General features: G+C 71.8%; 449 protein-coding genes, 9 pseudogenes and 1 riboswitch (1 of these 459 only partly in view). Of the genes and pseudogenes, 274 read left to right on the top strand and 184 right to left on the bottom strand.

What is annotated here, in order from left to right; all coding sequences use genetic code 11:
* Positions 1-3: 3 nt before the first annotated feature.
* Positions 4-579, top strand: a complete 576-nt coding sequence (locus AMY39116_RS0302595) for a TetR/AcrR family transcriptional regulator (protein WP_020416163.1) — start codon at positions 4-6, stop codon at positions 577-579.
* A 463-nt stretch (positions 580-1,042) separates the two neighbouring features.
* On the opposite strand, the gene AMY39116_RS0302590 is transcribed toward AMY39116_RS0302595, so the two are convergent.
* The 7 genes from AMY39116_RS0302590 to AMY39116_RS0302560 all read right to left on the bottom strand — a co-directional run bounded on the left by AMY39116_RS0302590 (position 1,043) and on the right by AMY39116_RS0302560 (position 7,616).
* The gene (locus tag AMY39116_RS0302590) at positions 1,043-2,143 is read right to left on the bottom strand and encodes an acyl-CoA dehydrogenase family protein (RefSeq protein ID WP_020416162.1); all 1,101 of its coding nucleotides are present in this window, start codon (positions 2,141-2,143) and stop codon (positions 1,043-1,045) included.
* Positions 2,140-3,327 carry an acyl-CoA dehydrogenase family protein gene (locus AMY39116_RS0302585; protein WP_020416161.1) on the bottom strand — a complete coding sequence of 396 codons (1,188 nt, stop codon included), beginning with the start codon at positions 3,325-3,327 and terminating at the stop codon, positions 2,140-2,142. Before AMY39116_RS0302585 ends, AMY39116_RS0302590 begins: the two co-directional genes overlap by 4 nt.
* Positions 3,324-4,544 (bottom strand): acyl-CoA dehydrogenase family protein, encoded by a 1,221-nt coding sequence (locus tag AMY39116_RS0302580; protein ID WP_017982955.1) that lies wholly within the window; start codon positions 4,542-4,544, stop codon positions 3,324-3,326. The genes AMY39116_RS0302585 and AMY39116_RS0302580 overlap by 4 nt, the downstream gene beginning before the upstream one ends.
* 2 nt (positions 4,545-4,546) lie before the next feature.
* Complete coding sequence (locus AMY39116_RS0302575) at positions 4,547-5,566, bottom strand: phosphotransferase family protein (RefSeq protein WP_020416160.1); 1,020 nt, start codon at positions 5,564-5,566, stop codon at positions 4,547-4,549.
* A gap of 84 nt (positions 5,567-5,650) precedes the next feature.
* The gene (locus tag AMY39116_RS0302570) at positions 5,651-6,103 is read right to left on the bottom strand and encodes a MaoC family dehydratase (RefSeq protein WP_017982953.1); all 453 of its coding nucleotides are present in this window, start codon (positions 6,101-6,103) and stop codon (positions 5,651-5,653) included.
* Between the two features lie 2 nt (positions 6,104-6,105).
* Positions 6,106-6,867: a beta-ketoacyl-ACP reductase gene (locus AMY39116_RS0302565; protein ID WP_020416159.1), complete on the bottom strand. Its 762-nt coding sequence runs from the start codon at positions 6,865-6,867 to the stop codon at positions 6,106-6,108.
* A 74-nt stretch (positions 6,868-6,941) separates the two neighbouring features.
* Positions 6,942-7,616, bottom strand: a complete 675-nt coding sequence (locus tag AMY39116_RS0302560; protein ID WP_020416158.1) for a DUF998 domain-containing protein — start codon at positions 7,614-7,616, stop codon at positions 6,942-6,944.
* Between the two features lie 100 nt (positions 7,617-7,716).
* On the opposite strand from AMY39116_RS0302560, the gene AMY39116_RS0302555 reads away from it, so the two are divergent.
* Positions 7,717-8,694 (top strand): aldo/keto reductase, encoded by a 978-nt coding sequence (locus AMY39116_RS0302555; protein WP_027935563.1) that lies wholly within the window; start codon positions 7,717-7,719, stop codon positions 8,692-8,694.
* A gap of 222 nt (positions 8,695-8,916) precedes the next feature.
* Here the strand turns inward: AMY39116_RS0302555 and AMY39116_RS0302550 are convergent, their stop codons facing one another.
* The 6 genes from AMY39116_RS0302550 to AMY39116_RS0302525 all read right to left on the bottom strand — a co-directional run bounded on the left by AMY39116_RS0302550 (position 8,917) and on the right by AMY39116_RS0302525 (position 15,991).
* Positions 8,917-12,000: a carboxyl transferase domain-containing protein gene (locus tag AMY39116_RS0302550; protein ID WP_020416156.1), complete on the bottom strand. Its 3,084-nt coding sequence runs from the start codon at positions 11,998-12,000 to the stop codon at positions 8,917-8,919.
* Positions 12,001-12,004: 4 nt separating this feature from the next.
* A complete protein-coding gene (locus AMY39116_RS0302545; RefSeq protein WP_020416155.1) occupies positions 12,005-13,276 on the bottom strand; it encodes a glycosyltransferase 87 family protein in 1,272 nt (423 codons plus the stop codon).
* 94 nt (positions 13,277-13,370) lie between these two features.
* A complete protein-coding gene (locus tag AMY39116_RS0302540) occupies positions 13,371-14,279 on the bottom strand; it encodes a GlxA family transcriptional regulator (protein ID WP_027935562.1) in 909 nt (302 codons plus the stop codon).
* 7 nt (positions 14,280-14,286) lie between these two features.
* Positions 14,287-14,880 carry an isochorismatase family protein gene (locus tag AMY39116_RS0302535; RefSeq protein WP_020416153.1) on the bottom strand — a complete coding sequence of 198 codons (594 nt, stop codon included), beginning with the start codon at positions 14,878-14,880 and terminating at the stop codon, positions 14,287-14,289.
* A 69-nt stretch (positions 14,881-14,949) separates the two neighbouring features.
* On the bottom strand, positions 14,950-15,138 hold the full coding sequence (locus AMY39116_RS0302530) for a hypothetical protein (protein WP_020416152.1): 189 nt from the start codon (positions 15,136-15,138) through the stop codon (positions 14,950-14,952).
* Positions 15,139-15,199: 61 nt separating this feature from the next.
* Complete coding sequence (locus AMY39116_RS0302525) at positions 15,200-15,991, bottom strand: acyl-CoA thioesterase domain-containing protein (protein ID WP_020416151.1); 792 nt, start codon at positions 15,989-15,991, stop codon at positions 15,200-15,202.
* Positions 15,992-16,099: 108 nt separating this feature from the next.
* Between AMY39116_RS0302525 and AMY39116_RS42120 the strand changes: the two genes are divergently transcribed.
* The 3 genes from AMY39116_RS42120 (at position 16,100) to AMY39116_RS0302510 (ending at position 17,815) form a co-directional block, all read left to right on the top strand.
* Positions 16,100-16,612 carry a hypothetical protein gene (locus AMY39116_RS42120; RefSeq protein WP_020416150.1) on the top strand — a complete coding sequence of 171 codons (513 nt, stop codon included), beginning with the start codon at positions 16,100-16,102 and terminating at the stop codon, positions 16,610-16,612.
* 86 nt (positions 16,613-16,698) lie between these two features.
* Positions 16,699-17,277: a hypothetical protein gene (locus tag AMY39116_RS0302515; RefSeq protein ID WP_020416149.1), complete on the top strand. Its 579-nt coding sequence runs from the start codon at positions 16,699-16,701 to the stop codon at positions 17,275-17,277.
* A 91-nt stretch (positions 17,278-17,368) separates the two neighbouring features.
* Positions 17,369-17,815 carry a DoxX family protein gene (locus AMY39116_RS0302510; protein WP_020416148.1) on the top strand — a complete coding sequence of 149 codons (447 nt, stop codon included), beginning with the start codon at positions 17,369-17,371 and terminating at the stop codon, positions 17,813-17,815.
* 1 nt (position 17,816) lies between these two features.
* Here the strand turns inward: AMY39116_RS0302510 and AMY39116_RS0302505 are convergent, their stop codons facing one another.
* The 5 genes from AMY39116_RS0302505 to AMY39116_RS0302485 form a co-directional block, all read right to left on the bottom strand.
* Complete coding sequence (locus tag AMY39116_RS0302505; protein WP_020416147.1) at positions 17,817-18,683, bottom strand: DMT family transporter; 867 nt, start codon at positions 18,681-18,683, stop codon at positions 17,817-17,819.
* Positions 18,684-19,710: 1,027 nt separating this feature from the next.
* Complete coding sequence (locus tag AMY39116_RS47070; RefSeq protein ID WP_020416146.1) at positions 19,711-20,445, bottom strand: DUF5684 domain-containing protein; 735 nt, start codon at positions 20,443-20,445, stop codon at positions 19,711-19,713.
* 88 nt (positions 20,446-20,533) lie between these two features.
* Positions 20,534-21,520: a PHP domain-containing protein gene (locus tag AMY39116_RS0302495; RefSeq protein ID WP_027935561.1), complete on the bottom strand. Its 987-nt coding sequence runs from the start codon at positions 21,518-21,520 to the stop codon at positions 20,534-20,536.
* Positions 21,521-21,557: 37 nt separating this feature from the next.
* The gene (locus AMY39116_RS0302490; RefSeq protein ID WP_020416144.1) at positions 21,558-22,067 is read right to left on the bottom strand and encodes a DinB family protein; all 510 of its coding nucleotides are present in this window, start codon (positions 22,065-22,067) and stop codon (positions 21,558-21,560) included.
* A 15-nt stretch (positions 22,068-22,082) separates the two neighbouring features.
* On the bottom strand, positions 22,083-23,495 hold the full coding sequence (locus tag AMY39116_RS0302485) for a GAF domain-containing protein (RefSeq protein ID WP_020416143.1): 1,413 nt from the start codon (positions 23,493-23,495) through the stop codon (positions 22,083-22,085).
* A gap of 175 nt (positions 23,496-23,670) precedes the next feature.
* Between AMY39116_RS0302485 and AMY39116_RS0302480 the strand changes: the two genes are divergently transcribed.
* From AMY39116_RS0302480 to AMY39116_RS0302465, 4 genes are read left to right on the top strand one after another with little or no spacing between them, the layout of a single operon-like run.
* Positions 23,671-24,684 carry an amidohydrolase family protein gene (locus AMY39116_RS0302480; protein ID WP_020416142.1) on the top strand — a complete coding sequence of 338 codons (1,014 nt, stop codon included), beginning with the start codon at positions 23,671-23,673 and terminating at the stop codon, positions 24,682-24,684.
* A complete protein-coding gene (locus tag AMY39116_RS0302475; protein WP_020416141.1) occupies positions 24,684-25,391 on the top strand; it encodes an iron-sulfur cluster assembly protein in 708 nt (235 codons plus the stop codon). The genes AMY39116_RS0302480 and AMY39116_RS0302475 overlap by 1 nt, the downstream gene beginning before the upstream one ends.
* Entirely contained in the window at positions 25,388-26,413 is a 1,026-nt protein-coding gene (locus AMY39116_RS0302470; RefSeq protein ID WP_027935560.1) for an NAD(P)-dependent alcohol dehydrogenase, read from the top strand. Before AMY39116_RS0302475 ends, AMY39116_RS0302470 begins: the two co-directional genes overlap by 4 nt.
* Positions 26,414-26,471: 58 nt before the next feature.
* On the top strand, positions 26,472-26,891 hold the full coding sequence (locus tag AMY39116_RS0302465) for a DUF5709 domain-containing protein (protein ID WP_020416139.1): 420 nt from the start codon (positions 26,472-26,474) through the stop codon (positions 26,889-26,891).
* Positions 26,892-27,143: 252 nt separating this feature from the next.
* Here AMY39116_RS0302465 and AMY39116_RS42110 read toward each other — a convergent pair whose 3' ends face one another.
* The 3 genes from AMY39116_RS42110 to AMY39116_RS0302450 all read right to left on the bottom strand — a co-directional run bounded on the left by AMY39116_RS42110 (position 27,144) and on the right by AMY39116_RS0302450 (position 32,441).
* Positions 27,144-27,764 carry a TetR/AcrR family transcriptional regulator gene (locus AMY39116_RS42110; RefSeq protein WP_020416138.1) on the bottom strand — a complete coding sequence of 207 codons (621 nt, stop codon included), beginning with the start codon at positions 27,762-27,764 and terminating at the stop codon, positions 27,144-27,146.
* A gap of 250 nt (positions 27,765-28,014) precedes the next feature.
* Positions 28,015-30,324, bottom strand: coding sequence for a hydantoinase B/oxoprolinase family protein (locus tag AMY39116_RS0302455; RefSeq protein ID WP_020416137.1), 2,310 nt, complete (start codon positions 30,322-30,324; stop codon positions 28,015-28,017).
* Positions 30,321-32,441: a hydantoinase/oxoprolinase family protein gene (locus AMY39116_RS0302450; RefSeq protein WP_020416136.1), complete on the bottom strand. Its 2,121-nt coding sequence runs from the start codon at positions 32,439-32,441 to the stop codon at positions 30,321-30,323. Before AMY39116_RS0302450 ends, AMY39116_RS0302455 begins: the two co-directional genes overlap by 4 nt.
* Positions 32,442-32,646: 205 nt before the next feature.
* On the opposite strand from AMY39116_RS0302450, the gene AMY39116_RS0302445 reads away from it, so the two are divergent.
* The 9 genes and pseudogenes from AMY39116_RS0302445 (at position 32,647) to AMY39116_RS0302410 (ending at position 40,546) form a co-directional block, all read left to right on the top strand.
* Entirely contained in the window at positions 32,647-34,185 is a 1,539-nt protein-coding gene (locus AMY39116_RS0302445) for an FAD-dependent monooxygenase (RefSeq protein WP_027935558.1), read from the top strand.
* Entirely contained in the window at positions 34,182-35,900 is a 1,719-nt protein-coding gene (locus tag AMY39116_RS0302440; RefSeq protein WP_020416134.1) for a (2,3-dihydroxybenzoyl)adenylate synthase, read from the top strand. The genes AMY39116_RS0302445 and AMY39116_RS0302440 overlap by 4 nt, the downstream gene beginning before the upstream one ends.
* Positions 35,897-36,649 (top strand): maleate cis-trans isomerase, encoded by a 753-nt coding sequence (locus tag AMY39116_RS0302435; protein WP_020416133.1) that lies wholly within the window; start codon positions 35,897-35,899, stop codon positions 36,647-36,649. The genes AMY39116_RS0302440 and AMY39116_RS0302435 overlap by 4 nt, the downstream gene beginning before the upstream one ends.
* Positions 36,650-36,686: 37 nt before the next feature.
* Positions 36,687-37,466, top strand: coding sequence for a TetR/AcrR family transcriptional regulator (locus AMY39116_RS0302430; RefSeq protein WP_157358369.1), 780 nt, complete (start codon positions 36,687-36,689; stop codon positions 37,464-37,466).
* Positions 37,467-37,667: 201 nt separating this feature from the next.
* Positions 37,668-38,309 carry a VOC family protein gene (locus AMY39116_RS0302425; RefSeq protein ID WP_020416131.1) on the top strand — a complete coding sequence of 214 codons (642 nt, stop codon included), beginning with the start codon at positions 37,668-37,670 and terminating at the stop codon, positions 38,307-38,309.
* Positions 38,306-38,554, top strand: a complete 249-nt coding sequence (locus AMY39116_RS0302420) for a hypothetical protein (protein WP_020416130.1) — start codon at positions 38,306-38,308, stop codon at positions 38,552-38,554. The genes AMY39116_RS0302425 and AMY39116_RS0302420 overlap by 4 nt, the downstream gene beginning before the upstream one ends.
* A complete protein-coding gene (locus AMY39116_RS0302415; RefSeq protein ID WP_020416129.1) occupies positions 38,551-39,798 on the top strand; it encodes a hypothetical protein in 1,248 nt (415 codons plus the stop codon). Before AMY39116_RS0302420 ends, AMY39116_RS0302415 begins: the two co-directional genes overlap by 4 nt.
* Positions 39,799-39,911: 113 nt before the next feature.
* Positions 39,912-40,299 (top strand): annotated as a pseudogene (locus tag AMY39116_RS48030) (DUF6221 family protein); the annotation flags it as partial.
* 13 nt (positions 40,300-40,312) lie between these two features.
* Positions 40,313-40,546, top strand: coding sequence for a hypothetical protein (locus AMY39116_RS0302410; RefSeq protein WP_020416128.1), 234 nt, complete (start codon positions 40,313-40,315; stop codon positions 40,544-40,546).
* Between the two features lie 6 nt (positions 40,547-40,552).
* On the opposite strand, the gene AMY39116_RS0302405 is transcribed toward AMY39116_RS0302410, so the two are convergent.
* The 3 genes from AMY39116_RS0302405 to AMY39116_RS0302395 form a co-directional block, all read right to left on the bottom strand.
* Positions 40,553-41,005 carry a hypothetical protein gene (locus AMY39116_RS0302405; RefSeq protein WP_369794285.1) on the bottom strand — a complete coding sequence of 151 codons (453 nt, stop codon included), beginning with the start codon at positions 41,003-41,005 and terminating at the stop codon, positions 40,553-40,555.
* The gene (locus tag AMY39116_RS0302400) at positions 40,993-41,202 is read right to left on the bottom strand and encodes a type II toxin-antitoxin system HicA family toxin (protein ID WP_020416126.1); all 210 of its coding nucleotides are present in this window, start codon (positions 41,200-41,202) and stop codon (positions 40,993-40,995) included. The genes AMY39116_RS0302405 and AMY39116_RS0302400 overlap by 13 nt, the downstream gene beginning before the upstream one ends.
* Positions 41,203-42,001: 799 nt before the next feature.
* Positions 42,002-42,619, bottom strand: coding sequence for a TetR/AcrR family transcriptional regulator (locus AMY39116_RS0302395; protein ID WP_020416125.1), 618 nt, complete (start codon positions 42,617-42,619; stop codon positions 42,002-42,004).
* A gap of 157 nt (positions 42,620-42,776) precedes the next feature.
* Here AMY39116_RS0302395 and AMY39116_RS0302390 point away from each other — a divergent pair, with 157 nt between their 5' ends.
* Genes AMY39116_RS0302390 through AMY39116_RS0302380 form a run of 3 tightly spaced genes read left to right on the top strand, consistent with a single transcriptional unit; the run spans position 42,777 to position 46,148 of the window.
* On the top strand, positions 42,777-44,309 hold the full coding sequence (locus AMY39116_RS0302390) for a long-chain fatty acid--CoA ligase (protein WP_020416124.1): 1,533 nt from the start codon (positions 42,777-42,779) through the stop codon (positions 44,307-44,309).
* Between the two features lie 38 nt (positions 44,310-44,347).
* On the top strand, positions 44,348-45,340 hold the full coding sequence (locus AMY39116_RS0302385) for an LLM class flavin-dependent oxidoreductase (RefSeq protein ID WP_020416123.1): 993 nt from the start codon (positions 44,348-44,350) through the stop codon (positions 45,338-45,340).
* Positions 45,341-45,392: 52 nt separating this feature from the next.
* Positions 45,393-46,148, top strand: coding sequence for an SDR family NAD(P)-dependent oxidoreductase (locus AMY39116_RS0302380; RefSeq protein ID WP_020416122.1), 756 nt, complete (start codon positions 45,393-45,395; stop codon positions 46,146-46,148).
* Positions 46,149-46,189: 41 nt separating this feature from the next.
* Here the strand turns inward: AMY39116_RS0302380 and AMY39116_RS0302375 are convergent, their stop codons facing one another.
* The 4 genes from AMY39116_RS0302375 to AMY39116_RS47315 all read right to left on the bottom strand — a co-directional run bounded on the left by AMY39116_RS0302375 (position 46,190) and on the right by AMY39116_RS47315 (position 49,891).
* A complete protein-coding gene (locus tag AMY39116_RS0302375) occupies positions 46,190-46,822 on the bottom strand; it encodes an SMI1/KNR4 family protein (RefSeq protein ID WP_020416121.1) in 633 nt (210 codons plus the stop codon).
* 1 nt (position 46,823) lies between these two features.
* A complete protein-coding gene (locus AMY39116_RS44570) occupies positions 46,824-48,326 on the bottom strand; it encodes a NucA/NucB deoxyribonuclease domain-containing protein (RefSeq protein ID WP_020416120.1) in 1,503 nt (500 codons plus the stop codon).
* A 303-nt stretch (positions 48,327-48,629) separates the two neighbouring features.
* Positions 48,630-49,232 (bottom strand): GNAT family N-acetyltransferase, encoded by a 603-nt coding sequence (locus AMY39116_RS0302365; protein WP_020416119.1) that lies wholly within the window; start codon positions 49,230-49,232, stop codon positions 48,630-48,632.
* Positions 49,229-49,891: a DUF5994 family protein gene (locus tag AMY39116_RS47315; RefSeq protein ID WP_235716035.1), complete on the bottom strand. Its 663-nt coding sequence runs from the start codon at positions 49,889-49,891 to the stop codon at positions 49,229-49,231. The genes AMY39116_RS0302365 and AMY39116_RS47315 overlap by 4 nt, the downstream gene beginning before the upstream one ends.
* Positions 49,892-49,970: 79 nt before the next feature.
* Here AMY39116_RS47315 and AMY39116_RS0302355 point away from each other — a divergent pair, with 79 nt between their 5' ends.
* The 8 genes from AMY39116_RS0302355 (at position 49,971) to AMY39116_RS47310 (ending at position 54,535) form a co-directional block, all read left to right on the top strand.
* Complete coding sequence (locus AMY39116_RS0302355) at positions 49,971-50,429, top strand: Asp23/Gls24 family envelope stress response protein (RefSeq protein WP_020416117.1); 459 nt, start codon at positions 49,971-49,973, stop codon at positions 50,427-50,429.
* Positions 50,426-50,749 (top strand): hypothetical protein, encoded by a 324-nt coding sequence (locus tag AMY39116_RS0302350; protein WP_020416116.1) that lies wholly within the window; start codon positions 50,426-50,428, stop codon positions 50,747-50,749. Before AMY39116_RS0302355 ends, AMY39116_RS0302350 begins: the two co-directional genes overlap by 4 nt.
* Entirely contained in the window at positions 50,746-50,922 is a 177-nt protein-coding gene (locus tag AMY39116_RS46745; protein ID WP_020416115.1) for a hypothetical protein, read from the top strand. The genes AMY39116_RS0302350 and AMY39116_RS46745 overlap by 4 nt, the downstream gene beginning before the upstream one ends.
* 50 nt (positions 50,923-50,972) lie before the next feature.
* Positions 50,973-51,326: an Asp23/Gls24 family envelope stress response protein gene (locus AMY39116_RS0302340; RefSeq protein ID WP_039791145.1), complete on the top strand. Its 354-nt coding sequence runs from the start codon at positions 50,973-50,975 to the stop codon at positions 51,324-51,326.
* A complete protein-coding gene (locus AMY39116_RS0302335; RefSeq protein ID WP_027935556.1) occupies positions 51,323-51,859 on the top strand; it encodes a DUF6286 domain-containing protein in 537 nt (178 codons plus the stop codon). Before AMY39116_RS0302340 ends, AMY39116_RS0302335 begins: the two co-directional genes overlap by 4 nt.
* The gene (locus tag AMY39116_RS0302330) at positions 51,856-52,428 is read left to right on the top strand and encodes an alkaline shock response membrane anchor protein AmaP (protein ID WP_020416112.1); all 573 of its coding nucleotides are present in this window, start codon (positions 51,856-51,858) and stop codon (positions 52,426-52,428) included. The genes AMY39116_RS0302335 and AMY39116_RS0302330 overlap by 4 nt, the downstream gene beginning before the upstream one ends.
* 114 nt (positions 52,429-52,542) lie before the next feature.
* The gene (locus tag AMY39116_RS0302325; RefSeq protein WP_202961385.1) at positions 52,543-53,994 is read left to right on the top strand and encodes a radical SAM protein; all 1,452 of its coding nucleotides are present in this window, start codon (positions 52,543-52,545) and stop codon (positions 53,992-53,994) included.
* 292 nt (positions 53,995-54,286) lie between these two features.
* A complete protein-coding gene (locus tag AMY39116_RS47310; RefSeq protein WP_020416110.1) occupies positions 54,287-54,535 on the top strand; it encodes a lipopolysaccharide assembly LapA domain-containing protein in 249 nt (82 codons plus the stop codon).
* Positions 54,536-54,635: 100 nt separating this feature from the next.
* Here AMY39116_RS47310 and AMY39116_RS42100 read toward each other — a convergent pair whose 3' ends face one another.
* The 3 genes from AMY39116_RS42100 to AMY39116_RS0302305 all read right to left on the bottom strand — a co-directional run bounded on the left by AMY39116_RS42100 (position 54,636) and on the right by AMY39116_RS0302305 (position 57,542).
* Positions 54,636-55,409, bottom strand: a complete 774-nt coding sequence (locus tag AMY39116_RS42100; RefSeq protein ID WP_020416109.1) for an IclR family transcriptional regulator — start codon at positions 55,407-55,409, stop codon at positions 54,636-54,638.
* Positions 55,406-56,701, bottom strand: coding sequence for an MFS transporter (locus AMY39116_RS0302310; RefSeq protein WP_020416108.1), 1,296 nt, complete (start codon positions 56,699-56,701; stop codon positions 55,406-55,408). Before AMY39116_RS0302310 ends, AMY39116_RS42100 begins: the two co-directional genes overlap by 4 nt.
* Positions 56,702-57,032: 331 nt before the next feature.
* The gene (locus AMY39116_RS0302305) at positions 57,033-57,542 is read right to left on the bottom strand and encodes a MarR family winged helix-turn-helix transcriptional regulator (protein ID WP_020416107.1); all 510 of its coding nucleotides are present in this window, start codon (positions 57,540-57,542) and stop codon (positions 57,033-57,035) included.
* 65 nt (positions 57,543-57,607) lie between these two features.
* Here AMY39116_RS0302305 and AMY39116_RS0302300 point away from each other — a divergent pair, with 65 nt between their 5' ends.
* The 18 genes from AMY39116_RS0302300 (at position 57,608) to AMY39116_RS0302215 (ending at position 74,254) form a co-directional block, all read left to right on the top strand.
* On the top strand, positions 57,608-58,117 hold the full coding sequence (locus tag AMY39116_RS0302300) for a cupin domain-containing protein (RefSeq protein WP_051123457.1): 510 nt from the start codon (positions 57,608-57,610) through the stop codon (positions 58,115-58,117).
* A 12-nt stretch (positions 58,118-58,129) separates the two neighbouring features.
* Positions 58,130-58,684: a dihydrofolate reductase family protein gene (locus AMY39116_RS0302295; protein WP_020416105.1), complete on the top strand. Its 555-nt coding sequence runs from the start codon at positions 58,130-58,132 to the stop codon at positions 58,682-58,684.
* Positions 58,685-58,710: 26 nt separating this feature from the next.
* On the top strand, positions 58,711-59,055 hold the full coding sequence (locus tag AMY39116_RS0302290) for a DUF1801 domain-containing protein (protein WP_020416104.1): 345 nt from the start codon (positions 58,711-58,713) through the stop codon (positions 59,053-59,055).
* A gap of 131 nt (positions 59,056-59,186) precedes the next feature.
* Positions 59,187-60,644 carry an aldehyde dehydrogenase gene (locus AMY39116_RS0302285; RefSeq protein WP_020416103.1) on the top strand — a complete coding sequence of 486 codons (1,458 nt, stop codon included), beginning with the start codon at positions 59,187-59,189 and terminating at the stop codon, positions 60,642-60,644.
* Positions 60,631-61,620 carry an LLM class F420-dependent oxidoreductase gene (locus AMY39116_RS0302280; protein WP_020416102.1) on the top strand — a complete coding sequence of 330 codons (990 nt, stop codon included), beginning with the start codon at positions 60,631-60,633 and terminating at the stop codon, positions 61,618-61,620. Before AMY39116_RS0302285 ends, AMY39116_RS0302280 begins: the two co-directional genes overlap by 14 nt.
* A gap of 254 nt (positions 61,621-61,874) precedes the next feature.
* Positions 61,875-63,164 carry a phenylacetate--CoA ligase family protein gene (locus tag AMY39116_RS0302275; RefSeq protein ID WP_020416101.1) on the top strand — a complete coding sequence of 430 codons (1,290 nt, stop codon included), beginning with the start codon at positions 61,875-61,877 and terminating at the stop codon, positions 63,162-63,164.
* An 18-nt stretch (positions 63,165-63,182) separates the two neighbouring features.
* Complete coding sequence (locus AMY39116_RS0302270; RefSeq protein ID WP_020416100.1) at positions 63,183-64,283, top strand: zinc-binding dehydrogenase; 1,101 nt, start codon at positions 63,183-63,185, stop codon at positions 64,281-64,283.
* Between the two features lie 8 nt (positions 64,284-64,291).
* Positions 64,292-65,362, top strand: a complete 1,071-nt coding sequence (locus AMY39116_RS0302265; protein ID WP_020416099.1) for an amidohydrolase family protein — start codon at positions 64,292-64,294, stop codon at positions 65,360-65,362.
* Positions 65,363-65,377: 15 nt separating this feature from the next.
* Positions 65,378-66,553: a GAF domain-containing sensor histidine kinase gene (locus tag AMY39116_RS0302260; RefSeq protein WP_020416098.1), complete on the top strand. Its 1,176-nt coding sequence runs from the start codon at positions 65,378-65,380 to the stop codon at positions 66,551-66,553.
* Positions 66,541-67,206 carry a response regulator transcription factor gene (locus tag AMY39116_RS0302255; RefSeq protein WP_020416097.1) on the top strand — a complete coding sequence of 222 codons (666 nt, stop codon included), beginning with the start codon at positions 66,541-66,543 and terminating at the stop codon, positions 67,204-67,206. Before AMY39116_RS0302260 ends, AMY39116_RS0302255 begins: the two co-directional genes overlap by 13 nt.
* Before the next feature lie 70 nt (positions 67,207-67,276).
* Positions 67,277-67,873 carry a ClpP family protease gene (locus tag AMY39116_RS0302250; protein ID WP_051123456.1) on the top strand — a complete coding sequence of 199 codons (597 nt, stop codon included), beginning with the start codon at positions 67,277-67,279 and terminating at the stop codon, positions 67,871-67,873.
* Between the two features lie 346 nt (positions 67,874-68,219).
* Positions 68,220-69,167: a nitroreductase family protein gene (locus AMY39116_RS0302245; protein WP_020416095.1), complete on the top strand. Its 948-nt coding sequence runs from the start codon at positions 68,220-68,222 to the stop codon at positions 69,165-69,167.
* Positions 69,168-69,193: 26 nt separating this feature from the next.
* Positions 69,194-69,820 carry a TIGR03085 family metal-binding protein gene (locus AMY39116_RS0302240; protein ID WP_027935553.1) on the top strand — a complete coding sequence of 209 codons (627 nt, stop codon included), beginning with the start codon at positions 69,194-69,196 and terminating at the stop codon, positions 69,818-69,820.
* 69 nt (positions 69,821-69,889) lie between these two features.
* Positions 69,890-70,564 (top strand): hypothetical protein, encoded by a 675-nt coding sequence (locus AMY39116_RS44565; protein WP_020416093.1) that lies wholly within the window; start codon positions 69,890-69,892, stop codon positions 70,562-70,564.
* A gap of 45 nt (positions 70,565-70,609) precedes the next feature.
* Entirely contained in the window at positions 70,610-71,641 is a 1,032-nt protein-coding gene (locus AMY39116_RS0302230; protein WP_020416092.1) for a hypothetical protein, read from the top strand.
* An 89-nt stretch (positions 71,642-71,730) separates the two neighbouring features.
* Positions 71,731-72,756, top strand: coding sequence for an ester cyclase (locus tag AMY39116_RS0302225; protein ID WP_193354331.1), 1,026 nt, complete (start codon positions 71,731-71,733; stop codon positions 72,754-72,756).
* 90 nt (positions 72,757-72,846) lie between these two features.
* Positions 72,847-73,257, top strand: coding sequence for an SRPBCC family protein (locus AMY39116_RS0302220; RefSeq protein ID WP_020416090.1), 411 nt, complete (start codon positions 72,847-72,849; stop codon positions 73,255-73,257).
* Positions 73,258-73,288: 31 nt separating this feature from the next.
* Positions 73,289-74,254 carry a nucleoside hydrolase gene (locus tag AMY39116_RS0302215; RefSeq protein ID WP_020416089.1) on the top strand — a complete coding sequence of 322 codons (966 nt, stop codon included), beginning with the start codon at positions 73,289-73,291 and terminating at the stop codon, positions 74,252-74,254.
* Here AMY39116_RS0302215 and AMY39116_RS0302210 read toward each other — a convergent pair.
* Complete coding sequence (locus AMY39116_RS0302210; RefSeq protein WP_020416088.1) at positions 74,232-74,747, bottom strand: DUF305 domain-containing protein; 516 nt, start codon at positions 74,745-74,747, stop codon at positions 74,232-74,234. The genes AMY39116_RS0302215 and AMY39116_RS0302210 overlap by 23 nt on opposite strands.
* Positions 74,748-74,867: 120 nt before the next feature.
* Between AMY39116_RS0302210 and AMY39116_RS0302205 the strand changes: the two genes are divergently transcribed.
* The 3 genes from AMY39116_RS0302205 to AMY39116_RS0302195 all read left to right on the top strand — a co-directional run bounded on the left by AMY39116_RS0302205 (position 74,868) and on the right by AMY39116_RS0302195 (position 77,394).
* Complete coding sequence (locus AMY39116_RS0302205) at positions 74,868-75,725, top strand: oxidoreductase (protein ID WP_020416087.1); 858 nt, start codon at positions 74,868-74,870, stop codon at positions 75,723-75,725.
* A 79-nt stretch (positions 75,726-75,804) separates the two neighbouring features.
* Positions 75,805-76,425 carry a TetR/AcrR family transcriptional regulator gene (locus tag AMY39116_RS0302200; RefSeq protein WP_020416086.1) on the top strand — a complete coding sequence of 207 codons (621 nt, stop codon included), beginning with the start codon at positions 75,805-75,807 and terminating at the stop codon, positions 76,423-76,425.
* 132 nt (positions 76,426-76,557) lie between these two features.
* Positions 76,558-77,394, top strand: a complete 837-nt coding sequence (locus tag AMY39116_RS0302195) for an oxidoreductase (RefSeq protein WP_020416085.1) — start codon at positions 76,558-76,560, stop codon at positions 77,392-77,394.
* Positions 77,395-77,470: 76 nt separating this feature from the next.
* Here the strand turns inward: AMY39116_RS0302195 and AMY39116_RS0302190 are convergent, their stop codons facing one another.
* Positions 77,471-78,316, bottom strand: a complete 846-nt coding sequence (locus AMY39116_RS0302190) for a helix-turn-helix domain-containing protein (protein WP_020416084.1) — start codon at positions 78,314-78,316, stop codon at positions 77,471-77,473.
* 92 nt (positions 78,317-78,408) lie between these two features.
* On the bottom strand, positions 78,409-79,101 hold the full coding sequence (locus tag AMY39116_RS0302185) for a CAP domain-containing protein (RefSeq protein WP_063710125.1): 693 nt from the start codon (positions 79,099-79,101) through the stop codon (positions 78,409-78,411).
* 124 nt (positions 79,102-79,225) lie between these two features.
* Between AMY39116_RS0302185 and AMY39116_RS0302180 the strand changes: the two genes are divergently transcribed.
* The 3 genes from AMY39116_RS0302180 (at position 79,226) to AMY39116_RS42090 (ending at position 81,702) form a co-directional block, all read left to right on the top strand.
* A complete protein-coding gene (locus tag AMY39116_RS0302180) occupies positions 79,226-79,852 on the top strand; it encodes a LysE family translocator (RefSeq protein WP_020416082.1) in 627 nt (208 codons plus the stop codon).
* A gap of 18 nt (positions 79,853-79,870) precedes the next feature.
* Positions 79,871-80,197: a hypothetical protein gene (locus AMY39116_RS45930; RefSeq protein ID WP_157358367.1), complete on the top strand. Its 327-nt coding sequence runs from the start codon at positions 79,871-79,873 to the stop codon at positions 80,195-80,197.
* 107 nt (positions 80,198-80,304) lie between these two features.
* Entirely contained in the window at positions 80,305-81,702 is a 1,398-nt protein-coding gene (locus AMY39116_RS42090) for a hypothetical protein (protein ID WP_020416081.1), read from the top strand.
* A 16-nt stretch (positions 81,703-81,718) separates the two neighbouring features.
* Here AMY39116_RS42090 and AMY39116_RS42085 read toward each other — a convergent pair whose 3' ends face one another.
* Positions 81,719-82,225: a hypothetical protein gene (locus tag AMY39116_RS42085; RefSeq protein WP_020416080.1), complete on the bottom strand. Its 507-nt coding sequence runs from the start codon at positions 82,223-82,225 to the stop codon at positions 81,719-81,721.
* Positions 82,226-82,342: 117 nt separating this feature from the next.
* On the opposite strand from AMY39116_RS42085, the gene AMY39116_RS42080 reads away from it, so the two are divergent.
* Positions 82,343-83,212 (top strand): helix-turn-helix domain-containing protein, encoded by an 870-nt coding sequence (locus AMY39116_RS42080; protein ID WP_020416079.1) that lies wholly within the window; start codon positions 82,343-82,345, stop codon positions 83,210-83,212.
* Positions 83,213-83,238: 26 nt separating this feature from the next.
* On the top strand, positions 83,239-84,120 hold the full coding sequence (locus tag AMY39116_RS0302160; protein WP_020416078.1) for an NmrA family NAD(P)-binding protein: 882 nt from the start codon (positions 83,239-83,241) through the stop codon (positions 84,118-84,120).
* Positions 84,121-84,597: 477 nt separating this feature from the next.
* Here the strand turns inward: AMY39116_RS0302160 and AMY39116_RS42075 are convergent, their stop codons facing one another.
* The gene (locus AMY39116_RS42075) at positions 84,598-85,488 is read right to left on the bottom strand and encodes an MBL fold metallo-hydrolase (RefSeq protein WP_039791053.1); all 891 of its coding nucleotides are present in this window, start codon (positions 85,486-85,488) and stop codon (positions 84,598-84,600) included.
* Positions 85,489-85,565: 77 nt separating this feature from the next.
* Here AMY39116_RS42075 and AMY39116_RS0302150 point away from each other — a divergent pair, with 77 nt between their 5' ends.
* On the top strand, positions 85,566-86,168 hold the full coding sequence (locus AMY39116_RS0302150) for an HD domain-containing protein (protein ID WP_020416076.1): 603 nt from the start codon (positions 85,566-85,568) through the stop codon (positions 86,166-86,168).
* A gap of 73 nt (positions 86,169-86,241) precedes the next feature.
* Here AMY39116_RS0302150 and AMY39116_RS0302145 read toward each other — a convergent pair whose 3' ends face one another.
* The 4 genes from AMY39116_RS0302145 to AMY39116_RS0302130 form a co-directional block, all read right to left on the bottom strand.
* Positions 86,242-87,660 (bottom strand): MFS transporter, encoded by a 1,419-nt coding sequence (locus tag AMY39116_RS0302145; RefSeq protein ID WP_020416075.1) that lies wholly within the window; start codon positions 87,658-87,660, stop codon positions 86,242-86,244.
* Positions 87,661-87,851: 191 nt separating this feature from the next.
* A complete protein-coding gene (locus AMY39116_RS0302140) occupies positions 87,852-89,594 on the bottom strand; it encodes a VanW family protein (RefSeq protein ID WP_020416074.1) in 1,743 nt (580 codons plus the stop codon).
* A gap of 28 nt (positions 89,595-89,622) precedes the next feature.
* Entirely contained in the window at positions 89,623-90,105 is a 483-nt protein-coding gene (locus AMY39116_RS42070; protein ID WP_020416073.1) for a hypothetical protein, read from the bottom strand.
* Positions 90,098-90,700, bottom strand: coding sequence for a class I SAM-dependent methyltransferase (locus AMY39116_RS0302130; protein ID WP_020416072.1), 603 nt, complete (start codon positions 90,698-90,700; stop codon positions 90,098-90,100). Before AMY39116_RS0302130 ends, AMY39116_RS42070 begins: the two co-directional genes overlap by 8 nt.
* A 128-nt stretch (positions 90,701-90,828) precedes the next feature.
* Here AMY39116_RS0302130 and AMY39116_RS42065 point away from each other — a divergent pair, with 128 nt between their 5' ends.
* Positions 90,829-91,977, top strand: coding sequence for a sensor histidine kinase (locus AMY39116_RS42065; protein ID WP_020416071.1), 1,149 nt, complete (start codon positions 90,829-90,831; stop codon positions 91,975-91,977).
* Positions 91,974-92,630: a response regulator transcription factor gene (locus AMY39116_RS0302120; protein WP_020416070.1), complete on the top strand. Its 657-nt coding sequence runs from the start codon at positions 91,974-91,976 to the stop codon at positions 92,628-92,630. Before AMY39116_RS42065 ends, AMY39116_RS0302120 begins: the two co-directional genes overlap by 4 nt.
* A 7-nt stretch (positions 92,631-92,637) precedes the next feature.
* Here the strand turns inward: AMY39116_RS0302120 and AMY39116_RS0302115 are convergent, their stop codons facing one another.
* From AMY39116_RS0302115 to AMY39116_RS42060, 4 genes are read right to left on the bottom strand one after another with little or no spacing between them, the layout of a single operon-like run.
* Positions 92,638-93,870 (bottom strand): acyl-CoA dehydrogenase family protein, encoded by a 1,233-nt coding sequence (locus AMY39116_RS0302115; protein WP_020416069.1) that lies wholly within the window; start codon positions 93,868-93,870, stop codon positions 92,638-92,640.
* A gap of 25 nt (positions 93,871-93,895) precedes the next feature.
* The gene (locus AMY39116_RS0302110) at positions 93,896-95,266 is read right to left on the bottom strand and encodes an NAD(P)/FAD-dependent oxidoreductase (protein ID WP_020416068.1); all 1,371 of its coding nucleotides are present in this window, start codon (positions 95,264-95,266) and stop codon (positions 93,896-93,898) included.
* A 5-nt stretch (positions 95,267-95,271) separates the two neighbouring features.
* Positions 95,272-96,333, bottom strand: a complete 1,062-nt coding sequence (locus AMY39116_RS0302105) for an alpha/beta hydrolase (RefSeq protein WP_020416067.1) — start codon at positions 96,331-96,333, stop codon at positions 95,272-95,274.
* Positions 96,330-97,856, bottom strand: a complete 1,527-nt coding sequence (locus AMY39116_RS42060; protein ID WP_020416066.1) for an NAD(P)/FAD-dependent oxidoreductase — start codon at positions 97,854-97,856, stop codon at positions 96,330-96,332. Before AMY39116_RS42060 ends, AMY39116_RS0302105 begins: the two co-directional genes overlap by 4 nt.
* A 213-nt stretch (positions 97,857-98,069) precedes the next feature.
* Here AMY39116_RS42060 and AMY39116_RS0302095 point away from each other — a divergent pair, with 213 nt between their 5' ends.
* The 6 genes from AMY39116_RS0302095 to AMY39116_RS0302070 are packed head-to-tail and all read left to right on the top strand — an operon-like array spanning position 98,070 to position 105,859.
* Positions 98,070-98,729, top strand: a complete 660-nt coding sequence (locus AMY39116_RS0302095; protein WP_020416065.1) for a hypothetical protein — start codon at positions 98,070-98,072, stop codon at positions 98,727-98,729.
* The gene (locus AMY39116_RS0302090) at positions 98,719-100,065 is read left to right on the top strand and encodes a glutamine synthetase family protein (protein ID WP_020416064.1); all 1,347 of its coding nucleotides are present in this window, start codon (positions 98,719-98,721) and stop codon (positions 100,063-100,065) included. Before AMY39116_RS0302095 ends, AMY39116_RS0302090 begins: the two co-directional genes overlap by 11 nt.
* 20 nt (positions 100,066-100,085) lie before the next feature.
* Complete coding sequence (locus tag AMY39116_RS0302085) at positions 100,086-100,865, top strand: gamma-glutamyl-gamma-aminobutyrate hydrolase family protein (RefSeq protein WP_235716034.1); 780 nt, start codon at positions 100,086-100,088, stop codon at positions 100,863-100,865.
* On the top strand, positions 100,862-103,273 hold the full coding sequence (locus tag AMY39116_RS0302080) for an AMP-binding protein (RefSeq protein WP_020416062.1): 2,412 nt from the start codon (positions 100,862-100,864) through the stop codon (positions 103,271-103,273). The genes AMY39116_RS0302085 and AMY39116_RS0302080 overlap by 4 nt, the downstream gene beginning before the upstream one ends.
* On the top strand, positions 103,270-104,367 hold the full coding sequence (locus AMY39116_RS0302075; RefSeq protein ID WP_020416061.1) for a Zn-dependent alcohol dehydrogenase: 1,098 nt from the start codon (positions 103,270-103,272) through the stop codon (positions 104,365-104,367). Before AMY39116_RS0302080 ends, AMY39116_RS0302075 begins: the two co-directional genes overlap by 4 nt.
* 28 nt (positions 104,368-104,395) lie before the next feature.
* The gene (locus AMY39116_RS0302070; protein WP_020416060.1) at positions 104,396-105,859 is read left to right on the top strand and encodes an aldehyde dehydrogenase; all 1,464 of its coding nucleotides are present in this window, start codon (positions 104,396-104,398) and stop codon (positions 105,857-105,859) included.
* A gap of 3 nt (positions 105,860-105,862) precedes the next feature.
* Here AMY39116_RS0302070 and AMY39116_RS0302065 read toward each other — a convergent pair whose 3' ends face one another.
* Positions 105,863-106,471, bottom strand: a complete 609-nt coding sequence (locus AMY39116_RS0302065) for a TetR/AcrR family transcriptional regulator (RefSeq protein WP_027935550.1) — start codon at positions 106,469-106,471, stop codon at positions 105,863-105,865.
* Between the two features lie 186 nt (positions 106,472-106,657).
* Between AMY39116_RS0302065 and AMY39116_RS0302060 the strand changes: the two genes are divergently transcribed.
* Both AMY39116_RS0302060 and AMY39116_RS0302055 read left to right on the top strand, forming a co-directional pair.
* Positions 106,658-107,344 (top strand): hypothetical protein, encoded by a 687-nt coding sequence (locus AMY39116_RS0302060; protein WP_020416058.1) that lies wholly within the window; start codon positions 106,658-106,660, stop codon positions 107,342-107,344.
* Positions 107,345-107,355: 11 nt separating this feature from the next.
* A complete protein-coding gene (locus AMY39116_RS0302055; RefSeq protein WP_020416057.1) occupies positions 107,356-108,744 on the top strand; it encodes an FAD-binding oxidoreductase in 1,389 nt (462 codons plus the stop codon).
* On the opposite strand, the gene AMY39116_RS0302050 is transcribed toward AMY39116_RS0302055, so the two are convergent.
* Positions 108,722-110,044: an FAD-binding oxidoreductase gene (locus tag AMY39116_RS0302050; RefSeq protein WP_020416056.1), complete on the bottom strand. Its 1,323-nt coding sequence runs from the start codon at positions 110,042-110,044 to the stop codon at positions 108,722-108,724. The genes AMY39116_RS0302055 and AMY39116_RS0302050 overlap by 23 nt on opposite strands.
* Entirely contained in the window at positions 110,044-110,763 is a 720-nt protein-coding gene (locus AMY39116_RS0302045) for an alpha/beta hydrolase (RefSeq protein WP_157358365.1), read from the bottom strand. Before AMY39116_RS0302045 ends, AMY39116_RS0302050 begins: the two co-directional genes overlap by 1 nt.
* A 127-nt stretch (positions 110,764-110,890) precedes the next feature.
* On the opposite strand from AMY39116_RS0302045, the gene AMY39116_RS0302040 reads away from it, so the two are divergent.
* From AMY39116_RS0302040 to AMY39116_RS0302030, 3 genes are all read left to right on the top strand, one after another.
* Complete coding sequence (locus tag AMY39116_RS0302040; RefSeq protein ID WP_020416054.1) at positions 110,891-111,772, top strand: LysR family transcriptional regulator; 882 nt, start codon at positions 110,891-110,893, stop codon at positions 111,770-111,772.
* Between the two features lie 83 nt (positions 111,773-111,855).
* Positions 111,856-113,076 carry an LLM class flavin-dependent oxidoreductase gene (locus AMY39116_RS0302035; RefSeq protein ID WP_020416053.1) on the top strand — a complete coding sequence of 407 codons (1,221 nt, stop codon included), beginning with the start codon at positions 111,856-111,858 and terminating at the stop codon, positions 113,074-113,076.
* Positions 113,073-114,254 carry an acyl-CoA dehydrogenase family protein gene (locus AMY39116_RS0302030; RefSeq protein ID WP_020416052.1) on the top strand — a complete coding sequence of 394 codons (1,182 nt, stop codon included), beginning with the start codon at positions 113,073-113,075 and terminating at the stop codon, positions 114,252-114,254. The genes AMY39116_RS0302035 and AMY39116_RS0302030 overlap by 4 nt, the downstream gene beginning before the upstream one ends.
* A gap of 86 nt (positions 114,255-114,340) precedes the next feature.
* On the opposite strand, the gene AMY39116_RS0302025 is transcribed toward AMY39116_RS0302030, so the two are convergent.
* Positions 114,341-116,641, bottom strand: coding sequence for a molybdopterin-dependent oxidoreductase (locus tag AMY39116_RS0302025; protein ID WP_020416051.1), 2,301 nt, complete (start codon positions 116,639-116,641; stop codon positions 114,341-114,343).
* A gap of 122 nt (positions 116,642-116,763) precedes the next feature.
* Between AMY39116_RS0302025 and AMY39116_RS0302020 the strand changes: the two genes are divergently transcribed.
* From AMY39116_RS0302020 to AMY39116_RS0302000, 5 genes are read left to right on the top strand one after another with little or no spacing between them, the layout of a single operon-like run.
* Positions 116,764-118,416: an ABC transporter substrate-binding protein gene (locus AMY39116_RS0302020; protein WP_020416050.1), complete on the top strand. Its 1,653-nt coding sequence runs from the start codon at positions 116,764-116,766 to the stop codon at positions 118,414-118,416.
* Positions 118,417-118,426: 10 nt separating this feature from the next.
* On the top strand, positions 118,427-119,398 hold the full coding sequence (locus AMY39116_RS0302015; protein ID WP_020416049.1) for an ABC transporter permease: 972 nt from the start codon (positions 118,427-118,429) through the stop codon (positions 119,396-119,398).
* Complete coding sequence (locus AMY39116_RS0302010) at positions 119,395-120,231, top strand: ABC transporter permease (RefSeq protein WP_020416048.1); 837 nt, start codon at positions 119,395-119,397, stop codon at positions 120,229-120,231. The genes AMY39116_RS0302015 and AMY39116_RS0302010 overlap by 4 nt, the downstream gene beginning before the upstream one ends.
* Complete coding sequence (locus AMY39116_RS42055; RefSeq protein ID WP_020416047.1) at positions 120,210-121,856, top strand: ABC transporter ATP-binding protein; 1,647 nt, start codon at positions 120,210-120,212, stop codon at positions 121,854-121,856. Before AMY39116_RS0302010 ends, AMY39116_RS42055 begins: the two co-directional genes overlap by 22 nt.
* Complete coding sequence (locus AMY39116_RS0302000) at positions 121,853-122,905, top strand: LLM class flavin-dependent oxidoreductase (protein ID WP_020416046.1); 1,053 nt, start codon at positions 121,853-121,855, stop codon at positions 122,903-122,905. The genes AMY39116_RS42055 and AMY39116_RS0302000 overlap by 4 nt, the downstream gene beginning before the upstream one ends.
* 60 nt (positions 122,906-122,965) lie before the next feature.
* On the opposite strand, the gene AMY39116_RS0301995 is transcribed toward AMY39116_RS0302000, so the two are convergent.
* Positions 122,966-123,430, bottom strand: coding sequence for a MarR family winged helix-turn-helix transcriptional regulator (locus tag AMY39116_RS0301995; RefSeq protein WP_020416045.1), 465 nt, complete (start codon positions 123,428-123,430; stop codon positions 122,966-122,968).
* Positions 123,431-123,486: 56 nt separating this feature from the next.
* On the opposite strand from AMY39116_RS0301995, the gene AMY39116_RS0301990 reads away from it, so the two are divergent.
* From AMY39116_RS0301990 to AMY39116_RS0301975, 4 genes are read left to right on the top strand one after another with little or no spacing between them, the layout of a single operon-like run.
* Positions 123,487-124,521 carry an NAD-dependent epimerase/dehydratase family protein gene (locus tag AMY39116_RS0301990; RefSeq protein WP_020416044.1) on the top strand — a complete coding sequence of 345 codons (1,035 nt, stop codon included), beginning with the start codon at positions 123,487-123,489 and terminating at the stop codon, positions 124,519-124,521.
* Between the two features lie 37 nt (positions 124,522-124,558).
* Positions 124,559-125,446: an AraC family transcriptional regulator gene (locus AMY39116_RS0301985; RefSeq protein WP_020416043.1), complete on the top strand. Its 888-nt coding sequence runs from the start codon at positions 124,559-124,561 to the stop codon at positions 125,444-125,446.
* A gap of 60 nt (positions 125,447-125,506) precedes the next feature.
* Positions 125,507-126,658: an epoxide hydrolase family protein gene (locus AMY39116_RS0301980; RefSeq protein WP_020416042.1), complete on the top strand. Its 1,152-nt coding sequence runs from the start codon at positions 125,507-125,509 to the stop codon at positions 126,656-126,658.
* A 12-nt stretch (positions 126,659-126,670) separates the two neighbouring features.
* Positions 126,671-127,114 (top strand): SRPBCC family protein, encoded by a 444-nt coding sequence (locus AMY39116_RS0301975; protein WP_020416041.1) that lies wholly within the window; start codon positions 126,671-126,673, stop codon positions 127,112-127,114.
* A gap of 94 nt (positions 127,115-127,208) precedes the next feature.
* On the opposite strand, the gene AMY39116_RS0301965 is transcribed toward AMY39116_RS0301975, so the two are convergent.
* On the bottom strand, positions 127,209-128,261 hold the full coding sequence (locus AMY39116_RS0301965) for an NAD(P)-dependent alcohol dehydrogenase (RefSeq protein WP_020416039.1): 1,053 nt from the start codon (positions 128,259-128,261) through the stop codon (positions 127,209-127,211).
* A gap of 84 nt (positions 128,262-128,345) precedes the next feature.
* On the opposite strand from AMY39116_RS0301965, the gene AMY39116_RS0301960 reads away from it, so the two are divergent.
* Together AMY39116_RS0301960 and AMY39116_RS0301955 are read left to right on the top strand one after the other, a co-directional pair.
* A complete protein-coding gene (locus AMY39116_RS0301960; RefSeq protein ID WP_039791134.1) occupies positions 128,346-128,921 on the top strand; it encodes a TetR/AcrR family transcriptional regulator in 576 nt (191 codons plus the stop codon).
* A 46-nt stretch (positions 128,922-128,967) separates the two neighbouring features.
* Positions 128,968-129,408 (top strand): DUF6314 family protein, encoded by a 441-nt coding sequence (locus AMY39116_RS0301955; RefSeq protein ID WP_020416037.1) that lies wholly within the window; start codon positions 128,968-128,970, stop codon positions 129,406-129,408.
* Positions 129,409-129,413: 5 nt separating this feature from the next.
* Here the strand turns inward: AMY39116_RS0301955 and AMY39116_RS0301950 are convergent, their stop codons facing one another.
* On the bottom strand, positions 129,414-130,031 hold the full coding sequence (locus AMY39116_RS0301950; protein WP_020416036.1) for a LysE family transporter: 618 nt from the start codon (positions 130,029-130,031) through the stop codon (positions 129,414-129,416).
* Positions 130,032-130,100: 69 nt separating this feature from the next.
* Between AMY39116_RS0301950 and AMY39116_RS0301945 the strand changes: the two genes are divergently transcribed.
* Positions 130,101-131,000, top strand: coding sequence for a LysR family transcriptional regulator ArgP (locus AMY39116_RS0301945; RefSeq protein ID WP_020416035.1), 900 nt, complete (start codon positions 130,101-130,103; stop codon positions 130,998-131,000).
* Between the two features lie 8 nt (positions 131,001-131,008).
* Here AMY39116_RS0301945 and AMY39116_RS0301940 read toward each other — a convergent pair whose 3' ends face one another.
* Genes AMY39116_RS0301940 through AMY39116_RS0301930 form a run of 3 tightly spaced genes read right to left on the bottom strand, consistent with a single transcriptional unit; the run spans position 131,009 to position 132,403 of the window.
* Entirely contained in the window at positions 131,009-131,560 is a 552-nt protein-coding gene (locus tag AMY39116_RS0301940; RefSeq protein WP_020416034.1) for a maleylpyruvate isomerase family mycothiol-dependent enzyme, read from the bottom strand.
* 1 nt (position 131,561) lies between these two features.
* Positions 131,562-132,050, bottom strand: coding sequence for an SRPBCC family protein (locus tag AMY39116_RS0301935; protein WP_020416033.1), 489 nt, complete (start codon positions 132,048-132,050; stop codon positions 131,562-131,564).
* A complete protein-coding gene (locus tag AMY39116_RS0301930; RefSeq protein ID WP_020416032.1) occupies positions 132,047-132,403 on the bottom strand; it encodes a helix-turn-helix transcriptional regulator in 357 nt (118 codons plus the stop codon). The genes AMY39116_RS0301935 and AMY39116_RS0301930 overlap by 4 nt, the downstream gene beginning before the upstream one ends.
* 673 nt (positions 132,404-133,076) lie before the next feature.
* Between AMY39116_RS0301930 and AMY39116_RS0301925 the strand changes: the two genes are divergently transcribed.
* Entirely contained in the window at positions 133,077-133,892 is an 816-nt protein-coding gene (locus AMY39116_RS0301925) for a transglycosylase SLT domain-containing protein (protein ID WP_235716033.1), read from the top strand.
* A 42-nt stretch (positions 133,893-133,934) separates the two neighbouring features.
* Here the strand turns inward: AMY39116_RS0301925 and atzF are convergent, their stop codons facing one another.
* The 6 genes from atzF to AMY39116_RS0301895 all read right to left on the bottom strand — a co-directional run bounded on the left by atzF (position 133,935) and on the right by AMY39116_RS0301895 (position 141,399).
* Positions 133,935-135,569: an allophanate hydrolase gene (atzF, locus tag AMY39116_RS0301920; protein WP_202961383.1), complete on the bottom strand. Its 1,635-nt coding sequence runs from the start codon at positions 135,567-135,569 to the stop codon at positions 133,935-133,937.
* The gene (locus tag AMY39116_RS0301915) at positions 135,557-137,533 is read right to left on the bottom strand and encodes a 5-oxoprolinase/urea amidolyase family protein (protein WP_202961382.1); all 1,977 of its coding nucleotides are present in this window, start codon (positions 137,531-137,533) and stop codon (positions 135,557-135,559) included. The genes atzF and AMY39116_RS0301915 overlap by 13 nt, the downstream gene beginning before the upstream one ends.
* A 2-nt stretch (positions 137,534-137,535) precedes the next feature.
* The gene (locus AMY39116_RS0301910) at positions 137,536-138,153 is read right to left on the bottom strand and encodes an urea amidolyase associated protein UAAP2 (protein WP_020416028.1); all 618 of its coding nucleotides are present in this window, start codon (positions 138,151-138,153) and stop codon (positions 137,536-137,538) included.
* On the bottom strand, positions 138,150-138,845 hold the full coding sequence (locus tag AMY39116_RS0301905) for an urea amidolyase associated protein UAAP1 (RefSeq protein ID WP_020416027.1): 696 nt from the start codon (positions 138,843-138,845) through the stop codon (positions 138,150-138,152). The genes AMY39116_RS0301910 and AMY39116_RS0301905 overlap by 4 nt, the downstream gene beginning before the upstream one ends.
* Positions 138,842-140,359: an amino acid permease gene (locus AMY39116_RS0301900; protein ID WP_020416026.1), complete on the bottom strand. Its 1,518-nt coding sequence runs from the start codon at positions 140,357-140,359 to the stop codon at positions 138,842-138,844. The genes AMY39116_RS0301905 and AMY39116_RS0301900 overlap by 4 nt, the downstream gene beginning before the upstream one ends.
* A 51-nt stretch (positions 140,360-140,410) precedes the next feature.
* Positions 140,411-140,520: riboswitch (guanidine-I (ykkC/yxkD leader) on the bottom strand.
* A gap of 132 nt (positions 140,521-140,652) precedes the next feature.
* Positions 140,653-141,399 carry an SDR family NAD(P)-dependent oxidoreductase gene (locus tag AMY39116_RS0301895; protein WP_020416025.1) on the bottom strand — a complete coding sequence of 249 codons (747 nt, stop codon included), beginning with the start codon at positions 141,397-141,399 and terminating at the stop codon, positions 140,653-140,655.
* Between the two features lie 107 nt (positions 141,400-141,506).
* Between AMY39116_RS0301895 and AMY39116_RS0301890 the strand changes: the two genes are divergently transcribed.
* Both AMY39116_RS0301890 and AMY39116_RS47305 read left to right on the top strand, forming a co-directional pair.
* On the top strand, positions 141,507-142,097 hold the full coding sequence (locus AMY39116_RS0301890; protein ID WP_020416024.1) for a TetR/AcrR family transcriptional regulator: 591 nt from the start codon (positions 141,507-141,509) through the stop codon (positions 142,095-142,097).
* A gap of 384 nt (positions 142,098-142,481) precedes the next feature.
* Positions 142,482-142,685, top strand: a complete 204-nt coding sequence (locus AMY39116_RS47305) for a hypothetical protein (RefSeq protein ID WP_020416023.1) — start codon at positions 142,482-142,484, stop codon at positions 142,683-142,685.
* Positions 142,686-142,749: 64 nt separating this feature from the next.
* On the opposite strand, the gene AMY39116_RS0301880 is transcribed toward AMY39116_RS47305, so the two are convergent.
* On the bottom strand, positions 142,750-143,082 hold the full coding sequence (locus tag AMY39116_RS0301880) for a glyoxalase superfamily protein (protein ID WP_020416022.1): 333 nt from the start codon (positions 143,080-143,082) through the stop codon (positions 142,750-142,752).
* A 29-nt stretch (positions 143,083-143,111) separates the two neighbouring features.
* Positions 143,112-143,489 carry a VOC family protein gene (locus tag AMY39116_RS0301875; protein WP_020416021.1) on the bottom strand — a complete coding sequence of 126 codons (378 nt, stop codon included), beginning with the start codon at positions 143,487-143,489 and terminating at the stop codon, positions 143,112-143,114.
* Between the two features lie 63 nt (positions 143,490-143,552).
* Between AMY39116_RS0301875 and AMY39116_RS0301870 the strand changes: the two genes are divergently transcribed.
* A complete protein-coding gene (locus AMY39116_RS0301870; RefSeq protein ID WP_020416020.1) occupies positions 143,553-144,146 on the top strand; it encodes a cysteine hydrolase in 594 nt (197 codons plus the stop codon).
* Between the two features lie 65 nt (positions 144,147-144,211).
* Positions 144,212-145,342, top strand: a complete 1,131-nt coding sequence (locus AMY39116_RS0301865) for an NAD(P)-binding protein (protein WP_020416019.1) — start codon at positions 144,212-144,214, stop codon at positions 145,340-145,342.
* Between the two features lie 3 nt (positions 145,343-145,345).
* On the opposite strand, the gene AMY39116_RS0301860 is transcribed toward AMY39116_RS0301865, so the two are convergent.
* Positions 145,346-145,738, bottom strand: a complete 393-nt coding sequence (locus tag AMY39116_RS0301860; protein ID WP_020416018.1) for a hypothetical protein — start codon at positions 145,736-145,738, stop codon at positions 145,346-145,348.
* Between the two features lie 23 nt (positions 145,739-145,761).
* Positions 145,762-146,598: a DUF1206 domain-containing protein gene (locus tag AMY39116_RS0301855; RefSeq protein WP_051123455.1), complete on the bottom strand. Its 837-nt coding sequence runs from the start codon at positions 146,596-146,598 to the stop codon at positions 145,762-145,764.
* Between the two features lie 246 nt (positions 146,599-146,844).
* Between AMY39116_RS0301855 and AMY39116_RS42045 the strand changes: the two genes are divergently transcribed.
* From AMY39116_RS42045 to AMY39116_RS42040, 10 genes are all read left to right on the top strand, one after another.
* Positions 146,845-147,318, top strand: coding sequence for a MarR family winged helix-turn-helix transcriptional regulator (locus AMY39116_RS42045; RefSeq protein WP_157358363.1), 474 nt, complete (start codon positions 146,845-146,847; stop codon positions 147,316-147,318).
* A gap of 72 nt (positions 147,319-147,390) precedes the next feature.
* Positions 147,391-148,788, top strand: coding sequence for an MFS transporter (locus AMY39116_RS0301845; RefSeq protein ID WP_084505991.1), 1,398 nt, complete (start codon positions 147,391-147,393; stop codon positions 148,786-148,788).
* 8 nt (positions 148,789-148,796) lie between these two features.
* A complete protein-coding gene (locus AMY39116_RS0301840) occupies positions 148,797-149,930 on the top strand; it encodes a Xaa-Pro peptidase family protein (RefSeq protein WP_020416014.1) in 1,134 nt (377 codons plus the stop codon).
* Positions 149,930-150,880 (top strand): hypothetical protein, encoded by a 951-nt coding sequence (locus AMY39116_RS0301835; RefSeq protein WP_020416013.1) that lies wholly within the window; start codon positions 149,930-149,932, stop codon positions 150,878-150,880. The genes AMY39116_RS0301840 and AMY39116_RS0301835 overlap by 1 nt, the downstream gene beginning before the upstream one ends.
* On the top strand, positions 150,877-151,956 hold the full coding sequence (locus tag AMY39116_RS0301830) for an ornithine cyclodeaminase family protein (protein WP_020416012.1): 1,080 nt from the start codon (positions 150,877-150,879) through the stop codon (positions 151,954-151,956). Before AMY39116_RS0301835 ends, AMY39116_RS0301830 begins: the two co-directional genes overlap by 4 nt.
* A complete protein-coding gene (locus tag AMY39116_RS0301825) occupies positions 151,953-152,447 on the top strand; it encodes a hypothetical protein (protein ID WP_020416011.1) in 495 nt (164 codons plus the stop codon). The genes AMY39116_RS0301830 and AMY39116_RS0301825 overlap by 4 nt, the downstream gene beginning before the upstream one ends.
* Entirely contained in the window at positions 152,444-153,712 is a 1,269-nt protein-coding gene (locus tag AMY39116_RS0301820; protein ID WP_020416010.1) for an aconitase/3-isopropylmalate dehydratase large subunit family protein, read from the top strand. Before AMY39116_RS0301825 ends, AMY39116_RS0301820 begins: the two co-directional genes overlap by 4 nt.
* A complete protein-coding gene (locus tag AMY39116_RS0301815) occupies positions 153,709-154,893 on the top strand; it encodes an aconitase family protein (RefSeq protein WP_020416009.1) in 1,185 nt (394 codons plus the stop codon). The genes AMY39116_RS0301820 and AMY39116_RS0301815 overlap by 4 nt, the downstream gene beginning before the upstream one ends.
* On the top strand, positions 154,890-155,387 hold the full coding sequence (locus AMY39116_RS0301810; RefSeq protein WP_020416008.1) for a hypothetical protein: 498 nt from the start codon (positions 154,890-154,892) through the stop codon (positions 155,385-155,387). Before AMY39116_RS0301815 ends, AMY39116_RS0301810 begins: the two co-directional genes overlap by 4 nt.
* Positions 155,388-155,718: 331 nt before the next feature.
* Positions 155,719-156,342, top strand: a complete 624-nt coding sequence (locus AMY39116_RS42040; RefSeq protein WP_020416007.1) for a class II glutamine amidotransferase — start codon at positions 155,719-155,721, stop codon at positions 156,340-156,342.
* Here the strand turns inward: AMY39116_RS42040 and AMY39116_RS0301800 are convergent.
* Positions 156,290-157,165, bottom strand: a complete 876-nt coding sequence (locus AMY39116_RS0301800) for a LysR family transcriptional regulator (RefSeq protein ID WP_020416006.1) — start codon at positions 157,163-157,165, stop codon at positions 156,290-156,292. The two genes, AMY39116_RS42040 and AMY39116_RS0301800, sit on opposite strands and share 53 nt — an antisense overlap.
* Before the next feature lie 78 nt (positions 157,166-157,243).
* On the opposite strand from AMY39116_RS0301800, the gene AMY39116_RS45180 reads away from it, so the two are divergent.
* Positions 157,244-158,212 carry an EamA family transporter gene (locus AMY39116_RS45180; protein ID WP_235716031.1) on the top strand — a complete coding sequence of 323 codons (969 nt, stop codon included), beginning with the start codon at positions 157,244-157,246 and terminating at the stop codon, positions 158,210-158,212.
* Here AMY39116_RS45180 and AMY39116_RS42035 read toward each other — a convergent pair.
* Positions 158,159-159,292 (bottom strand): annotated as a pseudogene (locus AMY39116_RS42035) (FAD-dependent oxidoreductase); the annotation flags it as partial. The gene AMY39116_RS45180 and the pseudogene AMY39116_RS42035 overlap by 54 nt on opposite strands.
* Positions 159,293-159,416: 124 nt before the next feature.
* Between AMY39116_RS42035 and AMY39116_RS0301780 the strand changes: the two are divergent.
* Positions 159,417-159,851, top strand: a complete 435-nt coding sequence (locus tag AMY39116_RS0301780) for a nuclear transport factor 2 family protein (protein WP_020416002.1) — start codon at positions 159,417-159,419, stop codon at positions 159,849-159,851.
* A 3-nt stretch (positions 159,852-159,854) separates the two neighbouring features.
* Here AMY39116_RS0301780 and AMY39116_RS0301775 read toward each other — a convergent pair whose 3' ends face one another.
* A complete protein-coding gene (locus tag AMY39116_RS0301775) occupies positions 159,855-160,487 on the bottom strand; it encodes a LysE family translocator (RefSeq protein ID WP_020416001.1) in 633 nt (210 codons plus the stop codon).
* A gap of 201 nt (positions 160,488-160,688) precedes the next feature.
* Positions 160,689-161,192 carry a MarR family winged helix-turn-helix transcriptional regulator gene (locus AMY39116_RS0301770; protein WP_027935545.1) on the bottom strand — a complete coding sequence of 168 codons (504 nt, stop codon included), beginning with the start codon at positions 161,190-161,192 and terminating at the stop codon, positions 160,689-160,691.
* A 149-nt stretch (positions 161,193-161,341) separates the two neighbouring features.
* On the opposite strand from AMY39116_RS0301770, the gene AMY39116_RS0301765 reads away from it, so the two are divergent.
* From AMY39116_RS0301765 to AMY39116_RS47780, 11 genes are all read left to right on the top strand, one after another.
* Positions 161,342-162,388, top strand: coding sequence for a leucyl aminopeptidase (locus AMY39116_RS0301765; RefSeq protein ID WP_020415999.1), 1,047 nt, complete (start codon positions 161,342-161,344; stop codon positions 162,386-162,388).
* Positions 162,385-163,158: an aspartate/glutamate racemase family protein gene (locus AMY39116_RS0301760; RefSeq protein WP_020415998.1), complete on the top strand. Its 774-nt coding sequence runs from the start codon at positions 162,385-162,387 to the stop codon at positions 163,156-163,158. The genes AMY39116_RS0301765 and AMY39116_RS0301760 overlap by 4 nt, the downstream gene beginning before the upstream one ends.
* Positions 163,155-164,426 carry an FAD-dependent oxidoreductase gene (locus AMY39116_RS0301755; protein WP_020415997.1) on the top strand — a complete coding sequence of 424 codons (1,272 nt, stop codon included), beginning with the start codon at positions 163,155-163,157 and terminating at the stop codon, positions 164,424-164,426. Before AMY39116_RS0301760 ends, AMY39116_RS0301755 begins: the two co-directional genes overlap by 4 nt.
* Positions 164,427-164,464: 38 nt before the next feature.
* Complete coding sequence (locus tag AMY39116_RS0301750; RefSeq protein ID WP_020415996.1) at positions 164,465-165,859, top strand: MFS transporter; 1,395 nt, start codon at positions 164,465-164,467, stop codon at positions 165,857-165,859.
* Positions 165,860-165,878: 19 nt separating this feature from the next.
* Positions 165,879-166,742, top strand: coding sequence for a xanthine dehydrogenase family protein subunit M (locus AMY39116_RS0301745; RefSeq protein ID WP_020415995.1), 864 nt, complete (start codon positions 165,879-165,881; stop codon positions 166,740-166,742).
* On the top strand, positions 166,739-169,141 hold the full coding sequence (locus AMY39116_RS0301740) for a xanthine dehydrogenase family protein molybdopterin-binding subunit (RefSeq protein WP_020415994.1): 2,403 nt from the start codon (positions 166,739-166,741) through the stop codon (positions 169,139-169,141). The genes AMY39116_RS0301745 and AMY39116_RS0301740 overlap by 4 nt, the downstream gene beginning before the upstream one ends.
* Entirely contained in the window at positions 169,138-169,635 is a 498-nt protein-coding gene (locus tag AMY39116_RS0301735; protein WP_020415993.1) for a (2Fe-2S)-binding protein, read from the top strand. Before AMY39116_RS0301740 ends, AMY39116_RS0301735 begins: the two co-directional genes overlap by 4 nt.
* Positions 169,632-170,297 carry an SRPBCC family protein gene (locus AMY39116_RS0301730; RefSeq protein WP_020415992.1) on the top strand — a complete coding sequence of 222 codons (666 nt, stop codon included), beginning with the start codon at positions 169,632-169,634 and terminating at the stop codon, positions 170,295-170,297. The genes AMY39116_RS0301735 and AMY39116_RS0301730 overlap by 4 nt, the downstream gene beginning before the upstream one ends.
* Positions 170,284-170,967: an isochorismatase family protein gene (locus AMY39116_RS0301725; RefSeq protein WP_020415991.1), complete on the top strand. Its 684-nt coding sequence runs from the start codon at positions 170,284-170,286 to the stop codon at positions 170,965-170,967. Before AMY39116_RS0301730 ends, AMY39116_RS0301725 begins: the two co-directional genes overlap by 14 nt.
* Before the next feature lies 1 nt (position 170,968).
* Positions 170,969-171,841, top strand: a complete 873-nt coding sequence (locus AMY39116_RS0301720; RefSeq protein ID WP_020415990.1) for an alpha/beta fold hydrolase — start codon at positions 170,969-170,971, stop codon at positions 171,839-171,841.
* 293 nt (positions 171,842-172,134) lie between these two features.
* Positions 172,135-172,269: a hypothetical protein gene (locus AMY39116_RS47780; RefSeq protein ID WP_020415989.1), complete on the top strand. Its 135-nt coding sequence runs from the start codon at positions 172,135-172,137 to the stop codon at positions 172,267-172,269.
* A 2-nt stretch (positions 172,270-172,271) separates the two neighbouring features.
* Here AMY39116_RS47780 and AMY39116_RS0301710 read toward each other — a convergent pair whose 3' ends face one another.
* Positions 172,272-173,480, bottom strand: coding sequence for an NAD(P)/FAD-dependent oxidoreductase (locus AMY39116_RS0301710; protein WP_020415988.1), 1,209 nt, complete (start codon positions 173,478-173,480; stop codon positions 172,272-172,274).
* A 106-nt stretch (positions 173,481-173,586) separates the two neighbouring features.
* Between AMY39116_RS0301710 and AMY39116_RS0301705 the strand changes: the two genes are divergently transcribed.
* The 6 genes from AMY39116_RS0301705 (at position 173,587) to AMY39116_RS0301680 (ending at position 179,174) form a co-directional block, all read left to right on the top strand.
* Complete coding sequence (locus AMY39116_RS0301705; protein WP_020415987.1) at positions 173,587-174,192, top strand: TetR/AcrR family transcriptional regulator; 606 nt, start codon at positions 173,587-173,589, stop codon at positions 174,190-174,192.
* A 93-nt stretch (positions 174,193-174,285) separates the two neighbouring features.
* Positions 174,286-174,924: a DUF6338 family protein gene (locus AMY39116_RS0301700; protein ID WP_020415986.1), complete on the top strand. Its 639-nt coding sequence runs from the start codon at positions 174,286-174,288 to the stop codon at positions 174,922-174,924.
* The gene (locus tag AMY39116_RS46545; protein ID WP_020415985.1) at positions 174,924-175,064 is read left to right on the top strand and encodes a hypothetical protein; all 141 of its coding nucleotides are present in this window, start codon (positions 174,924-174,926) and stop codon (positions 175,062-175,064) included. Before AMY39116_RS0301700 ends, AMY39116_RS46545 begins: the two co-directional genes overlap by 1 nt.
* A 3-nt stretch (positions 175,065-175,067) precedes the next feature.
* On the top strand, positions 175,068-178,517 hold the full coding sequence (locus AMY39116_RS0301690) for a CHAT domain-containing protein (RefSeq protein ID WP_020415984.1): 3,450 nt from the start codon (positions 175,068-175,070) through the stop codon (positions 178,515-178,517).
* A 40-nt stretch (positions 178,518-178,557) separates the two neighbouring features.
* Complete coding sequence (locus tag AMY39116_RS0301685) at positions 178,558-178,761, top strand: CopG family transcriptional regulator (RefSeq protein WP_027935544.1); 204 nt, start codon at positions 178,558-178,560, stop codon at positions 178,759-178,761.
* Complete coding sequence (locus AMY39116_RS0301680; protein WP_020415982.1) at positions 178,758-179,174, top strand: type II toxin-antitoxin system death-on-curing family toxin; 417 nt, start codon at positions 178,758-178,760, stop codon at positions 179,172-179,174. Before AMY39116_RS0301685 ends, AMY39116_RS0301680 begins: the two co-directional genes overlap by 4 nt.
* A gap of 77 nt (positions 179,175-179,251) precedes the next feature.
* Here AMY39116_RS0301680 and AMY39116_RS0301675 read toward each other — a convergent pair whose 3' ends face one another.
* Entirely contained in the window at positions 179,252-179,608 is a 357-nt protein-coding gene (locus AMY39116_RS0301675) for a hypothetical protein (RefSeq protein ID WP_157358361.1), read from the bottom strand.
* 17 nt (positions 179,609-179,625) lie between these two features.
* On the opposite strand from AMY39116_RS0301675, the gene AMY39116_RS0301670 reads away from it, so the two are divergent.
* A complete protein-coding gene (locus AMY39116_RS0301670) occupies positions 179,626-179,856 on the top strand; it encodes a type II toxin-antitoxin system CcdA family antitoxin (RefSeq protein WP_020415980.1) in 231 nt (76 codons plus the stop codon).
* Positions 179,849-180,253, top strand: coding sequence for a type II toxin-antitoxin system VapC family toxin (locus tag AMY39116_RS0301665; RefSeq protein ID WP_020415979.1), 405 nt, complete (start codon positions 179,849-179,851; stop codon positions 180,251-180,253). The genes AMY39116_RS0301670 and AMY39116_RS0301665 overlap by 8 nt, the downstream gene beginning before the upstream one ends.
* A gap of 81 nt (positions 180,254-180,334) precedes the next feature.
* Here AMY39116_RS0301665 and AMY39116_RS0301660 read toward each other — a convergent pair whose 3' ends face one another.
* Positions 180,335-180,967: a hypothetical protein gene (locus tag AMY39116_RS0301660; RefSeq protein ID WP_235716030.1), complete on the bottom strand. Its 633-nt coding sequence runs from the start codon at positions 180,965-180,967 to the stop codon at positions 180,335-180,337.
* A gap of 391 nt (positions 180,968-181,358) precedes the next feature.
* Between AMY39116_RS0301660 and AMY39116_RS0301655 the strand changes: the two genes are divergently transcribed.
* From AMY39116_RS0301655 to AMY39116_RS0301635, 5 genes are read left to right on the top strand one after another with little or no spacing between them, the layout of a single operon-like run.
* On the top strand, positions 181,359-182,705 hold the full coding sequence (locus tag AMY39116_RS0301655) for a DUF1932 domain-containing protein (RefSeq protein ID WP_020415977.1): 1,347 nt from the start codon (positions 181,359-181,361) through the stop codon (positions 182,703-182,705).
* Complete coding sequence (locus tag AMY39116_RS0301650) at positions 182,705-184,126, top strand: TRAP transporter large permease subunit (protein ID WP_020415976.1); 1,422 nt, start codon at positions 182,705-182,707, stop codon at positions 184,124-184,126. Before AMY39116_RS0301655 ends, AMY39116_RS0301650 begins: the two co-directional genes overlap by 1 nt.
* 24 nt (positions 184,127-184,150) lie before the next feature.
* A complete protein-coding gene (locus AMY39116_RS42030; protein WP_148085745.1) occupies positions 184,151-184,417 on the top strand; it encodes a hypothetical protein in 267 nt (88 codons plus the stop codon).
* A complete protein-coding gene (locus AMY39116_RS0301640; RefSeq protein ID WP_020415974.1) occupies positions 184,410-185,387 on the top strand; it encodes a cyclase family protein in 978 nt (325 codons plus the stop codon). The genes AMY39116_RS42030 and AMY39116_RS0301640 overlap by 8 nt, the downstream gene beginning before the upstream one ends.
* A gap of 30 nt (positions 185,388-185,417) precedes the next feature.
* On the top strand, positions 185,418-186,167 hold the full coding sequence (locus AMY39116_RS0301635; protein WP_027935541.1) for an IclR family transcriptional regulator: 750 nt from the start codon (positions 185,418-185,420) through the stop codon (positions 186,165-186,167).
* A 53-nt stretch (positions 186,168-186,220) separates the two neighbouring features.
* Here the strand turns inward: AMY39116_RS0301635 and AMY39116_RS42025 are convergent, their stop codons facing one another.
* On the bottom strand, positions 186,221-186,574 hold the full coding sequence (locus AMY39116_RS42025; protein WP_255346829.1) for a LysR substrate-binding domain-containing protein: 354 nt from the start codon (positions 186,572-186,574) through the stop codon (positions 186,221-186,223).
* Positions 186,575-186,583: 9 nt separating this feature from the next.
* Entirely contained in the window at positions 186,584-187,543 is a 960-nt protein-coding gene (locus AMY39116_RS0301625) for an RluA family pseudouridine synthase (RefSeq protein ID WP_020415971.1), read from the bottom strand.
* A gap of 81 nt (positions 187,544-187,624) precedes the next feature.
* Here AMY39116_RS0301625 and AMY39116_RS0301620 point away from each other — a divergent pair, with 81 nt between their 5' ends.
* Positions 187,625-188,188 (top strand): helix-turn-helix domain-containing protein, encoded by a 564-nt coding sequence (locus tag AMY39116_RS0301620; protein WP_020415970.1) that lies wholly within the window; start codon positions 187,625-187,627, stop codon positions 188,186-188,188.
* Positions 188,175-189,062, top strand: a complete 888-nt coding sequence (locus tag AMY39116_RS0301615; protein WP_020415969.1) for an SRPBCC family protein — start codon at positions 188,175-188,177, stop codon at positions 189,060-189,062. Before AMY39116_RS0301620 ends, AMY39116_RS0301615 begins: the two co-directional genes overlap by 14 nt.
* A 49-nt stretch (positions 189,063-189,111) precedes the next feature.
* Here AMY39116_RS0301615 and AMY39116_RS0301610 read toward each other — a convergent pair whose 3' ends face one another.
* Positions 189,112-190,494, bottom strand: a complete 1,383-nt coding sequence (locus AMY39116_RS0301610) for an MFS transporter (protein ID WP_020415968.1) — start codon at positions 190,492-190,494, stop codon at positions 189,112-189,114.
* A 98-nt stretch (positions 190,495-190,592) separates the two neighbouring features.
* Complete coding sequence (locus tag AMY39116_RS0301605) at positions 190,593-191,504, bottom strand: dihydrodipicolinate synthase family protein (RefSeq protein ID WP_020415967.1); 912 nt, start codon at positions 191,502-191,504, stop codon at positions 190,593-190,595.
* 125 nt (positions 191,505-191,629) lie between these two features.
* Between AMY39116_RS0301605 and AMY39116_RS0301600 the strand changes: the two genes are divergently transcribed.
* On the top strand, positions 191,630-192,610 hold the full coding sequence (locus tag AMY39116_RS0301600; RefSeq protein WP_020415966.1) for a LacI family DNA-binding transcriptional regulator: 981 nt from the start codon (positions 191,630-191,632) through the stop codon (positions 192,608-192,610).
* 11 nt (positions 192,611-192,621) lie between these two features.
* Here AMY39116_RS0301600 and AMY39116_RS0301595 read toward each other — a convergent pair whose 3' ends face one another.
* A complete protein-coding gene (locus tag AMY39116_RS0301595; RefSeq protein ID WP_051123453.1) occupies positions 192,622-193,185 on the bottom strand; it encodes a QsdR family transcriptional regulator in 564 nt (187 codons plus the stop codon).
* Complete coding sequence (locus AMY39116_RS0301590; RefSeq protein WP_020415964.1) at positions 193,182-194,204, bottom strand: lipase; 1,023 nt, start codon at positions 194,202-194,204, stop codon at positions 193,182-193,184. Before AMY39116_RS0301590 ends, AMY39116_RS0301595 begins: the two co-directional genes overlap by 4 nt.
* 192 nt (positions 194,205-194,396) lie before the next feature.
* Here AMY39116_RS0301590 and AMY39116_RS0301585 point away from each other — a divergent pair, with 192 nt between their 5' ends.
* Complete coding sequence (locus AMY39116_RS0301585; RefSeq protein ID WP_020415963.1) at positions 194,397-195,338, top strand: acyl-ACP desaturase; 942 nt, start codon at positions 194,397-194,399, stop codon at positions 195,336-195,338.
* Positions 195,339-195,489: 151 nt separating this feature from the next.
* Here the strand turns inward: AMY39116_RS0301585 and AMY39116_RS45925 are convergent, their stop codons facing one another.
* The gene (locus AMY39116_RS45925; RefSeq protein WP_020415962.1) at positions 195,490-195,714 is read right to left on the bottom strand and encodes an AraC family transcriptional regulator; all 225 of its coding nucleotides are present in this window, start codon (positions 195,712-195,714) and stop codon (positions 195,490-195,492) included.
* Here AMY39116_RS45925 and AMY39116_RS46540 point away from each other — a divergent pair.
* The 8 genes from AMY39116_RS46540 to AMY39116_RS42020 all read left to right on the top strand — a co-directional run bounded on the left by AMY39116_RS46540 (position 195,701) and on the right by AMY39116_RS42020 (position 203,790).
* On the top strand, positions 195,701-196,306 hold the full coding sequence (locus AMY39116_RS46540) for a hypothetical protein (RefSeq protein ID WP_084505990.1): 606 nt from the start codon (positions 195,701-195,703) through the stop codon (positions 196,304-196,306). The genes AMY39116_RS45925 and AMY39116_RS46540 overlap by 14 nt on opposite strands.
* On the top strand, positions 196,288-196,491 hold the full coding sequence (locus tag AMY39116_RS45920) for a hypothetical protein (RefSeq protein ID WP_157358357.1): 204 nt from the start codon (positions 196,288-196,290) through the stop codon (positions 196,489-196,491). Before AMY39116_RS46540 ends, AMY39116_RS45920 begins: the two co-directional genes overlap by 19 nt.
* A gap of 238 nt (positions 196,492-196,729) precedes the next feature.
* Positions 196,730-196,960 (top strand): hypothetical protein, encoded by a 231-nt coding sequence (locus AMY39116_RS0301570; protein WP_020415960.1) that lies wholly within the window; start codon positions 196,730-196,732, stop codon positions 196,958-196,960.
* Positions 196,961-197,430: 470 nt separating this feature from the next.
* Positions 197,431-198,348, top strand: coding sequence for an AraC family transcriptional regulator (locus AMY39116_RS0301565; protein WP_020415959.1), 918 nt, complete (start codon positions 197,431-197,433; stop codon positions 198,346-198,348).
* 335 nt (positions 198,349-198,683) lie between these two features.
* Positions 198,684-200,099 (top strand): aldehyde dehydrogenase family protein, encoded by a 1,416-nt coding sequence (locus tag AMY39116_RS0301560; protein WP_020415958.1) that lies wholly within the window; start codon positions 198,684-198,686, stop codon positions 200,097-200,099.
* A 430-nt stretch (positions 200,100-200,529) separates the two neighbouring features.
* Entirely contained in the window at positions 200,530-201,396 is an 867-nt protein-coding gene (locus tag AMY39116_RS0301555) for a helix-turn-helix domain-containing protein (RefSeq protein ID WP_020415957.1), read from the top strand.
* A 130-nt stretch (positions 201,397-201,526) separates the two neighbouring features.
* Complete coding sequence (locus tag AMY39116_RS0301550) at positions 201,527-202,321, top strand: SDR family NAD(P)-dependent oxidoreductase (protein ID WP_020415956.1); 795 nt, start codon at positions 201,527-201,529, stop codon at positions 202,319-202,321.
* Positions 202,322-202,323: 2 nt separating this feature from the next.
* Positions 202,324-203,790: a Na+/H+ antiporter gene (locus AMY39116_RS42020; protein WP_020415955.1), complete on the top strand. Its 1,467-nt coding sequence runs from the start codon at positions 202,324-202,326 to the stop codon at positions 203,788-203,790.
* Between the two features lie 139 nt (positions 203,791-203,929).
* Here the strand turns inward: AMY39116_RS42020 and ilvD are convergent, their stop codons facing one another.
* Complete coding sequence (ilvD, locus tag AMY39116_RS0301540; RefSeq protein ID WP_027935540.1) at positions 203,930-205,765, bottom strand: dihydroxy-acid dehydratase; 1,836 nt, start codon at positions 205,763-205,765, stop codon at positions 203,930-203,932.
* Positions 205,766-205,848: 83 nt separating this feature from the next.
* Between ilvD and AMY39116_RS0301535 the strand changes: the two genes are divergently transcribed.
* Positions 205,849-206,664 carry a helix-turn-helix transcriptional regulator gene (locus AMY39116_RS0301535; RefSeq protein WP_039791046.1) on the top strand — a complete coding sequence of 272 codons (816 nt, stop codon included), beginning with the start codon at positions 205,849-205,851 and terminating at the stop codon, positions 206,662-206,664.
* 24 nt (positions 206,665-206,688) lie between these two features.
* Here the strand turns inward: AMY39116_RS0301535 and AMY39116_RS0301530 are convergent, their stop codons facing one another.
* The 6 genes from AMY39116_RS0301530 to AMY39116_RS46535 form a co-directional block, all read right to left on the bottom strand.
* Positions 206,689-207,465 (bottom strand): SDR family oxidoreductase, encoded by a 777-nt coding sequence (locus AMY39116_RS0301530; protein ID WP_020415952.1) that lies wholly within the window; start codon positions 207,463-207,465, stop codon positions 206,689-206,691.
* A gap of 116 nt (positions 207,466-207,581) precedes the next feature.
* On the bottom strand, positions 207,582-208,784 hold the full coding sequence (locus AMY39116_RS0301525) for a cytochrome P450 (RefSeq protein WP_020415951.1): 1,203 nt from the start codon (positions 208,782-208,784) through the stop codon (positions 207,582-207,584).
* A 26-nt stretch (positions 208,785-208,810) separates the two neighbouring features.
* Positions 208,811-209,134 carry a GNAT family N-acetyltransferase gene (locus AMY39116_RS0301520; RefSeq protein WP_020415950.1) on the bottom strand — a complete coding sequence of 108 codons (324 nt, stop codon included), beginning with the start codon at positions 209,132-209,134 and terminating at the stop codon, positions 208,811-208,813.
* Between the two features lie 11 nt (positions 209,135-209,145).
* Entirely contained in the window at positions 209,146-210,078 is a 933-nt protein-coding gene (locus AMY39116_RS0301515) for an NADP-dependent oxidoreductase (RefSeq protein ID WP_020415949.1), read from the bottom strand.
* Entirely contained in the window at positions 210,075-211,022 is a 948-nt protein-coding gene (locus AMY39116_RS0301510) for an NADP-dependent oxidoreductase (RefSeq protein ID WP_039791132.1), read from the bottom strand. The genes AMY39116_RS0301515 and AMY39116_RS0301510 overlap by 4 nt, the downstream gene beginning before the upstream one ends.
* Before the next feature lie 5 nt (positions 211,023-211,027).
* On the bottom strand, positions 211,028-211,798 hold the full coding sequence (locus tag AMY39116_RS46535; RefSeq protein WP_020415947.1) for an NAD(P)H-dependent oxidoreductase: 771 nt from the start codon (positions 211,796-211,798) through the stop codon (positions 211,028-211,030).
* Between the two features lie 85 nt (positions 211,799-211,883).
* Here AMY39116_RS46535 and AMY39116_RS0301500 point away from each other — a divergent pair, with 85 nt between their 5' ends.
* A complete protein-coding gene (locus AMY39116_RS0301500; protein ID WP_020415946.1) occupies positions 211,884-212,348 on the top strand; it encodes a MarR family winged helix-turn-helix transcriptional regulator in 465 nt (154 codons plus the stop codon).
* Here AMY39116_RS0301500 and AMY39116_RS47300 read toward each other — a convergent pair.
* The 4 genes from AMY39116_RS47300 to AMY39116_RS0301485 form a co-directional block, all read right to left on the bottom strand.
* Complete coding sequence (locus tag AMY39116_RS47300) at positions 212,345-213,373, bottom strand: ABC transporter permease (protein WP_020415945.1); 1,029 nt, start codon at positions 213,371-213,373, stop codon at positions 212,345-212,347. The genes AMY39116_RS0301500 and AMY39116_RS47300 overlap by 4 nt on opposite strands.
* Positions 213,340-214,218, bottom strand: coding sequence for an FtsX-like permease family protein (locus tag AMY39116_RS47295; RefSeq protein WP_235716029.1), 879 nt, complete (start codon positions 214,216-214,218; stop codon positions 213,340-213,342). The genes AMY39116_RS47300 and AMY39116_RS47295 overlap by 34 nt, the downstream gene beginning before the upstream one ends.
* 3 nt (positions 214,219-214,221) lie before the next feature.
* Positions 214,222-214,965 (bottom strand): ABC transporter ATP-binding protein, encoded by a 744-nt coding sequence (locus tag AMY39116_RS0301490; RefSeq protein ID WP_020415944.1) that lies wholly within the window; start codon positions 214,963-214,965, stop codon positions 214,222-214,224.
* Positions 214,966-215,056: 91 nt separating this feature from the next.
* Positions 215,057-215,986, bottom strand: a complete 930-nt coding sequence (locus AMY39116_RS0301485; RefSeq protein ID WP_020415943.1) for an MBL fold metallo-hydrolase — start codon at positions 215,984-215,986, stop codon at positions 215,057-215,059.
* A gap of 90 nt (positions 215,987-216,076) precedes the next feature.
* Here AMY39116_RS0301485 and AMY39116_RS0301480 point away from each other — a divergent pair, with 90 nt between their 5' ends.
* A complete protein-coding gene (locus AMY39116_RS0301480; RefSeq protein WP_020415942.1) occupies positions 216,077-216,964 on the top strand; it encodes an AraC family transcriptional regulator in 888 nt (295 codons plus the stop codon).
* Here the strand turns inward: AMY39116_RS0301480 and AMY39116_RS42005 are convergent, their stop codons facing one another.
* Positions 216,965-217,492: a hypothetical protein gene (locus AMY39116_RS42005; RefSeq protein ID WP_020415941.1), complete on the bottom strand. Its 528-nt coding sequence runs from the start codon at positions 217,490-217,492 to the stop codon at positions 216,965-216,967.
* Between the two features lie 158 nt (positions 217,493-217,650).
* Between AMY39116_RS42005 and AMY39116_RS0301470 the strand changes: the two genes are divergently transcribed.
* The 11 genes from AMY39116_RS0301470 (at position 217,651) to AMY39116_RS0301420 (ending at position 233,179) form a co-directional block, all read left to right on the top strand.
* A complete protein-coding gene (locus AMY39116_RS0301470; RefSeq protein WP_020415940.1) occupies positions 217,651-218,484 on the top strand; it encodes an SDR family NAD(P)-dependent oxidoreductase in 834 nt (277 codons plus the stop codon).
* Positions 218,485-218,585: 101 nt separating this feature from the next.
* Positions 218,586-219,953, top strand: a complete 1,368-nt coding sequence (locus tag AMY39116_RS0301465; protein ID WP_020415939.1) for a serine hydrolase — start codon at positions 218,586-218,588, stop codon at positions 219,951-219,953.
* A 13-nt stretch (positions 219,954-219,966) separates the two neighbouring features.
* Positions 219,967-221,523 (top strand): ABC transporter substrate-binding protein, encoded by a 1,557-nt coding sequence (locus AMY39116_RS0301460; RefSeq protein ID WP_020415938.1) that lies wholly within the window; start codon positions 219,967-219,969, stop codon positions 221,521-221,523.
* A 10-nt stretch (positions 221,524-221,533) separates the two neighbouring features.
* Entirely contained in the window at positions 221,534-222,514 is a 981-nt protein-coding gene (locus AMY39116_RS0301455) for an ABC transporter permease (RefSeq protein ID WP_027935539.1), read from the top strand.
* A 4-nt stretch (positions 222,515-222,518) separates the two neighbouring features.
* A complete protein-coding gene (locus AMY39116_RS0301450) occupies positions 222,519-224,387 on the top strand; it encodes a dipeptide/oligopeptide/nickel ABC transporter permease/ATP-binding protein (protein WP_020415936.1) in 1,869 nt (622 codons plus the stop codon).
* On the top strand, positions 224,384-225,184 hold the full coding sequence (locus tag AMY39116_RS0301445) for an ATP-binding cassette domain-containing protein (RefSeq protein WP_020415935.1): 801 nt from the start codon (positions 224,384-224,386) through the stop codon (positions 225,182-225,184). The genes AMY39116_RS0301450 and AMY39116_RS0301445 overlap by 4 nt, the downstream gene beginning before the upstream one ends.
* Entirely contained in the window at positions 225,181-228,483 is a 3,303-nt protein-coding gene (locus tag AMY39116_RS0301440; protein ID WP_020415934.1) for a serine hydrolase, read from the top strand. Before AMY39116_RS0301445 ends, AMY39116_RS0301440 begins: the two co-directional genes overlap by 4 nt.
* Before the next feature lie 26 nt (positions 228,484-228,509).
* On the top strand, positions 228,510-229,598 hold the full coding sequence (locus tag AMY39116_RS0301435) for a M20 family metallopeptidase (RefSeq protein WP_039791127.1): 1,089 nt from the start codon (positions 228,510-228,512) through the stop codon (positions 229,596-229,598).
* Positions 229,595-230,434: a GNAT family N-acetyltransferase gene (locus AMY39116_RS0301430; RefSeq protein WP_020415932.1), complete on the top strand. Its 840-nt coding sequence runs from the start codon at positions 229,595-229,597 to the stop codon at positions 230,432-230,434. Before AMY39116_RS0301435 ends, AMY39116_RS0301430 begins: the two co-directional genes overlap by 4 nt.
* Positions 230,431-231,537, top strand: coding sequence for an o-succinylbenzoate synthase (gene menC / locus AMY39116_RS0301425; protein ID WP_020415931.1), 1,107 nt, complete (start codon positions 230,431-230,433; stop codon positions 231,535-231,537). Before AMY39116_RS0301430 ends, menC begins: the two co-directional genes overlap by 4 nt.
* A 25-nt stretch (positions 231,538-231,562) precedes the next feature.
* Positions 231,563-233,179: a CdaR family transcriptional regulator gene (locus AMY39116_RS0301420; RefSeq protein ID WP_020415930.1), complete on the top strand. Its 1,617-nt coding sequence runs from the start codon at positions 231,563-231,565 to the stop codon at positions 233,177-233,179.
* Positions 233,180-233,222: 43 nt separating this feature from the next.
* Here AMY39116_RS0301420 and AMY39116_RS0301415 read toward each other — a convergent pair whose 3' ends face one another.
* Genes AMY39116_RS0301415 through AMY39116_RS0301385 form a run of 7 tightly spaced genes read right to left on the bottom strand, consistent with a single transcriptional unit; the run spans position 233,223 to position 240,122 of the window.
* Positions 233,223-234,542 (bottom strand): MFS transporter, encoded by a 1,320-nt coding sequence (locus AMY39116_RS0301415; protein ID WP_020415929.1) that lies wholly within the window; start codon positions 234,540-234,542, stop codon positions 233,223-233,225.
* Between the two features lie 7 nt (positions 234,543-234,549).
* Positions 234,550-235,356 (bottom strand): acetoacetate decarboxylase family protein, encoded by an 807-nt coding sequence (locus tag AMY39116_RS0301410; protein WP_020415928.1) that lies wholly within the window; start codon positions 235,354-235,356, stop codon positions 234,550-234,552.
* Positions 235,357-235,364: 8 nt separating this feature from the next.
* Positions 235,365-236,348 (bottom strand): alpha-ketoacid dehydrogenase subunit beta, encoded by a 984-nt coding sequence (locus tag AMY39116_RS0301405; protein WP_020415927.1) that lies wholly within the window; start codon positions 236,346-236,348, stop codon positions 235,365-235,367.
* On the bottom strand, positions 236,341-237,297 hold the full coding sequence (locus AMY39116_RS0301400) for a thiamine pyrophosphate-dependent dehydrogenase E1 component subunit alpha (protein ID WP_020415926.1): 957 nt from the start codon (positions 237,295-237,297) through the stop codon (positions 236,341-236,343). Before AMY39116_RS0301400 ends, AMY39116_RS0301405 begins: the two co-directional genes overlap by 8 nt.
* Before the next feature lie 44 nt (positions 237,298-237,341).
* Positions 237,342-238,073 carry an SDR family NAD(P)-dependent oxidoreductase gene (locus AMY39116_RS0301395; RefSeq protein ID WP_020415925.1) on the bottom strand — a complete coding sequence of 244 codons (732 nt, stop codon included), beginning with the start codon at positions 238,071-238,073 and terminating at the stop codon, positions 237,342-237,344.
* Complete coding sequence (locus AMY39116_RS0301390; protein WP_020415924.1) at positions 238,070-238,891, bottom strand: IclR family transcriptional regulator; 822 nt, start codon at positions 238,889-238,891, stop codon at positions 238,070-238,072. Before AMY39116_RS0301390 ends, AMY39116_RS0301395 begins: the two co-directional genes overlap by 4 nt.
* Positions 238,884-240,122, bottom strand: coding sequence for a M20 family metallopeptidase (locus tag AMY39116_RS0301385; RefSeq protein WP_039791124.1), 1,239 nt, complete (start codon positions 240,120-240,122; stop codon positions 238,884-238,886). Before AMY39116_RS0301385 ends, AMY39116_RS0301390 begins: the two co-directional genes overlap by 8 nt.
* A 171-nt stretch (positions 240,123-240,293) precedes the next feature.
* On the opposite strand from AMY39116_RS0301385, the gene AMY39116_RS0301380 reads away from it, so the two are divergent.
* The 3 genes from AMY39116_RS0301380 to AMY39116_RS0301370 are packed head-to-tail and all read left to right on the top strand — an operon-like array spanning position 240,294 to position 243,081.
* Positions 240,294-241,598 carry an aspartate aminotransferase family protein gene (locus AMY39116_RS0301380; protein WP_020415922.1) on the top strand — a complete coding sequence of 435 codons (1,305 nt, stop codon included), beginning with the start codon at positions 240,294-240,296 and terminating at the stop codon, positions 241,596-241,598.
* Positions 241,595-242,002: a RidA family protein gene (locus AMY39116_RS0301375; protein WP_020415921.1), complete on the top strand. Its 408-nt coding sequence runs from the start codon at positions 241,595-241,597 to the stop codon at positions 242,000-242,002. Before AMY39116_RS0301380 ends, AMY39116_RS0301375 begins: the two co-directional genes overlap by 4 nt.
* Positions 241,999-243,081, top strand: a complete 1,083-nt coding sequence (locus AMY39116_RS0301370; RefSeq protein WP_020415920.1) for an aminotransferase class V-fold PLP-dependent enzyme — start codon at positions 241,999-242,001, stop codon at positions 243,079-243,081. Before AMY39116_RS0301375 ends, AMY39116_RS0301370 begins: the two co-directional genes overlap by 4 nt.
* 5 nt (positions 243,082-243,086) lie before the next feature.
* Here the strand turns inward: AMY39116_RS0301370 and AMY39116_RS0301365 are convergent, their stop codons facing one another.
* The 7 genes from AMY39116_RS0301365 to AMY39116_RS0301335 form a co-directional block, all read right to left on the bottom strand.
* Positions 243,087-243,827 carry an SDR family NAD(P)-dependent oxidoreductase gene (locus AMY39116_RS0301365; RefSeq protein ID WP_039791123.1) on the bottom strand — a complete coding sequence of 247 codons (741 nt, stop codon included), beginning with the start codon at positions 243,825-243,827 and terminating at the stop codon, positions 243,087-243,089.
* Positions 243,824-244,597: an alpha/beta fold hydrolase gene (locus tag AMY39116_RS42000; RefSeq protein ID WP_020415918.1), complete on the bottom strand. Its 774-nt coding sequence runs from the start codon at positions 244,595-244,597 to the stop codon at positions 243,824-243,826. The genes AMY39116_RS0301365 and AMY39116_RS42000 overlap by 4 nt, the downstream gene beginning before the upstream one ends.
* Positions 244,584-245,870, bottom strand: coding sequence for an MFS transporter (locus AMY39116_RS0301355; protein ID WP_020415917.1), 1,287 nt, complete (start codon positions 245,868-245,870; stop codon positions 244,584-244,586). The genes AMY39116_RS42000 and AMY39116_RS0301355 overlap by 14 nt, the downstream gene beginning before the upstream one ends.
* A complete protein-coding gene (locus AMY39116_RS41995) occupies positions 245,867-247,273 on the bottom strand; it encodes an MFS transporter (RefSeq protein WP_020415916.1) in 1,407 nt (468 codons plus the stop codon). Before AMY39116_RS41995 ends, AMY39116_RS0301355 begins: the two co-directional genes overlap by 4 nt.
* Before the next feature lie 66 nt (positions 247,274-247,339).
* Positions 247,340-248,629, bottom strand: coding sequence for an MFS transporter (locus AMY39116_RS41990; RefSeq protein WP_020415915.1), 1,290 nt, complete (start codon positions 248,627-248,629; stop codon positions 247,340-247,342).
* Positions 248,630-248,686: 57 nt separating this feature from the next.
* Positions 248,687-249,802 (bottom strand): NDMA-dependent alcohol dehydrogenase, encoded by a 1,116-nt coding sequence (locus tag AMY39116_RS0301340; protein ID WP_020415914.1) that lies wholly within the window; start codon positions 249,800-249,802, stop codon positions 248,687-248,689.
* 31 nt (positions 249,803-249,833) lie between these two features.
* Positions 249,834-251,330: an aldehyde dehydrogenase gene (locus AMY39116_RS0301335; protein ID WP_020415913.1), complete on the bottom strand. Its 1,497-nt coding sequence runs from the start codon at positions 251,328-251,330 to the stop codon at positions 249,834-249,836.
* 197 nt (positions 251,331-251,527) lie between these two features.
* Here AMY39116_RS0301335 and AMY39116_RS0301330 point away from each other — a divergent pair, with 197 nt between their 5' ends.
* The 13 genes from AMY39116_RS0301330 to AMY39116_RS0301270 all read left to right on the top strand — a co-directional run bounded on the left by AMY39116_RS0301330 (position 251,528) and on the right by AMY39116_RS0301270 (position 262,841).
* Positions 251,528-251,938, top strand: a complete 411-nt coding sequence (locus AMY39116_RS0301330) for a Zn-ribbon domain-containing OB-fold protein (RefSeq protein WP_020415912.1) — start codon at positions 251,528-251,530, stop codon at positions 251,936-251,938.
* Positions 251,935-253,089, top strand: a complete 1,155-nt coding sequence (locus tag AMY39116_RS0301325) for a thiolase family protein (protein WP_020415911.1) — start codon at positions 251,935-251,937, stop codon at positions 253,087-253,089. The genes AMY39116_RS0301330 and AMY39116_RS0301325 overlap by 4 nt, the downstream gene beginning before the upstream one ends.
* The gene (locus AMY39116_RS44555) at positions 253,086-253,592 is read left to right on the top strand and encodes an SDR family oxidoreductase (RefSeq protein WP_020415910.1); all 507 of its coding nucleotides are present in this window, start codon (positions 253,086-253,088) and stop codon (positions 253,590-253,592) included. The genes AMY39116_RS0301325 and AMY39116_RS44555 overlap by 4 nt, the downstream gene beginning before the upstream one ends.
* Positions 253,589-254,314, top strand: a complete 726-nt coding sequence (locus AMY39116_RS0301315) for an SDR family NAD(P)-dependent oxidoreductase (RefSeq protein ID WP_020415909.1) — start codon at positions 253,589-253,591, stop codon at positions 254,312-254,314. The genes AMY39116_RS44555 and AMY39116_RS0301315 overlap by 4 nt, the downstream gene beginning before the upstream one ends.
* 11 nt (positions 254,315-254,325) lie before the next feature.
* The gene (locus AMY39116_RS0301310; protein WP_020415908.1) at positions 254,326-255,339 is read left to right on the top strand and encodes a CaiB/BaiF CoA-transferase family protein; all 1,014 of its coding nucleotides are present in this window, start codon (positions 254,326-254,328) and stop codon (positions 255,337-255,339) included.
* Positions 255,340-255,386: 47 nt separating this feature from the next.
* On the top strand, positions 255,387-256,058 hold the full coding sequence (locus AMY39116_RS0301305) for a GntR family transcriptional regulator (RefSeq protein WP_157358355.1): 672 nt from the start codon (positions 255,387-255,389) through the stop codon (positions 256,056-256,058).
* Positions 256,059-256,139: 81 nt separating this feature from the next.
* The gene (locus AMY39116_RS0301300; protein WP_020415906.1) at positions 256,140-257,288 is read left to right on the top strand and encodes a thiolase family protein; all 1,149 of its coding nucleotides are present in this window, start codon (positions 256,140-256,142) and stop codon (positions 257,286-257,288) included.
* Positions 257,285-257,656, top strand: coding sequence for a Zn-ribbon domain-containing OB-fold protein (locus AMY39116_RS0301295; protein WP_020415905.1), 372 nt, complete (start codon positions 257,285-257,287; stop codon positions 257,654-257,656). The genes AMY39116_RS0301300 and AMY39116_RS0301295 overlap by 4 nt, the downstream gene beginning before the upstream one ends.
* 11 nt (positions 257,657-257,667) lie before the next feature.
* Positions 257,668-259,236 carry a class I adenylate-forming enzyme family protein gene (locus AMY39116_RS0301290; protein ID WP_020415904.1) on the top strand — a complete coding sequence of 523 codons (1,569 nt, stop codon included), beginning with the start codon at positions 257,668-257,670 and terminating at the stop codon, positions 259,234-259,236.
* The gene (locus AMY39116_RS0301285; protein WP_020415903.1) at positions 259,229-260,092 is read left to right on the top strand and encodes an SMP-30/gluconolactonase/LRE family protein; all 864 of its coding nucleotides are present in this window, start codon (positions 259,229-259,231) and stop codon (positions 260,090-260,092) included. Before AMY39116_RS0301290 ends, AMY39116_RS0301285 begins: the two co-directional genes overlap by 8 nt.
* Positions 260,085-261,236, top strand: a complete 1,152-nt coding sequence (locus AMY39116_RS0301280; protein WP_020415902.1) for an acyl-CoA dehydrogenase family protein — start codon at positions 260,085-260,087, stop codon at positions 261,234-261,236. Before AMY39116_RS0301285 ends, AMY39116_RS0301280 begins: the two co-directional genes overlap by 8 nt.
* A 4-nt stretch (positions 261,237-261,240) precedes the next feature.
* Complete coding sequence (locus AMY39116_RS0301275; RefSeq protein WP_020415901.1) at positions 261,241-262,053, top strand: MaoC family dehydratase N-terminal domain-containing protein; 813 nt, start codon at positions 261,241-261,243, stop codon at positions 262,051-262,053.
* On the top strand, positions 262,050-262,841 hold the full coding sequence (locus AMY39116_RS0301270; RefSeq protein ID WP_020415900.1) for a CoA ester lyase: 792 nt from the start codon (positions 262,050-262,052) through the stop codon (positions 262,839-262,841). Before AMY39116_RS0301275 ends, AMY39116_RS0301270 begins: the two co-directional genes overlap by 4 nt.
* 8 nt (positions 262,842-262,849) lie before the next feature.
* Here the strand turns inward: AMY39116_RS0301270 and AMY39116_RS41980 are convergent.
* The 3 genes and pseudogenes from AMY39116_RS41980 to AMY39116_RS0301255 form a co-directional block, all read right to left on the bottom strand.
* Positions 262,850-263,616: pseudogene (locus AMY39116_RS41980) on the bottom strand (SDR family NAD(P)-dependent oxidoreductase).
* Positions 263,617-263,632: 16 nt separating this feature from the next.
* Positions 263,633-264,478: an oxidoreductase gene (locus tag AMY39116_RS0301260; protein WP_020415898.1), complete on the bottom strand. Its 846-nt coding sequence runs from the start codon at positions 264,476-264,478 to the stop codon at positions 263,633-263,635.
* A gap of 121 nt (positions 264,479-264,599) precedes the next feature.
* Positions 264,600-265,517 carry an AraC family transcriptional regulator gene (locus AMY39116_RS0301255; protein WP_020415897.1) on the bottom strand — a complete coding sequence of 306 codons (918 nt, stop codon included), beginning with the start codon at positions 265,515-265,517 and terminating at the stop codon, positions 264,600-264,602.
* A 71-nt stretch (positions 265,518-265,588) separates the two neighbouring features.
* On the opposite strand from AMY39116_RS0301255, the gene AMY39116_RS0301250 reads away from it, so the two are divergent.
* Entirely contained in the window at positions 265,589-266,428 is an 840-nt protein-coding gene (locus AMY39116_RS0301250) for an SDR family oxidoreductase (RefSeq protein WP_020415896.1), read from the top strand.
* On the opposite strand, the gene AMY39116_RS0301245 is transcribed toward AMY39116_RS0301250, so the two are convergent.
* Positions 266,422-267,348, bottom strand: coding sequence for a LysR family transcriptional regulator (locus tag AMY39116_RS0301245; protein WP_020415895.1), 927 nt, complete (start codon positions 267,346-267,348; stop codon positions 266,422-266,424). The two genes, AMY39116_RS0301250 and AMY39116_RS0301245, sit on opposite strands and share 7 nt — an antisense overlap.
* 92 nt (positions 267,349-267,440) lie before the next feature.
* On the opposite strand from AMY39116_RS0301245, the gene AMY39116_RS0301240 reads away from it, so the two are divergent.
* Entirely contained in the window at positions 267,441-268,535 is a 1,095-nt protein-coding gene (locus AMY39116_RS0301240; protein ID WP_020415894.1) for an alcohol dehydrogenase catalytic domain-containing protein, read from the top strand.
* 122 nt (positions 268,536-268,657) lie between these two features.
* On the opposite strand, the gene AMY39116_RS47290 is transcribed toward AMY39116_RS0301240, so the two are convergent.
* Positions 268,658-269,257, bottom strand: coding sequence for an alpha/beta hydrolase (locus AMY39116_RS47290; RefSeq protein WP_020415892.1), 600 nt, complete (start codon positions 269,255-269,257; stop codon positions 268,658-268,660).
* 158 nt (positions 269,258-269,415) lie between these two features.
* A pseudogene (locus tag AMY39116_RS47285) lies at positions 269,416-269,838 on the bottom strand (alpha/beta fold hydrolase); the annotation flags it as partial.
* Positions 269,839-270,427: 589 nt separating this feature from the next.
* Between AMY39116_RS47285 and AMY39116_RS0301225 the strand changes: the two are divergent.
* The 14 genes from AMY39116_RS0301225 (at position 270,428) to AMY39116_RS0301160 (ending at position 283,993) form a co-directional block, all read left to right on the top strand.
* Positions 270,428-271,186 (top strand): CPBP family intramembrane glutamic endopeptidase, encoded by a 759-nt coding sequence (locus AMY39116_RS0301225; protein WP_084506001.1) that lies wholly within the window; start codon positions 270,428-270,430, stop codon positions 271,184-271,186.
* A gap of 10 nt (positions 271,187-271,196) precedes the next feature.
* Positions 271,197-272,369, top strand: coding sequence for a sensor histidine kinase (locus tag AMY39116_RS0301220; RefSeq protein WP_020415888.1), 1,173 nt, complete (start codon positions 271,197-271,199; stop codon positions 272,367-272,369).
* Complete coding sequence (locus AMY39116_RS0301215; protein WP_020415887.1) at positions 272,366-273,049, top strand: response regulator transcription factor; 684 nt, start codon at positions 272,366-272,368, stop codon at positions 273,047-273,049. The genes AMY39116_RS0301220 and AMY39116_RS0301215 overlap by 4 nt, the downstream gene beginning before the upstream one ends.
* 335 nt (positions 273,050-273,384) lie before the next feature.
* Complete coding sequence (locus AMY39116_RS0301210; protein ID WP_020415886.1) at positions 273,385-274,158, top strand: IclR family transcriptional regulator; 774 nt, start codon at positions 273,385-273,387, stop codon at positions 274,156-274,158.
* Positions 274,151-274,999: an oxaloacetate decarboxylase gene (locus AMY39116_RS0301205; RefSeq protein ID WP_020415885.1), complete on the top strand. Its 849-nt coding sequence runs from the start codon at positions 274,151-274,153 to the stop codon at positions 274,997-274,999. Before AMY39116_RS0301210 ends, AMY39116_RS0301205 begins: the two co-directional genes overlap by 8 nt.
* Positions 274,992-276,254: an aconitase/3-isopropylmalate dehydratase large subunit family protein gene (locus AMY39116_RS0301200; protein ID WP_020415884.1), complete on the top strand. Its 1,263-nt coding sequence runs from the start codon at positions 274,992-274,994 to the stop codon at positions 276,252-276,254. Before AMY39116_RS0301205 ends, AMY39116_RS0301200 begins: the two co-directional genes overlap by 8 nt.
* The gene (locus AMY39116_RS0301195) at positions 276,251-276,784 is read left to right on the top strand and encodes a 3-isopropylmalate dehydratase (protein WP_039791041.1); all 534 of its coding nucleotides are present in this window, start codon (positions 276,251-276,253) and stop codon (positions 276,782-276,784) included. The genes AMY39116_RS0301200 and AMY39116_RS0301195 overlap by 4 nt, the downstream gene beginning before the upstream one ends.
* Positions 276,781-277,782, top strand: coding sequence for an ABC transporter substrate-binding protein (locus AMY39116_RS0301190; protein ID WP_020415882.1), 1,002 nt, complete (start codon positions 276,781-276,783; stop codon positions 277,780-277,782). Before AMY39116_RS0301195 ends, AMY39116_RS0301190 begins: the two co-directional genes overlap by 4 nt.
* On the top strand, positions 277,779-278,597 hold the full coding sequence (locus tag AMY39116_RS0301185; RefSeq protein WP_020415881.1) for an ABC transporter ATP-binding protein: 819 nt from the start codon (positions 277,779-277,781) through the stop codon (positions 278,595-278,597). The genes AMY39116_RS0301190 and AMY39116_RS0301185 overlap by 4 nt, the downstream gene beginning before the upstream one ends.
* Positions 278,594-279,403, top strand: a complete 810-nt coding sequence (locus tag AMY39116_RS0301180; protein ID WP_020415880.1) for an ABC transporter permease — start codon at positions 278,594-278,596, stop codon at positions 279,401-279,403. The genes AMY39116_RS0301185 and AMY39116_RS0301180 overlap by 4 nt, the downstream gene beginning before the upstream one ends.
* Positions 279,400-280,161, top strand: coding sequence for an ABC transporter permease (locus AMY39116_RS0301175; RefSeq protein WP_027935533.1), 762 nt, complete (start codon positions 279,400-279,402; stop codon positions 280,159-280,161). Before AMY39116_RS0301180 ends, AMY39116_RS0301175 begins: the two co-directional genes overlap by 4 nt.
* Entirely contained in the window at positions 280,158-281,573 is a 1,416-nt protein-coding gene (locus tag AMY39116_RS0301170; RefSeq protein WP_020415878.1) for an MmgE/PrpD family protein, read from the top strand. Before AMY39116_RS0301175 ends, AMY39116_RS0301170 begins: the two co-directional genes overlap by 4 nt.
* 11 nt (positions 281,574-281,584) lie before the next feature.
* Positions 281,585-283,084: a long-chain fatty acid--CoA ligase gene (locus AMY39116_RS0301165; protein ID WP_020415877.1), complete on the top strand. Its 1,500-nt coding sequence runs from the start codon at positions 281,585-281,587 to the stop codon at positions 283,082-283,084.
* 21 nt (positions 283,085-283,105) lie between these two features.
* Positions 283,106-283,993, top strand: a complete 888-nt coding sequence (locus AMY39116_RS0301160) for a 1-aminocyclopropane-1-carboxylate deaminase/D-cysteine desulfhydrase (protein WP_020415876.1) — start codon at positions 283,106-283,108, stop codon at positions 283,991-283,993.
* Positions 283,994-284,632: 639 nt separating this feature from the next.
* Here the strand turns inward: AMY39116_RS0301160 and AMY39116_RS0301155 are convergent.
* Positions 284,633-285,685, bottom strand: coding sequence for an Lrp/AsnC family transcriptional regulator (locus AMY39116_RS0301155; protein ID WP_020415875.1), 1,053 nt, complete (start codon positions 285,683-285,685; stop codon positions 284,633-284,635).
* A 171-nt stretch (positions 285,686-285,856) separates the two neighbouring features.
* Here AMY39116_RS0301155 and AMY39116_RS0301150 point away from each other — a divergent pair, with 171 nt between their 5' ends.
* Complete coding sequence (locus AMY39116_RS0301150) at positions 285,857-286,573, top strand: SDR family NAD(P)-dependent oxidoreductase (RefSeq protein ID WP_020415874.1); 717 nt, start codon at positions 285,857-285,859, stop codon at positions 286,571-286,573.
* Between the two features lie 98 nt (positions 286,574-286,671).
* Positions 286,672-287,649: an amidohydrolase family protein gene (locus tag AMY39116_RS0301145; protein ID WP_020415873.1), complete on the top strand. Its 978-nt coding sequence runs from the start codon at positions 286,672-286,674 to the stop codon at positions 287,647-287,649.
* 109 nt (positions 287,650-287,758) lie between these two features.
* Here the strand turns inward: AMY39116_RS0301145 and AMY39116_RS41965 are convergent, their stop codons facing one another.
* Positions 287,759-288,127 (bottom strand): helix-turn-helix domain-containing protein, encoded by a 369-nt coding sequence (locus tag AMY39116_RS41965; RefSeq protein ID WP_039791116.1) that lies wholly within the window; start codon positions 288,125-288,127, stop codon positions 287,759-287,761.
* A gap of 121 nt (positions 288,128-288,248) precedes the next feature.
* Here AMY39116_RS41965 and AMY39116_RS0301135 point away from each other — a divergent pair, with 121 nt between their 5' ends.
* Positions 288,249-288,560 carry a hypothetical protein gene (locus tag AMY39116_RS0301135; RefSeq protein WP_020415871.1) on the top strand — a complete coding sequence of 104 codons (312 nt, stop codon included), beginning with the start codon at positions 288,249-288,251 and terminating at the stop codon, positions 288,558-288,560.
* Positions 288,557-289,444: an alpha/beta hydrolase gene (locus AMY39116_RS0301130; protein ID WP_020415870.1), complete on the top strand. Its 888-nt coding sequence runs from the start codon at positions 288,557-288,559 to the stop codon at positions 289,442-289,444. The genes AMY39116_RS0301135 and AMY39116_RS0301130 overlap by 4 nt, the downstream gene beginning before the upstream one ends.
* A 530-nt stretch (positions 289,445-289,974) precedes the next feature.
* Here the strand turns inward: AMY39116_RS0301130 and AMY39116_RS45155 are convergent.
* Positions 289,975-290,283: a transposase gene (locus AMY39116_RS45155; RefSeq protein WP_369794287.1), complete on the bottom strand. Its 309-nt coding sequence runs from the start codon at positions 290,281-290,283 to the stop codon at positions 289,975-289,977.
* Positions 290,284-290,299: 16 nt separating this feature from the next.
* Between AMY39116_RS45155 and AMY39116_RS46735 the strand changes: the two are divergent.
* Positions 290,300-290,422, top strand: a pseudogene (locus tag AMY39116_RS46735) (transposase); the annotation flags it as partial.
* 89 nt (positions 290,423-290,511) lie between these two features.
* On the opposite strand, the gene AMY39116_RS0301120 reads toward AMY39116_RS46735, so the two are convergent.
* Both AMY39116_RS0301120 and AMY39116_RS41960 read right to left on the bottom strand, forming a co-directional pair.
* A complete protein-coding gene (locus AMY39116_RS0301120) occupies positions 290,512-290,877 on the bottom strand; it encodes a glyoxalase/bleomycin resistance/dioxygenase family protein (RefSeq protein ID WP_020415868.1) in 366 nt (121 codons plus the stop codon).
* Positions 290,861-291,643, bottom strand: a complete 783-nt coding sequence (locus AMY39116_RS41960; protein ID WP_020415867.1) for an IclR family transcriptional regulator C-terminal domain-containing protein — start codon at positions 291,641-291,643, stop codon at positions 290,861-290,863. The genes AMY39116_RS0301120 and AMY39116_RS41960 overlap by 17 nt, the downstream gene beginning before the upstream one ends.
* A gap of 170 nt (positions 291,644-291,813) precedes the next feature.
* On the opposite strand from AMY39116_RS41960, the gene AMY39116_RS41955 reads away from it, so the two are divergent.
* Genes AMY39116_RS41955 through AMY39116_RS41950 form a run of 5 tightly spaced genes read left to right on the top strand, consistent with a single transcriptional unit; the run spans position 291,814 to position 298,325 of the window.
* The gene (locus AMY39116_RS41955; RefSeq protein WP_020415866.1) at positions 291,814-292,788 is read left to right on the top strand and encodes an alcohol dehydrogenase catalytic domain-containing protein; all 975 of its coding nucleotides are present in this window, start codon (positions 291,814-291,816) and stop codon (positions 292,786-292,788) included.
* The gene (locus AMY39116_RS0301105) at positions 292,781-294,721 is read left to right on the top strand and encodes an FAD-dependent oxidoreductase (RefSeq protein ID WP_020415865.1); all 1,941 of its coding nucleotides are present in this window, start codon (positions 292,781-292,783) and stop codon (positions 294,719-294,721) included. The genes AMY39116_RS41955 and AMY39116_RS0301105 overlap by 8 nt, the downstream gene beginning before the upstream one ends.
* Positions 294,718-296,103, top strand: a complete 1,386-nt coding sequence (locus tag AMY39116_RS0301100; protein ID WP_020415864.1) for an FAD-dependent oxidoreductase — start codon at positions 294,718-294,720, stop codon at positions 296,101-296,103. The genes AMY39116_RS0301105 and AMY39116_RS0301100 overlap by 4 nt, the downstream gene beginning before the upstream one ends.
* A 37-nt stretch (positions 296,104-296,140) precedes the next feature.
* Entirely contained in the window at positions 296,141-297,457 is a 1,317-nt protein-coding gene (locus AMY39116_RS0301095) for an MFS transporter (protein WP_020415863.1), read from the top strand.
* A 16-nt stretch (positions 297,458-297,473) separates the two neighbouring features.
* Positions 297,474-298,325, top strand: a complete 852-nt coding sequence (locus tag AMY39116_RS41950) for an IclR family transcriptional regulator C-terminal domain-containing protein (RefSeq protein ID WP_020415862.1) — start codon at positions 297,474-297,476, stop codon at positions 298,323-298,325.
* 238 nt (positions 298,326-298,563) lie between these two features.
* Here AMY39116_RS41950 and AMY39116_RS45150 read toward each other — a convergent pair.
* The 6 genes and pseudogenes from AMY39116_RS45150 to AMY39116_RS0301060 form a co-directional block, all read right to left on the bottom strand.
* Positions 298,564-299,183, bottom strand: a pseudogene (locus AMY39116_RS45150) (IS5 family transposase).
* 145 nt (positions 299,184-299,328) lie between these two features.
* Positions 299,329-299,937: a response regulator transcription factor gene (locus AMY39116_RS0301080; protein WP_020415860.1), complete on the bottom strand. Its 609-nt coding sequence runs from the start codon at positions 299,935-299,937 to the stop codon at positions 299,329-299,331.
* Positions 299,934-301,010 (bottom strand): sensor histidine kinase, encoded by a 1,077-nt coding sequence (locus tag AMY39116_RS0301075; RefSeq protein ID WP_020415859.1) that lies wholly within the window; start codon positions 301,008-301,010, stop codon positions 299,934-299,936. The genes AMY39116_RS0301080 and AMY39116_RS0301075 overlap by 4 nt, the downstream gene beginning before the upstream one ends.
* Positions 301,011-301,057: 47 nt before the next feature.
* Entirely contained in the window at positions 301,058-301,480 is a 423-nt protein-coding gene (locus AMY39116_RS0301070) for a hypothetical protein (protein ID WP_020415858.1), read from the bottom strand.
* Between the two features lie 223 nt (positions 301,481-301,703).
* Positions 301,704-302,306: a response regulator transcription factor gene (locus tag AMY39116_RS0301065; protein ID WP_020415857.1), complete on the bottom strand. Its 603-nt coding sequence runs from the start codon at positions 302,304-302,306 to the stop codon at positions 301,704-301,706.
* Positions 302,303-303,442 carry a sensor histidine kinase gene (locus tag AMY39116_RS0301060; protein WP_020415856.1) on the bottom strand — a complete coding sequence of 380 codons (1,140 nt, stop codon included), beginning with the start codon at positions 303,440-303,442 and terminating at the stop codon, positions 302,303-302,305. Before AMY39116_RS0301060 ends, AMY39116_RS0301065 begins: the two co-directional genes overlap by 4 nt.
* A gap of 108 nt (positions 303,443-303,550) precedes the next feature.
* Here AMY39116_RS0301060 and AMY39116_RS0301055 point away from each other — a divergent pair, with 108 nt between their 5' ends.
* From AMY39116_RS0301055 to AMY39116_RS0301045, 3 genes are read left to right on the top strand one after another with little or no spacing between them, the layout of a single operon-like run.
* Positions 303,551-304,435, top strand: a complete 885-nt coding sequence (locus AMY39116_RS0301055) for an ABC transporter ATP-binding protein (RefSeq protein WP_020415855.1) — start codon at positions 303,551-303,553, stop codon at positions 304,433-304,435.
* An 11-nt stretch (positions 304,436-304,446) separates the two neighbouring features.
* Positions 304,447-305,166 (top strand): ABC transporter permease, encoded by a 720-nt coding sequence (locus tag AMY39116_RS0301050; RefSeq protein WP_020415854.1) that lies wholly within the window; start codon positions 304,447-304,449, stop codon positions 305,164-305,166.
* 26 nt (positions 305,167-305,192) lie between these two features.
* Positions 305,193-306,626 carry an alpha/beta hydrolase gene (locus AMY39116_RS0301045; protein ID WP_020415853.1) on the top strand — a complete coding sequence of 478 codons (1,434 nt, stop codon included), beginning with the start codon at positions 305,193-305,195 and terminating at the stop codon, positions 306,624-306,626.
* Between the two features lie 50 nt (positions 306,627-306,676).
* On the opposite strand, the gene AMY39116_RS47280 is transcribed toward AMY39116_RS0301045, so the two are convergent.
* Positions 306,677-306,799, bottom strand: coding sequence for a hypothetical protein (locus AMY39116_RS47280; RefSeq protein WP_255346828.1), 123 nt, complete (start codon positions 306,797-306,799; stop codon positions 306,677-306,679).
* Between the two features lie 32 nt (positions 306,800-306,831).
* Between AMY39116_RS47280 and AMY39116_RS0301035 the strand changes: the two genes are divergently transcribed.
* Positions 306,832-307,221 carry a hypothetical protein gene (locus AMY39116_RS0301035; RefSeq protein ID WP_020415851.1) on the top strand — a complete coding sequence of 130 codons (390 nt, stop codon included), beginning with the start codon at positions 306,832-306,834 and terminating at the stop codon, positions 307,219-307,221.
* A 40-nt stretch (positions 307,222-307,261) separates the two neighbouring features.
* Here the strand turns inward: AMY39116_RS0301035 and AMY39116_RS0301030 are convergent, their stop codons facing one another.
* Positions 307,262-308,035 (bottom strand): fumarylacetoacetate hydrolase family protein, encoded by a 774-nt coding sequence (locus AMY39116_RS0301030; RefSeq protein WP_020415850.1) that lies wholly within the window; start codon positions 308,033-308,035, stop codon positions 307,262-307,264.
* Between the two features lie 154 nt (positions 308,036-308,189).
* On the opposite strand from AMY39116_RS0301030, the gene AMY39116_RS41945 reads away from it, so the two are divergent.
* Together AMY39116_RS41945 and AMY39116_RS0301020 are read left to right on the top strand one after the other, a co-directional pair.
* A complete protein-coding gene (locus tag AMY39116_RS41945; protein ID WP_020415849.1) occupies positions 308,190-309,854 on the top strand; it encodes an MFS transporter in 1,665 nt (554 codons plus the stop codon).
* Positions 309,855-309,859: 5 nt separating this feature from the next.
* Positions 309,860-310,054 (top strand): tautomerase family protein, encoded by a 195-nt coding sequence (locus AMY39116_RS0301020; RefSeq protein WP_027935530.1) that lies wholly within the window; start codon positions 309,860-309,862, stop codon positions 310,052-310,054.
* A 45-nt stretch (positions 310,055-310,099) separates the two neighbouring features.
* Here the strand turns inward: AMY39116_RS0301020 and AMY39116_RS0301015 are convergent, their stop codons facing one another.
* Positions 310,100-310,834, bottom strand: coding sequence for an SDR family NAD(P)-dependent oxidoreductase (locus tag AMY39116_RS0301015; protein WP_235716028.1), 735 nt, complete (start codon positions 310,832-310,834; stop codon positions 310,100-310,102).
* Positions 310,835-310,961: 127 nt separating this feature from the next.
* On the opposite strand from AMY39116_RS0301015, the gene AMY39116_RS0301010 reads away from it, so the two are divergent.
* The 7 genes and pseudogenes from AMY39116_RS0301010 to AMY39116_RS0300980 all read left to right on the top strand — a co-directional run bounded on the left by AMY39116_RS0301010 (position 310,962) and on the right by AMY39116_RS0300980 (position 317,951).
* Complete coding sequence (locus AMY39116_RS0301010; protein WP_020415846.1) at positions 310,962-311,729, top strand: enoyl-CoA hydratase/isomerase family protein; 768 nt, start codon at positions 310,962-310,964, stop codon at positions 311,727-311,729.
* Positions 311,730-311,805: 76 nt separating this feature from the next.
* A complete protein-coding gene (locus tag AMY39116_RS0301005; protein ID WP_020415845.1) occupies positions 311,806-313,242 on the top strand; it encodes an aldehyde dehydrogenase in 1,437 nt (478 codons plus the stop codon).
* A 17-nt stretch (positions 313,243-313,259) separates the two neighbouring features.
* Positions 313,260-313,663, top strand: a pseudogene (locus AMY39116_RS48025) (Rid family hydrolase).
* On the top strand, positions 313,660-315,180 hold the full coding sequence (locus tag AMY39116_RS41935; RefSeq protein WP_020415843.1) for an amidohydrolase: 1,521 nt from the start codon (positions 313,660-313,662) through the stop codon (positions 315,178-315,180). Before AMY39116_RS48025 ends, AMY39116_RS41935 begins: the two are co-directional and overlap by 4 nt.
* Positions 315,181-315,385: 205 nt before the next feature.
* Positions 315,386-315,907 carry a 3-hydroxybutyryl-CoA dehydratase gene (locus AMY39116_RS0300990; RefSeq protein WP_020415842.1) on the top strand — a complete coding sequence of 174 codons (522 nt, stop codon included), beginning with the start codon at positions 315,386-315,388 and terminating at the stop codon, positions 315,905-315,907.
* A complete protein-coding gene (locus AMY39116_RS44545; protein ID WP_020415841.1) occupies positions 315,904-316,962 on the top strand; it encodes a class I adenylate-forming enzyme family protein in 1,059 nt (352 codons plus the stop codon). The genes AMY39116_RS0300990 and AMY39116_RS44545 overlap by 4 nt, the downstream gene beginning before the upstream one ends.
* Complete coding sequence (locus AMY39116_RS0300980; RefSeq protein WP_020415840.1) at positions 316,959-317,951, top strand: amidohydrolase family protein; 993 nt, start codon at positions 316,959-316,961, stop codon at positions 317,949-317,951. The genes AMY39116_RS44545 and AMY39116_RS0300980 overlap by 4 nt, the downstream gene beginning before the upstream one ends.
* On the opposite strand, the gene AMY39116_RS0300975 is transcribed toward AMY39116_RS0300980, so the two are convergent.
* The 4 genes from AMY39116_RS0300975 to AMY39116_RS41920 are packed head-to-tail and all read right to left on the bottom strand — an operon-like array spanning position 317,923 to position 322,224.
* On the bottom strand, positions 317,923-318,741 hold the full coding sequence (locus AMY39116_RS0300975) for an IclR family transcriptional regulator (protein ID WP_039791106.1): 819 nt from the start codon (positions 318,739-318,741) through the stop codon (positions 317,923-317,925). The two genes, AMY39116_RS0300980 and AMY39116_RS0300975, sit on opposite strands and share 29 nt — an antisense overlap.
* Before the next feature lie 17 nt (positions 318,742-318,758).
* Positions 318,759-320,090, bottom strand: coding sequence for an MFS transporter (locus AMY39116_RS41925; protein ID WP_020415838.1), 1,332 nt, complete (start codon positions 320,088-320,090; stop codon positions 318,759-318,761).
* Positions 320,087-321,055, bottom strand: a complete 969-nt coding sequence (locus AMY39116_RS0300965) for an NADPH:quinone oxidoreductase family protein (RefSeq protein WP_020415837.1) — start codon at positions 321,053-321,055, stop codon at positions 320,087-320,089. The genes AMY39116_RS41925 and AMY39116_RS0300965 overlap by 4 nt, the downstream gene beginning before the upstream one ends.
* Positions 321,055-322,224, bottom strand: a complete 1,170-nt coding sequence (locus AMY39116_RS41920) for a CaiB/BaiF CoA-transferase family protein (RefSeq protein WP_020415836.1) — start codon at positions 322,222-322,224, stop codon at positions 321,055-321,057. Before AMY39116_RS41920 ends, AMY39116_RS0300965 begins: the two co-directional genes overlap by 1 nt.
* 124 nt (positions 322,225-322,348) lie before the next feature.
* Here AMY39116_RS41920 and AMY39116_RS0300955 point away from each other — a divergent pair, with 124 nt between their 5' ends.
* Positions 322,349-323,191: an alpha/beta fold hydrolase gene (locus AMY39116_RS0300955; RefSeq protein ID WP_162146020.1), complete on the top strand. Its 843-nt coding sequence runs from the start codon at positions 322,349-322,351 to the stop codon at positions 323,189-323,191.
* Positions 323,188-323,988: an alpha/beta fold hydrolase gene (locus AMY39116_RS0300950; RefSeq protein WP_020415834.1), complete on the top strand. Its 801-nt coding sequence runs from the start codon at positions 323,188-323,190 to the stop codon at positions 323,986-323,988. The genes AMY39116_RS0300955 and AMY39116_RS0300950 overlap by 4 nt, the downstream gene beginning before the upstream one ends.
* Here AMY39116_RS0300950 and AMY39116_RS0300945 read toward each other — a convergent pair.
* Genes AMY39116_RS0300945 through AMY39116_RS0300925 form a run of 5 tightly spaced genes read right to left on the bottom strand, consistent with a single transcriptional unit; the run spans position 323,977 to position 329,918 of the window.
* The gene (locus AMY39116_RS0300945; RefSeq protein WP_020415833.1) at positions 323,977-325,470 is read right to left on the bottom strand and encodes an ABC transporter ATP-binding protein; all 1,494 of its coding nucleotides are present in this window, start codon (positions 325,468-325,470) and stop codon (positions 323,977-323,979) included. The genes AMY39116_RS0300950 and AMY39116_RS0300945 overlap by 12 nt on opposite strands.
* Positions 325,464-326,261, bottom strand: a complete 798-nt coding sequence (locus AMY39116_RS41915; protein WP_084505998.1) for an ABC transporter permease — start codon at positions 326,259-326,261, stop codon at positions 325,464-325,466. Before AMY39116_RS41915 ends, AMY39116_RS0300945 begins: the two co-directional genes overlap by 7 nt.
* Positions 326,261-327,181: an ABC transporter permease gene (locus AMY39116_RS0300935; RefSeq protein ID WP_020415831.1), complete on the bottom strand. Its 921-nt coding sequence runs from the start codon at positions 327,179-327,181 to the stop codon at positions 326,261-326,263. Before AMY39116_RS0300935 ends, AMY39116_RS41915 begins: the two co-directional genes overlap by 1 nt.
* 2 nt (positions 327,182-327,183) lie before the next feature.
* The gene (locus AMY39116_RS44540) at positions 327,184-328,362 is read right to left on the bottom strand and encodes a hypothetical protein (protein WP_020415830.1); all 1,179 of its coding nucleotides are present in this window, start codon (positions 328,360-328,362) and stop codon (positions 327,184-327,186) included.
* Positions 328,359-329,918 carry an ABC transporter substrate-binding protein gene (locus AMY39116_RS0300925; protein ID WP_039791035.1) on the bottom strand — a complete coding sequence of 520 codons (1,560 nt, stop codon included), beginning with the start codon at positions 329,916-329,918 and terminating at the stop codon, positions 328,359-328,361. The genes AMY39116_RS44540 and AMY39116_RS0300925 overlap by 4 nt, the downstream gene beginning before the upstream one ends.
* Before the next feature lie 140 nt (positions 329,919-330,058).
* On the opposite strand from AMY39116_RS0300925, the gene AMY39116_RS44535 reads away from it, so the two are divergent.
* The 3 genes from AMY39116_RS44535 to AMY39116_RS0300905 all read left to right on the top strand — a co-directional run bounded on the left by AMY39116_RS44535 (position 330,059) and on the right by AMY39116_RS0300905 (position 334,080).
* On the top strand, positions 330,059-330,718 hold the full coding sequence (locus tag AMY39116_RS44535) for an IclR family transcriptional regulator (RefSeq protein ID WP_157358347.1): 660 nt from the start codon (positions 330,059-330,061) through the stop codon (positions 330,716-330,718).
* A 457-nt stretch (positions 330,719-331,175) separates the two neighbouring features.
* Positions 331,176-332,396 carry an alpha/beta hydrolase fold domain-containing protein gene (locus tag AMY39116_RS41900; RefSeq protein WP_162146019.1) on the top strand — a complete coding sequence of 407 codons (1,221 nt, stop codon included), beginning with the start codon at positions 331,176-331,178 and terminating at the stop codon, positions 332,394-332,396.
* A gap of 40 nt (positions 332,397-332,436) precedes the next feature.
* Positions 332,437-334,080 (top strand): long-chain fatty acid--CoA ligase, encoded by a 1,644-nt coding sequence (locus tag AMY39116_RS0300905; RefSeq protein ID WP_020415825.1) that lies wholly within the window; start codon positions 332,437-332,439, stop codon positions 334,078-334,080.
* On the opposite strand, the gene AMY39116_RS47270 is transcribed toward AMY39116_RS0300905, so the two are convergent.
* A complete protein-coding gene (locus AMY39116_RS47270; RefSeq protein WP_027935527.1) occupies positions 334,056-334,520 on the bottom strand; it encodes a hypothetical protein in 465 nt (154 codons plus the stop codon). The genes AMY39116_RS0300905 and AMY39116_RS47270 overlap by 25 nt on opposite strands.
* Positions 334,521-334,617: 97 nt before the next feature.
* Positions 334,618-334,734, bottom strand: a pseudogene (locus tag AMY39116_RS48020) (short-chain dehydrogenase); the annotation flags it as partial.
* A 137-nt stretch (positions 334,735-334,871) separates the two neighbouring features.
* Here AMY39116_RS48020 and AMY39116_RS47065 point away from each other — a divergent pair.
* Both AMY39116_RS47065 and AMY39116_RS48015 read left to right on the top strand, forming a co-directional pair.
* Entirely contained in the window at positions 334,872-335,177 is a 306-nt protein-coding gene (locus AMY39116_RS47065) for a cupin domain-containing protein (RefSeq protein ID WP_020415822.1), read from the top strand.
* 124 nt (positions 335,178-335,301) lie between these two features.
* The gene (locus tag AMY39116_RS48015; protein ID WP_157358341.1) at positions 335,302-335,847 is read left to right on the top strand and encodes an SDR family oxidoreductase; all 546 of its coding nucleotides are present in this window, start codon (positions 335,302-335,304) and stop codon (positions 335,845-335,847) included.
* Between the two features lie 27 nt (positions 335,848-335,874).
* On the opposite strand, the gene AMY39116_RS0300885 is transcribed toward AMY39116_RS48015, so the two are convergent.
* The 7 genes from AMY39116_RS0300885 to AMY39116_RS0300855 are packed head-to-tail and all read right to left on the bottom strand — an operon-like array spanning position 335,875 to position 340,671.
* Positions 335,875-336,216, bottom strand: coding sequence for a 4Fe-4S binding protein (locus tag AMY39116_RS0300885; RefSeq protein WP_020415821.1), 342 nt, complete (start codon positions 336,214-336,216; stop codon positions 335,875-335,877).
* Between the two features lie 25 nt (positions 336,217-336,241).
* On the bottom strand, positions 336,242-337,252 hold the full coding sequence (locus AMY39116_RS0300880) for an NAD(P)/FAD-dependent oxidoreductase (RefSeq protein WP_020415820.1): 1,011 nt from the start codon (positions 337,250-337,252) through the stop codon (positions 336,242-336,244).
* Complete coding sequence (locus AMY39116_RS0300875; protein ID WP_020415819.1) at positions 337,249-337,992, bottom strand: dienelactone hydrolase family protein; 744 nt, start codon at positions 337,990-337,992, stop codon at positions 337,249-337,251. Before AMY39116_RS0300875 ends, AMY39116_RS0300880 begins: the two co-directional genes overlap by 4 nt.
* Positions 337,993-338,017: 25 nt before the next feature.
* The gene (locus AMY39116_RS0300870) at positions 338,018-339,028 is read right to left on the bottom strand and encodes a TAXI family TRAP transporter solute-binding subunit (RefSeq protein ID WP_020415818.1); all 1,011 of its coding nucleotides are present in this window, start codon (positions 339,026-339,028) and stop codon (positions 338,018-338,020) included.
* Positions 339,025-339,303, bottom strand: a complete 279-nt coding sequence (locus tag AMY39116_RS46530; protein ID WP_020415817.1) for a hypothetical protein — start codon at positions 339,301-339,303, stop codon at positions 339,025-339,027. The genes AMY39116_RS0300870 and AMY39116_RS46530 overlap by 4 nt, the downstream gene beginning before the upstream one ends.
* Before the next feature lie 52 nt (positions 339,304-339,355).
* The gene (locus AMY39116_RS44525) at positions 339,356-339,919 is read right to left on the bottom strand and encodes a hypothetical protein (RefSeq protein WP_027935526.1); all 564 of its coding nucleotides are present in this window, start codon (positions 339,917-339,919) and stop codon (positions 339,356-339,358) included.
* Positions 339,919-340,671, bottom strand: a complete 753-nt coding sequence (locus tag AMY39116_RS0300855) for a hypothetical protein (RefSeq protein ID WP_020415815.1) — start codon at positions 340,669-340,671, stop codon at positions 339,919-339,921. The genes AMY39116_RS44525 and AMY39116_RS0300855 overlap by 1 nt, the downstream gene beginning before the upstream one ends.
* A 118-nt stretch (positions 340,672-340,789) precedes the next feature.
* On the opposite strand from AMY39116_RS0300855, the gene AMY39116_RS0300850 reads away from it, so the two are divergent.
* Positions 340,790-341,287, top strand: coding sequence for a MarR family winged helix-turn-helix transcriptional regulator (locus AMY39116_RS0300850; RefSeq protein ID WP_020415814.1), 498 nt, complete (start codon positions 340,790-340,792; stop codon positions 341,285-341,287).
* 26 nt (positions 341,288-341,313) lie between these two features.
* Here AMY39116_RS0300850 and AMY39116_RS45910 read toward each other — a convergent pair whose 3' ends face one another.
* The 6 genes from AMY39116_RS45910 to AMY39116_RS0300820 are packed head-to-tail and all read right to left on the bottom strand — an operon-like array spanning position 341,314 to position 345,343.
* Positions 341,314-341,478, bottom strand: coding sequence for a hypothetical protein (locus AMY39116_RS45910; RefSeq protein WP_020415813.1), 165 nt, complete (start codon positions 341,476-341,478; stop codon positions 341,314-341,316).
* The gene (locus AMY39116_RS0300840; RefSeq protein WP_020415812.1) at positions 341,465-342,388 is read right to left on the bottom strand and encodes a VOC family protein; all 924 of its coding nucleotides are present in this window, start codon (positions 342,386-342,388) and stop codon (positions 341,465-341,467) included. Before AMY39116_RS0300840 ends, AMY39116_RS45910 begins: the two co-directional genes overlap by 14 nt.
* Positions 342,389-342,391: 3 nt before the next feature.
* Complete coding sequence (locus tag AMY39116_RS0300835; RefSeq protein WP_020415811.1) at positions 342,392-343,249, bottom strand: fumarylacetoacetate hydrolase family protein; 858 nt, start codon at positions 343,247-343,249, stop codon at positions 342,392-342,394.
* Positions 343,246-343,575 (bottom strand): Dabb family protein, encoded by a 330-nt coding sequence (locus AMY39116_RS41885; RefSeq protein WP_020415810.1) that lies wholly within the window; start codon positions 343,573-343,575, stop codon positions 343,246-343,248. Before AMY39116_RS41885 ends, AMY39116_RS0300835 begins: the two co-directional genes overlap by 4 nt.
* A gap of 7 nt (positions 343,576-343,582) precedes the next feature.
* Positions 343,583-344,791: an acyl-CoA dehydrogenase family protein gene (locus AMY39116_RS0300825; RefSeq protein ID WP_027935525.1), complete on the bottom strand. Its 1,209-nt coding sequence runs from the start codon at positions 344,789-344,791 to the stop codon at positions 343,583-343,585.
* Positions 344,792-344,824: 33 nt separating this feature from the next.
* The gene (locus AMY39116_RS0300820) at positions 344,825-345,343 is read right to left on the bottom strand and encodes a flavin reductase family protein (RefSeq protein ID WP_020415808.1); all 519 of its coding nucleotides are present in this window, start codon (positions 345,341-345,343) and stop codon (positions 344,825-344,827) included.
* 137 nt (positions 345,344-345,480) lie between these two features.
* Here AMY39116_RS0300820 and AMY39116_RS41880 point away from each other — a divergent pair, with 137 nt between their 5' ends.
* Positions 345,481-346,236, top strand: a complete 756-nt coding sequence (locus AMY39116_RS41880; protein ID WP_020415807.1) for a FadR/GntR family transcriptional regulator — start codon at positions 345,481-345,483, stop codon at positions 346,234-346,236.
* A 144-nt stretch (positions 346,237-346,380) separates the two neighbouring features.
* The gene (locus tag AMY39116_RS0300810) at positions 346,381-347,622 is read left to right on the top strand and encodes an MFS transporter (protein WP_304413070.1); all 1,242 of its coding nucleotides are present in this window, start codon (positions 346,381-346,383) and stop codon (positions 347,620-347,622) included.
* A 153-nt stretch (positions 347,623-347,775) separates the two neighbouring features.
* On the opposite strand, the gene AMY39116_RS0300805 is transcribed toward AMY39116_RS0300810, so the two are convergent.
* A complete protein-coding gene (locus tag AMY39116_RS0300805; protein ID WP_020415805.1) occupies positions 347,776-348,141 on the bottom strand; it encodes an antibiotic biosynthesis monooxygenase in 366 nt (121 codons plus the stop codon).
* Entirely contained in the window at positions 348,138-348,884 is a 747-nt protein-coding gene (locus AMY39116_RS41875) for a class II aldolase/adducin family protein (protein WP_051123450.1), read from the bottom strand. The genes AMY39116_RS0300805 and AMY39116_RS41875 overlap by 4 nt, the downstream gene beginning before the upstream one ends.
* A gap of 95 nt (positions 348,885-348,979) precedes the next feature.
* On the opposite strand from AMY39116_RS41875, the gene AMY39116_RS41870 reads away from it, so the two are divergent.
* Complete coding sequence (locus AMY39116_RS41870) at positions 348,980-349,810, top strand: IclR family transcriptional regulator (protein ID WP_084505978.1); 831 nt, start codon at positions 348,980-348,982, stop codon at positions 349,808-349,810.
* A gap of 59 nt (positions 349,811-349,869) precedes the next feature.
* Here the strand turns inward: AMY39116_RS41870 and AMY39116_RS0300790 are convergent, their stop codons facing one another.
* The 5 genes from AMY39116_RS0300790 to AMY39116_RS44520 form a co-directional block, all read right to left on the bottom strand.
* Complete coding sequence (locus AMY39116_RS0300790; RefSeq protein WP_027935523.1) at positions 349,870-350,766, bottom strand: fumarylacetoacetate hydrolase family protein; 897 nt, start codon at positions 350,764-350,766, stop codon at positions 349,870-349,872.
* On the bottom strand, positions 350,763-351,941 hold the full coding sequence (locus tag AMY39116_RS0300785; RefSeq protein ID WP_020415801.1) for an FAD-dependent monooxygenase: 1,179 nt from the start codon (positions 351,939-351,941) through the stop codon (positions 350,763-350,765). The genes AMY39116_RS0300790 and AMY39116_RS0300785 overlap by 4 nt, the downstream gene beginning before the upstream one ends.
* Complete coding sequence (locus tag AMY39116_RS0300780) at positions 351,938-352,981, bottom strand: cupin domain-containing protein (RefSeq protein ID WP_020415800.1); 1,044 nt, start codon at positions 352,979-352,981, stop codon at positions 351,938-351,940. Before AMY39116_RS0300780 ends, AMY39116_RS0300785 begins: the two co-directional genes overlap by 4 nt.
* On the bottom strand, positions 352,978-354,282 hold the full coding sequence (locus AMY39116_RS0300775) for an MFS transporter (protein ID WP_020415799.1): 1,305 nt from the start codon (positions 354,280-354,282) through the stop codon (positions 352,978-352,980). The genes AMY39116_RS0300780 and AMY39116_RS0300775 overlap by 4 nt, the downstream gene beginning before the upstream one ends.
* Before the next feature lie 94 nt (positions 354,283-354,376).
* Positions 354,377-355,330 carry a MarR family winged helix-turn-helix transcriptional regulator gene (locus tag AMY39116_RS44520; protein WP_020415798.1) on the bottom strand — a complete coding sequence of 318 codons (954 nt, stop codon included), beginning with the start codon at positions 355,328-355,330 and terminating at the stop codon, positions 354,377-354,379.
* A gap of 6 nt (positions 355,331-355,336) precedes the next feature.
* Here AMY39116_RS44520 and AMY39116_RS41855 point away from each other — a divergent pair, with 6 nt between their 5' ends.
* From AMY39116_RS41855 to AMY39116_RS0300745, 4 genes are read left to right on the top strand one after another with little or no spacing between them, the layout of a single operon-like run.
* Positions 355,337-356,668 (top strand): cytochrome P450, encoded by a 1,332-nt coding sequence (locus AMY39116_RS41855; protein ID WP_084505977.1) that lies wholly within the window; start codon positions 355,337-355,339, stop codon positions 356,666-356,668.
* Complete coding sequence (locus AMY39116_RS0300755) at positions 356,665-356,859, top strand: ferredoxin (RefSeq protein ID WP_027935522.1); 195 nt, start codon at positions 356,665-356,667, stop codon at positions 356,857-356,859. Before AMY39116_RS41855 ends, AMY39116_RS0300755 begins: the two co-directional genes overlap by 4 nt.
* A 17-nt stretch (positions 356,860-356,876) precedes the next feature.
* The gene (locus AMY39116_RS0300750; protein WP_020415795.1) at positions 356,877-357,434 is read left to right on the top strand and encodes a pyridoxamine 5'-phosphate oxidase family protein; all 558 of its coding nucleotides are present in this window, start codon (positions 356,877-356,879) and stop codon (positions 357,432-357,434) included.
* Positions 357,435-357,451: 17 nt separating this feature from the next.
* On the top strand, positions 357,452-358,591 hold the full coding sequence (locus AMY39116_RS0300745; RefSeq protein WP_027935521.1) for an NAD(P)/FAD-dependent oxidoreductase: 1,140 nt from the start codon (positions 357,452-357,454) through the stop codon (positions 358,589-358,591).
* 50 nt (positions 358,592-358,641) lie between these two features.
* On the opposite strand, the gene AMY39116_RS41850 is transcribed toward AMY39116_RS0300745, so the two are convergent.
* Positions 358,642-359,289 (bottom strand): TetR-like C-terminal domain-containing protein, encoded by a 648-nt coding sequence (locus tag AMY39116_RS41850; RefSeq protein WP_020415793.1) that lies wholly within the window; start codon positions 359,287-359,289, stop codon positions 358,642-358,644.
* A gap of 127 nt (positions 359,290-359,416) precedes the next feature.
* Here AMY39116_RS41850 and AMY39116_RS44515 point away from each other — a divergent pair, with 127 nt between their 5' ends.
* From AMY39116_RS44515 to AMY39116_RS45905, 5 genes are read left to right on the top strand one after another with little or no spacing between them, the layout of a single operon-like run.
* Positions 359,417-359,974: a hypothetical protein gene (locus tag AMY39116_RS44515; protein WP_020415792.1), complete on the top strand. Its 558-nt coding sequence runs from the start codon at positions 359,417-359,419 to the stop codon at positions 359,972-359,974.
* Positions 359,971-360,456 carry a nuclear transport factor 2 family protein gene (locus tag AMY39116_RS0300730; protein WP_020415791.1) on the top strand — a complete coding sequence of 162 codons (486 nt, stop codon included), beginning with the start codon at positions 359,971-359,973 and terminating at the stop codon, positions 360,454-360,456. Before AMY39116_RS44515 ends, AMY39116_RS0300730 begins: the two co-directional genes overlap by 4 nt.
* A gap of 37 nt (positions 360,457-360,493) precedes the next feature.
* Positions 360,494-362,038 carry an amidase family protein gene (locus AMY39116_RS0300725; protein WP_020415790.1) on the top strand — a complete coding sequence of 515 codons (1,545 nt, stop codon included), beginning with the start codon at positions 360,494-360,496 and terminating at the stop codon, positions 362,036-362,038.
* A gap of 25 nt (positions 362,039-362,063) precedes the next feature.
* Entirely contained in the window at positions 362,064-363,050 is a 987-nt protein-coding gene (locus AMY39116_RS0300720; RefSeq protein WP_020415789.1) for an NAD(P)-dependent alcohol dehydrogenase, read from the top strand.
* A gap of 35 nt (positions 363,051-363,085) precedes the next feature.
* Positions 363,086-363,328 carry a transposase gene (locus AMY39116_RS45905; RefSeq protein ID WP_020415788.1) on the top strand — a complete coding sequence of 81 codons (243 nt, stop codon included), beginning with the start codon at positions 363,086-363,088 and terminating at the stop codon, positions 363,326-363,328.
* 189 nt (positions 363,329-363,517) lie between these two features.
* Here AMY39116_RS45905 and AMY39116_RS0300710 read toward each other — a convergent pair whose 3' ends face one another.
* Positions 363,518-364,156, bottom strand: coding sequence for a GntR family transcriptional regulator (locus AMY39116_RS0300710; protein ID WP_020415787.1), 639 nt, complete (start codon positions 364,154-364,156; stop codon positions 363,518-363,520).
* A gap of 53 nt (positions 364,157-364,209) precedes the next feature.
* Here AMY39116_RS0300710 and AMY39116_RS0300705 point away from each other — a divergent pair, with 53 nt between their 5' ends.
* Genes AMY39116_RS0300705 through AMY39116_RS0300695 form a run of 3 tightly spaced genes read left to right on the top strand, consistent with a single transcriptional unit; the run spans position 364,210 to position 368,607 of the window.
* Positions 364,210-365,589, top strand: a complete 1,380-nt coding sequence (locus AMY39116_RS0300705) for an FAD-dependent oxidoreductase (RefSeq protein ID WP_084505976.1) — start codon at positions 364,210-364,212, stop codon at positions 365,587-365,589.
* A 13-nt stretch (positions 365,590-365,602) separates the two neighbouring features.
* Positions 365,603-367,267 (top strand): dihydroxy-acid dehydratase, encoded by a 1,665-nt coding sequence (locus tag AMY39116_RS0300700; RefSeq protein ID WP_020415785.1) that lies wholly within the window; start codon positions 365,603-365,605, stop codon positions 367,265-367,267.
* Positions 367,268-367,299: 32 nt separating this feature from the next.
* A complete protein-coding gene (locus AMY39116_RS0300695; RefSeq protein ID WP_020415784.1) occupies positions 367,300-368,607 on the top strand; it encodes an MFS transporter in 1,308 nt (435 codons plus the stop codon).
* Here the strand turns inward: AMY39116_RS0300695 and AMY39116_RS0300690 are convergent.
* Positions 368,594-369,607 (bottom strand): Lrp/AsnC family transcriptional regulator, encoded by a 1,014-nt coding sequence (locus tag AMY39116_RS0300690; RefSeq protein WP_039791085.1) that lies wholly within the window; start codon positions 369,605-369,607, stop codon positions 368,594-368,596. The two genes, AMY39116_RS0300695 and AMY39116_RS0300690, sit on opposite strands and share 14 nt — an antisense overlap.
* Positions 369,608-369,704: 97 nt before the next feature.
* Between AMY39116_RS0300690 and AMY39116_RS0300685 the strand changes: the two genes are divergently transcribed.
* The 6 genes from AMY39116_RS0300685 (at position 369,705) to AMY39116_RS0300660 (ending at position 377,456) form a co-directional block, all read left to right on the top strand.
* Positions 369,705-370,988 carry an MFS transporter gene (locus tag AMY39116_RS0300685; RefSeq protein ID WP_020415782.1) on the top strand — a complete coding sequence of 428 codons (1,284 nt, stop codon included), beginning with the start codon at positions 369,705-369,707 and terminating at the stop codon, positions 370,986-370,988.
* Positions 370,985-372,451 (top strand): M81 family metallopeptidase, encoded by a 1,467-nt coding sequence (locus AMY39116_RS0300680; protein WP_020415781.1) that lies wholly within the window; start codon positions 370,985-370,987, stop codon positions 372,449-372,451. The genes AMY39116_RS0300685 and AMY39116_RS0300680 overlap by 4 nt, the downstream gene beginning before the upstream one ends.
* 356 nt (positions 372,452-372,807) lie before the next feature.
* Positions 372,808-373,818, top strand: coding sequence for a LacI family DNA-binding transcriptional regulator (locus AMY39116_RS0300675; protein WP_027935517.1), 1,011 nt, complete (start codon positions 372,808-372,810; stop codon positions 373,816-373,818).
* Between the two features lie 177 nt (positions 373,819-373,995).
* Positions 373,996-375,168, top strand: coding sequence for a CaiB/BaiF CoA-transferase family protein (locus AMY39116_RS0300670; RefSeq protein WP_020415779.1), 1,173 nt, complete (start codon positions 373,996-373,998; stop codon positions 375,166-375,168).
* Entirely contained in the window at positions 375,161-375,961 is an 801-nt protein-coding gene (locus tag AMY39116_RS0300665; RefSeq protein WP_020415778.1) for an enoyl-CoA hydratase/isomerase family protein, read from the top strand. Before AMY39116_RS0300670 ends, AMY39116_RS0300665 begins: the two co-directional genes overlap by 8 nt.
* A gap of 109 nt (positions 375,962-376,070) precedes the next feature.
* Positions 376,071-377,456, top strand: a complete 1,386-nt coding sequence (locus AMY39116_RS0300660; protein ID WP_020415777.1) for an MFS transporter — start codon at positions 376,071-376,073, stop codon at positions 377,454-377,456.
* A gap of 169 nt (positions 377,457-377,625) precedes the next feature.
* Here AMY39116_RS0300660 and AMY39116_RS0300655 read toward each other — a convergent pair whose 3' ends face one another.
* Positions 377,626-378,294, bottom strand: coding sequence for a response regulator transcription factor (locus AMY39116_RS0300655; RefSeq protein WP_020415776.1), 669 nt, complete (start codon positions 378,292-378,294; stop codon positions 377,626-377,628).
* On the bottom strand, positions 378,291-379,469 hold the full coding sequence (locus AMY39116_RS0300650) for a sensor histidine kinase (protein ID WP_027935516.1): 1,179 nt from the start codon (positions 379,467-379,469) through the stop codon (positions 378,291-378,293). The genes AMY39116_RS0300655 and AMY39116_RS0300650 overlap by 4 nt, the downstream gene beginning before the upstream one ends.
* A 154-nt stretch (positions 379,470-379,623) precedes the next feature.
* Between AMY39116_RS0300650 and AMY39116_RS0300645 the strand changes: the two genes are divergently transcribed.
* The gene (locus AMY39116_RS0300645) at positions 379,624-380,559 is read left to right on the top strand and encodes an ABC transporter ATP-binding protein (protein ID WP_039791082.1); all 936 of its coding nucleotides are present in this window, start codon (positions 379,624-379,626) and stop codon (positions 380,557-380,559) included.
* The gene (locus AMY39116_RS0300640) at positions 380,559-381,407 is read left to right on the top strand and encodes an ABC transporter permease (RefSeq protein ID WP_020415773.1); all 849 of its coding nucleotides are present in this window, start codon (positions 380,559-380,561) and stop codon (positions 381,405-381,407) included. The genes AMY39116_RS0300645 and AMY39116_RS0300640 overlap by 1 nt, the downstream gene beginning before the upstream one ends.
* A gap of 220 nt (positions 381,408-381,627) precedes the next feature.
* Here AMY39116_RS0300640 and AMY39116_RS41835 read toward each other — a convergent pair whose 3' ends face one another.
* Both AMY39116_RS41835 and AMY39116_RS0300630 read right to left on the bottom strand, forming a co-directional pair.
* The gene (locus AMY39116_RS41835) at positions 381,628-382,056 is read right to left on the bottom strand and encodes a MarR family winged helix-turn-helix transcriptional regulator (RefSeq protein ID WP_020415772.1); all 429 of its coding nucleotides are present in this window, start codon (positions 382,054-382,056) and stop codon (positions 381,628-381,630) included.
* Positions 382,057-382,062: 6 nt separating this feature from the next.
* Positions 382,063-383,343: a ferric reductase-like transmembrane domain-containing protein gene (locus AMY39116_RS0300630; protein WP_020415771.1), complete on the bottom strand. Its 1,281-nt coding sequence runs from the start codon at positions 383,341-383,343 to the stop codon at positions 382,063-382,065.
* A 128-nt stretch (positions 383,344-383,471) separates the two neighbouring features.
* Between AMY39116_RS0300630 and wecB the strand changes: the two are divergent.
* Positions 383,472-384,547 (top strand): annotated as a pseudogene (wecB, locus tag AMY39116_RS45135) (non-hydrolyzing UDP-N-acetylglucosamine 2-epimerase).
* A gap of 33 nt (positions 384,548-384,580) precedes the next feature.
* Positions 384,581-384,733, top strand: a complete 153-nt coding sequence (locus AMY39116_RS45900; RefSeq protein ID WP_020415770.1) for a hypothetical protein — start codon at positions 384,581-384,583, stop codon at positions 384,731-384,733.
* A gap of 351 nt (positions 384,734-385,084) precedes the next feature.
* On the opposite strand, the gene AMY39116_RS0300615 is transcribed toward AMY39116_RS45900, so the two are convergent.
* The 4 genes from AMY39116_RS0300615 to AMY39116_RS0300600 form a co-directional block, all read right to left on the bottom strand.
* Positions 385,085-385,318, bottom strand: coding sequence for a biotin/lipoyl-containing protein (locus AMY39116_RS0300615; RefSeq protein ID WP_020415769.1), 234 nt, complete (start codon positions 385,316-385,318; stop codon positions 385,085-385,087).
* On the bottom strand, positions 385,315-386,361 hold the full coding sequence (locus AMY39116_RS0300610) for an alpha-ketoacid dehydrogenase subunit beta (RefSeq protein ID WP_020415768.1): 1,047 nt from the start codon (positions 386,359-386,361) through the stop codon (positions 385,315-385,317). Before AMY39116_RS0300610 ends, AMY39116_RS0300615 begins: the two co-directional genes overlap by 4 nt.
* 24 nt (positions 386,362-386,385) lie before the next feature.
* Positions 386,386-387,366 carry a thiamine pyrophosphate-dependent dehydrogenase E1 component subunit alpha gene (locus AMY39116_RS0300605; protein ID WP_020415767.1) on the bottom strand — a complete coding sequence of 327 codons (981 nt, stop codon included), beginning with the start codon at positions 387,364-387,366 and terminating at the stop codon, positions 386,386-386,388.
* A 98-nt stretch (positions 387,367-387,464) separates the two neighbouring features.
* A complete protein-coding gene (locus tag AMY39116_RS0300600; RefSeq protein WP_020415766.1) occupies positions 387,465-388,202 on the bottom strand; it encodes an IclR family transcriptional regulator in 738 nt (245 codons plus the stop codon).
* Between the two features lie 175 nt (positions 388,203-388,377).
* On the opposite strand from AMY39116_RS0300600, the gene AMY39116_RS41825 reads away from it, so the two are divergent.
* From AMY39116_RS41825 to AMY39116_RS0300580, 4 genes are all read left to right on the top strand, one after another.
* Complete coding sequence (locus tag AMY39116_RS41825; protein WP_157358335.1) at positions 388,378-391,302, top strand: AAA family ATPase; 2,925 nt, start codon at positions 388,378-388,380, stop codon at positions 391,300-391,302.
* 66 nt (positions 391,303-391,368) lie between these two features.
* Positions 391,369-392,583, top strand: coding sequence for an NAD(P)/FAD-dependent oxidoreductase (locus AMY39116_RS0300590; protein WP_020415764.1), 1,215 nt, complete (start codon positions 391,369-391,371; stop codon positions 392,581-392,583).
* A gap of 20 nt (positions 392,584-392,603) precedes the next feature.
* Positions 392,604-392,834 (top strand): type II toxin-antitoxin system CcdA family antitoxin, encoded by a 231-nt coding sequence (locus AMY39116_RS0300585; protein WP_051123464.1) that lies wholly within the window; start codon positions 392,604-392,606, stop codon positions 392,832-392,834.
* Positions 392,827-393,231 (top strand): type II toxin-antitoxin system VapC family toxin, encoded by a 405-nt coding sequence (locus AMY39116_RS0300580; protein ID WP_020415762.1) that lies wholly within the window; start codon positions 392,827-392,829, stop codon positions 393,229-393,231. Before AMY39116_RS0300585 ends, AMY39116_RS0300580 begins: the two co-directional genes overlap by 8 nt.
* Before the next feature lie 159 nt (positions 393,232-393,390).
* Here the strand turns inward: AMY39116_RS0300580 and AMY39116_RS0300575 are convergent, their stop codons facing one another.
* The gene (locus tag AMY39116_RS0300575) at positions 393,391-394,179 is read right to left on the bottom strand and encodes an IclR family transcriptional regulator (RefSeq protein ID WP_039791079.1); all 789 of its coding nucleotides are present in this window, start codon (positions 394,177-394,179) and stop codon (positions 393,391-393,393) included.
* A gap of 134 nt (positions 394,180-394,313) precedes the next feature.
* On the opposite strand from AMY39116_RS0300575, the gene AMY39116_RS0300570 reads away from it, so the two are divergent.
* From AMY39116_RS0300570 to AMY39116_RS0300550, 5 genes are read left to right on the top strand one after another with little or no spacing between them, the layout of a single operon-like run.
* Positions 394,314-395,165, top strand: coding sequence for an oxaloacetate decarboxylase (locus tag AMY39116_RS0300570; protein ID WP_020415760.1), 852 nt, complete (start codon positions 394,314-394,316; stop codon positions 395,163-395,165).
* Position 395,166: 1 nt separating this feature from the next.
* A complete protein-coding gene (locus AMY39116_RS0300565) occupies positions 395,167-396,435 on the top strand; it encodes an aconitase family protein (protein ID WP_020415759.1) in 1,269 nt (422 codons plus the stop codon).
* Positions 396,432-396,962, top strand: a complete 531-nt coding sequence (locus AMY39116_RS0300560) for a 3-isopropylmalate dehydratase (RefSeq protein ID WP_020415758.1) — start codon at positions 396,432-396,434, stop codon at positions 396,960-396,962. Before AMY39116_RS0300565 ends, AMY39116_RS0300560 begins: the two co-directional genes overlap by 4 nt.
* Before the next feature lie 31 nt (positions 396,963-396,993).
* Complete coding sequence (locus tag AMY39116_RS0300555; RefSeq protein ID WP_020415757.1) at positions 396,994-398,307, top strand: MFS transporter; 1,314 nt, start codon at positions 396,994-396,996, stop codon at positions 398,305-398,307.
* Positions 398,307-399,890 carry an AMP-binding protein gene (locus tag AMY39116_RS0300550; RefSeq protein ID WP_020415756.1) on the top strand — a complete coding sequence of 528 codons (1,584 nt, stop codon included), beginning with the start codon at positions 398,307-398,309 and terminating at the stop codon, positions 399,888-399,890. The genes AMY39116_RS0300555 and AMY39116_RS0300550 overlap by 1 nt, the downstream gene beginning before the upstream one ends.
* Here AMY39116_RS0300550 and AMY39116_RS0300545 read toward each other — a convergent pair.
* Positions 399,857-400,216, bottom strand: coding sequence for an MmcQ/YjbR family DNA-binding protein (locus tag AMY39116_RS0300545; RefSeq protein WP_020415755.1), 360 nt, complete (start codon positions 400,214-400,216; stop codon positions 399,857-399,859). The genes AMY39116_RS0300550 and AMY39116_RS0300545 overlap by 34 nt on opposite strands.
* A gap of 94 nt (positions 400,217-400,310) precedes the next feature.
* Here AMY39116_RS0300545 and AMY39116_RS0300540 point away from each other — a divergent pair, with 94 nt between their 5' ends.
* From AMY39116_RS0300540 to AMY39116_RS0300520, 5 genes are all read left to right on the top strand, one after another.
* Positions 400,311-401,405: a sensor histidine kinase gene (locus tag AMY39116_RS0300540; protein ID WP_020415754.1), complete on the top strand. Its 1,095-nt coding sequence runs from the start codon at positions 400,311-400,313 to the stop codon at positions 401,403-401,405.
* A complete protein-coding gene (locus tag AMY39116_RS0300535; protein ID WP_020415753.1) occupies positions 401,398-402,498 on the top strand; it encodes a hypothetical protein in 1,101 nt (366 codons plus the stop codon). Before AMY39116_RS0300540 ends, AMY39116_RS0300535 begins: the two co-directional genes overlap by 8 nt.
* The gene (locus AMY39116_RS0300530; protein ID WP_020415752.1) at positions 402,480-403,130 is read left to right on the top strand and encodes a response regulator transcription factor; all 651 of its coding nucleotides are present in this window, start codon (positions 402,480-402,482) and stop codon (positions 403,128-403,130) included. The genes AMY39116_RS0300535 and AMY39116_RS0300530 overlap by 19 nt, the downstream gene beginning before the upstream one ends.
* Positions 403,131-403,248: 118 nt before the next feature.
* A complete protein-coding gene (locus AMY39116_RS0300525) occupies positions 403,249-403,851 on the top strand; it encodes a hypothetical protein (protein WP_020415751.1) in 603 nt (200 codons plus the stop codon).
* A 24-nt stretch (positions 403,852-403,875) separates the two neighbouring features.
* Positions 403,876-404,499 carry a hypothetical protein gene (locus AMY39116_RS0300520; protein ID WP_020415750.1) on the top strand — a complete coding sequence of 208 codons (624 nt, stop codon included), beginning with the start codon at positions 403,876-403,878 and terminating at the stop codon, positions 404,497-404,499.
* A gap of 63 nt (positions 404,500-404,562) precedes the next feature.
* On the opposite strand, the gene AMY39116_RS0300515 is transcribed toward AMY39116_RS0300520, so the two are convergent.
* Positions 404,563-405,168, bottom strand: coding sequence for a TetR/AcrR family transcriptional regulator (locus tag AMY39116_RS0300515; RefSeq protein WP_020415749.1), 606 nt, complete (start codon positions 405,166-405,168; stop codon positions 404,563-404,565).
* Between the two features lie 113 nt (positions 405,169-405,281).
* Here AMY39116_RS0300515 and AMY39116_RS0300510 point away from each other — a divergent pair, with 113 nt between their 5' ends.
* The 4 genes from AMY39116_RS0300510 to AMY39116_RS48010 all read left to right on the top strand — a co-directional run bounded on the left by AMY39116_RS0300510 (position 405,282) and on the right by AMY39116_RS48010 (position 407,963).
* A complete protein-coding gene (locus AMY39116_RS0300510) occupies positions 405,282-406,094 on the top strand; it encodes an SDR family oxidoreductase (RefSeq protein WP_020415748.1) in 813 nt (270 codons plus the stop codon).
* Entirely contained in the window at positions 406,091-407,017 is a 927-nt protein-coding gene (locus tag AMY39116_RS0300505) for an NADP-dependent oxidoreductase (RefSeq protein WP_020415747.1), read from the top strand. The genes AMY39116_RS0300510 and AMY39116_RS0300505 overlap by 4 nt, the downstream gene beginning before the upstream one ends.
* Positions 407,018-407,222: 205 nt before the next feature.
* Positions 407,223-407,675: a DddA-like double-stranded DNA deaminase toxin gene (locus tag AMY39116_RS45130; RefSeq protein WP_157358333.1), complete on the top strand. Its 453-nt coding sequence runs from the start codon at positions 407,223-407,225 to the stop codon at positions 407,673-407,675.
* Between the two features lie 30 nt (positions 407,676-407,705).
* On the top strand, positions 407,706-407,963 hold the full coding sequence (locus tag AMY39116_RS48010; protein ID WP_084505971.1) for an Imm1 family immunity protein: 258 nt from the start codon (positions 407,706-407,708) through the stop codon (positions 407,961-407,963).
* Between the two features lie 60 nt (positions 407,964-408,023).
* Here the strand turns inward: AMY39116_RS48010 and AMY39116_RS0300495 are convergent, their stop codons facing one another.
* Together AMY39116_RS0300495 and AMY39116_RS0300490 are read right to left on the bottom strand one after the other, a co-directional pair.
* Entirely contained in the window at positions 408,024-409,298 is a 1,275-nt protein-coding gene (locus AMY39116_RS0300495) for a DUF11 domain-containing protein (RefSeq protein WP_235716025.1), read from the bottom strand.
* A gap of 151 nt (positions 409,299-409,449) precedes the next feature.
* Positions 409,450-410,106, bottom strand: coding sequence for a GntR family transcriptional regulator (locus AMY39116_RS0300490; RefSeq protein WP_020415744.1), 657 nt, complete (start codon positions 410,104-410,106; stop codon positions 409,450-409,452).
* A 134-nt stretch (positions 410,107-410,240) separates the two neighbouring features.
* On the opposite strand from AMY39116_RS0300490, the gene AMY39116_RS0300485 reads away from it, so the two are divergent.
* The gene (locus AMY39116_RS0300485; protein ID WP_020415743.1) at positions 410,241-410,780 is read left to right on the top strand and encodes a YbhB/YbcL family Raf kinase inhibitor-like protein; all 540 of its coding nucleotides are present in this window, start codon (positions 410,241-410,243) and stop codon (positions 410,778-410,780) included.
* 8 nt (positions 410,781-410,788) lie between these two features.
* Positions 410,789-411,472: a metal-dependent transcriptional regulator gene (locus tag AMY39116_RS0300480; protein WP_020415742.1), complete on the top strand. Its 684-nt coding sequence runs from the start codon at positions 410,789-410,791 to the stop codon at positions 411,470-411,472.
* 96 nt (positions 411,473-411,568) lie between these two features.
* On the opposite strand, the gene AMY39116_RS0300475 is transcribed toward AMY39116_RS0300480, so the two are convergent.
* From AMY39116_RS0300475 to AMY39116_RS47055, 3 genes are all read right to left on the bottom strand, one after another.
* A complete protein-coding gene (locus tag AMY39116_RS0300475) occupies positions 411,569-411,928 on the bottom strand; it encodes a hypothetical protein (RefSeq protein WP_020415741.1) in 360 nt (119 codons plus the stop codon).
* Between the two features lie 13 nt (positions 411,929-411,941).
* Complete coding sequence (locus AMY39116_RS47265; protein WP_235716024.1) at positions 411,942-412,982, bottom strand: transcriptional regulator; 1,041 nt, start codon at positions 412,980-412,982, stop codon at positions 411,942-411,944.
* A 105-nt stretch (positions 412,983-413,087) separates the two neighbouring features.
* Positions 413,088-413,189 (bottom strand): helix-turn-helix transcriptional regulator, encoded by a 102-nt coding sequence (locus AMY39116_RS47055; RefSeq protein ID WP_020415739.1) that lies wholly within the window; start codon positions 413,187-413,189, stop codon positions 413,088-413,090.
* A 293-nt stretch (positions 413,190-413,482) separates the two neighbouring features.
* On the opposite strand from AMY39116_RS47055, the gene AMY39116_RS0300460 reads away from it, so the two are divergent.
* The 4 genes from AMY39116_RS0300460 (at position 413,483) to AMY39116_RS0300445 (ending at position 415,543) form a co-directional block, all read left to right on the top strand.
* Positions 413,483-413,956: a hypothetical protein gene (locus AMY39116_RS0300460; protein WP_027935513.1), complete on the top strand. Its 474-nt coding sequence runs from the start codon at positions 413,483-413,485 to the stop codon at positions 413,954-413,956.
* A 200-nt stretch (positions 413,957-414,156) separates the two neighbouring features.
* A complete protein-coding gene (locus AMY39116_RS41815) occupies positions 414,157-414,888 on the top strand; it encodes a phosphotransferase family protein (RefSeq protein ID WP_020415737.1) in 732 nt (243 codons plus the stop codon).
* A 32-nt stretch (positions 414,889-414,920) separates the two neighbouring features.
* Positions 414,921-415,148, top strand: coding sequence for a type II toxin-antitoxin system Phd/YefM family antitoxin (locus tag AMY39116_RS0300450; protein ID WP_020415736.1), 228 nt, complete (start codon positions 414,921-414,923; stop codon positions 415,146-415,148).
* Positions 415,136-415,543, top strand: a complete 408-nt coding sequence (locus tag AMY39116_RS0300445; RefSeq protein WP_039791030.1) for a type II toxin-antitoxin system VapC family toxin — start codon at positions 415,136-415,138, stop codon at positions 415,541-415,543. The genes AMY39116_RS0300450 and AMY39116_RS0300445 overlap by 13 nt, the downstream gene beginning before the upstream one ends.
* Before the next feature lie 115 nt (positions 415,544-415,658).
* Here the strand turns inward: AMY39116_RS0300445 and AMY39116_RS0300440 are convergent, their stop codons facing one another.
* Both AMY39116_RS0300440 and AMY39116_RS0300435 read right to left on the bottom strand, forming a co-directional pair.
* The gene (locus AMY39116_RS0300440; RefSeq protein WP_020415734.1) at positions 415,659-416,897 is read right to left on the bottom strand and encodes a dihydrolipoamide acetyltransferase family protein; all 1,239 of its coding nucleotides are present in this window, start codon (positions 416,895-416,897) and stop codon (positions 415,659-415,661) included.
* The gene (locus AMY39116_RS0300435) at positions 416,897-419,086 is read right to left on the bottom strand and encodes a thiamine pyrophosphate-dependent enzyme (RefSeq protein WP_027935512.1); all 2,190 of its coding nucleotides are present in this window, start codon (positions 419,084-419,086) and stop codon (positions 416,897-416,899) included. Before AMY39116_RS0300435 ends, AMY39116_RS0300440 begins: the two co-directional genes overlap by 1 nt.
* A 169-nt stretch (positions 419,087-419,255) precedes the next feature.
* On the opposite strand from AMY39116_RS0300435, the gene AMY39116_RS0300430 reads away from it, so the two are divergent.
* From AMY39116_RS0300430 to AMY39116_RS0300420, 3 genes are read left to right on the top strand one after another with little or no spacing between them, the layout of a single operon-like run.
* The gene (locus AMY39116_RS0300430) at positions 419,256-419,780 is read left to right on the top strand and encodes a VOC family protein (protein WP_020415732.1); all 525 of its coding nucleotides are present in this window, start codon (positions 419,256-419,258) and stop codon (positions 419,778-419,780) included.
* 13 nt (positions 419,781-419,793) lie between these two features.
* Positions 419,794-420,486, top strand: a complete 693-nt coding sequence (locus AMY39116_RS0300425) for a GntR family transcriptional regulator (protein WP_020415731.1) — start codon at positions 419,794-419,796, stop codon at positions 420,484-420,486.
* Positions 420,487-420,508: 22 nt separating this feature from the next.
* Positions 420,509-421,918: an aldehyde dehydrogenase family protein gene (locus tag AMY39116_RS0300420; RefSeq protein WP_020415730.1), complete on the top strand. Its 1,410-nt coding sequence runs from the start codon at positions 420,509-420,511 to the stop codon at positions 421,916-421,918.
* Positions 421,919-421,974: 56 nt separating this feature from the next.
* On the opposite strand, the gene AMY39116_RS0300415 is transcribed toward AMY39116_RS0300420, so the two are convergent.
* The 6 genes from AMY39116_RS0300415 to AMY39116_RS0300390 are packed head-to-tail and all read right to left on the bottom strand — an operon-like array spanning position 421,975 to position 428,389.
* Complete coding sequence (locus AMY39116_RS0300415; RefSeq protein ID WP_020415729.1) at positions 421,975-422,835, bottom strand: enoyl-CoA hydratase/isomerase family protein; 861 nt, start codon at positions 422,833-422,835, stop codon at positions 421,975-421,977.
* A gap of 32 nt (positions 422,836-422,867) precedes the next feature.
* Entirely contained in the window at positions 422,868-423,764 is an 897-nt protein-coding gene (locus tag AMY39116_RS0300410) for an NAD(P)-dependent oxidoreductase (protein WP_020415728.1), read from the bottom strand.
* Complete coding sequence (locus AMY39116_RS0300405; RefSeq protein ID WP_020415727.1) at positions 423,764-424,765, bottom strand: ABC transporter permease; 1,002 nt, start codon at positions 424,763-424,765, stop codon at positions 423,764-423,766. The genes AMY39116_RS0300410 and AMY39116_RS0300405 overlap by 1 nt, the downstream gene beginning before the upstream one ends.
* On the bottom strand, positions 424,762-425,736 hold the full coding sequence (locus tag AMY39116_RS41810) for an ABC transporter permease (protein WP_020415726.1): 975 nt from the start codon (positions 425,734-425,736) through the stop codon (positions 424,762-424,764). Before AMY39116_RS41810 ends, AMY39116_RS0300405 begins: the two co-directional genes overlap by 4 nt.
* Positions 425,733-427,271: a sugar ABC transporter ATP-binding protein gene (locus AMY39116_RS0300395; RefSeq protein WP_020415725.1), complete on the bottom strand. Its 1,539-nt coding sequence runs from the start codon at positions 427,269-427,271 to the stop codon at positions 425,733-425,735. The genes AMY39116_RS41810 and AMY39116_RS0300395 overlap by 4 nt, the downstream gene beginning before the upstream one ends.
* A complete protein-coding gene (locus tag AMY39116_RS0300390; protein ID WP_020415724.1) occupies positions 427,271-428,389 on the bottom strand; it encodes a substrate-binding domain-containing protein in 1,119 nt (372 codons plus the stop codon). The genes AMY39116_RS0300395 and AMY39116_RS0300390 overlap by 1 nt, the downstream gene beginning before the upstream one ends.
* Positions 428,390-428,549: 160 nt before the next feature.
* Here AMY39116_RS0300390 and AMY39116_RS0300385 point away from each other — a divergent pair, with 160 nt between their 5' ends.
* The 3 genes from AMY39116_RS0300385 (at position 428,550) to AMY39116_RS0300375 (ending at position 431,645) form a co-directional block, all read left to right on the top strand.
* Complete coding sequence (locus tag AMY39116_RS0300385; RefSeq protein WP_020415723.1) at positions 428,550-429,098, top strand: VOC family protein; 549 nt, start codon at positions 428,550-428,552, stop codon at positions 429,096-429,098.
* 190 nt (positions 429,099-429,288) lie between these two features.
* Positions 429,289-430,365: a hypothetical protein gene (locus tag AMY39116_RS44500; protein WP_020415722.1), complete on the top strand. Its 1,077-nt coding sequence runs from the start codon at positions 429,289-429,291 to the stop codon at positions 430,363-430,365.
* A 101-nt stretch (positions 430,366-430,466) separates the two neighbouring features.
* The gene (locus tag AMY39116_RS0300375) at positions 430,467-431,645 is read left to right on the top strand and encodes an MFS transporter (protein ID WP_051123446.1); all 1,179 of its coding nucleotides are present in this window, start codon (positions 430,467-430,469) and stop codon (positions 431,643-431,645) included.
* Here AMY39116_RS0300375 and AMY39116_RS0300370 read toward each other — a convergent pair.
* Entirely contained in the window at positions 431,637-432,227 is a 591-nt protein-coding gene (locus AMY39116_RS0300370; RefSeq protein ID WP_020415720.1) for a TetR/AcrR family transcriptional regulator, read from the bottom strand. The genes AMY39116_RS0300375 and AMY39116_RS0300370 overlap by 9 nt on opposite strands.
* A 63-nt stretch (positions 432,228-432,290) precedes the next feature.
* Here AMY39116_RS0300370 and AMY39116_RS0300365 point away from each other — a divergent pair, with 63 nt between their 5' ends.
* Positions 432,291-433,181, top strand: a complete 891-nt coding sequence (locus AMY39116_RS0300365) for an alpha/beta fold hydrolase (RefSeq protein WP_020415719.1) — start codon at positions 432,291-432,293, stop codon at positions 433,179-433,181.
* Positions 433,182-433,238: 57 nt separating this feature from the next.
* On the opposite strand, the gene AMY39116_RS0300360 is transcribed toward AMY39116_RS0300365, so the two are convergent.
* On the bottom strand, positions 433,239-434,261 hold the full coding sequence (locus tag AMY39116_RS0300360) for a VOC family protein (RefSeq protein ID WP_020415718.1): 1,023 nt from the start codon (positions 434,259-434,261) through the stop codon (positions 433,239-433,241).
* 200 nt (positions 434,262-434,461) lie between these two features.
* On the opposite strand from AMY39116_RS0300360, the gene AMY39116_RS0300355 reads away from it, so the two are divergent.
* The 7 genes in view from AMY39116_RS0300355 to AMY39116_RS0300325 are tightly spaced (at most 15 nt apart) and all read left to right on the top strand, a layout consistent with a single transcriptional unit that may run on beyond the window.
* Positions 434,462-435,343 carry an acetaldehyde dehydrogenase (acetylating) gene (locus AMY39116_RS0300355; RefSeq protein ID WP_039791027.1) on the top strand — a complete coding sequence of 294 codons (882 nt, stop codon included), beginning with the start codon at positions 434,462-434,464 and terminating at the stop codon, positions 435,341-435,343.
* Positions 435,340-436,365, top strand: a complete 1,026-nt coding sequence (gene dmpG / locus AMY39116_RS0300350) for a 4-hydroxy-2-oxovalerate aldolase (RefSeq protein WP_020415716.1) — start codon at positions 435,340-435,342, stop codon at positions 436,363-436,365. Before AMY39116_RS0300355 ends, dmpG begins: the two co-directional genes overlap by 4 nt.
* On the top strand, positions 436,362-437,822 hold the full coding sequence (locus AMY39116_RS0300345) for an aldehyde dehydrogenase (protein ID WP_020415715.1): 1,461 nt from the start codon (positions 436,362-436,364) through the stop codon (positions 437,820-437,822). Before dmpG ends, AMY39116_RS0300345 begins: the two co-directional genes overlap by 4 nt.
* Complete coding sequence (locus AMY39116_RS0300340; protein ID WP_020415714.1) at positions 437,819-438,568, top strand: SDR family oxidoreductase; 750 nt, start codon at positions 437,819-437,821, stop codon at positions 438,566-438,568. The genes AMY39116_RS0300345 and AMY39116_RS0300340 overlap by 4 nt, the downstream gene beginning before the upstream one ends.
* Before the next feature lie 15 nt (positions 438,569-438,583).
* The gene (locus AMY39116_RS0300335) at positions 438,584-438,994 is read left to right on the top strand and encodes a tautomerase family protein (protein WP_020415713.1); all 411 of its coding nucleotides are present in this window, start codon (positions 438,584-438,586) and stop codon (positions 438,992-438,994) included.
* A 12-nt stretch (positions 438,995-439,006) separates the two neighbouring features.
* On the top strand, positions 439,007-439,798 hold the full coding sequence (locus tag AMY39116_RS0300330) for an IclR family transcriptional regulator (protein ID WP_020415712.1): 792 nt from the start codon (positions 439,007-439,009) through the stop codon (positions 439,796-439,798).
* Positions 439,798-440,308: the 5' portion of a 2-keto-4-pentenoate hydratase gene (locus AMY39116_RS0300325; protein ID WP_020415711.1), read on the top strand. Its footprint extends 287 nt past the window's final position; only the first 511 of its 798 coding nucleotides appear in the window; it begins with the start codon at positions 439,798-439,800; the stop codon falls past the right edge of the window. Before AMY39116_RS0300330 ends, AMY39116_RS0300325 begins: the two co-directional genes overlap by 1 nt.

The following is a 440,308-nucleotide window of genomic DNA, read 5'->3' as shown; positions in this document are numbered from 1 at the left end:
CGGATGACCGAGGAGCCGGTGCCGGCGAGGCTGCTGTCGGCGGCGACGCGGTTGTTCGCCGAGCGGGGGTTCGACCGCACGTCGGTGCAGGAGATCGTGGCCGCGGCCGGCGTCACCAAGGGCGCGATGTACCACTACTTCGGCTCGAAGGACGACCTGCTGCACGAGATCTACGGCCGCGTTCTGCGGTTGCAGACCGAGCAGCTGGAGAAGGTCGCGGCCAGTGGCGAGCCGGTGAGCGCACGTCTGCACGCGGCTGCCGCGGACGTGGTCGTGAGCAGCATCGACAACCTCGACGACACGACGATCTTCTTCCAGTCCATGCACCAGCTCAGCCCCGACAAGCGCAAAGCGGTGCGCTCCGACCGGCGGCGCTACCACGTGCTGTTCCGGTCGCTGATCGAAGAGGGCCAGCGCGAGGGCGTGTTCCGGACGGACAAACCGGCGGACATCGTGGTGGACTTCTTCTTCGGCTCGGTGCACCACCTGGCGGTCTGGTACCGCAGCGACGGGCGGCTGAGTGCGCAGGAGGTCGGCGCCCACTACGCCGATCTGCTGGTCGATTCGCTGCGGCCCTGATCGGGGTTCGCGGGCGAGGTGATGCTGTACGCCGTTGAGGCGTCGTCCCGGCTCGCAAGTCGTGGGCGCGAGACGCGCTCGTGGTGCCACGAGGAGCCCGTTAGTGCGACGCGAGGTGCCCACTGGTGTGGGCGCGGTTGGCCCATCAGTGCAGTCACGAAATGCCCATCGGTGCGGACGTGAGGTGTCCATTCGCGCGGCGCGGCCATGAGGTGTTCGTTCGTGTGGGCGTGACATGACCATTAGTGCGACGCGAGGTGCCCACTGGTGTGGAGGAGCCACGAGATGCACGCTCGCGCGGCGTGCGATGTCAAACCGTGCGACGCGAGGTGCCCACCGGTGTGGGCGCGGTTGGCCATCATTGGACCAACCATCGCGAACGGCCACCAGACCAGAAAAAAAGGGGGCCGGCGCCACCCGGCACCGGCCCCCGCAAACCCGCAAGCCCACAAACCCCGGCAACTCACGCCGGCGGCAGATTCACCAACCCCGCCAACGCAGCCCGGTGCCGCCCGGGCGTGCCGAGCGCCAGCTCGCTGCTCTTGGCGCGCTTGAGGTACAGGTGCGCCGGGTGCTCCCAGGTCATCCCGATGCCACCGTGCAGCTGCACCGACTCCTCGGCGGCGTGCAGCGCGACCGCCGAGCACGTCGACTGCGCCACCGCCACCGCGACCGGCACATCGGCATCACCCGTAGCCAGCGTGTCCGCGGCATAGCGCGCCGTCGCGCGGGCGGACACGATCTCCAGGTACAGGTCCGCCAACCGGTGCTTCAGCGCCTGGAACGAACCCACCGGCCGACCGAACTGGTAGCGCTGCTTCAGGTACGCGACCGTCTCATCCAGACACCACTGCGCGACCCCGACCTGCTCCGACGCCAGCAACCCGGCGCCCACCAGCAACGCCTGCCGCAGCGCCGACTCCGCGCCAGGCCCGGAAGCCAGCAGCCGCGACGAAGCGTTGTCGAACGACACGTCCGCCAGCCGCCGCGTCAGGTCCAGCGACACCACCTCGGTCACCGTCGCGCCGGCCTTCTCCACCGCGTACAGCGCCGGGCCGTCCGGACCCACCGCGGGCACGATCAGCACGTCCGCCACCGACGCGTCCGCCACCGTCCGGACCGAACCGCTCAGCGCGCCCTCCGTGTTGGCCGACACGCCGCCAGGGAAACCCGCGTCCGGCGCCGTCGTCAGCGGCACCGCCAGCGCGCCGATCAGCTCACCGCCCGCCAGCCGCGGCAACAGCTCGGTGTCACCGGCTGCCAGCAGCGCCGCCGTCGCCAGCACCGCGCTGCCCAGGAACGGCACCGGCGCCACCGACCGCCCGAGCTCCTCCAGCACGACCGCCACCTCGCGGTACGACGCGCCCTGCCCGCCCAGCTCCTCCGGCACCGCCAGCCCGGCCAGCCCGAGGTCCGCGGCCAGCGTGCGCCACAGCTTCAGGTCGTACGGCTCGGCGCTTTCCGTGCGTGCCAGCACGGACGCGAACCCGGCCCGATCGGTCAGCAGGTCACGGACACTCGCCCGGAGGTCCTCCTCGACCTCGGAGTACAGCAGATCGCTCACCGCGGCAGGTCCTTCCACGCGACGTCCTTGTCCACCCGCGGCTCGGACGGCAGCCCGAGCACACGTTCGGAGATGATGTTGCGCAGCACCTCGGAGGTGCCGCCCTCGATCGAGTTCCCCTTCGCCCGCAGGTAGCGGTACCCGGGCCCGCGGCCGAGCATGTCGACCTTCTCCGGCCTGCGCAACGTCCAGTCGTCGTAGCGCAGACCGTCCTCACCGGACAGTTCGATTTCCAGCCCGGTCAGCGCCTGCTGCAGGTTCGCGAACGCCAGCTTCATCGCCGAGCCCTCCGGCCCCGGCGCGCCCACGGCCAGCTGCTGGCGCAACCGCGTCCCGGCCAGCCGCGCCGCCTCGGCCTGCACCCACAACTTCAGCAACCGGTCGTGCAGCTCCGGCGTGCGCAGCTCCGGACGGTCCCGCCAGGTCTGCGACACCATCCCGATCAGGCCGCCCTCGCGCGGGATCGCGTTGCCGCCGATCGCCACGCGCTCGTTCATCAGCGTCGTCTGCGCGACCTTCCAGCCCTCGCCGACCGCGCCGAGCCGGTTCGCGTCCGGGATCCGGACCCCGGACAGGAACACCTCGTTGAACTCGGCCTCACCGGTGAGCTGCCGCAGCGGCCGCACCTCGACACCGGGATCGGTCATGTCGCAGATGAAGTACGTCATGCCCTGGTGCTTGGGCACGTCCGGATTCGTGCGGGTCACCAGGATCGCGAACCGGGCGATGTGCGCGACCGAGGTCCACACCTTCTGCCCGTTGACCACCCACTCGTCCCCGTCCTGGACGGCGCGGGTGCCCAGCGCGGCGAGGTCCGATCCGGCGCCCGGCTCGCTGAACAGCTGGCACCACACCTCCTCGCCGGTCCACAGTGGACGCAGGTAGCGCTTCTTCTGCTCCTCCGTGCCGAACCGCAGGATGGTCGGCGCCGCCATGCCCAGCCCGATGCCGATGCGGCGCGGGTTGTTGTCCGGCGCGCCGGCCTTCGCCAGCTCGGCTTCGACGACGTTCTGCAGCTCACGCGGCGCGTCCAGGCCGCCGAGGCCGGCCGGGTAGTGCACCCAGGCCAGCCCGGCGTCGAACCGCGCCCGCAGGAACTCCAGCCGGTCCGTGCTCGCCGGCGGGTGGGCGGCGAGCAACTCGCCCACCCGCGCGCGCAGGTCGTCGGCGGTCAGCGTGCTCATCGGGCCTCCGATCGGTACTTCTTCAGCTCGCGGTGGGCGAGCGAGCGCTTGTGGACCTCGTCCGGTCCGTCGGCGAAGCGGAGCGTGCGGATCCCCGCCCACATCTCGGCGAGCGGGTAGTCCTGGGACAGCCCGCCAGCGCCGTGCGCCTGGATCGCCTTGTCCAGGATCCACTCCACGGTCTTCGGGGTGGCGATCTTGATCGCCTGGATCTCGGTGTGCGCGCCGCGGTTGCCGACGGTGTCCATCAGCCACGCGGTCTTGAGCACCAGCAGCCGCAGCTGCTCGACCTTCACGCGGGACTCGGCGATCCAGTCCTGCACCACGCCCTGCTCGGCGATCGGCTTGCCGAACGTGGACCGGCCCAGCGTGCGGCGGCACATCATCTCGATGGCCCGCTCGGCGATGCCGATCGAGCGCATGCAGTGGTGGATCCGGCCGGGCCCGAGGCGGGCCTGCGCGATGGCGAACCCGTCGCCCTCCTCGCCGATCAGGTTGTCCGCGGGCACCCGCGCCTCGTCGAAGACCACCTCGGCGTGCCCGCCATGGGAGCCGTCGGTGTAGCCGAACACGTTCATGCCGCGCTTGACGTGCACGCCCGGCGTGTCCCGCGGCACCAGGATCTGGCTCTGCTGGCGGTGCGGCTCGGCGTCCGGGTCGGTCTTGCCCATCACGATGAAGATCTTGCAGTTCGGGTTCATCGCGCCGGTGATGTAGAACTTGCGCCCGGTGATCACGTAGGAGTCGCCGTCGCGGCGGATGCTGGTGCCGATGTTTCGCGCGTCCGAGGACGCCACGTCCGGCTCGGTCATCGCGAACGCCGAGCGGATCTCACCGTCCAGCAACGGCTGCAGCCACTGCTTGCGCTGCTGCTCGGTGCCGAACATCGCGAGCACTTCCATGTTCCCGGTGTCCGGCGCCGAGCAGTTCAGCGCGACCGGCGCCAGGTGCGGGCTGCGGCCGGTGATCTCGGCCAGCGGCGCGTACTGCAGGTTCGTCAGCCCCGCGCCGTGCTCGCCGGGCAGGAAGAAGTTCCACAGGCCGCGCTTGCGCGCCTCGGCCTTGAGGTCCTCGACGACCGGCGGGAAGGTCCACTCGTTCTCGCGCTCGGCCAGCTGCTCCTCGTAGACCGGCTCGGCGGGGTAGATGTGGGAGTCCATGAACTCGAGAAGCCTCATCCGCAGCTCCTCGGTCTTGGCGTCGAACGTGAAATCCATGATCAGTCCTTGAGGGTGTCGAGGCCGAGGGTGACGAGCGGGACCACCGCGGCGCCGATCTGGTCGAAGCCGGCGCCGACGGTCTTGCCCTGGCTGAACCGGTAGTAGATGCCTTCCAGGATCACCGCGAGCTTGAAGAACGCGAACCCGACGTACCAGTCCAGCGCCGAGACGTCCCGCCCGGACCGGGCCGCGTAGCGGGCGATCATTTCGTCCGTGCCCGGGTAGCCGGGGGCGGTGCTGACGTTGGAGACGATCTCCAGGTTGACCTTGCCGCGCTCGGCGTAGGCCACCAGCAGGGCCAGGTCGGTCAGCGGGTCGCCGAGCGTGGACATCTCCCAGTCCAGCACCGCGGTGATGCGGTCGGTCTCGTCGACCAGCACGTTGTCCAGCCGGTAGTCGCCGTGCACGACGGCCGCCGGCCCGGACGCCGGGATGGCGCGGGCCAGCTGGTCGTGCAGGTCGTCGACGCCCGGCAGGTCCCGGCTGCGCGAGGCGTCCAGCTGCTTCTTCCAGCGGCGCACCTGCCGCTCCAGGAACCCCTCCGGACGGCCGAAGTCGCCCAGCCCCACCGCGGACGGGTCGACCGCGTGCAGGTCCACCAGGGTGTCCATGAGCGACTCGGCGATCGCCTTCGTGCGCTGCGCCCCGAGCGCCTCCAGCTCGCTCGCGGCGCGGTAGGGCGTGCCCGGCACGAACTCCATCACGTAGAACGGCGCGCCGAGCACCTCGGTGTCCTGGCACAGCGTGATCGTCCGCGGCACCGGCACGGGCGTGTCCGCGAGCGCGCTGATCACGCGGTGCTCGCGGGTCATGTCGTGCGCGGTGGGCAGGACGTGCCCCAGCGGCGGCCTGCGGACCACCCAGCGGCTCGTGCCGTCGCCCACGATGTAGGTCAGGTTCGAGCGGCCGCCCTGCACCACCTCACCGGTCAGAGGGCCGCCGACCAGCCCGGGGGAGTGCTCGTCCAGGTAGTCCCGCAGCCGTGCGAGGTCGAGTCCGGGCAGGTCCTGCTGGGTCACTGGGCCTCCTTGTCCAAATAGCTATACCGACCAGTCGGTATGTCCTCACCGTAGCGGAAGCCCGCCCGGAGGCGGGCTCGCGCGTCAGGCGATCAGGCGCGTGACCCACTCGGCCACGCACGCCGGCTTGGCCTCGCCGTCGATCTCGATGGTCCACCGAGTCACGACCTGCTTGCCGCCGGGCACGTCGGTGACCTCGGCCAGCTCGGCGACCCCGCGGATCTTCGAGCCGACCTTGACCGGCTGCGGGAACCGGACCTTGTTCAGGCCGTAGTTGATCCCCATCTTCAGCCCGTCGACGCGGTAGGTGGCTGCCGAGAGCAGCGGCAGGACCGACAGCGTCAGGAACCCGTGCGCGATGGGCGCGCCGAACGGGCCCTGCTTGGCCTTCTCGACGTCGACGTGAATCCACTGGTGGTCGCCGGTGGCGTCGGCGAAGGTGTTGACCTGCTCCTGGGTGACGGTGTGCCAGTCGCTGGCGCCGAGCTGCTCGCCGACCGCGGCGGTGAACTCGTCCAGCCCGTTGAAGACGCGCATGCTCAGTCCTTCGGTCCGCCGGCGACGTAGATGACCTGGCCGGACACGAAGCCCGCACCCTCGCTGACCAGGAACGACACGGTGTTGGCGATGTCCTCGGGCTTGCCGACGCGCTGCACCGGGATCTCCTTGGCGGCGAAGGCCTTGAAGTCCTCGAACGGCACGCCCAGCCGCTCGGCGGTCGCCGCGGTCATGTCGGTCTCGATGAACCCCGGGGCGATCGCGTTGGCGGTGACGCCGAACTTGCCCAGCTCGATGGCCAGCGTCTTGGTGAAGCCCTGCATGCCGGCCTTGGCCGCGGAGTAGTTGACCTGGCCGCGGTTGCCCAGCGCCGAGGTGCTGGACAGGTTCACGATCCGGCCCCAGCGCTGCTCGGTCATGTGCTTCTGGACCGCGCGGGTCATCAGGAACGAGCCCTTGAGGTGCACGTTCATGACCGAGTCCCAGTCCTCGTCGGTCATCTTGAAGAGCAGGTTGTCCCGGGTGATGCCGGCGTTGTTGACCAGCACGGTCGGCGCGCCCAGCTCCTCGGCGACGCGGGCGACGGCGGCCTCGACCTGCTCGGTGTTGCTGACGTCGAGCGCGACCCCGATGGCCTTGCCGCCGGCCGCGACGATGTCCTCCGCGCCCTGCTTCACGGACTCCTCGTTGAGGTCCAGCAGTGCGACGGCGAAACCGTCCGAGGCCAGCTTGCGCGCGACCGCGGCGCCGATGCCTCGGCCGGCGCCGGTCACGATGGCGACCCGGGAGTGGGACTCGGTCACGGGAACTCCTCCTCGTCGTTGAGCGCGTCGGTAAGCGAGCGCTTAGAAAGCTACTCGCCTCCGGCCCGGAGCGCCTAAGTGACCTGGGTCACCTCGGCTCGGTTCGATCGTAGTAACGGGACGGCCAGCGTGGCGAGCGCGAGCAGTTCGGTGGCCGCGAGCAGGCGTTCCACCAGGCCCAGCGGGATCGTGCGCCACCACGGGCCGCCGCCGGCCAGCATGTAACCGACCGCGCCGAGGATGAGCCCGAACCACGCCAGCGAGACGATCGCCAGCACCCGCGCCGCCCAGCGCCAGCCCGGCGAGTCCGGGAAGATGCGGCGCGCGGCGAACAGCAGCCCGACCGGCAGGCACACGAACCCGACGACGCTGGCGTAGCGGTGCACGACGCCGCCCAGGCTCGGCCCGACGGACCAGTCGGTCTTGGGGAACGCGACGACCACCAGCAGGCTCACCGTCCACAGTGCACCCAGCACGACCGCGGCCGAGCGCACCGGCAGCGCCCGCATCAGCACGTGCGCGGCGAACAGCACCGCGGAGCCGACCGCGATCAGCAGGACCGCGACGTCGAAGATCCACTTGTTGGCGCTCAGCGCGTACTCGCTGAGCGTGCGGCGCACCGGGCTGATCTGGTCGGTGGGCGGGAGGAACTGCAGCAGCAGCACGAGCGCGGCGCCCCCGGCGATCGCGGCGAGGCAGGCCAGGGCGAGGATCCGCGGGGCACGGGCGAGGGCCGGGGTGGTGGTCACCCGGTCCAGTTTAAGTGCGCGGGTGTGGGGGTTTTGTGATCTCACGGGCGGTTTCCGCGCCGTCGCGGGACTGTCGGTGGGTGCGCCTAGTATCGGCGGCATGGAGCAACGGGTACTCGGCCGGACCGGCCGGGCGGTGTCAGTGGTCGGGCTCGGCACGTGGCAGCTGGGCGCGGACTGGGGCGAGGTCGGCGAGGAGCAGGCGCTCGCGGTGCTGTCGGCCGCGGCCGAGGCCGGTGTCACCTTCTTCGACACCGCGGACGTCTACGGCGACGGGCGCAGCGAGCAGATCATCGGGCGGTTCCTGCGGGACCACCCGGACGTGTTCGTGGCGACCAAGATGGGCCGGCGCGCGCCGCTCGACCCGGACGAGTACACGCTCGACAACTTCCGGGCCTGGACCGACCGGTCGCGGGCCAACCTCGGGGTGGACACGCTCGACCTGGTGCAGCTGCACTGCCCGCCGACGCCGGTGTACTCGCGGGACGCGGTGTACGACGCGCTGGACGCGCTGGTGGCGGAGAAGCGCATCGCCGCGTACGGGGTGAGCGTGGAGACCTGCGACGAGGCGCTGACCGCGATCGCCCGGCCGGGCACCGCGAGCGTGCAGATCATCCTCAACCCGTTCCGGCTCAAGCCGCTGGAGCGGGTGCTGCCCGCCGCGGCCGAAGCGGGGGTCGGGATCATCGCGCGGGTGCCGCTGGCGTCCGGCCTGCTGTCCGGCCGGTACACGAAGGAGACGGTGTTCGCCGCGAACGACCACCGCACGTTCAACCGCCACGGCGAGGCGTTCGACCAGGGCGAGACGTTCAGCGGGGTGGACTACGCGACGGGCGTCGAGGCGGCCGCGGAGTTCTCGTCGCTGGCCCCCGCCGGCGCGACGCCGGCCCAGACGGCGCTGCGGTGGATCATCCAGCAGCCGGGGGTGACGTCGGTCATCCCGGGCGCCCGGTCCCCGGAGCAGGCGCGCGCCAACGCCGCGGCGGCCGGGCTGGAGCCGCTGCCGCAGTCGACGCTGGAGGCGGTGCGGGAGCTGTACGACCGGCGGATCCGCGCGCAGGTGCACGACCGCTGGTGAGCCGTCGGCTCGGCTGGCCTACCGGTTCGCGCGGGAGCTCGGGCAGGAGATGGACCGGCCACGCAACCCTCGCGAAGAGCGTGACCGTGGAGTAAGGCACCACGAGCGCAGAACTCGCGCGCCTGACCGCGGAACTCGCGCCCCTGAGCGTGGGACTCGCGTGCTTGAGCGTGGGACTCGCGGTGGGCGCGAGTCCCACCGTCCTGGGGGTGAGTTCTGCGTTCAGGTGGTGGCGGTGAGGGTGCGGACGATCCGTTCCCTGGTGTCCGCCGGGTCGATCACGTCGTCGATTTCGAACACCGTCGCCGTGCTCAGGGCTTTGCCGCGCTCGTAGTACTCGGCCACCAGCTCGGTGTAGCGGGCGTGGCGGGCCTCCGGGTCGGCGATCGACTCCAGCTCCTTGCGGAAACCCAGCCGCACCGCGCCCTCCAGGCCCATGCCGCCGAACTCGCCCGTCGGCCACGCCACGGTCAGCGCGGGCGCGTGCAGGGAGCCGCCGGTCATCGCCATCGCGCCCAGGCCGTACGCCTTGCGCAGCACCACCGCGACCAGCGGCGCGGCCAGCCGCGCCCCGGCGACGAACAGGTCCCCGAACCGCCGCACCGTCGCGGTCTTCTCCGCCTCCGGGCCCACCATGAACCCGGGAGTGTCCACGAAGGACACCACCGGCAGGGAATGCGCGCGGCACAGGTTCACGAACCGCGCGGCCTTGTCGGCGGCGTCGCCGTCGATCGCGCCGCCCAGGTGGCCCGGGTTGTTCGCCAGCACGCCCACCGGGATCCCGCCGATCCGGGCCAGCGCGGTCATCACCCCGGCGCCGAACCCGGACCGCAGTTCGAGCAGGCTGCCCGGATCGGCCACTGTGGACAGAACCGGCCGCACGTCGTAGACGCGGACCCGGTTCTCCGGGACCAGGTGCCGCAACCGGCGCTGGTCGTGCGGCTCGCCCGCCTCGGCCGGGCCGGTGAAATAGGACAGGTAACGCCGCGCGACGTCCACCGCTTCGGCCTCGTCGGCGACCAGCACGTCGACGACGCCGTTGGCGTACTGCACCGGCATCGGCCCGACGTCACCGGGCGCGACGACACCGAGCCCGCCGCCCTCGATCATCGCCGGGCCGCCCATGCCCAGCGAGCTGCCCGCGGTCGCGATCACCACGTCGCACACCCCGGCGAGCGCCGCGTTCCCGGCGAAGCAGTAGCCGGAGACGATCGCGACCGTCGGCACCTCGCCGGCCAGCTGGGCGGCCATCCGGAACGTCGGCACGTCCAGCTGGGCCACCGCGGAGGTGTCGGTGTCACCCGGCCGGCCACCGCCGCCCTCGGCGAACAGCACGACCGGCAGCTTCCGGTCGCGCGCGATCCGCAGCATCCGGTCGGTTTTGCGGTGGTTGTGCACGCCCTGCGTGCCGGCGAGCACGGTGTAGTCGTAGGCCAGCACCACGACCGGACGGCCGCCGACGGTCGCGGTGCCGGTGATCATGCCGTCGGCGGGGGTGCGGCGGATCAGGTCGCCGAGGTCCCGGCGCCGGCGCTGCGCGGCGATCGCGAGTGCGCCGTACTCGGTGAAGCTGCCGGGGTCGCACAGGTCTTCGACGTTCTCGCGCGCGGTCCGCCGCCCGGCGGAGTGGCGCTTGCGCACCGCGTCCGGACGGGCGGCGTCCAGGCCGATCTCGTGCCGCGCCAGCGTTTCCGCGAGGTCCGGCCGCACGTGGTCCAGGTCGGCCTCGGTCACCTCGCCGGCCGTGGTCGTGTCGCCGTTCTCCCGCAGGGTCACCAGCACCGCCCCGGCCGTCACGGTGTCGCCCGGTTTGACCGCGACACCGAGCACGACGCCGCCCCGCTCGGCGGTGATCACGTGCTCCATCTTCATGGCTTCGAGCACGACGAGTTCCGCACCGGCCGTGACGGTCTCGCCCTCGGCCACGCACACCTGCACCACGACACCCTGCTGCGGCGCGGTGACCGTGCCCGGCGCGGCGGCCGGTCCGGTGATCTCGTCCACCAGGTCCGGCAGGCGGCGGTCCACGAACGTGGTGTCGACCGCGTCGAGCGGTTCGGCCAGCAGCGCCCGGAGCAGGGCGAGGTTCGTCGGCGGTCCGGCGACGGCGAACTCGCCGAGCGCGCGGCGGGCCCGTGCGGCGGCCGCGGCGAGGTCGGGTCCGGTCACGATCACCTTGGCCAGCAACGAGTCGTAGCGCGGGTTGCCCGCGTAGCCCGGGTAGCCGTGGGTGTCCACACGAATGCCGCGCCCGGTGGGCGGCTGGAACGCGGTGAGCGCGCCGCCGCCGGGCAACACGGTGCCGTCCGGCCGCACCGTTTCGGTGTTGACGCGGGCCTGGAGCGCCACCCCGCGCGGCTCGGGGACAGTGCGGTCCAGCGACTCGCCCGCGGCGAGGCGAAGACTGATCTCGACCAGGTCGAGCCCGGTGACCTCCTCGGTGACGGTGTGCTCGACCTGGAGCCTCGGGTTCACCTCCAGGAACACGAATTCACCGCCGTCGACCAGGAACTCCACAGTGGCCAGACCGCGGTACACAGTGGACCCGATGAGCACGGTGGCCGCCTGGTGCAAACGCTTTCGCAGGTCCCGGTCAAGCGCGGCGGGCGCGAATTCGACGAGCTTCTGCCGTCGTCGCTGGAGACTGCAGTCCCGGTCGCCGAGCGCGAGCACCGTCTCACCGTCGGCGGCGATCTGCACCTCGATGTGGCGGGCGCGGGGGAGGAGTCGTTCGAGGTAGACCGAGCCGTCACCGAACGCGGCCGCGGCCTCGGACGCGCACCGGCGCAGCGCGGCGGGCAGGTCGGCGGCGTCGGTCACCGGCCGCATCCCGCGGCCGCCGCCACCGGCCAGCGCCTTGACCATCACCGCGCCGTGCTCGGCAAAGAACGCCTCGGCCGTGGCCGGGTCGGTGGGGCCGTCGGTGCCCGCGAGGACGGGAATGCCCAGCTCACGGGCGCGTGCGCGGGCTCGGGTCTTGTCGCCGAACAGTTCGAGGGCTTCCGGGGACGGTCCGGCGAAGCGGATTCCGGCCTCTGCGCAGCGGCGGGAGAGTTCGGGGCTCTCGGACAGGAAACCGTAGCCGGGGTGCAGGAACTCGCAGCCGGTGCGCTGCGCGGCGGCCACGATCGCGGCCGCGTCGAGGTAGGTGCCGTCGAGGCATTCGGCGTGGTGGGCGCGGGTGACGTGGGCGCAGTCGGCGTCGTCCGCCGGGTACACGGCGACGGTGCGGAAGCCCAGTCCGGCGGCGGTTCCCATGATCCGGACGGCGATCTCGCCCCGGTTCGCGACGAGCAGGGACGGCACCGTCTCACCTCACCGTGTTGATCACGTCCTCGGACTCCCCGGACGCTACCGGGCGGGCGGTGCCGGTACCAGGGCCGCCGGTGTCGCCAGATCGGGACGGGCGAAACCGGCGGCCGTCTTGTTCAACGATCCCGGCCGGAGTGGGATTCCCGGCGTATAACGGCCTATACAGCGCGACCATGGTCACCAGCACGTAGGACGAGCCGAGCAGGTGCTGCCACCACGTCCAGTGCATCTCGAGGTCGTGGGTCTGCGGTAGCCACGAGTGCGGCCCGACGACGAAGACCAGCAGGACCGGGGTCCAGCGCGGGGCGCGGACGAGCACGGCCACGGCGGCGGGCAGGACCCAGACCCAGTGGTGCGACCAGCTCACCGGCGACGCGAGGAGCCCGCCGGCGGCGATGGCGAGCAGGGCGGTGACGTCGTCGCGGGCACGGCGCGCGGCGGCCGCGGCCAGTGCCATCACGGCAGCGGCGAGCACGGCCCACAGCAGGGTGCTCGCGGGCAGCAGGCGGACCAGGACGGCCTGGATGTTCTGGTTGAAGGCGTAGGCGAGGCCGCCGATGCGTTCCGGGTCGAAGAGGGTGTGCAGCCAGTACTGCGCCGAGTCGCGGGGCGCGAGCAGCAGGGCGGCGAGCCCGCACGCGGCGAAGGACGCGACGGCGGTGGCGGTGGCCCGGTAGCGGCCGCGGAGGAGGAACAGCAGCACGAAGACGGCCGGGGTGAGCTTGATCGCCGCGGCCACGCCGACCAGGAGGCCGCGGGGCCAGCGGGTGCGGGGGAGCAGGCAGTCGGCGGCGACCAGGGCCATCAGGATCAGGTTGATCTGCCCGAACCCGATGGTCTGCCGGGCCGGCTCGAACAGGGCCCACAGGGCGGCCACCGACATGCCGAGGGCGTCCGCGGCGGCGCGGTCGGCGATCAGGCGCCGGGCGGTGATCGTGGTGGTGACCGCGAGGGCGGCCGCGGACGCGAGGCTGATCGCGAACTTGGCCACGTGCCACGGCAGGAGCTCGACGGGCGCGAAGAGGATCGCGGCGAACGGCGGATAGGTGAAGGGCAGCGGCATGCCCGGCACGAGAGCCGCGAAGCCCGGCTCGTACAGCGCGGCGCCGGTCCGCCAGGCGAAGCCGCCGGTGCGGTAGACGTGCAGGTCGAGGAAGCCCTGGAACAGCAGAACCCAGCCGACCGTGGTGAGGAGGAGGACCGCGGCGGCGGCGCGGGTGATCCAGCGCAGGCGGGCGTGGGTGAGCCGTCCGTGGCCGAGCGCCGTCATCGTGTCCCCCAGTCACGACGCGGCCCCCTGCCACGTCCCCCAAGATCGCCATCTTGGCACCGGCACGCCGCCGCGGAGCCGGAGGTCCCCCGGTTCAGCGACCGGTGCGCGCGCGGAGCCGGCGCAGCATGCGGGCGTCCTCGAAACCCACGGCCCGCGCGGCGGCTTCCACCGTCGAGCCGTGGCCGATCAAGTGCTCGGCGCGTTCCAGCCGCAGCATCTGCTGGTACCGCAACGGGGTCAGCCCGGTCGCGCGGGTGAACAGGCGCGTCACCGTGCGCTCGCTGCAGCCCACCGCGGCCGCCAGTTCGGCCAGCTTCAGCGGGCCGGCGAACCGCGCGTCTATGAGGTCCTGGAGGCGGTGGACAGTGTCGTTGACGTGCGACCGGTGCCGCAGCATCGCGCTGGCCTGCTGCTCGTCGCCGTTGCGGCGCGCGTACACCACCATCGACCTGGCCACCCGCGCCGCCACCGCCGGGCCGTGCCGCGCAGCTACGAGGTGCAGGGCCAGGTCGATGCCGCTCGCGATCCCGGCCGACGTCACCACCCGGTCGTCGACCACGAACAACACGTCCCGCACCACCGTCGCCGCCGGGTAGCGCTCCGCGAGTTCGTCCTGCAGCTCGTGGTGCGTCGTGCAGCGGCGGCCGTCCAGCAGGCCCGCCCGGCCCAGCGCGTCGGCGCCCGAGCACACGCTCGCCACCGTGCCGCCCCGCTCGTGGTGCGCCCGCACCCACGCCAGCCCCGCCGCGCTGAGCGGCGCCGCCGTCAGCCGCGGCGACCGCCACCCCGGCACGACCACCAGATCGCCCGCGGACAGGTCCGGCCAGTCCCGCTCCGCCGTCACCGGCACGCCCTGCGCCGTCTCCACCGTCGCGCGCTCACCGAGGTAGGCCAGCTCGTAGTCCAGCCCCAGGTCGCGGGCTGTCGAGAACACCTGCGCGGGCCCGGCGAGGTCCAGCAGGTGCAGGCGGGGGAGGAGCAGGAAGGCCACACGGGTCACGATCCGGTCAGCCTACGCCCACTCCGGTCAGCTCGGCGACGCCGCGGATCGCGGCGAACCGTCCGGCCAGCGCGTACTCGGTGCGGGCGATGATCTCGTCCGTGCCGAGGGTGCGCGGATCGGCGAGGATCTCCTCCGGCGTGCGCCCGGCAGGGGCGTCCCGGTGCGGGATCGGGTCGGTGGTCGTCGCGTCGGTCACGAAGGTGACGTCGTAGCCCAGATCGGACGCCAGCCGGGCGGTCGTCTCGCAGCACTGCTCGGTGCGGATGCCGCAGACGGTGAGCCGCCGGATTCCACGCGACACCAGGATCTGCTGCAGGTTCGTGGTGGTGAAGGCGTTGTGCGCGGTCTTGGTGAGCAGCGGCTCGCCCTCGGCTGGCGTCAGCCCGTCCATCAGCCGGACGTGGCCGAGCGCGGGGTCGAACACCGTGCCGCTGCCGGGTTCGCTGTGCAAGACCCAGCACACGAGCCCACCGCGAGCGCGCGTGTGCTCGGCGAGCAGGGCCGCCCGTTCCGCCACCGCGGGGTTCGCGGTGAGCCGCCAGCCCGGCCGCTGCCGGAACGACTCCTGAATGTCCACGACGACGAGTGCTTCGTTCATGCCGTCGAGTCTGCGGTTCCGGCGCCGGCAACGGCAGGCTGGATCAGGCCGGAGTGCGGACCGATCCGGTCACGAGCCGTTCCCGGTCTGGTCCTCCTCCTCGGTGCTCAGCGGCCGGGTGCGGGACGTGCCGCCGAAGCCGGGTGCGAGGTCGGCCGGGTTGGGCGTGTCGTTGTCGGCGTTCGGGCCGCCCTGCGGCGGATCGGACTCCGGGATCCCCGGCGCCGACTCCGGCTGGTTGTTCGCGTTGCCGTTCATGGGAGCCTCCCATCGGTGATCCGGTCGGGATTCCCGACGGCCGGCCGCCCAAACGGGACTGTCAGCCCTTGCGGCCCGGGTTCGCGACCGCCGTGGTGAGGCAGAACCCGATCGGCCCTGCGGTGTCGTGCAGGGTGCAGTGCCCGACGGCGATCCCGTCTTCGCTGAGGTGACCCGAGGACTCCAGTCCGATGGCGTCCGACAGCGGCAAGCGGCTCAGCGACAACGTGTAGTCGGCGTTGATGAAGTCCAGGCTCCCGGCGCTGGCGTGGGCGAGCGGGCTCGCGGTGTCGGCGGCCAGCGCGGCCCGCACGAACGGCGACAGCGCCTCGCCCTCGACCAGTTCCCGGGACTCACGCAGCCACGCCCGCCGCCGCCCGGTTCCGCGGCCCGTGCGCAGCGGCTGGTTGTGCTCGTCGAACCGCCAGATCGCCCAGCCTTGTTCCCGCGGCTCCCACAGTTCCTCGGGCGGCGGCGCGTCCCAGGCCGGGGTGGCCGGGACGGGCGCGCCGGGCTGCTCACCGCTGCGCAGCAACACCGCCGTCGCGCGGGCGACGAGCCCCGTCGCGCCGTGCACGAAGGCATCCGCGACCCGGATGCGGCGCCCGTCGCGCACCAGCGTGGTCTCGACGCGGACCGGGGCGAGCGGCGCGTTGCGGAACAGGTCCACGGTCAGCCTGCTGAAGTGCAGGCCCGGCGCGGCGTGTTCGCGTTCCAGCGCCCGCGCGGTGAGCCCGCCCAGCAGGCGGCCGTGGATCATCTCCGGGTTCCACCAGCTGCGCGCCACCGGAGCCGGGGCCAGCTCGTCGCCGTCGGCGGTGAAGAACGCCTGCTGCTGCTCGGTCTGGGCCACCGGGTGATCTTAGGCGTCGAACGTCAGGTCCCGGATCGGTCACTTCCGCCACACCGGGCGGGAACTCCTGCTGTGATCGGAGCGGTCCCCCGCGAGAAGGGTCGGCACATGACGTTTCCGCCTCCGCCTCCGTCCGGTCCGTTCCAGCGCCCGCGGCAGCCGCGCGGCGGCACGGCCATCACCGCCGGCGTCCTGGGGTGCCTTGGCGCCCTGTGGGCGATCGCGGCCGCGGTCACGAACCTCGCCGCGATCGACGAGACCGCCACCGGCGTGCAGTGGGTCCTCGGCATGCGCGGCATGGGCTATCTGGTCCAGTTCGTGCTGTTGCTGACCGGGGCGGTGCTGCTGTTCTCCCGGAAGGCCGCCGGGCGGTGGCTGCTGGTGGGCGGCAGCGCGCTGCACGTCGTCCAGACCCTCGTCGCCGGCGTCGGGTACGAGCTGGCCGACCTGGTCTACGTCGACAAGGCCGGGCCGTCCTACGTCCACGGCGACTTCGCGATCGTGTTCCTGCAGATCCTGCCCGCCGTCGTGACGCTGGTACTGGCGCTGGTCCCGGCGACCGCGCGGTGGTGCGCGCCGCGGCCCGGCCCGTACACCTGGGCGCCTCACTCGCAGTGGTGATCCGGGTCGCGAATCGGTCACTTCCGCCACGCGCGGGCGGCTCGTCTGTTTGGATCACGCCGGTCAAGTCCGATCGGAAGGTTCCCATGACGTACCCGCCCCAGCCGGGCCAGTACCCGGCCGCGCCCCCGCCCTACCCGGGCGAGCAGTACTCCGTCCAGCAGCCGCCCAGCGGTGGCACCGCGATCACCGCCGGGGTGCTCGCCGTCCTCGGCGCCCTGTGGGGCGTCGCCATCGGGATCGCCAACTTCGGCGTCCTCGACGACGTGGTCGAGGACCTCAAGTGGCTCGTGATCTTCCAGGGCACGGTGTACCTGATCGAGTTCGCCACCCTGCTGCCCGGCGCGATCCTGCTGTTCCTGCGCAAGTCCGCGGGCCGTTGGCTCGTCGCCGCGGGCAGCGCGCTGCACATCGTGCAGGGCCTCGTCGCGTTGATCGTGCTGTCCTCGGACGACCGTTTCAACAGCGAATTCGACAGCGCGGCGGCGATCGGTGGCGGCGTCGGCGGTCTGCTGGCCGTGTTGTCGCCCGCGATCGCCACGCTGGTCCTCGCCCTGGTGCCGCTCACCGCGCGCTGGTGCGAGTGGGGCAAGCGCCCGCCGCAGCAGCCCGGCCCCTACCAGGCGCCGCCGCCGGGTTACGGCCCGCCGCCGCAGCAGTGGTGACCTCACCGGAAAAATAGTCGGGGCGAGTTGTCGATCCGGCCCGGGTTCCTTCGACGTGTTGATGACAGCAACTTCGGAGGAAGGATCGATCATGGCTCGCATTCCGGTTTCGCAGACCCAGCTCACCCCCGTCGTCCTGGGCGTCGTCCGCATCGTGGTCGGACTGTTGTTCGCCTTTCACGGCCTGCAGGGGTTCGGCGCGTTCGGCGGGATGGACGGACAGGGCGCCGCCGCGCCGCTCGGGGCGTGGCCGGCCTGGTGGGCGAGCGTCATCGAGCTGGGCGGCGGGGTGCTGGTGATGCTCGGCCTCGGCACCCGGGGCGCGGCGCTGATCTGCTCCGGCGCGATGGCCTACGCCTACTTCACCGTGCACCAGCCGCTGGCCCTGCTGCCGCTGCAGAACATGGGCGAGACCGCGGCGCTGTACGCGTGGGTGTTCCTGTTGATCGCGGTCGCCGGCCCGGGCCGGTTCGCGCTGAGCGGCCTGGTGCGGCGCCGCGCGGCCGAGCGGGTGGAGCGCGTCCCGGCCGGGGTGTGAGTCAGGCGGGCTGCGGGGCCGGGTCCTCGTCGCGCAGCAGCGGCGATCCGGCCAGCAGCACGGTGCACCCGGCCAGGCCGCCGGCGGCCACCAGTTCCAGCGCGATCCACGGCCCGCCGCGGACGTGCTCCCCGAACACCAGCAGGCCCCAGCCCAGCGCGACGAGCGGGTTGGCCAGGACGAGCCCGGGCTGGGCGGCGACGAGCCGCCCGGCCCGGAGTGCTGTCTGCAGCAGGAAGAACCCGGCCGGCCCGGCGACGAGCATCGCGTAGGTCTGCCAGGCTTTGAACAACCCCGGCACGCCGCCCGCCGTGAGCGCCGCGGTCACCCCGGCCATGAGGACCGCGGTGAACCCGAACCACAACCCCGCCGCCGCGCCGAGGAAGGCCGCGCTGTGGGTGGTCTCGTCCCGCTTGCCCGCCACGAACAGCACGGCCACACAGGTGATCGTCACGGCGCAGCCGAGCAGCCACTCCAGCGCCGAGACGCCGCGGGTGTCCCCACCGCCCGGGGCGAGCGCGAACAGCAGCAGCCCGACCGAGACGGCCATCCCGACCGCGGCGACCGAGTCCCGGACACCGAGGCGGGTGCGGAAGACCAGCCCCGCCAGGACGAGCGTGACCGCCAGCTCGGACACCATGATCGGCTGGATGAGGACGATCGGCCCGGTCGCGAGCGCCGCCGCCTGCAACACGAGCCCGGTGAGCATGACGACGACCCCCGCGACCCACACCGGGGTCCGGACGAGCCCCTTGAGCGCGCCGACGTCCAGGTCGCTGCCCTGCTGCTTCCGCGCCCCGGCCCGCTGGAGAACGGCACCCGCGGCATTCGCGACGGCGGCGAGCACGGCCAGCAGCACGGTCAGCACATCATCACGGTGACACGCGCGCGGATGGCGCGCACGGCAGCGGGTGCGGGCGGGTGAGCTGCGCAGAGGGGCCGGGGATGGCTTGGGCGGGGGAGGCCGCCGCAGGCGGCGGGCCGGGGGAGCGCGGAGGGGCGAGGGGTGGTGGGTTGGGATGGGTGGTGCTGTGGAGGCGGGGAGGGCGGAGGGGCAAGGGGCGCTGCCGCGGAGGCCGGCCGGGGGCGGCGGGCCGAGGGGCTGGATGGCGAGGGCGTGGAGGCGCCGGGCGCCGATGGTGGGTTGGGGCGGGGCGATAGGGGCGCTGCCGCGGAGGCCGCCGCAGGCGGCGGGCCGGGGGCGCGGAGGGCATGGGGCGGCGGCCGAGGGGTGCAGTCGGGTGAGAGACGCGGCGGGCCGCGACCACGCGGCGGGCCGTGGGGGCGGTGCTGGGTTGGGGGGGCGTTGGACCGAGGTGCGGTGGGTCGAGGTTGCGGAGGGTTGGGAGAGCGCAGCGCCGAGGGGCGCGGTGGGTTGCGCGAGCGCGGTGGGCCGAGGGGCTGGATGGCGACGGCGTGGAGGCGCCGGGCGCCGATGGTGGGTTGGGGCGGGGCGATAGGGGCGGAGCCGCTGGAGACGGTGGGCCGCGGAAGCGCAGATGGCAAGGGGCCGTGGGCCGAAGGGTGCGTTGGGCCGAGGGGCCGGAGGCCGAGGGCGCGGAGGCCGAGGGCGCGGAGGCGCCAGGCGCGGAGGCGCCAGGCGCTGATGGGGAGGGGGTGATGGGGCGGTGCCGCGGAGGCCGCCGGAGGCGGCGGGCCGCGGAGGGGGTGCAGGGGAGCGTGAGGGTGCGGCGAGCCGCGCGAGCGCGGCGGGCCGAAGGGGCGGAGGCGAGGGGCCGGAAGGGGCGTGTGGTGTGCGCGGGCGGATGGGATAGCACCGGAGGAGGGTGGGTGCGCGCGGGCGGATGGGATGGCGCCGGAGGAGCGTGTGGTGCGCGCGGGCGGATGGGACGACGCCGCAAGGGGTGCGAAGTCCGCGAGGCTGTGGGGCCGGGCTACCGCGGCGGCTGCTGCCCCGGGGACTGCGGGCCTGGGTACGGCTGCCCGGGATGCTGCTGACCCGGGTACTGCTGGCCGGAATGTTGCTGCCCGGGGTACTGGGGGCCGGGATGCTGCGGGCCGGAGTACTGCTGCCCGGGGTGCGGCTGTCCCGGGTACTGCTGCTGCCCCGGGTACTGCTGCGGCGCGTACGGCTGCTGTCCCGGATACGGCCCCGCCGCTCCGGGGTACTGCTGCCCGGGACTCTGCTGGCCCGGGTAAGGCTGGCCCGGGTAAGGCTGGCCGGGATACGCCTGTGGCCCGTGCGGACCGCCCGGCTGTGGACCGCCCGGCTGCGGCCCCCCGGGATGCGGCTGCCCGCCCGCCGGGCCGAGGTAGCGCGCGCTGCCGAACCCCAGGATGGGCAGGAAGATGAACGGGAAGAACACCGTCAGCACCCCGAACCCGGTGCCGCGGCCGAACGAGCGCGCCAGGTCGATGTAGACGATGAACAGCAGCACGACGTTGACCAGCGGAATCAGCATCAGCAGGATCCACCACCACGGCCGCCCGGCGACGCGCAGCAGCACGATCGTGTTGTAGATCGGGACGATCGCCGCCCAGCCGGGCTGGCCCGCTTTGCTGAACACGCGCCAGATCGCGGCGACCATCAGCACCGCGAACGCCAGGCTGCCCAGCGAGACCCCGATCGCTCCGCCGACGCTGAGTCCGCCCGTGTCGTAGCTGTTCACGTCAGGTTCCTCCCCATCGAATCCGCGCTCAGGGTAGCGGTTCCGATCACCGAACAGGCGTGAAAACGCCGGACGCGCCCAGCTTCCGTCAGCCGCCCAGTTGCGCGGCGCTCAGCGTGTTCAGCACGCGCTCCGGCCCGATGCCCACGGCCTCCGCGCGCACCGTCCCGTTCCCCAGCCAGTCCAGCTGCCCGGGGGCGTGCGCGTCCGTGTCGATGGTGAACACGCACCCGATCCCGGCGGCCATCGCGAGCAGGTCGTCGGGCGGGTCCATGCGCTCCGGGCGGCAGTTGATCTCCACCGCGGTCCCGCTCTCGCGACACGCCTCGAACACCCGCTCGGCGTCGAACTCCGATTGGGGGCGCCCGCGGCCCATCACCATCCGCCCCGTGCAGTGCCCCAGGACGTCCACCAGCGGGTTCCGCACGGCCGCCAGCATCCGCTCGGTCATCGGCTCCGACGGCATCCGCAGCTTCGAGTGGACACTCGCCACCACCACGTCCAGCCGCTCCAGCAGGTCGTCCCGCTGGTCGAGCGAACCGTCCTCGAGGATGTCGACCTCGATGCCGGTCAGGATCCGGAACGGCGCGAGCTTCTCGTTCAGCTCCGCGACCACGTCGAGCTGCCGCAACAGCCGCTCGGCCGACAACCCGTTCGCCACCGTCAGCCGCGGCGAATGATCGGTCAGCGCGATCCACTCGTGCCCCAGCGCCCGCGCCGCCTCGGCCATCTCCTCGATCGGGCTGCCGCCGTCCGACCAGTCCGAATGGGTGTGGCAGTCGCCCTTCAACGCGCCCCGCAACCCCGACCGGTCCGGCTCCGGGGCCTCCGCGAGCAGTTTCGCCAGGTAGTCCGGCTGCTCACCGGCGCACGCCTGCTCCACCACCTGCGCCGTCGCCGGACCGATGCCCGGCAGCGCCTTCAACGTGCCGAGCCGGACCCGCTCGGCCAGCTCGTCCGGCGGCAACCCAGCCACCACGGCCGCCGCGCGCCGGAACGCCCGCACCCGGTAAGTCGGCGCGCCCGCGCGCTCCAGCTCGAACGCGATCTGCCGCAAAGCCTGTGCCGGGTCCACGACACCACACCTACCGCGCCGCGGCGCGGTTCGCACGTCAGGCGCCGGTGACCCCGTCGACGCCCTCGCGCAGGAAGTCCGCGTGCCCGTTGTGCCGGGCGTACTCGTGGATCATGTGCAGCATCACCGCGCGCAGCGACACGTCGGCGCCCCAGCGCGGCGAGTGCACGACCAGGTCGAGCGACCCGGCCGCCGCCTCGATGCGCCGCGCGTGCTCGACCTCGGCCTGCCACGCCGCGAACGCCTCCGACCGCGTCGACTCCCGCGCGTCGTAGGCCACCTGGAAGTCGCCCTCGTCCGACCACACCAGCGGCAGCTCGGTCTCCCCGTTGATCGTCCGCCGGAACCACGCGCGCTCGACCTCGGCCATGTGCCGCACCAGCCCGAGCAGCGACAGCGTCGACGGCGGCATCGACTGCTTGCGCAGGTCCGCATCGGACAGTCCGTCGCACTTCCAGGCCAGCGTGGCGCGGTGGTATTCGAGGTGGGCGCGCAGCAGTTCGCGTTCACCGCCGACGGTCGGGATCTCGGGGCGTTCGGTGGGCATGACGCGGAAGCGTACCTACCGGCGCGGCACCTTGATCCCGTACTGGGCGATCTTGCGGTACACCGTGGCGCGGCTCATGCCCAGCATCGACGCCACCTGCGCGGCCGTCGTGCCCGGTTTGGTCAGGCAGCGCACGATTTCGTCGCGCTCCACGGCCTCCATCCGCGTCAGGCGGCGGCCGGGGCTGGTGAACACCTCCGGCGGCAGGTGCCGGGTGTCCACGACATCAGCCCGCGCCACCGCCTCGCGCACCACCTGCCGGAGCTGGCGGACGTTGCCCGGCCACGGGTAGGCGGTCAGCGCCCGCGACGCGGCCGGCGTGAAGGTGACCGGGCGGCCGCGGCTCTCCCGCGCGAAGTGCCCGGCCAGCGGGAGGACGTCGTCCGGCCGGTACCGCAGCGCCGGCACCTCGACGACCGCGTCGACCAGGGCCCGCAGCGCGTCCGGCACGCCCGCGTGGTCCGCGGCCGTCATCACGAACCCGCCGCGCGCCGCGGCGAACAGCGCGGCCAGCTCCTCCGCGGCGTAGGCGGGCAGCGCGTCGGCGCCGGAGAGGATCACGCACGTGTCGGCCTTGCCGACCTCCGGCGTCCACAGCGCCAGCCACGACGCCGCGTCCTGCGGCGCGGGCGGCCGGGCGTTGAGGACGCGTTCCCGCGGGCGCACCGACCGGCGGGCCATCGACGCCAGCGCGGCCTTCCCGCTGCCCGGCTCACCGGTCACGCACACCACGCGGCCGTGCTCCATTGCTGTGCGGGCCTCGGCGAGCGCGTCGGACCAGGCGGTGGACAGGTTCGCCGCGACGTCGGGCAGCCGGTCGGAGTAGACGCGGAACACCTCGCCACGCGGGCCCGGCGGCGCGAGGTGGCCGTGCGACCGGGCGAGCATCAGCGCCGCCGTGTTGCCCGCCGCGGCCTGGGCCAGCGCGAGCAGCAGCTCCTTCGACGACTTCGACCACGTGGTCAGGTTGACGCTGCCGATGAGCCGGTTCGTGCCCGGCTCCAGCACCGGCGCGGCGGCGCAGGTGTAGCCCCACAGGCCCGTGCAGTAGTGCTCCTCGGCGGACACCAGCGACGGGGCGCGGTCGGCCAGCGCGAGGCCGAGCCCGTTGGTGCCGGCGTCGCGCTCCGCGTAGGAGAAGCCCGGCGCCAGGTGGACGCGGTCCAGCGAACGGAGGATGGTGCTGTCGTCGCACAGCCGGCTCAGCACCAGGCCGTCACTGTCGGTGAGCATCAGGCTGACCGGTTCGTTGGCCAGGGTGGTGTGCAGGCCGGAGAGCACCTCCTGGCCGCACTCGAAGAACAGCGAATCGTGGTCGACGGTGCCGGTGAACGCCGGCCGCACCGTCTCCGGTGACACCCCGTACTGCCTGCTGCGCTGCCAGGACGCGGCCAGCCGGGGCGGCAGGACCGCCCGCTGATCCACCATCGGCGACCTCCCGTCCGCATCGTTGCGTCTTCCGGCGAGGCTACCGCGCCGCGCCGGACAGGCAGGTCGTCCGACTGTCTCATATTGAGACGCCAAGCGGGCCCGCCCCGGCGTCCGGCTACCTACCGTCACCGGTGCACGTGCCACGGTCGCCACGTCGGAAGGACCCGGACTGATGTACACCAAGGACGGCGAGAACTACTTCATCGTCGACGCCCACATCGCGCTGTGGGACGCCCGCCCGGAGAACCAGCGCAACATCCACGGCAAGCAGTTCATCGACTGCTTCTACGACTACCACCGCAACCTCAGCCCGGAGTCCGAGGTGTGGCCCTACGAGGACTACCTCTACCAGGGCGGCGCGCGGCTGATGAAGGACCTGTTCGAAGACGGCTACGTCGACCACGCCATCTTCCAGCCCGCCCACCTGGGCGCCTTCTACGAGCGTGGCTTCGGCCAGACCGAGGAGGCCTTCGCCCTCGCCCAGGCCCACCCGGACAAGCTGACCTACAACCACTTCTGGGACCCGCGCTTCGAGCAGGCCGGGCTGGACCAGCTGCGCCGCGACGCGGAACGGTTCGGCCTCAAGGGCGTCAAGCTCTACACCGCCGAATGGCAGGGCGATTCCCGCGGGTACAAACTGGACGATCCCTGGTCCTACAAGTACCTGGAAGCCGCGCAGGAACTGGGCATCCGCAACATCCACGTCCACAAGGGACCGACGATCCGGCCGCTGGACCGGGACGCCTTCGACGTCGCCGACATCGACAAGGTCGCCACCGACTTCCCCGACCTGAACTTCGTCGTGGAGCACTGCGGGCTGCCGCGGCTGGAGGACTTCTGCTGGATCGCCACGCAGGAGCCCAACGTCCACGCCGGACTCGCGGTCGCGATCCCGTTCATCCACACCCGGCCGCGGTACTTCGCGCAGATCATCGGCGAACTGCTGTACTGGCTGGACGAGAACCGCATCCAGTTCTCCAGCGACTACGCGCTCTGGACGCCGCGGTGGCTGGTCGAGCGGTTCGTCGACTTCCAGATCCCGGAGGACATGACCGAGTACGCGCCGCTGACCACCGCGCAGAAGAAGAAGATCCTCGGGCTCAACGCCGCCGCGATGTACGACATCCCGGTGCCCGCCGAGCTGCAGCTCCCGCGCGAGGAGCCGCAGGCCGTGGCGGTGGCGTGATGGTCACCGAAGCACAGGCCCGCCGCGCGCTGGACACCGTGATCGACCCCGAGCTGGACGAGCCCATCACCGACCTCGGGTTCGTGCGGTCCCTGGAGGTGTCCGGGTCCGCCGTGACCGTGCACCTGCGGCTGCCGACGTCGTTCTGCTCGCCGAACTTCGCCTACCTGATGGCCTCCGACGCCAAGGACGCGTTGTCCGCGCTGCCGGGTGCCGGCGAGGTCGCGGTGTTCCTCGACGACCACCACGACTCGGACCTGATCAACCGCGGGCTGGCCGCCGATGCCGGCTACCGCGGCACTTTCGGGCACGAGGCTGAGGAGAGCCTGGCGGAGCTGCGCGTCACGTTCCGCCGCAAGGCGCACACCGCGGCGATGGAACGCGTGCTCACCGCGATGTTGCGGGCGGGCCTGCCCGAGGACGGGCTGCACGATGTCGTCCTCGGCGATCTGCCGCCCGGCCCGGCGACGACCGCGCTGCTGCGCCGCCGCGAGGCGCTCGGCCTGAGCACCGAGCCGTCGGCGTTCGCGCTCGTCGACGACGACGGCAACCGCTACCCACGCGAGGAAGTGCCGCTGCGGCTGCGGTTCGCGCGGTCCATCCGCATCTCGATCGACGGCAACGCCCATTTCTGCCGCGGCCTGCTCCGGACGCGTTACCCGGAGTCGGCGGCGGACCAGTCACCCGTGAAGGAGAAGGTGTCGTGAAGGCAGTACAGGTCGTGGGCTACCACGAGAACCTGCGGATGACCGAGGTGCCGGAGCCGGAGGTCACCGGGCCCTGGGACGTCGTCGTGAAGATCGGCGGCGCCGGGGTGTGCCGCACCGACATCCACATCCTGGAAGGGCAGTGGGCGGAGAAGTCCGGCGTCACCCTGCCCTACACGATCGGCCACGAGAACGCCGGCTGGGTGCACGCCGTCGGCAGCGCGGTCACCAACGTCGCGGAGGGCGACAAGGTCATCGTGCACCCGCTGATCACCTGTGGGCTGTGCGCCGCGTGCCGGGCCGGCGACGACGTGCACTGCTCGGCGAGCGCGTTCCCCGGCATCGACACGCACGGCGGATACGCCGAGTACCTGAAGACCTCGGCACGCAGCGTGGTGCGCCTCGACGACTCGCTGGAGCCGGCCGACGTCGCCGCGCTGGCCGACGCCGGGCTCACCGCCTACCACGCGGCGGCCAAGGCGGCGCGGCGGTTGCGGCCGGGGAACCGGTGCGTGGTGATCGGCGCGGGCGGGCTCGGGCACATCGGCATCCAGGTGCTCAAGGCGCTCACCGCGGCCGAGCTGATCGTGGTCGACCGCAACCCGGACGCGGTGAAGCTGGCCGTGTCGATCGGCGCGGACCACGGGGTCGTCGCCGAGGGGCGGCAGGTGGAGGAGGTGCTGGACCTGACCGGCGGCGCCGGGGCCGAGGTGGTGCTGGACTTCGTCGGCGAGGGCGGCGCGACGCGCGACGGGGTCGGGATGCTGCGCCGGGCGGGCGACTACCACGTGGTCGGGTACGGCGAGAACATCGACGTGCCGACGATCGACATCATCTCCACGGAGATCAACTTCATCGGCAACCTGGTCGGTTCCTACACCGACCTGTGCGAGCTGATGGTGCTCGCGGCGCAGGGCAAGGTGCGGCTGCACACCACGAAGTACCCGCTGGAGCGGTTCCAGGACGCGATCGACGACCTCGACGCGGGTCGCATCCGGGGCCGCGCGATCCTGACGCCCTGATGCCCGCGCTCCCGTTCGTGCGATGCTGTGCGCAGGCTTGCACGAACGGGAGCGCACCATGGACCGCGACGAGATCGACGACGACGTCTACGAGCAACTGGACGCGTCGGACACATTGGACACCAGGGGGCCGGACGACCCGCTGGACGAGGGCTACTCGGCGGCGGAACGGCCGTGGGCCTCGCAGGGCTGGGGCACGACGGCGCGCGAGGAGGCGACGGGCGAGGGGCTGTCCGAGCGCCTGGCGCGCGAGGTGGCCGAGTCCGAATCCGATGAGGGTGACGGCCTCGGCGACACGTACGACACGGACGGCGAACTGCTGGACGACGAGGTCGGCGACGCGCGGACCGGCCGGTTGATCGCGCTGGCCGACGGTGAGGCGGAGGTGGACCTCTACGCGCGCGACATAGGCGTCGACGGAGCCGGCGCGTCGGCCGAGGAGGCCGCGATGCACACGATCCGGATCGACGAGCGCTGAGCGACGCCCCGCGTGGAAGTCTGACCGGCACGTCCGGGAAGTTTCGCTCAGCCTTTTGGCTGCCGAGGTCGGGTTGCGTGTGGGGGTCTGGCGGGCGCGTTCGGGGAGTTTCGCTCAGCCTTTTGGCTGCCGAGGTCGGGTGGCGTGTGGGGGTCTGACCGGCACGTTCGGGAAGTCCCGCTCAGCGTTTGGCTGCCGAAGCCGGCGGCGGGCACGCGGGACCTCCGGCAGGCCGGTCCGGGCGGGCAGTCCTCAGATTGACGCCCGCGCCGGGCGGCGGCGTCGGCGGGTGGTCACCGTGGCCTGGTCCACCACGGAGGCGTCGCGGTATTTGAGGATTCCTTCGACGCCGAGGAGGAAGGTTTCGCAGACCGCGGCCGGGTCGGCGAGGCAGCCGGCGGCCATGGCGCCGTCGCGCAGCATGACGAAGTGCCTGGCGTGTGGTTCGGGTTCGGTTTCGCCGGTGGCGGCCATCAGCTCGGTGATCGTGTCGAGGAACCACTGCCGGTGGGTCAGGACGGCGCGGTGGACCGGGTGGTCGGGCGCGGGGTACTCGGCGGCGGCGTTGAGGAAGGCGCACCCGCGGAACCCATCCGAACGGATGCTGTCGGCGATGGTTCCGGCGACCGCGCGCACGGTGTCGGCGGGGGAGTGCCCGGCCTGGCGCACCGATTCGATCTGGGCGCGGATCAGCTCGTCCGCGGCGGTGAGGTAGGCGACGACCAGGTCGTCCTTGCTGGGGAAGTGCCGGTACAGCGTCGCGCGGGTCACCTTGGCCTCGGCGACGATCCGGTCGATGCCGACCGAGTGCAGCCCCTCCGCGTAGAAGAGCCGGCTGGCCGTCCCGAGCAGCCGGGAACGTGCTTCCGACACCCTGTCACCTGCCTTCCGATCACCCCGAGTGTACGGGGAGAACGTTCGGTCTCGCCAGGTGCCCACATTCCGGCCGCGCGTTGTAGAGGGATCATCGTGGCCACAACCGCGGCGAGCGGGATGGCCCGTGCTCTGCGAGCGCCTCCGGGATACCGGCGGCCCTGATCTTGTGGGGCGCTGGGCTATCGGGCTGTTCAACTGATCGTGCGCGGCCGGATGGACGGTCGACCTCCACCCGGCCGCGCGCGCCTCACGCTGCCGGGGTCGCGATCAGCCCGGCGAGCGGCGGCGTGGCGTGGCCTGCGGGCACGACCGCCGAGTACAGCGCCGTCCAGCAGGACGGGCAGCAGTACTGCCGGAAGACCACCGGAGCGTCCACGTAGTCCGCGGCGTTCGCGATGATCTGCGGCCCGGCGTCGGTGGCCGGCCCTTCGTAGACCGCGAGGGCGAGGTCGTCGCCCTCGCCGAGGATCTCCTGACAGTGGCGGCACGCCACCGCGGCCCGCGCCCCGTCGGTCACCTCGACGAGGTTGTCGTCGAGGCGCTTCACCGAGGTCGCGTCGGTCTTGCGCCCGCTGGGCACGCGAAGGACCCGCGAGCGTTGCCGTCGCGCCGCCCGCAGTCGGTCGCGTTCGGCCGCGGTCGCCGCCTCGTCCACGGTGCCGTTCTCGACGACGACGCCGTAGACGGACCGGGCGGCGCCGGCGGTGATCTTCTGTTCCCGGAGATCCCGGGCGACCGCCTCGGGATCCCGGTTCAGCGGGTCGCCGTAGCCTCCGCCGCCCTGCCAGGTCATCACGAACACCTCACCCGGCGCGAGGTGGCTGGACGCGTAGTTCTGCGCCGGTTCCAGGTGCTCGCTGATCTCGGACAGCTCGCTGGGCATCCGCCCGGCGGCGAGGAGATCGGTGACGCGGCTGTGCCGGGCCAGCACGTCGAGCCCGGTGTTGCCGGGGTGCCCGCCGGCGAGACCGCCGTTCTGGGACACCGCCTTGCCGTTGGAGGCGAGGACGAGTCCCATGGGGATGCTGGTTCCGTGCGGGGTGATGGCGATCGACGCCCCGACCCCGCCGCGGTGCCGGCCCGGGCCGCCCGAGTCCGGGACCTCACGCCGCCACAGGGCCAGCACCGGGTAGAGGAACTCGGTCATCTCCACGTCGGGGATGCGGCCCATCGGGATGCAGAAGAGCCCGCCGGTGTCGATGCCGTCGGCGTGCGGCCGCGCGCCGTACCCGCCGGACATCGGCTCCATGATGATGTTGAGGAACGGCGCGGGTTGCTCGCCGCGCTCGTCGAGTCCCGCGATGACCGCGGTGTCCCAGGTGCCGCAACAGGTCGCCTGGACGTTCTTGCCGAGTTCGAGGTCGCGGTCGAGCATCTGCGCCAGGCATTCGGCGACCAGGTTGCCGGTGAGCCAGGCCGGGCCGATGGGGCCCCGTCCGACGGCGGCGGGGTAGGTCGCGTTGTTGAGCGTGCCTTCCTCGGTGATCAGGTCGAAGCAGCGCATGAGCCCGCCTGCCGACCACGGGATGTCGCCGGCCAGCACGGGGAGGAGGGCGAGCATGACGCCGCCGCGCATCCCGGCGTAGGTGCAGTTCACGACGCCCGATTGCGGGTCGGTGCCGGTGAAGTCGAACGTGAGGTGATCGCCGGTCTTGGTGGTGGTCACGGTGATCTTGTGCAGGCCGCGGTCGCCCTCGTGGGACTGGTCCTGGTAGCCCGTCGCGGTCCAGCTGCCGTCGGGCAGGGCGGCGAGCTTGCCGCGCAGCCGGGCCTCGGCGTCGGCCATCATCCGCTTCATGACGGCCTTGACCGTGTCGGCGCCGTACTGCTCGATCAGCGCGTGCAGCCGTTCCCGGCCGACGTTGTTGGCGCCGACCTTGGCGCGCAGGTCGAGTGCGACGAGCATGGGGACCCGGGAGCGCCGGACCCACAGGTCGGCGACGTCGCGTTGCAACTGGAAGTCGCGCACCACCTTGACCGGCGGGGTGGGCAGGGATTCGGAGAACACGTCCTGCGCGGCGGGGGAGAAGGAGCCGAGCCCGACGCCGCCCAGGTCCGGTTCGTGGCAGATCGCGCTGGTCCAGGCGAACAGCTTGCCGTCGTGGAAAACGGGCTGGTACACCATCACGTCGTTCTGGTGCAGCCCGCCGCCGACCCACGGGTCGTTGGTGAGGAACATGTCGCCCTCGGCGATGCCGGGGTTGGTGGCGCGGTTGCGCAGCGTCCAGTAGATGGCCAGGTCGACCGCGCCGACGAGCATCGTGTTGTACAGGCCGACCTGGACTTCCTGGCCGAGTTCGTCGGAGATGGCGAAGTCGAAGTCGTTGGCGTCGGTCACGATCGGCGAGCCGGACATGCGCTTGAGCGCCTCGCCCATCTCGTCGGTGACCGACCAGAGCCGGTGGCGCACGACCTCGTAGGTGAGCGGGTCGAGCGCGTCGATCTGCTCCTGGGTGACGGTGTGCGTGGGCAGGGTGGTGGGCAGCGACCGCTGCAGTTCGGCGGGGTCGGCCGGGCGGCTCGCGAAGACCTCGGAACCGGGGATGGGCATGCTCATGAGGCGCTCCTGGCGGAGGTGCGGCGGATGATCAGGTTGCCGAGCGAGTCCACCGTGCCGGTGGTGCCGTCCGGCACGACGACGGTGGTCGTCGGGACCTCGACGATGGCGGGGCCGGCGAGCTGGTGCCCGGCACGCAGTTCGCGGTAGTCGTAGACGGGCGTGTCCACGTAGCCGGTGGCGGCGTCGAGGCACACCGGGCGGTGCCCCACCCGCGCCCCGGCCGGGTCCGGTGAGGCTGCGGCGGGGATCGCGGGCAGCTCCGGCGAGAACGGCAGCACGCCGATTCCCCGGACCCGGAAGGTGATGGCCTGAATGCCGGCCTCCCGGAACCCGGCGTCCTTGCCGTAGAGCGCGGCGTAGCGCTCCTCGAACGCCGCCGCGGCTTCCTCGATCGCGGCCATGTCCAGCGGTCCGGCCGCGACCGGGGTCGTGACCTCCGCGAGCTGCATGGAGTAGCGCATGTCGATCTCGCGGTGGACCTCGACGGTGTCGAACCGCACCCCCTGGCGGTCCAGCCCTTCGCGAACCTGCTTTTCCAGGTCCCGGAAGTTCTGTTCGGCCCGCTCCGGGTCGAACGGCACGACGGCGGGATCGGACAGCTCGGCGGCGAGCGCGATGTCCGAGGACGCGAGTCCGTAGGCGGAGAACGCGGAGGCGACCGGGCCCAGCGGGACCACCACTTCGTCGACCCCGACTTCGGCGGCGTAGCCGGCGCAGTGCGCGGGACCGGCGCCGCCGAAGGCGTACAGCACGAACTCGCGCGGGTCGTGACCGGCCTCGACGACGGTCTTGCGCAGCAGGTCGCCGGTCTGGGCGTTCTGCACGGTGTAGATCGCGGCCGCGGCCTCCTCGACCGAGAGCCCGAGCGGTTTGGCGATCTGGGTGTCGATGGCCTGCCTGGCCAGCTCGAGCGAGAGGGGTTTGCGCCCGCCGAGCAGGCCGCGCTCGGGCAGGATGCCCAGCACCAGGTTCGCGTCGGTGTTGGTCGGTTCGGTGCCGCCGTTGCCGTAGCAGGCCGGGCCGGGCACGGCCTGCGCGCTGCGCGGCCCGATGCGGAGGTTGCCGCCGGCGTCGAGCCAGGCGATCGCGCCGCCACCGGAACCGATCGCGTCCACCCGCAGCGTGGGCACGTTGATCGGGTGGTGGTTGATCACGGTCGTGGTGTCGCGCACCGGTTCGCCGTCGACGACCAGCCCGGCGAGGAAGGTCGTGCCCCCGACGTCGGTGGAGATGATGTTGCGGTGCCCGAGCTGGCGCCCGAGCGCCACCGAGCCGACGACACCGCCGGTCAGCACGGAGCCGACGGTGCTGATCGCGGTGGCCGGGGCCTCCTTGGCCGCGACCGCGCCGCCGTTGCTCTGCATCACCAGGAGCGGCCCGGCGAGGTCGTTCGCGCGGAGGGTGTCCTCCAGCGTGGTGAGGTAGTCCCGCAGCCCGGGGCCGATCTGGGTGCTCATGATCGTGGTGGCGTTGCGGGCGAACTCCCGGATGCGGGGGCTGACTTCGCTCGACAACGCGACGAAGACACCGGGGTCCTCCTCGGCGACCAGTTCCCGCAGCCGCCGTTCGTGGACCGGGTTGCGGAACGACCACAACAGCGACACGGCGATCGCCCGCACGCCGTCGGCGAGCAGCGCGCGGATCGCGGAGCGGGCCTCGTCCTCGTCGAGGCCGACCACGACGTTGCCGTCGCGGTCGATGCGCTCGGTCACCTCGAGCGCGAGGCGTTTCGGCAGCAGCGTGTGGTCCTTCGCCTGTCCCAGCACGTTCTGCAGTTCGTGCGGGGACCGGCCGAGGTAGCGGCCCTCGACGTTCATGATGAAGATCGAGTCCCGGTGCCCCTTGGTGGTGAGGAAGCCGACCGGCGGCACGTTCCCCATGACCAGCGCGTTCAACGACGACGTGGTGCCGTGCGCGATGTGGTGGGTGTCGGCGAGCATCTCCTTCAGCGGCTTGCCCAGCTGCTCGGCGAGCAGCTCCAGCACATCGAGAACACCCCGGGAGTAGTCCGGCGGGGTGGACGGCGACTTGGCCGCGAGGACTGTGCCCGCGTCGTCGTCGAGAACGGCGTCGGTGAACGTACCGCCCACGTCCACGCCGATGACATACGCCATGACTCACGCTCCTTTGCGTGGATTGAGACCGCGGGGCACCGACGAGGTGGGCACGCCCAGGCTCCACGAGTGGTTACGGCAACGTAGACTATTAAACGCCTGTGTTTGAAGTCAAGCTCGCCGTCGCTTGACTTGTCGTCGCATACGTCGAATACTCTACGCTTAAGTCAACGAGCGGAAGTGCCGTCACAACCTGGAGGTCGGGATGCAAGTACGCCGCGCCGCGGTGCTCGGCGGGGGCCCGGGCGGTCTCTACGCCGCGCGTCTGCTGAAGCTGGCCCAGCCCTCGTGCGAGGTGGTCGTGCACGAGCAGGGCGAGCCCGACAAGACGTTCGGCTTCGGGGTGGGACTGGCGGCCGGCACCCAACGCAGGCTCGAGGCGGCCGACGCGGACACCCTGCGCGACATCCTGGCCGCCGGCCACCGGCACGACATGACGATGACCGTCCGGGACCGGAGCGCGCGGGTGCGCAACGACCGGCTGATCGGTATCGCCCGCACCGAACTGCTCGCCGTGCTCCGGCGGCACGCCGAGAAGGCGGGGGTGCGCATCGAATACGGCGCCCGGCGCGTGGCCGACGAGCTCGACGCGGACATCGTCATCGCCGCCGACGGGGTCAGCAGCGCCACCCGCAGCACCGGCGGCTTCGGCGAGGACATCGAGGTCGGCCGCGGGCTCTACCTGTGGTGCGGCGCGGAGTTCGCGCTGCCGGACGCGATGTTCGCCCCGGTGGGCACGGAGCACGGCGTGTTCGTGACCCACGCCTATCCCTACTCGAGCGGCCACAGCACGTTCCTGATCGAAACCGACGAGGAGACGTGGCGGCGCGCCGGGTTCGACCGGTCCACGGACGCGACACCGCCCGACGCGTCGGACACCACCTCGTTGCGGTACCTGGAGCAGGTGTTCGCCACGCAGCTGCGCGGGCACTCGCTGATCGGCAACCGGACCCGCTGGACGCGGTTCCGCACCGTGCGGTGCAAGCGATGGTCGTCCGGGCGGGTCGTGTTGCTCGGGGACGCCGCGCACACCGCCCACTTCTCCATCGGCTCGGGCACCAAGCTCGCGATGGAGGACGCGATCGGACTGGTCGAAGCGCTGGCCGGCGAACTTGATACGGCGGCGGCGTTCGCGCGCTACGAGGCGTCCCGCCGCCCGGACGTGGAGCGGATGCAGGAGCTGGCCCGGCGGAGCCAGCTGTGGTGGGAGTCGTTCCCGTCGCGGTTGCACATCCCGGTCGAGCGGCTGATGGTCGCCTACATGACCAGAGCGGGCAACGTCCCGCTCGACCGCTTCGCCGCCACCAGCCCGGAGGTCGTCGCCGCCGCGGCCGAGCAGTACGCGAACTCGGCGCCCCCGGCCCGGGACCTCGTCGACTGGGTGCTGGACCAGCCCCTGCGGCACGGGGAGGCCGAGTTCCCGCGACGCGTTCTCCCGGCCGTTCCCGAGGGCCTGGCGCTCACGACGTTCGCCGACGCTGTCGCCGATCCCTGGGACGACGCCGGAGATGCCGTCGTCGCGCGGGCGCGTCAAGCTCGACGGGACGGGGCCGACGGTTTCCGGTTCGCCGGCCCCGCCGACCGGCTCGCCGTGCTGACCCGGCTCGATCTGGCCGAACGGGTCCGCACTGAAGCGGGCGGGCTGGTGGTCGTGGACGGTCCGCCGAGCTCGCGCGGCGACCTCGCGGCCGGCCTGATCAGCGGGCGGTGCGACCTGGTCTCGTTCACCGAGGAGGCGGCATGAGGACAAGCCGGTGGGGCGAGCGGCTCGTCACCTACCCCGGGGACGTGGTGCGCCGGTACCGGGAGGCGGGCCTGTGGGGCACGGCCACGATCGCGGACGAGCTGCACGCGGTCGCGGTGGCCCATCCGGAGCGCGACGCGGTCGTCGCGCTCGACGGGCGGGTGACCTTCCGGGAACTGGACGAGCGCACCGACCTCCTCGCGGCGGGCCTGGCCGGGCTGGGCCTGGCGCCCGGTGATCCGGTGCTGTTCCAGGTCTCGAACCGGCTCGGGGCGATCCTCGCCTGGTACGGGGTGCTCAAGGCCGGGCTGGTTCCGGTGTGCACGCTGGCCGCGCACCGCGGCCACGAGATCGGCGAGATCAGCAGGCGGGTCGGCGCCGTCGCCCACCTGGTGGAGGCGGACAACCGCGGGTTCGACCTGGTCGGCTTCGCCGTCGAGCAGCAGCGCGACCACCCCACGCTGCGTCACGTGCTGGTGCTGGGCGGTTCCGCCGGCGCCGCGGGCGTCGCGATCGAGTCGCTCGGCGCCGGCGTCGATCCGCGGGCCGCCCGCGCGACGGTCGAGCGGATCCAGCGCGGCATCGATCCCGACGACGTCGCGGTCTTCCAGCTCTCCGGCGGCACCACCGGGGTGCCGAAGGTGATCCCGCGGCTGCACGCCGAATACTGGTACAACGCCCTGGCCTACGCGCGTTCCTGGGGCTGGGGCCCGGACACCCGGGTGGCCCACCTGATCCCCATCATCCACAACGCCGGCATCGTGTGCGCGGTCCACGGCCCGCACAGCGTCGGCGCGTGCCTGGTTCTCGGCACCGCCGACCCGGAGGTCTCGTTCCCGCTGATGGCGCAGGAGCGGGTCACGCACGTCCTGCTCGGGCACGGGCACTTCAAGGCGGCGGGCCTGCCCGGCTTCGCGGCGGCGACGAAATCGGTGACCCAGGTGGTGTTGTCCGGCACGAAGGTGCCGCCCGCGCTCTTCGACGGACTGGAACGCCGCGGCCTGTGGTCGGGGCAGCTGTTCGGCATGGGCGAAGGACTCTTCATCACCACGCGCCCGGGCGCTCCGCGCGAAGCCCGCGCGGAGACCGTCGGCACCCCACTGTCCCCAATGGACGAAGTCCGGATCCTCGAACCCGGCACCGAGACCGAAGTCCCGGACGGGGAGATCGGCGAACTCTGCTGCCGCGGCCCCTACACCCTCCGCGGCTACTTCGACGCACCCCGGCACAACGCGACGGCGTTCACCTCCGATGGCTTCTACCGCACCGGGGACCTCGCCGCGATCCGGGAGATCGACGGGGAGCGGTACCTCACGATCGAAGGCCGGATCAAGGATCTGATCAACCGGGGCGGCGAGAAGATCAACGCCGAGGAGGTGGAGTCGTTGCTGCTCCGCCACCCCCGGATCACCGCCGCGGCCGTGGTCGCCATGCCGGACCCGCGCCTGGGCGAGCGCACGTGCGCCTACCTCGTCGTGCCGGGCGAGCCGCTCACCCTGCGCGACGTCCAGGACCACTTCGCCGCCCTGCAGGTCGCGAAGTTCAAGTGGCCCGAACGCATCGAGCTGATCGCCGAAATCCCCCGCACCCTGGTCGGGAAGATGGACAAGAAACGCCTGCACGCCGACATCGCCCGCAAGGTCGCCGCCGAACGCGCCGAGACCGGGCGGCCGCGCAGCACCGCCCCCGCAACCACCTCAGGAGGAAATCCGTGACCACCCACCGCATCGGGCTCGTCGTGCCCAGCTCCAACGTCACCGTGGAAACGGAGGTTCCCGCACTGCTCGGTCGTCACCCCGGCGCGCGGTTCTCCTTCCACTCCAGCCGGATGCGGATGCACAAGGTGTCCCCGGAGGAGCTGCGGGCGATGAACGCGCAACGCGAACGGTGCGTCGACGAACTGTCCGACGCGGGCGTGGACGCGGTGCTCTACGCCTGCCTCGTCGCGCTCATGGCGCAAGGGCACGGCGAGCACCGGCGCACCGAGGCCGCGGTGACCGAACAGTTCGCGAACGCCGGGCAGCGGCCGGTGGTGCTGTCCAGCGCCGGCGCGCTCGTCGAAGGGCTCGCCGCCCTCGGCGCCCGCCGCATCGCCCTGGTCACCCCGTACCTGCGCCCGCTGGCCGAGCAGGTCGTGTCCTACCTGGAATCCGAGGGCCTCGAAGTGCTCGACTGGGCCGCGCTCGAAGTGGGGGACAACGCCGAGGTCGGCTGCATCCCGGGCGAGCGGGTGATGGCGGCCGCGCGCGGCCTGGACCTGTCCGGCGCCGACGCGCTCGTCATCTCCGCCTGCGTGCAGATGCCGTCGCTGGACCTGATCGGCCCCGCCGAGGCGGAGTTCGGGATCCCCGTCCTCTCCGCGGCCACGGCCGGTGCGTTCACCCTGTTGCGCCACCTCGGTTTGCCGACCGCGCTGCCCGGCGCGGGCCGCCTTCTGGCGGCGGAGCAGGCGGCGGCGCGATGAACCCGGCGCCCGGCCCGGCTCCCCTACAATGGCCGCCATGACCAGTGGTTCGCGGCGAACGCCCGCGCGGCGGAAGGCCGAGTCGTCATCCTCGCGGGCCCGGCGCGACGGCGCGGCGGACAGCGGCAAGCCGGCACGCGCCAGCACCGCCCGCCGGGAGCTCGTCGAGAACGAGATGTACGAACAGGCCACCCGGCTCTTCGCCGAGCGCGGGTTCGCCGGAACGAGCCTGCAGGACATCGCGGACGCGATCGGCATCACCCGTCCGGCCCTCTACTACTACGTCAAGAGCAAGGACGAACTGCTCGCCAAGCTGGTCACGGAAGTCACCGACGGCCCGATGAACGAGCTCAAGGAACTGGTCGCGCACACCGACCTCGACCCGGCAGGCCAGCTCCGCGCCCTGGTCGAGATCATCGTGCGCCGCCGTGCGACGCAGCCGGCGCGGTTCCGGCTGCTCATCCGCTCGGAGGCCGAGCTCCCGGACGAACTGACCGCGGCCTACGACGACAGCCGCCGCGCCGTGCTGAAGACGATCGCCGAGGTCGTCGAGGACGGGATCCGGGCGGGACAGTTCCGGCCGGTCGACGCCCGCGTCGCCGCGCTGGGCGTGCTGGGCATGTGCAACTGGGTGGCCTGGTGGTTCCACCCCGACGGCCGCGACGACGTCGAGACCGTGACCGAGCAGCTCGCCGAGATGGCGCTCGCCGCGCTGCGGCGCCCCGACCACCACACCCTCGACGGCGAGGGGCCCGAGGCCGCGCTGAAGATGCTCCGCCAGGACCTCGACCACCTGGAACGCCTCCTCAAGGGCTGACTCCCGCGCGCGGCCGTCGCCGCTGTGACGGGTGCGCTCCGTCTTGCAATGCCGTTGGCCGGCCGGACGCTCGTCCGGCCGGCTTCGTCATGTCCGCGTCCCGCCTCTGTTCTTCGCACCAGTCAAACTGTTGACTCATTCGTCAACGGAGGCGTAACGTCGGTGCGGTAAGGCGCATTCCACTCAGGCAGGAGGCTGGCCATGACGGAGCTGGACCACCGCGTGCGGGGGGTCGACCACGTCGCGTTCCCGACGTTCGACCCGGCCGCGACGGTGCGGTTCTACCGGGACGTCCTGGGCTTCCCGGTCGTGCATTCCATCTGCGCGGCGGGCTGGGGCCCGGAGGACCACCCGGACTTCATCCACTTCTTCTTCGACATCGGCAACGACGACCGCATCGCGTTCTTCTACTACTTCGGCACCGGCCGCGAGATCGGCGGCGAGCCGGGCGCGAAGGGCGACGTCTACGCCCGGTTCGGCGCCGACGTGCCGGAGTTCTTCGTCCGGTCCCGCCACCTGGCGATCCACGTCGACGACGAGGAGGACCTGCTGGAGTACCGGCGGCGCCTGGACGCCAGCGACTGGCCGGTGGAGATGCAGATCCAGCACGAGACGATCGAGTCGATCTACACCCACGACCCGAACGGCTACATGTTCGAGATCACCCGCGCCATGCGGCCGGTGACGCCGCAGGAGGACCTGGACGCGAACCTCACCATCGACGCGTTGATCGACGTGGTGAGCGAGCCCGAGCCGACCTTCGGCAAGCTGCTGGCGCGCAAGGCGGAACTCATCGTCGAGCGGGCCGCGGACTGGGAACTCGCGCAGGAGAGCGGCCGATGACGACGCTCTACATCCTCGACGTCCCGGAGAACACGCCGGTGGCGAAGGTCGCCGCCGAGGACCCGGCGGTGACCGTCGGCCGGATCGGGCCCTACTTCGAGATCAGCGCGGCGGGCGCGATCGTGGTCGACCGCCGTGCCACCGGCTGCCGCCACGCGGTCTGGTACTCCGCCGTCGGCGGGGTCGCCCGTGACAGCCGCATCACCCAGCACGACAAGGACGCGCTGCGGGTGGAGCCGGCGTGACGGAAAGCGCTTCCCGGCTCGGCGCCGGCCGCTACCTGGCCGCGGGGGAGCGGCCGGCCTCGGCCGTCACCACCGTGCACGAGCTGACCACCACTGACGGCGCCACCGTGCGCGGCGTGCTGACCACGGTGCCCGGCGCACGCACCGTCGTGTGCCTCATGCACCCGCGCCAGGACGTCACCCACCACCCGCTCGTCCCGTTGCTGCTGGGCGCCGGGGCCGCGGTGTGGACCCAGCACACCCGCTCGGTCAACAACGACGTGACCCTGGTGCACGAGCAGGCGTTGCTGGACGTCGCCGCGGGGCTGGTCTTCCTGCGGGAGCGCGAGTTCGACTCGATCGTCCTACTGGGACACTCCGGCGGCGGCACGCTCTACGCGTTCTACCTGGAGCAGGCCGCACTCGCACCGGGCGCGCGTATCGCCACCACTCCCGGTGGCCGCCCCACCCGGCTCGCCGACGCGACCATGCCGCTCGCCGACGGCGTCGTCTTCCTCGCCCCGCACCCCGGGCAGGGCAGGCTCCTGCTGGCCTGCATCGACCCGTCGGTCGCCGACGAGTCCGACCCGCTGTCCGTCGTGCCCGAGCTCGACCCCTTCGACCCCGCCAACGGATTCGCCGAGCCGCCGGCCAGTTCCGCCTACGGGGAGGAGTTCCTCCAGCGGTACCGGGCGGCCCAGCGCGACCGCGTCGCGCGCATCGACGCGGTCGCCCGCCACCACCTGGCTCGTGCCGCCGAGGCGCGCGCCGCGTTCAAGGCCGGTGGCCGCGCCGTGGACCGCCGCCGCTCGCTGGCGCCCCGGATCATCACTGTGTACCGCACCGACGCCGACCCGCGCACCGTCGACCTCTCCCTCGATCCGAGCGAGCGCCCGTACGGCTCGCTGTTCGGCAAACGGCCCGATCTCATCAACTACGGCCAGGCCGGCTTCGGCAGGCTCACGACGCCGGAAGCGTGGCTGTCGACGTGGTCCGGGATCAGCTCCAACGCCGACTTCGTCCGGTGCGCGCCCGGGGTGACCGTCCCGGCCCTGTTCATCGAGCTCACCGGCGACCAGGCCGCGTTCCCGGCCGATTCGCGCCGGATGATCGGAGCGCTCGGGGCGGCGGACCTGAGCACCGCTGTGGTGCGTGGCCTGCACTTCGGCGGCCCCATCGCCGAGGGCGAACCCACGGGCAACGAGCTGGCCGCCGCGGAGATCGCGAGCTGGCTGGGCAAGCGTTTCGAGCTCGCCCGGCGCTGACCCCGGTACGGCTCTGAGCGGCGGCCTCGCGGCGAGACCGCCGCGGGGCTGCCTTCTATTGCTGATCGACCGCGGCCGGACCGCTGCTCGCGGCGTGGTCGGCGAGACGCCCCGTGAGCGAGAGTGCCGATCCGGCTGGGCCCGTAGCGTCCGCACCTTGGCCGAGCTGGGTGAACCCGCCTGGCTTCGGTCGGCTCCGGGCAGTGCGCTCGGCGAACAGGCGCGGGAGCAGGGCGCGGGTCGGCGGGACGCCCGGCGGGCGAGAGTGCCGATCCGGTCAGACCCGCGGCCCACACCGTGACCGGACTCAGGAACCCGCCCTGCCCGGCAGCCCCGGGCAGCGCGCCCGCTTCGACCCAGCGCGTGCGCTGGCCGAGGTGGACGCCAAGCGGCGCATCCTCGACGAGCACGAGCACGCAGAGAGGCGGCTACGCCGAAGGGCTCACGTTCGCAGTCAATGCACTCATGGCGATCTACGCCGATCACCCGGGTTACCGCGAGGAGTGGCGCCCATGTGACACCCGAGCAGGTCAAGGAGTTGATCGCCGCGGCGAGCGTGAAGGACGGCGCGTTCGTCACCGGCGCCGTTCTCATCGTCCGCTCCAAGAACATGGACACCGGCGATTCCAGCATCCACATCGCCTCGACCGAGGACACCGACCACTTCACCAAGCTGGGCCTCCTGCAGGCCGCCAGCGACATCGTCCGCCACGCCCCCTTCATCCGACAGGATGAGCGCGGTGACTGACGAAGATCAGCGGGTGCGCGCAGCCGCCTTCTTGACCCGAGTGGTCGAGCCGGCGACTGCACCCTTGGGCGCCTGCCGACCGATGAGTTGGCTGACCCGCTGTGCGGACACATCGAGCAGTTTCGCGATCTCGCGTCCTGACAGTCCACCGCTGCGGAGCTTGCGGGCGACGTCGCGCTGGCGGGTTGCAGCTTCACGCTGAAGCCGTTCCGCTTCCCTGACCTGCTCGCGGGCCTTCTTCACCTGTTCGGCCAGTGCCGCATCCAGCTGGGGGACGACGTGCACGTCGAAGGAGCTCTCGTCGTCGATGTCGAGGGCGAGAGCGATGTACTCGCGGGCTGTGGCATCAGCCGCCGACAAGGTGCTGGTCTGGGTGACTCCGACACCGTCGATGTGGAGTTCCCAGCCTCGCGCCCAGCGCTTGGCGGTGACGTTGTAGGTCTTCGTCACTGCAACCATCCCTTCGGCAGGCAGGTGAGTTTGGCGACGGCGTCTCGGACGACGCCTGGGGAGACGACCCGGTGGTTTGGGATGATGACCTGGTGCTGGCCGCACGGGCACACCCACTTCTCGTGGCTGCCCTTCGTGGTCTTGTGGGTGCAGTCCTGGTCAAGCAGTGCCCGCTTGACGTCCCGGTATCGCATCTCCTTGACCATGACGATAGTCTACCCCCCCTTGATTTGCAACATCAAGGGGGGCTAGATGTATGGTAATCAGTATCGACGCAGCGTTCCACGGTAACGGTCGACAACGACCGACCGCCAAGTCCAGCGACCGCCACGGGAAAGAAGGAGTGAGCGTAGCCGAACCGAGCACGTATGTCCGCTCGCAGGCCTCGAACTACTCCCGGGCAAGTCGTTGTTATCCGCTTTCGATGGAGCGACGCCCGGCGATGCAGCAGCCGTGATCACGTACTGAGGCAAGACTGGCTACATCCTGAACGTCGGCAACGACAAGGTGGCAATGGTCGTCAACTTCGGCCGTGCCACGTGCGCCACTGCCATACCTGTCAACGACTACGCGGATGGCGAGCACCCCCCAGCTCGCGCCGGCCACAGTCGACCAGGAATTTGTCGCGAAGGCGCGGGCCGCGATGAGCGCTCCATCGGAGTGACACGCCCATGGTCCACGCCTGATTGCGCACCACCTGCGCGAACACCCATCCTGTCTACACAAAGCGGTACTCGCCGAGCATCCGATCTGCCCGCTGTGCGGCGCGACTGGTCCAAGCACGCAGACCACAGGCCCTTGGGCCGTCACGAGCTGGTGCTCCGCGGACTCGATCCGAACGCCCCGAAGCACGGTCGAGGCCTGTGCGCTCGATGCCCTCGATCGAAACCGCGCAGCACCAGCCCGGCGGGTGGCACGCTGCCGGGTAACCAAATGGGCATCTCATTGGTCGCCAACCAACCATAGGGGTGGGGTGACCCCTCCATCAGCCCCCTGTCGGACGGCTCAGGCGAACAGGCGCGGCAGCAGGTCGCGGGCTCCCGCGCGGAGGTCGTCCAGCGCGGTCTCCGAACCGGCCAGGTGCCGCAGCAGCGCCTGCTGGAACAGCCCGTCGAACAGGGCGTAGGCCTGCGAGGGGGAGCAGGCCGGCTCCATCCCGCCCAGGTCGGCGTACGCGCACACCACCCGCCAGATCATGTTCTGCAGGCTGCCGTCGATCTCCGCGACGTCGTCCCGGAACGCCTCCTCGAACATCGACTGCGTGCGCAGGTCGTACCAGAGCCGGTGCATCAGCGGCGCCTCCGCGAGCGTCGCGGCCAGCCCGTCCCCGCAGGCGGCGGCCAGGCCGTCGAGGGTGGACGCCTCGGCCAGCAGGTTCTCGTAGCGCTGCACGCACGACGTCTTGTAGCGCCGCACGCAGTAGGTGATCAGCTCGATCTTGTCCGCGAAGTAGTAGTGCAGCAGCCCGTGCGAGAACTCGGTGTTGTCGGCGATCGTGCGCAGGCTCGTCCGCGCGTACCCGAAGTCCGCCAGTGTCGCCAGCGCCGCGTCCGCCAGTTCTCGCCGACGGTCCTCGAACTTGTCGACGCGGGGTCGCCGCCGCGCGGCTGGTGAGCTGCTCACGCCACGACGATACCCATCGAGCGTTTTCTTAACCAACCGTCCAAAGAAATCTTGACAACCGTCCAAAGATGAGAAACAGTCCTGGCAGGTCGCCGACGTGGTGGCCGTCACTCCCGATCCGCCCCTTCCCCGCGCCCCGCGACCGACGGAGACAACGGTGTCCCTGACCTTCTACCTGGACAAAGGCGCTTCCCTCGACCCGCACGCACCCTGCCTGACGCTCGACGGGAAGTCCCTGACCTACGGCGAGGTCGCCGGCCTGTCGCACGCCGTCGCCAGGGCCCTGCGCCGCTCGGGCGTCGCGCCGGGGGACAAGGTCGGCATCCTCTCGGCCAACGATCCGACCGCCTTCGGCTGCGTGTTCGGCATCGCCCGGGCCGGCGCGGTGTGGTGCCCGATCAACCCCCGCAACGCGGCGGCGGAGAACGCGGAGCTGCTCGACCTGTTCGACTGCTCGGCGCTGATCTACCAGCCGGCCTTCGACGACCTGGTCGCCGCGATCGCGCCCAACCTGCCGAAGCTGACCACGCTCGTCCGGCTGGGCGACGGCGACGACCTCGCCGCGGGCTTCGACACCTGGCTCGACGCCGCTCGCGACGACCCGTCAGCCGAAGCGGCGCCGCCCGGGGACGTCGTGGCGCTGGTCGGCACCGGCGGCACCACCGGCCGCCCCAAAGGCGTGATGCTCACCGACCGCAACCTGGAGGCGATGTCGGCGATCACGCTGATGAGCTACCCGTTCGACGGCCGCCCGGTGTACCTGGCACTGGCGCCGCTGACCCACGCGGCCGGCGTCCTGTGCTTCCCGGTGCTCGCCCTCGGCGGCGAAGTCGTGATCATGGCCAAGCCCGACGTCGGCCGGTTCCTCGAACTCATCGAGCGCCACCGCGTCACCCACACGTTCCTGCCGCCCACGCTGATCTACATGGTCCTCGGCCACCCGGCGCTCGACGGGACGGATCTGTCGTCGCTGCAGTGCTTCTGGTACGGCGCGGCGCCGATGTCCGCGGCCAGGCTGGCCGAAGCCCTCGACCGCATCGGGCCGATGGCGCAGCTGTTCGGCCAGTCCGAGGCCCCGATGATGATCTCGACGATGTCGCCCGCCGAGCACCGCAACGCCGACGGCACCATCAACACCGCCCGGCTGTCGTCGGCGGGCAGGCCGTCGCCGCTGGTCACCGTCGCGATCCTCGACCAGCACGGCGCGCCCGTGCCACGCGGCGAGCGGGGCGAGATCTGCGTCCGCGGGTCACTGGTGATGGCCGGCTACTACCGCAACCCGGACGCGACCGCGGAGGTCTCCGCCCACGGCTGGCACCACACCGGCGACATCGGCTACCTCGACGCGGACGGCTACCTGCACATCGTCGACCGCGCCAAGGACATGGTCATCACCGGCGGCTTCAACGTCTACTCCGCCGAGGTCGAGCAGGCGCTGATGGCCCACGACGCCGTGCGCGACTGCGCCGTGGTCGGCCTGCCCGACGAGAAGTGGGGCGAACGGGTCACCGCGGTGGTCCAGCTCCAGCCCGGCGCCGAGATCGACCTCGACGAGCTGACCGCGTTCGTCAAAGCCCGCATCGGCGGTGTCAAGGCGCCCAAGCAGATCGAGATCTGGCCCGATCTGCCCCGATCCACCGTCGGCAAGGTCCTCAAGACCGAGATCCGTTCCCGGCTCAGCACCCGCTGAGGCGCCACCCGTTCACGCCGCTGCAAGGAGGCCGCATCGTGAAGCTCGCCCTGTACCTGCCCAACTTCCGCGAAAAGGTGACCGTTCAGGAACTCGAGGACCTCACCGCCCTCGCCGAGGACCTCGACTTCGACTCCGTCTGGACGCTGGACCGCATCGTCGTGCCCGAATCGTCGGACCGGCAGGAGATGCAGTACGCCTTCGGCATGATCGAGGGCTTCCCCAAGGGGCTGCCGGTGTCCTCGCGGGGGCAGTGGTTCCAGGGCATGCCGCTGATCCCGTGGCTCGCCGCGAAAACGTCCAAGGTCCGCATCGGCATGAGCGTCATCGACACGCCCTACCGCGCGCCGGGTGTGCTCGCCGCCGAGCTGGGCACCATCGACCACCTGTCGGGCGGCAGGCTCAACGTCGCGCTCGGCGCGGGCTGGATGCCCGAGGAGTTCGCCGCCTCCAGTGCCTCGCACATCTTCCCCAAGCGCAACAAGCACGTGCGCGAAACGATCGAGGTGATCCAGGGCATCTGGAACAACGAGGTCTTCGAGTACCACGGCGAGTTCGCCGACTTCGAACCGTGCGGGTTCGGGGCGAAGCCGCTGCAGCAGCCGCACCCGCCGATCTACTTCAGCGGCCTGAAGGACCCCAAGCGCGCGGCGAGCCGGGTCGCCAAGTACGGCCTCGACGGCTGGATCGGCATCCAGGACTCGCCCGAGGACATCCAGCGGTGGCGCGGCGAGATCCAGCGTGAGCTGGACGAACTCGACACCGCCCGCTCTATCGACGACCTCGAGATCAGCAGCATGATCTGGTTCGTCATCACCGACCAGGACATGGACCAGACCCCGATGGGCAAGGGCACCAACCTCCTGGCCGGCTCCGCCGCGCAGATCACCGACATGCTCAAGCGCTACCGGGAAGCCGGCCTGACGATGCCGATGCTGTGGCCGCCGTTCGCGGACGTGCCGGTCGCCAAGACGCTGGACGACCTCAAGCGCCTCAAGGAGGAGATCATGCCGAAGGTCGAGGCCATGTAGCGACCGCGAACGTCCGAGAAACCCATCCCACAACGAAGTGAGAGGAACACACATGTCCGAACTGGACGGTAAGCGGGTCTTCGTCACCGGATCCGGTGCCGGGATCGGCAAGGCGATCGCGAAGCTGTTCACCGATCGCGGCGCGCGCGTCGTGGTCAGCGACATCGACGCCGACGCGGCCAAGCGGGCCGCCGACGAGATCGGCGCGGCGGGCGTCGCGAACTGCGACGTCACCGACGAAGCCCAGGTCCAGGCCGCGGTCCAGCAGGCGGTCGACCTCCTCGGCGGTCTCGACGTCCTGGTGAACAACGCCGGGATCGAGATCTCCTCGCCGCTGTTGCAGCAGTCGACGGAGAGCTTCGACAAGATCTACGCGGTCAACGTGCGCGGGCCGTTCGTCGCGATGAAGGCGGCGACCCCGCACCTGGTGGCGTCGAAGGGGAACGTCGTCAACATCGCCTCCATCGCCGGCATCGGCGGCAGCCCGCTGCTCGGCTCCTACTGCGCCACGAAAGCGGCGCTGATCCAGCTCACCCGGGTCGCGGCGGTGGAGATGCGGCCGACGGGCGTGCGGGTCAACGCGGTCTGCCCGGGCTTCGCCGACACCGCGATGGTGGAACGGCTGGTGCCGGACTTCGAGGCGGCGACGCAGATCCCCTTCGGCGACCTCGTGGCGATGAAGCAGGGCAGGCTCGGCACGCCCGAGGACATCGCCGAGGTGGCCGCGTTCCTCGCCTCCGACCGGGCGACGTGGATCACCGGCAGCCACTACGTCCTCGACGGCGGGCTCACCGCTTCGCTCGTCTGAGGCGAACCGGCCGGCGGGCCCTCGGGGGGTCCGCCGGCCGGCTATTCGAAGCTCAGCCATACCGGGGTGCCGTCGGGCACGTCGTGGAGCCGGCGGGCGATCGGTCCCCGGATGCGCATGCAGGTGACCGCGTCCTTGACGACCAGGTTGTCGTCGTCGTACCCGCCGCCGAGGACGAAGAACCTCAGCGGGATCAGCCGTTCGTCGTAGCCGAGGGGGCCGTGGACGCGCTGCCAGCGGGTGGCGAAGGCGCGCGCGGCGTGCGCGTCGGCGTCGGCGGCGAGCCACTCGGTCCAGCCGAGCAGGGTGTCGCTGACGAACTCGCGCTGCCCGGTTTCCGGGTCGAAGGTGACGACCCGGGTGTTGTTCTCGATCGCGAACTGCACCCCGAACAGGTCCTGGCCGAAGCACAGCAGGCCGTCGGCGAGGCCGGCGTAGGTGTCCTTCCAGGTGCCCGGTGCGTTCCAGCGGAGCAGCTCGGGGCCGAGACCCTCCGGGCCGACGCGGAAGACCTGGACACCGGCGTTGGCGAGCGTGCACCCGTTGACCTGGCTGAGCAGGTCGGCGAGTTCGCCAACCGGTCCGTGGGCGGCGCCGAGGTCGGCGCGTACCGGGGCGCCGAGGGGGTGGCGGCCTGCCCGGAGCAGGCCGGCGAAGGCGGGATCGGTGCGCATGTCAGTCGGTCTCCCTGATCACGAAGGTGTCGCCGGGGTCCAGGTTCCTCGTCTGGCCGCCCATGGTCGAGCCGGCGGACCGGTTGTCGCCGCCCGGGATGAGTTTGACGCTCGGGTCCCAGTCCTCGTGCCGCCTGCCGCCCTCGACGCTCATCGCGGGCGGGAACTCGTCCCGGTCGTAGCCGGGGAGCCCGACGTCGCGGCCGTAGGGGATACCGCGCATCGCCTCGTTCCGGCGCGCCTCCTTCTCGGCGGCGTTCTTGTCGACCGTGAGCACTTCCGGGGTGGGGCGGCCCATCTCGTAGGTGTTGCCGGACCAGATCTGGCCTCGCTGGGATTCCCGGATGTGCTGCAGGCTTTCCTTGTGCCGGTCCCGGTCCAGGTACACCTCGACCGGCGGGTTCTTGCCGTCCAGTGCGGAGGCGGTGTGGTGCAGCTCGTTGCGCACCTGCGAGCTCGCGTTCAGCACGGCGTCGCCCGCGTGGTTGCCCAGGAAGTCCACCGCTTCCGGGGTGAGCGCCTTGCCGGCTGCTTCCAGTTGGTCGTTGCCGGTCAGGTCGGCGAGCCACTCGGTGGCGGCGTCGACCGCGCGGGCCGCGGTCTCGACACCGTCTTCGGCGACATCGTCCAATGTCCGCCCGGCCAGGCTGACGGCGTTGCCGATCGCGCGATACGTTTCTGCCTCCGGCACCTCGCCCTTGTTGCCGGCCGGGCCTGACCCGCCGGGCGTCTTCGGTGTCTTGCCCGGATTCGCGGCGCCGGTGACTGTGAGTTCGTCGCCCATCGCCGTGATGTTCGCCGCCGCCGCGGCGTACCGGTCCCGGTTCTGCTCGGCGGTCGTGGTGACGAGGTTGCGGGTGACGAGTTCGCTTTCCTCCGGTGACAGCAGGGTTTTGCCGAGCTGGTCGTCGAGGTCGGCGCGGGCCGTGTTGGCCGCCGTGTCCCGCCGGGCGCCGGCGATCTCGTCGCCGCTGGCCGCGGCGAAGCGGGCGAGAGACTGCGCTTCCTCGCCGACGGCCTGCGCGTCCGCGGCCGATGCCTCGGCCCGTTCGCGCGCCGCCCCGGCCGGCTCGTCACGCCAGGCCTGTTCGGTCTGGCGGGCGAACCGGTGCGCTTCGTCCCGCGCCGCCTGCGTGTCCTTGCCTGCGCGGTCCCACGCCTCGCCGGCCTCGTAGACCCCGTCCGGCGGGGCCGGGGTCGGCGCTTGTGACTCGACTTCGCGGGTGAAGTCGCTCTGCGCTGACTCTGTGTTCGTGTCGCGCTGGGTGCCTTCCCGATCCGCGGGCTGCCGGTTGTCCTCGCGGGACTCGTTCGAGGTGTCGCCGGTGGCCGGCGCTTCCGGTTGCGCCTGACCGGAACGCTGTTCCCCGCCGGACTTCCCTTCGGCGGGTTTCTCACCGGCCGGCGTGTCTTGTGTGGACGGCGCCGGCTCCGACGACGGTTGCGGGGCGGCGCCGCCGGAGCTCGCCGGGGGAGTGCTGGTGCTCCCTGGTGCTTCGGCCATCCCCGACCCCCCTCGCTGCCGCCTGTTCGTGGCAAGCAGTCTCGGCGGGAATCGTGATTCCGGGGTGGTCGCTGACCTGTTCCGGCCACTCCGACACGCCCGGCCCTGCCGCCCCTCAGTTCGGCCGGGTGAGGTAAGCGCCTTGAGAGCGCACCGTGATCACGAACCCACGTCACGGAGGCTCTGGCCCTGGGGCGGCGCGCTGAACCGGCCGGACCGAGGCGCAACGGTCCTTGGCCGGTGAGCGCCCCCGTCCTGTCCTGTCGTACCGCGGCGCGCGCGACCGTCGGCGCGCTGTGCTCGTCAGGCAGGTGGTAGTTGCGCGTGGGGGGCGGCCTGGTCGAGGTCGGCGGAACGGAGGCGGAAGACTTGCAGGGTCAGCCCGAAGTACTTGCCGGTTTCGCCGACCCAGTGCATGCCGTTGCGGCGGACGGTGGCGGCGGCCCGGGTGTTGCCAGGGCGGACCACGGCGAACAGTTCGTCGACGTCGTGGCGGAAGGCCCAGCCGGCCAGTGCGTGGGTGGCTTCGGTGGCGTACCCGTGCCCCCACGCGTCGGGGTGGAGCTGCCAGCCGATCTCGAGGTCCTCGTTGCCGGGAGGCAGAGGCAGCAGGATCGCCCCGCCGATGATCTGGTTGTCGCTGCGACGCTGGATGGCCCAGCGCCCGGCCGGCAGGGCCGCCCGGGTGCTCTCGGCGATCCACTGCTGCAGCAGCAGGCGCATGGCCGCCAGATCGGGCACCTGGTCCATCGCCGGGCTGAGCCAGCGCGCAACCGCTGGGCTGCCGAACACGGCCACTGCCGCGGGTGCGTCCGAGACGTGCCAGCCCCGCAGGATCAGCCGCGGGGTGATGAGCGGCGGCCGGAGTTCGACCTGAGGAGGCTGGAGCTTGTCGCGGGTGGTCATCGGACCCGGCCGCCGTCGACTTCCCACCGTTCGGTGGCGCCATCGGAGAATTCCCCGCCGGCGGCACGACGTGGAGCGAGAAGCGTGTCGGGGCTGTCGGCGTTGTCTCGCCGCGCGGCCCGCATGAGAGTCTCGTGTGCGGTTGCCTCAGGCGCGTCGGGCGGCAGGATGAGCAGGGTCAGGCGCTGCCGGCCCTGACCGGCCACCGTGACGGTGCAGGGAGGTTGCGAACGGAACCCCTCCATCCGGACGGCACTGCCCTCGATCAGGAGACGACGGGGAACGGACGTCCACGTGGTCAGGTTGTAGGTGACGCGCTCAATGGTTCCCGGCCGGATCGCGAGGACCGCCAGTAGCGCCGGCAGTTCGGCGGCGAGGTCGCGGGACCGTGGCCACCAGGCGCCGTCGACGTAGCCGGCGACGGACCCCTTCGGCTTCAGGCGCAGACGCAGCGTGTGGTGCGACGGCTCGGCGGCCGCCGGGGGTGGGACGAGTGTGGTCGAGCTCGACATGACGCCGATGCTCCCGTCTCCGATCGTGACACGACCGGGAATTCCGCCGAGGACGACGCGGGCTTGGCCACCCGTGTACGAGATGCTCTCGGCAATTTCTATTTTACACCGATTCGGAATACCGCAGGCGAACACGTTTGCGCCCACCGCCACAGGCTATGCATCCGCAGAAGCCGAGCTCGCCGGGCGGGCCGGAATTCGCCGGTGACTTGAAGGAGCTCCTGAGATGACAACTCCAGCTACTCAGAACGCGTCCCCGAGCGGAGGCCAGGCCGGCGCGAGCCAGCTGGTCACCGAGCAAGGGACGACCACCATCGCCGACACGGTCGTGCAGAAGATCGCGGGGCTGGCGGCGAGTGAGATTTCGGGTGTGTACGCCCTCGGGGGTGGCGCCGCGCGGGCTTTCGGCGCCCTCCGCGAGCGAATTCCCGGAGCTTCGGCCAGTGCCGCGCAAGGCGTTTCGGTCGAGGTCGGGGAGCGGCAGACGGCCGTGGATCTCGAGCTGGTGGTGGAGTACGGCGTCTCGATCGTCGATCTCGCCCGCGCGGCCCGGCGCAACGTGATCGTCGCGATCGAGCGCATGACCGGGCTCGAGGTCGTCGAGGTCAACATCGCCGTGAACGATGTGCATCTCCCCGATGAGGAGACCGAGACCGAGGGCGGACAGTCCACCAGGTTGCAATGACCTCCGAGCTCGACGCCGACCTGATCGCTGCGGCGGTCCGGGCGGTGCCGGCCGTGGCCGACCTGGACAGTGGACGCTTCGGTGACATCGCGACCTACCTGCCCGGACGCCGGGTAACGGGGGTGCGAGTCCGTCCGGAGGAGATCACCATCGGCGTGGTCATCCGGTATCCGGCCATCGTCGGCGAGGTCGCCGCCGCTGTTCGTGCGGCGGTCGGAAAGGTCGACCGCCCGGTGCGGGTGGCGGTCATGGACATCGTGCTGCCGGTGACCGCACCGGCAGCGTTCGGCCGATTGGCAGTGAAGGAAGAACTCTCATGAACTTCACGGTTCTCGGGCTGTTGTCCGGCATCGTGCTGGGCCTCGCGGGCGCGTTCGGCGGTCTCAGCGCGTTCCTCATCGTGCTCGTCCTCGGCGCGCTGGGCCTGCTGGTCGGCCGGGTCGCCGACGGCAAGCTCGATCTGTCCCAGCTCACCGGCCGCGGCCGTCGTTGACCATGTCGGCGCTGGATTCGCGGGGGGCGACCGACCGCGACGAGCAGGAGATGAGCGAACGTGGCCGCACCGTCATCGCCGATCGCGTGGTCGAGCGGTTGGCCGCGTACGCGGTGACCGAGGTCGAAAGCGTCGGCGGTTCGGCTCGCCAGGTGCTCGGGGTGACCGTCGGCGCCGAGGACCAGGACCGTGCCGCCGGCGTGCAGGCCCGGGTGGACGGCGCTACCGCCGAACTGGACGTCCGTCTGTCGATCGCCTACCCGAAGCCGGTCGCGGCGACCTGCGAGCGGGTCCGGGCCCATCTGGTGCGGCGGGTCGGCGAGCTGACCGGGCTGGCCGTGTCGCGGGTCGACATCACCGTGACCGCCCTGCACGGACCGTCCGCCACAGGGAGGATCCGGTGATCCGCCGTCCCCGCCGCAGCCTGCCGGCAAGTCTGAGCGCCGTGGCACTTCTCGCGGCATCGGCGCTGGTCGCGACGTCGGCGATTCAGATGCTCGCCGGGCGGCAGCCGCTCATCAGCTACGACGCGGTAGCGGAAACGTTGCACACGACGCGGTGGGACAGCTGGGGGGCCCTGCTCGCCGGCGCGGTGGCCGCGGCCCTCGGGCTGGTGTTGCTGTTGGCGGCGGTCCTGCCGGGCTCGGCGACCGTCATTCCGCTCGACGACGACGGCAACGGGCTCGACGCCGGCGCCTCGCGCCGGGGGTTGCGCACCACACTGAGTGCGGCGGCCGCCGGGGTCGACGGCGTGAGCCGGGCCAGGCTCGCCGTTCGCCGCCGCCGCGTGACGGCGAACGTGCGCACCGACCGCGCGAGCGCCGAGGGCCTTGCCGACGCGGTGTACACGGCGCTCGAACGACGGATCGCGGAGATCTCACTGGCGGCGCCGCCGGCACTGCGGGTGCGGGTACGCAGCACGCGGAGCCAGAAATGAGCGCCCACAACCCGCCGGGGCGGCTCAACCGTGGCGTGCTCGCACTGCTCGGGCTGGTCTTGTTCGCGGCCGGCGGACTCACCCTGGCCACCCATTTCGGATGGCCGGGCTTGTTCGACCCGGCGAGTACGCTGGTCCCCGGCACGGGGCGGCCCCCTACCTGGGCGCTCTACCTCGTCGCCGCGGTCGCCGTCATCCTCGGGCTCCTGTGCCTCCGGTGGCTCGCGGCGCAACTGGTCCGCAAGCCACGCCGCGACATCTGGCGCCTGGAAAGCGACCCGGACCGGGGCCGCACCGAACTGGCCACGACCACCGCGGTCGAGCCCTTCGCCGACGAGATCGAAACGTACCCCGGGGTGCGGGCCGCCGACGCCTCCCTCACCGGGGCGCAGCACAACGCCACCCTCACGGTGGTGATCCACACCGAACAACAGGCGTCCCTCACCGCCATCCGGCACCGGGTGCGCACCGAGGCGCTGCCCAGGCTGCGTCAGGCGCTGGACCTGCAGGCCCTGCCCACCGCGGTCGAATTCCGCTTCACCGGCAAACCGACGTCGACGGTCCAGTGATCAGCCAGGGGAGCGGGCGATGTGCGCGAGGAGAACCGAGTGATGAGAGTGGGAATCCTGGACATCCTGGCTCCGCCGGCTCGGGGGCCGGCGGAGGTGGGCTATCGGCTGTTGATGACCAAGCAGTTCGCCGGCATCACCCCGCAGGCGATCTCGGTGTGGTGCCGTCGGCAGGGGCACGAGACGTTCTACGCCACCTACTACGGTCTGGGCGACCCGCACCGGCTGCTGCCCAGGGACCTGGACGTGGTGTTCATCGCCTGCTACACGCAGGTCAGCCACCTCGCCTACGCGCTGGCCAAGCTGTATCGGCGGGCCGGTGTGCGCACGGTGATCGGCGGCCCGCACGCCAAGGCGTTCCCGGTCGACTGCCTGCGCTTCTTCGACCTGGTCGTCGGTGAATGCGACGCCGAACTGATCTCCGGCATCCTCGCCGGCCAGTACGATCCGGGCAGTGTGATCTCGGCGGCCCGCCCGTTCGACGACGTGCCGACCGTGGCCGAGCGGATGCCGGAGATCCGTGCGTCGGCGTTCTTCTGGGGCCGCAAACCGTTGCTGCTGTCCGCCGTGCCCATGCTGGCCAGCATGGGCTGTCCCTATCACTGCGATTTCTGCATCGACTGGAACACCCGCTACCGGCTGCTGCCGCCCGAGCGGATGGCCGAAGACCTGCGGTATCTGGCCCGGCACCTGCCTGGCACCCTGATCGTGTTCCACGACCCGAACTTCGCGGTGACCTTCGACAGGGTCCTGGACGTGCTGCAGGCTCAGCCGCCGGGCGAGCGGCCGCCCTACATCATCGAGAGCTCGCTGACCGTGCTGCGCGGGAACCGGCCCAGGCGGCTCAAGGACACCAACTGCGTCATGGTCGCGCCGGGCGTGGAGTCCTGGACCGACTATTCGAACAAAGCCGGTGTGGGCCGCGAGGGTGGCGTGGCCAAGGTCGACCACGTGGCGGACCACTTCACCCGGCTCGCGGAGAACGTGCCCTACCTGCAGGCGAACTTCATGTTCGGGCTCGACACCGACCAGGGCGACGAACCGGTCGAGCTGACCGAACGATTCATGGACCGCACCCCGTTCGTCTGGCCCACGATCAACATCCCGATGCCTTTCGGCGGCACCCCGTTGCACGACCAGCTCACCGCCGATGGACGCATCCTCACCACGATGCCGTTCAGCTTCTACTACGCGCCGTACCTGGTCACCACCCTGCGTCACTACGATCCGATCACCTACTACACCAAGCTCACCGAGCTGTACGCCCACGCCGCATCGCCCGCCATGCTGCGCCGCCGACTGCGCTCGACGTCCCACCGCCTCATCCGCTACGTCCACCGTGCGCGTACCGCGGCCTTCCGCGGCGACATCGCCAGCTTCCGCCGGATCCTGGGCATGCTGCGCGACGATCCGCGGTTCCTGGCCTTCCACGAAGGACGCACCACGAGACTGCCGGACTACTACCGTCACTTGGGCGACCGCATGCTCGGCCGGTACGCCGAACTGCTGTCGCCCGCCGATCGGGTACCCGACCTCACGCAGACGCTCGTGCCCGGCAACGGGTGACACAGCCAGGCCGCCACTGGGCGCGTAGGATGAACACATCCGGCCACGACGACACCGCATTCTGTAGTGCCAGCCCGCACCGGGACTACAGATGAGGCACGTCATGTCGAACCTCTTGGACCGCGCTCGGCGCGCCCGCGCTCGCTACGGTACCGACGACACATCGGTTTCTCAGCCGGAGAAGCAGCACGACGCGGCACCACCCGCCCCGGTTGTCGCCGGCCCGGCGGCACCGCAGGCCGCCGCCGGTGAACCCGCACCGACGCCCGCGTCCCGGCCCCGGAAGACCCGCGTGGCGCGGACCAGGATCAGCGGCACCTGGGTCGCGGTGATCATCGCCGTGCTCGTCCTGGTCTTCCTGCTGATCTTCATCCTGCAGAACCCCACCCGGACCGAGCTGACGTTCCTCGGTGCTAGCGGGACCCTGCCGGCCGGCGTGGCCATGCTTCTCGCCGCCGTCGGCGGAGCCCTGCTGGTCGCCCTGATCGGCTCCGCGCGCATCCTCCAGCTCCGGCACACGGCACGCCGACGCCACCACTGACCGCAACCGCCGGGAAGGCGGGGCGTGAGTCAGCAGCCGTCGCGCCTCGGTGCAGCGCCCGCGGCCGCCGACCCGGTCAGGAATCGGATGCCGTTGTAGCTCACCCGGCCTGCCGCGCACCCGAGGGTTCCACCACCCGGGCGGGTGCGCCGGCCAGTCGCTGCGACAACGAGCGTGACGTGGCCGTCAGCAGGCGCGCCAGCTCCCTCGGCCGGGCGCCGGCCACCTGCACCACCACGCTGATCGCCGCGGCGACCTGGCCTGATGGGTCTCGCACGGGGGCGGCCACCACGAGGTCGTCCGGGGTGATCGTGCCCCGCGCGACCGCCACTCCGAACTGGCGGATGAACGCCAGCTGCCGCCGCAGCTCGCCGGGGTCCGTGATCGTGTAGCGGGTGAACCGCTCCAGCGGTGAGCGCAGCACCTCGGCCTGGAACGCCGGCTCCGCGTGCGCCAGCAGCACCAGCCCGGTGCCCGTCGCGTGCATCGGCCAGCGGTCGCCCACCCGGCTGTTCGTCGCGGCGGCCCTGGCGCGCAGCGTTTCCACGTACACGACCTCGCGGCCGTCCCGCACCGCCAGGTGCACGTTCCCGCGCGTCAGCGAGTGCAGATCGTCCAGGAACGGGAACGCCGCTTCCCGCAACTGCAGCCCGCGCGGCGCCAGCGCGGCCAGCTCCAGCAACCGCAACCCCACCGAGTACCGGCCCGCCGGGTCCCGCTCCAGGCCACCCCACGACACCAGCTCGCCCGCCAGCCGGTGCGCAGTCGGCAACGTCAGCCCGGCCCGGCGCGCGATGTCGCTCAGCGACAGCGACCGGTGCCGCGGCCCGAACGCCGACAGCACGGCCAGCACCCGGCCTGCCGCGGTGGTCATCGCACGCTCCCGACGGCCTCGGGCGCCGTCGCGCGCGACGGCGCGGGCAGCACCAGCACCGCCACCAGGCTCACCGCGCACAACAGTCCCAAGTAGACGGCGATCGGCGTCGACGAGTGGTAGGCGCCGTACAGCCCCGTCGCGGCCAGCGGGGTCACCGCACCACCCACCAGACCGCCCATCTGGTAAGCGATCGAGGCCCCGCTGAACCGCATCCGCGCCGGGAAGATCTCGGTGAACAACGCGCCCTGCGCCCCGGCCATGATCGCCTGCACGATCCCGGCGACCATGAACGCCAGCAGCGCCGCGCCGACACTTCCGGTGTCCACGAGCAGGAACAGCGGCCACGCCCACACCACCGCGAAAGCGGCGCCGACCGCGTACACCGGCTCGCTGCCCCAGCGGTCCGCGCACCGCGCCGCCACGTAGATCCCCGCGATCCACAGCACCGTCGACGCCAGGATCAACGTGAGCAGCGTGCTGCGCCCGAACCCGGCGGCCTGCGTGCCGTAGCTGAGCATGTAGACCATCACCGTGTAACCCACCGCGGGCGGCGCGATCGCGGCCAGGCTCGCCAGCAGCAGCGTGCCCGGCCGTTCCCGCAGCAGCGTCGCCGCGGGCACCCGGCTGACCTGCCGCTTCTCGCGCACCCGCTGGAACTCCGGGCTCTCGGTCAGCGTGCGCCGCACCAGCATCCCGACCACCAGCAGCGCGACGCTGACCAGGAACGGGATCCGCCAGCCCCAGGTGGCGAACCCATCGCCGGTGGTCTCCACGACCAGCAGGAACACCAGGTTCGAGGTCAGCACCCCGATCGGCACGCCGAACTGCGCGAAGCTGCCGTACACCGCCCGCTGCCGCGGCGTGGCGTGCTCGGTGGCGACCAGCACCGCGCCGCCCCACTCGCCGCCGACGCCGAACCCCTGCACCAGCCGCAGGAACACCAGCAGGATCGGCGCGGCCACCCCGATCGCGGCGTAGGTCGGCAGCAGGCCGATCAGGAACGTGGCCAGCCCGGCGAGCATCAGCGTCAGCACGAGCATCGACTTGCGGCCGATGCGGTCGCCGAAGTGCCCGATCACCGCGCCGCCGAGCGGGCGCGCGATGAAGCCGACCGCGAACGTGCCGAACGCCGCGAGCGTGCCGGCCACCGGGGAGAACGACGGGAAGAACAGCGATCCGAACACCAGCGCCGACGCGCTGCCGAAGACGTAGTAGTCGTACCACTCGATCGACGTCCCGACGCAGCTGGCCAGCAGGATCGAGGCCCTGCTGGGTGTCGAACCGGCCATGCGGCAGCCACCCACCTTCGACTCTGGAGGAAACGGGTGCCTCCAGTAAAGGAGCGCGGCAGCCGCACGTCGTCGGCCCCTTGCCGTGCGCCGCCCGCGACGGATGTCGCATCGACCCGGCTCTAACCGTCCAGAGCGGCGCAGCCGCGCGGCGGGCCGTCAGCGTGCGCCGCCGCAGGCGTGCGTCCGATCCGACAGCGCGGGCGGCTCTTGGCCAGGACCGCGCCGCCGTGCTGGGGGCGCCGCCGGACGCGGCGCGATCGTGGTGTGGTGGTGGGCCGCCTCAGGTTCCGTGGCCTGCACCGGCCCGCAGGCACCGCCGGCACATGCTCTAACCGTCCAGAGCGCGCAGCAGGATCCGCAGGAGGTCGTCGAGTGCGCCGAGTTGCTCCCCGTCGAGCGCGGACAGCAGCCGGGTCACGTTGGCGGTGTGCGCTGTCATCGCCTCGTCCACCGTGGCGAAGCCCTTGTCGGTCAGCCGGACCCGGAAGCTGCGCCGGTCCGCGGGATCGAGCGTGCGCTCGACGAGCCCCGCCGCCTCCAGCCGGTCCAGCCGGCTCGTCATGCCGGCCCGGGTCAGCATCAGCGTCGCGGAGAGCTGGGACGGCGTGAGCGTGTACGGATCGCCCGACCGGCGCAGCGTCGCGAGGACGTCGAACTCGCCCCGCTGCAGCCCGAACGTCGTGAACACCTTCTCCTGCGCCGGCGCGAGGAGGAGCCCCACCCGCCCCAGCCTGCCCGCGACGGCGATCGCGTCGAGGTCCAGGTCCGGTCGTTCCCGCTGCCACGCCTCGATCACGGCGTCGACCGCGTCGGGTTGCTGTGCCTTCGTGTCACTCACGCCGCCAGTCTATTCGACGAAAGATAGTTTGACAGCTTACTATCAGGCTGTGTGACTATACGGACATGAGCACACCACCACTCGCCACCGGAGAGGTCCCGCCCCTCCTGGTGCCGCGCAACGAGGCGGAGGTCCTGGGAACGGGGCCGGACACGGTCGCCCTGCTCGCTGACGTGTCGTCGACCGGTGGCTTCCTGAGCGCCACCCGCACCACGCTGGGGGAGGGCCAGGACGGCGCTCCGCCGCACTACCACCGCACCTCCGCGGAGACGTTCTTCGTCCTCGGCGGGGTCCTGCAGGTGCTGGTCGGCGACGAGATCGTCACGGCGTGCGAAGGCGACCTGTTGTTCGTCCCGCCGGGCACCGTCCACGCCTTCGGCGCGGCGCCGGGGTCCGGCGCGGACCTGCTGATCGTGTTCACCCCCGGCGTGGAGCGGTTCGGGTACTTCCGGCTCCTCGACCAGGTCCGCACCGGCGCCGCCGGACCGGAAACCGTCCTCGGCGCGCAAGAGCGCTACGACAACCACTTCGTCGACAGCACCACCTGGCGGAACGCCCGCCAGTCCGGCCGATAAGGAGACAAACCCATGCGCAAGATCATCACCTCCACCTACGCCACCCTCGACGGCTTCATCGACAACCCGCACGAGTGGTCGCTGCAGTACTCGAACGAGGAAGCGCAGGCCTACGCGTTCGCGATGACCACGGCCGCCGACGCGCTGCTGCTCGGACGCGTCACCTACGAAGGCATGGCGCAGGCGTGGCCCCAGATGGGCGGCAACCCCTACGCCGACCACGTCAACAGCATCACCAAGTACGTGGTGGCGTCCCAGCCGGTCGGCACGTCCGCCTGGAACCCCACCGTCGTCATCCCCGGGGCCGATCTCGTCGCCCGGGTCGCGGAGCTGAAGGAGCAGGACGGCGCCGACATTCTGATCTGGGGCACCGGCCGCCTGACCGATGCCCTCGCGGCGGCAGGCCTGCTCGACGAGTACCGGATCTGGGTGTGCCCGGTCGTCAAGGGCAAAGGCGAGCCGCTGTTCCGCGAGGAGAGCGCCATGACCCTCGACCTGCTCGACACGACGGTGTTCGGCACCGGCGCCGTCGTCCACACCTACCGGCCGGCCACGGCCAAGTCCTGACAACGACCACCACGGAGGAGAACGTCGTGCACAACGAAGTCACCGACTACATCGCCAAGACGCTGCCCTGGCAGGCGGAGGTCTGCACCAAGCTGCGCTCGATGGTCCACGCCACCATCCCGGACGCCGAAGAGGCGCTGCAGTACGGCAAACCGCACTTCCTGAAGAACGGCAAGCACGCCGCGGTGATCCACGTGGCCCGCAACAAGGTGTCGTTCATGGTGTTCGAGGCGGGGGACATCGAGCCCGTCAAGGGAGTCCTGAGAGCCCTGGGCAACGGCGACCGCAAGGCCGCCGACATCACCGAGGGGCAGGACGTCGACTACGACCTGCTCGCAGGTGTCCTCGCCAAGACCAGCAGCAAGCTCTGACCCTCCGCCGGGTGCTCCCGTCCGCGTCGGCGGGAGCACCCGGCGAACCCTTTCCGCGTCGCGAAAGACGCCTCGCTCCGCTCGCCGCGGGCCCGGCAGAGTCGGGTTCACCAACAGCGAGGAGAGCGGTTATGACGACTGTTCTGCCGGGCCCAGGGGCCCTGGTCACGGAGAACACCCACCTCGTCGGCGGCGACTGGGTCCCCGCGGCCGGCGGGGACAGCATCGACGTGCTCGACCCGGCCACCGGCGAAGTCCTCGCCCGGGTTCCCCGCGGCGGCGCCGCCGACGTCGACGCCGCGGTCACCGCCGCGCAGGCCGCCTTCCCGGCCTGGCGCGACACCCCCGCCACCGAGCGCGCCAAGCTGATCCTGCGGTGGGTGCAGCTGATCGAGCAGCACGAGACCGAGATCGACCAGCTCGAATCGCGCGAGGTCGGCCGCCCGCACTGGGGACCGCCGCCGCTGGCGCGGATCCTCACCTTCATCGCCGGGCAGGCCGACAAGGTGCAGGGCGTGTCGCTGCCCGCCGGCCCCGGCGTGCTCGGGCTGACCCTGCGCGAGCCTTACGGCGTGGTCGGCAGCATCATCCCGTGGAACGCGCCCGGCCCGATGTTCGTCAACGACGTCGGCGCCGCCATCGCTGCGGGCAACACGATCGTTGTCAAACCCGCCGAGGACGCGCCGCTCACGCCGCTCGCACTGGCCCGGCTCGCGCTCGACGCGGGCATCCCGCCCGGCGTGGTCAACGTCGTCACCGGCTACGGCGGCGAAGCGGGTGCGGCACTGCCGGTGCACCCGGGCATCCGGCGGATGAGCTTCACCGGCTCCCCGGAAACCGGCTCGCTCGTGATGGCCGCCTGCGCGCGCAACCTCGTGCCGCTGCACCTGGAACTGGGCGGCAAGTCCCCGCAGGTGATCTTCGCCGACGCCGACCTGGACGCCGCGATCCCCGCGATCGCCATGGGCATCACGCTCAACACCGGGCAGATCTGCGCCGCCGGGTCCCGCGTCGTCGTCGAGCGGTCCGTGCACGCCGAAGTGGTGCGGCGGCTGGCCGAGCACCTGGCGAAGGTGCGGGTCGGGCCGTGGCACGAGCCGGTCCAGATGGGCCCGCTCATCAACGCCAAGCAGCACGCCCGCGTGCTGGACTACGTGCGCCTCGGCCGCGAGGAGGGCGCCGAACTGGTCCTCGGTGGCGGCGTGCCGGACGGGTTCGACCGCGGGTTCTTCGTCCAGCCGACGCTGTTCGACCACGTCGCCCCGGACATGCGCATCGCACAGGAGGAGATCTTCGGCCCGGTGCTGTCGGTCATCCCGGTCGAGTCCGAAGAGGACGCTCTGGAAGTGGCCAACGGCACCGAATACGGCCTCGTCGCCTCGGTGTGGACGCGGGACCTCGGCCTCGCGGTGCGGATGTCGAAGGGACTGCAGGCCGGGCAGGTCGCGGTCAACGCCGCGCTCGGCGCCGGGGTCACCGGCGCGCCGTTCGGCGGCTACAAGCGCAGCGGCTTCGGCCGCACCATGGGCGCCGACGCCGTGCTCGACTACACCCAGGTGAAGGCGGTGTCGCTGCGTGGCACGCTCTGACCTGCGGCTGCGGGTGCTCATGGAGCCCCGCCACGGTGCCCGCTACGACGACATCCTCGCCCTGGCCCGCGCCACCGAGGACGCCGGCTTCGACGCGTTCTTCCGCTCCGACCACCTGCTCGGCGTCGACCCCGCCGACACCACCTACCGGCCCACCGACTGCTGGACCACCCTCGGCGGCCTCGCGCGCGACACCAGCCGGGTGCGGCTGGGCGCGCTGGTCGGCGCCGCCACGTTCCGCCAGCCCGGCATCCTCGCCACCATCGTCGCCAGCCTCGACGAGATGAGCGGCGGCCGCGCCGAACTCGGCCTGGGCACCGGCTGGTACGAACGCGAGCACGCCGCGTTCGGCATCCCGTTCCCCTGCACCGGCGAGCGGTTCGACCGGCTGGAGGAACAGCTGGCGATCATCACCGGCCTGTGGCGCACGAGCCCGTTTTCCTTCGACGGCAAGCACTATCGCATCGACGACAACCGGACCCCGCCCCGCACCGTCCAGCACCCGCACCCGCCGATCATCGTCGGCGGCAGCGGCCCGAGGCGCACACCGGCGATCGCGGCGCGCTATGCCAGTGAGTTCAACGGCGCCCTCGGCGGCGACCTGCGCGAACGCTACGCGACCTTCCACCGGGCCTGCGAGGCGATCGGCCGCGACCCCGCCGAACCGCGGCTGTCCGCGGTGCTGCCCGTCGCCTGCGGCGCCACCCCCGCCGAAGCCGCCCGCCGCGGCGAGATCATCGGCTCCGATTTCATCCGCGAGCACGCCGCCGTCGGCACCCCCGCCCAGGTCGTCGACCGGATCGGCGACCTGGCCGACGCCGGCGCGGACACCGTGTACCTGCACATCTACGACATCCACGACCTCGAGCACATCGCCCTGCTCGGCGCCGAAGTCCTTCCCCACGTCGCGCGGCCCGCGCTCACGGCGATGCCAGTAGGACGCGGCCTGCGTGGCGGTGCGGGTGGCGGAACCTGAGACGGCCCCTCGCTGTGGGATCGCCTCCTCATGAATTCCCACCCGCCGGCCCGACCACCACCCCTGATGGACGCGCTCCGCGCGACAGCGCCATCACCACGTCGGCGCTGTCCTCGCGAGGAACCGCCCGCCCGCCAGCCCACCACCACCCTCAACGGACGCGCTCCGCGCGGCTGGGCCGCCCAGAGCCCGCGGCGGTGCCGGCTGACGGCCCACCGCAAGCGGCTCCGCCGCTTCACAAGAAAGGTCCTCCTGTGGTCACACCCGATTTCGTCGCGCCCGCGGACCGCGAGGCCGTCACCGCAGCGCTGCGCGGACAGTTGCGGGAGCTGCCCGCGCGGTCGCCGTTCTACGCGGACCTCTGGACCGGGCACGGCGTCGAGCCCGCCGCCGTCGACTCGCTCGCCGACCTGCCGAAACTGCCCTTCACCACCAAGGCCATGCTGCGCGAGTCGCAGGCCGCCGCGCCGCCGCTGGGCCGCCACGCCGGCACCGGGCTGGCCGACGTGATCCGCGTGCACGCCTCCACCGGCACCACCGGCAAACCCAGCTGGGTCGGCGTCACCCGCCGCGACGCCCAGTCCTGGACCGAAATGGTCGCCCGCGCCTTCCGCACCATGGGCGCCCGCCCCGACGACGTCGTCCTGCACGGCGCCGGGCTCACCCTGTTCGTCGGCGGTCTGCCCATCCGCGACGCGCTCGAATCCATCGGCTCCACCGTCGTCCCCATCGGCACCGGCGCGTCGGAGAAAGCGTTGCTGGCACTGGAAACCCTCGGCGTCACCGCGCTGCACTCGACCCCGTCCTACGCCCGCTACCTCGCCGAGTACCTGCGCTCGCACGGCCGCGACCCCCGCGAGTTCGGCGTGCGGAAGGTGTTCGTCGGCGGCGAGCCCGGCGGGGGAGAGCCCGCGTTCCGCGCGCACGTGGAAGCCGAATGGGGCGCGACGGTCACCGAAGGCCTGGGCAACGCCGACATGGCGCCGGTCCTGTTCGGCGAAGAACCGGGCACCGGCGGAATGCGGTTCACCGGCGGGCGGCACGTCGTCGTCGAGCTGATCGAACCGGACACCGGCCGGCCCGTCGTCCCCGAGCCCGGCGCGACCGGCGAGCTGGTCTACACCTCCGTCGACCGCGAATGCTGCCCACTGGTCCGGTTCCGCACCCGCGACCGGGTCGTCGTCACCGGCCTCGCCCCCGACGACGCCCCGCTGATCCGCTGCGTCGGCCGCACCGACGACATGCTGATCGTGCTCGGCGTCAACGTGTTCCCCTCCGCCGTGCGCGACCTCGTGCAGACCCTGCACCCGCGCACCACCGGCGCGGTGCAGATCGTGCTGCCCGGACCGGGCCCGCGCGTCGAACCGCCGCTGTCCGTCGAGGCCGAATGGGGCGAGCACCCCGGCGACCGCGACCAGCTGCGCGGCGAACTGGAGCACCTGATCCGCTCCCGGCTGTCGGTGCGGGCCGCGGTCACCCTCGTCCCGCCCGGATCGCTGGAGCGCTCCGAGATGAAGTCCCGCCTGACCCGGCTCGCCGGCTGACCAGAAAGGCGCCTCGCCATGGGAGAAACCGTCCGCGCCGCCGTGCAGACCGGCCCGCGCGCCATCGAGATGCGGGAGTTCCCGCGCCCGCAGATCGGACCAGACACCGGACTGCTGCGCGTGGAGGCCAACGGCATCTGCGGCAGCGACGTCGAGGCCTACAAGGGACACCTGCGCATGGGCTCCGGCGGCCCGGTGATCCCCGGCCACGAACCGCTCGGCATCGTCGAGGAGATCGGCGACGAAGCCGCGAAGCGGTGGGGCGTGCAGCCGGGGGACCGGGTCGCGCTGGAGGTCATCATCCCGTGCCGGTCCTGCCACCACTGCCTGACCGGCCGCTACCAGTTCTGCCCCAACCGCACCCGCGGCCACGGCGTCACCGGCATCGACGTCGCGCCGTCGCTGTGGGGCGGGCTCGCCGAGCACCTCTACCTCTCGCCCGGCGCGGTGCTGCACAAAATCGACAAGTCGGTGCCGGCCGAGGTCGCGGCCATGTTCAACCCGCTGGGCGCCGGGGTGCGGTGGGCGTGCGGGCTCGGCCAGGTCGGTCTCGGCGACACCGTGCTGGTGCTCGGCGCCGGGCAGCGCGGCCTGTCCTGTGTGATCGCCGCGCGGCATGCCGGGGCCGGCACGATCATCGTCACCGGGCTGGCGTCCGACCGGCACAAGCTCGACCTCGCCCTCGACCTGGGCGCCGACCACGCCATCGTGGTGGACGGCGACGACGCCGTGGACACCGTCGAGTTCGTCGGCGACGTCACCGGCGGCGCGATGGCCGACGTCGTCCTGGAACTGACCCCGATGGCCGCGGCGCCCGTGACCGACGCGTTCAAGGCCGCGCGGCAGGGCGGGCGGGTCGTGCTGGCCGGGCTCAAGGGCGGCCGCGAGATCCCGGTGCCCACCGACCTGATCATCAACCGCGCGCTCACCGTCGTCGGCGCGTTCGGGGTGGACGCGACCGCCAACAAGCAGGCCATCGCGATCATCGAATCCGGCCGCTACCCGCTGGCGAAGCTGCACACCCACACCTTCGGCCTCGAACAGGCGGCACTGGCCATGGAGACCCTAGCCGGCGAGGTGCCCGGCGAGTCCGCCGTCCACGTCTCCGTCCACCCGTGAGGAGCCCGATGCTCGCCGACGCCCACGCCCACCTGCTGCCCCGCGACTACCCGGCCGACGCCCCCGAGTGCTTCCCGCGCATGACGCCGGTCGACGGCGACACCGCCCGCGAGCTGCTGTTCGGGTCGCTGCGGTTCCGCGCCCGGGACGCCTTCTTCGACGCCGAGCGGCGGATCGAGGAGATGGCCGCGTCCGGGGTGGACTTCGAGGTCCTCAGCCCGATGCCGCCGCTGCTGCGCTACGACCTGCCCCTCGGGGACGGTCTGGCGCTCGCCCGGCACGTCAACGAGTTCACGGCCGAGCTGTGCGCCACCGACCCCACGCGGTTCGCCGGGTTCGGGATGGTGCCGATGCAGGACCCGGACACCGCGGCCGCCGAACTGACCGCGATCGCCGAGGCCGGGCTGCGGGGCGTGGAGATCGCGTCCAACGTGCTCGGCGCCTCGATCGGCGACGAACGCTTCCTGCCGTTCTTCGCCGAGGCCGAGCGGCTGGACCTGCCGGTGTTCGTGCACGCCATGCCCGCCCCGATGGACCGCCTGCCGGCGTCGGCCATGGGCACCTACGTGGTCGGCATCGAGGGCGCGCTCGCGGCGGCCTCGCTGATCAGCGGCGGGACCGCGGCCAAGTGCCCCGGCCTGCGGATCTCCTTCAGCCACGCCGCGGGCGGCTTCCCGCTGATGGTGACCCGCGCCCAGTACTTCTGGAGCGGCACCTGGAACGAGGAGCCCCCGGTGCGGGAGAGGGCGATCATTCCCGACGACGGCCCGTCGCCGCTGGAGTACGCCCGCCGGTTCTTCTACGACTCGATGGTGTTCGACGTCCGCGCCCTGCGCTACCTGGTGGACCTGCTCGGCGCCGACCGGCTGCTGATCGGCTCGGATTTCCCGGCCATGCCGCGCGAGGAACCGGCCGGCCGCACCGCACGCCTGCTGGGGCTGCCGCCGGAGCAGGAGGCGGACCTGTTGTGGCACAACGCGTTCCGCTGGCTCGGCATCGACCCGCCCGTCCGGAGTAGGACATCTGTCGCGGATCCCTTGCGTGCGGGCGCTCGCGCTGGTGAGACTGGGGGCCGCTGAACGAAGGGGTCCAGCTTGACCGAACTGACGAGCGCCTGCCACCGCGGTGCGCGGACGGCCGGTGACGGGCAACGCCGGCTCGCCGCGATCGCGCGCGCCGCGTCCAGCGTCGCCGACGCGGCCTCGCTGAGCGTGACGCTCGACGTCGTGGCGCGGGAGGTCGTGCAGGCCACGCACATCGCGGCCGTGCAGATCCTGCGTGTCGAGGGCGGCACCATGCGGGTCGTCGGCAAGGCCGGGTTCACCGACGCCGACGACTTCACCGAACGCCTGGAGGAGTGCCGCCGGCTGGGCGCCAGGCTGATGTTCGTCGAGGCGTTCCAGGCGCAGAAGCGGATCGTCGTGCCGCACCGCAAGGCCGCGGTGCTGGCCGATCCCGCGTGGGGACCGCTGCACGCGATCATGGGCGCCCCCGACTGGGACACCTTCGCCGCGGTCCCGCTCGTGGTGCGCGGTCGCGCGGTCGGTGTGCTCAACGCGTTCTACTCGCCGGGCGAGGACCCGGCGGGGGAGATGCTGGAGTTCCTGGAGGCCATGGCAGACCAGGCCGCGATGGCCGTCGACTCGGCCGACCTGCTGGCCCGCTCCCGGCAGGAGGCGCGGCTGGAGGAGCGGGCCCGGCTGGCGCGCGAGCTGCACGACTCGGTGGTGCAGCAGGTGTTCTCGATGCGGATGCAGGCCAAGGCGCTGCGCGCGCACGCCGGCGACGGCAAGGTGCGCGACATCGCCGACGAACTGCTCGACCTGGCCCAGCAGGCGCTGGCCGACCTGCGCGGCCTGGTGCTGCAGCTGCACCCGCTGGAGCTGGCGGGGCGCGGGCTCGGCGAGGCGGTGCGGACGCTGGCCGAGTCGGTGCAGGCGTCCTCCGGGGTGAAGATCCGGTTCTGGTCGGGCGAGCAGCCGGAACTGCCCGCCGAGCAGGCCGAGGACGTGTTCCGGATCGTGCAGGAGGGCCTGCACAACGTCGTCAAGCACGCCCAGGCGACCACCGCGGTGGTCAGCGTGTCCAGGGCGGGCGGGGAACTGGTGGTCGAGATCTGCGACGACGGGATCGGGCTGACCGGGCCGCCCGCGGGCGGGCTCGGCGTGGTGTCCATGCGGGAACGAGCCCAGCGCTGGAGGGGAACGATGGAGATCGGCAACACCGCCGCCGGGTGCCGGGTCAGGGTGCGGATGCCGTGCCCGCGGTGACCGGCGTGATCGGGGTGCTGGTGGTCGACGACCACGCCGTGGTGCGGCGCGGCATCGCGGCCTACCTGGAAAGCGCCGAGGGCATCGAGGTGGTCGCCGAGGCCGCCGACGGCGAGCGGGCCCTGGCGGAGCTGGCGCGGCTGGCCGCGCAGGGCGAGCTGCCGCAGGTCGTGCTGATGGACGTGCTGATGCCCAAGGTGGACGGCATCACCGCGCTCAAGGCGATCACCGCGAAGTACCCGGGCGTGCGGGTGGTGGTGCTGACCAGCTTCGGCGAGACCGAGCGCGTGCACGTGGCGCTGCAGGCCGGGGCGGCCGGCTACCTGCTCAAGGACGCCGACCCGGACGAGGTCGCGGCCGCGATCCGGTCCGCCGCGCGAGGCGAGGTGCACCTGGACCCGGCGGTGGCGGCCCGGCTGACGCGGCAGCTGGTGTCGCCGCCGATGGGGCTCGCGGCGCTCACCGCGCGCGAGCGGACGATCCTGGCGCTGGTCGCGAAGGGGCTGTCCAACCGGCAGATCGCGACGAAGCTGTCGATCAGTGAGCGGACGGCGCGCACTCATGTCAGCCACGTGCTGACGAAGCTGCAGTTGCCGTCGCGGACGCAGGCGGCGTTGTTCGCGATTCGCGAGGGCCTGATCGACGCGGGTTGATCGCTTGTGGCGAACACGCTCAGGGCGAACACGCCTGTCCGGAAGTGGTTGTGCCGCCTAGGATCGGGGCATGACTCTGCGAATTCTTCCGTCGGCGAGCGTGTCGGCCTCTTTGGACGATTCGGTGTTCGAGCAGCTGTTGCGCGACCGCATCGTGTTCCTCGGCTCGGAGGTGACCGACGCGGTCGCCAACCGCATCACCGCGCAGCTGTTGCTGCTGGCGGCCGAGGATCCGCGCAAGGACATCACCTTCTACATCAACTCGCCGGGCGGTTCGGTGACCGCTGGCATGGCGATCTACGACACGATGCGCTTGATCCAGCCCGACGTCTCCACGTGGGGCCTGGGCTTCGTGGCGTCGATGGGCCAGTTCCTGCTGTCCTCCGGCACGCCCGGAAAGCGCTATCTGCTGCCGAACACGCGGGTGGTGATGCACCAGCCGTCGGCGGGCATCGGCGGGGAGGCCACCGACATCGCGATCCAGGCGGAGGTGTTCGGCCGCATGAAGCGCCGCCTCGCGGAGATCACGGCGCGCCAAACGGGCCAGCCGCTGGACCGCATCGTGGCCGACGCCGACCGCGACCGCTGGTTCGACGCCGAAGAGGCGCTCGCCTACGGCTTCGTGGACCACATCGTGGGCGCCGACGAGGAGGCGGTGAGCGCGTAGGGACAACACGAGTCGCCGCGGGCACCGGGCGGCGCCGGGAACGTGCGCGCCTGGCCGGGACCGTGCGGCGGTGGCGCGGGCGGGCGGTGGCGCGGGATGCGCGGCGGGCGGTGGCCGGGACCGCGGTGCGGCGCAGATGTTGCCCCCGCCGTTTACGGCGATCATCGCGCCGGGACCTGTCGTTCGGGCACGTCCCGGCGCGGAACCAGCCGACGAGCCAGGCGGAGTGCTGCACACCGAAGGGACCGAAGTCCCCGCTGTCGGGCACCTTGTGCTCTGCCGCGGCGCGGCCGCGCCCGGGAACAGTGGACCGGGCAAGCACTCCAGCCCGCCCCGGGAGAACCACATGTCCGTGATCCGCTCCGCCCTCGAAGCGGCGGTGCGCGCGCCGTCGCCGCACAACTCCCAGCCCTGGCGGTTCGAGGTCGCCGGCGACCGGATCGACGTCCTCCTCGACGGCGACCGCGTCCTGCAGGCAGCCGACCCAGACGGGCGCGAGGCACGGTTGTCCTGTGGCGCCGCGATCCTCAACCTGCGTGTCGCGATCCGGGCCGGGGGGCGCACGCCCGTCGTGGAACTCCACACCGATCCGGTGCGGCTGGCCACGGTCCGCGCCGGCGGCCCGCGAGCCGCGAGTCCCGAAGACCACGCGCTCGCCAGGGCGATCGCCTACCGCCGCAGCAACCGGCGCCCCTTCACCGAACGCACCGTGCCCCCGCACGTGCGGGAGGCGCTGGTGCGGGCCGCGCTCGCCGAGGGCGCCGAGCTCACCCTGGTGCGGGAGCCGGGCCTCACCGGTGAGCTTGCCATGCTGTTGCGCCGCGCGGAGCGGACCCAGCGCGCCGACCCGCGGTTCCAGGACGAACTGGCCCGCTGGACCGTCACCGAGGGCGCCCGCGACGACGGCGTGCCGCTGGTGGCCGGCGGTCCACGCGCCGAACCCGGCACCCAGCTCGCGCTGCGCCGCTTCGGCGGAGGCGGCGGCGAGCGGCCCTACGAGCGCACCCCGCTGCTCGCCGTGCTGTCCTCCTACACCGACGTGCCGCTGGCGCAGGTCCGCACCGGCCAGGCCCTGCAACGCGTCCTGCTCACCGCCACCACCGCCGGGGTGAGCGTGTCGTTCCTGTCGCAGGCGGTCGAGGTCCCGGCGATGCGGTCCAGCCTGCGCCGCCTGCTCGGACGGCCCACCCACCCGCAGGCCGTGCTGCGCTTCGGCTACGGCTTCAGCGCGCCGGCCACCCGCCGCCGCTCGGTGGACCAGGTGACGCACCACCTCGCGGAGGCCCCGTCCTGAGCCCTACCGCCCGGTAGGGTGGCGTCATGGGTGTCGCCGCCGAGGAACGTCGTCAGTTGAGCCGCCTGCTGGACGAGACCGGGCCGGACGCGCCCACCCTGTGCGACGGGTGGCTGACCCGCGACCTCGCCGCGCACCTCGTCGTGCGGGAGAGCCGTCCCGACGCCGCGCTGGGCATCCTCCTGCCGCCGCTGGCCGGGCACACCCGGCGCGTGCAGGACGGCATCGCCGCGCAGCCGTGGTCCCGCCTGGTCGAACGGGTGCGGCGCGGTCCCGCCTGGTACTGGCCCACCTCGATCGGCAAGCTCGACGAGCTCACCAACACCGCCGAGTTCCTCGTCCACCACGAGGACGTGCGTCGCGGACGGCCGAGCTGGGAACCGCGCCCCGCCGACCCCGCCCGCGACGCCGCCGCCTGGCGCGCCGCCCGCGGCGCGGCGAAGCTCAACCTGCGACGCGTGCCCGTCGGCGTCACCCTGCGCACCACGGACGGCCGCGAAGCCACCGTCCGCGGCGGCGCCGAGCAGGTCACCGTCACCGGCGACCCGGTGGAACTCCTGTTGTTCGTCTTCGGCCGGGACGCCGTGCGCGTCGAGTTCGAGGGCGACTCCACGGCCGTCGACAAGCTCAAGGAAGCCGGCCGCGGCATCTGAACGGCCCCTGCCGGTCGCGAATTTCGCGATTTCGCGGACTGTCAGTAGCAACTCGAGTACGTTGAGCGCGTGACTGAGGCTGAGCGGGTGGTCCGGACCGTGCACGAGGCCCTCGGCCGGGCTCTGGATCAACTGCGCCGCGAGGGGACGAGAACGAGGCCGGACGCGGCAGAGGAAGAACGCGCACGGGCCACGCTCAAGGTGGTGGTGGACGAGCTCGACGCCAGTGTGGCGCCCGTGATGGCCGAGTGGGCGCAGATGGTGCTCCGCGGCGCCGACGCCGATCCGCGCATCGCCCCCTACTACCCGCGAGTCGCGTTCGCGGCGTACCTCGAGGGCTGCCGGGTCGCGAACGCGTCCTTCGCCACGCACACCAGCAGGGGAGTCGAGGTGCTGCTCGCCGTGTCGAAGAAACAGCTCGACGTCACCGTCGCGACGCTCGACGAGCCTCCGCCCGAGCCCGTCGCGACGCTCGACGAGCCTTCGCCCGCGCCCCGTGCCCAGCCGGAGGGGCGGATCGGCGCGCGCCCTTCGGCAGGCCCGCGGTTTTACGAAGATCCCGCCGAACAGCGGCGGCAGGCGCTCTTGGACGGGTTGTACGAGCGCGCCCTACCGTTGGCTCAGGAGGTCGTGGCGCAGTCCGCTGCCGCGGCGACACCGGAGGCGGGCGTCCCCGGGCCCTACGACGATGTGCGCGAGCCGTGGTTCCGCCGGGTGTTCGCGCCGCGGCGGCGACGCGGGTAGCCAGTGACGGGGATATTCCAAAGCGCCCTGGGCGGTGGGCGCGCGTTGCTGGTCGGCTGGGTCCTGCCCAGCCTGATCAACGTGCTGATCCTCGGCTTCGTCGTGGTGCCGGAACTGAGCAGGTTCGACGCGCTCGGAGCCCAGGCGGCCCGGTCCGTGATCTTCGGTCTGCTCGCCACCGCGGTGCTCGGCCTGGTCCTGGCGGCCCTGCAAACCCCGCTCTACCGCATCCTCGAAGGCTACCTCGGCTGGCCCAAATGGCTTGCCCGCGTTCGCCGCAGGCGGCACCTGGCCCGCAAGCACCTGCTGCGCAACCGCCTCGACGCCGCGTCCCTGGCCGGGCGGGAACGAGCGGGCCACCTGACCGAAGACGAGCGGGCCGCGCTGAACGCCTTCCGGGCCCACCCGGTCATCAGCCGCCACCTCGCACGGGATCTCCGCAGGGGCCCGGTGTGGTTCGCGGTGCTGGACGAGCGGTTGCACCGGTACCCGCTGGACGACGGGCAGGTCGCGCCGACCCGGCTCGGCAACGCGATCCGGCGCTTCGAGGAGTACGGGTACGACCGGTACCGGCTCGACTCGCAAGTGCTGTGGCACGAACTCAACGCCGCCGTCCCCGAACCGGTGCGCAAGCAGACCGACGAGGCCCGGATGAGCGTCGACTTCTTCATCTGCCTGCTCTACGGCCACCTGGTCGTCGCCGGGGCCGCCGCCGTCGACCTCGCCGTCGGCGCGGCGGTACGTCCCTGGCTGGTGACCGCCACCATGATCGGCCTGCTGCCGCTGATGGTGATCTGGTACCGCCTGGCCGTCGTGGCCACCGACGAATGGGCCGGCGCGGTCTGCGCGATGGTCAACCTCGGCCGGCAACCCCTGGCCGCCGCACTCGCGCTCACGCTGCCCCGGACGCTCGACGAGGAGCGCGCCATGTGGCGTCTGCTCGGTGAGCTCGTCAGCTCCGGGTTCCGGCCGGGCCTGAGCGCGCTGGACGCCTACCGGGCCGATCCCGGGGACGCGGAGGACGCGCCGGCGCCCACCCCGCCGGCAGCCGGTGAGGGCGGCCAGCCGGGAGCCTGAGCCCCGGTCTTTCGGCCCTAGCCACCGCCACCGCCGGGGACGACGCTGGAGGGTTCCGGGCACCACCAGCACTTCCCAGGGAGGGTTCCGTGTACGCACGAATGAACACGCTCATCGGCGACCCCGCCCGGATCGACGAGGTCACGCACTACCTGGAAACCACCGTGCGCCCCTTCGTGGAGGCGCAGGCCGGCAACCGCGGGCTGGCCGTCCTGACCGACAACACGCTCGGCATCACCGTCGTCGGGTCCTACTGGGACTCCGCGGAATCGATGACGCTGTCCGAGCACGCCGTGGAGGCCTCCCGCAAGGAGGCCGCCGAACTGGCCGACGGCATGATCACCGTGGACCACTTCGAGGTCGCGGTGTTCGCGCGCCGCAGCAGGCCGGGTCCCGGCGCGGGGATCCGGATGACCACCATCGACTGCCCGCCCGGCGAGATCGGCGCGGCGGTCCAGGCGTTCCGCGAGACCGCGCTGCCCGGCCTGATGAAGATGGACGGGCTGTGCAGCGCGCAGATGCTGGTCGACCGCGAACAGGGCCGCTGCCAGGTGATCGCGGCCTACGAGACGGCCGAGCACCTGGCCGCCAGCCGCGCCGGCGTGGCCCGGCTGCGTGCCGACACGCTCGCGCGGATCCACGCGCAGGTGCGGTCGGTCGGCGAGTACCGGCTGCTGTTCACCACCGTCCGCGAGGGCGGCACCAACAGCCTCACCCAGCGCTGGACCGACCTGTGGAACGCCGGCGACCGCGAGGGCTGGCAGGCGATGACCGACCAGTCCGCCTTCGAAATGCGCGCCCCCGGCGGCTTCCGGCTCGCCGGCCGGGAGGCGCTGGACGCGGAGTGGTCGACGTGGCACGACGCGTTCCCGGACAACCGGGTCACCGTGGTGGCCATCTACGGCGACGACAACGGAGGCGTGCTCGAAGGCCGCTTCCAGGGCACCCACACCGGCCCGCTGGTCACCCCGGCCGGCGAGATCGCCCCGACCGAGCGGACGGTGGACATCCCGTTCTGCGAGGTGCACCGGGTGGGGGCGGGCAAGATGACCGACAGCCACCTCTACTTCGACCAGCTGGAACTGCTGACCCAACTCGGGAAGATCGACACCTGATCACCGGCCGCCGGACGCGGGGTTTCCTGCCACTGCGGGAAACCGCGTCCGGCGGTACCCGGTCGTCGCCGCGTCCGCTACGGTCCGGCCATGCAGTTCGAGGTCACCAGGCGGATCGACGCCGTCTGGGCCGTGTTGACCGACGTGGCGAAGTGGCCGACCTGGACGGCGTCGATGGCCTCGGTCCGGCTGCGGACCACAGGCCCGCTGCGAGTGGGCAGCGAAGCGGTGGTGAAGCAGCCGGGGCTGGCGCCGCTCGTGTGGCGGGTCACCGAGCTGACCGACCGGCGGAGCTTCACCTGGCAGGCCCAGGCCCGCGGCGTCACGTCGGTCGGCCGGCACCGGCTGACCGCCGGCGGGGACGGCGCGGTGACGGCGGTCCTCGGCGTCGAGCAGCGCGGTCCGCTCGCCCCGCTCGCCGGGCTCCTGTTCGGCGCGCGGATCCGTCGGTTCGTGACCATGGAGGCCGACGGGCTCCGGCGCGCCGCGGAATCGGGATGATCACGGCCTCCCGTTGTGGGACGCTGCCCGTGTGACACGCAAGGTGATCCTCGACGTCGACACCGGCACCGACGACGCGGTCGCGATCATGCTGGCCGCCCTGCACCCCGACCTCGACCTGGCCGCGGTGACCACGGTCAACGGCAACGTGCCGCTGTCCGCCACCACCGGCAACACGCTGCGCGTGCTGGACGCCATCGGGCGGCCGGACATCCCCGTGCACCCGGGCCTCGCGCACCCGATCGCGCGGCGCGGCTTCCCGGGGCAGACGCACTTCGAACGCGACTCGGACCGGGACATGCACGGCTCCGCGCTCCCGTTGCCCGCGCCGGTGACCGCCGCGCGGGACGAATCCGCTGTGGAGTTCCTGCTGCACACCCTGCGCGACGCGACCGAGCCGGTCACGCTGGTGCCGGTCGGGCCGCTGAGCAACATCGCCACGGTGCTCGCCGCCGACCCGGGCGTGCGGGACGCCGTCGACGAGATCGTGATCATGGGTGGCGCGCACGCCTACGGCAACGTGACCCCGTCGGCCGAGTTCAACATCTGGGCCGACCCGGAGGCCGCCGCGATGGTCCTCTCGGCCGGGTTCCCGCGCCTGACGCTCGTCCCGCTCGACGCCACGCACCAGGCGCTCGTCACCCGCGCCGACTGCGCGAAGCTCGCCGGGCTGGACACCGCCGCCGGCCGCGCGGCCGCCGACCTGATCACCCGCCGCATCGACGCCTACTCCGCGGGCCGCGGCGTCAACGCCCCCGATTCCGCGCCCGTGCACGACGCGGTGTGCGTGGCCTACCTGGTGCGGCCCGAGGTCATCACGACCCGCCCGGTGCGCGTGGAGGTCGAGACGTCCGGCGCCCTGACCGTGGGCCGCACCGTGATGGACGTCCGTCCTAACGCGACCGGCGAGCCGAACGCGCGGGTGGCGTTCGGGGCACGGGCGGAGGTGCTGACCGAGTTGCTGCTGGAGACGTTCAGCGGGCCAGCCGCGCGTTGATCTCGCCGATCAGGGCCTGCTGTTCACGCACGATTTCCTCGGCCAGCGCGTGGGTTTCCGCGTGCTGCCCGGTGGAGAGCACAGCCTGCGCCATCGCCACGCCGGCGCCGAGGTGCTGCGCCATCGTGGTGAGCCAGGCGCGGTCGAACTCGGCGCCGTAGCTGTCCTCCAGCGCGGTGAACGTGGTTTCCGGCAGCATGCCCGGCATCGTGTGCCCGGCGTGGCCGCCGCCGTGGCCTGCGTTCCAGTCGCGCAACCAGCCGTTCATGCGCGCGATCTCCGCGGTCTCCTCCTCGGCGATCTCGTGCGCGGTGGCGCGCACGAACCCCGACTCCGCCCGCTGCTCGGCGAGCCCGGCCAGCCGCACCGACTGCTCGTGGTGGGGCACCATCTCCTGCGCGAACCGGATGTCCGCGTCGTTGCCGCCGGGGCTCGCGGGAGCGGTCCCGCACGCGGCCAGCACGAGTCCGAGCAGCACGATCAGTAGACGCATCTGTCCTCCGTCGTCGGGTTCGTCCGGTGACGGGGGATACGTCCGGCCCGTCCGGGCGGTTCAACGCGCGGTTCGTCGACACAGTGTCGGTTTGTTTCAACGTCGTGTAGAGTTTCGGGTATGACGAAGCGAACCTTCCTGATCACCGGCGCGAGCAGTGGCCTGGGCCGCGCCTTCGCGCAGGGCGCGCTCGCGGCCGGTCACACCGTGGTCGGCACCGTGCGCAAAGCCGAAGACCTGGAGAAGTTCGAGGCCCTCGCGCCCGGACTCGCCCACGCGCGCCAGCTCGACGTGACCGACGACCAAGCGGTGTTCGACGTGGTCGGCGAGGTCGAGCGCACCGTCGGACCGATCGACGTGCTGATCGCGAACGCCGGCTACGGCCACGAGGGCGTGTTCGAGGAGTCCTCGATGGTCGAACTGCGCGCGCAGTTCGACACCAACGTCTTCGGTGTGGCGGCCACTGTCCACGCGGTCCTGCCGGGCATGCGCAAGCGGCGCTCCGGGCACATCCTCGCCGTCAGCTCGATGGGCGGGCTGATGACCGTCCCCGGACTGGCGTACTACTGCAGCAGCAAGTACGCGGTGGTGGGCATGCTGGAGACCCTGGCCAAGGAGGTCGCGGGACTCGGGGTGCGGGTGACCATCCTCGAGCCCGGTTCGTTCCGCACCGACTGGGCGGGCCGCTCGATGGTGCGGAGCGAGCGGTCGATCGCGGACTACGACGAGCTGTTCGATCCGATCCGCGCGGCCCGGCAGGCGGCCAGCGGCAACCAGCTCGGCGACCCCGCCAAGGCCGCCGAGGCCGTGCTCAAGGTGATCGAGGCGGAGAAGCCGCCGGTGCACCTCCTGCTCGGTTCGGACGCGTTGCGTCTCGTGGCGAGCGGTCGGGCCGCGGTGGCCGCGGACATCGAAGCGTGGGAAGAGCTGTCGCGGTCCACGGACTTCCCCGACGGACACCAGATCGCGGCGAACTGATCGTGACGGCCCGGCCGGAGACGCGACGGCCGGGCTGTGCCACCGTAAGCGGTGCCGACGGAAAGAGGAGGGGCGGGCGATGCCTGATCCGGTCAAAGCGGGGCGGCGGCGGGCCGGCGCGCCGTCCAAAGGAGACCTGCGTGAGCTGAAGATCCTCGAAGTCCTCGAGGACCTGCTGGCGGTGAAGAGCTTCGATGCGCTGACGATCAACGACATCGCCGAACGCGCGGGGCTTTCCCGTGCGTCGATGTACTTCTATTTCAGCTCCAAGCAGGAGGCGCTGGTCGCGCTCTTCGCCAGGAACGTCGAGGCGCTCCGGGAGAAGTCCCGCGCCGCGGCCGACGATCCCGCACCTCCGCGGGAGGCGATCGAGACGGCCATGAGGCGCACCCGCGACCGCTGGCGTGAGCACGGCCTGATCATGCGCGTCGCGATCGACCAGGCCTCGATCATCCCCGAGATCGGGGCATTGTGGACGGAGACCGCGGAGATCTTCATCGACGCCATCACCGCGATCCTGATCCGCGCCGGTGCCGCGGACCACGACGGGCCGGACGGCGCACGGGCCGTCGCGCGCGCGTTGTGCTGGATGATCGAGCGGAGTTTCTACCACGCGTCAGCGGTGTCCCGCGAGGCGCTCGACCAGGCAGCCGAGACCTGTCAGGTCGTGTGGCTGCGGGCCGCGGGGATCGAGCCCTGACCGATCCGCCGCGTCCGGCGCGGGTGGGTGTGACACACCCTGGGGCGGGACGGGGGACGTCATTAGCGTCGATCCGGTCAGGACCTGCGGGCTCCTCCGCCCGCCGGAGACGGTCGAGGGATTGGAAACATCATGTCGTACAGGTGGCTCATCACCGGATGTTCGGGCGGGCTCGGGCGGGTCCTCGCCGAGGCGGCCCTGAACCGCGGTGACCAGGTTGTCGCCACGGCCCGCGATCCACGGTCGCTGGAGGATCTCCTCGCGCGCCACCCGGAGACCTGCCGGGTGACGGCGCTCGACGTCACCAAGGCGGGGGACGCCGCCGCGGCGGCCGCCCTGGCCGAGCGGGAGTTCGGTGGTGTCGACGTCCTGGTGAACAACGCCGGGTACGGCATGCTCGGCGCGATCGAGGAGGGGACCCCGGACGAGTACCGGCCACTGTTCGAGACGAACGTCTTCGGCGTGATCGAGACGACCCGGGCCGTCCTGCCGCTCCTGCGGAAGGCCGGTGGCGGGCGGATCGTGATGATGTCCTCCGGAGCGGGGATCGCGGGCATCGCGGGCGATGGCTACTACAACGCCACGAAGTTCGCCCTGGAGGGCCTGTCCGAGGCGCTTGCCCAGGAGGTCGCGCCGTTCGGGATCGCGACGATCATCGTGGAACCCGGCCCGTTCCGCACCGAGTTCCTCGGCCGCTCGATGCGGGTGGCCGCCGCGGAGATGCCGGAGTACGCCGAGACCGCCGGGGCCCGCCGCAGGTACCGCGCCGACAACGACGGACTGCAAGCCGGGGACCCGCGCAAAGCGGTCGACGTCATCCTCCGCGCGGTCGACGCGGAACGTCCCCCGCTGCACCTCCCTCTCGGCGAGAGGGCCTATGCGCTGGCGCGGACGAAGTTCGCGGCGTTCCTCGAGTCGATGGACGAGTGGGAGCCCCTCGCGCTGAAGACCGCGTTCGACGACGCCTGAGCAGCATCCGGCGTTCGATGCCAACCGATTGCGGATCGTCGCCTCCTGGCCGGATGCAGCACACTGCCCGTCAGGCTCACCGAGAGCTCGTCGGTGTGCGCTGCTCGCCCTGCCGCGCGGCCAGCTCGCGCAGCAGGACGAGCGCGTCCGCGGTGGCGCTGCCGGGTTTCGCGCTGTAGACCGACAGGTGCTGGCCGGGTGCGCTGGTGACGGCCAGCGCTTCGAAGTGCAGGTGCAGTTCTCCCACCCGCGGGTGGCGGAAGTGTTTGTCCTCGCGCGTGCGCGGGCGGATCTCGTAGCGTTCCCACAACGCGGTGAACGCGGGGCTGTGCGCGGACAGTTCACCCACGACGCGTTCGATGCGCTCGTCGTCGGGGAACTCGGCCGATGCCGCGCGCAGATTGGCCGCCGCGGTCTCCGCGGCAGTGTCCCAGTCGAGGTAGAACTCTCGGGCGAACGGGTCGAGGAAGATCATCCGCAACAGGTTGTCGAAGCGCGTGAACCCGGCGTAGAGGGCGTCTGCCAGCGCGTTGGCGGCGAGGATGTCCTGGGCGGCGCCGACGATGAACGCCGGGGATTCGTGCAGGCCCCCGAGCAGGTGCAGGAGGTCGTCGCTGACCCTGGTGGTGGCTGCTCGCGACGCGGGCGCGGGCAGGCCGAGGCGGAACAGGTGCCCGGAGGCGGCCTCGTCCAGCCGGAGCGCCCGGGCGATGGCCTGCAGGACCTGGCCGGACGGGTGCCGTTCCCGGCCCTGCTCGAGCCGGGTGTAGTAGTCGGTGCTGACGCCGGCCAGCAGGGCGACCTCTTCCCGGCGCAGGCCCGGCACCCGCCGATCCCGGTCGTCGGGAACACCGGCCTGGCGCGGTGTCGTCAAGTGACGGCGGGCCCGCAGGTAGTCACCCAGCTCGTTGTCGCGTTGCACGACACTCACCGTAAGCCCCGCCGGGGGAGCGGCGGGTGGGAGTGACGCACCCTCCATGTGCACGGAGGCTTGCCGTCGCGGCGCCTGGACGCTCAGAAGCCGAAGTTCTGGGTCCAGTACCAGCCGGACTTCGCCACGCCCACGCCGAGTTTGGTGTAGGAGCAGTTGAGGATGTTGCGGCGGTGGCCGTCGGAGTTCATCCACATCTTCACGGTCTGCTCGGCGGTCGTCGAGCCCTTCGCGATGTTCTCCGCGCCGGGGCTGGGGTAGCCGGCGGCTTTGATGCGGTCGGCGAAGGTGAGGCCTTCCGGTGTGGTGTGGGAGAAGTAGCCGCGCGCGGACATGTCGTCGCTGTGCTTCTGGGCGGCGGTGGCGAGGCGGGAGTCGGCGCCGAGGGGGCCGCACCCCGCAGTGGCGCGTTCGGCGTTGACCAGCGCCAGGACCTGGCCGGTGAGGGACGTGTCGGCGCGCGGGGTGCTCTTCGCGGTGGTCGTGGTGCGTTTGGTCGTCGTGGTGGTCGGCTTCAGCGGCGGGGGCGGGGTGGTCGTGGTGCTGCTCGGGGGTGCTGGGGGAGGAGTGGTGGTCGTCGTGGCCGGCGGGGTGGTCGCCGGGGTGGACGGTGTGGTGACCGGCGGCGTGGTCGGGACGGACTGCACGGCTGCGACGCGCACCGGCTCGTCCCGCAAGCCGCGGACGGTCAGCAGCCCGCCCGCCGCGATCGCGACGCCGAGCAGCACCGCGACGGCCACGAGCACGTTCCGGCGCCGGGGGATTCGGGGGGACACGAGCGGAGAAAGTATCACGGAACGGTAACGGTGCCGTCCTCCCAATGGCGTCACCTGGCTCACCCGTCCGGAGTAGCCGGAAACTCGCTGTGATCTTCCTGGCGGGTCGTGTGAAGATTCCGCCATGCCGATCGACCCGAACCTGCTGGCGCTGTTCGTGCTGACCACAGCCGTCGCGATGATCACCCCCGGACCGGACATGCTGTTCGTCCTCGGCTGCGGCATGCGCGGCGGCCCGCGGGCCGGCCTCCTGGCGACCGCCGGGGTGGCCGTCAGCGAGGCGGTGCACGTGGCGGTCGCGGCGGCCGGGCTGGCGGCGCTGTTCCTCGCGGTGCCGGTGGCGTTCACGGTGGTGCGCATCGCCGGGGCGATCTACCTGGTGTACCTGGGCGTCCAGATGATTCGGCACCGAAAGGGCGTGCCCGGCGAGGTGCCCGCGGGCGGCGTGACGGGCCGCCGAGCCTTCGCGACGGGCCTGCTGACCAACCTGCTCAACCCGAAGATGGTCACCTACACGATCGCGCTTCTGCCGCAGTTCGTGGACCCGTCGCTCGGCCGGGTGTGGCTGCAGTTCGCCATCCTGGGCGCGATCCTCATCGCGATGGAGTTCCTGGTCGACGGCACGGTCGGCGTGCTGGCCGGCCGCATCGGCGAGTGGCTGCGACACCGCCGGGCCGCCCGCCGCCGCATCGACGTGGCCACCGGAGGCCTCTTCATCGGCCTCGGCGTACGGCTCGCGGTGGACCGCTGACCCCGCTTGGGATCCGGGGTGCAGCCGCTCGATCCGGTGACGAGGCAGCCTGTCGGTTTTCCGGAGTTGCCGGAATCAGCCTTCACGTTCGAGTGCTTTCAGGTGGACATCGCGCTCGAGATCGGACAGGTCGACTTCGGCCTCGCGAAGAAGGGGATTCCTGCCATTGACTTCGGTGCGAGCGACTTGTCGAAGGTTTTCTCGATCGCGCCTTGGAACTCCTCTACGGGGCGAATGCCGAGCTCAGGCAAATGCACATTTGAACGCGATTGCCGGACGAATGATCCCCGGGAATCCTGCTCCACCGAGCTCATCGGCGATCCTCGTCAAGCTGGGGGCCGGTAGTCGCCTAGACTCTGCCGGTTCGGTCTTCTCCGGGGGTCAACTGCATGCTCACCGCACAAGCGGCGCCACCGCGTCCTTCGCTGCCGCGGCGTGGTGCCTCGCGCTATGTGGCGCTGTTCGCGGTCGCGGGGGGCGCCGTCTTCTGGCTCGTCCACTCGAGCATCATCGACGACTCCTACATCACGCTCAGCTACGCGCGGAACCTCGGCCTGCATGGGCACTGGGGGCTGATCGCCGAGCAGACCTCGAACACCGCGACCTCTCCGCTGAACGTGCTCATCCTGGGCGCGCTCACCGCGGTGCTCAGGCACCCGGTGTGGGCCCTCGGGGTCCTGTTCGTCCTCGCGAACGTCGTGCTGGGGACCGCGCTGCTGCGCGTCACGCGGGCGCTGTCCCTGCCCGCCTGGGGTGCGGTCGCCGCCTGGCTGGTCGTTCTGCTCAACCCCCTGTTGCTGTCCGCGGTGGGGCTGGAGGTCACCCTCACCGCCGCGGTGCTGGCGCTCATGCTGATGGCCGCCGTGGAGGCTCGGGCCTCAGCCTTCGGCGTGTGCGCGGGGCTGGCGGTGCTGACCCGGCTCGATCTGGCGATCATCGTCGTCGTCCTGTTCGTCGCCTGCCGGGCGTTGTGGCGTTCCTGGTGGAAGGCGGCCGCGGCGGCGGGGGTGGTCGCCGGGCCCTGGTTCCTGTTCAGCTGGCTCGCCCTGGGGTCCTTCGTGCCGGACACGTTGCTCATCAAGACCCAGCAGCGATCGTGGGGCGGCTACCAGTTCGGCGAAGGGCCGCTCCTCCTGCTGCGCTTCTACCCGGCGGCGATCGTGCTGGCCTTCCTCCCGGCGGTGCTCGGCGTGCTCGCCCTCGCCGTCTGGGCGCGGCGGCGGGCACAGCTGGCCCTCCCGGCCGCGCTGGGGCTCGCGGGAATCCTGCACTACCTCGCCTACACCATCCTCGGCGTGCCGCCCTACCACTGGTACTACGCGCCGTCGCTGATCTGCCTCTCCCTGTTCGCCGCCCTCGCCGTCAGCGCGGTCGCCCGCGGGCTCGCTCTCCCCGTGGGTCTCCTCGTCGTATGCCAGCTGGGGTTCGTCCTGCAGCACGGTGTGCCCTGGCAGCGGGCGGCGGTGACCACGAACTGGGCCAGCCCCGCGCAGTACGCGACCGCAGGCCGGGAGCTGAAGGCCCTCGTCGGCGACCAGCCCGTCCGCCTCGAAGGCGAGATCGGGGCCATCGCCTACTTCTGCGAGTGCACCGTCCTCGACCAGTTCTCCGACCGCACCCAGCTGATCTCCGCGATCGACACCGCGACCGCGCAGGCGGGGCCGGTCAAGCGGTGGCTGCTCCGCCTGAACTACCACTTCCTCGACCGGACCCCCGCGCCGATCACGCCGCGCTACGTGCTGCGTGACGTCGCGACCCCGCCCGCTGGTGCGCCGGTGTGGCCCGCCACGTCGCCGTGGCACGGGCCCGGCGCGCCACCCGACGGCTACTACGCGCTGCTCCCCGCTTAGCCTTCGGGCACAGCCCTCAGCCCGGCAACAGAGCTCCGATCCCGCTGAGGATCATCCCGATCATGGTGTGGGCGCCAGTGCCGAACGCCAGTGACAGGGCGTATCCGACGGCGGCGTCCGCGGCGATCGTCTCGTCGCGGGTGGCCAGCCAGTACACGATGAAATCGCCATCGCCGTCCACGGAGAAGTCGGCGAGCTGACGACCGTCCCGGAGGAGCCGGCTCGTCGCGCTGCTGTTGGGCTTCAACTGGTAGTGGTGCTGATCCCAGGTGAGATCGACCCGGTAGGTGCGGCGGCGCAGTTCGCCGGGCCCCGGCGTGATGACGGCGGGACGGCCATCGATGCGGACGCCGAGCTGCTGAGCCTGCCGGGTTCCGATGGGTACGTGCGCGTCGGCCCGCGCGGGCACGAGACGGCGGATCTCGACCGCGGGCACGTCGGGCCCGGACAGTTCGACAACGCCCGCGTCCTTGTCGACGTCGGCTTTCAGGTCACCGTAAAAGGCGTCGGTGACGGTGTACATCTCCGGTGCTCCCCCTGCCGGCACTGCGAAACCTGGTCGCGAGCCCGATGTTACCGGTGCGTTCCTACCCACCGCGTGGACAGGCAACGGGAGGCGATCGCGAGGGAAACTGGCTTCATGAGTCAGTCGAGGGCCGGCAAGTCCTCCGCCGGTGAGCTGGGCGAGTTCCTGCGGTCCCGCCGCGCGGCGGTCACCCCCGAGCAGCTCGGGATCGCCCCCTCCTACGGCGACCGGCGGCGCGTGCCGGGGCTGCGGCGCGAGGAACTCGCCGAGCTGGCGGGGGTCAGCACGACCTACTACACCCGCCTCGAACAGGGCGAGAACCACCAGGTTTCCGACGCCGTCCTCGACGCCATCGCCCGGGTGCTGAAGCTGTCGCCCGACGAGCGCGCCCACCTGCACCGGCTGGCGCGCGCCCTCCCGCCGGTGCGCGGCGCCGGCCACGAGGACCAGGTCCGCGCCCCCGTGCGCGACCTCGTCGCGGGCAGCCGCGGTGCCGCCGTGCTCGTCGGCCGGCGCACCGACATCCTCGCCGGCAACCCGCTCGGATACGCGCTGTGGGGGCTCACCCCCGAGGAGATCGCCACCATCGGCACGCCACAGGCGCCCAACCAGGCCCGCCGGGTCTTCCTCGACCCGGCGACCCGCGCGTTGTTCGCCGACTGGGAACGCCAGGCCGAAGACCTCGTCGCCTACCTGCGGATGGCCACGGCCGAACGGCCCGACGACCTCGCGCTCCACCAGCTCGTGTCCGACCTCGCCACCGGCAGCGACGACTTCGCCCGCCTGTGGCGGAACCACCCGGTGCGGGATTGCCTGCACACCGTCCGCCGCTACCGGCACCCCGTGGTCGGTGAGCTCGAGCTGAACGAGGAGATCCTCCGCCTGCCCGACGACCCGGGGCAGCGGCTGATCATCAGCGCGGCCGAGGCCGGCACCCCGTCGGCGGAGCGGCTCGCCCTGCTCGGCTCACTCACCGCCAGTTGATCAACGTCCGAACCAGAGGAACACAGATGATCGTCGTCTCGTCCGCCACCAGCAACACCGGTTCCGCCGTCGCCGAGGCGCTCCTGGCCGCCGGCGAGAAGGTCCGCGTGCTCGGCCGCGACCGGGCCCGCCTCCAGCGGTTCGCCGACCGCGGAGCCGAAGCCGTCGAAGCCCGCAACGACGACCCCGGCAGCCTCCGCGGCGCGTTCGACGGCGCCGAGGCGGCGTTCGTCATGATCGCGCCCGGCCTCATCCCCGGCAGCACCGACTACCCCGCCTACCAGCGACGCGTGATCAGCGCCCACCGCGAGGCGCTCGCCGCCGTGCCCGGTCTCACCCGGATCGTGAGCCTCAGCGGCTGGGCCGCCAACTACGACGGCGCCCGCGGCCCGGTGTGGGGTCTGCGCCCGCTGGAGGAGGCGCTCGACGCCCTGCCCGGCGTGGAACCGACCCACCTGCGGCCGGGGTGGTTCATGGAGAACACCCTGCCGATGATCGAGGAGATCCGCGCCACCGGCGTCGCCCGCGGGCTCATCCCAGCCGATCTTCCCCTCCCGGCCATCGACACGGCCGACATCGGGCAGGTCGCCGCCGACCTCCTCACCGGACGGCGCGCCGCAGGCACCCGAACCGTCGAGCTGCAGGGGCCGCGCGACATCACCCTCGCCGAGATCACCGCGGCCATCGGCAAGGCACTCGGACGCCCCGGCGCCCGCTACGAACAGATCGACGCCGCCACCCTGCGCGATTCCCTCCTCGCCGGTGGTTTCTCCGCCCACATGGCCGACGGCACCACGGCCATGACCAGTGACGTCGCCGAACGTCGCATCGCGATGAACCAGCCGCGGACCGCCGAAACCGCCACGCCCACGACCTTCGAGGAGTTCCTCGCCCGCGTACTGGGCTGAGAAACCGAGCCGGTGGCCGCCTCATGACGGGGCGGCCACCGGCGTGTTTCCGGTCGAGGGCGAGAGGTGGAACGGCGTGGGGAGCCAGTGGGGCTCGCCGTCACGGAACCGGGGCGCGTCCAACGCCGGGCGCGGGCCGCGATCGCCCGGCTGCGGTGCGAATTTGGTCCAGCACCCGCAGGCGGCGGGGTGTTCTGGCCAGCGGGGCGGCAGGGCACAGGCGTCCAGTGGGGTTGGCTGTCGCGGCAGCGGGTTTGGTCCGTTGCGTGGGAAGGGCTGCGATCGCCGGGTTGCGGGTGCGGATTTGGTCCAGCACCCGCAGGCGGCGGAGGTGTTCGGGCCAGCGGGCGGAACGGCACCGGCGTCCAGTGGGTTTGGCCGTGGCGGAAGCGGGTTTGCTCGTTGCTTGGGGAGGGGCCGCGACCGCCCGCCCGCGGGTGCGGATCTGGTCCAGCACCCGACGGGCGGCGGGCGTGTTCAGGCCAGCGGGCGGAACGGCACAGGCACCCACCGGGCGTCGCCGTTGCGGAAGTGGATGTGTCCGATGCCGGGGAAGGGCAGGTGTGCGCCGCCGATTGTCCAGCCGTGCGTGCGGATCTCGTCCAGCAACCGCAGGCGCGCGGCGCGGGCGGCCTCCTGATCGCTGTCGATCGCCATCACCACGTGCGGGGCGGGCAGCTGCACCGTGTGGCAGTGCATCGTGTCGCCCCACAACAGCAGCTCCGCGTCGCCGACGAGGTAGCCGCTGTGGCCAGGGGTGTGGCCGTGCAGGTCGACGGCCGTCACGCCGGGCACGGGGGAGTCGCCGTAGTCGAAAGTGGACAACCGGCCTCGCGCGCGGTAGGGCGCCAGCGCCTGCCCGGCCCACTGGTGGATCTGCGCCTGCACGCCCTCGGCCCGCGCGGCGGCCTCCTCGTCCAGCCAGTGCTCGGCGTCCGCGGCCGCCACGTGCACGGTCGCGCCGGGGAACGCGGCGTCCCCGTCCGGCGTGAGCAGGCCGAAGACGTGATCGGGGTGCAGGTGCGTGATGAGGATGTCGTCGACCTGCTCGGGCGGGGTTCCCGCGGCGCGCAGGTTCGCCGTCAGATGACCGGTGCCCGGGCCGAGGGACGCGCCGGCGCCCGCGTCGACCAGCACGGTGCGCCCGGCGGCCGTGAACAGGAAGGTGTTCACGGCCGTCAGCGGGTCGCCCTCCGGTGGGAGGAAACCGTCGGCCAGCAGCTCGGTGATCCGCTGCGGAGACTCGCCGTGCATGTCGGCCGCGTGGATCGGCAGCGCCCCGTCGTACACGGTGGTCACGGTGAGAGCTCCGACGCGGGTGCGCGCGAAGCCCGGCGCCTGGGTGGTGGCTGATCCCGATGAACTCATGGCCGCAGTGTCCGTCGCCCCGGCGTCCGCGTGCCTGTCCCTGTCATGGGTACCCGTTCCTCCGCGACAATGAGCGCATGCGGCTCACCGACGTCTCCCTTCCGGACAGTCCCGTCTGTCTCAATGCGATCGACGTGGCGAAGACCTACACCTCGCCCGCTCTGCTGAACCATTCGTTCCGCGCGTACGTGTGGGCCGCGGCCTACGGGGACGCGCACGACGTGGCCTTCGACGCCGAGTTGCTGTTCGTCGCGGCGTTGCTGCACGACGTCGGGCTGGTCGCGGAGTTCGACAGCCACACGGTGCCCTTCGAGGTCGCCGGCGGTCACGTCGCGTGGGTGTTCGCCGCGGGGGCCGGGTGGCCGCGGCAGCGGCGGGAGCGCCTGTCGGAGGTGATCGTCCGGCACATGTGGCGCGAGGTGGACCAGGACGAGGACCCGGAGGGCTTCCTCCTGGCCCGCTCCACCGGGGTCGACATCACCGGTCGGCACCTCGACGATTTCCCCGCCGGGTTCCGGGCCGAGGTGATGGACCGCTATCCCCGGCTGACCCTGGCCGAGGAGTTCGTGCGGTGCTTCCAGGACCAGGCCAAGCGCAAGCCGGACAGCTCCGCGGCGGCCGCCATCGGCAACGACCTCGCCACCCGCATCGCCCGGAACCCCCTGGAACAAGCCCGGTAGGCCACGACGCGAGAACGGCCGACGAGCGTTTTCGCCGCTCGCCGGCCGCTTCCCGAGGAACAGTCGCCGGGGTTCAGAGGCTCGTCACCTCCTGCTTCGGCGCGGACTCGGCACGGGCGGTGCGGATCGTGGCCAGCCCGAGGAACCCGCCGGCCACGGCGATCGCGGCCGCGCCCAGGAAGGCGGCGGAGAAGCCGTCGGTGAGGGCGGCCGCGTCGCCGAGCTCACCGGCCCCGAACGAGAGACCGACCGCGGTCATCGCGGCCAGGCCGAGCGCCGAGCCGATCTGGTAGGCGGTGTTGACGATCCCGGACGCGAGCCCGCCCTCCTCCGGTTTCGCGCTGGAGATCGCCATGCCCAGCGACGGGATGAACGCCAGCGCCTGACCGAGCGCGGCGACCAGCGACGCCGGCAGCACGTCGACCACGAACGACCCGGTCGGCCGGACGAACGACAACCACACCAGGCCCGCCGCCAGCGCCCACAGTCCCGCCACGATCAGGGTCTTCGACCCGAAGCGGGCGATCAGGCGCGGCGCCACGCCGACCATCAGGATCACGATCAGCAGGGTCATCGGGAGCAGCGCCGCGCCGCCGGCGAACGCGCCGTAACCCAGGACCTGCTGCAGGTACAGGTTGAGGAAGTACCACATCGGGATCCACGCGGCGCCCAGCAGCAGCTGGGCCAGGTTCGCCGCGCCCAGGTTCGGCGTGCGGAAGATGCCCAGGCGCACCAGCGGAACCCGGCGGGACCGCTGGATCACCAGGAAGATTCCCAGCAGCACGACCCCACCGGCCAACGCGCCGAGCGTCGCCGCCGATCCCCAGCCCTGCTCGGGAGCGCGCACGATGGCGAACACGGTGAGCGCGAGGCCCGCGGTGACGGCCACCGCTCCCGCCACGTCCACCGCGCCGCGCCGCCCGGGCGTGACCGGCATGAGGACGGGTGTGGCCGCAATCGCGATCAGCGAAATCGGCACGTACAGCCAGAAGATCCACGGCCAGGACAGCCATTCGGTGATCACGCCGCCGAGGAAGACACCCGCGGTGCCACCGGCAGGCGCGGCCGCCCCGTAGAGCGCGAGCGCCTTCGTCAGCTCCTTCGGGCGGTCACCGAACAAGACCATCAACAGCGTCAGGGCCGACGGCGCGATCAACGCCGCCCCAGCACCCTGCAGGACCCGGCCGGTCAGCTCGATCCCGGCGGTGCCGGCGAGGGCGGCCACCACCGAGCCGCCGAGGGTGACGACCCAGCCCGCGGTGAACATCCGCCGGGCGCCGAGCAGGTCCGACAGGCGGCCGCCGAGCAGCAGCAGCCCGCCGAAGGCGACCACGTAGGCGTTGAACACCCAGGACAGGCCGTCCGGGGTGAAGCCGAGGTCGGACTGCATCTTCGGCAGCGCGACCCCGATGATCGAGGTGTCCATGATGACCATGAACTGGGCGAGCGCGAGGAACCCCAGGGCCCACCAGCGGCGGGAGTCGGTTCTCATCTCGGTCTCCTATACCTATGGGGGGTATCCGTACGACCGAGAAGTTAGCCCTGCCGAAGCGGGCTGCGCAAGTACCCCCCAGGGGTATTTGTGTGATCCAGCTCCCTTGGGTGCGCGTTCGCTCAGCCGGCGCGGCGCATCGCGGGCTCGGGGATTCCCGGCGGGCGTGGTCGTCGCGTGTTCCGCGCTGCTCAGCCCCCGCAGCGCACCGTCGGCTCGGGGTCGTACCGCACCGTCCGCGTCGTGCGGCTGATTTCCGCTCCGCTCAGGTCGCGGACGATCCGCGTGTCCGTGGTCCGGAACCCCGGCTTGCCGCGGGCAGGCTGGCACGTGCTGCCCGCCGGCTTGGTGACCGTGTGCGGGTCGACGTAGTCGCCGCGCGGGCCGGGCACCGACTCGACCGTGACGTGCCTCGTGCCCCACAACCGGACGGTGATGGACTTCGGCGTCCAGATCGTCTGGATCGCCACCCCGGTCGGGAACTCGTTGGCGAACTTCAGGTCGATGACGCTGCTGCCGTCCGGGTTCTGGAAGACCGTCGCGTCGCGGCCGGCTGGGTAGCGGCTGATGTAGTAGCTGTGCTCCTTGTGCTCGACGTCGGTCATCCCGGCGAAGTAGGCGGCGTTGTAGAGGGTGGTGGCGAACTGCGAGATCCCGCCACCCACCTCGCGCTCCGGCACGCCCTCCTCGATCACGCCGGCCTCCACGTACCCCTGCGCGGCCTCCCGCGGACCGGTGTAGCCGTTGAGGCTGAACGTTTCCCCGGGCAGCACGATCGCGCCGGACACCTTCTCGGCGACCACCCGGATGTTCACCCCGGAGTCCGGCGCGAAGTTGCCGGTGGTGAACTCGCCGATCACTTCGGTGATCCCGAGCTGCCCGGCCCGGTCGGTGGTGATCCTCGCCGGCACGGCCACGTACCGGGCGTCGGTGGTCCGGTCACCGCCCGGGCGGATCGCCTCCAGCAACCCATCCAGGGTCTGGTCCCAGTCGACCGCGCGGCCGTCGACCGACGGCACGACCGCGGGCCGGTCGTTGTCGAACCGCATTCGCGCGTCCTGACCCGGCTTCTCGGTCGGCGCGAGGTGATCGGCCAGAGCACCGAGCTTCGCGCGGTCGAGCCGCGGGACGAGGGTGCCGTTGTCGCCGGGCTGGAACGTCAGCGCGGCGGCGATCTGCGCGGGCTCCAGATCGACGTCCCGGCCGTCACCGCGAACCGTCGCCGGCGCGGCGACAGCGGGCAGCGCGACCTCGTCGAGCGCCGCGCGCACACCCTCCGGTGTGGTCTTCGGCGGCAGGGGGAGCACCGGAGCCTGCACGCGCTCCGCGGTGACCCAGCCGGTGAGCAGCACCTCCTCGGCCCGCGCGGTGTCGAGTGCCTGTCCGGCCCGCGGATCGACCGGGACGGGGGTGATCCCGTCGAACCGGATGCCGCCCTCCACCACCGGCCGGTCGACCGCCGCCCGCAGCTCGTCGAGGGTGGCGGTAAGGGCGCCGGGGTCCGTCCCGGCCACGACGGCGATCTCGCGGTCGCGGAACAGCGACACCAGCCGCGTCCACGGGTTCATCGGCTGGGCACCGGCGGCGGCCACGGTCGCCCCGGCATCCACCCGCACCCCGGCCTCCGCGGGGACGAACGGAACCTCGCGATCACCGGCGATCACCTGAACCGGCCGGCCGAGGCGGGGCGTCAGCTCGTCCCGCAGCTTCTGCTCGGCCGCGGCTTCGCTGATGCCGCCGATCGCGACACCCGCCACCGTCGTCCCCCGGGGGACCTCACCGGAGCTCAGTGCCAGGTCGAGCACGTACAGGACAGCGAGTACGAACAGGACAGCCGCCGCGGCGATCGTCGCGGGCCTGCGCCACCACGGTTTCGGCGCGACCTCGCCGACACGCGGCAGGTACTCGGTGGGCTCGGGCGTCGAAGGAACCACCAGGTCCTAGTTGACCAAAACGCCCGGTTCAAACGCGGCTCCGGCGGCGGACCGCGACGGGCACCGCCACCACCCCGGCCCCGGCGCAGGCGATCGCGGGCCCCGCCCATTCATAGGCCGTCTCGGCCACGTGGGCCAGCACGGTCAGGCAGGTGCTCCAGGCCGCCGCGCTCACCGGCGCGAACCGGCGGTAGGTGAAACCGGCGGCGGAAGCCAGGCGGGGCGCCAGAGTGCGCAGCCCGACCACCCATTGCGCCGCGCACACCGACAGCAGGCTGCCATCGCGCAGCGCCCGCGCCGCCCGCCGCTCCAGGCCGGCCAGCCGCGCCGGAACCGCCGGCGCGCCCCGCAGGTAGGCGATCTGCGGGCCGGTGACCGCGCCCACCACCGCCACCCGCGGCCGGCGCACCACGCCGGCGCCGGCCAGCACACCGAGCGCGAGCACGGCACTCGCGCCGGGCAGGAACACCCCGGCCAGCAGCGCGGACTCCGCGACGAGCAGGTCAGCCACGCAGCGGCCGGTGGCAGACGTCGGCGAACGCCGGCGGCAGGTTGCGCCACACCGTGCGGGTGACGACGACCTGGTCGAAGTGCTCGTGCACCAGGCGGCGGAAGCGGCGGGCGCCGGACATCCACGCGGCGTGGCGGTAGGCGAACGTGCTGAACGCCCCGTGCGCCGGGAGGCACCGGACGATCTCGGCCAGCACGCGCCGCTGCCGCTCGGGGTCGAACAGCGCCCACGGCAGCCCGCTGACCACGGCGTCCACCTCGGACAGTCCGGCGGCGGCGAGCAGACCGGCCAGCTCGGCGGCGTCACCCTCGACGACCGAGATCCGCGGGTGCCGGGCACGCAGGTGCGCGGCGAACACCGGGTCGACCTCGACGGCGAGGTGCCTGCCCGCGCGCGGCAGCCGGGCCGCGATCGCCTGGCTCACCGCACCGGTGCCGGGCCCCAGTTCCGCCACGGCGGGGGCGCCCACGGCCGGGACGACCGCGGCGAGCAGGCGGCCGAGGCCACGCGAGCTGGGCGCGCAGGCCCCGACGACGGCAGGGCGGCGCAGCGCTGCGGCGACGAAGGTCCGGTAGTCGTCTGTCGTGGAGATCATGGTCCCGACGCTCGCAGCGCGCGCCCGCCGTCACCTCCGCCGTGCAGCCCGGGTCTGCGGCCACTCGCAGGAGCGACCTCCTCCGGACGCAGGAGGTGCCGGTCCGGGTCCGCCCCTAAGGTCGGGTCGTGATCACCCGCCTGTCCCGCCGCGTCCCGAACCTCGTCTGGGCGCCCATCCGCTTCGTCCCGCTGCTGGTGGGTGCGGCGTACCTGGCGGTGCTGCACGGACCGTCCCCCGTGGACGGTGCCGACTGGGGGCTGGGCATGCTCTCGGCGACCGTGACGCTGGCAGGCGGACGGCTGCCGCTGCTGGTCACGGTGGCGCAGTCGGCGCTGCTCGTCGTGGCCTGGTCCGCCGACTCGTCCCTCGCGCTCGCCGTCACCTACGTGCTCGCGGCGGTGGCGCTCGGCGAGCTGTGGATGCGCCGGTCCGGCCTGCGCTGCTGGCTCGGCGCGGCTGCGTTCGTCGCCGCGCAGGCCGGCGTGTTCGCGCCGAAGTTCGACCCGGTGCTGACCCCGTCGTCGATCCTGCTGACCACCGCGCCGCCGATGCTGCTGGGCCTCTACATCCGCTCGGTGCTGCAGGGGGCGATCGCCGCGAAGCAGCGCAGCGCGTTCGTCGCGCAGCAGGCCCGCGCCGCCGAGCGGGCCGCGATCGCGCGGGAGCTGCACGACCTCGTCGCGCACCACATGGGCTCGGTCGCGGTGCGGGTCGGCGCCGCGCGGCGCGCGCTCGGCGAGCGGGACCCGGAAGTCGCGCAGGCCCTGAGCGAGGTCCACACCACGGCTCGCACGGCGCTGGCGGACCTGCGGCAACTGGTGACCACCTTGCGCGACCCGCGGACCGCGGTGTCGGACGTGGGCGAGTCCCTGGTCGACTCGGCGTCGCTGCCCGCCGCGCTCGCGGGCGTGGTCGAGCAGGCCCGCTCGGCGGGCATCACCCTGGACGCCGAGATCTCGCCCGAGGTGGCCGGCCTGGACGCGATGCGGCGGCTGGCCGTCCTGCGCGTGGTGCAGGAGGGACTGGCTAACGTCGCCAAGCACGCCGGGCCACACGCGAGCGCCACCCTGCGGGTGCGCGTCGACGACGGGCAGGTCGGAATCAGCATCCGCGACCGCGGCGGGGACCCGCCACCCGTGTCCCGCGGCGGCCCCGGGTTCGGGCTGACCGGGATGCGCGAGCGGATCGAGCTGCTCGGCGGCACCGTGACGGCCGGCGCGACGGGAGCCGGGTGGGAACTGACCGCCACGATGCCCAAGGAGGAGCGCCGGTGATCCGCGTCCTGCTCGTCGACGACCAGCAACTGGTCCGCGCCGGGTTGCGCATGCTGTGCGAGACCACGGCGGACATCGAAGTCGCGGGCGAAGCCGCGAACGGCCACGAGGCGGTCGTGCTGGCCGAGCGGCTCCGCCCCGACGTCGTGCTGATGGACTTGCGCATGCCCGGGGTCGACGGGTTCACCGCGACCACCCGCATCCTGGCGGCGCGGCCCGCGACGCGGGTGATCGTGCTGACGACCTTCGACGACGACGAGCACCTGTACCCGGCGCTGCGGGCCGGCGCGCACGGGTTCCTGGCCAAGGACGCGACGCCGGAGGAGGTGCTCGACGCGATCCGCCGGGTCGCCGACGGGGACGCGCCGTTCAGCCCGGCGGTGCTCCGGCGGCTCGTGCACGCCGCGGTCGCCGCGCGTGAGCGCACCGAAGCCCCGGCTCCCGGCCGGTGGCGCCTGACCGGTCGTGAGCAGGACGTGCTCGCCCTGCTCGGGCAGGGGATGTCGAACGCCGAGATCGCCGCCGAGCTGCACCTCGGCGTCACCACCGTGAAGACGCACATCGCCAACCTGATGACCAAGACCGGCGCCACGAACCGGGTCCGCCTTGCGGTGCTGGCCGCCCGCGACCTCACCGAGCGGGCCGAGGACTAGCGACAGCTCAGCCGGTGATCTCCTTGCCGAAGATGCCGCGGGCGATGACCCACTTCAGGATCTCGTTGGCGCCCTCGTAGATCTCGCCGATCTTGCTGTCCCGGTAGATCGCCTCGACCGGCCCGGGAGTGCCGCCGGCCGCCAGCTCCCGCGCGAAACCCAGGCCGCCGAAGGCCTGGACCGCGTCGCGCGCCATGTCGACCGCCAGCCGGCTGCCGTACTGCTTCGCCATCGCGGCTTCCGGCTCCGGGAAGACCTCGCCGGCGTCGCGGCGCAGGGCGGCCTTCAGGTAGAGGTTGCGCGCGTTCTCGATCTCGGTGGCCCGGTCGGCCATCAGGAACTGCCAGTGCTGGTTGGCCGCCAGCTTCCGGCCGAACGCCACGCGCGACGACAGGTGCGCGACCGCGTGGTCGAAGGCGGCCTGTGCCATGCCGACACCCGCGGCCGCGATGCCGATGCGGCCGAGCGTGAGCGTGGCCAGGGCGTGCCGCAGGCCGTGCCCCGGCTCGCCGCCGAGCAGGCAGTCGCCGGTCAGCTCGACGTCGGTGAACCACACGTCGGCGGTGAGCTGCCCGCGGTTGCCCATCTTCCGGTCGGGTTCACCGACCCGCACGCCGGGCAGCGAGGTGTCGACGACGAACATCGACAGCCGGTCGCCGGTGCGGGCGAGGGTGACGACGAACCCGGCGACCGGGGAGTTCGAAATCCACCGCTTGTGTCCGTTGAGGACCCAGGTGTCGCCGTGCCGGACCGCGACGGTCCGCACCGCCGTGGGGCTGAGGTCCGACGACGCGTCGGGCTCGGTGGTGGCGAACGCGCCGACTAGGGCGCCCTCGGCCACCGGCCGCAGCCACCGCTGCTGCTGGGCCGCGGTGCCATGGGTCAGCACGTTGCCGGCGAGGATGCAGTGCACGTCGAACACCGCCGCGACGCTGCTGGAGTAGTAGGCCAGCTCCTCGATCGCCACGGCCGTCGCCGTGACCGGGTGCGCCAGGCCGTCGCCGCCCACCTCGGCGGCGAAGGGCACCCGGAACAGGCCGGCGGCGGCGAGACCGTCGAAGACGTCGCGGGGAAAGCCGTCGACGCGTTCGTCGCCGTCGGCGATCCGGCGTGCGGCGGGCGCGACGACGTCGGCGGCGATCTTGCGGGCGCGGTGGCGGAACTCCTGGATCTCCACGGGGGAGAGCAGGTCGTGGTAGAGCCGGTCGGCCTGGCGGACGGGGGTGGGAAGGGCGGACATGGTGACCTTTCGCTGGGGAGGGGAGTCAGGCGTGACGGGACAGGCTCGCCAGGACCTGCCGCGCGGCGCGCTCGCCCGAGGCGGCCGCGTCGGCGAGGGAGGGCATGTCCAGCTGGTAGTCGCCGGCCAGGTGGACGGGGCCGAGGTGGTCGCGCAGCACCGGCAGGGACGCGCGTCCGCCGGGCGCCCAGAACGGCACCACCCGCGGGTGACGCCGCACGAACGTCTCGCCGAGCTTTCCCGCCAGCTCGGGGTAGAGCCGGAGGAGGTCCGCGGTGAACCTGGCGGCGATCTCGGAGTCGGTGAGCTCGAACAACCGGTCGGCCACGGCGCCGCCGGCGAAGCAGGCCAGCGCGCCACCCGGCTTCCGCGGGCCCGGCCCGCGCAGGGCCGCGGCGTGGTTGAACATCGCCTGGAACGACATCTGGGGCGTCGACACGGCGATGTAGTCGTCCCACCGCTGCGGGCCTTCCTCGTGGGTGAAGAAACCCACCACCACGTACCGGCCGTAGCGGATGTCGTCGAACGCCGCGCGGTACTCGTGCGGCAGGCCGGGCATGATCTTCACGGCCACGTCGGCGGGGACGGCCACGATCGCCCGGCTGGCCCGGATCCGCGCCGGCCCGTTGCCGTCCTCGTAGTCGACGACGACGCCGTCGTCGGTCCAGTCGAGCGACTGCACCGGTGAGTTCAGCCGCAGGCGATCGCCGAGGTCGGCCGCCAGGATGTCGGTGAGGGTCTGGTTCCCGCCCTCCGGCAGGGCGAAGTTCGGCACCTTCGCCGGGTCGGTCAGCAGGATCCCCATCGAGATGACGAACTGCGTCGCCGCGGTCTCCTCCGGCTCGCACCCCATCCACTGCCCGGACCACGACCGGACCATGTCCCGGGCGACCTCGGAACCGACTCCGCGGAGCACGTACGACGCGGACCGGGCGTCCAATGTGGACCTGACCCGCTGCGCCAGCCGGTTGTCCGGGTTCAGCGCCAGGAACGGCACCGCCGCGAGGATCCGCGCGCCGACCGCCGCCAGCCCGATCCGGTCCAGCATGCTCATCCGGGAGCGGACCATCAGGCCGAACGGGTTGGAGGTGTCGACCTGCTTCCCGCCCAGCGCGAGGGCCACCTTCTTGCCCGCCAGCGTCCCCATCGGAATCCGGTGGCGTTCGAGGGCTTCGATGAGCGGTCCGGTTCCCTCGGTGAACTGGGTGCCGAGGTTGATCCAGTAGTCGCCCTGGCGAACCGATTCGACACGACCGCCGGCCCGGCCGGAGGCTTCGAGCACGACGACGTCCCGGCCGGCCAGGGTGGTCGCCGCCATCAACCCGGCCATGCCGGCGCCGACCACGACGACCTCGTGCGTCTCCTCCCGCCGGGGAATCTTGCGTGATGCGGTCATGGCACTCAGCCTGCTTTCGTGATGGTGGTGGAGGAACGGTCGAGCGCGGCGGCGATGGCCCCGGCCAGTCGCTCGGTCGCCTGCCGGCTGCTGGGGCTGATGCCCGTGTAGGAGAGGTATCCGTGCACGAGTCCCGCCTCGCGCGTGACCTCGACCGGCACACCGGCCTCGAGCAGTGCGGTCGCGTAGGCCAGCCCGTCGTCGTGGAGCGGGTCGAAGCCGGCCAGGTCGACAATGGCGGGCGGGAGCCCGGCCAGGCTCGGCGCGCGGTACGGGGAGACGCGGGGGTCGGCGGGGTCGGTTCCCTCGGGGAGGTAGTTCCGGACGAACCAGGCGACCTGCTTGGCCGAGAGGGCGGGCGATCCGGCGAACTCGTCCTGGGAGGGACGGTGCTCCACGAGATCGGTCACCGGTTGGATCAGGACCTGGAGCAAGGGCTGCACCGCCTCGCCCCGCACCTGCTGGCACAGGACGGCCGCCAGGTTGCCCCCGGCGCTCTCGCCCGCGACGACGATGCGGCGCGGGTCGGCACGCCAGTCCGCGCAGCGCCCGACGACGTACCGCCAGGCGCTGAGCGCGTCGTCCTGCGCTGCCGGGAAGGGGTGCTCCGGAGCGAGGCGGTACTCGACCGAGACGACGTCCGCGCCGGTGCCGCGCGCGAGCATGCGCGCCGGCGCGGTGTAGCCGGCGCGGCTGCCGATCACGAAGCCGCCACCGTGGAAGAAGAGGATCAGCCCCCGCGAGGGCGTGCCGGTGCTGTAGCGCGTGGCGAGCACGCCGTCGGCGACCTCGATCTCCTCCTCGATCGGGCAGGGCGGAACCCGGGCCGCGAAGAGGGCCAGGTCGCTTTCGGTGACCTCGCGGGCCTCGGCGGCCGGCAGGTCGCTGTAGTCGGGGGCGGACTCGCTCAGTTTCATCAGGAGCGCGATGTCGGGTGCCATGGTGTCGCCCGCGCTGTTGACCGGCGGTCGGGCGAGGAGCCGCTGGAGCGCGGCAGGCAGGCGGCCCAGGCTGATCAGGAAAGCCCGCTGGAACCGCTGGGCCAGGGTGAAACGCGGGGCGCTCATGACGCGGCTTCCACGCTCGCGAGCCGGGCCGGGATGGTGGTCCGGGTCGAGAACCGAATGTGGTCGTCGTCGACGAGCCGGCCCTTGAACAGCCGGTTGTCCTTGATGAACGTCGTGTGCATCTGCCACGGCAGGTCGGTGCCCTGGCGCGGAAGCTCGTGCTTGGCCCGCTGGATGTAGCCCGCGGTGAGGTCGAGCAGGTCCACTGTGGACATGCCCTCCGGCGGGGTCGGCACGGCGATGTCGTAACCCTGCGAATCCATCGTGCGGATCACGTCCGCGGCGAGGCGGCACACGTTGCGGATGCGCAGGGTCCACGTCGCCTTGGTGTAGCCGAGCATCATCGCCCAGTTGGGCATGCCGGAGATCAGGGCGCCGCGGTACAAAACCGTGTCGCCCATGTTGACCGGGGTGCCGTCCACCGTCGGCTTGATGCCGCCCAGCATCTGCATGACGAGGCCGGTCGCGGTGACGATGACGTCGGCCTGGAGCGTCCGGCCCGACGCGAGCAGGATGCCGTCGGAGGTGAACCGCTCGATCCGGTCGGTCACCACGTCGGCTTTCCCCTCGCGGATCGCCTGGAAGAACTCGTTGTCCGGCGTGACGCACAGGCGCTGGTCCCAGGGGTTGTAGGGGGGTGCGAAGTGGGTGTCGACGTCGAATCCGGCCGGCAGCTGCTTGGCCGTCGCCTTGCGCAGCAGGTTGCGCCCGAAGTTCGGGAACCGGCAGAGCACGGTCACGATCAGGTGGTCGGACCACATGTTCTTGAGCCGGGTGGCGGCGTACCCGCGTTTGACGCCGAAGAGCTTCATGAGCCGCTGGGCGAGCTTGTCCACCCTGGGGACCGACGCGACGTAGCTCGGCGTGCGCTGCAACATGGTGACGTGGGCTGCCGCTCCCTCGCCCATCACCATCGCGGGGAGCATGGTGACGGTGGTCGCGCCGCTGCCGATGATGACCACGCGTTTGCCGCTGTAGTCGTAGTCCTCCGGCCAGTGCTGCGGGTGCAGGATGTCGCCCTGGAAGTCCTCCCGGCCCTCGAAGTGCGGCTCGTAGCCCTTGTCGTAGCGGTAGTAACCGGTGCCGCTGACGACGAACCGGGCACGGATGGACTTGTGGGTTTCGTTGCCTGCCTCGTCGGTCGCGGTGACCTTCAGCGTCCACCGCGCCTCCTCGCTGGACCAGTCGGCAGCGGTGACCCGGTGGCGTAGCCGCAGGATCTTGTCGAGACCGAACTCGGTGACGGTCTCGGCCACGTAGTCGCGGATCAACGGGCCGTCGGCGATCGCCTCCTCGTGCAGCCACGGCTTGAACTCGTAGCCGTAGGTGTGCACGGAGTCGTCGGACCGGACGCCGGGGTACTTGAACAGGTCCCAGGTGCCGCCGACCGCGTCGCGGCCCTCGAGCAGCAGGATCTTCTTGTCGGGAAAGTCGCTGGTCAGGTACTTCGCTGCACCGATGCCGGACAGCCCGGCGCCGATGATGACGATGTCGGCGGACTCCGTGGCGGGTGCGTCCTTCATGCTGCACGTCCTTCGCGCTCATGGTCCAGTGAATAAGTCAACTGATTAAGTCAGGCGATTCAGTGTGTGACAGCACGCGCGCCTCGTCAAGAGCCGTCACGCGAAGGTCCGACTGTTGACAAGGCGCGATGCGGCCCCCATCATCTTCGTCAAGCGATCGAGTCATTTGACTAAGTTTGATCGCCGGAGTCCACCTGGTCGAGAGGGTCGAAGATGACCGAGATCATGACGTTCCCCGAGGTGTCCACAAGGGACGGCTCGACCTTTCCCATCACGATCGAGGACGACGCGACTCCGCTTGTCCGGCTGATCGGGCGCACCTTGCGCCGTGCAGCGAGAACCGGCCACGCGCACGAGGTTCTGGGCCGGTCCGCCGGCACCGTCGCGGTCCGCTCCCACGACACCCCGCAGGCCGCGACGATCGCCTTCGGCCGCGAGGCCGTCGAGGTGACCAGCGGAGTCCCGGCCGAGCCCGGCGCCACGGTCGTGGTCGACCTTCAGGCGCGCTTCGCCCCGGTGCGGGAACCGGCCGGGGATGCCGCCCTGGCCGCCTGCGCGTTGCGTGCGTTGCAGCCGCCGCTACCGCACTGGCGCGAGGCCGCCCAGCAGTTCTGGGAAGCGACCCGGGACATCCCGGGCATCCCCGAGGTCCTGGTCGTGCAGGCGCAGAGCCCCGATGGCCAGGAGAGCGGCCGCTTCGGCGACGGGCCGACCGAGTACCTGATGGCCGGACCTGCCGACCTCCTCGCCGGTGTCTTCACCGGGGCGGACGACTTCGCCGCTGCCCTGTCGGCCGGTCTGCGGATCAAGGGCACGTTGGCGCAGATGTCGGTCATGACCGCCGCTTCCTGGAGGGTTCGCTTTGAAATCTGACCTCACCCGCCCCGCCCGCGCCGTCCGTCTCGAAGCGACCAACCACGACGGCAGCTTCCTGGGCAAGACCGTGTCGAGCGCGAAGTTCGCCGCGGGCAAGGACGCCGGTTTCGCCTTCGCCGACATCCTGTTCGCGATCGACCTGGGCAACGAGATCGTGTTCGGCGACGCTTTCCCGGACTGGCGCGGCAATCTCTACGACATCCAGATGGTTCCGGACTCCTCCACGATGGTCGAGTGGAAGCCGGGTCTGGACGCGGTCATCGGCGACTACTGGCTGAAGGACGGCACGCCGGTCCCGATCTGCCCGCGCAACCTCGTGCGAAAGATGGTGGACCGGCTCGCGTCCCTCGGGTACACCGCGACCGTCGCCGTGGAGATCGAGGCGACCCTGTTCGAGGAATCCGTTCAGCAGGCGCGAAAACTCGGGTACCGGGGCCTGACCCCGCTGGGCGGCAGCACGGGCGCCACCTACCACCTGGCGCGGTCCGCGGACTGGGTCGCCTACATGGAAGCGGTCGTCGACCGCCTCGATCACGTGGGCATCGCGTGGGAGGCGTGGACCGACGAGGCCGCCGCCGGGCAGACGGAGCTGAACCTGGCGCCGGCGGATCCGGTCACGCTGGCCGACTCCTGGGCGCGGACCCGGCAGGTCATGCGTGAGGTCGCCTTCGAGCGGGGCCACACGGTCACCTTCATGGCCAAGCCGACGGCCGGCTACGGACAGGGCGCCCACGTCAACCTCTCGCTCCGGCGCGACGGGATCAACCAGTTCTTCGCCGCCGACGGCCCGTCCCCGCTCATGCGGCACGCGGTCGGGGGACTGCTGGCCACGATGGCGGGCAACACCTCGATCGCGTTGCCCCAGATCACGTCCTACCGGCGGCTGGTGGACCTGACCGGACCGCCCACCACGGTGACGTGGGGCGTCAACAACAAGACCGCCGCGGTGCGTGCCATCACCGGCCACCCCAAGCATTCCCGCCTCGAGTACCGGCTGCCCGGCGCCGACGTCAATCCCTACCTCGCACTGGCCGGGGTCCTGGCCGGAGTGCTGGCCGGCGTCGAGCGGCGGATCGAGCCACCGGAACAGGTCACGGACATGGCATGGTGCCTGCCCGACGGCCACGGAGTGACGCGCATCCCCGACACGATGTCGAAAGCGGCCGCGGCCCTGGACGCCGACCCCCTCCTGCGGGAGTACCTCGGTGACGAGTTCGTGGACTTCTGGGTCGCGTCCCGCCGGTGGGAGTGGATGGAGTTCCACACCAAGGGCGGCGATCCGTTCGCCGAGCTCTCGCAGTGGGAGTCCACCCGCTACTTCGAGTTCCCGTGAACGCGCCCGAGGAGGCCAAGGTGCGGAAACCACTGATCGGCGTCACCGGGCGGCGATTCCGGCTGGCCCTGCTGCAAGGGGCGGACGAGCGGTACGGCGACCGCTGCATGGACAGTTCCATCTCGGACTTCGCGACGCGGATCGCCGAGGCCGGCGGGCTCCCGGTGCACCTGTCCTACGACACCGACGCCACGGAAGTGTGCCGCTGGCTGTCCGGGGTCGTGATCACCGGCGGGCAGGACGTCCACCCGGCGTGCTGGGGCGGCGACACCTCGGTGGTCCGCGACGTCGATCCCCGCACCGACCCGATGGTGCACGACGTCGCCCGCGACACCTACGAGATCGCGCTCGTCCGGGCCGCGCTGGAGCAGGGCGTTCCGGTGCTCGGCGTGTGCCGGGGCCTGCAGGTGCTCAACGTCGCGCTCGGCGGCACGCTCGTCCCGGACCTGGCGCCCGGCTCCGTGAGCCACCTGTCGGCCGAGGCCGCGCCGACCGACGGCGCCGCCGATCACCTGGTGACCTTCGAGGCGGGCTCGCTCGCCGCCGGCCTGTTCGGCGAGCACGCGATGATCAACTCCTGGCACCACCAGGCCGTCGACCGCTGCGGCACCGGCCTGGTGGTGACCGGGCGGACCGGTGACGGCGTGGTCGAAGCGGTCGAGTTGCCCGGGGCGCCGGTGCTCGGCGTCCAGTGGCACCCGGAGTGGATGAAAAGCGCCGACCCCACGCTGACGTGGATCGTCCGCGCCGCGGCGGAACTGCTGGCCGCCCGTGAAGAGACGCAGAGGAGCTTGCGATGACCGCGAACGTGGCGTCCGGTCGCACCCGACCGGCGCCGGTGGTGCGGCCCGGGCAGATGGGCGACGATCCCACCGTCCCGACGCTGACCGGATTGCTGGCGCGGCGCGCCCAGGACTCGCCCGAGCGGGAGTTCCTGCGGTTCGGCGAGTGGTCGTGGAGTTTCGCCGAGATCGACGCCTGGACGTCCCGGCTGGCGCACCGGATGATCGACGCCGACGGCGTCCGGCCGGGCGACCGGGTGGCGATCATGCTCCCGAACGTCGTGCACTGGCCCGTCGGCTGGCTCGCCGCCCTGAAGGCCGGGGCGGTCGCGGTGCCGGTCAACTGTTCCTACCGGCGCGCCGACCTCGCCTTCGTCCTGCGGGACTCGGGGGCGCGCGTGGTGTTCACCGACGCCGAGCGGTCCGGGCTGGTCGCCGAGGTCGTGGCAGCCGAGGCGGGGCTCGCCGACGTCCGCGTCGTCGACGTCGGCGACGACGGGTCGGAGTCCTATCCGGACACCGCGCCCGCCGTGCCGGTCGAGGCCGCGACGCTGGCGAACCTGCAATACACCTCGGGCACGACCGGTTTTCCCAAGGCGTGCATGCTCACCCACGACTACTGGGTCCGGCTGGGCTGGGTCTGCGCCGCGGCGGCCGGGCTCTCGCGTGAAGACGTGCTCCTGACCGCGCAGCCGTTCTCCTACATGGATCCACAGTGGAACACCGCGCTCGCCCTCACGGTCGGCGCGCCGCTGGTCGTGCTGCCCCGGTTTTCCGCGTCGACCTTCATGGCGGACGTCCGCAGGCACCGCGCGACCTTCTGCTACGTGCTGGGGTCGATGCCGACGCTGCTGTTCAAGCAGCCGCCCGTCCCCCACGACCGCGACAACGACCTGCGGCGCGTGTTCTGCTCGGGCATCCCGGCCGGTCTGCACGCCCGGCTGGAGGAGCGGTGGGGCGCCCCGTGGCGGGAGATCTACGGGATGACCGAGTCCGGAGTGGACCTGTTCAGCCCGTTCGACGACACCGGCGCCGTGGGAAGCGGCAGCCTCGGGCGGCCGGTGCCGACCAAGCAGGTCCGCATCGTCGGGCCCGACGGCGCCGACGTGCCCGACGGTGAGCCCGGTGAGCTGATCACCTCCGGTGCACCGATGATGAAGGGCTACTGGAACCGGCCCGAGGACACCGCCCGGACGCTGCGGGACGACTGGCTCCACACCGGCGATCTCGCGGTTCGCCGGCCCGGCGGCGGAATCCAGCTGGTCGGCCGCATCAAGGACATGGTGCGCCGCGGCGGCGAGAACGTCGCGAGCGTCGAGGTCGAAGCCGCGCTGGAACGCGACGACCGGGTGGTCGCGGCCGCGGTGGTCGCCGAACCGGACGAGATCCTGGGCGAGGAGGTCAAGGCGTTCGTCCAGCTCGCGCCCGGCGTGCCGGCCGGCCGCGCGACCGCCGAGCGGATCGTCGAGCGGGCGGGCCGGGAACTCGCCCGCTTCAAGGTGCCGCGCTACATCGAGTTCGTCACCGGCTTCCCCCGCACGCCCTCCGAACGGATCTCCAAGCCGGCGCTCAACGCCCGCGCCGCGGCCGATCCCGGCGTGTCCCACGACCTCGGCGCGCGGCGCGCCAGCACGGCCGCAACCGGGTTCCTCGGCGTCGAGGTCGTCCGGGACGTCGCCGTGCTGACGCTGCGGCGTCCCGCCAAGCTCAACGCCCTGGACCTGCCCACCCGCGTGCGGCTGGCCGCGGCCATCCGCGAGCACGGCACCGGCGAGCGCGTGCGGGGGATCGTGCTCACCGGCGAGGGCCGGGCCTTCTCCGCGGGGCAGGACCTGCAGAGCATGCCGTCCACCGATGCCGAGGTCCGCGAGGCGTTCGCGAGCTTCCACGACATCACGCGGGCCATCCTGCAGACCCGGGTTCCCGTGGTCGCGGCCGTCAACGGGCTCGCGGTCGGCGGCGCCTCCGAGATCACCCTGTGCTGCGACGCCCGCATCGGAACCCCGGCGACCGAGTACTACCAGCCGGAGAACATCCGGGGCCTGACGATCTCGAACGCCTCCAGCGTGCTGCTGCGGCGCCTCGTCGGGAACCACGCGATGCGCATGGTCCTCGGATCCCCGCGGATCCGGTCCGCGGAGGCCCTGCGGATCGGGCTGCTGGACGAGGTCGTCGAGCCCGCCGCCCTGATCGACCGCGCGATCGAGACGGTCCACGAGTGGACCCCGGAGGGGAACACCACGGCCCTGCACCTCGCGCTCCTGCGCCCACAGGCCGAGGAGGTCGAAAAGGCCTTCGCCCGCGAGGACGCGGCCGCGACGGCGTCGTGGGAGAGCGGAGCGCTCACCGCGGGGATCGAGGGCTACTGGTCCGCCAAGGGCACCGCAGACACGCCACCCGAACCGACCGAGGAGACGCCCGAATGATCGACACCCAGGCGGCGGTGCTGACCGCGTTCACGAAGCCGCTCGAGCTCACCACCATCCGGGTGGACGACCCGGAGCCGCACGAGGTGCGCGTCGCGGTCAGCAACGTGGGGCTGTGCCACAGCGACCTGCACTACCTGAACGGGACGGTGCCGACCGACCTGCCCGCCGTGCTCGGGCACGAGGTGGCCGGCGTGGTCGAGTCCGTCGGCTCGCAGGTGACCGGGCTGCGGCCCGGCGACCGCGTGGTCGGCGCGCTGACCCCGTCCTGCGGCCGCTGCGCCAACTGCGACGCCGGACGGTCGACCCAGTGCCTGCGTCTCGAGGAGGTGCGCCGCCGCCCGCGACCCGCGTTCCAGAGCGCGGACGGGCGGCCGATCGAACGGCTCGGCGGCAACGGGGCGTTCGCAGGCCACCTCCTCATCCGCGAGAACGCCCTGGTGAAACTCCCGGACGACGTGCCGCTGCACGTCGGATGCCTGCTGGCCTGCTGCGTCATCACCGGCGTCGGCGCCGTCTTCCGCGGCGCCCGGGTCCGGCCGGGCAGCACGGTCGCCGTCATCGGCTGCGGCGGCGTCGGATCGGCGATCATCCAGGGCGCCCGGCTCGCCGGCGCCTCGGCGATCGTCGCGATCGACCTCGACGAGGCACGGCTGACGGCCGCGCGCGGCTACGGCGCCACCCACGTCATCAACGGCGCGGACGGCGACCCGGTCGCGGAACTCCACCGCCTGCTGGGCGACGGCGTGGACTACTCCTTCGAAGCGGTCGGCTCGGCAGGCACCGCGGCCACCGCCCTGGCCCTGGTGCGTCCCACGGGCACCGCCTGCCTGGTCGGGATCGCGCCCGACGGCGCCCGGCTCAGCATCCCGGCGTCGGACTTCTTCTTCGCGGAGAAGCGGCTCATCGGCTCCTACATGGGCTCGGGCCAGGCGCGCCAGGACATCGGCCAGCTCGCCCGCCTCTACCAGCAGGGGCGCCTGCTGCTCGACGAGATGGTCACGCGCGTCATCCCGTTCGCCGATATCAACGAGGGCTTCACGGCGATGAAGTCCGGCGACGTGACCCGCATCGTCGTCGATCTCCGGTCCTGACCCACGAGTGAACGCAGAGGTGAGCTCCATGGCGAGCAACGAGACCACGATCCGCACGCCGGTGAACTACATCGCCGACGAGTGGAGCGAGTGCGCGGCGGTCGAGGACATGTGGAACCTCGACCCCAACACGCGCGAACCCCTGCACCGCATGGCCACAACCACATCCGGCGACCTCGAGCGGGCACTGCGGCACGCGGAGCGCGTGTACGACGTCGGCCGCTGGGATTCCGACGCCCGCCGCGAGCGCGCCGACATGCTCGAACGGGTCGCCGCGATCGTCGAGACCCGTGCCGAGGACATCGCCCGCACGGACTCGCTGACCAGCGGCACGCCCATTGGCGTCACCCGCACGGTCGCCGCGTTCCTGCCGGCGCGGATCCGCGCGGCGGCGGCGGATCTGGAGACCATCCCGCGCGTCACCGCGCTGGCGGCAGGCGGCCGCGACGTCCGGCTGCACAAGGTGCCGTGGGGGCCGGCCGCGATCCTCACCCCGTGGAACGGCCCCAGTTTCATCCCCGCGGCCAAGATCACCAGCGCGATCGCGGCCGGCTGCCCCGTCATCCTCAAGCCGTCGGAGCACGCGCCCGGCAGCGCGCAGATCCTCGTCGAGTGCTTCGTCGAGGCGGGCCTGCCCAGCGGCGCGCTGCAGCTGGTGCACGGCGGCGGTGACGTCGGGGCCCGGCTGACGGCCGACCCGCGCGTGAAGATCGTGTCGTTCACCGGCGGACCGGGCGCCGGGCGCGCCATCGCGCGGGCCGCCGCGGAGGACTTCAAGGTCCTGCAACTGGAACTCGGCGGCAACAACCCGGTGCTCGTGCTGGACGACGCCGACCTCGACGTCGCCGCCGACGGGATCGTCGAGGGCATGACCAAGCTCAACGGCCAGTGGTGCGAGGGGCCGGGCAAGGTCCTCGCCCACCGCGCGCTGGCCGGCCCGCTCCTCGAGGCGCTGACCGAGCGGATCGCCAAGCTCGTGGTCGGGCACTCCCTCGACGAGGACACGCAGATCGGCCCGATCTCCAACGCGCCGCACTTCCAGACCCTGCGGAGCCGGATCGAGGGGTTGCGCGACCTCGGGGCGAGCATCCGGCAGCCCGCCCGGCTGCCCGAACTCGGCGGTTTCTTCCTGTCCCCGACGATCGCCGACGGCGTGGACCCCGCCCGCGCCACCGCCGAGCTGTTCGGTCCGGTCGTCTCGCTGCACGCGGTCGACTCCGCCGAGGAGGCGCTGCGCCTCGCCAACGCGCATCCCTCGGGCCTGGACGCCTACGTGTTCGGCGCCGACACCGACCGCGCGATCGACATCGGCTCCCGGATCGTGGCCGGCGAGGTGCGGATCAACGGCGCCAAGGTCGCCGATCTCGGCGACGACTCGGCGCAGAGCTTCTGGGGCCCGGCCGGCATCGGCGGGCACGGACCGGCCGAATCGGTGCGGGTCTTCTGCGGCGACCGGGTGGTCGGCGTCGACTCGCCCGATCTGCCGCTGTGACGATCAGGTGGCCGCCGGCGTGGTGCCGAGCCGGGCCGCGAGCCAGCTGTCCAGCACCGAGACGGTGACCTCCATCTGCTCCTCCGCGACGGCGCGATCGCCGTAGGTGTACCAGTTCAGGGCGAAACCGTCGGCCAGCGTGGCGATCACGTAGGCGATCTGGTCGACGGTCTCCGGCTCGGCCTGCTGGTCCGAAGCCGCGTTGCGGAGCACGCCGCGCAAGGTGTCCAGTGCCTGGTCGTACACCGCGATGCCGCGGTTCCCGTGCTGGCGCCGCGCCCAGGTGACGAGTTCCAGCGCCGCCGCGGCGAAGCTGGGGGAGTCGAGGTAGAACACCATGATCGCGCGGAGGAGCCCGCGGGCGGTCTCCACCAGGTCGCCGTGCGGGTCGTTCGCGAGGACGACCTCGCGGTACTGGCCGGCCACGTACTCGTAGACGTCGGCGAAGAGGTCTTCCTTGGAGTCGTAGCAGTAGTGCAGCATCGCCAGGTTCGCCTTGGCCTGCTCGGCGATCCGCCGGGTCGTCGCGCCGTCGATGCCGTGGGTCGCGATGACCTCCACGGCGGCCTTGATGAAGTCGCTACGCCGTTGTGCGGCGGGGATCCGTGGCACGAAGTCCTCCCGGTGCACGGCGCCCAGGTAGTTGGACGCTTGATTAAGTCAACGCCAGGCTACCAGCGATCGGCGAGCCAAATTCTTAGTCAAACAACTTGATCGCATGACTAACTTCACCTACCGTATGAGGCGGATCACATCGCCTTCTCGCGTACCGCATCACGAACCGAAGGAACCACTGCCATGAAGGACCTGCTCTTCATGCTGGCCGATCTCTGGATGATCTTCGCCGGCTTCTTCTTCGGCTGGAAGTTCATCCGGCGCCACGGCAACTACCTGCTCGGTCTGGAGTGGATGGTCGTCGCCACGTCCGGCTCGAACTTCCTCCTCTGGGCGCTGCTCGGCGGACAGGAGGACAACTTCCTCTACGACATCGCGTACTTCTTCGACGCCTTCTCCCGATCCGTCGGCATCACGCTGATCCTCGTCATGGGCCTGATGCGCGTGACCCACCGGTACAAGCCGAGTGTCGCGGTCGACGTCGGCGTGTTCGCGCTGGCGGCCGCGGCCGGGCTGTACCTGCAGCAGTTCCGTCCGCCCGAGCTCCACGTCGGCCCGGCGACGTTCTACGTCGTGGTCAACGTGCTCACGACCCTCTTCCTGGCCTACTTCTCGTGGCGCCTCTGGACGGCCGGCGCCAAGGGGCACGCGTTCGCCACCGGGCTGGTGTCCCTGGCCGGCTCGGCGATCGCGATCACCTACGACTTCTTCCCGCTCCCCGGCGACGACGCGCACCGGACGATCTTCTACGCCGCCGCGCTCGCCACCTGGGGCACGCAGATGTGCGTGTACTACTTCGGCTACCGCGCTCTGCACAACCGCACCGTGGCCACGGGTGTGGCGCCGGCCGCGAACGCCGCCCCGGCCTGAGGGGCACAGACATGAAGACGCACCAGGTTTCCTACGCCACCTTCAGCGGCTGGGTCGATCCGCCCGCCGACGTCCGGCCCGCTCTGCCCGGCGGCCTTTCCTGTGAAGTGGCGGTCGTCGGCGGCGGTCTCGGCGGCATGTCCACGGCGCTCCGGCTCGCCGAACGCGGTCACGACGTGGTGCTGCTGGAAGGCGAGTTCTGCGGGCACGGCTCCAGCTCCCGCAACGCCGGGCAGCTGGCCGGCGCTCCGGGCGGCGACCTCCAGCTCCTCAACCTGTTGTTCGGCAAGAAGATGCCGGGCATGGTCCGGCTCGCCGAGCACGCCGCGCACCACGTGGAAGACCTGATCAAGACGCACGGCATCGACTGCGACTACGAACCGGTCGGCAACTGCTTCGCGGCGGTGTCGCGGGGACAGCTCGGCCGGGTGCGCCGGGTGGCCAGGATCCTGGAGCGCGCCGGCGGTCACGTCGAACTGGGCACCAGCGAGCAGCTCGGCATCCCGCGCGGGTTCCCCGGCGGGATGCGCGAGGTGATCGGCGGGATGATGAACCCGGGCAAGTTCACCCTGGGCGTGCGCCGGGCGCTGCTCGCCTCGTCCGCGCGGGTCTTCGAGCAGACGAAGGTCACCGACGTGGCACGCGGCAGCGGCCGGGTCGTCCTCACCACCCCGCGCGGGCAGGTCCGGGCGGACAAGGTGGTGCTGGCGACCAACGCCTTCGCCGGCGAGTGGGACATCACGCCGAAGCACCTGTCCGTGCCCATCTGGGTCGCCGAAGCCGAGACCGAGCCGATCGACCCCGGCCGCCTGGCCGCCCTGGGATGGACCAGCCGGTCGGGGCTGGTGACGCAGCACGCCATCATGGAGAACTACCGGCTGACCCCGCGCGACACCATCGTGTTCGGCGTCCGGCGGCTCCAGCGCGGCAGGACCTACCCGCTGCCACCGAAAACGCCGGACCCGGCGCTGGTGGCCGAACTGGCCGACGCGTTCGCGACCCGGTTCCCGGCCCTGGCCGACGTCGCGGTCGAGCGCGCGTGGGGCGGGTGGATCGCGATCACCCCGACCATGCTCCCGGTCGCAGGCCGGATCGGCGACGACGTGTTCTACTCGGTCGCGTGCAACGGCCACGGCCTGGCGCAGGCGCCCTACGTCGGTTCCCTCATCGGCGACCTGATCGCCGACGGCACCCGGCCCGCGGACCTGGACGTCCTGTGGGCGGACAAGCCCGAGTTCCCGCGCCCGTTGATGATGAGCCGCCTCGGGCTGCGCGCCATCTGGGCCGTCGACCGCTTCAACGACCGGATCAACGGCAGCCGCCGCAACGCGAGGCGCGGCGCTGACCTCGGAGTCGTGCAGCCGCGGAACAGCCGGGTCAGAAAGCCTTTCCCGGGTTGAGGATCCCCTGCGGATCCAGCGCCGTCTTCACCGCGGCCTGCACGTCCAGAACCTCCGGGCCCGCCTCGCGTGCCAGCCAGTCCCGCTTCAGCAACCCCACGCCGTGCTCGCCGGTGACCGTCCCGCCCAGGTCCAGCGCCAGCGCGAACAGGTCGTCCCCGGCGCGGCGGACCGCCGCGTCCAGCGTCTCGTAGCCGACGATCGGGTGGAGGTTGCCGTCGCCGGCGTGGGCGAAGCTGTAGATCCGCACGCCGTGGGCGGCGGCGATGCGCGAAACCCCGGCGAAGGCCTCGGCGAGGCGGGACCGCGGCACGCAGATGTCCTCGATCAGCGCCCGGCCGAACCGTTCTATCGACGGCAGCGCCATCCGGCGGGCGAACAACAACCGCTCCGCGGACTCGGCGTCGTCACTCCACTCCGACCACGTCGCCTCCTCCGCCAGCACCTTCGCGATCGCGGTGATCTCCTCCTCGGCGGCCGGTCCGTCGGCCTGGGCGATCACCAGCGCATCGCCCCGCGCCGCCAGATCGGTGCCCTGCGCGCGGTCGATCACCGCCAGCGTCGCGCCGTCCAGCAGCTCCAGCACGCTCGGCTCCCGCCGTTGCCGGGTGAGCTCGGCGCACGCCCGCGCGGCCGCCGCGACCGAGTCGAACGCCGCCGCCGCGGTGAGGGTGCGCGCGGGCAGCGGGCGCAGCCGCAGCGTCGCCCCGACCACGACGCCCAGCGTGCCCTCCGAACCGACGAACAACGACGTCAGGTCCAGCCCGGCGACGCCCTTCACGGTGCGGCGCCCCGTCCGGATCAGCCTGCCGTCGGCCAGCACGACGTCCAGGCCCAGCACCGCGTTCCGCGTGACGCCGTACTTCACGCAGCGCATCCCGCCCGCGTTCGTCGCGATGTTGCCACCGATCGTGGAGATCTCCGCGCTCGCCGGGTCCGGCGCGTACCGCAGGCCGAACCCCTGCGCCGCCCGGTCCAGCTCCGCGGTGCGCACCCCGGGCTCGACCACGGCCAGCGCGTCCACCGGGTCGACCTCGACGATCCGGTTCAGCCCGCTGACATCCAGCACCAGCTCACCGCGCCCGGCCACCGCCCCGCCGGCCAGCCCGGTGCCCGCCCCGCGCGGCACGACCGGGACGCCGTGCGCGGAAGCGAGCCGCAGCACCGCCCGCACACCGTCCACAGTGTCCGGACGGGCGACCGCGAGCGGGAGCCCGTCACCGGTGACCCCGGAACGGTCCCCGGCCGCCGACGCCGGGAAGAGCGGAACGACCGCCCGCAGCTCGTCCAGGAACCCCATCAGCCCTGGACGTCCACCACGATCGCGGGCAGATCACGGCCCAGGCGCAGGCTTTCCAGGAACAGCACCACGTTCGCGGCCACCGCGCGGTGCGACACGTCGTTGAGCACGTCGTGCCGGCCGCCGGAAACCTCCCGCAACCGCGCCGTGGGCACCCCGCGGAACGACTCGAACGCCGCGGCAGCCGCGGTCACCGGATCGGCGCTGCCGTGCAGCACGAGAACCGGCTTCGCGGGCACCCGCAACGACCACCCGGACGGCACCGGGCGGGCGAGCGCGCCACGCGTGAAACCGGTGTCCTCGCTGAGGATCCGCCGGTGCGTCGGGCACGCGGTGCGGGCTTCGAGCTCGTCGTCCCAGTCGCCGTCCCGCGCGCTGCCGGGCAGCGCGAGCCCGGCCAGCACCACGCCGTCCACCAGGTCCAGCTCGCCGGCCAGCGACGCGGCCAGCGTGGCGCCCGTGTCCGACCCCACCAGCACCCTCGGCTCCGGTGTGTCCGGAAGCAACGCCGCGACCGCCGCGCGCGCGGACGCCACGTCGTCGAGGTCCACCTCGACCACGCGCACCCGGTAGGCGTCGGCCGCGAGCCGCCTGCCGAAGCGCTGGTAGGAGGCCGGGGTTTCGCCGCGGCCGGTGAGCACGACGACGGTGCCGCGCGGGGCGAGGCCGGACGGCTCGTCCCACTCGGTGGGAGCGGTGGCAATCGCAGGAATGGTCACCCGCACAGCCTGACCCGGACCACCGCGCCGCGTCCAAGAGCGGTTCGCGATGGCTACCCATGCGCGACCGTGATGGGTGCCGTCTCACATAGCGGTCAGGCACAGCCGGTGATGCTGTAATCGACGCATGACCAACTCGCTCGACCTGGAACACTTGCGGACGCTGATCGCGATCGCCGAGTGCGGTGGGTTCGGCAAAGCGGCCGCCGTGCGCCACATCAGCCAGCCCGCGCTGAGCCAGCACGTCCGGCTGCTGGAACGAGGCCTCAAGCGCAAGCTGTTCGAGCGCGACGGCCGCACCATGCGTTTCACCCGCGAGGGCGAGCGGGTCCTGGCCGAAGCCCGGCGGATCATCGAGGTGCACGACGCCTCGCTGCGGCGGCTGGAGGCCGAGCGCGCGCCGACGATCGTCGTCGGCTCCACCGAGCACAGCGCCGAGCAGATCCTGCCGGAGATGATCCGGGCACTGCAGGCGGCGTTCCCGTTGTGCGCCACCAGGTTCGAGATCGGGCGGTCGACGCAGCTCACCGAGTCCGTCGGCAAGGGCACGGTCGACTTCGCGTTCATCCTCGACCCCACCGGGCGCAGCGCCGGGCACCTCGTCGGGAGCCTGCCGCTGGTCTGGTACTCCGCGCGCGGCTGGACCCCGCCGGAGGGGACGCTGCCGCTGATCGCGTTCGAGGAACCCTGCGGCATCCGGGAGCGGGCGCTGTCCGTGCTCGCCGCCGACGACCGCCACGTCGAGGTCGCCGCGCAGTCCACGACCCTGGAGGGGGTGCTCGCCGGTGTCCGTGCCGGTCTCGGCGTCGCCCTGCTGCCCAGCGCGGGCGGGCGGCCGGCAGGGTTGAGCGTGCGCAGCGACCTGCCCGAAGCCGGCACCACCCAGCTGCGCATGGTCACCCGGCGCGGCCTGCCCGAAGAGGTGGAACAGGCCGCGCTCACCGCGGGCGTGGAGTTCTTCGCGCAGCGGCCGCACCTGCAGCTCGTGACCGCGGCGCGTGGCGCGTGAGCAGCGTCCATAACGCCGGGCTATCGGTTCCCATCCCCGGTTTGTCTTGGACGGCCCCGGACGCCCCGGCCTACGGTCCGATCATGACCAGTGCGCCCGCCTTCGACCACACGATCCCGGACACCGCATCCCCGCGGGTGGAGTTCATCAGCCTGTCGCACCTCAACCCGTCGACCGAGCTGAACCCGATCCCGACCCGCGGCATCGACCTGGAGTACTTCCGCACCTACGTGCGCGCCCTCGAGGACGGCGGGTTCGACTACACGCTGCTGCCCTACGGCTCGAACACCGCCGACTCGTTCGTCGTCGCCTCGGCCGTCGGCCAGCTCACCGAGCGGATCAAGCCGATCGTCGCGCTGCGCCCCAACACGACCTTCCCCCTGGTGGCCGCCCAGAAGCTCGCCACGCTGGACCAGCTCACCGAGGGCCGCGCGGTGGTCCACCTGATCTCCGGTGGCAGCGACGGCGAACAGGCCCGCCAGGGCGACTACCTGCCCAAGGACCGCCGCTACGCCCGCACCTCGGAGTACATCGACCTGCTGCGGCGCGCCTGGACCGAGCCGGCCCCGTTCAGCCACTCCGGCGAGTTCTACACCTTCGACGACTTCGGTCCCGGCTTCGCGCCCTACGACTCGCCGATCCCGATCTCCATCGGCGGCCAGTCGGACGAGGCGTTCGCGATCGGCGGCGAGAAGGCCGACATCTTCAGCTTCTGGGGCGAGCCGCTGGACGACCTGCGCGGTGAGATCGAGCGGGTGCACGGGATCGCACGCGCCGCGGGCCGCACCACGCTGCCGCGGATCTGGGTGACCTTCCGGCCGATCGTCGGGCGCACCGACGAGGAGGCCTGGCAGAAGGCGCACACCTACGTCGCCAAGATAGCCGACACCTTCCGCGCCGCCGCCTACGGCAAGCAGCGCCACCAGCAGGCCGCGCCGCAGAACGTCGGCTCGCAGCGGGCGCTGGCGTTCGCCGAGCAGGCCGAGCTGTACGACCGTGCACTGTGGACACGGACGGCCGCCGTCACCAACGCCGCCGGCGCGTCCACCGCGCTGGTCGGGTCGGCCGAGACCGTCGCCGCGGCGATCCTCGACTACATCGACCGCGGCGCCGACCTGGTCAGCATCCGCGGCTATGACACCCTCAACGACGCCGTCGACTACGGACGCCACGTCCTGCCGCTGGTGCGCCAGGAACTCGCGCACCGCGCGGCGACCGGACAGCGCGGGCGGCTGCAGGCCGAGCACCTGGGCAACTACGGCGAGGACTACCGGCGCTACGCCACCGCGCAGGAGCACGCATGACCGCGATCGCGCACGCCATCGCGGTCCCGGACCTCACGGACGATTCGCTGGCCGCCGTCACCGCGGAGGTCGCCGCGACGGCCGAGGAGTACGACCGGACCGGGGCCGTGCCCGCGCTGGGCCTGGCGGCCGCGCACCGCGCCGGCCTGCTCACCGCGACCGTCGGCCGCCAGTACGGCGGCCCCGGCGCGGGCCCGCGTGAGGCCGCGCGCATCCTCACCGCGCTCGGCGAGGGCGACCCGTCGGTCGCGTTGATCGCCGCGAACACCCTGATGGCGCACGCCGCCCAGGCCGCGAACCCGCACTGGCCCCGCGAGATGTACGACGACCTGCTCGAACGCTCGCTGGCCGGGCCCGCGCCGGTCAACGCCATCCGCGCCGAGCCCGAACTCGGCGCCCCGGCGCGCGGCGGGCTGCCCAAGACGACCGTGCGGCGGACCGGCTCCGGCTGGGTGCTCGACGGCCACAAGTCCTACGCCACCGGCGGCGAAGCGCTGGCCTACCACGTGGTGTGGGCGGTCGCCGCCGAGCCGGACGGGGATCCGGACGCCCCGCGCGTCGGGCACGTGATCGTCCCCGCCGACCGGCCGGGCATCAGCTGGGTCGACACGTGGGACCACCTGGGGCTGCGGGCCTCCAACACGCACGACGTGATCTACCAGGGGGTCGAGCTGCCCGCGGACGCGTTCGTGGAGATCCCGCGCGGCCCGGACGGCGTCTACCGCGACCCGGCGGCCACGACCGCGCCCGGCGGGTTCGGCCACCCCGCGCTCTACCTCGGCGTCGCGAAGGCGGCACGCCGGGCGTTCGCCGACTTCGCCCGCTCGCGGGTGCCCGGCGCGCTCGGCAGGCCGATCGCCACGACCGAACGGATCCAGTCCGTGGCCGGCGAAATCGACCTGCAGATCGCGCAGGCGGAAACCCTGCTGCACGGCGCGCTGCTGCGAGTCGAAGCGGGGGAGGAGGCCGTCCTGCCGCAGCTGCCGGTGATCAAGGTGGCGATCGCCCGGGCGGTGGTGGCTGCCGTGCAGGCCGCGGTCGCGGCGCTCGGGAATCCGGCCTTGTCGCGGCGGAATGCGCTCGAGCGGCATCTGCGTGACGTGTTGTGCGTGCGGGTGCACCCGCCGCAGGAGGACGCCGCGCTGGCCGCCGCGGGGCGGCGCGTGCTGGGGGTGTGATTTTCCGCGGGGCCGTGCGATCAGGGGCGGCCGTGGAACTCGTGGGAACACCTGCCGGGCGGACCGGCGCTAGCCCCGTAGCGGGATCAACTCCCCAGCCGGGGCGGTTCGTACGCCCGCACCGGCGGCAGCGGCCCCTCGTACCGACTCACTGCCACCAGGACGTGCGCCCCACTGGTGGCCTGCGTCAGCGTCGACGTTCCGGCGTCGCGGGTCAGCACGTTCACGTTGCCGTTCACGCAGTCCGCCACCTCCGGCGCGCTCGGGTCGAACCACGCGCCGGTGTGCATCTGCGCCACCCCGGGCAGCAGCGCGTCCGTCACGACGACACCCGCGAGCAGGCTGCCCTGCGCGCTGCGCACCAGCGCGACATCACAGTCGGCGAGGCCACGGGCGGCCGCGTCCGCCGGGTGCAGGCGCAGCGGCTCGCGGCCCGCGACCTTCGTCGACTGGCTGACCGCGCCCATGTCCAGCTGGCTGTGCAGCCGGTGCGAGGGCTGGTTGCACAACAGGTGCAGGTCGAACTCGGCGGCCAGCCGCGAACCCCACCACTGCGCCGGCTCCCGCCACTGCGCGTGCCCCGCGATGTCCGGCAGACCGAAGCCCGCCAGCGTCTTCGAGAACAACTCGATCCGCCCGGTCGGCGTCCCCAGCGGGTGCGCCGCCGGATCGGCCCGGAAGGCCTCGAAAACCCGGTCCGGGTGCGGTTCCCGCGGCAACGCCACCCCGCCCTCGCGCCAGAACTCGTCGAACGGCGGCGCGGGCGGCGATCCCGGCGCGGCCCGCCACTCCTCGTAGATCCGCTCCAGCCACTGCCGCGAATCCAGCCCCTCGGTGAAATCCGCGCCGAGCCGCTCGGCGAGCCGCGTGTAGATCCAGAACTCCTCACGCGCTTCGCCGTGCGGCGGCACCGCCCGCGGCACCGCGCGCAGCCGGGTGTCGCCCGCGCCGGCCGCCAGGTCGTCGCGTTCCAGCGTGCTCGCCACCGGCAGGACCACGTCCGCGTGCCGCGCGGTGGGCGTCCAGTGCGTCTCGTGCACGACGAACGTGTCCAGCCGGGACAGCGCCCGGCGCAGCCGCCGCAGGTCCTGGTGGTGGTGGAACGGGTTCCCGCCCGCCCAGTAGGCGAGCTTGACCTCCGGCAGCCGCAGCCGCCCGCCGTTGTAGGGGATCTCCTCGCCCGGATGCAGCAGCAGGTCGCTGATGCGGGCGCACGGGATGAAGTCCGGCACCGGGTTGCGCCCCTGCGGGAAGGTGGGCAGCGGCGCCCCCGCGATCCCCACGCCGTAGTCGCCCATCGAGCCGAACCCGTGCGTGAACCCGCCGCCGGGCAGCCCGATCTGGCCGAGGAACGCCGCCAGGGTGAGCGCCGCGAACACCGGCTGCTCGCCCCGTTCGCCGCGCTGCAGCGCGTAGACGACGTTGACGAGCGTGCGCCCCGCCGCCATCCGGTGCGCGAGCCCGCGGATCACACCGGCCGGAGTGCGGCTGATCCGCTCGGCCCACTTGGGTGTCTTGGGCACGCCGTCCACGTCCCCGAGCACGTACCGGCGGACCCGCTCGGCTCCCACCGTGTAGGTCGCGAGGAACTCGTCGTCGGCCAGGCCGTCGGTGACGAGCACGTGGATGAGCGCGAGGATCACGGCGGTGTCGGTCGCGGGCATCACGCCGATCCACTCCGCGCCCAGATCGGCGAACACGTCGTCCCGCTGGGCCGACAGCGCCACCACCTCCGTGCTGCGGCCTGCTTCCCGGGCGAGACCGGACCCGGTGTGCCGCGCGTGACCGCCCGGCACGACCCACGTGTTGGACCGCCGCAGGCCGCCGAAACTGACCAGCAAATCGGTGTGCTCGGCGATGTCGTTCCACGACACGGGTTTCACCCGAAGGTCCACAGTGGCGGGTGCGCCGATCAGGTGGGGGAGCAGCACCATGCTAGCGCCGCGGCTGTAGTCGTTGACCGACCGTGTGTAACCGCCGATCGTGTTCAGGAACCGGTGCAGCTGGCTCTGCGCGTGGTGCAGCCGGCCCGCGCTGCCCCAGCCGTAGGAACCGCCGAAGATCGCCCGGTTGCCGAACATCGACCTGACCCGCGCCAGCTCACCGGCGAGCAGGTCCAGCGCCGTGTCCCAGCCGACCTCGACGTACTCGTCGTCCGGTGCGCCGCGCCGGTCGTCCGGCCCCGGCCCCCGCTCCAGCCAGCGACGGCGCACCGCGGGACGTGCCACCCGGGACCGGTGCCCGTGCGCGCTCGCCACGTTGCCGATCGCCGGCGCGGCGTCCGGATCGTCCGGGTATGGCCGGGCGGCGACGACGTCGCGGCCGTCGGCCGACACCTCCACCCGGTAGGTTCCCCAGTGCGCGCTCGTCTCGCTCGTCCGGCCCACGGCCCCGACACTAACCACACGCGCGCCGTGGTTCCCGCATCCGGCCGATCAGACTCCTCGATGGGATCCCATCCCCATTTCGTCTTGGACCGCGCGGCGCGCCCGCTCGTAGGTTCCCTGCCATGCAGACCTCCCGCGTCAGACCACCCGGCCGCATCACCCGGTTGATCGCCGGCCTCGCCGCCGTCGTCGTCCTCGCCGCGTGCGCGCCGGGCACGGCGAACACGGGAAGCGGCTCCGGCGAGCCGAAACCGGGCGGCGACATCACGTTCCTGATCGACTCGCTCGGCGACACCTGGATCCCCAACAACAGCGCCATCTCCAGTTTCCAGGGCCACATCTGGGGACACGTGACCGACAAGCTCGTCTACGTCGACGACAACGGCGCGGTCAGCCCGTGGATCGCGGAGCGCTGGGAGCAGAACGCCGACGCCACCGAATTCACGCTGCACCTCAAGCAGGGCGTGACGTTCTCCGACGGCACCCCGCTGGACGCGGCCGCCGTGCTGGCCAATCTCGACATCTGGGCGAAGGGCGACACGGCACGCGGCATCAACCCGATCGGCCTGTTCCCCAAGACCTACGACCACGCACAGGTGGTGGACCCGGCCACCGTCAAGGTGTTCTTCCGCGCCCCGACCCTCGGGTTCATCCCGACGCTCGGCTACCACGGCTCGATCCTGATCTCGCCGAAGACCCTCGCGCTGCCCGCAGACCAGCAGGCCGACCTGTCCAACGACATCGGCAGCGGGCCGTTCGTCGTCGCCTCCTGGAAGGAAGGCGACAGCGTGGTGCTCAAGAAGCGGGCCGACTACAACTGGGGACCGCCCGCGCTGGGCCACCAGGGACCGGCCTACCTGGACTCGATCACCTACAAACTCGTCGCCGAGCCGTCGGTGCGCACCGCCGCCGTCCAGTCCGGCCAGGCCGACGTGGCCTACAACCCCTCGCCGCAGGAGCTGGCGTCGTTCAAGGCGCAGGGCTTCACCACCGCCACCCCGCGCTACCTCGGCTTCGTCAACGGATACGCGATCAACACCAAGGTCGCGCCCTTCGACGACATCCGGGTGCGGCAGGCGCTGCAGCACGGCATCAACCGCGACGAGATCATCTCCACGGTCTACACACCGGACTGGCAGCCCGCGAAGTCGTTCATCCAGAGCAACGTGCCCGGCGTGACCGACCACAGCGCCGACTTCGCCTACGACGAAGCCACCGCGAACCGCCTGCTCGACGAGGCGGGCTGGGTGCGCGGCGCAGACGGTGTGCGCACCAAGGACGGCAAGCAGCTGGCGCTGACCCTGTTCCCCAACCCCTACCTGGCGACCTCGAAGTCGATCGACGAACTGGTCGCGCAGCAGCTCGGCAGGATCGGCTTCAAGGTGACGCTCCAGGCGTTCGACGTGGTCACCTACAGCTCCCGCGTCGACAAGCCCGGCAACCCGAACGTGCCCGCCTACGAGATCACCCGCAGCTTCATCGACGCGGGCACCGTCGCGGGCGTCCTCACCGACGCGAACAAGGGCGAGAACTGGTTCGGCCTCGGTCAGAGCGACGCCGAACTCGTGCGGCTGGGCGCCGCGGTGGCCGGCGCCAAGACCGTCGCCGACCGCGACGCGGCGCTCGACCAGCTGCAGGGACACGTGCTGCGGCAGGGCTACTTCGTCCCGCTCACGCAGATCGTGCAGCGCATCTACCTGCAGTCGCCCAAGCTGCAGGGCGTGACCTACAACGGGATCGCCTACGCCAGCTACTACACCGCCTGGCTCGGCTGAGGTCCCCGTCATGAACCGCGACTACGCGACCTACGCCCTGCGGCGCGTCCTGCAGGCGATCGTGGTCATCCTGCTGGCCTACGTGTTCACGTTCGTGGTCATCAGCGTGCTGCCCGGCGACCCGGTCTCGGCCACGCTGAACAACCCGCAGAACGCGTTCACGCAAGACCAGATCCGCGACATCATCGCCTACTACGGGCTCGACCAGCCGGTGTACGTGCAGCTGTGGGGGTCGCTGTCGCGGTTCGTGACCGGGGACCTCGGCCTCTCGCTGCGCACGCACCTGCCGGTGAGCCGCATGATCGGCGAGGTCCTGCCCTCCACGCTCACCCTCGCCGCCGCCGCGCTGGCCGTGGCGCTGGTGCTCGCGCTGGCCATCGCACTGGGCACCCGCTACCTGCCCCGGCGCTACGGGCAGGGCGTGCTGCGGGCCTTCCCGTCGCTGTTCCTGTCGATGCCGAACTTCGTCATCGGCCTGGTGCTGATCCAGGTGTTCGCGTTCCAGCTCGGGCTGTTCCGGGTGATCGACTCCGAGGGCTCGTGGGCGACGTTCTTCGCCGCGGTCGCCCTCGGCATCCCGGTCTCCGCGCAGGTCGCCGAGGTGCTCGTGGCCAACCTCGATCACGAGTCCCGGCAGGACTACGCGTTCCTCGCCCGGTCGCGCGGGCTCGGCAAGACCCGGCTGTTCCTGCGGCACCTGCTCAAACCGTCGGCGCTGCCGGTGGTCACCGTGCTCGCGCTGGTGGTCGGGGAGCTGCTCGGCGGCGCCGTGATCACCGAGCAGATCTTCGGGCGCACCGGCATCGGCAGCCTGGTGCAGCGGTCGGTGACCGCGCAGGACCTGCCGGTGCTGCAGGCGGTGGTCTCGCTCGCGGCGGTCGCGTTCGTCGTGGTCAACCTCCTCGCCGACCTCGTCTACCCGCTGCTCGACCCGCGGGTGCGGTTGCTGCCCGAACGGCGGCGGACGGAGGTGGCGGCATGACGGTCTCCGCGGTCTCCGCCGCCCGCCCGGCCACCCGGCGCCGCGTGGCGGTGCCGCCCACGGTGGTGCTGTCGTTCGCCGTGGTGGCCGTCGTGTTGTCCTGGGCGCTGCTGCCCGGTCTGTTCACCGGCCAGGACCCGGCCGCCGGCGTGCCCGCGGACAAGTTCCTGCCTCCCGGCGCCGGGCACTGGTTCGGCACCGACCACCTGGGCCGCGACCTGTTCAGCCGGGTCGTGCACGGCACCGCCACCTCCGTCGGCAGCGCGCTGATCGCCGTCGGCATCGGCGTCGTGGTCGGCGGGGTGATCGGGCTCGTCGCCGGGTTCGCCGGCGGCTGGACCGACAGCGCGCTCGCGCGGCTGGTCGACGTGCTGCTGGCGATTCCGCAGTTCCTGCTCGCCGTCATCGTCGTCAGCGCGCTCGGCTTCCAGACCGTCAACGCCGCGGTCGCCACCGGGGTGTCCGCGGTGGCCGTGTTCGCCAGGGTGATGCGGTCCGAGGTCATCAAGACCCGGCGTGCCGTGTTCGTCGAAGCGGCCTACCTGCAGGGCGGGTCGCGGTGGCACATCCTGCTGCGCCACGTGCTGCCCAACGCCTCCCGCTCGGTGCTGACCCTCGCGGTGCTCCAGTTCGGACTGTCCATTCTGGTCATCGCCGGGCTGGCGTTCCTCGGCTACGGCGACCCGCCGCCCGCCTCGGACTGGGGCCTGCTCATCTCGGTGGGCAAGGACTACCCGCTGGCCCCCTGGCTGGTCTACGCGCCCGCGCTCGTCACGATCGCCACCGTCCTCTCCGTGAACAGGATCAGCCGATGGCTCCGCAAGACGAACTGACCCTCGACCGCCCCGCCGCGGCCACGACCACCGGCACGCTGCTGCGCGTGCGGGACCTCACCGTCGCCTACGGCCACCACCAGGTCGTCACCGGCGTGAACTTCGAGCTCCCGCGGGCGGGCAGCCTCGCGCTCATCGGCGAATCCGGCTCGGGCAAGTCGACCATCGCCCGCACGCTGCTGCGCCTGCTGCCCGAAGGCGGCCGGGCGCGCGGCGTCGCCGAGTTCGACGGGCAGGACGTCCTGTCGCTGCCGGAACGCCGGTTCCGCCGCCTGCGTGGCCGCCGCATCGGGTACGTGCCGCAGGACCCGGCCAGCTCCCTCAACCCGGTCCGCACCATCGGCGCGCAGGCCAGGGAGGCCGCCGCGCTGCTGGACGAGCCGAGCGCGGCCCGGCGGCACGAGCGGATCCTGGAGACCTTCGCGCAGGTGGGGCTCGACGAGCCGCGGCGCGTCTACGACTCCTACCCGCACCAGCTCTCCGGCGGCATGCTGCAACGCGTCCTCATCGGGCTGGCCGTGCTGCCGGGACCCGAGCTGCTCGTCGCCGACGAGCCGACCTCGGCGCTGGACGTGACCATCCAGCGGCGCATCCTCGACCTGCTGTCCCGGCTGCGTGCCGACCTCGGCATCGGCCTGCTGCTCATCACCCACGACCTGGCGATCGCCGCGGAGCGCGCCGACTCGCTGGTCGTGCTCAAGGACGGGGTGGTGCAGGACGCCGGGCCCACCGCGGAGGTGTTCTCCTCGCCGGATTCGGACTACACGCGGCGCCTGCACGCCGACGTCCCGGTGCTCAACCCGGACCGCTACCGCCGGTTGCGCGACGCCGAGCGGCCCACCGGGGCCAGGCCCAAGATCGACGTCCGCGGCGTGACGAAGACCTTCACGGTCGGCGGCCGCGCGCTGCGGGCCGTGGACGACGTGTCGTTCACCGTCGGTGCGGGCACCACGCACGCGCTCGTCGGCGAATCCGGCTCCGGGAAGACGACCGCCATCCGACTGCTGCTCGGCCTCGAACGCGCCGACTCGGGCCGCATCGAGGTGGCAGGCGAGGAGGTGACCGGCGGCTCGCACACCGCGCTGCGGTCGGTGCGGCGGCACCTGCAGCTGGTCTACCAGAACCCGTACACCTCGCTGGATCCGACGTGGAAGGTGGAGCGCCTGGTGCGGGAGCCGCTGGACCGGTTCCGCGTCGGGACCCGGCGGGAACGCGCCGACCGGGTCCGCGAGGCGCTGGACGCCGTCGGGCTGGCGGACGAGCTGCGCGGCCGCAAGCCGGCGGCGCTGTCCGGCGGTCAGCGGCAGCGGGTCGCCATCGCGCGGGCGCTGGTGCTGCGGCCGGACGTGATCGTGCTCGACGAGCCGACCTCCGCGCTCGACGTCACCGTGCAGGCCGGCATCGTCGAGGTGCTCCTGTCGCTGCAGGCCGACCTGGGGCTGACGTACGTGTTCGTGTCGCACGACCTCGCGCTGGTGCGCCAGCTCGCGCACACCGTGTCGGTGATGCGGCAGGGGCGGGTCGTCGAGAGCGGGCCGGTGAAGTCCATTTTCGACAGTCCGCGCGAGCCCTACACCCGCACGCTCATCGACTCGATCCCCGCCGGCGCGCAGGAGCTGTCGTGACGGGGCGCAGGCTCGGCTTCAACACGCGGGTGTCGTTCAGCGACGACCCGGGCGCGGGGCTGCGGGCGGGCATCGAGCTGTTCCGGGCGGCCGAGGCGCTCGGCTACCAGTCCGGCTGGGCCTACCAGCGGCACTTCGACCACTACCTGTCCTCGCCGCTGCCGTTTCTCGCCGCGGCCGGGCAGCACACGCGGCGCATCACTCTCGGCAGCGCGGTGATCCCGATGCGGTACCAGGATCCGGTGCTGCTGGCCGAGGCCGCGAGCACCACGGACCTGCTCATCGGCGGCCGCCTCCAGCTCGCCGTGTCCACCAGCGGCAACGCCACCTGGGACGCGGTGTTCGGCACGGCCGGCACGGACGCGCGCACCGAAGCCGAGCGCCGCCAGGAGCGGTTCCTCGACGCGATCGCCGGAGCCGCGCTGCACATTGTGGACGGACCGGGCCAGGGCGCGCCGGTGGGCACGCAGCTGCGGGTAACCCCGCACAGCCCGGGCCTGCGCTCCCGGATCCGGCAGGGCGCGGGAAGTCTGGGATCGGCGGCGCGGGCGGCCGAACTCGGCATCGGGCTGATCACCGGGACGGTGCTGCACGACGTCCCGGAGGGCGCCAGTTTCGGCGAGCACCAGGCGCGCCTGATCGACGTCTACCGCACCACCTGGCGCGACAAGCACGGCATCGAGCCGCCGCCGGTCGCCGTCGCCGCCTCGATCCTGCCCGGCACCACGGCCGAGCTGCGGGAGACCTACGCCGCCTACGACCGGCAGCGGCGCACCGAGGGCATGGCCGCGTCCCGCCCGAAGGGTGCGCTGACCCCGGTGATCGGCGCGGACCTCCCGGCCGGGATGCGGATGAGCCCGGTCTTCCACGGCACGCCCGACGAGGTCACCGAGGCCGTGCTCGCCGACCCGGGCCTCGCGGCCGCGGAGGAGATCGTGCTGTTCCTCCCGCCGGCCTTCGGGCTCGCGGAGAACGTGCGGCTGCTGACCGACGCCGCGCGGACGGTCGCCCCGAACCTCGGCTGGGACGGCGGCCCCGGACTCGGCTAGGTCCGTCGCGCCGACGCGGCGAGTGCACACGCGAGTCTTGGACAGGCGCGCGCCGGTGCCTCAGCGCGACGGATCGCGCATCTTCGTCAGCAGCGCGAGCAGCATGTCCTGTTCCTGCGCGTCGAGACGGGCGAAGAGACCGGAGGCGTGCAGTCGGGCCCGGAGCGCCTGCCACAGCTCGTGCCCGTGTTCCGTCAGGGCCAGGGTGCGCTTGCGGCCGTCGCCGGGATGGGACTGCCGGGCCACGAGTCCCAGGCGCTGAAGCTTGTCCGCGGCGAGGCTGACCGTGGAGGGATCGCAGCGCAGGCGGGCCGCGATGTCCCGCATCGTGGGCGGCTCGTTGCCTGGGGCGAGCGCCCACAGCGTGCCGGTGACGGAGGCCGGGACCCCGAACTCGCCGAGCACCTGAGCGACCACCGCGTTCGCGGCGTCTCCGACCTCCATCAGAACACGGACGATCTCGCCCTTGCGCTCGACGTCCGGGCGGGCAGCCGTCGTCCCCTGCGGATCACGGTCCACGGTCATGACGTCATGGTACCCTCAACATATCAATGAAAAACTCAATGATTTTTGGAGGGTAAATGACCGAGAGTCGCGTCGGCGAAACCGTGCTCGTCACGGGAGGAACCGGCTACCTGGCCGGCTGGGTGATCGCGGGCCTGCTCGAGCGCGGCTACCGGGTGCGCACCACGGTGCGAAGCCTCGACAAGGCCGAGCAGGTGCGCCGCGCCGTCGGTGAGCAGGCAGGCGGGACAGCGGCCGGGACCATCGATTTCGCGGTGGCGGACCTTCTGACCGACGATGGCTGGGACGAGGCGCTCTCGGGCGTGCGCTACGTGCTGCACACCGCTTCACCGATGCCCTTCGACTCGACCGCTGATCTCCTGACCACCGCCCGTGCGGGCACTCGCCGCGTCCTGGGCGCCGCCGCCCGCGCCGGGGTGGCCCGGGCCGTGTTCACCTCCTCCGGCGTCGCGGCCGACACCGGCGACCCGGACACACCCGCGACCGAGACGACCTGGACCGCACCCTCCGGCACACCGGCTCGGGCGTACCCCGATTCCAAGATCCTCGCCGAGCGCGACGCATGGGAACTCGCCGCCAAGACCGGGCTGGAGCTGACCGCCGTCCTGCCCACGTTCATGCAGGGGCCCACCCTCGGCGCGTCGAACAGGCCGGGAACGAGCGAGGTCGTCCGCCGCCTGCTCACCCGCGAGATCCCCGCCGTGCCGAACATCGGGTGGAACGTCGTGGACGTGCGCGATGTCGCCGAACTCCACATCCTCGCCATGACGAGCCCCGCGGCCGCGGGCGAGCGGTTCCTCGGATCGGGCACCTTCCTGTGGTACCGGCAGATCGCCGGCATCCTGCGTGAGAACCTCCCGGACCGAGCCGCGAAGGTGCCCACCCGGACCCTGCCCGACATCGTCTTCAAACTGCTCGCCAGGCGAAACCCGCAGATGGCGATGTTGCGCCCCGAACTCGGCCGCAGAAGGCTCGCCGACAGCAGCAAAGCAGGCACCCGGCTCGGCTGGCGTCCCCGTCCCGCCGAGCGAACGATCATCGACACCGCCACCGCACTCATCAGCCGAGCACCCGGTCGTCGAGGCGACTGATCCGGCTCGGCGTAGATCAAATCGGTAGCCTCGGATCGTGGTGTTCGATTCCGCTCGGTTCGACCTGCAGCCCTACGCCGGTTTCGACATGGACCGCTTCGTCCGGCAGACGTTCTGCAGCTGGACCCACGCAGGCTGGCGGTCCCTGCTCGTCCAGCGGTTCGAGCACGTCCCGGTCGCCGAGGACCTGGCGCTGCCCGGCGCGGCGGACCTGCACCTCGTGCTCCCGCTGTCCGGGCAGGCGGAGATGGAGCGGAGCGTCGGCGGCAGGCCCGTGCGCGTGCCCTGGATCCCGGGCCGCCTCCAGCTGAGCGTCCCGCACCAGCCGTCCGTCTCCCGCTACCGCGGGAACGAGTCGATGCGGAGCGTCCAGGTGCACCTCCCGCGCGACACCGTCGACACGGTCGCGGCGCAACTCGGTGGCACCGTGGATCACGAGGCCATGGCGGCGTCTCTCACCGAGGGGGACCCGCTGCTCGAAGCGGCCGTCCGGGCGATCGGATTTCCCGGCGAAGCGGGCGAGTTGTACGCCGAGTCCGCCGGCGCCTTCCTGACCACGCACCTGCTCACCCGGCACGGACGACTGCGCGCGGACCGCGCTCCGGCGCGGGAGGACACGCGGGTGCGCGCGGTCGTGGCGTTCATGCGCGAACGGCTCGCCGAGCCGGTCACGTTGACCGATCTCGCGGCCGAGGCGCACCTGTCCGTCTACCACCTCGTCCGGGTGTTCCGGAACGCGACGGGGGAGACCCCGCACCGGTTCCTCACCCGGCTGCGGATCGAGGAAGCGAAACGGCTGCTGCGGAACACCGACCTGGCGCTCGACGGGATCGCCCGGCGGTGCGGTTTCGCCGGCCCCGGCGCGCTGTCCACCGCGTTCCTGCGCCACACCGGCGTGCGTCCCTCGGTCTACCGCAATTCCTGACCGGCACACCGCAATTCCGGGGATGGGCCGGGCACGAGCGCCGGTCCTACGGTTTCCCGCATGGTGCCCGAGCCCTTCGAGATCCACGTCGCCGAACACGACCTGGCCGACCTTCGTACGCGACTGGACCACGTGCGGCTGCCCGAACCCGAGACGGTGCCGGACGCGACGCAGGGGCTCGAGCTGCGGCGGCTCACCGCGCTGCTAGACGAGTGGCGGCGGCACGACTGGCGCGCGACCGAGGCCCGGTGGAACGCGATCCCGCACTACCGGGTGCATCTCGACGGGCTCGGGATCGCCTTCTGGCACGTTCGTTCGCCGGAGCCGTCCGCGCTGCCGCTGCTGTTGACCCACGGCTGGCCGGGTTCCGTGCTGGAGTTCGAGCAGGTGCTCGGGCCGCTCACCGATCCGGTGGCGCACGGTGGGTCCGCGCGCGACGCCTTCCACGTGGTCGTGCCCGCGTTGCCGGGATTCGGGTTCAGCGACCGGCCGGCTGAGCCGGGGTGGCACCCGGGTCGCACCGCACGGGCGTGGGCGGAGCTGATGACGGTGCTCGGTTACCCGCGGTTCGCGGCGCACGGCGGGGACTGGGGCGCCCACGTGAGTACCGAACTGGCCCGCTGCTTCCCCGAACGCGTCGCCGGGCTGCACCTGACGATGCCGGTGGCCTCGCCCATGCCGGACGACCGCATGGCACCGACCCCGGACGAACAGCGGATGCTGGACCGCCGTGACCGGCACCTGGCCGACGGCTACGGCTTCGGGATGCTGATGGGCACGCGGCCGCAGACGATCGGCTACGCCCTGCTCGACTCACCCGCCGGACTGGCCGCCTGGCTCGGCGAAAAGTTCGCGGCCTACGCCGACGCCGACGGCGTGAGCCTGACGCAGCAGCTCGACACGATCGCGCTGTACTGGCTGACCGGGACCGGCGCGTCCAGTGCCCGGTGGTACTGGGAAGCGCTCAGGTGGGTGCCGCGCAGCGCGGAGGAGGAGAACGCACTGCCGATCGCCGTGCCCACCTTCTGTTCGTTGTTCCCCGCCGAACCTTGGCCCACCGCCCGCCGTTGGGCGGAGCGGCGATACCGGGACTTGCGCACGTGGCACGACCTGGACCGCGGTGGCCACTTCCCCGGGCTGGAGCAACCCGCCCTTCTCGTGTCCGAGATCAGGGCCGCGTTCCGCGAGGTGCGCGACCGCACGACAGAATGAGGAAACCGGAGAATGCAGTCCTACGACGTCACCGCCGAGACCCCCGCGCCGCCGTCGGTGGTGTGGTCCCTGCTGCTCGACGCGCGCAGCTGGCCGACCTGGTCCGCGGTCGACGCGCTGGAAGCCGACCAGTCGGAAGGCCTTTCCGCCGATGGCCGGGACGAAGTCGGCGCGGTTCGCGCGTTCCGCACCGGGAAGGTCGTCACCAAGGAGCGGATCACCGAACTGGAACCCGGCCGCCGGTTCGCCTACGAGGGCGCGGAGAACCCGCAGCTGACCGACTACCGGGCCGCGGTCGAACTGCGGGAACTCCCCGGCGGCGGAACGCGCATCCGGTGGCACGGCACGTACCGGGCCCGGCGGGGGATGGGCTGGTTCATGCGGCTGTACCTCCGCCGTTTCATGGGCAGGATGGCGGCGGGGCTCGCCGAGCACGCGGCCACGGTGAGCCACTAGGCCCCGTCCGGCCGAGACGCGCCGCCGTCGCCGCCGAACGTCGGCTTCTTGCCGTTCCCGGGAACGAAGACCCACCGGTCGTCCATTCGCGACCTCAGGCGGCCGGGGTGTCGAGGTCGGACATGTCCAGCACGAACCGGTAGCGGACGTCGCCGGTGGCGAGCCGGTTCAGGGCGGTTTCGACCTCGCTCGAGGGAAGGACTTCGACGTCGGCGGTGATGCCGTGCTCGGCGCAGAACTCGAGCATCTCGGCGGTCTGCCGCAGCCCACCGGTTCCGGAGGAGGTGAGCTTCTTGCGCCCGGCGCCGAGCTCCCAGAGCCGCGGGCCGGTCAGCAGGGGATTGCCCAGGACGCACAGCGTGCCGTCCAGGCCGAGCATGCCGATCAACGGCGTGAGCTCGTGGTCACCGGAGATGGTGTCGAGGATGAAGTCGAACCGGCCCCTCGCGGCCGAGACCTGGGCGTCGTCGGTGGTCACGAGCAGATCGGACGCCCCGAGGCGCCGGGCGTCGGGCTCCTTGGCCGTGCTGCGGCTGAGAACGGTGACCTCGGCGCCGAGCGCGGCGGCGAGCTTCACGGCGAGGTGCCCGAGCCCGCCGAGACCGGCGACGGCGACGCGGCTCCCGGGGCCGACGCCCGCGGCCCGCATGGGCTCCCAGACGCTGACACCGGCGCACATGAGCGGCGACGCGGCCGCGGGGTCGAGCCCGTCGGGCAGGTGGAACGCGAACTTCTCGCGCAGCACGTACTCGCGGCTGTAGGCGCCTTTCGTCGGGGTGCCGTCGACGCGGTCGGTGCCGCCGTAGGTGGTGGTCGCGCGGTTGTAGCAGTAGTTCTCCTGTCCGGCCAGGCACATGGCGCACTGGCCGCACGAGTCGACGATCGTCCCGATCGCGACCCGCTCACCGACCGCGAACCGGGTGACCGCCTGGCCGAGGGCGACCACGACGCCAGTCGCCTCGTGTCCGGGGACGAGGTCCTTCTCGCCGAGCATGCCGTGGATGCGGTGCAGGTCGCTGTGGCAGACGCCGCAGTAGTCGATCCGCACCGCGATGTCGTCCGGCCGCAGGTCGCGCCGCTCGATGATGACGCGAGTCAGTGCATTGGTGGCGGGGTCGAGGCTCTGCCACCCGGTCGTGGTCCTCATGAGGGGTCCTTCCAGTAAAACGGAATCTCGATTCACCATAACACGATACGGAAGATGGATTCCGCTTTAGTACACTCGATGGCGATGACCCCACGGACGAACGCCTCGAACACGCCCCGCGCGCCGCGCCGGGACGCCTTGCGCAACGACGAGATCGTCATCAACGCGGCGCGCGCGGTCTTCGCCGAGCAGGGACCGCAGGCGAGCATGGAGGCCATCGCGTCTCGTGCCGGCCTCGGCGTCGGCACGATCTACCGGCGGTTCGCGGGCAAGGGCGAACTCCTCGACGCCATCGCGCGGCTTTTCGTCGAGGAGATGGACCAGGCCGCCGCGGCCGCACTCGCGGACCCGGACCCCGCCGCTCTCGAGCGGTTCCTCGAGTTCGTCGGGACCTTCAACGCCGAGAAACGCCGCTACGCCGCCGCCCTGACCGAACGCGTCTCCGAGGACGCCGTGAGCGCGCGGACCGTGGACCGGGTCCGGCAGCTCACGCGGAAGGCGGTCGAGGCGGGGGTTCTCGCGCCGGACGTGACCGGCGACGACATCAAGGCGCTCATCGTCGCGCTCCGAGGGGTGGTCGCGGCCTCGCCGGACGGCGACGACGCAGGCTGGCGTCGCTTCCTCCGCATCCACCTCGCCGGGCTGCGCCCCGGCCGCTGACCTGGCCCTGCCCGTGACCGTCCGGGTCCTCGGGCATCCTGGTCGTATGGACAACCCGCCCAGCGATGACGAGGCGCGCCTGTTCGCGGCCCTGCCGGGGGAGTGGACCATCACCAGGAACCTCCCCGGCACCGGCCGGATGACCGGGTCGGCCCGGTTCCGCCCCGCGGGGCCGGATCTGCTGCACTACCGCGAGGACGGGCAGCTCGCCCTGGACGGCGGGCAGGTCCTCGACGTCTACCGCGAGTACCACTACCGGCTGGAGCCGGGGCAGATCCGCATCTGCTTCGCCGAGCCGGGGCCGCCGCGGACGTTGCACGTGCTCCGCCTCGACCAGGCCGCCGCGTCCGACGTGCACCTCTGCGGCCGGGACACCTACGCCGGTCACTACGAGTTCCCGGACGAAAACCGCTTCACAGTGAGGATGCGGGTCACCGGGCCGGAGAAGGACTACTCGATCGAGACGGTTTACGAGCGCGCCCGCTGAGGAGGTCACAGCGCGCGTGCCAGCAGCATCGTGCCCATCACGAGCATGGTCACCGCGACGAGGACGTCCAGCGCGCGCCACGCGCCCGGCCGGGACAGCACCGGGCTGAGCAGCCGCGCGCCGTAGCCGAGGCAGGCGAACCACGCCAGGCTCGCGGCCATCGCGCCGAGCCCGAAGATCCACCGCAGGTCCCCGCGGTCCGCGGCGACCGAACCGACCAGCAGCACCGTGTCGAGGTAGACGTGCGGGTTCAGCCAGGTCATCGCCAGGCAGGTGAGCACGGCCGCCCCGATCGAGCCTGCCGCGGCGCCCGTCGTCGTCAACCCGGTGGCCGCCGGGCGCAGCGCGCGCCGCCCGGCGAGGACGCCGTAGCCGATCAGGAAAGCACCGCCGGCCAGGCCGACCAGGGTGAGGGCGGCCGGCCACGCGGTCACCACCGCGCCCAGCCCGGCCACGCCGAGCGCGATCAGCACCGCGTCGGACGCGGCGCAGATCGCGACGACGGCGGCCACCGCGTGCCGCCGCACGCCCTGGCGCAGGACGAACGCGTTCTGCGCGCCGATGGCCACGATGAGGGACAGGCCCGTGCCGAACCCGGCCAGACCTGCGGAGAGGACGTTCACGCAACCCACGCTAAGCAGCGGCGGACGCGCAGTACAGCTAAAGATTTTTACGTATCATTAGCGCGCGTGATGACCGAGTTGCCCATCGACCAGGTGCGGACGCTGCTCGCGGTCGTCGACGAGGGCACGTTCGACGCCGCCGCCGCGGCCCTGCACGTCACCCCGTCCGCGGTCAGCCAGCGGATCAAGACCCTGGAGCAGCGCGTCGGCCGGGTGCTGCTGATGCGCACCAAACCGGTGCGGCCGACCGAGTCCGGGCAGGTCGTCGTGCGGTTCGCACGCCAGCTCGCCGCGCTGAACCAGGACGCGCGGCGGGAACTCGGGATCGACGGCCAGCCCGGCCCCGCGCGCCTGTCCATCGCGGTGAACGCCGATTCGCTCGCGACCTGGTTCCTGCCGGCGATCACCCGGGTGCCGCGAGATCCGCCGGTGTGCTTCGAGCTGTACCGCGAGGACGAGACGCGGACCGCCGAGCTGCTGCGCGAGGGGCGGGTGATGGCGGCGGTGACCTCGTCGCCGGACCCGGTCGCCGGCTGCCTCGTGCGCCCGCTGGGGCTCGCCCGTTACCTGCCCGCGGCGAACCCGGACTTCGTGGCCCGCCACCGGTCCGGCCGGCTGCGGCGGTGGCTGCCCGGCGCACCGGTGATCGTCTTCGACCAGGCGGACGAACTGCAGGACCGCTTCGTGCGCGCACTGTCCGGTGTGGACGCCGCGGAGGACCGACACCACGTGCCCACCTCGGAGGGCTTCCGCGACGCCGTGGCGGCCGGCCTGGGCTGGGGCCTGGTCCCGGAGCCGCAGGCCCGGCCGTTGCTGGAGTCCGGCGCCCTCGTCGAACTCGAACCGGGCCTGCACTGGGACGTGCCGTTGTACTGGCAGCAGTGGAAACTGGACGTGCGCGCGCTGGCGCTCGTCGCGGACACGATCACCGCGGCGGCCGCGGAGGCGCTGCACCCGCTACCGTCCTGAGTGGACGATCAGGGGCGCCAGGCCGGGTCGCGGCCGATGAAGGCCATCAGCTGGTCCTGCGGCGAGGCGTCGTCGGCCACGGGCACCGCGGGACCGTACTGCCCGCTGTCCCGCAGGAGCTGCTCGATCGGCCGCATGGCGGCGAGCGCGGCGGCGCACCGGTCCTGGCCGAGGTCGGGTTCGCGGCCGAGCGCCTTGGCCAGGTCCCAGGTGTGCATCCAGACGTCGGCCGTGTAGAACTGGTCGATCGCCTCGTCCACGGGCTTGTCGCCGGTGTGCGGGTTGCTCAGCACGCGCCCGGCCGGGTCGTCGAGGATCGCCTGGATCTCGGCGGCGTGCTGCTTCCAGGCGGCGGCCGGGCCGGCCGCGACGTCCAGGGCGGGGAGTTCGATCCCGGCGCCCCGCAGGAACCCGCGGGACCACTCGACGAGGTGCTTCACGACGTCGAGTGCGGTCCACCCGGCGACCGGGCTGGGCCGGGTCCAGTCGCCGGGGCCCGCGGACTCGACCAGCTCGGTGAAGCGGGCCGCGTCGTGCGCGTGCTGCTGGGCAGGCGTCATCTCAGGCTCCCTTGGCGAGCAGTGCGTCGAGCTTCTCGTAGCCCTCGTTGACCCCGACGTCCATGCCGCTGGACAGGATCCCGTCGCGGGTCTCGAAGTCCTTGACCACGCTGAGCGTCGTCAGCCGCGTGCGCCCGCCCTCGAGCGCTTCGAAGGTCAGCGTTTCCAGCGCGACGCCGTCGGGTTCGCCTTCGTAGGTGAAGGTCCACACGATCCGCTCGTCCGGCCGCACCTCGTGGTAGCTGCCGAAGAACGACGCGATCTCCTCGCCGTCGCGGTCGTTGGCGAAGGCCCACTCGCCGCCGGTGCGGGCGTCCCACTTGGTGACCCTCGTGGTGACCGAGTGCGGCCCGATCCACTGCGCGAAGAGCTCGGGGTCGACGTGCGCGCGGAACACCTGCGCGGGTGGCGCGTCGAACTCGCGGACGATCTCAATCGTCGGGACCTTCTCGGCCGCGACGATGCGGGCTTCCTGCCTGGTGCTGGTCATGATGCGTCCTCCTGGGGCTGGTCCGTCTCGGACATGCGGGACAGCACGGCGTCCAGGCGCCGGTACCGTTCCTCGGCCGTGCGGCGGTAGCGCTCGATCCACTTCGTCATCAGGTCGAACACCTCCGCGTCGAGGTGGACGGGCCGCCGCTGGGCGTCCTTGCTGCGCGTCACCAGGCCGGCTTCCTCCAGCACCTTCACGTGCTTGGAGATCGCCTGGAGGCTCATGTCGTACGGCTCGGCCAGCTCGCCGACGGTCGCGTCGGCGGCGGCCAGCCGGGCGACCAGGTCGCGCCGGGTCGGATCGGCGAGGGCCGCGAAGACGCGGTTGAGCTGCTCGGTCGTTTCGTCCACCCTGGTTCCTCAACTACTTGGTTGAGAAAGACGGTAGGCGCCTCGGCGGGACGTTGTCAACCAGGAGGTTGAGAAAGGCGCGCCCAGTGCCGGAGATAGCACCGGGGCTGATCACGTAGTGGCGATACATCGTGGTCGCAGGACGGGAAGTCGCCGCAGCGGACTTCGCCCGGGAATGTGCGGTCTCGCGTTCCAGATTTGCGGCGCGGTTTCGCCACTGGCGCATCGAACTGGTCGCGCGGGAATTGCGGAACGGTTCCGCGACATTGGCGACTATTGCCCGTGTCACCGGTTATGGATCGGAAAGCGCGTTGAGCAACGCATTCAAACGGGGTGACGGGCGTCTCGCCGCGGGAGTGCCGCTCCGGGCGCGCCGCGAGCTGATCCTGAACGTCATTCACCCCGTCGCGTAACCTCCAGGGCGCCTCGAATCGGCCTCGATCAGACCGAGTAGCAGTGGTGTTACCGAGCGGTAGAAACGTAGCGTGAGCTGCGGAAACACCGGTCCGGCAAGATCGGCCCCCATCCCCTCAAACTGTGGGCTCAGTCACCGTTTGGTGATATCTCCGTTGCGCGTTCGTAATCTGGCTGAGGCCTCGCGGGAACCTGGAAATCCCCCGTTCCGCATCCCGCACGGCCCCCGCCGGCCTGGCCCCCGACAGGGTCGGCGTGGTTGAACGTCAAGCAAGGAGACCTCCCGTTCATGGGAAGCCACAATTCCACTAATCGTGCTCCCCGAAAGGCGGCCCTGTTTTCCCCGGACAGGTACTGCCCGCGGCACGCAGCCAAACCGAAGAACCTCGGCCGGATCAGCACGCGCACGTCCGTTTCGGCGGGCCTGCTCATGATGTCCATGGCCGGCTCCGCCAGCCCGCTCGCCATGGCGAGCACCGGCGGCGAAGCCGTTCCCCCGGCGCCCGTCGCCGGCGCTGCCCCGGTCGCCGACGCAACCCCGGCCCTCCCGGTCCTCGGGCCGCCGTCGACGTGGATCGTCACCACGCCGGCGACGGTCCTGGACATCCCCGCCGCCCCCGAGACCGCCGCCCCTGAGGCGGCCGCGACGGAGACCGTCGCCGCGGAAACCCCCGCCGCGGCGCCGGCTCCCGCCCCGGAGGTCTTCGACACCACCGGCGACGAGCTCGCCGGCTGGATCAACGAGGCCATCCGCGTCATGCGGGCGCAGGGTGTGCCGGTCGACGGCGGTGACGTGCAGGCGATCCGCACGATCATCGACAAGGAGTCGAGCGGCAACCCACAGGCCGTCAACCGCTGGGACAGCAACTGGCGCGCAGGTCACCCCTCCAAGGGGCTGATGCAGTGCATCGACTCGACCTTCAACGCGCACAAGCTCCCCGGCTACGACGACATCTTCAACCCGGTGCACAACATCATCGCCGGGGTGCGCTACACCATCAGCCGCTACGGCGGTTTCGACGGTCACCCCGGACTGAAGTCGATGCTCAAGGGCAGCGGTTACCGCGGTTACTGACGACGACGAGCGCCCGTCCACTCCGGACGGGCGCCCGTCGTGTCAGCTCGACATGTACGCCCGCCAGCCGCCGTACGCGGTGATGTCCCTGGCAGGGTCCGCGCACGCGGTGTCGGCCACGAAACCGAGCACAGTGGACCCGTCGTCGAGCGTCAACGGGCCCAGGTGCAGGGGCGGCGCGATCGTCGGCAGCAGTGCGCCGATCGCCGCCTCCGGCAGGTCCCACACCTCCAGCTCGATCCCGTCCGCCGGGCCGTCTCCCGTGTGGAGCAGCCCCGGCCGCGGGAACGGACCATCCACTGTGTACATGCGGTGGCCGGGGCCGGTGCGGGCCCGGCTGTGCAGCACCCCGCCCAGCCGCACCAGGTCGCCGTTCGCCGGCTGACCGGACAGGTGTGCGCCCGCGACGGCCAGCAGCGTGCGCGCGGAGGGTGGCGCCACGGTCTCGCCCGTCCACCGCGCGGCCAGGTCCAGCAATGGGCCGTCCGCGAACGCCGGCGCGAGCAGCTGCACCCCGAACGGCAGCCCGTCGGCGCGCGACCCGGCAGGCACGGCGACCGCGCACAGGTCGAGCAGGTTCGCCATGTTCGTGAACGTGCCCAGCCGCGTGTTGACCCCGACCGGATCGGCCGCGACCTCAGCCAGCGTGGGATGCCCCGGCGTCACCGGCAGCAGCAGCGCGTCCGCGCCGGTGAAGGCCCGCTCCGCGAGCCGCCGCAACCGGGCCAGCTCGTGCAGGCCCGCGAAGGCGTCCGCGCCCGAGTACCGGTCCGCGCCCCGCACGATGCCCCGTACCGTCGGGTCCACACCCGGCCCGTCGAGCAGGTGCCCGAACGCCGCCAGCCGCTCGGCCACGAACGCCGCCTCGTAGAGCAGCCGCGCGGCCGCCAGGAACGGCGCGACGTCCACCCGCACCACGTGCGCGACCCGCGCCGCGTGCGTGAGGGCGTCCAGCCACGCCGCTTCGTGCTCCGGATCCAGGTCGAGCGGGCCGTCCGGCGCCGCGATCACCCGCATCCGGCGCGCGACGCCCGGCGGCAGCAGCGCGGGCGCCGGCCGCGACCACGGATCGACCTCGTCGAATGCCACCAGCGCGTCCAGCACCGGCCGCGCCTCGGCGACCGTCCTGGTCAGCGTGGTGATGCAGTCCAGCGACGGGCACGCGGGCAGCAAGCCGCGCGTGGACACCAGCCCCCGGGTCGGCTTCACCCCGATCAGGCCGTTGAACGCCGCCGGGACCCGGCCGCTGCCCGCGGTGTCCGTCCCCAGGGCGAACGGCACCACCCCGAGCGCGACCGCCACCGCGCTGCCCGAACTGCTCCCGCCGCTGACGTGCGCCGGCGAGAAGACGCTGTGACACGCGCCGTAGGGGGAGCGGGTGCCGACCAGGCCGGTGGCGAACTGGTCCAGGTTGGTCTTGCCGATCGGCACCGCGCCGCGGTCCAGCAACCGCTGTACGGCGAACGCGTTCGCCGTCGCCGGCGTGTCCCGCGCCGGGCACCCGCCGGTGGTCGGCACCCCGGCGACGTCGATGTTGTCCTTCACCGCGAACGCAATCCCGGCCAGCGGGCCGTCCGTGGTGGACTGAACCCGGTCCTCGTCCAGCAGCGAGATGAACGCGGGCTGGTCCACCTCCCGCGCCGCCTTCAAGGCAACCAGCGGAGTCAACGATCCCACCTCTCCCGTTCGGCGTCGAACGCCGCCTGCCTGCGTTTGCGGAACAACGCGATCTCCTCGCGGTGCTTCGACTCCAGCTCGTCCACTTCGGACAAGGAAAACTTCGCTGGGCTCGTCTCCAACCCGGATCGTCCGGCCTTGACGTCGGCCCGCAGATCGGCCAGCTCCTCCGCGGTGACCGGGGTGAACCGCAGACGGTCGAACTGGCGCAGCAACCACGGCGGCTCGTCCGAGCCCGGCACGTGCCGCCACACCGGGACCGTCCGCCCGACCAGCTGGTAGCCACCGGGGCCTTCCATCCCGTACACGCACAGGTACGCGCCGCCGATGCCGACGGCGTTCTGCGGCGTCCACGTGCGCGCCGGGTTGTACTTCGTGGTCACCAGCCGGTGCCGCGGATCGGTCGGCAACGCCACCGGGGCGCCCAGGTAGACGTCGCCCAGCCCGATCACCACGTACGTCGCCTCACGCAGGATCCGGAACACGTCGTCGCGCACCGGCAGGTCGTTGATGCGCCGGATGAACTCGACGTTGTCCGGGCACCACGGCGCGTCCGGCCGCACCGAGCGCGTGTACCGCGCCATCGCCTCGTGCGCGGCCGGGTGATCGAACGCGATCGGCAGCGTCACCTCCCGCACGTCGAGCGTCACCCCGGCCGGATCGGGCACCGCACCGGCCAGCTCGTCGAGCAGCCCGGCCAGCCGTTCCAGCGGCAGCCGGTCCGGATCCACCTGGACCAGCAGCGAGCGCACGCCCTCCACGATCTCGGTCACCCCGCCGGTCGCCGACGCGCGCAGCGCCTGGGCGAGCAGGTGCACCCACACCCGCACGTGCAGGTCCAGCACCGCCGGCCCGGCTTCGACGAGCAGGTGGTGGTCGCCGGCTCGGCGCATCACCACCGCCGGATCCGCCCGCTCCCGCAGGAAACCGTGCTCCCGCAACAACTCCGCGCGCGGCGCGGGCAGCATCGGCGCCGGAGCGGGCGTGCCCGCGAACTCGGCCGCGACGGCTGCCCGGGGATCGGCCAACAGTGCCGCCCGCTCCGCGTTGATCGCCTCCGCTTCCGCCGGTGACACCAGCACCAGCCGCACCGGGTCGCCCGGCCGGGCCTGCGCCAGCTTCCAGCGGTCCGCGCGGATCACGGTGAACGGCACCACGAACCCGCCGAGGCTCGGGCCGTCCGGGCCGACCACGACCGGCGTGTCGCCGGACAGCATGATCCCGCCCACCGGGTAGGCGCTGTCGTGGATGTTCGACGGGTGCAGGCCCGCCTCGCCGCCGTCGCGCCGCGACCACTTCGGCGGGGGACCGGTCAGCCGCACACCCGTGCGGTCGGCGCGGTGGTCGACCGTCCACGGTGTTTCCAGCAGCTCCCGCGCGCCCTCCTCGGTGAGGTACTCGGGAGCGCCGTGTGGCCCGGCCAGCACCCGGACCGTCCACTCGGACCCGATGCGGGGCAGGATCGGTGCCACGTCCATCGGTGCGCCCAGGTTCTCGGTGCGTCCGACGGTCAGCTCGTCCCCGGCGGCGAGCGCGCGGCCGTCCAGCCCGCCGAAGCCGCCGAGCAGGAACGTGGCGCGGCTGCCGAACACCTCCGGTACCCGGATCCCGCCCGCGACCGCCAGGTACGCGCGCATCCCGGGCCCGTCGCACGGGCCGACGTCGAGCACCGACCCCGCCGCCACCGGCGTGACGATCCCCGGGCGCAGCGGACGGCCGTCCACCGTGGCCCGGTGCGTCGCACCGGTCAGGCACACCGTGGTGCGCCGGTCGAAGCGCAGCACCGGCCCGGTGACCACCGCTTCCAGGCCGGCCGCGTCCGGCGGGTTGCCCACCGCGGCGTTGGCCAGCGCGAAGGACAGGTCGTCCCACGCGCCCGAGGGCGGCACCCCGACGTCCCACATGCCGCCCCTGCCCGTCAGGTCCTGCACCGTCGTCTGCGTGCCTGGCGTCAGTACCTCCACGGTCACCACCAGCCCAGCAGCCGCACCGGCGTCGGGTTCCACCCGTTGCACGGGTTGTTCAGCTGCGGGCAGTTGCTGATCAGCACGTACAGGTCGCGCTCGGCGCGCACTTCGACATACTTGCCCGGCGCGGACAGGCCGTCCTCGAACGTCAGCCCGCCCTCGGCGGTCAGCGGCACGTTCATGAAGAAGTTGATGTTGTGCCCGAGCTGCCGCGCGCCGATGCCCACCTGCGCCCCGTAGCGCAGGAACGTCTCCCGGCAGGCGTGCTGATGACGGGTGTGCTCGCCGTACCGGACCACATTGGACTCCTGCGCGCACGCCCCGCCCAGGGTGTCGTGGCGGCCGCAGGTGTCGGCGGTGATCGTGGCCAGCACGTCCAGGTTCACCGACAGCAGGCGCGACCCGGTGGTGAGGTAGGCGCTGCCCTGCTCCCGCACGGTGTCCATCGCGCTGTAGCGGTTGTCGATGTCGGCGGCGTCGTAGAACAGGGTGTCCACGGCCTGGTTGCCGTGCAGGTCGACGATGCGGAACGTGCCGCCGGCCGGGATGGTGCCGATGTAGCCGTCACCGTCGGCGACGGTCGTGTCGAGGGCGGCTTCGGTGATCGTGCCGGTCATGCCAGCACCTCCCGGGCGGCTCGCAGGGCGCGGGCGCTTTCGTCGCGGAACGTCCACGACGGGTCGTCCTCGCCGGGTTCGGGAGCGGGCCGGACCTCGGCCAGCACGCCGCCGGGATTCCACTGTGGATCGAGCGGGTGCGGCGACGTGGACAGGACGACCAGCACGTCCATCTCCGCCCGTAGGGCCACCCAGTCGCCCGCCGACGCGTGTCCGGGCGCGAAGGTCAGCACGCCCTCGCCGGAGATCGCGACCTTGCTGAAGAAGTTGACACACGCGTGCAGGTCCGCCGGCCCGCGGCCGTGCTTGCGCAGCTCGCTCAGGAAACCGTCGCGGGCGGACCGGCGCCACGCGTTGCGATCGGCCGAATAGGACGAGGGACCGTACTGCGCGACGTCGACGGAGTGGCCGCTGAGCGCGTCGTGCCAGTCCAGGGACGACCCAGTGACCGAGCACAACGCGGTGCCGCGATCGGACATCAGCACCATCGGCGCCTGGATCCGGGCGCTCATCTGCGCTTTCAACGTGTCCGGGACGTTGAGCCGGTCCACGGGGTGGTGCGCGGCGAACAGCAGCGTCGAGCAGTTCGCGCCGTCACCGGTGGCGGTCAGCTTCAGCTCCCGGCCACCGCGGACCAGGACCGACCAGGCGGCGCCGCCGGGGATCTCGTGGGACAGCAGGACCTCGCTCACGCGGCACCCTCCAGAACCGGCGCCAGCGCGGGGCGGCGCGCCTGCACTGCGTACGCGAGCGCGCCGACGAGCAGCGTGCCGGCGAGGAACAGGGGAGCGAACCACTGCAGGTACGGGTGCCCGCCCTCGGGATCGAACACCTCGGCTCGCGGCCAGCCCAGGTTCACCGCCATCGCCGCGCCCCACACCACCGCGAGCACGTTGACGACCACACCCCAGCGGCCGAGGCTGAAATAGCCCGGTGCGGCAGGCAGCTCACCCCGCAGGCGGCGGATCAGCAGCGGCAGCGTCACCATCAGGTAGGCCAAGTAAAGCAGCATGATGCAGACGCTCGCGACGGTGGTGAACAGCGCAGGGTTGCCGATGTTGATCAGCAGCACCGCCGCCGCGACGACCGCGACCACGACCGAGGCGCGGACCGGGGTGCCGGTGCGCGGGTTGACCTTCGCCAGGCCGCCGGCGAAGGGCAGGACGCGGTCGCGGGCCATCGAGAACACCATCCGGGTGGCGGCGGTCTGGATCGCCAGCGTGCACACCGTCACCGCGATCGCGACGTCCACCAGGAAGACCCGGCCGAGCGTGTCGCCGAGGCGGCTCATCAGCACCCCGGGCAGGCCCAGTGCCGGGTCGCCGAGGCTGCCGTCGGTGACGCTGCCCGCGGCCATCAGGGTGGCCAGCAGCATGAGCGCGCCGCCGAGACCGGAGATCAGCACGGCGCGCAGGATGGTGCGCGGCGTGGTGCGGCGCGGGTTGTGCGTCTCCTCGGACAGCTCGCCCGCGCTGTCGAAGCCGACCAGCACGTAGGCGGCCATCAACCCGGACACCGCGAACGCCCACAGGTAGCTGTGGCCCTCGACGCCCTGCGTCTGCAGCACCACGCCGGGGCCGCGCTCGGCGCGGGAGAACAACGCGACGCACAACAGCGCGACACCCACCAGCTCGCAGGTGACGCCGACGCTGTTGACGACCGACATCAGGCGCACGCCGATCGCGTTGATCGCCGTGGTGACGGCCAGCAGCAGCACGCCCAGCAGGACGGCGTTGGCCGCGCCGGTGGGGGAGGTCAGCGCGGAGTCGCCGGGGATCAGCTGGAAGCCGGACCAGACCGGCGGCAGCACGACCTGGAGGGCGATCGCGGCGCCGGCGAGGGTGACCGTCTGCGCGACGATCATCAGCCAGCCCGCGGTCCAGCCCCACAGCCGCCCCCCGAGACGGCTCGACCACTGGTAGATGACGCCCGAGATCGGGTAGCGGGCCGCCAGCTCGGCGAAGCACAGCGCGACGAGCAGCTGCCCGGCCAGCACGATCGGCCAGGTCCAGAAGAACGCCGGGCCTGCGAAGGAGAAGCCGAAGAAGAACAGCTGGAAGACGGTCGTGAGGATGGAGACGAAGGAGAACCCCGCGGCGAACGACCCGTAGGACCCGATCTTGCGTTTCAGCTGCTGGCCGTAGCCGAAGCCGGAGAGGTCCCCGGCGTCGGCGTCTGGCGTGGTCTGGGGATGCGTGACGGACATACCCACCTCCGGATCATCCCCGGACCACGCACGCAGCCCGGGGCCGTGATGGCCTCCCGGGCTTTTCTCCCGCCGTGGAACGGTTCCGCATCCGGCGCGGACCGCCTGCGTCTCTCGGACCAGACCCACCCGGCGGTGGCGGAACCCTAGACGCGCCCCGCAACTGGTGCGGGTCGTGGAACAGTGCACCCGGCAGCGGTGTCACGACCGCTTCGCGGGCGTTAACGTGGTGTATCGGTGATCGCCTCGGGCGGACGGATCAGGTCATGCGGGGTTAACTTCGCGCGGTCGGGCTATGCCGCGTATCCGCCGTCGATCCGCAGCACCGCGCCGGTGACGTAGGAGGCCTGCGGGCTGGCGAGGAAGACGACGCCCGCGGCGATCTCCTCCGGCCTGCCGTACCGGCCCATCGCCGCGGTCGGGAGGAACGTGGACGCGGCCGGGCCGTCGGCGGGGTTTCCGTCGGTGTCGACGAACCCGGGCTGGACGACGTTGACCGTGATGCCCCGCTGCGCCAGATCGCGGGCCGCGCCCCGGCTGAAGCCCTCGAGGGCCGACTTCGTGCCCGTGTAGTACGCCATCCCCTGGAAACCCGCCCGGGTGGCCACGCCTGAGCTGATGCTGACGATCCGCCCGCCATCGGGCAGCAACGGCACCGCCGCCTGGACCGCGGCCACCACGCTGGTGTAGTTGACGGCGAGCTGCCGCTCGATGGCGGCCTGGTCGACGGGCTCGCTGCCCACGAGGCCGCCACCGCTCACGGCCGCGTTGTTGACCAGGATGTCCAGCTTCCCGAACTGCTCGGCCACGTGGTGGATCAAGCCCGCCGCCTGCGCCGCGTCCGCCTGGTCGGCCTGGAAAGCCGCCGCCCGCACCCCCTTCGCCTCCAGGTCGGCGACCACAGCCTTGGCCTGGTCCGCCGAGGCCGAGTAGCTGATCGCGACGTCGGCGCCCTCGTCGGCCAGCGCCAGCGCCGAGGCCGCCCCGATGCCCCGCGACCCGCCGGTCACGATCGCCACCTTGCCGTCCAGCTTTCCCATGTGTGTTTCCCAACTTTCTCGCGTGCAACGGGCCAAGGAGTTCTTGACCGCGCGGTCCACCATAAGCGTGCTGGACCGCACGGTCAAGAACTCGATATCCTGTCCGCATGGCACGACCGCGATCGTTCGACGAGAAGCAGGTGCTGAACGCCGTCCGTGATCAGTTCTGGGACGCCGGTTACGCGGCGACCTCGTTGGAAGACCTGATGCGGGTCAGCGGCCTCGGCAAGGGCAGCCTGTATGCGGCGTTCGGCGACAAGCGTCAGCTCTTCCTCCGGGCGCTGCGCGCCTACACGGACGACAACCACCGCCGTCTCCGGGAAGCCCTCGCCGAGGCGCCGCGGGCCCTGGACGCACTGCGCATGCTCCTCGAAGCACCGGTCGACGACTCGGGCGTGCGGCGTGGCTGCCTGCTGGCCAACAGCACCAGCGAACTCGGTAACGCCGATCCGGAAGTCCTCGACCACGCTCACCGCGCCTACGAGACGACCACCGCGCTGATCGGCGACTGCGTCGCCCGCGCCCAACGCGAGGGCGACCTGCCGGCCGGAACGGAACCGATCGAACTCGCGAGGGCTCTCCTGGCCGCGCAACAAGGGCTCGTGTTCATGAGCCGGACCGGGCTGGACACGGCCACGCTCACCGCCACGGCACGATCACTGGCGGCTCGGCTCCTGCCGGACCACTCCGGCGCCTGAACCGCCCGTTCGCACTAGAGACGGACGAAGGGTGTTCAAGATCCGTTTGTGACGACAGACCTGAACACGACCGCTTGGCGGGCCGGCGTCGGCTGGCCGGGCACCGAAGCTGACCGACGCCGAGTTGGTCACCCTGGCCGTGGCCCAGGCGTTGCTGGGGTTCACCTCCAAGGCCCGGTGGTTGCGGTTCCTGCCCGTCCGGATGCCCGGCACGTTCCGGTACTTGCCCGGCCAGTCCGGCTACAACCGTCGCCCGCGTGCCGCGTCGCCACTGGTCAAACAGGTGATGCGCTGGCTCGCAGCCGATACCGACCTGTGGACCGACACCACCTGGATCGTCGACTCGACCCCGGTGGAGTGTGGCCGCTCCCTGCCCAGGTACTCATGGCGATCTGCGACCACGAACCCCACCTGCTCACCGAGGGCCCCGGACTGCTGATCATCGCCGACAAGGGCTACGTCTCCCGCGAACTCGACCACTACCTCACCGAGCGCGGCGTCCGGCTGATCCGCCAGCTCATCGAATCGGTCAACGACACCCTCAAAAGCCAACCCACCACCCGATCCCTGACCGCCTACGACCAGTAACAGAGTTACGCATCACCCTTGCCAATCTGGATGCACCTGCCGGTTGCCGGGCCCGGCGCAGCGCTCACTCCGTCGGCGTGCCGATCCGCAGCCGGTTGCCGTCGGGGTCGCGCAGCTCGATCTCCCGCGCCCACGGAGCCTCCTCCACCGGCACGCCGAACGCGGCGGCGATGGCGTCCACATCCCGCAATCGCAGGTAGACCAACGTGTCCGGGCGCGCGTCGCCCGTGTGTTCCGACAGGAACAACCGCACGCGACCCCTGGCAACCTCGACAAAAGCGGGCAGCTCCGGTTCGAAGCGGTGCTCCCACTGCTTGGTGAACCCCAGCCGCTCGTACCAGGCGACCGCCGCCGCGGCGTCCGCCACCCGCAGGATGGGGATGACTTCCTCGTCCACGCGGCCATCGTCGCAGACCCGGCGCGCGGTCAGCCCCCGTACGGCTTGGTGATGATCTCCAGCCGGTGCCCGTTCGGGTCGTTCCAGTACACGCCGCGGCCGCCGTCGTGGTGGTTGATGCGGCCCGGCTCCCGGCCGAACGGGTCCGCCCAGTACTCCAGCCCGCGCGAGGTGATCCGCTCGAAGATGCTGTCGAACTCCGCGTCGCTCACCAGGAAGGCGTAGTGCTGGGGGTGCACCGGCCCGTCGGTGCCGACCACGTCCAGTGACACCTCGTTCGAGGTCTGCACCACCAGGAACGGGCCGTACGGCACCGGATCCGGCAGCCCGAGGATCTCCGTCAGGAACTTCGCCGTCGCCTCCCGGTCGCGGGCCTCGACGATCGTGTGGTTGAGCTGGACGGCCATGGCCTGCTCCCTTCCCCGCAGAAACTTCTGCCTCCCACTGTAGGCCGCCGATAGGCTCGGGAGATGACCGTCGAACACAGCGCCGTGCTCGCTCTGCACTGGCAGGTCAACGTCATCAAACCGGAGGGCTTCTTCGGCGGCATGCTCGCCGCGCCCGTCGAGCGCAGCGGGGTCGTCGGCCGCGCGGTCCGGTTCCACGAGTGGGCCGCCGGCGCCGGCATCCCCATCTACTTCACCCGCTTCACGATCCCCGAGGACGAGGGCAGGCTCGTGCGCAACACCGCGTTCATGACCGCCGTCGGCCAGGCGCAGGAGCAGTTCCGGCCCGGCGCGGCGGGCACCCAGCTCATCCCCGAAATGACCCACCTCGCCAAGCCCGACCACGTCGCCGACAACCAGAAGCTCTCCGGGCTCGCCGGCAACGACCTCGCCGCCCGCCTCGGCGACGCCGGCATCACCACCCTGTACGTCACCGGGGTGGCCACCAACCTGACCGTCGAGCAGACCGCGCGCCACGCCACCGACCTCGGGTTCGTCGTCCACCCGGTGAGCGACTGCGTGGCCGCCGCCGACGAAACCGTGCACCTGGCCTCGCTGGCCAACCTCGACCTCGCCACCGCGGGTTGCCGCACCGCCGCCGAGATCACCGCCGGGTAGCGCTGTCACATCCGCCGCCGCCGTCTCGTCCGGGAAACGATCACTGATTTCCCGGGGAGGGACCCATGGTCGAGGTGACGATCATCGGCGGCGGGATCGGCGGGCTCACGGCCGCCATCGCTGCGGCGGAAGGCGGCGCGCGCGTCGTGCTGCACGAAGCGCACCGCGAACTCGGCGGCCGCGGGCGCACCGCCGCGCCGCCCTACCGCGTCAACGAGGGGCCGCACGCGTTCTACCGGGGCGGCCCGCACTGGAAGTGGCTCGACCGGCGCAAGCTGCTCCGCCCGCTCGCGCCCATCCCGCCCGCCGAGGGGCTGCGGCTGCGCTACCACCACGAGGGCCGGCTGCGGCGGTTGCCACCGCTGGGGATGCTCCGGCAGGTGCTGCGCCGGGAAGCGCCGTCCGACCAGGACGTCGTCACCTGGGCGAGCGCGCTGGCCGGGGAGCGGACCGCCCGGGTCGCCGCGAACTACGTGGCCGTGGCGACGTTCCACCACGACCCCGGGTCGCTGTCGGCCGCTTTCATCCAGGAGCGGTTGCACCGGGCCGGGAAGTTCCCGCCCGAAGCGCACTACGCGCGCGGCGGCTGGGGCGCGGTCCTGGACCGGATGGGCGCGCTGGCGGCCGAGCTCGGCGTGAAGATCGAAACCGGATCACGCGTCGACACCCTGCCCACCGGCGGCCCGGTGATCGTGGCGACCTCGCTCGACGCCGCCCGCACCCTGCTCGGCGACGACGGCCTGCGCTGGCCGAGCGGGCGGACGACGCTGGTCGACGTGGCGGTCCGGACCCGGCGGGGCGACGCGTTCGCGGTGTCGGACCTGGACGCGCCGGGCTGGGTGGAGCGGTTCACCGCGCAGGACCGCACGCTCGCCCCCGAGGGGGAGCAGCTGGTCCAGGCGCAGATCCCGATCGCGCCCGGCGAGGGCAAGTCCGACGGGCTCGCGCGGGCGCACCACCTGCTCGACCTCGGCTACCCCGGCTGGCGCGAGCGGACCACCTGGACGCGCACCGCCGTGGCCGCGGGCCGCACCGGTGCGGTCGACTCGCCGGGGACGAGCTGGCGCGACCGGCCCGCGATCGCGCGCGGCGACGGGGTGTTCCTGGTGGGGGACCAGGTGGCGGCGCCGGGGGTGCTCAGCGAGGTGTCGTTCACCAGCGCGTTGCGGGCGGTGCGGCTGGCGCTGGGGGAGTGAGGGTCAGAACTCGTCGCCGGTGGACAGTTCCTTCTCGAACGTGTCCGCCTGCGCGACGACCGACAGCAGCGGCCGCTCGAACTCCTCCCGCAGGTGCAGCGACGTCAGCGGCACGGTGTGCTTGATCAGCGCCACCCCGTCCACGATCGCGGCGCCGCCGACCGACGAGCCGCCTGCCAGTTCGAGCAGGCGGCGCAGGTCGATCTTGTCGGCCCAGCCGACGGCCGAGGAGATCTCGGCCCACTCGGCGCCGTCGACGTCGGGCAGGTGGTGCACGGTGACCTGCTGGGTGCGGCCGCCGTCGGTGTCCAGGCGGAAGCGCAGCCAGTGCTCGCTCTCCTCCAGCACCTCGTACCGGATGCGTACGTAGTTGATGACGTCCGTCCAGATGGTCACGGGCGTCAGCTTAGCCAGAAGGCTCAGCTCTTGTGTGCGCGCGCCGCGGCGAAGCAGTAGATGCCGAACGCCGCCAGCCCGATCGCCACCATGGCCAGCAGCACGACGCCGTAGGGCTGGGCCGCGAGCGTGCGGAGCGCTTTGTCGACCCCGCCCGCCTGGCCGGCGTCCGAGCGCAGCGCGGCGTACCCGAGCAGGCCGCCGATGATCGCGTACACCACGCCCTTGGCGACGTAGCCCGCCGAGCCGAGCCACTCGACCCACTTGCGGGTGCCCGTCGGCAGGTCCGGCAGGTCCAGGTCCTTGAGGAAGCTGCGCTTGAACCCCTTGACCGCCGCGGCGACGCCGACCGCGACCACCGCCGCCCCGGCGACCGCGACGAGCGCCTGCCCGGCGGGCAGCTGGAGCAGCCGCGCGGTGAACTCCTGCTGCGGCTGGTTGCCGCCGGCCGAGCCGCTGCCGGTGGCGAGCCGGATCGCGGTGTAGGCCAGCGCCAGGACCACCACACCCCGCGCCGCGGACCCGGCGCGCTTGCGCATCCGCTTGCCCCGTTTCGGCACCCACGTGTAGCCGCGGGCGGCCATCATGAACTGCCACACCCCGAACGCGATCAGCCCGATCGCGAGCACCCACAGCACCACCTGGCCGGCCGCGGTGGACCCGACCTCCTGCAGTGCGCCCTTCTGGTCGGCCTCCTTGCCACCGTCCCCCGCCGCGACGCGGATCGCCAGGTAGGCGACCACCAGGTGGACCAGACCCCAGCAGACCATGCCCGCGCGCCCGGCGGCCTGTGCCGCGGAACGGCCTCTCACCCGCGCCGGACGGCCCGTGGTTCTGTTCGTCGCCGCACTGCTCGTCATCGATGCGCCTCCTCATCCACCACCCCCGACCATCACTCGATCGGGGGTACCCCGGAGGCGGTGCCGCTATGCCCGGCGGCGTCGTGTCGGGAAAGGACGGTGCCGGCGGTGACCGCGAGGGCGACCAGACCCGGCGGTGCGGAGTCCCGGACTGCTCGCGGCTTTTTGGCTCTTGTCTTCGGCGGCCCGCGCCGGGTACCTTCAGCTACGACAACATTTCGGGTACCGAACAGTTTGGTGGGCGAAGTGAGCGACGAAACCGACCGGCCCGCGCCGGACAGCATGGCCGGGGAGTCCTTCGGCGAGGTGCTGCTCTCGTTCGCCGGCCGTCTGACCCGGTTGCAGACCGAGATCCTCGCCGGACTGGACGTGCCCCTGACGATCCGGCAGTACCGGATCCTGACCCGGGTGGGCGCGGGCCACACGTCGCTGATGGCGCTGTGCCGCCTGGCCCACCGCAACCCGCCCACCATGTCGGAAAGCGTCAACAAGCTGGTCAAGCAGGGCCTCCTCACCCGCGAGACGAAGGCGGCCGACCGGCGGACCATGGCGCTCGCGCTCACCCCGGAGGGGCGCGAAGCGCAGGAGGCGGGCCGGCTGGCGCTGGAGAAGTTCAGCGCCGAGCTGACCGCGGGGCTGGACGAGCGGATCAAGGACGATCTGCTCACCGTCATGCACCGCATCTACACCGAGACCGAAAGCCGTCTCGACGACCGCTGACGGCCGGGCGCGCCGGCCCGCTCGTCGCGGGCCGTGAATCAAGGGTGTTCGTACACAGAGAGGTGTCCACCCATGCCCAGATCAGGCAGTACGGACGCGCAGTTGCTCCACCGCCTGGACCACGCCGCGTTCACCCCGCAGCACACGCGGATCTACCTGACCGCGATCGCGGGTCATTTCTTCGACGGATTCACCATCAACCTCACCGGTTTCGTCCTGCCGGGCGTGATCGCGGCTTTCGCGCTCACCAGCGGCGAGGCCGGTGCGCTCAGCTCGGCGCTGTTCGCGGGCATGCTGGTCGGCGCCGCGGTCGCCGGCATCGCCTCCGACCGGCTCGGCCGCCGGTACCCGCTCGCCTGCGCGATCCTCGTGTTCGGCGGTTTCTCGCTGCTGGCGGCCGTCGCCTGGAGCTACCCGGTGCTCGTGGCCGCCCGGACCGTCCAGGGCGTCGGGCTGGGCGCCGAGATCGCCATCGTCCTGCCCTACATCGCGGAGTTCGTGCCCATCCGCCGGCGCGGCCCGATGGTCACCCTCGCCACGGCCGCCTGGCTCATCGGGCTGCCGGTCGCCTCCGCGGTGGCCGTCGGCATCGTGCCCGCGCTGGGCTGGCGCTCGATGTTCTTCGTCGGCGCGATCCCCGTGCTGATCGCCGCGCTGGTGGCGCTCACGCTGCCGGAATCCGTGCGGTACCTGCTCTCCCGCGGACGCCGGGAGCAGGCCGGGCGGATCGTCGACCTGCTCACCGGCGCCCCGGTGGGGACGGGCGCCGCCGAACCCGCTTCCGCGGTGCGGCGCGAGCCCACGGGCTCGGTGCGCAACCTGGTGCGCGGCAGGTACCTGCGCTTCACGATCACGCTCTGGGTGATGGAGGTGTGCGCCGGAGCGTTCCTCTACGGACTGTCCACCTGGTTGCCCACCGTGCTGAAGTCCCGCGGCATCGGCCTGTTGTCGAGCTTCGCCTACACGGGCATCATCACCGCCTCCGGAGTCGCCGGCGCCGTCATCGCGGGACAGCTCGTCAACCACATCGGCCGCCGCTGGGCCCTGGCGCCGGCGTTCCTGGTCAGCGGGGCGCTGTGCCTGGTGTGGGGCGCGGTGCAGGGGACGGCCGCCGTGGTGCTGACCGGTGCGCTCGCCACGTTCTTCGGCAGCGGCATCGCCGGCAGCACGCTGTTCGTCTACGCCAGCGAGCTCTACCCGACGGCGAACCGCGCCACCGGCCTCGGCTGGGCGGCCGCCTGGCAGAAGGTCGGCGGGCTGCTCATGCCGGTCACCGTGGGGTTCGTGCTCTCCTGGCACGCCTCCTCCTACGTCTTCTTCGTGCTCTTCGCCGTCCTCTCCGGCATCGCGGCCCTCGCCGGGCTGATCGGGACCCTGGAGACCCGCGGCAAGAGCGTCGAGGAGATCGCCGCCGAACTGTCCACTCCGGACCGGCCCAGTCACCGGCCCGCACCGACCACTGTGGAATAGGGGAACGAATGACGACCGATGAACAAGAGCGGGACCTGCGTCACCGCAAGGTGCGGGACGCCATGGCCGAGACGGGCCTGGACCTGCTGCTCGCATTCGGACCGGGCTGGCGCCGGGAGAACGTGCGGTACCTGTCCGACGCCAGGGTGACCGGCAGCGCCGCGTTCGTCGCACTGCCCGCCACCGGCGAGGCGAGCGCGTACTCGACGCGGCGGCAGGACGTGGCGGAGATCGCGGGCCGCGGCTGGGTCACCGACGCGCACTTCCTCGACCCGGCCGAGCCGGGCGAGTTCCGCACCCGGCTCGGCGACAGCCGCGCGCGGCGGATCGGCATCGCCCACTACGAGCTGCTGCCCTCGATGCTGCTCGACCTCGTCCGGGAAGCGCTCCCGGCCGCGGAGATCGTGTCGGCGACGGCGTTGCTCGACCAGGCGCGCCTGGTGAAGAGCGAGTGGGAACTGGCCCGCATGCGGCGCAGCGCGAAGGTGTGCGCCGCGGGGTGGCAGGCGTTCGTCGACGTGCTCGAACCCGGCCTGCCCGAGTACCGGGTGGTGGCCGCGGTGGAGGCCGAGATCAAACGGCTCGGCGCCGAGGACAACTTCATGCTCATCGCCTCCGGCAAGGACGAGGTGCGCGGCATGACACCGCCCTCGGACCGCCGGCTGGAGGACGGCGACATGGTGCGCACCGAGCTCACCCCCCAGATGGACGGGTACTGGCTGCAGATCTGCCGGTCCGCCGTCGTCGGGACCGCCAGCGACGCGCAGAAGCGGTCGTTCGACCTGTTCAACGAAGCGGTCGACGCCGGGATGGCGGTCGTCAAGCCCGGCGTCACCGCGCACGAGGTCGCGGTGGCGCAGAACGACGTGTTCCGGCGGCACGGCTACGGCGAGTACTGCACCAGCCAGTACACGCGGGTGCGCGGGCACGGGCACGGGCTGCACATGGACGAAACGCCGATCATCGAGGGCAACCACACCGTACTGCCGGAGAACTCGGTGTTCATCATCCACCCCAACACCTACACGCCGATCGCCGGCTACCACGTGCTCGGCGATCCCGTCCGCGTCACCGCGGACGGCTGCGAGGTCCTGGTCGAAACCGAGCGCAAGCTCTTCCAAACCAACGAGGTGAACGCCTGATGAAGCGAGGTCTCGTCGTCCGCGATCCGGGGGAGATCCCGGAAACCGAGTGGCGCCAACGCATCGGCGCAGTGCGCGAGCAGCTGACCGCGGAGGGCGTCGAGGTCGCGCTCTGCTACGGCGACGTGCACCGCTCCGACGACATCGCCTACCTGACGAACCTGTGCATCTACTGGAACGAGGGGATGCTCGCGATCCCCGCCGACGGCGACCCCGCGCTGCTGACGAAGCTGTCGCCGCGAGTGCATCCGTGGATGCGGCGCACCTCGACCCTCACCGAGCTGCGCAGCGGCAAGGCGTTCGGCGCGCTGGTAGGCGGTTTCCTCGACGACCGGCAGCCCGGCACGCTCGGCCTTGTCGACGCCGCCCTGTGGCCGGCCCCGCTGATCGAGGAGGTCAGCGCCGCGGCTCCCGGCTGGGTGGTGCGTCCGCTCGACGGCCTGGTCCGGCGGTTCCGCCTGCGGCCGTCCGAGGCCGAGAAGACGCTGTTGCGGCAGGCGGGAACGGCGCTCGCCGGCGCGGTGTCGGCGGCCACGGTGAGCGGGCTGTCCCACCGGGAACGGGTCGCCGCCGCCGAACTCCATGCCCGCGACGCCGGGTTCACCGACGTGCTCGTCCGGGCGAGCGACACGTCCGTCGAGATCACCGGGCAGTACCGCACCAGCTGGCTGCGCGTGGCCCGGGACCCGGCCCTGGCGGCGGATCTGCGCGCCGCGGTGGGCGCCGTGGCCGACGGGGTGCGCACCGGCGACGTGCCTGCCCGCGTGGTGCACCACGCCGACCTGTCCACCGACGGCGAGTACCTCGGCCGATCGCCCGACCGCGTGCTGGGCGCCGGTGAGGTGGTCGTGGTCGCCGTCGAGCGCGGCGACGCCGTGGCGGCCGACACCGTGCTCGTCACCGCCACCGGCGCGGAATCCCTGACCGGAAAGGAAGTTCTCGCATCATGAGAATACTGTCGAACGCGGATGTCGAGCAGGTCCTCACCCCAGCAGAGACCATCGGTGCGCTGGAGACCGCCTACCGCGAGCTCGCCTCGGGCCTGGGCGCGAACCGGCCCCGCAACCACACCTACTTCCCCGTCGAGGACCCGCGCCACCCCGGCTTCCGCTACCGCTTCAAGTCCCAGGAAGGCGGCAATGTCTCCAGCGGTGTGTGGGCCCTGCGCATCACCTCGGACATCGCGGGCGTGGAGACCCTGCCCAGCGGTGTCCAGCGCCGCAGGCTGATCCCGGCCGCGCCCGGCGGCCGCTACGTCGGGCTGGTCACGCTCTACAGCATGGAGACCCTGGAGCCGCTGGCGATCCTGCACGACAGCTTCATCCAGAAAATGCGCGTGGGCGCCACCTCCGCGCTGGGCATCCGGGAACTGTCCAACGCCGACGTCCGGGTGGCGGGCATGTTCGGGTCGGGGTGGCAGGCCGAGGCGCACCTGGAGTGCCTGCTGATGGTGCGGCCGGACATCGAGGAGGTGCGGGTCCACAGCCCGACCCCCGAGCACCGCAAGACGTTCGCCAAGACCTGGAGCGAGCGCACCGGACGGCGGATCGTCGCGGCCGAGACTCCGCGCGAGGCCGTCGAGGGCTGCGGGATCGTCACCTGCGCGACCGCGGCGATGGACCCGTGCTTCGACGGGGCCTGGCTCGACCCGGGCACCCACGTCACCGCGATCACCTCCCCGGACGGCACCGCGACCCGCCGCGAGCTCGACGACGCGACGTTCGACCGCGCGGACCGGATCGTCGTGCTCTCCCGCGAGCAGGTCCACCACGACAAGCAGTTCGACATCCTCGGCCCCGTGGAGCGCGGGCGGATGAAGTGGGAGGACATCAAGGAGCTCGGCGACATCCTGCTCGAGGACGGTCCCGCCCGCGCTCGCCGCGACGACGTGACGATCTTCGCCAACAACACCGGCATGGGCATCCAGTTCGCCGCCGTGTGCGCTCGCGCGCTGAAACTCGCCGAGCAGCGCGAACTCGGGCACGTCGTGCCCACCGACTGGTTCCTGGAGGAGACGAGCCCGTGAGCGAGACTCGAACCGGAGGCGCGCCGATCGTGTTCGGCGACGACGTGAACACCGATGTGATCATCCCCGGCCGGTACCTGGTGAGCATCGACCCGGAGGAGCTGGGCGAGCACGCGTTCGAGCCGCTCGGTCCGGACGTCCAGGAGCACCTGCGGCGCAGCGACGTCGTGGTCGCCGGGCGCAACTTCGGCTGCGGCAGCGCCCGCGAGCAGGCCGCGAGCTGCCTGATCGGCGCCGGCATCAAGGCCGTGGTGGCCGCCTCGTTCTCGCGGGTGTTCTTCCGCAACGCCATCAACACCGGCCTGATCGCGGTGGAGTGCCCCGGCGCGGTCGCGGCCGTCGACGGCGCCACGCCCGTCTGGGTCGACCCCGAAGCCGGCGTGGTGGAGGTGGGCGAGCGGAGGTTCTCCTTCGCGCCCTATCCCCAGGGCATCCAGGACATCCTGGCCGCCGGCGGTCTGATCCCCTACCTGATGCGGAGGAACGCATGACCGCGAAGACGTTCGCGCAGAAGGCGCTCGAGCGCGCCTCGGGCGAGACGGACCTCGACCCGGGGCAGATCGTGGACGCCTACCCCGACCTCTACATGAGCCACACGGCGAGCTGGCGCTGCATTCGGACGCTGGAACGCATGGGCGTCTCCGAACTCTACGACGTGGACCGCATCGCGATGGTGATGGACCACATCTCGCCCGCCCAGACGGCGAAGACGGCCGCCGACCACCAGCTGTGCCGCGAGTTCGCCGCGAAGATGGGCGTGCGGAACTTCTTCGACGTCAACGCCGGCATCGCCCACATCGTGCTGATGGAGAAGGGGCTGATCAAACCCGGGCAGCTGGTGATCGGGACCGACTCGCACTCCACGATCTACGGCGCGCTGGGCGCGTTCGGCACCGGCGTCGGGTTCAGCGAGATCACCGCCGCGTGGGTGACCGGGAAGTTGTGGATGAAGGTGCCGCAGAGCATCCGGATCGACGTCGACGGCGAACTGCCGCCAGGGACCTACCCGAAGGACGTCATGCTGCGGCTGATCGGCGACCTCGGGGCCGACGGGGCCACCTACTGCTCGGTCGAGTTCGGCGGCTCGTTCACCGGGGCGATGTCGGTGTCGGAGCGGATGACGTTCTGCAACCTGGCGATGGAGATGGGCGCGAAGAACGCCTTCGTCGCCCCGGACCCGACCACCCTGGCCTACCTCGACGAGGCGGGCGCCGGGGACTACGACGTGCTGTTGCCCGATCCGGGCGCGCGGTACGAGCGGCAGCTCACGGTCGACGCGTCCACGTTGCAGCCGCAGGTCGCCGTCCCGCACACGGTGGACAACGTCGTCGGCGTGGACGAGGTCGCGGGCACGAAGGTGAACCAGGTGTTCATCGGCTCGTGCGCCAACGCCAAGTACGACGACCTCGCCATCGCCGCCCGGGTGCTGGCCGGGCACCGGGTGGCCGACGGGGTGCGGCTCATCGTCACCCCCGCCTCGGCCACGGTGATGGCCAGGGCGGCGGCCGACGGGATCCTCGGCACGCTCATCGAAGCGGGTGCGATGGTCACCAACCCGGGTTGCGGCGCCTGCGCAGGCAACGGCGGCGCGATGGCCGACGGCGAGGTCACCTTCTCCACCGCCAACCGCAACTTCCAGGGCCGCATGGGCAGCTACGACTCGAAGATCTACCTGGGCAGCCCGGCGACGGCGGCGGCGACCGCGATCCGCGGCAGCATCGCCCACCCCGCCGAGATCGTGGCGGTGGCGCGATGAACACCGTCGAGAAGATCCTGGCCCGCGCCGGCGGGCGCTCCTCGGTCGAGCCCGGCGAGATCGTGATCGCGAACGTCGACCGGCTGATCATGCACGACCTGTCCGGCTACCTGACCGCGGGCGTGTTCGACCGCATCCCCGGCGCCCAGGTGCGTTACCCGGACCGGGTGGTGATGGTGTTCGACCACCAGTTCTCGCCGCCGACCGAACGGCAGGCGGAGGTGCTGGAGTTCAACCGGGAGTGGGCGCGGCGGCACGGCATCCACCTGTTCGACTGCGGCAGCGGGAACATCCACCACGTGCTGGTGCGGCGCGGCCTGGTCAAGCCCGGGATGATCGTGGTCGGGTCCGACAGCCACACGCCCGTGCACGGCACGGTCGGCGCGCTCGCGGTCGCACTGGGCAACGACTCGCACGCCGGCACCGTGCTGCCCTACGGCAAGGCGTGGTTCAAGGTGCCGCAGACGGTGCGCATCGAGCTGTCCGGCACCCCCCGGCCGGGCACGACGCCGCGTGACATCGCGCTGTGGCTGGTCGGGCGGATCGGCGAGGGCGAGCTGAACTACGCGGCCCTGGAGTTCGCCGGGCCGTACGTCAAGCAGGTGGAGTTCTGGGACCGCTGGCTGTTCCCGCTGCTGTGTGTCGACCTCGGGGCCAAGTGCGCCTTCGCCGAACCCGAGGGCACCGGAGAGCCGGCGCGGGTGCTGCGGTTCGATGTCGGCGAAGTGGTGCCGCAGGTGGCCTGCCCGCCCACGGTCGGCAATGTCCGCCCGGTCGGCGAGGCCGCGGGCACCCCGGTCGGCTGGGCCGAGCTCGGCGGGCACGGCGGCGGGCGGCTGGAGGACATCCGGACCGCGGCCGCCGTGCTGCGGGGACGGAAGGTGCACCCGTCGGTGCGGTTCAACATCGTGCCCTCGAGTCGCGAGGTGTTCTCCGAGGCGATGCGCGAAGGGCTGGTGCTGCCGCTGCACGAGGCAGGCGCGACGTGGTTCCCGCCCAGCACCGGGTCGAACCAGGCCATCAACATGGGCGCGATGGCGGCGGGGGAGCGGATGATCTCGACGCATTCGCGCAACTTCCCCGGCCGCAACGGCAGCCCGGAGGCGGAGATGTACCTGGCGTCCGCGGCCACGGTCGCGGCGTCGGCGGTCGCGGGGGAAATCACGGAGGTGGGAGCATGAGGTTCACCGGGCGCTGCTGGAAGTTCGGCGACAACATCCCGACCGACCGGCTCGTCAAGTCGGAGCACGTGTTCGAGCCGATGGCGGAGATCGTCAAGCACGTGCTGGAGGACCTCAACCCGGAGTTCCCGAAGCGGGTGCGGCCCGGCGACATCGTGGTGGCCGGGCGGCACTTCGGCCAGTCCTCCGGCCGGGCGATCGCGACGAAGGCCCTGAAGGCGACTGGCATCGGGTGCGTCGTGGCGGACACGTTCGCGCGGACGTTCCACCGCAACTGCTTCGAGATCGGCCTGCCCGCGCTCGCGCTGGACGGGGTGAGCACGCTGGCAAGTGACGGTGACGAGCTCACCGTGGACATCGCCACCGGGGAGTTCCGCAACGAGACCACCGGCGCGACACGCACGGCCGAGCCGGCGGACCCGTTCCTGCTCGAGATGCTCGAAGCGGGCGGGCTGATCAAGCTCGCGGCGCAACGCAGCGAGTTGTTCGCCTGAGCAGGCCAGGGGACGGGGTGGCCGCCCACCCCGGCCCCGTGGGGCGCGGTCAGCGGGACGGCGCGCCCAGCCCGGGTGCCGGACCTCACCCGTCGCGGACGAGGACCGCGGATCGCGTGGCGGCGACAGTGGGGGAGTGCTTGCCGACGTGGGAGGCCCGATATGTGTCGCTGGCTGGCGTATTCCGGTTCGCCCGTGCGCCTCGACGAGCTCCTCTACAAGCCCGCGAACTCGCTCGTCCTGCAGAGCAAGCACGCGCGCCTTGGTGCGGAAACCACGAACGGGGACGGGTTCGGTGTCGGGTGGTACGGCGCCGTGCCGACTCCGGGGGGTGTTCCTGAGCACCGAACCCGCCTGGAACGACCGCAATCTCCGGGAGATCGCGGCGCAGCTCGAATCCGGGCACGTGTTCGCGCACATCCGCGCGTCGACCGGATCGGCGGTGCAGAAGACGAACTGCCATCCGTTCCGCCACGGCCGCCGGCTGTGGATGCACAACGGGCTCATCGCCGGGTTTCCCGCCGTGCGACGCGAGCTCACCCTGGCCGTCGACCCGCTGGTCTTCCCGGAGATCCAGGGGTCCACGGACCCGGAGATCCTGTTCTACCTCGCCGTGACCTTCGGCCTGGAGGCCGATCCGGTCGCCGCGGTGGCCAGCGAGGCCCGGTCGAGGTCGCTGTTCCACAGCGTCGACGTCTCCACGCTCCGGCACCAGTACCCGGACAACCCGGCGCTGCACGTGCTGTCCGACGACGCGCGGCTCGTGGTGTCCGAGCCGCTGGGCGAACTGCGTGGCGCGTGGCGGGAGGTGCCCGAATCCACGTGCATCGTCGTCCACGGCGGCCGCGAAGAGCTGCGCCCGTTCACTCCGGTGGCCCCAGCGGCAGCGACCGCGGACGGCGTCAACTGTCCGGTACCCCCAGCACCTCGAGAAAGGCAGCGGCCGCCGGGGTGAGGCCGGCTGTGCTCCAGATCAGGTGCTCGACCCGGCCGGGCGCGTCGGTGACCGGCACCGTCGCCACGCCGGACAACTGCGGCGCGTACGTCGACGGCAGCATCGCCACCCCGAGGCCCTCCCGGATCAGCCCGGCCATCAGCTCGGCCGTCGTCACCTCGAACGCCACCTCGCGGTGCAGACCGGCCGCGGCGAAGGCCTGGTCCGACTGGGCCCGACCCGGTGTGCCCGCGGTGAAGTCGACGAACTGCTCCGCCGCGAGCGTGGCCAGATCCACCGACGCCCGCCCCGCCAGAGGGTGCCCGGGCGCGACCACCGCGACGTGCCGGTCCCGCGCCAGCTCGTGTCCCCGCACGCCCTCGGGCCGCGCTGTGACGGGCAGGCCGAGGAACGCCAGGTCCAGCGCGCCCTGCCGGACCTGCTCGAGCAGTTCGTGGCTCGCCGCCATCCGCAGGCCGACCCGCACCTGCGGGTAGCGCCGCCGGAACTCGCGCAGCGCCGCAGGCAGGTCGACCGCCGCGACCGTCGGGATCACCCCGAGGCTCAGCCGCCCGCGCACCTCGCCCACCGCGGCCGCCACCTCCGCCGCCGCCCGCTCGGCGAAGTCCAGGCACTGCCGCGCCGCGGGCAGGAACGCCGCGCCCGCCGCGGTCAGCCGCACCCGGCGGCTGGTGCGGTCGAACAAGCGCGCGCCCAGCTCCCGCTCCAGACGGGCGATCTGGTGGCTGAGCGCCGACTGCACCACGAGGCACCGCTGCGCGGCGCGGGTGAAGCTGCCCGTCTCGGCCACCGCGACGACGTAGCGCATCTGCTGGAGTTCCACCCATCCATCGTGCATCACGATGGATCACTTGACGAACATGTGTTGGACTCATCGATCGCGGACGCCAAGACTGGAACCGTGAAACTCCGCGACACCGCACTGGCCGCCTTCGCGCCCGTGGTCTGGGGCTCGACCTACGTCGTCACCACCGAACTGCTGCCGCCCGCGCACCCGATGTTCGCGGGCCTGCTCCGGGCGCTGCCCGCGGGCCTGATCGCCCTCGCCGTCACCCGGACGCTGCCGCGCGGCGCCTGGTGGTGGAAGGCCGCCGCGCTCGGCGTGCTCAACATCGGCCTGTTCTTCCCGCTGCTGTTCGTCGCCGCCGAACGGCTTCCCGGCGGCGTCGCGGCCACCCTGGGCGCCACGCAGCCGCTGGTCGTGGCCGTGCTCGCCGTCGCGGTGCTGCGGGAAAGCCCGTCGGCGTGGCGGTTCGCGTGGGGCGTGACCGGCGTCGTCGGGGTGGGCCTGGTCGTGCTCGGCCCGGCCGCCGGCTTCGACGCGGCCGGGATCCTGGCCGGGCTGGGCGGCGCGGCGACCATGGCGCTGGGCGTCACGCTCACCAAGAAGTGGGGCCGCCCCGCCGGGGCCGGTCCGACCGCGTTCGCCGCCTGGCAGCTGACCGCGGGCGGGCTGTTCCTGGTGCCGGTGACGTTCCTGGTCGAGGGCGCGCCACCCGCGGTCGACCTGCCCGCCGTGCTCGGCTACGTGTGGCTCGGGCTCGTCGGCGGGCTGCTGGCGTACGTGCTGTGGTTCCGCGGGATCACCCGGCTGCCGGTCACCTCGGTCGCGGTGCTCGGCCTGCTGTCGCCGATGGTCGCCGCGCTGCTCGGCGTCGTCGTGCTCGGGCAGACGCTCGGGCCGGTCCAGCTCACCGGGTTCGCGCTCGCCCTAGCGGCCATCGTCGCCGGGCAGCGTTCCGGAGTGCAGATCCGCCAGCACGGCCGCGGCGGCGCGGCGGCCGGACACCAAGGCGCCCTGGATGGAGCTGGTGTCCCGGTGGTCACCGCACACGTAGCGGCCCGGCGCGAGCCGAACCGGCTGCCGTAGCGGGTGGCCGGCCGGCATGACCGGCAGCGCCCGCGCGATCGCGTAGGTCTCCACCAGCTCCCAGTCCGTGGTCGTCGTGTCGTAGACCTGCGCGAGCGTGGTCCGCACGTGCGGCTCCAGCTCGTTGCCGGTGTCGCAGCGTTCCGGCACCGACGCGGCGACCAGCGTCTGCCCCGGCGGCGCGTACCCCGGCGCGACCGCGCTGATCACCGCCGTGTTGAGCAGCAGTTCGCCGCTGTCGGTGAGCAACGTCGGCTGCCGCAGCGGCGGGCGGCCGCTCGTCCGGTAGTAGTAGGTCGTCACCGCGTGCCAGTCCGGCTCGGGCACGCCCAGCAGAGCCTCGGGCGCGGCCACCACGACCGCCCGCGCCCGCACCTCGCCGCGGTCGGTCGTGACACCCTCGCCGGAGATCCCGGTCACTCGCACTCCACATCGGACGGTCCCGGGCACCAGGTCGCGGGCGAGCAGGTGCGGCAGCGCGCCCATCCCGGACGCGGGCAAGGCGCCGCCGCCACGCAGGAAGCTCCGCCACACCAGGTGGAACGCCCGCGCCGAGGTCCGCAGTGGACGGTCCAGGAACACACCGGCGAGGAACGGGCGCAGCACCTCGTCGACCGTCCGCGGGCTGACCCCGCGGCGGGCCAGGTCCTCGGCGATCGTCGAATCCTCGCCCGCTTTGAGCCGACGGGCGGGCGCGAGCACGTCCCGCGCCGACATCGCCAGCAGCGCCGCGACATCCCGCGGCCGCCCGGCGCCGAAGGCGAGCAGGTCCCGCACCGCGCTCCGGTGCCGCCACGGCGGCGCGAGCGCCTGCCCGTCCGCGACCACCCCGGGAGTGAAGTACTGCAGCCGCAGCTCCGAGACGTCGACCATCTCGCGCACGGCCGGGTAGGCGGGCAGCAGCACCTGGAACCCGCGGTCGAGGCGGAAACCGTCGATCACGTCGGTGCGCACCCGGCCGCCGATGTCGTCCCCGGCCTCGCACACGAGCACGTGCAGCCCGGCGCGCTGCAGGGTCCGGGCCGCGGCGAGCCCGGCCAGCCCCGCACCGACCACGACGACCTCGGCCCGCTCCACCATGTCCGCCCTCCTCGGAGCGGGACTACCACGGACCGCGCGGGCGCAACCCTCGCGCCAAGAACCGTGCTATCGTTAGTGGCACAAACATTTGTCAGCCTAATGAAATACCAGGAGTCGAGATCCCATGATCACCACCGAAACCCAGATCCGCGAACTCGCTGACCGCGCCGAACTCGCGGACCTCGTCGCCCGCCACAGCCTGTGGATCGACGAACACCGCTACGACGAAACCGACCGGCTGTTCACCGAGGACGTCGTCGTCACCTCCGCGCGCGGAGAGGCCCAGGGGATCGAGGCGCTCGTCGACCTCGCGCGCTCGAACCACGACACCTACGCCCGCACCCTGCACAGCAAGTCCAACCTCGTCATCGACGTCGACGGCGACACCGCCACGGTGCGGGCCCACGACATCGCGGTGTTCGTCCTCGACGACAAGACCGAGGCCATCGCCGCCGGGATCCACCACTACCGGGCGCGCCGCACCGAGCGGGGCTGGCGCTTCGACCACCTCGTGATCAGCCCGGTCGCCCTGACCGGCGCACTCGACCGGGCCCGTTGACCGTCACCGGCTCTCCGCGGCCATCCGCACTCCGAGGGCGACCAGAACGGTCCCGCTGATCGCGTCGAGCCTGCGGCGCACCGCGGACCGGCGGAACCACCCGCCTGCCCGGCCCACGGCGGCCGCCAGCGCCAGGTACAGCACGGTCTCCAGGGCCACCTGGAACACGGCGAGCAGCGCGGTCGTGGCGAACAACGGACGGCCGTCGGGCACGAACTGCGGGTAGAACGCGATCATGAACGCGGCCGCTTTCGGGTTCGCCAGCATGACGAGCGCGCCCTCGGCGAAGGCCTTGGCCCAGCCCTTGGCCGACGCCGTGGGCGGCTCGTCAGCGGGCGCGGCCGGGCGCCAGGCCGACCGCCACGCCTTGACCCCCAGGTAGATCAGGAACGCGGCGCCGACGATCCGCAGCACGAGGAACGCGACCTCGGACGCGGCGACCAGTGCCGCGAGCCCCGTCGCGGCGAACAACGCCCACAGGTACAGCCCGGCTTCGAGGCCGAGCACGGTCGGCACCGCCCCGCGGAACCCTCGCACCGCCGCCCGGCGCAGGATCAGGGCCATCGCCGGCCCCGGGGAGGCCGAAATCAGGACCACGGCCAGGGCGAAGGCGGGCAGCACCGCGAGGAGATCCATGCCCGGCATCCTGCCCGCGGCACGACCGTGCTTTCAAACGAAATCGGAGTAAGGCGGCGCGACCGTGATCGCCGCGGCGGCCCGGACGGCGCGGCCAAGCCGGCGCAGCCGAATCCGGCGTGAGCGTCGGGACGGCCCGTCGTGCCGCGCTGCGTCCCGGCGCGCACAGCGACTGCGCGTCCCTTGACGGGCGAGCGGTCGTCAGTCCAGCTCGTCGAGCGCCGCCACGGCTTCCCATCGCGCGCCCAGCGTGTTCAGCAGCCCCGCGACGTCGACGTCGCCCGAATCCGAGCCGAGTAGCGCCTTGTCCAGGCGGCGCGCCCGGCGGTTCACCTGAGTGAGCACCGCCGAGCCCTCCTTGGTGAGCGACAGCAGCTTGCGGCGCGCGTCGCGGGGCGACTCGACCCGCCGGATGAGGCCGCGTTGTTCGAGCCTGCGGCACAGGTCCGCCATCGTGGACGTGTCCAGGGCGACCGCACCGGCCAGGGAGCTCTGGTCGCTCCCGGGGTAGGCGCGCACGGCGGACAGCACCGCGAACTGGGGACCGGTCAGCACAGAGTCCACGTGGCGGTTCCACGCGGCCAGGTAGGCCTGGTACATGCGGCGGGCGCCGTAGCCGGGGGCGGCCAGGAGATCCGGGGGCGGCGCCGGTGTGACGGCCGGGGCTCCCCGGCCGCGTCGGCCTGCCCGCACTGGCTCACCCATCAAGACCCTCCCCATGACTTCAGGCTCGCGGCTTCCCGTGATCCTACGTGTCCGGACTATTGCGCTCGTGTTGCAGTCCTGCTTCTCGCCCGCGAACTCTTGCGTATCCGGATAATACGTGTTCGGATTATAGGCGGAGGTGGTCACCGATGGACCAGAACCTGTTCAACGACATCTGCTTACGCCAGCTGACGTTCTCCGGGGTGCACGAGGGCGAGACCGTGGTCGTGCTGACCCGCGGCGGCGAGCGGGCCGAGTACGCCGACGCCTTCCTGTGGGCCGCCCAGCAGCTGGGCGCCGCGACCTACCACATGCGACTGCCCTCGCCGGTCAGCGCGTCCGGCGCCTGGGCGGTGGGCGACTCCGGGCTCGGCAACATCCCCCGCGCGGTCGAGGCGCTCAAGGACGTCGACATGGTCGTCGACTGCACGTTCCTGCTGTTCAGCAAGGAACAGTTCGCGATCCAAGAGGCCGGCACGCGCATCCTCACCGCCGTCGAGCCGCCCGAGCTGCTGGCCCGCCTCATGCCCACCAAGGAACTCCGCGAGCGCGTGGAGATCGGCGCGGAGCTGCTGGCCAAGGCGAGCACCATGCGGATCACCAGCCCGGCGGGCACCGACGTCACCTACCGGCTCGGCGTGTACCCGACCATGTCGGAGTACGGCTACACCGACACCCCCGGCCGCTGGGACCACTGGCCCGCCGCGTTCGTGTTCACCGGCGGCGCCGACGACGGCGTCGACGGCAAGATCGTGCTCTCGCCCGGCGACGTGCTGCTGCCGTTCAACACCTATGTGCAGACCCCAGTGGAGATCACCATCGAGGAGGGCTTCATCCGCGACATCCGCGGCGGCGCCGGATCGTCCGGTTTGGACGCCGACCTGCTGCGCTCCTACATCGAAAGCTTCCACGACCCCCGCGGCTACGGGATGAGCCACGTGGGCTGGGGCCTGGACGAACGCGCCCACTGGCACGGCCTGACCCAGTTCCCCGGCGGCATGGGCATGGAACTGCGCAGCTTCTACGGCAACGTGATGTTCTCCATCGGCCCCAACAACGAGCTCGGCGGCCCCAACGACACGCCGTGCCACTTCGACATCCCGATGCGCGGCAACTCGCTCTACCTCGACGACGAGCTGATCGTCGACGCCGGCGAGCTGACCGTCAAGGACATGCGCCCGGCGGAGAAGCGATGACCGACCACCACATCGGGATGATCGTCCCCAGCTCGAACCTCACCATGGAGACCGAGCTGCCGCGGATGCTGCGCGCCCGTGAGGAGACCGAGCCCGGAGACCGGTTCGTCTTCCACTCCGCGCGCGCTCGGATGCAGCACGTCGACCCGGAGCAGCTGCGCGCGATGAACGCGCAGGCGGGACGCGCGGCGGCCGAGCTCGCCGACGCCCGCCCGGACGTGGTCGCCACCGCGTGCCTGGTGGCAATAATGGCGCAAGGCCCCGGCTACCACTGCACCGCCGAGGACGACATCACCCGCGTCCTGCGCGCCGAGGGCTGCGCCGCGCCCGTCGTGTCCAGCGCGGGTGCGCTGCTGTCCGGCATCGCCGCGCTCGGCGCGCGCAAGATCGCGATCATCACCCCCTACCTGAAGCCGCTGACGCAGGCCGTGGCCGACTACATCGAGGACGCCGGGGTCGAGGTGGTGGACGCGCTGTCGCTGGAGGTGCCGGACAACCTCGCCGTGGCCCGGCTGGACCCGGCCGACCTGCGCGAGCACCACCGCAAGCTCGATCTGTCCGAAGTGGACGCGCTGGTGCTGTCCGCGTGCGTGCAGATGCCGTCGCTGCCGTCGATCCAGCCCGTCGAGGACGAGATCGGAATCCCGGTGCTGTCGGCGGCCACCGCGACCACGTACCGGATCCTGACCGAGCTCGGGCTGGAGCCGCGCGTGCCCGGCGCCGGGCGGCTGCTCGCGGACACGGGCGACGAGACGAGGAGGCCGGCATGAGCGCGAGCCAGTCGTTCGAAGTCGTGGTCGTCGGCGGCGGCCTCGGCGGCCTGTGCGCGGCCTTGTCATTGCGGCAACGAGGACTGCGGGTCACCGTGGTCGAAGCGGCGCCGCAACTCGGCGAGATCGGCGCCGGCATCCAGACCGCCCCCAACGCCAGCCGCATCCTCATCGGACTGGGCCTGCGCCCCCAGCTCGAACGGGTGCGCACCGAGCCGCAGGACCAGGTCCGCCGCCGGTGGGCCGACGGCAGCATCATCGCCCAGCTGCCGCTGGGACAGCGGGTCACCGACACCTACGGCGCCCCGTACTGGCACTACCACCGCGCCGACCTGCACGGCGTGCTGCTGGACGCGTGCGTGGACCCGGACGGCCACGGCCCGGTGGTGCAGGTCGCGACCGGTGCGCGGGTCGTCGAGCTGGACCGCGCCCAGCCGGAACGCCCGGCCGTGATCACCGCCGACGGCCGCCGCTTCACCGGCGACGTGGTGATCGGCGCCGACGGCATCCGCTCGGCCGTGCGCGACCTCGCCGGGTTCGACGACACCCTGGTGTTCTCCGGCGAGATGGCCTACCGCGCGCTGATCCCCGGTGACCTGGTCGCCCAGGACCCGGCCACCCGGTTTCTCGTCGACCGCTACCACTCGACCATCTGGTACGGCCCGGACAAGCACCTCGTGCACTACATGATCCGCGGCGGCCAGTACCTCAACGTGGTCGCGATCGTGCCGTGCAGTGAGACGATCGAACGGGAGTGGAGCGGTCCGGCGACCGCCGCCGAGCTCGCGGCGGAGTACCAGGACTGGGACGATCGGGTCCCGACCGTGTTGTCGAAGGCCAAGGACGAGGACGTGTCGGTGTGGGCCATGTACCGGCGCCGGCGCGACCCGGTGTGGGTGGACGGGCGGGTCGCCCTGCTCGGCGACGCCTGCCACGCCATGCTGCCCTACCAGGCGCAGGGCGCCTCCCAGGCGATGGAGGACGCCGCGGTGCTCGCCGAGGAACTGGGCCGCGTCACCCGCGACGGGATCGACGGCGCCCTGATCCGCTACGTCGACCGGCGCGCCAAGCACGCGGGGATGGTCCAGGACGCCTCCCTGCAGAACATGAGCTTCTACCACCTCCCCGACGGCCCCGAGCAGCGCGAGCGCGACGAGAAGCTGCGCCGGTTCGACGGCGAGTCCGACGTGTCCTACGACTGGCTCTGGAACGGCAGCCCGCTCACCGATCCGGACACCGAGTCCATCCACTACCAGTTCGCGCGCTGAGGCGGGCGAACTGGCCGACAACGGCAACGGAGCGATTCATGCGTACCGGAGATCAGATCGTCCAGGACCTGCCCTGGCGCTGGAGCGTGCAGGGCAAGATCTTCCTCATCGGTGGGCTGGGCTACATGTTCGACGCGTGGGACGTCGCGTTGAACGGGTTCCTCACCCCACTGGTCGGGGCCGAGTTCGGGTTGTCGCCGGGGCAGAAGGGGCTGGTGGCGACCGCCAACCTGATCGGCATGGCGGTGGGGGCCGTCGTGTGGGGGACCGTGGCCGACCGCATCGGCCGCAAACGCGCGTTCAGCATCACGCTGCTGGTGTTCGCCCTGTTCTCCGTGCTCGGGGCGCTGTCGCCGAACGTGGAGGTCTTCCTGGCCCTGCGGTTCCTGGCCGGGGTGGGGCTCGGCGGGTGCATCCCGGTGGACTACGCGATCGTCAGCGAGTTCTCCCCGCGGCGGCACCGCGGCCGGGTGCTCTCGGCGATGGACGGCTGGTGGCCGGTGGGCACGACACTGGCCGCCGTCACGGCAACGCTGCTGGTCCCGGTGTCCGGGAACTGGCGCTGGATGCTGGTGCTGATGATCCTGCCCGCGCTGTTGCTGTTCTGGGTCCGGCGCGGAGTCCCGGAATCCCCGCTCTACCTGGTGCGCAAGGGCCGGGAAGCGGAGGCGCGCGCGGTCATCGACGACCTCGTCCGCCGCACCGGCGCGCCCGCCGAGCCGTACTCGATCCCGCCGGCCGTGGTGGAGGACAAGCGCGGGGGAGCGCTCGCCGCCGCCTTCGACCAGCTGCGCCGGGTGTGGGCGTTCAACCCCCGGATCACCGCGGTCGCCTGGTCGTTGTTCATCAGCGTCATGCTGGTCTACTACGCCGCCCTGAGCTGGATGCCCTCGATCCTGCGCGCCCAGGGGTTCGGCGAGATCGCGGCCTTCGCCTCCACCGCGCTGATGAACGCGCTGGGCATCGTCGGCGTCGCGGTGGCCGTGCTGCTCGTGGAGAAGGTCGGCCGCAAGCGGATCGTCGCCGTCGCCGGGCCACTCGCGGCGCTCTCGCTCGTGGTGTTCTCCCTGCTGCTGGGCTCGCCGACCGGCGCGGTGATCGCGATCGGCGCGTTCGGCATGCTGGCGCTGGTGGTCATCCCGGTGATGTACGCCTACGTGTCCGAGCTGTACCCGACCGAGCTGCGTGCCTCCGGGTTCGGCTGGGCGTCGTCGTCGAGCCGGGCCGTCACCGGCTTCGCGCCGCTGGTGTTCGGCAGCCTCCTGTGGCCGGTGCTCGGGCTGCCGCTGACATTCACCGTGCTGGGCGGTCTCGTGGTGGCCGCGGTGGTGTTCATGATGCTGGGGGCGCCGGAGACCCGCGGTCGCGAGCTCGACCGGATCGCGGAGCCGGTGAACCCCGTGGCGCCCGCGAAAACCACGCAGGTGCCGTGAGCGAGGAGAGGTCCAGACAGTGAAGCCCGCCGCGTTCGCCTACCACCGGGCCCACGACGTCCCCGACGCCATCGGCCTGCTCGGCGAGCTCGCCGCGGCCGGGGAGGAGCCGAAGCTGATCGCCGGCGGCCAGAGCCTGGTCCCGATGATGAACTTCCGGCTCGCCCGGCCGACGGCCCTGGTCGACCTGGGGCCGTTGCGCCGGGACCCCGCGCTGACCGGCCTGCGGCGCGAGGGTGCGCAGCTGGAGATCGGCGCGCTGGTCACGCACCGGACGGTCGAGGTGGCGAAGCTGGGGCCGGGCTTCGACGTGCTCTCCCGCGCCATGCGGTGGGTGGGGCACCTGCCGATCCGCTCCCGCGGCACGGTGGCGGGCAGCATCGTGCACGGCGACGCCACCGCCGAGTGGTGCCTGCTCGCGCTCCTCCTCGACGCCGTGATCGTCGCGGAGGGGCCGGGCGGGCGGCGGGAAATCCCGGCCGCGGAGATGTTCCACGGGTTCTACACCACCGCCGTCGAACCGGACGAAGTCGTGACGGCGGTGCGCTTCACCCGGCCCGCGCCGCGGGCGGCATTGACCGAGTTCGCCCGCCGCCACGGTGATTTCGCGATCGTCGACGTGGCGGTCAGTCTGGACGGCGACGGCAGCCGGGTGGTGGTCGGCGGGGTGGCGCCCGCGCCCATCCGGGTCCCGGAGGCCGAGGCCGTCCTCGCCGCGGGCGAGCCCGGGCCGGAGCTGTTCGCGGCGTGCGCCGACGCCGCGGCCGCCGCGGTCGACCCGCCCGACGACGCCGCCGGCAGCAGCGCCTACCGCCGCCGGCTCACCCGGACCCTCGTCGCCAGTGCGCTGCACCAGGCCTGGCAGGAAGGAGTGACGCGATGAGCGACGCAGCTCCCGAGTTCGACGGGCGAGGCGGACGCTGGGTCGGCGCGTCGGTGCCCCGGCGGGAAGACCCGCGCCTGCTCACCGGACGGGGACGCTTCGTCGACGACATCCAGCTGCCCGGCATGTTGCACGCGTGCTTCGTCCGCTCGACGATCGCGCACGGCCGGATCACCGGGATCGACCTGTCGGCCACCCTGGCGGTCGACGGGGTCGTCGCCGCCTACACGGCGGCCGACCTCGACCTCGGCGACATCGTCGCGCTGCTGGACCGCCCGCCCGAGGAGTTCGCGCCGACCGCGATGCCGATCCTGGCCAGGGAGAAGGTGCGGTTCGTCGGCGAACCGGTCGCGCTGGTCGTCGCCCGCGACCCCTACGTCGCCGAGGACGGCGCCGAACTGGCCGTGGTGGACTACGAGCCCCTCGGCGCGATCGTCTCCGAGGAGACCGCGCTCGCTCAGCATGCGCCCCTGGTCCACGAGGAAGCGCCCGGCAACGTGCTGCTGGATGTGTCCATGTTCGACACCCCGGGGGTGGACGAGGCGTTCGCGGACGCCGGGTGCGTGGTCGAGGTCGTCACCCGCAGCGGACGGCAGAACGCACTCCCGCTCGAAACGCGCGGGGTGCTCGCGTCCTGGGACGACCACGACGACCAGCTGCTCGTGCAGATGTGCACCCAGGTCCCGCACCAGGTGCGCACCGCGCTCGCCCGCTCGTTGCGCGTGCCCGAGCGGACCGTGCGCGTCACCGTCCCCGACATGGGCGGCGGGTTCGGCCAGAAGTGCGTGGTCGGCCGCGAGGAGATCGCGGTCGCGGCCGCGGCCCGCCGGCTGCACCGGCCGGTGAAGTGGATCGAAGACCGGCGCGAGGCGCTGACGGCCGGATTCCTGGCCAGGGAACAGCGCTACCGCACCAGGGCCGCGTTCGACGCCGAGGGGCGCATCACCGCGCTGGACGTCGACATCGTGTGCGACATGGGCGCCTACTCCTGCTACCCGTTCACCGCCGGGATCGAACCGCTGATGGCTTCGGCGGAGATGCCCAGCGTGTACCAGGTGCCCGCCTACCGGGTCCGGGCCCGCGCCATCACCAGCAACAAGGCGCCCACCGCGCCCTACCGCGGCGTCAGCAGGCCGCAGTACGTGATGGCGATGGAACGGGTCATGGAGCGCGCCGCCCGCGAACTCGGCCTCGACCCGCTGGAGATCCGGCGCCGCAACCTGATCATCCAGTTCCCCTACACCGGGGTCAACGCCGTCACCTACGACCCCGGCACCTACCGCGAATCGCTGGATCTGGCCGAAGCCGCCCTGCGTGACGAGGGGTGGTACGAGTTCCGGGACAAGGCCGCCGCCGAGGGCAGGCACATCGGCATCGGGTTCTGCTGCTTCTCCGAGCGCACCGGGTACGGGTCGGGCGCCTTCGCCAAGCGCAAGATGGCCGTGGTGCCCGGGTTCGACATCTCGGAGATCCGGATGGACACCACCGGCTCGGTCGTCGTCACCAGCGGCACCATGAACCACGGGCAGTCCCACGAGACGACGCTCGCGCAGATCGTCGCCGACCGGCTGGGGCTGCACATCGACCAGGTGAAGCTGCGCCAGGGCGACACCGAGCGCATCGCCTACGGGTGGGGGACCTTCGCGTCGCGGTCGGTGACCATCGGCGGTTCGGCCGTGGCGCTGGCGGCCACACGGCTGGGTGAGCTGCTGTGCCGGATCGCGGCGCACCTGCTCGACACCCAGCCGGACAACGTCCGTCTCGACGGCGAGGGCGGAGTCGTGCAGATCGACGATCCCGGCCGCCGCGCGTCGTTCGAGGAGATCGCCGACGTCGCCTACCTGCGCAGCCACCTGCTGCCCAAGGACGTCGAGCCGACGCTCACGGCCACCGCGAGCTTCGACGTGCCCGGCGACGGCACCTTCTCCAACGCCACCCACGCCGTGGTCGTGGAAGCCGATCCGGGCACCGGCGGCATCACGATCCTGCGCTACGCGTGCGTCGAGGACTGCGGCGTGGTGATCCACCCGCAGGTCGTCGACGGGCAGTGCCGCGGCGGGATCGCCCAGGGCATCGCCGGCGCGCTGTTCGAGGAGGTCACCTACGCCGACAACGGCGAACCGTCGGCCGCCAGCTTCATCGACTACCTCGTGCCGACCGCCACCGAGATCCCCGACATCACCGTCTCCCACCTGGAAACGCCCTGCGCGTTCACCGAAAACGGCGCCAAGGGCGCCGGGGAGGGCGGCACCATCGGCGCGCCGGCCGCGGTGCTGAACGCGATCAACGACGCGCTGCGCCACACCGGGGTCGAACTCGACACCACCCCGGTGCACCCGCAGACCGTGCTCGCCGCGCTCGACGCGGCAGGCGACCCGGAACGGAGCAGGCCCGCATGACCGACCGCCACCTGATCGTCCTGACCGTCAACGGCAGCGAGCACGAAGCCGTCGTCGAGCCTCGCAAAACGCTGCTCGACGTGCTGCGCCACGACTTCGGTCTCACCGGCGCGCACGCGGGCTGCGAGCACGGCGTCTGCGGAGCCTGCACCGTCCTCGTGGACGGCGAACCGGTTCGCGCGTGCCTGGTCTTCGCCGTGCAGGCCGAAGACGCCGACATCCGCACCGTCGAATCGCTCAGCCGGGACGGCGAACTCTCCGACCTGCAACAGGCCTTCCGCGAGCACCACGGTCTGCAATGCGGCTTCTGCACACCGGGATTCCTGATGCTCGCCGAGGGTTTCCTCGCCCAGCGACCGGATGCGGACCGCGACGAGATCCGCGAGGCGGTGTCGGCGAACCTGTGCCGCTGCACCGGTTACCAGACCATTGTGGACGCCGTCACGGCGACGGCGGCCCGCCGCCGTGACACCGAGAAGGAAGCGACATCGTGATCCTGGAAAACCAGCTGTCCGTCCCGGCCGACCCCGACGCGGTGTTCGCCCTGATCAACGACGTCGAGCGGGTGGCGGGCTGCCTGCCGGGCGCGACCCTCGACGGCCAGGAGGACGGCGCGTACCTGGGCCGGGTCAAGGTCAAGGTCGGCCCCATCACCGCGGCCTACTCCGGCCGGGTGCGCTTCACCCAGGTCGACACCGCCGGGCGGCGGCTGCGACTGTCGGCGCGGGGAGCGGACACGCACGGCAACGGCGACGCCGAAGCCGACGTGACGCTGACCGTCCGCGAGGGCCCCGGCGGCGCCACCATCGACCTCCGCACCGACCTGTCGATCCGCGGCAAGCTCGCCCAGTTCGGCAAGAGCGCGATCAGCGCCGTCTCGGCCCGGTTGCTCGACCAGTTCGCCCGCAACCTCGCCGGCCAGCTGAGCGGCCCGGGGGAGGAGCCCCGCCCGGCCGCCGCCCCTGCCGCGCGCACGCCGGCCCCGGCCGACGGCGGCGAGACCCTCGACGGGCTGGCGATGCTGCTTCCCCCGGGCGTCAAGCGGTACGCCCCGATCGCGGCCGCCGCGGCGCTGGGACTGTTCCAGGGCTGGCTGCTGGGCCGGATCCGCACCCAGGACAAACTGATCAAGGAGTTGCAGCGTGCCCGTCGATGACCACCGCGGACTGCACGGCGCGGAGACCGACGCCGTCTACGACCGTGCCGGGTTCGGCGCCACTGTCCCTCGTGGACAGTGCCCGGCCCTGGTCGTGGTCGACCTGACCCGCGGCTTCACCGAACCCGGTTTCCCGTCCGGGGCCGACCTCACCGCCGAAGTGACCGCGGCCGCCGCCCTCGTGAGCGCGGCCCGGCGCCGTGACATCCCGGTGGTCTACACCGCGATCAGCTACACCGCCGCCGAGGCCGACGGCGACGGCGTGGCGTGGCTCCGGAAAGCGCCGGGCATGCGCAGCCTCCGCGAAGGAAGCGACGCCGTCGCGCTCGACCCCCGGCTGGACTGCCGCGACAGCGACCACCTCGTGCTGAAGAAGGGCGCGTCGGCGTTCCACGGAACCGGGCTGGCCGCACTGCTGACCGGTCTCGGCGCGGACACCGTGCTCGTGTGCGGCGCGACCACCTCCGGATGTGTGCGGGCGACCGCCGTGGACGCCGTGCAGTCCGGCTTCAACACGCTCGTCGTGCGCGAAGCGTGCGGCGACCGGGCGCGCGGGCCGCACGACGCCGCGCTGTTCGACCTGCACGCGAAATACGCCGACGTGATCGGCCTGGACGACGCCGTGGCCTACCTGGGCGCGCCCGATCGAGCCGGCAGAAAGGTTTCCTGACATGGTGTTCCCGTCCGAGTCCCCGGCCGCCCGCACGCTGACCCAGCCCGCGCTGGCCGACCTCGCCGACATTCCCGCGACCAGCCGCTGGGTCCGGTCGGGTGCGGTGCGGTTGCACGTGCTCGACTACGGACCGGACGACGGTGTCCCGGTCCTCGTGCTGCCCGGCATCACCAGCCCGGCGATCACGATGGACTTCGTGGCGCGGGAGCTCACCGATCTCGTGCGCCCGCTCGTGCTCGACGTCCGCGGCCGGGGACTGTCCGACAGCGCGGACACCGAGCCGGCGGGCTACGACCTGGACAGTTACGCGGCGGACGTCGACGCGGTCGTCTCCGGCCTCGGCCTGCGACGGCCCATCCTGCTCGGGCATTCGATGGGGGCGCGGATCGCGGCGCGGGCCGCCGTCACCGGCCGCCACGAGCTGCGCGGCGCGATCCTGGTCGACCCGCCGATGAGCGGCCCCGGGCGCGGCGCGTACCCCACCACGCTGGAGGCCTTCCTCGGGCAGCTCGACCAGGCCCGCCGCGGCACCGATGCCGACGAGGTGGCGCGGTCCTGGCCCCGGTGGCCGCGCCGCGAGCAGGAGCTGCGCGCGCGGTGGCTGTCGTCGTGCTCCCGCGCCGCGATCGCTGCCACCCACGCCAGCTTCGAGTCCGAGGACTTCTTCGCCGACTGGCCGCACGTGCCGGCCCCGGCGGTGCTCCTCTACGGCGGCGACAGCCCGGTCGTCACCGCCGACGGCGCCGCCGAAGCCGCCCGCGCCAACCCGGCCGCCGAACTGGTGCCCGTGCCCGGCGCCGGACACATGGTGTTCTGGGACGAGCCCGAAACGGCACTGGCCACCCTGCGTGACGCGCTGCGGAAACTCTGAGCCCGGTCGCTCCACCCCGCGGCGATGCCACCGTCGACGAGGTCATCGAGGTGCCCGGCGCCGGCTCGCTGGTCGTCTGCAGCGTAGGCCGAACCCGCGTCCCTGGCCGGACTGCCCGGGTTCCGCTGACCGTCGGTTACCAGGCGAGCGTCGCGGGGGCCCGGGATCCACAACGCCGGCGTCTACACCGGCGCGCGCATCCTGCCCGTGAACTGGGCGGGCCGGCGCGCGACAGCGTCCTATTCGGACGGCAAGTTGTTCGTGACGGCGCTGGCGTTCGCGGTCGCCCGGCTGTGGCCCGGCGTGTCCGCGGCGGCTACTGGTACCACCAGCAGCCGCGTGAGCCGCACGCCGCCGCCGGGGACGAGCGGTTCCAGGACGAGCTCCTGTCCGAGCTCGCGGCCTTCACCGGGACCCGCCTGGCGTAGGGCTACCCCGCCCGCCCCAGCGCCCGCTCCGCGCGGTCGATCTCGTCGAGCTGCTCGAGGATCTCGCCGGGGGAGGACTCGCCGACGACCTTCTGCAGCAGCGGCGTGTGGTCGAGGACGAGGTCGCGCAGGGCACGCAGCGGGCGCGGCGCGTGGTGGAACACCTTGCCCAGCAGCCACGCCTGCTGCGACTGCCGCGCCGTGTGCGGTTTGCGCGGCGCCTCGAACGCCTCCAGCGCGCGGCGCACCGCGGCGAAGTCCGACAGGTCGATCCCGGCCAGCCTGCGGCCGAGGAAGTAACCGTCCTCAATGGCCATTCCCGCGCCGTAGGCGGCGTAGGGCGAAGTCGGGTGCGCCGCGTCGCCGACGAGGGTGGCGCGGCCGCGTGACCACTGCTTCAGCGGCTTGCGATCGCGCAGGACCCAGCGCTGCAGGTTCTCCGGTGGCGTGGCGGCGATCAGGCGCGGCAGCGGATCGGCGAACCCGGCCGCCAGTGCGGTGGCCGTGGCATGCGGGTCCCCGGTGAACTCGGCCGCCGCGTCGTGCGCGGTGAGCACCCACCACTGGAACCCGTCGCGGCCCTGGTGCCGGATCGAGGTCCAGCTGCCTTGCACGGTGCGGTCGTGGGACACCACGCACAGCCCGCGCTCAGCGGTTGCGTCGAAGGTGTAGCCGCCGAAGATGTGCAGGTGGTGCTCCCGCTTCGGCGACTCACCCCACAGGGTGCGCCGGACCAGCGAGTCGATCCCGTCCGCGCCGACCACCACGTCGGCCTCCAACACCTCACCATCGGCCAGCGTCAGTGAGATCCCGTTCTCGTCCTGCTCGACCGTCCGAACAGGACAGTTTACCCGCAGGACGCCGGACGGGAGCGCCGCCAGCAAGCGCTCGTACAGCGCGGGCCGGAGCAGCCCGATGAACCCGCCGCCGTAGTCGCGCACCACCTCGGCGGGCAGGTCGATCGACGCGCGGGTGCGGCCGGCGGCGGTGCGGAACTCCGAATGACACGGCGCGCCCAGGTCGGTCACGTCGACGCCGAGCAGGCCCAGCGCCTTGATGGGCGGTGGCCACAGGTTGAGGATGTTGCCCGCCGGCCGGGCCCGCGGGTAGCGCTCCAGCAGGACGACGTCGTGGCCGGCCTGGCGCACGGACAGCGCGGTCGCCATCCCGGCCGGGCCGGCGCCGATCACGGCGACGCGGTGGGTGGTCATGGTCCGGCTCCTCGTCGAGTCGAAAGTCAAACCGTAGCGATCGCTACGTTCTGTCGGAAGAATGAAGTGCGCGCTACGCTTCTGTCAAGCTCGGGAGAGGAGAACAGTGGGCAGTCCGGTGATCCGCCCGCCGCGGCAGAAGCGCACCCGGGAGGCGTGGAACCGCGTGCTCGACGCGGGTGTCGCCCTGCTGGAAGAGGGCGGCTACGAGGCCTTCACCATCGCCGCGGTCTGCGAGCGGGCGGGCGTGGCGCCGCGCGCGCTCTACGACCGGGTCGACGACAAGGACGCGCTGTTCCTGGCCGTCTACGAGCACGGCATCGCCCGGATCCGGGCCGACCAGGAGGTGTTCGCCGACGCCGGGCGCTGGGACGGGCTGACCCCCGAACGGCTCGTCCGGGACGCGGTCGGCGAGCTCGACGGGATCTTCGCCCGGCACGCGAAGTTCCTGCGGTCGGTGGTGCTCATCTCCGGCGCCGACGCCGAGATCCACCGCCGCGGCGCCCGGTACAGCCGGGAGGTCGGGGAGCGGTTCGCCGAGGTCGTGCTGCGCGCACCCGTGACGCACCCGGACCCGCCCGCGGCGGTCCGGCTGGTGTTCACGATGTTGTTCTCGACGATGGTGGTGCGGACGGCCTACGGGCCGGAGTTCCCCGGGGGGCGGGACGGCTTGGACCTCGGCGACTTCGCCGTGCGGTACCTGCTGGGCTGAGCCGACGTTCGGGGGAAACCGGACGGTTCCGCGCCGCGCAGGGCGGCGTTGCCGCTAGCGTGATCATGCCCGCGCGAGCGAGGGGATGAGGCGATGCAGGCACCGTCGACGGTCGTGCAGCTCGCGCTGCTCGTCCTCCTCGTGCTGCCCGGCATCACCTACCAGTTCGTGCGCGAACGGCGGCGCGGGCCGGTGCCGGGGGAGCGCGACCTCGGCGAGCGGGTGCTGCGCGCGATCGTCGCCTCCATCGCCCTCGACGCCGCCTACGCGATCGTCGCCGGGCCCGCGCTCGTCCGCCTCGCGAAGGGCACCGGGCCCGGCGACTGGACCGGCTTCACCCAGCAGCCCCGCCTCGTCGGGGCGGTGGCCGTGCTCCTGTTCCTCGTCGTCCCGGCCCTTGCGGCCGCCGCCGTGTCGCTGGTGGAACGCCGCCGTCGTGGCTCGCGGTACCTGCGCACCCCCACCGCGTGGGACCACGCCTTCCAAGACCGCGAACCGTGCTTCATCCGCGTCCGCCTCAAGGACGGCAACTGGGCGGGCGGCTGGTACGGCCACCGCTCCTACGCCTCCTCCTACCCGCACCCGCCCGAGCTGTACCTCGAATCCGCGCGCGTGATGGGCCCGGACGGCACCTTCGGCGCACGTGTCCAGGGGACGGCGGGCCTGCGCCTGCGGGCGGAGGACTTCGACGTGCTGGAGTTCGTCGAACCGGACCAGGGGAAGGAGCAGTGATGGAGCACGAACTCACGCCCGAAGAGCTGGAGATCCTGCGCACGAGCGTGCCGCGCGGCTACACGCCCAAGCGCGAGGTCACCGAACCCGACGAGCCGCCCGCCGGATCCGCGGGCACCTCGCAGGCCGCCGAGGACTGACCCGTGACCGACTGGGGGAAGCGGTTCTGGGACGCCTACCGGGTGGCGCGGCACAGCCCGGACCCGGCCTCGGTCCAGACCGCGATCGAGTGCGGCCGCAAGGCGCTCGCGACCGAGCACGGCGACGAGCGCACCACCTACCTGTCCAACATGGGCGGCCTGCTGCAAACCCGGTTCCACCAGACCGGCGACCTGACCTACCTGCAGGAAGCCGTGGATGGGCTGATGGAGGCGATCCTGCTGTCTGCGGGCAGCCCGGCCGAGGAAGCCTCCTACGCCAACAACCTCGGCATCGTGATGCACACGGCGTTCCAGCACAACCAGAACCTGGACACGCTGGACCAGGCAGTGTGGTGGAGCCGTCGCGCCGTCGACGGCGCGACGCCCGAGGACAAGGCCGACTACCAGGACAACCTCGTCGTCGCGCTGCTGACGGTCTTCACCGCCACCGGCGACGAGGCCGCGCTGCGGGAAGGCATCGAGCAGGCCCGGGACGCGGTGCGCAACTCGCCCGACGACGACCTCGCCGGCCGCAGCCTGCACTTCCTCGCGGTCCTGCTCCGCCGCTGGTTCACGCACACCGGCGATCCCGCGGTCCTGCCCGAAGCCCTCGACGCGGCGCGGCGCGGCGTCGAGCTCAGCCCGCCCGGCTCGGCCGAGCAGCTGGACCGGCTGGCGTTCCACTGCCAGCTCCTCGACGACCGCCACCGACTCACGGGCGCCCGGGACGACCTGGCCGAGCTGCTCGAAGCCCGCACGACCCTGCTCGCGCTCACCCCGCCCGGCGACCCGAGGTACTCGCGGTTCTCCACGAACCTGCTGTTCACGCAACGCGAATGGACCGCGCTCACCGGCGAACCCGCCGAACCGGCGAGCGGAAGCCTGGCCGAGCGCGCCGGGGTGGAGGCGGAGACGTGCGGAAAGCTCGCCGCCGGGTTCACCCGGATCCGCGACCCGGAACTGCTGGAACGCGCCATCCGGCACGGCCGCGCCGCGATCGCCGCCACCCCGGCCGGGCACCCGCACCGGGCCGAGCGGCTGGACCACCTAGCCGCGGCGCTGGCCCAGCGCGGCGAGGCGTTCGGCGACCTGGACGCGCTCACCGAATCCGCGGCGCTGCAACGGGAAGCGGTCCGCTGCGCGCGGCCAGGGGACCCGCGGCGGCCCCAGTACCCGGGCAACCTTGTCGTCACCCTGAACGCGTTGTTCGCCGCCACCGGCGAGCTCGCACCGCTGACCGAGGCGATCGACGTGGCCCGCGAAACCGCCGCCACCACCGCCGGGCACCCCGACCACCCGGTGGTCCTCGCCAACCTCGCCGCGACCCTGCACCACCGCTTCCGCGTCACCGGCGAGCTGGACGTGCTGACCGAGGCGATCGACACCGCGCGGGAATCGGTCCGCCTCGGCGCCGGGCGCGTCGCGGGGCACGCCAACCACCTCGGCAACCTCGCCACCATGCTGTCCGACTGGTTCGAGCGGACCGGCCGGGCCGAAGCGCTCGACGAGGCGATCCGCGTCCACCGCGCCGCCGTCGACGCCACCGCTGTGGACGACCCCGACCGGGCGCTGCGCCTGGCGAACCTGGGCGGCGTCCTGGGCACCGCCTACGCCCGGTTCGGCGACCAGAACGCCTTGCGCGACGCGATCGCCGCCCGCCGTGCGTCGGTGGCCGCGGCCGCCGACGGCAGCCCGGAGCGCGCCGGTTACGTGTCCGGCCTCGCCGCTGCGCTGCACGACTGGTTCGCCCGCCCCGGCGCGGGCGAGGAGGACCCGGCGATCCTCGACGAGGCCGTCGCGCTCGCCCGCGAAGCCGTGCGGGCGCGGGGGAGCGGGTCGTTCTCGCGGGCGACCACGTTGACCACGCTCGCGGACGCGCTGCGGCTGCGGTTCCGCCGGTTCGGCGACCGCGACGCGCTCGCCGAGGCGCTCGACGTGTACCGCGAGGCCGCGCTGTCCGCCGGATCGCCGACGGTCGGACGGGTGGGGGCCGCCGACCGGTGGGGCGAGCTGGCCGCCGAGGGCGGGTTGCCCGCCTCCGCGGCCGAGGGCTACGCCGTCGCGGTCGGGCTGCTGCCCCAGCTCGCCGGCCGCCGCCTGGACTGGGGCGACGCGCAGTACTGGCTGGGCCGTTTCGCCGGGCTCGCCGCGGACGCGGCCGCCTGCGCGCTCGACGCGGGCGATCCGGAGGGCGCGGTGATCATGCTGGAATCCGGCCGCTGTGTGCTGGCGGCCCAGGCGCTCGACAGCCGCGGCGACCTGACCGAGCTGCGCGAGCGGGCTCCCGAGCTGGCGGCGGAGTTCGAAGCGCTCGGCGCTGAATTCGAAACCGACACCAGCCGGGATCGCCTCGCGCTCGCCGGGGAACTGGAGGAGCTGGCCGCGCGGATCCGGGAACTGCCCGGGCTGGACCGGTTCCTCCGGCCGCCGTCGCTCGCCGACCTGACCGCGCAGGCGCACGAGGGCCCGGTCGTCTACGTGAACGTGAGCGGCTACCGGTGCGACGCGGTGATCCTCACCCCGGACGGCGTGCAGGTCCGGCCGCTGCCCGACTTGAGCTCAGAGGCGCTGGGGCAACGGGTGCGGGCGTTCCGTGCCGCGCTCGCCGCGGAGCCGGACGAGCGGCTGTCCGCCGAGCGCGCGATCCACGAGACGCTGGAATGGTTGTGGGACACCGTGGCGGGCCCCGTGCTGGACTCGCTCGGGGCGGCGTCGCGGATCTGGTGGGCGCCGGTCGGGGTGCTCAGCCTGCTGCCGCTGCACGCCGCCGGTCATCACCGCGACGGCGGCCCCACGGTGGTGGACAGGGTGATCTCGTCGGTGACGCCGACGGTCCGGGCGCTGGCTCACGCGCGGACGCAGCGGCAGGGGAGCGGCGACCGGCTGCTGGTGGTGGCGATGCCGTCCACACCGGACGGTCCCGACCTGCCCGGCGCCCAGGCCGAAGCGGATTTCCTCGCCCGCGTGGCCGGCGCCACGGTGCTGACCGGCCCCGGCGCCACCCGGGACGCTGTGCTGGACGCGCTGCCGAGCGCCGGCTGGGTGCACTTCGCCTGCCACGGCTACAGCGACCCGGCCAACCCGTCGGACAGCCACCTGGTGCTGCACGATCAGGCGTTGCGGGTGGTCGACGTGTCCCACCTGCGCCTGCCCGGCGCCCGGTTCGCCTACCTGTCGGCCTGTGACACGGCCCGCACGACGGAAACCCTGTCCGACGAGGCGATCCACCCGGCGGCGGCGTTCCAGATCGCCGGGTTCGCGCAGGTGGTGGGCACACTGTGGCGGGTCGACGACGCCGTCGCGCCGTCGCTGACGCAGCAGATCTACACGGATTTGTTGTCGTCCGGAGCCGGCACCGCGGCCGCGGCGGTGCACCGGACGATCCGCGCCCTGCGGGACCGCTACCCGAACCTCCCGTCCCTCTGGGCAGCCCACGTCCACTTCGGCGCCTGACAGCAAACGATCTTGATACCAGACTGGTATCATGGACAGCATGGCGATGACGCTGCGCTTGACGGAGGAGCAGGAGCGCGCGCTCGCGATGCTCGCGGAGGCTCAAGGCGTGAGCAAGCACGAGGCAGTGGTGCGTGCTATTGGTGAAGCCGCGGCGCGCCGGGTTCGGGATGATCGGGTGCGCGCCCTGTCCGAGGAGGGACGAAGCCGGTACGCCTCGCTGCTCGACCGGCTGGCCCAGTGAGGATCGACTACCTCGATCTGGAGGACCTGCTCGCTCTCGCATCGGATCTGGGAGTGCCGAAGGTGCGGGATGCGGGCCTGCTGGACTCCGTGGCGCACCGCCCGAAGGTGTCGGTGATGGGGCAGGACGCCTACCCCGGCCTCCATGAGAAGGCTGCGGTCCTGCTCGAGTCGAGCGTGCGCCACCATCCGCTGATCGATGGCAACAAGCGGCTTGGCTGGATGGCCGTCTTCGTGTTCTACGGTCTGAACGGTCTCGATCTCGATGCGCCCGAGGACGAGGCGTACGACCTCGTCATCGGGGTTTCCACGGGTGCGGTCCAGTATGCGGAGGCCGCGGAGCGGTTGGCCCGATGGACCCGGCCTGACCTCGCTCCGCCGCGTGGTCCCGCCGACTTCCGCTTCGAAACCTGACTGCGGTTCGCGGAACCTGGTCGACCGCCCCGTGCGCCGCGCACCCGCCTCGGTGTGCGGCGCACAGGCCTGGATGATCAGTCCGGCTTGATGCGGATTCCGCAGGCGTACACCCACATGTGCTCGTCCTCCTCCCCCTTCTCGCCACGCGGCGGCAGGACCCGGACCACCCAGCCGCGCCAGCCCTCGGTCGATTTGTTCTTGCAGACGCCGCGCGAAGAGAGCGGCATGTACCGGTGGCTGTTCGGGGCGTTTTCGGCGCATTCCCAGCCGCCCCCGGTGAGGGTGTACCCCTCGTCGACGAACACCGTCTCGTCCTGATCGAACTTGCCCCGCTTCCAGTGTCGCGGCGTTCTGGCCGCCCAGCAGGCGTGTCCCTGATCCCGCGCCCCGGTTGCGAAATCGCCGATGATCATGAGCAACCCGCCTGGCATGTGTGTATAGTGTGTGTATGGCGAGGCTGAACGTCTATGTGCCCGATGAGCTGGCCGCACGCGCCAAGGCTGCGGACCTGAACGTGTCCGCGCTGGTGCAGGCGGCGATCGCGGACGAGCTGCAACGTCGTGCCATGGACGCCTGGCTGGACGCCCTCCCGTCGCCGCGGCGAACAGTCTCGCACGAGGCTGCTGTCGAGGCTTTGGACGGCGCTCGCGCGGAGCTGGCCGGTGCCGAGGATGAGTGACGCGCCGGCGGAGATCGCGGTCCTGGACGCGTCGGTGCTCGTGGACCTGCTGGCAGGCACCGACTACGCGGCCGCCGCGAAGAAGCGGCTCGCCGGTACCGTCCTGCACGCGCCGGCGCACCTGGATGCCGAGGTCCTGTCCGCGTTGGGGCGACTGGAGCGTGCCGGCGAGCTGCCTGCTTCCGAGGTCGACGTGGCGCTGAACGCGTTGGCCACGATCCCCGTCACGCGGCATCCGGTCGTCGAACTCGCCGCCGGCGCCTGGGCGCGCCGGGCGGATCTCCGACTCGCTGATGCGCTCTACGTCGAGCTCGCCGCGCGCCTGCACGCGCGGGTTCTCACCACCGATCAGCGTCTCGCCCGGGCGACCTCCCTGGCCGAAGGGATCAGCCGGTAGTCGACGCGTCAAGGGGCTGAGCCGGCTCGACCCCCGCCAACCGTCCTCGACGGCTACGCGCCGACAAAGCGTCCTGGCGTTCTAGACGTTCGTCGGGCAAGCCCCGGTCGCCACGGTGATCGGGGCCTCCTCGTAGGCCTGCACCGGTGTCGTGCAGCCGGTGGGCACCAGGTGGTCGTCCTGCTGCACATACGTCATCCAGTACAGCGGGGCGAGCGCGAAGCTGGGCTCGTACGTGCTCTGTCGCACCGCGGCGTCCGGCACACCGTCGGCGTTGAGGTCCCGCACGTCGGCCGCCACGCCTTCCACCGCGGTGTCCACCGTGATCTTCGTGTCGAGCCGCAGCGCCGCGACGGCCGCGGAGTGCGCGCCGAACTCGAACGCGACGGCGCACCGCCCCGCGCCGCAGAGCCCGGCCGTCACCCGCTCGTAGGGTTGCCCGTCGCTGCCACGGACCTGTGTCGTGTCGACCAGGCTCGCGCCGTCCCAGTACGCCAGCACGTTGCCGCCGACTCCGTGCAGCCCGTCGAGCCGGTGCCCGTCGGGCAGCGCGGCGGAGAACATCGTCTCGCAACCCTGTTCGCAGCCCGGCACCACCGGCGGCGGCCCGGCAACCTGTGGCGCCGCAGGCCTCGTCATCTCCGCGGCCGACGGGATTGCCAGCGTCAAGACGCCCAGCAAGGCCAGCATGCAGCGGCGAAGCCCCCTCTTCATGTGCTCCATTGTGACCCGCTCCGGACGGGCGCTGCATGGCGGTGCGGTGGCGGACCCGGCCGGCTTCTACGCGACGCCGGGGAACTGTCCGGATCGGCTGGTCCTGACACCGCAAGACGACCAGCAGCATCCCGGCCAAGTGGACGGCGCGGGTCCACATCGGACAGTGGTCGTGCGCGCCGAGCCCCGATGTGACGTGCCGGCTATGGGCAAGGTCCGGGGCACTCGAGCACGCCGCCGACGGCACCACCGTGCGGCGCGCCGCTGTGCGCCCGTGTGATCGGCGTGGCGGACCGGCGCAGCTCACCGTTGACTCTGCTCTCATCTTGTGGCAATACTATCCGCATAACGGTAGGACTTACCACTGTGTGGAAATCTGCAAGGAGGCAGAATGCGGATGTCGGTGCTGGGGCTCGGCGAGGCCGGGACGCTCTACGCGGCCGGCCTTGTCGCGCGCGGCTGGAACGTGGTGGGGTACGACCCCGCCGACAACGCGACGCCGGCGGGCGTGCAACGCGCGGACACTCCGGAGGCGGCGGTCCGTGACGCGGACGTGGTGCTGAGCCTGGTCGGCGGGCGCGCCGCGGTCGAAGCCGCGGAGTCGGTCGCGCGGTTCCTGCCGCCCGCGGCCGTGTACGTGGACATGAACGCGGCCGCGCCCGAGGTCAAGCGCACGATCGCGAATACGGTGGGCGAGAGCCGGTTCGCCGACGTGGCGGTGATCGGGTCGGTGCCCGCCCACGGCGCCGCCACCCCGGTGATCATCAGCGGTCACGCCTCCGCCCGGGCCGCCACGACCTTCGAGCAGCTGGGTGCGCGCGTGGACGACATCGGGGGAGCACCCGGCGCGGCGTCCGGCCGGAAGTTGCTGCGCAGCACCTTCATGAAGGGCCTGGGCGCGCTGATCGTGGAGTCGGTCCTGGCGGGTCGCGCGGCGGGCGCGGAGGACTGGGTGCGTGAGCAGATGGCCCGCGAACTGTCCGGCGGAGACGCGGCGGTGAACCGGCTGCACGACGGCACGCTCAAACACGCCGCCCGGCGCGCTGGTGAAGCCGACGCTGCCGCGGCACTGCTCGATTCACTCGGGGTGCTGCCGGTGATGACCCGGGCCACCGCGGAGGTGCACCGTGGCCGCGCGGACGCCGCGCTCGCGCCCGCCGAGGACCTGTGGCCGGAGTTCGAGGGACTCGCCGTCGCCAACATCGGCGACGCGCGCGATCGTATGGGCATGCTCGACGGCGGAATACACGCGCTGTGGAAGGGCGCCCGCGTAGTCGGCCGCGCCCGCACGGTGTGGGTGCCCCACGGCGACAACTTGGCCCTGCACCGGGCGATCGCCTGTTCACGGCCGGGTGACGTGCTGGTCGTCAACGGTGGCGGCGACACCAGCCGGGCGCTGCTGGGCGAGCTGATGGCCGAGCGCGCCAAGCGCCGCGGGGTCCGGGGCATCGTGGCCGACGGGGTGCTGCGCGACGTGAGCGAACTGGAGAAGATCGGCTTCCCGGCGTGGGCCCGCGGTGCCTGCCCGGCCGGGCCGTACAAGAACGGCCCTGGCCAGGTGGACGTGCCGGTCGCGGTCGGCGGGGTGGTCGTGCGGCCCGGCGACGTGGTCGTCGGCGACGACGACGGTGTCATCGTGATCCCGGCGGCCGAGGCCGCGGCCAGCCTGCTCGGGGGCCGCGCCGTGGAAGCCGACGAGGCGCAGCGCCGCGCCGCGATCCTCGCCGGGACGGCGTGATGACCGGGGTGTGGGCTCTGCTCGCGTTCGTCGCGGTCATCATCGTGTGGAACGCGGTGTTCAAGCGCAACATCGGTGAGGCGATGATCCTCGGGTTCGTGGCCGTGTGCGGCTTCGCGGTGTTCGGCGGCACCGAGGACGGCGGATCCGCGTGGTCGGCCATCCAGCACGCCGTGGTCGACTCGATGCAGGAGGAGGTCACCTTCGCCGGGCTGGCCTTCGTGTTCATGTCCTACCTGCTCGCCAAGACCCCGGTGCTGGACAAGCTGATCGACCTGCTCAACTCCGTCCTGGGCCGGCTGCGTGGCGGCCCGGTCTACACGGCCACCGTCGCCGGCGGCATCTTCGGCGCGATCGCCCACGTCGGCGCCGCGGTCACGGCGGCGGTCGGCTCGGTCACCGTGCCGTGGATGAAACGGTCCGGCGTCAAGCCCGAACTGGCCGCCACCGTGGTCGCCGGTGGCGCCGGGATGGGCGTGACGTTCCCGTTCTCGGCCACCATGTTCATCCTCGTCGGCGGGCTCGCCGCGCAGGGGATCATGCAGGCCGACGAGATCGTCAAACCCCTCGCCATCGCCGGGCTGTGGTGCCTGGGCTACCGGATCGTGCTGTCGTGGTTCCTGATCCGGCGCAACGGCATCGAACCGATCGCCGAGAGCGACCGGATCCCGTTCGGCCGCAGCCTGCGTTCCGGCTGGACCTCGTTGCTGCTGTTCCTGCCGATCCTCGTCCCGCTGTTGCTCACCCGCGGCCCGGTCGCCGAAGCGCTGGGCACGTACTCCGGCGTCGGCGAGGCCCTGAAGAAGCCCGTCGCGCTCGCCGACGGCACCAAACTGCCCGCGCAGCCCTACTCGATGCCGGACGTGATCAGCCTGATCACCTGGATCCCGGTGCTGATGATCGCGCTGGTGCTGTTCCTCGGCCGCAAGCACCTGCCCCGCACCGCCTCCGGGTGGTGGTCGGTGATCGGCAAGGCGGCGCCGTCGTTCGGCGTCATCGGCATCACCATCGTCGCCGCGTTCTCCGCGTCCAACGTCCTGGCCGACCTCGGCCTCGCCGGGCAGCTGGAGACCGTGCTGGCCGGGCTCGACGCGCCCGCGTGGATCATGGCGATCGCGATCGGCGTGATCATCGTGGCCATCGCGATCCCGCTCACCGCGAGCGCGACGATGGCCGCGGTGGGGCCCGTCGCGGTGGCCGCCCTGGTCGGCGCCGGCGTTCCCGCGCCGATCGCCGCCGCCGCGGTCCTGATCTTCGCCTCGACCGAGGGAGCCTCTCCGCCCTCCGGCGCGCCGATCTACGTCGCGGCCGGCATCGCCAGGGTCGACCCGGTCAAGACCTTCCTGCCCCTGCTCAAGTACTACTGCCTGCCCATCCTCGCCCTCGGCGTCGGCATCGCCGTCGGTGTGCTCCCCGTCTGACGCCGAAACCGAAGGAACAGACCCATGAGTTCAACGATGAACCAGATCACCTCCCGTCCGAACCGGACAGTCCGGATCGCCACCTTCCTCTTCGCCCTCACCGTCGTGTTCTTCCTCCTCGCCGGACTGGCGATCGTCGTCGGGCAGATCGCGACCCTCGCCGCAGGCGAAGCCACCGCCGCCCGCCACTGGGCCGCGGCCGTCGCTCCCTACGCGTTCGGGGGCGCCTCCGTCGCCGGGTTGCTGTCCTTCGCCCTCTCCTACCGCAAGCAGGACCCCGACCGTGACTGACAACCGCATGGACGTGCCCACGTACGCGCAGCTGCGTGGGCACGTCCCGCCCGGCTCGAGCTGGGGCGTCTTCGAGCACGATCCCGAACGCGGGATGGCCAACTTCGCCGGTCCCGCGCAGGTGCTCGACGCGCTCGCCTGCGTCAGCCGCGGTGCGGTCTTCAGCCTCGACCACGCCCTCGACGCGTTCGACCCGCCGATGGCGCGTGCGCGGAAAGCGCCGCGCCACGAGCTGCTGTCGGCGCACGCCGAGGCTCGCGATGACGTGCTGCGCGAGTTCTACTTGCAGGCCACATCGCAGGTCGACGGTCTGCGGCACCGGCGCGCGTCCGGGTACGGCTTCTACAACGGGGTGCCCGATGACGAAATCCGGGCGGGGCGGCCGGCGCTCGGTGTTCAGCGCTGGGCCGAGAAGCCGATCGTCGGACGTGGCCTGCTCATCGACGTGGCCGGGCTTCTCGCCGCGGAGGGTGCGCCGCTGGACCACCGGCGTGGTCCCGCGCTGGACGTGGACGTCCTCGACCGCGCGCTGCGGGCCCAGGGCGAACGCGTGCGTCCGGGGGACCTCGTGCTGGTCCACACCGGGTGGGCGCGGTGGTTCCTCGACGCCGGGCCCGCCCTGCGTGCCGAAGTCCGCGAGGCCCGCCGCGCCACCGGCTTCCGGCAGACCCATGACCTGCCGGAGTGGCTGTGGGACCACCAGGTCGCGTTGTTCGCCACCGACACCTTCGCCGTCGAAGTCCTGCCGGTCGCCGCCGACACCTACCTGGCCGGCGCGCCCGAGGACGCGGGCATGATGCACCAGGAGCTCATCGCCAAGCTCGGCGTGCCCCTCGGGGAGCTGTGGAACCTCACCGACCTGGTGGCGGACAGCCGGGTCCACGGGAGGTGGGACGCGCTCGTCACCGTCAAGCCCCTGCACCTCGTCGGAGGGGTCGGCTCGCCACCCAACGCCACCGCACTCCGGTGACTGTGCTCACTGTGTGGGAAGATGTGGCTCATGGCCGAGCCGGACAAGCCCGCGACGAGCATGCGCTCGCTCGAGCGGGCCATCGACATCCTCGAGGTCATCGACTCCAGCCAGCACGCCCTGCGGCTGACCGAGATCGCCCGGCGGGCCGGGCTGCCGGTCGCCACCACCCAGCGCATTCTCGGGGTGCTCGAGGCGCGCGGCCGCGTCGAACGGGATGCGAACGGTTACCGGCCCGGGGTCGCCCTGATCTTCGGAGCTCACGCCTACCTCACGACGAGTCCGCTGCTGACCGCCGCCCGCCCGATCCTGCACGACCTCGCCGCCGCGACCGGCCTGACGGCGTCCCTGTTCAAGCGGATCGGCTGGTCCCGCGTGGTGCTCGCCCGCGTCGACGGCGCCAGCCCGCTGCGCTACGAACTGCCCATCGGGGAACGGCTGCCCCTGCACCTCGGCGCGGGCAAGGCCCTCACCGCCCAGTTGGACGACACTGAGCTGACCGAGTTCCTCGAGCAGCTCGGGGACCCGGGCCGCGGCCCCCTCGATCGCGACGACTTCCTGGCCGAGATGAAGACCATCCGGGACCGCGGATACTCCCAGGCTCGCGGTGAGCGCGAACCCGGGATGGCGTCGGTCGCCGCCGCCGTACCCGACCCGGCGGGCGCCACCGCCGCGGTCCAGGTGACCGGAACCTTCGCCGACATCCCCGAAGACCGTGTCCCCGAGCTCGGTGTGGAACTCCAGCGCGCGGCGCTCGCGATCTCGCGCCGCGTCTCCTGAGCCGGCAGCACGCCTCCGGCTCGCCAGCCTTTTGGGTCGCCGCGCACATGCCTTCAAGGCAGGGGAGCGGGCGCTCGGTCGCGGATCACGGCTTTCAACGCGTGCACGACGGTGGCGACGGCGGGGTGGCCGGCCGTGCCGCGGCGGCGGCTGACCGAGATCCGCCGCGTGCCGTGGGCCACCGAACCGGCGACCAGGTGGGACAGTTCGCGCGGCACGGCCAGCCGCGGCACGATGGTGACCCCCGCGCCGGCCTCGACCAGGCGCGCCATGTCACCGAAGTTGTCGATCCGGTGGGCGATCTCGGGTGTGAAGCCGGCGGCCCGGCAGTTGTGCAGCAGCGAGTCGATCGACGGGGCGCCCTCCGCGGCCGCAATCCAGTCGGCGTCGGCCCCGGCTGGGCTGATAGAACCGCATCACCCGGGACGCGCCGCGCTGCCCGTCTCGCCGTCGCCGCTCCAGTCCGCATAGGACTCCCACGCACCCAGCGTCAGCTTGCTTTCGAAGTGGCGCCGCTCGCCCGTGATGGGGTCGCTGAACTCCAGCGTCTTGGCCAGCAGCTGCAGCGGGCGGCGGAAGTCGTCGAGTGGGGCGTCGACGACGGTGGGGTAGAAGCGGTCGCCCAGGATCGGGATCCCGAGGTGGTTCATGTGCACCCGGAGCTGGTGGGTGCGCCCGGTCGCGGGCACCAGCCGGTAGCGGCCGCGGCCGTCCGCGTGCTCGAGCAGTTCGACGCGGGTCTCGGCGTTGACCGGTCCGTCGACTTCGCGCGCGGTGAGGCTCCCGCGGTCCTTGACGATCCGGCTTCGCACCGTGACGGGGAGGTCCAGGTGAGGGTCGTGGCGCGCGACCGCCTCGTACTCCTTGCTGACGCGACGGTCCCGGAACAGGGTCTGGTACCGGCCGCGGTACTCGCGCCGCGTGACGAACAGGAGCAGCCCGGCCGTGGCGCGGTCCAGCCGGTGCGCCGGGCTCAGCTCCGGTAGCCCGAGGTCGCGCCGCAGCCGGACGAGTGCGGTCTCCAGCACGTGCTGTCCCCGCGGAATCGTGGCCAGGAAGTGCGGCTTGTCGGCCACGACGAGGTGCTCGTCGCGGTGCACGACGCCGATCGGGAACGGCACCGGCACCTCGTCGGGCAGGTCGCGGTGGAACCACACGAACCCACCGGGCTGGAACGAGGTGTCGGCGGTGACCGGGCCGTTCTCGCCGGCGATCCGCCCCTCGGCGAGCATCTCGTCGAGCCGTCCCGCGGGCAGGCGGCTGAGGCGCTCGGCGAGGTGGTCGCGAATCGTGGTCCACGGCCCCTCGGCGGGCAGCTTCAGCCGCGCCGGGTCGAGCCCGTGGCGCTGCGGAAGCGGAGCCGGCCTGCGTGACACGGGTGGACCCTACCGGCGCCCCCGGGAGGTGCACCGGCACTATTGACAAAAACTTCTTTTACATAAAGACTCATTTTTGCCATGAGAGATGTCGTCTACCTCGATCAGATCGAGCAGGCCGAGGCCCTGCTCAAGCCGCAGCGCATCGAAGTGCTGCGGCGACTCGCCGAGCCCCGGTCGTGCACCGAGGTCGCCCTCGAGCTCGACCAGACCCCGCAGCGGGTCTACTACCACGTCAAGCGCCTGCTGGACGCCGGCCTCGCGCGTCAGGTGGCCCAGCGCCGGGTCCGCGGGATCCACGAGGGGATCTACCAGGCGGCGGGCCGGTCCTACTGGCTGTCGCCGGCCCTGGTGGGCCGCATCGGGCTGCGGCAGACCCGCGACCGGCTCAGCCTGGGCTACCTGGTCGACCTGATGGAGGACGTGCAGGCGGACATCGCCGCGCTCGACCTCACCCGCCCGGACCTGCCGTCGATCGGCGTGTCCGGCGACATCCGGGTGCGCCCGGAGCAACGCAAGGCGTTCCTCGACGAGCTGCAGCAGACACTGCAGGACCTGTTCACCCGCTACGGCGGGGCCGACGGCGACGCGTTCCGGCTGGCCGTCGCCTGCTATCCCAGAGGAGAACCCGATGACCGAACCTGACCTGCTCCTGACCGCGATCGTGCCGACCCCGCTGAAGGAGACCTACCAGGCGCTGACCGATCCGGCCGCGCTGCGCGTCTGGCTCGCCGAGCACGCCGAGGTCGAATTGCCTGGCAGATACGAGTTCTGGGGCCGCTACACGCCGGACGGGGCCGAGCCGCACCAGCGCGTGCTGCACGTGGACGAGCGCACCATCCGGTTCGCGTGGACCGTGGACGGGGTGGAGGCCACCGTCCAGTTCGAGCTGGCCGAGGACGAGGACGGCACCCTGGTCACGCTCACCCACAGCGACCTGCCCAGCTTCGAGTCGGTGATCGCGGACCAGGCCGGCGCCCGTGGCGCGCTGCAGACGTTCTGGTCGCTGGCGATCGCCAACCTGGCCGACTACCTGGCCGGCCGTGAGCTCACCCCGATGGTCGACTTCACCTCCGGCGAACTGCGCGCGTCGGTCGTCATCGACGCGGCCCCGGAGGAGGTGTTCGACTCGATGATCCAGCCGGAGGTGTTCCGCAAGTGGTTCGGCGCCAAGGTGGACATCGAGCCCCGGCTGGGCGGCCGCTTCGCGATGGGCGGGTTCGAACTGGACCCCGGCGGGGCCAAGTTCGTGGAGTTCGAACCGGGCCGCAAGGCCGCCCTGCTGTTCGCCGACGGCGAGACCACCAGCTGGGAGCTGGAAGGCTCCGGCGGCAAGACCCGGCTCACCATGTGGCACAGCGGCTTCGACCCGGACAACCCGCCCTACGCCGCCTGGGGCGGCTGGCTCGGCGGCATCGCCGGGCTCCGGCGCTACCACGAACTCCCGGGCCGGCACTCGATCTGGCGCCGGACCGAGATCGCCGGCGTCCCCGAGGGCATGCTGACGATCGACCAGTGAGACGAGTGCCCCGGAACCCGTTCCGGGGCACTCTCCGCCGGCGACCGTCTCAAGGGGACAGTTCCTCGAGCACCTGGCCCTTGGTTTCGACGGCGTGCCGGATGGTGATCACGCCGCCGATCAGGGCGACCACGGCGAAGGCGGCGAAGACGTAGCGGATGCCCAGTCCGGCGACGACGAAGCCGACGAGCAGCGGGCCGGCGGAGGAGGCGGCGCGCAGCCACGCGCTGCCGAAGCCGGTGCCCACGGCGCGCAGGCGGGTGGGGTAGAGCTCGGCGGAGTAGAGGTAGAGGGAGAACGCGATCGTCTGCAGGATGGCGTAGGCGATCGGGGCGAGGATCACCACCTGCGTGGCGGTCGTGGCGCCGAGGGCGGTGAGCACCACGAGTGGCACGGTGGCGGCCAGGAACGCGATGGCGTACCAGCGTTTACGGCCGACCTTGTCGATGTAGAGCGCGCACAGGATGGAGGCGACGACACCGACGGCGGAGGTGATCCAGCCGTAGAGCAGGCTGGTCTGCAGGGGCAGGTCGAACACCTGCCGGTAGAGCGTGGGCAGCCAGGTCACCAGTCCGTTGTTGATGACGTAGACGGTGATCCACAGCGCCCACAGCATCAGCGTGCGCTTGAGGTAGATGCCGCGGAACAGGTCGCGCCAGCCCGAGCCGGTGGCGGGTGCGGTGACCGGGCGGGGGACCGGGTCGGGCAGCGGTTTGCCTTCCTTGACGGCCTCCCGTTCGAGCATGGTGACGACCTTGTCGGCGCGGTCGAACTTGCCCTTGGCGGCGAGCCAGCGCGGGGATTCGGGCATGAACACCCGCAGCGGGATCATCAGCACGGCGGGGACGAGCCCGACGACGAACAGGGCGCGCCAGCCGAACTCCGGCACCAGGAAGTAGCCGGCGAGCCCGGCGAAGAGCAGGCCGACCGGGAAGATGACCTCGTAGAGCAGGAAGAACCGGCCGCGTTTGCGGGCGCCGACGAACTCGTTGATGTAGGCGCTGGCCACCGGCACCTCGCCACCGGTGCCGATGCCCTGCAGGAAGCGGAACACCAGCATCGAGGCGCCGCTCCAGGCGAACAGGCACGCGATGTCCATCGACACGAACAGCACGATGGTGATGAGCAGGGTGCGCAGGCGGCCGATGCGTTCGGCGAGCCAGCCGAACAGGATCGCGCCGGCGAACTGGCCGACGTATCCCGCGGAGAGGATCATGCCCACCCACGCGGGGGTGAGGTGCCATTCGGTGACCAGCTTGGGCATCGCGAAGGCGATGACCAGCACGGTGTAGGCGTCGAAGAAGGTGGCGGTGCCGATGATGATGCGGATCATCAGGAGCCGGCGGGTGACCGGTAGCCGCTCGAGCCGCGCCACCAGCGCGGCGTTGGCCTTGGCGGCCGCCTCGGGGCTGCCGGCAGCGAAAGTCGTCATGGGTTTCGTTTCCTCGCCCTCCGCCGCGGTGCGGAGTCGTGGGGACAACATTGTCGCCGGTCCCGGCGGCGGGGCCGCCGCCGGGACGCGAGTGGGGCTCAGACGAGTTCGGCGCTCTTGAGCGCCTGCACGATCTCCTCTTCGGCCTCGGGGGAGAGGTCGATCAGCGGGGAGCGGACGCCGGCGTGCTCGAGGATGCCGCGCGCCTTGAGACCGAGCTTGAGGGCGACGGTGCCCTCCATGTGCGAGCCGCGGTGGTAGACGGCCTTGGTGACCGGCAGCAGGCGGTCGTGCACGGCACGGGCGGCGGGGTAGTCGCGGGCCTTGCCCGCGGCGATGAGCTCCAGCAGGGGCTCGGGGGCGAGGCCGCCGTAGCCGACGAGCAGGCCGTCGACGTCGAACATGGTGTGCAGCAGGTACTCGTCGTGGCAGGACAGGATCTGCAGGTCCGGGTGCTCGCGGCGGAGCGCCGGGATCTCGGTGTCCCAGCGGCGCATGTTGCGCACGCCGTTCTTGGTGGCGAACACGCCGTCCTGCGCGGCGATCTCGAGCTGGGTGTCCAGGTCGTAGGTGGCCTTGGTGTTGTCCGGGTACTGGAACAGGATGCAGGGCAGGCCGGACTCCTCGTAGATCGCCCGGTAGCGGTCCTGCGGCGCGCCTGCCTGGTAGCCGAAGCGCAGCCAGCCGTGTGAGGGGTAGATCAGCCCGGCCTTGGCGCCTGCCGCGACGGCGCGTTTGGCCTCGGCGACCGCGACCGCGGTGCCCTCGCCGGTGATCCCGGCGATGACCGGGATGTCCACGGCTTCGGCCAGGTTGGCGATGGTCGCGACCTGCTCCTCCTGGGTGAGGAAGGTGCCCTCGCCCGCGTGGCCGAGGATCACCAGGCTCTTCACGCCGTCGTGCCCGGCCAGCCAGGTGCCCAGCTTCGCCATCGCGGCGTGGTCGACCTCGCCGTCCGGCGTGAACGGGGTGACCGGCGCGGGGTTGAGGCCACGGAGGTCCAGTGTCATCTCGAAGTGCTCCTTCTCATCAGGTCCGGGAACGGTTGCGGGAACGTTCCCATAGAATGCGTCACGTGCCTCCCGCCGTCAACGGTGAGTCCGGAAAGTCCTCGCCGACCAGTAGCCTTGCCCCCGTGGTGACCATCCTCGACGTTGCCCGGGCCGCCGGGGTCAGCAAGTCCACCGTGTCCCGCGTCCTGGACGAGCGGCTGCCGCGCTCCAGCAGCCCCACCGCCGAACGGGTGCGGCGGGTGGCCGCCGAGCTCGGCTACGTGCGCGACCCGCTGGCCTCCGGGCTGCGCCGGTCGGGCACCAACACGGTGGGTGTGATCGTGCCGCGGCTCACCGACACCGTGATGGCGATGCTCTACGAGGAGATCGCCGCCGCCGCGGGGAGCCGGGGGATGTTCGCGATCGTCGCCACCACCGAGGACAAGCCCGACACCGAACGGCTCGCCGTGCAGACCCTGGTGCGCCGTCGCGTCGACGGGCTGATCCTCACCACCGCGCGGCTGGGCACCCCCACCGCCCGCGACGTGCCGCACGCGCTGGCCCTGCGCACCGACGGCATCGGCCCGGCCGCCGTCGGCGACGACCGGCTCGGGGCGCACCTGGCCGTCCGGCACCTGCTCGACCTCGGGCACCGGCGCATCGGGCTGGTCGGCGGTCCCGGCTACGCGTCCAGCGCCCAGGAACGGCTCGCCGGCTACCGCGAAGCCCTCGACCAGGCCGGGATCGGCTTCGACGACCGGCTGGTCGCCGGGGACGCCTTCTCCATCGAATCCGGGGAGATCGCCGGGCGCGACCTGCTGGACCGGCCGGACCGGCCGACCGCGATCTTCGCCGTCAACGACAACACCGCCATCGGCGTGATGGCCGCCGCCCACGCGCTCGGGCTGCGCGTGCCCGAGGACCTGTCGATCGTGGGCTACAACGACATCCCCATCGTCAGCCGCCTGCCCGTGCCGCTGACCACCGTGCGCGTCCCGTTCGGACAGATCGCGGCCGGCGCGCTGGACCTGCTCACGGAAGCCACCCGCGGCGAGCAGCCCCGCACGCTCGTCGCCACACCCACCCTCATCCCACGCCGCTCCACCGGGCCAGCGCGCGCGTGACGGACTCCGAGCTAGCGGAGCAGGTAGTGCAGTGCCCGTTCGGCGCGGTCCGGGTCCGGGGGTTCGCCGGTGATCGCGTCGGTGTAGACGAACGATTCGCCGACGCGGACACACAGGTAGGCCAGGTCGTGCAGGTCGATGTCCACCACGGACAGAGCACCTGCCTCGCGCTCCTTGTTCAGCAGCGTCTCGACCAGTGCGACGAGCCGGGGCTGGAAAGTGTGCCCGCCGCGGGTGAGGACGCGCAGCGCCGTTTCGGTTTCGGTGGTGAGGAAGTGCCGCATCCCGGCATGCGCGAGCGTTTGCCGGACGAACGCCGACATGGCGTTCGCGATGCGCGTGCCCCCGGCCCCGTCCGCCGAGGCGTACGCGTCGAGCATCGTCCGTTCGCCGAGCCGCCACACCACCTCGGCGAGGATCGCGTCCCGGTCGCCGAGCCAGCGGTAGACGGTCACCCGGTTGACGCCGAGCGCCTTGGCGAGGTCGTTGACCTCCACCCGCTGCCGCGCGTTGAACGTCCGCACTGCCAGGTGCAGGGCGCCCTCGCGATCGGGCCGGCTCGTCGGTGCCGTCATGGGCAGCGGGCGGTGACGTAGCAGGCGAGTGCGGGTTCGGACGGCACCCGGTGCGCGGCGACCGTCAGTTGCGCCGAGACCTGCGCGGTCAGCGTCGCGAAGGTGAGCGGGCCGGTCACCGGGTGCGCGCCGGGCATCAGCAGGCGGCCGCAGACCGACCGCTCGATCCGGGCGGGGTCCGCCGGGCCGGGGTGGGTCAGCGCGTCGATCGCCAGCGCGGACGTGACGGGGTCCAGGGTGCCGATGAGCAGGTGTTCGGGGACGGCCAGCGGGCAGACCTCCTGCACGGCGATGTTGGTGATGTTCCCGCCGCCCCCGTGCAGGGAGGAGGTGCCGGTGTCGTCCAGGTTGGGCTGCACGAACTCGTCCGTGCGCGAATAGATCTCGGTGTAGCTGATGCCGGGGAAGGTCTCCTGGCCGGAGTTGAGTGCCTGCACGAACTCCGAGCTCGCTCGCTGCTGCCACAGCGCCGGCGCGCAGTCGGGGACACACAACGCGGGGACGACCACCGAGCCGTGGTTGGTGCCCGCCATCCCGATCACGTCGTCGACCATGTGCCGCGTGTCGGGCCAGAACCGCAGCGACCAGCGCATGATCATCCCGCCCTGGCTGTGTCCCATCACGGCGATGGGGCGCCCGGCGAGCTTGTACATCTCCCGGATGGCGTAGGTGACGTACTGGGCCCGTACCTGCATGTCGCCCATGTTGTAGCGATCCACCGGCGAATCCGACGTGCAGTACGGGATGCCGAGCCGGCGTAACAGCCGCTCGTAGGTGAAGCCGAAGTTCTGTTCGCTGTCGACGGTCGTGGCGGGCGTGAGCAGGACCGGTTCGCGCGTGGCGTTGCGGACGTCGGCGGTGCAGTCGAGGCTGTCGGCCAGGCGGGGCGCGGTCAACTCCGGTCCTGGCCGGTCCACCGGCGCGTAGGTGTCGGCCCTGGCAACGCCACTCCAGCCGGTGACGGCGAGGAGGGTCGCGGCGGCGACGGCGAGCAGGCGGTGCCGAATCGGGCTGCGCATGGGACTTCCTTCCGGCCGGTGCCGCCTCGTCGCGACGCCGGATGCAACTGAAACACGAAATGTTGCATCCGGCAAGACGGCGGGATCGACGGTCGTCGGGAACCCGTCGGGGCGCTCGCGCGTTGACAGTACCTACGGGACCGTAAGTTACGGATTCGTAGGTTCCTGCCCCGGATCCCGAAGGACGTGCGCATGACGCTTCCCGACACCACCCGCCTGATGTACGAGCTCGAGGGGACGGTCGAAGAGAACCTCAACCGCCACCTCGCGGCGGCCCAGGACTGGATGCCGCACGAGTTCGTGCCGTGGAGCGAGGGCCGGAACTTCGCGGATCTGGGCGGCGAGGCGTGGGACCCGGAGCAGTCGCGGGTGTCGCCGGTGGCGCGGACCGCCCTCGAGGTCAACCTGCTGACCGAGGACAACCTGCCCAGCTACCACCGGGAGATCGAGCGCGCGTTCGGCCGGGACGGGGCGTGGGGGACCTGGGTGCACCGCTGGACCGCGGAGGAGGGCAGGCACGGCATCTGCATCCGCGACTACCTCCTGGTGACGCGCGCGGTCGACCCGGTCGAGCTGGAGCGCATGCGCATGGAGACCATGCAGGCGGGCTACGACAGCGGGGACAAGCCGCTGCTGCGGGTGTGCGCCTACGTGTCGTTCCAGGAGCTCGCGACGCGGCTGTCGCACCGCAACACCGGCCGCTACACCCAGGACCCGCTCGCGGAGAAACTGCTGGCCCGGGTCTCCACGGACGAGAACCTGCACATGGTGTTCTACCGTAACCTGGTCAAGGCGGCGCTGGAGATCACGCCGGACGTGATGATGCGCGCCATCACCGACGAGGTGCTCGACTTCGCGATGCCCGGCGCGGTCATCCCGAGCTTCGTGCGCAAGGCCGCGCTGATCGCCAAGGCCGGGATCTACGACCTGCGCATCCACCACGACGACGTGGTGATGCCGCTGCTGCGGTACTGGAAGGTCTTCGAGCTGGAAGGCCTGGGCCAGGTAGGCGAGACCGCCCGCGACGAGCTCGCGGCATTCCTCAAGGGACTCGACGCGCAGGCCTCGCGCTTCGAGGACCGCCGAGCAGCCGCACTCGCCCGCGACGCCGCGCGGGACCGCCCGGGGTGCTGAAGGGGGCCGTTGTCAGCGCTTGTCCCCGGTCGAGGTGGCGGGCCGGGAGTCGATCGTGTACGCGTGTTACTTCCCGCTGCGCGGGGTTCCAACGGCACCCCGACGAACCGGGTGCGGTACCGGTGGGCGAACCGGCTGACGTGGAAGGGCCTCACCTCGTCGCGACGTCGGCGACGTTGGTGCCCGCGCCGCCCACCATCAGTACCTCACGCACCCGGGGCAGTCGCACGGCGCGCAGGTGGGCGCCAGGCGATGTGCCCATGACCTGCCGGAAGCCCCGCAGCACGCGGGCGGTGGCGCCGACGGCCACGGCCAGCTCGGCCACGGTCAGATTCCGCTCCGGGTGCGCCTGAATCAACTCGATGGCCGCGCGCACAGCCGTGCGCGCGGCCGGGGATCGGGCGCACGCAACAGCTCGGTGTACTCAGCGCCTGCCCGGTGCCCAGATACGCGGTTCCGCCGGATGCGGACGGCCGACCGCGAGGAAGCGCACCGCACCGTCAGCGACATCTATGTGCCCCACCGGCTTTCGGTGCGCGAGCCTCGATGTCCGGTTGAACGCGACGCGCAGTGCGCGCGTGAGGGGCGGATACCTGACCTGCCACGCTCGAGGTGCCGCCACTGACCGACTGCCCGTATCGTGCGGCCGGAACGAGGTGGAGACGCACCCGGAGTGGCCGGCGATGTTCTCGCCGTTCCAAGCCAGCACGGTCGCGTGGTCAACGGACGCGGCGGAGTTCGTCATCAAGCTGCCGCGCGCACAGCTGGAGGCGCAGCTTTCGGCACTACTGCACGACGTCGTCACCCGGCCGCTGCGCTTCGAGTTGCGAGTGCCGCTGTCCGAGCGGACCGGGTGTGGCCTGCTCGACGCCGCGGCCTTCTTCGCCGAGCAGCTCGCCACGGATTCCGCAGCGGGAACCGAGCTCTTGCGCGCGCGGGGGAGTCCTTTTTGCTCACCCAGGTGCTGATCGGGCCGCGCAACACGTACAGCCGTGCCCTGCACACGATCGGCGGCTCGGCGAGCCGCTACGCGGTGGAACAGGCCCACCGATGGGGATTTTTCGAGCACGCAACGGCTCGTCCAGCGTTATCGGGCACGCTACGGGCGGCATCCGGCGGCGGGCTCGTGTCGCTCGTCGTCGGTTGGTCATGATCGTGCGTCCGGCGCAGCAGCCTGCACCGAACGTCGAGAACAATGCGTGCCCGCGATCGTGCCGTTCGGCGAGGTGGTCGGGCGGTGCCGGCGGGCGGCGCGATTCGAGTGACGATCTCGCAGTGGGCACAGTGGCGTTTGACAATCCGCCAAGGGCAGCGCGGTTCTCCTGTCGTTTTCGGATGAAGATCCGCTGTTTCGCGGACGGGCAGGATTTCAGGGGAATTGCTCGTGCCGGATGAGGAGACGCAACGACGGGGACCGAGTCCGTGCCCTGCTCGTCAGGGAGCCGACCGGGCCCGGGGCACTCGAGACCGACGGCCTCGCCTTCTCCCCGGCGCGGGTGGACGTCGTCATCGACGTCCACGCCGTGGGCGTGACGTTTCCGGATCTGCGCCTGACCCAGGGCCGGTACCCGGTCAAAACCGACCCGCCCCTTGCGCCCGGGCTGGAGGCCGCCGGTGAGTAATCCTTTCGTACGGTTGTCGGCTACAGGCAGGCGGGTGTCGAGGCGGCCAACGAGATCCTCGGCGAGACTCAGGGGTACCTCACCCGAATGGGTTTCGGCGAGCTGCTCCGCGTGAAGCGGCAGCAGGACTGACTGAGAGGCGGCGCGGCTGATCGGGCGAAGTGAAACGAGTGCGACTCCGCCGGATACCAGGCGGCAGATCGACCAGCGAGTTGCAAAGCAGTGACCTCGGTGTCCACGTGCTCATGGGCGGGGCGACCTGTCCGAGGGGGAGGGGCGCCGCGGGGTGGCCGGGCTCTGCGAAAAGGAGGGCGTTCGGCCGGGGTCGATCAGCGTCGACTGCTGCACGCGCCTCGAACGGGGGTCGGCGCCGTCCTGACGACACTCGCGCCATGCGCGCGGAAGAGGATCTGGACCGATTTGCACAATCCTCGCACTCTGCTCAGGGTGACTGCGACTAACATGTCGTCATGGGAACCGCGCTGGAGCTCGAGTTCACCGATCTGCTTCGCCGGCACGCGCGCCCCGATCTGTCAACGCCTCTTGACGGGGTGAGGATCTGCAGGATCGACGACACGGTCGCGCCCAGCACGTCGATGTCCGGCACGGTTCTCGCCGTCATCGCCCAGGGTGGCAAACGACTGGCCGTGGCCAATCGCGTCTACGAGTACCGAGCGGGCCAGTATCTCGTCGCCCCCGTCAACCTGCCGGTGACGGGCCACGTGTTCGACTCGACGCGGGAGAACCCGACTTTGGGATTCGGCCTGACTCTCGAACCCGCGGCGATCGCGGAGCTCCTCCTGACCGCCGGTCCCGGGGACCTGCCGCGCACGAGTGGCCCGGTGCAGACGGGAATGGTCGTCGGAACGACTTCCGCCGACCTGCTCGACGCGATTGTCAGGCTTCTGCGCCTACTGGACCGGCCGCAGGATCGCCGGGCGTTGTTCCCCGTGTACAAGCGCGAGATCCTCTGGCGCCTGATGACGGGTCAACAGGGCGAGGTCGTCCGCCAGCTCGGCCTCGCGGACAGCAGCCTGAACCAGATCGCGCGCGCCGCCCAGTGGATCCGGGAGAACTACCAGCGGACGTTCCGCGTCGAGGACCTCGCGCAGATGGCCAGCACGAGCGTGTCGGCGTTCCACCGCAACTTCCAGGCCGTCACCTCCATGAGCCCGATCCAGTTCCAGAAGCACGTCAGGCTGCAGGCCGCACGACTGATGCTGCTGAACGAACCCCACGATGTGACCGGCGTCGCTCACCGTGTCGGATACGGCAGCGTCTCGCAGTTCAGTCGCGAGTACCGCCGCCAGTTCGGTTCGTCGCCGAGCACGGATGCGGCCCGATTCCGCCATGCGGGCCCCCAGCCTGCGCGGGTCGCGCTCCCGTAAGCACCGCAGAGTCGCAGGCGGCCGCAGCCTCGCCGACCGCCCTTCACGCCGTCCGTCCTCGTCGTAGGTGATGCCCCTCCGCCTTGGCTTGCAGAATCGTGCAAGAGCGGAAGAGGATCGTGATTTCCCACCGAGGCTCGTCGGGGTTACATGGAAATGCGCGCAGGAGTGCGCATCTCACCGCCCGGCGAAGCCCGAGGGCGAGGCCCGCCTCCTCCGGAGGAGGACCGGGTACCGGCTCACGTCTCACCTCCCCGGTGACGCACTCCACCGCGCGGAACGAGCGGTCGTCCAGACCTGACCCGGCTCGGGCGACCAACAACAGGAGGCAATACGTGGGAACGAATCTGATCGACGAGGTCTACATCAACGGCGAGTTCGTCACTCCGCACGGAACTGAGCTGTTCGACCTGTTCAACCCGGCGACCGGCCAGGTCATCGGTCAGGTCCAGCTTGCGGACGAGGTTGACGCCCGGGCCGCGATCGCCGCCGCCAAAGCCGCTCTGCCGGCCTGGTCGACGACGACTCGCGAGGAGCGGATCGACGCGCTGCGTCGTCTTCAATCCGCGGTCACCGCCAGGCGTGAGGAGCTGCTCGAAGCCGTTCGCCTCGAGTACGGAGCACCCGTGCGCAACGAGTGGATGGTGGACAGCGCTATCGGCGCGTTCGCGGACATGATCAAGACCCTGGAGGCCTTCGCGTTCACCCGGCAGGTGGGGCAAGCGACGGTCGAGATGGTGCCCGTCGGCGTCGCCGGCCTGATCATGCCCTGGAACTCTGACATGTTCTTCATCGCCGACAAGATGGCGACCGCGCTCGCCGGCGGGAACACGGTCGTCATGAAGCCTAGCGAGATGAGCGCGACCCAGACCCGGGCCATGACGGAGGCGCTTCACGAAGCCGGTCTCCCGGCCGGCGTCTTCAACATCGTGACGGGCCGCGGTGACGTGGTCGGAACCACGATCACCCGTCACCCCGACGTCCCCAAGATCTCCTTCACCGGTTCGACCCCGGTGGGCAAGGCGATCTTCCGCGAGTCCGCGGACCTGATGAAGAACCTCACGCTGGAGCTCGGTGGCAAGTCCCCATCGATCATCCTCGACGATGTCGACATGAGCACCGCCATGTTCGGTGCCCTGTCCTCCGGGTTCGTGAACAGCAGCCAGGCGTGCGTCGCGGGCACCCGGATCCTCGTCCCGGAGTCGCGGTATGACGAGGCGCTCAAGGTCGCCGTCGAGCAGCTGGCCGGCTTCCCGGTCGGAGATCCGGCCGACCCGGCGACCGCGATCGGTCCCATGGTGAGCCAGAAGCAGTGGGAGCGAGTGCAGGGGTACATCGCGCGCGGAATCGAGGAGGGCGCGCGGCTGCTCGCGGGCGGTCCGGGCAAGCCCGAGGGCCTGTCGGACGGCTATTTCGTGCGTCCGACCCTGTTCGCGGACGTGACCAACGACATGACGATCGCCCGTGAGGAGATCTTCGGCCCGGTGCTCTCGATCCTCGGGTACACCGACGACGACCACGCCGTCGAGATCGCGAACGACACCGACTACGGGCTGCACGCGTACGTCTTCTCCGCCGACCAGGAGCGCGCCAAGCGCATCGCCTCGCGCATCGAGGCCGGTCGTGTCTCGATCAACGGAGGCTACGAGCCGATCTCGCCCTTCGGCGGGTTCAAGCAGTCGGGAATCGGCCGCGAGTACGGCTCGTACGGCCTGGAGGGTTTTCTCGAGACGCGCTCCGTGATGGTCTGAGCGGGAGCACTGTCCGACAGGACGACCTGGCGGTGTCGGCGATGCCCTCGTGGGTGAGCACGGCTCCAGTGCGGTGTGCCCTTTGTGCGATGAGGACCGCGAGCGGGTTGCTCGCGGTCCTCATCGCACATCGGGTCAGTTGTCGGTGTACCACTGTTCGGTGCGCGGGCAGGCGCAGGGCGTGCCGGATTTGTGCTGGTGGACCCGAGAAGTTGAGTCGCCGTGCTCGGTGAACCACACGATGCGTGGAGTGAGCGTTTCGCTGATGCAGGGCTTCGCCATTCCGCCGTGGTAGACAGCTGCAGCACGCCGTGTGCGGCAAGGCGCGGATGCCGTACGGCGGGCGCTCCCCGTGACAGGGGGACAAGATGGGCCACCTTCACCGCTCGCCCCGTGGCCGGCGGCGGGCAGAATCGGACCCATGAGCGGCATGAAGAGCAGCGAGCTGGCGGAGTTCCTGCGGACCTGCCGGTCCCGGGTCAGCCCCGAGGAGCTGGGCCTGGACGGCTCGGCGCGGCGGCGGGTGCCCGGGTTGCGGCGTGAGGAGCTGGCGCAGCTGGCCGGCGTGAGCGTGGACTACTACACGCGCCTGGAGCAGGGCCGCAGCCGCAGCGCTTCGGCTGAGGTGCTGGACGCCCTGGCGACCGCGTTGCGGCTGAACGACGCCGAGCGCCAGCACCTGATGGACCTGGGGCGTCCGGAGCCCGCGGTGCGCAAGCGACGCGCCCGGCCGCAGCGGGTGGACCCGGCCACGCTGCGGCTGGTCGAAATGCTGGACGAGGTGCACTCGCCGGCGTTCGTGCTGGGGCGGCGGCTCGACGTGCTCGCCCACAACCGGCTCGCGGGCGCCCTGATCACCGAGTTCCGGGCCCTGCCCGCAGCCGACCGCAACCAGGCGCGGTTCGTGTTCTTCGACCCGCACGCCCGCGAGCTGTACCAGGACTGGGAGGCCGTCGCCGCGGACACGGTCGCCATGCTGCGCCTGGACGCCGGCCGCTACCCGGACGACCCCCAGCTGTCGGCGTTGATCGGTGAGCTGTCCATCCACTCCGAACACTTCCGGAAGTGGTGGTCCGACCACAAGGTGCACCGGCGCACCACCGGCTCCAAGGGCTACCACCACCCGCTCGTCGGCGACCTCACCGTGCAGTACCAGGCGCTCCACCCCGCGGGCGACCCGGACCAGATCCTGTTCGTCTACACCACCGAACCCGGCTCCGCGTCGGAAACGTCGATGCGCCTGCTGGCCAACTGGAACAGCACCGAGCGCGAAGACCGCGAGCTGCCGGTGCGCTGACCACCGCCGCGACGGGCCCTGCCCCTGCCCAGGGGCGGGGCCCGTTTCGTTGGGTGGCCCGGTTTGTCCCCCGATGGACCGGGCCGGGCAGGAGCCCCAGCGGCGCCCCGGATCTTGCTTTGCTGGACCCATGAACCGCGACACCATCGTCCTCACGGGCGCCACCAGCGGCATCGGCCGGGCCGCCGCCCACCTGCTCGCCCCGGCCGCCCGCCGCCTGATCGTGCACGGCCCCGAACCGGCCGGCGAAGTCCAGTCCCTGCTCGACGGGCTGCGCGCCGCCGGCGCGGCCGAGGTGCACTACCTGAGCGCCGACTTCGACGAGCTCGCCGCCGTCGAGCGCCTGGCCGCCGGAATCACCGGCCGCGTCGACATCCTGATCAACAACGCCGGCCGCCCCGGCCCGGCCCGCCGACGACTGAGCGCGGACGGCATCGAAGTCACGCTGCAGACCAACTACCTCGCCGCGGCCCTGCTCACCGAACGGCTGACACCGGCGTTGACGGCCGCGGGCGGCCGGGTCGTGCACGTCGCGTCGGCCACGCACCTGTCGGCCCGCTTCGACCTCGACGACGTCAACCTCGACCGGCACCCCTACAGCCCGACCACCGCCTACGCCCGCTCGAAACTCGCCATGGTCGCGCACGCGCTCTGGCTGGCCGGGCGGCCCGGCAGCCCCGAAATCGTCAGCATCAGCCCGGGCGTGATCAGCACGGACCTGCTGCACGCCATGTACGGCATCGGCGGCGCTCCGGTCGGCCACGGCGCCCGCAACGTCGTGCACGCCGCGCTCTCGCCTGACGTGCACACCGGCCAGTACCTCGACGACGGGGCCGTCGCCCAGCCCAGCGCGGTGGCCCGCGACCCCGAGTTCCAGGCGGGCTTGGCCGCGCTGACCCGGGACCTGCTGGGGCTGAGGAGCTGACCATGCACACCGACGCGCTCCTGGTGTTGATCGCGGTCGCGGTGGCGGGCGCCCAGCTCGCCTCGCGGCGGCTGCGCATGCCGGCGCCGACCCTGATGTTCCTCGCCGGTGCGGTCCTCGCGCTCCTGCCGACCGCGTCCCACGCGGAGCTGCCGCCCGAGCTCGTCCTCGTGGTGCTGCTGCCCGTCATCCTGTTCTGGGAGGGCTATTCGACCTCGCTCGCGCAGATCCGCCGGTACTGGCGGCCGGTGCTGCTGCTGGGCGTGCCGCTGGTGGTCCTCACCGCCGCGGCGGCCGCGGCCACGGCGCACGCGTTCGGCATGGGCTGGGCCGCGGCGCTCGTGCTGGGCGCCGTCCTGGCGCCCACCGACGCCAGCGCCGTCGCCGGGTACGCCCGCGCCCTGCCGGCCCGGTGGATGACCGTGCTGCGCGGGGAAAGCCTGATCAACGACGGCACCGCCCTGGTGCTGCTGGGCATCGCGATCGGTGCGGCGGGCGGGCAGCTGACCACATTCGGCGGCGCGGCGCTGCGGCTGGGCTGGTCCTACCTGGCCGGCGCCGCCGTCGGGCTGGCGGTCGCCGGGCTCGCGGTGCTGGTGCTGCGGCGCGTGCGCGACCCGCTCGTGCTGGGCGCGGTGTCGCTGGCCCAGCCCTTCGCGGCGGCGGTCCTGGCCGAGACGGCACACGCCTCCGGGGTGGTGGCGGTGGTCGTCGCGGCGCTGGGGATCAGCCGGCACAGCCGCCGGGTCGTCGGCGGGGCCGGGCGGATTCCCGCGCACGCCTTCTGGGAGATCCTCACGTTCGTCGTCAACGGCGGCCTGTTCGTGCTGACCGGCCTGCAGATGCGGCGGCTGTTCACCGAGATCGCGCCGTCGGAGGCGCTGGTGCTGGTGGGGCAGGGCGTCGTGGTCGCCGTGGTCGTGCTGCTGGTGCGCCTGGCGTTCGTGTTTACCACGCCCTACCTGCTGCGGCTGGTGGACCGGCGCCCGCGCCAGCGCGCACTGCGGTCACCGGCCCGCGTGCGCGTGGTGCTGGGCTGGGCGGGGATGCGCGGCGCGGTGTCGCTGGCCGCGGCCCTGTCGGTGCCGGTGACGCTGGGCGGGGCGCCGTTCCCGTTCCGGAACGAGATCCTGGTGATCACGTTCGTGGTGATCGCGGTGACGCTGCTGGTGCAGGGGGCGACGCTGCCCGCGTGGATCCGCTGGGCGCGCCTGTCCGCCGACCCCGGCGACACCCAGCCGGCCGAGGTGGTGGCGCGCCTGGCGGCGATCGCGCGGGAGGCGGAGCCCGGTGACGGGTCCGTGCGGCACCGGCTCCGCCTGCTCGAGGCCAAGCGGCACGCACTGGCGGATCTCGTCGCGGCGGGCGAACTGGACGACGCGCAGATGTGGGTGGTGCAGGAATCCCTGGACCAGGAGGAGATCCGCCTGCACCGCCTGCTTCGCGACGGCCTCGCCTCGGCGGCGTGAGCTGACGGTGACGCGCGGGCGGGAGGACCGCGCGGGAGGTGGAGCCCGGTGCGGGTCGGTGTGGCACCGGGCTCCGCCCGCCGGTGGTCACGCGGCACGCGCTGGCCGATCTCGCCAGCGGCGGGCGCACCCCCTGAGCTCAGAGCGTCTCCGGCACCTCCCGCACCGCACCCTTGTCGGCCGACAGGGCCATCGCCGCGTAGGCGCGTAGCGCTGTGGACACCGTGCGCTTCCGGTTGCGGGGCCGGAAACTCGCGCGGGCCCGGCGTTCGGCCAGCACCTCGTCGGGCACGTCGAGGTGCAACGTGCGGGCGGGGATGTCGATGACGATCCGGTCGCCGTCCTCGACCAGGGCTATCGTGCCGCCCGCGGCGGCCTCCGGCGAGACGTGCCCGATCGACAGGCCCGAGCTGCCGCCCGAGAACCGGCCGTCAGTGACCAGCGCGCACTCCTTGCCGAGGCCGCGCGCCTTCAGGTACGTCGTCGGGTACAGCATCTCCTGCATCCCCGGGCCACCACGCGGGCCCTCGTACCGCACCACCACGACGTCGCCGGGCTGCACACGCCCGGCCAGGATCGCCTCGGCGGCCTCCTCCTGCGACTCGGTCACCACCGCCCGCCCGGCGAAGGTCAGGATCGAGGAGTCCACACCCGCGGTCTTGACCACACAGCCGTCCTCGGCGAGGTTCCCGCGCAGCACCGCCAGCCCGCCGTCCGCCGAGTAGGCGTGGGCGACGTCGCGGATGCAGCCGCCCGCGGCGTCCAGATCCAGGTCGTGCCACCGCTCCGACTGCGAGAACGCCTCGGCCGAGCGGCGGCAGCCCGGCGCGGCGTGGAACAGCTCGACCGCCTCCGGGGAAGGCGAGCCGCCGCGGACGTCCCAGGTCTTGAGCCACTCGGCGAGCGAGTCGGCGTGCACACTGCGCACGTCCTCGTGCAGATGCCCGGCGCGGTGCAGCTCGCCGAGGATCGCCGGGATGCCACCGGCCCGGTGCACGTCCTCCATCAGGTAAGTGCCGTTGGGGGCCACCTTGCACAGGCAGGGCACCTCCCGGGACCGGCGCTCGATGTCGGCCAGCGTGTAGTCCAGCCCGGCCTCGTGCGCGGCGGCCAGCAGGTGCAGGACGGTGTTGGTCGACCCGCCCATCGCCAGATCCAGCGCCATCGCGTTGTCGAACGCCGCCCGCGAGGCGATGGCGCGCGGCAGCACGCCGTCGTCGCCGGAGTCGTAGTAGCGGTGGGCCAGATCCACCACCGTGCGCCCGGCCTGCTCATACAGGGCGCGGCGCGCGGTGTGGGTGGCGAGCACCGAGCCGTTGCCCGGCAGCGCCAGGCCGAGGGCCTCGGTGAGGCAGTTCATCGAGTTCGCGGTGAACATCCCCGAGCAGGAGCCGCAGGTCGGGCAGGCCGCCTCTTCGATGCGGGCGATGTCGGCGTCGGACACGGTGTCGGCGACCGCGTCGGACATCGCGGAGACCAGGTGCAGGCGGGTGCGCACCGTGCCGTCGACGAGCACCGCGGTGCCGCCCTCCATCGGGCCGCCGGAGACGAACACCGTCGGGATGTTCAGGCGCAGGGCGGCCATCAGCATGCCGGGGGTGATCTTGTCGCAGTTGGAGATGCACACCAGCGCGTCGGCGCGGTGGGCCTGCACCATGTACTCGACCGAGTCGGCGATCAGGTCGCGCGACGGCAGCGAGTACAGCATCCCCTCGTGGCCCATGGCGATGCCGTCGTCGACGGCGATGGTGTTGAACTCGCGCGGGATGCCGCCGGCCTCACGGACTGCCTCGGACACGATCCGGCCCACCGGCTGGAGGTGGACGTGGCCGGGCACGAACTCGGTGAAGCTGTTGGCGACGGCCACGATCGGCTTGCCGAAGTCCTCCCGGGCCACCCCGGCGGCGCGCAGCAGCGCGCGGGCGCCGGCCATGTTGCGTCCGTGTGTGACAGTGCGTGATCGCAGTTCGGGCATGCGCTCACGATGCCCGCGCCAGGCCGGGAAGCGAAGACGGTGCGAACACTAGTAGTGGCACTACTAGTGTTGCGGGGGTGACCATGCGTGCGCTCGGTGAGTTCCTGCGCGACCGGCGGACCCGGCTCGTGCGGGCCGACCTCGACCTGCCCCCGGTCGGCCGCAACCGGACCACCGGGCTGCGCCGCGAGGAGGTCGCCTACCTCTCCGGGGTCAGTGTCACCTGGTACACCTGGCTCGAGCAGGGCCGCGACATCAACCCTTCGCGCGAGGTCCTCGACGCGATCGCCCGCACGCTGCGGCTCACCGGCGCCGAGCACGCCTATGTGCTCTCCCTCGCCGGCTACTCGGCGCCCCCGCCTCCCGCCGCGCCGAAGCCCGAAGCCGCGCCGGAGCACGTGCAGCGCCTGCTCGACGCGCTCGCGCAGTCGCCCGCCTACGCGGTGGCCCCGGACTGGCAGATCACCGGCTGGAACGCCGCCTACGCGGCGCTCTACCCGAACGTCGCGACCGTGCCGGCGCAGGACCGCAACCTGCTGTGGCTGGTGTTCACCGACCCGTACGTGCGGCAGCTGCTGCCGGACTGGGAGGTCACCAGCCGCCGGTTCCTCGCCGAGTTCCGCGCCGAAGCGGGGCCCCGGCTGGGGGAGTTCGGCTACCTGATCGACCGGCTGCGGGCGGCCAGCGACCACTTCCGGGCGGGCTGGGAGAGCCTCGGCGTCGCGCGGTTCACCTCCCGCGAGCGCCTGTTCCGGCACCCGGTGGCCGGTGAGCTGCTGCTGGAACACCACCAGCTCACGCCCCAGGACCACCCCGGCCTGCACCTGGTGGTCTACACCCCGGTGCGGGAGGCCGACGCCGCGGCGCTGCGGCGGCTGCTCGGCGCGCCGTCCGAATAGGACGGACGGCGCGCCGGGATCCGCTCAGACCGCCTGCGCGGTCGGCAGGATCGTGATCTCGCTGAGGTTGACGTGGCGCGGCACCGTCGCGATGAACGCGATCGTCTCGGCCACGTCGGCCGGGCTCAGGCACTCGATGTCGCGCAGCAGGTCGGCCATCAGCTTGCTGGCGTCCGGGTCGGTGACGTGGTCGGGCAGCTCGGTGTCGACCATGCCCGGCTCGATCGCCGACACCCGCACCATCTTGCGGCCCAGCTCGACGCGCGCCAGGCGGCTGAAGTGGCTGAGGTAGGCCTTCGTGCCGGAGTAGACGGAGAACTTCTCCAGGATCCTGGTCGCGGCGATCGAGGAGGTGGTGATCAGGTCCGCGGGCCCGCCCGCACCCGCCGCGGCGACCAGCTGCGGCACGAACGCGGCGAGGACGTTCATCACCCCGGTGACGTTCAGGTCGATCTGGCGCTGCCAGTCGTCGACCTTCAGGTCCTCGATCGGGGAGATGAGCTGCACCCCGGCGTTGTTGACGACCAGGTCGGCCCGGCCCAGCCGATCGGCCACCTGCCCGGCCGCCGCGGCGACGGCGTCCCGGTCGGTGACGTCCAGCGTGAGGGCGAGCGCGGTGCCGCCCGCGGCGGTGATCCGGGCGACCAGGTCGTCGAGGTTGTCCTTGCGGCGCGCGGCGACCGCGACCTTCGCCCCCAGCGCGGCGAGCCGTTCCGCGGTGGCGGCCCCGATCCCGCTGCTGGCGCCGGTGACGACGGCGACGCGTCCGGCGAGCGGGGTTCCGGTGATGACCTGCGACATGACGGTTTTTCCTTTCCGGTTGCGGGTTTTCGTCCCGATGCCTTCACACAACCAGTCCGGAAGCCGGAATTGGGGCCGCAACCGCGCCCCCGCTGTCGGGGGACAGTCCGGTCCCCTCAGCCGCGCCGGGTGAAGCGCACCGGCAGCGACAACGGCCCGCGCATGATCCCGCCGGGGATCCAGGCGAGCGGGGCAGCCGGGTCGGCCCACGTCAGGTCCAGCGTCTCGATCAGCGCGCCCAGCGCGATGCGGCCCTCCAGCCGGGCCAGCGGGGCGCCCAGGCAGTGGTGGTTGCCGTGCCCGAACGCCAGGTGCCGCACCGCGGGGCCGCGCACGTCGAAGGTCGCCGGATCGCGGCCGTCGGGCAGGGGCAGGTCCCGGTTGGCCGAGCCGAGCGCGATCATCACGGCGCCGCCGCGGGGAATGCGGGCGCCGCCGAGCTCCAGGTCCCTGGTCGCGAACCGCGTCGGGGTGAGCTCCACCGACGTGTCGTAGCGCAGGATCTCCTCCACGGCCCCGGGCAGCAGCATCGGCTTCGCGCGCAGCAGGTCGAGCTGGTCCGGGTTCTCCAGCAGCGCGACCACCGCGTTGCCGAGCAGGTTCACCGTCGTTTCGTGGCCGGCCGTGACGAGCAGGACCGCGGTGCCGAGCAGTTCGGTGTCGGACAGCCGCCCGTCGTCCTCATCGTGCACGGCGATCAGCGCGGACAGCAGGTCCGGGCCGGGGGAGCGGCGTTTGTCCCGCAGCAGTTCGGCCAGGAACTCGTTGAGCAGCACCATGCTGTCGCGCTGCTCGGCGGAAGTCGCGCCGGTCGCGACCCGCGACCAGCGGCGGAAGTCCGCCCGGTTGGGCTCGGGGACGCCGAGCAGGTCGGAGATCACCGTCATCGGCAGCGGGCCGGTGTAGGACTCCACCAGGTCGGTCTCGCCCTCGTCCGGCAGCGCGGCGAGCAACGTCCGGGCGGTGCGCTCGATGGCCGGGGCCAGTTCCTGGGTGCGGCGGTGGGTGAACGCGGCGGCGGCGAGCTTGCGCAGCCGGGTGTGGTCCGGCGGGTCGGACATGAGCATGTTGCCGCCCAGCCCGGTGCCGGCGAACAGGATGTGGTTGCCCGCCGCCTTCAGCGCCTCCGCCGCCACCGACGGGTCCTTGCCCAGATCGGGGTGGGTCAGGGCCGCACGCGCGAGATCGGCCGACACCACGATCCAGGTGTCGAGCCCGTCCGGCCTGCTGACCCGGTGGATCGGGCCTTCGGCGCGCAGTCGCGCGTACCGGGCGTGGGCGTCGGCCTTGAAGGTGCGGTTGTGGACTTCGGGTGCCATGAAAAGGTGTGGTCTCCGGTCTCGGTTCAGCGCAGGGCCGACTGCAGCCGGCGCAGGGTCGCGGGCTCGACCGCGTCGGCGATGTCGTTCTGGTCCGGGTGCTTGCGCAGGTAGGCGGCGACGAGCGGGCAGACCGGCACGACGCGCGTGCCCGACTCCCGGATGTCGGCGAGTGCCCCGGCGACCAGGGTGGTGCCCAGGCCGCGTCCGGCGAAGGCGTCGAAGATCTCCGTGTGGTACATGATCCGCCGCCCGTCGTGGTCGGCGAAGGCGGCGAACCCGGCGAGGTCACCGTCCACTGTGATCTCGTAGCGCTGCGCGGAGTCGTTGCGTTGCACGGTGGTGGTCATGTCTCTCCTCTTCAGAACGTGATGACGACCTTGCCGCGGACGTGGCGGGCCGGGAAGTCCAGCAGCGCCTGGCGGGCCTGGGCGAACGGGTACTCCGCGCCGATCTCGGTGCGCAGCGTCCCTGCGGCGGCCAGTGCGGCGAGTTCGGCCAGGCGGCCCGGGGGAGTGGTGGTTCCGGTGTAGACGGCCCGCACGTCGCGGTCGAAGGTGGCCGGCCCGCCGAGCGGGGAGGCCACCAGGCCGCCGGGTTTCGCCGCGGCGGCGGACGCGGCCAGCGCCGGCCCGGCCTGCGCGAGGTCGATCACCACGTCCGCACCACCAGGCGCCCAGTCCTGCACGCGCTGTGCGATGTCCTCGGTGCGGTAGTCGATCACGCCGTCGGCGCCGAGGCTCTCCAAGTAACCGCGGTCGCCGTCGCGGCCGGTGGCGATCACCGTCGCGCCCGCCAGCTTGGCGAGCTGGACCGCGTAGCTGCCGAGGCCGCCGGTGGCGCCCACGACCAGGACCGTGGCTCCAGGCCCGGGTTTGGCTTCGTCCAGCAGGGCGGCGGCGGTGAGCGAACCGGTGGGGAGCGCCGCGCCGTGACGCGCGTCCAGGGCGGCCGGGCGCGCCGCCGCGGAGTCGTCCGCCCGCACCAGCGCGTACTCGGCGAACCCGCCGGAGGGGACCCCGTTCCAGGCGATCACCGCCTCGCCCGGACGGAACCGGTCGACGCCCGGGCCGACGGCCTCGACGATGCCGCTGACGTCCACACCGGGCACGAACGGGTGCGTCACCGGCAACTCGTCCCGCATCGCGCCGGTGATCAGCGCGGTGTCGACGGGGTTGAGGGCGGCGGCTTCGACGCGCACCAGGACCTGCCCGGGGCCGGGTTCGGGCCGCGGCACCTCGGCGATCTCCAGTCGGTCCAGTGGCCCGTAGGCGCGGGCGAGCAGTGCTTTCACCGGTGGTCTCCTTCGTGGTCGAACGGTTTGATCGCCAGGACGCGCTTGCCGCGGACGTGGCGGGTGCCCAGGTCCTGGTAGGCCTCGCGGACCCGCTCCATCGGGTAGATCGCGGCGATCGGGATCGTGAGTTCACCGCCCGCGGCGAGTGCGGCGAGCTCGGCCCAGATCTCCGGCTCGTCGGCTTGTTCCTGCGCGGCGGAGTGCACGCCGTAGCGCTGCACGGCGCGGCCGTCGGCGATGGTGTTGATGCGCGCGGGGCGGACGCCCAGCTCGATGGCGGTGCTGACGTTGCCCGCGCCGAAGGTGTCCAGGTAGGCGTCGACGCCCTGGGGCGCGGCCGCGCGCAACCGCTCGGCCAGGCCGGGCCCGTAGGCGACCGGGTGGATGCCCAAATCGCGCAGGAAGCCGAAGTTGCCCTCGCTCGCGGTGCCGATCACCCTGGCGCCGCGCAGCTTGGCGAGCTGCGCGGTGATCACGCCGACCCCGCCCGCCGCGGCCGAAACCACCACGGTCTCGCCCGGCCGGGGATCGACGGCGGCGACCCCGGCCCAGGCGGTCGCCCCGGCGCCGGCGATGCTCGCCGCCTCCGCCCAGCCGAGCCCGGCCGGCTTGGCGGTGAGCGCACCGGGCCCGGCCACGACGAAGTCGGCCTGCGCGGCGCGCGGAGCGAAACCCAGGACCTCGTCCCCGGGCGCGAATCCCGTCACCCCGTCGCCGACCTCGGCCACGCGGCCGGCGAAGTCGTTGCCCTGGCCCTCCGGGAAACGCGCGGGCCAGACCGCGGCGAACACGCCCTCCCGGATGCCGATCTCACCCGGGTTGAGGGCCGCGGCGACGACATCGACGACCACCTGCCCGTGCCCGGCCCGAGGCCGCTCGACCTCGGCGATCTCCAGCACTTCCGGCCCGCCGTAACGGGAGAACCGCACCGCCCGGGGCATCGTGGTCACTTCCCCTCGCCCGCGGGCAGCGCGCCGAGCTGCTGCAGCACCGAGTAGAGGTTGGCGACGCCCCAGTGCTCCGTGATCTTCCCGTCGCGCACGCGCATCGCGTCGACGGTCTCGAACTCGACGTGCTTGCCGGTCGGGGCCAGGCCGAGGAACTCGCCCTCGTGCGTGCCCGAGTAGGTCTTGTAGGTGGTGACCACGTCGCCCTCGGCCGTCTGCCAGTGGATCTTCGCCGAGAAGTCCGGGAACGCCGAGCGCAGCGCGTGGTAGAGGACGCGCACGCCGTCCTTGTCCGGGGTGGTGCCCGGCTGCGGCGTGTGGTCGACGAAGTCGTACGACAGCGCGACCTGGTTGCGGACGTCGGCCACCTGCAGCTCGCCCATGACCAGGCGCAGGTGCTCCACCGCGCGGGTGCCGCCCGCGCTGCCGTAGCTGACGAAGCCGGCCGCCTTGTTGTTCCACTCGCCGTAGAGGAAGTCGATGGCGTTCTTCAGCGCGCCGGAGGTCGAGTGGTTGTACTCCGGCGTGACGAACACGTAGCCATCGAAGGAGGCGATCTTCTCCGCCCACGCCTTCGTGTGCTCGCGGGTGTACTGCCCCAGCGACGGGGGAGTGGCCTCGTCGAGGTGCGGCAGGCGGTAGTCCGCGATGTCGACCAGTTCGTAGTCAGCGTCCCCGCGGGCCGCGGCGATCTCGTGCACCCACCGGGCCACTGCTTCGCCGTTGCGGCCGGGGCGTGTGCTGCCCAGGATGATCGCGATGCGTGTCATGTCCGCCCCTCTTCGTGATTTTGATGACGTGTCAGCAAACTAGCGCGGTTTTGATGATGCGTCAACATCGCGGTACGCTGATCCGATGGCTGACGTTGGATGGCTCGACGACCGCGAAGCCCGGCTCTGGCAGGCCTACCGGGAGCTGACCCGGGAACTGCAGCGCGCCTTCGACCGCCAGCTGGAACGCGACGCCGGCCTGTCCGGCGCCGACTACGCCGTGCTCGCGCCGGTGTCCGAAACCGGCGACGGGGTGATCCGGATGCGTGAGCTCGGCCGTCAGGTCGGCTGGGACCGCAGCCGGCTGTCCCACCAGGTCAAGCGGATGGAGAAGCGCGGCCTGGTGACGCGGGAGGACTGCGCCGAGGACGCGCGGGGCGCGATGGTGCGGATCACGAAGGCCGGCCGCGCCGCGATCGAGGCGGCCGCCCCCGAACACGTCGCGACCGTGCGCCGCTACTTCTTCGACCAGCTTTCCGAACGGGACCGGGCGACGCCGACCCGGCTGTTCGAGCGCATGCTGACCCGGTTGAGCCACGACGACGGCTAATCCCGTGCCCGCAGCAGGCCCACCGGGGCCGGGCGGGTCGCCGACCACGCGGTGAGCAGGCTGGTGACCCCGGTGATCAGCACCGCGCCGACGGGCAGCGAGACCACGAGCACCCACGGCACGGCCGCCGTCGCGCTTCCGGTCACCGCTGCCGTCGCGGCCAGCGCCGCCACCAGTGTCCCGGCCGCGGCCAGCAGGCCGAGCACTACGCCGGCCGCGGTCACCGCGGTGGATTCGAGCAGCGCGGCCCGCACCACCTGGCCGCGGGACAGCCCGGTCACCCGCGCGGTGGCGAACTCGCGCCGCCGCTCGCCGGTGGCGATGACGACCGAGTTGACCACGCCGATCGCGGCGAACAGCCCGCCCAGCCCCATCACCACCAGCAGTACGCCACTGGTGGTGTCGTCCTGCGCCGCCGCGTTGCGCGCCAGCCACTCGGTAACCGGCACTGCGGACAGCCGCGCCGCGAGCGCGGCCCGGTCGGCGTCCGGGGCCACGGACACGAACGTCCGCGTCGGGACCCCGGCGATCAGGCCGTCGGGCAGCAGGCCGCGGGGCAGCAGCAGGACCGGCCCGCCCGCGGCGCCGGCAGGCACCTCGGCGACCACCGGGAGCCGCCCCAGGTCGAGATCGCCGAAGCGGACGCCGACCGTGTCACCGGTCGCCACGTCGTCACCACCAGGGCCGGCCGCCACGGTCTGCCCCTGCAGCGCCGCGAGCGAGCCGGACGCCGGGTGGATCCGCGCGTAGTCCGCCGGATCCACCACCAGCGCGGTCCGGGTCTGGGTGTAGGCGAGGTCCCCGCTGCCGACGGTCAGCACCACCGGCACTTCCGTCTCCGCCGAGGCAGCCGCCACGCCGGGCACTCCCGCCGGGACCGGGCCGTCGACGACGAAGTCGGCGACCGTGTCGCGCCCGGCCTGCCGCTGCCCCGCCTCGGCGAACGAGGCCATGGCCGTGGACTGCCCGAGCACCAGGCCGGTCAGCACGATCAGCGGCGCGGCGATCGACGCGCCGCGCCGCACACCGTCCGCAGGTTCGCCGCTGCCAGTCCGCCGAGGACGCCCCGGGCGGGCAGCAGCGTGCCCAGCGCGGGGACGAGAACCGGGGCGATCGCGGTGAAGGCCAGCGAGGCGCAGGCGCTGACCGAGATCGTCATGGCCTGCCCGCCCGCCGCGCCGCCCAGCGGCGCGAGCGCGACCAGCGCGAGCGAGCCCACAATGGACAGTCCGGACAGCCACCAGCGCCCGCGGGTCATCACCCGGCTCGCCACGCCGGAGTCGCGCAACGCCTCCAACGGCCGGACCGCGGCGGCGCGCCGCGCGGCCACCAGTACCCCGGCGACGGCGAGCGCGACACCGGAACCCAGTGACACCGCGGGAATCCACGGCACCCACGGGGCCGTGAAGCCGGCCGGGACGAACCCGAGGTCGCGCAGCAGGCCGGTCTGCAGCGCCAGCACCGCCACGCCCGCCGGGATCCCGGCCAGCCCGCCGGCCGCGCCGAGCAGTACCGCCTCGCCGGTCAGCACGCGGCGCAACTGCCGCCGCGAGCCGCCCACCAGGCGCAGCAGCGCGAGGTCGCGGCGCCGCTGCGCCACCGTGAACGCGAAGGTGGAGGAGATGACGAAGACGGCCAGGAACGCGCCGAACCCCAGCGTCACGCCCATCAGCGCCACGCCCGTCTCCCGCGTGGTCGCCACGCTCATCGCCTCGACCGCCGACGCCCCGGGGCCGGGACGCAGCCCGGCGACGGCCAGCAACAGCAGCAGCGACGACTGCACCAGCGCGACGCCGAGGCAGGTGGTCACGACCGCGCCGACGAACAACGGCCAGCGTTCGCGGAACCCCGCCCAGCTCAGACCCCGCACCGCTCAGCCCTCCAGCGCGACGAGCCGGTCGGCGACCGTCGCCGCGTCCGCGCCCTCGAGCCGCCCTGCGAGACGACCGTCCCGCAGGAACACCACAGCGTCGGCGCGCGCGGCGGCGGCCGGGTCGTGGGTGACCATCAGGATGCTCTGGCCATCGCTCGCCATGGTGCGCAACAGGCCGAGCACCGTCTCGCCGGCGCGGGTGTCCAGCGCGCCGGTCGGCTCGTCGGCGAAGAGGATCTCCGGTCGGGTGATCATCGCCCTGGCGATCGCGACCCGCTGCTGCTGCCCGCCGGACAGCTCGCGCGGCCGGTGCCGGGCGCGGTCGGCGAGCCCGACGGCGTCCAGGATCCCGGTGATCTCCGCCCTGTCCGGCTTCCGGCCGGCCAGGCGCAGCGGCAGGGCGACGTTCTGGGCTGCGGTGAGCGACCCGACGAGGTTGAACGACTGGAACACGAACCCGATCCGGGTGCGCCGCAACGCGGTCAGCTCGTCATCGTCCGCTGTCGTGATGTCGGTGCCGCCCAGCAGGATCCGCCCGCTGTCCGCGCGTTCCAGCCCCGCCGCGAGGTGCAGCAACGTCGACTTGCCCGAGCCGGACGGTCCCATCACGGCCGTCCAGCCGCCGCGCGGGAAGTCGATGGTCACGTCGTCGACGGCGCGGACCGCGGCGGGCCCGGCGCCGTAGGTGCGGCTGACACCTTCGAGTGCGACGGCCGCGGTGGCGGGCGTCGCGAGAGTCGTCACGGTGGAGGTTTTCCTCTCGGCGAGGTGATCGCACCTTTGTTGATGCGACCACAAACTAGCGTGGCTTTGTGGGCAGGTCAACAAAGATGAACTAGGGCTGAACCTCCGGGAACGGCGCCCACCGCTTGACCGCGAAACCGCTGCCCGCACGCTCGATCTCGGCCGCGCCCGCGCCGGGGAAGTGGGCCGGGAACACCAGCGCGTTCGCCTCGGCCGCCTCGCCGAGCACCCGGATGCGGGACCGCGCCGCCTGCGCCTGGTCCTCGCTGAGGCAGGTGTCGCAGCCGGGGTGCTCGAACTGCAGCGGGGTGTGCACCACGTCGCCGACGAAGAACGCGCGGTCGGTGCCCGACTCCAGGCGCAGCACGGCCGACCCCGGCGTGTGGCCGGGCGCGAGTTCGAGCGTGAGGTTGCGGTCGATGCGGTGCACCGGGCCGTCCCACAGCAACGTCTGCCCCGCGTCGTGGACCGGGTCGATGCTGTCCTCGAAGGTACTGCCGTTCGCCAGCCGCGCGTTGATCCCGTTGACCGATCCACGCTTGCGGATGTCGTTGCGCGGGTTCCAGTAGTCGAAGTCCGGACGGGAGATCAGGTACGTGGCGTTGGGGAACGTCGGCACCCAGGTGCGGTCGGCGAGACGGGTGTTCCAGCCGACGTGGTCGGCGTGGATGTGCGTGTTGACCACGAGGTCGACCTCCTCCGGCCGCACCCCCGCCGCGGCCAGCCGGCCGAGGAAGTCCTCGTCGCGGTGCCGCCAGGCCGGCATGTAGGACCGTTCCTTGTGGTTGCCCACGCCGGTGTCGACGAGGATGATCTTGCCTTCGCTGCGCAGCACCCAGGTCTGCACGGCCGCCAGGTACTCGTCGGTGCCGGGGTGCCAGAAGTGCGGCGCGAGGCCGTCGCCGTCCGCGCGCCACGGGTGCCGCTCCAGATCCGGGAACAGCGCGGGCATCGGCGCGATCGGGCCCGCCCATTCCACGACACGGGTGATCTCGACGCCGCCCAGTTCGATGGTGTCCATACCGGCACCGTATGCCGCATCAGGAGCACGGACGATAAGCGAAAATGCCCGATCGATACGCGATCGTCTCACCCGGCGTACAGTGGCGCCGTGGACGTGCTCAGCGACGTGATCGGCGCGGTGCGCACCGGGCGCCCCTTCGCCAACCGCGAGGACCGGCACGGGACCTGGCGCACCGACTTCGCCGCCTTCCCCGGCATCGGCTTCCACCTGGTGCTCGAAGGCAGCTGCCGGATGGTCACCCCCGGCGCCGCGCCGCTCGTGCTGCACGCCGGGGACGTGGTGCTCACCCCGCGCGGCAGCGCCCACAGCCTGACCGACCCCGGCACCGGGTTCGACGAGCCCGCGGAACTGCTGTGCGGCGCCTACCAAATGGACCGCACCCGGCCGCACCCGCTGCTCACCGATCTGCCGGAGGTCATCCACCTGCGCGCGCGGGCGGGCGGGCACCCCACGGTGTCCACAGTGGTCGCTCTGCTGGGCGGCGAGCTCACCGACCCGGGACTGGGCGCCGACGCCGCGATCCCGGCGTTGCTCGATCTGATGTTGCTGTTCCTGTTGCGGGAATGGCTCACTGGCGACCCGGACCGGCGTGCATCCGGGTGGTGCGCCGCGCTCGCCGATCCGGCGGTCGGGGCCGCCCTGCGCTGCGTCCACGACGATCCGGCGCGGCCGTGGACCGTGGAGGAACTCGGCGCCCGCGCCGGTCTGTCGCGCGCGGCGTTCTCCCGCCGTTTCACCGCCCTGGTCGGGCAGCCGCCGATGACCTACCTGACCTACTGGCGGCTCACCACCGCCGCCCGCCTGCTGCGCGAGACCGACCTGCCGCTGCCGTCGGTCGCGCAACGCTGCGGGTACTCCTCGCCGTTCGCCTTCGCCACGGCCTTCAAACGCGAACACGGCGTCTCCCCGGGCCGGTACCGCGCGCGCCACCAGGCCGACGACGACATCCAGGCCTGGACCGCCGCCGCGGACTGATCACGCCACCAGCTGCGCCAGCAGCGCCAGCGCCGCTTCCGACGGTGAGCCCGCTTCCGCGGTCTGGACCAGCAGGAAACCGCCGGCGCTACGCAGGACCTGGCAGGTCACGGTCAGCTCGCCGACCAGCGGGTGCCACAGGGTCTGGACGGGCTGCGGGCGCGGGTGCGGCCGCGCCCAGTGCCCGGCGAACCCCACGCTGCGGATCGACAGATCGCCCACCAGCTCCGCCAGCGCCGGGTCGTGCGGATTCCGCCGCGCGTCCTGGTGCAGCAACGCGGCCGTGGCCGCCGCAACGGCGTCCCAGTCGGTGAACAGGTCGCGGGCGTGCGGATCGGTGAACACGAACCGCGCGTGGTTGCGCTCGGCCGGCGCCCGGGCCGCGAAGTCGGTCAGCAGCGCGGCCGACAGCCGGTTCTGCGCGAGCACGTCCAGCCGCCGGCCCAGCAGGCAGGCCGGGACGAGCGCGCGGTCCAGCGCGGTCAGCAGCTCGCGGGCCGCCGACGGCGCGCGCTGACGGGTGGTCATACCGCCAGGGTGCCCCGTGGCGCGGGCCGCGGAAGGCAGCTGGGTGGCCCACTCCGTCCCAGGATGAGCGAGGCCCTTTTCGGCGCCCTTTTCGCTGCTCCGCGCTGGTTGAGTGCGGGGCACAGGCACAACGCCGAAAGCGAAGGAGAGACGAGGAAATGGCTACTTGGCTGATCACCGGCGCGTCCCGCGGCCTCGGTGCGGAAATCGCCCGCGCGGCACTCGCGGGCGGCGACACGGTGGCGGTCGCGGTCCGCAACCCGGACCGGCTCCCGGACGACCTCAAGTCCACCGACCGCGTGTTCCGGGTCGCACTGGACGTCACCGACACCGCGGCGATCGCCCCGGCGGTGGAGTCAGTGGTGAACCGGTTCGGCGGAATCGACGTGCTGGTCAACAACGCCGGCCGCGGTCTGCTGGGCGCCCTGGAGGAGATCAGCGACGCCGAGGCCCGCTCGCTGTTCGACCTCAACGTGTTCGGGCTGATCAACGTCACCCGCGCGGTGCTGCCCTACATGCGTGAAGCGGGCGGCGGGAAGCTGGTCCACATCGGATCCCGCTCCGGTTTCGAGGGCGAGCCCGGGGTGAGCATGTACAGCGCGTCGAAGTTCGCCGTGGCCGGCATCAGCGAGGCCCTGTCGGTCGAGCTGGCGCCGTTCGGGATCCAGAGCATGGTCGTCGAGCCGGGCGTGTTCCGCACCGACTTCCTCGACGCCAGCTCGCTGTCCCTGCCGGAGAACCGCATCGCGGCCTACGACGGCACCCCGGCGCACGCGACGCTGGACTGGGTCGGCGAGGCCAACCACACGCAGCTGGGTGACCCCGTCCAGGGAGCCGCGCTCATCTACGAGGTCACCGGCCAGGAGAAGCTGCCCACCCACCTGCTGCTCGGCCGCGACGCGATCGACCGCTGGCAGGTCAAGGTCGACCGCATCGCCGACGACACCGAGCCGTGGCGGGCGAAGTCCATCGCGACCGCCCACCAGGACTGAGGCGGACCGCCCCGCGGGTTCGTCCTGGACGACCAACCCGCGGGGCCGCGTTCGTCGGCGCGAACGAACTTTTCCGCCACCGGCGCCGCTACCTTGGCCCGATGGCGAACCTGGACGAGATCACCGGCTGGCTCGGACACGACTTCCCCCGCCTGGTCGAGGCGCGTGAGGTGCCCGGCGCGGCCATCGCGGTCGCCGTGGGCGGCGACGTCGCCGACGCGGCCGCCGGGGTGCTGAACCGCGCGACCGGGGTCGAGGCCACCCCGGACTCGGTGTTCCAGATCGGGTCCATCACCAAGGTCTGGACCACCACACTCGCGATGCAGCTGGCCGACGAGGGCGCGCTCGACCTGGACGCGCCGGTGCGCCGGTACCTGCCAGAGTTCCGGGTGGCGGACGAGAGCGCCGCCGCCGCGATCACCGTCCGCCAGCTGATGTGCCACACGTCCGGCTTCGAGGGCGACCTGTTCACCGACACCGGCCGCGGCGACGACTGCGTCGAGAAGTACGTCGCGACGCTGAGCGGCACCGACCAGCTGTTCCCGCCGGGGGAGATGTTCTCCTACAACAACGCGGCCTTCGTCGTGCTCGGCCGCGTCATCGAGGTGCTCCGCGGCAAGCCCTACGACCAGTGCCTGCACGACCACCTCGCCACCCCGCTCGGCCTGACCCACTTCGCGACCAACGCCGACGAGGCGATCCTGCACCGCGCCGCGGTCGGCCACCTGCCGGGCGGGCAGCCGGCCCCGGTGTGGTCGCTGGTCCGCTCCAACGCACCGGCCGGATCGGCCCTGGCGATGCGGCCACGGGACCTGCTGACCTTCGCCCGCCTGCACCTGACCGGCGGCGCCGCCCCGGACGGCACGCAGCTGCTCAGCCCGGGCAGCGTGAAAGCCATGCAGGAGCGGCAGGTCGGCCTGCCGCCGCTCGGCCTGATGGGCACCGCGTGGGGTCTCGGCTGGGAGCTGTACGAGTGGCCCGGCGGCACCGTCCTCGGGCACGACGGCGGGACGATCGGGCAGTCGGCGTTCCTGCGCGTGGTGCCCGGCCGGGACGTCGTGATCGCGCTGCTCACCAACGGCGGGGACGCCATCGGCCTCTACACCGACGTCTACGGCCACCTGCTGCCCGAGCTGGCCGGGATCGCCCTGCCGCCGCTGCCGGAGCCGCCCGCGGACCCGCTGCCGGTCGACGGCCGCCGCTACCTCGGCACCTACTCCAGCGAGGTCGCCGACCTGACCGTGACCCAGGACGACGACGGCCGCCTCTGGCTCGACCAGCGGCCCAAGGGCCTGCTCGCCGAGCTGGGCGAGGCCGAGCGGACCGAGCTGGTCCGGCTGGACGACGACGTCCTCATCCCGCGCACCCCTGTCCACGGTGTCCACCTGCCGCACGTGTTCGTCGGCGACGACGGCACCGGCCGGGCGGCCTACGTCCACTCGGGGCGGGCGACCCGCCGCTCCGCCTGACCCAGGAGACACGATGAAGACCGCTTCGATCACGGCCGCGGCCGCCGTGCTGGCGCTGGCGCTGACCGCCTGCGGCGGCGGCGCCGGGTCGACCACTGTGGACGGTGGCACGTTCACGCTGGTCTCGGCAGGCGACCCCGGCAGCCTCGACCCGCACTTCACCACGATGTCGGTGACCATCCAGGCCGACCGGTTCCTCTACGACACGCTCGTCAACATCGACCCGGGCGGCAACATGGTCGCCGGGCTCGCGGAAAAGTGGGAAGGCGACACCACCACCGCGAAGTACACGCTGCGCAAGGGCATCACCTGCTCGGACGGGACCCCGCTGACCGCGTCGCAGGTCGCCGACAACATCAACTTCGTCAGCGACCCCGCCAATGGTTCCGCGTCGCTGGGCCTCTACGTGATGCCCGGGGCGAAAGCAACCGGCGACGACGCGGCGGGCACCGTCACGGTCACCAGCCCGACCCCGGACTCGTTCCTCGTCCGCGACATCGGCGGGCTCTTCATCGTCTGCGGCAAGGGGATGGCCGACCGCGGGCTGCTCAAGCAGGGCGCGGACGGCACCGGGATGTACACCCTGACCGAGGCCGTCGCGGGCGACCACTACACGCTCACGCGGCGCAAGGACTACGCGTGGGGGCCCGGCGACTGGAAGACCGACACGCGCGGGCTGCCCGACACCGTCGTGATCCGGGTCGTCGGCAACGAACTCACCGCCGCGAACCTGCTGGCGTCCAGGCAGGTCAACGCGGCCGCCGTGGTCGGCCCCGACCAGCAGCGGCTGCGCGGCATGGGCCTGACCGCACACGACATCGAGTCCCCGTTCGGCGAGCTGTGGTTCAACCAGCGCCCCGGGATGCCCGGCGCGGACGTCGCGGTGCGGCGCGCCCTGACCCAGGCGCTCGACCTCGGCCAGCTCGGCCAGGTCCTCACCAGCGGGACCGGCCGCGCGCCGAAGAGCCTCCTCGCGCCCGGGCTCGGCCCGTGCGGCGGCGACACCATCAGCGGGCTGCTGCCCGCCTTCGACCTGGCCGCCGCGAAGTCCGGTTTGGACTCCGCGGGCTGGGTCGCGGGCCCGGACGGCGTGCGCGTCAAGGACGGCAAGCCGCTGGCGCTCACCTTCTACTACCCGTCGACGCTCGGCTCGACCATGCAGGCGGCCGCCGAACTGGTCCAGCAGCGCTGGTCCGCGGCCGGCGCGCGGGTCACCGTCAAGGGCATGACCGACACCGAGTCCACGCAGGTCCTCACGGAGGGCGTCTGGGACGCGGCGTTCGTGCCGCTCGGGGTCTTCCTGCCCACCCAGCTCGTCCCGTTCTTCTCCGGCAGCGGCAACAACTTCGCGGCCGTGCAGAACCCCGCTTACGACGCGGCGGTCCAGCAGGCCGGCGCGCTCGCCGGCGCCGACGGCTGCGGCAAGTGGGGCGAGGCCGAGCAGGCGCTGGTGCGGGAGCTCAACGTGGTGCCGTTCGTCAACGCGGTGCGGCCGACGTTCGTGCAGGGCGCCACGCTCGAGACGAGCCAGGGCAGCATCGTCCCCAGCTCGATCCGGATGCTCGGCTGAGGCGCGCGTGGTGACCACCGCGATCCGCCCGGCCGGACTGGGTGACAACGTCTGGGTCCGGTTCGCCGTGCGGCGGCTGGTCCGGGTGCTGGTGTCGGTCTGGGTGCTGCTCACCGCCGCGTTCGGGATGATCCACCTCATCCCGGGCGACCCGGTGCGGGCCGCGCTCGGGCCGACCGCCGCGCCCGAACTCGTCGAGGCCCGCCGGGCCGCGCTCGGCCTGGACGACCCGTTGTGGCAGCAGTACCTGCACTACCTCGGGAACCTGTTCACCGGCGACCTCGGCACCTCCCTCGGCTCCGGACTGCCGGTCGCGCAGGTGATCGGCGACCGGCTGCCCGCGACGCTGGAGATCGCGGGGTACGCGTTCCTCCTCGCCGTCGCCGTGGCGATCCCGGCAGGCACGGTGATGGCGGTGCTCACCCGCGGCGGGAAGCGGCGGACGACCGAGCTCGCGTTCACCTCCGCCACCGCCGTCCTGGCCGCGATCCCGGAGTTCCTCATCGCGGTGGGCCTGGTGTTCGTGTTCGGGGTCAGCCTCGGGTGGCTGCCGGTGGCCGGGCGGTCCGGGCCGGAGTCCTACCTGCTGCCGGTGCTGGCGCTGGCCGCCGGACCGGCCGCGGTGCTGGCCCGGATCACCCGCGTGGAGATGCTCGCCGTGCTGCGCGCCGACCACATCCGCACCGCCCGGTCCAAGCGGCTGCCGGCGAGCTGGATCTACCTGCGGCACGCGCTGCCGAACGCGCTGACGGCGACGCTGACGCTGGGCGGGCTGCTGCTCAGCGCGATGGTCGCGGGGACGGTGCTGGTGGAGAACGTGTTCGCCTGGCCCGGCCTCGGCAGCACCATCGTGCAGTCCATCCTCGCCAAGGACTATCCGCTGGTGCAGGGCGTCGTGCTCGTCTACGGCCTCGGGGTGCTGCTGGTGAACCTCCTCGTCGACGTGGCGCTCGCGCTGCTCGACCCGCGGTCGGCGATCAGGGAGAGCTGAGAACGTGCCGAAGTCGAACTGGAGCGCGGCCCTGCGCCGCCCGCTGGGCGCGAGCGCCGCCGTGGTCGTGGTCGCCGTGCTCGGGCTGGCGGTGCTCGCGCCGCTGCTGTGGGCGGAGCGGGCCGCGGCGCTGGACACGAACCAGATCCTGCGCGGACCCTCCGCCGAGCACTGGATGGGCACCGACGGGCTCGGCCGCGACATCTTCTTCCGCGTGCTGGTCGCCACCCGGCTGTCGGTCGAGCTGGCGCTCGCCGCCACCGCGATCGGCGTGGCCGTCGGCCTGCTGCTGGGCACCGCCGCCGTGCTGCTCGGCAAGCGCGCGGGACGGCTGGTGTCCGCGGTGGTCGACATCGCGGTGGCCTTCCCCGGGCTGCTGCTGGCGCTGTTCTTCGCGGTCATCTTCGGCGTCGGCGCGCGCGGCAGCGTGCTCGCCATCGGCCTGGCCATCGCGCCCGCGTTCGCCCGGCTCACCCGGACGATGGTGGCCCGCGTCGCCGCGCTCGACTACGTCTCCGCGGCGCGGATCGCCGGCGTCGGCCGGTTCCGCCTGCTGGGGCGGCACATCCTGCCCAACGTCGCCGAACCCCTGGTCGTCAACGCGACCATCACGACCGGCAGCACGATGCTGGCCTTCGCCGGGCTGTCGTTCCTGGGCCTGGGCGTGCAGTCGCCGGACTACGACTGGGGCCGCCTGCTTCGCGACGGTCTCGACGTGCTCTACCTCCACCCGGCTGCCGCGCTCGCGCCCACGGTGGCGGTGGTGGTCGCCGGGCTCGCGTTCAGCCTCTTCGGCGAGGCGGTCGCCACCGCGATCGGCGCCGACACCACCCGGCACCCGCGACGGGAGGCGCCGGCACCGCCACCGGCGGCCGCTCCCGCACCCCAGCCGGCGGATCCGGTGCTGGCGGTGGAGAACCTGCACGTCACCTTCCCCGGGCCGGTCACCCCGGTGCGCGGCGTGAGCTTCGCGCTGGCGCGCGGCGAATCCGTCGGCGTCGTCGGGGAATCGGGATCGGGCAAGAGCCTCACCGCGCTCGCGGTCGCGCAGCTGATCGAGGAACCCGGCCGGGTGCACGCCGACCGGCTGGAATTCCTCGGGCAGTCGCTGCCCGGCGCGGACACCCGCGCGCGGCGGCAGTTGCTCGGCACCTCCTTCGCGATGGTCTTCCAGGACCCGATGACCTCGTTCAACCCCACCCAGCGGGTCGGCAACCAGCTCGCCGAGGTGGCCCGGTACCACCAGGGGATGACCCGCCGCGCGGCGTTCGCGCGTGCCGTCGACCGGCTGCGCGCGGTGCGCCTGCCCGGCGCCGAGCGACGGGCCCGGCAGTACCCGCACGAGTTCTCCGGCGGCATGCGGCAGCGCGCGATGATCGGCATGGGACTGATGTGCTCGCCCGCGCTGATCGTCGCCGACGAGCCGACCACGGCGCTCGACGTCACCGTGCAGGGCCGCGTGCTGCGGCTGCTCGCCGACGTGCGCGCCGCCGACGACGTCGCGATCCTGCTCATCAGCCACGACATCGGGGTGGTCCGCCGGATGTGCGACCGGGTGCTGGTGATGTACGCGGGCCGGATCGTGGAGGACCTGCCGGCCGCGGACCTGGACTCGGCGGCGCACCCGTACACGCGGGCCCTGCTCGCCGCCGTGCCGGACATGACGACCGATCGCGACCGGCCGATGGCCGTCATCCCCGGCCGTCCCGCCGACCCCGCGGACCTGCCGCCGGGCTGTGCCTTCGCGCCGCGCTGCCCGCTGGCGACCGAACGGTGCACGACCGAGGAGCCGCCACTGGTGCACGGAGTCGCGTGCTGGCACCCCGTGGTGGACGTGCCGCGCGAGCAGATCCGGGTGGGGGAGGCGCGATGAGCGAACTGCGTTTCGAGGGCGTCTGCGTCCGCTACGGCTCGCGGCGCCGCGGCACGACCGCCGTGGACGGGGTGGACCTGACCGTGCCGGACGGCGCGATCGTCGGTCTCGTCGGCGAGTCCGGCTCCGGCAAGTCGACCCTCGCCCGCGCCGCGGTGGGCCTCGCGCCGGTCACCGCCGGGCGGATCCTCGTCGGCGGACGGCCGGTCCGGCAGCCCGGTCCGGTGCAGATGGTGTTCCAGGACCCGTACTCCGCGCTGGACCCCCGGATGACCATCGGCGCCTCGATCGCCGAGGCGATCCCGCGCGGCCGGACCGACCGGCGCGCCGAGGTTGAACGCCTCCTGGCGCAGGTCGGCCTCGCCGCGGACCGCGCCGGGATGCGGCCCGCCCAGCTCTCCGGCGGGCAGCGCCAGCGCGTGGCCCTGGCGCGGGCGCTCGCCGCGCGGCCGGAGGTGATCATCGCCGACGAGATCACCTCCGCGCTCGACGTCTCGGTGCAGGGCACCGTGCTCAACCTCGTGCGCGACCTGCGGGAGCGGACCGGGTTGTCGATGCTGTTCATCTCCCACGACCTGGCGGTGGTGCGCTACGTCAGCGACTTCATCGCCGTGATGTACCAGGGCCGGATCGTCGAACACGGTGCCGCCGGCCGGGTCCTCACCGAACCGGAGGACCCCTACACCCGCGAGCTGCTCGCGGCCGCTTCCGGTGGGGAGGTGTCCGATCCGGACACCGGCTCCGGCGAGGAGCCCCTGCCCGTCCGACCCCTTCGCGCACAGAGGAGAACCCGGTGACCCGACGCCAGCGCATCACGGACCTGACCGACCTGACCGTGCCCGAGCAGCCCGCGCTGTCGCCCTCGGGCGACGCGGTCGTCTACGTCCTGCGCGGCAGCGACCTCTCCGCCGACGAGAACGTGCACAGCCTGTGGCACGCCGACGTCCCCGCCGGGCGGGCGCGGCGGTTGACGCACGGACGCGCCGACACCGCGCCCGCGTGGTCGCCCGACGGCAGCCGCATCGCGTTCCTGCGCGCGGTGGACGGGCCGCCGCAGGTCTGGCTGCTGCCCGCCGCCGGCGGCGAAGCCGAGCGCCTCACCTCCTTGCCGCTGGGCGCGGGACGGCCGGTGTGGAGCCCGGACGGCACGAAGATCGCGTTCAGCGCGGCCGTCGACCTCACCCCGGACGAGCCCGACCACGCGCCCATCGTGGCCGACCGGCTCGACTACCACGCCGACGGCGCCGGCGTGCTGCGCGGCAAGCGCGCGCACCTGCACGTCGTGGACGTCGCCACCGGCGACTGCCGCCAGGTGACCAGCGGCGACTGGCACGCCGGGGATCCGGCGTGGTCGCCGGACGGCGGCAAGCTGGCCTTCGCCGCCGCCACCGGCGCCGAGCGCGACCTCGCCATCCGGGTCCCGGTGCACGTGCTCGACGTGACCGATCCCGCCGCCACCCCGCGCGAGGTGGGTCTCGCCGACGGGCTCGCCGCGGCGCTGACGTGGACGGCGGACGGCGGCGCGCTGCTCGTCGTCGGCAACCAGCGCGGGCCGGAGAGCCACGCCGGGCTGATCCGGATCCCGCTCGACGGGGGCGATCCGGTGAACCTCGCCGCCGCGCTGGACCGCAACGTGATGCCCGGCGGTCCCGCCTACCCCGGAGCCTGGCCACAGCTCACCGATGACGGCCGCAGCGTCCTGTTCTGCGTGCGCGACCGCGGCTGCACCCACCTGTACTCGGTGCCCGTCGACGGCGGCACCCCGCGCCCGGTGCTCACCGGCGCCGGACGGACTGTGGCCGGGTTGAGCGTCGCGGGGACCACCGCGGCCGTCGTGCTCACCACGCCGGACTCCTACGGCGAAATCGTCAGCCTCGACCTGTCCACCGGCGCCGAGACCGTCCTCACCGGACACACGGCGGAGGGCATCGAGCTGGTCACCCCGCAGGAGCGGGAGTTCCGCATCTCCGACGGCACCGTCGTGCACGGCTGGCTGCTGCGCGACCCGGCCACCACCGGCCCCGCGCCGCTGCTGCTCGACATCCACGGCGGACCGCACAACGCGTGGCAGGGCGGTGCCGACGAAATCCACTTCTACCACCAGGAACTCGTCGCCCGCGGCTGGACCGTGCTGCTGCTCAACCCGCGCGGCAGCGACGGCTACGGCGAGGAGTTCTTCACCGCCGTCCGCGGCGGCTGGGGCACCGCCGACGCCAAGGACTTCCTGGAGCCGCTGGACGACCTCGTCGCCGAAGGCGTCGCCGACCCGGACCGGCTCGCCGTCACCGGGTACAGCTACGGCGGCTTCATGACCTGCTACCTCACCAGCCGCGACGACCGGTTCGCCGCGGCCGTCGCCGGGGGCGTGGTCACCGACCTGACCAGCATGGCGGGCACCTCGGACGAGGGGCACCTGCTGGCGGCGCACGAACTCGGCGCGCTGCCGTGGGACGACCCCGATGCCTACGCCGCGATGTCGCCGCTGGCGAAGGTCGACCAGGTCCGCACGCCGACGCTCGTGCTGCACGGCGGCGCCGACCTGCTCTGCCCGGTGGGCCAGGCACAGCAGTGGCACACCGCGCTGCGCGAGCGCGGCGTGCCCACCCGGCTGGTGCTGTACCCGGGCGGCGCGCACGCGTTCATCCTCAACGGACGGCCCTCGCACCGCCTCGACTACAACCGGCGCGTCGTGGACTGGGTCGAGCGGCACACGCCCGGCCGCCGCCCGCCGCTGGATGCCGCGCACTGGCAGCGGCGCCTGACCGAACTCGCCGAACGCCACCACGTGCCCGGTGCGGCGCTGGGCATCCTGCGCCTGGGCGGCGAGGACGAGGTGGTGCAGGCGGCCCACGGGGTGCTCAACGTGAACACCGGTGTCGCGGCCACGACGGACTCGGTGTTCCAAATCGGCTCGATCTCCAAGGTGTGGACGGCGACCGTCGCCATGCAGCTCGCCGACGAGGGGCTCCTCGACCTCGACGCCCCCGTGGCGGACGTGCTGCCGGAGCTGCGGCTGGCGGACCCGGACACCACCAAGCAGGTGACGATGCGCCACCTGCTCACCCACACGAGCGGCATCGACGGCGACGTCTTCACCGACACCGGCCGCGGCGACGACTGCCTGGAGAAGTACGTGGCGCGGCTGGACGAGGTCGCGCAGAACCACCCGCTCGGCGCCACCTGGTCCTATTGCAACTCCGGGTTCTCGCTGGCCGGACGGGTCATCGAGAAGCTCACCGGCGGCACGTGGGACGCCGCGCTGCGGGAGCGCCTGTTCACCCCGCTCGGTCTGACCCGCACGGTGACGCTGCCCGAAGAGGCGCTGATGTTCCGCGCCGCGGTGGGCCACGTCGGCTCGCCGGAACCGGTCACGGCGCCGGTGTGGACGCTGCCGCGGTCCGCGGGCCCGGCCGGCCTCATCGACTCCACCGCGGCGGACGTGCTGGCGTTCGCGCGAATGCACCTGACCGGCGGCCTGGCCGCCGACGGCACCCGCGTGCTCAGCGCGGAAGCGGCCGCGGCGATGGCGGACAAGCAGGTCGACCTGCCGGACAAGCACTCGCTGGCCGACTCGTGGGGCATCGGCTGGTTCCGGCTGCACTGGGACGGGCAGCTGGTGCTCGGGCACGACGGCAACACGATCGGGCAGGCCGCGTTCCTGCGCCTGCTGCCCGCCGCGGGACTCGCGGTCACGCTGCTCACCAACGGCGGCAACACCCGCGGCCTGTACGAGGACCTGTACCGGGAGATCTTCGCCGAACTGGCCGGCGTCGCCGTGCCGCACCCGCTGGCGCCGCCGGACGAGCCGGTGGCCGTGGACATCACCCCGCACCTGGGCACGTACGAGCGCGCGAGCACCCGCATGGAGGTGTTCCGCGACGGGGACACGCCGAAGCTGCGCACCACCGTGACCGGCGAGCTGGCCGATCTCGTGCCCGACCCGGTCGAGGAGTACGAGCTGGTCGCCGTCGACGACGACCTGTTCGTGGTGTGGATCCCGCAGATGGAGTCCTGGATGCCGGTCACGTTCTACTCGCTGCCCACCGGGGAGCGGTACGTGCACCACGGCGTGCGGGCCACACCGAAGGTGGTGTGAGCATGCCGTTCCCGGACCTGCCCGCGATGCTCGGCGACATCGAGCGGCTGGTCACCTGCGAATCGCCGTCGTCGGACCACGCGGCGGTGGCCGCGAGCGCGGACACGCTCGCGCGCCTCGGCGAGCGGCTCCTCGGGACGCCGCCGGAGAAGATCGTCCGCGACGGGTGGACCCACCTGCGCTGGCGCTTCGGCCCTGGCCCCGCGCGGGTCCTGCTGCTCGGCCACCACGACACCGTGTGGCCGCTGGGCTCCCTGGCCACGCATCCGTACACAGTGGAGGGTGATGTCCTGCGCGGGCCCGGCTGCTTCGACATGAAGGCCGGGGTGGTGATGGCTCTGCACGCCGTCGCCGCGCTCGGCGACCGGGCCGGGGTGACCATCCTGATCACCGGCGACGAGGAGCTCGGCTCGCCCAGCTCGCGAACCCTGATCGAGGACGAGACCGCGGGCTGCGCCGCCGCGCTGGTGCTGGAGGCCTCCGCCGACGGCGGGGCGCTCAAGACCGAGCGCAAGGGCGTGTCGCAGTACCAGGTGCAGGTGAAGGGCCGGGCCGCGCACGCCGGGCTGGAACCGGAACGCGGCGTCAACGCCACCGTCGAGCTGGCGCACCAGATCCTGGCGGTGGCCGGGCTCGCGGACCCCGGGCGCGGCACGAGCGTGACGCCGACCGTGCTGTCCGCCGGCACCACGGCGAACACCGTGCCCGCCGCCGGGCAGTTCGCGGTCGACGTGCGCGTCCGCAGCGCGGCCGAGCAGTCCAGGGTGGACGGGCGGATGCGGGCGCTGGAGTCCGTTGTGGAGGGTTCGGTGGTGGAGGTGCTGGGCGGCCCGAACCGGCCCCCGTTGGAAGCGGAGTCGTCGGCCGCGCTGTTCGCCCGCGCGCAGGCGGTGGCGGCCACGCTCGGTCTGCCGCCGCTGACGGCCGCCGCGGTCGGGGGCGCCTCGGACGGCAACTTCACCGCGGGCGCCGGGGTGCCCACCCTCGACGGGCTCGGGGCCGTCGGCGGCGGAGCACACGCCGACACCGAGCACATCCGGATCGGCGAGCTGCCCGGCCGCACCGCGCTGGTGTCGGCCCTGGTCGCCGACCTGCTGACGGACGTGCGCCGGTGAGGACCAGTCCCGAGGAAGCCGCGGCCAAGGCGGCGGTCGCGGCGGGCGTCCGCGTCCGCGAGATCGCCGAACTGCCCGAGCTGGAGGCCGTGTACCGGCTGTTCGACCTGATCTGGCGCCCCGATCCGGCCAACCCGCCGGTGACCACCGAGCTCATGCGGGCGCTGACCAAGGCGGGCAACTACGTCGCCGGCGCGTACGTCGGGGACGAGCTCGTGGGCGCCTGCGTCGGGTTCTTCGGCACCCCCGGGGTGATGCACAGCCACATCGCGGGCGTGTCCCCGGTGATGGCCGGGCGCAGCGTCGGGCTGGCGCTCAAGCTGCACCAGCGGGCCTGGGCGCTGCCGCGGGGGATCTCGGTGATCGAGTGGACCTTCGACCCGCTGGTGAGCCGCAACGCCTACTTCAACCTCGGCAAGCTCGCCGCCGAAGCCGTGGAGTACCTGCCGAACTTCTACGGCGGGATGCACGACCACATCAACGGCGACGACGACACCGACCGGCTGCTGGTGCACTGGCGCATCGGCGCCCCCGAGGTCGAGGCGGCCTGCGACGGCACACCCCGGCGCGTCTCCGCGCCGCCCGGTGCGGTCGTGGCGCTCGGCGCGGAGAACGACATCCCCCGCCTCGGCAGTCTCGACGGGCCGGCCCTGCTGGTCGCCGCGCCGCGGGACATCGAGACGCTGCGCCGCGCGGACCCGCGCCTGGCGCGGCAGTGGCGGATCGCGGTGCGCGACACGCTCGGCGCGTTGCTGGCCGAGGGCGCGCGCGTCGCGGGATTCGACAAGACCGGGTGGTACGTCGTCACCCGCGTGGCCAAGGAGGACAGCGCGTGAAACTGACCGGAGTGGAACTGCGCCGCATCGAGATGCCGCTGGTGGCTCCGTTCCGGACCTCGTTCGGCACGCAGACCGCCCGCGACATCTTGCTGGTGCGGGTCGAGACGGACGAGGCCGTGGGCTGGGGCGAATGCGGCACACTGGCCGACCCGCTCTACTCGCCGGAGTACGTGGACGGCGCGGCCGACGTGCTGCGGCGGTTCTTCGTGCCCGCGCTCGCGGCCGCCGACCACCTCGACGCCACCGCGGTGGGCCGGGTGCTGGCGCCGTTCAAGGGGCACCGCATGGCCAAGGCCGCGCTGGAGATGGCGGTGCTCGACGCCGAGCTGCGCGCCGAAGGCCGCCCGCTGGCGCGGGAACTGGGCGCGGTGCGCGACCGGGTGCCGTGCGGGGTGTCGGTCGGCATCATGGGCTCAGTCGGCGAACTGCTCGACACCGTCGGCGGCTACCTCGACGCCGGGTACGTGCGGATCAAGCTCAAGATCCAGCCCGGGTGGGACGTCGAGCCGGTGCGGGCGGTCCGGGAACGCTTCGGCGACGACGTGCTGCTGCAGGTCGACGCCAACACCGCGTACACGCTCGCCGACGCGCGTCACCTGGCCCGGCTCGACCCGTTCGGGCTGCTGCTGATCGAGCAGCCACTGGACGAGGAGGACGTGCTCGGGCACGCGGAACTCGCCAAGCGGCTCGCCACGCCGGTGTGCCTGGACGAGTCGATCGTGTCGGCGAAGTCGGCCGCGGACGCGATCGCGCTCGGCGCGTGCCAGGTCGTCAACATCAAGCCCGGCCGGGTCGGCGGCTACCTGGAAGCGCGCCGGGTGCACGACGTGTGCGCCGCTCACGGGGTGCCGGTGTGGTGCGGCGGCATGCTCGAATCCGGGCTGGGCCGCGCCGCCAACGTCGCGCTCGCCGCGCTGCCCGGCTTCACGCTGCCGGGCGATACCTCCGCCTCCGACCGCTACTATCGCACCGACATCACCGAGCCGTTCGTGCTCTCCGGCGGGCACCTGGACGTGCCCGCGGGGCCGGGCATCGGGGTGGAGCCGGTGCCGGAGCTGCTGGCCGAGGTGACGACGGCGACCGAGCGGGTGGCCTGCTGAGCCGGCGAGGAGGTGGGGCGTCGCGGTGAGCGCCGGTGTGGTCCGTGTCCTCGACGACCTCGGTGGCACGCTGCTCGACCTCGTGCACGGCGATCCGGGCCGCGCCGGGGACATCGGCGGCGTCGCGATCCACGACCCGTTCGAGGAACCCGTGCTGCCCCGCCACGCGCTCGTGCTCGGCGTGGGCGTCCGCGAGCCCGAGGAGGTCGTGCGCCTGCTGCGCGCGCTCGGCAAGCAGGAGGCGGCCGGGCTGGTGGTGCGTGCGCCGGTCGACGTGCCGGCGGAGGTCACCGCCGCCGTCGACGAGACCGGCGTGGTGTTGCTGGGCCTGACGCGCGGGGCGTCCTGGGCGCAGCTGGCCGCGATGCTGCGGGCGCTGCTCGCCGAGGGCGACGTCGGCCAGGCCGAACCGGAGATGCTGGGCGGAGTGCCGTCGGGTGACCTGTTCGCGGTGGCCAACGCGATCGCGGAGCTGATCGACGCGCCGGTGACGATCGAGGACCCGCGCTCGCGGGTGCTGGCGTTCTCCGGCCGCCAGGACGAAGCCGACCCGTCCCGGGTGGAGACGATCCTGGGACGGCAGGTGCCGGAACGCTTCGCCCGGATGCTCACCGACCGGGGCGTGTTCCGCGAGCTGTACCGCAGCGACCGGCTCGTCTACGTCGACGCGCTGGTGAACCTCGACGGCCTGACGATGCCGCGGGTGGCCGTCGCCGTCCGGGCCGGTGACGAGGTGCTCGGCTCGATCTGGGCGGCGGTGCGGGAACCGCTCAGCGCGGAGCGCGAGCAGGCGCTGCGGGAGGCGGCCCGGCTCGTCGCGCTGCACATGCTGCGCGTTCGCGCGGGCACCGACGTGTCCCGCCGCCTGCGCACCGAACTGCTCAGCACCGCGCTTGAAGGCGGCGCGGGAGCACGCGAGGCCATGTCCCGGCTGGGGCTGGCCGGCCGTCCGGTGGTGGTGCTGGCGCTCGCGCTCGCCGACCGCGGCCCCGGCGAGCGGGACGACGCCGGGGTGGCGACCGAACTCCAACGGGTGAGCGACGGTCTCGCGATGCACCTGACCGCGGTGCACCCGCGTGCCGCGAGCGCCCTCGTCGGGGACGTGGCCTACGGGCTGGTCCCGGTGGAGGGCGAGGGCGACGGCGAGCAGTGGGCGGTGTCCATCGCGACGGAATTCCTGGACCGGGTGGGGGAGCGGGTGCCCGCGGTCGTCGCGATCGGTCCGGTCGCCGAGGACGTCCCGGCACTGGCCGGCGCCAGGGCCAGCGCGGACCGGGCGCTGCGGGTGCTGCGGGCGGAACCGCGCATCGGCCGCCGGGTCGCCCGCCTGGCCGACGTCCAGGTCGAGGCGCTGCTGCTGGAGCTGCGCGACCTGGTCGCCGCGCGGGGCGACCGCCCGACCGGCCCGGTCGCGCGGTTGTTCGACTACGACCGGCAGCACAACACCAACCTGGTCGAGACGCTGCGCGCGTGGCTGGACGCCTTCGGCGACGTGAACGCGGCCGCCAACGCGGTCTACGTGCACCCCAACACCTTCCGCTACCGGCTGCGGCGCCTGGCCGAGGTCGCGCAGCTGGACCTGTCCGACCCGGAGGCCCGCTTCGCGGCGATGCTGCAGCTGCGCGTGATCGCGCCCCGCTGACGCCGGAAGCCCCCGCAGCCCGGCTGCGGGGGCTTCCGGTGGTTCAGCTTGCGGTGGAAGTACTGTCGCGCCGCAGCGTCTCCGGCGTGAAGATCGCCGCGATGAGGCTGATCAGCGCGCCGCACGCCAGATACCCCGCGGGGGCGTAGGTGCTCTGCGTCGCCTCCACGATCGCGGTGGCGACCAGCGGGCCCGCGCCGCCGAAGAGCACCACGCCGATGTTGTAACCGATGCCGACCCCGCTGTACCGGCGGGCGGTGGGGAACAGCTCGGCGAAGATCGCCGGCTGCGGCGCCAGCATCAGCGCCTCGCCGATCACCACGAGCGCCAGGCCCGCCACCAGGAACCCGAACGACAACCGGTGCAGCAGCAGGAATCCCAGCGGCGCGGTGACCAGCACCCAGATCGCCCCGGCGATCAGGAACGGCTTGCGCCCGACGCGGTCGCACAGGCGCGCGAACACCACGGTCAGCACCATCATCACGACCATCGCGGCGAAGCCGGCCAGCTTCGCCTGCGCGGCGGGCACCTTCAGCTCGGTGGCCAGGAACGTGGGCCCGTACACCAGCAGCACGTAGGTGCACATCGTCGGCGAGCACACCAGCGCGGCGATCCGCAGGATCGACCGCCAGTCGTGCCGCAGGGTGGCGCGCAGCGGGGCGCGTTCGTGCTCGCCGCTAGCGGCCACCTGCGCGAACTCCGGCGTCTCGTCCAGCCGCAGTCGCATGTAGAGCCCGATCAGACCGAGCGGCAACGCGATCAGGAACGGGATCCGCCAGCCCCACGACTCCAGCGCGGCGGGGGAGAGCACCTCGGTGAACAGCAGCGCGGACAGGCTGGCCACCATCATGCCGAGCACGATCGTGATCGTCTGCCAGCTGCCGTAGTAGGCGCGCCGCCCGGCGGGGGCGGTTTCGATCACGTACGCCACCGCCCCGGTCCACTCGCCACCCGCGGACAGGCCCTGCGCCAGGCGCAGCACCAGGATCAGCACCGGCGCGGCGACCCCGATCGAGGCGTACGGCGGCACCAGCGCCATCAACGCGGTGCCCAGCGAGATCAGCAGGATGATCGCCGACAACGCGCTGCGCCTGCCGTAGCGGTCGCCGATGTAACCGAACACCACCCCGCCCAGTGGCCGCACCACGAAGCTCACGCCGAACAACGCGAACGTCAGCAGCAGCGCCGCGGTCGGGTCACCGGCGGGGAAGAACAGCTTCGCGATGGTGGACGCGAAGTACCCGTACAGCACGAACTCGTACCACTCGATGAAGTTGCCGATGCACGCGGCGACGATCGACTTCCGTTGCGCCGGCGTGATGCCGGCACCGGAGCCGGCCTGCGGCTGGGTCTGGACGCTCATGGTGTGCTCACTCTCCTGCCGGGGCGACGCTGCCCCAGTGCGGTGTCCCCGCGACGGGGACGTGGTCGACGTGGTCGAGGTAGGTGCCGAAGCCGATGTCGAGGCGGATCCCGCCGTAGCGGGCGGAGGCCACCTCCCGGCACGGCAGCAGCTGGACGGGGTCCGCGGTGGACGGCCGGAGGGTCACTTCGGCCGTGCCGTCCCACGCGCCGCCCGGCTCGGAGGTGCGGAACGGGATCCGCACCAGGCGGCTGATGTCGTAGCCGGTGCCCTCCGCGCTGGGGATCAGCTTGAGCGCGAAGTGGTTGCCGAACCAGGCGGGAACCGGGTCGAGCGGGCCCGCGGGTGTGGTGGCCCGCGCCCGGACGGTGAGGACCTCGATGTCGTTGGCGGTGACGATGCGGCCGGTGACCGCGCCGCCCTCCTCGGTGAGGGTGACAGCGCGGGCCTGCTTCTTGGGCAGCCCGAAGATCTCCCGGCCGAGGGTCCCGTGGTTGAGGCCCTCGATGAAGAACGTGAGCGGGTAGGCGCCGACCTCGCCGTGGCGGTGGCAGCGCACGCTGATCCCGGCCTGCAGGTACGGCGGCCGCTGCTCGACGGTGCCGTCGGGCAGGTGGAACCCGGCGCCGAGGAACTCGGCGACCCAGATCCCGACCAGCGGGTCCGGCGTCGCCGCCAGCGGCGCGGGCAGCAGGCTCGCCACGGCCTGGGGGTCGGTGCGGTACTCGACGGTGAGCCAGCGCAGCCGCACCGACTCGGTGCCCACGCCGTACAGCGGCGCGAACGGGGGCATGGCGACGACGGGTTCGGACACGGCTCCTCCTAGGCGCGCACGGACTTGGTGATGGCCTCGGCGATCACCTCGGTCGACGGGATCACGGCGGCGGCGAGTCCCGGCGCGGCCGGGATGCGGGCGTCGGGCGTGCCGACCCGCACCGGCGGGCAGCGCAGCGGTACTCCCGCCTCGGCGACGGCGGCGACCACTTCGCCACCCACCCCGCCGACGGTGTGCGCCTCGTGAGCGACGACCAGCCGCCCGGTGCGGCGCACGCTGTCCAGCACGGTGTCCAGGTCGAGCGGGCGGACCCAGCGGGCGTCGATCACCTCGGCGTCGATGCCGTCCGCGGCCAGCCGCCCGGCCGCCTCCAGGACCCGGTGCTGCATCGCGCCCCAGGTGAGCACCGTGATGTCCCGGCCGGGCCGTCGCACGGCCGCGCCGCCGATCGGCCGCACCTCACCGCCGAGCCGGACCTCCTGCTTGCCGGCGTGGTAGAGCGTGCGGTTCTCGATCACTATCACCGGGTCGTCGCACCAGATCGCGGACAGCAGCAGGTCGTAGGCGTCCTGGTGGGTGGCCGGCAGGCACACCCGCAGCCCGGGCACGTGGGCGAACAACGCCTCCAGCGACTGCGAATGCTGCGCGCACGCCCCGGGCGCGTTGCCCTGCTGGGTGCGCACGGTCAGCGGCGCGGACAGCGTGCCGCGTGAGACGTAGCGGACGTTGGCGGCCTGGTTGACCAGCTGGTCGAACGCGACGAGGGAGAAGTCGGCCCACATGATCTCCGCGATGGGACGGCGGCCGAACATCGCGGCGCCGACCGCGCCACCCAGGATGGCCGACTCCGAGATCGGGGTGTCGAACACGCGCTCGCCGAACTCCTTGCGCAGGCCCTTCGTCACGCCGAACACCCCGCCGGGAGCGCCGACGTCCTCACCGAACAGCAGCGCTTCCGGCCGTTCGGCGAGCGCGCGGCGCAGCGCGGCGTTGACGGATTCGGCGTAGGAGAGGTTCTTCGTCTCAGGCATACAGGTGCTCCAGAACGGTCGAGGGGTCGGCGAGAGGATCGGCCAAGGCGCGGGCGGCGGCGTCGGCGATCTCGCGGTCCACCCGCCTGGTGAGCTCGTCCAGTTCGGACTGGGCGACGCCAAGGGCGAGCAGTTCGCGGGTCAGCCTGCCGATCGGTTCCGCGGCGAGCGCGGCGTCCAGGTCCCCGGCGGGGCGGTAGTGCTGCGCGTCGCCGATGTAGTGGCCGACGATGCGCTGGGTCATCGCCTCCAGCAGCACCGGGCCCGCCCCGGACCGGGCGCGGCGGGCGGCCTCGGCCACGGCCTGGCGCACCGCCTCGGGGTCGTTGCCGTCGATGCGCGCGCCCGGGAACCCGTAGGCGGAGGCGCGTTTGAACAACCGGTCCACGCGCACCATGTCGGCGATCGGGGTGAGCTCGGAGTAGTGGTTGTTCTCCACCAGGAAGATCACCGGCAGCGACCGGACGGCGGCGAAGTTCATCGCCTCGTGCACCGCGCCCTGGTTCATCGCGCCGTCGCCGAACGCGGCCAGCGCCACCCGGCCGGACCCGTCGAACGTGGCGGCCAGCGCGGCGCCCGCGGCGATCGGCGCACCCGCCCCGACGATGGAGTTCTCGCCGTACATGCCGTAGTCGGGCGCGGTGAGGTAGGCCGACCCGCCCCGGCCGCCGTTGATCCCGGTAGCGCGGCCGAGCAGCTCGGCGAACAGGGCGTGGGGCGGCGCGCCACAGGCCAGCGTCCAGCCGTGGCCGCGGTAGGTGGGGAACACCGCGTCGCGGGTGAGGTCGAGCGCGGCGCACGCGCCGGTGTAGATCGCTTCCTGGCCGTTGCACAGGTGCACCGAGCCGACGATGTCGCCGGTGGCGCGCAGGCGCGTGACCTCCTCTTCGAAGGACCGGATGCGCCACATCGATTCCAGATGCGCCAGCAGTGCGGCGGTTTCGGGCATGGGAGTACCCACTCTCCTTTTCGGATGGTCGGGGAAAGGGTGGTTCAGGCGCCGCCGTCGACGGTGATGACCTGTCCGGTGACGTGCCGGGCGGCGGGCCCGGCCAGGAACTCCACGACACCGGCGACATCGCCGGGTTCGCCTGCCGCGTCGAGGTTCTCGCCGGCTTCGGCGTAGCGGGCGCGCAGCCGGGCGGTGCCGATCGGGCCGGGGGCGACGGCGTTGACCCGGATGCCGTGCGGACGGAGCTCACGCGCCAGGTACCGGGTGTAGTGCGCGACCGCCGCCTTGGCGACGCCGTAGTGGGCGTAGCCGCCGTCCGCGGTGGGCGCCAGCCCGTTGATCGAGCTCATCGTGACGATGCTGCCGCGGCCCTGCGCCCGCATCAAACCGGCGACGGCCTGGCAGCAATGGATCGTGCCGTACAGGTTGAGCCGCAGCACGGCCTCCAGCTCGCCGAGGTCCACTTCGGACGCGCGGTTGCCGTGGATCGGGCCGGTGCCGCCCCCGGCGTTGCAGACCAGCACGTCCACCCCGCCCCACGCGTCGGCCACCGCGCCGATCGACGCGTCCACCGCGGCCGGGTCGGTCACGTCGCAGCGCAGGCCCATCACGCCCACACCCTGGGCGGCGACCTCCGGCACGACCTCGCCGCCGAGGTCGGGGTCCACCACCGCCACGGACGCCCCGGAGGCCGCCAGCCGCACCGCGATCGCGCGCCCGATCCCGCGCCCGGCGCCGGTGACCACCGCGCGGGCGGAGTCCAGTGTCCTCACGAGACCTCCCGGTCGGTGCGCGGCGGCGCGTCGGGCGAGGGCACGGTCAGCCGGCCGGTGCGCAGCAGCCCGGTCGCCATCGCCGCCGCCTCCCGCACCTCCGCGATCAGCCACGACCGGCGCTCGGTGAACCGGGACTGCGGCACGGACACCGTGAACGCCCCGGCCGGCATCCCGTTCTCGCCGAAGAACGGCGCGGACACGCAGCAGACGCCGTCGCTGAACTCCTCCAGGTCCAGGGCATAACCGCGGCGCCGCGAGGTGGCCAGGTCCACGGTGAGCGCGTCGAAGTCGGTGATCGTGTGCGCGGTGACCGCCTCCAGCGGCACGCCCGCGAACATCGCGGTGACCTGCTCCTCCGGCAGGAACGCCAGCACCGCCTTGCAGGAGGCGCGGGCGTGCATGTGCCCGGTGTAGCCGACGTCGAGGTTGCCCACGGACAGCGTGTGCAGGCCCGAGATGTAGTGCTGCAGGATCAGCGTGCCGTGGTTCCAGCCGGAGATGTAGGAGGTCTCGCGGGTCTTGTTGTGCAGGCGCGTGAGGATGACCGCGAGCTCGGGGGAGGGCCCGGACCGGCGTTGCAGGTGCCGGCTCAGCGACGCCGCCTTCGGGCCCACGTCGTAGTACCCGCCGGGCAGCCGGACCACGTGCCCGCTGGCGACCAGCGTGCGCAGCAGGTGGTAGCAGGTGCCGATCTTGATGCCGAGCTGCCGCCCGAGCACCTTCGCGGTGGCGGTGCCGTCGGCGGCCGCGACCGCCTCCAGCACCTGCAGGCCGCGCTCCAGCGTGTGCAGCACGGTCGTGCGTTGCTCACCCATCGCGCACCACCAGCCTGGCCAGGGTCAGCGCGAGCACCTTGGCGGCCCGCACCACGTCGGCTTCGGCCACGCACTCGTCCGGCGCGTGCGCCCGGGTCACGTCGCCGGGGCCGAAGATCGCCGTCGGCACACCCCGGGAGCCGAAGTACGCGGCGTCGGAGCCGGCGGTGAAGCCGGTCAGCGTCTCCGCGCCCGCGCACCCCCGCTGCGCGGACCGCAGCGCGGTGATCAGCGGGTGGTCGGTGGGGGTTTCCCAGCCGGGCAGGCCCTCGTGGTCCCAGCGCACCACCGGCGGGTGGTCCCGCAGCCAGTCGTCGGTCGCCGCGACCTCGGCGAGCACCCGCTCCACCTCCTGGCGCAGCTCCGCCGGAGGTTCACCGGGCGTCAGCCCGATCCGCCCGGACATGGTCGCGTGGTCGGGCACCGCCGCGCGCCAGCTGCCCGCCCGGGCGGTGCCGATCGCGAACGGGATCGCGGTCGGCACGTCGGCGAACAGCGGGTGCCGGTACGCCGCGCCCCGCTTGCGCGCCAGCTCGGCCAGCGCCTCGCGGACCCGGATCAGCTTGTCGAACGCGTCCACCCCGCGCCACGGGGCCGAGGTGTGCGCGGCGACGCCGGTGACCTCGACGGTGAAGAACAGCAGACCGGTGCTGACCGGCACGATCGCCCCGCCGGTGGGCTCCAGCACCAGCGCGGCCGCCGGCTCCGGCGTCTCGCGCACCGCCGCCCGCGTGCCCGCCCCGGTGGTCTCCTCGGCGACGACGAGCTGCACCGCCACGTCGAACGGCAGATCCACCCCGGCCTGTTCGAGGGCGGCGAGCGCGTACAGCCCGGCCGCGATACCGCCCTTCATGTCCACCGAGCCGCGCCCGTGCACCAGGCCGCCGTCCCGGTCGCCGGAGTAGGGCGGCCGGGACCACGCCTGCTCCTCGCCCGCGGGCACCACGTCGACGTGGCCGTTGAGGACCACGCACGGCAGCCCGCGGCGGCCGGGGTACCAGGCGATCAGGTTTTCCCGCTGCGCGGCCCGCGGCTCCCCGGACGCCTCCTCGAGCGGCTGCCGCGTCACCGGCCAGCCGCGGGCGGTGAACCAGTCGGCGTATCGGCCGGTGACCCGGTCCTCCCACCCGCTCTCGCTCGGATCCCGCACCGTCGCGGCCAGGAACGACAACATGTCCTCGGCCAGGGCGTCGACCCGGGCCGTCACGTCGGCGTCGGTCGGTCGCGGCATGGTCACCTCCTGCTTCCTCGGCTGGCCGACACTGTGCGGCCCCGGAGGCGCCCATTGCATCAGAGTGAACCCGTTTTTCGACTATCTGAAATTCGTGCCCGGTGACGGTGAGCCGGTCCAGGCGGCCGTCCTAGCGTGCGCAGGCGTCGCCGTCCGCCGAAGGAGGAGCCCGTGCCCCACGCCGAGTTGTGGCAGCGCCACCGCCAGGTCATGCCGTCCTGGATGCAGCTCTACTACGACGAGCCGATCGAACTGGTCCGCGGCTCAGGGCGCCGCGTGACCGACGGCGAGGGCCGCGAGTACCTCGACTTCTTCGGCGGCCTGCTCGCCACCATGGTCGGCCACGACATCCCGGAGATCACCGAGGCGATCCGGGCGCAGGCCGGGCGCCTGCTGCACTCGTCGACGCTGTACCTGATCCGCAGCCAGGTCGAGCTCGCCGAGCGGATCGCGAAGCTGTCCGGCCTGCCCGGAGCGAAGGTCTTCTTCGTCAACTCCGGCACCGAGGCCGTCGAGACGGCGCTGCTGCTGGCCACCCAGCGGCGGCGGTCGCACCAGGTGCTCGCGCTGCGCGGCAGCTACCACGGCCGGTCCTTCGGCACGGTCGCGGCCACCGGCATCCGGGGCTGGTCGGCCACCGCGCTCAGCCCGCTCGCGGTCACCTACGTGCACAGCGGCTACCGCTACCGCAGCCCCTTCGGCCACCTGGACGACGCCGCGTTCGTGGCCGCGTGCGCCGACGAGCTGCGCACGATCATCGAAACCTCCACCGCCGGGGACGTGGCGTGCCTGCTGGCCGAGCCGGTTCAGGGCGCCGGCGGGTTCGCCACCCCGCCCGAGGGTTTCTTCCCGGCGATGAAGGCCGTGCTCGACGACTACGGCATCCTGCTGATCTCCGACGAGGTCCAGTCCGGGTGGGGGCGCACCGGCCGGTCGTTCTTCGCCATGCCGGGTTCCGGCGTGACCCCGGACGCGATCACCTTCGCCAAGGGCCTGGGCAACGGCGTCGCGATCGGCGGGGTCGTCGCGCCCGCCGGGCTGATGGACTGCCTCGGCGCGAACTCGATCTCCACGGCCGGGGGCAACCCGCTTGCCACGGCCGCCGGTGTCGCGACCCTGGACTACCTGCTCTCGCACGACCTGCAGGCGAACGCCGACAAGGTCGGCGAGCACCTGATGACCGGCCTGCGCGCGATCGCGGAGAGCTGCCCGCTCGTCGGCGAGGTCCGCGGGATGGGGCTGATGATCGGCGTGGAACTCGTCGTGCCCGGCACCCGCGAGCCGGCCGTGGCCGCGACCCTGCGCGTGCTGGAGGCCGCCCGGCAGCGGGGACTGCTGATCGGTGGCGGCGGGCTGCACGGCAACGTCCTGCGGGTCACCCCGCCGATGACCGTCACCGTCGCCGAGGCGGACGAGGCGCTCGCCGTCCTGCGCGAAGCCCTCACCACTGTGGAACGAACCGAGGAGAACGCATGATCAAGCGCTGGAACCCCGGCACCGTCGCCGCCCCGATTGGGATGTACAGCCACTTGGCGCACGTCCCGCCCGGGCACGAGCTCGTGGTGATCTCCGGGCAGGTCGGCGCGCTGCCCGACGGCACCCTCGCCGGTGCCGACGCCGAGACCCAGACCGAGGCGATGTTCGCCAACCTCGAACGGCTCCTCGCCGCGGCCGGCGCGCAGCCCCAGCACCTGGTCAAGGTGTTCAGCATGGTGGCCGGCACCGAGCACCTGACCGGCTTCCGCTCCGTGGTGAAGCGGACCTTCACCCGCTGGTTCCCGGACGGCGACTGGCCGGCCCAGTCGCTGATCGTGGCGGCCGCGCTGGCCCGGCCGGACATCCTGGTGGAGGTCGAGGCCATGGCCGCGGTGCCCCGGTGACGCCCGCCGAGTTCCGGGCGCTGTTCCCCGCGCTGCGCGACCAGGTGTGGCTGGACACGCCGGGCGCGCCGCCGGGGGCGGAGCCGGTGGTGACGGCGATGCGCGAGGTGCTCGACGCGTGGGCCTCGGGCGGGTTCGACTGGCTCGGCTGGGACTCTGCCGCCGGCGATGCTCGGGAGCTGTTCGCCGATTTCCTCGGCGTTCCGCCGGGTACGGTCGCCACGGTGTCCTCGCTCGCCGAGGCGGCGGCCACCGTCGCCGCGTCGCTGCCCCGCGGCCGGGTGGTGGTGGCCGAGCAGGACTTCCGCAGCAACCGGTTCCCGTGGCTGGCGCGGCACGACGTGGTGAGCGTGCCCGCCCGGGATGGCGTGACCAGGGTCGAGGACCTGATCGCGGCGCTCGACGAGGACGTGGCGCTGCTGGCGGTGAGCGAGGTGACCAGCCGCGAAGGTCAGCGGTTGGACCTTCACGCCCTGCGCGCCGCGACCGACCGGGTGGGTGCGTTGTTGTTCGTCAACCTCACCCAGTCGCTCGGCGCGTTGCGGTTCGACCCGGCCGTGGCGCCCGATTACCTCGCCGTCCACGGCTACAAGTGGATGCTCTGCCCGCGGGGCTCGGCGTGGCTGGTGGCGCGGCCGGACCGGGTGGCCGGGCTGCGGCCGCTGGCGCCCGGGTGGAAGTCGACCGCCGCCCCGCACGGCTATTTCGGCGGCGACCTGGACCTCGCACCGGACGCCGCCCGCTGCGACGCCTCACCGGCGTGGTTCTCCTGGCTCGGGGCCTGTGCCGCGCTGCGCCTGTTCCAGCAGCTGGACCCGGCCGCGGTGGAGCGGCACGTGCTCGGCCTGGCCGGGCAGCTGACCGACGAGGCGGCGGCACTCGGCCTGCAGCGGGTCCACAGTGGACCGGCTTCGCACATCGTCGTCCTGGCCACCGCGGAGGCGGACCGGATCGCCCGGTCGCTGGCCGGGCACGGCGTGCGCGCCACCGCCCTGGGCGACCGGGTCCGGTTCGGCTTCCACTACTTCAACGACGAGTCCGACGTGACGGCCGCGGTGCGGGCCCTCGCAGCCGGGTAGTCGCGCTAGGAAGCCAGCCCCCCGTCCACGACGAACTCCGCCCCGGTGACGAAGGCGCTGGCCGGGGAGACCAGGAAGAGCACGGTGGCCGCGACCTCCTCGGCCAGGCCCCGCCGCCCCAGCGGCGTGGCCGCGAGGACCTGGGCGTTCCACTCCTCGGTGATGACGTCCAGCATCCCGGTGTCGATGAAGCCCGGGTGCACCGAGTTCACGCGGACCCCGTGCGCGCCCAGTTCGACCGCGGCGCACTTCGTCATGCCCCGCACCGCCCACTTGGTGGTGGAGTAGGCGATTTGCCCGGGATAGGGCCGGTGCGAGGCGATCGAGGAGATGTTCACGATCGCCCCGCCACCGGCCGCCTTCATCACCGCGCCCGCGGCCCGCATCCCGAGGAACGGGCCGCGCTGATTGACCCGGTAGTGCTCGTCGAAGTCCTCCGGCGCCGTCCCGGTCACGTCCGGTCCCGGCCGGTAGATCCCGGCGTTGTTGACCAGGATCGCCGGCCGGCCGAGCCGCGTGGCCGTGGCCTGGAGAAGCCGCTCCCACGAGTGTTCGCAGCCGACGTCGTGCGGTTCGTAGACCACCCGGTCGCCGAGTTCGGCGGCGAGAGCGCGCCCGTCGGTTTCGCGCCCGCCCGCGATCACCACCGCCGCGCCGGCGGCGGCCAGCGACCGCACGACCGCGGCGCCGATGCCACGCGCGCCGCCGGTCACAATCGCGACCTGGCCATCCAGTTCGCGGCTCACCACGGCGCGATCCCGTCGACGAACCTCCGCAGCGCCTGGTTGACCGCCTCGGGCTGCTCCTCGGTCACCAGGTGCCCGCTGTCCGGGACGCGCACGAACTCCGACCCCGGCAGGCGGGCGTGCATCGCCTCCGCACGGGCGATCGGGATCCCGCCGTCGTCCTCGCCGTGGATGATCAGCGTCGGCACCGTGATCTCGGCCAGCCGGCCGAGCCGGTCCTCCCGGTCGATCCACGACCGGTACTCGCCCCAGACGGAGCGCGACGGGCGCGCCCGCCACTTCCGCACCCACCGCCGCACGTGTTCCGGGTTCTCCGCGATCGTCCGCGGCCCGAAGATCACCGGCACGAACGCCTCGGCGAACTCCGCGCTGATCGGCTCCTCGGTGTCCATCGGCTCCAGCAGCGCCCCGAACCGCTCACGCTCCTCCGGCGTGTACGCGTCGGCCATGGTCGACACCAGCACCAAGCCGGCCAGGCGCTCCGGGTGCTTCAACGCCAGCTCGATCGCCATGAACCCGCCCACCGACATGCCGACCAGCACGAACCGGTCGATGCCGTGCACCACGTCGAGGCAGTCGGCGACCAGGTCGTCCAGCGAGCGTTCCGTGCCGTAACGGGACGTGCCCGCCCGGCTCGTGTAGGCGACGGTCCGGTACGCGCCGGCCAGCGCCGCGATCTGCGGGTCGAACATCGTGCGGTCGAGCAGCGTGCCGTGGCTGAACACCACGGCCGGCCCGTCGCCGCGGTCGAGGACGTCACTGTCCAACACGGACTTCTCCCTTCACCGACGGAACCGGCTCCCGGAAGCACACGGCGGCGACCAGAGCCAGCAACGCCGTCGCGGCCAGGTACCCGGCGGGCGCCAGCGAACTGCCGGTCGCGCCGATCAGCCACGTCGACACGAACGGCGCCGTGCCGCCGATCAGCGCCGCGGAGATGGTGTAGGCGAACGACGAACCGGCCGAGCGCACCCGCGGCGGGAAGATCTCCGTCATCGACACCAGCGTGGTCGACACCAGCGCCCCCATCAGCGACCCGAGCACGACCTGCCCCGCGATCGCCCCGGCCGGGGAACTCCGGATGACCGCGAGCACCGGCACCGCCAGCACGGCGATCGCCACGGTGAGCGTGATCAGGACCGGCCGCCGCCCGATCCGGTCCGACAACGCCGACACGAACGGCATCGGCGCCAGCGCGGCGACCGCGCCGGCGAGCGTCGCGGTGAGCGCCAGCCCGGTGCCGAACCGGACGGTCTGCGTCAGGTACGACACCATGAACGTCAGCACCAGGTAGAACGCGGTGGTGTGCAGGCCCGCCAGCCCCGCCACGGTGAGGATCTCCCGCCGGTACCGCAGCGCCTCGCGCAGCGGCGACTGCGCCACCTCGTGCCGGTCGGCCAGTGCGCGGAACTCCGGCGTGTCCTCCAGACGCAACCGGATGTAGAGGCCGACGATGCCGAGCGGGCCGGCGACGAGGAACGGGATCCGCCAGCCCCACTCGGCCATCGCCGCGTCACCGAGCGCCGCGGCCAGCGTGACGACCACCAGGCTGCCGATCACGAACCCGACCACGGCGGAGAACATCAGCCAGCTCGTGGCGAACCCGCGCCGCCCCGGCGGGGCGTGCTCGATCATGAACGCCCCGACGCTGCCGAACTCGCCGCCGGTGGAAAAGTTCTGCAGCCCGCGCAACACGACGAGCAGCACCGGCGCGGCGATGCCGAGCGTGGCGTACCCGGGCAGCAACCCGATCGCGAACGTCGACCCGCACATCAGCAGCAGCACCGTGACCAGCACCGGACGACGGCCGATCCGGTCGGCCAGCGGCCCGAAGAACAGGGCGCCCAGCGGGCGGAACCCGAAGGTGAAGCCGAACACGCCGAAGGTGGCCAGCAGCCGGGCCATCGGGTCGGCGCCGGGGAAGAACGTCGCTCCGATGTGGACGGCCACGAAACCGTACACGGAGAACTCGTACCACTCGACGAGGTGGCCGAACACCGTGGCGAAGTAGATCCGCCTGCGCGGGACGGGGGACTGGCTCACGACGCGCTCCCTTCGAGTGCGCTGGGGGTGGTGGGCCGCGTGGTTTCGTCGGCGAAGACCTGTTCCAGGGTCTTGCCGGTGACGCGGGGTCCGAACAGCCGGATGACGAGCGCGCCCGCGGCCAGCAGCGCGGCCATCACCGCGAACACGCCGCCGAACCCGATCGAGCCGAACGCCAGGCCGATGACGACCGGGGCGGTGAGCCCGCCCGCGTTGCCCGCCGTCGAGGCCAGCCCGGCGCCGGTGGCGCGGATGGCGGTCGGGTAGACCTCCGAGCAGTACGGGAACACGATCCCGGAGATGCAGGTGATGCAGATCGACAACGCCATCCCGATCAGCAGCAGGGCGATGCTGTCGCGCGGCACGACCCCCAGCGCGAGCGAGGCGAGCGCGGCGAAGCCGAAGAACGTCACCAGCAGCGTGCGGCGCTCGAACCGGTCGCTGACGGCGATCGCGGTCAGGTACCCGATCGGCTGGGCCACGAACAGGAAGAAGCTGTAGGTCGCGGCCACGCCGGGGTCGACCCCGATCTCCAGGAACAGCGACGGCATCCAGGTGAAGAACCCGAAGAAGGCGAACAGGAACACGAACGAGCCGAGCCACGTCGCCACCGACACCCGCGCGAGACCGCCGCGCCACACCTGCAGCGGCGACCAGGACACCGCGGGCGTGGCGGGAGCGACGACGTTCACCGGCGGCACCGGCGGCAGAGCGGCGCCACGGCGGGTGGCGATCACCCGCTCCTCCAGCCGCGTCACCACGGCGTCCGCCTCGTCCACGCGTCCCTGGCTGAGCAGCCACCGCGGCGACTCCGGCAGCGAGCGCCGCCACCACAGCAGGACCAGCACCGGCAGGCCGCAGATCACCGCGGCGATGCGCCAGCCGCCGTCCAGCGGGACGACCAGCGAGCCGAGCACCGCCGCTGCCACGTTGCCGAGCGAGAAGAACAACGTCACGCCGCTGACGAACCGGCCGCGGTTGTGCCCGGTCGCGAACTCGGAGATGTAGGGCGAGACGATGGCGGCCTCCGCGCCCGCGCCCAGCCCGCCGATCACGCGGACCACGAGGATGAACGCGAACCCGTTGGCGAAGGCGAGCGCGATCGAGGCGGCGCAGAACAGCAGCAGCGCGTAGAGCATCACGCGTTTGCGGCCGAACCGGTCGCCGACCACGCCGGCGAGGATCGCGCCGACGATCATGCCGACCGGCGCGGCGCCGCCGATGAGGCCGATCTGGACGTTGTCCAGACCGAACTCCGCTTTCAGGTGCGGCAGCATGAAGCCGATGATCACGATGTCGAGCGCCTCGAACAGGTGGCCGAGGCCACCCGCGAAGAGGATGCCGTACTGCGGGCGGCTCATCGGGAGCCGTTCGAGCCGGGCGAGGATGGTGCCGGTGGACATGGCGGCCTCCAGGGCAGAGGGCAGGGGGGAACGCCCGGACGGGCCGGGCCGCGTGGGGGAGTGGGATCAGGCCGCGCGCGTGGTGACGGCGGCCGGTTCGCCGAGCGGACGAGCCGCGGTCTCCGGCAGCTTGCGGGCCAGCACGAGGCCGACCGCGGCAGCGATGACGGCGAGGTAGAGGGCAGGCGCGAGCGGGCTGCCCGTGGCGGCCGCGAGCGCCGCGGCCACGAGCGGGGCGGTGCCGGCGATGGGGCCGACCCCGAGGCTGTAGGCCAGCGCCGAACCACTGGACCGGGTGCGGGCCGGGAACAGTTCGACGAGCACGATCGACGACATCACGTTGAGACACGCCTGGGGGACGGCGAACAGGCACATGCCCAGCAGCGCCAGGCCGGGCGAGCCCGATCCGACCAGCAGCAGCACCGGCACGGCCAGCACGGCATGGGCCAGCGCGCCGCCGACGTAGACCGGACGCCGCCCGGCCCGGTCGGACACCCACCCGGCCACCGGGCAGATCGCGGCGTAGAACAGCAGCGCGATCGAACTCACCGCCAGGGACGCGGACCGGTTGCCGCTCGCCGACATGGCGTTGGTGAAGTACGTGGCCAGGTAGTAGAACCCGACGCCGGTCACCGACGCGCAGGCGAAGGCGAGCACCAGGGTGCGGCGTTCGGTCCGCAGCGCGGTGCGCACCGGCGTGGCGGCGACCTCGTCCCGCTCGCGCAGGCTCCGGTACACCGGCGTCTCGTCCAGGCGCAGCCGCAGGTACAGGCCGACCAGGCCGAGCGGCGCGGCGAGCAGGAACGGCAACCGCCAGCCCCAGGACTGCATCTGCGCCGGGGTCAGCAGGTTTTCCAGCAGCAGCACCGATCCGGTGCCCGCGACGATCGCCAGGCCGCCGGAGGCGGAGATCAGGCTGGCGCGGAAACCGCGGCGGCCCGGCGGGGCGTATTCGGCGAGGAATGCCGACGCGCTCGTCCACTCGCCGCCCGCGGACAGGCCCTGGACGCAGCGCAGCAGCACCAGCAGCAGCGGCGCCCAGAACCCGATCGCGGCGTACGACGGGAGCAGGCCGATGAGGGTGGTGGCGCCGCTGATGCCGATGACGGCGGTGGACAGCGCCACCCGGCGGCCACGCCGGTCGCCGAGCGAGCCGAGCAGCGCGCCGCCCAGCGGGCGGAACACGAACGCGATGCCGAACACCGCCAGGGACGCCAGCAACGAGGCGACGGAATCGCCGGTGGGGAAGAAGACGCGGCCGAGGGTGACGGCGACCGCGCCGTAGACGGCGAAGTCGAACCACTCGGTGAAGTTGCCGACCAGGGTGGCCGCGACGACCGCGGAGGGAGAGCGCATCGGTGAGCTCCTGGGGAGAAGCGGGGTGGCCGGCCCCCATCCGGCCACCGGCCCGGCTTACTTGGTGTAGTCGATGATCCCGCGGATGATCTTGCCGTCGCGGAGGTCCTGGTACCCGTCGTTGATCTCGTCGAGCGTGTACCGGGCGGTGATCAGCTCGTCGAGCTTGAGCCTGCCCGCGTCGTACATCCGCAGCATCTTCACGATGTCGTACTGCGGGTTGGACGAGCCGAACAGCGTGCCCTTGATGGTCTTCTGGTTGAACACCAGGTCCGAACCGGACACGTGCACCGTCAGGTTCGCCGGGTTCGCCACACCGGTGACGACGACCGTGCTGCCCTTGCCGATCACCGCGAAGGCGTCCGCGATGACCTTCTCCGTCATCACGCCGACCACGCAGATCGCCTGGTCCGCGCCCTCGCCCCAGGTCAGTTCGCGCACCGCGTCGGCGGCCTCCTCGGCGGTGGCGAACACGTGGGTCGCGCCGAACTCCTTGGCGGTCTGCCGTTTGAACTCGACCGGGTCGACGCAGATGACGTTCTTCGCCCCGGCCTGCACCGCGCCCTGCACGGCGTTGATCCCGACGCCGCCGATCCCGTAGATCACCGTGGTGTCACCGGGTTTCACCTCGCCTGCGTTGACCGCGCTGCCGTACCCGGTCGGCACGCCGCAGCCGACCAGCACCGCCTTGTCCAGCGGCAGCCAGTCGTCGACCTTCACGCACGACAGCTCGGACACGGTCGTGTACTCGGAAAACGCGCCGAGCATGCAGAACGCGCCGATGTCGCCGAGCTCGGGGTCGTGCATGCGGAAGGTGCCGTCGGGCATGCTGCCCTCGAGGATGGTGGCGCCCATGTTGCACAGGTTCTGCTTGCCGGTGGAGCAGTAGCGGCACTTGCCGCAGCTGGGGATGAAGCTGCACACGACGTGGTCGCCCTCGGCGACCCGGGTGACGCCCGGGCCGACGCGCTCGACGATCCCGGCGGCTTCGTGGCCGCCCACGATCGGGAAGCGCACGACGTTGTCGCCGTCCATCATGTGCAGGTCGGAGTGGCACAGCCCGGCGGCGGAAACCTTGAGCAGGACCTCGTTGGGGCCGGGCTCGTCGAGTTCGACCTCCCGGACTTCGAAGGGCTGGTGATAGCCGGTCAGCACGGCGGCGCGGGTCTTCATGGTGTCTCTTCTTTCCGTTCGCGGGGGAGGGTCAGCCGTGGAAGGTCCACACGGACTTCGTTTCGAGGTAGCCGTCGAGGCTGTCCGGGCCGAGGTCGCGGCCGTAGCCGGACTGGGCGAAGCCGCCGAACGGCGCGGCCGGGTCGGTCAGGCCCCAGCCGTTGACGTAGACGGTCCCGGCGCGCAGGGCGCGGGTCATGGCGTGCTCGGTGGCGACGCTGCCCGTCCACAACCCGGCCGCGAGGCCGTAGTCGCTGGCGTTGGCGCGGCGGGCGGCCTCCTCGGCGTCGTCGAAGGGCAGCACGACCACGACCGGGCCGAAGATCTCCTCGCGCGCGCACTCCATGTCGTCGGTGGCGCCGGCGATCACGGTCGGCGGGTAGAAGAACCCGCCACCGGCCGGCAGTTCCCCGGCCTGGTGCACCTTCGCGCCTTCCGCGGCGGCCCGGTCGACGTAGCCGCGGACCCGCTCCACCTGGCGCTCGTTGACCAGCGGCCCGAAGTCGACGCCGGAGTCCAGGCCGTGGCCGATCGACAACGCGGCGGCCTCGGCGAGCAGCTTGTCCACCACCTCGTCGTGGATGTCGCGCTGCACGAACAGCCGGGACGGCGCGCTGCAGGTCTGGCCCGAGTGCCAGAAGATCCCGCCCGCGGACCCGGCGACGGCGGCGTCGAGGTCGGCGTCGCCGAAGATGATGTTCGCGCTCTTGCCGCCCAGTTCGAGGGTGACCCGCTTGAGCAGGTCCGAGGCGTCGCGCGCGATCCGGCGGCCCACCGCGGTCGAGCCGGTGAACGACAGCTTGCGCACGCCCGCGTGCGCGACCAGTGCCTGGCCGGCCTCGTCGCCGTAGCCGGGCACCACGTTGAGCACGCCGGGCGGCAGGCCGGCTTCGACAGCGAGCTCGGCCAGCCACAGTGCGGACAGCGGGGTCTCCTCCGACGGCTTGAACACCACCGGGCACCCGGCGGCCAGGGCGGGCGCCATCTTCCAGGCGCACAGCAGCAGCGGGAAGTTCCACGCCGTGATCGCCCCGGCCACCCCGACGGGTTCCCGCTCGGTGCGGACGTGGATGCCCGGGTGCGAGACGGGCACCGTGGTGCCCTGGATCTTGCTCGGCCAGCCCCCGTAGTAGAGGAAGGTCCGCGCGGCGAACTCGGCATCGATGGCGCGGGCCGCGCCGCGCACCTTGCCCGCGTCGAGCACCTCCAGCTCCGCGAACTCGTCGGCGCGGGCGTAGATCGCCTCGCCGATGCGGGTCAGGACGCGGCCGCGCTCCAGCGGGGTCATCCGCCGCCACTCGGAGGCGGGGTCGAAGGCGCGCGCGGCTGCGGCGACCGCGTCGTCGACGTCGGCCGCGCCGGCGCACGCCGTGGTCGCGATCGGCTCGCCGGTGCCCGGGTCCAGCACCGGGCGCGTCCGGCCGCTGCGGGCCTCACGGCGCTCACCGTCGATGAACAGGTGGGGTTCCGCGGCGAGGCGGGAGGCCACGACGGGAGCCAGGTCGCGGGCGGGTGTCGTCGTTGACATCAGCGTCTCATCCTCTTCGATATTTGATACAAACTGCTTGTGACGGAGGCTACGTCAGGGCGGCCACGGTGTCCAGACTGCGGTGCAAAAACCTCGAAGTAGCTGTTCAACGCATTGTTTCGCGCATGAGACTTGTCTGATCATGTATCAAACTTGTACCGTCGGACGTGTTCCATCGAAGACTGCTGGAGGTTCCGATGCCCGCCGTCGCCGCGGCCCGCCCCTTCCGGGACGGACTGCTGAAGCTGACCCCGCCACGCCTGCTCGGGTCCCGGTGTGACCGGTGCGCCACGGTCTCGTTCCCGGCGCGGGAGTTCTGTCCTGGGTGCCGGGCGGTCGAGGGGATCCGCGAGACCGAGCTCTCGCCCGCGGGCACGGTGTACAGCTTCACCGTCGTCCGGCAGGCGCCGCCCGGCGTCGAGGTGCCCTACGTGCTGGCCTACGTCGACCTGCCGGAGGGAGTCCGCGTGCTCGCCCAGATCAGCGGGACCGCCCCCGAGGACGTCACGATCGGCCTGCCCGTGCACCTGGAACTGACGACCACCGGTCAGGACGCCGACGGCGCCGACCTGGTCGGCTACCGGTTCCGCGCGGAGGTGGCGGCATGACGCTCGCACCCGCCCACGTCGCCGGCGCCGGCATGATCCGGTTCGGCAAGTACCCCGCCGACGTCACCCTGGAGCGCATGGCGGTCGGCGCCGCCCGCGCCGCGCTCACCGACGCCGGCGCGGAACTGTCCCAAGTGGACGCCCTCTACGTCGGGCACGTCTTCGGCGGTCCGGTCGCCGGGCAGCGCGTCGCGGCGCAGCTCGGCCTCGACGGACGCCCGGTGTCCAACCACGAGAACTACTGCGCCAGCGGGGCGACCGCGCTGCGCGAGGCGTGGGTGGCTCTGGCCGCGGGCCTGCACGACGTCGTGCTCGTGATCGGCGTGGAGAAGATGACCGACCGGGTGTCCGGGGGCGTGCGGCCCGACCCGGGCGACCTGGACGCGGCGGTCGGGTACGTGATGGCCGCCGGCCACGGGCTCAGCGCCCGCCGCTACATGGCCGACCACGGCGCGACCCGCGAGCAGATCGCCGCGGTCGCGGTGAAGAACCACGCCCACTCGGTGCACAACCCGTTCGCGCAGTACCAGCGGCCGGTCAGCCTGCAGGAGGTGCTGTCCGCGCGGCCGATCGCCGAACCACTCGGGCTGCTCGACTGCAGCCCGATCTCCGACGGCGCCGCGGCGATGGTGCTGTGCAGCCCGGCCGGGCTGCGCCGCCTCGGCGTGACCGGCTCCGTACCGCGCATGCTGGGCTGCGCGCTCGTCAGCGGCAGCGTGCGGCCCGGCACCGGCGACGTCAACGAGGAGGACGTCTCGCGCCGGGCGGCCGAGGAGGCCTGGAAGCTCACCGGCACCGGTCCGGAGGACATCGACCTGGTCGAGATGCACGACTGCTTCACCATCGCCGAGATCGTCCGGATGGAAGGACTCGGCCTGATCCCGCGCGGCGAAGGCGCGGCGTGGACCGAAGCCGGGCACACCGCGCTTGGCGGGCGGCTGCCCGTCAACCCCAGCGGCGGGCTGCTCTCGCGCGGGCACCCGGTCGGCGCCACCGGCGTCGCTCAGGCCTGCGAGCTGACCTGGCAGCTGCGCGGCACCGCCGGGGCCCGCCAGGTCGAGGGCGCGCGCGTCGGGCTGAGCTACTGCAAGGGCGGCACGGTCAACGGAACGGACGGAGGATCGGTGACGACGCTGGTGATGTCCCGATGACGCAGGTGACCACGACCGTGCACGTGTGGGGCGGCTCCGCCGCGCTCACCGCGGCACTGTCCACACTGGAATCACCGGTGCCCGCCGCGTGCCTGGCCCCGGACCTGCCCGGCGACCGGGATCTGGAAGCGCTGTCCGACGAGCTGCTCGACGCCGAGATCGGCGACGTGCTCGCCGGTGTGCTGGCCGAACTGCAGCGGCAGCTGCCCACGCTGTCCGGGACGGGACGGCTGGTGTTCCTGCTCCCGGCCGAAGCCGCGCTGGGCCGGCCGCACGCCACCGCGGCCGGGGCGGTCGCGGGCGGTGTGCTGTCGATGGCGCGGACGCTGGCGATCGAGCTGGCCCGGGACGGCATCACGGTCAACACCGTGCTCTACGCCGAGGGCGCCGAAACCGCGGTCGCCCACCAGGTGTCCGCGCTGCTCGCCGCCGACGGCGGCGACATCACCGGACAGGAGATCTACGTGACCGCCGGCAGCGGTCTGGGGAGGTTGCGGCCATGAAGACCGCGCTCGTGACCGGCGGCGCCGGTGGCATCGGCCGGGGCGTCTGCGCACGGCTGGCCCGGGAGGCGGACGTCGTGGTCGTCGCCGACCTCGACCCGGCGGAGGCGGCGGCGAGGATCGGGCCGAAGGCGCGGCCGATGGTCCTGGACGTCGCCTCGCCCGAGTCCCGGGAGAAGGTCGCCGCCGCATGCGTGGCCGAGTTCGGCGGGATCGACATCCTGGTCAACTGCGCCGGCGTGCTCGAGGACGCGCGGGTCGGCCGCCTCGACCCGGCGCTGTTCCGCCGCCTGCTCGCGATCAACCTGCTCGGCCCGCTGGCCCTCACGCGGCTGCTGCTGCCCCCGATGGCGCGGCGCGGCGGGGGAGCGGTGGTCAACATCGCCTCCCGCGCCTGGCTGGGCACTTTCGGCTCCACCGCCTACTCCACGGCCAAGGGCGGGCTTGTCGGCGCCACCCGGTCGCTGGCGCTGGAGGTCGCGCGCCAGGGCATCACCGTCAACTGCGTCGCGCCCGGGTTCGTCGCCACCCGGATGACCGAGGGGCTGCCGGACCGCATTCGGGAACGCACCCTGGAGGCGATCCCGGTCGGCCGCGCCGGGCACCCCGGCGACGTCGCCGACGCGGTGGCCTACCTGGCCGGCGCCTCCTACGTCACCGGCCAGGTGCTCGTCGTGTGCGGCGGGCGCAGCATCGGCGATCCGTACCGGCAGCCGGCGTGAAGGGAACACCGATGGGACCGCTGAACGGACTGCGCGTGGTGGAGTTCGCCGGGCTCGGCCCGGCGCCGTTCGCCGCGATGATGCTCGCCGACGCCGGCGCCGAGGTCGTCCGGATCGACCGCCCCGGCAGCGACCGGGACGGCGGCATCCTCGACCGCGGACGCCGCACCCTGCACCTCGACCTCAAAGCCGACGACGGCCTGACGCGGGCCCGGGAGCTGATCACCTCCGCCGACGTGCTCATCGAAGGCTTCCGGCCGGGCGTCATGGAACGGCTGGGCCTGGGGCCGCGAGCGTGCGCGGAGCTCAACCCGCGCTTGGTCTACGGCCGCATGACCGGCTGGGGGCAGGACGGCCCGCTGGCCGCCAAGGCCGGGCACGACATCAACTACCTCGCCGTCACCGGCGCCCTGCGTTCGATCGCGCGGCGGGGACAGGCGCCGGTGCCGCCGCTCAACCTCGTCGGGGACTACGGCGGCGGCGGGATGCTGCTCGCCTTCGGGCTGCTGGCCGCGCTGCGGGAGCGCGACGCGACCGGCCGCGGCCAGGTCGTCGACGCGGCGATGGTCGACGGGGCCAGCCTGCTGATGTCCGGCATCTGGCAGCGCGTCGCCGACGGCCGGTGGCAGCCCGAGCCCGGCACGAACGACATCGACACCGGCGCGCCGTTCTACGACGTCTACGAGACCGCCGACGGCGAGTACCTGGCGGTGGGCAGCATGGAGCCGCAGTTCTACGAGCGGCTGGTGCGGGCGCTCGGCCTGGACCCCGCCCAGCTGCCGGACCAGTGGGACCGGGAGTCCTGGCCGGCCACGAAGAAGCTGTTCGCGGAGATCTTCGCCGGCCGCACCCGTGCCGAGTGGGCGGCGGTGTTCGAGCCGCTCGACGCCTGTGTCACGCCGGTGCTGAGCATGGCCGAGGCAGCCGCCGACGAGCACCTGGCGGCGCGGTCGACGCTGCGGGTGTGCGGCAACCGGGTGGAGCCCGCGCCCGCCCCGCGTATTTCCCCGATCGTCGAGGAGTAACGTTGATAAAGTATCCGGCAGCAGCGACACGGGGACGGGGTGGCGGCATGGCCAGGGCGGCGCAGCCGAAGCGGCGGAGCATGAGCGACGAGGTCGCCGCCCACATCCGCGAGCGCATCTTCGACGGCACCCTCGAACGCGGGCAGCGCGTGCCGCAGGACGCGATCGCCGCCGAGCTCGGCGTGAGCCGGCTCCCGGTCCGGGAAGCCCTCATCACCCTGGAGACCGAGGGGCTGGTCGACACCGAGCCGCACCGCGGCACGTTCATCGTGCCGATCCGCCAGGAGGACATCGAGGACCACTACCGGATCTACGGGATGGTCCAGGGCCTGGCGACCGCGCGGGCGGCCACCCGGATCACCGAGCCGGTCCTGCGCAAGCTGGAGGAGCTGCACGAGCAGATGCAGCGCAGCACCGACGGCGACGAGCTGCACGACCTCAACTGGGAGTTCCACTCCCTGATCAACAAGACCGGGGGCAGCCGCCGTCTGCTGTCGGTGCTGCGCCAGCTGTCCCGCAACCTGCCCCGCTCGGTGTACGAGGTGCCCTCCGGCGGCGGTCCCGAGGCGAACAAGGGGCACGCCCGCATCCTGCGCGCGCTGCGGGACGGCGACGCCGCGGCCGCCGACGCCGCCAGCCGGGAGCACGTCCGGCTGGAGGGCGACCACGTGGTGCGCACGCTGCGGGACCAGGGCGTCCTGGCCGACGACGCCTTCTGAGCAGGCCCTTTTTTCGTCCGGGGTCTTGCTTTCTGGATTGACTTTATACATTATCAAGTATCAGACGACGAGGGAGTCGTGATGAACAGGCCACTCGCGGCCGTCGCCGGGGTGGGCACCACCCGCTTCGGCAAGCTGCCCGGCCACTCCGCCGACGACCTGGCCGGCTGGGCGCTGCGCGAGGCGCTGGCCGACGCCGGGATGGATGTCCGGGACGTCGATGGGCTGGTCGCCTGCCGGGTCACTGGCTACGAATCCTTCGCCTCGGCCCACGGCCTGCAGCCCCGGTGGTGCGTGCCGCTCCCGGCCGAGGGCCGGATGTGCGGGGCGGCGATCGAACTGGCGACCGCCGCGCTGCGCACCGGTCAGTGCCGGACCGTGGCGCTGGTGTACGGCAACGACGGCCGCTCCGCGGGCGCCACCTACGGCGCAGGTGGCACCGGCTACACCGCGGCCGGGGAGGGCTACGGCACCGCGCCGGAACTGACCCGGCCCTACGGCATGACCTCCCCGGGCGCGTTCTCGGCGCTGATGTTCCAGCGGCACCGCCACCAGTACGGCACCACCGAGGAGCAACTGGCCGAGGTGGCGCTGACCTTCCGCCGGCACGCCGCCCTCAACCCGGCGGCGGTGATGCGCGACCCGCTCGACCTGGAGACCTACCTGGCCTCGCGCCACATCGTCGAACCACTGCACCTGTTCGACTACTGCCTGATCAACGACGGAGGCGTGGCGATGATCCTCACCACCGCCGAGCGCGCCCCGGACCTGCCGCGGCCGCCGGTGTACGTGCTCGGCACCGCCCAGCGGGCCCAGTTCCTCGGCTCCGACTTCCCGCCCGAGGACTTCTGGGCCGGGGCGATCGGCGAGGCCGGCGCGGAGTCGCTGCGCCAGGCCGGCATCGACCGGGCCGACGTGGACGGCCTGATGCTCTACGACAACTTCAGCCCCAACGTGCTGTTCACCCTGGAAGGCCTGGGCTACTGTCCTCGCGGGGAATCCGGGCGCTGGATCCAGGACGGCCGGATCGGGCTGGGGGGTGAGCTCCCGGTGAACACCTCCGGCGGGCACCTGTCCGAAAGCTACCTGCAGGGCTGGGGCCTCAACGTGGAGGCCGTGCGCCAGCTGCGCGGCGAATGCGGCGCACGGCAGATCCCCGGCGCGACCCACATCCAGTACGCCTGCGCCGCGCCGCTGGTGTCCTCCGTCGTGTACGGGAGCCGGCCGTGAGCACCATCGACCTCACCCCGCACCTCGCCGGGCTCGAAGCCGGGCAGCTGCGCGTGGCGCGGTGCCGGGCCTGCGGGGAGTCCCGCTTCCCGCCCAAACCGGTCTGCCCGCACTGCCGCGTCCACGGCGACATCGAGTGGTTCACCGCGGCCGGCACCGGCACGGTGTGGTCCTACGCCGTGTTCCGCAAGGCCTATTTCCCGCCACCGGGGCCGCAGCCGCCGTACGTCGTCGCGGTCGTGCTGCTGACCGAGGGCGTGCAGATCATCAGCAACGTCACCGGCGGCGACGTCCGCGTCGGCCTGCCCGTGACGGCCACGTTCGAGCGCGTGAACGGCACCCCGCTGGTGCGGTTCCGGCCCGCCTGAAGGAGTCCACTGTGGATCACTACCGGCTTCTCGACCAGGACACCCTGCCCGGGGTGCTGCGTGCCCTCGGCGAGCACTTCGGCGACCACGAGGCCGTGGTCGCCGCCGACGGCCGCGCCACCTTCGCCGGCCTGCTCGGCGCGTGCGAACGCATGGCCGCGGGCTACGTGGCCGCGGGACTGCGGCCGGGCGACCGGGTGGGAGTGCTGCTGCCCAACGGGCTGCGCTGGCTCACCGCGACCCTCGGCGCGCACCTAGCCGGTCTCGTCGCGGTCCCGGTCAACACCTGGTACCGCTCCTCCGAATACGCCTACGTGATCGAGCGGGCCGGGCTGAGGGCGGTCGTCACCGACGACAAGCTGTTCGGCCGCGACGTCCTCGCCGACCTGGCCCAGGCCGGGTACGGCGAGCTCTACGGCGAATCCCGCCGCGACTACCTCGGCGCGCTCACCTGGCCCGCCGGCGCCGAGCTGCCCCCGGCGCTGCCCGCCGGCCCGCCCGTCGACGTCCCGGTCGGCCCCGGCGACCTGGCGGCGATCCTGTTCACCAGCGGCAGCACCGCGAAACCCAAACCGGTCCCGCTGCGCCACGGCCCGCTGGTCGCCAACCCCCGCGAGATCGGCCGCCGCCAGCACCTGCGCCCCGGCGACCGGCTGTGGATCTCGGCGCCGTTCTTCTTCGGCTACGGCACGGCCAACGCCCTGCCCGTCGCCCTCACCCACGCCACCACGCTCTGCCTGCAGGAACGCCTCGACGGCGAGGAGGCGCTGGCCTTCATCGAGCGCGAGCGCTGCACCGTCTACTACGGACTCGCGCCCACCACGCGGGCGTTGCTGTCGGCGCCGTCGTTCGGCAAGCGCGACATCTCGTCGCTGCGCACCGGCACGTGCGGGTTCACCGCCGAGGACAAGCGCCTGGTGATCGAGGAACTCGGCGTCACCCAGGTGTGCAGCATGTACGGGCTCACCGAAGGCTACGGCCACTCCACGGTCAGCGACGCGCTCGATCCGGTCGAGGTCAAGCTGAGCACCTGCGGCACCGCGCTGCCCACGCAGCAGGTCCGGATCGTCGACGACGCCGGCGTGCCGTGCCCGGCCGGGGTGACCGGGGAGATCGAGCTGTCCGGCGCGGTGATCGACGGCTACCTCGACGCGCCCGAACTCGACGCCGACGCCATCCGGCCCGGCGGCTGGTTCCGCACCGGCGACCTGGGGTGGCTCGACGAGCACGGCTGGCTGCACTTCGCCGGGCGGCGCAAGGAGATGATGAAGATCAAGGGCATCAACATCGCCCCCGCCGAGGTCGAGGACATCCTCATCGCGCACGAGGCCGTCGACCAGGCCTTCGTCATGGGCGTGCCCGGCGAGAACGGAGACGAGGTGATGGCCTGCGTGCTGGTGCCCCGCGACCCGGGAGCCGAACAGGACGGGCTCGTCGCCGACCTGACCGCCCACATCCGGGGCCAGGCGGCCGGGTACAAGGTGCCGTCGCGGTTCGTCCTGATGACCGCCGCCGACCTGCCGCTCACCGACACCGGCAAGGTCAGCAAGCTCAAGCTCCGCGAGGTGTTCGATGCCTGACATCCGGTTGCTCACCAGCGGCGCCGGCTTCACCGAAGGCCCCTTGTGGACCAGCGACGGCCGCCTGCTCGTGACCAGCGTGTCCCGCGGCCAGGTCCTCGAACTCGACCACCGCACCGGCGCCGTCGTACGGCGTGTCGAGACCGGCGGCGGCCCCAACGGGCTGGCCGAGGACGAACACGGCCGGGTGTGGGTCGCCCAGAACGGGGGATCGGTGCGGCGGAGCAGCTCACACCGCCCGGCCGCGGCGGGACTGCAGACCCTGCTCGGTGGCACGGTCCTGGACGCCCTCACCACTGGCGTGCGTGCGCCCAACGACCTGGTCCGCGGCCCGGACGGGCGGATCTGGTTCACCGACCCCGGCAGCCCCCACGAGGAGGGGCCCGGCCAGGTGCTCGCCTACGACCCGCGGGACGGCCGGCTCGAAGTGGTGGCCGAGGGGATCGACTTCCCCAACGGGCTGGCCTTCGACGGCGACCGGCTGGTCGTCGCCGCCACCCGCGAACGCCGTCTGCTCGGCTACACCTGGGACGGGGCGTCCCTGCGCTTCGACGGTGTCCTCGCCGCGCTTCCCGGCGGGCCGGACGGCCTGGCGTTCGACGCCGACGGGCGGCTCTACGCGGCCCTGCCCGACGCCGACCGGATCGCCGTGCTCGGCACGGACGGCACCCCGCTGGCGCCGATCCGCTTCCCGGACGGCACCTTTCCGACCAACCTGTGCTTCGCGGGCCCGGCCCGCGACACACTCGTCGTCACGGCGGCCAAGGGCGGCCGGGTGCTCGCCCTCGACGGCGTCGCCACCGGACCCCGGCACCTCGTGCCGCCACCCACCACTGCGAGGACACACCATGCCTGAGCTGAGCACCGAAGAGCAGTTCATCGTCGACACCGTCCGGGACTTCGTGGACCGCGAGGTCCGGCCGGTGGCGCGGGAGCTGGAGCACGACAACACCTATCCGGAGAAGCTCATCGACGCGATGAAGGAGATGGGCATCTTCGGGCTGGCGATCCCGGAGCCGTGGGGCGAGGTCGCGGTGTCGATGCCGTGCTACGTCCAGGTCACCGAGGAGCTGGCGCGCGGCTGGATGAGCCTCGCCGGAGCGATGGGCGGGCACACGGTGGTGTCGAAGCTGATCGCCACGTTCGGCACGCCGGAGCAGCGGGACCGCTACCTGCCGCAGATGGCCACCGGGGAGATCCGGGCGACCATGGCGCTCACCGAGCCGGGCGGCGGATCCGATCTGCAGGCGATGACCACCACGGCCCGGCGCGAGGGGGACCACTACGTCGTCAACGGCGCGAAGACGTGGATCACCAACTCCCGCCGCTCCCAGCTGATCGCGCTGCTGTGCAAGACCGATCCGGCCGCGACGCCCCGGCACGCGGGGATGAGCATCCTGCTGGTGGAACACGGCGACGGGCTCACCGTGTCCCGTGACCTGCCGAAGCTGGGCTACAAGGGGGTGGAGAGCTGCGAGCTGTCCTTCGACGGGTACCGCGCACCGGTGGACGCGCTGCTGGGTGGTGCCGAGGGCGAGGGGTTCGCCCAGATGATGAAGGGCCTGGAAGTGGGCCGGATCCAGGTGGCGTCCCGGGCCCTGGGCGTGGGGCGGGCTGCGTTGGAGGACTCGCTGCGGTACGCCCAGCAGCGGCAGTCGTTCGGTAAGCCGATCTGGCAGCATCAGTCGATCGGGAACTATCTGGCGGACATGGCGACGAAGCTGGAGGCGGCGCGGCAGTTGGTGTTGATGGCTGCTCGTCGGTATGACTCGGGGCAGCGGTGTGACATGGAGGCGGGGATGGCGAAGCTGTTCGCGTCGGAGACGGCGATGGAGGTGGCGTTGAACGCGGTGCGGATCCACGGTGGGTATGGGTATTCGACGGAGTTCGATGTGGAGCGGTATTTCCGGGACGCGCCGTTGATGATCGTGGGTGAGGGCACCAACGAGATCCAGCGTGGCGTGATCGCCCGCCAGTTGATCAACCGGAACCGGATCTGACGCCGTGACCGAGGTCGTGGAGCGCACCGAGGTGTTGTCGCCGGAGCCCGCGCGGGCGCTGGGGGCGTTGCTGGACGTGCCGGTGCCGGACCTGGCCCGCGAGGGGCTGCCGCTGCTGTGGCACTGGTTCTACCTGCTGGAACGCCCGGCGCAGGCGGATCTGGGGCCGGATGGGCATCCGGTGCGCAATGGTGTGCCGGCGCCGCCGGGGCCGGGGCGGCGGCGGATGTGGGCCGGCGGCCGGGTCCGCACGCGCGGGGTGTTGCGGTGCGGGGAGCCGGCGACGCGGCGCACCCGGGTGGCGTCGGTGGCCGACAAGCAAGGCCGGTCCGGGCCGTTGACCTTCGTGACCGTGGAGCACCTGATCTCGCAGGGCGGGCGGGTGGTGGTGGAGGAGCGGCAGGACATCGTCTACCGCCCGGCCGCCGGGAGTCTGCCCGCGGTCTCGGCTGGGGAGGTGGTGCCTGCCGGGCCGGGGGAGTGGGCGATCGAGGTGACACCGACGTTGTTGTTCCGGTTCTCCGCGCTGACCTACAACGCGCACCGGATTCATTACGACCGCGACTACGCCCGCGATGTCGAGGGCTATCCCGGTTTGCTGACCCACGGGCCGCTGCAGGCGCTGGCGATGGCCGAAGCCGCCCGCGCTCTTGGTGTCGGCGGCGAGGTGGAGTTCACCTACCGGCTGGTGTCCCCGTTGTTCGACCACCAGGGGCTGATCACCGCCGCCAGCGAGGAACCGGATGGGGTGACCACGGCGGTGCGGGACCTGTATGGGCGGCAGACCGCCACCGGCCAGCTGCGAGGTGTCGCATGATCGCTGGTGCGCGGAGTTTCCTGTTCGTGCCCGGCCACCGCCCCGACCGGTTCGCCAAGGCCGCCGCCTCCGGTTGTGATGTGGTGGTGCTGGACCTGGAGGACGCCGTCGGCCCCGACCAGAAGGCTTCGGCGCGGGAACATGTCCGGGCGTGGCTGGCATCTGGTGAGGCGGTGGTGCGGATCAACGGCCCCGGCACACCGTGGTTCGACGACGACCTGGCCGCCGTCGCCGACCACGCCACCGCCGTCATGGTGCCCAAGGCCGAAGACCCAGCCGTGCTGGCGTCGATCGGCACGCCGGTGATCCCGCTGATTGAAACCGCGCTCGGCGTGGCGCGGGCAGTGGAGGTCTGCGCCGCGGAGGGCGTGGTGCGGCCCGCGTTCGGCAGCATCGACCTCGCGGCCCAGCTCGGCGTCGACCACCACTCCCACACCGCCCTGCAGCACGCCCGCTCCGCGGTGGTGATCGCCGCCGCCGCGGCCGGCCGCGCCGCCCCGATCGACGGCGTCACCACTGAGCTGGAGGACCCGGCGGTGCTGCGCGCGGACCTGGCGCACGCGATCGAGCTGGGCTTCACCGGCAAACTGTGCATCCACCCGAACCAGATCGACCCCGTCAACGCCGCCTTCACCCCTTCCGGCGAGGAAGTCCAGTGGGCCAAGGAGATCCTGTCCTCGGTCACCGACGGCTCCGTCGGCGTCCACAACGGACAGATGGTGGACCGGCCGGTCGTCCTCCGCGCCCAGGCCATCCTGGCCCGGGCGCGGGAGGAAACCGCCTCTTAGGCGACCGGTCACTTGCCCCATTCGGGACCGCCGTCGGTGGCGGTCTGGCCACCGTCGACGGCGAGACTCGCGCCGGTGATGAACGCCGCCTCGTCGCTGGCGAGGAACGCGATCGCGGCGGCGACCTCGTCGACCTGCCCGGCGCGGCGCAGCGGGATGCGCTCCCACCCTTGTCGAGCAGCGCTTCGTCGGCCATGATCTCCGAAACCATGTCGGTGACGGTCAGGCCGGGGCAGACGACGTTGGCGCGGACACCGTCGGCGCCGTGGTCACAGGCGACCGCGCGGGTCAGGTTCGCCACCGCCGCCTTCGCTGCGCAGTAGGCCGCGTGACTCCAGCCGCCGCCGAGCGAGGAGACCGATCCGACGTTCACGATCGAGCCCTTGCTCTCGGTGAGGGCGGGCAGGGCGGCGCGGATCATGAAGAACACGCCGTCGAGGTCCGCGCCCATGCAGGCACGCCAGTCCTCGTCGCTGGTGGCGGGCACGGAACCGACGAGGTTCATCCCGGCCGCGTTGACCAGCGTGTCGATCCGGCCGAAGCGGTCCAGGGCGGCGGCCACCACGGCGTCGCAGTCGGCGCGGACCGAGACGTCGGCGACGTGGACGAGGACCCGGTCCGCGGGCATCGTCCGGGCAGCTTCGCGCAGCCGTCTTTCGCTGCGCCCGGCGATCACGACGCTCGCTCCTTCAGCGAGCAGGCGGCGGGCGGCGGCCTCACCGATGCCGGAACCGCCGCCGGTGACGACGGCGACCTTGCCAGTGAAGCGGTTCATGGTGTTCCTCCGAGTGTCAGTTGTGGACGGTGACGGGGTAGTCGGCGCCGCGGGTCACGGATTCCCAGCGTGCGAACTCGTCGAGGGCGGCGCGGAACCGGCCGACCGCGGTGTCGTAGGCCTCATTGCCCAGCAGCAGACGCTGCGGGCGGTCCGGCGCCTCGACGGCCTGTACCACGGCGCGGGCGGCGCGGTCGGGGTCGCCGGCCTGGCGACCGACGGACTCGTGGTAGGCCCGGCGTGCCGCGCCCGCGGTCGCGTCGTAGTCGGCGATCGGCTGGGTGGTCTCGGCCGAGGAGCCGGCCCAGTCGGTGCGGAACGCGCTCGGCTCGACGGTCATCACGCCGATGCCCAGCGGAGCGAGCTCGTGGCGAAGGGTGTCGCTGAGGCCCTCGACCGCGAACTTGGTCGCGCAGTAGTAGCCCACGGCCGGGAACCCGGCCAGCCCGCCGATCGAGGTGAGGTTGACGATGACCCCACTGCGGCGGCGGCGCATGCCCGGCAACGCCGCGCGGACCATGCGGGAGACGCCGTGGAAGTTGACGTCGAACAGCGTGCGGATCTGTTCCTCGTCGCTCTCCTCGACAGCCGCGAAGTAACCGACGCCGGCGTTGTTCACCAGAACGTCGATCTGTCCGAAGTGGTCCTCCGCCGCCCGGACAGCCGCCCGCACCTGCTCGTCGTCGGCCACGTCCAGCGGGAGGACCAAGGCCTGCCCGCGGTCGGCCAGATCCGCGATCGTCTCGGTGCGCCGCGCGGTGACGACCACCCGGTGGCCGAGATCGAGCAGATGCTCGGCCAGGCTACGGCCGAACCCGGTCGAGCACCCGGTCACGAACCACACCGATGCCCCTGCGGTCATGTGTTTTCCTTTCCTTGCCTTGACTTCCGGCAGGATCAGGATGCCCGCGGCGACGGACCCGCAGAGCGCGCAAGGTGGCCCACGTTGTCCCCCGACAACCGCAACCACCCAGCCGAGGCCGCTAAACAGCAGGCTGCCGGCGCGCGTACCGGCCGGGAGCTGATCCGGTGACACGGGCGAACGCCGTGCTGAACGCGCTCGTCGAGCCGTAGCCGATCTGCCGGGCGATCTCGGCGATCGATTGGTTCCCTTGCCGCAGAGCGCGTTTGGCGATGGCCATCCGCCAGGACAGCAGGTACTCGATCGGCGTCAGGCCCACACGCTGGGCGAACCGCTCGGCCAAGACAGATCGAGAGATCCGCGCCTCGGCCGCCAGGTCGGCCACCGTCCAGGGCCGGGCGACGTCCGCGTGGATCGCGTGCAGGGCAGCCGCCACCGGCGGGTCGCTCAGGCCCGCCAGGAGGTTGGCCGCCGGGTGCTCCAGCGTCGCCGGAGCACTGCGCAGCGCCTCGACCAGCATCACCTCGACGAGCCGGGACAGCACCAGCGACCCACCGGGCCGGTCCGCGCCGGCTTCGTCCCCGATCAGTTCGAGCAGCTTCGCGATCCGCCCGGCGCCGTCGGTGCCCGCCCGCAGGTGGACCACCGTCGGCAGCAGGTCCAGCAGGAGATGGGCGTTTTCCGGCTCGATCGCGAAATGCCCGGCGAGCAGCCGCACAACTGGCCCGCCCTCGCTGCCCAGTCTCAGGTGGTTGTCCGGGGCGCCGGCCAGCGCCCGTTCCCCGTCGACGACGTCCCCGCCGAGGTCACTGCTGAAAGTGAAGGCGGGTGGGCCGGACAGCAGCAGGAAGTCCCCCTCCGCGAGTGGGACCGGGTCTCCCTCGCACCGCAGCCAGCACTCGCCGGCGGTGACCACACCGAAGTTGACGTCGGAGTTCGCCTCGAACCGCAACCCCCACCGCCCGGAGCCCTCGATCTGCTTCCAGAGGACGACGCGCGGTTGCAGCAGGCCGATCACCTCGGCCAGAGGATCAGTCATCCGGACGCTCGCCAACTATTATCGGAGCTTTGATGATAGACAGTCCGGGTGGCGGCGTCGAGACTTGATGTGTGAGCACAGAAATCCGCAAGACCGTCCTGATCACCGGCAGCTCCTCGGGGTTCGGCAAGGCCACAGCCGAGCTCTTCCTGGACCGGGGGTGGAACGTCGTCGCGACGGCCCGCCGCCCGCTGCCGGAGGACCACCTCGGCCCGGCCACCGAGCACCTGCTGACCCCCGTACTCGACATCACCGACCCGGACTCGATCCAGGCTGCCCTCCGGGACGCCCTGGCCCGGTTCGGCCGGCTCGACTGCGTCGTCAACAACGCCGGCGCCGGGCTGTTCTCCGTCTTCGAGTCCACCCCGATGGCCACCGTCCGGGCGCTGTTCGAGACCAACGTCTTCGGGATGATGCAGGTGACGCAGGCCGCCCTGCCGATCCTCGCGGCCCAGGGCGGCCGTCTGATCGCGATCAGCTCCGGGGCCGGGATCGTCCCCGAGCCACTGCTGTCGGTGTACAGCGCGACCAAGTTCGCCGTCGAAGGCTTCACCGAATCCCTGCGCTACGAGGCGGCCGCGCGCGGGGTCTCGGTCAAGCTCGTCGAGCCCGGCTTGGTGCGGGGGACCAACTTCCTGGCCCGCACCGCCGAAAGCGCTCAGGCCGTCCCCGTCCCCGCCGGTTACGAGCCGCTCGTGCGACAGGTGATGGGCGCGTTCGAGCAGGAGGGGCCCTACCGGCTCGCGACCGCCCGGACGGTGGCCGAAGCCGTCGTCACCGCGGCCGAGGACGACAGCACCCAGCTCCGGTACCTGGTCGGCGAAGACGTCGAATTCTCGGCCCGGATGCGGCGCGAGACGTCCGAAAAGGACTACAACGACTGGGCACTGGCCCGTGTCGGCGCTCAGTGAGCTCGCCGGCGCTCGGAGCTCTGATCGAGGACGGCCGAGGTGATCGCCTGGGTGACCGCTGAGATCGCCGGCGTGGCAGGGCCGGGGAGCCGGGCGACGAGGACCCTGCGGATCTCCGGTGGCGCGCCCTGGACCCGCAGGGGGATCACGCCCGGCGGCAGCACCGGCGACAACCCTTCCGGGATCGTGGTGACGCCGAAACCACCCGCCACCAGATGCAGTTTCGTCAGCCAGTCCCGTGCATTGTGGACGATGTGCGCTCGCCCCGGCAGGCCCGGCCAGACACCGAGCAGTGGCTCCCCGCTCGAGGACGGGCTGGCGATCCACGGCGCGCCGACCAGTTCGTCGACGTGCACGGAAGTGCGGCCAGCGAACGTGCCGGTGGCCGACACCGCCACGAGTAGCTCGGTGTCCTGGACGACCGTGGTGTGCAGCCGCGGCGACTCGCCGTCCGGTGGGCGGTGCGGCGGGCGCGAGGTGAGCACGGCGACGTCGATGGAACCGGTGCGCAACGCCCTGGCCATGCCCGGCGTGGTGCCTTCGCGGGTGGCGACCCGGACCCCGGGCGCCGTCCTGGCGAGCCGGGCGAGCGCGGCGGGCAGGATCACCGGGCCGGCGCTGAGGACCAGCCCGAGCCGCACCAGTTCTGTGCGGGGAGCCGCACCGGTCAGGTCACGCTCGGCCGCGTCCACCGACTCCAGGATCGTCCGGGCATGGCGCAGCAGCGTCAGCCCGCGCTGGGTGAGCCGCACCCCGTCGGTCCGCCGCTCGAACAAGGTGGCTCCGACGCTGCGTTCCAGCGCGATCGCCTGGCGTGAGACCGCGGACTGCGTGTAGCCCAGCTCCGCGGCGGCAGCGGTGAAGCTGCCCGATTCGGCGATCTGACACAGCACCCGGAGGCTCGCGCTCGACACGTCCATGCTGACCACGCATACCAGAGATGCCTGATCATCGCTTCCCGCATGTCCGTGCCGCGCCTAGCGTGGCGGAGGACGAGACAGGAAGGTTTTCCATGCGTGCAGCGACACTCACAGCTTTCGGCTCCCCGCTCAAGGTGCACGACGCGCCGGACCCGCAAACCGGCACCGGCGAGGTGCTGGTCGAGGTCCTGGCGACCTGCGTGCCCCCGTACGCGGCCGATGTGTTCAGCGGAGCCCGGCGCTATCCGCTGGAACTGCCGGTCGTGCCGGGTGTCGGCGGCATCGGCCGGGTGGTGAGCGTGGGGCCGGACGCCACCAAGCTCAAGGTGGGGGACGTGGTGTGGTGCGACTCGACGGTCCGCGCCCGCGACGACGCCCTGACACCGGACATCACGCTGCAGGGTTGGAGCTCCCGCGGCGAGGGCGGCGCCAAGCTGGCCCGGTACTTCCACGACGGGCCGTTCGCCGAACTCATGCGCGTTCCCACGGAGAACGTGTACCCCCTGCCTGCCGGCGCCGCGGCCGATCCCGAACGCTGGTCCGTGCTGGGGGTGCACACCATTCCCTACGGCGGGCTGCTGGCAGGCCGGCTCGAGGCCGGGGAGACGCTGCTGATCAGCGGGGCGACCGGCAACCTCGGCAGCAGCGCGGTGGCCGTCGCGCTCGCCATGGGTGCCGGGCACGTGGTGGCCCCGGGCCGCAACCGGACCGTCCTCGACCTGCTCGCCGACCGGTTCGGCGCGCGGGTGAGCCCGGTCGAGCTCAGCGGAGACGAAGACACCGACCGCGCGGCCATGGCGGCGGCCACCGACGGCCCCATCGACATGGTGCTCGATCTCCTGCCGCCCGAGGCGCCCAGCTCGGTGGCCCGCGCGGCCGCTATGACGGTGCGCGAGTACGGGCGGGTCGTGCTGATGGGTGGCGTCGGCATGCTCGGCGGTGCGGATCTTGCCCTGCCCTACCCCTGGATCATGCGCAACTCGGTGACCGTCCGGGGCCAATGGATGTACCCGCGCGAAGCGAACGTCGGCATGATCCGCCTCATCGCGACGGGAGCACTGGACCTCGCGCCCGAACGCATCACCCGGTTCGGCCTGGACCAGGTCAACGAGGCTGTCGCCCACGCCGCGGCCCACGGCGGCCCCTTCGACCGCACCGTCCTCATGCCGAGGGCCGGCGGTCGCTAGCCGGATGCCGATCGGAACCAGGAAAGCGGGCAACCTCAGCATGTCGGTCGACGGTTTCGGAGCCGCGCTGCGGCCCGGACCCGAGGGCTCCGAGAACGTGCCGCGGCCGTGACCCCGCGCGGTCATCCCTCTGGGACGTCGGTGCAGTAGAGGTTCTCCTCCGATAGCCGGCCGGTGGTCAGGAACGTCACGGTCGCCTGGTCGACGCAGGTGGAGCCTTGGCCGTAGACGTAGTGGCCGCCGTTGTCGGCGCCGACGGAACCCGCGCGCCGGCCGAGGACCTCGGCGAGCCCGAGGCCGTCCTCCCACGGGGTGGCGTTGTCCCGGCGGTTCTGCAGGATCACGGTGTTGCGTGGTCCCTCGGCGGTCACCGCGACGGGCTCCTCGATCGGTTCGGGCCAGAAGGCGCACGCCCAGATGTTGGCGGGCATGCCGGCGGTGAGCGGCCAGGCCGCGCGGTCCGCGGCGGCGCTTCGGGCGCAGGCGTCGACGCCGCGCGACCACCGCGCGTCACCGCAGATCAGTGCCAGAAACATGGTGGCCTGGTTGTCGGCAGGCACTCCCGGTGTGGCCGGCGGCGCGGCGAACACCTGCTGCAGCACCTGGCCGTCCGCCTCCGTGAGCGCGCCGTCGGCCAGGTGCGGGGCGGCCGACCAGAACTGGGCCAGCACCGGCAGGGTCTCGTTGTGCAGCAGGAGGCTGTAGGTGACGTTGCGCAGCATCGATCCGGCCCAGAGCCAGCGGTGTGCCGGGCACCGGCGCGGGGGTGCGGTCGAGGCGGTCGGCGAGTGCCAGGTAGTTGCGGGTGACCTCGTCGGCGGTGCTGCCCAGTCCGAGTACGGCGTCCTGCGCGGCGGCGATCCCGGGCCGCGTCGGGGAAGCGGTCCGCCATGCCCTTGCCCCAGTTGTCCGTCGCGTGGGCCCAGACCTTCCTGGGATCGACGTTGCCCTCCAGGACGACCCTGTCGGCGCGGTCGGGGAACAGCGACGCGTAGACCGCGCCGAGGTAGGTGCCGTAGGACTGGCCCCAGTAGGGAATCTTCTCCTCCCCGAGAGCCACCCGGATGTTGTCCATGTCGCGGGCGGTGTTGGCGGTGGTGAAGAACTTGAGGTCGGTGCCCGCGTTCGTCGCGCACCGCTCGGCGACGGCACGGGCGCGGTCGACGTTCGCGGCGATCGAGCCGTCCGCGGCGGGGTAGGGGAAGAGGCCGGCGACGGACGGGTCGTCCAGACCGCAGCTCCTCGGCGCGCTGTGTGCGACCCCGCGCGGGTCGAAACCGATCAGGTCGTAGGCCGCCAGCACCGACGCCGGCAGGGTCGGCGCCAGGCACCCGGCATGTCCAGGCCGGGCAGGGCCGGACCGCCCGGGTTCAGCAGCAGGACACCGCGCCGCTCCTGGGACTGCGCGGCAGGCAGCTTCGAGACGGCGAGGTCGATGGTGGCGCCGCCAGGGTTTCCGTAGTCGAGCGGAACCTGGACCGCGCAGCAGACGAGCCAGGTATCAAGACTGGCGCCCTTGGCCAGTGGCGGGCACGTGCCCCAGGTGCCGCGGAGGGGGCGGCCACCTCGGCGACGGTCGGTGGCGCGGTCCCGTCCGCCGCGTCATCCGTGTCGCAGCTCGCCACCGTGGCGCCGGCGACCTCAACTGCCCGACGCGGATCCCCTTGGCGTGGACACTTCCGTAGTCCGCACCGGGATCCCCCGAGCGAGCTACCCGAATCGTCGTCTCTGCGGGGATTCCACGCCGGCCGTGTGCTCGTAGCCTTCGTGGCGGTCACCGGTTCGCGGTGGCCACGGTCGACGGGAGGTCCGGAGTGGACGCGGGAGTTGTGGCAAGCACGGGTCACGGAGCTGGGAAGTCCGGCCGCGTTCTGCGGTTTCCGCTCGTGTGGATGCTCGTGGGGATCGCCGGTGTCGGCGGGGTGTCGGCGCTGACCTCCGGCGGGCCGCCGGTGCTGGCCGCCGTCGGGGCCGTCGCGGCGGTCCCCGTCTACTGGCTGGTCATGCGCTACGTCGCGCGGCGGAGCACGCCGGAACTCCTGTCGGCGCGGGCGGTGCTCCGCGCGCTGACCGGCGTCGTGCTCGGGGTCGTGTTCATCGCCACTTCGGTGATCGTCGTGATGACCGAGTTCTCGTTCACCGGGTCCTCGGGCGACAAGGGCGCGATCGTGGCGAGCGTGGTGGCGGTGCAACTGGGAGCGGCGGTGACCGAGGAGCTGATCTTCCGCGGGTTCGCGTTGCAGGCACTGGAACGGTTGTTCGGCAGCTGGGTCGCGCTGGCCGTCACCGCGGTGTTCTTCGGTCTCGTGCACCTGGCCAACCCGGGCGCCACGCTGTGGAGCTCGTTCGCGATCGCCGTCGAGGCCGGTGTGCTGCTCGGCGCCGCGTTCCTGTGGTGCCGCGACATCTGGCTGGCCATCGGCCTGCACTTCGCCTGGAACACCAGCGTGGGGCTGCTCGGCATCCCGGTCTCGGGGCACCCGGGCGCGGGCCTGCTGGTCGCCCAGCCGACCGGCCCCGACCTGCTCACCGGCGGCGGTTTCGGCCTCGAGGCGTCGATCGTGCCCGTCATCGTGAGCCTGGTCCTGGCCGTGCCGATGCTCGTCGCCGCGCGCAGGCGCGGCAACCTGGTGCCGATGCGCCGTCGCTAGACTCCGGCGGGTGCTCGCCGACACGGCCGCCCCCATCCGCGCGGTGGTCCGCCAGTGGCCCCGTCTCCCCGTTCTCGTCAAGGACACCGCGTTGGCGGTGGTCGTCGCGGTGCTGGCCTTCGTGCCCGCGATCTCCCACATCGGGCCGGAGATCGGCGACCTCCCGCGGCGCGACGCCGGCGCGGTGGCCGGCCTGGTGCTGACCCTGGCACTGTGCCTGCCGCTGGCGGTGCGGACCCGGTGGCCCGCCGTGTGCCTCGCCCTCGTCGGCAGCGCGTTCGCCGCCGGTCAGGTGCTCGGCTACCCGGACACGTTCGGCAAGATGGGGCTCCTCCTGGCGTTGTACGCCGCCGGTGCGCACCTCGCCCGGTTCCGTCGCAGGCTGGCGGCGGCGGTCACGGCGGCCTACGCCGTGCTAGCGGTCGTCCTGCACACCCTGGGGGCGCCCCCGCGGTTCCTCGACTACCTCGCGTTCTACTTGATGATGGCGGTGATCTGGTTGGCAGGGACCGGGGTGCGCCGGTGGCGCGCGGAACAGGCCGAACGCGAGCGGCTGGCCGCCGAGGTGGCCACGTCCACCGAGCGGGCGCGGATCGCCCGCGATCTGCACGACGTGGTCACCCACCACGTGACGGCGATGGTGGTCCAGGCCGACGCGGCGCAGTTCCTGCTCGAGGCGGAGCCGGCACGCGCCGGGGACGGGCTGAGCGCCATCAGCGACACCGGGCGCCGGGCGCTCACCGAACTGCGGGCGCTGCTCGACGTGCTCGAGGTGACCGGCGAGTCCCCGGTCCGGACGCCGGCCATCGGGCGGGTGAGCGACCTGGTCGAGCAGGCCCGGTTGTCCGGACAACCCGTCGAATGGACCGAAGAAGGCGTCAGCAGGCCGCAGCCCGTCGACGTGGAACTGGCCGCCTACCGCGTCGTGCAGGAAGCGCTCACCAACGCGATCAAGCACGCGACCGGGCAACCGACCACGGTCCTGCTCCGGCACGGCCGGGAGAACCTGGAGATCGAGGTGACCACCACCGGGCCCGTCACCGCACCGGTGGCGCCGTCCGGCGGACGAGGGCTCCGCGGGCTCCGGGAACGGCTGCGGATGCTCGATGGCGACCTGGTCGCCGGACCACGCCCGGACGGCGGTTTCCGCGTGCACGCCCTGATCCCGGTCGGCGCCGCATGACCGCGCCGATCCGCGTGCTGATCTGCGAGGACCAGGAGCTGGTGCGCACCGGTTACGTCACCGTCCTGTCGGCACCGCCCGACATGACCGTGGTCGGCGAGGCGGCGGACGGCCGCGAGGCGGTGGAGATGGCGCGCCGGTTGCGCCCCGACGTGGTCGTGATGGACATCCGCATGCCCGTCCTGGACGGCATCGAGGCGACCAGGCAGATCGCCGGCCCCGGCGTCGAGGCGCCGCCGAAGGTGCTGGTGGTCACCACCTTCAACGTCGACGCGTACGTCTACGAGGCGTTCCGCGCCGGTGCCAGCGGGTTTCTCCTCAAGGACGCCAAGCCGGCCCAGCTGGTCGAGGGCATCCGCACCATCGCCCGCGGCGAGTCCCTGATCGCCCCGGCCGTCACCCGGGGCCTGATCGGCCACTTCGCGGAACGGCTGCGCCCGGCCGACCCGTCCCGCGCGGCGCGGGACGAGGTCGTGCGGGCCCTGACCCCCCGCGAGCTGGAGGTCTTCGAACAGCTCGCCGCAGGCCTGTCCAACGCCGAGATCGCCGCGGCGCTGGTCCTGTCCGCGGAGACGGTGAAGACCTACGTCTCCCGCATCCTCAACAAGCTCGACCTGCGAGACCGCGTGCAGGCGGTCGTCCTCGCCTACCGGGTCGGCCTGGTGTCCGAAGTGGACTGACGCCGTCGGCGCCCGATCAGCCACTTGTCGAGGGTGGCGCCCTTGGCTCGGCGATCGCGCAGCTGGTAGGCGCGGAGCCAGACCGCCGTCGATGCCGTAGCGGGGAATCCGGTCGTAAGCCTCCGTGCATGCCGCAGAGAACGGCCGGCCGGAGTCTCATCGCACTTCCCCGACCCTGTCGCAGCACCGGCGAACCCGCTGGTCAGCACCTCCCCAGTTGTCGCAAGTCCCGCCTGCGCACGTCCGCGGAGCTTGACGTGACCGAGCTCACCCCTCTACCGTCCAAAACCGCTATACGGTTTTCGAAACCGCAGAACGGTGTGCTTGGAGGATGGATGGCTGAGCCGGGGGTGCGCGTGCTCGGACGCGCGTGCGACGTACTGGATTGCTTCACCGAGGCCGAGCCTCGGCTCGGGGTGGCGGACATCCGCGCCCGCACCGGGCTGCCCGCGACGACCGTCGCGCGGATCGTGTCCACCCTGCTGCAGGAGGGGCTCCTCGTGCGGGAGGGCGACACCTACCGCGTCGGCCTGCGGGTGCTCGTCTGGAGCGCCCCGGCGCGCTCGGGGTCGAGCCTGCTCGGCGTCGCCCGGCCGTTCGTCGAGCAGCTGCGTGACGTGACGGGGGAGAGCGCCGGCCTGTACGTGCGCCAGGGCGCCACCCGCGTGCTGGTGGAGACCGCGTCGTCCCACCACTCCGTCATCTACCGCGGCTACGTCGGCCAGGTGCTCCCGCTGCACGCCGGCGCGGCCGGCAAGTGCTTCATGGCCTTCGACGAGGCCGCCCTCGGGGCCGCGGTCGACGCCGGTCTGGAGCGCTACACCGACTCGACCGTCGTCACGCGCGCGGAGCTGGACCGCCAGCTGGCCCAGGTGCGCGACCGCGGCTGGGCCTTCACCGAGAGCGAGCGCGAGGTGGGCCTGAACTCCGTCGCCGCCCCGGTGATCGGGTTCGGCGGACGACCGGAGGCGGCCCTGGCGATCGGCGGCCCCTCGATCCGGCTCGACCGCGAGGAGGCCGAACGCGTCGGCCCGATCGTCGCCGCCACCGCGCGGGCCATCTCCGCGCGCATGGGGCACGTCCCGGCCGAGGAGTCCGCCGATGTCTGACGCCACCGTGCTCGCCGGACTCCTGCGCCGCGAACGGCTGCTCGTCGCGCCCGGCGTCTACGACGGACTCTCCGCCGCCGTCGTCGCGCGCGCCGGTGCCGAGGCGGCCTACGTCTCCGGCGCGGCCGTCTCCGCCGCCGAAGGACTGCCCGACATCGGGCTCACCACCGTCACCGAGATGGCCCGCGCGATCGCCGTGGTCCGGCGGCACCTGGACGTCCCGGTCATCGCCGACGCCGACACCGGTTTCGGCGACGAGACCAACACCTTCCGCACCGTGCGCACCTACGAAGACGCCGGCGCGGCGGCCGTCCAGCTCGAAGACCAGGTTTTCCCCAAGCGGTGCGGCCACCTCGACGACAAGTCGCTCATCGCCGCCGACGAGTTCGCCCTCAAGATCGAAGCGGCGGTCGCGGCCCGCCGACGGGGAACCCTGATCGTGGCCCGCACCGACGCCATCGCCGTCGAGGGCTTCGACGCCGCGATCGACCGGGCGAAGGCCTACGTCGCGGCCGGCGCCGACGTGATCTTCGTCGAGGCGCCGCAGACCCTCGACCAGGTCGCGGCGATCCCGTCGGCGGTCGGCGTCCCCGTCATCTTCAACGTCGTCCCCGGCGGCAAGTCGCCGGAGGTGTCGCGGGAACAGCTGGAGCAGTTCGGCTACGCCGGCGCGATCCTGCCCGCCGCCACGGTCGGCGCCGCCTTCGCCGCCATGACCCAAGCCATGTCCGACATCGCCGGCGGCAGCCTCGTCTCCGGCCCCGTCACCGGACCGCGCGCCCTGTTCGAAGCCGTCGGCCTCGGCGAGTGGACCGCCCGGAAAGAGGCAGCCCGTGCCTGACACCATCATCGAGCGGATCCTCGCCCGCGCCGCGAGCCTCGACACCGTCCGACCAGGACAGATCGTCACCTGCGACGTCGACATGACCGTGGTGATCGACGTCCAGTTCGCCCACGACCGCCTCGCCGACGTCCGCGCGGTCCACGACCCGGACAAGGTCGCCGTCGTCCTCGACCACGCCGTCCCGGCACCCACCCCGCGCGACGCCGGCCACGGCGCCAAGGCCCGCGCCTTCGTCGCCAAGCACGGCATCGACCGGTTCTACGACATCGGCCGCCACGGCATCGTCCACCAGGTCGTCGCCGAGCAGGGCCTGGTGCTGCCCGGCACCGTCGTGTGCTGCACCGACTCCCACACCTGCGCCGGCGGGGCGCTGAACTCCGCCGCGCGGGGGCTGGGGCCGCTGGAGATCCTCCAAATGCTGTGCACCGGCCGGTCCTGGTACCGCGTGCCGCCGACGATCCGCTACGAGCTCACCGGCACGAAACCCGCCCACGTCAACGGCAAGGACATCTTCCTGACGATCTCCGGCCGCTACGGCGACGCCACCGATCACGCGCTCGAGTTCGGCGGCCCCGGCTTGGCGTCGGTGCCGATGTCCGACCGGCGGACCATCGCCACACAGGGCGCCGAGATCGGCGCCGACTTCACGCTGTTCCCGTGCGACGCGCTCACCGAGGAGTTCCTGGCCGAGGTAACTCCGGGCACGGACTACACCCGCAGCGACCCGGACCCGGACGCTGTCTATGCCGACGTGCGGACGCTCGATCTTAGTGCCGTCGAGCCGATGGTCGCCCTGCCGGGCACCGTCATCAACAACGCCGTACCGCTGTCCGGCCTCGACCGCACGCGCATCGACCAGGCGTTCATCGGGTCCTGCGCCAACGGGCAGCTCGCCGACCTGGAGGTCGCGGCCCGCGTCGTCGAGGGCCGCAAGGTCGCGCCGGGCGTGCGGCTCATCGTCACCCCGGCCTCCCAGCAGGTCTACCTGGAGGCGGTCCGGCGCGGCTACGTCAGCACCCTCGTCGAGGCCGGTGCCGTGGTCACCAACTCCACGTGCGGCGCGTGCTTCGGCTATCACATGGGCGTGCTCGCCCCGGGCGAAGTGTGCGTCACCTCCAGCACCCGCAACTTCCGCGGCCGCATGGGCAGCACCGAGGCGCAGGTCTACATGGCCTCGCCCGCCACCGTCGCGGCGTCCGCGCTCACCGGCTACATCGCCGGGCCCGACCAGGTCGCGGGGGTGGCGGCATGACCTCACCCCTGCGCGCCCGGGGACGGGCCTGGGTGTTCGGCGACGAGATCAACACCGACGACATGTACCCGGGCTTCGCGATGAAGCTGCCCGTCGAAGAAGCGGCGCAGCACATGTTCGACGCCACCCGGCCCGGCTGGCCCAAGCTCGTCGAGGCGGGTGACATCGTGGTCGCGGGGCGCAACTTCGGCCTCGGCTCCAGCCGCGCGTGCGCCGAGCTGTTCGTCCACCTGGGAATCTCGTGCCTGGTCGCCGAACAGTACAACTCGCTGTTCCACCGCAACGCCCTCAACTACGGGCTCCCGGCGCTCACCGTGCCGGACGCGCGCACGTTGATCGACGAGGGCGACGTCCTCGACATCGACGCGGCCGCGGGCCTGCTGCGCAACGAAACCCGGGGGACCGAGCACCACATCGAGCCCCTGCCCGCGTTCGTCGTCGAGCTCATCGCCGGCGGCGGGCTGATCAACCGCCTGGAAGCCGCCGGCTTCCTGGATCGCAACGACGCGACCACAGGAGGAAACACATGAAGCGCGCGACAGCTCTGATCGCCGGCGCGGCCGCCGCCGCACTGGTGCTCAGCGGATGCGGAGGAAGCGCGGACACGGCCGGCGTGACCTCGTTCGACATCGCGGTCAGCAACGCCTCCGAGCCCTACTCGATCCCCTGGCTGGTCGGCAAGGACCAGGGTTTCTTCGCCAAGCGCGGCGTCACCATCGGCGAAATCGTGCCGGGCAAGGGCGGCGGCACCACCGTGCGCAACATGCTCAGCGGCGACCTGCCCATGGCCGACGTCGGTTTCACCTCGGTGCTGGAGTCCAGCGAGGCGGGCACCCCGCTGACCGTGGTGGCCGGCGCGACGCAGAGCGTCTACGGCCTGGACTTCTACACACTCGACACCAACACCCGCGTGCAGACCATCTCCGACGTCCGGAAGTGGGCCTACACCAACCCGCAGTCGGTCACCCAGTCCCTGACCTACATCCTGCCCAAGGTCGCGGGCGCGACCCAGGACATCGAGCGGGTCTCCTCCGGCGGTGTCGGCGAGGGAGTGGCGCTTCTGGAGGCCGGGTCCGTCGACGTCGCCGTCGTCCCGCCTTCGGTGGTGGCCAAGACCGGCAAGTTCCGGGTGGTCGTCTCCAGCGCCGACTACCTGAAGAAGTTCCAGCAGAGCGTGATCACCACGACCCCGGAGTTCGCCGAGCGCAACCCGGACACCGTCAAGGCCGTGGTCGCCGGCTACGCCGAGGCCGTCGACTTCATCCGCGCCAACCCCGCCAAGGCCGCCCAGCTCTACGCCGACTACATCGACATCGACGTCGCCGCGGCGACCACGATCGTCGAAAAGGCCATCAGCTACGACAACTGGGGCGCCGGTTTCGACGCCGAAGCGATCCAGCAGGCCGTCGAGGCCCAGCGCCTCGCCATGAACCGCGGCGACCTGAAGTTCTGCGACCTGTTCCAGAAGACCTACCTGCCCGCGAACGTGCCCGCCACGCTCCCGGCCGAATGCGAGGGCACCCGGTGAACACGCAGACGCAGGCGCAGCGCGGCACCGCGTCCACCACGACCACGCCGATCGTGCGGGTCGAAGGCGTGGAACAGCACTTCGGCCCCGTCCACGCGCTCGGACCCGTCGACCTCACCATCGGACGCGGCGAATTCGTGTCCATCGTCGGGCCCAGCGGGTGCGGCAAATCGACCCTGCTGGAGATCATCGGCGCCCTCCAGGACCCGGCGCGCGGCCGCGTCGAAGTGGACGGCGCGCCGCTGACCGGTCCCCGCCGGCGCACCGCGATCGTCTTCCAGGAGTCGGCGACCCTGCCGTGGCGCACCGTCGTCGACAACGTCGCCTTCGCGCTGGAGGTGCGCGGCGTCGGCCGCAAGGAACGGCGGGAACGGGCCAGGGAACTCGTCGAGGTCGTCGGGCTCGGCGGCTTCGAGAACCACTACCCGGCGCAGCTGTCCGGCGGCATGCGGCAACGCGTCGCCATGGCCCGCGCGATGTCCATGGACCCGGACCTCATCCTCGCCGACGAGCCGTTCGGCGCGCTCGACGAGCAGACCCGCATGCTGATGGCCGAGGAACTCCTCCGCGTCGTCGAGACCATCGGGTGCGGCGTCCTGTTCATCACCCACAGCATCCAGGAGGCGGTGCTGCTGTCGGACCGCGTGCTCGTGATGGGCCGCCGCCCCGGCACGTTCATCGACGAAGTCCCCGTCGGCCTGCCCCGGCCGCGCGCGCACGCCGCACTGGCCGAACCGGCGGCGACGGCGGCCCAGGAGCGGATCTGGGCGCAGATCCGCACCGAGGCCGAGGTCGCGATGAGGAGCGAGCGATGAAGCCCCGGTCCTCCGTCGTCCCGTCCTACGTGCGGCCGACCCCGCGCCGGGTCGCCGGGCTGCCGTCCCCGGCGTGGACGCTCGTCCTCGTCATCGGGGCCATCGCCGCCATCGAGCTGTACGCGCGGTCCGGCGCCGTGTCCCGGCTCGACCTCATCCCGGTCAGCGAGATGGTCGCCCGCGCGATCGAGCTGCTCGGCGACCGCGAGTTCGTCGTCGGCGCGCTGCTGCGCAGTGTCCTGCTCATCTGCGTCAGCTTCGCCGCCTCAGCGGTCGCCGGGGTCGCCGTCGCCTACGCCATGGCCCGGTCCCGGTGGGTGCACCGGGCCGTCAAGCCCTACGTCAACGTCTTCTACGCGCTGCCGGTCTTCGCGCTCTACCCGGTGATGGTGGTGATGTTCGGGACCGGCGTGCTGCCCATCGTCCTGCTGGCCACGTTGTTCAGCGTCGTCATCGTCATCGCGAACGCCCTGGTCGGATTCGAGTCGGCGCCACCGATCGTCACCAAACTCGCCCGGTCCCTGGAGATGACCCGGGCGCAGCAGCTGCGCAAGATCCTGCTGCCCTCGGCGTTGCCGGACATCCTCGCCGGGCTGAAACTCGGCCTGGCGTACGCGATCATCGCCGTGCTGGCCACCGAGTTCATCCTCGCCACCACCGGGCTCGGGCAGGTGGTCAACCGGGCCTACAACAACTTCGACACCCTCGACATGTACGCGGGCATCGTGTTCGTCAGCGTCTTCGCGCTGCTCGCCAACCTCGCGCTCGGGGCGGCGCTGAGCGCGTTCGACTGGCGGCGGCGATGAGCGCCCGCCGGAGCCCCGGATGGGTGCCGCCGCTGGTCCTCGCCGTCGCCCTCGTGGCGGTGTGGACGGTGACGGCGGCACTGGCCGACAGCGCTGTCTACCCAGGCCCCGGGGAGGCCCTGCAGGGCCTGCAGTCGGATATCACCGACAGCCGGTTTCTCGGCAGCGTCGGCGACACCGCCCGCGTGCTGCTGCTGTCCTACGCCGCGGCCATCGCCGCCGGAGCGGTCACCGGCATGCTCCTCGGCCTGAGCGCGTTCTGGTCGCGGGCCACCCTGCCCGTGGTGTACGCGCTCAACAGCGTCCCCAAGATCGTGCTGTACCCGATCTTCCTGCTGTTCCTCGGCATCGGCGACCTCAGCAGGGGTTCCTTCGCCTTCGTGTCCGGGGTCCTGCCGATGTTCCTGATCATGGTCGAGGCCACCGCCGGGGTGCGCCGCCTGCACCTGAAGCTGTCGGCGAGCCTGGGCATGTCCCGGTGGTCCCTGCTGCGGCGAATCGTGGTGCCCAGCGTGCTGCCCTCGCTCGCCTCGGGCATGCGCCTGTGCTTCGGCCTCACGCTGATCGGCCTGCTGCTGGCCGAGATGTTCTCCGGCTCCTCCGGCCTGGGCTACGAGTTGCTGCGCAACCTGTCGCTGGCGCGGGTGGAGAACATCATCGGCGAGGTCCTCCTGATCGGGTTGCTCGCGCTCGTGCCGACGCTCGCGCTGCAGCAGCTGGAAACCCGCATCCGCAACCGTTACGAGGTGAGCGTGTGAACCCGACCGACCCCGACGGCGTGACCGGGCGGCTGGCAACCTGGATCGCCGGCCTGCGGTACGACGACATCCCGGAAGCAGTGCGCGAGCGGGCGCGGCACCTCCTGCTCGACGGGCTGGTGTGCGCGCTGGTCGGCGCCCGGCTGCCGTGGTCCGAGCGGGCCGTGGACGCCGTGCTCGCCCTGGAGGGCAAGGGCGACGTGCCGTTGCTGGGCTGGGACCGCACCACCTCCGCCCCGGCGGCGTGCCTGCTCAACGGCACCTTCATCCAGGGTTTCGAACTGGACGACTACCACGTGCGGGCGCCGCTGCACAGCAACTCGCTCGTCATCCCGAGCGCGGTCAGCACCATCGCGGCCCTCGACCGCACGGTGTCCGGGCGGGACCTGCTCACGGCGCTGATCGCCGGGTACGAGGTCGGTCCCCGGGTGGGGCTGGCGCTGCACGGCGCCGAAATGCTGTCCCGCGGCTGGCACTCGGGCGCGGTGTTCGGCACCCACGCCAGCGCCGCGACGTCGGCGTGGTTGCGGCGCTTGGACGCCGCGCGCGTCGAGGACGCCCTCGGGCTGGCCGCGACCCAGTCGGCCGGGCTGATGGCCGCCCAGTACGAGGCCATGTCCAAGCGGATGCACCACGGCTTCGCCGCCCGCAACGGCCTCTACGCCGCCGCGCTCGCCGAAGCCGGCTACACCGGGATCAAGCGGGTCTACGAGCGCGAGTACGGCGGGTTCCTCGCCACCTTCGGCGAGGGACACGACCCACGCGCGGACCTGATCACCGCAGGGCTGGGGGAGGAGTGGGTGCTCACCGACACCGGCGTCAAGGCCTACGCGGCCATGGCCGCCACCCACGCGCCGATCGACTGCGCGCTGGAAGCCCGCTCGCGCGGCATCACGGCCGACGACATCGCGGCCATCACCGTGGAGGTGTCCCACGCCGCCTACCACCACGGCTGGTGGCGGCCGGAGCGTCCACTGGAGACGATCGGCGCGCAGATGAACATCGGCTACGCCGTGTCGGTCGCCCTGCTGGACGGCCAGGTCCTCGCCGGGCAGTTCACTCGCGACCGGATCGCCGCCGACGACGTGTGGTCGGTGCTGGATCGTGTCGAGGTCCGCCACTGCCCGGACTTCGACACGCCCCAGGACCGGTTCCGCACCCGCATGCGGCTCGCGCTGCGCGACGGCGGCACCGTGGAGATCGAGGTGGACGGCCCGCTCGGCGGCCCGACGCGGCCGCTGCCGAACCCGGCCGTGGTGGACAAGGCGCGCCGCCTCGCCGAGTCGATCGGCATCACCGGCCGGTGGGCGCGCATCGAGCGGTTGGTGCTGGACCTCGACTCCCTGCCCGATGCGTCGGTCCTGTTCGGCGAACTCGCGGCCGCCGTGCCCGCGCTGCCCGTGACGCTCTGAGAGGACTTCGAATGACGAACCTGGCCACCCTGCTCACCGGCACCGCCGCCGAGCACCCCGACCGCACCGCGATCGTGTTCGGCGACCACCGGATCGGCTACGCACAGCTCGACGGCGCGGCCAACCAGGTCGCGAACCTCCTGGTGCGCCACGGCGTGCGCCCGGGGGACAAGGTCGCGTTGTCCTGCCCCAACCTGCCGCACTTCACGATCGTCTACTTCGGAATCCTCAAGGCCGGCGCGACCGTGGTGCCGCTGAACGTGCTGCTCAAACCCCGTGAAATCGCCTACCACCTCAGCGATTCCGGCGCCGTCGCCTACTTCGCCTTCGAGGGCACCGCGGACCTGCCGATCGGCGAGTGGGCAGCGGAGGCTGTCTCGGAGGCCTGCTCGCTGTTCGTCCTGCCCGCCGCGGCGGCCCCGCCCTGGGCGGACGAGCCCACCGAGTTCGACACCCTCGACGTTGACGACGACGACACCGCGGTCATCCTCTACACCTCGGGCACCACCGGACGGCCCAAGGGCGCGGAACTGCGGCACCGCAACATGCGTGACAACGCGCTGGCCGGCCGGGACCTGTTCGCCGCCGACCCGGCGAACCCGGACATCTACCTGTGCGTGCTGCCGCTGTTCCACTCGTTCGGGCAGACGGTCGTGCAGAACGGCGCCATCGCCTTCGGCGGCACCATCGTGATGCTGCCGCGGTTCGAGCCGAGGGCCGCGCTGGGGTTGATGCTCCGGGAGACCGTGACGTTCTTCGCCGGCGTGCCGACCATGTACTGGGGGCTGCTGGGCGCGCTGGACGAGAGCGTGGACGTGTCCGCGCTGGCGGCTCGCCTGCGCGTGGCGGTGTCCGGCGGCTCGGCGCTGCCCGGCGAGGTGCACCGGGCCTTCCGGGACCGGTTCGGCGTCACGATCCTCGAAGGCTACGGCCTGTCGGAAACCTCGCCGGTGGCGTCGTTCTCCGTCTACGGCGAGGAACCCCGCGTCGGATCGATCGGCGTGCCCATCCCGGGCGTCGAGATGAAACTGATCGACGACGACTGGTCCGAGGTGCCCGGCGGGGTCGGCGAGATCGCCATCAAGGGCCACAACGTCATGAAGGGCTACCTCGGCCGCCCCGAGGCGACCGCCGAGGTGCTCCGGGACGGCTGGTTCCGCACCGGCGACCTGGCCCGCAAGGACGCCGACGGCTTCTACTACATCGTCGACCGCGCCAAGGACCTCATCATCCGCGGCGGCTTCAACGTGTACCCGCGCGAGATCGAGGAGCTGTTGATGACCCACCCGGCGGTCTCACTGGCCGCCGTCGTCGGCATCCCGGACGCGTCCCACGGAGAGGAAATCAAGGCGGTGCTCGTCCGGGCCAAGGACTCCGACGACATCACCGAGGCCGACATCGTGGCCTGGTGCAAGGACCGGCTGGCCGCCTACAAGTACCCACGGGTCGTCGAGTTCCGCGACGCGTTGCCGATGACCGCGACGGGCAAGATCCTCAAGCGGGAGATCTGAGCACTTGACTAGGCTCGGATCGTGACCGCGAACGAGCCCGACGCGAGCCTCGTCGTCACCCTGCCCTCACCATTGGTCGCACTCCACGACGACCGCTTGGCGCCCCACGGCATCCGCGTCCACCTCAAGCGCGACGACCTCATCCACCCCGAGCTGCCCGGCAACAAGTGGCGCAAGCTCAAGTACAACCTCGCGGCAGCCCGCGAGCAGGGCCACACCCGCCTGCTGACGTTCGGCGGGGCGTACTCCAACCACCTCCGGGCGGTGGCCGCCGCCGGGCACCACTACGGCTTCGAGACCGTCGGAGCGGTGCGCGGCGAAGAGCACCAGCCGCTCAACGACTCGTTGGCCTACGCCGTCAGCCGGGGGATGCGCCTGACCTACCTGGACCGGACGACGTACCGGCGCAAGACCGAGCCGGACGTGCTGGCCCGGCTCACCGACGAGTTCGGTCCCTGTTACGTCGTGCCGGAAGGCGGCAGCAACGGCCTCGGCGTGCGCGGTTGCGCCGAGTTGCCCGCCGAGATCGACACGGATTTCGACGTCATCTGCTGCGCGTGCGGCACGGGCACCACCCTGGCCGGGATCGCGGCCGGACTGACCGGAGACCAGCGGGCGCTCGGCTTCGCGGTGCTCAACGGCGGCCGCTTCCTGGACGACGAGGTAAGGCACCTCCAGCAGGAAGCCTTCGGCCGCGACACCGGCAACTGGGCCATTGATTACGACTTCCCCTTCCGCGGATACGCCAAGCGCACGCCCGAACTCGACGCCTTCACGCGCGACTTCAAGGCCCGTCACGGCATCACGCTCGACTGGGTGTACGAGGCCAAGATGATGTACGGCCTGTTCGAGCGCATCGCCTCGGGCGCGTTCCCGCCGGGCACCACCGTCGTGGCGGTGTTGAGCTGACGGGGCAGGCCTTTGTCGTGGTAGGCCCGCTGGGCCTTCTTCGCCAAAGTCCAGCCACATGCCATTCGTGCGGCGCCCCGCTGGGTTGACCGCCATCTGCACCGTGCCGTGGTACGTCGCGCCCTTGTAGTAGCCGGTCAGAAAGGTTTGTTCCCGCCAAGTTCCGGTGGCGACGAATTTGTCCACGCCAGCTCCAGGCGTGACCCCAAAGCCGCCCAGGCCACCGGCGACACCACCTGACGGGGCGAGGTCACCTACGACTGCATGGCGAACCCGCGGGAGATTCCGGCTGGCTAAGAGGTGTCCGGCAGGCCGCGCGTGCGTTCTTGGATCGCGAGGAGCTTCCGGCCTAGCCGCGGTCCGGATCACTTGACAGCAGTAGTAGCCAGCCGCCGACGTGGTCGGGGGCTGGCATGGCCGTCGACGCCGCGCTCGCGCTGCGTGGCGCCGTCGCGAAGGAGGAGCGTCGGAAGCCGTGCTCGAAGTCGGCATCCCCCGACGGCCATACCGATCGTCGGGGGATCGGTGCTCGGGAAGTCCCGGTCAAGGTTGTGTGCATCTCATGAGTGCCCTGGCAAGAGCACCCAAGGAAGGGAACAGGGCGGACCAGCGGTGCCAGGTTGGGGTGGTGCCACAGCACTACCGCGCGGCGCGAGCCTGCGCTGGCTCGACGAGGCGATCGCCGGACAGCAGCGTGCCGGCCTGCTTGACGTGCCGCAGTACAGGTGAGACCTCCATGCTCTGCAGCCCGGCCAAGGACCCGAGGCGATCAGAGGTGAATTCGTACAGTTCGTCGAGGTCTCGGCAGTGTGCGACGGCGTGGATGTTGTGGGGCCCGGAGATGGCCGCCGCGAAGGCGATCTCGGGTTCCTGAGCAAGTGCGCGTCCGGTGTCCTTCACCGCCGACGGATGCACACGCAGCCACAGGTTCGCCCGAGCGTGATAGCCCAGAGCGGCCGCGGCGATCTCGACGTCGATGTGGACGACGCGGCGCAGGAGCAACGCGTGAAGGCGGCGTGATACGCGTCCCGGAGTGGAGTCCGCCGCGGTGGCGAGGTCGACGAGACTGGCGCGTCCGTCCGTGGCAAGAGTGTTGAGAATCTTTTCGTCCTCAGCTGTGAGGCGCACGGGATCGCGGGTGACGACCGGGGATTCGGTGAAGGGGGAGCCGCCGCTGCCGAGCACGGCTTCCTGCTCTGGGGACAGCGTGCCCTGCAGGGCGGCCCAGTAGTGACCGCGGCCTCCCACGAACTGACGCAGCATGGCGAAGGCGTTGATGTCGAGCACCGCCGCTGTGCGCGGAAGTCGCCGGCCGAGCAGGTCATCGCGCTGTTCTTGAGTCCGTGACTGGGTCGCGCAGGTGATTTCGCAGCCTGCTGCGGTCAGGGCTACCCAGTTGACATCCGCACGTTTGGCGAGCGCGTCGGCGATCGCTTCGACGCTGCCGGGGCGGCAGCGGAGTCGCACCAGCCACCTGCTCTGCGCCAGCGCCCCCGGGTTGACCACGCCAGTGACGCGGATGACGCCATCAGCACACAGACGCCGGTACCGGCGGTTGACGGCGCCTTCGGTGAGGCCGAGCGCTACCGCTATCGAGGCGAAAGAAGCCCGCGGGGCGATCTGCAGCGCACGAATGATTCGCACATCATCGGGCTGGACAGCGACGGACTCGGACATCGAGGAGCCGGACACGAGGAGAATCCTACAGATTGACCTTCTCGGCTGCCCCTGACGGCATCGCGGCGGACAGACTTGCGACGCACAGCAGAAGAGCCACAGCAGCATCACCGGCCGATGCCGCCCAAGGTCGCGGTCACGGAATCACGACGTGAGCTCACCAGACAAGAACGGAGATGACGCTGGATGTCATCGACTGTCCCCAGCCAGAACGCGCCTACCGCGCTCGTCATCGGGGCCTCGCGCGGCCTCGGCCACGCGATGGTGGCCGAATTCCTCGACCGGGGTTGGAGCGTCATCGGCACGGTCCGTGACACCACTGCCCGGACGCCCCTGCACGATCTCGCGGACCGAGCCGGCGGGCGCGTCACCGTCGAGCATCTCGACATCAATCAGCCCGACCACCTGGCGCCCCTGCACCAACGGCTCGCGCAACGCCGGCTCGACCTGCTCTTCGTCAACGCAGGCACCACGAACAACGAGCAGACGCCGATCGGCGCGGTTCCGACAGCCGATTTCGTCGAGGTGATGATCACCAACGCTCTCAGCCCCATGCGCGTCATCGAAGCGCTCGAAGATCTCGTATCCCCCACCGGACTTATCGGGGCGATGTCGTCCGGGCAAGGCAGCATCACGAACAACACGACCGCAGGCCGCGAGGTCTACCGGGGAAGTAAAGCGGCCCTGAACATGTTCATGCGCAGCTTTGCGACCCGCCAGGCCGAGACGCAGCGCGCCTTCGTCCTGATGGCGCCAGGCTGGATTCGCACCGCGCTCGGTGGGCCGGACGCACCGTTCACCATCGAGGAGAGCGTCCCGCTGTTGGTGGACGTTCTGCTGTCGAAGCTGGGCGCTCCAGGTCTGGCGTTCCTGGACCGCTGGGGACAGACCGTGCCCTGGTGAGCCGTGCCGATTGACCACTGGACGTACGCCCTGGCCCTCCTCGCGGCCCTCGTAGCGGTTCGTCATCACATCTCACACAAGAGATAGGCAAGGACGGGATGCCTCTCATCGCTGTCGAAGAACACTGGAACATGCCGGATCTGATGTCCGCCCTTCGCGCTGTGCCGCACCGTGACGAAAGCCTTGCCTTCAACGAGATGGACGACAATTTGGAACGTTTGGAGGACCTGGGGGCCGGCCGCATCGCGGCCATGGACACTCAGGGCATCGACGTGTCGATACTCGCTCTGACACCGCCAGGAACCCAGCCGCTGCCGCCCAGGGAGGCCTTGGCGCTGAGCCGCGCTGCGAACGACTTGGCCGCGGCGGCCGTCGCCCGGAATCCGGCCCGGTTCCGTTCGTTGTCCACGCTGCCCATGTCATCGCCGAAGGACGTCAGCGGCGAGCTCGAAAGAGCCGCGAGCATGGGGCACGTGGGCACCATGGTCTACGGCCGGTCAGGAGACCTGTTCCTGGACGACCTCGCCTATGATGACTTCTTCTCTGCCGCGTCGGAACTCGGCCAACCCGTGTTCGTCCACCCTCAACTGCCATCGCCGGCCGTTCGTGACGCTTCCTACCGCGGATTCGATCCCATGACCGATCTCGCCCTGGCCACTTTCGGCTGGGGATGGCACTTGGACGCCGCGACCGCGGCACTGCGGCTGATCCTGCGAGGCACCTTCGACCGCCATCCCGGCCTCCAGGTCGTGCTCGGCCACTGGGGAGAGATGCTGCTGTTCTGGTTGGACCGGGCCGACAGTCTCTCCCGCGTCGCCGGCTTGCAACGATCGGTGTCCGACTACATCCGGTCGAACTTCTTCATCACCACCTCCGGCATGCTCAACCCGGCGCTGCTGCACCACGCCCTGTCCGTGACCACGATCGACCGGTTGATCTTCTCCACCGATTACCCCTTCCAACGCCCGACCGCAGACGACGTCAACTCCTTCCTGCGGCACTTCTCCTCCGATAGAGCCCGCGAGAAGTTCTCCTCGGCCAACGCGGCATCGTTGTACGGAATCGACATCATCTGATGCGAGGCCGGATACCTCTTCGCCGGTCTCCGAGGCGCTGGTGCTGTGGACGACCACGAACGGCTCCGGCGCCGCCCACAAAACCGCCGACGAGTTCCGTGCGCGGCTGTCAACCGTGGCGGTCAGGGCGGTCGGCGGCGTCGAACTTGGAGCAGTTGTGCTGGACCTGGGGCATGTGCTGCTCGGCCCACGCTCGCAGGCCCCGCAGCGGCGCGACGAGCGTCGTGCCCAGGGCGGTGAGTCGGTAGTACACCCGTGGTGGCTTGCTCGCCTCGACCCGACGATCGACAAGTCCGTCTCGTTCCAGCGATCTGAGGGTCTGCGCCAGCATCTTCTGCGACACACCGGCCATCTCGCGCTTCAACTCGGCGAACCGCAACTCGCCGTCGGCGGCGGCCAGCGACAGCACCGCCATGGTCGTCCAGCGCGACCCCACCCGGTCGAGCAGGAGCCGCGTCGGGCACAGCGGATCGAACAGGTTCGCCTGACCAGAGGCGGTTACCGTGGCGTCACCTGGTGTCGGAGAAGTGCCTTCTTTGCTGCTCACGATAAGTCTCCTATGGTTACCACGTTTCGGATCATAACCACGGAGAGTGTCTGTGCACCAGCTGGCGCCACCACCTCACCTTCCCGGCGCGACCGCGCATCGGATACCGATCGACGGGGTCGAACTCGCCGCGGAAACGCTCGAGCATGGGCCGGCCGTGCTGCTGTGGCACGGCGGCGTCCCGCACACCCGCGCGATCTGGTGCGACGTCGCACCCCGGCCGGCTTGGACGTCCTCGGTGATCGGGAAGCGCACGTCGTCGGCACCGATCTTGGTGTCGCTCACCCAGCACCTGCTCGATGGTCCGTCTGAACCCCCCTCAACCGTCGTCCCGACCATGAACAAGCGTATGGAGCAGACATGAGCCGCCAGCAGCGAGAGGCCATCCGGCAGCTTCGCGAGTCGTCACCCCTCGATCTCGGCGGTGCGGTCCACGAACAGCGCGTCCTGTTCGAGCAGGTGTTGTCCCACCACCCTGTCCCCGAGGACGTCATCGTCACCGAAGTCCGCTACGACACGGTCTCCGGTCTCCTGGTGGAAATTGCGAACCAGGCCAGTGCCGGTACCGTCCTGTACTTCCACGGCGGGGCGTATGTCCTCGGGTCGGCACGCAGTTCCCTGGGGATCGTCGCCGACCTCGCGCGCCGGTCACACACGCGGGTGATCACCATCGACTACCGCTTGGCTCCCGAGCATCCCGCCCCTGCCGCTACCGACGACGCGGTACGCGCCTACCGGGCGCTGATCGACTCCGGCGACGCGCGACGGGTCGTGGTCGCCGGCGAATCGGCCGGTGGCGGGATCGCACTCGGGCTGCTGGCTGCTCTGTCCTCGGCCGGCGATCCGATGCCCGCCGCGGCATTGCTGTTCTCGCCGTGGGTTGATCTCACGCTCAGCGGCGACTCGATGACGACCAGGGCCGAGGCGGACTTCATCGTCAACCGCACCGCCCTCGAACGCCGTGTGCGCGACTACGTCGGTGACGGATCCAGGGCGGAACAGCACAGCCCGCTGTTCGCGGACCTCCGCGACCTGCCGGCCACACTGATCCAAGTCGGCTCCCACGAGGTGCTGCTGGACGACTCCACCCGGCTCGCAGCACGACTCGTGGCGGCTGACGTGTCGGTGACGCTCGACGTCACCGCTGAGGCGACACACGTCTTCCAGTCGTTCGCCGCCTCGTGGGACGAGGCCGACGCCGCCATGACACGCGCAGGCACATTCGTCCGCACCGCGCTGGCACCGTGAGCAGCAGGCCGGCCGTCCGCGCCCTCCCACCGGTCGCCGACCCGGACGAGGACTCCGCTCGCGCTGATCGAACACTCGGTGGGTTCGGGGGAGAACGAACACCATCGCCTGAACCGAGGCGATCACGGTAGCTGTCCAGCTGGGCGGCCGCCGACCTGATGCTTCGCTGAAAGGGATCGGAACAAGGCGAGTGCCACCCAGCGGACGCCCACATAACGGGCCTCACCTTGCAGGTCCCTGTCCCGTTGCCGGGGCGTCCGTTTTCGGATGCGCGGGCGGTGGTGGAGGGAATCGTTCACCGGTACCGCTGTGAGCTCGGGTGGCGGGATGTGTCGGCGGTGTTCGGGCCGCAGACGATCCGAAACATGGCACCGTCGGCTGGCCGGGATCGAGCCGCCTGGCCACGCCATCGGCCGCTCAGCGGCGGCTGGACTACCTGAGCATGTGCCGGAGCTACAGCGTGTTCCTATCGCCCAGGACGGGACCGAGTGCGGTTCTGGACAATCTCAAGACTCACCCAACAGCTGGTTTCATGATGAAGTCGGCAGCTTGCGGTAGCAGATGAGGACGCAGGCCAGGTGCATGAGGCCAAGGTGGATGTCGGCTCGGTGTTCCCAGCGGATCCGTAGACGCTTGAACTGGTGCAGCCAGGCGAACATCCGCTCAACTACCCATCTGGTCTTGCCGAGACCGGTGCCGTGAGCGGTGTTCTCGCGAGCGGTTCGCGGGACGATGCCTTTGTCTCGCAGGGTCTTGCGGTGATGGTCGTAGTCATAGCCGCGGTCGCCGTAGAGCCAGCGCGGGCGCTGACGAGGCCGGCTGCGTTTCCCCCGGATCACTGGAAGCGCCTCGACCACGCCCGTTGATCGGGCTCGGCTCGGTTCCAAGCACCATGTGATCACCGACGGCAACGGTATTCCGCTCGTGGTGTCTGTTACTGGTGGCAACCGGCACGACAGCACGCAGCTCATACCGCTGCCACAAGATCGTCATGCGCATCTGCTCCCGCGTCCTGGTACTTCCGGCACAGGACTTCCCGGGGTCCGGATCGTCGACGGGGTCATCCATCAAACAATTCCGTCGCGCCTCGGGGTTTCGATGTATTCGAAGACGGCTCCGTCCGCGTGCCGGGCGATCATGCGTGCGCCGTTGGGTCCGGGGGAGGGGATTTCCAGGATCTCCCCGCCACTGCCCGCGACGAGTGTCCTGGCCGCGTCGATGTCTTCCACCAGCAGGGTGGCGGTCCGGCGAACCCGGGCCAGTTCGGCGGTGGGGCCGGCAAGCAGGAGGAATCGCCCCACCCAGGCCAGGTCGATGTCGCCGGAGCGGAACCGTGTCACGTCGTCCGTGCCGGCGAGCGCGCGGTAGATCCCGAGGGCGGAGTCCAGGTCGTCGACCTCCACGCGAACCAGCGCGTCATGGACGATCCGCATCGTCTTCTCCTCGCGTGTAGGCCTGTTGGATGTGATCGACGGCTTCGAGCAGCGCCGGCCGCATGGTGTCGACGAGCGTGGACTCGCTCACCCGGTCGGCGTGGCTGGAAATGCCGATGGCGGCGACGATGGTGGACGTCGTGTCGCGGACCGGGGCCGCGATCGAGCGAACGCCGGCCTCGCTGCCGGTCGTGAGCCACCCGGTTCGCCGCACGGTGGCGATGTCGGCCCGGAGTGTCGCGGGGTCCGGCTGATCATCCGGTGTGCCCGACCGGCCCGCGGCCAGGTAGCCGTCCAGCCACTCATCGGGTTTACCCGCGAGCAGTGCTCGCCCCAGAGCGCTCCGGTGGGCGGGCGCCGCGCTCCCGATGGTCGCGATGGCGGCCATCAGGCGATTGCTGGGCACGTGCGCGACGTGCACGGCCTGGTCCCCGTCGAGCACGGCCATGGAAACCGGCTCGTTGAACCGCGCTGACAGGCTCCTCAGATGGGGCAGCGCGATCCGCGGAAGCCGCAGCGCCTCGAGGTAGGCGTTGCCCAGTTCCAGCACGGACGGATGCAGCCGGAACTGCTGGCCGTCGGCGCGCAGGTAGGCCCGCGCGAGCAGGGTGTGGAGGAAGCGCCGGGCGGAGGCCCGGTCGAGGCCGCTGGCCTTGGCGACCTCGCTGAGCGTCATCGCGGTCTGTTCGGGCCGGAACGCCCTCAGCACGGCGAGCCCGCGTTCGACCGAAGCGAGGACTTCCGGTTCTGCTCGGTCTTCGGCCATTCCGCTCGCCTGCCCTTCTGGCTCGCGTGCGCGCTTTGCGCACAATCGTGCACCAATATAGCCCCCCTGGTTGAACGCAGAACCGGTCCTTGAGTTTCGCGATCGAGCTAGTCATACTCGGGCGCTATGAGAACGAACGTGCGCAGAGGGCGCAACCAGTGAGGGCGGCCGTGACCACAGGCCCGCTGCGCGTTGAGATCCAGCGACGGCCGGTCCCGACGGCCGGCAACGGCGAGGTGCTGGTGTCCGTCGAGTCCGTCGGGGTGTGCGGTACCGACGCGCACATCTGGGCGGGTGAGTACCCGGCCGCGTCGCTGCCGCTCGTGCAGGGCCACGAAATCGCCGGCCGGGCCGGTGACGACTTGGTGGTGGTCGAACCCGCTCTGTCCTGTGGCCGCTGCTACGCCTGTCGGAATGGCCGGCCGAACGCCTGCGCGCGTAGCTCGGTGCTCGGCGTGCATCTCGACGGCGCGCTGACCGAGACGATCGTGGTGCCTGCGGACCGGGTCCACGCCGCGCCTGGCCTGACGGCTCCGACCGCGGCGATGGTCGAGCCCACCGCGATCGCCTTGCAGGCCGTGGCGAGGTCGCACGCCCGAGCGGGAGCGTTCGCCCTGGTGCTGGGGTGCGGGCCGATCGGCCTGCTGGCGGCACGTGCACTGGCCGATCGCGGCGTGCGGGTGGCCGCGATCGACCGTGAACCTCACCGGGCGGAACGGGCCCGGCGGTTCGGTGCCGAGTTCGCCCGGGCGGCCACCGATGGTGCGGGGGTGGAGATCGTCGAGTGGGCGGAACGCGAAGGGCCATCGGTCGTCATCGAGGCGACCGGGGCTCCGAGCGCGCTGGCCACCGCGCTCGACCTGGTCGTCAGCGCCGGGCGGGTCGTCGCGGTCGGGATTTCCACCGCGGAGGCGCGGCTGTCGATGAGCTTGCTGCCCTACAAGGAGCTCGACCTGGTCGGCAGCCGGAACAGCCGGGCGTTGTTCCCGGCGGCGATCGACTTCGTGGCCAGGCACCGGACCCTCGTCGAGAACCTGATCACCCACCGGTTCGCACTCGAGCGAGTGCCGGAAGCGTTCGTGCTCGCGCACGACGGGGATCCGAACCTCGGCAAGATCCTCATCGAGGTGGCCGGACATGGCTGAGCCCCGGCTGGCGTCTCCGCTGCGACTCGGTCCGGTCAGGTTGCGCAACCGCGTGGTCGCCGCCCCGATGGAACGCAACTACTGCGACCGCAACGGTGTGCCGTCAGACCACTACGTGCAGCGCGTCGCCGCGGTCGCGGCGGGCGGGACGGCACTCGTTTACGCCGAGGCCTCCTATGTCCGTGCCGACGGCCGGGTCCGGCCACGCCAGCTCGCCGTCGACGAGGACGCCGCGATCCCGGGGTTGCGGAGGCTGGCCGACGCCGCGCACGGGGCGGGCGCGCTGTTCGGTGTGCAGCTGGTGCACGGTGGGCGGATCGCCAGATCCGCTGTGAGCGGGTACACGCCCGTGGCCCCGTCGCCGGTCGTCGCCGAAGTGGTGCAGGGCGATCTGCCCACCGAACTCGACCACGACGACATCGCGGACCTGGTGTCCCGCTTTGCCGGGGCCGCGAGCCGCGCCGCCGAGGCGGGTGCGGATGTGATCTCGCTGCACGCGGCCCACGGCTACCTGCTCGCGCAGTTCCTGTCGCCGAGGACGAACCGGCGCGCTGACGAGTACGGCGACCCGGCCCGGTTCCTCGGTGAGGTGATCACGGCGGTGCGGGCAGCCGTACCCCGCACCGCAGTCGGTATCCGGGTCTCCGCCCACGAGGGGCTGCCGGACGGCCTTGACGCCGAATCCACGATCGCCATCCTGGCGCGGGCCGGTGTGTCCGCACTGGACTTCGTCGACGTGTCCGCGGGCTGCTACGAGGCGGGGCAGTGGATCACTCCCTCCGGTGAGTTACCACGAGGTCTCAACGCGGAAACGGCCGCCGGCTTCCGGCGGCTGGGCCCGCCGGTCGGTGTCGCGGGCCGGATCGTCGACGAAGCGACCGCGAACCGGATCCTCGTCGCCGGGCAGGCCGACTTCGTCACGCTCGGTCGCGCCCTGCATGCGGATCCACAGTGGACGAATAAGGTGCTCGCAGGCCGGCGCCCGCGTCCCTGTATCGCCTGCAACTACTGCGCAGATGCGTTGCGCACCGGCGAACCCGTCGGATGCGCCGTCGCGCCCGAGGCCGCGGGGCCGCTTCCGGTCGCGGCGACCGCGACCCGGCGGGCGGATGACGTCCTCGTCGTCGGGGCAGGACCTGCCGGGCTGGAGGCGGCACGAACCGCGGCCGCGCTCGGTTACCGCGTCAGGCTCGTGGATCGCCGCCCGGCGCTGGGCGGGGCGTTCGGACTCGCCGCACGGTTGCACGAGTACCCCGAGTACCCGCGCGTCATCGACTGGTACCGCGAGCAACTGGCCATGGCAGGTGTGGCGATCGAGCTGCAGACCGATCTGTCGCCCGCCGATATCGCCGCGCGGCCGGAGACCACCGTCATCCTCGCGACCGGAACGGCCAGGACGGTGCCCGACGTGCCGGGCGTCTCGCCCGCACGGCCCCAGGACCTGCTCGACTGGCTCGCGACGGGGCTGGACCGCGAACCCGACGACGAGTACGTCGTGTGGGGAGCGGATCGCGACGGTACGGCCGTCGCCGACCACCTCGCGGCCGCGGGCGCCAAGGTGACGCTCATCGGCGCCGAACCGGAACCCGCGTCCGACGTCGGTGCCAGAGCGAAGGTGCTGCCGCTGGCCAGGCTACGCGGCAACGCAAGGGTCCGCCTGGTCATGGACACGGTGGTGACCGCGATCGAGCCGGACCGCGTCCACATTCGCGACATGGCTGGGAACACCGGGGTGCTGGCCGCGCCCGGCCCCGTCCTGGCTTCGGTAGATGGCGGTGACCCCGGCGGCTTCGCCGCCGAAGTCCGCGCCGTCGCACCAGAGAAGACCGTGCTGGCGGTCGGCGACGCCGCCGGCCACGGCGGCTGGTCGGCGCTGGCCGTCCGGCACGCCGCGGTGACGATCCGACGACTCGCAGGAGGAACTTCCACATGACATCACTGCCCCAGTTTTCGGCGGAGCGCACCGTGCGGGTGCCGGACGCGGAGCTCCACGTGCGGACCACGGCCGACGTCGTCGTCGCAGGCGGAGGGCCCGCCGGGTTCTGCGCCGCGATCGCCGCGGCCCGCGCCGGTGCCAAGGTGGTGCTCGTCGAACGCGGGCCGTTCCTCGGCGGCACCGCGACCGGTGCGATGGTCGCGAGTTTCATGGGCTTCTACTGGCGCGATGTGCTGGTCGGCGGCGGAATCGGCAAGGAGATCACCGAGCGGCTCGTCAGCGCGGGTGGCGCTACCGGCTTCACGCCCTACGTGCTGGCCGAGGCCAGCGAGACCCCGCTGCGGGTACGCACCTTCCCCTTCGACCCGGAGGTGCTCAAGCTGGTTCTGGACGACATGGTGCGCGAAGCGGGGATCGAGGTGCGGTTGCACACCCAAGCCGTCAGCCCGGTCATGCGGGACGGCGCGGTGCACGGCTTGGTGACGCAGGGACTGTACGAACCGGAGGCGATCAGCGCACCGGCGGTCGTCGACGCGACGGGTAACGCCGTGGTGAGCCGTCGTTGCGGGTGCCGCACCGAGAACTCGGCAGAGGACCGGCGCGAACGCCAGCCCATGACGATGATGGCTCGTATGTCCAATGTGGATACTCAGCGGTTCCGGGCACTCGACAGGACCGAGAAGCGGCGGCTGGCCAGGCTCGGGGTCGAGACCGGTGAACTGGCCCAGCAGCTGCTGTCGGTGGTGAGCGCTCCCCACGGTAACGACGCGTTCATCCTGATGACCAGGGTCACCGGTCTCGACGGAGCGGACAGCCAGGACCTGACCCAGGCCGAAATCGCCGGCCGCCGGCAGGTGTCTTCCGTGCTGTCCTTCCTGCGGCGCGCCGTGCCCGGATTCGAACGTGCTCACCTCTCGGCACTCGCGCCCTGGATCGGAGTGCGGGAGACGTGGCGGATCGTCGGCGACTACCTGCTCACCGAAACGGATGTCGTGACGGGGACCCAGTTCTCCGACGCCATCGCGCAGGCGGGCGGTCCGCTGGACGTGCACGACAATGCCAGCGGCCTCCGGCTCGTCGAACCGCCCGCTCCGTTCTCAGTGCCCTACCGCAGCCTCCTGCCGCAGGAGGTCGAAGGCCTGCTTGTCGCGGGCCGCTGCTTGTCCGCGACCGAAGCCGCGATGGGCGCGGCGCGGCACATGGGCACCGCCATGGCCACCGGTCACGCCGCCGGTGTCGCGGCCGCGCTCGCCGCCGACGTCGGTGTGCTCCCGCGCCTCGTACCCGCCGACCGGATCCGCGCGGTGCTGCGTGGCCAGGGCGCGATCGTCGATCCGCCACCGCTGGCCGCGCCGCTTCCCGAAAAGACCCGCTCCTGACCCAGCCCCGACCGACGACTGAACCTGGAGGTCAACGATGACCCAACCGTCCACCCGCGGCCGCACCCGCGCGATCGCCTCGAACCTCATCGGCACCGTCCTGGAGTGGTACGACTTCTACATCTACGGCACCGCGACCTCACTCGTGTTCGGTGCGCTGTTCTTCCCCACATCGAGCGCACTGGCCGGAACGCTCGCCGCGTTCGCCACCTACGCGATCGGTTTCGTCCTCCGTCCCGTCGCCGGTGTTGTGCTCGCACGGTGGGGCGACACCATCGGGCGCAAGAACGTGATGGTGATCTGCCTGATCCTGATGGGCGTCGCCACCGGGTGCATCGGCCTGCTGCCCACCTACGCGCAAGTGGGCGCGCTCGCGCCGATTCTGCTCGTCCTCCTGCGGCTGCTGCAGAGCATCGGCGCCGGAGCCGAGTACGGCACGGCCATCACGATGAGCGCCGAGTACTCGACCGCGCGACGGCGCGGTCTGCTGTCGAGCACGCCGGCCTTCGGCGTGTCGCTGGGCATCCTGCTCGGCACCGGGGTCTTCGCCGCGCTGTCCGGGCTACCCAGGGACGCGTTCCTCGCCTGGGGCTGGCGCGTCCCGTTCCTGGTCGGGTTCGCCCTGGTCCTCGTGGGCCTCTACATCCGGCTGCGGGTCGACGAATCGCCCGAATTCACCGAGCTCCGCAAGTCCGGAGCGGTGGCCCGCAGTCCGATCCGCGAATTGTTCACGACGCACCGCAAGCACGTCGGACTCGCCGCGCTGGCGCGGTGCACCGACGCTGTCGGCGGCCAGATCTTCAACGTGTTCGCGATCTCCTACTGCACGAGCGAACTGCACATGCCCGCCGCGCCGGCCCTGACCGGCGTCCTGATCGCGAACCTCGTCGGACTCGCCGTGATCCCGCTCGCCGGCCGGTGTGCCGACCGGTGGGGGCGCCGCCCGGTGTTCCTCACCGGCCTGCTGCTCGTCGCGGCGCTCGGGTTTCCCTTCTTCTGGCTGCTCCAGACCCGCAACCCGGCGCTCGTGGTGCTGGCGCTGGTGCTGACCTACGGGATCGGCGTCAAGATCGCGCTGTCGGTGTCCGGTGCCTACCTCGCCGAAATGTTCGAGCCGCGGGTACGCAACAGCGGCGTGAACCTCGCCCGGTCGGCCTCGGACCCGCTCGCCGGTTTCACCCCGCTGATCGCCACGGCCCTGCTCGCCGCGGCCGGCTCCTACTGGGCCGTGGGGGTGTTCGTCGTCGGCACGGCGCTCGCGTCCGCCGCCGCTGTCTTCGCCAGCCCGGAAACCCGGAGTGCCGACCCGGCACCCGAGCGTGGTGAAATGTCGGTAGCAACGGACAGCAACTGATCGAAAGGCACGGGACATGGCCGAAGGTGACGGCGCGCGCGCCCTCGGCCCCTTCGTGCGCACGTTCGACCGGGCCCTCGACGTCCTGACCTGCTTCTCCGCCGAGCGGGCCGAACTGTCCGTCACCGATGTCGCGGCCGGCTGCGGATTCGACCGGGCGACAGCACGCAGGCTGCTGCGCACGCTCGCGTCCCTCGGCTACGTCGAGTCCACCGGCAGCCGGTACCGGCTGACCGCCAAGGTCCTCGAACTCGGCTACGCGACGGTCGCCTCGGCGACCTTCCCCGAGCTGGTGCAGCCCTACCTCGAGGACACCGCACAGGCCGTCGAGCACTCGTGCTCGCTGGCCGTCCTCGACGGCGACAGCGCCGTGTTCGTCGCCCGCGCCGCGGTTCGGAGCGTGATGTCGATCAGGCTGGCACCCGGCACCCGGGTGCCAGCCACCGCGTCCGCGGTCGGCCGTGCGCTGCTGACTGGGCTCACCCCCGGCGAGCTGGTCGAGTACCTCGACCGTTTCCCGCCGGTTGCCTACACCGCTCGCACCTGCACCGACCGCGGCGAACTGGCCGCCGCCGTGGCCGAGGCGCGCGAACGCGGCTGGGCGTTGAACGACCAGGAGCTCGAACAAGGGGTCCGCAGCGTCGCGGTGCCGCTTCACGATGCGGCCGGTGCGGTCGTCGCCGCGGTCACGATCGGCACCCCCACCGGACAGATCGACGACGAAACCCTGTTCGGCTCGATACTCCCACGCCTGCGGGACTGCGCGGCGACGATCGAACGCACCATCACGACGCACCCGACCGTGCTGAGCGCACCGGGAATCTCGGTTCCCGATCCCGTGCCCGGCACCACCACGGCCCGCCGCTGATCCCACCGGTTACTCTGAGGGCCCGCCGATCGGCCACGCTTCGCGCGGAACGTCGCCACCACCTTCTGGCGCGACCGCCTCACCCCGGCGCACGATGCGCAGCCTGGTCATCGGCCAGTCACCGGGCTCGAGCCCGACCGCGCGCTGAGAGCATCGTGCGTCTGATCTTGTTGTCGCTGGTCAGAACCGGTGGGCCGGGCGGGGCTCGAACCCGCGGCCAAGGGATTAACAGCTGGTTTCATAATGAAGTCGGCAGCTTGCGGTAGCAGATGAGGACGCAGGCCAGGTGCATGAGGCCAAGGTGGATGTCGGCTCGGCGTTCCCAGCGGATCCGTAGACTGCGTTTCGCGCGGATCACTGGAAGCGCCTCGACCAGCGGTATGAGCTGCGTGCTGTCGTGCCGGTTGCCACCAGTAACAGACACCACGAGCGGAATACCGTTGCCGTCGGTGATCACATGGTGCTTGGAACCGAGCCGAGCCCGATCGACGGGCGAGGGGCCCGTCGCTTCCCCCCTTTCAACGCCCGTAAATGCGACCCATCCACCACCGCCACATCCAGATCGAGCCGATCCAGCGCTCGCAGCTGGTCAAGCAAGAGCTTGTGCACCGCGTCGAACACCCCGGCCTCGGTCCAGTCCCGCAACCGACGCCAACAGGTCACCCCGGAGCAGTCGAACACCTCACGCGGCAGCTCCCGCCACGAGATCCCGGTCTTGAGCACGAACACGATCCCCGCCAACGCCGCCCGGTCATCCACCGGCAACCGACCCGGATACCGACTCCGCCGCACAGGCCTCGGTGGCAGCAACGGCTCCACCCGCTGCCACAGACTGTCGGGAACCAACTTCTCAAGCACCACATCAGCATGCCCACACTTGATCAACTACGGCCAGCAGACGCGCCGATCATTTTTGAAACGAGTTGTAAGGGCAACGTGCGGTACCTCGGCCGGCCGCGCGGAAGTCAGCTCAGGCTCTGGAGGCGGTGCGAGTGCGATGCGGTCACAGCCAGCCGCGCTCGTCGGCCACCCGCAGGGCTTCCATCCGGTTGCGGGTGCCGGTTTTGGTCGTGGCTCCGGACAGGTAGTTCCGCACGGTGCCCTCGGCGAGGTACAGCCGGGCCGCGATCTCGGCCACGGTGGCGCCGGAGCGGGCGGCGGTGAGCACGTCCCGTTCGCGGGCGGTCAGTGGCGACTCGCCCGCGGCCAGCGTCGCCGCGGCCAGCGCCGGGTCCACCACCCGTTCCCCGGCCGCCACCCGCCGGATGGCGTCGGCGAGCGTGTCGGCCGGGGCGTCCTTGACGACGAACCCGGCGGCGCCCGCCTCCATGGCCCGGCGCAGGTAGCCGGTGCGGCCGAAGGTGGTCAGGATGATCACGCGGCAGCCGGGCACCTGTGCGGTGAGCACGGCGGCTGCCGCGAGCCCGTCCAACCCGGGCATGTCGATGTCCAGCAGCGCGACGTTCGGCCGGTGTTCCAGAGCCGCTGCCGTCACCTCGTCGCCGCGGCCGACCGAGGCGACGACCTCGAAGTCCGGCTCCAGGTCGAGCAGCACGCGCAGGGCCTGCCGGATCAGTTCCTGGTCGTCGGCCAGCAGCAGCCGGATCGTCATGCCGGCGCCTCCACCCGCAGCGACCACCCGCGGGGCGATGCCGGGCCCGCGGTCAGCACTCCACCGGCCGCGGCCACTCTGGCGCGCAGGCCGGTCAGCCCGGACCCGGCGCCGGCCGGGCCGCCGACCCCGTCGTCGCGCACCTCGACGGAGGTCGCGGTCAGCTCGACCGTGCACCGGTCGGCCCGTGCGTGCCGCACCACGTTCGTCACCCCTTCCCGCAGGACCCAGGCGAACAGCTCCTGCCGCTCCGGTGGCACCGCGTCGTAGGCCGTGGGCAGGTCGGCGGTGACCCCGGCCGCCCGCAGCAGTTCCCGGCCGCGGGCCAGCTCGCCGGCGAGCGTGACGTCCTGGTACCCGGACACCGCGGCACGGACGTCGGCCAGCGTCCGGCGGGCCAGCTGCTCCACCGATTCCATCTCGGCCAGCGCCGCGGGAGGTGCGCCGACGGCCAGCCGCCGGGCCAGGCCGCTCTTCACGGTGATGGCGGTGAGCGAGTGGCCGAGCAGGTCGTGCAGATCTCGGGCGATCCGGTTGCGCTCGGCCTCCGACGCCAGCCTGGCCACTTCCGCTCTCGCCTCGCGCAGCTGCTGGTTGGCCGTCGCGGTGCGGCTGAAGGCGTGGACCAGCAGCGCGGTGAACACGACGGCCACCGCGTAGTACCCGGCCGGGTCGGTGCTCCAGCCGGGCACCGACATCGGCACCACGACGCACGCCGCGGCGCCCAGAACCACGAGAGCCACCGCCGTCCGGCCGTCGACGCGCGCCGCCGCCGACGGCACGATCACCGCGGCGAGGATCAGCACGTTCTCATGGGCCAGCGGCGCGACCAGCACCGCCAGCACCGTCATCCCCGCCAGCAGCCACCAGTAGGACCGCCACGCCGACCGCATCGAGGCCACCACGATGCCCAGGTAGCAAGCGGAGACGGCCACCAGCAGCAGGTAACCGGCGACGAGACCGGGCCCGCGCGTGTGCTGGGCGACGCCCACGGCTGTCAGGAACGGATAGCAGAGCATGCCCAGCGAGAGCAGCAGCCGGCGCCACTCGTCCTTGCCGCGCGATTCCTCCACGCCGACGACCGTACCGACAGCCGGGCCGGCTCTCGCGGATGTCGTGATCACCGGGCCGCGAAGGTGGTGCGCACGGTCCGGGCGAAGGTCAGCAGGACGACGATGATCAGCAGCGTTCCGCACACCCCGTTCTCGATCTTGAACCAGACCGGGAAGGCGCCGGGAACGCATTCGATCACGATGATGGCCACCACCTGGGCCAGCGCGATGATCCGCACCCTGCGGTGGCTGCTCCGGGAACCCTTGGCCATGGACACGCCGAGCGCGAAGGTGATCAGCGAGGCGACGGCGAGGATCGAGCCACGGATCCACACCGCGTCGGTGACGATGCCGGGATTGCCGCTGAACACCACGATCGCCAGCAGGGTCAGCACGCTCACGGCCGCGTAGCCGCCGAGCAGCACCTGGGCGATGTGCAGCTTCTCGCGGGCGTCGGGGTCGGTCACGGTCGGGGAGATCTGTTTCGTCATGCCCGCAATGCTGATCAACCCGCTTTCTCGCTGGTAGCGACGTTGCCCATCACATGGTCGTGACATCTGTCAGAAACCGGACATGCTGTTCGGCCCACGCGTATGTAGTAGTCGGCGAGAACGGGGAACTCCGCGCGGACGGTGTCCACCGCCGCGGGGTCCACGAGGCCGCCGCGCTGTGCCAGGCGGACGGCGGCGTGCGCGAGCCGCTCCCGCCATTCGGCTACAGCCAGTCGTGCTCACGGGCGTACCGGGCCGCCTCGTGGCGGGTGCGGGTCTGGGTCTTCTGCATCGCGTTGGACAGGTAGTTGCGGACCGTGCCCTCCGCGAGGTGCAGCTGCCCGGCGATGTCGGCCACCGAAAAACCCTCACGGGTCGCGCGCAGCACGTCCAGCTCGCGGTCGGTCAGCGGGCAGTCGTCGACGACGGCGAGGGCCGAGACGTCCGGGTCGATCCAGCGCTTGCCCGCGTGCAGGGTCTTGATCACCGAGGTGATGTGGGCCGGTTCCGCCGCCTTGCTGACGAAGCCCTGGACGCCGAGCTTCAGCGCCTTGCGGAGCACGCCGGGGCGGGCGTGGCGGGTCAGCATCAGGATCACCTGCTCCGGCCGGGCCCGGCGGATCTCCTCGACCGCGCCGAGCCCGTCCACGCGGGGCATCTCGAGGTCGATGACCAGCACGTCCGGCCGGTGTTCGAGGGTGGCCGCGACCGCCGTTTCGCCGTCGTCGGCCTCGGCCAGCACCGTGATCTCGTCTTCCAGCGGCAGCAGCGCGGCCAGTGCCTTGCGGAGCAGGGCTTCGTCGTCGGCGAGCACCACCGTCGTCATCGTCGGGCCTCCTTCGGCGCGGGGAAGGCCGCCGCGGTGCGGAAACGGCCGCCGGAGTGCGAGACTTCCAGCTCGGCGCCGTGCTCCGCCAAGCGCTGCCGGAGCACCGCGAGCCCGCCGAGCTCGAGCGGGCCGGTGTCCGGGGCGCCGTCGTTGACGATCGCGATCCCGCGCCGGGTGAGCGTGATCCCCACATGGCGGGCTTCGGCGTGCCGCAGGATGTTGGTCGTCGTCTCGCGCAGCACCTGGCCGAGCAGTTCGCCCGCGGTGGCGTCCACTTCGTACTCGCGCGCGACGCGGACGTGGATCCCCGCGGCCTCGAAGAGGTTCTTGGCGTTCTCCAGCTCGGCGGACAGGTTCAGCCGCCGCTGGGCGTAGGCGAGTTCCCTGGTCTGGACGATGGTGTCGCCGACCAGGTCGTGCACTTCCCGCAGTTCCTCGCGCGCCCGATCCGGTTCGCGGTCCAGCAGCTTCTCGGCCAGCGCCACCTTCAGCTTCACCACGTGCAGGGTGTGCCCCTGGATGTCGTGCAGGTCGGACGCGAAGCGCACCCGCTCCCGCGTGACGGCGAGGTCGGCGTCGCGCTCGCGGGACTGTTCGAGCTCCGCGATCAGGTCGAAGAAGCGCTGGCTGACGAACATGAACCCGGTCGAGACCAGCGTGGCCGCCGCGGGCACGGCGGCGAACTGGAACAGCCGCCAGCCGATCCGGTCGTCGTGCACGAGGACGTTCGCCGCGCCCAGCCCCGCGATCAGGACCGTCAGCCCGGCCAGCGCGGCGAGCCGGCGGCGGGGCAGCGGCGGGATGAGGTACGACCCCACGACGGACAGCCCGAAGAACGCGGCGGTGTCGTCGGTCAGGGACCCGGCCAGCCACACCACCGCGGTGACGACCAGGCTCGGCCGCGCCACGCGGAGGTAGTCACCCGCGGTCCAGCGTTCGGCCGTCGCCAGTGCCGCGAGCAGCCCGACGACCTGGATGACGACGTGCCACCCGGACCGGGCAGTCACCAGCAGCAGGAACACGCCCACGACCGCCAGGGGCGGGACGGTCGTGATCAGGTTCAGCCTGCGCAGGCGTTCCTGGACCTTCCCGCCGGTCCAGGACGTCCGGCGCGCGATCGTCGGCACCTCCACCAGCCGAGCGTATCCAGCTGAGCGGGCACCACCAGTGACACCACGTCATGTATCCGGGTGACGCCGCCGCACTGCCGGGCCGCGCCGGTCCACGCTGGAATTCGAGGCATGTCCACGACACCGGTCATCGACGTCGATCGCCTCACCCTCACCTACGGCGGCTTCCCCGCCGTGAAAGACCTGTCGTTCCAGGTGGATCGCGGGGAGCTGTACGCCCTGCTCGGCACGAACGGCGCCGGCAAGACCTCGACCCTGGAGACAGTCGAAGGGCACCGCGCGCCCAGCTCGGGTGCCGTGCGGGTGTTCGGGAAGGACCCCCGTGACCGCGCCGCCGTCCGCCCACGGGTGGGGATCATGCTGCAGGAAAGCGGGTTCTCCGCCGACCTGACCGTGCGCGAGACCGTCGGGCTGGTCGGGCGGCTCACCGGACGGCATGACGACATCGGGCGCCTGCTCGACGTGGCCGGCCTCACCCGCAAGGCAGGCACCAAGGTCGGGCAGCTCTCGGGCGGGGAAAGGCGGCGGCTCGACTTCGCCACCGCCGTCTACGGCACGCCCGAGCTGGTCTTCCTCGACGAGCCCACCACCGGCCTCGACATCCAGTCGCGGGACGCGCTCTGGGACGCCGTCGACAAACTGCGCGAGGACGGCTCGACCGTCGTGCTCACCACGCACTACCTCGAGGAAGCCCAGCAGCGCGCCGACCGCATCGGGCTCATGCACCAGGGCGCCCTCCACCGCGAGGGCACCGTCGCCGAGCTGACCCGGACGCTGCCCTCGACCATCCACTTCGGACTCCCGGCCCACGCGCCGTCGCCGCCGCTGCTCGCCACGCGGGGCGTGGACGGCAAGTTCCTCGTCGAGACCTTCGGCCTGCAGAAGGACCTGCACACGCTGCTCACCTGGGCGCAGGACCAGGCCGTGGAGCTGCTCGACCTGCGGGCCGGGCCGACGCGGCTCGACGACGTCTTCCGCGCCATCGAAAACTCCTGAGAGGAGCAACCGTGTTGACGATCGCTCGCGGCGAGCTGATCCAGCTCTTCCGGAACCGGCTCGTGCTGGTCACCGCGCTGGTGCTGCCGGCAGCGCTCAGCGCGTTCTTCATCGCCCGGCACGAGGTCTTCACCGAGGTGGGGAGCCTCGGCTACATCGCGACGCTGACGTTGTTCTTCGTGCTGGGCATCGGCCTCTACACCACGGCGGTGACGACGCTGGCCGCCCGCCGGCAGAACCTGTTCCTCAAGCGGCTGCGCTCGACCGCGGCCGGGGACGCCGCGATCCTCGGCGGACTGCTGCTGCCGGTCACCGCGATCGCGGTGGTCCAGATCGCCGTGCTGCTCGCGGTGCTGGCCGTGGTCACGGGGAAGCCGGCGAACCCGCTGCTGCTGGCCGCCGCCGTCCTCGCCACCGTGGTGATGATGCTCGCGCTCGGCCTGGCCACGGCCGGGCTGACGAACTCGCCGGAACACGCGCAGGTGACCACGCTGCCGATCAGCGTCGGGGTGATCGCGGTGGCCGGCTGGGTCGGTCTCACCGGCACCGGCGAGCTGACGCTGCTCAAGCGGCTGCTGCCCGGCGGTTCGGCGGCCGAGCTGGTGCTCGACGCGTGGAACGGCGGGAAACCGGCCGCCGGCTCCCTGCTCCTCTTCGCCCCGACCCTGGCCTGGGTCTTCGTCGCGGTCGTGCTGGCGATGCGGCTCTTCCGCTGGGAACCGCGCCGCTGAGCGCGGTGCGAACGAAAGGAATTCCGATGCGCAAAGCCTTGCTGGTGGCCGCGATCGCCGTGCTCGGCGCGACGACCGCCGTGCCCGCGGCCTCCGCCGCACCGAGCACCTTGACCTGGGGACCGTGCCCGGCGGGGGCGTTCCCGACGCCGGACCTGCAGTGCACGACAGTGAAGGTCCCGCTGGACTACCGGGAGCCGGGCGGGCGGACGATCGACGTCGCCGTGTCGCGCCTGCCGAGCAAGAACCCGGAGAAGCGTCGGGGCGTGCTGCTGACCAACCCGGGCGGCCCCGGCGGCGGTGGCCTGGACTACCCGCAGCTGCTGAAGTACGTGCAGCTGCCCCAGGACGTGCTCGACTCCTACGACATCATCGGGTTCGACCCGCGCGGGGTCGCGCACAGCACGCCGGTGACGTGCGACCTGACGCCGGAGCAGATCGCGGTCGGCAACCTGCCGTACCCGAACGGACCGGCCGACGTCGTGAAGCAAGCCGCGATCGCGAAGCGGGAAGCCGAGCAGTGCGCCGGGTCGGAGACCGGATCGATGCTGCCGTACATCACCACGGCGAACACCGCGCGGGACATGGACCGCATCCGGACGGCGCTCGGCGAGCCGAAGGTGTCGTTCCTGGGCGCGTCCTACGGGACTTACCTGGGTGCGGTCTACACGACGCTGTTCCCCGAGCGCAGCGACCGGATCGTGCTGGACAGCAGCCTCGGTCCGGGCGGCTACGACATCGACGCGATGCGCGGCTTCGGGCGGGGCATGGAGGACCGGTTCCCCGACTTCGCGGCCTTCGCGGCGAAGCACCCGGAGTACGGGCTCGGCACGACGCCCGCGCAGGTGACGGCCAAGTTCCACGAGCTGGCCGCGCGGCTGGACCGCACCCCGGTCGAGGGCATCACGGGCTCGGTCTTCCGTGGCTTGACGTTCGAAGGCCTGTACTCGACGGACCTGACGAAGCTGGCCGAGGACTGGCAGGGGCTCGAGCAGGGCCGGGCCCCGAAACCGCCGGCGGAACCGGTGACCGGGGTGGAAAACCTGCTGGCGTCCCGGTTCGCGGTGATCTGCGGCGACTCGGCGTGGCCGCGCTCGATCGCGAGCTACCAGCTGGACGTGGCCGTCGACCGGATCCGCTACCCGCTGATCGGCGCGGCGAGCGCGAACATCGCGGCGTGCGCGTACTGGGCGCCGCCCGCCGAGCCGCGGGTGCGGATCAGCGGCCACGGCCCGGCGAACGTGCTGATGGTGCAGAACCAGCGTGACCCGGGCACGCCGTTGTCCGGGGCCCGCAAGCTGCGGGCGGCGTTCGGCGAGCGCGCCCGGATGATCACGATCGACCAGGGCGGGCACGGAGCCTACCTCTTCACGCCCAACGAGTGCGGGAACGCGCTCGTGACCGAGTACCTGGTGAGCGGGAAGCGGCCGGACGACACCTTCTGCGCCGCGGAAAGCTGACCATGGGCGGCGGTGCCACCCCGTCCCTGGGGTGGCACCGCTTCTTCGGGTCAGCGGAAAACGAACCAGACGAACGCCGCGGTGGCCTCCTTCCCGGCCGCGTCGGTGACCTGCCTGCTGTCCGCGCGGGGCGGCGTCCCGGACACGGCTCCGCTCGCCGCGTCGAGGGTCAGGCCCGGGGGCCAGTTCCGTCGACGACCAGGCCTTGCTCGAAGCCCTCACGGCCGACGCCCTCGACGCCGTGGCACGCCGCCTCGCGGACGCGAACCTCGAACGCGCGACCGTCGAAGACGCGATCGAACGGATCCTGCGCGCGTTCGTGGCCGTCGGCGACCGCTACGCGGTGCTCACCAGCGACCAGGCGACACTCGAAGCGGCACACGGAGAACTCGCCGCCCCGCTTCACGAGGTACTCGCCCGGGGAATCGAGACCGGCGTCCTGCGCGACGACCTGCCCGTCGAGATCCTCTACGAATTCCTCGCCGGCACCATCCTGAAGGCGATCGCGCTCAACCAGCAGCACCGCCTGGGACTGGAGGAAGCCAGCGCCACCGCCGCGAGCTTCTTCCTGAACGGCACGCGCTCCCGGGATTGAGGCGACGGGCACCCACCAGAGCCGGGGGTCGTTCAGCAGGTCAGCCGACCGTGACGCTGCCGAGGTGGGTGAAGTCCGCGGTGATCGGGTGGCCGGGGCGGAAGGGCACCGCGTCGGTGAGGCCGCCGGTGAGGACGAGCCACCCTTCTTCGAGGGCGAGGCCGCGGTCGGCGAGTGCGTTGGCGGCCAGCGCGAGCGCGTTGGCCGGGTGGCCCTGGACGGCCGCGCCGGTGGCGGTGTCGACGACCTCGCCTGCTTCGCGCAGCACGCAGGCCTCCAGGGTGAGGTCGAGTTCGCGGGGATCGCGGGTCACGTCGCCGACGACGAAGCGGGCCGACGACGCGTTGTCGGCGATCACGTCGGGCAGGGTGAAGCGGAAGTCGCGGTAGCGGCTGTCGATCACCTCGAGCCCGGCCGAGACGGTGCTGACCGCGGCCATGGCGGTCGCCGGGGTGACGCCGGGGCCTCGCAGGCGGGCACCCAGGGTGAAGACGATCTCCGGTTCGACCCGGGGGTGGATCAGCTCGCCGACCGGGACCGGGGCGCCCGCGGCGAGGACCATGCCGTCGGTGAGCCAGCCGGTGAGAGGCGCGTCGATGCCCATCCGCCGCTGTTTGGCGTGGGACGTGAGGCCCAGCTTGACACCGATCACCCGTTCGCCGCGGGCGGCCACGAACTCCGTCTGCACCTGGTAGGCGGTGGCGAGGTCGAGTTCCGGCCAGTCGTCGGTGATGGGACGGCGGGCGGTGCGCCCGGTCTCCGCCGCGCGCAGTTCCCCGACGGCCCGCTCGACTGTCCACGTGGTCACGGTCATGACGCCACTGTGGACGTTTCGGCCAGGTAACACCATCCGTCGTTTCCGGCCACCGGAAACGGGTGCGTTGTTCTCGCCACGACCGGACCTACGGTCGCTCCAAACCGCCGCCCGCGACGTGGCGGGCGGCACGGCTGGCTCGAGGAGACCGTCCATGAACAAACAGGAGCTCAAGGTCGTCGGTGCGTCGGCCGTCGGCACGGCGTTCGAGTGGTACGACTTCTTCCTCTACGGGGCGCTCGTGCCGGTCATCGGCAGCAAGTTCTTCAGCGACTACGGGTCCGCGGCGCAGACCGTGTTCGCGCTGCTCACGTTCGCCGCGGGGTTCATCGTCCGGCCGATCGGGGCGGTGGTGTTCGCGCGGATCACCGACCTCGTCGGCCGCAAGATCGTGTTCCTGATGACGCTGGTCCTGATGGGGGTGTCGACCGTCGCCGTGGGGCTGCTGCCGACCGCGGACCAGATCGGGATCACGGCGCCGATCCTGCTGGTGACGTGCCGCATCCTGCAGGGGCTCGCGGTCAGCGGCGAGTTCGGCGCGGCGGTCACCTACGTCTCCGAGTACGCGCCCGCCAGGCAGCGCTCGTTCTTCGTCGGCTGGCTCACCGGCACCACCGCGCTCGCGTTCAGCCTCTCGCTGGGGGTGCAGCTCGTCGTGGAGTCCATCGTGGGCACCGCGGCGTACGACTCGTGGGGCTGGCGGGTGCCGTTCCTCATCTCGGTGCTGCCGCTGGCGTTGTCGGTGTGGATCCGCAGCAAGCTCAACGAGAGCCCGCTGTTCTTGAAGATGAAGCGGGAGGGCACACAGGCGAAGGCCCCGCTGCGGGAGGCGTTCGGGTCGCGGGCGCGGGTGCGGATGATCGCGATCGTGTTCGTGATGGCGTCGGCGCAGTCGTTCATCGGTTACCTGTCGACCGTGTACATGGTGACGACGATGAAGACCTACCTGAAGGCCGACTCGTTCACCGTCAACGCCATCTACATGGTGATCATGCTGATCGGGTTCTTCCTGTGCGTGTTCGTGTGCTGGCTGTCCGACCGGATCGGCAGGCGGCCGGTGCTGTTCGCCGGGCTCGGGCTCGCCGCGCTGCTCGCGTTCCCCGTCACCAACGCGATCACGTCGACCACCAACCCGGCGCTCGCGACGGCGCAGGACCGCGTCTCGGTCGTCATCAAGGCCGACCCGGCCGACTGTTCGTTCCAGTTCAACCCCGCCGGCACGGCCGAGTTCACATCGGACTGCGACCGGGCACGCAACGTGCTGCAGGCCAACTCGGTCGTGTTCGACCGGCAGGACGTCTCCGGGCCGACAACGGTCGTGGTGGACGGCACCGAGATCGCGGGCGGCGAGTCGCTGCAGACCGACCTCGTGGCGGCGATCAAAGCGGCAGGCTACCCGGTGGGCGGGTCGGCGACCACCATCAAGGTCGACGGGATCGGTGACTTCTTCGACGGGCGGGTGCTCGGTGTCGCGCTGCTGCTGCTGGCGCTCGTCGCGCTCGCGCAGATGACCCAGGGCCCGGCCGCGACCGCGATGGCTGAGGTGTTCCCGACCAGGATCCGCGCCACCGCGCTGTCGATCCCGTACCAGCTCGGCGTCGGCGTGTTCGGTGGCCTGCTGCCCGCGACGATGGTCGCGATCAGCGCCGAGGTCGGCAGCTTCACCACCGCCCTGTGGTATCCGGTCGGCGCGATGGCGCTGGGACTGGTGATCCTGCTGTTCACGTTGCCGGAGACCAAGGGCGTCGACCTCGGCGAGGTCAGCCTGGACGGCGACACGGCCGCCGAACCCGCCGAACCCGTTCGCCAGGGCCGGTGACCGGGATGCCGATCGTCGACGTGTCACTGGTGGCCGGACGCACCGAGGCGGAGCTGCGTGAGCTGATCACCGCGGTCCACCACGCGGTGGTGACGAGCCTGGGCGTGCCGGGGGAGTCGGTGCGGGTGCTGGTGCGGGAACTGCCGCCGACGCACTGGGCGGCGAACGACGAGACCATCGCCGAGCGCCGATCCCGCTGACAGCAAAAGGGGGCCGCGATTACCGCGGCCCCCTTCGCTGTGCACTCAGTCGCGGAAGTGGGTGCTGGTCCAGCCGCCGTCCACCGGGATCGTGACACCGGTGACGAACGCGGCTTCGTCGGAGGCGAGGAACGCGAAGACCCGCGCCACGTCCTCGGGTGTGCCGACCCTCGGCAGCGGGCGGGCACGCGTCACCAGGTCGTCGAAGATCCCGGACGCGATCTTCGCGCGCGTCGCCGGCGTCTCGATCAGCCCGGGCGCGACCGCGTTCACGCGGATGCCGCGCCTGCCGTAGTCGGCCGCCATCTGCCGGGTCAAGCTCGCGACCGCGCCCTTGGCCGCCGAGTACGGCGCCGACCCGGCGACCCCGGTCAGTGCGAACGACGAGGCCGTGTTGACGATCGCCCCGCCGCCGTCGAACACGTGGACCGCCCGCCGGGACAGCGCGAACGTCGTGGTCAGGTTCGTGCGCACGAAGAACTCGAAGTCCTCGTCGCTCGTGTCTCCCGCGGACCGGTCACCGGCCTTGCCCGCGATGTTGGCGAGCACGTCCGGTGTGCCGACGGTCGCCGCGCAGTGGTCGAACACCTCGTCGGCGGCACCGGGCGCCGCGAGGTCGACGGCCAACGTGGGCACCGACAGCTCGGCTAGACCCTGTTCGTCGCGGTCGACGGCGAGCACGGTCGCGCCGCGGGCGGCGAACAGTTCGGCGGTCGCCCGGCCGATGCCCGACGCCGCGCCCGTCACGATCGCAGTCCTGCCGCTGAGCTGTCCGGTCACGTGTTCCTCCACAAAGGTCGACATCGTCCGCGATCATCCGCCGGCGGCCGCGAGGTCACCACCGCGCGTTTCCGGTGGGTGAGAACGGGCGCTGGCGATCTGTGCACGGGTGCGGTGCGCTCGCCGCATGGACGCAACCGTGACGTTCCCCTCCGACGGGGTCGCCGTGCTGGCACTGGACCGGCCACACCGCCGCAACGCCCTGGACCGCGCGCTGCTCGACGGGCTGCCGGACTTGTTGTCCGAACTGGACGCCGACGACCGGGTGCGTGTCCTGGTGATCACCGGCCGTGGCGGCGCGTTCTGCGCGGGTGGCGACCTGGACGTGCTCGCCGCCCTGGGTGCGGAGACCCCCGACGAGGCCCGGGCACGGATGGCACGCGAGTTCGACACGGCAAGGCTGCTGCTGGAGTTCCGCGCCCCGACCGTGGCGGCCGTCGACGGGGCCGCGGTCGGCGCGGGAATGGCGCTGGCGCTGGCCTGCGACCTGCGGATCGGCTCGCCGGACGCGGTGTTCGCGAGCCCGTTCATCCGGATGGCGCTGGTGCCCGACTGGGGGGTCACGTGGCTGCTCGCCAGGGCGGCCGGGCAGGCGCGGGCGACCGAGATCGCCCTGTCCGCCCGCAAGGTCGGCGCCGCGGAGGCGCTGCGGATCGGGCTGCTCGACGACATCGTGCCCGCACCGCTGGACGAGGCACTCGCACGGGCCCAGCGGCTCGCGGAAGCCGATCCAGCCGCCGCGGCGGCGACGAAACGGCTCATCGCGGGGGCGACGGGCACCTTCCAGGACGCCGTCGACGCCGAGATCACCGAACAGCTCCGCGCGGTGCGGTCACCGGAGTTCGCGCGGCGGATGGGGGAGTGGTCCCAGACCGTCCGGGGGCGTTCCCGGTGAATGGAAACGGGCCATTGTGCACAGCCCGGCCCACGGCGGAGGGTGAGCCGAGAAGCGAGGAAAGGGAGGACGAGCGGTGGAATCCTTCGGGCACGTCATCGCGGGTGAGGAGGTCGCCTCGGCGGACGGGGCGACGTTCGAGTCCGTCGACCCGTGGACACGAGCGCCCTGGGCGACGGTCGCGCTCGGCTCGGCCGACGACGCGCGGCGCGCGATCCAGGCCGCCAGGCAGGCCTTCGACGACGGGCCGTGGCCGCGGATGAGCTTCGTCGAGCGCGGGGAGATCCTGCACCGGCTCGCCGACCTCATCGTCGCCAACGCCGGCGAGCTGGCGCTGGCCGACACGACGGACATGGGCAAGCCGATCAGCCAGACCGCGGGTCACGACGTGCCCCGCGCGGCGCGGAACTTCCGGTTCTTCGCCGACCACTCGCGGCTCACCCCGGCCGAGACGTTCCCCATGCCCGACGGGCACCACGCCTACACCCAGTACGACCCGGCCGGTGTGGTCGCGGCCATCGCGCCGTGGAACTTCCCGCTCATGATGGCAAGCTGGAAGGTGGCGCCCGCGCTGGCCTGGGGCAACACGGTCGTGCTCAAGCCCGCCGAACAGACCCCGGCATCCGCCACGATCCTGGCGCGGCTGGCGCTCGAGGCCGGGCTGCCCCCCGGGGTACTGAACGTGGTGCACGGGTACGGGCCCAACGCGGCAGGCCAGGCGCTCACCGAGTCACCGGACGTCGACCGGATCACCTTCACCGGCGAGTCGTCGACCGGCCGGGCGATCTCCCGGGCCGCGGCCGCCAACCTCACACCGGTCAGCCTGGAACTGGGCGGCAAGGGCGCCAACATCGTCTTCGGCGACGCCGACCTGGACCACGCGGTCCGCTGGGCCATCCAGGCCGTGTTCAGCAACTCGGGCCAGGTGTGCCTCGCCGGCAGCAGGCTCTACGTGCAGCGCGACATCTTCGACGAGTTCCTGGCCCGGTTCACCGCGGCCGCCGACGCGATGGTGCTCGGCGACCCGAAGGACCGGGCCACCGAGATCGGCCCGCTGTCCTCGCGGGAACACTTCGAGAAGGTCGCCGGGTACCTGGACATCGCCACCGCGGCCGGTGCCCGCCTGCACACGGGCGGTGTCGGTGACGGGTGGTCGGTGCGCCCGACCGTCGTGGTCGGCGCCGGCCAGCGTGACCGCGTCACCCAGGAGGAGATCTTCGGGCCGGTCGTGGTCGCGCTGCCGTTCGACACGGAGGCCGACGCGGTGGCAGCCGCCAACGACACGCCATACGGTCTGAACGCCATGGTGTTCACCCAAGACCTCTCCCGCGCCCACCGCGTCGCACGCGCGCTGCGGGTCGGGACCGTCTGGGCGAACTGCTTCTTCGTGCGGGACCTGCGCGCGCCCTTCGGCGGCGCGAAGAACTCCGGGGTCGGCCGCGAGGGCGGCACGTACAGCCGGGAGTTCTTCACCGAACCGAAGGCCGTCGTCATGGAGATCGCCACACCGTGAACCAGCTGGGAGCAAAGATGACCGAGATTCGTGCCGTCAGTACTCGCAACGCGCCCACCGTGGGCTTTTCGGCAGGCACCGCCGCGCCGCTGTCCCAGGCGATCGTGCACGGTGACACGATCTACTGCTCGGGCACCGGGCCGCTCGACCCGGAGACGCGCACCATCGTCTCCGACGACTTCGCGACGCAGGCGAAGCACTGGTCGCGGTCGTCGAGGCGGCCGGAGGCAGCCGGGAGACGATCCTCAAGTGCACCTGCTTCGTGGCCGACGTCGCGAACTTCCCGACGTTCAACGCGGTCTACCGGGAGTTCTTCGAGGGCGCCCCGCACTTCCCGGCGAGGACCACCGTGATCGCCACGCCGCACCGGACCGGTGTGCAGGTGGAGGTCGAGTGCGTCGCGGCCGTGGCGCGGCCATGACCGACCTCGTGCTGCTCGGCGGCCGGGTGCACACCGTGGACGCACCCGCCGCCGAGGCGGTCGCCGTCACCGGCGGCCGGATCTCCGCCGTCGGGTCCACCGAAGACGTCGCGGCCCTCGCCGGATCGGCCACGCGGGTCGTGCGGCTGGCCGGGCACACGGTGCTGCCCGGGCTGATCGACTCGCACTGCCACTTCGAGCAGGCGGGCATGTCCGGCCACATCGTGTCGTTCGCCGGTGCGCGCACGCTCGACGAGGCCCTGGCACGGGTCGCCGGACTGGCCGCGACCAAGGCGCCCGGCGCGTGGGTGCAGGGACAGATGTGGAACCCGGTGCTCCAGGTGGGCCGGGCGCCGACCCGCGCGGAACTGGACCGTGCCGCAGGCGGCCGTCCGGTGTTCCTGCCCGAGGGCCACGCCGCGTCGGTCAGCACCGCGGCGCTGCGGCTGGCGGGCATCGACCCGGACGGACACGACGGCCGTCTCGTCGAAGGTGACGTGCACGCCGTCGCCCGTATCGTGCCGCCGTGGACACCGGGGGAGCGGGCCGCGCAGCTGACCGCGGCGATGCGGGTGCTCAACGAGCACGGGATCACCTCCGTGGTCGCCGGCGCGCTGCCGCCGTCCGACGTGGACGTGCTGCGCGACCTGGCCGAATCGGGTGCCGCGACCGTGCGGGTGGCGGCCATGGTCACGCCGACCGGCGAGCTGAACCCGTCGGTCTCCGCGGCGGAGTGGCGTGATCTGCTCGCCGGGTGCCCACCGAAACCCGTTGGCGACCGGTACCTCACCCGCGGCGTCAAGCTCCAGGTCGACGGCGGCATGACGCTCGGCACGGCGGCCACGCGCGAGCCGTACGAGAACAGGCCCGGCCATCACGGCGAGTTGTTCGTCGACCGGGCCCGGCTCACCGAGCTGGTCGGAATCGCGCACCGGGCGGGCTGGCCCGTCGGCACCCACGTCGTCGGCGACGCGGCCATCGACCTCGCCCTCGACGTGTACGAGGCCACCCGGGGCGGCACCCCGCTGCCGGACGTGCTGATCCACGCCAGCCTCATCCAGCCGGACCAGATCGCCCGGGCTCACGCACTCGGCGTGCAGGTGGCCGCGCAGGTCCCGTTCCTGTGGCGCAACCGCGACGCCATCGCGGGCCACCTCGGCGAGGAACGCGCCGACGCGGCCGTGCCGCTGCGGGACCTCGTCGACGGGCTCGGGATCGACGGCGTCGCCGCCGGCACCGACTACCCGGTGAACGACCTCGACCCGTGGCAGAACATCCACGCCATGACCACCCGGCAGGACGCGCACGGCCGCGTGGCCGGCGCGGCACAGGCGATCACCCGCGCCGAGGCCATCCGCCTGTACACCACCTCGGGCGCCGCGCACACCGGTGAGCAGGCGATCAAGGGGCGGATCGCGCCCGGCTACCTGGCCGATCTCGCGATCGTCGGCGACGGCCGGACCCTGATGACCATCGTGGACGGACAGGTCGTCCACGACACGGGTCTGCTCGACTAGAGCCTGTATCGAAGTGGTTTGCGGGCCGGTGCGGGTAGCGGAACCTGAGGCGGCCCCTCGCTCCGGGATCGCCTCCTCATGACCGCCAGGTCACCACGGAGGCGCTGTCCTCGCGAGGAACCGCCTCAGAACCCGCGGCGGTGCAAGCTGACGGCGCAGGAACAAGCGGCTCCGCCACTTGGAAACACAACCTAGGAGGTAACCGATGCACCCCAGCAAGATGCCCATCGTGGAGCTGCGGAAGGCCGCCGACGAACTCCAGGCGGCGGGGAAGCGGGTCAAGGTGCTGTGGCAGGAGAGCGAGTCGCTCGCCTTCCTCGCCCGCGGCCGCGAGTACCGCAGCGAGTTCCACCTCAACCCGAGCGACGAGGTGATGTTCATGGTCCGCGGCTCGATGGACCTGCACTACCGCAAGCCGGAGGGCGGTTCGGACGTCGCGGTGATCCCGGAGGGGGCCACGATCTTCACGCCGACCGGTATCGCGCACTCGCCCCGGTTCGCGCCCGACGCGTTCGTGCTGGTGATCGAGCGGTTGCGGCGGCCGGGGGAGCTGGACCGCTTCCGCTGGTTCTGCCCGAAGTGCGACGAGTTCCTGCACGAGGAGGCCGTGCACGTCAGCGACTACCGCACGGATCCGGTCGCGGGCGCGTACCAGCGCTTCTACGGGGACGTCAACGCGCGGACGTGCAAGGCGTGCGGCACGGTCATGCCGGACGAGCGCCTGTGAGGCCCGCGGGCGAACTGGTCCTCGACGCGCTGCGGGCACACCCGGACCGGGTGGCGTTCGAACACGCGGGGACCGCACTGTCCTATCGCGACGCCGAAACCACGGTGCTCGGCCTGGTCGAACTGCTGGCGAAGCTGCCGTCCGAGGACACGGTGGTGCAGGTCCGGCGCAACGATCCGCTGCAGTGGCTCGTGACCGCCGCGTGCTACGTCGCAGGCCGCCGGTCGGCCGGGATCCCGCCGGGCACACTGGACGACGCCGCGCTCGCCGAACGGCTCGGCCGGATCGGCCCCGCGACCGTGCTGTCCGATGTGGATGTCCCGGCGCCCGGCGGGCCGGTCGAGGTGGCACCCGCGGACGTGGTGGTGCGGCTCGGGTTCACGCGCGGCACCACGGGCCCGGTCAAGGGCGTCGAGCTGACGAGCGGGGCGCTGGGCGCGGTCGCGGTCCTGCTCCGGGACACGCTGCCCTGGCCGGACCGCCCCCGGGTGCTGTGCCCGGAGCCGGTGTCCGGCGGCTTCGGCAACCTCGTGCTGCCGGCGCTGCTGCTCGGTGGCACGTTCACCATCCCGGACGAGCCCGGGGTGGACGCGCTGCTGGACGCCGTCGTCGCGTACCGGCCGACGGTGCTCCTGGCCATGCCGCCGACGTTCCGGGCACTGCTGGACCACCCGCGGGCCGCGGGCGTCGACTGGTCGAGCCTGAAGCTGCTGATCTACAGCGGCACCTCACTGACCGACGACGAGATCGACCGCGCGCACGCGCTGTTCGGCCACGTGCTGTGCCAGGTGTTCGGCCAGGTCGAGGCGCCGAAGACGATCGCCTACAGCACCCCGGACGACCACCTCGGCCCGCACCGCTCGTCGCTGGGACGGCCGTTTCCCGGCATCGAGATCGACATCGACGCGGCGGGCGAGCTGGGCGTGCGCGGGCCGAACATCGCGCGCTCCTACGCGTTCCCGCCCGGTTCTCCGGTCCGCGATGGCTGGCTTCGCACGGGAGACCTGTGCCGTCTCGACGACGGCTACCTGTACCACCTCGGCAGGACGCGATGAACCGCCCGGTCGTCGACGTGCACACGCACGCCCTCCCGCTGCCGCTGCTGGACTGGCTGTCCGATCAGGGCCTCGCCGAGCGCGGCGACGGGGTGGTCCGGATCGACCCGGTGATCTCCGGGATGCCGCAGGGCGCGCCGATCCCGTTGCCCGCCGCCCAGTACGACGTGGACGAGCGGCTGGCCGACATGGCACGCACCGGCATCACCCGGCAGCTGGTGTCGGTGCCGCCGTTCGTCACCTGCGCCGACGCGACCGACGAGGGGAGGGTCCTCGACACGGTCCGGCGCGGCAACGACACGCTCGCGGAGTTGCTCGCCGGGCATCGCGGAGTGCTCGATCCGCTCGGCCACGTGCCACTCGGCACCGGGAAAGCCGCCGACGAAGCCCGGTACTGCCTGGAGGAACTGGGTTGTGCCGGCATCGCCATCGGCACCCGCGGGCTCGGCGCGGAGCTGGACGACCCCGTGCACGAACCGCTCTGGGAGTACCTGGCGGAGCGCCGCGCGTTCGTGTTCCTCCACCCCAACAGCACGCCCGGCGGCGCCCGCCTCGCCGACTACTGGCTGCCGCAGCTCGCCGGGTTCCCCATGGAGACCGCGCTCGCCGTGTCCCGGCTGGTCCTCGGGGGCGTCCTCGAACGGCACGACCTGCGCGTGTGTCTCGCACACGGCGGCGGCTGCCTGCCCGCCCTGCAGGGCAGGCTCGACCTCGGCTGGTCCCGCAAGGCGGTCGCCCGCACCACCCCGCACCCGCCGAGTGCCTACCTGCGCCGCCTCTACTACGACACCGCCACGTTCTCGGCCCCGCTGCTGGGCAGGCTCGTCGAGGACTTCGGCGCCGGCCACGTGCTCGTCGGCACCGACTACCCGTTCGAGCTGGCCGACGCCGATCCACTCGGGACGGTCGACGCGTTGCGGCTGGCGCGGCCGGACGCCGCGCGGATCGAGTCCGGCACGATCACCGCGTTGCTGGGCGGATCGGCGTGACGTCGGCAGTGCCGATGCCGTCGTAACCGTTGGCCAGCTCCCGGGAGATCGACAGCGCCGCGAGCCGCAACGCAGGTTCGACCGCGGTCAGCGCCCGCGCGTGCGTGACGGTGTGCGACACCACCGACAACGCCGCCACCACCCGGCGGTCCGGCCCGGAGATCGGCGCCGCCACCGACACCGTGCCCAGCGACAGCTCCTCCGCGCACCGGGCGATCCCGGTCGCGCGGACCTCCTGCAGCGACCGCATCAGGATCCCCGGCATCACGATCGTGTGCGCGGTGTACCGCTTCAACCCGCCGGCCAGCACGGACTCCTGCAGCTCCCGCGACGCGTGCGCCAGCAGCACCTTGCCCACCCCGGTCGCGTGCAGCGGCGCCCGCCCGCCGACCCGCGTGACCACGTCGACCGAGCGGCGGCCCCACACCCGCTCCACGTACAGCACCTCGTCGCCGTCGAGCACCGCGAGGTGCACGTTCTCCGCGGTCGCCTCGTACAGGTCCTGCATGAACGGCAGCGACACCTCCCGCAGTGTGCGTGGCGCGGGGCAGAGCGCCCCCAGCTCCCACAGCCGCAGGCCGATCCGGTAGACGCCGTCCCGTTCCTTCTTGAGCGCACCCAGCTCGACCAGCTCGGTCGCGATGCGGTGGACGGTCGACACGGGCATGCCGGTCACGGCGGCCAGTTCGATGAGCCGGAGCGCGGGCCTCTCCTGGGAGAACGCGTTGAGCAGCGCGAACACCCGGCCGGCCACCGTGCGGCCGGTGCTCGCCTCGCGGGGAACGCTCATGATCGGCACCGGTTCGGTCATGGCCGCGCCCACAGCGTCCGGCCGGGGTCCTGACCGGCTGATCCTAACCCGGACGACCCCGATCGTCGGAGGTCGAACGCGAGCAGGCCGATCACGGCCGCCGCGACGACGGTCATCGCCAGCGCGAGCGGACGCAAGGCGCCGGTCGCCCCGGCCACGCCGACGGCGAGGATGGCACCCACGTAGCGTGCCGACTGGAACAGGCCGGCGACCACCCCGGACATGCGTTCCGGTGCGCGTTCGTACATGAGGCGCTGCAGTCGGAGGTTGCACAGGCCGTACGGGATGCCGAGCACGACCCCGTCGAGCACGATGAGCCACGCGGGTGTCCCGGGCCCGAACGCCGCGAGCGCGGCCACCCCGACCAGCAGCAACCCGCCGGAGAGCGGCAACGTCCACCGGCCCGCCACGCGAGCGCCTGCCAAGGTCACCACCACGCTGCTCGCCGCGATCGGCATGACCAGCAGCCCGGCGGCCGCCGCGTCGTAGCCGAGGGTGTTCTGCAGCCATGGCGGCAACCCGTAGAACGCACCGTAGTAGGCGAGGTTGAACAGCACGAACGTGCCGAGCACCGGCACCAGCCCGGGTGCGGCGGCGAGTGCGCGGACATCCACGAACGGCGCCACCGCCCGCCGCTCCCACCACAGGAACCCGGTCGCCGCGACCACGAGCACCACGGCGGCAGGCCACGAGCGGCGGAGCATCAGGTCGAGCAACGCGACCACGGCCACCGCGAACAGCAGCACGCCGAGCGGGTCCAGGTTCATGCCGTTCCGCTGCCGCCGCTCGTCCGGCCCGATCGCCCGCCACGCCAGCGCCAGCGCGACCAGCATGATCGGCAGGTTCACCCAGAACACGGCCCGCCACCCGGCCCACTCGGTGAGCAGCCCGCCCAGCACCGGCCCGACCGCGCCCGCGGTCGTGTTGGCGGTGGCGACCGCGGCGAGCCGCCGCACCTCGCCGCTGCGGCGGATGACGAGGACCGCGCAAGGGAACGCGGCGGACACACCCGCCGCCTGCACACCGCGGCACAGCACGAGCACCGGCAGCGACGTCGCGGTGGTGGCCACGGCCGAGGCGATGGCGGCGACGGCCATCCCGGCGGCGAACAACCGCCGAGGCCCGATCCGGTCGGCGACCCGTCCCAGCACCGGCTGGCAGACGCACGCGGTCAGGTAGAACACGGTGACGACCCAGGTCGTCGTCGCGGGCGGCAGCGCGAACTCCCGCCCGATCGGGGCGAGCGCCACCGCCACCATCGACGAGTTCAGCGGCGCCAGCAGTGTCCCGGCGAGCAGCGCCGTGACCGCGATCCCGGTGCGCGTCATGCGGTCACGTGCAGCAGGAGCTTGCCCTCGACCTTGCCCGCCGCGAGATCGCGGAGCGCCCGTGGCCCGTCTTCGAGCGGCAGCACGTCGTGCACGCGGTGGCGCAACCGCCCGGCACCGGCCCAGTCGAAGATCACCCGCAGGTTCGTCTCGTGGACCGCGCGTGCCCGCCGCACGAACTCGCCGAAGAACACGCCCACCACCGACGAACCCTTCACGAGCGGGATGTTCAGGCCCACCCGTGGGATGTCCCCGGACGCGAACCCGACCACCAGGTACCGGCCCGCCCACGCGACGGCACGCACCGCGGCCTCGCCCACCGCGCCGCCGACCGGGTCGAACACCACGTCCGCGCCCCCGCCGGTCAGCTCCTTGATGGCGGCCTTGGCGTCCGTGCCGCCGTAGGAGAACGTCTCGTGCGCGCCGTACCGCAGCGCCCCGTTCGCGCGTTCCGCCGTGGACGCACCGGCGATCACCCTCGCGCCGAGCAGGTTTCCGACGTCCACCGCGGCCGAGCCGACCCCGCCCGCCGCGCCGAGCACGGCGAGCGTCTCGCCGGGTTTCAGCCCCGCTCGCTGGACCAGCGCGTGGTAGGCGGTCGAGTAGGTCACCAGGATCGCCGCCGCCTGCCGGTCGGTGACGTGCCCGGGCAGGACGGTGACCCGGTCCGCGCGCACCACCACGGCCTCGCGCGCGCACCCGTACTCCTCGTTCCCGGCGACCCGGTAACCCACCCGCACCGACGTCACCCCGGCGCCCACCGCGACGACCGTGCCCGCGTACTCGCTGCCGGGGGAGAACGGCGGTTCCGGCCGCACCACGTGCATGCCCGCGACGACCAGCGTGTCGTGGAAGTTCAACCCGATGTGGCTGACCGCGACCACCACCTCACCCGGCCCGGGGGCCGGCCACGGCACGTCGAGCACGTCCAGCTCGCCGAGGCGCGTGCACACGAGAGCGCGCATCAGGCCACCACGCCCGCGGCGAGGAACCCGTCGACCTCGGCCGCCGAGAACCCGGCGGCTCGCAGGACCTCGCGGGTGTGCTCGCCGAGTTCCGCGGGTGCGGTGCGGATGCCGGGCAGTTCGCCGTCGTAGCGGACCGGGTGCCGCAGGACCGTCGCCGGTTCACCGTCCACGTCGAACTCGGCGAGCAGCCCTTCCGCGGCCACCTGCGGATCGGTGCGGACGTCGTCGTAACCGGCCACCCGCTCGAACCAGAAACCCCGGGGCCCCAGGCGTTCCGCGACCTCCGCGTAGGTCATGGCGCCCAGCACCTCGGCCACCGCCGCGGTGTACTCGTCGCGCTTGGCCCGGCGCGCCTGCTGGTCGTAGGCCGCCAGCACGGGGGAGCCGAGCGCTTCACCGAGTTCGTCCACCGCGCCGTGCACCGCGATCACGACCGACGCGTCCCGCAGCCGGTACACGCCGTACGGCGCGTCGATCGACCAGCACGCCAGCTCGGCCGGGCGCGCGAGGTCCGCGGCGGTCCGCCTGCCGGAGAAGTACAGTGCGAGCGACTCTGCCTGCAGGTCGAGCCCCGCGCCGAGCAGGCTCGACTCGACCCGCGTACCCGCACCGGTGGTGAGCTTGCGGGCGTAGGCGGCCAGCACGCCCATCGCGAGCAGCGCCGCGCCGTGGTGGTCCACGACGGGGGTGCCCGCCGCGGTCGGACCGTTCCCGGTCACGTCGACGAGCCCGGTCCGGGCCTGCACGAGCAGGTCCACACCGGGACGACCCGCCATCGGGCCACGGGAGCCCCAGCCGCTGGCGGAGGCGTAGATGATGTCCGGTTTGATCGCCCGGACCGCCTCGTACCCGAGCCCGAGCCGGTCCAGCGCGCCGTCCCGGTAGTTCTCCAGCAGCACGTCGGCCCGCTCCATCAGCGGGCGGAGCACGGTCAGCGCGTCCGGGTGCTTGAGGTCGACGACGATCGACCGCTTGTTGCGGTTCACCGACAGGAACGTGACGCTGCGCCCGGCGAGCCGGATGCCGCCGCTGCCCACCCGCCGCTCCCACGACCCGCCGGGTGGCTCGACGGTCACCACGTCGGCGCCGAGGTCGGCGAGGTACTGCGCGGCGGCGGGTCCCTGGACGAAGTGCGCGAAGCTCAGCACCGTCATCTGGTCGATCATGCGGCCTCCCTGCGGCAGTGGTCCGCCGACCATAGGAACGCCGGATGCCCGGGTCCTACGACACGTTTCCGGTGAACGGAAACGGATGCCCTGTTCGCGGCCGGTGGTCCGGCAGGCTGTCCACATGGCACGGATCAGGCTTCCCGGATGTGTGGTCGAGTGCGCGGTCGCCGGCGACGGGCCCGCGGTGCTGCTGCTGCACGGATGGCCCCAGACGGGGTACGCGTGGCGGCACGTGGTTCCGCTGCTCGCCGACCGGTACACGGTCGTGGTCCCCGACCTGCCCGGCTTCGGCGCCAGCTCGCGGATGACCGGCGGGTACGACAAGCGGTCCGTGGCGGAGGTGGTGCACCGGCTGATGACGTCGCTGGGGTTCGGGCGGTACCACGTCGTCGGGCACGACGTCGGCGGTCAGGTCGCATACCCGCTCGCGGCGCTGCACGGGGACGCGCTGCTGAGCCTGACGTTCGTCGAGGCGGGCATTCCCGGGCTGGGGGACAGCCTCGCCGCGGCGAACCCGCTGACCGGCGGGTCGTGGCACTTCGGGTTCAACATGGTGCCCGACCTGCCCGAGTTCCTGCTGGCCGGGCGGGAACGCGGCTACCTGGAGTTCATGTTCCGCCGCGACTCGATCGGCCTGTACGTCACGGACGCCATCGACGACGTGGACCTGGACACCTACGCCCGCGCCCTGGCCGCACCCGGTGCGGTGCGCGCGACCATGGGGTACTACCGGGCGCTGCCCCAGGACATCGAGGACAACCGCGCGTTCCGCGCCGCTGGGCCGGTCACGGTGTCCACAATGGTCGTCGGCGCGCGGTACGGTGTCGGGCTCGGGTGGCTCGACACCGTCGAGGCGGCGGCGTCGGACGTGTCGTCGTGCTGGGTGGAGGACTGCGGGCACTACGTGCCGGAGGAACGTCCCGCGGAGCTGGCCGGCATCCTGGTGGAGAGGTGGGAGTCGTGACCGATGTGGTGCTGATCCACGGCGCGTGGCACGGCGCGGGGCACTTCACGGCCCTGGCCGCGGCACTGACCGCGCGCGGGCACCGGGTGCTGGCGCTGGACCTGCCCGGCCACGGCACGCGAGCCCGCTTCCCGGCGAGCTACCTGACCAGGGACACCGCGGCACTGCGCACCGAGCGGTCCCCGCTGGCGGACCTGACGCTGGACGAGGTCGCGAGGGACGTGATCGTGGCCCTGCGCCGCCGGTCCGTGCTGGTGGCGCACAGCATGGGCGGCACGGTGGCGACCCGCGTGGCGGAACTGGCCCCGGAACTGGTGGCGCAGCTGGTGTACGTGGCGGCGTTCGTCCCGACCCGGCTCGGCACCGCGGGCGCCTACCTGGCGCTGCCGGAGGCGAAGACCGCGCTGGGCGGCGATCTGTACCTGGGCGATCCGGCGGCGATCGGCGCGGTTCGCATCGACCCGCGCAGCACCGACCCGGCATACCTGGCGGAACTCCACGCCGCGTACTTCTCCGGCCTGGACAGTGCGGGCTTCCACGCGCTGGCCGCACTGCTCAGCCCGGACCAGCCGCTGTCGTTCCTCACCACCCCGGCGGGCGCGACCGCCGAGCGGTGGGGCCGCGTCCCGAGGACGTACGTGCGCACGACAGCCGATCGCGCCCTGCCGGTCGAACTGCAGGACGTGATGATCCGCGACGCGGACGACCTGGCCCCGGCGTTCGAGCAGGTCACGCTGGACGCCGGCCACGCGGTCTTCGCGACCCACGCGGACCGGCTGGCACGCCTAGTGCACTGACAAGCGTCCTGGGACCGCGGCGAGCAGTTCGCGGGTGAACGCGGCCGCCGGCGCGGCCAGCACGTCGGCCGTCGGGCCCGATTCCACGACGCGGCCGTCCCTCAGCACCACGAGGTGGTCGGCGGCGGACGCGACCACCGCGAGGTCGTGCGAGATCAGCAGGTACGCCAGCCCGTGCCGGTCGCGCAGCCGCCGCAACAGGTCCAGGATCTGCGCGCGCGTCACGGCGTCCAGCGCGGACACCGGCTCGTCCAGCACGATCAGGTCCGGCCGCGACGCCAGCGCACGCGCGATCGCCACCCGCTGCCGTTGCCCGCCCGACAGCGCGGACGGCCTGCGCGAGACGTACGAGGTGGGCAGCCCGACGTCCGCGAGCAACCCGAGCACCCGCCGCCGCCGTTCGGCCCTGCCGATGCCGCGCAATGGTTCCGCGACGATCCGGCCGACACGCCACCGAGGATCCAGCGAACCGAACGGGTTCTGCGCCACGAACTGCACCCGGCCACGCCCGGCTACCGGCGGCGTGCCCGCCACGAGCACACTGCCGCCCGTCGGCTCGGTCAATCCGGTGACCACCCGCGCGATCGTCGACTTCCCGGATCCGGACGCACCGACGAGCCCGAGTGCGCCCGCCCTGCCCAGCGTGAACGACACGCCGTCCACGGCGACGGTCCTGCCGAACGACTTGCGCAGGTCACGCACCTCCAGCAGTGGTTCGGCCACCGGCGGCCGCGCTGTCCGGGGACGCGGCGCCGAGTCGAGCAGCAGGCGGGTGTAGGGGTCACTCGGGTCGCCGAGCACGGCCGCCGTCGGGCCCTCCTCCACGATGCGCCCACCGGACATGACGGCCACCCGGTCCGCCCGGTCGGCCGCGACGCCGAGGTCGTGCGTGACCAGCAGGACGCTCGTGCCGTCCGCCGCCGCCACGGAGGCGAGCAGGTCCAGCACGGTCTTCTGCACGGTCGTGTCGAGTGCCGACGTCGGCTCGTCGGCGATCAGCAACGCGGGCCGGCCCGCGAGCGCCATCCCGATCAGCACCCGCTGCCGGTAGCCGCCCGACAACTGGTGCGGGTACGCGGCGAGCACCCGGTCCGGATCGGGAATCCCCACGCGCGCCAGCTCCGCGGCCGGGTCGGCTGGATTCCCGGTCAACCGCAACGCTTCCTCGACCTGGGCGCGCACGGTCATCAGCGGGTTGAGCGCTGTCCCCGGGTCCTGCGGCACGAACCCGATCCGCCGCCCGCGCAGGCGCCGCCACCGCCGGTCCGGGAGCCGTTCGACGCGTGTCCCGTCGAACGTGATCGCGCCACTGACCCGTGCCGCCGGCGGCAGCAGGCCCACCGCGGCGTGCGCGAGCGTCGACTTGCCCGACCCGGACTCGCCGACCACGGCCACCACCTGGCCGGCGTGGACGGTGAGGTCCGCGCCCGTCAGAGCGGCGTCGCGTCCGTAGTGGACGGTCAGGTTCCGTACGGTCAGCATCGGTTCTCCGATCGCAACGTGTGTCCGAGGTGGTTGACCGCGAGCACCACGGCCACGATGACGAGGCCGGGCAGCGTGGTGAGCCACCACGCCGAGGCGAGGAAGGGGCGGCCCGCCGCGATCAGCGAGCCCCACTCCGGCTCCGGCGGCGGGGCACCGAACCCGAGGAACCCGACCGCCGCCACCGTGAGGATCGCGTTGCCCAGTTCGAGTGCCGCCAGCGCGGCGACCGGGCTCGCCGCGTTCGGCAGCACGTGCGTCATCAGCGTCGTGTTCCTGCCGGTGCCGCACACGACGGCCGCCTCCACGTACCCGGCGCCCCGGACCCGGACGACCTCGGCTCGCATGATCCGCGCGAACACCGCGGCCGCGGACACCCCGACGGCGATCGCCACGTTGCCCGTGCCGGGACCGAGGACGGCGACCACCATCAGCACGAGCAGGAACGACGGCACCGCGAGCAGCACCTCCACCGCCCGCATCACCACGTCGTCGAGGCGACCACGAGCGGTGCCGGCCACCAGCCCGAGCACGGACCCGGCGAGCACCGCGATGCCCACTGCCAGGACGGCCGCCGACAGCGACGCCGCCGATCCGTGCACCACTCGCGCGAACAGGTCCCGTCCCAGTTCGTCGGTGCCGAAGGGGTGAGTGGCACCGGGCGGCCGCAACCGGTCGGCGATGGCGCCCCGCACCGGATCCGCCGCGGTGAACAGCCCGGGCGCGAGGGCGGCCGCTACGACCACCACCAGCACGGCGACGGCCGACAGTACGCCGGGTCTGCGGAACATCACCCGCGCTCCCTCGGGTCGACCAGCGGGTGCAGCAGGTCCACGGCGAGCGCCAGCAAGGTGACGAGCGCGGTCGTGACCACCACCAGTCCTTGCAGCACCGGCAGGTCCCGGGTCGTCACCGCGGTCTCCACGAGCCGGCCGAGCCCGTTGCGGGCGAACACCGTCTCCACCACGACCGAGCCCGACAACAGCCAGCCCACCAGGAGCGCCACCATGGTCAGCGCGGGCATCGCCGCGTTGCGCAGCGCGTGCACCGACACCACCCGCGCCACCGACGCGCCCTTCGCACGTGCGGTGCTCACATAGGGCTGCCGCATCTCCGCCAGCAGCCGCACCGACAGCACCTGCGCCACGAACGCCGACGACGGCACGGCCAGCGTGACCGCGGGTAGCACGAGCCCCGCCAGGCCGTCGCCGCGAGCAGGGAACAGCCGCAACCCGAACGAGAACACCTGCAGCAACACCAGGCCGAGCCAGAACGTCGGCATCGACAGGGACAGCCCCGGCAGGCCACCGAGCAAACGGCGCAACCACGGCCTGCCGGTGTGCGCGGCCAGCCAGGCGATCACGAAACCCAGCGGCACGGCCAGGAGCAGCGCCGCGCCGGCCAACGCCAGCGTCCTCGGTGCCGCGTCGGCGATCGTCGCGCCGACCCCGCGGCCGGTCTGGAACGACGTGCCGAAGTCGCCGCGCAGCGCGTGCCACAGCCCGTCGGCGTACCTGACCCACGCGGGCCGGTCCAGCCCGAACTCGGCACGCAGCGCGGCCACCCTCGCCTCGTCGACAGCGTTCTCCGGACCGATCATGATCCGCGCCGGGTCGGCGGGCAGCAGGTCGAACGCGGCGAACGTCAGCGTGTAGGCCGCCAGCACCACGACGGCGGCCTGCCCGGCCCGCCGCAGGACGAACCGGCGCACGGTCAGCCCCTGACATCGAGGAGCACGTTGCCCGGCTCCACGTCCTGGCCGGTCCAGAGCACGACGTTCCCCGGCCGCAGCCTGCCCAGCAGCGCCAGTGTCAGCGCACGCTGGCCGCCGGTCGGGATGAGCCCGCCCTCGGGCACGGCCACCACGCCGTCCTCCCGCAGCACCGCACACCCCGACCAGGTGGCCGTGTCCGCGGTGGACGTCCGGTGCGGACCACTCGGCCGCGCGGCATACCGGTGCCCGCGCAGCGCCTGCCCGAGGTCGGCCGTCCACTCGTGCCCGTCGAAGCCCACGACGAGCGTGAGCGCGCGGGTCCCCGCCGGTCCCGGCGGACCGGGAACGAGCCGGTCGGACAGGCTGACCACCTCGACCTCACCCGCCGCCTTCGCGGGCGCGGACAGGGTGGCGGTCTGCTGGTCCGTGGCGGGCACGAAGAACGCGACGTCCTCCGGCACGAGCGTGCCCGGGCGGTACGTCAGCAGGTACGCCGGGCCGAGGACCGGCCCGTCCAGCGCGACCGGCGGCAGCACCACCGCGCCGCCGTGCTGGAACCCGTACGCGCCGTCGGCCCGTGCGCCCGCGACGGCCTCGGCGGCGAACCGGACGATCGCCTCGTGCGCGATGCGACGCGTCATGACCTGGACGGCGAACCAGTCACGGGCGTCCTGCAGGCGGGTCAGCCCGTCGGGCCCGGCGAGCAGCGGCACCTCGGCCGGGTTCGTGAACGGGATCAACGCGTCCCGCAGCAGCACGAGCTGCCACAGCCACTCGTTGTACAGGTTGCGTGCCGGATGCAGCTCCGGCCCGCCGATGAGCCTGCGGACCACCGGCGGGATCCACGAGTAGCCGACGCAGCTGCTGTGGATGTCGGCGGGACCCGGCCGTCGCGGTCGCGGCGCGTCCGCGACGAGGTCCAGCACCAGTGCCGAGACCGCGTCGGCGTTCGCGGCGATTTCGCCGCGCACCCCTTGGTCGACGAGGCCCGCGTCGAGGCGGAGGGTCGCGTAGGGACCGGAGGTGGCCAGGCACGCGGCGAGGCCGGCGACGAAGTCGGCCCTGGTCTCCTCCCCGCCACCGGCGGCGTCGACCGCCGCGTCCAGGAGGGACCGTGCCGCCGCGACGAACGAAGCGGCGGTCACCGCGCGCCCGTCACCGAAATCGTGCCACGTCATGCGTCCACCTCCGCGTCGGAGAAGATCGGCCGGCCCGAACCGTCCAGCCGCACCCCGGACACCCGGGGTGCCAGACCGATCGACGAAGCCTGCTCGAACAAGGGGATGCCGTGCCCGCCGGCGAGGATCGCCTTCGCCGCCGTGTCCACGGCCCGTGCCCGCTCCCCGGGGGCGAGGACGGTGGCGATCGCCGCGATCGCGGCGTCCAGCTCGTCCGGTGCGGTGCGGCGCAACGGGTTCGCGCTCGCCACCGGGTACAGGCTCGCCAGCACCGCCGGGTCGCCCCGGGTGACCGCCCAGGACACGAAGTCGTAGTCGCCGGCGCTCTGGCGTGCGCTGTTGGTGGCGTCGTCCAGTGGCGTGACCCGCAGCTCGATCCCGACCTCGGCCAGCTGCTGGGCCATGAGCTGGTAGACCGCGCCGTACCGCTCGGTCGCCGAGTACACCAGCGTGAACGACGCCCGCACGCCGTCCGCACCAGGTCGCAGCCCCGCCGCGTCGAGCAGGCGGACCGCCTCACGCCGGTCGAACGCCAGGTCCCGCGACCGGTCGGCGTAGCCGGGCGTGGTCGAGGCGAGGACGTCGGTCGCCGGGCGCTCGCCCGCCGACAACAGCGGCGCGAACTCCGCGCGGTCCAGGGCGAGGCCCACCGCGCGGCGCACCGCGGGATCACGCAACGCCGGCCGCGATTCGTTGGGCAGCAACGTGTACACGACGCCGGGCCGGGTGCCCGTCAGCAGCCGGGGACCCTGGACGCCGTTGCCGCTGAACGACGCCTCGTCCTGCTGGAGGACCTGCAGGTCGGCGTCGAGCTGACCGGAGACGAGGCTGCCGTGCCGTGCGCTCGGATCGGTGACGATCGCGAAGACCAGCGTGCGCACCCGCGGTGTGCCCTGGTGCGTGGCCAGGTCGCCGGCCCACGCGTAGCCCTCGCGCGCGGTGAGCCGCACCTCCTCGTTGAGCGCCACCTCGTCGAGCACGAACGGGCCGGAGCCGGTGAGCGTGCCCGCGCACCGCTTCTCCGGGGTCTCCGCCAAGGTCTCCGGCGAGAGCATGCCGAGCGTCACCATGGACGTGGCCTGCAGGAACTGCGCGCTCGGGGTGTCGAAGCGCACCTCGACGGTGCGCGGGCCGGACGCGGTGGCGCCCGCGTACCCGGCGAGGTAGGTGGCGCCGAGCGGGGACCGGGCGCCGAGCGCGGCCACGTCGTCGAGGTTGGCGACGACCGCGGCGGCGTCCAGCGGGGTGCCGTCGCTGAAGGTGACGCCGTCACGCAAGGTGAACGTGAAGCGCGTGGCCCGCTCGTCGACCGTCCACGACTCCGCCAGCCACGGCACGATCTCGCCGGTCCGCGGGTCCTGGTCGGTGAGCGAGTCCACGAACTGGCGGGACACCTGGAGGTTCGGGGTCTGCGGGGTCTGATGTGGATCGAGGCAGCCGATCGGCGCGGCGAGGCCGGCCCTGAGCGTGGCCGCCGGGCCGGTCTCGGCGCCGCCGGTGCCGCAGGCGGTGAGCACTGCCGCCCCGCACAGGAGGAGGGATGTTCGTCGTAGCACGGCGCCGAGTATGTGTGCCGGAATCATCGCGGCCGGGCTCGCGTTTTCACTCTTCGGAAAGCGTTCACGGAGTGGGACGACGGCTGCCGCCGCCGAATCGCGTGCTAGTTTCCGCGCGGAGCAAGGGAAGGAGCGCAGCGATGCCGCCTCGAAGTGTCGCGGCCCGCGTGCTGTCCGTGCTGGACGCGGTGGAGCGGGCGTCCGGGCCGTTGCAGGTCACGCAGATCGCCGAGCGCACCGGTCTTCCGGTCGCGACGGCGTGGCGGATGGTGCGGGAGCTGACCGAGTGGGGTGGCCTGGAACAGCAGGCCGACGGACGCTACCGCCTCGCGACCCGGGTGTGGGCGATCGGCAGCTCCGCCCCGTGCGTGCGCCGGATCCAGCGCGACACGTCCCGCCACATCCGTGAGCTCGCGGCGGCGACCGGCAGGACCGCCTACCTCAGCGTGCTCGACCAGGACGAAGCGCTCGTCGTCAGCCTCGCGCACGCCGGTCGCGGCACGCCGGACGTGCACGAGGGCAGCAGGCTCCGCGCGGACGCGTCGTCGGCCGGATCGCTGTTCAGCGCGTTCGACGGCCCCGGTGGCAATCCGGTGCGGGACGCGCGGATCGCGGTGCACCGGGACATCACGGGCCGTTCGTCGATGTCCGCGGCGATCACCGACAAGGCCGGCGCCGTGGTCGCCGCGCTGACCCTCACCGGCGGCCGGGGCGAGGCGTGGCAGCGGCTGCGGCCCGCCCTCGTCGACGCGGCGCGCACGGTCCGTTTCAGCATCTACCGCGACGAGCTGCTCGCGTAGTCATTCTTTGCGGTGAACGCGGGTGTCGCCGGCCGAGGTCAGGAGAGTCTCGGCCGGCCGAGGGGTCAATCGCGGCGCGGCGGCGACGACCTGCCGCATCAGGTCTGACCACTGCTCGAACTTGACCCGGGTGGCGTGCACGATGAAGCCGATCAGCTCTCGCGGCTCTTCGATCGACTCGATTTCGTGTCGAAGTATCCCTCGGCCGGCGCCTGGTTCAACCCCCCACGGTAGTTGCAGAGCAGCACGCGTCGCGATCCTGGCGAACCGCCATTGCGGTGTGGTGATGACTGCTCAACCTGCTGCTGGCGTTGATGGCCGAGTGCAGTGTCAGGAGGGCGGCCGAGCGGATGTCGGTCGGGCAGCGGCGATGAGTGCGTCGTTGTCCCGACTGCGGAAGTTCTTCGAGTGTCGACGACCCCGGGCTTGTCGCCTGGTATTCCCAGTTCGCGAGCCGGTGTCCACGCCCGCCGCGCGACCTCCTGAACCGGGACGCCTGTTACCTATTGCCAAACGTAACGTCTCGACCTACAGTGATGCGCAATGTGACCGAGACCACGATGAGGTGGGCATGACTGCGACCCCGTTCCTTGCCGCCCCCGGATTGCCAGGCCGACTCGGCGACGAGGCCCGCTCGCCGGTGAGCGACGAGCGCTTTTCCCCGGCAATGCTCGCCGGCCTCGCTGCCGTCGGACTCGAGGTCACCGGAGCGCCCCCGCCCGTCTCCTCGTCCGACGACCTCGAGACCGTGCTGGCGGCCGTCCGCGCCGCACACGACGGGTTCCAGGCGCTGTACGAGACGATCGACCTGTCACTGCCCGGCGACAGCGAGGACGTCGACGTGAGCACCGCAAGCATCACCGGTGTGGACGGCAACGAGATCACCCTGCACATCTTCCGGCCGCGTGGCGTGGCCGGCCCGTTGCCCGGTGTCGTCTACGCGCACGGCGGCGGCATGACGATCCTGACCACCGACAATCCGGTGCATCGCCGCTGGTGCACCGACGTCGCCCTCGCCGGTGCGATCGTCGTGATGGTCGATTTCCGCAACGCCTGCACCGCGGCGACCCACGACCCCTTCCCCGCCGGGGTCGAGGACTGCCTCACCGGTGCGGTGTGGGTCCACGAGCACAGGGGCGAGCTCGGCCTCTCGTCGGTCGTCATCCAAGGTGAGTCGGGCGGTGGAAACCTGGCGATCGCCACGGCACTGCTCGCGAAGCGGCGGGGGATCGACGTCATCGACGGCGTCTACGCCAGCGTTCCGTACATCAGCGGTGGTTACGGGTGGGACCGCGAACGGCGACTCGCCGAGCTGCCTTCGCTGGTCGAGAACGACGGGTACTTCATCGAGACAGGCATGATGGCTCTCCTCGTCCGTGCCTACGACCCGCACGGCGAGCACACCGAAGACCCCATCGCGTGGCCCTACTACGCCACCGAAGAGGATCTGCGCGGTCTACCGCCGTTCGTGATCTCGGTCAACGAGCTGGATCCACTGCGCGACGAGGGAATTGCCTTCGCCCGCAAGCTCGCGCGAGCCGGCGTCGCGGTGTCGGCACGGGTGAACCTGGGCATCGTCCACGGTGCCGAGGTCATCTTCCGCCACTACGTCGGTGCCAGCACGAAGGCGGCGGTCGCCGACATCGTGGGGTTCGCGAAGCGGGTGCGCGGGAACTGACCTCGTGCGCGAACGCACGTCGACCCGTGAAGGAAGGTCCGTGTCGCACAGTTCACCCGACGCCCGGCTGGAGCAGTCCAGCTCGTTGTGCGAGGTCCTCCTCGCGACCGCTTCCGCGCGACCCGAGCAGCCGGCCCTCCGGTCACACGAGTCGAAGGTCGAGTGGACATACCGCCAGGTGCTGGCCCGCATCGGTGAAGTGGCGAGCCGTCTCCGGGAGCTAGGTGTCGGCCGCGGTGATGTCGTGGCCCTCATGTTGCGCAACCGGCCGGAGTTCCACGTCGTCGACGCCGCTGTCATGTTCCTGGGCGCCGTGCCGTTCAGCCTCTACCACACTTCGCCGGCCGAGCAGCTGAGACACGTCCTCGTCGATTCCGGAGCACGCCTCCTCGTGACGGAACGAACCTTCTCGGGCGTGGTGGAGGCAACCCGGCGACTGGGCACTCCGCTGGAGCAGGTGCTGGTGATCGACGGGCTCGCGCCGGAACTTGCCGCGGACACGACCGATTTCGACTTCTCGTCCGCAGGCGTGGGACCGGACGATCTCCTGACGTTGATCTACACGTCGGGAACCACGGGGCCGCCCAAGGGCGTCGAACTGACGCACCGGGGCATGCTCGAGGAGCTCCGTGGAGTGCATTCGTCCCTGCCACTGAGCGGCGGTGGCCGCCAGATCAGCTTTCTGCCGGCGGCCCACGTGGCCGACCGATGGGCTTCGCACTACTCGGCCTTCATGACCTACGGCAATACGGTGACATCGGTAGCCGATGCGTCCCAGCTGTTCGATGCGATCGCGGAGGTCCGTCCGACGATCTTCGGCGCAGTTCCCCGGATCTGGGAGAAGCTCAAGGTCCGCGCAGAGGAGGAATACGAAGGCGACCTCGTCTCCGACGTACTCGAGAACCCGGCGCTCGCCGCCCACGTCCGCGAACGCCTCGGACTGGACGCTGCCACTTGGGTCAACACCGGCGCTGCGCCCACACCGCCGAGTGTCGTGGAGTTCTTCGACGCCCTCGGTCTTCCGCTCTGCGAGGTGCTGGGGATGTCGGAGCTGTCCTGTCTGGTCACGATCAGCACGCCGGCCAGCCGGCGGCCGGGAAGCGTCGGCAAGCCGTTGAGCGGCGTCGAACTCGCGCTCGCCGACGACGGTGAGCTTCTCGTTCGAAGCGCTCAAGTCATGCGCCGCTACCGTGGCCTGCCCGAGAAGACGGCGGAAGCGATCGACGCGAACGGCTGGTTCCACACAGGTGACGTCGCCCGGATCGACGGCGACGGATTCGTGTGGATCGTCGACCGCAAGAAGGAGCTCATCATCAACGCGGCCGGCAAGAACATGTCTCCGGCCAACATCGAGATGGCAGTGCTCGCCGCTGGTCGTGCGATCAGCCAGGTGTGCGTCATCGGAGATCGGCGCCCCTACAACGTGTGCCTGGTCGTGCCGAATCGTGCGGCGTTCGGCCCCGGCGACACCGACGCGGCGGTGTCAGCTGCCGTCCAGGCACAGATCGACGCCGCGAACGCGGGTCTCGCTCGCGTCGAGCAGATCAAGAAGTTCGCCGTCCTGGACGCCGAGTGGCTGCCCGGCCACGAGCTCACACCCACGATGAAGCTGCGCCGCCGAGTGATCGATGACAGGTATTCGGGCGTGATCGAGGGCCTCTACCGCGACGGTGGGCTTGCGTGATGGTGGCCGGGCAGGCCGACCGGAACACGTCGGCCTGCGCGCCTGCTATCCGCGGGGAACCGTCTCCAGGACGAATCCCCGGGGCGGCCCGGACGGCGCGGCCTTCGCCTCCGCGCCGAACCGATCGGCGATGATCTCGGTCGTGCCGGCCTCGATCCCGTCGAGCGCGTCCGGACGATGTCCACCGGATCGTGCATCACCGCGTCGCTCGCGTACGTGCGCATGGTCTCGGTCGCGGTGGGGCCGAAGACCACGCCTCTGACGAGCGTGCCCTGACCGGCCGGCTCGAGCCGGACGCCGTTCGTCAGGCTCCACTCCGCGGACTCGGCGACGGCGTAGGCGTTGTTTCCGTCGTAGCTCAGCCACGACAGGTTCGACAGCACGTTGAGGATCGCGCCGCCGCCGTTGCTGCCCAGCACAGGCGCGAAGGCCCGGATCATCGCCAGGGTGCCGTAGAAGATCCCCGTCGACGAGGTTGACTCCGCAGGAGATTCCGGCGTTGTTGACCAGCAGGGTGACGTCCCCGGCCACGGCGGCGGCCGCCGCGACCGACGCGGGGTCGGTGACGTCCAGCGGCAGCACCTCGACGCCCGGAAGATCGACCATCTCCGGCCGTCGTGCCGTGGCGTGGACCTTGACCGCTCCCCGCTCCAGCAGTTCCCGGGCGAAATGCGTGCCGAGGTCCCGGTTGGCTCCGGTGACGAGTGCGCCTGCGACGCGGCGGGCGCAGCGCGTGCCCGCGAGTCCGGCGAGACGGTCACGATCGGGTCGGCGCCGGCGCGGACCCGATCGTGACCATTCACTACGACCACGACCCGGCGGTGCGCACCCAGGTGCTCCGGGCGCTTCCTCCGCTGGTCCACGTGCGCGCCGATGCCGGCGCGGCGTGTTTCGACGATGCGGTGCGCCTGCTCGGCCGCGAACTCGCCCACCCACAGCCGGCGACGGCCGCCGTGCTGAACAGCCTCGCCGACGTCATGCTGATCCAGGTGCTGCGGGCCTGGCTGGCGACCTGGCCCGCCGAGCAGCGCGGGACGTGGCTCGGCATGCTGGCCGATCCGGTCGTCGGGGAGGCGCTGGAACGTTATCCATCGTGAGCCGTCCCGGCCGTGGACCGCGACCACCCTGGCGTCGGCGATCTCGGTGTCCCGCGCGACGCTCGCTCGCAGGTTTCCGGCTGCGATCGGGCAGAGTCCCGGGGCTTACCTGACGCAGTGGCGGATGGACTTCGCCGCGGTCCGGCTGCGCGACACTATTCACCCGGGAGTGAGCGGCAGGTTCGGCTGGCCGACCGCATCCCGCTCAAGCGGTTCGGCCGAGCCCAGGGAGATCGCGGAGATGATGCTCTTCCTCGCCTCCGACGCCTCGTCCTACATCACCGGCGCCGACTTCCCGGGCGACGGCGGCCTCCCGCTGGCCGTTCGCCGACCACTGGTGCGCCGGCGGGTCGTGCCGCTCGGTCCGGGTGCCGGACTGTACAAAAAGGAGCGTGGGTGCGACGGTCTGGTGGCCCGCCAGGCGGGACCGCCCCGTCCGCCCCGTCGCCGCACTGAGCGCCAGTCCACGTCGGCCGAGCGGGTTCCGGCTCGTCGCCTGGAGACGCAGGTGGGTGGGCTGCGCGCCTTGCGACGTGGGGCACGGGCGAGCTGCGTTGCCCGCAGGCGGGTATACGAGGATTCTGCGTTGGCTGGTCATGCACGTGCTCGAACACGCGCGCAGTCGAGCTGTGGTTTCACGCTGCTGGGCCGCGCTGAGGCAGGACAGTAACGTCGACCGGGGCGGTGGGGGAGAAGCTCACCCGGTCTGGTCCTTGCCCGTGCTCGCGGCCAGCTCGGTGTCGACCCCGAGCGGGCCGAGCAGCGAGGCGCCGCCTGGTGAGTCGAGGGGCTCGGTCCTGCCGGGCAGTGGCTCGGCGAAGAACCGGGCATTGTCCTCGGCCCATTCGGGAGCGTCGGGCGGCGGTCCCTTCGTGATGGCGTCGACCGGGCAGGCCGGCAGGCAGTTCCCGCACTCGATGCATTCCAGGGGGTTGATGTAGCGCTTGCGGGCGCCCTCGTAGATGCAGTCCACGGGGCAGGCGTCGACGCACGACCCGTCCAGTTCGTCGACGCATGGCGCGCCGATCACGTATGGCATGGGTGGTCTTCCTTTCCACAGCGCGTCACGCGATTCGCGCCGCGTCCATCAGTTCGGTGGAGTGGCCGGGGAACACTGCCTCACCAGGGCGCAGTGCCGCTGCCAGGTTGTTGATCGCGGTCGCGGCTTCACCGAAGCCGACGGCCATGATGCGCACCTTGCCGGGGTGCGCGGTCACGTCGCCGATCGCGTAGACGCCGGGAACGGTGGTGGACATCCGCTCGTCGACCACGATCTGGCGGCCTGTCAGCTCGAAGCCCCACGAGGCGAGGGGACCGAGATCGGCGGTGTGGCCCAGGGCGGCGATCAGGGCGTCGGTGGGGAGCTGCTGCTCGTCGCCGTCCCGTCCGCGCACGGTGACCGCCTCGAGCCGGCCGTCGCCGTGTGTGGCGACCACGTCGGCATCGAGGATGATGCGGGCGTCGGTCTGCTGCAGCCGGCTGACCGACCGCGCGTGAGCGCGGAGGGTGCGGCGCCGGTGCACCACGGTCAGCGAGCGGGCGACCGGCGCCACCATCAACGACCAGTCCACGGCGCTGTCGCCGCCGCCGACGATCACGACGTCCCGGGCGTGGTAGTCGGTCAGGTCGCCGAGGGAGTAGCTGACCCCGCGACCGAGATGCGGCTCTGCCGCGTCGAGGCGACGGGGCCGGAAGCTGCCGATCCCGGCGGCGACGACAACCCCGTCGGCGTGGACTCTCCGCCCACTGCTGGTTGTGACGGTGAACCGGCGTTCCCCGCCGGCCGGGTTCCGATCCAAGGTGGTGGCCTGTTCGCCGAGCACCCAGGTGGGAGCCGCGACCTCGGCCTGGGTGACCAGCGCCTCCGTCAGTGCGGCGCCGGTCACCTCCGGCAGGCCGGCGACGTCGTACACCGGCTTCTGCGGGTACAGGGCCATCAACTGGCCACCCGGTTCGGGCAGCGAGTCGAGCAGCACCACGGACAGCTCCCGCAGGCCCGCGTAGTACGAGGCGAACAGGCCACTCGGGCCCGCACCGACGATCAGGACATCGGCGTCGAGATCGGCGGTGCTCATCGCCCCGGGGTCCCGAAAACGTCGGCGAGGAGCGACGTGGCCTGCTGCCACGCCTGCCGCGCCGCGGCCTCGTGGTACATCGCGGGGCGAGCGTCGCAGTGGAAGGCGTGCCCCGCGCCGGGGAACACCGCCATCCGCAGGTCCACCCCGGTGCGCCGGGCAGCGCTGGAGATCGCCTCGCGGTGGTCGACCGGGATGGTGGGGTCCTGGTCCCCGACGATCATGAGCACGGGTCCGGTGATGTTGTCGATGCGATCGAGCACCGCGTGCGGCCCGGTGACCACGCCGGGGCCGTAGAAGGCGACGGTGGCGCCGAGTCCCAGCGTGGTGGTCGCCGCGGTGAACGCCGCCCGGCCGCCGAAGCAGAAGCCGAGGACGGCGGTGCGCTGGACCGGGATGTTCTCCTTTTCGTCGAGGTGTTCCAGCACGGCGACGACGTCGGTGTCGATCTGGTCCGGCGTGATCGCGTCGATCAGCGCCATCGCCTTCTCGCGGTCGGCGTAGTCGACCGTGCCGCCACCGGTGCGGTGGAACAGTTCCGGTGCCAGTGCGAGGTAGCCTTCCGCGGCGACGCGGCGCGTGACGTCCTGGATGTGGTCGTTGACGCCGAACGCCTCCTGCAGGACCAGGACCGCGGCGGGCGGGGTGACGGGGTGCTCCGGGCGCACGCGGTAGACGCGCATCGGACCGTCGCTGGTGGACAGCTCCAGCCAGTCGCCCAGGGGTTCGGAGGTGGTCATGTCGGTGTTCTCCTTCTTCGGGCGCTCAGGCCCACATCAGGGCGCCGGCGGCTGATGCGCCGTCGCCGAGCGCCGCGTAGGTGGCTTCGGCGGCGGGGTGCAGCGGAACGGGCGTGCTCGCGATCGCCTTCGGGTCGAGCGGGTAGCTGACCGGGCTGCGGTCCGGGGGCAAGTGGCGGTACTGGACTTCCAGCGCCTCCCGGGTCGCCACCAGGCACCAGGCGATCATCGAGGCGATGTCGTCGGGAAGGTCCGCCCGGCACACGAGCAGGAAGTCGGAGAACTCCAGCGCCTCCAGGTCGTGATCCAGACCGGGCAGATAGCCGGCGGGCACGGTGGCGGTGGGCCAGTGCCAGTCGGCGAACGCCGCGACCACCGCGGGATCGACGTCGAGGTAGGTGACCGGCCTGTGCTCGGCCACCCGTTGCCAGGCGGGGGTCATGATCGCCTCGTGGATGAGGACGTTGGCTCCGCCGTCGCGGAACGCGGCGATCGCCGGGAACGGCCGTTCCGCGTAGAGCATCGACCCACCCGCCTGCTCGAGGCGTTCCGGTGTGATGCCGTGCGCGCCGAGCAACCGGTGCGCGGCGGCCCCGATCAGGTTGACCCCGTCGTCGGGGCTGGTCGCGATGCGCAGCGACGGCAGCAACTCCGCCAGCTCACCCGTGTGCGAGACGCCGAGCGCGGCGTCGACGCACGTCACCAGGCGATCGCGCTGGGGGAGCGTGCCCAGGGCGCGGAGCCGGTCGGCGCCGGGCACGGCGAGGGGACCGGCTCCGGCCGTGATACCTGCGGCCGCCGCGGTGGGGGTCAGGAGCGCCGCGTCGACGTCCTGCGCGAGCACGGCCCGGACGGCGTCGGTGCCGCCGCGCCCCGACCAGATCCCGAACCGGGATCCCGGCGCCGATCGGTCACCGATCTCCTGGCACAACCAGCCGCAGATGCGGTGCAGGTTCGCCTGGCCCCAGTCGCCCTGGAAGATCAGGGAGATCTCCCGGTCGATGAACGGCTCGGGCGGGGTGGCGTGCTCGGTCACGAGGTGGCCCCGGAGGTCATCGCGGCGAGCTGGGCCTCGTCCAGGGTGTAGTCGATCTCGTGGATGTCGTCGAACGGGAAACCGATCCGCTCGAACTCCTGCTCCACCGCGTCCCGGCTGTCGGCCTCGTAGATGGTGACGATGAATCCCGAGCGCAGGTTGACGAACAGGTTGCGGAAGCGGGCATGCACGCCCTGGGCGACCTCGGGCCCGTAGCCGGCGATCTCGTCGGCCGAGAGCCCGGGCGCCTGGTGGAGGGTGAGGAAGGTGGCCATGGTGTCAGCTCTCTTCGTCGAGTGGTCTGCGGATGAGGTTGGCCGCGGCGGTTCAGGCCGAGGCGAGTTCGTCGCGGAGTTGCCGGGCGACCTCCGGCCAGCCCGCGAAGGGAGCCATGTCGATCAGCGGGTGCCGGGTGCCGCAGGCCGAGCAGGTGCGCAGTGCTTCGTTGTCGTTGAACTCGGCACAAGCGTCGTAGTACGCCTGCTGGGAGATGGTGTCGGCGGTGTCCCACTCGACCCGGTGCACCTCGCCGTCGCAGCCAGGGCAGTACCACGCCACCCCCTCCAGACCGGGGTTGCGCGCTTTGTAGCGGATCTGCACGCCCTCCTCGGTGGGGAGGATCCGGTGCGGAGTGCCCGCGGGGATGTAGACGTGATCGCCGAGTTCCAGGGTGAACCACTTGACCGACGAGTCCTTGAGGTGCACGACGGCGGATCCGGACAGCTGCGCGATCACCGTGTCCTTGCCGCAGAGCAGCCAGAACGGTTGTGCGACCGTGTTGCGCGAGAGGTGGGCCTGCGGGTCCAAAGTGGCCGGCAGTACCGGGGTGTCGGCGTAGTCGCCGAGGTCCTGCGCGGCCTTGAGCCCGTTCAGCATCCGGCGCCTGGCCATCACCGCACCGCCTTCTTCTCGCCGAGCGCGCGGATCGCCGTGCGCAGCGCTTCCTTGGAGCGGTTGGCGGTGCGGGTCTGCTCGACCCACCGCGACCAGCCCCACTTGTGTTCGGGGAACGTGTCGTTGACGTGACCGCACTTCGAGCAGGTCCGCACGGCGTCGTCGTCCATCTGGGCCGCCGCCTCGACGCTGCCCCAGATCGTGCTGAACACCGGGTACTCGTCGTCGTGGCTCCCGCCCCACTGTTCGGGCTTGTGCCCCTCGACGCCCTGCGGCGTCGAGTCGTACTCGAAGCGCAGGAGCTGCTCGTGGCATTCCTGGCAGCGGAAGATGATCGCCTCGCGCTGCTTGTCCTCATCGGACTGGCGCTGGGTGATCGACATGACCGCGTAGGAGTCCGGGTCCTTCGGGTCGCGCAGGAACGAGTTCACGCCGTGCAGCGCCTGGTTGGCGAAGATCTGCCCGGTCTGCAGCATCGCTCCGCTGGCGCCGAAGACGACGGTGAGCTCCTCGACGGTGTTCCAGTGGAAGAAGTGGCCGAACTCGCCGTCGTCCGGGTCCCCGGTGAAGATCGCGCCGCACGGCACGATCGCGCCCGCGTCGTGGTACGGGAACAGGGCCTGCAGCTGGCAGGAGGCGCCTGCCATGCGTTCGAAGACGTTCGCTTTGAGCGGCTCGCGACGGCCGGTGGGCGGCGGAATCCGCGGGGGTGCCGCGGAGCCGGCCGCGGCTGAACTGGTGGTGGACATCGTCGTCTCCAGGATTGGTGTCTGCGGATCGCAGTGACCCGATTATTGTCTTGAGACTCACAATGTGTCAACTAGCTGACAACTGGTCCGCGGTGGACGGCTGTGTGAGGATGTCGTGGTGGGTGATGAAGACTTGACGGCAGCCGGGGACGCGGTCACCCGGCTGGTGCTGACCACGTTCCGGGCCAACGGCGACTTCCTGGCCACCGGTGACCGGCTCACGGCGGAGCAGGAGCTGACCGCCGCGTTGTGGCAGGTGCTGGGCGCGATCTCGCTGGCCGACCGCCCGCTCACCGTCGCGCAGATCGCCCGGCGCATGGGACTGTCCCGGCAGAGCGTGCACGCCTCGGTCCGGCGCCTGGCCCGGCGGGGCCTGGTCGAGTTCGCGCCCAACGAGGATCATCGCCGTTCACCGCTCGTCCGGCGCACCGATGCGGGGGCGACCGCTTACGAGACAGTCGACCGCAAGCGGGTGGCCTGGGCGAACCGGCTCGGCGAGAGCATCCCCCTGGCGGACCTCGAGACGGCCGCGCGGGTTCTGGACGAGTTGTGCCGGCGCCTGGAGGACGGTCCTGAGCACGTTCAGGCCGCCGAGTCGCCTGACTCGGCGGCCTGAACGGCTCGATGGGCATCGTCGTCACCTCACGCCGGAGCACCGCGGTGTGTCGTCGGCCGGTCCGCGGTGGGATCCGCGGGCTCGGTGCCCGGGCGTCCGGCGACGACCTCCTGCAACGCTTCCAGCAGCTCGCTGGGAACACCGCACAGGTCGTCGCCGGTGCCGGGCGTCGTGGCGTCAGCCGGGAGCATGCTGACCGGTCATCAGCTCGGCCAGGTCCTCCGGCTGGAGGAACGACGGCGGCGGCGGGGGACCCCAGTTGAACAGACCCTGCGCGCCTTCCCAGACCTCCGGCTTCCAGATCTCGTCCTCGGGAATGCAGTCCATGTCGGAGTAGTACTCGGAGAAGTTGCCTGCCGGGTCCTTGAGGTACCAGAAGAAGTTCGACCCCGCGTGGTGGCGGCCGAGCCCCCACACGTGCCGCTCGGGATGCCCTTCGAGCATGGCGCAGGCTCCCCGGCCGACGTCGTCGATGTCGTCGACCTGCCAGCTCGTGTGGTGCAGGAAGTTCACCGGCGCGGCCATCGCCAGGACGTTGTGGTGATCGACGGAGCAGCGCATGAACGCGCCCTTGTCGCTGATGTAGTCGCTGACCTTGAACCCGATGCCCTCGGTGAAGAAACCCATGGTCGCTTGCAGGTTCGTCGTGCCGAGCACCGCGTGGCCGAGCTTCTTGGGCTGAACCGGCGTCGTGCGCAGCACGCCGGGGGCGCGGGCTCCGGTGCGCTCCAGGCGGCCAGGGCCGTTGTAGCGGGTTGCCGGCACCGGCTCCTGAACGATGCGGGGCGCGACCTCGACACGGACCACAGCCCCGGTCACCGGTTCCGTGGCGCGCAGGACGTTGCTGTCGAAGTCCCGTGGCACCCCCAGGCGCTCGAGTCGCAGGGCGATCCGGGTGATGTCGTCGGTGTCGTCGACTCCGACGCCGAGCTCGACCAGGCGCCGGTACGGGGTGCGCACGAGGCGCAGCTGCTCGCCGCCGTCCCGGGTGGCGAACACCCCGTCGCCGCGGTGGTCGAGCCCGAACTCGGTGTAGTAGGCCGCGGTGGCGTCGACGTCGGGCACACCGATGGTGACGCTGGTCAGTCTGTGCAGGCCCATGGCTCATGCCTCCGGGGACTCGGTGAAGGTTTGGTTCAGCTCGCCGATGCCCTCGATCCAGCTCCGCAACGTCTCGCCGGGCTTGATGAACCGCTGCGGCTGCCGGCCCTGGCCGACGCCGGCGGGGGTGCCGGTGAAGATCAGGTCCCCCGGGTACAAGACGATCGTCTCCGACAGCTTCGACAGCAGTTCCGCGACCGGGAAGATCAGGTCCCGGGTCCGGCCCTGCTGGACCACCTCGCCGTCGAGCGCGCAGCCCAGTTCGAGGTCGTCCTTGTCGGGCACCGAGTCCGGGGTGACCAGCCAGGGGCCGACCGGAGCGAAGCCGGGAAAGGACTTGCCGAGGCTGAACTGCGGCGCCGGGCCGGCCAGCTGGCTGATCCGCTCGGACAGATCCTGCCCGACCGCGAGGCCGGCGACGTAGTCCCAAGCCTCGGCCGCGTCGATGCCCGCCGCTCGTGCGCCTATCACCACCACGAGCTCGACCTCCCAGTCCGTGTTCCCGCCCGGTGGCAGCACCACCCGGGTGTCCGGTCCGCTGAGGCTGCTGTCGAACTTGGTGAACACCGGCGGCAGCCGGTCCGGGACCGCGAACCCGGACTCGGCGGCGTGCTCGCGGTAGTTGAGCCCCACCGCGACGATCTGCCGGGGCGCCGGCGACGGGGATCCGAGCTGAGTGCGGCTGAAGGCGGTCGCGCCGGTCGTGTCGGCCGATTCGGCCCAGGAGCGGAACCCCTTCCAGTCCTCGTAGATCGCGGGCAGGCCGGGGCCGAACTTGCCGCCGCTGGCGGACTCGACGTCCACACCACGGTCGTCGGCGGTGAGCAGGACAGCGCGTCCGTCCACATTGGCCAGCCTCATGTACGCTCCTCTGTCGATTCGATGGTGCGCCCGCCGTCTGCGAACTGGACGCCGTGCCTGTCGGCGACCATGACGGGGACGTGGCGGGCGATGATGTCCTTGTGTTCCGGGTGGTTCAGGTAGTTCAGCAACGCGTTCTCGGTGTCGAAGATCGCGGCGACCGCGAAGTCCGCGTTTCCCTCGCGCCAGCCGAGGTCGGAACCACAGGCGTACGAGCGGAGGCCGGGGAGGGTCTCCGCGACTTCACGGAGCTCCTCGGCGAGGGCGAAGGCGTCCGCGCGGGTGACGCCGGGTCTGAAGGTGAAGGTGACCACGTGGTGGAACATGTCGCCCTCACACCAGTGGGGTGATGGACTCGTCGACGCCGAGCAGCGCCTTGCCGTACACCTCGTAGCTCACGGCCGGGCTCACGACGGCGTGCCGCGCGGCCGTCGCCGAATCGCGCCAGATGCGCTGCAACGGGTTCACCTCGGCGAAGGATCCGGCGCCGTGGGCGGACAGCAGGATGTCGATGGCGCGGGTGATGCACTCGGCCACGTGCCCGGTGTCCGAGCGCACCCGGGCGCGGGTGAGGAAGTCCGGGTAGACACCGCGGGTGGCGGCCTCGTCGATGTCATCGGCGGCCCGGTAGGCGTGCAGGTGAGCGGTGTCGATGAGCCGCGCCGCTTCGGCGATCTGCAGCTGGAACGCGGTCGAGTCCCGCTGTGCGGTGAAGAAGGTGTAGGAGATCGGCTTCTTCGCCGCCTTGCTGGTCACGAGGTCGAGGGCGGCCCGGCCCATGCCCAGCTGCGGCCCGACCAGCACGAGCGCCAAGACCGGGACGAACGGGGACCGGTACAGCGGTTCGCTGTCCTGGCGTTCGGTCGGGTAGTCGCCGGCGATCGCCTGAGGCACGCGCATCACCCGGTGCTCGGGCACGAACACGTCTTCGGCGACCAGGCAGTTGCTGCCGCTGGACCGCATGCCGGCCACGAACCACGTGTCCTCCAGGTCCATGTCCGCCCGAGGGATCAGGGCCAGGGCCTGGTCCACGACCTCGCCCGACTCGTCGGCCAGCGGAACGCCCAGAACCGCCCACGTCGCGTGCCATGAGCCGGAGTTGTAGTACCACTTTCCGGTCACCCGCCAGCCGCCGTCGACCTTGACCGTCTCGGCGGTGGGAGTGAGCACACCCGACACCTTCGCGTCCGGGTCGTCGCCGAACACGTCGTCCTGGGCCTGAACCGGGAACAGGCTCGTCAGCCAGGCGCAGACGTTGGTCAGCGTCAGCACCCACGAGGTCCCGCCATCGGCCTCCGCGACGGCGGCCGAAACGTCCAGCATGGTGCGCATCGAGGTCTCGTACCCGCCGTAGCGCTTGGGCGTGGCGAGCTTGAAGAGACCGGCGTCGGTCATGGCCTGGATGCTCTCCTCGACGACCCTCCGGTCGGCTTCCCCGGCGGCAGCGTTCTTGCTCAGCAACGGTTTGAGCTCGCGTGCGCGGGCCACGAGTTCCGAAGCGCCGGGAACGGTCACAACCGGCGAAGTGGTCTGGGCTGTCATGCGGTTCTCCTGGGTGTTACCGGTGGATGCTGTTCAGCTGGACAGTGCGGCGATGTGATCGGCGATGGGCCGCCGCGGCCGGCTGCTGAACCGGGAATGGGTGCCGAAGGTGCGGTGGCCGTACACGAGCGGAGCGACCTGGACGGACGAAGCGTGGGTGACGAGGCCGATCAGGAGGAGGTGATCCCCGGCTTCGACCGTCTGCGAAAGGTCGCACGCAGCCCAGCCCGCGGCACCGTCGAGGCGGGGCAGGCCGCCGGAGCTGGACCACCCGACGGCGGCGAACCTGTCCAGGCCGCGGCGCGCGAACGCCGCGGCCGTGTCCTCCTGTGCGGAGCTCAGCACGTTGACGCCGAACCGCCGGGTCTCCAGGATCCGGGACAGCAGGGCAGATCGCCGGTCGAGGGCGATCGATAGCAGTGCGGGCCGCAGCGAGACCGAGGCCAGCGAGCTCACCGTCGCACCGTGCGGGCCGTCGTCGTCGGAAGTCGTGACCACAGTGACCGGGGCGCAGACCCCTGCCATGAGATCGCGGAAGTGCTGATCGAGCACGATTGCCTCCGTTGGCAAATCCACCATGCTGAATTCTGATGGCCAGTCTGGGAGGAGGGCTGTTCATCTGTCAACCGGTCTGGCAGAATTCGCCATGTTGGATTTGGCTGCAACGTGGTCGAAGGGGTTTGCCTGCGATGACCTCGGATATCCCTGCCCTGCGCAGGGAGGACTGGGAACCCCGCCGTTGGCGCAACCTGACCCGTCCGGAACGCGCCGCGGAGGAGATCGCCGCCCTGGTGGCCGGTCTGCAGCCGGGGGACCGCCTGGGCACCAAGGAGGAGATCCGGGCGCATTGCGGAGTGTCCGTCGGCACCTTCAACGAGGCACTGCGGCTCGTCCAGCAGCGCGGGCTCGTGCGCGTGAAGTCCGGACCAGGCGGGGGACTGTTCGCCGACCAGCAGTCGCCTCTGGTCCGGCTCGGCAACTCGATGCTCGCTGTCGATCACGACGCCGCGTCGGTGGCCGACGCCATCCGTCTGCGCGACGCGCTCGACCCGCTGCTCGTCGAGGACGCCCTCAAGTACGCCTCGGCGCAAGACATCGCCGCGATGCGCGCCGAGCTCCGGAAGATGAAGTCCGCGGCCGACGAGTGTGACGGGACCGCCTTCATCCGCGCCAACTGGGCACTCCACGCTCGCATCGCCGAGGTCAGTCCCAGCCCGATCCTGCGCCCGCTCTACCTCAGCCTGCTCGAGATGGTCGAGTCGCACCTGCTCTCGGTGCTGCCCACCGGTGAGCAACCGCTGCCGGAGTTCATCCAGGAACGCTACGAACTGCACGTGGCGCTCGTCGACGCCATCGCCGCCGGCGACGTGAAAGCACTCGACGTCATCGCCGAGCACAACACGACCACCCGCCTGTCGCACCGCGCCGGGCCGGCATCGCACTGAGCTCCGCGTAATTCCGGGAGCGGCGTCACCGTGCCGTCCCCGTGCCCCGCCCTGCCCACCGGAAAGGAGTCTGCGGCAATGGCGCTTGCGGACGAGATCACGAACCAGCGGGTTCACGAAGACATCGCTCGTGAACGACGAGCCGTGTTGTCGAGTTATCTCGGCAGCACGATCGAGTACTACGACTTCGCCCTCTACGCGACAGCCTCCTCCGTGGTGTTCGGACCGGTGTTCTTCTCCGGGCTGGACCCGCTCGTCGCGACGGTCGCTTCGTACGGGACCCTGGCAGCCGGGTTCGTCGCCCGCCCGCTCGGCGGCTTGGTGTTCGGGCACTTCGGGGATCTTCTCGGCCGCAAGAGGATGCTCGTCGTCTCGATGACCGCGATGGGAGTGGCCTCCACCCTCATCGGTGTGGTGCCCGCGATCCCCGTGTGGGGGCCGCTGCTGCTCGTGCTGCTGCGGGTGGTTCAGGGGGTCGCCATCGGCGGGGAGTGGGGCGGCGCGGCTCTGCTGTCGGCCGAGCACGCCCGCGGAGATCGCCGCGGTATGGCTGCCTCGTTCACCATGGCCGGTGCCCCCACGGGAACTGTGCTGGGAGCTGTCGCGCTCGCGCTCGCCGGGCTGCTGCCCAAGGACGACTTCCTCGGGTGGGGGTGGCGGATTCCGTTCCTGTGCTCGGCCTTGCTGCTCGCGGTCGGGCTGTTCGTTCGGGTGAAGGTCGCCGAAAGCCCGGCATTCGAGGCGGCGTCGCGGAGCCAGGCCCCAGGCCGCCGTTTCCCCTTGGTTGAAGTCCTGCGCCGGCCCCGTGCCGTCATCGTGGTCTGCCTGACGTGCCTCGCCGGGTTCGCGATCCAGGCCGTGTTCGCCACCTATGGCATCACCTATTCCGTGGCACACGGACTGTCGAGGTCGGAAGCGCTGCTCGCGTTCGCGATCTCCCAGGCGCTGGCCATCGCCGGCATCCTGGGTGCGGCCTGGCTGTCGGACCGTCACGGCCGGCGGCCGGTCATGCTCGCCGGGCTGGTGGCGATGATCGTCCTGGTCCACCCCGTGTTCGCGCTGCTCGCCTCGGGCGGCTTCTTCCTCGTCCTGGCCGGTCTCGTGCTGGCGCTGGCGCTGTGCCAGAGCGTGGCGTTCGGGCCGGTGGCCGCTTTCATCAGCGAACAGTTCCCGGCGCGCGTCCGGTACACCGGGGTGTCGCTCGGGTACCAGACCGCCAGCGTGCTCGGCGCCGGGACCACCCCGCTGATCGTGTCGTCGCTGGCCGTCGCCGGAGGCGGTTCGATCGTGGGGATCATGTTCTTCCTGGCCGGCCTGTGCGTGGTGAGCGGCCTGGTGATCGTGCTGTTCGCCCGGGAGAGCAGGAACGCGGACATCCGGTCGTGACAGGCGGGTGCCCGGTCCGGCGAGACGGTGCAGGGGATCACCGGCCGGAGCCTGCGCGCCGGTGATCCCCTGCCGGGCAAGAGCGGTCCGCGCCCGGGGGCGACTCGGGCGCGGACCGCTCGGAAGCTGACCTGACGTGGTGCTCGGACCCGGTCAGGCGACGCAGACGCCGGGCACGGCGATGCGGGTGAACAGGTGCGGCGAGATCGTGCACGTGTCGGGGTAGCGCGCGATGAGGCTCTGGAACTCCTCCGAGGCGAACGCTTTCGCGATGGCCTGGGCGTTCTCCCAGAGGGCGATGTTCACGAAGCTGGTGCTGCCTTCGGTGCCCTTGTGCATCTGCGCCCCGAGGCAACCGTGGTCGAGCATGAACGCGGCGTCTTTCTGCCACAGCTCCAGGAAATCGGGTTCGAACTCGGGTGGGACGGAGAACCGGTTGATCAGGACGACCGGGTGGGAATCGGCGCTCGCGAGCTGTTGGCGGAACGTGGTGGACGGGTCCATTTCGACGATCTTCACAGGGTTGTTCCTCTCGGTGCGATCCTGTCGCCCGGTGCTGTCCGGACGAGGTAGTCGTAGCCGGCACTGAGCTGGCCGGGGTTCCAGATCTGCTCGTTCTTGAACGCGACCTCGGCCTCGTCCGACCAGGTCCGGAGACCGCCGGCCGCCATGGCCATGAGCTGGGTGCGGCACGCTCGTTCGAGCAGGACGGCGTACATCACCGCGGTGGGCGCGTCCGGGCCCGCCGTGACGGCGCCGTGGTGGGGCATCAGTGCGCCGTTGGCGTCACCCAGCGTCTCGGCCAGCGCGCGTCCGAGATCCCTGCTGGCGACGAGAGCGCCGGTCCGGGTGAACCGCGGCAGCTTCGCGAACGGAACCCCGTCGTGGGAGACCGCCCGCAGCGGTTCGTTGAGAGAGGCGAACGCCGCGAGTGCCGGGGCGTGCGTGTGGACGACGCAGCCGACGTCGGGGCGCAGCGCCATGATCTCGGTGTGGATCGGGTACTCGATGTGCCGTTTCCCCGCTCCGTCGAGGACCTCGCCGGTCGGGGCGACCAGGACTACCCGCTCGGCGTCCACTTCTTCGAAACCCCAGCCGGAGGCCTTCATCCATACCCCGCGGCCGGCGGGATCACGCACGGAGGCGTGTCCCCAAACCATGTCTGTCAGCCCGGCGACGGCGAGGGCACGGCTGGCGGCTGCCACTTCGTCGCGCAGTCTCGCCGGATCAGCCGGTCCCTGATGATCTGCAGTGTGGGTCATGTCCTCGGTCTTCGTGTTCGGTCACCTGGTGAAGTCCCGGATGACCCAGTTGTGAGGGAAAAGATGTGTCACGATGCGGAACAGATGCCCGTATTATGCGACGGGACCACGGTGTATTCAAGGGTTGTCATCCTCGCGATAGCCTGCTCTGCGTGGATCCTGAACCCGCTGCACGTCCTCCCGGTCTCATCGGGGCTGTCGACAACGTGCTTCGGCTTCTCCGGCTCTTCGAGGACCGTGAGCTGCTCCGGGTCAATCAGGTGAGCAGGGAGATGGGGCTGTCCCGCTCCACCGTGCACCGGATGCTGACCACCCTCGGACATCACCGTTTCGTGGTGCAGGACGAGCACTCGCGCGGGTACCGGGCCGGGCCGGCGTTGGTGGACATCGGGCTGGCCGTGGTCCAGAACATGGACGTGCGCGCACGTGCTTACCAGGCGCTCGTGCGGCTTCGCGACGAAACGGGTGAGACCGTCCACCTGGCGACCCTGCGCGGCAGTGAGGTGCTGTACGTCGAGGGTGTCGAGAGCGCGCAGGTCGTGAAGACCGGCGCCAGGGTGGGCTGGACTTTCCCCGCGCACGCCACCGCGGCGGGCAAGGCGATGCTCGCCCAGCTCACCGAGGACGAGCTGACCGCGCGCTACGCCGGTGCGACGCTGAGCGCCCCCACCGAGCGGTCGATCACCTCGCTGGGTGCGCTCCGGGCAGAGCTGGAACAGGTGCGGCGGCGCGGTTACGCCGTCAACGACGGCGAGAACGAAAAGGACGTCTGCGGCGTCGCGGTGGCGGTCAAGGACCGGCAGGGGCGCACCCGTGCGGCGGTGGTGGTGACCGGGCCGAGGTCCAGGGCCGACCAGGGGTGGATCGACCGGGTGTCGCGCTCCACGTTGCGCGTGGCCGCCGATTTGACGGACTCCATCGTGTAGGCCGTCGTCGTCGTGTCTCGGCCGGACGACTGCTGGGCGCTGCGCGCCGAGGGCGGGCATCAGCGGACCGGAGTCACCTCGGCGGGCGGCTTCGGACCGCGGTTGGCCCCGAGCGTGGGCGAGCTGATCGCGCCGGTGCTGGACACGCCGACCTCGAGCCGCCCGACGCGCGTGATCTCGACCGCGACGTGGTCGCCGTCGTGGACCTCGCCGACGCCGGCCGGGGTTCCGGTCGCGATGACGTCGCCGGGGTGGAGTTCCATGACCGAGGAGATGTAGGCGATCAGCCGCGGCACGTTCCAGATCAGATCCTTCAGGGCCGCGCGCTGCCGGAGCCGGCCGTTGACCCAGCAGCGCAACTCCAGATCCTCGACAGGCCCCACCTCGTCCGGGGTGACGAGGTACGGCCCCATCGGGGTGAAGGTGTCGAACGACTTGCGTGTGGAGCGGTCTTCACCCCCGCGCATGGTCATGTCCAGCAGACAGGTGTACCCGAAAACGTGGTCGGCGGCGCGGTCCTCCGGCACGTGTGAGGCGGTGCGACCGATCACGACCGCGAGTTCGCCTTCCTGATCGAAGCGCCGGTCGTGGTAGGGCAGCCGTACCGTCCCGCTCGGCGGGGTGAGCGACGAGGGCGCCTTGAGGAACACGCCGAGCGAGCTGATGTGGACCGCCTGGCTCATCTCCTCCTTGTGGTCGAGGTAGTTCACGGGTGCGGCGACGATCTTGCTCGGGTCGGGTACCGGCGGCAGCAGGGTCACCGACTCCGGGTCGAGTACGGGAGCGTCAGTGGCGGCACCGAGGATCTCCCCGTGATCAGACTCGGTCAGGAGGGTCCTCATCGGACTGAGCCCGGTCCGGCGGGGAACGAGGGCGCTCAGGTCGGTGATCCCGGCCTGGGTGAGCGCACCCACTCCGGGCTCGCCTTCGCTGGTGACAAAGCTGAGTAGCTTCATGCTCGTCCTTCCGGGTCGGCGTAAAGCCAGTCGACGTCGGTGTAGTCATCGGGCGCTCGGAGCTGGAACATGCGGTTGCGCACGGCCCGGGTCAGGGGGTCCGCGGTGTGCCAGATCTCGCCCCACGGCCGGGCCGTGCGCTGGCAGCGGGTCGCGCGGGGTAGCCTGCGCCGCTCGTAGCCGGCGAACGCGGTGTCGACGTCGTGCCGGTCGAGCTGCCGGGCCAGCTCGACCGCGTCCTCGAGCGCCTGGCAAGCTCCCTGGCCGAGGTACTGGAGCATCGGGTGCGCGGCGTCGCCCATGAGCGCCAGCCGCTCGTGGACGAACCGATCGAGGGGCTCACGGTCGAACATCGGCCAATGCCGGTCACGGTTGACCAGGGAGACGGACCTCCGCACCGGGGCACATGCCTGCGCGAAGGCGGCGTCAAGCTCGCCCGGGCCGCCCCATTCCGAGGCGCCGGCGGACAGTCGCGGGCTGTGGAACACGGCGACCTGGTTGTACAGCTCGCCGCGCCGGACGGGGTACTGCACGAGGTGCATGCCCGGACCGATCCAGATCACCACGTCGTCGGCGTCGACGTCGGCGACCTGCCCGATCGGGACGGTGCCCCGGCAGGCGGCGTACCCGCTACACACGGGTTTGTCGTCCCGGATCATCCGGCGCAGCCGGGAGTGCAGGCCGTCGGCGGCGATGAGCGCGTCGCAGGTGTAGGTGGTGCCGTCGGCGCACCCGACGGTGGCGCCGCCCGCGTGGACCTCGGCGTGCACCACGGTTTTGTCGTTCTCCAGCGTCACCAGGCCGGTCCCGGTGCAGTGCTTGAGCAGGATGTCGAGCAGGTCGCTGCGGTGCATCACGAGGTAAGGGTGGCCGTAGCGCTCCACGTAAGACGGGCCGGTGTCGAGGGCGGTGAGACGTTCCCCGGTGACCGCGTCCATCAGCACCCCGGCTCGCGGGAACACGGACACCTCGCGGACGTCGTCGAATATCCCCAGCCTGCTCATCGCCCGGGTCGCGTTGGCCCCCACCTGGAGCCCGGCGCCGATCTCGGCGAACTCGGGCGCCTGCTCGAGCACGTGCACCGGACGGCCGGTGCGAGCGATCGCCAGCGCCGTGGCCAGCCCGCCGATACCGCCGCCGGCGACGAGGAGCGGAATTCTTCCGGTCACGGTCATGCCTCACTCGTCCGGAACAGGCCCAGTGCCTCGAGCACCGGTGCATCGCTCACGCTGAACACGTCCAGCTGACTGGTGGCGACGAGCTGCCAGCGTGACCACGACGGAACGGCGATGATGTCGCCTGGGGCGATGTCGAACTCGTGCTCGCCGACACGGGCGCGGCCCGCGCCGTGCAGCACGCACGCGACGCGCCCCCCGGTCTGCCGGAAAGCCGTGGTGCTCGCGCCAGCCTCGATCCGCTCGATCTCGCAGCGCATCGTGGGCATGACATCGCCGCCGCGGACGGGGTCGGAGTACCGGAGCTTGGCCGAGTTCGCGCTGGACACGTCGAGCTGGGCGGTGAGCGCCCGGTCGGTGTCGGCCCACCGGTAGGCCAGCAGCGGCGAGCGCGATGGCGGCGTCTCGCGGCCTGCCGGGACGAGGCCGGGGCCGCCGCCGAACCAGCGTTCGGACGCCGACGCCGGGGCGGTCGCCGTGTCGGCCTCCTCACTCGCGCCCTCCTCGAAGAACACCGCGTCGAGCGCGGCGACGACGGGCAGATCGAGCACGTCCATCCACATCATCGGCGCGTCACCCGGGTTGTGGTGCTCGTGGAACGTCCAGCTCGGGGTGAGCACCAGATCGCCCTTGCCCATCGGCAATGGGTCGCCGTCGACGAGGGTGAACACGCCGTCGCCTTCGGTGATGAACCGCAGCGCGGCCGGGCTGTGGCGGTGTGCGGGTGCCATCTCGTGTCCGCGCAGGTACTGCACCGCGGCCCACAGGGTGGACACCGCGTACGGCGCACCGGCCAGCCCCGGATTGCAGCAGGCCAGTACCCGCCGGTCGCCGCCCCGGTCGACCGGTACGAGCTCGCCGGCGCGTTCGGCGAGCTTGCGCAGGTCGTCACCCCGCCAGCGGAACGGTGTCCCCGCCACAGCGGGTTCCCGGGTCAGCAGGCCCTTGAGCTCCCAGAGTGGCTGCAGTTCGTGCTCGGCCAGTTCGTGGTAAAGACCGTCGACATCCGCTTCCGTGGAGCGGAATCTCGTTGTCGTCATGGTGCCTCCCTGACCGCCGTGGCGGCCTTGACGGTCGTTGGTTTCGGTTCGGCGAGGGCCGCCATCGAGATCAGGCTCACCAGCCCCAGTGCGGCCATGAACAGGGCGACCGACAGCGAGGTGCCGGTACCGGCCACCAGGGCGGTCGCGACGATGGGTGCGAGCGCCCCGCCGAGCACCGAGCCCACCTGATAGGCGATGGACGAGCCGCTGTAACGCACCTCTGCCGTGAACGAGTCCGCCACCAGCGCGGCCTGCGGCCCGGCCATCACGGCGATGCCGGTACAGCCGATCACGACGGCGAGCACCATGAGCGGTACCGACGCCGTGTCGACGAGCAGGAAGAGCGGGACGGCCCACACCACGGTCAGCCCGGCGCCGGCCAGGAACACGCGCTTGCGGCCGTAGCGGTCCGACAGGGCCGCGGACACCCCGATCGCCACCAGCCACACCACACTGCCCGCCAGGACGATGGCCAACATCGTCCCCGAGCTCAGGTGCAACGTCGCCGTCCCGTAGGAGAGCAGGTAGATCAGCACCAGGTACCCGAGCGCCGGTGCGGCGATCGACGCGCCGCTGCACAGGAACAAAGCCTTCGGGTGAGTGCGCAGCACCGTCCGCAGTGGACTGCGCACCACCGCGTTCCGCGTACGGACACTCGTGAACTCCGGCGACTCGGCGAGCTTCAGCCGAATGGTCAGGCCTGCGACGATCAACACCGCGGACAGCAGGAACGGCACCCGCCATCCCCAGGCGAGGAACGACTCCCGCGACATCGACGCGCTGACCGCCAGGAACACCCCGTTGGAGAGGATCACCCCCGCGGGCAGACCCATCTGCGGAAACGCGCCGAACAGGCCGCGTCTGCCGGCGGGGGCATGCTCGACCGACATCAGCACCGCAGCGCCCCATTCGCCGCCCACGCCGAAGCCTTGCGCCAGGCGCAGGAGGACCAGGAGCACGGGCGCCCACACGCCGATCGCGGCGTAGGTGGGCAGCAGCCCGATCGCGCACGTGGCGAACCCCATCAGCAGCAGTGACAGCACGAGCAGCCGCTTACGGCCGACCCGGTCGCCGAAGTGGCCCATGATGATCCCGCCGAGCGGGCGGGCCAGGAACCCGACCGCGAACGTGCCGTACGCCGCCAAGGTCGCCGCCAGGGTGGAGGTCCCGGGGAAGAACTGCGAGCCGAACACGAGCGCTGCCGCGTTGCCGTAGATGAAGAAGTCATACCACTCGATGGTCGTGCCGATGAGGCTGGAGACAGCGGCACGCCTGCTCGACCTCGACGTCCTTGTCATGGCCTCGCCTCCCCGCGTATGTGCTCCGTGTACGTACTAAATAGGGAGAGTACGGAGCATCGGAGGTCGCGTCAACGGGCCGGTTCCGACGGTGTCAGCGGGCGAGCGTGCGCAGCGGTGGTGGGCTGGGGGAGAGCGTGGGCGGCGTGCCCTGGTAGGCCACGCGGGCGAGCTGTCGTGTGAATGTGCGCCATTCCGCGGCCGGCAACGGCTCGAGGAGGCGCTCCTGCACCCGTGCGACGGCGGGCGTGATGTGGCCGAGCGTGTCCCGTGCCGCACTGGTCAGCTCCAGCAGCCAGCGGCGGCCGTCGGCGTGATCGCGGTACCGGCGCACCAAGCCCCGCCGCTCGAGCCGGGAGACGACGTCCGCGGTGCTCGACTTGTCCAGCGAGGCGAGCTCGCCGGCCTGACGCTGGTCCACCTCGCCGCCGCGCAGCACGGCGACCAGCAACGCGTACTGCGGCGCCGTGAGCTCACCGCCCACCTCGGTGGTCCAGAGTTCACCGTGAACCCGTTCGCCGCGCCGGATCAGGTAGCCGGGCGCGGTCGGCAACGACAGGACGGGGCCCGTCGCCGATTCCGGTTCGTAGCCCGTCACCCGCCGCTGCTGAAACGCCACCCGGGCGAGCCGGGACACGAACGCTTGCCGCTCTCCGGGTGGCAACGGGCCGAGCAGGCGCTCCTGCACCCGCGTCGCGGCCGGGGTGATCGTCCGCAACCGTGTTCGCACACTGCCGGTGAGACGCAGCACGCGGCGCCTGGCGTCGCCGGGGTCACGGACCCGCTCCACCCAGCCACGGCGCTCCAGCCGGGTCAGGATCCCGGCCGCCGTGTTCTTGTCCAGCGAGGCCAGTTCGCCGAGACGGGTTTGGCTGATGCCCGGCCAGCCGGCCAGCGACACGACCACGGCGTACTGCGGTCCGGTGAGCAGGCCGTCCAGCTCTTCGGCCCAGTAGGCGGTGTGCACTTGCTGAGCACGGCGGATGAGGTGCCCGGGCGTCGTCGACAGGTCCAGCGCGTCGGGTTCCGCGGTGGGGTCGATTGCCATACCGGCATGATCCCAGATCCGGCTGAGCGACTCCCGGGTCTTCTGTTGCTTGCATTGATGTCGCGTGATGCGGTCTACTGTTCCGCATGGCGCTACACTGAGGTGGCCCAGCGTGAAAGGCAGATCTTCGCCATGACCACTCCTGTCGACTCGGCTGAATTCTTCGACCCGCTGAATCCGCGGCACGTCGCTGAGCCCGACGAGTTCATGCGGGCGTCCCGGAAAGGATGCCCGGTGGGCAAGGTGAGCGATCACCTCTACGCGGCGAACACCGACGATGTGGTCCGGGCGGTGTTCGACGACACCGGGAACTTCTCCAATCGCGGCAACTTCTCGGTCGGGCCCGAGGATGTGCGGCTACCCTTCACCGTCGTGACCATGGCGGACCCGCCGGGCCACACGCTACTGCGAAGCCGGTTGCTGAAGAGCTTGGCGCCGGCGCGCCTTCGGAGGCTCACACCGAAGGTCGAGAACATCGTCCGCACAGCTGTCGGCGCGCTGCCCGCCTCGGGCCGGGTCGATCTGTACGCGGACTACGTGCACTTCATCCCGTCAGCCGTCGTGTACGCGCTGATCGGAATTCCCGAGCCCGCGTGGCGTGAGGTCCAGACGTGGTCCGACGCCATCGTTCGGGTCATTCCCGGGCCCTCGCACGAGCTCCCCGAGTTCGCTTCGCTGATGGGATTCCTGGCGCGACTGGTGGAGGAGCGGCGAGCTCGTCCCGAGGACCGGCACGAGGATGTGCTGGACAACCTGTGCTTCGCCGAACCTGGTGAAGCGGAGATGTCGACGCCCGAGGTCGTGTGCCACGTCTTCCAGCTCGTCGTCGCCGCGACCGACACCACTCGCGCATTGATCACCAATTGCGTGTACCGGCTGCTCGACGATCGCAGTCAGTGGGAGGCGGTCGTCGCTGATCGATCGCTGTTGCCGAACGCCATCGAGGAGTCATTGCGTGTGGACTCACCGGCCCAGTTCATGGTTCGCACGGCGGTGGAAGACGTGACTCTCGCCGGGTGTCCCATTCCTGCGGGCAAGAAGGTCTACCTGAACCTCCAGTCCGCCAACCATGACGAGGAGCGATGGGGTGACGATTCGCGTACGTATCGCGCCGACCGGCCCGACGCCGCGGCGCACCTCGCGTTCGGCAAGGGAATCCACGCGTGCATCGGTGCGCCGCTGGCTCGGATCGAAGCCCGGGTGGCGATCGAGGCACTCATGGACGCGTTTCCCGGCATGCGGCTCGCGCCGGACGCCACGTGGGTCAAATGCGAAGGAGTCCTGACCCGGAGGGTCGAATCGGTACCGGTCCGGCTCGACGGAGGGGAAGCCCGATGAGGATCGAGGTCGATCGGAACCGCTGTGAAGGACATGCCATGTGCGAGGCCGTCGCCCCTGAGTTCTTCTCGGTCGATGACGAGGGTGAGCTGACGGTCAAGGCCGAGGAGGTGCCGGAGCCCGAAAAGGCCGCGGTCCATGCCGCCGTGCTCAGCTGCCCCGTCACCGCCCTGAAACTCTCGTCGCGCTAGGCCATCAGGAGGCAACCATGCCGAAGTCCGATCCGAGCGTGGCAGAGATCCGTGAGGCGATCACCGAACTGTTGCGCACCGAAGAGGTCGCGACTCTCGCCACGATCGATTCCGAAGGCCGTCCCTCGGCCTCGGCCATGCACATCGCCGGCGACGGACTCGTCGTCTACATGCACACCTTCCGCCACACCCGGAAAAGCACGCAACTGCGGCAGAACCCGAACGTCAGCTATTCCGTGTGCCATCTTCCCCCTGAAGGCTACGCGGCGCGGCAGGAGACGCGGTCGTTGCAGATCCAGGGGATCGCCACCCTGGTCACGGATCCGGCGGAGATTCAGCGGATCGCGGAGATCAGCCTTGAGCAGTTCCCGTGGGCGGGAGAGACGGCCCTCTACGACCACGTCGAACTGCCGGACCAGGGACAGCAGCTCTTCTTCCGCATCGAGCCGGTCCAGGGGCTGTGGGCGGACAACCGGGTGCGCATGCTCTACCGGGTCCTCCTCGATTTCGGCGACGGCGGCAGGACCATCACCAAAGTCGCGGACTACAACGCCGTTGTCCGCGGGCGAGCCTGACGAGTGCGGGAGGTGTGATGGCAGGGCTTCGCCGGATCGTGGTGGTCGGGGCATCGCAGGCCGGGTGGGCGACGGCCGCGGCGCTGCGTCGGTTCTCCTTCGACGGTGTCATCACCGTGATCGGCGACGAACCGCACGCGCCCTACAGCCGGCCGCCGTTGTCGAAGGGGGTGCTCGGTGGCACCGAGCCCGACAGCAGCGTTTTTCTCGCCGGCGCGGATGATCTCGACCTGCTCACCGGCCTGACGGCAGCCGGTCTCGACGCCGGCCGCAAGCGGCTCTTGTTGAGCGACGGCGACAGCATCGGCTATGACGGGCTGGTCATCGCGACCGGTGCCCGGGCGCGCCGGCTGTCGCCGGACGCCGATGAGATCACGCTGCGGACGCTCGACGACGCGCTCCGGCTCCGGGATCGTCTCCGAACTGCCGACGACCTGGCCGTCGCGGGTGGCGGCTTCCTCGGTATGGAGGTCGCCTCGACCGCCGCGACTCTCGGCAAATCGGTGACGGTCGTCGACCAGGTCACCCCTCTGGCCGGTCGCCTCGGCGCGCTGCTGTCGGACATGTGCCGGACGGCCGCGGCCGAAACGGGCGTGAAGATCCGCACCTCCCCGGAGGGGGTGCGGATCGAGGACGGCCGTTTGGTGTCGGCGGACGGAACAGTTCTCGCCGAGGGCGGGCTCGTGGTCACCGCGGTCGGCGATCTGCCCAACACGGAGTGGCTGCGGGACAGCGGCCTCGTCCTGGCAGGGGGAGTCGTGGTCGACCCCTGCTGCCGGGTGGCGCCGGACATCGTCGCCGCCGGCGATGTCATCAGTCTTCCCGGCGCGGACGGCCGATTCACGCGCAGCCCGCACTGGTGGAACGCGCTGACCCAGGCCACGATCGCGGCTGCGACTCTGCTCGGCCGTGAGCCGGAAGCCCGGCTCGGTAGCAGCGCGCCGATTTTCTGGACGGAGATGTTCGGGCTGCGCATCCGAATCGCCGGAACGCTGCCGCCCAGCGGCGAACCCACCGTGGTCGACGGATCCCTCGAGGACCGGAGTGCGCTGCTCACGTGGCCCGCGAGCGGTCGAAACGCCGGATTCGGCACCGCCGCGGCAGTGAACTTCCCGATATCGGCACCGAAACTCGCCAGGCTCGCCCAACAACGCTGACCGGTGCCCGGCGCGACTGTCTCGGCCGGCCATTGTGGACAGTGTCCCGGTCACGCTCCGCGCTCGTCGGCGGCGCCGGTGTTCTTGAGCACGAGCGGCAGGTGGATGTCGTCGACGATGTCGACGATGACGGCGTCGATGTCCTCGCTCGGCGCCAGCAGCAGATGTTTGATGATCAGGTCGGTCGCGACGGTCACGCGCCGGGTGCCGCGCACACCCGGGTCGATCTCGCCGCGCTCCATGCCGCGTTCCAGCAAGGTCGTCATGATCTGCTCGGCGACGTCGAGCTGCGCCCTGGCCAGTGCCGCGAACTCGGGGTTGCGCGCGATCTCGCTGACCACGGTGCGGATGGCGCTGCCGAAGGGGCCGGCGATCCGCGTCGCCATCTCCCGCAGGACCGCGAGGACGTCGTCGCGGTAGGTGCCGGTGTCCGGCACCGCGAAGTCGGTCATCCGGTGCCGTGCACAGGCGTCGACCACCAGTTGCGGCAGCCCAGGCCACCGGCGGTAGATCGCGGCCTTGCTGGTCCTGGCTCTGGCCGCCACCCGGTCGACGGTCAGGGCCGGATAGCCGACCTCGCTCAGCTCCTCCACGGTCGCGGTGAGAATCGCGTGCTCGAGGGCCTCGCCGCGGCGGCGCGGCCCGCGACGCGGGTCCGTGGTGGCCGGCTCCACGGCGTGCTCCGGGTGCGGTGGCATCTCGCTCCTCGTGTGGTTCGTCGCCGCCTTGCCGAGCGGCCGCGACCAGGCTACTGTAGCAACAAGAGAACGAAATCGTACTCTAAATTGCACATAGTCACCACTGATCACAGCAGGGAGTCAATCGATGTCGACGACCGCAGAGAACCCCACCGCCGAAACCGCGCCCGAGGTGCCGCTGCCGCCCGCACCGCCGGAGGCGACGCTCGCCAAGCCGGACATGTTCATGCCCCTGGAAGCGGACAGCTTCAAGCCGATCGCCGGCTTCCCGGCCGCGGATCTGCGTCCGCTGCCTGCCGTCGCCAAGTACAGCGGGGGTCTGGCCAACGCGTTCGTCATCAAGGCGAACCCGGAGTACAAGTGGCAGGGCGCACCCTGGCACATGCACCACCTCAACGTGCACTTCAACTACATCGTCAAGGGATGGGCCCTCTTCGAGTTCGAGGGAGTCGGCACTGTCCGCCTGGAGGCAGGGACCGCCTTCTACCAGCCGCCGCGCAACCGGCACCGCGAACTGGACGCCTCGTCCGATTTCGAGGTCATCGCGGTCGAGCTGCCCGCGTCCTACCCGACCACCTTCTACGCCCTCGACCCGGAAACCGGCGAGTACCGCGCGACGGTGATCGACGCCGAAACCGAGGGCGGCGAGCTGACGAACGTCGTGAAGGTCGATGAGGCGGGATGACCGAACCGCTGAGCGCGCCACTCGAGGCCCGGGTGGCGCGCCTGGAGGCCCTGGACGACATCCGGGCCCTGCAGATGGCTTACGTCCGCTTCTGCGACGGCGGTTTCCCGCCCGACCGCATCGACGAGCTGTTCACCCCGGAGTGCGTGTGGGACGGGGGTGACCTGCTCGGCCGGCACGCGGGTCACGCGGAGCTGCGCACGCACTTCGCCGACGTCGCGACCAGGCTGGAGTGGTCACTGCACTACATCGTCAGCGGCGACATCGAAGTGGCCGACGACCTGGCCAGTGCGAGGTCCACCTGGTACCTCTGGCAGCCCCTGACGATCAACGGGACGGCCGCGTGGCACATGGGCCGGTACCGCGAGCAGCACGAACTGACCCCGGCGGGGTGGCGGATCAGCGAGCTCGTCCTGACCGTCGACTCGTTCACGCCCTTCGACCGGGGATGGGTGGCTCAACGATTCATGCCCCTCGGCTGACCAGGCCGAGGTCCACCGAAGACCGAAAGGGGTGCGCATGTCGCACGCCATCAGCGAGGACGAGTTCTACGACCTGGCCTCCTCGTGGGGGATCTCGCGCTCCGGTGCGGCCGGCGTCCTGCCCGCGATCGCTCACCTGGCACCGGTCATCGCCGCGATGGACGACCTGCGGGCGGACCCGCCGCCGGTGGCGGAGGCCGATCGCGTCGTGCACGACGACACCGACGCCGGCCGGGACCCGTACAACGCGGTCGTGCGCTGGGTCTCGGTGCGCAAGCCGGGCGCGCGCGGGCTGCTGTCCGGCGTCGGCGTCGCGGTCAAGGACTGCGTGGCGGTGGCCGGTGTCCCGATGACGGCGGGGTCGGCGCTGTTGCAGGGGTTCGTGCCCGACCGGGACAGCACCGTGGTCCGCCGCCTGCTCGACGCGGGCGGGCACATCTGCGCCATCACGAACATGGACGAGATGGGGGTCGCCCCCGGTGGCGACTCGAGCTACTACGGCCCGACCCTGAACCCGTGGGACACCACGCGGACCGCGGGCGGGTCGTCCGGCGGGTCGGCGGCGGCCCTGTACTACGACGGTGTCGACGTCGCGCTCGGCGCGGACTCCGGCGGGTCGGTGCGCATCCCGGCGGCCTGGTGCGGGCTCGTCGGTCTCAAGCCCACGCACGGTCTGGTGCCGCACTCCGGGGTGCTCGGCGGGGAGCCGCTGCTCGACCACGTCGGCCCGCTCGCGCGCACCACCGCGGACGTCGCGGCCGTGCTGCAGGTGCTTGCCGGGACCGACGACGCAGACCCCGACCCGCGCCAGCCCGCGCAGCTGCCCCGGCTCGACGCCGTGGCGGCGGTCGAGTCGGCGCCGGCGTCCCTGGCCGGTCTGCGCGTCGGGGTGCTGGCCGAGGGACTGGATCCGGCGGGCGGGGTGTCGCCGGAGGTCGGCCGGGCCTTCGATGCCTCGCTCGCCCGGCTGCGCGAGCTGGGTGCGTCGGTGGAGCCGGTCTCGGTGCCCGAGCACCGGTTGTGCGCGCCGATCGCGTTCAACATGTTCCCGGAGAGTTTCGCCGGGCAGATGCGCGGCGGCGGGGCGTTGTTCGGCGCGGGCGGCCGCTACTGGCCGGAGCTGGCAGAGGCCCTTCGGCGAGGATTCGAGAAGGCGGGCGACAGCATGGCGCCGACGCTCAAACTCATGCTGATCATGGGCAGCGGAGCGGAACGCGCGGGCGGCGGCAGCCGCTACGCGCGGGCGGCGAACCTGCGCCGCCTGATCACCACCGGGTACGAGAAGGCGCTCGCCGGGGTCGATGTGCTCGCCATGCCGACCGTGCCCGTGGTGGCCCACCCGGTGGCACCCGGCCTCGACCCCGCCGACCGGGCGCTCCGGGCCTGGAGCCTGGTCGGCAACACGGCGCCCACGAACATCACCGGCCATCCCGCGATCACCCTTCCGCTCGGTCTCGCCGAGGGACTGCCCGCCGGCGTCATGCTCGTCGGCCGGAAGTTCGCCGACACCCGGCTGCTCACCGTGGCCGAGACGGTCGAAAGGGCAGTCGGCTGGCCGCGGCGCCCACCCGAAAACCGATGAAGAACGTCGTGAAAGGACAGAAGACATGTCGATGATGCGCGCGGCGCAGTACGACCGCTACGGGCCGCCGGACGTGCTGTACGAGGGCAAGGTCGCGGTCCCGCAGCCGCGGCCCGGTCAGATCCTGGTGCGGGTGCAGGCGACCAGCGTGAATGGTGGCGAGCTCAGCGCCCGAGCCGGGCAGCTGCGCCTGCTGACCGGTAAGCGCTTTCCCAAGGGGATCGGGCTCGACTTCGTGGGCGAGGTCGCCGACCCCGGCTCCGGTGACTCCGGTCTCCGGGCGGGTGATCGCGTGTGGGGTGTGCTCCCGCGCACCGCCGAGGTCGATTCGCGGAGCGGGGCGGCGGCCGAGTATCTGACGGTCGATCCGGATCGCGTGTCGCGCGCTCCGGCCGGCCTCACCCCGGTCGAAGCGGCGTCGCTGGTGGTGGCGGTCGTGCCGATCATCGGCCTGCGCGACAAGGCGCACCTCGCCCGTGGCGAGCGCCTCCTGGTGCGCGGGGCCAGCGGGGGCACCGGCAGCCTCGCCGTGCAGGTCGGCAAGGCGATGGGCGCGCACGTCACCGGGCTGGCCGGACCGTCCAACCTGGATTTCGTGCGCGGCCTCGGCGCTGACGAGGTGGTCAGTTACACGACCGCGGGGCCGGCCGACCTCGGTTCGTTCGACGTCGTGTTCGACACCGTGGGCACCGAGCTCGCCGCGTTCCGCCGGCTGCTGACGCCCACGGGCAGGATGGTGGCGATCTCCTTCGACCGCAAGCACATCGCGCGCTCGCTCGCCTACATCGCCGCGTCGGTGGTGCACGGCTCCCGCCGGGTGCGGTTCTTCAGCGGCAACCCGAAGCGGGAACTGTTCGCCGAGGCCGCCCGGCTCGCCGAGAGCGGAGAGCTGCGACCGGTCGTCGACGGCGTGCACCCGCTCTCCGCCATCGCCGAAGCCCACCGCGCGGTCGAAGCGGGCGGCGTGCGTGGCAAGCACATCATCGACATCGACGGCTCGGCGGCCAGCTGACGGGCCCTCGGCGTGCCTGGCAGAGGTTCCGGCTGGTGGCTGGGATCGAGCTGGTCGTGTCGCGGTGTGAGTTGCTCTCGGATGAGCAGTGGGCATTGATCGAGAACTTGCTGCCGGTGCGGCCGGGTAGGCCGTTCCCGGACGCCCGGGCGATGGTGGAGGGGATCATCTGCCGCTACCGGTCCGGGATCGCGGGGCGGGATGTGCCGGCGGTGTTCGGCACACTGCCGGCCACCGCGGGCGCAGCCGGTGAGATCGACTGGAACCGAGCCGCCTGACCATGCCATCGGCCGCTCCCGGGGCGGCAGCGGCCGCCAACTGCTCACCGCCGGGCAGGCCGCGGACTCGCCGATGTTCGAACCGCTCATGGCCCACCTGCACGTCCCCGGCCCCGGCGCCCGTCCGCCGCGGGCCTGTGCGGGCCGCCCCGCGGCCGCCGACGTACGTCACTACCCGATGCTCTTGATTCACTGGTCCCGCAGGGTCCGGTAGGTGAAGTCGGTCAGGTAGTCGTTCAGCCTGAGGGAGGCTTCGGAGGCCTTGGCCTGATCGCCGTGGCAGATGGCGCGGAGGATGTCCCCGTGGAGGTCGGCCGCTTCGGCCAGTTCCGCCTTCGGGTTTCGCAGGTGGGCGAACCAGAACCGGCGGGAGAGCCCTTGCAGCGGGGCCATCGCCACCGACAGGTACTCGTTGTGCGCGGCCTCGACGATCAGGGTGTGGGTCGACTTGAGCAGCTCCCCGAACCGCCTGGGGTCGTCGCCGTCGAACTCGCTGAGCACCTCGGCGAGCGCCAGGATGCGCTCACGCTGCTCCGTCGTGGCCCGGTGGGCGGCGAGGCGCACCGCGAGCTCCTCCATGGAACGGCGTAGTTCGAGCACCTTGAGTTGCGCCTCGATCGACGTCGGGGCGACGAACACGCCCTGGCTAGGGTGGATCTCCACCATGCGCTCGCGTGCGAGCCGTTGCAGCGCCTCACGCACCGGCGTGCGGCCGAGCCCGGTGCGTTCCATCAGCCGGGCCTCCGACAGCAGCGAACCAGGCGGGAGTTCCTGGAACGTGATCATGCGTTCCAGCACGTCGTAGGCCTGGTCGGCCTTGTTCGCCACGGGTGCCTCCTCCTCGTTCCACGCGCTGGGCCTGGACAATACCGCGACCGGCGATGTACAACCGGTACATGACCAATATATCGCGCTGGTCGCTGACCGGTGGTCCGGCCGACCGGGGACTCGAAGTGCTGGCCGAGGTCGACGTGCTCGTCGTCGGGGCCGGTGCGGCCGGGGTCGCGGCGGCGGTGGTCGCGGCCGAGGCGGGTAAGTCGGTGCTCGTCGTGGAGAAGTACGGCTTCGCCGGCGGCGCGGCGGTCGCCGGGATGTCCGGCACGATCTGCGGCATGTACCTGGCCTCGGATGCCGACCGGGAGCCGAGGCAGGTCGTCGCGGGGTTCACCGAGCGGTTCCGCGGGGAACTGGCCGCCCGGGGCGGCCTCACGGCGCCGCAGGTCTACGGCAAGACCTGGACCGTCGCGCACGATCCGCTCGTGTGGCGCGAGGTCGCGGACGACCTCCTCGAAGGCGCGGGCGTCACGGTGCTCTACCACACGGCCGTCGCCGCCGTCGTCCTTGACGGCGACACCCACCGCGGGGTGGTGGTCGAGTCGAACGCCGGCCGGGCCGTGGTGCTCGCTGCCAGGACGATCGACGCATCGGGCGACGCGGCTGTGGTCGCCCGCGCCGGGCACCGCTACACCTTCGGCGACAACGGCGCGATCCAGAACCCGACCATGTTCTTCCGCCTCGGCAACGTCGATGTCGAGCGGTTCCTGGAGTTCTACGGCGAGGACACCATCTGCCCGCCATACGTGACCGAGGAGATCCTCCGGGCGCGAGGCGCCGGGCTGGACCTGCCGCGGCAGAAGATCTGGATCTTCACCACTCCCAGGCCCGGCGAGCTGCTGGTCAACGCGACCCGGCTGGCCGGCCGCGACGGCCGGATGCTCAACGTGATCGACCCCGCGGACTTCACCGAAGCCGAAATACTGGGCCGGCGGCAGGTCCGGTCGTACGCGCGGTTCCTGATCGATCGGATCCCCGGTTGCGAGAACGCGTTCGTCGTGGACACGGGGGTCGAGGCGGGGATCCGGCAGACCCGCACGATCGCCGGGATCGAGCGGTTGTCCAACGAGGACGTCCTCGCGGCACGCAAGCGCGAGGACGGGATCTGCCGGGTGCCGTGGCCGATCGAGCTGCACGCCGGTGACCGGCCAAAACTGACCTGGTTGCTGGACGACTACTACGAGGTGCCCTACGGCGCGCTCGTGCCCGAGCGCGGCGAGGGCGTCATCGTCGCCGGCCGCTGCCTCAGCGCCGAGCACGAGGCACTCGCCTCGGCGCGGGTCACCGCGCAGTGCTTCGAATACGGCCACGCGGCCGCGGTGGCGACCGTGATGTCGCTGGACAAGGACCTGCCCTACCGCGGGCTCGACGGCCGCGAGATCCGGTCGGTGATGGCCGCCGGCGGAAGCGCCCTTTCCCTTTCCTGACTGGAGAAACACCATGGAACAGCTGCGGAGCAACTTCGAGCCCGGCACCACCCGGTGGGCCGTGCGCCGCGCGCAGTGGAGCGCGATGGGCATCAGCGCCGAGGACCAGCGCAAGCCCAAGATCGCGGTCGTCAACACCTCGTCGAAGTTGTCGGTGTGCTTCGCGCACCTCGACGACGTGGCGGAAGTGGTCGCCGGCGCTATCCGCGAGGCGGGTGGGCTGCCGCTGGAGATCCGGACGACCGCGCCGTCCGATTTTGTCACCAGCGCGGGCCGCAAAGCGCGCTACCTGATGCCGACCCGCGACCTGATCGTCAACGACGTCGAAGCCGCCGTCGAGGGTGCGCAGCTCGACGGCATGGTGTTGTTGTCGAGCTGCGACAAGACGACCCCGGCCCACCTGATGGCCGCCGCGCGGCTCGACCTGCCCTCGGTGGTCGTCATCGGTGGCTACCAGCGCGGAGGGACGTTCTCCGGCTGTTCGGTGGACATCGACTCGGTGTACGAATCGGTGGGTGCGGTCGCCTCCGGGAAGCTGAGCGTGGACGACCTCGGCGAGATGGCCGACCAGGCGATCGAAGGGCCCGGCGTGTGCGCGGGACTGGCGACGGCGAACACGATGCACGTGCTCGCCGAGGCCCTGGGCATGACGATGCCGGGTTCCGCGCCCACCCGTGCGAACTCCCCGGCGATGCTCGAACGCGCCGCGGCCGCGGGGCGGCGCGCCGTCGAGCTGGTCCGGGAAGGACTCACCGCCCGCCAGGTGCTCACACGCGACGCCATCGAGAACGCGGTGGAGGTGGCGCTGGCGCTGGGCGGCTCAGTCAACTGCATCCGGCACCTCACCGCCGTGGCCGCGGAGGCCGACCTCGACCTCGACGTCGTCGCGTTGTTCGAGGAGAAGGGCCGCGGCGCGAAACAACTCGCCGCCATCCGTCCCAACGGGACACATCAGGTGTGGGACCTCGACCGGGTCGGCGGGGTCCGCACCGTACTGCGTGCGCTGGCACCGAGGCTGCACACCGGCGCGCTGACGGTGTCCGGCAGCACCGTGGCCGAGCTGATCGCCGACGTGGCCGGACCGGACGGCGACGTGGTGCACCCGTTGGACGAACCCGTGGCCGACGAGCCGGGCCTGCTGATCCTGCGTGGATCGCTGGCGCCGGACGGTGCGATCGTCAAGGTCGCCGGGGTGGGCGCGGCACGGCGGCAGTTCCGCGGGCCGGCCAGGGTCTTCGCGGGTGAGGACGAGGCCATCGCCGCGCTCGGCCAGGGAGAGATCGAGCCGGGACACGTGATCGTGCTGCGCGGGATGGGCCCGAGGGGCGGCCCGGGCACGGTGTTCGCCGCGAGCTTCGTGGCCGCGCTCAACGGCGCCGGCCTCGGCGGCCAGGTGGCCGTGGTGACCGACGGCGAACTGTCCGGGCTCAACCACGGGCTCGTCGTGGGACAGGTGATGCCCGAAGCCGCCGACGGCGGGCCGCTCGCCGGAGTGCAGGACGGGGACGCCATCTCGATCGACCTCGACGCACGGCTGATCGACGCGGAGCCGATACGCGACGGGAAGCCCGTCACCGCCGGTGATCCCGGCAGCGAACGCGGCTGGCTCGGCCAGTACGCGGCACTCGTCGGCCCGATCCAGCGGGGCGCGGTCCTGCGCCGTCCCGCCCGCCACTGACCTTTCCCCGGCCACCGAAGGAGCTGCCTTTCATGACCGAATCCCGACGGCACGCCCGTAGAGCCGGGATCGCCGCCCTCGTCGGTACCACGCTCGAGTGGTACGACTTCCTGATCTACGGCACGGCCGCCGCGCTGATCCTGAACAAGCTGTTCTTTCCCGCGATCAGCCCGGTCGCGGGCACACTGGCCACGTTCGCCACCTACGCCGTCGGATTCCTGGCCCGGCCGCTGGGCGGCATTGTGCTGGGCAATCTCGGCGACCGGCTCGGCCGCAAGACGATGCTGGTGCTGACGATCGTGCTGATGGGCGTCGCGACCGCGCTGATCGGTGTGCTGCCCACCTACGACCAGATCGGCGCGTGGGCGCCGGTCCTGCTGATCCTGTTGCGGCTCGTGCAGGGCTTCGGCGCCGGAGGCGAGTACGCCGGCGCCGTCGTGCTGTCGGTCGAGCACGGCGACCAGCGGCGACGCGGGCTGGCCGGTGCGTGGGCCCCGGCCGGGTTCGCGCTCGCCACCCTGCTCGCGACCGGGATCTACCAGCTGTTCCTGCTGCTGCCCGACGAACAGTTCCGCCAGTGGGGCTGGCGAGTGCCGTTCCTGCTGGGGATCGTCATGCTCGCGATCGGCTACTTCATCCGCAGCGGCGTGGACGAGACTCCCGCGTTCAGGAACGCGAAGCGGGCCGAGGAGACCAAGACGGGACTGTTCGCCGCGCTGCGGTACCAGCCGAATAGCTTCCTGGTCGTCATCGGTGCCCGGTTCGCCGAGAACGGCTTCGCCTACCTGTTCCCCGTGTTCGCGGTCGCGTTCCTGACCAAGCAGCTGGGCCTGTCCGACTCGCTCGGGCTGACCGCGGTGATCATCGCCTCGGCCGTCCAGGTGGGTGGGGTGCCGCTGTTCGCCTGGCTGTCCGACCGGTGGGGACGGCGGCCCGTCTACGCGGCCGGCGCGGTCGCGTCGGCGCTGTGGACCGTGCCGTTCTTCCTCCTGCTGGAAACCCGCGAGCCGGTGGCCGTCGTCGTCGGGTTCGTGGTGGGACTCGGCATCTGCTACCCGGCGATGCTGGCGCCGCAGGCGGCGTGGTTCGCGGAGCTGTTCGAGACCAGGACCAGGCTCGCCGGATTCGCGTTCGCCCGCGAGATCGGTTCGGTGCTGGCGGGCGGGTTCCTGCCGCTGATCGCGACCGCGCTGCTCGCCTGGTCCGGCCACTGGTGGCCGGTCGCGGTGTACCTGGGGGTGCTGACGGTGCTCACCCTCGTCGCGCTCGCCGTGGGCCCCGAAACCCGGCGCCGCGACATCGAGTCCGCCGGCACGCGCCCGACGGTCACGACGGGGTAGCCCAGGGATCGACGGGGACGACGCGGGTGCTGCGGCCCAGCTCGTCGACGATCCGGCCGTGCACCTTGACCTGCCGCAGCACGATCCTGCGGTCCACCACGGACGCCTCGGGGCAGTCCACCGCGATCCGGGTGAGCAGCTTTCCGAGGTGGTCCAGAGACCGCAGGCTCACGATCAGGGAGAGATTCGCCGGACCGGGGACCGCGGCGCAGTGCCGGGTCTCGGGCCAGGCGCCCAGCCTGCGGCCCGTCTCGCGCACGTGAAGGTCCGGCACCGCCAGCCACAGCAGTGCCATGGACTCCCACCCCGCGAGCGGGCGGGCGACGTCGCACCGGAACGTGATGTCGCCGTGCCGCCGCAGGCGGTCGAGCCGGCGCTTGACCGCCTGCGGCGACGTGCCCAGCTCCGCGGCCAGCTCCGTGTACGGGCGCCGCCCGTCGTGCCCCAGCGCGAGGAAGAGCGCGCGGTCGGCCGGGCCGAACGGACGGATCTGCTCCGGTGCCGGCCCGGCGGGCTCGCGGACCAGCTCGGTCTGGGCGCGGTTCATCACGCCGAGCCGCCACACCACCCCGCCGAAAAGTCCACTGTAGACGTACGAGCGGGCGTTCACGACGTCCGGCGGCATGGGCAACGTGCGCACCAGAACCTCGGCGATGGCGGGCAGGGTCGGTGCCAGCACCAGCGCGAACACCCCGAACTCGCCGGTGGTGACTCCGACGGTCGACACGTTCGGCAGCTCGGCGAGAGCCAGTGCGACGCGCTCCGCCGTCCCCGGACGGCACGTCAGTTCCAGCAGCGCGCCGCGCATCGCGCTGTTGCTCAGCGCCACCGTGACCCAGGCCGAGCCGGACTCCACCAGGTGCTGCCAGCGCCGCGCCAGCGTGACCGGCGCGAGGTCCAGCGCTTCGGCGAGGCTCGTCCAGCTGGCCCGCGGGTTGACCTGGAGCGCGTCCACCAGCGCCAGATCGGTCTCGTTCAGCAGCTGGGTGTCACTATCCATCGTCCGGCGCGCCTCCACCGCCATTATCCGTCGATTTTCCGAGGAACTCCGGGTTCTTCTGGAGTGTAATCGGAAATCACCGGACCAGGGAGTGACCATGGTCGACATCTCCGGCAAAGTCGTCCCGGACGCGCTGTACCGCAAGGTCGGCCGCCGGATCCTGCCGTTGCTCGTGGTGTGCTACGTCTTCGCCTACCTCGACCGCGTGAACATCGGCTTCGCCAAGCTGCAGATGACCACCGACGTCGGGATCAGCGAGTCGGTCTACGGGCTGGCGGCCGGAATCTTCTTCCTCGGCTACGTGCTCTTCGAGGTGCCGAGCAACCTGCTGCTGCAGCGGATCGGCACCCGCAAGACGGTGTTCCGCATCATGCTGCTGTGGGGCCTGACCTCGGCCTCGATGCTGTTCGTGCACGACAGCACCAGCTTCTACGTGCTGCGGTTCCTGCTCGGCGTGTTCGAGGCCGGGTTCGCGCCCGGGATCATCTTCTACCTGACCTACTGGTACCCGCCGGCGCGGATGGCGGCGGCGATGTCGGTGCTGATGATCCCGGGGCCGCTCGGTTCGATGATCGGTGGGCCGCTGTCGTCGCTCGTGATCACCGCGTTCGACGGCGGGTTCGGGCTCGCCGGGTGGCAGTGGATGTTCCTCGTCGAGGGCCTGCCGTGCGTGGTCCTGGCGTTCGTGGTGTGGAAGGTGCTGCCCGACGGGCCCGCCGAAGCCCGCTGGCTCACCCCGGCCGAGAAGGCCCGGATCGCCGCGGACGTGACAGGGCCCGAAACCACGCGCCACCACAGTTTCCGGCGGGTGCTCACCGATCCGAAGGTCTACGCTCTGGCCGTCGGCTACTTCTGCCTGATCAGCGGCCTGTACGCGGTGAGCTTCTGGCTGCCGACCATCCTGCGGGAGAACGGCCTCGCCAGTACCGTCGAGATCGGACTCTGGACTGCGGTGCCGTATGCGTGCTCGCTGGTCGCGATGTTCTGGCTGTCCCGCCGCTCGGACCGCCGCGGGGAACGCCGCCTGCACAGCGCGGTCCCGGCGCTGGTCTCCGCCGCCGGGCTGGCGGTGGCCGCGCTCACCGCCCAGTCGTTTGCGGTCTCGATGCTCGCGATGATCATCGCCACGGCCGCGATGTGGGGCTCGTACACGGTTTTCTGGGCGATCCCGTCGGCGTACCTGACCGGCACCGCCGCGGCGGGCGGCATCGCCCTGATCAACAGCATCGGGCTGCTCGGCGGCTTCTTCAGCCCCACGTTGATCGGTTACGTCAAACAGGCCACCGGGAGCACTGAGGCGGGTCTGCTGTCAATGGTCGCCCTGTTGCTGGCCGGGGGGCTGCTCATCCTGTTCACCACACTGCGGAACGAGGCACGATGAAGATCCTGGCCGCTGGTTTCCAGCACGAGACCAACACGTTCGCCGACACTCCCGCCGGTTACGCCAACTTTCAAAACGGGGAGGGGTTCCCGGCTCTGTGTCGTGGCGAGGACGTGCTGCGGCTGGCGAACGTGAACCTGCCGATCGGCGGTTTCCTGCGCGCGATGCGGGACGTGACCGTGGTGCCGGTGATCTGGGCGGCCGCGTCGCCGTCCGGGCCGGTGACCGCCGACGCCTACGAGCGCATCACCGGGGAGATCCTCGGCGCGGCCCGCGCTGCCCGGCCGGACGCGGTGTACCTGGATCTGCACGGCGCGATGGTCACCGAGCACCACGACGACGGTGAGGGTGAGCTGTTGCGCCGGCTGCGCGCGGTCGTCGGCGACGACGTGCCCGTCGTGGCGAGCCTGGACCTGCACGCGAACCTGTCCGGGGAGATGTTCGCCTCGGCAGACGCCCTGGTCGCCTACCGCACCTACCCGCACGTCGACATGGCGGAGACCGGCGCTCGCGCGGCGGGGCTACTCGCGCGGCGGATCGCCGGTGAGCAACTCCGGCCGGTGTGGCGGCGGGTGCCGTTCCTCATCCCGATCAACGCCGGCTGCACCGATCTGGAGCCGGCCTCAACCGTCTACCGTGGACTGGCGGAGGGAATGTCCTTCGCCGCGGGGTTTCCCGCCGCGGACATCCCCGATTGCGGTCCGGTGGTGTTCGGCTACGGCGGCGACGGGGTGGCCGAGGAGGTCGACCGGGTCCACGAGCACGTCACCCGCCGCGAAGCGGACTGGGCGATCGCGCTGCCCGACGCCCGGCAGGCGGTCGCCGAGGCGATCCGGCTCAGCACCGACGGGCCGGTCGTCATCGCCGACACCCAGGACAACCCAGGGGCTGGCGGGACCGCGCGGACCACCGGGCTGCTCAAGGCGTTGCTCGCCGCGGACACCGGCCCCGCGGCGATCGGCCTGTTCACCGACCCGGAGGTGGCCGCCGCCGCTCACGCGGCCGGGGTCGGCGCGACGATCACCGTGCCGCTCGGCGGGGAACCGGCCGTGCCCGGTGACAGCCCCGTGCACGGCCGGTTCACGGTGGAGCACCTGTCGGACGGCCGCTGCCGCTTCGACGGCCCGATGATGCACGGCAACGTCGTCGACCTCGGCCCCTCGGCGTGCTTGCGCCACGGTTCCGTGCGGATCGGCGTCACGACCGGACGGACGCAGGTGTTCGACCGCAACCTGTTCCGGATGGTCGGGATCGAGCCCGAGCGCCAGCGGATCGTCGTGGTCAAGAGCTCCGTCCACTTCCGCGGCGACTTCGCCCCGATGGCCGCCCACATCCTGGTCGCGAAGGCCCCCGGGGTGATGGCCGCCGATCCGGCGGATCTGGTGTGGACGAAGCTGCCGCCACAGGTGCGGATCACCCCCGCCGGGCGGGTGGCGGATCGCGGACCTCAGCGAGCGTCGTGACCGTCTCCGGGCCCCGGGACGGTCGGCGCAGGTGCGCGCCCTCAGCAGGGGAGTGCCCTGGCGTTCGGCGGCACCTCCCCGCAACATGCACTCGGCTGGGAGCAACGGCCCCAGCCGCAGCGCATGACCCCGGTGCTCACAGGGCGTTCCTAGGTCATGGCCGATCAGCCTTTCCTGACTTCCGGGGGCGAGGCCCGGGCGACCGGCTGCCCGCCGGATCGGTGGCCTCGCTGACATCGATGGTGCTCACTCGAACCCGGAGGCAGTAAAGCACGGCGGACGCCGGTGCACAACCGGTTGTGCAGTCCGCGCAACCGGTTGTGCCGGCGGTGTCCGATCGCGATATGCTCCAGCCCATGGCCACGTTGCGGGAGGTCGCCGAGGCGGCGGGGGTGTCCAAGGCGGTGGCTTCGCGTGCTCTGACGGGCGACTTCAGGACCCGGATGAGCGAGGAGACCCGCCGTCGGGTGCGCGCGGTCGCCGAGGAGCTCCAGTACGTGCCCAATCACCGGTCGCGGGCGTTGCGGTTCGCCAAGTCGGGCGCCGTGGGCCTGATCGTTCCGGACGTGAACAACGCCGTGTTCGCCGAGATGCTGGCGGGCGTGCAGGACCGGGCGGGCGAGGCGGGCATGTCGGTGCTGCTGGGTCAGATCGACCCGCCGCCGGCTGGCCGCGACCAGTTGCGCCGGCTGGTCGCCGAAGGCCGGGTGGACGGGGTTCTCCTGCAACGGCGTGAGGATTTCGACGACCAGCGCCTGCGTGAGGTGCTCGCCGGTGATCCGCCGGTGGTGCTGATCAACTCCAAGCTGGCCGGGCGCGCGGGCTCGGTCGTCCTCGACGACGTCCGTGGGGCCGCGACGGCGACCCGGCACCTGATCGACCTCGGTCACGAACGCATCGGTCACCTCGCCGGTGTGGCCGACCACGACACCGCCGTCCGTCGTCACCGCGGTTTCACCGAGACCATGCGCGCGGCGGGACTCCGGGTGCGTCCGTCGTGGGTCGAGCGCTCCGGCTGGGAGGCGCCTGGTGGTGCCGCGGCCGTCACCAGGATGATGCAGCGGAAAACGCGGCCGACCGCGCTGGTGGTCTCGAGTGTCAACGCCGGAATCGGGGCGTTGTCGGCGCTGAGCCGCCTGGGTGTCCGGGTGCCCGAGGACCTGTCGGTCGTCGCGATCAACGACACCTGGGTCGCCGAAACCTGGGCCCCCGCCCTCACCACCGTGCGGATGCCGCTGCGCGCCCTGGGGCGCCGCGCGTGTGGAATGCTGCTCGACCACCTTGCGGGGCAACGACTCGGCGACGTCGTGGTCGAGGAGCCGGCGCCGGAGCTGATCGTCCGGGAGTCGACGCGGCCGGTCCCTTGACCGAGAGGCGGCCACCGCTTACCATCGTCGGCAGTGTCCACTGTGGCACTTCACTCGAGCCCGGACATTTCCGTTCGGAGCCCCGGGATCGTTTCGCAGCTGCCCCTGCCCACACAACCGCGATCCCTTGCCGATGTGCGTCGGCTGAGGCTCCTCGTTGACAGGACGAGGGCGACAATGCTTTCCGGAATCAAGATCGTCAGTTTCACCCATTTCCTGCAAGGCCCCTCGGCGACGCAGATCCTGGCCGACCTCGGCGCGGACGTCGTGAAGGTCGAACCGCCGCAGGGTGCCTTCGAGCGCGGCTGGTCCGGCCCGGACGCCTACGTCGAGGGTGTGTCGGTGTTCTTCTTGCTCGGCAACCGCAACGTGCGCAGCATGGCGGTCGATTTGAAGAACGACGAAGGGAAAGCGGTGCTGCGCCGGCTGATCGACAGCGCCGACGTGCTCATCGAGAGTTTCCGCCCAGGGGTGATGGACCGGCTGGGGCTCGGCTACGAAGAGCTGCGCCGGACCAACCCCCGGCTGGTCTACTGCTCGCTGTCGGGTTACGGGTCCGACGGCCCGTACAAGGACCGCCCCGGGCAGGACGTGCTCATCCAGTCGTTGTCCGGGCTCGCGTCGGCGACCGGCCCGGCGTCCGGGCCGCCGACCCCGGTGGGCGCCTCGCTGGTCGACCAGCACGGTGCCGTGCTCGGCGCACTGGGCATCCTCGCCGCCCTGCACGGACGCGAGCGCACCGGCGAAGGCACCAGGGTGGAGAGCAACCTCCTCAACGCCGCGCTGGACCTGCAGATCGAACCGTTGTCGTACCACCTGAACGGCTTCCGCGGGCAGCGGAGCACCAGCGGGATCTCCTCGCCGTTCTACAAGGCGCCCTACGGCGTGTTCGCCACGGCCGACGGGCACCTCACGATCTCCCTGACCAGCACCGACGCCCTGAGCAAGGTGCTGGAGGAACCGTGGTTCCGCGGAGTCGAACCCGACGCCGAGTACGCGATGCGCGAGGAGATCAACACGCGTATCGCCGAACTGCTCGCCCGGAAGAGCACGAGGTACTGGACCGAGCGCTTCGCCGAGTTCGGTATCTGGCACGCGCCGGTCAACAGCTATGACGACGTGGTGGCAGATCCGCAGGTGCGCCACAACGAGACGTTCCTGTCCTTCGACCACCCGTCGGCAGGTCCGGTCCAGGTCCTCGCCCACCCGATCCGTTACGGCGGGCAGCGCCCGGGAATCCGCCGCCTGCCCCCGGCGCTCGGGGAGCACACCGGGGAGGTCCTCGCCGAACTCGGGTACTCCGCTGGGGAAATCGCCCGCCTGATGGAAGGCGGTGCGGTGCATGGCTGACACGGCGCCCTGCCCGGTGCTGGTCGAGCGGTCCGCGCCCATCGCGGTCGTCACGATCAACCGGCCGGAGAAGTACAACGCGATCGACGCCGCTGTCGTGGACGCGCTCGAAAACGCGCTCACCGAACTGGAGGGCGATCCCGCCATTCGCGCGATCGTGCTGACCGGCGCGGGCAAGGCCTTCGCCGCCGGTGCCGACATCGCGTTCTACGCCGACGCGGACCGCGTGTCGTTCGACGCCTTCACTCAGCGGTGCAACGAGTTGTGCGACCGGATCGCGAAATGTGCGGTCCCCGTCGTGGCGGCGGTGAACGGTCTGGCGCTCGGGGGCGGGTTCGAACTCGTGCTCAGCTGCGATGTCGTGGTCGCGGCGGACGAGGCGTCGTTCGGTCTGCCCGAGGTCTCCCTCGGGCTGCTCCCGGGGTGGGGCGGTACGCAGCGGCTGACCTGGCACGTGGGACCCAACCGCGCCAAGTGGCTGGTGATGTCCGGCGAGCGCCTCGACGCGGAGGCGGCCGAGGCGGCAGGCATCGTCACCCACCGCTGCGCCCAGGACGAACTCGCGGCCCGGGCGGCCCAGATCGCCACCACCCTCGCCGAGCAGGCGCCACTGGCCGTCGCCGCGATCCGCGAGGCGGTCACGGCCGCCGTGCCGGCCGCGGCGGAAGCGTCGGCTGGCGCGGGTTTCCAGCTGGAGAGGGCGAAGCTGTCCGCTCTGTTCGAGTCGGCGGACGGCAGGGAAGGGATCGCGGCGTTCGTCCACAAGCGACCGCCTCACTTCCGCGGTCGCTGACCCGCCACACTACTTCTGACCGCCCGTCCACGGACGGTGCCGCGCGCCGACCGTTTCATCCGCGCTGCACAACCGGTTGTGCAGTTCCTCATCGACAAAGGAGTCACCCATGCGAGCACAGCAAGCGAGCCCGCCGCCGAGCGGGCTGCGCAAGGTCGTGGCGGCCTCGATGGCCGGCACCGTGGCCGAGTGGTACGAGTTCCTGCTCTATTCGGCGTCCTCGGCACTGGTTTTCGGCGCGTTGTTCTTCCCGCAGTCCGACGAGCCGCTCGACGGTGTGATCAACGCATTGCTCGTCTACGCGGTGGGCTTCGTAGCCCGCCCGCTCGGCGGGATCGTCTTCGGGCACTTCGGTGACCGTCTCGGCAGGAAGAAGCTCCTGCAGCTGAGCCTGTTGCTGGTCGGGGCGGCGACGTTCGCGATCGGCTGTGTTCCCGCCTTCGCTTCCATCGGGTACTGGGCGCCGATGATCCTGGTGCTCCTGCGGTTCGTACAGGGCTTCGCCCTCGGCGGCGAGTGGGGTGGCGCGGTGTTGCTGGTGGGGGAGCACAGCCCGGACCGCAGCCGGGCGTTCTGGTCCAGCTGGCCCCAGGCGGGGCTGCCGATCGGCAACCTGGTCGCGACAGTGGTCCTGCTCGGGCTGTCGGGAGTGCTCTCACCGGAGCAGTTCCTGTCCTGGGGCTGGCGCACCGCGTTCTGGGCCTCGGCGGTCATCGTGCTGATCGGTTACTACATCCGCACGCAGGTGGAGGAGGCTCCGATCTTCCTGGAGTCGCTGGAGAAGGCGCAGGCGCGGGAGAACGAGCGGACTTCGATCATCGAGGTGGTGCGGCAGTACCCGCGCGGTGTCCTCGTGGCGATGGGCGCGCGGGTCGGTGAGAACATCCTGTACCAGGTGGTGGTGACGTTCTCGATCACTTACCTGGCGCTGCGGGTGGGCAGCAGCACGACCGACATCCTGTTGCTGCTGGTGTTCGCGCACCTCGCGCACATGGTGCTGGTTCCGTTGTTCGGCCATCTCGCGGACCGGTGGGGCCGCCGTCCGGTGTTCCTCGCCGGTTCGGTCGCCATGATCGGGTGGGGTTTCGCCGGGTTCCCGCTGATGGACACCGGATCCCCGGTACTGATCGTGCTGGCGCTGGTGCTGGGGGTCGCCGTGCACGGCCTGATGTACGCGCCGCAGCCGGCGATGATGGCCGAGCTGTTCCCGACGCGGATGCGCTACGCCGGCGTGTCACTCGGCTACCAGACGACGTCGATCTTCGCGGGCTCCCTGGCGCCGTTCATCACCGCGACGCTGCTCAAGAGCTTCGGCTCGTCGATCCCGATCGCGCTATACCTGGCGGTCGCCGCGATCATCTCGACCATCGCGGTGGTCGCGACCCGGGAGACGAAGGGCATGTCCTTGTCCGCATTGGACAGCCCGGTCGAGAGCCCGGGCGCAGGCGCGGGCTGCGGCGTGCCGGCTTCCGCGAAGCCAGGCGAGGGCGGGTGAGCGCCGTCGAGCGTGGGTGCCCCGAGCCGGCTGGTCTCGGGGCACCCACACCAGGTGATGACGATCTTCGGAGATCGGCAGCGAACCTTCGCCGAGGTGTCCGACGGGGTTGCGCGGGTGCACCGGCCGACGGGTGCGCCAACGGGCAGCCAAACCTCGCGGGTTCGCCTCAGGGAGGTGGGTCGCCCGGGCGGACGAGACCGTTCTGGTAGGCGAAGACGACCAGTTGAGCCCGATCGCGGGCGGCGACCTTGGTCATAGCGCGGTTGACGTGGGTCTTGGCGGTCAACGGGGACAGGTGCAGACGCTCGGCGATGTCGTCGTTGGACAGTCCGTGTGCGACGAGGACCACGATCTCACGTTCCCGGTCGGTGAGGTGGTCGAGTGCGGCGGCCGGCTGGGCGACGGGCTGGCCGAGGACGTGCTGCACGAGGCTGCGGGTGGCTTTCGGGGACAGGAGCGCATCACCGGCGGCCACGACGCGGACTGCGTGGACCAGCTCGTCGGGCCCGGCATTCTTGCCGAGGAAGCCGCTCGCCCCGGCGCGGACGGCGTGCAGGACGTTCTCGTCGTTCTCGAACGTTGTCAGGACGAGGATGCGCACGCCGGCCAGGTCGTCGTCGGCGGCGATCCGGCGGGTGGCTTCGATGCCGTCGACCTCGGGCATGCGGATGTCCATGAGCACGACGTCGGCACGGGTCGTACGGGCCAGGAACACGGCGTCGCGTCCGTTGACGGCTTCCCCGGCGACCTCGATGCCGGGTTCGGCGTCGAGGATCATCCGGTAACCGGCGCGGATGAGCGCCTGGTCGTCGGCGAGCAGCACCCGGATCGTCATAGTGCGGCTTTCAAGGTCGGGGCCGGCAGTTCGGCGTGCACGGTGAAGCGGCCGTCCGGCCCGGCCCGGACGTCGAGGTTGCCACCCGCGGTGGCGGCGCGTTCCCGCATGCCGAGGATGCCGTAGCCGGAACCGGCAGGAGCGCGTCCGTCGGCGATGAAGTTGACGATATCGAGGGTGATCTTCTCGACCGCGTAGGTGATGGTCAGGCGCGCCGTGCCGGTGCCGTACCGGTGTGCGTTGGTGAGCGCTTCCTGCAGGATCCGGTACGCGGCGAGGTCCACGACAGCGGGTAACGGCCGTGCGTGGCCGATCTGCTCACGTTCGACGACGAGACCCGCGGCGGCGAGCGCGTCGAGCATGTCGGTGAGCCGGGCCAGCCCGCGCACGGGTTCGGTGCCGTCCTGGTCGTCCGACTGGCGCAGCACGCCCACGATCGACGAGAGCTCGCCGAGCACGGTTTCGCAGGCGTCGCGGATGTGCGCGAGCGCCCGGCCGGCCTGTTCGGGGTGCCGATCGAGGACGTGGCTCGCGGCCCCTGCCTGCACGTTGATGACCGCGATGTGGTGCGCGACCACGTCGTGCAGTTCCCTGGCGATGCGCACCCGCTCCTGGACGACCCGGCGGGCGGCTTCCTCGTCGCGGGTCCGCTCGGCGCGCCGGGCCCGCTCTTCGACCTCGGCGATGTAGGCGCGCCGGCTGCGGACGGCGTCGCCGGCTGCGGTGGCCATCCCGATCCAGGCGAACAGTCCCAGACTCTCGGGAGACCAGGGTGATCCCGTGCTGACGAACGCGTCGACGGTGTACAGGCAGGCGGCGAGCGAACCCGCGAGCGCCAGCGCTGAGCGGCGGTCGGTGCGCAATGCCATCGTGAAGGTGACGATCCCCAGGGCCACGAACAACACCGGCTGCTCCACGCCGGTCGCGACGACGAGTACCGTCGACGCGACGGCGGTGGCCGCCAGATTGAGCGGTGGGTGGTACCGGCGGGCGGCCACCGCGAGCAGCGCGACGAGCAGCGCGACCACATCACGGGTGGTGAGGACCCCGTCGGTTTCGCCCCGCATCCCGCTCAGCTCACCCGCGGCACCGAAGGTGACCACCACACACGCCAACAGGATGTCCCGCGTCAGGGGGTGACGAGACGTCCAACGCCGGGTCGCCAGTGCTGCCATACTGGTCAAAGTAGACGCTCGGCGCGGTCCGTGAGTCTGCCGGCCGTGGTAGACCGCCCCTGCGGGGCATACCACGAACGTGGTAGCCGCGTCAGGCCGACTGCCTGCGACGAGACGACGCGCACCGGTGGCGGTTCCCCGGATCGTGGACACCATGATCGAGCTACGGCAACTCACCAAGACATACGGCGGCAAGCGCGCCGTCGACGGCATCACCGCCACCATCCGCCCCGGCGTCGTCACCGGGTTCCTCGGCCCCAACGGGGCAGGCAAGTCCACCACCATGCGCATGATCGTCGGCCTCGACCGGCCCACCTCCGGTAGCGCGCTCGTCAACGGACACCCCTACGTCACGTCCCGCGCACCCCTCGCCGAGGTGGGCGCGCTGCTCGACGCGAAGGCGGTCGACGGCGGCCGCAGCGCCCGCAACCACCTGCTCGCCCTGGGCGCCACCGTCGGCATCGATGCTCGCCGCGTGGACGAGGTCCTCGCGTCGGTCGGCCTGACCGACGTCGCGCACAAGCCGGCGAAGTCGTTCTCCCTCGGGATGGGCCAGCGCCTCGGCATTGCCGCGGCACTGCTCGCCGACCCGGCCGTCCTGCTCCTCGACGAACCGGTCAACGGCCTCGACCTCGACGGCATCCAGTGGATCCGCGAACTGCTGGGCGAACTCGCCGCGGAGGGGCGCACCGTGCTGCTGTCCTCCCACCTGATGAGTGAGATGCAGCTGGTCGCCGACCACCTGCTGGTCATCGGTCAGGGCCGCATCCTTGCCGACACCTCGATCGCGAACTTCATCGAGGAGTCGCCCGGGGGCAACGCGGTGGTCGTGGTCTCCCCGGACGCGGGCGCGCTCGCGCCGCTGCTCGCCGGCGACGAGGTCACCCTGACCACCCGGGAGCCCGGCCGGTTCGAGGTCCGCGGCATGACCGCGGCCGACATCGGCGACATCGCCACCGCACACCGGCTCCGGATTCACGAACTGACGCCGGTCACCGCGTCACTGGAGTCCGCCTACCTCGAACTCACCCGCGACAGCGTGGAGTACGCCGCAACCGTCCAGCACAACACTCACGAGAAGGCGGCCTGATGACCACCACGCTCCCGTCACCCCGGCACGCTGCGGCGACCAGTCACACCCCCGCGCAACGCCAGACCCTGGGCCGGGCGATCCGGTCCGAACTGATCAAGATCCGCAGCCTGCGCAGCACCTGGATCGGCATGCTCTCGGTCGTGGTCGCCATGATCGGGTTCGGCGCGATCGCGGCGGCCGTGTCGAGCGGCTCGCTCGCCGCGCCCGGCGAGGACGCCGGCCCGTTCGGCGGTGGCGGACCCCTCACCACCGTCCTCACCGGCTCCACCTTCGCCGTCCTCCTGGTCGGTGTCCTGGCCAGCCTGGCCGGGGCGCGGGAGTACAGCTCACGGATGATCAGCGCGACCGTCGCGGCCGTGCCCCGGCGCTGGCAGGTCGTCGCCGCAAAGGCCGCCGCGCTCGCCGCCGTGGTGGTCCCCACCTCGGTGATCGCCGTCCTGGGTTCCTACGGGGCGGGAATGGGCATCCTCTCCGCCAATGGCGCTCCCACGGTGGCCCTGACCGACGACGGCGTCCTGACCTCGCTGATGGGTATGATCGGCTACATCACCGCGATCGCCCTGATCGGCCTGGGCACGGGGGTGCTGCTGCGCAGCGTCGCCGGCAGCATCGGCGTCGTGGTCGGCGGAGTCATGATCCTTCCGAACATCGCGGGCGCGCTGCTGCCCGACAGCTGGGACACCCTGCTGCGCTTCCTCCCCAGCTCCGCCGCCGCCTCGTTCACCGAGGTGCAGGCCGCCGGCAGCAGCACCCTCGGTCCGGGCGCGGGCGCCGCGGTTGTCACCGCGTGGGTCGTGGCCGCGCTGGGCGCCGCCACCATCACGATGCGGCGACGGGACGTGTGACCGACGAACCGCAGAGTCTCCCCGCGCGCGGGCCGGCGCGGAAGTGGCGAGCTCCGGCAAGACGGAGCCCGGCACGGAGCCTGCTGATGCCGTCGGGTCGAAGGTCGCGGGAGGTACCGGGATCAGCGCCGATCCCGAGGGATTGAACCCGCGATATCCGCGGGTTCACCCACCCTGCGGTCGGTCTGGGCCGACGACCGAGGATGAGCCGGCGTGAGGGTCATTTCTCGAGGTTCCGGACGGTCTGCCGCAGCAGCTCGATCAGCCGTGCTGGTGCGTCGTCAGGCAGGCCTTCGAACGCCGCCTCGTTGATGCTCCGGGCGATCGCTTCGACCTGCGGCAGGACTTCCTCGGCCGTCGGAGTGAGGCGTACGATCGCCCGGCGCTCGTCGGCCTTCGCCTGGACTCGGGTGATCAAACCGTCGCGCTCCATCCGGCGAAGGGTCAGCGCCATGGTCGGCTGCTGTATCGCCGACGCTTTCGCCAGTTCGCTCTGCGTCGCCTCGCCCATCGCGGAAAGGGTGAACAACGGGGGAAGGTAGGCCGGCTTGAGCCCGAGGGGGCGGAGAGCCGCGGCCATGCGGCGCTCGAACACCCGGGCACACCAGTTGATCATGAAGCCAGCCGAGTCGAAACGGTCGAATTCCATTGCTTCCTAACGGCTTCTCATCGGTGCCCGCCACTCGTACAGCTCACGATGCACTCGCGCGGCCGGTAGCCGATCGAGTGCGCGTACCACGATATCCGTGAGCCCGGCGGGACCGCAGAGGTACCACTCGGCGTCCTCTGGCTGACGCGCCACGAGGCGGCTCACAGCCTCGCTGTCCAGCCGTCCACCCAGCGCGCTGAACGCCGGTGTCAGCGTCAGCCACGGTTTCGTCGCGGCCGAAGTCGACAGTTCTTGCCAGCACGGTACGTCCGTGGCATCCCTTGCCGCGACGACCAACTCGACCTGCCCCTGCTGCATCCCGTTCGCGCTGCGCAACGAGGAAAGGAATGGGGTGATCCCCGCGCCACCAGCGATCCAGACCTGAGGCGCTGCGGTGCCGGCATTCACCGACGGCGTGAACGCACCGAACGGCCCGTCGACACGCACGCGGTCACCGACGGTGAGGCGGGTCTGGGCGTGGCGAGACCAGTCGCCGGACGGGCGGATCAGCACACGGAGGTCGTCGGCCCCCGCCGCGCTCGTCAGCGTGAAGGGATGCGTCTCGGCGTTCGCGGTCAGGAACATGAACTGGCCGGGACGGTGCCGGGCGATTCGCCGAGCCCCGTCCGGGTGCAGCACGATCTCGCGTCCCCGCTCTCGTCCCAGGGTTTCGACAACCGTGTAGGGGATGCCGCCACGCGCCTTGTCCCACACCCGGACCGCCAAGCTCGCGAGCCCTAGCAACGCGAACAGGATCAGCAGGCAACCCAGGGGAGTGGTCAAGGACAGCCACCTGCTCGCCGCGATGAGGATGTACGCCGTCCACACGAGGAATGCGGCCCCGGTGGCCAGGTGTACCCGCAGCCACCGGTCGTAGGGCACCTTCGTGTTGATCGACAGCGCGATCGAGGCGAGTAGCAGGAGTGTGCCGAGCGCACCGAGCACAGCAGCCACGCCGAGGCTGTTCAGAACGTTCTCGCCGTGCTCGACGGCCGACGCGATCGGGGTGATCACCAGGTGCAGTAGCAGCACACCGACGAGACCGGTGCCGATCACGCGATGAGCGACATACACGCGGTCGAGTGGACCCAGTAGCTTCTCCAGCACCGGTCGCCGGATCGCGAGGAACAGGTTCGCCGCCATCATCGCGTAGGCGATCGCGCCCGCGAGGAAGGCCAGGCCGGTCAGCCATCCCGACGTGGGGACGGCGAGAAACAGGACGCTTGCGGTCAGGCCGAGGGACAACCCGCCGAGTGCCACCAGGTTCCAGCGCACCTTGTCCGACATAGATAGCATGCTATGTAAAAGCGAGTGGTTCGTCCAACGCCGTCACTCGTCGTGGGCAGCCACCGCCCCCGGCATGCGGTTCCCGTGACGATCGCGGCGCCCTGTGAAGCGCCGGCTGCGCCCGTTGAATGCGGGGCGAGGGCTGGCGAACGACGCCCGGTTCCTGCCGTGATGGTCGTCACGAGCGCGGGCGTGATCATCCTCGTGGACGAACGGCTGCCGCTGCCCGCGCGTCGCACCGGGACGCAGCCGAGCTCGTCTCCGGACTGCTGCCCGCACTCGACGCGGTTCTGCGGGTGCGTGCTCCGGCCGCGCTGGTTGTGCAGGGCGGCACCACGACGGTCCTGGCCGGCACGCTCGCCGCGTTCTGGCGTGGCATCCCGGTCGTCCATCTCGAAGCGGGTCTGCGCACGAACGACCTCTCCGCCCCGTTCCCCGAGAAAGGGGGCCTGCGGATGGTCTCGCGGCTGGCGGCGCTGCATCTCGCCCCGACCGACGCCGCGGTCGTGGCACTGCGCGGCGAGGGTGTGGCGCCGGGCCGGATCGTCCTGACGGGCAACACCGTCGTGGATGCCGTGGAACACATCCCCGCCCGCGCGTGGCCGGCGAAGAACCGCGCCCTCGCGGAGATGGAGCTGAGGCTGCACGAGCAGGGGCGGCGGCTCGTGCTCGTGACCTCGCACCGCCGGGAGTCCTGGGGCAGCCCCTGCAGCAGGTGCTGTCCACTGTGGCCGAACTGGTGTCGCGGCACCCCGACGTCGAGGTCCTGTTCCCGGCGAACCAAAACCCCTCGGTGCGGCGTCACGTCGGGGCGGTCCTCGGCGGGGTGCCCCGCGTGACCGTCACTGCGCCGCTGGAGTACCCGGACCTGATCCGCGCCCTACGCCTGGCCACCGTCGTGCTCACCGACTCCGGCGGGATCCAGGAGGAGGCACTGAGTTTCGCGACGCCGGTCGTCGTGTTGCGGGACAAGACCGGGCGCCGCGAGGCAGTCGACAGCGGGCACGCCCGGCTCGTGGGCACCAACCCCGCCGCGATCCTCGGGGCCGTCGAAGACGTGTTGTCGGGGCGGTGGCGCCTGGCGGGGGCGGCCAACCCGTACGGGGACGGCAAGGCCGTGCTCCGATCCGTGGAAGCGATCGCCGAGCTGCTCGCGCTGCCCGCACACAGCGCCTTGCTCGGCGAGGCGGAACCCGTGCCCTGAGCCGTCCGCCCGCTTCGAGAACCGGGAGAACGGATGTGCGCCGACGATGATCCGCTCACTCCGTACCTCTCCGCGTGGCGCTCGGCCATCGACAGCGTGCCGTTCCCGGCCCCCGTCGAGGCGCCGCCGGCGACCATTGACCCGATCTCCGCCATCGGCGAGGATGACCACGCCATCGGACGGTGATTCCCACGGTCCCTCACCGGTGATGGCGCCCTTGGCGGGAGCCCTCTGGCCCGGTCGCGCGAGGGGGCTCCCGGCCGTGGCGCCCTTCCGGGGCCGCAGCGGGCCGAGGACGTGCCCGAGACGGCGCAGCCGGCCGGGCGCTTCGGCCCCGGGTGGCGATGGCGCGTTGGACGCGCGCGGTGCTGCCGGTGTCCTGGTCGACGACCGGCACGCGCGACAGCTTCCTGTGCGACCTCGACGAGCGCGGGCGCGCCGTGCTCGCCGAGGCCCGCCCCCGAACCGGGCCTCGGCCTCGCGATCGCCAACCCCGCCGCCGGCCCCACGGCATGGGGCCGGCGGCGGGGTTGGCTCCTACTCGATCCGGGCGATCACCGCGCCCTGCTTGACCACCTCTCCCTCCTCGACGAGCAGCCGCAGCACACCCGCGGCCGGGGCGGGCACCTCCACGTCCACCTTGTCGACCGCGACCTCCGCGATCAGGTCGCCCTCGCCGACCTGCTCGCCGTCGGCGGCGAACCACGTGGCGAGCACGCCCTCCGCGTCGGGCTCGTTGTCGGAGATGTGGGGGAAGGCGATATCGGTCATGCGCTCACCAGGCCGAGGACAGCCCGGCGGATCCGGTCCGGCGTCGGCAGCACGGCGTACTCCAGCGGGCGGGCGTAGGGGATCGGAACATCGGGCACCGCCACCCGGGCGGCCGGAGCGCGCAGCAGCCCCGGGTCGCGCTCGGCGACGCGCGCGATGACCTCCCCGGACAGCCCGAACGACAGGTAGTCCTCGTCGACGACGAGCAGCCTGCCAGTGCGGCCCACCGACTCCAGGACCGTGTCGGTGTCCAGCGGCACCACGCTGCGCAGGTCCACGACCTCGCAGTCGACTCCCTGCGGCGCGAGCTCCTCGGCCACGTCGAGTGCGTGGTGCACCGACAAGGACAGCGTCACGATGGTGACGTCGCTGCCCGGCCGCACGACGTTCGCCTTGCCGATCGGCACCACGTGGTCGCCCTCCGGCACCGGCCCGATCGACCGGCGGTTCTTGGCCATCCACGGCAGGCCCATCACGCCCTTGTGGAACAGGTACACCACCGGGTTGTCGTCGCGGATCGCGGCGGTCATCAGGCCCTTGGCGTCGGCGGGGTTGCTGGGCGCGACCACCTTCATCCCGGGCAGGTGCGCGAAGGTGCCCCACAGGCACTGCGAGTGCTGCGCGCCGTCCGAATAGCCGCCGCCCACCGCGGCGGTCAGCACCATCGGCACGGTGACGTTGCCGCCCGACTCGAAGTGGATCTTCGCCATGTGGTTGTAGATCTGGTCCATGCACACGCCGAAGAAGTCGACGAACATCAGCTCGACAACCGGCCGCATGCCCTCCACCGCGGCGCCGATGGCCGCGCCGATGAACGCGGTCTCCGAAATGGGCGTGTCCATCACGCGCCGCGGCCCGAACTTGTCGAGCAGGCCGGTGGTGGAGCTGAAGATGCCGCCGTAGGCGCCGACGTCCTCGCCGAGCACGAAGACGTCCTCGTCGCGCTCCATCTCCTGCGCGATGGCCTCGACCATGGCCTTGGCGGTGCTGAGCTTGCGTTGTACGGGTGCGGAGGACGATGCCGAGGCATCCGTGAGCGTCATTGCTTCTCCTCGTCGGTGGTGGGATCAGGCCTGCGCGAACACGAAGTCCAGCGCGGTGCCCGGGTCGGGCTCGGGGCTGCGCTTGGCGAACGCGACCGCGGCCTCGACGCGGTCGCGGGCCTGCGCGGCGATCGACGACACCGTGGCTTCGTCGAGCACGCCCGCGGCGAGCAGCTCCTTCTCGTAGGTGGGCAGCGGATCGCGGCCCGGCACACCCTCCAGATCGGACCGGTAGCCTTGCGCGTCGCCCTCGAAGTGCCCCCACAGGCGCAGCGTGTGCACCTCGATCAGGCTCGGCCCCTCGCCCGCACGCGCCCTCGCCACCGCCTCGCCCGCGACTTCGTGCACCGCCTCCACCGAGTTGTCCTCGACCCGGTGACCGGGAATGCCGTAACCGGCGGCACGCACGGCGTTCGACGTCACGCACGTCGAAGCGCTGCGCGGCACCGAGATGCCCCAGTCGTTGTCCTCCACCACGAACACCACCGGCAGCTGCCACAGCGCCGCCAGGTTGAGCGCTTCGTGGAACGCGCCCTGGTTCGCCGCGCCCTCACCGGTGACGGCGACCGCGACCCGGTCGGTGCCGCGCCGCTGGAACGCCAGCGCCTGCCCCACCGCGGGCGGATAACCCTCGGCGATGATGCCCGAGCACGAGAAGTGCGTCGCGGGGTCGAACAGGTGCATGTGCCCGCCACGGCCCCGGCCGAGACCGTCCACCCGGCCGAAGATCTCGGCCGTCATCTTCTCCAGGTCCACCCCGTGCGCGATGGCGAAGTGGTGCGGCCGGTGGGTGGCGGTGACCGCGTCGTCGGCGCTGAGGTGCGCGCACACCCCGGCGGCGACCGGTTCCTGCCCGGCGGAGAGGTGCATCTCGCCCGGGATGAGCCCGGCGCCGATGTCGAACACGGGTTTCTTGTCCGCGTGGTACTCGCGGAGGATCGTCTCCTCGTAGGTGCGGATCAGGACCATCATGCGGTACAGGCCCAGCCTGTCCTCCGGTTCCATGTGACCTCCCAATCGGTGTGGGAGTCACTGTCGCGGCGGGCGCGGGCCGCGGACAACGGTGCGGATTTCAGATGGTGATAAACACCGGTTTCCGCAGGTCAGGACAGCAGCGCGAAGGCACGGGACACCCGCCGCGACGCCCGCTCCAGGGACACCGGCTCCACCGCGGGCAGCCGGCGCGCCGGCAGCGAGATCGCCACCGCGCCGACCACCCCGGGCGCGCTCACCGGGGTGGCCAGGCAGGCCGTGCCCAGCAGGTACTCCTCGCGGTCGTTGAAGACCCCGCCGCCCTCGGCCAGCCGCTGCTCCAGCACCCGGGTGTCGGTGATGGTGTGCGGGGTGAGGTCGGCGAGCCGGTACCGCGAGAGGTGGTCGCGCCGCGCCTCGGGGTCCAGGCAGGACAGGATGCACTTGCCGAACGCGGTGGCGTGCGCCGCCTCCTGCACGCCCACCCACAGGTCCACCGCGGGCAGCTCGGGAGCGTCGACGATGTCGATCAGCTTGATCTCACCGCCGGAGTACAGCGACAGGTAGGCCGCGCCACGGACCTCGTCCCGCAGCGCGCGCAGCACCGGCCGGATCTTGGGCAGCAGCGCGTGCAGCGAGTTGTGCTTGCGCAGCGCGCCGACCTGCTCGCCGAGCACGTAGCCGTCATCGAGTTTGCGGAGATAACCCTCGTGCAGCAGGGTGCGCAGCAGGTGGTACGTCGTCGGCAGGGGGAGGCCGACACCGCGGGCCAGCGCCTTGGCCGTGACCGGCCGTTCACTCGCGCCGACCGCGTCGAGCAGGTGCAGTGCCCGCTGTACGGAGCCGATCAGTGTCGGTCCAGCAGCCATCCCGCTTCACCTCCGCCGCCCCGTTGCCGCGCACCCAGGATGCCCGGTGCCGCGCGCCACCGGCAAGGCACCAGGCCCGACCCGGTGACCCGCGGCGGCCGGCATGCTTACGTCGTGGAGACGGATTCCCGCCGCCCGTAGACAGCCGCGGCCCGGGAACCTACCGTCCGGAATCGTGACGGATGGGCCGTTGTCGATCCGGCTGCTCGGGCAGTTCCAGGTGCTTCGGGGTCACGCTCCGGCGCCGCTGGATTCCGCCCGCGCCGAATCGCTGCTGGCCTTCCTCCTGCTGCACCGGCACCAGCCGCAGCCGCGGCAGCGGGTGGCGTTCACGCTCTGGCCGGACTCCACCGAGGCGCAGGCGCTGACCAACCTGCGGCACGTCCTGCACACGCTGCGCCACGCGCTGCCCGGTCTCGACCGCCACCTCGAGGTGACTCCGCGGACGCTGACCTGGCGGCCGGACCCGCCCTACCGCCTCGACGTGGCCGAGTTCGAAGCCGCGCTCGATCGCGAGTCGTGGCGGGAAGCCGTGCAGGCCTACACCGGGGACCTGCTGGCCGGCCGCTCCGGGGACTGGGCGGACGCCGACCGGGACCGGCTGCGCCGCCGCTACCTCGGCGCTCTCGAGCGGCTGGTCGCCTCGGCTCAGCAGCGAGGCGACCTCGCGGAGGCCACGCGGCACGCCGAGCGGCTGCTGCGCGAGCAGCCGACCCACGAGGAGACCTACCAGCTGCTGATGCGCCTGCACGACGCCCGCGGCGACCGGGCCGGCGCGGTCCGCGTGTACCACGAGTGCGCGGCGACGCTGGAACGCGACCTCGGTGTGGAGCCCGCGGCCACTACCCGAGCGGTCTATGACGCCCTCCTCGCGCGCGACGACGCCGAGACCTCCACCCGCGTGGGCGGGACGCCGTTCATCGGCCGCTCCGCCGAGCGCGCGCAGCTGATCGCCGCGTGGCGGCAAGCCCGCACCAGGGCGCGGGTCGTGCTGCTCGCCGGGGAACCCGGAATCGGCAAAACCCGGCTGGCGGAGGAGTTCCGGGCCTGGTGCGGCCACCGCGGCGCCGTCACCGCACTGGCTCGCGCCTACCCCGGGGAAGGCGCGCTGGCGTACGGACCGGTCACCTCCTGGCTCCGCTCGGAACGCCTCAACCGGTCGCTGCGCGGCTTGCCCGCCCCTTACCTCACCGAACTCGCCCGGCTGCTGCCGGAACTGCTGACCACCGTGCCGCGCCCGCAACGGCTGCCCGAGAGCGAGCAGCGGCAGCGGCTCTACGACGCCGTGGCCCGCGCTCTGGCCGCACCGGGCGCCCCGGTGTCGCTCGTGGCCGACGACGTGCAGTGGTGGGATCGGGAGGCGCTGCAGCTCCTGCACTACCTGGTGCGGACCAGGCTGCCGGTGCCGGTGCTGGTCGTCGCCACCGCACGCCGCGAGGACATCGACGGCACGGCGCCGCTGCGCGACCTGCTCGGCTCCCTGCGAGCCGCCGAGACCCTGACCGAGATCGACCTGGACCGGCTCAGCCGGGCCGAGACCGCGGTGCTGGCCGAGCAGCTCGGCGGGAGCCGGCTCGCCGATGTCGACGCTCTCTACCAGCAAACCGAGGGCAACCCGCTCTTCGTCGTCGAGGCGGTGCGCGCGGGCGACGTGCTCACCCCGAAGGTCCAGGCGGTGATCCGGGCCCGCGTGGCGCAACTGTCCCACCCGGCCCGGGAACTGGTCGAGATCGCGGCCGCCGTCGGCCGGGAGTTCACCGCCGAGGTGCTCACGGCAGCCGGCGGACTCGGCGACGAACCGGTGGTCGGCGGGCTGGACGAGCTGTGGCGGCGGCGCATCATCCGCGAACACGGCACGACGGCCTACGACTTCAGCCACGACAAGATCCGCGAAGCGGTGTACAGCGCGCTGAGCCGGGTGCGGCGCCGCTACCTGCACGGGCGGATCGCGCACGCCCTCGAGAACGCCTACGCCCACGACCTGGACAGCGTCAGCGGAAGCCTCGCCCGGCACTACGAGGAGGCGGGACGGATCGAGCAGGCGGTGGACGCCTACGCCCGCGCCGCGGACGTGGCGCAGCAGCTGTACGCGCACGGCGAGTCCGCCCGGCTCCTGACCCGCGCCCTGGAGCTGGTGCGGACCCGGCCCGAGTCGGCGCCGCGGTGGCACCGGGAGCTGGAGCTGTGCACGGCGTTGCTCGCGCCGCTGGTCGCCGGCGAGGGCTACGCCTCGCCGCAGATCCACCAGACCCACCAGCGCGCGCTGGTGCTCACCCGAACCCTGCGTGCCGAGCCCTCGCCGCCACTGCTGCGGTCGCTGGGACTGGGCAGCCTGGCGCTCGGTGACTTCGCCGCGGCGCGGGAGTACGGCGCCGCGCTGCGCGAGCGCGGGCAGCGGGACGACGACGACATCCTGCGCGTCGAAGGGGAGTACCTGCTCGGCGTCACCGCGTTCTGGGCCGGTGAACTGACCGCCGCTCGCGACCACCTGGAACGGGCGGTGGCGACCTACCGCGACGAGAACCGCCGCGAGCACTTGCTCCGCTACGCGCAGGATCCCGCCGTGATCTGCCTGACCCGGCTGGCGCTGACGCACTGGTTCCTCGGCGACGAGCGGGCGGCGATCCGCGCCCGCGACCGCGGGCTGACACGGGCGGAGGAGATCGCGCACCCGTACAGCCTGGCCACCTCACTGCTCTTCGCCTCGCTGCTCGCGCTGGACATGGGGGACGTGCCGGCGATGCGGCAGTACGTGGCACGCGGGAAGGAGGTGCTGCGGCTGGTGAGCGGCGCGCAGGTCGAGGCGGCCATCGCGGCCCTGGACGGCTACCTCCGGGTGCTCGACGGCGAGACCACGGCGGGCATCGCGGAGATCGAACGGATCCTCGACAACACCCGGCAACGGGACCAAGCCGCGCCCGGGCTGCGGTCTGCCCTGCTGCGCGTCCTGCTGGCCGCCTGCGACGCGGCCGGCGACGGGGACACCGGGATGCGCGCGGCCGCGGAACTGTCCGCGCTCACCAACTCGGCGGTCTGGCGCCCGGAGGCGGAACGTCTCCGGGCGAAGTTCCTCGCCGCCGGGCACCCGGCGAACGCCTGACGGAACGCCCGCGGAACGCCCCCGGGGCGAGGCTGGTGGACGGACCCGTTCCCCAGGGAGGATGCCATGACCACCGAATACGACGCGATCGTCGTCGGCGCCCGGTGCGCCGGATCGCCGACCGCGATGCTGCTGGCCCGCCGCGGCTACCGGGTGCTGCTGGTCGACCGGGCCACCTTTCCCAGCGACACGCTGTCCACGCTGATCATCCAGCCGCCGGGGGTGGCCGCGCTGGCCCGCTGGGGGCTGCTCGACCGCGTGACCGCGACCGGCTGCCCGCCGCTGCGGACGTGGACGCTCGACTTCGGGGACGTCCGGCTGAGCGGGACGCCGCGCCCGGTGGAGGGCATCGGGACGGCGTACGCGCCGCGTCGCAGCGTGCTGGACAAGATCCTCCTCGACGCGGCCGCCGACGCCGGCGCCGAGGTCCGGCAACACTTCAATGTGGACGGACTGGTCGTGGCCGACGGCCGTGTGGCAGGGATCCGGGGCCACGGCGCGGATGGCCGCACGGTGACCGAGCGGGCCCGCGTCGTGATCGGCGCCGACGGCCGCACATCGCACGTCGCCAAGTGGGTGGGCGCGTGGCAGTACCACGACAAGCCCAGGTTGCAGTACGGCTACTACACGTTCTTCCGCGGCCTGCCGGTGGACGGCGTGGAGTTCGTCGTCCCGCCGGGCCGGGCGATGGGCGCGATCGCCACCAACGACGATCTCACGCTCGTCGTCTTCGGCCGGCCGGTCGCGGAGATGAAGGCGCTCAAGGCCGACCCCGAAGCCGCGTTCTGGGAGACGGCCGAGGCGGCGCCGGCCTTCGCCGAGCGGGTCCGCGCCGCGACCCGGGTCGAGCCGTTCGTCGGTGGCGGCGTATGGAACTACTTCCGCACCCCGTACGGCCCGGGCTGGGCACTGGTCGGCGATGCGGGCTACAACAAGGACCCGGTCGTCCCCAAGGGCATCAGCGACGCGTTCGCCAGCGCCGAACTCTGCGCCGCGGCGCTGGACGACTACTTCACCGGCCGCCGTCCGTATGCGGACGCGATGGCGGAGTACCAGCGAGTGCGCGACGAGCGCGGGCTGCCGATCTACGAGTTCGCCACCGCGATGGCGACGATGGAACCGCCACCGCCCGAGATGCGGCACCTGTTCGCCGCGATCGAGGGCAACCAGGACGCGATGGACGAGTTCGTGAGCGTCCCCGCGGGCACCATCTCGCCCGACGAGTTCTTCGCACCCGGCAACATCGCCCGCATCCTCAACGGAGCGGCTGTGGCCGGCTGACATGTGTGTATAGCGTGTGTATGGCGAGGTTGAACGTCTACGTGCCCGATGAGCTGGCCGAACGCGCCAGGGCCGCGGACCTGAACGTGTCCGCGCTGGTGCAGGCCGCGATCGCCGACGAGCTGCAACGCCGTGCCACCGACGCCTGGCTGGACGCCCTCCCGCCGCCGCGGCGAACAGTTTCACACCAGGTGGCTCTCGAGGCCTTGGACGGCGCCCGCGCTGAGCTGGCCGGTGCCGAGGATGAGTGACGCGCCGGCGGAAATCGCGGTCCTGGACGCGTCGGTGCTCGTGGACCTGCTGGCCGGCACCGACTACGCCCCCGCGGCGAGGAAACGCCTCGCCGGCACTGTCCTGCACGCGCCGGCGCACCTGGATGCCGAGGTCCTTGCCGCGCTGGGGCGGCTGGAGCGCGCCGGGAAGCTGTCCGCGTCTGAGGCCGACGCGGCGCTGAGTGCGCTGGCCACGATCCCGGTCACGCGCCATCCCGTTGTCGAACTCGCCGCCGGCGCCTGGGCACGCCGGTCTGATCTGCGCCTCGCTGATGCGCTCTACGTCGAACTCGCCGCGCGCCTGCACGCCCGGGTCCACACCACCGACCACCGCCTCGCGCGGGCGACCTCCCTCGCCGACGGGATCACCCAGTAGCCCGCGGCCGAGGGGCGCGGCGGATGGAACACCGGGGGAGCGGGCGCGCTCGGCACGTGTGGGCCCCCGGCGGGTGGGCGGATGTGCCAGCAGCGTCTCCTGAAACGAGCGGCCGGCGCTCGGCGACAACCTTCTCCACCACGCCGTGGCGGCGCGGGCTCAGATCCGCGCCGCGGTCACCAAACGGCTCAGGGCCGCCGCCGCCTCCCGCACGGCGGCGGCCCGTGCTTCGCCCTCGTCGCCGGTGAAGTCCTCGCTCCGGCCGCCCACGCTGAGCGTCGCCACCAGCGAGTCGTTCGCGCCCAGCACCGGCGCGGCCACCGCGGACACCCCGTCCAGGTAGTCGTCCCGGCTGAACGACACGCCCTCGGCCCGCACCTGGTCCAGGTAGGCCGCCAGCTCGTCGCGGTCCGAACGCGTCGTCGCGGTGAAGGCGGGCAGCGGGCCGTCGAGCACCCGGGCCTGCAGTTCCGGGTCGAACGCCGCCATCGCCACCGGCGCCGCCGCCGCGTGGTAGGGCAGCACCGCGCCGATCCCGATCGCGGCCAGCACCAGCGGCTTGCCGCCCTCCACCCGGTCGATGCACACCGCTCCCGCGTCGGCGGGCACCATCAGGAACGCGGTGTCCCCGAACCGCCGCGCCAGCTCCTCCAGCACCGGCCGCGCCGACTCGCGCAGGTCGAACTCGGCGAGCGCGGCCGCGCCGATGGTGAACACCGGCATCTGGATCCGGTAGGCCCCGGCGTGGTCGCGGTGCACCCAGCCGGCCTCGACGAACGAGCTCATCAGCCGGTGCACCGTGGGCTTGTTCAGCCCGCTCGCCGCGGTCAGCTCGGCCAACGTGATCACCGGCCGGTCCGGGCCGAACTGGCCGAGCAGCTGGCACGCCCGCAGGACCGCGGTGACGGTCTCCCGGGTCCCGTTGCCCTCGGGCACCGCTTCGGCCACCGGCACCTCCTCCATCGCCCGCCCGGTTCGCCCCAGGTTATCCACCGGCGGCGAAGCACGTCTTGACACGCCCTGCCCCTCTCGCGCACAGTTTCGGAACGCGTATCGCATCACGATACACAGAGAGGTGAGTTGTGGAACTGCGCGAGATGATCTCCGACCGTCTGGTGTTCGCCCCCGGTGTCTGGGACGGGCTGACCGCCCGCCTCGCCGAACAGGCGGGCTTCTCCGCGCTGTGCGCCTCGGGCTTCGCGATCTCCGCCGCGCTCGGCTACCCCGACGCGGAGCTGTACACGATGTCGGAGAACCTGACCGCCGTCCGGACCATCCGGGAAGCCAGCGGCCTGCCCCTGATCGCCGACATCGACACCGGCTACGGCAACGCCGTCAACGCCGCCCGCACCGCCCGCCGCTTCGCCGACGCCGGGGTCGCGGCCGTGTTCCTCGAAGACCAGCGCTCGCCCAAACGCTGCCCGCTCATCCCCGGCGCCGAGGTCGAGCTGACCGACCTCGCCGAGGCCGAGGGCAAGGTCCGCGCCGTCAAGGACGCCGCCGGTGACATGCTCGTCATCGCCCGCACCGACGCCAAGGGCGAGGAGGCCCTGCGCCGCGCCGAAGCCTACGTCCGCGCCGGCGCCGACCTGATCATGCCGGTCACCAAGACCTTCACCACCGTCGAGGAATGGGCGCGCTGCCACGAAACCGTCGGCGTCCCGCTGATGGCCACCCTCACCGCCTCCGCGTGGACCGAACGCGAATTCACGCCAAAGGTCATGGAACAGATCGGGGTGCGCATCGCGCTGCTGCCGACCCAGGTCCTGATGGCCGTCACCGGCGCCGCGCAAGCCACGCTGCGCCGGCTCGCCGCGGGGGAGCCGCCCGCCGAGGTGAGCGCGGATGCGTTGCCACACCACGACTTCGTCGCCCTCATCGGCATGGACGAGATCGAGCGCCAGCAGCACAAGTACCTGCCGGCGGCGGTCTGACATGGGCCACACGATCGCCGAAAAGATCCTCGCCCGGGCGGCCGGGCGCGACAGCGTCCGCGCGGGGGATAGCCTGCCGGTGCGCCCCGACTACATGATCGCCTACGACTTCCCCGGCTACACCGACGTCATGTTCCGCCAGATGCACGACGACTTCGGCATCCGCGAGCTGGACGAGCCCGGTCGCTACGTCGTGTTCATCGACCACATGCTCACCAAGGGCAACGACAAGGAACAGCAGGTCCACCAGGTGACCCGCGACTGGTGCGAGTTCTACGGCATCGAGCTGCACGAGGCGCGCGGCATCGGCCACCAGGTCATGGCCGAACTCGGCTACGCCCTGCCCGGCAACTTCCTCATCCACTTCGACGGCCACATCTCCGGCGCGGGCGCGTTCGGCGCGCTCGGCTGGGGCGTGCGCCGCGACCTGCTGGAAGCGTGGGTGTCCGGGCAGATCTTCCTCGACGTGCCCGCCACCACCCGCTTCGAGCTGACCGGCGAATTCGCGCCCGGCGTGGACAGCCGGGACCTGGTGCACCAGATCATCGCCGACCACGGCGCCGACGGCTGCGCCCACCAGGTCATGGAGTACGCCGGGCCGGGCGCGCGGGCGATGTCCATCGACCGCAGGCAGGGCCTGTGCGGCATGGCGATGTTCACCGGCGCGGTGTCGGCGGTGTTCGAACCGGACGACGCGGCGCTGGCCTACGCGCGCCGGGTCGCCCGCACCGAATTCACCCCGCAACAGCCCGACGCCGACGCCGACTACGCCGCCGTGCACTCCTACGACCTGTCGCAGGTGCGCCCCCGGGTCGTGCTGCCCGGTTCGGCCCGCGCCGCCAACACCCGCGACGCCGCCGAACTCGCCGGCACCCCGGTGACCAAGGCGTTCATCGGATCCTGTGCCAGCGGCCGGATCGAGGACATCCGCGCCGCCGCACTGGTTCTCGACGGGCGGCAGGTGGCGCCCGGCGTCGAGCTGAACGTGGTCCCGACCTCCGAGGCGGTGCACCGCCAGGCCGAGGAGGAAGGCCTGTTCGACGTGCTGCGCGCCGCCGGGGCGAAGATCGCCCGGTCCAGTTGCGACTTCTGCTTCGGCTACCAGAAACCGTTGCAGGACGGCGAGAACTGCATCTCCACCGGGGTGCTCAACATCTCCGGCCGGATGGGCAGCACGCAGGCCAACATCTACCTGGGCTCGGCCTTCACCGTCGCCGCGAGCGCGGTCGCGGGCGCCATCAGCTCCGCCGAGGAGGTGGGACGCTCGTGAGCGCCGCGCGGGACTACCCGCCCCCGCCGGACGACATCCGCGGCCGGGTCGCCTGGGTCTTCGGCGACGACTTCGACATCGACCTGGTCATCGGCGTCGAGAACATCAAGTCCTACGACGCGGACTTCCTGCGGGGCAAGGTGATGCGGGCCTACGACCCCGGGTTCGCCGACCGCGTCCGGCCCGGCGACGTCATCGTCGGCGGCCGCAACTTCGGCTACGGCCACCCGCACTACCCGCCGATGGTCGCGCTGCGCGACCTCGGCATCGCCGCCGTGATCGCCGAATCGTTCTCCCCGGGGTTCTGGCGCGGCGAGACCTACAACGGCGTCCCGCTGATCACCGTGCCCGGCATCGCCGCCGCCGTCACGACCGGCGACGCCATCGCGCTGGACTGGCGCGCGGCCACCGTGGACCTCGGTGACGGCCGCGTCCTGCACGGCACCCCGCCCAGCCCGCGGGTCGTCCGCGTCATCGAAGCGGGCGGATCGCTCAAGCTGCTGCTCGCCGAACACGCCCGGACCTGAGAACCGCCCCACCGCTCAACGAGGAGCCGACATGGCCGAAACCACCGCCCGCGCGGGCACCTCCGTCCCGACCCGCACCCCGTCCGCGCGCCGCGCCGCGATCGCCGGTGGTGTGGGCACCCTGATCGAGTACTACGACTTGAGCGTCTACGCCTTCCTCGCGGTCACCCTCGGGCCGCTGTTCTTCCCCAGCGACCAGCCCGCCGTGTCGGTGCTGCTGACCCTGGCCGTATTCGGATCGGCCTACGTGATGCGCCCGCTGGGCGGCTGGTTCTTCGGCAGGCTCGGCGACCGCCGCGGACGGCGGCACGCGCTCGTCGTCACCGTCGTGACGATGGGCGTGTTCTCCGGCGTGCTGGGGATCCTGCCCAGCTACGCCTCGGCCGGGGTGATCGCGCCGGTGCTGCTGGTGCTCGTCCGGCTCGCGCAGGGCTTCTCGGCAGGCGGCGAGATCGGCGGCGCCGCGACCTACGTGGCCGAGTCCGCGCCGCCGGGCAAGCGCGGCCTGTTCGGCTCGCTCACCCCGGTCGGCTCCACGCTCGGGTTCTCCGTCGCCGCCGCGGTCGTCGGGCTGATGACCGCGGTGACCACCACCGAGCAGATGTCCGCGTGGGGCTGGCGCGTGCCGTTCCTGATCTCGCTGCCGCTGGCCGTGATCTGCCTGTGGGTGCGGGTGCGGCTGGAGGACACCGCCGAGTTCGAGGAGATGGCGCATCGGGCCGAGGTCGTGCGCAGCCCGCTGCTCGCGGTGGTCAAGGAAAAGCCGCTGTCGGTGCTGCGCGTCATCGGCATCGCGATCGCCATGAACGGCACCGGCTACATCGGGCTCACCTACTTCTCCACCTACCTGATCCAGACGCAGGGGTTCGGCAAGCAGGCCGTGTACTGGGCGTCGGCGATCGGGATCGCGCTCGCGTGCGCCACCTACCCGCTCGCCGGGATGCTCACCGACCGCTTCGGGCGCAAACCCGTGCTCATCACCGCCTACGTCGCCTACCTGGTGCTGGCCTGGCCCGCGTTCGCGCTGCTCGGCGCCACCTCCAGCATCGTGGTCGTCACCGCGATCTACGTGGTGTACATGGCGGTCAACGGGCTCGCGCAGGTGCCGGCGTTCCCGCAGTTCACCGAGCTGTTCCCGCGCCGCATCCGCTACACCGGAGTGGCGCTGGGCTTCAACGTCGGCACGATCATCGCCGGCGGCTCGGCCCCCTACGTCGCGGCGCAGCTCGTGGAGAGCACCGGCAACCCGATGTCGCCCGCGTTCTGGGTGCTCGGCGTGGCGGTGGTCGGCCTGATCACGGTGCTGACCCTGCGCGAGACCGGTCGCGACCGGCTGCCGGTCTGATGATCATCCGCAGTCCGTTCCCGGACATCGACATCCCGGACGTCACGCTCACCGAGCTGCTGTTCTCCGGCGAACCGTCCGCCGCGCCCGCCCTGATCGACCCCGAGGGGCGGGTGACGACCCGGCGGCAGCTGGACGAGTCGGTCCGCCGGATCGCCGCCGGACTGCACGCCCACGGCATCGGCCGGGGCTCGGTGGTCGGGCTGTTCGCGCCCAACTCGCCGGACTGGGTCGCCGCGTTCCACGGCATCCTGCGCGCCAACGCGATCGTGACCAGCGCGAACGTGTTGTACACCGCCGATGAACTGGCGCACCAGCTGGCCGATTCCGGCGCCTGCCTGCTGGTCACCACCGCGGACCTGCTCGACGTGGCCGAGGCGGCCGCGGCGAAGGCCGGCATCGAGGAGGTGCTGACGCTGGACGACGCGCCGGGGCGCCGGCGCCTCGACGCGCTGCCCGGCGGGGAGCCGCCGCCGCTGGTGACCGGGCCCGGCGACGTCGCGGTGCTGCCGTACTCCTCCGGCACGACCGGCCGCGCCACGGGTGTCGTGCTGACGCATCGGAACCTGGTGGCCAACGTGCTGCAGTTCTCCCGCATGGGCCGCACCGCGCCCTCGACGGTGCTGCTGGCAGTGCTGCCGTTGTTCCACATCTACGGGATGACCGTGCTGATGAACCACGCGCTGCACCAGCGGTTCCCGCTGGTCACGATGCCGCGGTTCGACCTGGCCGGCATGCTCCGGCTGATCGAGCGGCACCGCGTCACCAAGCTCTACATCGCGCCGCCCACCGCGGTGCTGCTGGCGAAGAGCCCGCTCGTCGACGGGGCCGATCTGTCCAGTGTGGAGCTGGTGTTCAGCGGCGCGGCGCCGCTGGACGGCGACCTGGCGCGGGCGGTCGCGAAACGGCTGGACTGCAAGATCCTGCAGGGCTACGGGATGACCGAGATGTCGCCGGTGTCGCACGCCATTCCCGAGGACCGCCCGGACACCGACCCGGCGAGCGTCGGGTACGCGCTGCCCAACGTCGAATGCCGGCTCGTCGACTCCGCCGGGCGGGACGCCGACCGGGGCGAGCTGTGGGTGCGCGGACCGAACGTGATGACCGGCTACCTGAACAACCCGGCGGCGACGGCGGCCACCCTCGACGCCGACGGCTGGTTGCACACCGGCGACATCGCGACTGTGACGGGAGACGGCGTGTTCACCATCGTCGACCGCGTCAAGGAGCTGATCAAGTACAAGGGCTACCAGGTGCCGCCCGCCGAGCTGGAGGCGCTGCTGCTGACCCACGAGGGAATCGACGACGCCGCGGTGGTCGGCGTGCCGGACGAGGAGGGGGAGGAGATCCCGAAGGCGTTCGTGGTCCGCCGCCCCGGCGCCCGGCTGGACGCCGCGGAGGTCATGAGCTACGTCGCGGCGCGGGTGTCACCGCACAAGAAGGTGCGGCGCGTCGAATTTCTCGACGCCATCCCGAAATCCGCGTCCGGCAAGATCCTGCGAGCGGTCCTGCGGCGCCGGCCGGCAGTGCAACAGGTGCCTTCGGGCACTCAGCCCGGACCGCCGGGATGGGCGAGGTCGTAGGCGCGGGAGACCTTCTGCGGCACCACCATGCGCCACGCGTCCACGACGAGCTCGCGGGCCTCGGCCGGCTCCAGCGCGGCGAGCACGGCGCGGACCCAGTTGAACCGCATGTCCGACTGGGCGGGCAGCCGGAACTTCTCCGGTTCACCGGCGACGAGCGCGGCGCGTTCCTCCTTCGGGAACGCGAACTCCATCACCGTCTCGTCGGCGGAGAAGGCGACGTAGACGATCTGCCCGACGCGGAACTTCAGCCGGCCGCGCACGTAGACCGGATACGAGCGCTCGAGCTCCGTGCCGAGCGCGCGAACGTCGTCGAGCACCGCCATGACGCACCTCCCCAGCCGGAAACCGGCCATCGTAGTGTCCTCGGGCGGGTCGCGCTTTAGGATCGGGGCGCGGACACCACCGAAGGAGGGGGGGTTGGGCGGCGGCCAGGTCGAGACGGAGTTCCTGCGGTCGCTCGGCCAGTTCAGCGGCCTGGTGCGGGGCATCGCCCTCGCCGTGCTCAGCGTCTTCGGCGTCCTGTCCACCCCCACGGCCGCGCTGCCGCTGGCCTTCGCCCTGCTGGGGCTCGCCCTCGTCAGCGGCGCGGCGGACTGCCACCACGCGCTCACCGGCCGCGGCGGCGCGCTCGCCTGCGTCCTGACCGTTGCCAGAGCGGCCGCGATCATCGCGACGCAGCCGTGGACGGTGCCCGGGCTGTGGGCGCCCAACGTCCTGACGATCACCGGGATCACCATGCAGTGGCAGTGGCCGCCGCGGGTCACCGTGCCGGTCCTGACCGGGCTACTGGCGCTCGAAGCCGCGGTGATCGGTGTCGCCGACGCGGCGCCGACCCTGTTCCGGGTGGTGCTGGAGTCCACGCTGGCGTGGCTGGCGTTCGCGTTGCTGGTGCGCGTCACCCGCTGGATCGAGCGAGTGCGGGACCGGCAGGCGGCGCTGGAACGGGCAGAAACCCTGGCGCTGGAGCGGCGGCGGCAGGAACGGGAGTACCTGGCGCTGCTGCACGACACGGCGTCCGCGACGTTCCTGATGGTCGCGCTGCACGACGCGGAACCGGAGGCGGTCGCGGGGTACGCGCGGCGGGATCTCGCGCTGCTGACGGGCGAAACCGGCGGCTCGGCGGCGCACGACAGCCTGGTGGACCTGGAAGCCGCGCTGCGGGGTGTCCTGGCGCAGAGCGCACTCCGGGTCGATCTCGCCTGGACACCGGTGCCGCTGCTGCCCGCGTCCGCCGCCCTGGCGGTGACGCGCGCGGTGCGGGAGGCGCTGGTCAACGTCGAACGCCACGCCGGGGTGACCGAGGCGCGGGTCGCCGTCGCGCCCCACCGGCACGGGGCCGTGGTCACCGTGCGCGACGAGGGCGCCGGGTTCGAGCCGGAGGCGGTGCCGGGGCACCGGCGCGGCATCCGCGGATCGCTCGTCGAACGCATGGCGGCGGCAGGCGGCAGTGCGACCGTGACCTCCCGGCCCGGCGCCGGGACGACCGTGCGGCTGGTGTGGCCGGATGACTGACCAGGTCCTGCTGGAGCGGGTGCTGACCGCGATCCGGATCGTGCTGCTGGGCACCACGGCGGTGCTGCAGGCGACCATGTCCGGGGCGGCCCTGTTCGGCAACCGCTCCGCCTACCACCCGCTGTGGCTCGCCGAGGCCGCGTTCGCCGTCCTGGCGCTGGTGCTCGTGGTCGCCGCGGGCTGGATCCTGCGCGGCCGCCGCGTGCCGGCCGGGGTCGCGCTGCCCGCCGCGGGCGTGGTGCTGCTCGCCTCCGCCTCGGCGACCGCGACCACCCCGCCCGAGTGGTACCTGCTGACCCGGCACTGGGCGTTCGGTCTGGTCGGCTGGCACCTGCTCGTGTTGCTGCTCGAACGGACCCGGCCGTTGCTGGCCGCCTTCGCGCTGCACGCCGCGCTCGGCACCACGCAATTCCTGCTGGTGGTGCCCCTGGACCGGGTCTCGCTGGGGGAGACCGCCATCGCGATCGTCAGCGTGCTCGGGTTCCAGGTCGCGATCGGGCTGATCACGCAAGTGGTGCTGCGCCGGCTCCGCGCGATGGCCGGCGTGCTGCGCGAACGGGACCGGGCCGCCACCCGCGCCGCGCTCGCCGAGCAGTGGGAGCGCGACCAGCGTGTCCGCGCCGCGGAACAGCTCGGCACCCTGCTGCCGCTGCTCGCCGGGCTCGCCGACCGCACGCTCGACCCGCGCGCGGACGAGGTGCGCCACCAGTGCGCGCTCGCCGCGGCGCGGCTGCGCCGGCTGTTCGCGGAGAACGATGACGTGCCGGACCCGTTCGTGCACGAGCTCGCCGCGGCGATCGACGTCGCCGAGCGCCGCGGGGTGGTGGTGTCGTTCGCGGTCAGCGGGGAGGCGGTGCCGGTGCCCACGCACGTGCGCCGCGCGCTGGCCGATCCGGTGCTGACCGTGCTGTCGGCGGCGGGCACACGGGCCAGGGTGAGCTTGTTGCGCACCGCCGGAGAGGTCCGGCTCGCCGTGATCGCCGATCGCGCCGTCATGACCGGGAGCCCGCCGCGTTCCCCCGACGTCGAAGTGGTGCTGCACACCCACGGCGACCGGACCCGCTTGGAGGCGAAATGGCAGGTGACGAGCTGACCGCGGTGGTCGTGGACGACCACCCGGCGGTGCGGGCGGGCGTCGCGCACTGGCTCGCGTCGGGCAGCCCGCCGATCCGCACGGTCGCCGAGGGGGACGACGTGCGGGTCGCGTGGCTCGACGGCGCGGACGCCGACGTGGTGATCCTCGACCTGCACCTCGGCGGCGCCACGCCCGCGCTGGGTGACCTGCGGAGGCTGGCCGCCGCGGGGCGGCGCGTGGTGGTGTACTCGATGCGCGCCGACGACGACATCGCGCTGCAGTGCCTCGAACTGGGCGCGCTGTCCTACCTCACCAAGGCCGAGGGCGCCGAGCACCTGGTGGAAGCCGCCCGCGCGGCGGCAGGCGGGCGGCCGTACACGCCGCCGTCGCTGGCGGGCGCGCTCGCCGGTGACCGCTCCGCGAACCGGCCCGCGCTGTCCGCCAGGGAGACCGAGGTGCTCGTGGAGTGGTTCCAGTCGGAGTCCAAGGACTTCGTCGCCCACCGCCTCGGGATCTCGCAGAACACGGTGAACTCGCACCTGGAGCGGATCCGCGTCAAGTACGCCCAGATCGGCCGGGAGGCGCCGACGAAGGCCGCGCTGGTGGCGCGGGCGATCCAGGACGGCTTGATCAGCGTCGACGACCTGTGAGTGCTGTGGTGCGAACGGCCCACACGGCGGATGGTCCGGGCGGGTTAACGTCCGCGTGAGGGGGCTCGCCGGACCGGGAGCCGAGGACGTTCAGGGGTGGCGTGTGCGGTCGAGGGGCGTGCTGCGGCTGGTTGCCGCGGCCGTGCTGGCGGTTCTGGTGACCTCGTGCGCAGGGGAGGACGAGGAACCGGAGCGGCCGCGGGCGACGGTCAATCCCGCGTTGCCCGCGGCCACCGCGCTCACCGACCCGGCCACCCCGGTCCCGGCGGGCGCTTTCGGCGTGGTCAAGCTGCACGCCGGCGGTGACACACCGCCGGACAGCGTGCTGGCGCTGCGGATCGGCAAGGTGCGGCGCGGCGAGGCCGGTGACTTCCGGGACGTGCGGGGGCTCGGTGCGAGCACGCAGGCGGTGCGCGATGCGGTGCCGTACTACGTGAACGTCCACTTCGCCGTCCTGGCGGGCGATCCGCACGCGAACCCCCTCACGAAGATCACCGCGACCGATCCGGCGGGGGGCTACGCGCACGCGCTGAGCGTGCCCCGCTCGCTGGAGAAGTGCGAGGATCCCCCCACCGAGCAGGGCGTCACCGAGTTGCGGGCCGAACAGGTGCGTTGTGCCGTCCTGTACTTCGACGATCCCGCGGCCGTCCCGGCCGGGTTCGTCTACGTCGACCGCACGGCCTATCCGGAGGGCGACCACGCCGTCCGGTTCGCGGCCTGAGGTTCTTTCCACGTGAGGAGTTCCATGAAGCACGTCCGTTCCGTCCTGCTGGCCGCCCTGGTGGCTCCGGTGTTGCTGACCGCGTGCGGCAGCGACGACGAGTCCGCCGCGCCGGCGCCGAGCACCACGACCGCGCCGAGCAGCGCCTCGGCCGAGTCGTCGCAGCCGTCCGCGCCGGCGAGTCCCGCGGCGGCGGGGGAGACGACCGCGCCGGGCAGCGAGCTCAAGGTGGGGGAGCGGGCGGTGGTGCCGTTCGAGTACGGCAACTCGAAGTCGGGCACCATCGCGATCACCGTGACGGCCATCGAGCGCGGGGAGAACGCGGACCTGGCGGCCTTCGGCGACCGCGCGAAGGGGCTCACCCCGTTCTACGTGCGGGCGACGGTGGAGAACGTCGGCGGCACCGACCTGTCCTACAGTTCGGTGCGCCTGCGCGGCCTCGGCGCGGACGGGCGCTCGACGGGCGTGATCATCAGCGGGGACACCGCCAAGTGCGAGTCGGAGAGCGCCGGCCGGGAGTTCACGACCGCAGGCGCGAAGTACGAGACGTGCGTGCTGACCGCTGCCCGCGAGGGGGCCAGCGTGACCGCGGCGGAGTTCAGCGACGGTGACGCGTACGAGGATTCGCCGGTGGTCTGGAAGGGCTGAGCCTGCCGTCTTCAGGGGCCGGGTGGAGGGCACTCCACCCGGCCCCTTCTGCATGCTGGCTGTTCAGTCGTCCGCGCGTAGTCCGGCGAAGGCGGCGTCGATCGCCGCGGTGGCGGTCGCCGGGTCGGTTCCGGTGCGCGTCAGGAGCGAGGTGCCCTGGGCGAGGACGAGCAGGAGCTGCGCCTGCGCTTCGGGTGGGGAGGCGGTGCTGACTTCCCCGCGTTTCTGGGCCTGCCGGAGCGGCTCGATCAGCAGGTCGGCGAACCGGGCGAACGCGTCGGTGACGAGGGCGGTGGCTTCGGCGTCGTGGGGGACGAGTTCCGCGATGGTGTTGCCCATCATGCAGCCGTGCGGGGCCTGCGGATCTGACGCGACGGTTCCGAGTTGCGCGGGCATCACGACGACCTCGCGCAACGCGGGAAGCAGCGGGATCTGCGTGAGCGCTGCCTGGAGGGTCTTCTCGTACTCGGCCCAGTACAGCTTCACCGTCTCGAAGTACAGCCGGCGCTTGTCGCCGAAGGCGGCGTACAGGCTCCCGCGTTCGAGCCCCACGCCGTCGACGAGCGCCTGGATCGAGGTTCCGCCGTAGCCGGACGCCCAGAAGATGCCCTGCGCCGTGGCCAGCGCTTCCGCCGGGTCGAACGCTCTCGGCCGCCCTGTCCTTGCCATGTCCCCAGTCTACGACTTCTTGACTGCGCGTTCAAGAAGTCGTAGGGTCGCGGACGACTTCTGGAACGCTTGCACGGAAATCGGGGCGTTCCCCGGCACAGACAGGAACCACCATGAAAGACCTGCGCACCTACGGTGCCTACGCCGTCGTCACCGGAGCGTCCTCCGGCATCGGCGAGCAGTTCGCGCGGCAGCTGGCCGCCGCGGGCGTGAACCCCGTCCTCGTCGCGCGCCGGAAGGACCGTCTCGAAGCGCTGGCCGCGGAGCTCTCCGGAGCCTATGGCGTCGACAGCAAGGTGGTCGCGCTCGATCTCCTCGACGACGGCGCGGTCGACGAGCTGTCGAGGCAAGTCAGCGGCCTGGACGTCGGGATCGTCGTCGCGAACGCCGGCATCTTCCACGCCGGTCCGTTCGTGGGCAACGAGCTGTCCGACGAGCTGGATGTCCTAGCCCTCGACGGGGCGTTGCCTATGCGGCTGGCGCACCGGTTCGGGCGGGAGTTCGTCGGCCGCCGTCGCGGTGCGCTGATCCTGGTGGCGTCGAGCCTCGCGGCCACTCCGGTGCCCTTCCAGGCCAACTACGCCGCGGTGAAGGCGTATGTGCTGTCGCTCGGGCAGGCGCTCAACCACGAGTGGAAGAAGCACGACGTCGACGTCCTCGTCGTCTCCCCGGGGCCGACGCGGACCGAGGGGCTGGACAACGCGGTCGGCATCGATTTCGGCAAGCTCGGCGGGCGCAAGATGGACCCTGCCGTGGTCGCGCGCACGGCGCTGCGGCAGCTCGGCCGGAAGGCGCATGTCATTCCCGGCCTGATGAACAACCTCGCCGACGTGGCGGGGAAGTACCTGCTGCCCCGCTCGGCGTCGGTCCGGTTGTACGGGCGGATCATCGAGCAGGCCCTCACCGGACCGGGGACCGCGGCATGAGCCGGGCCGTCCTGCGTGGACAGTTCGGCGGGCCGGAAGTGCTTCAGGTGCGCGAGGTTGCCGAACCCCATGCCGGTCCGGGCGGGATCCGTGTCGTCGTCCGCGCGGCCGGGCTGAACCCGATGGACTGGCAGATCGCCGGTTCCGCCCGCCACGCGGCCAGGTTCGGCATCACCGGGCCGTCCGGTTTCGGCTGTGATTTCGCCGGCGTCGTGGACCAGGTCGGGCCAGGTGTCACCGAGTACGCCCCGGGCGACCGCGTGTACGGCGGGGTGCTGGTCGGCGCGGTCGCCGACCACGTCGTGCTGCGCGTGCCGCCGGCGCCGCCGAACCTGTTGCGGCGCACCCCCGACGGCGTCGACGACGCCACCGCGGCGGCGTTGCCCACCCCCGGGCTAACCGCGGCAGCCGCCCTCGACGCGATTCGCGTCAGGCCGTCGGACACCGTCCTGGTCGGCGCCGCCGCGGGCGGTGTGGGCGTCCTGGCGGTGCAGCTCGCCCGCTTGGCCGGCGCGACCGTGATCGGCACCGCGTCCCCGGGAACGTTCGACTTCCTGGAGCGCCTCGGCGCCGTGCCGGTGGCCTACGGCGCCGGCCTCGCGGACCGGGTAGGCGCACTCGCCCCGGACGGCATCACCGCCGCTGTCGACCTGCACGGCACGGAAACCGCCGAGACAGCCCTCGCGCTCGGCGTGCCACCGGCGCGAATCTCGACCATCGCCGCGGACCGCCGGCTTCCGGGCGTGCACGCGACGGGCGCCTTCGCCGCGGACCTGGCCGCACTGGAGCGCATTGCCGATTTGGTCGCTGTCGGAGCCGTTACCGTGCCCATCGCGGAGTCGTTCCCACTCGACCGGATCCAGGAGGCCGTCGCGCTGCAGGCCGAGGGGCACGTGCACGGGAAGATCGTCGTGACGCCGTAACGACGGGGCTGGAGCGCCGTTGCCGCACAGCTTTGCCTGAAACGCACATCGTCAGGGTCTCCATCACCAGTGTGCGGTTCATGGTGTCCGTCCAGGAGCCGGCTCTGGGCCTGACGCGCGTGTTGGCGCTGATCGCCTCCGCGCGGGAGGCACTTGCCGGGCACAGGAACTGGTCGGCGAGGCCACGCAGGCGTGGAAGGTTGCATTGCACGGCACTGCCGATCCTGAGCTCGCGCAACTACCTGTGCGGGGCGAGGCGGCAACCTCGGCGATGGCGGAGCGGATCGCGACGCTGCAACGAGCCGAGCAGGCGCTACGTGCCTATCTCGGCAGTCTCGGTGTCGGTGAGGACTCGCCCGCTCCTCCGGTCGCAGAGCCACATCGGAGGAGTCCCGAACTCGGTGTGCCGCCCGCCGTGACCCGGCTGGCGCGGCACGTCGAGGTCAAGGTGGCGGTCGCGATGCGTGAACAGGGGTTGCGGGACGAGACGGTGGTGATCGACCGCCAGATATGCGGGACGCGACCATTCGACCAGGCGCAGCCATTCACCTGTGACAAGTACCTTGCGCGTCTCCTCCCTCCGGGGGGCGCGGTCGCGCGTGGTGCAGGCGGACGGCACGGTAGCTACCTACACCGGGAAGGACGAGGGATCGAATGACGCTCATGGCGGCTGTGCCCACGTTTCGCGATGGTGTGCCGGGTGGTGAGACCGTCGACGTCACCAGTGACGAGGACGTGGCGCGTTTGGTCGAACTGCTGGCGCAACCGTGGACGGACACGATATCTCGTCACCGACGGGGATCCGGATTCGCCCTCCGCGCCGTCGGAGACGGGGTTTCCTGCTGGGAGCGGGCTTCCTCTTGAGCGGATCACCGAAGCGGTTCGTGAATTCGTTCGGACCCGGCGCCTGCCAGGTGCTGTGCCCTGGCGTGCGGTGGGTGGGTGACACTGGTGGAAAGGGGCTGCCGCCCCCGGAAGGCAGGAGGAGGCAGCCCCGGGACTGAGGTCAGCGGACGCTGTTGCGGCGGCGGCGCAGCGCGAAACCGCCACCGGCGAGCGCCAGCGCCCCCGCCGCCAGCGGCGCCGCGAACATCGGCACCACCACGGTCGTCACCGTGTTCGAGTTGTCGTTGCCCGGGTTCGGATCCTCCTCGTTGCCCCGCACCTTCGCGGTGTTGAACAGGGTCTCCACGCTGCCGTCGGCCGTGCCGGAGACCGTGATCGTCGTGCTGTCACCGACACCGAGCGAGCCGCCGGTGCAGGTCAGCACCATGTTCGCCACTCCGCAGCCGGGTGAACTCGTCGTCACGTTCGTCAGGCCCGCCGGAATCGAATCCGACACGGTGTAACCGGTCGACGTGCCCGGGCCGTTGTTCAGGACCGTGAGCGTGTAGGTGACGGTCTCACCGTTGTTCACCTGGGCCGGACCGTCCTTGATGATCCCCAGGTCCGTCGGCTGCGCGACGCACGAGGCCGCGTCGTTGCCGCCGGAGGCCGGGCCCGTCTGCGTGGAGATGATCTGGAACGCCGGGCTCGCCGAGGCGGGGTTGGTCACCTGCAGCCGGTAGAGCGTGCCGTTGTTCTCGTACATGCCGAGGTCGCCGTTGCCGTAGGCGAACGCGCCGCCGAAGGTCCCGGCAGGCAGACCGGCGTTGAAGTTCTCGACCGCGCCGGTGTTCGGGTTGACCCGCGTGACGGTGCCGTTGGTCGCGACACCCCACAGGTAGCCGTCGGCGAACACGAAGTCGGCGTACGAGGTGCTGCCGTTGAGGTCGATGCGCTTGACCACGCTGTTCGTCACGGGGTTGACGACCCAGATGTACGGCGCGGTCCCCATCGTGACGTAGAAGTTGCCCTGGTCGTCGAACGTACCGACGTTGTAGCCGGTGATCGTCACCCCGTTGACGACGGTGCCGGGCGCGGGCAGCCCGGCCGGTGGGCCGAAACCGGTCGCGGTGCCGTCGGAGTTGATCCGCCACAGCCCGCCGTTGGTGCCCCGGATGCCGTAGAGGTAGTTGTCGACCGTGTTGTAACCGATCGCGTTGTAGTTGTCGATCGCCGGAGCCCCGATCGGGCTGAAGGTGATGTTGCCTTCGCCGAAGGTGCCGCCGTAGAGCTGTCCCTGCGTGTTGTTGTTCACCGCCTGCGCCAGGAAAACCTGGCCGGTGCAGACGAACGGCGCGGCCGACGCCGTGCCCGCGCCGGTGAACACCAACCCGCCCGCCATCGCGGACGCGGCCAGGGTCAGCATCCCCGCGCGCTTCAACTGTTGAACGACCACTGATCTTCCTTCCGGTGTGCGGAACGGTCATCCGGAAGGACAGGACGTCCTGGCGCGAACATGTCGCGTTCCCCCGCGAAGGGGAGGTCCGCCGGGGTGTCCTTTGTGGCTGTCGCCTCTCCTGCCGCTCGGGGCAAGGGGCGCCCGTTCGTCAGGTTCCCCGCGCGGGCTCCTGTCTGCCGTCGAGTGCGGCCGCGGTCATGGCGACGTGCCGAGCCAGTAGCTCGGCCGCGGTGTCGGCGTCGCGGGCCAGCGCCGCCTCCTCGAGCCGGCGGTGTTCGTCGGAGCCGTCTCGGTCGGGATTGCGCTGCGTCGACCAGCGCCGGGCCAGTTCGCTCGCCGTCCACATCCGGTCGAATGTCTCCAGCAGGACGGCGTTGCCGCAACCTTCCAGCAGCGTGCGGTGGAAGACCCGGTGGGCCTCCGACCACGCGCTGCTGTAGTACTCGCCCTCCTCCGGCGCCCACACCGGGGTGCGCACCAGGCGGTGGTGGGCGGCTCGCACCCGGGCCTCCCAGTCGAGGTCCCCGCGTTCGATGGACATGCGCAGCACGGACGGCTCGAGGACCTGGCGGGCCTCCGCGAGCTGCTGCCAGCGGCGGTCCGAAAAAGCCACGACGGCGAAGCCGCGGTTGGGCAGGCGCTCGGCGAGCCCGTCGCCGACCAGCTGCACGAGCGCCTCCCGCACGACCGCCAGGCTTACGCCCTGTTGCTGGGCGAGCTCCTGGGGTTTGAGGGCGGCCCCGGGGCCGTGCTTGCCGCGCATGATCGCGTCCCGAAGGTGGGCGTAGACCTGCTCGGAGAGCATCTGCTTCCCCGGTGCCCGGGATGTGGGTGCCATGCCCCAAGCATAGACGATCTGGTCGATAATCGATTATTCGTGCTATCGTCGATCTCGTGCGGCGAAGTGCGCCGCCAACACGGTCTGAGAGGAATGACGCGATGAGCGCCAACGACCCGTTCGCCCGCCTCCCGGAGGTGGCCTCCTTCACGCTCACCAGCGCCACCATCGCCGACGGTGCCGCCTGGTCGCGCGAGCAGTATTCCGGCCTCTTCGGAGTGCCGGACGGGAAGGACGTGTCCCCGCAGTTGTCCTGGTGCGGGGCCCCGGAGGGCACCAAGAGCTACGCCGTCACCGTCTACGACCCCGACGCTCCCACCGGTTCGGGGTTCTGGCACTGGGCGGTCGCCGACATTCCCGCAGCGGTCACCGAGCTGCCCGAGGGCGCCGGCGACGACTCCGGTTCGGGCCTGCCCGCCGGCGCCTTCCAGCTGCGCAACGATGCCGGTCTGGCTCGCTTCATCGGCGCCGCGCCGCCCGCCGGGCACGGGCCGCACCGCTACTTCGTCGTGGTGCACGCCCTCGACGTGGAGTCCGTGGGCGTCGCGGCCGACGCCACCCCGGCCGTCCTCGGCTTCACCATGTCCGGGCACACCCTCGGCCGCGCGGTCCTGATCGCCACCGCCGAAATCCCCGCTTGACGGGCAGCATGTCCGGACGGATCGGCACCACGGAGATGTACCTGCGCATCATCCTGGAGCTCGAGGAGGAAGGCGTGGTCCCCCGGCGTGCCGGCCTCGCCGAGCGTCTGCACCGGAGTGGCCCCGCCGTCAGCCAGACCGTCGCTCGCATGGAGCGCGACGGCCTGCTCCACGTCGCCGCCGACCGGCGCCTCGAGCTGACGGCGGAGGGCAGGCGGATCGCCACACGTGTGCTGCGCAGGCACCGGCTCGCGGAGTGCCTGCTGGTCGAGGTGATCGGGCTGGAGTGGGAGCACGTCCATGCCGAAGCGGCGCGCTGGGAGCACGTGATGAGCGAGGCCGTCGAACGCCGCTTTCTGGAGCTGCTGCGTCATCCGACGGCGTCGCCCTACGGCAACCCCATCCCGGGCCTGGAGGAACTCGGCGGGACGAGCAGCAATCTCGACGAGACCACGCTCAGCCTCAGCGCGCTGAAGCCAGGACCGGGCGGCGCCAGCGCGCTCGTGCACCGCATCGGGGAGCGGATCCAAGCGGACACCCGGCTCCTGAACAGTCTGCGGCGCGCAGGGGTGCGGCCCGGCGCGGTCGTGCGTGTGAGGCCGTCACCCCACGGCGTGTTCGTCGGCACCGGCGGGGAGACCGCCGAACTCCGTCCGCCGACCGCGTCGCACGTCTACGTGGTCAAGCGGTGACCTGGCTCGTCGGGCCGGCAACGGGGCCGGCCTCGACGAGACGCCGGGAGTCGGTTGTTGCCCGGCTCCTCGGCGAGTGCCCCAACGCCCGATGCGCTACACGGATTGTTCGATGTGCTCGAAGATGTCCGCGTCCGTGGCTTTCTGCCAGTCGGGGAGGTCGTGCCAGTCGGCGACGTAGGAGGGTTTCGGGTCGGGGAAGTGCTTGAAGATCTGGCCGATCCAGCAGAGCGCGACGAACCGTCCTTTTTGGTCACGGGTCAGCTTGCTGGTGGCGCCGCCGGTCGCGGCGACGAAGGCGCGAATTTGGTCGTACACCGCGGCGGCCGCGTCCCGTTCCCAGTCCGGGGTGTCCTCCCAGGGGGCGATGTAGCCGGGCTTGGGCTGGCCGGGGTAGTGCTTGTGGACGCCGGCGATCCAGGCTTCCCGGAAGATGCGGCCACCGTCGTGTGTCATTCGTGCTCCTTGCTCAGATCGGGGTGCTGAGTGCGTGGATGTCAGCGGTCAACTGCCGGATCCGCGGGTGTGCGGGCGTGCGGGGGAGGTGCTGCTGGAGCCCCTGTAGTTTGCGGATCACGACGGCGGAGCCGGTCTGGCGGGCGATGGACACGGCGGTGCCGGCGTAGGCGGCGACTTGGTCCGGATCTTGCCGCTGCAGCCCGAGTAATGCGAGGTCGGTGACCACCGCGGCTTCGCGCCGCGGGGTCAGGCCCGACTGGAGCGCGTCGGTCAGCGCTTTTTCGGCCAGGTCGGTCCGGCCGAGGGAGAGGTAGCAGGTGCCGCGCAGCTCGGGTAGGCGGGAACCGTCGAACCGCAGCCAGCCCCGGTTCGGCGGCGGTTGCGGGAGCTGCAGCACTTCGGCCGCGGTGTCCAATGCCCGCTGGCAGGCATCGAGGTCACCCAGCCCGGCGTGAGTTTCGGCTTGCACAGCGGCGATCCAGTGCCGGGTGGGCAGACCGGGATCACCTTGCCGAGCGAGGGTTGCGGCGAGGTCGAGGAGAGGGGCCGCGTCGCTGAACCGTCGTTCGTAGACGGCGATGTAGGCGTGCCGGGTCAGCGCGCAGGCCCACAGGTCGATCGCGCTCGATTCTTTGCCGGCGGTGGCCGCCAGGGTGTAGCAGTGCGCGGCGTCGCTGTAGCGGTCCGCGTCGAAGAGGATTTCGCCGGCCAGCTGGAAGAGGTCAGCCGCCAGCGTGCAGAGGTGCTGACGGGTGCCGGGGGTCTGTGCTTGCGCCAAGGCTTCGGACAGGATCTCGAGCTGCGCACGAACCGGCGGCAGCACCGCGCCCTTGCTCGGAGCGAGCGCGTAGGCCCGCCACAGGTACTGGTTGAGCTGGGAGTACGCGGCGACTGTGGTCGAGTTGACCGTGGTGCGGCCGAGGGATGCGGGGACAGCGTCCGCGGGTTCCGGGAGACTCAGGAAGGCTCCGGCCATGCTGAACAGCCGTAGCAAGCTTCGCCGGTTCATATCGTCTTCCTCCGACGGGTCGCCGGATGGCACGTTCACCACCCGGTGCTCCGAAGGGGCCGGCCTCTGGCTGTTCTGGCCGGTGCCCGGAGACAGCAAGGCTCCGAGTTCCTCGAGCGTGACACCGAGGGCTTTGGCGATGCGCCCTCAGCGCCAGGGCTGCGGGGTCAACTCGCCGCGTTCCCACCGTCCCACCGTGGTGAACTCGACACCGACCGCCGCCGCGAACGCTTCCTGGGTGTAGCCCATCAGGCAGCGTTGCGCGATGAACGCATCCGTCGCTCACCCATCCCGGCTTCCCCTCTCGTCCTCGGGAGCCACGATAACGAGCAACCGGAGGTCACTGATCACCGACCGGGCATCGGCACCTGATCGGACCAACGGGCGCGCTGACGTTGTTTTCGCAGCTCAGCGCAGTGCCGCCGCTTCAACGCCGTGTCGACGCATCCTTTTCGCCCTGGGTGCGGGGATGAGCACCCGCTCTGCTGGATCGGTCAGCGGCCGGGCAGCGGCCGGGGACAACCGATCGAATGGAGGAGCGCATGACCGCGGTGATGAATGGTCCGGTGACCGGCCGCTCGCTCGTCTCGCACGAGCTGCTCAACCGCCTTGCCCGTCGCCTCGCCGTCGAGGAGAAGCTGGATCCGGGCCTGTCGGAGCGCATCGTGGATCAGGCTCTGGCCTTCCTGGCGGCCTGCGCCACCAACTGCGGCGCACCGCTGGCTCCCAGTGAACTGGTCGACCTGGGCTGGCACACTTTCGTCCTGCACACCAAGGACTACGCCGAGTTCTGTGACCGCGTGGCGGGACGTTTCCTGCACCACGTGCCGGCCGACGAGAACGATCCGCGCGTCGGCGGCCCCGCCGCCCGGGACACGCTGGTTCGCACGATGTCCGCGATCAGGGCAGCGGGCTACACCCTGGACGCCTGCCTCTGGCCGCACCCGGATGCCGATCACGTCAACTGCTCACAATGCCAAAATGGCTGCTACGACGACCCGCCGCCGCAGCGCTAGAGGGGGATCCAATGGCCAGTCGCCCGTGGGATGAGGTGCCCGTCGCGGCGCGTGCGGCGATCGAACGGCGAACGGGGCCGGTTGTGCGGGCCGAAATTCCCTCGGCTGGCCGGAACTCGGACTTCTCGGCGACGCTGCGTCTGCGTGATGGTGGCCGGGTTTTCTGCAAGGGCATCGCGGACGCTGGTGATCGGGGCGCGATGCACCGTCACGAGGCCGAGGTCAACGCGTGGCTGCCCGGAGCGATCGCGCCCCGGTTGCTCTGGCGGGTCGAGGTCGGGGAGTGGCTGCTGCTGGGGTTCGACTGCGTTGCCGGTCAGCACGCCGACCTCGCGCCGGGGTCGCCCGATCCGGCGAAGATCGTGCCCGTGCTCGACGTCATGGCCGAGGAGTTGGCGGCGTGCCCGGGGCACGTGCCGTCCCTGGCTCAGCAGTGGGGGCGGCTGGCCGCGTGGCGCAGGCTGGCGAAAGACCTTCCGTCTGATGTGGACCCGTGGGCCCGGGGCCACCTCGACGAACTGGTGGCGGGGGAGGCGCGCGCGATCGAGCTGGTCGCCGGTGACCACCTGGTGCACACCGACCTGCACTCGCTCAACATCCTCGTCGCCGACGACGGCGCCCGGGTTGTGGATTGGGCCTGGTCGCGGCGGGGCAACCCAGCCGTGGACACGGCGTTCCTGATACCGCGGCTCATCGCGGCGGGCCACGAGCCGGAGGCCGCGGAACGGTGGGCCGAAGGCGTGCTGTGCTGGCAGGGCACTCCGGCCGCGACCCGCACCGCGTTCGCCATCGCCATCTGGGGTATCTGGCAGCTGCTCGAACGGGACCACCCGCTGCCGCACCGCACGGCACTCACTGCTGCCGCGCGGGCCTGGGCGCTCCACCGCCTCGACCAGCGCATTTACGGTCCGACGAAGGGTGGCCAAGGTTGACCAACCATGGTTGGTCAAGTACCGTTGACCCGGTGGAACGGACGGTGAAGGTGCAGGAGGCCAAGACGCGGCTGTCCGCGATCCTGGCTGACGTCGAGCGGGGCGAGGAGGTCGTCATCGCGCGCGGCGACGTGCCGGTGGCCCGGCTGGTGCCGTTTCAGGAACCACCGGAAAGGGAGCTGGGTTTCGTCCCCTACCGCGTTCCGGACTCGTTCGACGAGCCGCTTCCCGAGGACGAACTCGCGGCATGGGAGTCGTGACGCCGCGACGGTTGATGCTCGACACGCACGTGCTGCTGTGGGCGTTGACCGAACCTGACCGGCTCTCCGATCAGGTCCGCGCCGCGGTCGCCGATCGCCGCACGGAGTTGTTCGTCTCCGCGGCCTCGGCGTGGGAGATCGCGACCAAGCAACGACTGGGCAAGCTGCCGCAGGCCGAGGTGCTGGTGCGCGCGTACCGGCAGCACCTCGCGCGACTGGCGGTGGACAGTGTGCCCGTCACGGACGAGCACAGTCTTCTCGCGGGCTCGATGGAGTGGAAGCACCGCGACCCGTTCGACCGGATGATCGCCGCACAGTGCATGACGGAATCGCTGCCACTAGTGACCGCCGACGACGCCTTCCAGACCGTGGCCGGGGTTCAGGTGCTGTGGTGACCGAACCGAGTTGACCAAGCACCGCGCCGGAGAGCGCACACTGGCCCTCACCGGACACGAACTGTGGGAGGCGCTCCGGACGCGTGGCTGACCGGCCCGCTTCCGGGCGCCCCCGCTACACGACGATCCTCATTGGATTCTCGATGATTCCCCGGAACGCCGTCAGCCACCGGGCGGCGAGGGCGCCGTCGAGGGCGCGGTGGTCGCCGGAGAGGGTGACGGTCATCATGGTCGCGACGCCGAGCGCACCGTCCTCGTCTACGACAGCGCGCTTGGTCGCGGCGCCGACGGCGAGGATGCCCGAGTGCGGCGGGGAGATGATGGCCGCGAAGCGCTCAATCCCGTACATGCCGAGGTTCGACACCGTGAACGAGCCGCCTTCGAGCTCGGCTTGTTTGAGCCGGCCCGCACGGGCGCGGGTGGCCAGGCTCGCGGTCGTCCGGCTGATGTCGCTCAGCGAACGGCTGCCGACATCGCGGACGACCGGCGTGACCAGCCCGCCGTCGACGGCCACCGCAACCGCGATGGACACCGACTCGAACCTGCGCACCGCGTCGGGCGTCCAGATCACGTTCGCTTCCGGCACCTCCGCGAACGCCACGGCCACGGCCTTGACCACGAAGTCGTTGACCGAGGGCGTGACCGCGATCGACGGGTCGTTCTTGATCGTCTCCCGCAGCCGCAGCAGCGCGTCCACCCGGCAGTCGGCCTCGAGGTAGAAGTGCGGGACCGTGTTCTTGCTTTCGGTGAGCCGCCGGGCGATGGCGCGCCGCATCCCGGTGTGCGGGACGTCGACGTGGCCGTTCTCTCCCGCGGGGATGCTCGCCGGCTCCACCTCAGCCGGGGGCGGACTCGCCTGCGGCACGGCGGCGGGCTCGGCCCGCGCCGCGAGGTGACGCTCCAGGTCCCGGCGCACGATCCGCCCGCCGGGACCGGATCCGTTGATCGCGGCCAGCGCGACCCCGTGTTCCCGGGCGAGCTTGCGGACCAGCGGGGTCGCGAACTGCCGCTGCGGGGGCGCGGGCGGCTCACCCGCGGCGTCGTCCGGCGCCGGGGGTTTGCCGGACGGGGCTCCCGGTTCGGCGAAACCAGCCATGGCGGCGTCCACCGACTCGCCGTCCTCGGCCAGGACGAGGAGCGGGGTGCCGACGGGGACCGAGGCGCCGCTGTCCACCAGGACTCCGGCCGCGACGCCACCGCGATCGGCTTCGATGTCGACGGTGGCCTTGTCGGTCTCGATCTCCGCGACGGCCTGGCCCGCGGCGACTTCGTCACCGGGGGAGACGTACCAGGTGAGCAGCACCGCCTCGGCGGCACCGGCGAGCAGTTCCGGCATCCGGATGACGGCGGGCATCAGGCACCCCCGCCCAGCTCGGTCCTGCACCGGCGCAGCGCCGCGACGATGTCGCCGGTTCCGGCGATGGCCGCGGCCTCGAGGACTCGGGAGATGCTCGGACTCGCGTCCGTGCCGGTGACGCGCTGGACCGGCAGGTCGAGCCAGTCGAAGTAGCGGCGCTGGATCTCGTCGGCGAGCCAGCCGCCGTAGGAGGTGCCCCTGGCGCCCTGTTCGACGATGAGCACCGCGTTGGTCTTGCGGATGCTGGCGCCGATGGTGTCCCAGTCCAGTGACGCGCGGTCCAGCCAGCGCAGGTCGATCAGCTCGGCGTCCACTTCGGACTGGGTGATGGCTTCGGCGGAGCGGCCCACCATGGACAGGTAGCTGAGCACCGTGACCTCCGACCCGGTGCGGCGTACCGCGGCCTTGCCCAGGGGCAGGAAGTAGTCGAGATCGTCCCGCGGCACCTCCTCCCGCAGCGGGTAGAGGTCGACGTGCTCGATGACCAGCACCGGGTCCTCCAGCGCCAGGGCGGTGTTGAACAGTCCGATGTAGTCGGCCGCGGTGGACGGGGCAACGATCCGCCATCCCGGGCTGGTGGCGAAGATCCCGGCCGGGTCCATCAGGTGCTGCGAACCGTAGCCGGTGCCCATCGCGACCTTGGTGCGCAGCACGAGCGGAACGGTGTTGTGCCCGCCGAACATGTGCCGCGCCTTGCCGATCTGGTTGAACACCTGATCCGCGGCCACCCAGAGGAAGTCCGGGTACATGAACTCGACCACGGGGCGGAACCGGCCGTCCAGCGCCATCCCGCCGGCCAGGCCGGCGAACGCGTTCTCGCTGATCGGGGTGCCCAGCACGCGGTCGGGCGCGACCTTGAGGGCCTGCTTCGTGACCCCGTTCGTGCCGCCGCCGAGCCGGTGGACGTCCTCGCCGAGGACGACGACCCTGGGGTCGGTTTCCATCCGGCGGGCGAGCACGTCCGAGGCGATGCCGACGAACCGGGCGGAGGTCGTGGGGCCGTCGTATCCGGCCGGATCCAGGGTGCGGACGCCGGCCAGTTCCGCGGCGTCGCCGCGCAGCCCCTCGTCGACGGTCGCCGGGTCCGGCCACAGCGCGGGCCGGATGCGCCGCTTCCCCTCGTCGTCCGGATCGGGTTCGAGCAGCTCCGCGGCGACCTTTCGCATCGCCTCCAGCGCCTGCTCACGGACGCCGTCCGCGGTCGCCTGGTCGAGGTGGCCGAGGTTCCGCATCTCGGTCGCGACCCTGGCGATGGGATCACGTTCGCGCCAGGCGGCCTCTTCCTCCTTGGAGCGGTAGCCGAACGCGCTGCCGGGATACGCCCCGTTCTGGTGGTAGTACCGGTACACGTCGGCCTCCACCAGCACCGGGCCGTCGCCCGCGCGCATGATCTCTTCGGCCTGCGTCATCACCAGGTGCACCGCGAGCGGGTCCATCCCGTCGACCTTCCAGGACGGGATGCCGAAACCGAGGCCACGCCCGGACAGCCGGTCTTCCCGCGTCACCTCGGCGACCTGTGTCGAGACCGCGTAGAGGTTGTTCTCGATGAAGAAGCACAGAGGCAGGTTCCACGCCGCCGCGAGGTTCATCGTCTCGAGCGCGGACCCGATGTTGACCGCGCCGTCGCCGAAGTAGCTGACCGTGATGTCGTCGGTGCCGGCCCGTCGTTGCGCCCAGGCGTTCCCGGCGGCCAGCGGCACTCCGCCGCCCACGATCGCGTTGCTGCCGAGGGCGCCCGCCTCGAGCCACTGCAGGTGGATGGAACCACCGCGGCCACGGCTGAACCCCTGTGCCAGCCCGAGGATTTCGGCGAGGGTGCGGCGGAGCAACGCGAGCACGGCGTCGTCGACCAGCGCGTCCAGGTCCGCCTTGCCGCCGGTGAGGTGGGTCAGCGACTTGGCCAGGAACTGGTGGTGGCTGCGGTGTGAGCCGTTCATCCCGTCCGAGGTGCGCAGCCCGATGGCCGAACCGACGGCCCCGCCCTCCTGACCGATGCTCGAGTGCGCCGGACCGTGGACCAGTCCCTCGGACGCGAGTTCCAGCACGGTCTCCTCGAACGCCCGGATGAGGTGCAGCTGGCCGAGCATCCCGGCCAGCAGGGCCGGGTCCGCCTCCTGCCAGTCGGCCCGGGTCGTGCTCAGGTGCACCCAGGGCCGGATCGGTTCCAAACGTCGTTGTCGTGGCATCAGCTTTCCTCGCGGTCCTCGATCCAGGAAAAGGCATTTCACGCCGAGCGCGCGTCATCAACCCTAGCCACAGATCGGATACAATCACAAGAGTTGCTCAGGCGGTGTCCAGGCTTGACACGCGTAACCCGGCGGCTAATGTATCCAATCAACGGTGCGAGGAGGACCTATGCCACTGCCTGGGCTGCGCGGCGCGGAACACGTCGGCTTCACCGTCCCCGACCTCGAGGAGGCCGATGCCTTCCTGGTCGGCGTGCTCGGGTGCGAGCGCGTGTACGAACTCGGGCCGTTCGTGCACGACGACGACTGGATGCGCGAGCAGCTCAACGTGCACCCGCGTTCGGTGATGCGGAAGTTGTACTTCTACCGGTGCGGGTTCGGCCCGAACTTCGAGGTCTTCCAGTGGGAGGCGGCCGACGGTCAGCGCGAGCAACCGCGCAACAGCGACATCGGTGGCCACCACATCGCGTTCTACGTCGACGACCTCGACGAGGCGGTGGAGTACCTGCGCGGCCGTGGCGTGCGCGTCCTCGGCGACCCCGTCGCGAGCGCGAACGCGAGCGCGGGTCAACGCTGGGTCTACTTCCTCGCCCCCTGGGGGATGCAGTTCGAACTGGTCAGCTTCCCCGGTGGCAAGGCCTACGAGGCCGACACGACGGTGACCCTGTGGCACCCCGCGGACCCGGCACGTTAGGCATCATGTCGCCATGACCGAGGAGCACGAACCCAGCACCGGGAAAACCGGCGTCGGCAACACCAGCCGCCGCATCGCCGACGCGGTGCGCGCCGCCATCCTCGCCGGTGAACTGCCGCCCGGCAGCCGCATCCGGCAAGAGGAGATCGCCGAGCGGTACGGCACCAGCCGCATTCCCGTCCGCAGCGCGCTCAGCATCCTGGAGGCCGACGGCCTGGTGAAGCTCGTGGCGAACTCGGGCGCCTGGGTGTCCCAGTTCGACCTGTCCGAATGCGAGGAGTTCTACCGGATCCGCGAGCAGATCGAGCCGCTGCTGCTGCGCGCCAGCCTGCCCGGGCTCACCCCCGAGGTGTTCGACCAGATGGAATCCCTGGCCGACCGGATGGCGGCCACCAGCAGCGCCGAGGAGTTCCTCACGCTCGACCGTGAGTTCCACGGCCTGTCCTACTCCGGCGCGAAGACCGTCGTGCTCGACGAGATCGTGCAGCGGATGTGGAACATGACCCACCACTACCGGCTGATGTTCACCCGGGTCTTCCTGGAACAGGGCGACACCATCGTCCACGACGAGCACCGCATGCTGGTGCGCGCCCTGCGGGAGAACGACGCGGACCAGGCGAGCCTGGTCGCCCGCGGCCACATCCGCCGGACCCGGCTGCAACTGGCACACCACCCCGAGCTGTTCTCGGCTCACCACAGAGGTTGAGCCCCACGCAGAAAGGCACGAGATGACGACAACCGCCGGCCCCCCGGTCACCCGCCCCATCGCCGTGACGAACCCGGCCACCGGCGAGGTGGCCGACCGGTTCGCCGCGCACGATCCCGCCGAGGTGGAATCGCGGGTGCGGGCCGCCCACGAGGCCGCCCGGCGGCTCCGCGCCACCGGCTACGCCACCCGGGCGTCCTGGATGCGGCGGGCGGCGGACATCCTGGACGCCGACGGCGAAGAGGTCGCTCGCGGCATCGTCATCGAGATGGGCAAGACGATCGGCCAGGCCCGCGCCGAGATCGCCAAGAGCACGCGGACCATGCGTTTCTACGCCGAGCACGCCGAGGAGTTCCTCGCCGACGAGCCGTTGCGCGCACCCGAGCGGGTCGGCGCCCGCCGGGCCCTCACGAAGTACCAGCCACTCGGCGCCGTGCTGGCGATCATGCCCTGGAACTACCCGATCTGGCAGGCGATGCGGTTCGCCGCCCCCGCGCTCATGGCAGGCAACGCCGGCCTGCTCAAGCACGCCTCGAACGTGCCGCGGTCCGCGCTGTACCTGGACTCGCTGTTCACCAGGGCCGGCTTTCCGCCCGGCGCGTTCGGCTCGCTGCTGATCGGCTCGGAGGCGATCCCGAGCATCATCGCCGATCCCCGGATCGCGGCGGTCACCCTGACCGGCTCCGAAGGCGCCGGGCGCAGCGTCGGTGCCGCAGCCGGCCGCGCCATCAAGAAAACCGTGCTCGAACTCGGCGGCTCGGACCCGTTTCTCGTGTTTCCCAGCGCCGACGTCGAGCGGGCCGCGACCACGGCCGTGGCGGCGAGGATGAACAACAACGGCCAGTCCTGCATCGCCGGAAAGCGCTTCATCGTGCACACCGACGTCTACGCGGAGTTCGCGGCGCTGTTCGCCGGGAAGATCGCCGCGCTGTCGGTCGGCGACCCGCTGGGGGAAACCACCGACATCGGTCCGCTCGCGACGCTGAGCGGCCGGGACGAGCTCGCCGCCCAGGTCGAGGACGCCCTCGCCCACGGCGCGCGGGTCCTCGCCACGGCGGCCGTCCCCGCGGACAGCCCCGGCTGGTATTACCCGCCGACCCTGCTCGAGAACGTCGGCCCGGAGTGCCGGCTCTTCCAGGAGGAGGCGTTCGGCCCCGTCGCCGTGCTGTACCGGGCGGCCGACGAACAGGAGGCGGTCGAGCTGGCCAACGGCACGTCGTTCGGGCTCAGCTCCGCGGTGTGGACGGGCGACGAGGAACAGGCCCGGCGCATCGCCGACGCGCTCGAAGCCGGCGCCGTGTTCGTCAACGGCATGTCCGTGTCGCACCCGGAACTGCCGTTCGGCGGGGTCCGCGACTCCGGCTACGGGCGCGAGCTGGGGGCGGCGGGCATCCGCGAGTTCTGCAACCTCAAGACCGTCTGGATCGGGTGACACCACAGGAAAAAGCCGCCGGCCTTTCCGGGCCGGCGGCTTCTTCGTGCTCGCGCTCAGTCGAACGGGGTCCGGCGGCCCTCCCGCACGTAGTCCCCGCTGCCGGAGATCTGGTCGTCGCTGTGCACGGCCTTGCCCTTGGCGAGGTGACCGAACATCTGGATGCCGAACCCGCCGTCGAGGTCGTCGACGATCCGCTTCTTCCACGGGCGCCGGATGATCTGCGTGGTCAGGCGGCGGACGGTCCGCGGCTGCCGCATGATGTGGTCGGCGATGACGTGCGCGCGCGTGACCAGCTCGTCACGCGGCAGGACCTCGTTGACCATGCCGTACTCCAGCGCGGTGGCCGCGTCGATCGCCTCACCGGTCAGCAGCGCGTAGGCGGCACGCTTGACGCCCAGCAGTTCCTGGAAGCAGCTGTGGATTCCGTCGCCCGGCACCGAGCTGATCCCGTAGTGCAGGTCGTAGATGCGCGCGTCCTCGGCCATCAGCGTCAGGTCGCACATGAGCAGCACCTCGGAGTGGTACCCGTCCCCGTTGATCAGGCCGATCGTGGGGATCTCCAGGTCGTTGACCAGGCTGCTGACGTTGATCCGGCCGTCCTTGTAGGCGTACTCGTAGGCCCAGTACTCGAGGTCGCGCTCCTCGATCTCGAACCCCTTGGGGTCCGAGCCCATCATCCAGTCCCGCCCCGTGCCGGTAAGGATCAGCACCTCGTTCTCCGGGTCCGCGCCGACGGTCTTGAGGAACTGACCGAGCGCACGGTGGTTCTCCACGCTCAGCTTGACCGAGTCACCCCGGGTGTGGGCCTGGGCGAACAGCACGCCGTCGTCCCGGCGATCGAGCAGGAAGAAGTCCTTGAAGTGCTCCTTGTACTCGGCGAACTTCGGCGTGGGCAGGAATTCCTGAAGTGACATGTGCGGGTAGCTCCCTGTGGTCGGAAAGCGGTTCAGTTCGTGAGCGGTTCGGTGGCGCGTCGCCTGGTGATCTCGGCGACGCACGCCCAGTCCAGGTCCTCGCCGACGTGCTCGATGGCCGATTCGAAGACCTCGCGCAGCACTGCTCCGGTCGGCAGCTCCACGCCGAGAGTCTCGGCGGCGCGGATCGCGAGCATGAGGTCCTTGTGCCCCAGCGTGGTGGTGAAGCCCGGCGGGGTGTACGTGCTCGTCGCGATCGCGCGCCCGTAGCCGCCGTAGACCGGTCCGGGGAAGATCGAGTCGTTGATCACCTCGACGAACTTCCCGGTGTCGATGCCGGATCCCTCGAGCAGGGTCACCGATTCGGCGAGCGCCTGCAGGGCGTGCACGATCAGGTAGTTGGCCGCGATCTTGACGGTGGGCGCGGCGTCCACGGCGGGCCCGAAGTCCCACACCCGCTTGCCCATCGCCTCGAGCACGGGCGTCACCGCGGCCAGGGTCCCCGGGTCGCCGGAGGCGAGCACGGTCATCCGCCCCGCCGCGACCGCGTCCGGCCGCCCCAGCACGGGGGCGCTGAGGTAGTGACAGCCGTGCTCGCGGGCGAGCCGGTCGAACCCGGCCGCCGCACCCGGGCTGACGGTCGCGTGACCGACGTGGACGAAACCGTCCGGCGCGGCTCGCAGCCGTTCGCCCGTGAACACCGCGCGCATCGCGTCCTCGTTGCTCAGCATCGAAAAGACCAGGCCGGTGGCGATCGCGTCCTCGGGGCCCTCGCCCCGGGTCGCACCCCGTGCGCAGAGCTCGTCGGCCTTGCTCGGCGTCCGGCTCCAGACCGTGACGTCGTAACCGGCCTCGAGCAGGCGTGCCGCCATCGCGGAGCCCATGTGGCCGAGCCCGATGAAACCGACACGCCGATCCGCTGTGGACATCACCCATCTCCTCCCAGAAAAGCGGCCGCGTTGCGGGCTCGCGCGGCGTGCAGGCGCCGCACCGCGACCGTACGGTCCATGACGAACTGCATCCCGACGACCAGGAGCAGCAACGCCCCGGTCGCCAGGCCCGTGACGTAGGTCGGGGCGCCGGCTGCCGTCGCCCCCGCGCCGACCACGCCGAGGATCAGCACGCCCAGCACGACGTTGACCGCGTTGCCGCGACCGCCGTACAGGCTGATTCCGCCGATGAGGCAGGCGGACACCGCGGCCAGCAGCAGGGTGGAGAAACCCCGCGGATCCGCCGAGCCGCCCTGCAGGCAGGCGAGCGATCCGGCGAGCCCGGCACAGGCGCCGGAGAGCCCGAACGCCAGCGTGAGCGAGCCGGTCACGGGGACACCGGCCGCGCGTGCTTCCTGGCGGGCTCCACCGACCGCGTAGATCTCCCTGCCCCACCGGGTGTACGCGAGGAAGACACCGAGCAGGACGAGCACGGCGATGCCGGTGAGCGTCGCGGGCGTGAGCAGCCACCACTGCCGCAGCAGCGGATCGGTCGTGGTGAGCTCCGCCAGGCCGATCGGCCGCTCGCGGGACAGCACCAGCGCGATCCCGCTCAGCCCGATCAGGGACCCGACGGTGACGACCAGCGAACTGATCCGCAGCCACGCGATGAGCAGCCCCTGACTGACCCCGAAGACGAGCCCGGTCGCGGTGCCGAGCGCGATCGCGGGGACCAGCCCGAGCTCCCCGGCGCGGATCGCGACGACACCGGCCAGCGCCGCCATCGAGCCGATCGAGAGGTCGAGCTCGCCCGCGATCATCGTGACCGCGACTCCCGCGGCGGCGATGCCGACGAGGGCAACGCCGTCCAAGGTGCCGAACACCGCCGACGAGGCGGTGAAATCAGGCACGGTCACCGCCAGGAACACCACGAGTGCGACCAGCACCCCCGCCTGGACCCCGTAGGCCCGGCCGGCTCTGCCGACGGTCCGGGAAGTCATGACGCCCACCTCCTGGCCAGGTGCAGGACGGCCACCACCACGATGATCAGGATGCCCTCGCCGAGCACCCGGACCCCGGTGGTCAGACCGTGCAGGAGCAGCACGTTCTGCAGCACGACGATCACGAGCGCACCGGCCGCCGAACGGACCGGCGAACCGTCGCCACCGCTGACCGCCGTGCCGCCCACCAGCACCGCCGCGACGGCGTCGACGGTCAGCTCGGACAGGTTGTTCACCGTGACCTGCCCGAGCTGGCTCGCCGAGAACACACCCGCGACGGTGAACCCGACCGACATGATCACGAACGCCCACGCGGTGGCGGACCGCACCGAGATGCCGCTGGTCACCGCGGCCTCCCGGTTCGCGCCGACCAGTACCAGACGGCGGCCGGGAACCGTCCTCTCGACGAACAGCCAGACGAGTCCGGTGAACGCCACGAACACCCAGACCGGCAGCGGGATCGCCAGCAGCGTCGTGGCCGCCAGCGCGCCCACACCCGAGGCCGGCGCCGAGATCACGGCTCCGCCGGTCACCGCCGCCACCACGCCGTAGATCAGGGCTCCGGCGGCGAGTGTGGTGACCACCGGGTTCAGTCCCGCCGCCACGGCAAGACTCTGCACCAGGCCGATCACGACGAGCGTGACGAGCGCGAGCAGGGCGCCTGCCACGAGCGCGCCGCCGTGCGCGGCCACGGACATGAACAGGATCGACGCGAGCATCGCGGACTGCCCGGTGCCCAGGGAGAAGAGGTTGCCGGAGAGGGTGATCGCGGTCATGCCGACCGCGGCGATTCCGGTCACCGACGTGTTGATCAGTACTCCGCGCAGGTTGTCGAAGGTGAGGAAATCCGGTGTGGTGGCCGTCGCGACCGCGACCAGGACCACGAACACGACCGGCATGGCCCACCGGCTCAACTGCCGTGCGGTGCCGGCGCGCCTGGCGACCGGGACCGCTACGGAGACCTCGGTCATGACGTCACCTCTTCACCCGCCGGCACCGGCCGCGCGTTCCCATCGTGCATGACCTCGCGCACGAGCGCCTCCTCCGTCCATTCCGAACTTGGCCGCACCGAGGACAGGACGCCCCGGTGGAAAGTGCCGATGGCGTCGCAGAGCCCGAAGACCTCGCCGGTGTCCGAGGAGCTGACGACGACGGCCATCCCCTCGTCGGCCAGCGCGCGCAGCCGCCGGTAGATCTCGGCACGGGCGCCGACGTCCACGCCCCGCGTCGGTTCGTCGACGAGCAGGACCTGGGGATCGCGGCCCAGCCACTTGCCGACCGCGACCTTCTGCTGGTTGCCGCCGGACAGGGTGCCGACCTGCACGGGCAGCCGCGCGGTGTCGATCGCGAAGTGCTCCGCCGTCCGCGTCGCGATGTCGCGTTCCCGGCGCGGGAACACCACCCCGAGCCGGGACACCCGCCCCAGCCACGCCGAGGACAGGTTCCGCTGGATCGACAGCCCGGCGAAGATGCCGTCGCGCTTGCGATCCGGCGAGCAGTAGGCGATCCCGCTGGCGATACCCGCCCGGCGATGGCTGAGATCGACGCGCTTGCCGTCGAGCTCGACGGTGCCGGTCAGCGACGGCGCGAAACCGGCCAGCGCCCGGAGCAACGCGGAACCACCGGCACCGAGCTGCCCGGTGAGGCCCACGATCTGGCCCCGCCGGACGGCCAGGTCGACCGGCGCCGCCAGCCCGGGCGTGGTGAGCCCGGTGATCTTCAGCCGGACCGGGGCGTCCTCGGTGTCCCCGCGTTCGGGGAACATGTCCCCGAGATCGCGGCCCAGCATGCGCCGCACGACGTCCTCCGGCGTCAGCTCCGCGGTCACCGCCGGGGCGAAACTGGCGCCGTTGCGGAAGATCGTGACGCGGTCGCTGATCGCGAAGACCTCGTCGAGCCGGTGGGTGATGTAGAGGATGCCGGCGCCTTCGTCGGCGATGGACCGGACGATCTTCAGCACCCGCGCCGCTTCGGCCTGCGACAGCGCCGCCGTCGGCTCGTCGAGGATGAGCACGGTGGCCGACCGCGCGAGGACCCGGGCGATCTCGAGCAGCTGCAGCTCCGCGACCGAGAGTTCCTCGGCGGGCGTGCGCGGGTCCAGGTAGCCGAGCCCGACCCTGGCCAGCAGATCCTCGGCGCGGCGGCGCAGGAAACCGCTGCTCCACCACAACCGCACGCCGCGCCGGCCGAGCAGCAGGTTCTCGGCGACGCTGAGGGCGCCGACAGTGCTGTATTCCTGTTGCACGACGGCGATACCGGCCGCCTGCGACGCCCCCGACGACGACAGCTCGACAGCTCGCCCGTCCATCCGGACGGTGCCGGAGTCGGGGCGCACCAGTCCGGAAAGGACTTTCACGATGGTGCTCTTGCCCGCGCCGTTCTCGCCCAGCAGAGCCATGACCTCACCCGGGCGCACTTCGAGGCGCACCTCGTCGAGCGCCTGCACGGCGCCGTACCTCTTCGACACGCCATCGACTTCCAGGCGCGGGATCCCGTTGTCCGCCATCAGAACTGCAACTCCTGGACGGTGCGGCCCCACACCCGCAGGGTGTCGACGTTGTGCGGGGTGATGGCCGGGTTGGGCATGTAGGTGAAACGGGACGGTGCGTCGGCGGTCACGGGTGGCTGTTCGGCCGAGGCGGGCAGGCGGTCGACGCCGTCGACGACCCGGCCGGTGGCGAGGTACCGCGCCGCGGTCTGGATGGCGAGGATGCCCTCGATGACGGGTGACTGCAGCACAGCGGAATAGATCAGCCCCTGCTTCAGCGGCTGCTGGTCGCCCGAGAAGTCACCCACCACGACCGTCACGTCCTCACCTGGTCGCAGGCCGCCCTGTTGCAGCGCCTTGACGGCCCCGGTGCCGATGTTGTTCGACCCCGCCACGACGAAGTCGATGCCGGCCGCCTTGTACTTCGACAGGATCTGGCTGGTCGCGGTGAACCCGCCTTGCGCGTCGGGGCTCTTGACGTTTTCGGTGGCCAGCACGTTGAAGGTGTCGCCGACGCGGTCGAAGAACGCCTGGTGCCGCACGATGCCGGTCTCGTACCCGGTCGGATACGTGATCTCCAGCAGATTCGGCTTCCCGCCGGGGCCGTGGAACGTGACACCGCGGCTGCGCGCCTCGGCCACGGCCTGCAACGCCATGTTGCCCATCTCGGCGCCGATCGCCTCGTTGTCCTGCCCGGGCCGGGCCGTGATGTAGGGGCCGGCCTGTGGCAGCACCCGGCCGTTGAGCTGGATGACCGGCGCGCGGGCCGCCAGCAGGCGCGCGGAGTTCACTCCCGTGTCGTTGTTGGCGGGCCAGTACACGAACGCCGCGGCGGGTTTGCCGGACGCGAGGAACTGCCGCACCTGCTGGTTCTGCTGGGTCTGGTCGAAGTTGTTGTCGATCACGTCGAGCCGGTAGCCCAGGCGGCCGGCTTCCGCCCGCATCGCCTTGATCTCCGTGCTGACGTAGCTGTTGGCCGTCGAGACGACGAAGGCCACGATCGTCGCGCCCCTCCCGTCCACGGTTCCGGTGCCGGTGACCTTCGCGGGCACGACGGCCGCGTCACCGCAGCCCGACAGGAGGAAGGCGGTCGCAGTGACCGCCGCGAGGAGCACGGCTCGGTACCAGCGGGTCATCGTCGATCCTTTCTGCACCAGTGCAGCCAAGCGAGGAGGCGAGGCTAGCATTGGATACATTCGGGGTGCAATACGCGGAAAACGTCAAGCTCACCTGGTGCACGACCTGTTAATCGGATACATTCAGGTGGTCTTGAGTCAGTGAAGAGGGAGGCGTCCCGTGTCGGCACCAGCACTCGCGGTCAACCACGTCGGCCTGACCGTGCCGGATGTCTTCGGCGCGATCGACTGGTACGGACAGGTGTTCGGTTTCCACTGCATCATGGGCCCGCGCGTCCTGGAAGCGACCGGTCACGGGGAGGCCGCGACGGTGCTGGGCCCCCGGTTCCGCCGCGCGTGGCAGGCCCATCTGCTGGCCGGGAACTCCGTGGGCCTGGAACTCTTCCAGTTCATCGACCCGCCCACCCGCGGCGAGCGCGCGGAGGACGAACGGGTGCCTTATCTGGACCGCGGCCCGTGGCACCTCTGCTTCACACACCCGGACGTGCCGGGCATGATCGACCGGATCGTTGGCGCCGGCGGCACGCTGGTCGCGCCGCCGTACGAGTTCGTGCCCGGCAGGCCGTGGGTCTTGTCCTATGCGACCGACCCGTGGGGCACCGTCCTGGAGATCATGAGCCACAGCTACGCCGAGGCATTCGCCAACTGGCCGCAGCCCGGCCAGCTCACCCCGCCGACACTCGTGCCGCGCCCGGACGCCGCCGGTTGAGGGCCGGCTACCAGCGCAGGCGAAGTTCCGCGCGACGTGATTCGGCCTCGGTCGTCCAGACGGTCGCAGTTGGTACCGGCTCTGCTCATGACGGCGAGGGACTGGTTGACGGCCGCGGCGTGTGTGCTCGCGTATGGTGGCGTCGTGGCCAGGGGGAGTGAGTCAATGTCGTTCCGGGAGGAATCGGCCGGTGAAGGCGGCAGCTGACGCGGGGCTCGACACGACGCCCCTCACCGTTGCCTCCACCCGCGCCGAGATGCGGGAGTTCACCACTCGCGTGCTCGGGCGCCGCACGCGGTGGAACGTCTGGGTCGGCCTGCTCGTTCTCTACCTGGTCGCGACAGCCGCCGTCGCGGCTCTCGTCCTCGTCGCCTTGATCCTCGGCGCGCTGGGGACGGGGACGCTGGCCGAGCGGTTGCGTGATCACGCCCTGCTCCTGTCGGCCGGTACGGCGGCCTGCCTGGTCGCCTCCGTGTTCATCTGGGTCGCCCACCGGATGAAGGGCAAGCAAGAGGAGCTCTTTCGGCTGCACCGGTTCGCGGCCGCCAACGGGTTCGACTTCGCCCCCGAGGTCAAGGAACCCGACCTGCCGGGACTCATCTTCCAGCGCGGCACCCTGCGTCGCTGCTCCGCACGTCTGCGCCGCTTCGGCCCTCGCCCGCTGGAGGTCGCCGACTACACCGCCTGGATCGCGAAGGGGCGCGCGGGCGAGTCGCTGCACTGGTCGTACTTCGCCCTCACGCTCGGTCGGCGGATGCCGCAGATCGTGCTCGACGCCCGCGCCGACGAAGGACGGCTGCTCCGATCAACCCTGCCCGTCCAGCCCGCTCAGGACAGGCGAACGCCGCTGGGCGGCCCGTTCGAGGAAGCGTTCCGGCTGTTCTGCCCGCCCGAGGCGGAGGGCTGGGCCCGTTCGCTGTTCACGCCGGACATCGTCGCCCGCTTCGTCGGCCCCGGCAAGACCGCTTTCGACGTGGAGGTCGTCGAGGACCGCCTGTTCGTCTACTCCCACCTGCGGTCGCTGTCCTGCTGCGACCCGCAGACGTGGCGGTGGATGAGCGAGACCGCGGACGCGCTCTACGCGCGGCTGGAGGATCTGAACGACAACGTGGCCATGCCCGACCCCGTGGGCGCCGAGAGCGAGGCAGCCGAGAGGCCGATCGGTCTCGCGCCGCCGTACGCGCGGCTGCGCCGCCCGTTCCCGGTCATGGCTCTCGTCCCGCTCCTCGTCATGGTCGGTGTCTGGGCCGCCGCGCTCGCCGCCTAACCCCGGCACCACGCCGCCGGCACCGAACGCTGTGGTTCCACATCACGGTGCCGTCGTTTTCCCGCCAGCGTCGCCGCCGCGCCACTCCTACCGTCGTCGCCGTGGACACTGATCTTTCGCCGGCCCAGCCGGTGCTTCGTGCGCCGGTGGTGGGGTTCCTGACGCTCGCTGCCGCTCTGGGCACCGCGACCCTGTATCCGCTGCAACCCTCGATCGCGGAGGTCGCGGGATCGCTGGACGTCCCGGCCGCGGTCGTCGGCACGGTGCTCGCCTGCGGCCCGGCCGGGTATCTCGCCGGGCTCGCGGTGCTGGTCCCGCTGGTGGACCGGTTCCCGCCGAGAACGGTGGTGGCCGCGCAGTTCGCCGCGCTCGCCGTCGCCTTGGCGCTGGCCGCCGCCGTGGGTTCCGCCACGCTGCTCGGGCTTGTGCTCGCCGTGATCGGCGCCGGCTCCGCGGTGGGGGCGCAGCTGAGTTCGGTGGCGGGACGGTTCGCCGAGCCGCAGCGCCGGGCGACAGTGCTCGGGGTGGTGACCGCCGGGATCTCCGCGGGCATCCTCGCCGGGCGGATCGGGGGCGGCTGGCTGACCGGGCTGATCGGCTGGCGTGCCATGCTCCTGGTGTTCGCGCTCGCGTGTGCGGTCATCGCAGTCGCCGCCCGTGCGGCGTTGCCCGCCACGCCCGGCCGCGCCGGAACCGGGTACCTGGCCACACTGCGCGGGCTTCCCGGGCTGTACCTGAGGTTCCCGGCGCTGCGGCTGGCCGCCGCGCGCGGCGCCCTGTGGTTCTTCGCGTTCTGCGCGGTGTGGGCGGGCATCGCGGTCGCGCTGTCCCAGCCGCCGTTTTCGTATTCGCCCGAACAAATCGGCCTGTACGGGGCGGCCGGTCTGCTCGGCATCGCCGCCACTCGGATCGCCGGGGTGTGGACCGACCGCGTCGGCGCGCGGCGGGTGATCCTCATCGGACTCGCGCTCGCTGCCGCGGCGGCGCTGACGCTCGGCCTCTGCCTGTCCAACACGCCCCTCACGCTGGTCTGCCTCGGCCTGTTCGACGCCGGGCTGTTCGCCGCGCAGGTGGCCAACCAGAGCACCGTGCTCGCGCTCGACCCGGCGGCGCCCGCGCGGTTCAACAGCGCCTACATGGTCGTCTACTTCGTCGGCGGCAGCCTCGGCACCGCGGCGGGCGCGGCCGCGGTCGGCTGGTTCGGCTGGACCGCGACCGCGGCGGTCTGCGCCGGGGCGATCGTGGTCGCCGCCGCGATCAGCCGCGTGGGATCACACTGACGCGCGCAACGTCTGTGACAGCGCGTCGACGGTCACGCTCACGATGGCGCGCAGCTGCGCCCGGCTCGCTCCGGCTCTGCTCATGACGGCGAGGGACTGGTTCACTGCCGCCGCGTGCATGGCGAAGGCGTCGGCGTCCTGGTCGGTCAGCTCGCTGGTTTTCAGGGCGGCGCGCAGGCGCAGGCGCTGGCGGCCGAGCGCCTGTTTGGCGTGCGCGGCGACGCGCGGGCTCAAGGCCGGGATCGCCATGGCCGACTGGGCGATCAGGCACCCGTCGGGCAGTGCGGGATCGGCGATGCGTTCGAGGGTGACGTCGAAGAACGCGCGAACGGCGGCGACGGGGTTGGAGTCCGCACGCGACAGGGCGGCGTCGTACTTGTCGCCGTAGCGCGCGGCGTAGCGGTCCAGGCAGCGCAGGAAGAGCGTGTCCTTGTCGCCGAGGGAGGAGTAGATGGAGCTGCGGTTCAGGCCGGTCGCCTTGGACAGGTCGTCGAGCGAGGTGTCGGCGTAGCCCGCGCGCCAGAACTGGATCATCGCCGCGTCGAGCGCGGTGTCGGTGTCGAACTGCTTCTTGCCTGCCACGCGACCACGCTAACACATGTTGAACTGATCGGTTCGAGATGTGTTAGCGTCGCCGGTGTGCTCATGAACGACCTGCCCCTGCGGCATCTGACCGGATTCACCCACCGCTGGGTCGACGCGGACGGCGTGCGCCTGCATGCCGTCCAAGGTGGACGGACGGACGGCCCGGCGGTCGTCCTGCTCGCCGGTTTCCCGCAAACCTGGTGGGCCTGGCGCAAGGTGATGCCCAGCCTGGCCGACCGGTTCCACGTCATCGCGATCGACCTGCCGGGCCAGGGTCACTCCGAGCGGCCGGAGGACGGCTACGACACGCACACGGTCGCCGCGCACGTCCACGCCGCCGTGGCCGCCCTTGGCGTGTCGAGTTATTCACTGGCCGCCCACGACGTCGGCGCGTGGGTCGCGTTCTCCCTCGCCCTCGGCTTCGAGGACCACCTGCACCGGGTCGCGCTGCTCGACGCCGGAATTCCCGGTGTCACGCTCCCGGAGACGATCCCCACCGATCCGGATCGGGCGTGGAAGACGTGGCACTTCGCTTTCCACGCCGTGCCCGATCTGCCCGAGACGCTGCTCGCCGGCCGCGAACGCGAGTACGTCGGCTGGTTCCTGACGGCGAAAACCTTGTCTCCCAGCACGTTCGACGACGCCGAGCTCGACCACTACGCGGCGGCCCTCGCCGCCGACGGAGGACTGCGCGCTTCCCTCGCCTACTACCGGGACGCCGCGGAGTCAGCGCGCAAGAACCGCGAGGCCCTCGAGCGGCGACGGCTGACCGTGCCCATCCTCGGGATCTCCAGCAGCCACGGCTCCATTCCGGACATGGCCGCCTCCCTCAGCCCCTGGGCGGACAACACCACGGGAATCGTGGTGCCCGACGCCGGACACTTCATCCCCGACGAACAACCCGCCGCCGTCGCCGACGCCCTGGCCGGCTTCCTCACCGATGCCCGCTGACGCCCGCCGTGGATTCGTGCGCGAGGGCCGGGCGAGCGCGGCCCTCGCGCACCGGGATCAGCCGACGACGGCCGGCTCCGGGGCCGGCGGCTTCGGGGCGTCGGCCAAGTGCTCGACCAGCGGCTTGGTCGGCGGGGTGCCGTAGGTGAAGTACGTTTCCCACGGCAGTTTCGCGCCGCCGATGGCCAGACCCGTGTCGATGTCGGACATCAGCCATGTCTTGGTCTCCGAGTCCGGCTCCAGGTGCAGGTAACCGGGCTCGCCGAACAGCTCGATCCGGTTGCCGCCGGGCTCGAACACGTACAGGAACGCGCCCTGGGTGATGCCGTGCCGGTCCGGGCCCGCCTCGATGGTGATGTCGTACTCGCGGAACATCTCCGCCGCGTCGATGTTGTGCTGCTGGATGCCGTAGTAGAAGGCGGCGTGGTGCAACCGGCCGTGGGCGCCCAGGTTGTCGCGCATGATGGCGACCTCGTGGCCGAGGATGTTGGTGCTCAGCCAGGCGCCGAACTCGACGTCGCCCTCGACCACCCGTTCCCGGGTGCGGAAGCCCAGGTACCGCTCCAGCGACTGCTTGACCGGGGTGACGTCGCTGGCCAGCAGGTTGAGGTGGTCGATCCGCTTGACCGGGATGCCCTTGAGCGGCTTCTTCGACGCGCGGGTGAGGATCTTGCTCCGCAGCTCCGGCGGGGCCTGGTACTTCTCGGCCTCCCACACCACCTGCAGGTCGTGCCCGTCGGGCGAGGTGAACTGCAGCGTCTTGCCGTAGCCGAGGTCGCCGTCGAGCCACCGGTGGTCGAGGTTGCCGTCCTTGATCGCCCGGTAGCGGCGCTCCAGCGCCTCCGGTGAGGACGCCCGCAACGCGGCGTGATTCATCCGCGGCTCCGGGCCTTCGGTGACTTTCAGGCTCCACTGGTAGGGGTCCTCGTAGCCGCGCAGGTAGACCGACTGGCCCTCGCGGTGGGTCTCGTACATCCCCAGCAGCTCGGTGAAGAACCACAGCGTCCCGTCGGGGTCCGGGGTCACCAGTTCGACGCGGGCCAGGTGCGCGATCTCGTGCCGGATGTCGTGCTCACTCACTCGAATTCTCCTTCGCCACGATGCGTTGTGGCCGATGGTGAACCGGTGGCCGGGCCCGCGGCACCACTGGTTCGCCCATCCTGGACAGCTTTCCGGCGGTGACGCGCGCTGTTCGGATATCCGGGATCGCCGTTGTCGGCGGCCCGCCGCCACGGGAACGTCACCGCCGGACGAAGTTGCACTGGAAGGGCGGAGCGCACATGGCGCCACGAGTGGAAGCGGCGATCGTCGGCTCGGGGAACATCGGTACGGACTTGCTCTACAAGCTCCGCCGGTCCGAGCTGATCGAGCCGCGGTACATGGTCGGCATCGACCCCGGCAGCGAGGGCCTGAAGCGGGCACGGGACATGGGGCTGGAGGTTTCCGCCGACGGCGTGGAGTGGCTGTTGTCCCGGCCGGAGCCGCCGGCGCTGGTCTTCGAAGCGACCTCGGCGAAGGTGCACGCCGCCGCCGCGCCGCGCTACGCCGAGGCGGGCATCACGGCGATCGACCTGACCCCTGCGTCGGTCGGGCCCTACGTCGTGCCCGCGGTGAACCTGGACGAGCACCTCGGCGCGCCCAACGTCAACATGGTCAGCTGCGCGGGGCAGGCCACCATCCCGATCCTCTACGCCGTCGACCAGGCCGCGGACGTGTCCTACGGCGAGATCGTCGCGGCCATCGCCAGTGCCAGCGCGGGCCCGGGCACGCGGCAGAACCTGAGCGAGTTCAGCGAGAAGACCGGCCGGGCGCTGGCCGCGGTCGCCGGCGCCGACTCCGCCAAGGCGATCTCGGTCATCAACCCGGCCGAACCGCCGATGATCATGCGCGACACCGTCTACGCCCGCGTCCGCGAGCCGGACGCGGCGCGCATCGAGCAGGCGGTGCGGGACATGGTCGCCAAGGTGCAGGAGTACGTGCCCGGCTACCGCCTCCGCCTCGTCGAGGTCGACGGCGACCTGGTGACGGTCATGCTCGACGTCGAAGGCGCGGGCGACTTCCTGCCGACGTACGCGGGAAATCTCGACATCATCACCGCCGCGGCCGTCCAGGTGGGCGAAGCCGTGGCGCGCAAGGCAGCCCGGGAAGGAGCGGCGGCATGACCGGCGCGCAGCGGATCCACCTGGTCGACACGAGCCTGCGGGACGGGATGAGCAGCGTCTCGCACAAGTTCACCACCGACCAGGTCGCGGCGGTGGCGCGCGGCCTGGACGCGGCGGGTGTGCGGACCATCGAGGTGGCGCACGGCATCGGGCTCGGCGCGTCGTCCATCCAATACGGCTTCGCCGCCGCCAGCGACCCGGACTACGTGCGCGCCGCGGTGGAGGCCGTCGCCGACGCCGACATCGCGGTCCTCTACGTCCCGGGCATCGCCACGCTCACCGAACTGGACCGGGCGCACAAGGCCGGCGCCGGCACCGTGCGCGTGGCGGTCCACTGCACCGAAGCCGACTGCGCCGAGCAGCCGATCGTGCACGCCCGCGAGCGCGGCATGCGGGTCATGAGCTTCCTGATGATGAGCCACAAACTCCCGCCGGCGCAGCTCGCCGAGCAGGCCGCCAAGCTGGACTCCTACGGCGCGCAGGTGGTCTACGTCGTCGACTCCGCCGGTGCGCTCGTGCCGCGCGGGGCGGGGGAGCGGGTCAAGGCGCTGCGCGAGGCGATCTCGGCCGACATCGGCTTCCACGCGCACAACAACCTGGGCGTCGGGATCGGCAACGCGCTCGCCGCGGTCGAAAACGGCGCGCTGTACATCGACGGGTCGCTGCGCGGTCTGGGCGCCAGCGCGGGCAACGCGCAGACCGAGGTGCTGGCCGCGGCGCTCGAACGTGCCGGCTACGACACCGGGGTCGACCTGTTCCCGCTGGTCGACACCGCCGAACGGGTCATGGCGCCGCTGATGACGGAACCGCAGATCATCGACGAGACCGCGCTGATCCTCGGCTACGCCGGGGTGTACTCGACCTTCTTCCACCCCACCAAGCGGGCGGCGAAGAAGTACGGCGTGCCCGAGCGGGACATCCTGCTGGAGCTGGGACGCCGGGGCGTGATCGGCGGCCAGGAGGACATGATCATCGATGTCGCCGCCCAGCTGGCGGGCCGTTCCGAGGTGGTCGGGGCATGACGGCGCACGAGGTCCGCCACCTCATCGGTCCGGAGTGGACCGACGGCGACGGGGGGACGTTCGAGACCCGGGACCCGCACGACGGCAGCCTGCTGGGCACCGTCGCGCGCGGCTCGGCCAAGGACGGCGTGCGCGCGATCGAAGCCGCGCGGCAGGCGTTCGACACCGGACCCTGGCCGCGGATGTCGCCGAAGGAACGCGCGAAAATCCTGCACGCCGTCGCCGACGCGGTCGAGGCGCACGTCGGTGAGCTGGCCGAGCTCGAATGCCGCGACGCGGGCAAGAACATCGGGCACCTCACCCACGCCGAGATCCCGCGGGTCGCGCAGAACTTCCGCTTCTTCGCCGACTACGCGGCGCTCGCCGCCAACGATGCCTACCCCGACGGCGACCTGCTGTCCTACGTGCTCTACCCGCCCGCGGGTGTGGTCACCGCGATCAGCCCGTGGAACGCGCCGCTCATGCTGGCCACGTGGAAGATCGCGCCCGCGCTCGCCTTCGGCAACACCGCGATCCTCAAACCCGCGCCGCAGACCCCGCTCACCGCGCACCGTTTCGGCGAGCTGGCCCTGGCAGCCGGGCTGCCCCCGGGTGTGCTCAACATCGTGCACGGTTTCGGCGGAGACGAGGTCGCCGGCCCGCTGACCACCGATCCCCGCGTGGACCGGATCACCTTCACCGGCTCCAGCGCGACCGGGGCGAAGATCCTCGCCGCCGCGGCCCCGAACCTGACCCCCGTGTCGGCCGAACTGGGCGGGAAATCGGCGAACATCGTCTTCGACGACGCCGACCTGTCCGTCGCGGTGCCCGAGTCGGTCAAGGCGATCTTCGCCGGCAACGGCCAGGTCTGCCTGGCCGGCTCGCGGCTGTTCGTGCAGCGCGGGATCCACGACGAGTTCCTGGCCGCTTTCACCGCGGCCGCCCGGAAACTCACGATCGGCGACCCGAAGAACCCCGCCAACATCATGGGCCCGCTGATCGAGCAGCGGCACCTGGACAAGGTGCACGGCTACGTCGAACTCGCCCAGCGCGAAGGCGGATCCGTGGTCACCGGCGGCGAACGGGCGCGCGGGACCGGGCTGGACGCCGGCTTCTACTACCGCCCGACGATCATCACCGGCCTGACCAACGACACCCGCACCGCGCAGGAGGAGATCTTCGGCCCGGTGCAGACCGTCATCCCGTTCGACACCGAGGAGGAAGCGCTCACGCTGGCCAACACGAGCCCGTACGGCCTGGCGGGCGTGCTGTTCACCACCAACCTCGACCGCGCGCACCGCATGGTGCGGCGGTGGAAGGCGGGAATGGTGTGGGTCAACTGCTTCTACGAACGTGACCTGCGGCTGCCGTTCGGGGGCGAGGGGATCAGCGGCCTGGGCCGGGAAGGCGGCCAGTACTCCCGCGAGTTCTTCACCGAGCCGCGCGCGGTGACATTGCGCATCCGGGGCGCGGCGTGACGACCGGCCAGGCGGTGGTCGTCGGGGCGACCGGGACACTCGGATCGGCGATCGTGACGCGGTTGACCGGCCGGGGCCTGCCGGTGGTCGCCGTGGCCCGCGATGCCGAAGCGCTCGCCAGGCTCGCCGCCGGCGAATCCCTGATCACCGCCTGCGCGGCGGACATCGCCGACGACTCGGCGATCGAGCGGATCGGCGCGGTGCTGACCGGCCCGGTGCGCATCGCCGTGTTCGCCCCGGGCCTCGGCGCGCACGGGTCGGTGGACACGGTCAGGCCGCGAGCACTGGCCGAGGCGGCCGAGATCAAGCTCGGTGGCCTCGTCCGGCTGCTCCGGGCGGTGCGCGACCGGCTCACGAGCGGCTCGCGGTTCGTGGCGTTCGCCGGTTCGCTCGGCGCGGAACCGAAACCGCACACCGCGGTGCAGGGCGCGGTCAACGCCGGCGTGTTCAACCTGATGCGCCAGATCGCCGACCGCTACGGCCCGCTCGGCGTGACCACGCACGTCATCGCCCCGGGCCCGGTGGACAGCCCGCGCCTGCGCGAACTGGTCACCTCCGCCGCGCGGGAACGGGGCACGTCGGTCGACGAGGTCTGGCAGCAGTACGAGCGGGAGCCCTCCCGCGGCGCCCTGCCGACGGTCGCCGAGGTCGCGTGGGCGGTGGAGCTGCTGCTCGACCCCGAGGCCGCGGTGCTCCACGGCGGCGTGCTCACGCTCGACGGCGGCGTCCGCCGGGGAATCCTGTAGGAGGGAGGCGAACTGATGCCGGTCGTTCAATTCCACCTCGAAGACGGCTCGCTCGACGACGAGCAGGCGGCCGACCTGCTCCGGAGGGCGAGCAGGCTCTACGCGGACGTGCTCGGCTCGCCGGTCGAGCGGGTGCGGGCCTTCGTGGTCCCGCACCGTCCACAGTGGTGCGCCGTGGGCGGCGAGGTGCTGTCCGAGGGCGGTTCCGGGCTCGCGTACTTCACCGCGGTCGTGCTGACCGGACGGCCCGCGGACCAGCGCGAGCGGCTGCTGGCCGGGTTCACCGACCTGCTCGTCCACGTGGCCGGGGTACCGCGGGAGAAGGTGCGCGGCCGGATCGAGCAGGTGCGGCCGGAAGACTGGGGTATCGGCGGTGTGCCGGCCGCCCAGGCGCGAGCGGGCGAGATCGCCGCGCGGGCGCGGTAGCCGGAGCATCGCATGTTGCAGACCATCCAGAAGATCGGGCCGGTGCTCGACCTGTTCACTCCGGAGCGTCCCGAATGGGGCGTGGCCGAGGTCGCCGAAAAGCTCCGCCTGCCGAGGTCGAGCACCCACGCGATCCTCGCCAGCCTTGCCGACACCGGGCTCCTGGCGCCCACCGCCCGCGGCAGGTACCGGATCGGGTGGCGGATCGCCGAGCTCTCCGAAACGCTGCGCGCCTCGCTCGACGTGCGCGCCCACGCGGTGCCGGTGTTGCGGGAACTGGTCGGCACCTTCGGCGAAACCGTGCACCTCGCGGTGATGGAACGCGACAAGGTGCTCTACGTCGACAAGATCGTCGGCACCCACATGGTGAACGTGGTCGGCGCCCGCGTCGGAGCCCACCTGGACGCCCACTGCACCGCCGTGGGCAAGGTGCTGCTCGCCCAGCGGGACCCGGCCGACCTCGACCGGTGGCTTGCGCGGGCGGAGCTGCGCCGGCTCACCCCCGCGACCATCACCGATCCCGCGATGCTGCGCAACGAGCTCCACCAGGTCCGCGTGGCCGGCTGCGCGTACGACGTGGGCGAGGCCGTCGCGGAGGTGCACTGCGTGGCCGCGCCCGTCACCGATGACCGCGGAGTCGTGGTGGCCGCGGTGAGCATGACGGTGCCCGCCAGCCGGTTCCTGCCCCGCAAGGCCGAACTCAAACGCGCCGTCATGTCGGCCGGCGGCCGGATCTCGGCCGCGATCGCCGCGGCGACCGGCGCCGCGCCCAGACCCGCCCGCCGACGAAAGGGAACACACTGATGGACGACAACCAGGTCGCCGGGGCCGCGGAGCGGCTGCTGGCGGCCTACGACACCGGAAAACCGGTCCGCCCGGTGATCGAGGACCACCCGGACGCGACGATCCAGGACGCCTACCGGATCCAGCAGCACCAGGTGCGGGTGTGGACCGCGGGCGGGGAGACCGTCCGCGGCCACAAGGTGGGACTGGCCTCCCGGGCGATCCAACGGCAGATGGGCGTGGACCAGCCCGACTTCGGCCACCTGACCGCGGGCATGTTCCACCTGGAGCACGACCCGATCCCGGCCGCGACGTTCCTCCAGCCGCGGATCGAGCCGGAGATCGCCTTCGTTCTGGGCAGGCGCCTGGAGGGGCCGGGCGTCACCGTCGCCGACGCGGTCCGCGCGGTGGACTGCGTGCTGCCCGCGCTGGAGATCGTCGACTCGCGCATCCAGGACTGGCGCATCTCCATCGTCGACACCATCGCCGACAACGCCTCCTCGGGTGGTGTGGTCCTGGGCAGCACCCCGT

It is taken from the genome of Amycolatopsis sp. ATCC 39116 (assembly GCF_000231075.2).
Classification (GTDB): Bacteria; Actinomycetota; Actinomycetes; order Mycobacteriales; family Pseudonocardiaceae; genus Amycolatopsis_E; species Amycolatopsis_E tucumanensis.
Note: the sequence above shows the minus strand (reverse complement) of the source record. Positions and strands in the feature narration are given on the sequence as shown.

What these genes read in the sequence shown, in the direction of transcription:
- AMY39116_RS0300675 (WP_027935517.1), top strand. Translation starts at nt 372,808, where the DNA reads ATGGCCACGTTGCGGGAGGTCGCCGAGGCGGCGGGGGTGTCCAAGGCG.
- AMY39116_RS0300505 (WP_020415747.1), top strand. Translation starts at nt 406,091, where the DNA reads ATGAGCCGGGCCGTCCTGCGTGGACAGTTCGGCGGGCCGGAAGTGCTT.
- AMY39116_RS0300945 (WP_020415833.1), bottom strand. Translation starts at nt 325,470, where the DNA reads ATGCTGACCGTACGGAACCTGACCGTCCACTACGGACGCGACGCCGCT.
- AMY39116_RS0300615 (WP_020415769.1), bottom strand. Translation starts at nt 385,318, where the DNA reads ATGACCGATATCGCCTTCCCCCACATCTCCGACAACGAGCCCGACGCG.
- AMY39116_RS0302545 (WP_020416155.1), bottom strand. Translation starts at nt 13,276, where the DNA reads ATGACGGCGCTCGGCCACGGACGGCTCACCCACGCCCGCCTGCGCTGG.
- AMY39116_RS0301965 (WP_020416039.1), bottom strand. Translation starts at nt 128,261, where the DNA reads ATGAGGACCACGACCGGGTGGCAGAGCCTCGACCCCGCCACCAATGCA.
- AMY39116_RS0301620 (WP_020415970.1), top strand. Translation starts at nt 187,625, where the DNA reads ATGAGAGATGTCGTCTACCTCGATCAGATCGAGCAGGCCGAGGCCCTG.
- AMY39116_RS0300880 (WP_020415820.1), bottom strand. Translation starts at nt 337,252, where the DNA reads ATGAGCACCGCCGATCTCGACGCCGATGTCCTGATCGTCGGTGCGGGC.
- AMY39116_RS0300790 (WP_027935523.1), bottom strand. Translation starts at nt 350,766, where the DNA reads ATGAAGCTACTCAGCTTTGTCACCAGCGAAGGCGAGCCCGGAGTGGGT.
- AMY39116_RS42005 (WP_020415941.1), bottom strand. Translation starts at nt 217,492, where the DNA reads ATGACCACCCGTCAGCGCGCGCCGTCGGCGGCCCGCGAGCTGCTGACC.
- AMY39116_RS41915 (WP_084505998.1), bottom strand. Translation starts at nt 326,261, where the DNA reads ATGTTCCGCAGACCCGGCGTACTGTCGGCCGTCGCCGTGCTGGTGGTG.
- AMY39116_RS0301750 (WP_020415996.1), top strand. Translation starts at nt 164,465, where the DNA reads ATGCGTACCGGAGATCAGATCGTCCAGGACCTGCCCTGGCGCTGGAGC.
- AMY39116_RS0302420 (WP_020416130.1), top strand. Translation starts at nt 38,306, where the DNA reads ATGACGACGCTCTACATCCTCGACGTCCCGGAGAACACGCCGGTGGCG.
- AMY39116_RS0302210 (WP_020416088.1), bottom strand. Translation starts at nt 74,747, where the DNA reads ATGCGTCTACTGATCGTGCTGCTCGGACTCGTGCTGGCCGCGTGCGGG.
- AMY39116_RS41835 (WP_020415772.1), bottom strand. Translation starts at nt 382,056, where the DNA reads ATGGAATTCGACCGTTTCGACTCGGCTGGCTTCATGATCAACTGGTGT.
- AMY39116_RS0301225 (WP_084506001.1), top strand. Translation starts at nt 270,428, where the DNA reads ATGCTCGTGGGGATCGCCGGTGTCGGCGGGGTGTCGGCGCTGACCTCC.
- AMY39116_RS0301310 (WP_020415908.1), top strand. Translation starts at nt 254,326, where the DNA reads ATGGGACCGCTGAACGGACTGCGCGTGGTGGAGTTCGCCGGGCTCGGC.
- AMY39116_RS0300420 (WP_020415730.1), top strand. Translation starts at nt 420,509, where the DNA reads ATGACGACAACCGCCGGCCCCCCGGTCACCCGCCCCATCGCCGTGACG.
- AMY39116_RS0302195 (WP_020416085.1), top strand. Translation starts at nt 76,558, where the DNA reads ATGTCGTACAGGTGGCTCATCACCGGATGTTCGGGCGGGCTCGGGCGG.
- AMY39116_RS0301615 (WP_020415969.1), top strand. Translation starts at nt 188,175, where the DNA reads ATGACCGAACCTGACCTGCTCCTGACCGCGATCGTGCCGACCCCGCTG.
- AMY39116_RS0301900 (WP_020416026.1), bottom strand. Translation starts at nt 140,359, where the DNA reads ATGTCCGTCACGCATCCCCAGACCACGCCAGACGCCGACGCCGGGGAC.
- AMY39116_RS0301870 (WP_020416020.1), top strand. Translation starts at nt 143,553, where the DNA reads ATGACCGTCGAACACAGCGCCGTGCTCGCTCTGCACTGGCAGGTCAAC.
- AMY39116_RS0301720 (WP_020415990.1), top strand. Translation starts at nt 170,969, where the DNA reads ATGGTGTTCCCGTCCGAGTCCCCGGCCGCCCGCACGCTGACCCAGCCC.
- AMY39116_RS0300825 (WP_027935525.1), bottom strand. Translation starts at nt 344,791, where the DNA reads ATGACAGCCCAGACCACTTCGCCGGTTGTGACCGTTCCCGGCGCTTCG.
- AMY39116_RS44525 (WP_027935526.1), bottom strand. Translation starts at nt 339,919, where the DNA reads ATGGCCAGGCGCCGGATGCTGAACGGGCTCAAGGCCGCGCAGGACCTC.
- AMY39116_RS0300855 (WP_020415815.1), bottom strand. Translation starts at nt 340,671, where the DNA reads ATGTCCACCACCAGTTCAGCCGCGGCCGGCTCCGCGGCACCCCCGCGG.
- AMY39116_RS0302095 (WP_020416065.1), top strand. Translation starts at nt 98,070, where the DNA reads ATGACCGAGATCATGACGTTCCCCGAGGTGTCCACAAGGGACGGCTCG.
- AMY39116_RS0300655 (WP_020415776.1), bottom strand. Translation starts at nt 378,294, where the DNA reads ATGACGATCCGGGTGCTGCTCGCCGACGACCAGGCGCTCATCCGCGCC.
- AMY39116_RS0301940 (WP_020416034.1), bottom strand. Translation starts at nt 131,560, where the DNA reads ATGACGCCTGCCCAGCAGCACGCGCACGACGCGGCCCGCTTCACCGAG.
- AMY39116_RS41995 (WP_020415916.1), bottom strand. Translation starts at nt 247,273, where the DNA reads ATGTCCACCGGCACCATCCTCGCCCGGCTCGAACGGCTCCCGATGAGC.
- AMY39116_RS0301435 (WP_039791127.1), top strand. Translation starts at nt 228,510, where the DNA reads ATGCTCGGCGACATCGAGCGGCTGGTCACCTGCGAATCGCCGTCGTCG.
- AMY39116_RS0301670 (WP_020415980.1), top strand. Translation starts at nt 179,626, where the DNA reads ATGGCGAGGCTGAACGTCTATGTGCCCGATGAGCTGGCCGCACGCGCC.
- AMY39116_RS0300755 (WP_027935522.1), top strand. Translation starts at nt 356,665, where the DNA reads ATGAGGATCGAGGTCGATCGGAACCGCTGTGAAGGACATGCCATGTGC.
- AMY39116_RS0300700 (WP_020415785.1), top strand. Translation starts at nt 365,603, where the DNA reads ATGGAACAGCTGCGGAGCAACTTCGAGCCCGGCACCACCCGGTGGGCC.
- AMY39116_RS0302530 (WP_020416152.1), bottom strand. Translation starts at nt 15,138, where the DNA reads ATGAACGGCAACGCGAACAACCAGCCGGAGTCGGCGCCGGGGATCCCG.
- AMY39116_RS47270 (WP_027935527.1), bottom strand. Translation starts at nt 334,520, where the DNA reads ATGATCCGGGCCTTCGCGCCTGTGCTGGGCAGCAACGGCGGCGGCGCG.
- AMY39116_RS0301665 (WP_020415979.1), top strand. Translation starts at nt 179,849, where the DNA reads ATGAGTGACGCGCCGGCGGAGATCGCGGTCCTGGACGCGTCGGTGCTC.
- AMY39116_RS0302070 (WP_020416060.1), top strand. Translation starts at nt 104,396, where the DNA reads ATGGCGAGCAACGAGACCACGATCCGCACGCCGGTGAACTACATCGCC.
- AMY39116_RS48010 (WP_084505971.1), top strand. Translation starts at nt 407,706, where the DNA reads ATGGTGTGCCGGGTGGTGAGACCGTCGACGTCACCAGTGACGAGGACG.
- AMY39116_RS41855 (WP_084505977.1), top strand. Translation starts at nt 355,337, where the DNA reads ATGATCCCAGATCCGGCTGAGCGACTCCCGGGTCTTCTGTTGCTTGCA.
- AMY39116_RS0301175 (WP_027935533.1), top strand. Translation starts at nt 279,400, where the DNA reads ATGAGCGCCCGCCGGAGCCCCGGATGGGTGCCGCCGCTGGTCCTCGCC.
- AMY39116_RS0301710 (WP_020415988.1), bottom strand. Translation starts at nt 173,480, where the DNA reads ATGACCACCCACCGCGTCGCCGTGATCGGCGCCGGCCCGGCCGGGATG.
- AMY39116_RS0301960 (WP_039791134.1), top strand. Translation starts at nt 128,346, where the DNA reads ATGACCCCACGGACGAACGCCTCGAACACGCCCCGCGCGCCGCGCCGG.
- AMY39116_RS0301685 (WP_027935544.1), top strand. Translation starts at nt 178,558, where the DNA reads ATGGCGATGACGCTGCGCTTGACGGAGGAGCAGGAGCGCGCGCTCGCG.
- AMY39116_RS0302295 (WP_020416105.1), top strand. Translation starts at nt 58,130, where the DNA reads ATGCGCAAGATCATCACCTCCACCTACGCCACCCTCGACGGCTTCATC.
- AMY39116_RS0302105 (WP_020416067.1), bottom strand. Translation starts at nt 96,333, where the DNA reads ATGAGCGCCCCGCGTTTCACCCTGGCCCAGCGGTTCCAGCGGGCTTTC.
- AMY39116_RS41950 (WP_020415862.1), top strand. Translation starts at nt 297,474, where the DNA reads ATGGCCGAAGGTGACGGCGCGCGCGCCCTCGGCCCCTTCGTGCGCACG.
- AMY39116_RS0302570 (WP_017982953.1), bottom strand. Translation starts at nt 6,103, where the DNA reads ATGCGCGTCTTCAACGGGCTGGACGAGTTCACCGCCGCGGTCGGCGAG.
- AMY39116_RS0300660 (WP_020415777.1), top strand. Translation starts at nt 376,071, where the DNA reads ATGCGAGCACAGCAAGCGAGCCCGCCGCCGAGCGGGCTGCGCAAGGTC.
- AMY39116_RS0301520 (WP_020415950.1), bottom strand. Translation starts at nt 209,134, where the DNA reads ATGACCACCACCGTGCAACGCAACGACTCCGCGCAGCGCTACGAGATC.
- AMY39116_RS0300665 (WP_020415778.1), top strand. Translation starts at nt 375,161, where the DNA reads ATGGCTGACACGGCGCCCTGCCCGGTGCTGGTCGAGCGGTCCGCGCCC.
- AMY39116_RS0301375 (WP_020415921.1), top strand. Translation starts at nt 241,595, where the DNA reads ATGATCAAGCGCTGGAACCCCGGCACCGTCGCCGCCCCGATTGGGATG.
- AMY39116_RS0300630 (WP_020415771.1), bottom strand. Translation starts at nt 383,343, where the DNA reads ATGTCGGACAAGGTGCGCTGGAACCTGGTGGCACTCGGCGGGTTGTCC.
- AMY39116_RS41870 (WP_084505978.1), top strand. Translation starts at nt 348,980, where the DNA reads ATGCGACGGGACCACGGTGTATTCAAGGGTTGTCATCCTCGCGATAGC.
- AMY39116_RS45910 (WP_020415813.1), bottom strand. Translation starts at nt 341,478, where the DNA reads ATGCTCCCGGCTGACGCCACGACGCCCGGCACCGGCGACGACCTGTGC.
- AMY39116_RS0301565 (WP_020415959.1), top strand. Translation starts at nt 197,431, where the DNA reads ATGGGAACCGCGCTGGAGCTCGAGTTCACCGATCTGCTTCGCCGGCAC.
- AMY39116_RS0302245 (WP_020416095.1), top strand. Translation starts at nt 68,220, where the DNA reads ATGTCCGTGATCCGCTCCGCCCTCGAAGCGGCGGTGCGCGCGCCGTCG.
- AMY39116_RS42020 (WP_020415955.1), top strand. Translation starts at nt 202,324, where the DNA reads ATGCACACCGACGCGCTCCTGGTGTTGATCGCGGTCGCGGTGGCGGGC.
- AMY39116_RS0300650 (WP_027935516.1), bottom strand. Translation starts at nt 379,469, where the DNA reads ATGGCAGCACTGGCGACCCGGCGTTGGACGTCTCGTCACCCCCTGACG.
- AMY39116_RS0301845 (WP_084505991.1), top strand. Translation starts at nt 147,391, where the DNA reads ATGCCCAGATCAGGCAGTACGGACGCGCAGTTGCTCCACCGCCTGGAC.
- AMY39116_RS0300835 (WP_020415811.1), bottom strand. Translation starts at nt 343,249, where the DNA reads ATGAGGCTGGCCAATGTGGACGGACGCGCTGTCCTGCTCACCGCCGAC.
- AMY39116_RS44570 (WP_020416120.1), bottom strand. Translation starts at nt 48,326, where the DNA reads ATGGCCGAAGCACCAGGGAGCACCAGCACTCCCCCGGCGAGCTCCGGC.
- AMY39116_RS0301205 (WP_020415885.1), top strand. Translation starts at nt 274,151, where the DNA reads ATGTCTGACGCCACCGTGCTCGCCGGACTCCTGCGCCGCGAACGGCTG.
- AMY39116_RS0300550 (WP_020415756.1), top strand. Translation starts at nt 398,307, where the DNA reads ATGATCATCCGCAGTCCGTTCCCGGACATCGACATCCCGGACGTCACG.
- AMY39116_RS0302595 (WP_020416163.1), top strand. Translation starts at nt 4, where the DNA reads ATGACCGAGGAGCCGGTGCCGGCGAGGCTGCTGTCGGCGGCGACGCGG.
- AMY39116_RS0300510 (WP_020415748.1), top strand. Translation starts at nt 405,282, where the DNA reads ATGAAAGACCTGCGCACCTACGGTGCCTACGCCGTCGTCACCGGAGCG.
- AMY39116_RS0302440 (WP_020416134.1), top strand. Translation starts at nt 34,182, where the DNA reads ATGAGGACAAGCCGGTGGGGCGAGCGGCTCGTCACCTACCCCGGGGAC.
- AMY39116_RS0301660 (WP_235716030.1), bottom strand. Translation starts at nt 180,967, where the DNA reads ATGAAGAGGGGGCTTCGCCGCTGCATGCTGGCCTTGCTGGGCGTCTTG.
- AMY39116_RS0300980 (WP_020415840.1), top strand. Translation starts at nt 316,959, where the DNA reads ATGAACCGCCCGGTCGTCGACGTGCACACGCACGCCCTCCCGCTGCCG.
- AMY39116_RS0301740 (WP_020415994.1), top strand. Translation starts at nt 166,739, where the DNA reads ATGAGCGACGCAGCTCCCGAGTTCGACGGGCGAGGCGGACGCTGGGTC.
- AMY39116_RS0301390 (WP_020415924.1), bottom strand. Translation starts at nt 238,891, where the DNA reads ATGGGTGAGCAACGCACGACCGTGCTGCACACGCTGGAGCGCGGCCTG.
- AMY39116_RS0302430 (WP_157358369.1), top strand. Translation starts at nt 36,687, where the DNA reads ATGACCAGTGGTTCGCGGCGAACGCCCGCGCGGCGGAAGGCCGAGTCG.
- AMY39116_RS0301280 (WP_020415902.1), top strand. Translation starts at nt 260,085, where the DNA reads ATGCCTGAGCTGAGCACCGAAGAGCAGTTCATCGTCGACACCGTCCGG.
- AMY39116_RS42120 (WP_020416150.1), top strand. Translation starts at nt 16,100, where the DNA reads ATGACGTTTCCGCCTCCGCCTCCGTCCGGTCCGTTCCAGCGCCCGCGG.
- AMY39116_RS0302445 (WP_027935558.1), top strand. Translation starts at nt 32,647, where the DNA reads ATGCAAGTACGCCGCGCCGCGGTGCTCGGCGGGGGCCCGGGCGGTCTC.
- AMY39116_RS0301835 (WP_020416013.1), top strand. Translation starts at nt 149,930, where the DNA reads ATGAAGCGAGGTCTCGTCGTCCGCGATCCGGGGGAGATCCCGGAAACC.
- AMY39116_RS0302240 (WP_027935553.1), top strand. Translation starts at nt 69,194, where the DNA reads ATGGGTGTCGCCGCCGAGGAACGTCGTCAGTTGAGCCGCCTGCTGGAC.
- AMY39116_RS0302220 (WP_020416090.1), top strand. Translation starts at nt 72,847, where the DNA reads ATGCAGTTCGAGGTCACCAGGCGGATCGACGCCGTCTGGGCCGTGTTG.
- AMY39116_RS41850 (WP_020415793.1), bottom strand. Translation starts at nt 359,289, where the DNA reads ATGCCACCGCACCCGGAGCACGCCGTGGAGCCGGCCACCACGGACCCG.
- AMY39116_RS0302515 (WP_020416149.1), top strand. Translation starts at nt 16,699, where the DNA reads ATGACGTACCCGCCCCAGCCGGGCCAGTACCCGGCCGCGCCCCCGCCC.
- AMY39116_RS0300565 (WP_020415759.1), top strand. Translation starts at nt 395,167, where the DNA reads ATGGGCCACACGATCGCCGAAAAGATCCTCGCCCGGGCGGCCGGGCGC.
- AMY39116_RS41925 (WP_020415838.1), bottom strand. Translation starts at nt 320,090, where the DNA reads ATGACGCGCACCGGGATCGCGGTCACGGCGCTGCTCGCCGGGACACTG.
- AMY39116_RS0300990 (WP_020415842.1), top strand. Translation starts at nt 315,386, where the DNA reads ATGCACCCCAGCAAGATGCCCATCGTGGAGCTGCGGAAGGCCGCCGAC.
- AMY39116_RS0301955 (WP_020416037.1), top strand. Translation starts at nt 128,968, where the DNA reads ATGGACAACCCGCCCAGCGATGACGAGGCGCGCCTGTTCGCGGCCCTG.
- AMY39116_RS0301245 (WP_020415895.1), bottom strand. Translation starts at nt 267,348, where the DNA reads ATGGACGTGTCGAGCGCGAGCCTCCGGGTGCTGTGTCAGATCGCCGAA.
- AMY39116_RS0301190 (WP_020415882.1), top strand. Translation starts at nt 276,781, where the DNA reads ATGAAGCGCGCGACAGCTCTGATCGCCGGCGCGGCCGCCGCCGCACTG.
- AMY39116_RS41990 (WP_020415915.1), bottom strand. Translation starts at nt 248,629, where the DNA reads ATGCGCTCTCCCTCCGCGGTCGTCGCGGCCACCCTGGTCGGCAACTTC.
- AMY39116_RS0302380 (WP_020416122.1), top strand. Translation starts at nt 45,393, where the DNA reads ATGTCCGAACTGGACGGTAAGCGGGTCTTCGTCACCGGATCCGGTGCC.
- AMY39116_RS0302325 (WP_202961385.1), top strand. Translation starts at nt 52,543, where the DNA reads ATGACCAAGCAGTTCGCCGGCATCACCCCGCAGGCGATCTCGGTGTGG.
- AMY39116_RS45900 (WP_020415770.1), top strand. Translation starts at nt 384,581, where the DNA reads ATGTGCGCCGACGATGATCCGCTCACTCCGTACCTCTCCGCGTGGCGC.
- AMY39116_RS0301595 (WP_051123453.1), bottom strand. Translation starts at nt 193,185, where the DNA reads ATGACGGCACCGACGAGCCGGCCCGATCGCGAGGGCGCCCTGCACCTG.
- AMY39116_RS42100 (WP_020416109.1), bottom strand. Translation starts at nt 55,409, where the DNA reads ATGACCACCGCGGCAGGCCGGGTGCTGGCCGTGCTGTCGGCGTTCGGG.
- AMY39116_RS0302465 (WP_020416139.1), top strand. Translation starts at nt 26,472, where the DNA reads ATGGACCGCGACGAGATCGACGACGACGTCTACGAGCAACTGGACGCG.
- AMY39116_RS0301470 (WP_020415940.1), top strand. Translation starts at nt 217,651, where the DNA reads ATGGCTACTTGGCTGATCACCGGCGCGTCCCGCGGCCTCGGTGCGGAA.
- AMY39116_RS0301240 (WP_020415894.1), top strand. Translation starts at nt 267,441, where the DNA reads ATGCGTGCAGCGACACTCACAGCTTTCGGCTCCCCGCTCAAGGTGCAC.
- AMY39116_RS41960 (WP_020415867.1), bottom strand. Translation starts at nt 291,643, where the DNA reads ATGGCCGAAGACCGAGCAGAACCGGAAGTCCTCGCTTCGGTCGAACGC.
- AMY39116_RS0302075 (WP_020416061.1), top strand. Translation starts at nt 103,270, where the DNA reads ATGATCGACACCCAGGCGGCGGTGCTGACCGCGTTCACGAAGCCGCTC.
- AMY39116_RS0301045 (WP_020415853.1), top strand. Translation starts at nt 305,193, where the DNA reads ATGCGCAAAGCCTTGCTGGTGGCCGCGATCGCCGTGCTCGGCGCGACG.
- AMY39116_RS0302050 (WP_020416056.1), bottom strand. Translation starts at nt 110,044, where the DNA reads ATGGGGTTCCTGGACGAGCTGCGGGCGGTCGTTCCGCTCTTCCCGGCG.
- AMY39116_RS0301865 (WP_020416019.1), top strand. Translation starts at nt 144,212, where the DNA reads ATGGTCGAGGTGACGATCATCGGCGGCGGGATCGGCGGGCTCACGGCC.
- AMY39116_RS0301150 (WP_020415874.1), top strand. Translation starts at nt 285,857, where the DNA reads ATGTCATCGACTGTCCCCAGCCAGAACGCGCCTACCGCGCTCGTCATC.
- AMY39116_RS0301095 (WP_020415863.1), top strand. Translation starts at nt 296,141, where the DNA reads ATGACCCAACCGTCCACCCGCGGCCGCACCCGCGCGATCGCCTCGAAC.
- AMY39116_RS0301975 (WP_020416041.1), top strand. Translation starts at nt 126,671, where the DNA reads ATGCAGTCCTACGACGTCACCGCCGAGACCCCCGCGCCGCCGTCGGTG.
- AMY39116_RS46530 (WP_020415817.1), bottom strand. Translation starts at nt 339,303, where the DNA reads ATGGCCACCTTCCTCACCCTCCACCAGGCGCCCGGGCTCTCGGCCGAC.
- AMY39116_RS0300485 (WP_020415743.1), top strand. Translation starts at nt 410,241, where the DNA reads ATGAGCGCCAACGACCCGTTCGCCCGCCTCCCGGAGGTGGCCTCCTTC.
- AMY39116_RS0301180 (WP_020415880.1), top strand. Translation starts at nt 278,594, where the DNA reads ATGAAGCCCCGGTCCTCCGTCGTCCCGTCCTACGTGCGGCCGACCCCG.
- AMY39116_RS0302115 (WP_020416069.1), bottom strand. Translation starts at nt 93,870, where the DNA reads ATGTCCGCCCTTCCCACCCCCGTCCGCCAGGCCGACCGGCTCTACCAC.
- AMY39116_RS47055 (WP_020415739.1), bottom strand. Translation starts at nt 413,189, where the DNA reads ATGGGCTACACCCAGGAAGCGTTCGCGGCGGCGGTCGGTGTCGAGTTC.
- AMY39116_RS0302110 (WP_020416068.1), bottom strand. Translation starts at nt 95,266, where the DNA reads ATGACCGCATCACGCAAGATTCCCCGGCGGGAGGAGACGCACGAGGTC.
- AMY39116_RS41945 (WP_020415849.1), top strand. Translation starts at nt 308,190, where the DNA reads ATGAACAAACAGGAGCTCAAGGTCGTCGGTGCGTCGGCCGTCGGCACG.
- AMY39116_RS0301990 (WP_020416044.1), top strand. Translation starts at nt 123,487, where the DNA reads ATGACCGAGAGTCGCGTCGGCGAAACCGTGCTCGTCACGGGAGGAACC.
- AMY39116_RS46540 (WP_084505990.1), top strand. Translation starts at nt 195,701, where the DNA reads ATGGCCGCGCGCACAGCCGTGCGCGCGGCCGGGGATCGGGCGCACGCA.
- AMY39116_RS0302205 (WP_020416087.1), top strand. Translation starts at nt 74,868, where the DNA reads ATGACGAAGCGAACCTTCCTGATCACCGGCGCGAGCAGTGGCCTGGGC.
- AMY39116_RS0300705 (WP_084505976.1), top strand. Translation starts at nt 364,210, where the DNA reads ATGTACAACCGGTACATGACCAATATATCGCGCTGGTCGCTGACCGGT.
- AMY39116_RS0302475 (WP_020416141.1), top strand. Translation starts at nt 24,684, where the DNA reads ATGGTCACCGAAGCACAGGCCCGCCGCGCGCTGGACACCGTGATCGAC.
- AMY39116_RS0300345 (WP_020415715.1), top strand. Translation starts at nt 436,362, where the DNA reads ATGACGGCGCACGAGGTCCGCCACCTCATCGGTCCGGAGTGGACCGAC.
- AMY39116_RS0301340 (WP_020415914.1), bottom strand. Translation starts at nt 249,802, where the DNA reads ATGAAGACCCGCGCCGCCGTGCTGACCGGCTATCACCAGCCCTTCGAA.
- AMY39116_RS0300610 (WP_020415768.1), bottom strand. Translation starts at nt 386,361, where the DNA reads ATGACGCTCACGGATGCCTCGGCATCGTCCTCCGCACCCGTACAACGC.
- AMY39116_RS42055 (WP_020416047.1), top strand. Translation starts at nt 120,210, where the DNA reads ATGGCTCCGCAAGACGAACTGACCCTCGACCGCCCCGCCGCGGCCACG.
- AMY39116_RS0301105 (WP_020415865.1), top strand. Translation starts at nt 292,781, where the DNA reads ATGGCTGAGCCCCGGCTGGCGTCTCCGCTGCGACTCGGTCCGGTCAGG.
- AMY39116_RS0300965 (WP_020415837.1), bottom strand. Translation starts at nt 321,055, where the DNA reads ATGCGCGCTCTCGTGTGCACGCGCCTCGGCGAGCTGGACGTGCTCGAC.
- AMY39116_RS0301570 (WP_020415960.1), top strand. Translation starts at nt 196,730, where the DNA reads ATGAGGAGACGCAACGACGGGGACCGAGTCCGTGCCCTGCTCGTCAGG.
- AMY39116_RS0300600 (WP_020415766.1), bottom strand. Translation starts at nt 388,202, where the DNA reads ATGGCTGCTGGACCGACACTGATCGGCTCCGTACAGCGGGCACTGCAC.
- AMY39116_RS0302485 (WP_020416143.1), bottom strand. Translation starts at nt 23,495, where the DNA reads ATGGTGGATCAGCGGGCGGTCCTGCCGCCCCGGCTGGCCGCGTCCTGG.
- AMY39116_RS0301995 (WP_020416045.1), bottom strand. Translation starts at nt 123,430, where the DNA reads ATGACCGTGGACCGTGATCCGCAGGGGACGACGGCTGCCCGCCCGGAC.
- AMY39116_RS0301195 (WP_039791041.1), top strand. Translation starts at nt 276,251, where the DNA reads ATGACCTCACCCCTGCGCGCCCGGGGACGGGCCTGGGTGTTCGGCGAC.
- dmpG (WP_020415716.1), top strand. Translation starts at nt 435,340, where the DNA reads ATGACCGGCGCGCAGCGGATCCACCTGGTCGACACGAGCCTGCGGGAC.
- AMY39116_RS0301445 (WP_020415935.1), top strand. Translation starts at nt 224,384, where the DNA reads ATGAGCGAACTGCGTTTCGAGGGCGTCTGCGTCCGCTACGGCTCGCGG.
- AMY39116_RS0300445 (WP_039791030.1), top strand. Translation starts at nt 415,136, where the DNA reads ATGGGAGTCGTGACGCCGCGACGGTTGATGCTCGACACGCACGTGCTG.
- AMY39116_RS0301910 (WP_020416028.1), bottom strand. Translation starts at nt 138,153, where the DNA reads ATGACCGGCACGATCACCGAAGCCGCCCTCGACACGACCGTCGCCGAC.
- AMY39116_RS0302040 (WP_020416054.1), top strand. Translation starts at nt 110,891, where the DNA reads ATGACCAACTCGCTCGACCTGGAACACTTGCGGACGCTGATCGCGATC.
- AMY39116_RS0300330 (WP_020415712.1), top strand. Translation starts at nt 439,007, where the DNA reads ATGTTGCAGACCATCCAGAAGATCGGGCCGGTGCTCGACCTGTTCACT.
- AMY39116_RS0301840 (WP_020416014.1), top strand. Translation starts at nt 148,797, where the DNA reads ATGACGACCGATGAACAAGAGCGGGACCTGCGTCACCGCAAGGTGCGG.
- AMY39116_RS0301755 (WP_020415997.1), top strand. Translation starts at nt 163,155, where the DNA reads ATGAGCGCGAGCCAGTCGTTCGAAGTCGTGGTCGTCGGCGGCGGCCTC.
- AMY39116_RS0301260 (WP_020415898.1), bottom strand. Translation starts at nt 264,478, where the DNA reads ATGACCGCAGGGGCATCGGTGTGGTTCGTGACCGGGTGCTCGACCGGG.
- AMY39116_RS0300640 (WP_020415773.1), top strand. Translation starts at nt 380,559, where the DNA reads ATGACCACCACGCTCCCGTCACCCCGGCACGCTGCGGCGACCAGTCAC.
- AMY39116_RS0301820 (WP_020416010.1), top strand. Translation starts at nt 152,444, where the DNA reads ATGACCGCGAAGACGTTCGCGCAGAAGGCGCTCGAGCGCGCCTCGGGC.
- AMY39116_RS0301980 (WP_020416042.1), top strand. Translation starts at nt 125,507, where the DNA reads ATGGTGCCCGAGCCCTTCGAGATCCACGTCGCCGAACACGACCTGGCC.
- AMY39116_RS0300520 (WP_020415750.1), top strand. Translation starts at nt 403,876, where the DNA reads ATGAAGCACGTCCGTTCCGTCCTGCTGGCCGCCCTGGTGGCTCCGGTG.
- AMY39116_RS0301635 (WP_027935541.1), top strand. Translation starts at nt 185,418, where the DNA reads ATGGCCGAGCCGGACAAGCCCGCGACGAGCATGCGCTCGCTCGAGCGG.
- AMY39116_RS0300390 (WP_020415724.1), bottom strand. Translation starts at nt 428,389, where the DNA reads ATGACCCGCTGGTACCGAGCCGTGCTCCTCGCGGCGGTCACTGCGACC.
- AMY39116_RS0301780 (WP_020416002.1), top strand. Translation starts at nt 159,417, where the DNA reads ATGATCACCACCGAAACCCAGATCCGCGAACTCGCTGACCGCGCCGAA.
- AMY39116_RS0301855 (WP_051123455.1), bottom strand. Translation starts at nt 146,598, where the DNA reads ATGACGAGCAGTGCGGCGACGAACAGAACCACGGGCCGTCCGGCGCGG.
- AMY39116_RS0301255 (WP_020415897.1), bottom strand. Translation starts at nt 265,517, where the DNA reads ATGACTGATCCTCTGGCCGAGGTGATCGGCCTGCTGCAACCGCGCGTC.
- AMY39116_RS0302270 (WP_020416100.1), top strand. Translation starts at nt 63,183, where the DNA reads ATGGGAGAAACCGTCCGCGCCGCCGTGCAGACCGGCCCGCGCGCCATC.
- AMY39116_RS0300785 (WP_020415801.1), bottom strand. Translation starts at nt 351,941, where the DNA reads ATGACCGTGACCGGAAGAATTCCGCTCCTCGTCGCCGGCGGCGGTATC.
- AMY39116_RS0301020 (WP_027935530.1), top strand. Translation starts at nt 309,860, where the DNA reads ATGCCGATCGTCGACGTGTCACTGGTGGCCGGACGCACCGAGGCGGAG.
- AMY39116_RS0301530 (WP_020415952.1), bottom strand. Translation starts at nt 207,465, where the DNA reads ATGTCGCAGGTCATCACCGGAACCCCGCTCGCCGGACGCGTCGCCGTC.
- AMY39116_RS0302030 (WP_020416052.1), top strand. Translation starts at nt 113,073, where the DNA reads ATGACCGCGATCGCGCACGCCATCGCGGTCCCGGACCTCACGGACGAT.
- AMY39116_RS0301555 (WP_020415957.1), top strand. Translation starts at nt 200,530, where the DNA reads ATGAAGAGCAGCGAGCTGGCGGAGTTCCTGCGGACCTGCCGGTCCCGG.
- AMY39116_RS0302375 (WP_020416121.1), bottom strand. Translation starts at nt 46,822, where the DNA reads ATGCGCACCGATCCCGCCTTCGCCGGCCTGCTCCGGGCAGGCCGCCAC.
- AMY39116_RS0300645 (WP_039791082.1), top strand. Translation starts at nt 379,624, where the DNA reads ATGATCGAGCTACGGCAACTCACCAAGACATACGGCGGCAAGCGCGCC.
- AMY39116_RS44520 (WP_020415798.1), bottom strand. Translation starts at nt 355,330, where the DNA reads ATGGCAATCGACCCCACCGCGGAACCCGACGCGCTGGACCTGTCGACG.
- AMY39116_RS0300780 (WP_020415800.1), bottom strand. Translation starts at nt 352,981, where the DNA reads ATGACGACAACGAGATTCCGCTCCACGGAAGCGGATGTCGACGGTCTT.
- AMY39116_RS0302130 (WP_020416072.1), bottom strand. Translation starts at nt 90,700, where the DNA reads ATGATCTCCACGACAGACGACTACCGGACCTTCGTCGCCGCAGCGCTG.
- AMY39116_RS0300475 (WP_020415741.1), bottom strand. Translation starts at nt 411,928, where the DNA reads ATGACACACGACGGTGGCCGCATCTTCCGGGAAGCCTGGATCGCCGGC.
- AMY39116_RS0301215 (WP_020415887.1), top strand. Translation starts at nt 272,366, where the DNA reads ATGACCGCGCCGATCCGCGTGCTGATCTGCGAGGACCAGGAGCTGGTG.
- AMY39116_RS0300440 (WP_020415734.1), bottom strand. Translation starts at nt 416,897, where the DNA reads ATGCCCGCCGTCATCCGGATGCCGGAACTGCTCGCCGGTGCCGCCGAG.
- AMY39116_RS0301080 (WP_020415860.1), bottom strand. Translation starts at nt 299,937, where the DNA reads ATGACGATCCGGCTGCTGCTGGCCGACGACCAGGAACTGATCCGGCAG.
- AMY39116_RS0301120 (WP_020415868.1), bottom strand. Translation starts at nt 290,877, where the DNA reads ATGCGGATCGTCCATGACGCGCTGGTTCGCGTGGAGGTCGACGACCTG.
- AMY39116_RS0300730 (WP_020415791.1), top strand. Translation starts at nt 359,971, where the DNA reads ATGACCGAACCGCTGAGCGCGCCACTCGAGGCCCGGGTGGCGCGCCTG.
- AMY39116_RS0300685 (WP_020415782.1), top strand. Translation starts at nt 369,705, where the DNA reads ATGGTCGACATCTCCGGCAAAGTCGTCCCGGACGCGCTGTACCGCAAG.
- AMY39116_RS42085 (WP_020416080.1), bottom strand. Translation starts at nt 82,225, where the DNA reads ATGTACACCGTCACCGACGCCTTTTACGGTGACCTGAAAGCCGACGTC.
- AMY39116_RS0302355 (WP_020416117.1), top strand. Translation starts at nt 49,971, where the DNA reads ATGACAACTCCAGCTACTCAGAACGCGTCCCCGAGCGGAGGCCAGGCC.
- AMY39116_RS0301065 (WP_020415857.1), bottom strand. Translation starts at nt 302,306, where the DNA reads ATGACGACGGTGGTGCTCGCCGACGACGAAGCCCTGCTCCGCAAGGCA.
- AMY39116_RS44515 (WP_020415792.1), top strand. Translation starts at nt 359,417, where the DNA reads ATGTCGACGACCGCAGAGAACCCCACCGCCGAAACCGCGCCCGAGGTG.
- AMY39116_RS0300355 (WP_039791027.1), top strand. Translation starts at nt 434,462, where the DNA reads ATGGCGCCACGAGTGGAAGCGGCGATCGTCGGCTCGGGGAACATCGGT.
- AMY39116_RS0301610 (WP_020415968.1), bottom strand. Translation starts at nt 190,494, where the DNA reads ATGACGACTTTCGCTGCCGGCAGCCCCGAGGCGGCCGCCAAGGCCAAC.
- AMY39116_RS44540 (WP_020415830.1), bottom strand. Translation starts at nt 328,362, where the DNA reads ATGACGTGGCACGATTTCGGTGACGGGCGCGCGGTGACCGCCGCTTCG.
- AMY39116_RS0301335 (WP_020415913.1), bottom strand. Translation starts at nt 251,330, where the DNA reads ATGTCAACGACGACACCCGCCCGCGACCTGGCTCCCGTCGTGGCCTCC.
- AMY39116_RS0301770 (WP_027935545.1), bottom strand. Translation starts at nt 161,192, where the DNA reads ATGGGTGAGCCAGTGCGGGCAGGCCGACGCGGCCGGGGAGCCCCGGCC.
- AMY39116_RS0302310 (WP_020416108.1), bottom strand. Translation starts at nt 56,701, where the DNA reads ATGGCCGGTTCGACACCCAGCAGGGCCTCGATCCTGCTGGCCAGCTGC.
- AMY39116_RS0300365 (WP_020415719.1), top strand. Translation starts at nt 432,291, where the DNA reads ATGAACGACCTGCCCCTGCGGCATCTGACCGGATTCACCCACCGCTGG.
- AMY39116_RS0300545 (WP_020415755.1), bottom strand. Translation starts at nt 400,216, where the DNA reads ATGGCGGTGCTCGACGACGTTCGCGCGCTCGGCACGGAGCTCGAGCGC.
- AMY39116_RS0302285 (WP_020416103.1), top strand. Translation starts at nt 59,187, where the DNA reads ATGACGACTGTTCTGCCGGGCCCAGGGGCCCTGGTCACGGAGAACACC.
- AMY39116_RS0302060 (WP_020416058.1), top strand. Translation starts at nt 106,658, where the DNA reads ATGAAGGACCTGCTCTTCATGCTGGCCGATCTCTGGATGATCTTCGCC.
- AMY39116_RS0301500 (WP_020415946.1), top strand. Translation starts at nt 211,884, where the DNA reads ATGGCTGACGTTGGATGGCTCGACGACCGCGAAGCCCGGCTCTGGCAG.
- AMY39116_RS0302160 (WP_020416078.1), top strand. Translation starts at nt 83,239, where the DNA reads ATGATCGTCGTCTCGTCCGCCACCAGCAACACCGGTTCCGCCGTCGCC.
- AMY39116_RS0302035 (WP_020416053.1), top strand. Translation starts at nt 111,856, where the DNA reads ATGACCAGTGCGCCCGCCTTCGACCACACGATCCCGGACACCGCATCC.
- AMY39116_RS0300695 (WP_020415784.1), top strand. Translation starts at nt 367,300, where the DNA reads ATGACCGAATCCCGACGGCACGCCCGTAGAGCCGGGATCGCCGCCCTC.
- AMY39116_RS0300335 (WP_020415713.1), top strand. Translation starts at nt 438,584, where the DNA reads ATGCCGGTCGTTCAATTCCACCTCGAAGACGGCTCGCTCGACGACGAG.
- AMY39116_RS0301405 (WP_020415927.1), bottom strand. Translation starts at nt 236,348, where the DNA reads ATGCCTGAGACGAAGAACCTCTCCTACGCCGAATCCGTCAACGCCGCG.
- AMY39116_RS0300555 (WP_020415757.1), top strand. Translation starts at nt 396,994, where the DNA reads ATGGCCGAAACCACCGCCCGCGCGGGCACCTCCGTCCCGACCCGCACC.
- AMY39116_RS0301775 (WP_020416001.1), bottom strand. Translation starts at nt 160,487, where the DNA reads ATGGATCTCCTCGCGGTGCTGCCCGCCTTCGCCCTGGCCGTGGTCCTG.
- AMY39116_RS42080 (WP_020416079.1), top strand. Translation starts at nt 82,343, where the DNA reads ATGAGTCAGTCGAGGGCCGGCAAGTCCTCCGCCGGTGAGCTGGGCGAG.
- AMY39116_RS42060 (WP_020416066.1), bottom strand. Translation starts at nt 97,856, where the DNA reads ATGAAGGACGCACCCGCCACGGAGTCCGCCGACATCGTCATCATCGGC.
- AMY39116_RS0300430 (WP_020415732.1), top strand. Translation starts at nt 419,256, where the DNA reads ATGCCACTGCCTGGGCTGCGCGGCGCGGAACACGTCGGCTTCACCGTC.
- AMY39116_RS0300405 (WP_020415727.1), bottom strand. Translation starts at nt 424,765, where the DNA reads ATGACTTCCCGGACCGTCGGCAGAGCCGGCCGGGCCTACGGGGTCCAG.
- AMY39116_RS0302350 (WP_020416116.1), top strand. Translation starts at nt 50,426, where the DNA reads ATGACCTCCGAGCTCGACGCCGACCTGATCGCTGCGGCGGTCCGGGCG.
- AMY39116_RS0301935 (WP_020416033.1), bottom strand. Translation starts at nt 132,050, where the DNA reads ATGACCAGCACCAGGCAGGAAGCCCGCATCGTCGCGGCCGAGAAGGTC.
- AMY39116_RS0301590 (WP_020415964.1), bottom strand. Translation starts at nt 194,204, where the DNA reads ATGCGCAGCCCGATTCGGCACCGCCTGCTCGCCGTCGCCGCCGCGACC.
- AMY39116_RS0301030 (WP_020415850.1), bottom strand. Translation starts at nt 308,035, where the DNA reads ATGACCGTGACCACGTGGACAGTCGAGCGGGCCGTCGGGGAACTGCGC.
- AMY39116_RS0300425 (WP_020415731.1), top strand. Translation starts at nt 419,794, where the DNA reads ATGACCGAGGAGCACGAACCCAGCACCGGGAAAACCGGCGTCGGCAAC.
- AMY39116_RS0302015 (WP_020416049.1), top strand. Translation starts at nt 118,427, where the DNA reads ATGAACCGCGACTACGCGACCTACGCCCTGCGGCGCGTCCTGCAGGCG.
- AMY39116_RS0302535 (WP_020416153.1), bottom strand. Translation starts at nt 14,880, where the DNA reads ATGAACGAAGCACTCGTCGTCGTGGACATTCAGGAGTCGTTCCGGCAG.
- AMY39116_RS0300605 (WP_020415767.1), bottom strand. Translation starts at nt 387,366, where the DNA reads ATGGAACCGGAGGACAGGCTGGGCCTGTACCGCATGATGGTCCTGATC.
- AMY39116_RS0301585 (WP_020415963.1), top strand. Translation starts at nt 194,397, where the DNA reads ATGACGCTTCCCGACACCACCCGCCTGATGTACGAGCTCGAGGGGACG.
- AMY39116_RS0300670 (WP_020415779.1), top strand. Translation starts at nt 373,996, where the DNA reads ATGCTTTCCGGAATCAAGATCGTCAGTTTCACCCATTTCCTGCAAGGC.
- AMY39116_RS0301510 (WP_039791132.1), bottom strand. Translation starts at nt 211,022, where the DNA reads ATGCCCCGGGCGGTGCGGTTCTCCCGTTACGGCGGGCCGGAAGTGCTG.
- AMY39116_RS0300840 (WP_020415812.1), bottom strand. Translation starts at nt 342,388, where the DNA reads ATGGGCCTGCACAGACTGACCAGCGTCACCATCGGTGTGCCCGACGTC.
- AMY39116_RS41935 (WP_020415843.1), top strand. Translation starts at nt 313,660, where the DNA reads ATGACCGACCTCGTGCTGCTCGGCGGCCGGGTGCACACCGTGGACGCA.
- AMY39116_RS0302425 (WP_020416131.1), top strand. Translation starts at nt 37,668, where the DNA reads ATGACGGAGCTGGACCACCGCGTGCGGGGGGTCGACCACGTCGCGTTC.
- AMY39116_RS0302200 (WP_020416086.1), top strand. Translation starts at nt 75,805, where the DNA reads ATGCCTGATCCGGTCAAAGCGGGGCGGCGGCGGGCCGGCGCGCCGTCC.
- AMY39116_RS0302330 (WP_020416112.1), top strand. Translation starts at nt 51,856, where the DNA reads ATGAGCGCCCACAACCCGCCGGGGCGGCTCAACCGTGGCGTGCTCGCA.
- AMY39116_RS0300690 (WP_039791085.1), bottom strand. Translation starts at nt 369,607, where the DNA reads ATGGATAGTGACACCCAGCTGCTGAACGAGACCGATCTGGCGCTGGTG.
- AMY39116_RS0300580 (WP_020415762.1), top strand. Translation starts at nt 392,827, where the DNA reads ATGAGTGACGCGCCGGCGGAAATCGCGGTCCTGGACGCGTCGGTGCTC.
- AMY39116_RS0301735 (WP_020415993.1), top strand. Translation starts at nt 169,138, where the DNA reads ATGACCGACCGCCACCTGATCGTCCTGACCGTCAACGGCAGCGAGCAC.
- AMY39116_RS41875 (WP_051123450.1), bottom strand. Translation starts at nt 348,884, where the DNA reads ATGACCCACACTGCAGATCATCAGGGACCGGCTGATCCGGCGAGACTG.
- AMY39116_RS0302300 (WP_051123457.1), top strand. Translation starts at nt 57,608, where the DNA reads ATGAGCACACCACCACTCGCCACCGGAGAGGTCCCGCCCCTCCTGGTG.
- AMY39116_RS0302480 (WP_020416142.1), top strand. Translation starts at nt 23,671, where the DNA reads ATGTACACCAAGGACGGCGAGAACTACTTCATCGTCGACGCCCACATC.
- AMY39116_RS47290 (WP_020415892.1), bottom strand. Translation starts at nt 269,257, where the DNA reads ATGCTGCGCAACGTCACCTACAGCCTCCTGCTGCACAACGAGACCCTG.
- AMY39116_RS0302450 (WP_020416136.1), bottom strand. Translation starts at nt 32,441, where the DNA reads ATGGCGTATGTCATCGGCGTGGACGTGGGCGGTACGTTCACCGACGCC.
- AMY39116_RS0301285 (WP_020415903.1), top strand. Translation starts at nt 259,229, where the DNA reads ATGCCTGACATCCGGTTGCTCACCAGCGGCGCCGGCTTCACCGAAGGC.
- AMY39116_RS0301070 (WP_020415858.1), bottom strand. Translation starts at nt 301,480, where the DNA reads ATGACGAAACAGATCTCCCCGACCGTGACCGACCCCGACGCCCGCGAG.
- AMY39116_RS0301535 (WP_039791046.1), top strand. Translation starts at nt 205,849, where the DNA reads ATGCGTGCGCTCGGTGAGTTCCTGCGCGACCGGCGGACCCGGCTCGTG.
- AMY39116_RS0301305 (WP_157358355.1), top strand. Translation starts at nt 255,387, where the DNA reads ATGGCCAGGGCGGCGCAGCCGAAGCGGCGGAGCATGAGCGACGAGGTC.
- AMY39116_RS0301605 (WP_020415967.1), bottom strand. Translation starts at nt 191,504, where the DNA reads ATGACACTGGACCTCCGTGGCCTCAACCCCGCGCCGGTCACCCCGTTC.
- AMY39116_RS44555 (WP_020415910.1), top strand. Translation starts at nt 253,086, where the DNA reads ATGACGCAGGTGACCACGACCGTGCACGTGTGGGGCGGCTCCGCCGCG.
- AMY39116_RS0302400 (WP_020416126.1), bottom strand. Translation starts at nt 41,202, where the DNA reads ATGGTCAAGGAGATGCGATACCGGGACGTCAAGCGGGCACTGCTTGAC.
- AMY39116_RS0301055 (WP_020415855.1), top strand. Translation starts at nt 303,551, where the DNA reads ATGTCCACGACACCGGTCATCGACGTCGATCGCCTCACCCTCACCTAC.
- AMY39116_RS0301325 (WP_020415911.1), top strand. Translation starts at nt 251,935, where the DNA reads ATGACGCTCGCACCCGCCCACGTCGCCGGCGCCGGCATGATCCGGTTC.
- ilvD (WP_027935540.1), bottom strand. Translation starts at nt 205,765, where the DNA reads ATGCCCGAACTGCGATCACGCACTGTCACACACGGACGCAACATGGCC.
- AMY39116_RS0301010 (WP_020415846.1), top strand. Translation starts at nt 310,962, where the DNA reads ATGGACGCAACCGTGACGTTCCCCTCCGACGGGGTCGCCGTGCTGGCA.
- AMY39116_RS0302250 (WP_051123456.1), top strand. Translation starts at nt 67,277, where the DNA reads ATGACTCTGCGAATTCTTCCGTCGGCGAGCGTGTCGGCCTCTTTGGAC.
- AMY39116_RS0301145 (WP_020415873.1), top strand. Translation starts at nt 286,672, where the DNA reads ATGCCTCTCATCGCTGTCGAAGAACACTGGAACATGCCGGATCTGATG.
- AMY39116_RS0301465 (WP_020415939.1), top strand. Translation starts at nt 218,586, where the DNA reads ATGGCGAACCTGGACGAGATCACCGGCTGGCTCGGACACGACTTCCCC.
- AMY39116_RS0301400 (WP_020415926.1), bottom strand. Translation starts at nt 237,297, where the DNA reads ATGCCCGAAACCGCCGCACTGCTGGCGCATCTGGAATCGATGTGGCGC.
- AMY39116_RS0300395 (WP_020415725.1), bottom strand. Translation starts at nt 427,271, where the DNA reads ATGGCGGACAACGGGATCCCGCGCCTGGAAGTCGATGGCGTGTCGAAG.
- AMY39116_RS0301760 (WP_020415998.1), top strand. Translation starts at nt 162,385, where the DNA reads ATGACCGACCACCACATCGGGATGATCGTCCCCAGCTCGAACCTCACC.
- AMY39116_RS0302180 (WP_020416082.1), top strand. Translation starts at nt 79,226, where the DNA reads ATGCCGATCGACCCGAACCTGCTGGCGCTGTTCGTGCTGACCACAGCC.
- AMY39116_RS41815 (WP_020415737.1), top strand. Translation starts at nt 414,157, where the DNA reads ATGCACCGTCACGAGGCCGAGGTCAACGCGTGGCTGCCCGGAGCGATC.
- AMY39116_RS0300435 (WP_027935512.1), bottom strand. Translation starts at nt 419,086, where the DNA reads ATGCCACGACAACGACGTTTGGAACCGATCCGGCCCTGGGTGCACCTG.
- AMY39116_RS0302365 (WP_020416119.1), bottom strand. Translation starts at nt 49,232, where the DNA reads ATGACCACCCGCGACAAGCTCCAGCCTCCTCAGGTCGAACTCCGGCCG.
- AMY39116_RS0301330 (WP_020415912.1), top strand. Translation starts at nt 251,528, where the DNA reads ATGCCCGCCGTCGCCGCGGCCCGCCCCTTCCGGGACGGACTGCTGAAG.
- AMY39116_RS0301100 (WP_020415864.1), top strand. Translation starts at nt 294,718, where the DNA reads ATGACATCACTGCCCCAGTTTTCGGCGGAGCGCACCGTGCGGGTGCCG.
- AMY39116_RS0301675 (WP_157358361.1), bottom strand. Translation starts at nt 179,608, where the DNA reads ATGCCAGGCGGGTTGCTCATGATCATCGGCGATTTCGCAACCGGGGCG.
- AMY39116_RS0301460 (WP_020415938.1), top strand. Translation starts at nt 219,967, where the DNA reads ATGAAGACCGCTTCGATCACGGCCGCGGCCGCCGTGCTGGCGCTGGCG.
- AMY39116_RS44535 (WP_157358347.1), top strand. Translation starts at nt 330,059, where the DNA reads ATGCCGCCTCGAAGTGTCGCGGCCCGCGTGCTGTCCGTGCTGGACGCG.
- AMY39116_RS0300875 (WP_020415819.1), bottom strand. Translation starts at nt 337,992, where the DNA reads ATGACCACCTCCGAACCCCTGGGCGACTGGCTGGAGCTGTCCACCAGC.
- AMY39116_RS0301895 (WP_020416025.1), bottom strand. Translation starts at nt 141,399, where the DNA reads ATGGGAAAGCTGGACGGCAAGGTGGCGATCGTGACCGGCGGGTCGCGG.
- AMY39116_RS0301270 (WP_020415900.1), top strand. Translation starts at nt 262,050, where the DNA reads ATGATCGCTGGTGCGCGGAGTTTCCTGTTCGTGCCCGGCCACCGCCCC.
- AMY39116_RS0302580 (WP_017982955.1), bottom strand. Translation starts at nt 4,544, where the DNA reads ATGGATTTCACGTTCGACGCCAAGACCGAGGAGCTGCGGATGAGGCTT.
- AMY39116_RS46535 (WP_020415947.1), bottom strand. Translation starts at nt 211,798, where the DNA reads ATGACACGCATCGCGATCATCCTGGGCAGCACACGCCCCGGCCGCAAC.
- AMY39116_RS0302145 (WP_020416075.1), bottom strand. Translation starts at nt 87,660, where the DNA reads ATGAGAACCGACTCCCGCCGCTGGTGGGCCCTGGGGTTCCTCGCGCTC.
- AMY39116_RS0301550 (WP_020415956.1), top strand. Translation starts at nt 201,527, where the DNA reads ATGAACCGCGACACCATCGTCCTCACGGGCGCCACCAGCGGCATCGGC.
- AMY39116_RS41810 (WP_020415726.1), bottom strand. Translation starts at nt 425,736, where the DNA reads ATGACCGAGGTCTCCGTAGCGGTCCCGGTCGCCAGGCGCGCCGGCACC.
- AMY39116_RS46745 (WP_020416115.1), top strand. Translation starts at nt 50,746, where the DNA reads ATGAACTTCACGGTTCTCGGGCTGTTGTCCGGCATCGTGCTGGGCCTC.
- AMY39116_RS0300720 (WP_020415789.1), top strand. Translation starts at nt 362,064, where the DNA reads ATGTCGATGATGCGCGCGGCGCAGTACGACCGCTACGGGCCGCCGGAC.
- AMY39116_RS0300590 (WP_020415764.1), top strand. Translation starts at nt 391,369, where the DNA reads ATGACCACCGAATACGACGCGATCGTCGTCGGCGCCCGGTGCGCCGGA.
- AMY39116_RS0301815 (WP_020416009.1), top strand. Translation starts at nt 153,709, where the DNA reads ATGAACACCGTCGAGAAGATCCTGGCCCGCGCCGGCGGGCGCTCCTCG.
- AMY39116_RS0300955 (WP_162146020.1), top strand. Translation starts at nt 322,349, where the DNA reads ATGGCACGGATCAGGCTTCCCGGATGTGTGGTCGAGTGCGCGGTCGCC.
- AMY39116_RS0301525 (WP_020415951.1), bottom strand. Translation starts at nt 208,784, where the DNA reads ATGGCACCCGAAGTCCACAACCGCACCTTCAAGGCCGACGCCCACGCC.
- AMY39116_RS0302020 (WP_020416050.1), top strand. Translation starts at nt 116,764, where the DNA reads ATGCAGACCTCCCGCGTCAGACCACCCGGCCGCATCACCCGGTTGATC.
- AMY39116_RS0302080 (WP_020416062.1), top strand. Translation starts at nt 100,862, where the DNA reads ATGACCGCGAACGTGGCGTCCGGTCGCACCCGACCGGCGCCGGTGGTG.
- AMY39116_RS0301765 (WP_020415999.1), top strand. Translation starts at nt 161,342, where the DNA reads ATGGACCAGAACCTGTTCAACGACATCTGCTTACGCCAGCTGACGTTC.
- AMY39116_RS0301875 (WP_020416021.1), bottom strand. Translation starts at nt 143,489, where the DNA reads ATGGCCGTCCAGCTCAACCACACGATCGTCGAGGCCCGCGACCGGGAG.
- AMY39116_RS0300530 (WP_020415752.1), top strand. Translation starts at nt 402,480, where the DNA reads ATGGCAGGTGACGAGCTGACCGCGGTGGTCGTGGACGACCACCCGGCG.
- AMY39116_RS0301300 (WP_020415906.1), top strand. Translation starts at nt 256,140, where the DNA reads ATGAACAGGCCACTCGCGGCCGTCGCCGGGGTGGGCACCACCCGCTTC.
- AMY39116_RS41885 (WP_020415810.1), bottom strand. Translation starts at nt 343,575, where the DNA reads ATGTTCCACCACGTGGTCACCTTCACCTTCAGACCCGGCGTCACCCGC.
- AMY39116_RS0301650 (WP_020415976.1), top strand. Translation starts at nt 182,705, where the DNA reads ATGACCGGGGTGTGGGCTCTGCTCGCGTTCGTCGCGGTCATCATCGTG.
- AMY39116_RS0302055 (WP_020416057.1), top strand. Translation starts at nt 107,356, where the DNA reads ATGAAGACGCACCAGGTTTCCTACGCCACCTTCAGCGGCTGGGTCGAT.
- AMY39116_RS0300480 (WP_020415742.1), top strand. Translation starts at nt 410,789, where the DNA reads ATGTCCGGACGGATCGGCACCACGGAGATGTACCTGCGCATCATCCTG.
- AMY39116_RS41920 (WP_020415836.1), bottom strand. Translation starts at nt 322,224, where the DNA reads ATGATCGACCAGATGACGGTGCTGAGCTTCGCGCACTTCGTCCAGGGA.
- AMY39116_RS41880 (WP_020415807.1), top strand. Translation starts at nt 345,481, where the DNA reads ATGACCTCGGATATCCCTGCCCTGCGCAGGGAGGACTGGGAACCCCGC.
- AMY39116_RS0300885 (WP_020415821.1), bottom strand. Translation starts at nt 336,216, where the DNA reads ATGCCATACGTGATCGGCGCGCCATGCGTCGACGAACTGGACGGGTCG.
- AMY39116_RS47305 (WP_020416023.1), top strand. Translation starts at nt 142,482, where the DNA reads ATGGCGATCTGCGACCACGAACCCCACCTGCTCACCGAGGGCCCCGGA.
- AMY39116_RS0301700 (WP_020415986.1), top strand. Translation starts at nt 174,286, where the DNA reads ATGCAGGCACCGTCGACGGTCGTGCAGCTCGCGCTGCTCGTCCTCCTC.
- AMY39116_RS0300745 (WP_027935521.1), top strand. Translation starts at nt 357,452, where the DNA reads ATGGCAGGGCTTCGCCGGATCGTGGTGGTCGGGGCATCGCAGGCCGGG.
- AMY39116_RS0301315 (WP_020415909.1), top strand. Translation starts at nt 253,589, where the DNA reads ATGAAGACCGCGCTCGTGACCGGCGGCGCCGGTGGCATCGGCCGGGGC.
- AMY39116_RS0302510 (WP_020416148.1), top strand. Translation starts at nt 17,369, where the DNA reads ATGGCTCGCATTCCGGTTTCGCAGACCCAGCTCACCCCCGTCGTCCTG.
- AMY39116_RS0302555 (WP_027935563.1), top strand. Translation starts at nt 7,717, where the DNA reads ATGGAGCAACGGGTACTCGGCCGGACCGGCCGGGCGGTGTCAGTGGTC.
- AMY39116_RS0300975 (WP_039791106.1), bottom strand. Translation starts at nt 318,741, where the DNA reads ATGAGCGTTCCCCGCGAGGCGAGCACCGGCCGCACGGTGGCCGGCCGG.
- AMY39116_RS0301165 (WP_020415877.1), top strand. Translation starts at nt 281,585, where the DNA reads ATGACGAACCTGGCCACCCTGCTCACCGGCACCGCCGCCGAGCACCCC.
- AMY39116_RS0300725 (WP_020415790.1), top strand. Translation starts at nt 360,494, where the DNA reads ATGTCGCACGCCATCAGCGAGGACGAGTTCTACGACCTGGCCTCCTCG.
- AMY39116_RS0300490 (WP_020415744.1), bottom strand. Translation starts at nt 410,106, where the DNA reads ATGCTCTCCGAGCAGGTCTACGCCCACCTTCGGGACGCGATCATGCGC.
- AMY39116_RS0300585 (WP_051123464.1), top strand. Translation starts at nt 392,604, where the DNA reads ATGGCGAGGTTGAACGTCTACGTGCCCGATGAGCTGGCCGAACGCGCC.
- AMY39116_RS0302150 (WP_020416076.1), top strand. Translation starts at nt 85,566, where the DNA reads ATGCGGCTCACCGACGTCTCCCTTCCGGACAGTCCCGTCTGTCTCAAT.
- AMY39116_RS0301945 (WP_020416035.1), top strand. Translation starts at nt 130,101, where the DNA reads ATGACCGAGTTGCCCATCGACCAGGTGCGGACGCTGCTCGCGGTCGTC.
- AMY39116_RS46545 (WP_020415985.1), top strand. Translation starts at nt 174,924, where the DNA reads ATGGAGCACGAACTCACGCCCGAAGAGCTGGAGATCCTGCGCACGAGC.
- AMY39116_RS0301210 (WP_020415886.1), top strand. Translation starts at nt 273,385, where the DNA reads ATGGCTGAGCCGGGGGTGCGCGTGCTCGGACGCGCGTGCGACGTACTG.
- AMY39116_RS0301415 (WP_020415929.1), bottom strand. Translation starts at nt 234,542, where the DNA reads ATGAGCGTCCAGACCCAGCCGCAGGCCGGCTCCGGTGCCGGCATCACG.
- AMY39116_RS0301130 (WP_020415870.1), top strand. Translation starts at nt 288,557, where the DNA reads ATGAGCCGCCAGCAGCGAGAGGCCATCCGGCAGCTTCGCGAGTCGTCA.
- AMY39116_RS0300535 (WP_020415753.1), top strand. Translation starts at nt 401,398, where the DNA reads ATGACTGACCAGGTCCTGCTGGAGCGGGTGCTGACCGCGATCCGGATC.
- AMY39116_RS0301810 (WP_020416008.1), top strand. Translation starts at nt 154,890, where the DNA reads ATGAGGTTCACCGGGCGCTGCTGGAAGTTCGGCGACAACATCCCGACC.
- AMY39116_RS0300680 (WP_020415781.1), top strand. Translation starts at nt 370,985, where the DNA reads ATGAAGATCCTGGCCGCTGGTTTCCAGCACGAGACCAACACGTTCGCC.
- AMY39116_RS0302455 (WP_020416137.1), bottom strand. Translation starts at nt 30,324, where the DNA reads ATGAGCATGCCCATCCCCGGTTCCGAGGTCTTCGCGAGCCGCCCGGCC.
- AMY39116_RS0301830 (WP_020416012.1), top strand. Translation starts at nt 150,877, where the DNA reads ATGAGAATACTGTCGAACGCGGATGTCGAGCAGGTCCTCACCCCAGCA.
- AMY39116_RS0300750 (WP_020415795.1), top strand. Translation starts at nt 356,877, where the DNA reads ATGCCGAAGTCCGATCCGAGCGTGGCAGAGATCCGTGAGGCGATCACC.
- AMY39116_RS42075 (WP_039791053.1), bottom strand. Translation starts at nt 85,488, where the DNA reads ATGAGTTCATCGGGATCAGCCACCACCCAGGCGCCGGGCTTCGCGCGC.
- AMY39116_RS0301385 (WP_039791124.1), bottom strand. Translation starts at nt 240,122, where the DNA reads ATGCCGCGACCGACCGACGCCGACGTGACGGCCCGGGTCGACGCCCTG.
- AMY39116_RS0300775 (WP_020415799.1), bottom strand. Translation starts at nt 354,282, where the DNA reads ATGACAAGGACGTCGAGGTCGAGCAGGCGTGCCGCTGTCTCCAGCCTC.
- AMY39116_RS0302490 (WP_020416144.1), bottom strand. Translation starts at nt 22,067, where the DNA reads ATGCCCACCGAACGCCCCGAGATCCCGACCGTCGGCGGTGAACGCGAA.
- AMY39116_RS0301655 (WP_020415977.1), top strand. Translation starts at nt 181,359, where the DNA reads ATGCGGATGTCGGTGCTGGGGCTCGGCGAGGCCGGGACGCTCTACGCG.
- AMY39116_RS0302340 (WP_039791145.1), top strand. Translation starts at nt 50,973, where the DNA reads ATGAGCGAACGTGGCCGCACCGTCATCGCCGATCGCGTGGTCGAGCGG.
- AMY39116_RS0302265 (WP_020416099.1), top strand. Translation starts at nt 64,292, where the DNA reads ATGCTCGCCGACGCCCACGCCCACCTGCTGCCCCGCGACTACCCGGCC.
- AMY39116_RS42030 (WP_148085745.1), top strand. Translation starts at nt 184,151, where the DNA reads ATGAGTTCAACGATGAACCAGATCACCTCCCGTCCGAACCGGACAGTC.
- AMY39116_RS0302010 (WP_020416048.1), top strand. Translation starts at nt 119,395, where the DNA reads ATGACGGTCTCCGCGGTCTCCGCCGCCCGCCCGGCCACCCGGCGCCGC.
- AMY39116_RS0300415 (WP_020415729.1), bottom strand. Translation starts at nt 422,835, where the DNA reads ATGTCACTTCAGGAATTCCTGCCCACGCCGAAGTTCGCCGAGTACAAG.
- AMY39116_RS0301890 (WP_020416024.1), top strand. Translation starts at nt 141,507, where the DNA reads ATGGCACGACCGCGATCGTTCGACGAGAAGCAGGTGCTGAACGCCGTC.
- AMY39116_RS0302405 (WP_369794285.1), bottom strand. Translation starts at nt 41,005, where the DNA reads ATGGTTGCAGTGACGAAGACCTACAACGTCACCGCCAAGCGCTGGGCG.
- AMY39116_RS48015 (WP_157358341.1), top strand. Translation starts at nt 335,302, where the DNA reads ATGGACTTCGCCGCGGTCCGGCTGCGCGACACTATTCACCCGGGAGTG.
- AMY39116_RS0301485 (WP_020415943.1), bottom strand. Translation starts at nt 215,986, where the DNA reads ATGGACACCATCGAACTGGGCGGCGTCGAGATCACCCGTGTCGTGGAA.
- AMY39116_RS0300460 (WP_027935513.1), top strand. Translation starts at nt 413,483, where the DNA reads ATGACCGCGGTGATGAATGGTCCGGTGACCGGCCGCTCGCTCGTCTCG.
- AMY39116_RS0300515 (WP_020415749.1), bottom strand. Translation starts at nt 405,168, where the DNA reads ATGGCAAGGACAGGGCGGCCGAGAGCGTTCGACCCGGCGGAAGCGCTG.
- AMY39116_RS0300410 (WP_020415728.1), bottom strand. Translation starts at nt 423,764, where the DNA reads ATGTCCACAGCGGATCGGCGTGTCGGTTTCATCGGGCTCGGCCACATG.
- AMY39116_RS0302585 (WP_020416161.1), bottom strand. Translation starts at nt 3,327, where the DNA reads ATGAGCACGCTGACCGCCGACGACCTGCGCGCGCGGGTGGGCGAGTTG.